Raw genomic sequence first — 453,782 nt, 5'->3', positions numbered from 1 at the left:
GGTTGGTGAACTTGTCCTTCACCGAACGGAACTTCGGCAGGTAGCCCTCCTCGATCGCGACCACGTCGGCGGCTCCGCTGCCGGAGGCGATCTGCGTGGAGAGCTGGTTGTGGTGCTGGTCGAACTGGGAGATGCGCTCCTTGATCTCGATGTCGGGGTGGGTGCGCTCGTACTCCTTGATGAGCGGCTTGTAGCCGAAGTCGCTGAACGTGGCGACGGTCAGGGTGATCTTCCCGTCCGCGGTGTCCGTTCCCGAGCCGCAGGCGGCGAGCGTGACGAGAGCGGTGGCGGCAAGGAGCGCGACGGCGGTTCTGCGGGCACGCGTACGGCCCATGGTGGTCCTCCGGAACAAGGGCTGCGGGTGGGTGGCAACAAGGTCCCCGCCACCGAAAATAATGTCAAGTGTTTCGCGAAAACCACTCCTTCATCTCGCAGGAATGCGGCGAAAGTTCAGCCAGCGCCCAGCAATCAGAGGCCTTGATCCGCACTGACCTGTACTTTCATGCCTTCTCACCTGAGGCAGGGTCAACGTTTCGTTGCAGCAGGCCCGTGAACTGCACGAATCTACGAAAATTTCGCACGCTGTTGACCCGGCGGCACAACACCAGCACCATGCGACCGCCGCCGACGCCCCGTCGGGCCGGCCCGGGCGGTGCACACCGCCACCACCGCACGAATCGGAGACACCGATGAAGTTCCTCAGACATCGCGGCCATGCGAGAAGGGTGGTCGGCGCGGCAGTCGCGGCCGCCGCGCTGCTCGGCCTGACCGGACTGTCCTCGACCGCCGAGGCAGGGACAGCTCCGGTCGCCGGCCGAGGCGTTCCCGCCGACGGGAAGGTCATGCTGGTGATGGGCCAGGACAGCGACACGCTCTCCGACTACCGCACCGACGTGCTCGACAGGACGGCCCTGGGCGCACCCTCACCCGGCGGCGTGACTCTCTACACCAACCTGGTCCTCGGCGGCTCACCCGAACCCCTGGCCGGTATGACGAACCCCGCGAACTGGGGCGCGGGCACCGTGGACTTCGCCCGCACCATGCGGGAGTATCCCGATTCCGCCGTCGCGGTGGGGCTCTACCTCTCGGACGCCACCTCCGGCTGCAACAACCAGCCGCTGCGCGCCGTCATCGGCCGCGACGACGCGGACGTCACCGCCGGCAACCCGAGCCTGATCACCCAGTACCGTGCCAAGGTCGACGAGATGATCAACCGGTTCAAGAGCTACGACCGGGACATCCTGCTGCGCATCGGCTACGAGTTCGACGGCCCCTGGAACTGCTACAACTCCGAGTACTACAAGGACGCCTTCCGCTACATCAAGGGACGCATCGATGCCCTCGGCGCGACCCGGGTCGCCACCGTCTGGCAGAGCGCCGCGTGGCCGGTGAACACCCACCCGGACCATCCCGAGTGGAACTACATCGTGACCGACCCCCGCCACCTGGACGACTGGTATCCCGGTGACCGGTACGTCGACTGGGTCGGACTGTCCTCGTTCTACAACTCCCGGTCGGTGCGGACGCAGTGGGGCTGCGGATCGTACGACACCGATCCGGTCGGCCTGCAGAACCGGCTGCTGGACTTCGCCCGCGCGCACGGCAAGCCCGCCATGGTGTCCGAGGCGGCGCCGCAGGGCGCCCGGACCGGCGCCAAGACGCAGAGCTGCATCTTCCGCAACAGCCCCGTCGCGTCGGGCGGACAGGCGATGTGGGACGGCTGGCACGCCGGCTACTTCGACTGGGTCAACCGCAACAGGGACGTCATCCGCGCCGCCGCCTACATCAACACCAACTGGGACGCCCAGACCCAGTGGCAGTGCGCGGACGGCGCCCAGGCCGGTGGCCCGGGCTGCGCCAACGGCAACTGGGGCGACTCCCGCGTGCAGGCAGACCCCACCGTGCTCGACAACTTCCTGACCGAGATCAAGAAGCCGATCTGGACGAACGGGGCCACCGGCCCCGCCCCCACGCCCACCCCCACACCGACTTCCACGCCCACGCCCACCCCCACGCCGACACCGACACCGACGTCCACGCCCACTGAGCCCGGCGACGGGAGCTACGCCCAGGGAGTGAGCGGCGGCTCCGTCTGGTTCGCCCCGAAGGGCTTCAAGGCGACCTTCGTCACCGTCCAGTACCGCATCGATGGCGGAGCCCCGCAGAACTACTTCCTGTCGTACGACTCCGCCGACAACCGCTGGGAACTGCCGGTCGGGGTTCCCGCCGGTGCGACCCTCTCCTACTCCTTCAACTACCAGCCCACGAACCGGACCAGTCAGCTGACGACACCGACGTACCGCTGGACTGCTTCCTGAGCGACCACCACGTCCGGGGGGTGCCGCACGCCCGCGAGCGAACGCGTGCGGTACCCGCCACCCGCCGTCCGCACCCAAGGAGAGCAGCACTCATCATGCCGATCACACCATCGCTGAAGACCGCCCTGCGGTCCCTCGCCGCAGCCGCCATGGCCAGTCTGCTTGTTCTGCCGGCGGGCCCGGTCGCCCAGGCCGCCGACACCGCTACGACGACGTCCGGACCTCCCGAGCTGCTGCTCGGCCAGTCGACCAGGGGCGCCTGGGACGACTTCGACAGCTTCGGGCAGAACGCCGACGGCGGCTCCGTGTACTACGAGCTCCGCAGCGGCAACTGGGTCAACGACGCTCACCGCGACTACGCGGCACTCCTGGCGGACCAGGGTAGGACCATCCAGGTCGGCATCAGCTGGAAGGACAACCCGCCCGGCTTCGAAGGCGGCGACGAGAACGCCAAGGCAGCCCGGTCCCGCGCCGTCACCGCCGAGATAGCCGCGGGCGGCCACACCGCGGCCCTCGACCGGCTGCTGTCCTTCACCGACGCCCATCCGCAGGCCCGCTTCAAACTGCGCCTCGACTACGAGGTCAGCAGCTTCTACCACTGCACCGACGCGAGCTGCTCCTCGTACAAGAACGCCTTCAACCGCCTGGCGGGCTACCTCGAGAGCCGGTCCACCGCGCACAACCTCGACTTCGTCTTCCACCCTGTCAGGGGTGAGTTCGAAGCCATGTATCCGGGTGACGGCGCCGTCGACTGGATGGGCGTGTCGGTCTTCGCCCACGAGCTCTGCCTGCCGATCCACGACCGCGGCTATCTCTACAACGGCACCCCGCCCCAGAACTACGACGTGAACGCGAAGCAGTGCCGCAACGCCTACATCGGCACGGACCAGCACGGCAACCCGGCAGCCGTGTGGCGGAACTTCGACCACGACGCCAACGTCCTGAAGCTGGTGAAGTTCGCCAAGGACCACGGCAAGCCGGTGGTGCTCTCCGAGGCGGGCATGATGAACTTCACGGCCGACGGCACCTCGACCGACGGCCTCGAACAAGAGCAGGGCGACCTGTGGGTGAAGCGGCTCTTCTCCCTCATGAACTACCAGGGCCCCATCCCCAACCTCCCCGGACAGCACGACCTCAGGGGCGTCGTCCGCTCCGTGGTCTACATCAACCTCGACTTCCGCTACGGCTGGGACGGCATCGACGACGGCAGCTTCGACTTCGCACCGGACACCACCTGGTTCGTCGACGGACGGCTGTCACGCTACGGCGCCGCCAAGGCTTCCTTCTGCCAGGGACTCGCGGCGAACGGCTTCACGGCACGCTGCCGATGACCCGGCGGCTGCAGCGGGCGAGGACCCGGCCCGCGACGGCGGCAGCCTGCGCTTCCGACTGCCCGCGTACGGGACGGCTGCCGTCGCCGCCCCCGGCATCCGTCAGCACCGGATGCACTCAGGGGCCAGACCCTGCGATCTGGCCCCTGAACTGGGTTTCTTGCCTCTGACCTGCGATTCAGCAGGTCGAAGGATCAGGCGTCACACGTTGAAGCGGAATGTCTGCCCACCGGCCCCGACCTGCGGCGGAGCCCCACCCGAGCCCCAGACCAGGCATTTCCCCGTTGACTCGCGTCGGCTCCCGACAGGCGCTCACGGGTGTCCTGCGGACTGCCTGCGGACCGGGCGGACGCCCGGCAAGGAGGAGGTCAGAGAGCGCCGATCTGCACAGTTCGTACAGCCATGACCATGTACACCCGAAGTCTTACGACCGCCGGTAGCATCAGCACCATGAGCAGTAGCAAGAAGTACTCGATCAGCCTGCCCGAGGACCTTGCCGAGGCCGTACGCGCACACGTCGGACCCGGCGGTTTCTCCGCCTACGTTGCCGAAGCCCTCGAACAACGGGTCGCCATGGACAAGCTCCGGGAGATCGTCGCCGACTTCGAGACCGACAATGACGCGCTCACCCGCGAGGAGGTCGAGGCCGCCCGCGCACTGCTGCGCCATGACCACCGGCAGGTCGGCGGGGCCGCTGCCTGATGCCCGGCACCCTGTTGCTCGACAGCGAAGGCCTCTCGAAGCTCTACCACAAGGACCGTGCCGTCGTGGCCCTGGTCCAAGCCGCGTCAGAGGAAGGCGTCCGCGTGGCCACAAGCGCCATGACCACCCTCGAGGCCGACTACGAGCGCATCCATCCCGCCCGCATCAAGTGGGTCCTCTCCCGCGTCGACGTTCACGACGTCACCAAGGAGATCACCGACCAGGCCGCCGTCCTCCTGCGCACCAACCGTCTCCACGGCCACAAGTACGCCATCGACGCCGCCTTCGCTGTCATCGCCCGCACCGCACCCCAGCCGGTCACCGTCCTCACCTCCGGCCCCGAGGACCTGACGCTCCTGTGTGGCCCTGCCGTAGAGGTCGTCAAGGTCTGAAACGCCGACCGGACACCGGGGGCCCGCCCCCTTCGAGTTCCGCGGACTGCTGCGGACAGCCAGCGGGCCTGACCCACGTCTTCGCAGGTCAGGCCCCCTCTGTGGCGGCGATCAGACGTTGAAGCGGAACTCCACCACGTCGCCGTCCTGCATCACGTAGTCCTTGCCCTCCATGCGCGCCTTGCCCTTCGCGCGGGCCTCGGCGACCGAGCCCGTCTCGACGAGGTCCTCGAAGGAGACGATCTCCGCCTTGATGAAGCCCTTCTGGAAGTCGGTGTGGATCACACCGGCCGCCTCCGGGGCCGTGGCGCCCTTCTTGATCGTCCAGGCGCGGGCTTCCTTCGGGCCTGCCGTGAGGTAGGTCTGGAGGCCCAGGGTGTCGAAGCCGACGCGGCCGAGGGTGGCCAGGCCGGGCTCTTCCTGGCCCATGGACTGGAGGAGTTCGAGGGCCTCCTCGTCGTCCAGCTCGATCAGCTCGGACTCGATCTTGGCGTTGAGGAAGATGGCCTCCGCCGGGGCGACCAGGGCGCGCTGCTCGTTCTTGAAGTCCTCGTCGACCAGCTCGTCCTCGTCGACGTTGAAGACGTACAGGAAGGGCTTCGTCGTGAGCAGGTGCAGCTCGTGGAGCAGGCGGCCCTTCTCCGTGCCGGCGGTGATGCCCCGGGAGAAGAGGGTGTCGCCCGCTTCCAGGATCTTCTGGGCCTCCTCGACCGCGGCGAGGACCGCGACCTTGTCCTTCTGGAGGCGGGACTCCTTCGTCAGGCGCGGGACGGCCTTCTCGACGGACTGGAGGTCGGCGAGGATCAGCTCGGTGTTGATCGTCTCGATGTCGTCCTTCGGCGAGACCTTGCCGTCGACGTGGACGACGTTCTCGTCCTTGAAGGCCCGGATGACCTGGCAGATGGCGTCGGACTCGCGGATGTTCGCGAGGAACTTGTTGCCCAGGCCCTCGCCCTCGCTCGCGCCCCGCACGATGCCCGCGATGTCGACGAAGTCGACGGTGGCGGGGAGCAGCTTCTGCGAGTTGAAGATCTCGGCGAGCTTGTCCAGGCGCGGGTCGGGAACGCCCACGACGCCGACGTTCGGCTCGATGGTGGCGAACGGGTAGTTGGCCGCCAGCACGTCGTTCTTGGTCAGGGCGTTGAACAGGGTCGACTTACCGACATTCGGCAGGCCGACGATTCCGATCGTGAGCGACACTTTGGCGACTTCCTGAAGTGAGGAGAGGGGGCTGTGCGGGCGGGCCGCGCGTGGACCCGATTCTCCAGTTTACGGGCGGGGCGGCGCTGCACGTCACGGGTGCGGGGGCGGGACGGTTCCGGGGCCGAACGGTTGTCTTTCGGCCGTGTGGCATCGAACGCAAGGCCAAGGTCATCCAAAGGGCGTGTCCCGCACCCGCGAGGGACCGTCCCGCGACCTAGGTTGTCGGGGTGGAGCAGCACAGGACACGTACCCCGCAGCGCAGGCAGCCCTCGCAGGTCCCGCCCGCCCCGCCCGCCGGCCTCGGCGAGGCCACGGCGGCGGCCGGATACCCGGTGTCGGTGGCGGTCGCCCCCGCGCCGGCGACGGGCCGGGGGGCTTCCGGGCCGCGGGCCGGCGGCGTCGCGCCCGTGGTGCTGGCGCTGCGCCGGTTCCCCAACCCCAGGTTGACCGGCATCGGCGCCGGACTCTTCGCGGCCCTGACGATGTTCCTGCTGGCCTGCCTGGACCGGCTGCTCCTGGGCGCCTCCGAGACGGTGTACGGGGTGCTGTTCCTGCTCGTCAGCGCCCTGACCTCCTACTGGGTGCGGCCCGCCGACCTGGTGACCGCCCCGATCATCGTGCCCATCGCCTTCGCGGTCGGCGTGATCCCCGTCGCCGGGGGCACGGGCGGCTTCGGCGGGCAGACCATGGCGGTCGTGACCGCGCTCGCCGTCCACGCCGGCTGGCTGTACGGGGGCACGCTCATCGCCGGTCTGATCGCCTCCGTGCGGAAGGTCCGGCAGATGCGGGAGCGACAGCGGCACCTGGTCAGGGCCGACCGTGCCGCCGCCGCCCGCCGCCCGCGTCCGTAGAACCACCGGGGTCACCACCCGGCGGCCCGGGTCGCATCCCAGCTCCCCGGGTCACTTCCGGACGCCCCCGGGCCACTTCCCAGCAGCCCGGGGCACCGCCGGGCGCCCAGGGTCACTTCCCGGCAGCCGCCATGGCCGCGCCGACGATGCCCGCGTTGTTCTGCAGCTCCGCGGGGACCATCTCGGCCCGTACGTGTTCGATCAGCGGCAGGAACTTCTCCGCCTTGCGGCTGACGCCGCCGCCGATGATGAAGAGCTCGGGCGAGAACAGCATCTCCACGTGCACCAGGTACTTCTGCACCCGGTGCGCCCAGTGCTGCCAGCTCAGGTCCTCGTCCTCCTTGGCCTTCGTGGAGGCGCGCTTCTCTGCGTCGTGGCCGTGCAGCTCCAGGTGGCCGAGCTCGGTGTTGGGCACGAGGTGCCCGTCCGTGAAGACCGCGCTGCCGATGCCCGTACCGAGGGTCAGCATGATCACCGTGCCCTTGCGGTCGCGGCCCGCGCCGAAGGTCATCTCGGCGATGCCCGCCGCGTCGGCGTCGTTGAGGATCGTGACGCTCTGCCCGATGCGGTCGCTGAGCAGTGCCCGGACGTCCGTGTCGATCCAGCCCTTGTCCACGTTGGCCGCGGTCCTGGTGATGCCGCCGGTGACGACTCCGGGGAACGTGATGCCGACCGGCCCCTGCCAGTCGAAGTGGCCCACGACCTCGGCCACACCGTCGGCCACGCTCTTGGGCGTGGCCGGGTGAGGTGTCAGTACCTTGTGGCGCTCCTGCGCCAGCTCTCCGCGGTCCAGGTCAACGGGCGCACCCTTGATCCCCGAACCGCCGATGTCCACACCGAAGATCTCCATGCGGTCCACGGTACGGGCAGGTGGCGCGCATCACTCCCCGGAGGGGGCGATCCGGCGGACGCGCCCGGGGCGCCCGACCGGCTGCCCGGCCCGGATGCCCCGGGGGCGTACGCCCGTTCGCCGGGCTTCCGCCTATTCGGCGGAGAGCGCGGCGGCCTCGGCGCGCAGGTCGCGCCGGAGCTCCTTGGGCAGCGAGAAGGTGATGGACTCGTCCGCGGTCTTCACCGTCTCCACGTCGGCGTAACCCCGCTCGCCCAGCCACTCCAGCACCCCGTCGACCAGGACGTCGGGGACGGAGGCGCCCGAGGTGAGGCCGACCGTGGTGACGCCTTCCAGCCACGCCTCGTCGATCTCGTCGGCGAAGTCCACCAGGTGGGCGGCGGGCGCGCCCGCGTCCAGGGCGACCTCGACCATGCGGATCGAGTTGGAGGAGTTCTTCGAGCCGACGACGATGACCAGCTCGGCGTCCTCGGCCAGCTTCTTCACCGCGATCTGGCGGTTCTGCGTGGCGTAGCAGATGTCGTCGCTCGGCGGGGAGAGGAGGTTCGGGAACTTGTTCTTCAGCGCGCCGACGGTCTCCATCGTCTCGTCGACGGAGAGCGTGGTCTGGGAGAGCCAGACGACCTTGGACTCGTCGCGGACCTCGACGTTGGCGACGTCGTCGGGGCCGTCGACCAGCGTGATGTGGTCGGGGGCCTCACCGCTCGTGCCGATGACTTCCTCGTGGCCCTCGTGGCCGATCAGGAGGATGTCGTAGTCCTCCTTGGCGTAGCGCACGGCTTCCTTGTGGACCTTGGTGACCAGCGGGCAGGTCGCGTCGATCGTGGCGAGCTTGCGCTCGGCGGCCTCGGCGTGGACGGTCGGGGCGACTCCGTGCGCGGAGAACATCACGATGGAGCCCTCGGGCACCTCCGCGGTCACGTCGACGAAGATCGCACCCTTCTTCTCGAGTGTCTGCACGACGTACTTGTTGTGCACGATCTCGTGGCGGACGTAGATCGGGGCCCCGTACTGCTCCAGGGCCTTCTCGACGGCGATCACGGCGCGGTCCACGCCCGCGCAGTATCCACGGGGCGCGGCGAGCAGGACACGGCGGTTGTCACTGCGGCGCGGAGCGCCTCCGCTAGGGGCGGCGGCGGATGACGGGCTGGGCGTTGCAGTCATGCGTCCCATCGTAAGGCCGTACCGAACAGGCGCCGGATCGACGGGGTCGGGAGACTGAGGCGTACGCAGACAGCGACGGAGGGTACATGGCCGGCAGCAGGACGGACGAGGGCAGGCTGCACCGCACACTCGGCTTCCGGGACCTGGTGGTCTACGGGCTGCTGTTCATCGCCCCCATGGCGCCGGTCGGCGTGTTCGGCACGCTGGACGCGAAGTCCGACGGGGCCGTGGCACTGGTCTATCTCGTGGCGACCGTGGTGATGGCCTTCACCGCCTTCAGTTACGCGCAGATGGTGCACGTCGCGCCGCTGGCCGGGTCGGTCTTCGCGTACGCCCGCAAGGGGCTGGGGGAAGGACCCGGGTTCATCGCCGGGTGGATGGCGATGCTCGACTACCTGCTCATCCCGGCGGTCGCCTACCTCTTCTCCGGGATCGCGATGAACGCGCTCGTCCCCGAGGTGTCGCGGTGGGTGTGGACGGCGATCGCGGTCGTGGTGACGACCTCGCTCAACCTCTGGGGCGTCCGGGCGGCGGCCCGGGTGGGCTTCGCGGTGCTCGCCATGGAGATCGTGGTGCTGCTGGTGTTCGTGGTCTCGGCGGTGGTGGTGCTGGCCAGGGACGGGGCGCAGCGCGGCTGGCTGACGCCGCTGACCGGGGACTCCGGGTTCTCGGTGACGGCGGTGCTGGGAGCGGTGTCCGTCGCGGTGCTGTCGTATCTGGGCTTCGACGCGATCGCCTCCTTCGCCGAGGAGGTGACGGGCGGTTCCGCGAAGGTGGCGCGGGCCGTGCTGTTCTGCCTGGTGCTCGCCGGGGTGCTGTTCGTGGTCCAGTCGTATCTGGCGGCTCTGCTGCAGCCGGTGAGCTCGGCGGAGCTGGCTGCCGATCCGGTGTCGCAGGGCTCCGCCTTCTACGACGCGGTGGACGCCTCGGTCGGGACCTGGCTGCACGACCTGGTGGCCGTGAGCAAGGCGATCGGGGCGGCGTTCGCGGCGCTGGCCGGGCAGGCGGCGGCCGGGCGGCTGGTGTTCGCCATGGCACGGGACGGGCGGCTCCCCTCGTTCCTGTCCCGGGTCGACGGAAGGTCCGGGGTGCCCCGGGTCGCGATCGCGGGTGCCGCGGTGGTGACGCTGGTGGCGGCGGTGTGGGCGGCCCGGCGCGACGACGGGCTGGACCATCTGGTGTCGGTGGTCAACGTCGGCGCGCTCACCGCGTTCGTGCTGCTGCACGCGTCGGTGGTGGGCTGGTTCGCCGTACGCCGCATGGAGGGGCCGCCGAGCTGGTGGCGCCATGTGCTGATGCCCGTGGTGGGGGCGGCCATCCTGGTCGCGGTGATCCTGGAGGCGACGACGAGCGCGCAGCTGGTCGGGGTGTGCTGGCTGGGGATCGGGCTCGTGGTGCTCGCGGTGCAGTGGGGGCGGCGGGCGGCGTGACCTCGTGTCAGGGGCGGCGGGCCGTTCGCCCACCGCCCGGGCGGTGGCCCGGTCGCCGGTCTCCGGCGGCGGGGCGGCGGGCCGCCTGATTGTCGGTCGCGGCCGTTACGCTCGCCCGTATGGCTCTCACTACGTCCCCGGAAGCCCCGCTGCCCGTCGGCGACGTGTCACGCCTGATCGGCGGCTGGATCGACAGGCTCGGCGCGGTCTGGGTCGAGGGTCAGATCACCCAGCTGTCGCGCCGGCCGGGCGCCGGGGTGGTCTTCCTGACTTTGCGCGACCCTTCGCACGACATCTCGGTGAGCGTGACCTGCTTCCGGCAGGTCTTCGACCGGATCGCCGATGTGGTGACGGAGGGCGCGCGGGTCGTCGTCCTCGCCAAGCCCGAGTGGTACGCCCCCCGGGGGCAGCTCTCGCTGCGGGCCACGGAGATACGGCCGGTGGGCATCGGCGAGCTGCTGGTGCGGCTGGAGCAGCTGAAGAAGTCACTGGCGGCCGAGGGGCTCTTCGCCCTGGACCGCAAGAAGCCTCTGCCGTTCCTGCCGCAGCTGATCGGGCTGGTCTCCGGGCGGGCCTCCGCGGCCGAGCGCGATGTGCTGGAGAACGCCCGGCGCCGCTGGCCCGCGGTGCGCTTCGAGGTGCGCAACACCGCGGTGCAGGGCGTGCACGCGGTGAACCAGGTGGTCCAGGCGGTCAAGGAGCTGGACGCGCTGCCCGAGGTGGACGTGATCGTCGTCGCCCGCGGCGGCGGCAGCGTGGAGGACCTGCTGCCGTTCTCGGACGAGGAGCTGATCCGCGCGGTGGCCGCGTGCCGCACGCCGGTGGTCTCCGCCATCGGGCACGAGCCCGACTCGCCCCTGCTCGACCTGGTGGCCGATGTGCGGGCGTCGACGCCCACGGACGCGGCGAAGAAGGTCGTACCGGACGTGGGTGAGGAGCTCGACCGTGTGCAGCAGCTGCGGGACCGGGCGCTGCGGACCGTCCGGGGGCTGATCGACCGTGAGGAGCGGGGGCTGGCGCACGCGCTGGGCCGCTCCTCGATGGAGCGCCCGCAGCGGATGGTGGACGAGCGCGAGGCGGAGGTCGACGCTCTGGTGGGGCGCAGCCGCCGGGTGCTCGGGCATCTGCTGGACCGCGCGGACTCCGAGCTCGCCCACACCCGGGCCAGGGTGGTCGCGCTGTCGCCCGCGGCGACGCTGGAGCGGGGTTACGCGGTGCTCCAGCGGCCGGACGGCCATGTGGTGCGCTCCCCCGCGGATGCCGGGGTGCCGGGCGACGAGCTGCGGGCGCGGGTCTCGGAGGGCGAGTTCACCGTACGGGTCGCGGAGTGAGGAGCCCGCTCTGTCGGAGCCCCCGCATAGGGTGGACGGCATGACGGACGACGGGACGACGACGGCTGCCGCGACGGGCACGCTCGGGTACGAACAGGCGCGGGACGAGCTGATCGAGGTCGTACGCCGCCTGGAGGCGGGCGGCACGACGCTGGAGGAGTCGCTGGCCCTGTGGGAGCGCGGCGAGGAGCTGGCAAAGGTGTGCCGGCACTGGCTGGAGGGCGCGCGCGCCCGGCTGGACGCGGCACTCGCCCGGCCCGAGGAGCCCGCGGCGGACGGCGGCGGCACGGACTGAGCGGTGTGCGGGCCGCCTCTTCGGGCGGCCTTGCACGCGCCCTGCGGCCCGGGGCCGCGCCGCTCAGCGGGCCCGGCACGGGGCGTGCCCGGTGACCTGGCCGCGCAGGCACATCCGGTAGGGCCGGGCCCCGCACGCGTCGGCGCCCGGGTCGGCGGCGGCCCGGTGACCGGGCTCCCTGTGCGCCCCTCTGCCCCGCCTCCACCTGCGCCCCGCGCCCCGGCGCGCTTGTGCCATGGATCACTCCGAGGCCGATTTAGTTGAACCTTAATCTATTTTTCGGTTACGGTGATCACATCGCTTGACCCCGTATCCGTCCGGAAGGTACCCCCCAGATGTCCCTCGTCCTTGACCCCGCCGCCCAGGACCTCCTCTTCCGCGAGGCCCGCACCGCGAACACGTTCACCGACGAGCCGGTGACCGACGAGCAGGTCCAGGCGATCTACGACCTGGTCAAGTACGGCCCCACCGCCTTCAACCAGTCGCCGCTGCGCGTCGTCCTGGTCCGCTCCCCCGAGGCCCGTGAGCGCCTGGTCGCGCACATGGCCGAGGGCAACCGCCCGAAGACCTCGACCGCCCCGCTGGTCGCGCTCCTCGTCGCGGACCACGAGTTCCACGAGGAGCTCCCGGCGCTCATGCCGCACTTCCCGCAGGCCAAGGACGCCTTCTTCTCCGAGCGCCCGGTCCGCGAGCAGTCCGCCGCACTGAACGCCGCGCTCCAGGCCGCCTACTTCATCATCGGCGTCCGCGCCGCCGGCCTGGCCGCGGGCCCGATGACCGGCTACGACGCCGCCGGCATCGAGAAGGAGTTCCTGGACGGCGACCACAAGCTGCTCATGGCCGTCAACATCGGCAAGCCGGGCGAGGACGCCTGGTTCCCGCGCCTGCCGCGCCTCTCCTACGACGAGGTCGTCACCACCGTCTGATCCGCACGCCGAACGACAGGAAGGCCCGCGGCGCCGAGCGCCGCGGGCCTTCCCGCTGTCGTCGTGAGGCCCTCAGGAGGCCGTCTTCAGCGCGGCGGCCATCTCCGCCAGCCGCTCCGTCGGGGCCGAGCCCGTGACCACCGTGGTGACACCCTCGGCGTGCAGCACGAGGGCGTCGTACTTCGGGCCCTCCCAGCGCTCCCACTCCTGGCCCGCCACCTCATGGGTGCGGCCGGTGTTCTTGGCGTTCCGGCTGACCTCAGGGACGTACTTCTTCGCCGGGTTCGTGGACTGTTCCACCGCGACGTACCTGCCGTCGGGGTCGAGGAAGCCCAGGTGCCAGCCGGCGCCCGACTGGCCCTCGTACGACACGGAGGTCGGCTTCCAGTCCTTCGACAGTCCGGCCGGGGCCGCCACCGGATACGGGGCGGCGCGACGGGCCGTCGCGAGCTCGACCCTGTAGTCGACCGCCTTGATGGGGTCGAGCTTGTCGTCGTGCGGAATGAAGAGGTAGACGACGCCCGCCACTGCGGTGATCACGAGCATCGACAGGAACATGTCCCGGACGGTCTGCTTGCCTCGCATGCTTGCCACGGACTCAATGGTGGCATGAGCCTCCGAGCGCCCCGCCAGCGGGCATCCGCTCATTCGTGACCCGGTCTGCTCATTTTATCGACCTACCGATAGAGTCACAGCACCCTCTTTTCCGGTCGTCGTCGTACAGAAAGGTGCGCTCCGATGTCCGAGCATCATCTGCCGTCCCAGCTCGAGGTCTCTCCGGAGGCCCCCGACCGCAACCTGGCCCTGGAGCTGGTCCGGGTGACCGAGGCCGCCGCCATGGCCGCCGGGCGCTGGGTCGGCCGCGGCGACAAGATCGGCGCCGACGGTGCCGCCGTGAAAGCCATGCGCACGCTCGTCTCCACGGTGTCGATGAACGGCGTCGTCGTCATCGGTGAGGGCGAGAAGGACGAAGCCCCCATGCTGTTCAACGGCGAGCGCGTCGGCGACGGGACCGGGGCCGAGGTCGACATCGCCGTCGACCCGATCGACGGCACCACGCTCAACGCCAAGGGCATGCCGAACGCGATCGCCGTGCTGGCCGCCGCCGACCGCGGGGCGATGTTCGACCCGTCCGCGGTCTTCTACATGGACAAGCTGGTGACGGGGCCCGAGGCGGCGGACTTCGTCGACATCAACGCACCCGTGGCGGTGAACATCCGGCGCGTCGCGCGGGCGAAGAACTCCACGCCCGAGGACGTCACCGTCGTCGTGCTGGACCGCCCCCGCCACGACGGCATCGTCAAGGAGATCCGGGAGACGGGCGCCCGGATCAAGTTCATCTCCGACGGCGATGTGGCCGGTTCGATCATGGCGGCCCGTGAGGGCACCGGCGTCGACCTGCTGATGGGCATCGGCGGCACTCCCGAGGGCATCATCTCGGCGTGCGCCATAAAGTGCCTCGGCGGTGTCATCCAGGGCAAGCTCTGGCCCAAGGACGAGGCCGAGCGGCAGAAGGCGCTGGACGCGGGGCACGACCTGGACCGGGTGCTGTCCACCGACGACCTGGTCAGCGGCGACAACGTGTTCTTCGTGGCGACGGGGATCACCGACGGTGAGCTGATGCGCGGTGTGCGGTACCGCGCCGAGACGGCGACCACCGAGTCGATCGTGATGCGCTCCAAGTCCGGCACGATCCGGACGATCTCCTCGACCCACCGGCTGTCGAAGCTGCGCGCCTACAGCGCCATCGACTTCGACCGCGCCAAGTAGTACCGGCCTCATGACCGCGTGACTGTGGGGGCCGCCCGGGCAGGGCGGCCCCCACCGCCATGTCCCCACCAAGCCGCGGCCGTCACCACTCGCGCGCTCAAGCCTCCAGGGCGAGAGCGGAGTCCATGGACGACCAGGACCGGCGCAGAAGCGCCGGCAGTTCGCCCGGTACGCAGTCGGGCAGCCACTCGTCCAGCGTGCAGCGCCAGGCGGCCACGAAGAACTCGATGAGGAGCCGTAGTTCGAGACGGTTCACCGCGCCGAGCCGGTGCGCGATCTCGGCCTGGACCTCGGCACAGTGCCGCAGGGAGTACCCGTCGAGTGCGGGCGAGTCGGCGATCAGCCGGAGGGTGAGCGGGAAGCGCCGGTACCAGTCCTCGTCCATGCGTTCCAGCGTGGTCAGCATCGCGTCGAGAAAGACGTCGGCCAGCCGCCCGGACCTCTCCATGCCGTCCAGCACGTCCAGGTAGACGTCCCAGAGCTGCCTGACCGCGGTGTGCGCCACTTCCTCCTTCGACCGGAAATTGCGGAAGAAGGTCCGCCTGGACACCTCCACCTGCTCCAGCAGCGCGTCCAACGGGGTGCTGTCGAATCCACGTTCACCGAAGAGCGTGACGGCGGTGTCGGCCAACTCGTGGCGCGTGCGCAGCTTCTTGCGTTCGCGCAGCGTGGCGGGCTGTTCAGGGCTGATCACCGGATCCACTCTACCAAGCACGCCGGAAGCGCGCATATGCTCTACTGAGGCAAGTGCCACAGTGTGGCACTTTTACTCCGCCTCGCGAAGGGGACCTCCTGTGCGCGCACTCGTCGTCGACCACACCTCGCCCGGACATCTGTCACTGACGGATGTCCCCGACCCGCGGCCCGCACCCCACGAGGCGCTCGTGCGGGTCGAGGCGGTGTCACTGAACTTCGGCGAGGTCCATACCGCGACCGGCCCGGAGTTGCCGGACGGCACCGTGCCCGGCTGGGACGCGGCCGGCGTGGTCGTACGGGCGGCCGCCGACGGCTCGGGCCCGGCAGAGGGAGAGAGGGTCGTCACCCTCGGCGAGGCCGGCTGGGCCGAACTGCGCGCCACGCCCGCCACCCTGCTCGGCACCGCGCCGAAGGACGCCGACCCCGGAGCCCTGAGCACCGCACCCGTGGCCGGGCTGAGCGCACTGCACGTGCTGCGCCGGATGGGGCCGCTGCTCGGCCGACGCGTGATGATCACCGGCGCTTCCGGCGGCGTGGGCCGTTACGCCGTCCAACTGGCCGCCCGCGCGGGCGCGGACGTCGTCGCCATCAGCCGGAACCCGGCACAGGCGGACGGCCTGCGGGCCCTGGGCGCCCACGAGGTGCACCCCGAACCGGCCGCCGTGCGGCAGCCGGTGTCGGCCGTCCTGGACAACGTCGGCGGACAGCACCTCGTCGACGCCTTCGCCTCCCTGTCGGCAGGCGGCACCCTGTTCAGCGTGGGCCGCTCCGCCGAGAGCGACGTGGTGCTGCCACCGGATGCCCTGCTGGGCAACGAAGGACGTCACGACAGGTCGATCCGGACATTCTTCCTCCTCGGCGACTCCACCACCGTCTTCTCCGCGGACCTGACCTGGCTGGCCGGAGAACTGGCGGCGGGCCGCCTCGATCCGGGCATCAGCTGGCGCGGCCCCTGGACTCGCCACTCCGAGGCCGTACAGCTGCTGCTCGACCGACGACTCCACGGCAAAGCCGTCCTCGAAATCGGGTGACGGACGGCAGGCGAAGAGCGGTGGTCAGCCGGCCGCGGCTATGCGCTCCGCCGGGGCCGCCGCCTTGAGCTCCATGTCGCGCCTGCGGCGCCGGGCGAGCACCACGCGGCGTTCGGCGGCGGTCAGACCGCCCCACACGCCGTAGGGCTCGGGCTGGACGAGCGCGTGCTCCCGGCACTCCACCATCACCGGGCACCTCGCACAGACCTGCTTCGCCGACTCTTCGCGGGACAGCCGGGCAGCAGTCGGCTCCTTCGACGGGGCGAAGAACAGCCCGGCTTCGTCCCGGCGGCACACCGCCTCCGAGTGCCAGGGCCCCGCCTGGTCCTCCCGCACGGGGGTGCGCTGGGACGGAACGGCGGCGACCTGCAGGGGCTGATGCGGCGAATGCAGCACGGTCCACTCCTGACGACGGCTTGGGCTTCGTGAGCGCGAGGCGATGCAGCTCTCCCTACCCGCTGTACGCACGCCTATGCACTGAGTGGCGCCGCTGCGGGGCCACCACAAGGCCGCCGAATCACCATCTGGCCGGAATTCGATGACCGCCGGCCGGCCGCCGTCAGTGGCCGAGATGCTTGCGCAACTGCTTCTGGAGATTGGCAACGAGCCTGCCACGCTTGGGTTTTGCCTCGACGCTGCCGAGGATCGAATAACCGTTCACGAAGACGACGGGTGCTTCCGGGTCTGCGGATTCCAGTGTGTCGACCTCGAAATTGCCGAAAATGCCCGTCCCGCTGCCGCGCAGCGAGATGTTCTCGGGCACCTTGATGTCGACGCTGCCGAAGATGGACGTCGCGTTGATGACCGTCAGCCGCTGACCGAACAGCGCCTCGGTCAGGTCGATCTCGACGCTGCCGAAGAGCGCGAACGCGTTCGTACGGCCGGCGACCCGCCAGCGGCCCTTGCGGGTGGAGCCGCTGAAGACGGCGATCAGGTTCTCGGCCGGACCGGCGGGCACGTCGGCCCCGCTCATCGGGTGCGCGGCGGGCTGCTGGGCGGCACCGCCCTGCACCGGCAGGTCTTGCACCAGGGGCTCCAGCTCGCCGACGGTCTTGGCGCGGTAGACCAGGTCGACCCGCTCGGCATGCTCGTCGGCGGTCAGCCGGCCCTCGGCCACGGCGTCGCGCAGGATGTCCGCGATCCGGTCGCGGTCCGCGTCGGACGCCCGGATTCCGGCCGGCGCGGGTCCGGTGGGAGCGACGGGCTGCTGAGGCTGCTTCTCGAGGTCCACCGGACCAGCGTACCCAAACGCGATAGATCGCGACCAGTACCCGGGCGGGCCCGCCTGGATCCGTGACGGAGGGATCGAGCCATTCCGGGTGAGCCTTACCTCACAGGTTCGGCCCGTCCATCGCGTTCTACCCTGGTTGCTGCGCTGCCCAAGGGTGGACAGCCGCTGTCGCCGAGTGAGGAATGGCCGTAATGCCAGAGTTTGCGTACTCCGATCTGCTCCCCCTGGGAGAGGACACCACGCCGTACCGGCTGGTGACCGCCGAGGGCGTCTCGACCTTCGAGGCCGACGGCCGTACGTTCCTCAAGGTGGCTCCGGAGGCCCTGCGCACCCTCGCGGCCGAGGCCATGCACGACATCTCGCACTATCTGCGGCCCGCCCACCTGGCGCAGCTGCGCCGCATCGTGGACGACCCGGAGGCCTCGTCCAACGACAAGTTCGTCGCGCTGGACCTGCTGAAGAACGCGAACATCGCCGCCGCGGGCGTCCTTCCGATGTGCCAGGACACCGGTACGGCGATCGTCATGGGCAAGCGCGGGCAGAACGTCCTCACCGAGGGCGGTGACGAGGAGGCCCTCTCGCGCGGCATCTTCGACGCGTACACCAAGCTCAATCTGCGCTATTCGCAGATGGCCCCGCTGAATATGTGGGACGAGAAGAACACCGGCTCGAACCTCCCGGCGCAGATCGAGCTCTACGCGACCGACGGCGGCGCGTACAAGTTCCTCTTCATGGCGAAGGGCGGCGGCTCGGCCAACAAGTCGTTCCTCTTCCAGGAGACGAAGGCCGTCCTCAACGAGACCTCCATGATGAAGTTCCTGGAGGAGAAGATCCGTTCGCTGGGTACGGCGGCCTGCCCGCCGTACCACCTGGCGATCGTGGTCGGCGGCACGTCGGCGGAGTTCGCACTGAAGACCGCGAAGTACGCCTCCGCGCACTACCTGGACGAGCTGCCCGCCGAGGGCTCCCCGACCGGCCACGGCTTCCGGGACAAGGAGCTGGAGGAGAAGGTCTTCGAGCTGACGCAGAGGATCGGCATCGGCGCCCAGTTCGGCGGCAAGTACTTCTGCCACGACGTGCGCGTGGTGCGTCTCCCCCGGCACGGTGCCTCGCTACCCGTCGCGATCGCCGTGTCGTGCTCGGCCGACCGCCAGGCCACCGCGAAGATCACCGCCGAGGGCGTCTTCCTGGAGCAGCTGGAGAAGGACCCGGCGCGCTTCCTGCCCGACACCACGGACGAGCACCTCGACGAGGCCGGTGACGTCGTACGCATCGACCTCAACCGCCCGATGGACGACATCCTCGCCGAGCTGACCAAGTACCCGGTCAAGACCCGGCTCTCGCTGACCGGCCCGCTGGTCGTGGCGCGCGACATCGCGCACGCCAAGATCAAGGAGCGGCTCGACGCGGGCGAGGAGATGCCGCAGTACCTCAAGGACCACCCGGTGTACTACGCGGGCCCGGCGAAGACCCCCGAGGGCTACGCCTCCGGCTCCTTCGGCCCGACGACGGCCGGCCGCATGGACAGCTACGTCGCGCAGTTCCAGGCGGCGGGCGGCTCCAAGGTGATGCTCGCCAAGGGCAACCGGTCCAAGCAGGTCACGGACGCGTGCGACGCGCACGGCGGCTTCTACCTCGGCTCGATCGGCGGCCCCGCCGCGCGCCTCGCGCAGGACTGCATCAAGAAGGTCGAGGTCGTCGAGTACGAGGAGCTCGGCATGGAGGCGGTCTGGAGGATCGAGGTCGAGGACTTCCCTGCGTTCGTCGTCGTCGACGACAAGGGCAACGACTTCTTCACCGAGCCCGCCCCGGCGCCTACCTTCACCAGCATCCCGGTGCGCGGTCCCGGCCTCGGCTGACCGTCCCCGGCAGTGATCCCAGGGGTGCCCGGCCGCCGGCCGGGCACCCCTGGGGCGTTTCCGCCGCGTCCGACGGGCCGGGGGCCTCCGCCCGGGTACGTTCCGGTACGGACGGCGCCGGGGGAATACGCGGAACACCCCGCGTGCTCATCTGCATCAGGAGGTTGGAACACATGGACGGATCGGCCGAGGAAGCGACGTATCGCGTCGAGCACGACTCGATGGGCGAGGTGAAGGTCCCCGCGCACGCCAAGTGGCGGGCGCAGACGCAGCGGGCCGTGGAGAACTTCCCCATCTCCGGGCAGCGGCTGGAGCGGGCGCACATCGAGGCCCTGGCCCGGATCAAGGCGGCCGCCGCCAAGGTCAACGCCGAACTGAAGGTGCTGGACCCGGACATCGCGGAGGCCGTCCAGGAGGCGGCGGCCGAGGTGGCCGCGGGGCGCTGGGACGAGCACTTCCCCGTCGACGTGTTCCAGACGGGCTCCGGCACGTCCTCCAACATGAACACCAACGAGGTGCTGGCCACGCTCGCCACCGAGCGGCTGGGGCGCGAGGTCCACCCCAACGACCACGTCAACGCCTCGCAGTCCTCGAACGACGTGTTCCCCTCGTCCATCCACATCGCCGCGACCGCGGCCGTCACCGCGGACCTGATCCCGGCGCTGGACCATCTGGCTGCCGCCCTGGAGCGGAAATCGGCCGAATTCGCGGACGTCGTGAAGTCGGGCCGTACGCATCTGATGGACGCCACGCCCGTCACCCTGGGCCAGGAGTTCGGCGGTTACGCGGCTCAGATCCGGCACGGCGTCGAGCGGCTGCGCTCCTCGCTCCCCCGGCTCGCCGAACTCCCGCTGGGCGGTACGGCGGTGGGCACCGGCATCAACACGCCGCCCGGCTTCTCGGCCGCCGTGATCGCCGAGGTCGCCCGCACCACGGGCCTTCCGCTCACCGAGGCCCGCGACCACTTCGAGGCGCAGGGGGCCAGGGACGGGCTCGTGGAGGCGTCCGGGCAGCTCCGTACCGTCGCCGTCTCCCTCACCAAGATCTCCAACGACCTGCGCTGGATGGCCTCGGGCCCGCGCACCGGGCTCGCCGAGATCGCTCTGCCCGACCTCCAGCCCGGCTCGTCGATCATGCCGGGCAAGGTCAACCCGGTCATCCCCGAGGCCGTGCTGATGGTCGCCGCCCAGGTGACGGGCAACGACGCCACGGTCGCCGCGGCGGGGGCCGCGGGCAACTTCGAGCTCAACGTGATGCTTCCGGTGATCGCGAAGAACCTGCTGGAGTCGGTGCGGCTGCTCGCCAACGCCTCCCGGCTGCTGGCCGACCGCACGGTCGACGGCATCACGGCCGACGTGGAGCGCGCCCGGCGGTACGCGGAGTCCTCGCCCTCGGTCGTGACCCCGCTGAACAAGTACATCGGTTACGAGGAGGCGGCGAAGGTCGCCAAGAAGTCCCTGGCCGACGGCACGACCATCCGGGAGACCGTGCTGGCCGGAGGGTACGTCGAGCGCGGCGACCTGACCCGGGAACAGCTCGACGAGGCCCTGGACGTGTTGCGTATGACCCGGCCCTGACCTTTTACGCCGCGTGACGTCGGGGTCGTCCCTAAGATCTCTTCATGACAGCGACGGAAGCGGGTACGGGAGCAGGCACCGGGGCGGGTGCGGGGGACGGCGGGCGCTGGGCACCGGGAGACCGGATCCTGTGGCGTTACCGGGCCAACGGCGGGCCCGGGGGTGACGGTGGCGGCGGGGTGCACATCTGCCGGCCCGTCACCGTCGTCCAGGACACCGACGAGCTGCTGGCCGTCTGGATGGCGTCCGGCACCGAGTGCGTGAGACCCGTCCTCGCCGACGGCACGCAGGTGCACGCCGAGCCGCTGGCCACCCGCTACACGCGCCCGCGCACGACGGTGCGCTCGCGGTGGTTCGGCTCCGGCGTGCTCAAGCTCGCCCGGCCGGGTGAACCCTGGTCGGTCTGGCTCTTCTGGGACCGCGGCTGGCTCTTCCGCAACTGGTACGTCAACCTCGAGGAGCCCCGCTCACGCTGGTCCGGAGGGGTGGATTCCCAGGACCATTTCCTCGACATCTCCGTGCGCCCCGACCACAGCTGGGAGTGGCTGGACGAGGACGAGTTCGCCCAGGCCCAGCGGGTCGGACTGATGGACGCGGCCACCGCCGCACGGGTGCGCGAGGCCGGTCTGGCGGCCGTCGACGTGATCCAGCGCTGGGGGAAGCCGTTCAGCGACGGCTGGGAGCACTGGCGGCCCGACCCCCGGTGGCAGGTGCCCCCGCTGCCGGATGACTGGGACCGCACCCCCGCCCCCGCGCCGTCGTGAGACCCTTGATGCACCCCAGGGGGGCAAACGTAGGATCGCCCTCCATGAATTGCTGCGCCGGACACTCCACCGGACCGCTTCACCGCAACCGGCGTGATCGGCCAGGGAACTGACCACCAGTCACCACACGTATCGCATGAGTCACACCGGTCACGAAGCCGGGTGGACACGCGGTCGGACGAACCACTACGAGGGGGTGGAGACGTGCTCGCCTTCCGCTGCCCCGTCGCCGGGAGACGCCGCGCCGGACCTCCGGGCGGCCGTTCGGTTTCGGCCCCTTTTCCGAGGGCATCCGGTGACAGCCGTTGTTCTCATCGCTCTTGCCGGGGCACAGTGGCGCCCCACAAGGTGAATGCCTCATACAACCGGCCCGGACGGACGGAACCCCACGCGTGACGGAGCATCCCACCTCCCACGAAGGCCGGCAGCCTCTCGCTGCGCGGCCGCAGGAACGCGCCCGGCCCCGGCAGCAGGAGGCCCCGCCGGGCGCCGCTGCCACCGCCGCGATCCCCGGCCCCTCCCGGGTACCCGGCACGGCCGGCAACGCGGCGAACCCGGTCCCGAACAGCGCGCCCGTGCCCGGCACGGACCCCGCCGCACCCGGAACCGACCCCCAGACGGTCAGCCGCCGCGAGGGGGACCGGCTGCGGTTCGTGGGCGCCGCGACGCGCCGGATCGCCCGGGGCATAGACCTGGACGAGATCGTGCTGGGCCTGTGCAGGGCGAGCGTGCCCACATTCTCCGACGCCATACTCGTCTACCTCCGCGATCCGCTCCCGGTGGGCGACGAGCGGCCCGTCAGCCCCTTCGTGCTGCGGCTGCGGCGTACCGACAGGCTGCGGCTGGCCGACGAGGAGAGCGAGAGCGGGCCGGAGGGCGAGCGGCTGCGGCTGCCCGTCACCGATGCCCAGGCGGGGCTGCTGCCCGCCGCCGACCTCTGCGAGATCCGGGCGGGCGGCGCGCTGGCCGAGGTGCTGCGCGGGGTGCGGCCGGTCTTCGGGGACTCCGCCGCGGCCCGTGTCGCCCTGCCCGAGCTGCTGGGGGCGGGCCATGCCGTGCCCACCGGGCACCGCGCGATCCTGGCCCCGCTGCGCGGCAGGCGCCGGGTGATCGGTGCCGCCGTCTTCCTGCGCGGCACGGAGCGCCCTCCGTTCGAGGCCAACGACCTCCTGGTCGCGGCCCAGCTGGCCACGCACACCGCGCTCGGCATCGACAAGGCCGTGCTGTACGGCCGCGAGGCGTACATCGCCGACGAGCTGCAGCGCACGATGCTGCCGGATTCACTGCCCCAGCCCACCGGCGTGCGCCTGGCTTCGCGCTATCTCCCGGCGGCCGAGACGGCCCGGGTCGGCGGGGACTGGTACGACGCGATCCCGCTGCCCGGCAGCAGGGTCGCCCTGGTCGTCGGTGACGTGATGGGCCACTCCATGACGTCCGCGGCGATCATGGGCCAGCTGCGCACCACCGCCCAGACCCTCGCGGGCCTGGACCTGCCCCCGCAGGAGGTCCTGCACCATCTGGACGAGCAGGCGCAGCGGCTCGGCAGCGACCGCATGGCGACCTGCCTGTACGCGGTGTACGACCCGGTCGCACACCGGATCACCATCGCCAACGCGGGCCATCCGCCGCCCGTGCTGCTGCACCTGGGCGGCCGTGCCGAGGTGCTGCGGGTGCCGCCCGGGGCGCCGATCGGGGTGGGCGGGGTCGACTTCGAGGCCGTCGAGCTGGACGCGCCGGCCGGGGCCACGCTGCTCCTCTACACGGACGGCCTGGTGGAGTCCCGGATGCGCGACGTCTGGACGGGCATCGAGATCCTGCGGGAGCGGCTCGCGGCCACCGCGCAGCTGACCGGGCCCGATCATTCGCCGCCGCTGGAAGCGCTCTGCGACGACGTACTGGACATGCTCGGCCCGGGCGACCGGGACGACGACATCGCGCTGCTGGCCGCCCGCTTCGACGGGATCGCGCCCAGCGATGTCGCGTACTGGTATCTGGAGCCGGAGGACGTGGCGCCGGGCCGGGCCCGCAGGCTGGCTCGCAGGGCGCTCGGCCGGTGGGGTCTGGACGACCTCTCGGACGAGGTGGAACTGCTGGTCAGCGAGGTGGTGACCAACGCCGTGCGGTACGCGGAGCGCCCGGTGACGCTGCGGCTGCTGCGTACGGACATCCTGCGCTGCGAGGTCGGGGACGACTCCCCGCAGCTGCCCAGGCAGCGGCGGGCGCGGGAGACCGACGAGGGCGGGCGTGGGCTGTTCCTGGTGAACCGGCTGGCCAGGCGGTGGGGGGCGACGCGGCTCTCCACGGGCAAGGTGGTCTGGTTCGAGATGGCCACGCCGTAGCGGCGCACGGTTCGGGGGCCCACGTCCGGGGCGCCCCCACCGTGGGCGGCCGCGCCGTGGACGCCCACCCGCCTAGGTACGTCCGCCCGGGGGTGCCCGCACCCCTGGGCGATTCGTCCTGTCCTCGGTGGATTCACGTGTTGCCGACATCCCGTCGGCGGAGTTGACTTCAGTCGTGAACGAAGCGACCTGACCGATACCCCCCACTCCGACGGGAGGACGCTCGTGACCGAGGAAGCCCAGAAGGTTCCGTACACCACGAACAACGCCGGGATCCCGGTGGAGAGCGACGAACACTCGCTCACCGTGGGATCGGACGGCCCGGTACTGCTCCAGGACCACTACCTGATCGAGAAGATGGCCCAGTTCAACCGTGAACGGGTCCCCGAGCGGGTGGTCCACGCCAAGGGCTCCGGCGCCTACGGCACCTTCCACGTGACGAACGATGTCAGCCAGTTCACCAAGGCGGACCTCTTCCAGCCGGGCAAGCGCACCGAGATGCTGGCCCGCTTCTCCACGGTCGCCGGTGAGCAGGGTTCGCCCGACACCTGGCGCGACCCCCGTGGATTCGCACTGAAGTTCTACACCGAGCAGGGCAACTACGACATGGTCGGCAACAACACGCCGGTCTTCTTCGTACGCGACCCGATGAAGTTCCAGGACTTCATCCGCTCCCAGAAGCGCCGCCCCGACAACGGCGTGCGCGACCACAACATGCAGTGGGACTTCTGGACCCTGTCCCCGGAGTCCGCCCACCAGGTCACCTGGCTGATGGGCGACCGGGGCATCCCGAAGACCTACCGCCACATGAACGGCTACAGCTCGCACACCTACATGTGGGTGAACGCGGGCGGTGAGCGGTTCTGGGTGAAGTACCACTTCAAGACCGACCAGGGCATCGACTTCTACACGCAGGACGAGGCCGACGCGATGGCCGGGATCGACGGCGACGTCCACCGCCGCGATCTGTTCGAGTCGATCGAGCGGCGTGAGTTCCCGAGCTGGACCCTGAAGGTCCAGATCATGCCGTTCGATGACGCGCCGGACTACCGGTTCAACCCGTTCGACCTGACCAAGGTGTGGCCGCAGGGCGACTACCCGCTGATCGAGGTCGGCCGGATGACGCTCGACAAGAACCCCGAGGACTTCTTCGTCCACATCGAGCAGGCCTCGTTCGAGCCGTCGAACATGGTGCCCGGCATCGGTCCGTCGCCCGACAAGATGCTGCTCGGCCGGCTCTTCTCGTACCCGGACACCCACCGGTACAGGATCGGGCCGAACTACCAGCAGCTGCCCCCGAACCGGCCGCGCTCGGCCGTGCACTCGTACGCGAAGGACGGACCCATGCGGTACGAGCCGTCGCGCACGGGCGCCGTCTACGCGCCGAACTCGTACGGCGGCCCCGCGGCGGACACCGAGCGCTACGGCGACCCGGCGGGCTGGGCCACGGCGGGCGAGATGGTCCACGAGGCGTACAAGCTGCGCAGCGCGGACGACGATTGGGGCCAGCCCGGCACGCTGGTGCGCGAGGTCATGGACGACGCGGCGCGGGAGCGGCTCGTCGCCAACATCTCCGGCCATCTGCTGGACGGGGTGAGCAAGCCGGTCCTGGAGCGCGCCCTGCAGTACTGGCGCAACGTGGACAAGGGCGTCGGCGACCGTGTCGCGAAGAAGGTCAACGGCGGCTGACGCCGGACGCGCGTGAGGGGCGGGTGCCGGCCGGCACCCGCCCCTCACGTGTCGTGTCGCTACTGCCCGAACAGGCCCTCGGCGCCCGGCCGCTCGCCCGGCGGCTGGTCCCCGTCGTCGGGGTCCTTGGTCGTGCTGGGCACCCCGCTCGGCGTCGTGGAGGGGGTCTCGGTCGGCGTCTCCACCGGCGGCGACTCCTCACCGGGCGTCTCGCTCGGCGTCGCGGAGGGGGACTCCGGCTCCTCGGACGGGGTCTCGGACGGTTCGGCCGTCTCGGTCGGCTCGGCCGAGGGCGTCTCGGTCACGGCCGTCTCACCGCGCTCGACGCCTTCCAGGTCGAAGGTGGCGTCCGAGCCGCCGCCGAGTGCGCCGAGCGTGTAGTCCGCCCAGATCCTCGCGGGGAATCCGCCACCGTTGGCGCGGCCCGAGTTCGCCGTGCCGGTCAGGCTGACCTGGCCGCCGCCCTCCTTGGTGGACTCGCCGAACAGGGCCACCGCCGTGGCCAGCTCCGGGGTGTAGCCGGTGAACCAGGCCGCCTTGTTGTTCTCCGAGGTGCCCGTCTTGCCCGCCGCGTCGTAGGCGGGGGTGTTGGCCTCGCGGCCGGAACCGATGTCGACGACCTCGGTCAGGGCCTTCGTCACGGTGTCGGCGGACGCCCTGCTGATCACCTGACCGCCCACTCCGTCGACCGGCTCCATGGTGCGGTCACGGTTCGAGGCGGACTTCACGATGGTCGGGGTGACCTTCTTGCCGTGGTTGTCGAGGGTGGCGTAGACCCCCGCCATGTCCCAGGTCGACGCGTTCATGGTGCCGAGCGTGATCGCCGGCCGCTCGGGGAAGTTCTTGTCGGGCACACCGAGGGCGAGCGCGGTCTTCTTCACGGCGCTCGGGGTGACGTCGACGACCATCTGCGCGAAGACGGAGTTGATCGACTTGTCCATGGCCCGCTGGACGGTCGGGCTGTCGTAGCTGACGTCGTCCTCGTTCTCCGGGGCGAACGGGGTGTCGCTGCCGACGACCGGGCGCTTGCTCGTGCCGTCGTAGACCGTGTTCAGGCCGATCAGGTCGCCGTTCTGGGTGGTCGAGCCGTTCTCCAGCGCGGAGGCGAGCACCAGCGGCTTGAAGGTGGAGGCCGGCTGGTAGTCCTGGCGGGTGGCGTTGTTGTACCAGTGCTCGGTGGCGCCGACGCCGCCGTACATCGCGACGACCTTGCCGGTCTTCGGGTCCACGGAGGTGGCGCCGGCCTGGACGGTCGCGTCGACCTTGTTCTTCTCGCGGTCGAGCTGGCTCTCCAGCTCCCTGTCGACCGACTTCTCGAGCTGCTTCTGCTTCTTCTTGTCGATGTTGAGGGTGATCGTCCAGCCGCCGGCCTCCCGCATCTCCTCGGTGATGCCCTGCCGCTCCATCTCCTGGTTCGCGGCCTCGACGAGGTAGCCGGTCTGGCCCTCCATGCCGGGGGCGGCCTTGGGGGCGTTCGGGACGGGGAACTCCATCTTGTCCCGCTCCGCCCGGTCGAGCCAGCCCTCGTCGACCATGTTGTTCAGGGTGTAGGCCCAGCGCTCCTTGACCAGCTTCTTGCCGGTCGGGGAGGCGACCGCCCAGTCGTACTGGCTGGGGGCCTGGAGGAGGGCCGCCAGATAGGCGCCCTGGGAGGTGTCGAGATCCTTGGCGTCGACGCCGTAGTACGCCTGGGCCGCCGCCTGGATGCCGCTCGCGCCGCGCCCGTAGTACACCGTGTTGAGGTACCCGGCGAGGATGTCGTCCTTCTCCATGCGCTGGTCGACCTTGAGCGAGATCACCAGCTCCTTGAGCTTGCGGGTGACCGTCTGGTCCTGCGTGAGGTAGTAGTTCTTCACGTACTGCTGGGTGATCGTGGAGCCACCCTGCTTGCCCTTGCCGGACAGCGTGTTGAGCAGGCCGCGGGCGGTGCCCTTGAGATCGACGCCCTGGTCCCGGTAGAAGGACTTGTTCTCGGCGGCGACGAAGGCGTGCTGGACGCTCTTCGGTACGACGCCGAGGTCGACTATCTCCCGGTTGACCTCCGAGTTGCTGCGGGCCAGGAGCGTGCCGTCGCTGTACTTGTAGACGTTGCTCTGCTTCTCGGCCTGGGCGTTGGCCTCGGGCACGTCCACGTACACGTAGAGCGCCGCGAAGGCGCCCATGCCGAGCAGGCAGAGTCCGAAGAAGGTGCCCAGGATCTTCCGCCAGGTGAAGAGCCCGCGTATGCCGCCGCTCCTGGCGGCCCGGCGCGCTCCCCGCCCCTGGGCTCGTCGCGCATCCGCTCGACCCATCGCTGTGGTGCTCCCGTTCTTCCGCTCGTACCGCTCCGGTCAGACCTGCCAGCTAACACTGAAAGCCCGGACAAATGGCAAGCGATCCGGTCTTTTCCGGACGTGAGAATCAGCACCCGGTCCTGAAGGAACCGACTCGCGAAGGATGCGCAAGGTTGCGAGATCCGTTAATGTGAAATCACATTGCTAGCGCGGCGCTATGCCGTACGAAACGGGGGACCCATGTCCGCACCACACGACCTTCCCGGCACCACAGGCCCCGGCGCCGACCTGGCTCCGGACGCACCCGAGATGCCCGAACCGCAGGTCAGGGAGACGACCGCCCACTCCATTCCGGGCGGCCTCGGGCTACTGCTGACCGTTCTCGGAGTGTTCCTCGGCGTGGCCCTGGCCATCGTCGGAGGCGTCCTCGGCTCGAACGGGCACAACGGCGCCGGCATCCCGCTCTTCGTCCTCGGACTGCTCCTGGTGATCGCGTCCTTCTTCTGCATGAGCGGTGTGAAGATGGTCGCTCCGGGCGAGGCACGGGTCATCCAGCTCTTCGGGCGTTACGTCGGCACGATCCGCGCGGACGGCCTGCGGTGGATCAACCCGCTGACGTCCAGCCGCAAGATCTCCACCCGGGTCCGCAACCACGAGACGGCCGTCCTGAAGGTCAACGACGCCTACGGCAACCCGATCGAGCTCGCGGCGATCGTCGTCTGGAAGGTCGAGGACACGGCCCAGGCGCTCTTCGAGGTCGACGACTTCCTGGAGTTCGTCGCCACCCAGACCGAGGCCGCCGTCCGGCACATCGCGATCGAGTACCCGTACGACGCCCACGAGGAGGGCGGCCTCTCCCTGCGGGGCAACGCCGAGGAGATCACCGAGAAGCTCGCGGTGGAGCTGACCGCGCGGGTCCAGGCGGCGGGCGTGCGCATCATCGAGTCCCGTTTCAGCCACCTCGCGTACGCCCCCGAGATCGCGTCCGCGATGCTCCAGCGGCAGCAGGCGGGCGCCGTCGTGGCGGCCAGGCAGCAGATCGTCGAGGGTGCGGTGGGCATGGTCGAGATGGCGCTGACCCGGATCGCCGAGCAGGACATCGTCGAGCTCGACTCCGAGCGGAAGGCGGCGATGGTCAGCAACCTGATGGTGGTGCTGTGCGGTGACCGCGCGGCGCAGCCGGTCCTGAACACGGGCACGCTCTACCAGTGACGGACGAGACGACCCCTCCCCCCGGCGGCGAGCGGCCGGCCCGGCGAGGCCCCGCGCGCAAGCAGATGCTGCTGCGCCTGGATCCGGCGGTGCACGACGCGCTGGCCCGGTGGGCCTCGGACGAGCTGCGCAGCGCGAACGCGCAGATCGAGTTCCTGCTGCGGCGGGCCCTGTCCGAGGCGGGCCGCCTGCCGGGGGGCACGGCCCCGATCCCCCGGCGGGGGCGGCCCCCGAAGACCCCGCCCCCCGAGGCTCCCGAACCCCGGGAGTGACGCGGACCAGGGGTTCCCGAGGGCCCCGGAAGGGACCTCAGGGGCACCGGGAGGCGGACCCCGGGGAGCCCATCGGACCCGTATACATGCCAGGTATACACACCGTGTACAGTGCCTCGCATGTCAATCGGTCACACCCTCCTCGGGCTCCTGGAGTCCGGCCCCCGCCATGGTTACGACCTCAAGCGCGCCTTCGACGAGAAGTTCGGGCACGATCGGCCGCTGCACTACGGCCAGGTCTACGCGACCATGTCCCGCCTGCTCAAGAACGGTCTCGTCGAAGTCGACGGGGTCGAGACCGACGGCGGGCCCGAGCGCAAGCGGTACGCCATCACCGACGCGGGCATCACCGACGTCGCCACCTGGCTCGCGCAGCCCGAGAAGCCGGAGCCGTACCTCCAGTCGACCCTCTACACGAAGGTCGTCCTCGCCCTGCTCACCGGCCGCAGCGCCGCCGACCTGCTGGACGCCCAGCGGTCCGAGCACCTGCGCCTGATGCGCATCCTCACGGACCGCAAGCGCAAGGGCGACCTCGCCGACCAGCTGATCTGCGACCACGCCCTCTTCCACCTCGAAGCCGACCTGCGCTGGCTGGAACTGACCGCCGCACGGCTCGGAAAGCTCGCCGAGGTGGTGGCCCCGTGACTCCCGAGGGTTCCCTCCTGGTCGCCCAGGACCTGCACAAGGCCTACGGCTCGACCCCGGCGCTGGACGGCGCCTCGTTCTCCGTGCACCCGGGCGAGGTCGTCGCCGTCATGGGGCCCTCGGGCTCCGGCAAGTCGACCCTGCTGCACTGCCTCGCCGGGATCGTCACCCCCGACACCGGCACCATCACCTACGCGGGCCGGGAGCTGTCCGCGATGTCCGACGCCGAGCGCAGCGCACTGCGCCGCAGCGATTTCGGCTTCGTCTTCCAGTTCGGCCAGCTCGTCCCCGAGCTGACCTGCCTGGAGAACGTCGCCCTGCCCCTCCGTCTCGAAGGGGTCAGGCGCAAGGAGGCCGAGCGCACCGCCCTGGGCTGGATGGAGCGCCTGGAGGTCGAGGCCCTCGCCGGCCAGCGGCCCGGCGAGGTCTCCGGCGGCCAGGGGCAGCGCGTCGCCGTGGCGCGTGCCCTGGTCGCCTCCCCGCGGGTGGTCTTCGCCGACGAACCGACCGGGGCGCTGGACTCCCTCAACGGCGAGCGGGTCATGGAGCTGCTCACCGAGTCCGCCAGGTCCGCGGGAACGGCCGTCGTGCTGGTCACCCACGAGGCGCGCGTCGCCGCGTACTCGGACCGCGACATCGTCGTACGCGACGGCCGCTGCCGCGGTCTGGAGTACGCCGTATGACCTGGCTGCGCGATCTCGGCCTCGGCATACGCTTCGCGGCGGCGGGCGGCCGCGAGGGCTGGGCACGGACCACACTCACCGCCGTCGGGGTGGGGCTGGGGGTGGCGCTGCTGCTCGTCGCCTCGTCCGTGCCCCATCTGCTGGCTGAACGCTCCCATCGCGACCTCGCGCGCCTGGAGAGCGCGGCTTCCTACGAGGGGAAGGCCGCGAAGTCCGACACCTCCGTGCTGCGTGTCAGCGCGGAGACCGAGTACAGGGGCAAGGTCGTCGGCGGCTTCCTCATGCGCCCGGAGGGTGCGCACCCGGTGACCCCGCCCGGGATCGGGGCACTCCCCGGCCCCGGGGAGATGGCGGCCTCCCCCGCGCTGAAGGAGCTGCTGGCCTCGCCCGAGGGCAGCCTCCTGCGGGAGCGTCTCCCGTACCGGATCACCGCGGCGATCGGCGACGCGGGCCTGCTCTCCCCCGGGGAGCTGTACTTCTACGCCGGCAGCGACACCCTGACCGCCGCCAACGGCGGCCATCGGGTCGACGGTTACGGCGACAGGCTCAAGGACGAGCCGCTCGCGCCCGCCCTCGTGGTCCTGGTCATCATGATCTGTGTGGTCCTGCTGGCGCCCGTCGCCATCTTCATCGCCACGGCCGTGCGCTTCGGCGGCGACCGCCGTGACCGCAGGCTCGCCGCCCTCCGTCTGATCGGTACGGACATCCGGTCGACCCGCAGGATCGCCGCGGGCGAAGCCCTCTTCGGCTCGCTGCTCGGGCTCCTCACGGGAGTGGTCTTCTTCCTCGTGGGCCGCAGGTTCAGCGGCTACGTCGAGGTGTGGAACTACAGCGTCTTCCCGTCCGACCTGACGCCCGCGCCGTGGATGGCGGCACTGGTCGCCGTCGCGGTGCCGCTCTGCGCGGTACTGGTGACGCTGGTCGCCATGCGCGCGGTGATCGTCGAACCGCTGGGCGTCGTGCGGCAGTCGGGCGGCCGGTCGCGCCGCCTCTGGTGGCGTCTGCTGGTCCCGGCCCTGGGGCTGGCCGTCCTGGGAGCGACCGGCAGGGTGGGCGAGGGCGGCTTCGTCGACCCGTACCCCATCGCGGCCGGTGCCGTCCTGGTCCTCTTCGGGCTCGCCCTGCTGTTGCCCTGGCTGGTCGAGGCGTGCGTACGCCCGCTGCGCCGCGGCCCGCTGTCCTGGCAGCTCGCCGTCCGCCGGCTGCAGCTGAACAGTGGCGCGGCCTCCCGCGCGGTCAGCGGGATCGCCGTCGCGGTGGCGGGTGCCGTGGCCCTGCAGATGATGTTCGCGGCGATGGGCGACGAGTTCTCGCACATGACGGGGCAGGACCCGTCACGTGCCCAGTTCCACACGTTCTCGGAGCGGGTCAGTGGGGACGCCGCCGTCCGGACCATCGAGGAGTTCCGCTCCACGAAGGGCGTCGAGGCCGTCATCGGCACGGTCGAGGCGTATGTGACGAAGCCCGGGACGTACAAGGAGGACGAGGTCACCCCGACCACCTCCCTCAGCATCGGTGACTGCGCGACCCTGAAGGAGCTGGCCGAGATCCGCTCCTGCGCGGACGGTGACGTCTTCGTCGTCCACCCGAGGGGCGACAAGGAGATGAGCGACTGGATGGACGAGACGGCACGCAAGGGAAAGGAGATCGAGCTCAACCCGGACATCGGCATGGTGCCGGGAGCGAAGCCGATGCGCTGGACCCTGCCCGCCGACGCCCCGACCGTGACCGCGGCGCCCGACCCGCTCGGCGAGGAGCACTGGGGCATCATGGCGACGGTCGGCGCCATCGACCCGCGCACGCTGCCGAACGCCCAGACCATCGCGCAGATCAAGGTCGACGAGGGGGTGGAGGACGTCGGCGAGTACGTGCGGAACACCGCCGCCAGGATCGACCCGGGCATGCGGGTCGCCGCCCTGACCTCGGTGACACGTGACCGTCAGTACGAAAGTGTGCAGACCGGGCTGCGGTTCGGCGCGCTGGCGACCCTGCTGCTGATCGCCGCCTCGATGCTGGTCTCCCAGCTGGAGCAGCTCAGGGAGCGCAAGCGGCTGCTGTCGGTCCTGGTCGCCTTCGGCACCAGGCGGGTCACGCTCGGCTGGTCGGTGCTCTGGCAGACGGCCGTCCCCGTGGCCATCAGCATCCTGGTCGCCGTCGCGGGAGGTGTCGGGCTCGGCGCCGTCATGACGTGGATGCTGGCCAAGACGGTGACGCGGTGGTGGGTGTTCCTGCCGATGGCGGGCGCGGGCGCGGCCCTCGTCCTGGCGGTGACCCTGCTCTCCCTGCCGCTGCTGTGGCGCATGATGCGCCCGGACGGCCTGCGCACGGAGTGAGCGCACGAGGGGTGGGCGCGCCGGCGCACGCGCTCACCCCTCGGCGTGCACCCGCACCGGCAGCGCCCCCAGGGCCCCGCGCAGCGCGGCCGCGAGCTCCTCGAACTCCTCATGGCGGGCCGAGCCCGTGCGCACCGCGAGGGCGACCCGCCGGGAGGGCGCGGGGTCCATGAAGTACCCCGTGGACAGCGCCTCGTTGCGCCCGGTCTCCACCGTCACCGCCGTACGCGGCAGCAGCGTCACCCCGAGCCCTCCGGCGACCAGCTGCACCAGCGTGGAGAGCCCGGCCGCGGTCGTCGTCACCGGCGCCCCCCGCGTGCGCCCCGCCTCACGGCAGATGTCCAGGGCCTGGTCGCGCAGGCAGTGCCCCTCGTCGAGCAGCAGCAGCGGAAGGTCGCGCAGCGTCTCGCGCGGCAGCCCCGCGCCCCCTGCGAGGTGGTGCCCCTTCTCCATCACGAGGACGAAGTCCTCGTCGAACAGCGGCAGTTCCGTGACCCCGGGCACACCCAGCGGCACCGCGAGCAGCAGCAGGTCCAGCCGCCCGGCGGCCAGCCCGTCCAGCAGCGAGGAGGTCTGCTCCTCGTGGACCTGGAGGTCCAGCTCCGGGTAGCGCTCATGGACCAGCCTGAGCACGGTCGGCAGCAGATACGGCGCCACGGTCGGGATCACGCCCAGGCGGAGTATCCCGGTGAACGGCGCGCGCACCGCCTCGGCCTCCTCCATCAGCTCGCCGAGCGCCTCCAGCACCGCCCGGCTCCGCACCGCGAGCCGCTCCCCGGCCGGCGACAGGAGCACCTTGCGCGTCGTACGCTCGATGAGCTGGACACCGAGTGCCACCTCCAGCGCGGACACCGCCCCGGAGAGCGCCGGCTGACTCATCCCGATTGCTGCCGCCGCGTCCCGGAAGTGCAGATGCTCCGCCACGGCCGAGAAGGCGCGCAGCTGCGAGAGGCTGGGCTGCTTGACCCTATTGGCCTGATTTACATACGCCACTGATAGGCACCTCCGATCATCCGCACCGAGTGTAGCTATTTCCGTGATCAATGCACTGTGTGCCAAGGTGGGGGCAGTCCAACCCCCAGGAAAGCCCCCAAAAGGGGATTTCCTACGCAGCAAGGAGTGCGCGTGCTCACTGTCGGTGACAAGTTCCCCGAGTTCGACCTGACCGCTTGTGTGTCGCTGGAGAGCGGCAAGGAGTTCGAGCAGATCAACCACAAGACCTACGAGGGTCAGTGGAAGATCGTCTTCGCGTGGCCGAAGGACTTCACCTTCGTGTGCCCCACCGAGATCGCCGCCTTCGGCAAGCTGAACGAAGAGTTCGCCGACCGTGACGCGCAGATCCTCGGCTTCTCCGGTGACTCCGAGTTCGTGCACCACGCCTGGCGCAAGGACCACCCGGACCTCACCGACCTGCCCTTCCCGATGCTGGCCGACTCGAAGCACGAGCTCATGCGTGACCTCGGCATCGAGGGCGAGGACGGCTTCGCACAGCGCGCCGTCTTCATCGTCGACCAGAACAACGAGATCCAGTTCACGATGGTGACCGCCGGTTCCGTGGGCCGTAACCCCAAGGAGGTCCTGCGGGTCCTCGACGCCCTGCAGACCGACGAGCTGTGCCCGTGCAACTGGACCAAGGGCGAGAACACCCTCGACCCGGTCGCGCTCCTCTCCGGCGAGTGAGCTGATACGACATGGCACTCGACGAACTGAAGTCCGCCATACCGGACTTCGCCAAGGACCTGAAGCTGAACCTCGGCTCGGTCATCGGCAACAGCGAGCTTCCCCAGCAGCAGCTGTGGGGCACCGTCCTGGCCTGCGCGATCGCCTCGCGCTCGCCGAAGGTGCTGCGCGAGCTGGAGCCCGAGGCCAAGGCCAACCTCTCCGCCGAGGCGTACACCGCGGCGAAGTCGGCCGCGGCGATCATGGCGATGAACAACGTCTTCTACCGCACCCGGCACCTGCTGTCGGACCCCGAGTACGGCAACCTCCGTGCGGGTCTGCGGATGAACGTCATCGGCAAGCCGGGCGTGGAGAAGGTCGACTTCGAGCTGTGGTCGCTCGCCGTCTCCGCCATCAACGGCTGCGGCCAGTGCCTGGACTCCCACGAGCAGGTGCTGCGCAAGGCCGGCGTCGACCGTGAGACCATTCAGGAAGCCGTCAAGATCGCTTCGGTGATCCAGGCGGTCGGCGTGACCCTCGAGGCCGAGGCCGTGCTCGCCGAGTAGTACCCCGCATACGAGAAGGGCCCCGAGGACGACCGACCGTCCTCGGGGCCCTTTTCATGTCCCGTTCCGCACCCGCCGGCTCACTTCTCCGGGCCGGTTCCCGGATCCGGCCGCCCGCCGGTGTCCGCCGGCTCGTCGGCCGGGCGGGCGCCCGGCGGCTCCGTCGGAGCCATGGCGGAGAGCGCGGTGGCACCGTGCGGCCCCGGCCCGTGGAGATCCGCCTGCGCGTGCCCGTAGGAGCGCAGATAGCCGACCACCGTGTTGGTCACCGCGACGAGCGGTACGGCGACGACGGCACCGCCGATGCCCGCGACCATGCCTCCGGCGGCGACGGAGAGCACGACGGCCAGCGGATGGACGCGCACGGCGCGGCCGAGGATGAAGGGCTGGAGGATGTGGCCCTCGATCTGCTGCACGGCGAGCACCACGATCAGCACCATCAGCGCGGTGAACACGCCCTGGGTGACGAGCGCGACGACCACCGCGAGCGCTCCGGAGATGACGGCGCCGACCAGCGGGATGAAGGCGAAGAGGAAGATGAAGACGGCGAGCGGCACCGCCATCGGCACATCGAGGAAGTAGATCCCGAGCCCGATGAAGATCGCGTCGATCAGCGCCACGATGACCGTGCCCCGCACATAGGCGGTCAGCGTCCGCCACGCGCGCGGGCCCGCGCCCGCGACTCCCGGACGGGCCTGGGCGGGCACGAGCTTGAGGACCCACTGCCAGATGCGCTTCCCGTCGTACATCAGGAAGAGCGTCGAGAACATCGCCAGCAGCACCCCGGTGAGCACCTCCACCATCACGGTGACGCCCTGGAGGCCGGCCGAGGTGATCTCCTCCGTGTTGGTGCCGATGGTGTCGCTGAGGTTCTTCGCGATGTCGTTGATCTGCGACTCGGTGACATGGAACGGGCTGTCCAGGAGCCAGCGCTTCAGCTCGTCGATGCCGTCGCGGACCCGGTCGGAGAGCGTGTCCAGGTTGTCCATCACCTGCCATACGACGAACCAGCCGACCAGGCCCATGACGACGAACCCGAGCACGGCGGTGACCGCGGTCGCCAGGCCGCGCGGCAGCCCGAGCCGCTTGAGCCGTACGACGGTCGGCTGCAGCATCGCGGTGACCAGCAGGGCCGCGGCGAAGGCGAAGACGACCAGCTGCACGGCGCTGATGATCCGCATCAGCACCCAGACCGTGCCCGCCAGGACCAGCAGCCGCCAGCCGGCCTCCGCCGCCACCCGCATCCCCCAGGGAATCGCGGCGACCGGTTCGGGCCGGGGGGCGGCGACGGCGGGGGCGTAGGAGGGCGGGCGCGGCACCTGGGCGGCGGCGACCGTGGAGAGTGTCGACGAGGACACGTCCTTGGCCGCGTCGACGTCGGCGCGCCGCTCGTCCTCGGCGCGGCGTTCTTCCAGGCGCGCCCCGATCTCGGTCAGTTCGGCTCCCAGCCGACCGAGCCACCCCGGAAGTCTCGACATGGTTTTTCCCTTCCCCCATCCGCTCCCCGCACGCCCCCCGGGGGCGGTCCGGGTCCGACCGTACACGCGAGAAGCCCCGCACCGTAGGAGACGGTGCGGGGCTTCCCGGAGTTGAGAGCGAACCTCGCGGGGTTCTAGTACCAGTGGTTGGCCTGCCAGAACGACCAGGCGGCGCAGGGGCTGCCGTAGCGGTCGCTGTTCATGTAGCTGAGGCCCCACTTGATCTGGGTGGCCGGGTTGGTCTGCCAGTCCGCGCCCGCCGACGCCATCTTGGAGCCGGGCAGCGCCTGCATGATGCCGTAGGCCCCGGAAGACGGGTTGGTCGCCTTGTAGTTCCAGCCCGACTCGCGCTCCACGATGTTGCTGAAGCACTGGAACTGGTCGGCCGGCATCATGGCGCGGGCCATGGCCTGGACCTCGGCGACGCTGTAGGAGCTCTGCGTCGAGAACGACGAGGCGCTCCGGACGGAGTCCCGGCTCGCGCGCTCGGCCGCTTCCTTGGCCTCGCGCTCCGCCTCCAGCTTGTCCTCGGCCGCCTGCTTCTTCGACTTGGCGTCCTTGGCGGCCTGGATGCGGGCCGTCTCCTCGGCGGACTTCTTGGCCGCCGCGTCGGCCGCTGATGCCTGGGCATCGGCCTGCTGCGTCAGCGAAGCGGTCTGCACCTGGGCCTGCTGGCCCGCGGGGATGTCTGCGAGCAGCGTGGTGTCGGCTGCGGCCGCCTCGAAGTTGTTGTCGTCGACAGCGGGAGTGCTGCCCGACGCAACGCCCACGACGGCGCCTACGGTGGTTACCGCCGTGGCCGATGCCACTGCGAACCCCCGGACCGAGATCCGGCTCACACGGTGTCCTTCCAGCATCGCCCGCTTAGGTGACCTCGCGGGCGCGATCGTGCCCCTGACACTGGCCTCCCTACTGCATGGGTCACGGGAGGCACGGGCCCGGTGGGCGGCTTCCTCTCGGAAGCGCCGCGTGGTGCTCGCGGGCGGCATACGGACGGCGATTGTTGAGTTGTGTGGTGCGGGGCGCCTTCGGAGGTGCCCAAGTGCCGTATGCGGGGCCTGACGGAAGCAAGACTCTGCCGGAAGGACACGGCGCGTTGCAATTCTGTGTTGCGTGTGAAAGCTCACACCTCGTTTGGCGCACAACTTTTTCGGAAATGACGGCGCAACACGATGCCGCCCGGCTAAGCTCCTTGGCTCGCCGGGCGGCATCTATGGTGTGTACCGGGTCAGATGTGACCGTCCTCCAGCATTTCGGTCACGAGCGCGGCGATCTGCGAGCGCTCGGAACGGGTGAGGGTGACGTGCGCGAAGAGCGGATGCCCCTTCAGTTTCTCGACCACGGCGACGACTCCGTCGTACCGGCCGACCCTGAGGTTGTCCCGCTGCGCCACGTCGTGCGTGAGCACCACACGCGAATTCGCCCCGATCCGGGACAACACGGTCAGAAGGACATTCCGCTCCAGCGACTGCGCCTCGTCCACGATCACGAACGCGTCGTGGAGGGAGCGGCCCCGGATGTGGGTGAGCGGCAGGATCTCCAGCATCCCGCGCCCCAGCACCTCTTCGATGACCTCGCGCCCGGCGACCGCCGACAGCGTGTCGAAGACGGCCTGCGCCCAGGGGCTCATCTTCTCGGCCTCGCTGCCGGGGAGATAGCCGAGCTCCTGCCCGCCGACCGCGTACAGCGGCCGGAAGACCATCACCTTCTTGTGCTGCCTGCGCTCCAGCACGGCCTCCAGGCCCGCGCAGAGCGCCAGGGCGGACTTGCCGGTGCCCGCCCGGCCGCCCATGGACACGATCCCGACGTCCGGGTCGAGGAGCAGATCGAGCGCGATGCGCTGCTCGGCGCTGCGGCCGTGGATGCCGAAGGCCTCCCTGTCCCCGCGCACGAGACGGACGTTGCCCTCGGCCGTGACCCTGCCGAGCGCCTTGCCGCGCTCGGACTGGAGGACCAGCCCGGTGTGCACGGGGAACTCGGCGGCCTCTGGGACGTACAGCGTCTCCTCGCTGAAGAGCAGGTCGACCTGTTCGGCCGCGAGGGAGAGCTCCGACATCCCGGTCCAGCCGGAGTCGGTGATGGCGAGTTCGGCGCGGTACTCCTCGGCGAGGAGGCCGACCGAGGACGCCTTGATGCGGAGCGGCAGGTCCTTGGAGACGACCGTGACGTCGTAACCCTCGGCCTGGAGATTGCGCGCGACCGCGAGAATCCGTGAGTCGTTGTCCCCCAACCGGTAGCCGGCGGGCAGTACGCCGGGGTCGGAATGGTTGAGTTCGACACGGAGCGACCCGCCCAGATCCCCGAGCGGGATCGGGGCGTCCAGCCGGCCGTACCGGACCCGGAAGTCGTCCAGCAGGCGCAGGGCCTGCCGGGCGAAGTATCCGAGCTCCGGGTGGTGCCTCTTGGCCTCCAGCTCCGTGACCACCACGATCGGCAGCACGACTTCGTGCTCGTCGAAGCGGGCCATGGCGTTGGGGTCGGCCAGCAGGACGCTGGTGTCGAGAACATAGGTGCGCCGGTCGGGCATGCGGCGCTTAGTGCTGGTCACGGAAGGACGTACCCCCTCGGACGAGGTCGGGGAGTGCGACGAGCGTCGCGGAACCCCCGAAGGGAGAGGACGGACCGGGTTCGGGCCCCGTGCGCGGGCCGAACTCCGGCCCTCCGCGTCGGCCGCATGTCGTGCGGTCCTTCGTGTGCAAAGGGCCTCCCGGGCGAGCGGGCTGGGCGCCGCTCACTTGGTTGCGACGTCCGCCTGGTTGCTGACCGGACATCGACCTGAGAGCTGTATTCCCTCGAACACGCGAAGCCATGCCCCGGCCTGCGAGAAGGTGTGTCCCGCCGGGCGCCCGGCGGGCCCCCTCGTCCTCGTGCCGTCAGGCCCCGTAGCGCCGGTGGCGCGCCGCGTAGTCACGCAGGGCGCGCAGGAAGTCGACCTTGCGGAAGGCCGGCCAGAAGACCTCGCAGAAGTAGTACTCCGAATGGGCGCTCTGCCAGAGCATGAAGCCCGAGAGGCGCTGCTCCCCGCTGGTACGGATCACGAGGTCCGGGTCGGGCTGTCCGCGGGTGTAGAGGTGCTCGGAGATCAGGTCCGTCGAGACGACCTCGGCGAGCTCCTCGAAGGTCGTGCCCTTGGAGGAGTGCTCCAGCAGCAGGGACCGCACGGCGTCGGCGATCTCCTGGCGCCCGCCGTAGCCGACGGCGACGTTGACGATTATCCCCTCGACGCCCGCCGTGGCCTCCTCCGCCTCCTTCAGGACGGTCTGGGTCCGCGCGGGCAGCAGGTCGAGCGTCCCGACGTGGTGGACGCGCCAGCGCCCGTCGGCCGCCAGCTGGCGCACGGTGTTCTCGATGATGCCGAGCAGCGGGATGAGCTCCGCCTCCGGCCGGTCGAAGTTGTCCGTGGACAGCAGCCAGAGGGTGACGACCTCGACCTGCGTCTCGCTGCACCAGCCGAGCAGCTCGGAGATCTTGTCCGCCCCTGCCTGGTGCCCCTCCACGGCGGAGCCGCCGGACGCCTTCGCCCACCGCCGGTTGCCGTCGAGGATGACTCCGATGTGCTTGGGCACCTGTTCGTGATCCAGGCGGCCTTCCACCCGGCGGGCGTAGAGCCCGTACACCAGGTCGCGCAAGTTCACTGAGTTCACCCTCTCGGTTCCGTACGGGCCCGAGGCCCGCCCTCCCCCTCGCCGGGGGTCCGGGGCCGCCCCCCGGGGGATCACCGTGCGGTCCGCGCACCGCGCTGACGCGCTGCGGACCGGCATGTCCCGAAGCGGCCACATTACTGCGGACGGGTCACGGGGGCCCAACCCGGCCTGTCACAAGTCCGTGATAAGGAGTGAAACGTGACTGATTCCCTCTCCTACCTCCCCGACGCGTCGCGCTACGACTCCATGGAGTACCGCCGCACCGGCCGCAGCGGGCTCAGGCTTCCCGCCGTGTCGCTCGGTCTGTGGCACAACTTCGGCGACGACCGCGGCCTGGACTCCCAGCGGGCGATCCTGCGCCGTGCCTTCGATCTGGGTGTGACCCACTTCGACCTGGCCAACAACTACGGCCCGCCGCCCGGCTCCGCCGAGCTGAACTTCGGCAAGCTCCTCCGCCAGGACTTCGCCCCGTACAGGGACGAGCTCGTCGTCTCGACGAAGGCGGGCTACCGGATGCACCCCGGCCCGTACGGCGAGTGGGGCTCCCGCAAGTACCTGCTGAACTCGCTCGACGCCTCGCTGAAGCGGATGGGCCTCGACCACGTCGACATCTTCTACTCCCACCGCTTCGACCCCGCCACTCCGCTCGAGGAGACGATGGGGGCGCTCGCCTCGGCCGTGAGCCAGGGCAAGGCGCTGTACGCGGGCGTGTCCTCCTACAACGCGGTGCAGACCGCCGAGGCGGCCCGCATCCTCGAGGAGATGGGGGTTCCCGCCCTGATCCACCAGCCGTCCTATTCGATGGTCAACCGCTGGATCGAGTCGGACGGGCTGCTCGACACGCTGGAGACGGCCGGCATGGGCTGCATCTCCTTCGCTCCGCTCGCCCAGGGGCTGCTCACGGACAAGTACCTGTCGGGCATCCCCGAGGGTTCGCGGGCCAGCCAGGGCAAGTCGCTGGACCCGGGCCTGCTGTCCGACGAGATGGTGCGCCGGCTGCGCGGGCTGAACGACATCGCGCGGGGCCGCGGCCAGTCCCTCGCCCAGCTGGCGCTGAACTGGGTGCTGCGTGACAGCCGCATGACGTCGGCGCTGATCGGCGCGTCGAGTGTGAAGCAGCTGGAGCAGAACGTGGCGGCGCTCGCCGCACCGGCGCTGACCGCCGAGGAGCTGAAGGAGATCGACACCTTCGCCGTGGACACCGCGAGCACCAACATCTGGGCCAACCGGGGCTGAGAGCGCCCTCGGGAGCCGCCCGTTTCCGTGTGCCGTCCGGTGCGCGGGGGCGGGAACACCGGCCTTCGTCCACAGGGCCCGCACATCCGCTCCACACCCCGGGCACAAAAAACGGGCCGGTCCGTGGGGGGGGTTACGGACCGGCCCGAGGGGGGGTTTCCACCATAACCCTTCGTAAGTGATGCTGCGTGCCACGCCACAAAATAATTACTCTCCGAATTCGCCGGAATGCGCTGCGGAGATGCGCTCCGGCCGTGTCCGGTACGCCGTAGCGGACAGGACCCGTCCTGTTGACGTCCTAGGTTCGGCCCATGACGACACGAGCCCGCACCGCCACCGTGACCTGGTCCCGGGCGAACGCACGCCGGCTGGAACGGCAGTACCTCTCCGACGGCGTTCCGCCCGCCGGTGGCGCCGCCCCGGGTGTCACCCGCGCCGTCTCCGCGATGCTCGGGGCGCACGCGCAGGTGCTGTCCGCCGCCGAGCTCTCCATCGGGCTCCGGGCCCCCGGTGCGACCCGTACGGACGTGCGTACGGCGCTGTGGGACGACCGGAGCCTCGTCAAGACGTTCGGGCCGCGCGGCACCGTGCATCTGCTGCCCGCCGAGGAGCTCCCGATGTGGACCGGCGCCCTGTCGGCGGTGCCGTGGGACGCCGGCCGCCTCTCCAAGGACGCCCGGATGACTGCCGATCAGGTCGAGGCCGTCGTGGCGGCCGTGGCCGACGCGCTGACCGGCGCCGAGCTCACGGTCGACGAGCTCTCCGACGAGGTGATCGCCCGCACCGGCCCCTGGGCGGGCGATCCGGTGATGCCCGCCTTCCAGGGGTGGTGGCCCCGCTGGCGCCAGGTGATGCATCTCGCGGGCCACCGCGGCGCCCTCTGCTACGCGCCGAACCGCGGCCGGAAGGCCACGTACACCAATCCCGGGACCGGCCCGCTGCCCGGCCCCGAGGCCACGGCGGCGCTCGTGCGGCGCTATCTGCACGCCTACGGTCCCGCGACCCCGGGCCACTTCGCCCGGTGGCTCGCGGCGCCGGCCGGCTGGGCCGGGAAGCTCTTCGAGGACCAGGCCTCGGCCGGCGCGATCGAGGAGGTCGCCTTCGAAGGCTCCGGGCCGGCCTGGGTGGTGGCGGGCGACACCCGGTTCCCCTCAAAGGCACCGCGCGGGGTGCGGCTGCTGCCCTACTTCGACGCGTTCGCCATCGCCTCCAGGCCCCGCGAGCTGCTCTTCCCCGGCGCGGCGTACGAACGCGCGCTGGCGGGCGGCCAGGCGGGGAACTTCCCCGTGCTGCTGGTGGACGGTGAGGTCGCGGGGGTGTGGCACCAGCGGCGCTCGGGGAAGCGGATCGCGGTGACGGTGGAGCCGCTGACCGCCCTGGACGGCGCCCGGACCCGGGAGCTGGAGGAGCGGGTGGCCCGGGTCGGCGAAGTGATGGAGGGGACGCCGGAACTGACGGTGGGAAAGGTGACGGTGGGCGGGCACGCGTAGCGGGGGGGGCGGGCCGCCGCCCCTCGCCTCGGAGGCGCAGGCGGCGGGGCCCGCTCCCCCGGCCTCAGCGGCGCACGAAGCGGATGGCCACGGTGTCGCCGCCCTTGACCACGAAGTCGCCGTTCTCGCACCGGAACACCGCTTCGTACACCTCGCCGTGCTCGTCGCGCAGCTCCTGCGTGCCGATGACCGTCCACGCCCCGCCGTACGGGGGCAGCGGCAGACGGCTCAGCTGCTCGAACTGCCACTGACCCGCGGGCACGCACCAGTCGGGGAGGCCGGGCCAGGCGCCGGAGGTGATGTTCAGCGTGTGGTCGGACGCACAGGTCAGCAGGACCGACTGTCCGCCCTCCAGCACGAATTCGACGGCTTCCGGCTCCCCCGCGCGGCCCTCGGGCCGATAGAACAGGCCATGGACGGCGATGATCCGCGCCCCCGTGAGCCAGTCGGCCTTCCCCTGCCTCGTCCGGCCCGCCGGCGGGCTGATCTCGTCGCCCGGCATTTCCCTTCCCACCGACATGACCTGCTCCTTCGTTGTGCGCTCAACCACCAGGGTCGCACTACTCATGGGTAGGACGGAGGGGCAGGGGATGCCGTTGCACCCGGATCCTGTGAATTGACCTTCAGCGTAGGCCTGTTGGCGGATGTTCCGGTTTGCGTGCCTCGACGAGGAACCGGGAGCTGTGGGCGACGAACGGTCCTTCCTCCTCGATGAGCCGGTGCAGGGAGCGGAGTTGGGGCAGGTACTCCGCGACGGTGAATCCCGGCACCATCCAGATGACCTTGCGCAGGAAGTGGACGACGGCGCCGATGTCGTGGAACTCGATGCGCAGCCGCTCGGCCCGCAGGTCCGTCACCTCCAGACCGGCCGCCTCCGCGCCCCTGCGCGCGCGCCCGGGATCCCGCGCGTCGCGCTCCTCGGGGGTGCGGGGGCCGAGGAAGTACTCGATGAGCTCGAAGACGCTGGCGGGGCCGACCTGTTGGGAGAAGTACGTGCCTCCGGGGGCCAGCACCCGGGCGATCTCCTCCCACCAGGTCGTCACCGGGTGCCGGCTGACGACGAGGTCGAAGGCACGGTCTCCGAACGGCAGCGGCGATCCCTCCCCGCACGCGACGACGGCCGCGCCGCGCGGGTGGAGCAGCGCGGTGGCGCGGGCGATGTTCGGCGGCCAGGACTCGGTGGCCACGGTCAGCGGCGGCAGCACGGGCGCGGAGGCGAGGACCTCGCCTCCGCCGGTGTCGATGTCCAGCGCGGCGCGGGCGCGCGCCAGGCGGCCCGCCATGGCCCGTGCGTACCCCCACGAGGGCCGCTCCTCGGTGGCCCGGCCCTCGAACCAGGAGAAGTCCCAGCCCTCGACGGAGACGGAGACGGCCTCCGCGACGAGGGCGTCGAAGCGCTCGTCCGACGTGGAGGCGGCGGAGGAGGACGAGGGGCCGGAGGATGCGGGCGATGGGGTCATCAGGGCAGCGTGGCAGCCTCCCGCCGCCCCGCGCGACCGGATATTCCGTACGTCCGTGCGCATGGTGAGGCTCAAGCGGCGAGGCCCCCGAACAGCAGACCGACGAGCGCTCCGGCGATCATGAAGGGGCCGAACGGGATGCCCGTCCTGCGCCCGGCCCTTCGCAACAGCATCAGTCCGGCCCCGTACAGCGCGCCGAAGAGGAAGCCCGCGAAACCGCCCGCGCACAGCACCGCCCAGCCGTACCAGCCGAGTGCCACCCCCAGCGCGAGGGCGAGCTTCACGTCGCCGAAGCCCATGCCGGTGGGGTTGATCAGGAAGAGCAGGAAGTAGAAGCCGCCGAGCGCCGCTCCTCCGAGGAGGGCCGTGGTCCAGGACCCGCCGTGCTCGGGCAGCAGCGCGGCGCACCCCAGGAGCACGGCTGCCGCTCCGGCGAGGGGCAGGGTCAGCCGGTCGGGCAGCCGGTGGACCCGGCGGTCGATGACGGCGAGGAGTACGGCGACGGGCGCCAGCAGCAGCCAGACGACGGCCTCCGGCCGGAGGCCGGTGGCGGCGGCGAGGGCCGCGCAGGCGAGCACGGTGACCGCCGGGGCGACGGCTCCGGGGGCGTAGCGGCGCGGCCGGGCCGGTGCCGGGCGTGCCCCGGGGTCCTCGGGTGCCGGGGCGCCGGGCAGCGCGGGGACGGTCACGGCGCAGGTCGCGCACCGGGTCGTGCCGAGCCAGCCGCGCGCGGGTCCCGTGAACGCGTGCCCGGCCGGGCAGGCGTCCCGCCAGGGCTCCTCGGGCTCCACGGAGAAGCGGTAGGCGGCGCGCGGGAGCAGCAGTCCGGCGGCGGCGCCCCAGAGCACGGCGACCGCGATGAGGGTGGCGTCCACGGCGCCGACCCTAATCCGCCCCGTGCTGCGGGGTCTTGGGCCCTGGGGCCCACTGCGGGCCGTTCCGGACCCAGAGTGCGCCTCGGGGGTCTACGGTCTGTGCCCATGGGGAAATGGCGCGACGGCAGCGGGACACTGACGGTCGGAACGGACGAGGACGTGCGGGAGGTGCCGCTGCGCATCGCCGCCTCCTACCGGGCGCGGACGCGGGGCCTGCTCGGGGTGGACGGCGTCGACGGGGCGCTGTTGATCACACCGTGCGGGAGTGTGCACACCTTCCGGATGCGGTTCACCATCGATGTGGCCTATCTGGACCGGAAGTTCAACGTCCTGGCGGTCCGCACGATGAAGCCGGGCCGCCTCGGGCTGCCCAGGCTCCGTGCCCGTCATGTGGTGGAGTCGGAGGCCGGGGCGATGGAGCGGTGGGGGCTGCGGCCGGGGACCCGGGTGCGGGTCTCCGTGCCCGTCACGGAAGTTTCGCCGCCTGTGCGGTGACGAGGGAGGCGGGGATCTCAGGGGTCTTCGCCGTGAGGAAGTCCGCCGCGTAGAAGGTGACGACCGTCGACCCGGTCCGTACGAGGTGGAAGACGAGCGGGACCTTGGCCCCGGCCAGGCTGCCCGTCACCTGGTAGGCGAACGAGTCCTGCCCCGCCCGGGGCGCGGACAGCGCCTTGACCGCCGTGTAGGTGGACGGCCCGTCCTGGCTCGTCGCGCGGAACCCGCCGGCGCAGGCCTTCACGGCGGCCCGGACCGAGCTGAGCAGTTCCTCTGCGCCGCCGGCGGGGTGGGAGGTGAGGATCTCGGTGACGACGGTCTGGTCGTCCTTGCCCTCCTCGGTGGTGTCCATCGCCGTACGGAAGACGGTGGCCGTGGGGGCGGGTTCGGGCGAGCCGTTGATGATCGCGGTGATCGGCCGGCAGGCCTCGTCCTCGGACTCCTCGGTGCCTCGTTCGTCGGCGCCCTCCAGCGGGGCGATCGCGTAGTCCGGCAGCTCGCCCGTCTTCAGGGCCACCTCGGCGAGTTCGGCCTCGGTGAGCGTTTTGCCGCTGCTGCTGGGCTTCGGGGCGGCGGAGGAGGCATCGGGCGCGGCGGTTCCGGTGCCGCCGGCGGACTCGGTGCCGGGGTCCGCCTTCTGCGAGGCGGCGGCCTTCTTGTCCGGGCCCTTGTCCTCGCCGCCCTCCGGGCCACAGCCGGTGGCCGCCAGGCAGAGGACGAGCGCGCTCGTCGCCACGACAGTGGTACGTACCTTCATCGCTCACCGCTCCTGACCCGCTGTGCACCGGATGAGCACGCTAACAACCGGGATGCCCCCGGCGCGTGGGTCCGTGGACCCAACTCACGGCGGCCCCGGCCCCAGCAGCGTCCATGCCCCGTAGGCGGCGGAGGCGAGGGCCAGAGCGGCGACGACCGTGGCCGTGCGCGCCGTCGTACGCAGTCGTGCCAGCGCGACGGCCGGCGGCAGGAGCAGCGGGAAGGCGGGCATCATCAGGCGCGGCCGTGAGCCGAAGTAGCCGGAGCCGATGAGCGAGATGACGACGATCCCGATGCCGTAGACGAGCACGGGCAGCGGCTGGCGCTGCCGTACGCACAGGAGGACGAGCCAGCCGAGCAGTCCGAGGGCCGCGCACAGCCCCAGGGCGGCCGGCAGCGGCAGACCGAGGATGAACGCGGCGAGCGCCCGGCCGCCGTCGATGCTGTTGCCCCACTGCGCCTGCACCTCGAAGTACGCGAGGGGGCTGCCCTGCCGTACGCCGACGAACACCACGTACGCCAGCCAGCCCAGCGGCGCCAGGCAGACCCCGAGCAGCATGCGCGCGTTGCGCCGGAGCAGGCCCTGCCGGTCGCCCCGCCCGCTGTCGCGTACGAGGACGGCGGCGGCGGTGAGCGCGAGGGCCGCGATGAGCGCGGCGGCCGACGGCCGGGTCAGCCCGGCGAGCACGCAGAGCGCGCCCGCGGTGATCCAGCGGTCCTTGAGCACGGCGTACAGGGACCATGCGGCGAGCGCGGTGAACAGGGTCTCGGTGTACGCCATCGACTGCACGAACGCGGTCGGGTACGCGCCCCACAGCGCGGCCAGGAGCACCCCGGTGCGCCGCCCGTGCAGCCTGGCCCCGACGGCGAAGATCCCCCAGGCCGCGACGAGCCCGGCGATCCAGGCGATCGTGATTCCGGCGCTCTGCGGGGTGAGCGGGGTGACCGTGGCGAGGCCGCGTTCCAGGGCCGGGAGGAGCGGGAAGAACGCCAGGTCGGGGTGGACGGTGCCGTCGGGGAGGGTGGCGGTCCAGCCGTAGCCGTTCTCGGCGATCCGCTGGTACCAGACGGAGTCCCAGCGCCCGCCCAGCAGGTGCGGCGCGTCCTTCCCCGCGGCCGACGCGGCCACCCAGAAGACGAGGAGCCCGACGGCCCGGACCGCCGCGTAGGCGCCCAGCGCGGGGGCCGCGACGGCGAGCTGTGCCGCGGCGCGGTGCCGGGTGCTGCGTGGTTCGGGCGCCGCCGGGCGGAGGCGCGTCTGCTGATCGGGCATGCGGCCGATTATGGTCCCGCGACCGTACGGACCACCAAGCCGGGCCGGGCGGGGGCACAGCTCAGGTCGTGCAGGTCACCGGGCCGGGCCGGGCGGAGGTGCTCCTCGCGTCGTGCAGGTCACCGGGCCGGGCCGGGCGGAGGTGCTCCTCCGGCTCGCAGTACTTCCGCGTGTGCGTTGCGCCGGGTGCCGAGCTCCCGGCCGACCAGCGGGGCGACCGTGCGGATCAGCTTCAGCTGTGCGGAACGCAGGACCCGTAACGTGCTGTCGTCGGCCCAGCCGGTCGTGGTGGACCACTCGTAGCCGGAACCGACCACCTCGCTGGCGAAGGCGATCTCGGTCGCCAGCAGGGCCCGCGCCCAGTCCATCGGGTCCAGGGACTCCTTCTCGGCGAGGGCGCTGCGGATCGACATGCCACGGCGGCTGAGGTCCTCCGCGCTGTCGAAACCCATGGCCACGGCGAACTCCTCCGTGCACCGGGCGGGTCCGCACCATTCCATCAGCCCGTGCTGGAGCAGCCGGGACTCCTCGTCGGTCATCGTCAGTTGCTCAGCCGTGGGCACGCGCCGTCACCTTCCGGTTGCGGCCCGGCCCGGCGCCGTGGGGGTGCGCCGGGACGGGCGTCGATCACCTGCAGCGCAGACGTTATTGACCCGGCGGTCGCCCGTCTTGGGCCCAGGGGCCCAACCCGGGACCTCAGCGGTCCCGGCCCGCCGGGAGCTCAGCCGCGGACGCTCTCACCGCCCCTCCCGGCGCTCCTCGTACGAGAGCTCGGTGAGCACCTCGACCCGGGCCCTCGGCAGGTGCTCCATCGGGGCCTCGACGGCGTCCACGACGAGCACCGGGGGTTCCTCCTCGCCCTCCAGCAGACGCGCCCTGGTCGCCCGGCCGTCCGGCCCGACAGCCCGGTACACCGACGGCCGCGCTCCGGGCGCGGGATGCAGGACGGTCGTACGGAGCCGGGCCGCGAGGCGCGAAGCCGCATCCGCCTCGGACGGCGGCGAGGTCACCGCGGCCCGGCCCCTCAAGGTCACCCGGAGGGCCGGATCCGCGTGAACTTCGCCGCCATCACCGGACCGAGTTCCTCGACGATCGCGTGTCCGGGCTTGCCCGGGAAGGGCAGGTGCTCCAGGAACGAGGTGTCGATCACCTCGTCGATGCCGGGCACTCCGCGCGCGCTCTGCTCCTCCAGGAACGTGAAGGTCCGGCGCCAGTCGGGCGCGTCGGCATCGGCGCCGAGGTAGGACCGCACGGTCTCCTGGGTGACGTCCCAGAAGAACACGTGGGGCAGCACGGTGCCGTTCTCGTTGAACACGTGCGACTCGTAGAGATCCTCGAACTCGGGGATCCGCGAGACGAGATCCTGCACCAGCTGTACGTCCGCGGTCGTCGGCACCCGTCCGGCCACGGCGTCTCCTCAGTCGTCCCACGGCAGCCGCACCGGGCGCCGGTGCCACCACCAGCCCCGGTCGGCGACGGCGGAACCCGAGCGGGTGAGGCGGCCGAGCAGCGCGCCGTCGTCGCTCTCGGTGCCCTGCCGGAACACCTCGTCGAGCTCCGCGACGGCCCGGCCGACCGGCTCCCGCTCGGGCCCCGCGATACCGGCCAGCTCCTCCAGGCGGTCCCGGGTGCGCAGGTCCTCGACGTACAGCTCGGCGGTGTAGTGCCCGCCCGGCGACCATCCGGCCTCGATCCGGCGCACGAGGCGTTCCCAGAGCAGCAGTGCCTCGCGCGCCCGGTTCACGTTGCCGGTGGCCGGCGCACGGCCGTGCGGGTCACTCGCCGCCGCGTAGGCGTCGGTGACCGGGGTCTCCACGTGCTGCTCACGCAGGATCTCGGCCAGCACCTCGACCCGGGCCCCCGGCAGCTGGTCCATCGGGGCCTCGACCGCGTCGACCACCAGCACCGGAGGATCCTCGTCCCCCTCCAGTAGACGCGCCCGGGTCGGCGTCCCGTCCGGACCCACCGCCCAGTACGCCGAAGGGGCCTTCTCCCGCGCGGGGTACAGGACCGTCGTACCGAGTACACCGGCGAGCCGTTGGGCCGCCTCCTCCTCGCCCGGCGGGGCCGCCACCGCGTCCGAGGCGGACACGTCCCAGGCGAGCGCCACGTCCCCGGCCACGGAGTGGTAGGAGCACAGGACCGGGGCGTCCCAGTTCCTGTCGTCCGCCTGCCCGTCCTCGTCGGCGACATCCACATCGGTGGCCGGTACGCCGAGTGCTCCGGCCAGCGCCGGCGCCATGAGGTGCGGCGCGGGCCGGTGCACGGTCAGGAACGTGTAACTCGCGGTCATGAATAGGTCCCGTCGTAAACCTTCTTGGCCTTCTCCACCACCTCAGGATGGTCAGCAAAGCGCGGGTTCCTTGTCAAAGCGGGCGAATCCGTCTTGCCTCCCGCCTTGGCGATCTCCTTGAGCGCCGCGTACTCGTTCCTGTCGAGTTCCACGAGCCCCTTGCCGGAGATCGGGAAGGTCCGGCCGTTCTCCTCCACGCCGTACTTGCGCCCGTTGATCTCATAGGCGCTGCCGTTGTCGACGAGCTTGCCCTTGCCTTCCGCGATGCCCTTGATGTCGTTGGTGATGTCGGCCTCGTTGCCCTTGAGGATGACGGTGTTCTTCTCCTTCACCATGCCGTTCCTCGCGCCCGCCACGGTGTGCCTCGGATGCGGCGGCTTGAGTTTCTTGCCGGCCGCGGGCCCCTTGACGCTCGGGTCGGTCTCGAACTCGCAGTCGTTGTTGTGCACCAGCGCGCTGGCGGCGCCGATGCCGACGTAGTACGCGTGGATGCCGTCGATCGAGAGGTCGTGCGTGGTCTGCCGCTCCGTGTAGCGGGAGACTCCCGTCACCACGAGCGACCTGCCGTCGGGAAGCCGGAGGCGTTCGCCGGCCACGATCTCGCCGGCGTCCACCCAGTCCTGCCGGCCGTTGAGCCAGAAGGGGTGCGTGTCGGTGGCCGTGATCCGGCCGGCCGAGGTGCTCAGCCGGGTGAAGTGCTTGTCGTCGTGGGTGGTGAAGGTCTCCGACACCTGGCGCACCGCGGAGACACCGCGCACCGGATCGGTGGCGACCACCGTGTCCCCCACACGCAGGGACTCGATGGGAACCCGCCTGCCGTCCGCGACGAGTACCGGGGTGCCTGGCGGGAAGCTGTGACTGACCGGGCACGTCCGCGGCTTGTCGTCCTTCTTGGGCGGGTCCTTCTTCTCCGCGTCGAGCTTCGCCTTCGCGTCGTCGAGCTTCTTCTGAGCGTCCTTGACCTTCTTACGGTTCTTGATCAGATTCTTCAGACCGTCATAAAGATCCCCGCCATGCTTCTTCAGCTTCTTGATCAGATCGACGGCCTTCTTCCACTTCCACGGCGCCCCGTACTTCGCCGCGAGCTTCCCGACCGCACCACCCACCAGACTCAACAGCACATTGATCAACGTCTCCGTGCACGCACCCATGTCCCCCTTGGTGATGCAGTCCAAAGCGTCCGTGATCCCCAGCTCGTCCGCCAGGATCTTCGCCAGCTCCTTCGCCGCCTCGATCGCCTGGTCCGAACTGTCCTTCTCCGCCTTCTGCGCGTCCTGCAGATCCTTCAACGCCGCGTCGTAATCAATCTGCGACTGGGACTTCGGCCCACCACCGTCCGAAACCGGATCACCCTCACCCGCCGGACCATCCGCAGTGACATCCGTGTCCCCACCGCCGTCACCACACCCACCACCGCCACCGATCCGGCAGACCTGCGCACTGATCTTCTCCGTCAGCTCCGCACCGATCCCCGTCGCCACCAGAGCGCCGACGATCGCCACCACCACCAGCACGAGACCCAGATACTCGATCGCACCCTGACCACGCTCACCCCGACGCGACCCGCGCAACCCGAGCAACCGCACCCCCGTCCGGGGCACACACCCCCGCGACCAACGGCGCAACCCACCACGCACATCCCCCGGACCAGTCATACCCCCGACGCTAACCACCCCACAGGGCAACGGTCTTGGGCCCCCGGACCCAAACCGGCGGAAGCCGCGCCCAAAGGTGCCCCGCCCCCGGTCGTCTCGGGTGCCGGACCCGGCGGAGGGGGCTCGGCACGCCGTGCGAGGGTTTCGAGCGTCCGTACGAGGCGTACGGCGGCGTGGACAGCGTGGGAGAAGGGTGACAGCGGATGGCCGGTTCATCGGTACCGACGGCGGAGGAACGCACGGAGCAGCCTCCGTCCGGCGCGCCCGCCCCACGGCCACGGCTGGTCCGCGATCTCTCCCTCTCCGCCGTGCTGGCCGGCGTCGTCGCGGTCGTCGTGTCCTACTCCGGCCCGCTGGTCATCGTGCTGTCCGCCGCCCGTGCCGGGCACCTGGACGCGGGGCAGACCGGTTCCTGGATCTGGGCGATCTCGATCGGCAGCGGGCTGACCTGCATCGCCCTAAGCCTGCGGACCCGTATGCCGGTCATCACCGCCTGGTCGACTCCGGGTGCCGCCCTGCTGGTCACCAGCATCGGTTCGTACGCGTACGGCGAGGTGATCGGCGCCTTCGTGGTGTCCGGGGTCGTGATCGCCCTGATCGGGGTGACCGGGATCTTCGGGCGGCTGATGCGGCTCGTGCCGGGCGCGGTCGTCTCGGCCATGCTCGCGGGCATCCTCTTCTCGTTCGGCGCGGAGGTGTTCACCTCGCTCGAGCACACCCCGGTCATCGCCGGGTCCGTGCTCCTGGCCTATCTTCTGGGGAAGCGGTGGCTCCCCCGGTACGCGGTCCTCCTGGCGCTGGTCGCGGGGGTGGTGTGCAGTGCCGCGAGCGCGAAGCTCCATGTGCGGCTGGACCATGTCGGTCTGGTGCAGCCGGTGTTCACGATGCCCGCCTTCTCGGTGGCCTCGCTGGTCGGGATCGCCGTCCCTCTGACCCTGGCGACGCTGGCCTCCCAGAACGCCCCCGGCGTCGGCGTGCTGTCAGCGTCCGGATACCGCCCCGATGACCGGCTCCTCGTCGGCTCCACCGGCCTCGTCTCGGCGGTGCTCGCCCCCTTCGGCTCGCACGCGGTGAACCTCGCGGCCATCACCGCCGCGATCTGCACGGGCCCCGAGGCGCACCGCGATCCCCGACGCCGCTACGTCGCCGGGGTCGCCTGCGGCGCCGTGTACCTGGTGGTGGGGGCGTTCGGCTCGACCCTGGTGGCGTTCTTCGCGGGCCTGCCGAAGGAGCTGGTCGCCGCCCTCGCCGGGGTCGCGCTCCTCGGCGCGCTGTCCGGTGGCCTGACGGGCGCGGTACGGGAGGAGAAGGACCGGGAGGCCGCCCTGATCACCTTCCTGGCCACGGCGTCGGGCGTCACGCTGTTCGGCATCGGCTCGGCGTTCTGGGGGCTGGTGTTCGGGGTCGCCGCCCACGTCCTGCTCAACGGCCGGCAGCGCCGCGGAGACCGGCCCGCCACCGCCGGTCCTGCGGAGCCCGCGCTTCGGCAGTGATCACGCGGGCGTCCGGAGGGGTGCGGGGCGGCCCGGCACCGCGGGCGGGGCCGGTGGAGCGGCCCGGCGCCGTGGGCGGGGCCGCCGTGGGGCGGGATCAGCCGACTTCCGCGACCTCGACGCCGTACTCCCGACGCAAGTCGTCCACCAGGCGCTTCCTCCCGGCTCGCACCACACCGCGGGCCCACCAGGTCTCCTCCGGAATCCGGGGGAAGACGTCCGGGAGGAGGAGCGCGCGGAACCGCTCGTCCAGTGCTTCCACCTCCGCGCGGAGGCCGGCGAGTTGGGGGAAGCTCTGCAGTTCCTCAGCGGTCAGGGCCCGCTCCAGCGAGTTCCTCGACGTCAGGTCGTTGAAGTAGTCCTCGGCGTCCCCCCGGTACCCCTGCTCGCACTGGTCGACGAACGTCGACCAGCGGCCCAGGAGCGCCTCGGGACCGGTGTCGCGCCACCGTCCCGACGCGGCGACGAAGCGCGAGAACTCGTCACGGAACCGACTGTCACCTTGAGTCATCGAGCTGCCTCGTTCGCGAAGTATGCGGCCGGGTCGTCCGGCCGGAAGTAAGTCGTGATGGTGTTCCCGTTCCTCATCCCGATCCTCCCCTGAGCGTCCAATCGAATCACGACGCCGTCGCTGCGGACGGCCTCGCGTGCACCGGGCGGCAGGCTCGCCGGGTCCATCAGGTTCTCGGCATCCGCCACGTACCTGTCGAACCCGTCGGGCGTGTCGTACTCCGGCATGTCGGCCGTGCGCGTGGGATTGCCCGCGTCGTCGAGCCCCAGCACATGCTTGTCGTACTTCTCGTCGGCGACCCCGGGCCGGAACCCGCAGTTGTTGTTGTGCACCAGGACCGGGGTACCGCCCGCGAACACGTAGTACGTGTGGATGCCGGCGACGGTGAGGTCGTACGTGGTCTGCCGCTGGGTGTAGCGGGAGACGGCAGCGACCGTGAGCGCGGTGCCGGCCGGGGTGCGGAGCTCGGCTCCGGGGCGGATCTCGCCGGCGTCCACCCAGCCGCGCCTGTCGAGGGACCAGAACGGGTGGGTGTCGGTGGCCGTGAGTGCGGAGGGCCCCGTCGGCGTGCGGAACACCAGGCGCGTGAAGTGCTTGTCCTCGTGGGTGGTGATCAGCCGCTCGACAGCCCGTGCCCCTGTCAGGCCCGTGCCCGGGTCCGTCGCGGACACGAGTGAGCCGACTGCGACCTTCTCGATCCCGATACGGCGGCCGTCCGCGAGCAGGACCGGAGTGCCCGGAAGGAAGCTGTGCTTGACCGGACAGGTGACCGGCTTGTCGTCCGGCTTGTCGTCCTTCTTGGGCGGGTCCTTCTTCTCCGCGTCGAGCTTCGCCTTCGCGTCGTCGAGCTTCTTCTGAGCGTCCTTGACCTTCTTACGGTTCTTGATCAGATTCTTCAGACCGTCATAAAGATCCCCACCATGCTTCTTCAGCTTCTTGATCAGATCGACGGCCTTCTTCCACTTCCACGGCGCCCCGTACTTCGCCGCGAGCTTCCCGACCGCACCACCCACCAGACTCAACAGCACATTGATCAACGTCTCCGTGCACGCACCCATGTCCCCCTTGGTGATGCAGTCCAAAGCGTCCGTGATCCCCAGCTCGTCCGCCAGGATCTTCGCCAGCTCCTTCGCCGCCTCGATCGCCTGGTCCGAACTGTCCTTCTCCGCCTTCTGCGCGTCCTGCAGATCCTTCAACGCCGCGTCGTAATCAATCTGCGACTGGGACTTCGGCCCACCACCGTCCGAAACCGGATCACCCTCACCCGCCGGACCATCCGCAGTGACATCCGTGTCCCCACCACCACCGTCACCACACCCACCACCGCCACCGATCCGGCAGACCTGCGCACTGATCTTCTCCGTCAGCTCCGCACCGATCCCCGTCGCCACCAACGCGCCGACGATCGCCACCACCACCAGCACAAGACCCAGATACTCGATCGCACCCTGACCACGCTCACCCCGACGCGACCCGCGCAACCCGAGCAACCGCACCCCCGTCCGGGGCACACACCCCCGCGACCAACGGCGCAACCCACCACGCACATCCCCCGGACCAGTCATACCCCCGACGCTAACCACCCCACAGCCAGGCAGTCTTGGGCCCTCGGACCCCAATGTTCCTTTCGTTCAGGGCCGTTCGGACCTTCCGATCCCTCTCGGGGCCCAGCCCCGGACCGGGCCTGCGGTGAGGCAAGTTGGGCCCGTCTTTGGGGCCGAGGGCCCAGGTCGGGCGCGCCTCCTCTCCGTACATTCACCACCCTGAGGACAACAGGGCAGGCATGGCGAGAGGGTGAACCGTGAGCGGTGGCAGCGACTGGGGACGTGGAATCCCGGGCCATGTGCCGCCCGGTGCGGGCGGCGGCGGGGACGGCTGGTTCTTTCCGCTGAGCCGCAGCTGGGCCGCCGGCGCGCTCGTCTACGTACTCGCCGGGTACCTGATGGCACGGGCCCTCGTCGAGACGCTCGCGACCGACGAACGGCTCGACGTCTTCGGCTGGCGGCTGGCCCTGTTGCATCTGCCCGCCGTCGTCGTCACCGTGCTGACGGTACTCGCGGCGGCCCGGGTGCTTCCGGACCGCCAGCGCGAGTCGCGCGCCCTCTACTTCCTCGGCGCACTCGCCGTCCCCGTCGCCGGACTCGCCTTCGGCTATGTCGTCACCTGGGACGTCGTGGGCACCGAGGGCGTGCTGATGCCGGCGGTCGCGATGGTCACGGGCTCGGCCGTGGGCCTGGCCCTGGACCGGCTGATGGAGGACAGGGGCTCGGACTCCGCGTCCTCCCCCGCGTACACACGCTCGTACAACTGGCGGGACAACGGCGCCACGGCCACCGAGTACCTCGGCGTCGTCGTGCTGGTCGTCGCGCTCGTCGCCGCGCTCGCCATGGCCGGTGTCGGCGGCCGGATCGGCGACCGCATCCGCTGCGCCATCACCTCGCTCACCGGGGGCGGCGGCGGCAGCTGCGCCACGGGCGGGGACGGCACGGCGAAGCCCAAGACGGACGCGGACTACGAGCCCAAGCTGTGCCAGGTCTCCAGCATCTCCGACACGGCGGGCGGCAAGGTCAAGATCGGCTGGTTCGAGTGGGGCGAGGAGTACGGCTTCCAGCAGAAGGTCGCCCAGGCCAACACCGATGTGAACGAGGACGGCAAGGTCGACGAGAACGACAAGCTCGTCTACATGACCTTCACCGACGCCGCGTCGGCGGGCGTCAACGCCAGTACGCCGGGCGTCAAGCTCGGCAGTCTGGGGAAGGCGGACATCGACATCGGCGGCGGCATCAAGATAACCAACGGCGACACCTGGGTGTTCAAGAGCGAGGAGGACGCCCAGAAGATGCGGGACGACATCGAGGAAATGAAGATGTGGGAGACCTCGATGACCCACGGCAGCGCCTACGGCGGCAACTGGTACTCCGGTATGAAGTGGGCGGACAAGAAAGAGGACATCGAGAAGAAGATCGGCGACAAGAAGATCTCCTACTCGACCATCGGCCTGAACGTGTACGCGGACGGCGGCCTCTCCATCAAGGCGGGCGACGAGGACAAGCTCGGCGCCAAGCTGGGCGGCAAGGCGAAGTTCTCGCCGGACGTCACGATCACCAAGGACGACGTCAACGGCAACGAGTCGTACACCTACACCGCCAAGCTGGAGCTGGAGGGCAAGGTGGGTGGCAACGCCGGGCCGCTGGGCGGCACCGCGGGCGCCAAGGACACGAACACCGGGGCCATCACGGTCACCCGTGACCAGAAGACGGGCAAGATCGTCCGGATCGACATGACGAAGACCGTGGAGAAGACCTCGACGTCGGACAAGGGCGAGGTCGCCGGCGACAACGGCAAGAAGGACGACGACAAGCGCGGCGGCAAGGGCAACGTCACCGACTCGTCCGGGGACACGGGCATCGAGGTGCAGACGAACTCGATCGTCTTCGGCAAGGAGACCGACGAGGCCACCGAGGCCAAGCGGGCCATAGCGGAGACCTGGCTCGACGGCTCGGGCAACAACACCGCCCCCTTCGAGTACATGTTCGGCGACAAGTCCCTGGACAAGAAGCCGGAGGGGAACGACCCCTTCGAGCAGATGATGTTCCAGGACGGCCTGTCCAGCACGATGCAGTACCACGGCGAGACCGACGCCCAGGAGTTCGGCTTCGAGGTCTCGCTGGGCATGAGTCTCGGATTCTCGATCTCCGACGAGCACAAGAAGGAGACACTGACGGACGCGCAGTTCCTCGGGGCTCCGCAGGGTGACAAGCGCTCGTACCTGCCCTACAGCTACTGCGCACGGTGAACACGCTCGACGAGAGGCGATGACGTTGACGAACTCCAAGGCGCTCGGTGCGGCGGCAGCCGCCGTCCTCGGCCTGACACTGCTCAGCGGCTGCGGTGGCGCGGACACGGCCACGGTCCCGGACGGCTGGGGCACGCTCGACACGAAGAGCGTGTCCGTCGGCTACCCGAAGGACCAGGGGTACGCCCCGCAGCCGGCCTCCGAGCGCAGCGAGGCCAACGCGGCGGTCGCGCTCAAGGAGGAGAAGGGGCTGCGCACCGGCATGGTCTCGGTCCAGCTGGACTTCGCCACCGGGGTCGGCGACGCCGCCGAGGCCGCGGCGGCGGCGGGCGCCGGGATCGGGCTCGGGGCGACCCGCGGGGAGACCGAGGACGTGCGGCTGGCCGGCGAGGAGAGCGCCCGCGAAGCACGCCGGATCGACTACGAGTTCACCTCGACGGGCGAGGAGTCGACGCCGGTGAAGGGGACGCGGATGACGGGGGTGGTGGTGGCCGGGGTCGACTCGAAGGACGTACCGTTCGCCATCCGGGTCAACGCGGTCAAGGGTGCGCTGAGCCCGGCGGACCTCGACGCGTTCGTCGCTTCCATCACCGTCAAGTAACCCGTTCCGGAGCCGAGTTCATGGACGTACTGCCCGGTGGCACGGCCACCTTCCTGCTGCTGTTCGGCCTGTTCCTCGGCGCGTTCGCGGTCCGCTCCGGCCTCCGGCTGCTGCGTGTGGTGCGGCTCGTCCGGAGCGGCGAGCGCGCCGAGGGCCGGTGCTCGGACCGGCGTGTGATCGACCGGGGCTCCGGTGCGGAGAACCGTTACCGCACGGAGTACGTCTTCGCCTTCCGCACCCCGGACGGCCGCGAGGTGGAGTTCACGGACCACGCTCCGGGGCCTTTCGGCTTCGAGGTCGGAGCGCCGGTGCGGGTGTCGTTCGACCCGGCGGACCCGGAGCGGCGGGCGACGGTGGCGGGGCCGGGGGCGTGGGGGCCGGTGCTGATGCCGACCGTGTTCGCTGGGGTGCTCGGGCTGTTCTCGCTGGGGCTGCTGATCGCGTTCGCGGCGATGGTGGCGGGCTGAGCGGAACCGGAGGCGGGTGACCCCGGAGCGGGCCCGTCAGAGCTTGGCCCGGTCGAAGGGCGTGGCGAGCGGATCCAGCGCGCCCGTCGCCCTGAGCCGCGTGTTGACGTCGATGACGGTCTCGGCCGACGGCGTCCGCGTGCCGCCGTACGTCAGGTCGATGACCAGCCCGCCGTTCGCGGCCGGTGTGCTGGTGCCCGGCAGCCCCTCGGGGGCGAGCGCCGCCCGTCGCTCGGAGAGCCAGACCGCATGGCCGCAGCGCGGGTCGTTGTTCCGCAGGCCGAAGTGCTCGGCGACCGTCCTGTACAGCGGCCTGTCGTACACCTGCCCGGCGTCGATGTCCCACTCCTCGCCGATGACCGCCAGGATCTCCGGGGTGCGCCGGACGACGTCCGCGTCCTCGTCCACCGTGTGCGAGCGGAGGATGACCGAGGCGGAGCGGCTGATGTACGGGGAGAGGCCGCCCGCGCGGACGTTCGAGGTCGCCTTCGCCGCGTCCTGGTTCTGCGCCCACAACGACCCGCCGTAGCCCACCACGCCGAGGTCCGGTCCTGGGTTCTCCCGTACGAGGTAGTCGGCCAGCGCCGGAACGGTGGGGGTCAGCAGGGGATCGGCCGGGACACCGTCCCCCGCCTCGTGCCACCCGTGGAACGTGCCCTTGTCGATGTCCTCCAGCCGCGCCAGCGTGGCGTTCCACCGTGCGGCGATGGCCTGCGGGTCCTCTTCGCGGGCGCCCCAGAAACCGTTCACGACGACGTTCAGCACGACGTCCTCCTCTGCCTTCCCGACAGCGCCGGCGGGCACTTCTCCTGGTCCTTCACTCCGTCACCCCGGCTCGTGGTCATGCGTGTTGTTGCCCGTCCGGACGCTCTGCGTGAGCTTCCCGGTTCCGTACCGGGCCCGCGCCGGTGGTCCGCCGGGGCGTCGCCTCAGTCGGTGGCGTACTCAGGTGCCAGCGCCACGGCGAAGAGCACGACCGGCTCCTCCTGGTCCATCTGCCCGACGCCGACCCCGACCGTGCGCCCGCCCACGTCCCAGGTCTGTACGTCGCCGAAGTAGCCGAGCTCGACGAGTGCCCCGAAGAACGGCGGCACCAAGGCGCCCGCCGCCTCGGACTCCTCGTACGCGTCGGCGGAGAGTTCGCGGTGCGGCCCCCAGCGCTCGTCGAGGGCGAGAACCACGCCCCAGCGCTCGGTCTCGAACGCCTCGTGCGCCGCGTCCATGCGCGCCGTGCGGCCGTCGCCGTCGGCCTCGCCGTCCTCGGCGCCATCGGCTCCGGCTCCGGCTCCGTAGAAGTCCTCGCCGACCCGGAGCGCGACGATCGCGAAGTCCTCGCCGGAGGCCGAGCGTCCGGGGTCGGCGCAGCCGGTCCAGGGTGGCGCGTACGGACCTGTCCGCAGCGCCACGATCGCGGCGATGTCGCCGCGCACCCTGGACCTGAGCTCCAGCGCCTCGCTCACCAGGCCGGCCGGGGCGCCGAGGCGGTCAGGGGCTCCAGAGCGCCCGCGCCCGCCAGCGCCCGCTGGGCGGCCTCCACCGCTTGTGTGGAGCGCCCGGAGTCCAGCACCAGCCCGCCGCCCGTGGTGGTGTGCCGCGCGCCGGGCAGGTCCTCGGGCACGAGGGCGGCGCGGTTGGCGGAGAGATACGTAGCCCAGCCGCAGCGGGGCTGCGAGTTGCGGAGGCCGAAGGCCGACCTGATCGCGTTGAACAGCGGGCGGTCGTAGGCGAGGCCGGTGTCGGCCTCCCAGGACTCGGCCAGGGCCGCGAGGGCGTCGGGCAGCCGGCCGGCCAGCGGATGCGCGCTCCCGGCGGTCGCGCCGGACGCCGGGAAGAGCTGGAGGGTCGCGGTGAACGGTGTGTACGCGTCGCTGCCGCCCCCCTTGGCCCGCAGATAGGCGTAGGAGCCGTCCGGCCACGTCCCGACGACGGCGGCCTGCCTGCCGAGGATGTCGGCGTCCTCCTCCGGGCCTCCGGCCTCCACGACGGCGGCGAACTCCCCCGTGCCGGCCGGGACGGGGGCCCCCTTCCCGTCCTCCGCGTCCCAGCGCCAGCCGACCGGGTCGGGCGCCGACAGCTCCGTCAGCCGGCGGAGCGCCTCCAGCCAGCGCACCGCCAGCTCCCGGGACGATTCGGGCCGGGGGCCCCAGGACACCTTCACTACCACTTCGCCGGACATTCGTGCCTCTCCGCCCTCGTGCGTCCGCTGCCGCTACTTCTCCACAGCAGTGTGCTTCACGATCACATCCACGTCGGCGTCGTCGAACGCCTTCTGCGCCGCCTCGGCGACCTTCGGATTGGAGAAGTTCCACTCGACGGGCTTGCCGCCGGCGGCGCGCACCTGGCGTTGTGCCTGCTCCACGAACTTCGCCGCCTGCGCCGGCTCCAGAGTCCCGTCGGGCCGGACCTTCTTGCCGTACCCGAACTTAGCCTCCTTGTACGTCTGCGAGGCGGAGTCCCAGCCGTCGAAGTCGACGTCACGGCCGGTCTCGGGGTCCTTGACGGCGTACTCCTTGCCCCGCTTCACGCCGGAGACCTGCTCCTGGTAGCGCATCCAGCGCTCCATGCTGGGCCAGTACGCGACGGACTTCTTGGCCTTCCACGTGCCGTCGCCCAGATCCTTCGAACCCTTGCGGGGGTTCTTCAGGTCTCCGTACCAGGACGGCTTGGCCCACTTGGCGACCTTCTTGCGGCTGGCCTCCTTCGCCGCCGCCTTGGCCGCGTCGGCGTCCTTCTGGGCCTGCTCGGCGGCGTCGATCTCCTCCTGGCTGACCCCGTCGCACTCCGTCTCCGCGCCGAAGAGCGCAGGGACGCCGTTGGCGCGGTACACGGCAGGGGTGCCCGCCGCCGCGTTCACGCCTCCGGCGTACGACGGCTGCGGCCGGCCCCCGCCGAGCGGCCCCGAGCTGATCAGGCAGCCCTTCTCCGCCAGCCTGTCGGCCGCGTCGTCGGCGTGCTCCTGGGCCTCGTCCGCGGCCTTCTTCGCGCCGTCGACATCGCCCTTGCCCGCGGCCTTGCGTGCTCGCTCGGCGGCCTTGCCCGCCTTCTGGGCGGCCTCACCGAGCTTGCCCAGCTTGCCGAGTTTCCCGAGCTTGCCCAGCTTCTGGGCGATCTTGGCCTCGCCGTAACCGGGGATGAAGAGCGAGCCGATGTTCCACACGACGGTGGTGCCGGCCCGGGTCTTCTCACCGTTGTTCCACTGGTCCTTGACCTCGTCGCCGATGAACATGTCGTCGAGCACGGTCAGTCCGGTGTCGACCGAGGAGCCGCCCCAGTCGGTCAGGGCATCCCAGTAGTCGCCCTTACGCCACTTGTCACCGGCGTCCTTGGTGCCCTCCGACCACGCGTCGCCGAGCGAGCCGCCGTAGTCCTTCAGCCCTTCCCAGGTGCCGGGAAGGTCCGTGACCGTGTCCCAGATCCCGGTGAGGTCGCCCCAGATCCCGTCGACGAAGAGGCCCTGGCCGACCTGCTTGACCTTGTCCCCCGCGCACGAGAAGAAGGCCCCGAACCCGGAGAAGCAGTCCTCGTCCTCCTTCTCCTCCCCCTCGTCCGACGCCTCTTCGTCGTCCTCCCAGCCGGGCTCGTCCTCGGCGGCCTCGGTCTTGTCGTCCTCGGTCTCGATGGGGCCGGTGCCGATGGGCCGGGTCTCGGTGCCGCCGGTGGTGCCGCCCGTTTCCCCGCCGGTGCCGTTCGTACCGCCTGAGTCCCCGCCGGTCGTGCCGCCGGTGCTGCCGCCCGTTGCGCTGCCCGTGCTGTCGGTGCCGCCCGCGTCCCCGCCGGTGACTCCGCCCGTGGTGCCACCGGTGCCGTCCGTACCGCCTGAGTCCCCGCCGGTGGCGCCGCCCGTGGTGCCGCCGGTGCCGTCCGTACCGCCCGCGTCGGTGCCACCGGCATCCGTACCGCCGGTGTCCGTACCGCCCGCGTCGGTGCCGCCCGTGTCCGTACCGCCGTCGGTCGTGCCGTCGCCGGCCTCCACGGTTTGCGATCCCGCACCCGGCGCGGGGCAGGAGCTGCCTGTCAGCGAGCAGATGGCGGCCTGCAAGCCGTTGGTTATCTGCCCGCCCACACCGCCCAGTGCCAGCGCGAGGATGATCGCCGCCACTACGGTGATCAGCCCGAGGTACTCCATCGCCGACTGGCCCCGGTCCCTGCGCCACGTGATCATCCGCGAGAGCGAGAAGCGGGGTTCCTCGTGGATCTCCCGGTGCGCACCGTCCAGCCGGAACCACTGCCGGCTCTCCGCCCGGCTCAGAAAGACCAGGATCACCAGGGGCAGGAACATCTGGGTCAGCCCGCGCAGGGAACCGTCGCGCAGACTGGACATCCCGCCGAGGAGCATCCATATCTGTACGCCGACGAGCCCGCGCCAGACCCACACCCCGCCGGTCCACGCCCTGCGCGCGAGGACCCACCCGGTGACACCGGGCGCGGCGCCGTACGCCGCGAGCGCCAGCATCGTGCCGTCCAGGACATCGGCGCTCGCCGCCGTGAGCAGCAGCCCCACACCGCCGAACACCGTGATGGCGAACAGGACGTGGACGAGGATCCGGGACACCCTCAGCAGCTGAGGCATGTCCTGGCGCTCGGCAACGGGCGGCTGCCAGGAGCCTCCGAAACCGGGAGTTGACCCCACGGTGGCCATGTTCGACCTCAACTCGTCTCATCGTGACGCTATTTGGCCGATAACCGTACGACGCCGACCCCCTTGAGCGCCTGGGCCCAGGGACCCAATCAGGACCTACCGCCACGGCGAACCAGCCGAAATCGCTACCGGGGCAGCACCACCCACGACTTGGAGCCCAGTTGCGGCCGTTGTGCGCCGCAGACACCCCACGCGCCGCCCCAGTCGTCCACCACGGCGCCGCGCAACCGGAGAGCCTGGCGGCGGCGCCCGTCACACCGGAGAACCCGCCCCCGATCGTTGCGTACCCCCGACGCCATACTCACCGACGTCCGCACGGCCCTCCGGGCCCTGGCTCCCCGGTCACCGTGAACCCCCGGACACCCATACACGGCATACCGGGCGCAAATCCGTCCTCCGCCTCCCACCGACCGGCCTACGCGCCCCTGCGACCGGACACAGCGCCGGGGACCGCGGGCCCGAATGCTCCCTCACTGCCTTTCCACGGAGAACGTGGCGCAGCTGTCGCTCGGCTCTCCGTCCGGGTCGGTCACGGGTCCGACCAGCGCCTTCGGGGAACCGCCCGCGACGTCCGCGGAGAGACCGACCATCAGATAGTCCTCCGGCTGCACGATCCAGTGGTCCCCGTAGAGGTCCATGTGCGTCCCGACACGCGTCCCGCGCATGGCGAACGACCCCTCCGGGACATCAGGGTTGGAGGCGACCGGATAGAAGTCGAAGGTGGCGGTGAGGGCGCCGTCGGCATCGGTGATCGTCAGGGTGAGACCTGTCTCACCCTGGCCGCAGCGGTAGGTGCCACGCCACTCGCCCTCGACGGGCGACACTTCCTTCGTCGGCTGTTCGGTGGCCGGAGCCGTCGGACGCTCCGTCCCGCCCTCTGCCGGGCTCGCCGTCGCCGGAACCGGCTGCTGGGGAGTGGACCTGTCGGAGCCCGAACGAGAAGGCGTGGACGGGTCTGCGGTGTTGAGGGCGATGATCACTCCTGTGGCCACCGCTACGACAGTCAGACCGAGGAAGGCCGCGACCTTGGCCGCGGAACGGCGACTGCTCGCACCGGTTCCGTCCGGCCGGGAAACAGTCGGCACCTGAAACCCGGGCATTCTGTGACCGGCCTGCGGAGTGAAGGGTGGATGCGGCGGCGGTACGGCGCCGTACCGACCGGCTGCCTGGGTCGGCGCGGCATGCTGCCCGGGTGACGGGTCGGGCACCACCTCGGTGACGACGGCGGTGGGGCTGGCCCCGGAGTGCGGCCAGCCGTCCTTCTCGGTTCTCTCGCCCTCCATGTTGAGCAGTTGCTCGGCTCTTCTTGCGATCGCGGAGGCCACCGGGGCGGGCAACCAGTCCGTGCCGACGTCCTGGATCGCGGCGTCCGCGCGTTCCCGCAGTGCCAATGGCGTGGGCCGTTGGCCAGGAGTCTTGGCCAGACACTCCCGTACGACGTCGGCGAGTGCCTCATCGACTCCGCTGAGGTCCGGGGCGTGATGCACGATCCGGTAGAGGAGTTCCGGACCCGATCCGCCACCGAACGGGCTGCGCCCGGTCGCCGCGAACGCCAACACGGCTCCCAGCGAGAAGACGTCGCCGGCCGAGGAGACCTCCCGTCCCTCGGCCTGCTCCGGTGACATGTATCCGGGCGAACCGACAACGAGGCCGGTGCCGGTAAGCCCGGCTTCGTCAGCCGCTCGGGCGATCCCGAAATCGATCAGCAGCGGCCGGTCCAGGGACAGCAGGACATTGGAGGGCTTGAGGTCCCGGTGTACGAGCCCGCTCGTGTGCACCGCCTCCAACGCCTCGCCCAGCCCCGACAACAAGCGCCAGAGGGCGGGCGTACCGAACGGTCCGTACCGGTGCACGGCTTCGGCGAGCGACGGGCCGGCCACATAGGCGGACGCCAGCCAGGGAACCGCCGCCTCGGGATCAGCGGCTACGACCGGCACGGTACCGGCGCCCGTCACCGTCCGGGATATGCGCACCTCCCGGGCGAACCGCTCCCGGAAACCAGGGGTTCCCACCAGCCCCGCGTGCACCAGTTTCACCGCCACCATGCGGCCGGTCGGTGAGCGTCCCAGATACACCCGGCCCATCCCGCCCTCCCCGAGGCGCATGAGCAGCAGAAAGGGACCGACCTGCCGCGGGTCTTCCCGAGTTAACGGCTCCACACCACACCCCACGCCGCGAAGGGCCCGGAGTCTCCAGGCCGGGTCACCATCGTCCGGTGTCCGGCAGCCGGAAGGAAGTCGTCCCCAAACCCGCGAACCGCACGGCGGCATCCACGCCGCCGTGCGGTTCTCACTGGAACTGCGCGGGCCTCTCAGGGACCTGCGCTCCCGCGTGGCCGGTCCGGATCAGGAACCCTCGCCGCGCGGGAAGGAGACCTCCACGCGACGGTTCTTCTTGCGCCCTTCCTCCGTCGTGTTGTCGGCGATGGGGTACTGCTCGCCGTAGCCGCGGATCTCGAAGGTGATCGAGGGGTCCAGCTCCTTGGACAGCACGCTGTTGACCGCTTCGGCACGCTGCTTGGACAGCACGTCGCCGTGCGCCGACGAACCGAGGTTGTCGGTGAAGCCGAAGACGCGGACCTTCGTCGCGTTCTGCTTCTCGATCTCGGCCGCGATGGCGACGATGCGCGAGTTGGCCTCGGAGCTCAGCTTGGCGCTGTCCTTGCCGAAGAGGACTTCGGCCTGGAGCGCGAACTTGATGTCCGCGTTGGTGTCCTCGCGACGCTCCTCGCCGCCCAGGTCCTCGACGACCTGGATGATGTCGAGGACTTTCCCGGGGGCGAGCGTTCCGCCCTCGGGCATCTTCAGGTCCGGATCATTGCCGTCCGTCTTGACCGGGGGTTCGGCCGAAGCCTCGGTGCCCGGGGGAACGCTGGGGCCGTCGTCCGCCTGCGCGGACACGGCACCCACGAGAGTGACGCTGACCGTGAACAGGGTCATGGCCACCGCTGCGCCGGCCGACCTGGTTGGCCCCAAACGCCTGCGAACGTGAGTCATCTCTGTCATCACCCGGAGATCTTCAGCGACGTGGTGGCGAAGCCCGGCAACGTGAAGTCGACTTCGGTCGACGACGCTGGCGTCGCCGGGAACTGCATGAAGATGGGATTGGACTGTCCAGGCGAGATCGAAAGCATGCTTGTTGTGCACAGGCACCGGTTGTCCGTGTCCCGCAGGACGTAGTAACGCTTCTTTCCGACCTTGTCCACCAACGTGGCTCCGGCCACCGAGTTGGGGTTCTTCGCCACCAGTGCAGACTCTGCACCCTCCATGCCGGATGCGTTCAGCGGAGTTTCGCTGGTGTTCTTGATCTCACCGCTGACGGTAATGAATCCGCCCGTATCGCGCTTCACTTCATTTACTACCAGCAAGAACCCGTCCCTGCCCCTGACCTCGGCAAGTTTCACATTCGGGTCGACGTTCTCTCCGGCCGCAGTGTCCGGCTTCGACTTCCCATCACCGCTCGCGGGCTTGGAGGATGTGGATGTGCCAGCGTCCTTCGCCGCACCGTCGTCCCCGCCACAGCCCGAGACAGCGAAAGCCATGGCAGCCGCCAAGGATGCGATTGCCACTGCCCTTCGAGAGCTTGTGGTGTGCCGAATGCTCATGGGTTCTGATTCCTTTACTCGTCGTTCGCTGTCAGTCGTTGATCAGGTGCACGGCGAAGAGTGCCTTGCCCAGCTCGGACCACGGATCCGGCTTGAGAGGATCGATCTCGAATCGATTCCGGCCGTCACAGTCGAAGGTGATCGGTCCCGGAGTCTCTTCCTTGTCGTCCTCGTCCTTGTCCTCGTCCGGCGGCGGATTCGTGCCCTCGTCGGGCTTCTCCGCCGGCTTCCAGCTGCACCGGAACTCGATCACGGCTGTCGCAGTGGCCGTGGCGTGCTTCGTCTCGGTACCGGGAATCACCGTGTCGCCCACCGTGTTGCGGGTCTTGACCCTGACGGTGACCTCGTCACGCTGATAGCCGGAGTTCCACTGACATCCACCCACCACGTCCGCGCGGTTGTCCGCGGCGAAGCGCTGTGCCTGATTGCACGGCCCACCGCTTATGTAGTGACCGCCGAAGAAGTCGTTCAGCCCCCCGGGAAGCAGAAGCGCCCCGAGGAACGCCGGGCCTATCTCGTCGCGGGCTTGCTGCGCCGCGGCGAGGGCCGCTGCGTCCGCAGCACCCTGAGCACCATTACGCGTGGCCGAAGCCTTGCCGACCGCAAAGAATGCGAACGCGAGAAAGAGCAGACCCGCCACCATCACGATGTAGATGGGGAAGGCCTGCCCTCGATCGCTGCGACTGCTCTTGATCACTTGGCCGTGATGGAGCTCACCAGACCCGTGATGCGGGTCGTGATCGCACCACCGATGCCCGAGGCCACCATGCCGCCGATGATCGCCACGACCACCAGGATGATGCCCAGGTACTCGAACGCCGTCTGGCCCCGGTCCTTCGCCTCGTAGCGCTTCTGGATGGCGCTGACCGCGGTGTTCGCCCAGCCGTTGACGCGGACGGCGGTCTTCAGGGTGATGTTCGACATGGTGTTCCCCTCCAGGTCCGGCCGACCGACAGCCGGCCGACTCATACGTTTCTGCGTTGCCGCTCCCGTTACCGGCTTCCTCCTGGCCGGTGCCGTTTGCGACATGAGAAACGTACGGCGGAACACCCCCTCCGAGAGAGGGTCCCAGGGCCCAAAGCCGGGCCCAATGTGTCAGTTGGGCCCGCGGTCCCCGCTGCTGGGCCCCCGGCGCGCAGGCCGTCCCGGGCGCCTGGTGACGCTTCCCCCGTGCCGTCATGGCTACCTGCCCCCCAGGCCGGGCCTGCCGCCCGGTGCCGTGCCCAGCCATCGGGCGATGGCTTCGCTGCGGCTTCCGCTGTGGAGCTTGGTGAAGATGCGGTTGATGTGGTTCTTGACCGTCTTCTCGCTGATGAAGCAGGTGGCGGCGATCTGCTGGTTGCTCATGCCGGACGCGATCAGCTCCATGACCTCCACCTCCCTGGAACTCAGGCCGTGATGCGGCGAGTTGGGCGCTCCCGGCGGGTCATCCGCCTTCGAAGACTGTGCCACAACCGGTTGCAGTTGCGAAAGACCCTGCGCCGGAGGGTTGTGTCGCGTCGCAGGTGGAAGGGACTGCGCCACGGGACCGTGTGCAGGCGCACCGTGCGGGGAACCGGCGGCCAGGGCGGCCCCGAGGCCGTCCGGCAGCGGGCCGCCCTGTGGTGCGGTGCCCTGGCGCATGTGGGCGAGGAGGGCGTTCGCCGCCGTGGCGGTGAAGTGGGCCCGGCCGCTCTTGGTGTCGCGTACCGCCTGCACCAGTTGGTCCGCCGTGAACTCGCCGTGCACCAGGTAGCCTCCGGCCCCCAGACGCAGCGCCTCGTGCACGATCTGGCTCTCGCGGCTGTACGTCAGCATCATCACCGGCGCCACCCGCACGAGGTGCGGCAGCGCGGAGATGCCGTCGACTCCAGGCATCCGGACGTCGAGCAGGACGACGTCCGGGCGGTGCTGCACGGCCATCTCGTACGCCTGGCGGCCGTCGGCCGCCTCGGCGACGACCTCGATGTCCTCGCGGCCGGACAGCAGGACGCCCAGACCGGCGCGGACCACCGGGTTGTCGTCGGCGACGACGACCCGGAGCGGGCCGGGGGCCGGGACGTCGCGGGGTGCGGGGAAGGGGGGCATCAGCTCGGATGCCGCGGGCCTCTGGGGCGCCGGGAATCCGGGGGAGCTGAGCTCGGAGGGAAGCGGGTTCGCGTGTGCGGACGTGTGCTGGGAGGCGTGGTTCTGTGCCGCCCAGTTCTGGCCCGACGTGCGGGAGACGTCGTCCGGCATTCTGCGACCTCCTCTCAGGTCTGGGGACCTGTACCTGTCTTGGTGTACGGGGACGGTGGTACTGCGGGCGGATCTGTGACCGTTCAGTGGGACGCAGCCGTGGGGAGGTCGTAGGAGTCGGGGAGAGCCGGTGTGGCCGCGATGCCGAGGGCCGCCAGCGGAAGTTCCATGCGCACCTCGGTTCCCTTCGCAGCCTTGCCCCTGCCGATGCGGATGCGGGCACCGATCGACGCCGCCCTCTCGACCATTCCGACGAGTCCGAAGTGGCCGGCCCGCTTGAGATCGTCGAGCGTCGTTCCCGCGGGCAGACCCTGCCCGTCGTCGTAGACGGTGACGCGCAGGACGTCGCCCTTCACTCCCGCGAGGACGACGAGATAGCTGGGGCGGGCGTGGCGGTGGGCGTTCTCCATCGCCTCGGAGGCGACGGTGAGGAGCTGGCGGGCGACCGGTGGCGGCACCGGCGGCACCGGGATGTCGTTGAGACGGCGGAAGGCGGCGGTCAGCCCGTGCCGCCGGGTGAAGTCGTCCGCCCGCGCCATGAGTTCGGCGATGACGTCGACGCCCTCGTCGAGCCCGGAGTCCCGGCGCAGGTCCGAGAGCAGTTCGCGGGACTCGGCGGCGGCGCGGCGCGCGGAGCGTGCGACCAGCTCCGCCTGGTGCTTGACGGTGAGCGGGTCCATCCGGTCCGAGGACGCGGCCAGGCCGTCGGCGGCCAGGGCCAGGCCGTGCAGGGTCTTCGCGACCGAGTCGTGCATCTCCCTGGCGAGCCGGGTGCGCTCGCTCTCGACCGCCTCGTTCACCGCGAGCCGCGCCCGGGTCTCGGTGAGCGCCTGGCTGGCGGTCCCGAAGCGGAGGAGCAGATTGCGCAGGGTGACACCCACGGCTCCGGCGATCACACAGAAGCCGGGGAGGAGGAGCTGCGTGCCGTCGCTCGCCTCCAGCTGGACGTTGGTGGCGTACACGCCGGAGACGATCAGGGCCTGGAGTGCGGCGAAGGCCGCCGCTCCGCGCCAGCCGTAGACGAGTCCGGCCAGCAGCGGGGTGCAGACGGTGACGTAGGCGAGGGTGGATTCGGGGGTCGCCGTGACGAGGAGCAGGGCGCCGAAGAGCGCGTCGATGCCGAGGATCCAGGGGTGGCGCAGGAAGAGCGGGCCGAAGCGTTCCCAGTCCCGGAAGAGGACGTAGGAACCCATGAAGGTGACCAGGACGGCCGAGCCGATGAGCCAGGTCGCGAGGCCGGGTGCCGTGCGGTCCACCGCGAACGGGGTGGCGATGGCGATCATGGCGAGGCGGAAGCCGAACACCTGCCGGCACATCGCCTGGAGGGCGTTCACCTGGAGCGCGAGGGCCGGGCGTGCGCCGGGGTCGGCCATGGCCTGGCGCACCTCGCCGGTCAGCCCCTGGTGCCCGCTGCCCAGTGGGTAGGACATCCGCCCCTCACCTCCCCTCGATTGTCATGCCCATACTCCCCAACTCCTGACTCTGCCGCAGGACATCAGCCCGAGATGAAGCTGAAGTCGACGTTCGCCCCGTAGACGAAGCCCACGGTCAGCAGAACGAGCGTGCCGGGCAGCAGGAACGAGGTGACCGCGAAGGTCGCCTTCGGTACTGCCTTGGCCGCCTTGCGCCGGGCGTTCTGGGCGTCGGTGCGCCGCATGTCGTTGGCGATCTGGATCAGGGTGTCGACGATCGGCGCACCCAGCTCCTCGCCCTGCTGAAGGGTCGTCACGAACATCGCGACCTGCTCCGAGTCGTTGCGTTTCCGCAGCTCCTCGAAGGCCTGCCGGCGGCTGACGCCCATGTCCATCTGGCGCAGGGTGATGCGTAGTTCGTCCGCCCAGGGGCCTTCGTACTTCTCCGCGACGCGCTCCAGGGCCTGGCGGAAGCCGAGGCCCGCCGAGACGACGACCGCGAGCACGTCGAGGAAGTCGGGCAGGGTCCGCTCGATGTGGTCCTTGCGCACGCGGATCGCGGACCAGATGCCCACCTCGACCCAGAACAGGCCGAAGGCGATCAGGAGCAGGGAGACGAAGAGCTGCCCCCTGATGATCGTGGTGAAGGCCCCGAAGAACCCGAGGGCGCCGTAGACCGCGCGGCGTGCCGCGTAGCGGTCGATGGTGAGGCCGCCGGGGTTGCCCGCCATGTCGATCTGGCGGCGCTTCTTGTTGACGGCCTTGGGGCCCATGATCCGGAGCACCGTCGGGGCCCAGCGCATGCCCATCCGGTCGATCCCGGAGCCGACGGCGCTGGTGCGGCTGGAGCCGATCTCCAGCGCGATGGCGAGGTCGCCGGGGAGTTTGGCGTCGGCCCGGTACATCCGGATGCCGGCGATGGCTCCGTACACCGCGAGGCCCACGACGAGTGCGAGCAGCAGATCCATGACGGCCCTCCTCTCAGACGTCGATACGGGACAGGCGACGGATCACGATGAACCCGATCGCGTACAGCACGATGGAGACGATCACCGCGGCCTGGCCGATGAGGGCGCCGGTCATGCGGTCGAGTGCGCCCGGCATGACCGCGTTCATCAGCAGCATCGCGCCGATGCCGAAGCCCGGTACGGCGTAGGCGGTGACGGTGACCTGCGACAGCTGGGTCTTGACCTCGCGCCGGGTCTCCTTGCGCTCCTCCAGTGTCTCGGTGAGGTTGCGCAGGGAGCTGACGACCGTACCGCCCGCCCGGTTGGACAGGACGAGGGTCGTCACGAGTACCACGAGCTCGCGCGACGGCAGCCGCTCCGTCAGCTCGCTCAGCGCGTCGTCGAGGGACTCCCCCACGGAGAGCCTGCGGGCGACCCGGGCGAGTTCCTCGCCCGCCGGGTTCTCCAGCTCCTCCGCCGCCATGCCGATCGCGGTGCGCAGGGCGAGGCCCGCCTGGGTGGCGTTGGCGAGGATGCGGGAGAGCTCGGGGAGCTGGTTGATGAAGCGGTCGGTGCGCTTGGTGCGCTGCCACTCCAGGAAGGCGTTCGTGCCCCAGAGGCCGATCAGCGCGGCGACCGGTCCGAAGAAGTTGGCCAGCAGCGACGAGGCGATGATCCACAGCCCGGCCATGGCCACGAGGGCGTAGACGAAGAACTCGCCCGGAGTGATCTCCAGTCCGGTGGCCGCGAGCTTCAGCTCGATCCTCCGGCCGAGGCCCGTGGACCGCAGCCTGCGGTCGACCCCCCGGAACCGGCGCTGCCGGCCCTCCACAGGGATCTGTCCGGTGTGCGAGAGGCGGTCGACGAGGGCCTCGCGGTCGGCCTTCCCGCCGGAGTACGCGTGCAGGCCGACGACGCCCAGCACGCAGCACAGCAGCGTGACGCCGACGGTGAGCAGAGGGAGATTGGTCATGGGGCGGTACCTACTTGGCCTCTCGGGTGGCGAGCTGTTCGTCGGACGCGGCGACCCCGAAGGCCTGCGGGATGGGCTGGCTGGCCATGTAGAGGCGCTCGGCGATCTTTCGCGGGAGCGGGAGATACTGGAACTGCCCGTAGATCCGCCCGTCGGCGGCCATCGGCTGCGCGTTGAAGCGGGCGACCGTGACGATGCGGTAGTTGTCCCGGCCGTGGGAGTCGAGCACGGCGATCTCGGTGATCTTGCGGCCTCCGTCTGCGAAGCGGGTGAGCTGCACGATGACGTCGACCGCGCTGTTGATCTGGTCGTGCAGCGCCTCGAAGGGGATCTTGATCTCGGACATCGAGGCCAGGGTCTGGAGGCGCATGAGGGCGTCCTCGGCGCTGTTGGCGTGGACCGTGGCCAGCGACCCGTCGTGACCGGTGGACATCGCCTGGAGCATGTCGAGGGACTCCCCGCCTCGGACCTCACCGACGACGATCCGGTCGGGGCGCATACGCAGGGAGTTCCGGACCAGGTCGCGGATGGTGATCTGGCCCTTGCCCTCGACGTTCGCGGGGCGCGTCTCCAGCCGGATCACGTGGTTCTGCTGGAGCTGGAGCTCGGCGGAGTCCTCGATGGTGACGATGCGCTCATGGCCGGGGATGAGGCCGGACAGGGCGTTGAGCAGGGTGGTCTTCCCGGTGCCGGTGGCGCCGGAGACGATGACGTTGAGCTTCGCCTGGACGAGTCCCGAGAGCAGGACCAGCATCTGTTCGTCCAGGGAGCCGAAGCCGATCATCTCCTGGAGCGTGAAGGCGCGCGGGAAGCGCCGGATGGTGAGCGTGGCACCGGTCAGCGACAGCGGCGGGATGATCACGTTGACGCGCTCGCCGCTGGGCAGGCGTGCGTCGACCATGGGATTGGCCTCGTCCACACGGCGGTTGACGGTCGAGACGATCCGCTCGATGGTCTGCATGAGCTGCTCGTGCGAGCCGAACCGCATGGGGAGCTGCTCGACCTTGCCGCTGCGCTCGACGAAGATCTGGTCCGGTCCGTTGACCATGATCTCGGTGATGGAGGCGTCCTCCAGGAGCGGTTCCAGGATGCCGAGTCCCAGAGCTTCGTCGACGACCCGGCGGATGAGCTGGGAGCGTTCGACCGTCGAGAGGACGGGTCCTTCGCGGCTGATGATGTGGCCGAGTACGCGCTCCAGCCGGGCGCGCCGGTCCGCCGCCGCGAGTGAGGACATCTCCGCGAGGTCGATCTCCTCGAGCAGCTTGGCCCGGTAGGTGGCGACCAGGTGGCCGTCCTCCCGCCCGCCCGACTGCTCCTCGGGGGCGGTGATGCGTGCCCGCAGGCTCATTTCCGTAACTCCTCGGTCAAGACATGCCGGTGGTGCCGGGGCCGTCGCGTGCGGTCCCGTTCAGTCGCGGGGCATCGTGGAGCTGCGCTCGGCCCAGCCGAAGGCGTCCTCCATCCCGGGGATGACGGAGGGGACCTTGACCTTCGCGGTGTAGGTCACCTCGTCACCACCCCAGCTGGGGGTGAACGTGGACTCGTCGGCGAGCCAGCCGCTGATGGCGCGGCGGCCGGCGTCCTCCGGGGTGCTCTCCGGCCGGTCGTGGCTCGCCGTACGGGCGGCGGCCCTGGCGGCCGTGCCCGCCTGGTTGGCGGCGTACGCCGCCACACCCAGCTGGACGGCGCAGAGGCCGACGATGAGCAGGAGAGGGATGAATCCCATGTACTCGATGGCGACCTGGCCACGTTCGCGGTGCGCCCGGGGGTTCCTCTTCATCTCTCAGCCCTCCTTCACCGAGGCGGCGTCGCCGGTGACCGTCATGGGGAAGTCGAGCACTCCCGGCACGAGGACGGGCACCTTGAGGGCGACCTCCGCCCTGTAGAGCCCGCGGTCGGTCGAGCAGCGCACCGAAGCGGCCGAGGACCACGCGTCGGGCAGGTCCTCCTTCGCCGCGCGGTCGCAGACCTCGGCCTGCTGCCAGCGCGCTCCGGTGCCGGCGCGTGCGCCCACGTCCGCCGCGTTGCCCGCCAGGCTGAACGTGTAACCGATCAGGGCGCACTGCCACAGCGCGACGAGCAGCAGGATGATCAGCGGGGTGACGCCCACGAATTCGACCGCGGTCTGGCCGCGGTCCCGCTCACCGGGGCGGGGGCGTACCCGCCCCGCCCGTATGCCCGGGCGTTCTCTGTCGGTGGTTGTCATCGGTCGGCCTGCCCCCTCGGTCTTCCCGCGGTCCCGGGCTCCGCCTTCGCGCGCCGTAGTGAGCGCCCGACCGAGCCCCGGTCGTTCCGGAACTTGCCACTGCCTTCGGCGCCCGCGGGTACCTTCACCAGCCCCAGCTCTCCGGCCAGCGCCCACAGCGCCTGCTTGACGACGCTCTTCGCGTCGAGTTCGTGCATCCGCCCCGCGTCGACCGCGCCCTGCAGCTCCTTGAAGTTCGCGGGGACGGCCGTGCCCGCCATCCGCGTGCCGGTGATCTTCTGGATGAGGGGCGGCTGGATCTCGGTGCTGCGGTTGAAGCGGTTGACGACCGTGACGGTCTCCTCGGCCTTGCGGATCTGCAGCCGGTCCCACATCCGTACGATGCGCTTGGCGCCGCGCACCGCCACCACGTCCGGCGTCGTGACCAGCAGGGCGATGTCGGCCATCTCGACCGCGGCGGCGTTGGCGCCCTGCATCTGGCTGCCGCAGTCGATCACCACCACCTCGTACCGCGACCGCAGCGCGCTCACGATCTGGCGTGCCGAACGGTCGCTGACCTCCTCGCCGCGCTCGCCCTCACCGGGCGCCAGGAGAAGGGCCATCCCGGTGTCGTGGGTGAACACGGCGTCGGACAGGACGCGGGGCGATATGTCGGAGATCGCGGCGAGGTCCACGATGGAGCGCCGGAACTGGACATCGAGGTACGACGCGATGTCACCGGTCTGGAGGTCGAGGTCGACCAGCGCCACGGTGTTGCCCGAGGTCTGGGCGGCCAGGGCGATCTGCACGGCGGTGACGGTGGCGCCTACGCCGCCCTTGGCTCCGGTGACGGTCACGACGGTGCCGCCGGGGCCGGTAAAGACGTCACCGCCGGCCCCGAGGTGGCGCCTGACCCCGACGGACCACTGGGCCGCGGCCTGGACCCTGTTGGCCAGTTCCTCGTAGCTCAGCGGCAGGGTGACGAGACCCCGCGCCCCGGAGTCCATGGCGGCGGAGAAGAGACCGGGGCTCGCGTCCATGGTGATCAGCACGACGCCCACGGCGGGGAAGCGCAGGGAGACCTCCCGGATCAGCTCCAGGGCCGGAACCGGGCCGATCCGCTCATGGACCAGTACGACCTCGGGCAGCTCGTCGAGGGACTCGCCCGCGAGGCGGGCGAGCGTGTCGATGAGCTGGGTGGAGTCACCGACGGGAGCCGCGGGCTCCGCGTCGGGGAGCTGACTGAGCAGCGTGGTGACGGACCTGGCCGCGTCCGCGTCACCCACTGCCGGGAGGATCCTGGTGGTCATCCCATCCTCACTTGTCCTTGTCGAGCGTGTAGGTCCGGTCGCCCGGACGGATCGTGCCGTCGCTGCCGGACGCGATGAGCGCCAGCCGCACGTGCTCCGCGAACGACTCGGCGTAGGCGATGCGCTGGGTGTCGAGGGTGTTGAGGGCGAACGTGATCGGGACGGCCTCCGTGGCCTGGCTGGACCGGTTGTCGTTGTCCGGCTCCAGCGCCGTCAGCTTGCCGACGTCCAGTACCCGGGCGTTGGAGACGATGACCTTGGACTGGGCGGGCTCCCCGTCGTTCTCGCCGGCGAACGTGGCGTAGACGTTCACCGTCGCTCCGGCGGTGATCTTGCCCGCGACACCCGTGGCGGCGTCGATCATGATGGCGATCTCCTGCTCGCCGGGCCGCAGGGCCGGGCGCTTCTCCATCATGTCGGCCTGGAGCAGGGAGCCCTTGCGCAGTTCGGTGACCGCGATCTTGCCGTCGACCTCGGAGATGTCGGTGACGGCGTTGGCCGACAGCCAGCGCTTCGGCATCGAGACCTTCTCGAACTGCCCGCTGGTCAGGGCGGTGTAGGGCGCCACGTTGCCCTTCACCTGATACGCCGTGACCTCGGGCCCGACCTTCGAATTGACGTCACTGATCACCGAGAGCACCCCGGCGAAGGCGCCGAAGGCGCACAGGACCGACAGGAGCAGGAGTATCACGCCGCGGCGCTGGCGGGAGTTCATGGGCCGGACAACCTCGTTCGAATCGGATGCGTGGGGCAGCGGACAGAGAGAGATGCGCGGTGTCTGGGGAACGGAACGGGGACGGGGACGTCAGGAGCCGGGTGGCCGGGGACGTCGGGAACCGGGTGGAGCGGGGACGTCAGGAGCCGGGTGGTGCGGGCGCTCCATGGTTCAGGACACCGGCGGAGTGCATTCGGTTCTCGGATGTGGCCAGCGGGGACGAACAGAAGCCGCAGCGGTCGCCGATGAGCTCCATTCCGCACCAGTGGCAGTTCTCCCGCCGTACGGAGGAAACGAGCTGGTAGATCACCGAGATGTCCGGGAGGAAGGAGGCGAATTCCACCAGCTTCCCCGTGCCCCACCAGCGTGGTGAAGCGGAAGGCAGCGCGCACTCCGCAATGGCCTGTACCTTCCAGGCGGGCGCAAGGCTCTGCTGTACCCATTCGGAGCTCAACTGCCCCTTTGCGACCAGCAGATGGGTGGGGAACTCCGGTCCGGCGGGCGGCTCGACCCCCTGGCCGATCTTGATGAGCTGGGGGCTGGGGCCGGCGAGTACGGCGAACTGGGAGCCGGGGACCCAGGACTTGGCGTGGGTCTTGAGGCTGACGGGCACCCGGTCGAGCCTGGCCACCGAGTTCAGCAGGGCCCCGGCGTGGATGTAGTGGGCGAGCAGCCTGGCCGCCGACGCCACCACTCCCGGGCTGAAGTCGCAGATGGAGAGCTGGCGCAGCTGGCGCACCAGCACGGCCACCCCGAGCGGGGGCAGGTCCACCTTGAGCAGGGCGATGCGATCGCTCTCCAGGACGGACCGGATGGCGTGCAGCCTGCGCTCATGGGCGGGGCTGATGCCCGCCGGGTACACCGCGATCACATAGCCGTGCTGCTCCAGGAGCAGGTGCATGTCACCGATGGCGAGTTCGAGGGTCTGCTCCTCGGGAGCCTGCAGCAGAGCCGCGGTCGGTGTCTGCTGATCGGTCGGTGGTAGCACCAGGTCAGCGCTGGTCACTGCTATTGCGGTCGGCACGCTCTTCCCCGTTCGGCTCCGGCCGTCGTCCGTGAGGACTCCGGCCGCAATCGCTCCTGCTCCGTGCTTCTTCCCCAGCACTTTAACCACGTCATACCAGGCAGAGAACAGATATCGGAGTCCAGTCCACAGACATCCGGCACAGGCGTTCGCAACGTGCCCGTACGAAATCGGACGAAAAGCAGAGTCGTTAACTCCTGTACCACTGCGGAGGGTTACCCCCACGGCCCGGGTTTGAAATGCATCGGAATTCATCCGCCCACGTCAGAAGGGGCGTTGCCGCTTTCCGTGAGGCCTTCGCGATATCCACTCCGTGACGGTGCGGGACGCCTCCATGGAGTCACCCGTGCGAGTGCCCCGGCGACGAGCGGGGGCTCCCCCGGGGAGTGAACACACCCGCCGCCCCGGGCGTCCGCCTGCCCGCCGCCCCCATCCGGACCGCCAGAGGTCTTGACATCTTGATTGGTCTGGACCAGTTTATCGGCCAACGGTGGCCACCGTTCCCGCCAGCACCCCCAACTCCCCCACCGGAGGCAGCAAGTGGAACGCTCCGCAGGCAGCAGCAGGCACAGAAGGCGCCGGGTCCGGCCTCTCCTCGGCGGGGCCGTCGCCGTCGTCGCGGCCGGGACCCTGGGCGTCACCGGACTCGTCACCACCGCGCAGGCCGCCGACGTCAACGTGGCCAAGAACGCCGGCTTCGAGTCCGGGCTCGCCAACTGGACGTGTTCCGGGGGCAGCGGGGCCACCGTCTCCTCCCCCGTGCACGGCGGGACCTCCGCGCTCAAGGCCACCCCGGCCGGGCAGGACAACGCCAAGTGCACGCAGACCGTGGCCGTGAAGCCCTCCTCCACCTACACGCTGAGCTCCTGGGTGCAGGGTGGTTACGCCTACATCGGGGCGAGCGGGACGGGCACGACGGACGTCTCCACCTGGTCGCCCGGCTCCAGCGCCTGGACCCAGCTGAAGACCACCTTCACCACCGGCCCCTCCACCACCTCAGTGACCGTCTACACCCACGGGTGGTACGGCCAGGCGGCCTACTACGCGGACGACGTCCAGGTGACCGGTCCGGACGGCGGCGGCGGCACGGACCCCGAGCCGGCGATCCCCGGGGCCCCCGCCGGGCTGTCCGTCGGCACGACGACGTCGTCCTCGGTCGCCCTGACCTGGAACGCGGTCTCCGGCGCCACCGGCTACACCGTCTACCGGGACGGCGCGAAGGCGACGACCTCCACGGGCACCTCCGCCACGGTGACCGGGCTGGCCGCCGACACCGCGTACCAGTTCTCCGTGAGCGCGACCAACGCCGCCGGTGAGTCCGTCAAGTCGGCCACCGTCAGCGGCCGTACGGCGAAGGCCACCGACCCGGGCCCCGGCCCGGTGACCTCGGTGCCCAAGCACGCGGTGACGGGCTACTGGCAGAACTTCAACAACGGTGCCACCGTCCAGAAGCTCAGCGACGTCCCCGCGAACTACGACATCATCGCCGTCTCCTTCGCCGACGCCACGGCCACGCCGGGCGCCGTCACCTTCAACCTGGACTCGGCGGGGCTGAACGGCTACACCGTCGCCCAGTTCAAGGCCGACATCAAGGCCAAGCAGGCCGCCGGGAAGAACGTCATCATCTCGGTCGGCGGCGAGAAGGGCTCCGTCGCGGTCAACAGCGACGCCTCCGCCACCGCGTTCGCCGACTCGGTGTACGCGCTCATCCAGGAGTACGGCTTCAACGGCGTCGACATCGACCTGGAGAACGGCCTCAACTCCACCTACATGACGAAGGCGCTGCGCTCGCTGTCGTCGAAGGCGGGCTCCGGCCTCGTCATCACGATGGCCCCGCAGACCATCGACATGCAGTCGACCTCCGGTGAGTACTTCAAGACGGCGCTCAACATCAAGGACATCCTGACCGTCGTCAACATGCAGTACTACAACAGCGGTTCGATGCTCGGCTGCGACGGCAAGGTCTACTCGCAGGGCTCGGTGGACTTCCTCACCGCGCTCGCCTGCATCCAGCTCGAGGGCGGTCTCGCCCCGTCGCAGGTCGGCCTCGGGGTCCCCGCCTCCACCCGTGGCGCGGGCAGCGGCTATGTCGCCCCGTCCATCGTGAACGCGGCCCTGGACTGCCTGGCCAAGGGCACCAGCTGTGGTTCCTTCAAGCCCTCGCGGACCTACCCGGATCTGCGCGGCGCGATGACCTGGTCCACGAACTGGGACGCCACCGCGGGCAACGCCTGGTCGAACGCGGTCGGCCCGCACGTCCACGGGCTGCCGTAACCCCGCCGGACCACCGAAACCGCAGCGCCGCCGCTCCCCCGGCGGCGCTGCCGTTTTCCCGCGCCGGACGATCGTCACCAGGGCAGGTCGCGCACCTGCTGGACGCACAGCACGACGAACAGCAGACCGGCCGCGCCCAGCATCCCGTTGCTGAGCCAGCCGTTGCGCCACTCCCTCGGTGTACGGGAGGAGTTGAGCAGCCAGAGCAGGGTCAGGGCCAGGAACGGCATGAAGAAGGCGCCCAGGACGCCGTAGCCGATGACCAGCCCGAACGGCTCGTCCAGCCACAGCAGCGTCATCGGCGGGAAGGTCAGCCAGAGCAGGTACGCGCGGAACGGCACGGACCGCTCCTGCAGGCCGACGGTCTCGCCGCCCGCCTTCTCCGTGATCTCCTCGGCGCGGCCGGCCCTGATCCGTTCCACGAAGTCCGCGAACATCAGGCTCACGCCGTGCCACACGCCGATGAGCGAGGAGAAAGACGCCGCGAAGAAGCCCACCAGGAACAGCTTCGCGGTGACCGCGCCGAAGCGGTCCTCCAGGACGACGCCGAGGTCGATCAGGCCCTGGTCGCCCTTGGTCAGCGCGATGCTGGAGGAGTGCAGCAGTTCGGCGCCCACGATCAGCATGGCGACGACGAAGATGCCGGTGGTGATGTAGGCGACCCGGTTGTCGATCCGCATCACCTTCATCCAGGAGGGGTTGGACCAGCCCTTGGCGTTCACCCAGTAGCCGTACGCCGCCATGGTGATGGTTCCGCCGACCCCGCCGATCAGGCCCAGGGTGTAGACCAGCGAGCCGTCGGGGAGCACCGGGAGCAGCCCCGCGAAGGACGCGCCGATGTCCGGCACCACCCGGATCGCGACATAGACCACGACGACGAACATCACGCCGATCAGGACCGTCATGGCCTTCTCGAAGACGGCGTACCGGTTGAACCAGACGAAGACCAGGCCGATCAGCCCGGTGATGATCGCCCATGTCTTCAGCCCCGGTCCGTCCGGGAAGAGCGCCACGATGGGCAGGGCGCTGGAGGACATCGCCGTCGCGCCGTACACGAAGCCCCAGACGACGACGTACACGGCGAAGTAGCCCGTGGTCCATCCGCCGAGGGTGCGCCAGCCGTCGAAGAGGGTGCGGCCCGTGGCGAGATGCCAGCGCCCCACCGCCTCGGCGAGCGAGATCTTGACGAGGCAGCCGATCACGGCCGCCCACATGAGGGTGTAGCCGAACTTGCTTCCCGCGATGAGCGTCGCGACGAGGTCGCCCGCTCCGACGCCGGTCGCCGCGACGACGATTCCGGGGCCGATGTATCGCCAGCTCGATCGACGTGGCCGGGAGCCCAGCTCCCCGGTCTCTGTGATTCCGCTTGTCTCCGCCATGTCGATCAACGAAGCGCAAAGCGCGGAATCGCACAAGGGGTCGCGTCGTACCGCACCCGTGGCCGGCAACTCACTTCCCGGACAGCTGTGGACGTTCCGTGACAGGAGAGAGTGGTGCACACGCCCACGCGCCGTGGGACGCTTGGCGCGCTGGACAGTATGGCTGCGGGACGGGGGAAGTGGCATGACGGGCGCGCGAGTTGAGCCGTTGGGCAGTGGGGACCCGGCGACACTCGGTACGTACGAACTGCTCGGGAGGCTGGCCTCCGGAGGCATGGGGCGGATCTATCTCGCGCGGAGTTCCGGCGGGGAGCTGGCCGCCGTCAAGACGCTGCTGGCCGAGGGTGTCGTGAGCGACATCGACCGGCGGCGCTTCACCCGTGAGGTGGAGCTGGCACAGCGCATCGACAGCACGTTCACGGCGCGGGTGAGGGACGCGGATCCCCGGGCGGACCGTCCCTGGATGGCGATCGACTACATCGCGGCCCCTTCCCTGTCGGAGCTGGTCCGCACCGCGGGGGTACTGCCCGGCTCGGCGGTCCGCTGGCTGGCGGCGGGCACGGCCGAGGCGCTCGTGACGCTGCACCGCGAGGGCATCATCCACCGGGACCTCAAGCCGCAGAACATCCTGCTGCCGCTGGCGGGGCCCCGGGTGATCGACTTCGGCATCTCGCACGCGAACGACATCACCCGCACGAGCCTCACCCTGGGCACGATCGCCTTCACCTCGCCCGAGCAGGCGCGGGGCGAGCCGTCGACGGAGGCGTCGGACGTGTACTCGCTCGGGGCGACGCTCTTCCATCTGGCGCTCGGCCGGCCTCCGTACCGCGCGGACAGCGACACCCTGGCGCTGCTGGCGCGGGTGCAGCGCGGCGAGCTGGACCTCGACGGCCTGCCCAAGGAACTCGCGACGCTGATCCGTCCCTGCCTGGCGACCGATCCCCGGCAACGGCCCGTGCCCGCGGAGATGCTGGCACGCTTCCGGCAGTCGCTGGCCGGGCTGCCGGTCTCGCAGGACGGCCGCCGCTGGCTTCCGCAGCGGTGGACGGACCTGATCACCCAGTACGCGAGCCAGGGGCGCGACCTGGCGCGCGGAGCCGGGCGGGGCTCGGGGAGCACGGACTCCGAGGGCCTGACGGTCGACCAGAGGACCGACGTGGTCCCACCGCCCGACCGGACACGGATATACACGCAGGAGAGGGAACGGGCCGAGCGGGAACAGGCGCAGCGGGAGCAGGCCCGGCTCGTCCAGGAACGGCTGCGCGAGCAGGAGTGGCAGCAGGAGCTGGAGCGGAGGAAGGCCGAGGAGGAGCGGCGGAAGAAGGCGGAGAAGAAGGAGCGGGAACGGGCCGAGCGCGAACGGGTCCGGCGGGAGCAGGCCGAGCGGGAGAAGAAGCAGGAGCAGGAGCGCCTGAAGGCGGCGAAGAAGGAGCGGGAGCGGGTGGAGCAGGCCGCCCGGGCACGGGCCGCCCAGCACGCGGCCCGGCAGGCGCGGGCCTCCGCGTCCTCGCCCTCGGCCGGCGTACCGCCCAGGACGCCTCGCCCCGCGCGCACGCCGACGCCTCCCCCGCCGTCCACGTCGAACAAGTCCTCGTCGGTGGTGGGCGTGGTCGTGGTGCTGGCCGTCCTGGCGCTGATCCTCTATCTGGTCAACAGGCCGGACGCCGGATCGGACTCCGGGAACACCGGGTCGGGCGGCAGCACGGCCACGGCCACGGCCACCGGAATCAGCACGGACACGGGTGCCGGTCACGATCCCGGACCGACCCTCGAGCCGACCCCGGACGCCGAGGACGAGGCGTTCGCCGCCGTGTCGTCCGGGGACTGCCTCACCGCGTACGACGACGGGTACGGCGACTGGTCGACCGAGACCCCGGAGGCCGTGGACTGCGACGCCTCCGACGCCTATCTCCGTGTGACGTCGACGGACAGCGGGATCAGCGGTGCCGACTGCCCGGACGGCTCGGGCGAGTCGTACTGGACCCACTCCGGTTCGGAGCCGGAGTTCAGCACGACGCTCTGCGTGGAGCGCCAGTTCCGCGTGGGCGAGTGCTTCGTCGCCAAGCGCGAGGGCGACCGGATGGCGGACGCCCGGCTGATGACGGTGTGGAGCTGCGGGAAGGACACCGTGCCCCAGGGCTACGACGTGATCCTGCAGATCACCGGCCGCTGGCGCGCGGAGTCGACGTATCCGCCGGGTTACTGCTCGGAGGGCGGCGACGACCAGGAGGACTACTGGCGTTTCGAGGTGAACGACGACCGGACGGTGCTCTGCGTGAAGTGGGTCTGAGCCCCGGACACGGCCTGTGGCCTCATCGGCGGCCGGGCCGTGTCCGGACGGGAGAACCCCGTGGTCTCGGGCCGGGGCACCCGTGCCCCGGCCCGAGACGGACGAAGGCCCCTAGATCACCAGGCTGAGCGCCGCGGCGACCACGAAGCCCGCGACCGAGAGGACCGTCTCCAGGACCGTCCAGGTCTTCAGGGTGTCCCGCTCGGAGATGCCGAAGTACTTCGAGACCATCCAGAAGCCGCCGTCGTTGACGTGCGAGGCGAAGATGGAGCCCGCGGAGATCGCCATGATGATCAGGGCGAGGTGCGCCTGCGACATGTCCTGGCCCTCGACGAGCGGGACGACGATGCCGGCGGTGGTGACGATCGCGACCGTCGCCGAGCCCTGGGCGACGCGCAGGACGACGGAGATCAGCCAGGCGAGCAGGATGACCGGCAGGCCGACGTCGTTGAAGGTGTCGGCGAGGGCGTCGGCGATGCCGCTGCCCTTCAGCACGGCACCGAAGATCCCGCCCGCGCCGACGACCAGCAGGATGTTGCCGACCGGCTTGAGCGAGGCCGTGGAGACCGATTCGAGGGACTTGCGGGACCAGCCGCGCCGGATGCCCAGCAGGTAGTAGGCGAGGAAGAGCGCGATCGTCAGCGCGACGAACGGGTTGCCGAAGAACTCGATGACCGAGCGCGGGGTGGAGGGGTCCAGCGCGATGGAGGAGAACGTCGCGGCCAGGATCAGCACCAGCGGGGTGCCGATGATCGCGAGTACGGTGCCGAGCGCGACGGGCTTCTCGTGCGGGGTGACTCCGGCGGCGCGCTGCTCGGCGACGACGGCGGCCTTGGACTCCTCGGCCGCCTCGACCATGTCCTGGGGCACCTCGACGAAGATGCGCTTGCCGATCCAGGCGGCGTACGCCCAGGCGGCGAGCACGGACGGGATGCCGACGACCGCTCCCATCAGGATGACCCAGCCGAGGGAGACGTTGAAGAGGCCCGCGGCGGCGACCGGTCCGGGGTGCGGCGGCAGGAACGCGTGGGTCATCGAGAGGCCGGCCAGCAGCGGCATCGCGTACAGGACGACGGACTTGCCGGAGCGCTTGGCGGCGGCGTAGACGATCGGCGCGAGGACGAAGATGCCGACGTCGAAGAAGACCGGGATGCCGAAGATCAGACCCGTGAGCCCCATGGCGAGCGGGGCGCGCTTCTCTCCGAAGAGGTTGAGCAGACGGGCGCTGAGGACCTCTGCCCCGCCGGAGACCTCCAGGATCGCCCCGAGCATCGTGCCGAGGCCGATGATGATCGCGACGTGTCCGAGGATGCCGCCCATGCCGGACTCGATGACCGAGACGGCGGCGGACTTCTGGACCGTGCCGAAGAGTTCGGTGACGGAGAGACCGGCACCCAGGCCGACGGCTATGGACACGGCGAGCAGCGCGACGAACGGCTGGAGCCGGACCTTGATGATCAGGAACAGCAGCAGCGCGATCCCGAGGGCGGCGACGGTCAGCAGACCGGGCGTTCCGCCGATCAGGAGGAGCAGTCCACCGGTGTGGGGTGGCGCCTCGGGCGTGGGGGCGGCGGCGAGCAGCATGAGCGGTCAACTCCGGTGGTGACAGGGGGTCCTTCGGGGCAGGGGGGAGCGCGGCACGGCGCCCCTGTGCGAAAGCGGGGGACGGGGCACCGTGCCGTGGTGCGTGGTGGTGCGTGGGGGAGGCGGGCGGCGGGGGGTCGTCCTGCGGTGGGAGGAGCCCCCGGGGCCGGGGGCCCGCGGGCCCGCCGGTGAGCGGGCGGCGGACCCGTCGGCCGTCAGCTGTCGGCCGTCAGCCGTCAGCCGAGGACGGCGAGGGCGTCGATCTCGATGAGCAGCCCCTTGGGCAGGCCGACGTAGACCGTCGTACGGGCCGCGGCGGGGGCCTTGAGGTCCTGCTCGCCGAAGTACTCGTTGTAGATCGCGTTCATCTCGGCGAAGTGGTCCACGTCCGTGAGGTAGACGCGCATCATCATCACGTCGTCCCAGCTCGCGCCGCCCTCCTCCAGGATCGCCTTGACGTTGGCGAAGGTCTGGAGGGTCTGCTCGCGCAGGGTCGGGCCGGCCGGGGTGGGGGCCTGGCCCTCGACGGCGGGCAGGAAGCCGACCTGACCTGCGACCTGGAGGATGTTCCCCTTCTTCACGCCGTGCGAGAACTTGGCGGGCGGGGTCGTGTGGGTGCTGGGGGTGAGAGCGGTCTTCTCGGTCATGACGGTTCAGGCTTTCTTGGTGGGGGTGGTGCCGGAGTACTCCCGGCTGATGGTGTCCGCGGTGCGGCGCACCAGCGGGAGCAGGGTGAGGAGTTCCTCGGCCGTGACGACCACGTTCGGCGCGGACACCGACATCGCGGCGACGACTCGCCCGTCCGCGCCCCGGATGGGGGCGCCGACGCAGTTGATGGACTCCTCGTGGCCGCCGAGGTCGGTGGCCCAGCCCTGTTCGCGTACGACGGCGAGTTCCTTGAGGAACGCGCCGGCGTTCGGGACCGAACGGGACGTGTACATGGGGTAGTCGAGCCGTTCGGCGACGGCGCGCCGCTCGGGCTCGGTGAGGTCGGCGAGGAGCAGCTTGGCGACCGCGGCGACGGTGATCGCGACGGGTTTGCCGATCCGTGAGTACATCCGCACGGGGTAGCGGCTCTCGACCTTGTCGATGTAGAGGACCTCGTTCTCCTCGTACACCGCGAGGTGGACGGTGTGCCCGCACTGCTCGTTGAGCGTGACGAGGTGGCTGTGGGCGATCTCGCGCACGTCGAGGTTCTCGACGGCTTCCTGGGCGAGCGCGAAGAGCCGGGCTCCGAGGCGGTAGCGCTGGTCCTCCTGGCGGTAGACGAGTCCGTGCTCGTGGAGCGTGCGGAGCAGGCGCAGCGCCGTGGACTTGTGGACCCCGAGCCGCTCGGCGACCTGGCCGAGGTCGGCGGGGCCCTGGGCGAGCAGCGGCAGGATGCTCAGCGCGCGGTCGACGGTCTGGCTCATGTGACTCGTACCTCCTCGTTCGCCCCTGCGGCGGCTGTCCAGCCGGGGCCGAGACGAAGTGTGCCCCAGGCCTCGTCGTCCAGGGCGGCGAGCCGGTCGGCGTGGGCGCGGGAGGGGGGTCCCGTGAGGTCGCCGGGGACGGTGAGCACGGCGGCGGCCATGAGGTGGCCGTGCCGGGCCCGGTCGCGTACGGGCAGCTCGCGCAGGGTGGCGGAGAGGAATCCGGCGGCGAAGGCGTCGCCCGCGCCGACGGCGGCGACGACGTCGACGCGCAGGGAGGGGACGTCGGTGACGGTGTCCCGGCCCTCCTCACGCGAGAAGACCGTGACACCCTCCGAGCCTCGCTTGACGACCAGGACGTCCGGTTCCGGCAGGGCGGTGCGGATCGCGTGGGCGCCGTGGATGCCCCAGGCATCCTCGGCCTCGTCCTCGCCGACGAAGACGAGGTCGCTCCGGCGGGCGAGGCCGAGCAGCACCTCGGGGCCGGTGCCGCCGTCGCGCCAGAGGCCGGGCCGGTGGTTGACGTCGAAGGAGATCAGCGGGCGGTTCTCGCGGGGGGCGGTGAGGTCGTCCAGGAGCGCCAGGCAGTCGGCGGAGAGCGCGGCCGTGATGCCGGACAGGTGCAGGACGCGGCCGGTGAGGACGTCCTCGTGCGGGACGTTGTGCGGGGACATCGCCGAGGCGGCCGATCCCGCCCGGTAGTACGCGACCTCGTGGGTGTCGGTGGCGCGGTCCGCGGCGGTGCGGAAGTAGATCCCGGTGGGGCGGTCGGGGTCGCGGCGGACCGCGGAGGTGTCGACCCCGTAGCCGGCGATGGCTTCGGTCAGGTGGTCGCCGAATCCGTCGGCGCCGACGCGGCCGACCCAGGCCGTCCGGTGGCCCGCGGCGGCGAGCGCACACGCGACGTTGGACTCGGCGCCGCCGATTCCCCGGCCGAAGGAGGGTACGTCGGCGAGGCGGCCGGGCCGGGAGGGCAGGAACGTCACCATGGACTCGCCGAGGCAGACGACGTCCGCGGTGGCCGTCCTGGCTGCGATTCCGGACACTCTGGGCTCCTCGTGGTCGGCCGTGGGCGCCGGGCACACCATTGACCCGGCATCGGCTCGGATGTTAGACAGCGTCGAGCGATATGCGCAATGGTCGTTGCACATAATGCAATGAACCTTTTCCCGAGGTCCCGAGGAGGATCCCTTGGCCGCCCAGCAGTCCGCCGCGTCCGCCTCGCCCGCCGAGCACTCGGCCGGGCAGTCCGCAGCATCCGCAGCGCGCCCCGTGGCCACGCTCGCCGACGAGGTGGTCGACCACCGCTTCAAGGCCCTGCCGCCCGACGCGGAGGGGCTGACCGTCGGCGCCCTGGCGGCCGAGCGCCGCAACCTCTTCACGGGAGGCTTCACCACGCCCGTCCTGGCGCTGTCCGCCGAGTCGGTCGAGGCCAACCTCGCCCTCCTGGAGACGTACGCCGAGCGGCACGGTCTGGCCTTCGCGCCGCACGGCAAGACGTCGATGTCCCCGCAGCTCTTCGCCCGCCAGCTGGAGTACGGGGCCTGGGGCATCACCGCGGCCGTGCCCCACCAGGCGCGGGTCTACCGGGCGTACGGCATCCGGCGGATCTTCCTGGCCAACGAGCTCGTCGACGCGGTCGCGCTGCGCTGGCTCGCCGCCGAGCTGGACGCCGACCCGGACTTCACCTTCGCCTGTTACGCCGACTCCGTGCGCGGTGTCGAGCTGATGGACGAGGCCCTGCGCGCGGCGGGCGCCGTGCGCCCCGTCGACGTCGTGGTGGAGCTGGGGGCCGGGCAGGGCGCCCGTACCGGCGCCCGCACGGAGGCCGGCTGCGCGGCCGTCGCCGACGCGGTGGCGGCCACGTCGACCCTGCGTCTGGTGGGTGTCGCCGGTTACGAGGGCGAGGTGCCGGACGCCTCTCCCGAGCGGGTCCGGGAGTGGCTGCGCCGGCTCGTCGCCCTGGCGGCGGACTTCGACGCGGCGGGCCGCTTCGACGCGCTCGCGGACGGCGAGGAGATCCTGGTCAGCGCGGGCGGCAGCGCCTGGTTCGACGCCGTCGCCGATGTCTTCGCGGAGATCCCCGGGCTGAGCCGGCCGGTCCTCAAGCTGCTCCGCTCCGGTGCGTACGTCAGCCACGACGACGGGCACTACCGCCACCTCACCCCCTTCAACCGGGTCCCCGAGGAGGGTGCGCTGCGGCCCGCCTTCCGGCTCTGGGCGCAGGTCGTCTCCCGCCCCACCCCGGAGCAGGCCTTCGTCAACGCCGGGAAGCGGGACGCCGCGTACGACCTGGACCTCCCCGAGGCACAGGTCGTCCGCTCGGCACGCGACGGCTCGGTACGCCCGGCCACCGGTGTCACCGTCAGCGGGCTCTCCGACCAGCACGGCTGGGTACGGACGGACGCCGACGCCGAGCTGGAGGTCGGCGACTGGATCGGCATGGGGCTCTCCCACCCCTGCACGTCCTTCGACAAGTGGCAGCTGATCCCGCTGGTGGAGGCGGACGGCACCGTCACCGACTACATCCGCACCTTCTTCTGATCCCGGCGGGCCCCTCCCCCACCCCGAAAGGCGACATCCCATGGACCTGGTCATCCGCGACGCCCGCGTCGTCGACGGCACCGGCGCCCCCTCCTACCGCGCCGACGTAGGCATCACGGACGGCCGGATCACCGAGATCCGCGGGGAGGGCGGGGGCCCCCGCCCCACCGCCGCCCGCACCCTGGACGCCGACGGGCTCGCGCTCTCTCCGGGGTTCATCGACATGCACGCGCACAGCGATCTCGCCCTGCTGCGCGATCCCGACCACAGCGCGAAGGCCGCCCAGGGCGTCACCCTGGAGGTCCTCGGCCAGGACGGCCTGTCGTACGCCCCCGCCGACGACCGCACCCTCGCCGAGGTCCGCCGTTCCATCTCCGGGTGGAACGGCGACGGCGCAGACATCGACTTCGACTGGCGCACCGTCGGCGGCTATCTGGACCGCCTCGACCGCAACTTCGGCGGTCAGGGCATCGCCGTCAACGCCGCCTACCTCATCCCGCAGGGCACGGTCCGGATGCTCGCGGTCGGGTGGGACGACCGCCCCGCCACGGACGCCGAGCTGGAGCGGATGAAGGAGCTCGTCGCGCAGGGGATGGCCGAGGGCGCGGTCGGCATGTCCTCGGGCCTGACGTACACCCCCGGGATGTACGCCAAGGACGCCGAACTCACCGAACTCTGCCGGGTGGTGGCCGACCACGGCGGGTACTACTGCCCGCACCACCGCTCCTACGGGGCGGGAGCGCTCCAGGCGTACGAGGAGATGGTGCGGCTCACCCGCGACGCCGGCTGCGCCCTGCATCTCGCGCACGCCACCATGAACTTCGGGGTGAACAAGGGCAAGGCCCCCGACCTCCTCGCCCTCCTGGACGCGGCCCTCGCGGAGGGCGCCGACATCTCCCTGGACACCTACCCGTACACCCCCGGCTGCACGACCCTCGTCGCGATGCTGCCCAGCTGGGCGAGCGAGGGCGGGCCCGAGTCGGTGCTGACCCGGCTCGCGGACGCGGCCACGGCCGAACGGATCCGCCACCATCTGGAGGTCGTGGGCTCCGACGGCTGCCACGGCGTCCCGATCGAGTGGGACACGATCGAGATCTCCGGCGTCGGCTCGCCCGCCCTGTCCTCGTACGTCGGCCGTACGGTGGCGGAGTCCGCCCGGCTGCGTGACGAGGAGCCCTGGGTGACGGCCCGTCGGCTGCTCGTCGAGGACAGGCTCGGCACGACGATCCTCCAGCACGTCGGCCACGAGGAGAACGTCCGGCAGATCATGCGCCACCGGGTGCACACCGGCGGCAGCGACGGCATCCTCCAGGGCGACAAGCCGCACCCCCGCGCCTACGGGACCTTCCCGCAGTATCTCGGCCGGTACGCCCGCGAGCTGGGCATCCTCACTCTGGAGGAGTGCGTCGCCCACCTCACCTCCCGTCCCGCCGCCCGGCTGCGCCTGCCCGACCGCGGCCTGGTCCGCGAGGGCTACCGGGCGGACCTGGTCCTCTTCGACCCGGACACGGTGGCGGCCGGATCGACCTTCGACGAGCCGCGCACCCTCCCGGTGGGCATCCCGCACGTCCTGATCGACGGCCGCTTCGTCATCGAGGACGGCAGGCGGACCTCCGCCCTCGCGGGCCGCGCGGTGCGGGGCAGCGGACGCCGGGCGGCCTGAGCCGCTCCGCTACGGCTTGGGCAGCGCGCAGCCGGACCGGTTCAGGTCGATCTGGTTACCGGTGCCGATGCACGGAACGATGCCATAGGTCTGCTGGGCGTAGTTGATGCCCTCGCGGACCGTCACGGTGCCGTTCTCGTCGACCTCGCACGGGTTGTTGTCGGTGCACCGCTGCCCGTCCTCGTTCCCGGTGTTGTTGACGGCGACCACCTTGCCGGTCGCGTTGTCGATCACCGGGGATCCGGACGTACCGCCGATGGTCTGGCAGGCGGAGGTGTAGCGAAGCGAGTCCTTCCAGGTCCAGGCCCCCTCCTTCAGGCGGTACGCGAACCCGTCGACGGCGCAGCTGTAGGTGCGCTTCCAGTAGCCGGACGCGACCGTGATCGCGGTGCCCACGACCGGGTGCGCCGCGTCGAGTTCCAGGGCCTTGATGCCGTAGGAGCTCTCGATCTGGGCGTAGGTCCTGGTCAGCTGGTACAGCGAGACGTCGGTGTCGGTCATCGTCCCGTACGCGATCTTGGACGCGCGCAGGGTGCCGACACCGCTGCCCGCCGCGTTCAGCAGCGTGAAGGTGCGGGTCGACGACCGGTTGAGCACGACCTCACCCGGGCCCGGGAAGCCGGTCTCCAGGCAGTGGCCGTTGGACAGGACGAGGGCGGGATCGCCCGGCTGCGACGAGGGCGCTCGGACGACGGAGCCCGAGCAGTTGCTGAGTGCGACCGTGCCGGCGAAGGTCACGGCCTGGGCGCGGGCCTCGGTCGTGTCCGGGCTCGTGGCCGTGGACGCCGCCGCGGGTGCGACGCCCGCCCCGAGGAACAGGACGGAAAGAAGTGCGCCGACGAGAGGCTTGTTCATGTGGGGGTCCCCTCCAGATGCGTCAGTGACCGGAGTTCTTCCGGTTTGACATGCGCATGCTTGCGCATCCGGGGGAGATCCAACAAGGGGCGAAATCAAGCCGCCCAGCGATCAGCGAGCCCCACCGGTCAGCGAGCCGCTCCCCGCATCCGCGAGGACATGCGGGCATCGACAGCCCTGCGGGCCACCGGCCTCCCGAGAAGCACTCCGGCCAGCACCATGGCCAGCCCGCACAACTGCCGCGCCGTGAGCACCTCGCCCGCGACCAGCGTGCCCAGCAGCACACCGGTGACCGGGTTGAGCAGCCCCACCAGGCCGACCGTCGCGGCGGGCAGGTGCCGCAGGCCGGCGAACCAGGCGGCGAAGGCGAGGGCCGTCGCCACCACGGCGACATAGGCGAAGCCCAGCAGCGCCGGGCCGTCCAGGTGCGGCGGCGCACCCTCGGCGAGCACGGCGAACGGCAGCAGCAGCAGCCCGCCCGCGGTCAACTGCCAGGACGTGGAGGCGAGTACGTCGACCTCGCCGCCCCAGCGCTTGGCGAGGACGTACCCCAGGGACGACAGGAGCATGGCCGCGACGGAGGCGAGCACCCCGCCCGGCGAGGCCGACGCCGTGCCGGTGAGCAGCATGAGCGCGACTCCCCCGGCGCCGAGCACCGCCCCGGCCAGGTGGCGCGCGTGGGGGCGCTCCGCGACGAGCCCCCAGGCGACCGCCATCATGACCATCGGCGAGGTCGCCATGACCGTCGACGCCAGGCTGGTCGGGAGCGTCTGGGCGGCGATGTACACCAGGGCGAAGAAGACACCCGTGTTGAGCAGACCGAGGACGGCGCTGCGCCACCACCACGAGCCGCGCGGGAGCTCCCTGCGGACGGCGAGGAGCAGCAGCCCGGCGGGCAGCGCCCTGATCGCGGCGCCGTACAGCGGCTCCCCCGCGGGCAGATAGGCGTGGGTGACGAAGTAGTTCGTGCCCCAGGACACCGGAGCCACGGCCGTGACGAGCGTCCAGCGCAGATTAGCTTCCATGGAAGCCATTATGTCTTCCTGGGAAGCTATAGTGAAGTCATGCAGGAGCACCCCGGAGAACCGCTGGACCATGTGGCCCGGATCCAGGCCGAGTGGACCCGGGAGCGCCCGGACCTCGATGTGCGCCCACAGGCCGTGATCGGGCGGCTGCACCGACTGGGCGCACTGCTCACCGAGCAGCTGTGCGCCGTGTACCGCCGGCACGGCCTGAGCGAGGGCGAGTTCGACGTGCTCGCCGCACTCCGTCGCGCGGGCGAGCCCTACGAGCGCGCCCCAGGCGAGCTCGCCGCGCACACCATGGTCACGACGGGCGCCATGACGAAGCGGATCGACCGGCTCGAACGCGACGGCCTCGTCACCCGCCGCCGCTCGGCGGCCGACGGCCGGGGGCGCGTCGTCGCGCTCACCCCGGCGGGCCGGCAGCTGATCGACCAGGCGTTCACGGCGCACATGCGGAACGAGCGCGCGCTGCTCGACGCCCTGTCCCCCGAGGAGGCCGGGCAGCTGGAGTCGCTGCTGACGGCCTGGCTGGCCCGCGTCGAGCCGCCGCGCTCCGGCGACTGACCCCGAAGAGCCTCAGCGCCCGGCGAGCCGCTCCATCAGGGCGGCGCTGCGCGCCAGCACCTCGCGTTCCTCGCCGGTGAGTTCGAGCTCGATGGCCTGGGCGAGCCAGCCCGCCCTGCGCCCGCGCTCCGCGTCGAGAGCGGCGCGCCCCGCCGGGGAGAGCTCCACCAGGGACTTGCGGCCGTCCGTGGGGTGCGCCCTGCGGACGACGAGGCCCTGCTCCATGAGCAGCCCGACCGCGCGGGCCATGGACTGCGGCCGTACACGCTGGTCCGCCGCCAGGTCGCTGGTGGTCATGGCCCCGTCGCGGTCGAGGGTGCCGAGCACGGAGACCTGGCCGAGCGGAATCCGGTCCTCGTGCTTCACGCGCCGGGTCAGTTTGCCCATCGCGTTGCGCAGTTCGGTGGCGACGGCGGCGGGTTCCGGGGTGGGCATAGGGCACTTTAACCCGGCGGTCACCAGCGAAGCTGTGCAGCTCATCTGCACAGCGTGACTGAACAGCCGAACTGAACAGCACAACTGAACAGCGGAACTGAACAGCATTGCTGTAGAGTCGAGGTCGTCGCGGCACGCGCCAGCGTTGTCGCAGCAGGGCCGCGGCGCGCGTCAACGCGAAGGGCCTCCCATGGCTTCCAGAGCAGTCGAATCCACCGTCATCCGGTCCGTCACCGCCCGCAGGGTCCTCGACAGCCGGGGCAACCCGACCGTCGAGGCCGATGTCCTCCTCGCCGACGGATCTCTCGGCCGCGCCGCCGTCCCCTCCGGCGCCTCCACCGGCGCACGGGAAGCCGTGGAGCTGCGGGACGGAGACTCCGGGCGCTGGCACGGCAAGGGCGTCGACCGCGCGGTCGCCCATGTCAACGGCGACATCGCGTCGGCGGTCACCGGGCTCGACGCGGACGATCAGGCGGGGCTCGACGCGGCGCTCGTCGCGCTCGACGGCACGGCCGACAAGTCCCGGCTCGGCGCCAACGCGCTCCTGGGGGTCTCCCTCGCCACCGCGAAGGCCGCCGCCGCGTCCCACCGCCAGCCGCTCTACCGCTACCTCGGCGGCGCCGACGCCCGCCTCCTCCCCCTGCCGATGATGAACATCGTCAACGGCGGCGCCCACGCCGACAACCCGCTGGACTTCCAGGAGTTCATGATCGCCCCGGTCGGCGCGGAGACCTTCGCGGAGGCCGTCCGCATGGGCTCCGAGATCTTCCACACGCTCCGCCGCGATCTTCTGTCCGCGGGGCACTCCACGGGCGTCGGCGACGAGGGCGGCTTCGCGCCCGCGCTCCGTACCGCCGAGGAGGCGCTCGACTTCGTCATGGCCGCCGTCGAGCGCACGGGGTACCGGCCGGGCACGGACATCGGCCTGATCATGGACCCGGCCTCGTCGGAGTTCTTCCGGGACGGCGCGTACGTGTACGCGGGCGAGGGTGTGAGCCGTACGCCGTCCGAGCACGCCGACTACCTGGCGAAGCTGATCGACTCCTACCCGGTCGTCTCCATCGAGGACCCGATGGCCGAGGATGACTGGGACGGCTGGCGGGAGCTGACCGCCCGCGTGGGCGACCGCTGCCAGCTCACCGGCGACGACGTGTTCTGCACGAACGAGACCCTGCTGCGCGAGGGCATCCGCACCGGCGCCGGCAACTCGGTGCTGGTCAAGGTCAACCAGATCGGCACCCTGACCGAGGCCCTCGCCACGGTCGCCACCGCGCACCGCGCGGGCTGGACCGCCGTCATGTCCCACCGTTCGGGCGAGACGGAGGACACCACCATCGCGGACCTCGCGGTGGCGACGGGCTGCGGCCAGATCAAGACCGGCTCACTGTCCCGGTCCGACCGCACCGCGAAGTACAACCAGCTCATCAGGATCGAGGAGGAGTTGGGCGCGTCCGCGCGGTACGCGGGCGGAGCGGTGCTGAACCGCTCCTGACGGGCGGCGCCGGGACGGCCCTCAGTGGTCGGCGCCCCCGTTGCGCGGACGGGGGCGCCGGTGCAGCAGTCCGAAGCGGTCCCACTGGGCCTCCGCCGCCTCGATGGCCCGGCGGGTCCGCTCGGGGTCGATGGCGGCGAGCTCCGCGACGACGGCCTGCACCACCGCGGTTCCGGCCGTGAGCGAGGGGAAGAACGAGACGCCCTCGGCGGGGACGAGCACGACCTCGTCCGCCGCCTCCGTGAGGGCCGGGCTCGCCGCGTCCGTGAGGGCGAACACCTTGGCGCCGCGCCGGTGCGCCTCTCCGGCGGCGAGGACGGTGCTGGCGTAGAGCCGCCAGAAGCTGATGGCGACGAGCGCGTCCTCGTCCGTCATGTCGGAGATGACATTGGCCAGTTGGGCGTCCCCGCCGGTGATGGCGGTGATGCGGTAGCCGGCCAGCCGCGCGTTGTGCGCGAAGGCGATGCCGGTCGCCGCGTAGCTGCCGTCGGCGACCACGACCGTGTGCCGCGCGCCCGCGACCGCCTCGGCGACCCTCCGGATGGCGCCGCCGTCGAGCCGCCGGGTCAGCAGGGCGAGACTGTCGAGGTCGCGGCGCAGCGACGCGTCCGCCACCCCGTCCGTCGCATGGTGCTCCGCCGCGACGTCGGGGGCGCTGAGCGCGGAGAGGTAACGCGCCCTCAGCTCCTGCTGGAGCGCGGGCCAGCCGGCGAATCCGAGGGCCTGGGCGGTGCGGGTGACGGTGGCGATGTTCACCCCCGCCAGGGACGCCAGATCGGCGGTCGAGGCGAACGAGGCGCGCCGCGGCTGTGTGAGCAGGACGTCCAGGACCGCGGTGCCCTTGCTGCGCAGACCACGCTCGGGGAGGCGGCCGCGCAGCCACTCCTCGAAGCTGTCCCCCGCATCGAAACCGTCGCCCGCGCCGGAGCCGGCACCCGGACCGAGGGCCCCACCCGCGGCGGGAGCGGCACCCGCGCCTCGGGCCTGGCCCGCGCCGGGAGCGGAACCCGCCTCGAAGCCGTCACCCGGATCGTGGGCCGCACCTGAATCGGTGGCGGCACCCGGGCCGAGGGCCGCGCCCGCGTCGGGCGCGTCACCGTCGGCGCCGGATCCTGCTGCCGCCACTGGGCCCTCCCTCTGTTCTCCGCGGCCCCCGTGAGGCGGGTCCGCGGCCGGCTCGCGGGGAGACGTACGCGCGAGTCGCCCGCGCTCGCCGCTCGCCGCCGTGTTTCCGGCCCAGGTTACCGGTGTAACGATCAGAAAAATCTGCAACAACCATTGCAGTTCTTTAATTTTGCATATTACGTTGCCTCCAACTCGAAGACCTGGAGGTGCGGCATGACGCTGTTGGCCCGACTGGACCGGCTGCCGCTGAGCAAGCCCCATTACGCCCTGCTCCTGATCGGCGGCCTCGGCTACACCTTCGACGGGATGGACTCGGCCGTCGTCGCCTTCCTGATGCCCAGCGCGCAGGAGGCCTGGGACCTCAGCAACGGCGCGCTCGGGCTGATCGGCTCCGCGTCGCCCTTCGGCTTCCTCTTCGGGGCAGTGGCCGCCGGACTGCTGGGAGACCGCATCGGCCGCCGCAAGGTGATGATGTGGGCGCTCGCCTTCTACGCCTTCTTCTCCCTGGTGGCGGCCTTCGCGCCCAACTACGAACTCTTCCTGGGGGCCCGTGTGCTGGCCGGGGCGGGAGCGGGCGCGGAGAGCGCCATCATCGCCCCGTTCCTCTCGGAGTTCGTGCCGGCCGCGCGCCGGGGCTGGTTCGTCGGGGCGCTCGCCGGCTTCTTCTCCTTCGGTTTCGTCGCCGCCGCACTCATCGGGCGCTTCGTCGTCCCCACCGTCCCCGAGGGGTGGCGCGTCGCCCAGGTGATCACCGCCCTGCCGGTGGTGATGCTGCTCTGGTGGCGGCGTTCCCTGCCCGAGTCACCGCGCTACCTGCTCGCCAGGGGCGACGTCGCGGCGGCTGAGCAGGTGGTCGCCGACCTCGAACGCAAGGTCGAGAAGGCCATCGGCAAGCCGCTGCCGCCCGTACCGGTGGAGGACACCGCGAAGGCGCGGGCCACGGTCGCTCCCGCCCGGCCCGCCCTGGGCCTGTTCGGTGCGCTGAAGTACCTGTGGAGCGGCAGAATGGCCCGCCGCACGGCGATCACCTGGCTGATCTGGTTCGTGATCACGTTCTCGTACTACGGCTTCTTCTCCTGGATCCCGACCCTGCTGATCCAGCGCGGCATCACCGTCACCAAGAGCTTCGAGTTCTCGATCATCATCTACCTGGCGCAGATACCCGGGTACTTCTCCGCGGCCTGGCTCTCCGAGCGGCTCGACCGCAAGAACGTCATCGCCCTCTATCTCACCGGCTCCGCCCTCAGCGCCTTCTGGCTCAGCCAGACCACCACCCCGGCATCGATCACCCTGGCCGGAGCGGTGCTCTCCTTCTTCCTCAACGGCACCTACGCGGGCGTCTACTCCTACACCCCCGAGGTCTTCCCGACCTGGATCAGGGCCAGCGGAACGGGCCTGTCCAGCGCCTTCGGCCGGGTCGGCTCCATCCTCGCCCCGGTGATCATCGGTGTCTCCTCCGCGAGCTTCGGCTTCGCCGGTGTCTTCGGCCTGACCACCGCCGTCCTCGCGGTCGGCGTCATCTGCACGGTGCTCTTCGGGGTCAGCACGGCGGGACGCTCCCTGGAGGAACTCACCGAACCCGGCCCGGCGCGCTCCGGCTCCGGCACAGCGACCACCCCTTCCCCCTCCACCCCCGAGACGACCGAGGTGACCTCCCGATGAGCGACACGTCCACGACCCCTGGCCTGCTCCCCGCGCTGGAGGAGGAGATCCGCACGACCGTGGGTGTCCGCCTCTTCACCGTCTTCGTCTGGCTCCCCGGGCGGCGCGTCCTGCACCGCGTCCACAGCAGCCACCCGGACGAGTACCCGGTCGGCGGGGAGAAGTCCGTCGAGGTGTCCGGCGGCTGGCTCGAGCAGTGCATCGAACGGCAGCTGCCCTATCTGGGCGCCGACCGGGCCGCCGTGCGCGAGGTCTTCGCCGACCACCGGGTCATCGACGAACTCGGCTGCGGCGCGGTGGTCAACGTCCCCGTGGTCGAGGACGGCCGCACGCTGGGCATGCTCAACGTGCTGGACGCCGAGGGCAGTTACGACGAGGAGTCCGTACGGGTCCTCGGCTCCCTCGCCGCCCGCGCGGTCCCCGACCTGCGCGCCGCCGCCGAGCGGGCGGACGGCACCGCCCGCTGACCCCCGGCACCCGCACCCCGTACGCCAGATTCACCGAGGAGACCCCCTTGTCCCTGCTGCTGCGCAACGCCCGCCTGCTCGATGTGGCCACCGGCGACTACCAGGAGGCCGATCTGCGGTGCGCCGACGGGCGCGTCGTCGAGACCGGCACCGGGCTGCGCGCCCCCGACGGCGTCAGGTCCGTCGACCTGGCCGGCGCACACGTGCTGCCGGGCCTGATCGACGCCCATGTCCATGTGACGGCCTCCACCGCCGACCTCGGCGCGCTGCCGTCCTCGTCCCCCAGTTACGTCGCGGCCCACAGCGCCCGGATCATGAGCGGCATGCTCGACCGGGGCTTCACCACCGTCCGGGACGCGTCGGGCGCCGACTACGGGCTGTGCGACGCCCAGGAGGAGGGGCTGCTGCGCGGCCCCCGGCTGCTGTTCTGCGGCCGTGCGCTCAGCCAGACCGGCGGGCACGGCGACAGCCGGGGCCGTGGCACCCGGGTCAGCGACGACCACCCCTGCTGCGCGGGCCTCGGCCGGGTCGCCGACGGCGTCGACGCCGTGCGGGCCGCGGCGCGCGACGAGCTCCGCAAGGGCGCGCACCACCTCAAGGTGATGGCCTCCGGGGGCGTGGCCTCGCCCACCGACCGCATCGACTCCACCCAGTACTCCATGGACGAGCTGCGCGCCGTGGTCGAGGAGGCGGAGGCGGCGAACCGTTACGTCGCCGCGCACGCCTACACCGCGCGCGCGGTCAACCGGGCGCTGCGGGCCGGTATCCGGTCGATCGAGCACGGGAACCTGCTGGACGACGAGAGCGTACGGCTGTTCGCCGAGCACGACGCGTTCCTCGTGCCGACGCTGGTGACCTACTGGGCGCTCAAGAAGGAGGGCCCCGAGTTCGGCCTGCCCGCCGACAGCCACCGCAAGGTCGACGAGGTGCTGGGGCAGGGGCTCGCGGCCCTGGAACGGGCCGCGCGCGGAGGGGTCAGGACGGTGTACGGGAGCGACCTCCTGGGCGGGATGCACCGCCATCAGAACGAGGAGTTCCGTATACGCGCCGAGGTGCAGGCACCGATCGACGTGATCCGCGCGGCCACTTCCACGGCCGCCGAACTCCTTGGCCTGACGGGCGACATCGGGACCCTGGAGCCGGGCGCGCACGCCGATCTGGTGGTGCTGCGGGGCGACCCGCTGACGGACATCGGCTTCCTGGCGGACCCGGCCAACGTGGCGGGTGTCGTCCAGGGCGGTTCGGTCGTGTCCGCCGCGCGCGGATCGGCGCTCGCCGCCTGACACACGTGGGCCGCGTTCCCCGTATCTCCTGTGCCGCGAAGACACTTGAGAAACCCCCGAGGTGTCTGCGTAGTGTCGGACCATGACACTCGACCTCGACGCCTACTTCGCCCGCATCGGCTGGTCCGGGGAGCGCCGCCCCACCGTGGAGGTGCTGCGGTCCGTGCACCGCGCCCACATGCTGGGCATCCCGTTCGAGAATCTGGAACCCCTCCTCGGCGGCGCGCCCTCCCTCGCGCTCCCCGACCTGGAGAGGAAGCTCGTCCGCGGTGAGCGCGGCGGCTACTGCTACGAGCACAACACCCTCCTCGCGGCCGCCCTGACCCAGCTCGGTTTCCGGGTGACGCTGCTGGCCGCGCGGGTGGTCCTGGGGGCGGCGCCGGGTGACGTCCGGCCCCGTACGCACATGCTGATGCAGGTGGACGTGGAGGGTGAGTCCGCCCCCTGGCTGGCCGACGTCGGCTTCGGTTCGCACGGGGCGCTGCTGGAGCCGATCCCGCTGGTGGTGGACGCGGAGCTGCTCGACACCCCGCGCCGCCACCGGCTGGTGCACGCCCCGCACGACGGGCCGCTCGAGATGTGGGAGCTCCAGGCGGACAAGGGCGGCTACTGGGAGCCGCAGTACGAGTTCACCCTGGAGCCGTTCGAGGCCCCGGACTACGAGGTCATCAACTGGCACATCGCGACGAACCCCCGCTCGCCGTTCCGGCGGACGCTCCACGCCCAGCGCACCCTGCCCGGCCTGCACCGCGCCCTGTCCGGGCGGACGCTGGTGGAGACGGCCGACGACGGCACCGTCACCGAGCGGGAGCTGGGCGGCCCGGCGGAGGTCCTGCGGGTACTGGCGGACGATTTCGGCGTACGGCTGCCCGAGGGGACCGTGCTGCCCGGCTGACCGGCCGCACCCGGGCCGGGGGCGCACGTACGCCCTTCGTGCGCGCCCCCGCGTGGCGCATCTCACCCGGTCCTCCGCCGCACGCCCGCATTCCAAGCCGCGGCCCCGCCCCGACCGGCCGTTCCCACGGTCCGCGGCCGGGGCGGCATGCCGATGGAAGACCCGGCGCCCCGCCGGACGCCCCCGGAGGGAGCAACCGGCAGGCAAACCGGGAGCACCGCGTGAAACACGGTCGTAAGCTCGCAGACATGCAGGTCATCCAGTCCACAAAGCTCTCCGGCGTCTGTTACGAGATCCGCGGCCCCGTGCTCGAAGAAGCCATGCGGCTCGAAGCGGCGGGTCATCGCATCCTCAAGCTCAACACGGGCAACCCCGCCGCGTTCGGTTTCGAGTGCCCGCCGGAGATCCTCGAGGACATCCTGCGCAACCTCTCCGGCGCGCACGGCTACGGCGACGCGAAGGGCCTGCTGTCCGCACGCCGTGCGGTGATGCAGCACTACCAGACCAAGGGCATCGACCTCGGCGTCGAGGACATCTACCTGGGCAACGGCGTCTCCGAGCTGATCCAGATGTCGATGCAGGCCCTGCTCGACGACGGCGACGAGGTGCTGGTCCCCGCCCCGGACTATCCGCTGTGGACCGCCTCGGTCTCGCTGGCCGGCGGCACGGCCGTGCACTACCGCTGCGACGAGCAGTCCGACTGGATGCCGGACCTCGCGGACGTCGAGCGGAAGATCACCGACCGCACCAAGGCCATGGTGATCATCAACCCGAACAACCCGACGGGTGCGGTCTACGACGACGAGATGCTGCGCGGGCTGACGGAGATCGCCCGGCGCCACAACCTGGTCGTCTGCTCCGACGAGATCTACGACCGCATCCTCTACGACGGCGCGACCCACACCCCGACCGCCGCCATCGCCCCCGACCTGATGGTCCTCACCTTCAACGGGCTCTCCAAGAACTACCGGATCGCGGGATACCGCTCCGGCTGGATGGCGGTCTGCGGCCCGAAGGCGCACGCCTCCTCGTACATCGAGGGGCTGACGGTCCTGGCCAACATGCGGCTCTGCGCCAACATGCCCGCGCAGCACGCCGTGGCCACCGCGCTCGGCGGCCGGCAGTCGATCAACGAGCTGGTACTGCCCGGTGGACGGATCCTGGAGCAGCGGGACGTGGCGTACGACCTCCTGACGCAGATCCCCGGCGTGACCTGTGTGAAGCCGAAGGGGGCGCTGTATCTCTTCCCGAGGCTCGACCCGAAGGTCTTCAAGATCAAGGACGACCGGCAGATGGTCCTCGACCTGCTGCGGGCCGAGAAGATCATGGTCGTGCAGGGCACGGGCTTCAACTGGCCGGAACCCGACCACTTCCGGGTGGTCACGCTGCCGCCGGCGAAGGATCTGACCGACGCCGTGACCCGTATCGGGAAGTTCCTGGACGGCTACAGCCAGCCCTGATCCCGACACGACAGGACCCAGCACAACTTTAGACTCAATCTAAGATAGGATGGGCTTACTGCAACGCCAGGAGGCCATCCATGTACGAGCCGATCCGCTCCAAATCGGTCCACACATCGGCCGACAACGCCGATTTCCCGCACCGCAGCCGCGAGGACGAGCTGGACATCCAGCTCGCCGGACACCTCGCCGCCCTGCTCGCCGTCACCGACGAGCTGGGGCTGACCGCGGACGGCGACCGCATCGCCGAACAGATCGCCCGGCTCCGCACGGCACCGCCCGCACGGCACGCCGGACGAAGCGGCGCGTCCCCGGCGGCGCTGCACCGCCGCGCCCACGCCCTCGCGGGCCGGGCACTCTTGGTCGCCGCGTCCCGCGCGGACACGGCCGTCGCGATCCTCGCGGCCGAGTCCATGGACGCCCACACCGCCGCCCTCGCGGGCGCTTCCGCGCGGACCGCTCTGGTCGGCGCCCCCTGACGGCCCCGGTCCACGGGTCGCGAAGACGCGTGGACCGGGTGCCACACACGTGAGGCCCGCGCCGCCCGGAAGGGCCGCGCGGGCCTCATGCCGTCGGGGCGGACCGGCGTGCGAGCGGTCAGACGGCGGCGCGGACCCGCACGGTGGCCGTGGCGCTCGACGCGGTGTGCACGTCGTCCCCGGCGTAGGAGACCGTGTAGACGACCTCGCCCCGGACGGACGCCAGGTCGTTGATCGTGAAGGTGCCGTCGGCCGCGACCGCCGCCGACGTGAGCGGGTTGGTGCCCTTCTTGTCGGCCCGCTGCACGGACAGGGTGATGCCCGGGGGCAGCGCCCGGCCCTGCCCGGTCAGGGTGCCGGTGATCTGCAGGCTCTGGTTCTTCGTCGTCTCGGCCGGAGCGGTGAGCGTGATGGCCGTCGGCGCCTTGGCCACGGTCACCGGAAGGGTGACGTCCTCGGCCGGGCGGTGGGTCACGTCACCCAGGAAGGACAGGGTGTACGTGGCCTCGCCGACCAGCGACGGGACGTCGAGGACGGTGAAGGTACCGTCCTCCGCGACCTCCACGGCCGCCAGCTTGCGGTCGCCGTTGGCGTCGTGGCGCACCGCCGAGACCTTGACCGGCTCCGCGGGCGCGGGACCGTCCAGTTCGAGCCGGCCCCGGATGCCGAGCGGTTCCCCGACGACAGGCGCACCGGGGCTGGTGGACAGCGACCCGGTGAAGCGTGAGTCGTACTGGGCGGCCGGCGGCTGGATCACGTGCAGCCAGAAGGACGTGGCGGACGCGTTCATGGTGAGGGCGAAGAGCCGGGAGCCGTCCTTCGACCAGGCGAGACCGCGCGGTACGACGCGGGCCCCGTCGAGCTCGCCCTCGAAGGCGAACTCGAACGCCGACGTACCCTCCTCCGGGTCCGCCTTCTGGATCAGCAGGTCGGGCGTCGAACCGGTGGCCTCGGCACCCCGCGCGATGTACTCGCCGTCACCGCTGAAGGCGACGGCGGAAGCCTTCGCCCCCTCCGGCAGCGCGCGGTAGGGCGTCGGGGCGTCCGACAGGTCGGCCGCGTCCAGCAGCCGGGTGCCGTGCGCGGCGTCGGCGACCGCGATCCGGTTGCCGTCCGGGGACAGCGCCAGGTCCTTGAGGTCGAGGCCACCCGCCCCCGTGCTGTCCGCGAAGCGGCGCTGCGGCCCCCGGACGAGCGTGTCACCGCTGCTGTCGAAGGTGGTGAGGTAGGGATCGGTCCCCGCCGTGCTCAGCGTCTGGCCCATGACCAGGGTGTCCGGGGCCTCCGGCGCCGTCGCGAAGTAGAGCTTCCCGGTGCCGTCCCATCCCGTCGAGGTGGGCGAGCCGAGGGTGCTGCCGTAGAGGTAGCTCCGGTACTGCTCGCACCCGCTGGCGGTCGGTGTCTCGGTGTGCCACACCTTGCCGCCCGAGTAGGCGACCTGACGCCCGCACTCGCCCCAGTACGTGGTCGACGTGTGCACGGACTTCGTATACGTCCCGGTGTCGTACGCGGCGATCCGGCCCATCTCCGAGACGAAGAGCTTCGTGCTGTCCGTGGAGAGCGCCATGCCGCCCACGGCACCCTGCGAGCTCGTGAGCGTGGCGACCCGCTGGCCCTCGAAGTTGTAGACGAGCACCGACGACTTGGTGTTCAGGCTCCTGGTGTCGTCACTGATGTAGACGCGTTCGTGCTCGGAGTCGACCACCATGCTGGAGAACGACGTGATGGGCAGCTTGGCCACGTCGTCGTCCGCCGCTTGCGCGGCGGGTGCCGCGAGCACGGTGAGTCCCGCTCCGGCGAGCGTGAGCGCGACGACGGTCGCGACACCACGTCCGGCATTCCCTGACCTCTTCAACTGCGTCCCCCCACAGAGTTGTTGACGCCGCGTCACTCCGGCGCCCTGCGAGCATCATGCAACAGATGTGGAGGTTGTGTGTGCAAGTTGTTGGCGATTCGGGGACGTTCTCGACCGAATCGGGACGGAGTTCCGTGGGCGGACGCCTTCGGGAAGAGAGCGGCACCCGGAGCGATGAGGGAGCTCCGGGTGCCGTACCGCGGCGGGCCCATGACCCCACAGGTCAGGGCGGATGTCGACGGGGCCCGTCCGCGGGGAACGAGGGCGGGTCAGCCGAGGCGCCGCACCAGCGCGTGGTACTCGTCCCACAGCTCCTGGGGCGTGTGGTCGCCGAAGGTGTTGAGGTGCTCGGGGATGAGCGCCGCCTCCTCGCGCCAGACCTCCTTGTCGACGTCGAGCAGGAAGTCGAGGTCGGACTCGGAGAGGTCGAGACCCTCGGTGTCCAGGGACCCCTTGGCCGGCAGGATTCCGATGGGCGTCTCGACGCCCTCGGCCGTGCCCTCCAGGCGCTCGACGATCCACTTCAGGACGCGGCTGTTCTCACCGAAGCCGGGCCACACGAACTGGCCCGCGGCGTTCTTGCGGAACCAGTTGACGTAGTAGATCTTCGGGAGCTTCGACTGGTCCGCCTTGTCGGCGCCGACGCTGACCCAGTGCTTCATGTAGTCGCCCATGTTGTAGCCGCAGAACGGCAGCATGGCGAACGGGTCGCGGCGCAGCTCGCCGACCTTGCCCTCGGCGGCGGCGGTCTTCTCGGAGGCGACGTTGGCCCCGAGGAAGACGCCGTGCTGCCAGGTGAAGGACTCGGTGACCAGCGGTACGGCGGAGGCGCGGCGGCCACCGAAGAGGATCGCCGAGATCGGCACGCCCTTCGGGTCCTCCCACTCCGGCGCGATGATCGGGCACTGGCCGGCCGGGACGGTGAAGCGGGCGTTGGGGTGGGCGGCGGGCGTACCGGACTCGGGCGTCCAGTCGTTGCCCTTCCAGTCCGTGAGGTGCGCGGGCGCCTCCTCGGTCATGCCCTCCCACCACACGTCACCGTCGTCGGTGAGCGCGACGTTGGTGAAGACGGAGTTGCCCCACATCGTCTTCATCGCGTTGGCGTTGGTGTGCTCGCCCGTGCCGGGCGCGACGCCGAAGAAGCCGGCCTCGGGGTTGATCGCGTACAGCTGACCGTCCTCGCCGAAGCGCATCCAGGCGATGTCGTCGCCGATGGTCTCGACGGTCCAGCCGGAGATCGTGGGCTCCAGCATGGCGAGGTTGGTCTTGCCGCAGGCGCTCGGGAAGGCGGCGGCGACGTATTTCGACTCACCGCGCGGCGGGGTGAGCTTGAGGATCAGCATGTGCTCGGCGAGCCAGCCCTCGTCGCGGGCCATGACGGAGGCGATGCGCAGGGCGTAGCACTTCTTGCCGAGCAGGGCGTTGCCGCCGTAGCCCGAGCCGTAGGACCAGATCTCGCGGTCCTCGGGGAAGTGGGAGATGTACTTGGTGGAGTTGCAGGGCCACGGGACGTCGGCCTCGCCGTCGGCCAGGGGGGCGCCGAGCGTGTGGACGGCCTTCACGAAGAAGCCGTCGGCGCCGAGCTCGTCCAGGACCTCCTGGCCCATGCGCGTCATGGTGCGCATCGAGACGGCGACGTACGCGGAGTCGGTGATCTCGACGCCGATCGCGGAGAGCGGCGAGCCGACGGGGCCCATGCAGAAGGGGACGACGTACATCGTGCGGCCGCGCATGGAGCCGCGGAAGACACCCTTCTCGCCGGCGAAGATCTCCCGCATCTCGGCGGGGGCCTTCCAGTGGTTCGTCGGGCCCGCGTCCTCCTCCTTCTCGGAGCAGATGTAGGTGCGGTCCTCGACGCGGGCGACATCGCTCGGGTCGGAGGCGGCGTAGTACGAGTTGGGACGCTTGACCGGGTCGAGCCCGGTGAAGGTGCCCTTGGCGACGAGCTCCTCGCACAGGCGCTCGTACTCGGCCTCGGAACCGTCGCACCAGACCACGCGGTCCGGCTGGGTGAGGGCCGCGATCTCGTCCACCCAGGAGACGAGCTCCTGGTGCCGAGTGGGAACAGTGAGGGGAGCCGCGATGTCTCGCGCCACGATCGCTCCTTGTGAAGAGGGTGTGTTGTCAGGCCCCGTGGGGGCTGCGACCCGGATGCTGACCCCTTCGAATTCCCCTGGCGCTCATCCGGTGCCGACCGCACTCATTTGATCATCCGACCAACTCGCCCATATGTCCAGAGGGCCGCCCACGTGAGCATCGCCACTCATGGCGGCGACCTACGGGGGCGTAGGTAGCATGCGGACATGACTTCTGCCGCGGCGTCCGGACCCGTCGAGCTCACCGACCCCGTACCGGTCAAACCACGGATGCGCGGCTGGCTGCACGCGGGCATGTTCCCCGCGGTGGTCATCGCCGGCATCACGCTGATCGCCCTCGCCGACAGCACGCGCGCGCGGGTTGCCTGCGCCGTCTACATACTCACCGCCTGCCTGCTCTTCGGCGTGAGCGCGGTCTACCACCGCGGCACGTGGGGCCCGCGCGGCGAGGCGGTGCTGCGCAGGCTGGACCACGCGAACATCTTCCTGATCATCGCGGGCACCTACACCCCGCTCACGCTCCTGCTGCTGCCCGAGGCCACCGGCCGGCCGCTCATGTGGGCGGTCTGGGGCGCCGCGGCGGCGGGCATCGCCTTCCGCGTCTTCTGGGTCGGCGCCCCGCGCTGGCTCTACACGCCCTGCTACATCGCGATGGGCTGGGCCGCGGTCTTCTTCCTGCCGGACTTCATGCGCGCCGGCGGCATCGCGGTGCTGGTCCTCGTCGTCGTCGGCGGGCTGCTCTACAGCGCGGGCGGCGTCATCTACGGCCTCAAGCGGCCGAACCCGTCACCGCGCTGGTTCGGCTTCCACGAGGTGTTCCACTCGCTGACCCTGGCGGCGTTCATCGTGCACTACGTCGGCATCTCGCTGGTCGCCTACCAGCAGTGATCCGCCCGTACGGCGAAGGGCCCGGCCACCACGGCCGGGCCCTTCGCCGTACCCGGCCTCAGCCGCCCAGCTTCGCGGCCAGCTCCCCCGCGTCCGTCGTGGGCGCGTCGCAGACGAAGTGGCGGCAGACGTACGCCGTCGGCGCGCCGCCCGCCGGCGACCGGTCCACCAGCAGCGGGAACTCGCTCCCCGCGTCCGGCCCCTCGCCCACGGCGACGACCGCCCCGGGCGCCCGTCCCAGCAGCGCCGCGCGGTGCAGCTCCCCGGCGACGGGACCGGCCACCGCGACCTCACGGGGCCCGTCCAGCAGCGCCTCGGCGACCGCGAGGCCCCAGCCGATGAACCGCGGCGCCTTCGGACCCAGCGCCGTGACGATCCCGAGCGCCCCTTCGGCGGCCGTGCGGTGCGCCTCGGAGCCGGTGTGCGCGGCGTACGAGAGCAGGGCGCCCGCGGCGGCGGTCCAGCCCGCGGGGGTGGCGCTGTCGGTGGGGTCCTGGGGGCGCCGGATCAGCCGCTCCGCGTCATCGGCGGTATCGAACAACTGTCCGCCTTCGCCGGTGAAGCGTTCCAGCACGATGTCCAGCAGGAAGCCCGCGAACTCCAGCCAGGCGCCCTCCCCGGTGACGGAGGCGAGCGCGAGGAAGCCCTCCGCGACATCGCCGTAGTCCTCCAGCACCCCGGAGTTGTCCCCGGCACGGCCGTCCTTCGAGGTGCGGCAGAGCCGGGCGACGTCACCCATGTGGACCCGTACGAGCAGATCGGCGGCCTCGGTGGCCCGCTCGACCAGGTCCGGGCGGCCGAAGTACGCCCCGGTCTCGGCGAGCGCGGCGATCGCCAGGCCGTTCCAGGCGGCCACGATCTTGTCGTCCCGCTCGGGGCGGGCCCGCAGCTCGCGCGCCGCCAGCAGCCGGGCCCGCACATCGGCGACCCGCGCCGGGTCCTCGGGCTCCCCGGTCCGCACGAGCCGCAGGACCGACGAACCCTCCTCGAAGGTGCCCTCCTCGGTCACCCCGAAGTGTTCGGCGGCGAAGGCGCCGTCCTCCTCCCCCAGTACCTCGCGCAGCTGCGCGGGTGTCCACACGTAGAACGCGCCCTCGACGTGCCGCCCCCGCGCGTCCTCACTGTCGGCGTCCAGCGCGGACGCGAACCCGCCCTCGGCCGTACGCAGTTCCCGCACCATGAAGTCGGCGGTCTCCAGGGCGACCCGCCGGGCCAGGTCCGAGCCGGTGGCCCGCCACAGATGGGCGTACACACGGCACAGCAGCGCGTTGTCGTAGAGCATCTTCTCGAAGTGCGGCACCACCCACTCCCGGTCCACGGAGTACCGGGCGAACCCTCCGCCGAGCTGGTCGTAGATCCCGCCGCGCGCCATCGCCGCACAGCTGTCGGCGGCCATCTGCAGGGCGCCCTCGGCCCCCGTACGGGCGTGGTGGCGCAGCAGGAACTCGATGACCATGGACGGCGGGAACTTCGGCGCACCGCCGAAGCCGCCGTGCTTCTCGTCGTAGTCCCGGGTCAGCCGCAGCAGCGCCTGCGCGAGCTCGGCCTCGCCGGGCAGTTCGGTGCCCCCGGCGGCGAGGGACCGGCCGGCGAGATCGCGCACGATGCGTCCGGCCACCTCCGCCACCTCGTCGCGGCGGTCGGTCCAGGCGGCCACGACCCCTTCCAGGACCTGCTGGAAGGAGGGCATGCCGTGCCGGGACTCGGGCGGGAAGTAGGTGCCGAAGTAGAAGGGTTCGGCGTCGGCGGTCAGGAACACGGTCATCGGCCAGCCGCCCTGGCCGGTCGCGGCCTGCACGGCCTCCATGTACACGGCGTCGACGTCGGGACGCTCCTCGCGGTCGACCTTCACCGGCACGAAGTGCGCGTTGAGGTAGTCGGCGACGGTCGCGTCCTCGAACGACTCGTGGGCCATCACATGGCACCAGTGGCAGCTGGCGTAGCCGACGCTGAGCAGCACCGGGACACCACGCCGCCGGGCCTCCTCGAACGCCTCGGGCGACCACGGCCACCAGTCGACGGGATTGTCGGCGTGCTGCAGGAGATACGGGGACGTGGTCTGCGCAAGTCGGTTGGCCATGCCCCAATCCTCGCGCACCGGGGTGGAGGCGGGTGGACGGGCTCACCGGGGTAGGGAGGTTCGCCCCCGGAGCGCCCCGGGAAGCCGCTGCGGAGCTCCGCCCCGACGGCACGGGAACAGTAGGCTGAGCCCAGCAGCGCTGAAACCGTGGAAGCTCCTCGAAGGAGGCACACCATGACCGCCGAGATGGTGGCGCCCGCGTGGATGCACACCCAGATCAGCGCGGAGCAGTACGACTCCTGGTCCGAGGAGCAGTGCGCCGGCATCGAGATCGTGGACGGGATGGTCGTCGTGAGCCCGAGCGCCTCCAAGCGGCACAAGCGGCTGGCGCGCGTCCTGGCCAATGCCCTGGACGCCGCCGCGGGCCCGGACTGGAACGCCGACACGGACTTCGACGTCCGCCTGCAGGACGTTCCGCTCACCAACCGCCGCCCTGACGTCGTCGTCTACCGGTCGGAGACCATCGACCTCGCGCCCACCCGTCCTGAACACGTGCTCCTGGTCGCCGAAGTGGTGTCGCCCGGCTCGGAGACCACGGACCGGGTCGTGAAGGTGGACCAGTACGCCAGGGCCGGCATCCCCTTCTACTGGCGGATCGAGCAGGCCGCCACCGGTGTCCCGATCGTCTACACCTACGTCCTCGACCCCGCCACCAGGGCCTACCGGGACGGCGAGATGTTCACCGGCGCGATCGGGACCGCCGTGCCCTTCTCCGTCTCCGTCGACCTGGGTGCCATCTGACCGCTCCTCACGGTGGAGCGCGAAGGTGAGCCGCCCGCCCCGTCGGCGGCCGGCCCGCCCTGCGGCCTCTCCTCGACAGCCGCAGAGGTCCCCTGACGCCGTGTCATCCCGACTCCGAGGAGCACGACGGTCATGCCCAGCACCACCCGTACCCCGATCTCCTCGCCCAGCACGACCGCTCCGAGCAGGACGGAGACGACGGGCAGCAGGTAGCCGACCACGGCGGCGCTGGTGGCGCCCTCGTCGTTGATGATCCGGTAGGTGAGGTGGAAGGTGATCGCGGTGCAGAAGACGCCGAGGACGACGGCCGCGAGGACCACCACCGGGCCAGGGTCGATGGACTCCACGCCTCCGAAGGGCACCGCCGTCGCGGTCAGTCCGCTCGCGGCGACGAGCTGGGCGGCGGAGAGCGAGAGGGTGGGGGTGCCCTTCCGGACCAGGGTGCGGCCCATGTAGGTGAACGCGACGGCGTAGCTGGCGGCAGCGCCGATGATGGCGAGGGCGCCCCAGCCGGCGGCACCGGTCGTCCGCCAGGGCGCGAAGATGAGGACCGTGCCGGCGAAGCCGAGCAGAAGGCCCGTCAGGCGTACGGGACGGAGGCCGCGTTCGGAGCCGAGCGCGAGGCCCAGGGCGAGCGACCAGAGCGGGGTCGTGGCGTTCAGGACGCCCGCGAGACCGGAGCCGACGCTCTGCTGGCCGAGGCTGAACAGCGCGAACGGCAGGGCGTTGCAGAAGAAGGCCGCGACGGTGATGTGCCGCCATACGGCGACGCCCCGGGGCAGCCGGTGCCCCGCCACCCGGCAGCCGACCACGAGGACGAGCGCTCCGAGGGCACAGCGGGCGAAGGTGACCTGGAGCGGGGAGAGGCCGCGCAGGGCCAGCTCGATCCAGAGGAACGTCGAGCCCCACAGCAGGGCGAGCACCGCCACCCGCAGTCCGCCCCGGAGACTCCGTGTACTGCCGTTCATCATGCTTCCTCCACTCGGTTCGGCACTCGGTCCACCACGGCTCCGCTGTGCCGCCGGATTCACGGTCCGTCGCGGCTCTTCGAAGGTGCCGCAGCCGAGACTTAATGACAAGCAAATGGTTCTACCTGATCTGTTAAGCTCTGCTACATGCTTGATGTGAGACGACTGCAGGTCCTGCGCGCGGTGGTCACCAGCGGCACGGTCACCGCCGCCGCGGCACACCTCGGCTACACGCCGTCCGCCGTCAGCCAGCAGATGGCGGCCCTGGAGAAGCAGGCGGGCACGGCACTGCTGGAGCGGGTGGGCCGGGGGGTGCGGCCCACGGCCGCCGGTCTGCTGCTGACCGAGCACGCGGCGCTGATCAGCTCGGCGGTGGCCCAGGCGGAGACCGCTCTCGCCGACCTCCGCGCCGGACGCACCGGGCGCCTGTCGATCCGCTACTTCGCCTCGGCCGGCTCCACCCTGGTGGCGCCCGCACTGGCCGGGCTCCGCACCGCGCATCCCGGCGTCCGCATCGACGCCGAACTCACCGATCCGCAGGACCCGTTCCAGGAACTCGTGCACGGCCGGGCCGACGTCGCCGTGGTCGTGCAGGCGCCGGGCCGCATCGGCACCGGCTTCCGGCTCGTCCACCTTCTCGACGACCCGTACGCCGCCGTGCTCCCGCTCGGCCATCCGCTCGCCGGCCAGGAGGTCGTCGACCTGCATGAGCTCTCCGGCGAGCAGTGGGTCGGCTGCGAGCCGCCCGGGCCCTGTCTGGAAGCGGTGACCGAGTCCTGCGCGGCGGCGGGCTTCAGCCCCGACTTCGCCATCCAGAGCGAGGACTACGCCACCGCGCAGGGCTTCGTCGCCGCCGGTCTCGGCGTGAGCCTGATGCCCCGCCTGGGGCTGCGTGACCAGCACCCCGGCGTCGTCGTGCGCCCGGTCCGCAGCCCCGAACCGGTCCGCGTGATCTCGGCCGCCGCACGGGAGGTGTCGCTCCAGCAGCCCGCCCTGAGCGACCTGATGGAGGCACTGCGGGAGGCGGCCGTCACGGCGGCTCCCTCGCGCTGACGGCCCGTACGCAGGACACTGGGTGGCTACGACAGCTGGTCGGGTCGGACGCACCGGAACCTAGGGGGACGCATGCGGGACAGCCATCGGGCGGAAGCCGAACGGCTGTTGGTACGGGCCGTGGAGGAGGAGGCGCGGCGGACGGGGGGCCGGACGGACTCCGGGGCGCTGCTGGCGCGGGCGCGGGGCGCGCTCGACACGATGGCGGCGGGGGCGGCCGAGGAGTACGCCGCGTACACCCGGGCGCTCGACGCCGCGGGGACGGAACCGCAGCCGCTGTCGGCGCGCTTCAGCAGGGCTTCGCTCGGAACACCCCTGCTGGTGACGGGAGTCGCGGCGGCGGCGGCCTTCGGCGCGGACCTGGCGCTCGGTACCGCCACCGGGCTCGCCCTGGGCGCCGGGGCGGTCGTCGCCGTCGCGGGGACCACGGCGACGGTGGCCCGGGTGACCGCCGCCCACTGGCCGGCGGCCCACCGCAGGGCGGGCGAGCTGAACCAGCCCGGCGGCCCCGAACAGCTGCGGCTCCAGTGGCTGACGGCTCTGGAGGTACGGGGCATCCGCCCGTTCCTCGACCAGCAGCGCATGCTGACCGCCGCGACCCGTCCGCCGAAGAAGGCCGCCGCGTCCGTGGTGGCGCAGCTGCGCGGGAGCGACCGCAGCGCAGCCGCCCGCACGCGCTCACTCCTCGAACAGTCCTTCGGTCATCTTCCCGCCGCGGAGGGCCCGTTCGCCGGGCGCCGGGCCGAACTCGCCCAGATCGCCCAGTGGGTGCACGCCGCCCGTGCCGCGACGGAGACCAGGCCGACGGTCGTCGTCCTGCACGGCACCCCGGGTGCCGGGCGCACCACGCTCGCGGTGCGGGCCGCCCACGCGCTGAAGGACCAGTTCCGCGGGGCGTGCGTGGTCGATCTGCGCGGGGACGTGGCGGGCGAGAGTCCGCTGCCGACCCGGGACGCCCTGCTGCACCTGCTCAACCGGCTGGGCGCGCCCCGTGAACAGCTCCTGTTCCGGGAGAGGTCCTCCGCCGATCAGCAGGTGAGGCGCCTGAGCGAGCTCTACCACCAGCATCTGACGGGGACCCCCGTCACGATCGTCCTGGACGACGCCACCGACGCCGCCCAGGTCCGCACGCTCGTGCCCGAACGCTCCGACAGCCTGGTCCTGGTCACCGCCCGCGAGGCCCTCGAACTGCCCGCCGACTTCCCTGCCAGGGTCCACCATCTGCATGTGGGCGGGCTGGACGCGGCGGGCGCCGAGGAGCTGCTGCGCGAGTCCGCCGAGGTTCCCCAAGCTCTCGACTCCGCTCGAGCAGGGGAGGCCCCGATGGAGGCCGGCCCGTACGACTACCAGTCGACCGACACCGTCGTCGAGCTGTGCGGCGGGCTGCCGCTCGCCCTGCGCGTCGCCGGCTCCGCGCTCGGTGCCCGCAACCGCGCCGAACTCGCCGCCGCCCTCGGCGCGTACGGTCCGGTGGCGCCGGTCGAGCGGGCGCTGTGGCTGCGCTACACCGACCAGCCCGAGCCGGCCAGGCGGCTGCTGCGGCGGCTCGCGCTGGCCGGGCGGGCCAGCCTGGGGGCCGCCGCCGCGGCTTCGCTGCTCTCAGCCGACGAGGAAGAGGCCGGCCGGCTGCTGGAGACGCTGTCCCGGGCCGGGCTCCTGTCCCATGTGCGGGGCGCGCGCTACCGGCTCCACGACCTCGTACGGGACTTCGCCCTGGCCCGGCTGGCCGACGAGGAGCCGGCGGCGGACCGTACCGCCGCGCAGGAACGCCTCATCCAGAACTACGCCGAGCTCGCGGACGCCGTGATCCGCATGGTGGACGGCAAGATGTCCACCCGCGCCGGGCAGTTCGGCTCGCACGGCTTCAGCTCGCTGGACGCCGCCCTGCGCTGGCTGGACGACGAGTCGAGCTTCATCACCTCGGCGCTGCGGCACGCGGAGGGCGTCGACCAGGGGGCGGTGCTCCATCTGCTGGGTGCCCTGTGCGACTACTGCCTGCTGCGCGGCGACCTCTACCGCCTCGGCGAGATCAGTGAGCTGACGCAGGCGGTCGACCAGGGGCTCCTGGAGCGGTCGGTCCAGTGGCGTACGGGCATCGCGGCCCGCCAGCTCGGCGAGCTCGACAAGGCCCGTACGACGCTGTCCTCCGTCGTCGGCCTCTACCGCGAGGCGCACAACGACGCGGGCGCGGCCCTCGCGCTCTGCTCGCTGGGCATCACGCTGCACCACCAGGGCAATCTGACCGAGGCCTCGGCACGGCTGCGGGAGGCGATCGGCCTCCAGGCGTCGCCCGAGCAGGCCGAGGACCGTGCCTGGTCCCTGCACGCCCTGGCCGCGGTCGAGCGCGACCGGGCCAATCCGGCCGAGGCGCTGACCCTCCTGGACACCGCGCTGACCCTGCACCGCGAGGGCGAGTCGCTGCACGGCGAGGCGTGGTCGCACTTCCAGCTCGGCCAGGTCTGTCTGCGGATGGGCGAGGTCACCCGCGCCGAGGAGGAGCTGACCACCGCGCTGGACCTCTACGGCCGGACCCGGGACGAGCGCGGGGAGGCATGGGCGCTGACCCAGCTGGCCCGGGCCCGGCTGATGGACGGGGACGTCAGCAGCGCGGCACCGGCGGTGGAGCAGTTGCGCGGCGCCCTCGCCCGGCACCGGGGCAACGAGGACGCGCGGGGCGAGGCGTGGACGCGCTACTACCTGGGGCAGGCGCTGGAGGAGGACGGCGACACCGACCAGGCGGTGCGGGAGCTGGAGCGGGCCCGCACGATGTTCTCCCGGATGCGGGACGTGTACGGGCTGGCCTGCGCCCGCCACCACTCGGGCCGGGTCACCCGCGACCAGCGCGCCGCGCAGACCGGGAACCTGCGCAACTCCGGCTTCGCCCGGCAGCTCCTGATGGACGCACGGGCCGACTTCCGGCGGATCGGGGTGCCCCACGGGGAGGCCTGGACCTGCCTGGAGCTGGCCCTGATCGACGGCGGCAACAACCGCGCGGCGCAGGCCCTGGAGATGTGCGGCGACGCGATCACCCTGTTCGCGTCGTACGGCGATGCCCGGGGCGGCGACTGGGCGGCGTTCCTGCGCTGCACGCTGCTGCCCTACGCCTCGCCGGGCGGCAGCGAGGTGGGCACGGCGGTGGCCCAGCAGGAGCTGGCGGACCTCCTGGAGGCCTCCCACCCGCTGCGGGACACGAAGCTGGAGGACTGCGCGGAGGCCTTCCGTGTCGTCCTGAACCGCGGGGTGGACCTGGACGACGGCTGGCAGGCCTGGCGCCTCGGCCTGACCCCGTCGCGGCAAGCCCGCGAGGTCATGGGGGTGCCGGTGGGCGTACGCCCCTGAGGCGACGCCGTGGCGATCCGGGGGGACGGGGCAGGGCGCAGGGCGGGCCGGAGCCACTGCCCCGCCCGCCGGCCCGTGCCACGTCAGCCCGTACCCACGCCGTCACCGCGCCTGCATCGGCAACGCGCCCACGGAGGCGCAGCGCCCCGCCGGCCCGTGCCCGCGCAGGCGCCCCGGGTCAGCCCGTGCCGGGTCAGCCCTTGCCGGACGGGCTCGACGCCCCCGCGGCGCTCGGAGTGCCTGCCTGGGCGTCCCCGCCGTCGGCCGCGGGCTCCGCCTGCGCCGCCGGGTCGGGGGCCTCCTCGAAGTTGACCTTGCCCATGTGGCGGTTCATCGACTTCATCAGCAGCCAGACCCCCACGGCGAGCGCCGCGAAGACGAGGAAGCCGAGGACGCCGGGAGTCACCTTGTTCTTGTCGAGCTCATCGGCGGCGAACGGGACGAGCTGCGTCAGTGCCTGGGTCGCGTACATATCAGGCATTGTCGCGGATGCCCGCGAAGAGGTCGCTCTCGGGGAGGGAGGTGGCGACCAGGGACTTGGCCAGCTCGTACTCCTCGGTCGGCCAGACCTCCCGCTGGACGTCCATCGGGACCCGGAACCAGCCGCCGTCCGGATCGATCTGGGTCGCGTGCGCGATCAGCGCCTTGTCCCGGATCTCGAAGAAGTCGTCGCACGGGATGTGCGTGGTCAGCGTGCGCTCCGCGCGCTCGAACTCCTTCCACCGCTCCAGCCACTCGCCGTACGGGGACTCCAGTCCGCGTGCGAGGAGCGCCTCGTGCAGGGCCACGGTGCGCGGCTTGTTGAAGCCCTGGTTGTAGTAGAGCTTCTGCGGCTGCCACGCGGGGCCGAACTCGGCCTCGGGGAACCTTTCGGTGTCCGCCGCCGCCTCGAAGGCGATCATCGAGATGGTGTGGGTCTTGATGTGGTCCGGGTGCGGGTACCCGCCGTTCTCGTCGTAGGTGGTGATCACCTGCGGCCGGAACGCGCGGATCTTCGCGACGAGACGCCCCGCCGCCGTCTCGTCGTCCTCCAGGGCGAAGCAGCCCTCGGGCAGCGGCGGCAGCGGGTCGCCCTCGGGCAGACCCGAGTCGACGAAGCCGAGCCACTCCTGCTCGATGCCCAGGATCTCCCGGGCCTCGTCCATCTCCTTCTTGCGCACCTCGTGGATGTGCTCCTCGATGTACGCGTCCCCCTGAAGCTTCGGGTTGAGGATGGAACCCCGCTCGCCCCCTGTGCAGGTGACGACCAGGACGTCCACCCCCTCGGACACGTACTTGGCCATGGTGGCCGCGCCCTTGCTCGACTCGTCGTCGGGGTGGGCGTGCACGGCCATCAGTCTCAGCTGCTCGGTCAAGACTCGGTCCTCAGTGATTGGTCGCGAAGGTCGGCTTCTATAGTGACTGAACCGGGGGGTGGAAAATTCCACGATCCCCTGTACAGGAGGAACGATCATGGCGGCGGTGCGCGAGGCCTTGCCCGAGGAGCGCTACGGCCGGTCCCGGGACCAGCGCGCGGACCGCAAGCTGAAGATCGTCGGCTCCGTGCTGGGTGTGGCCTTCCTCGGCATGGTCGGCTGGATCGGCTACGACTACGTCACCGGCCAGGACATCAGCGCCGAGATCATCAAGTCCAAGGTCGTCTCGGACACTCGCGCCGAGGCCCATCTGGAGGTCCGCAAGGAGCGGGAGGCCGACGGGCACTGCACCGTCCGCGCGCTGAGCGAGGACGGCGCCGAGGTGGGACGCGCGGACTTCCGCTTCGACCAGCGCTCCGAGCGGATCGACGACGTGGTCTCCCTGCGCACCACGTCCAGGGCGACCGCGGTGGAGCTCGTCGCCTGCTCCGCGGGCTGACCGCACCGGGAGCGCGCCGCCCGTGATGTGCGCGTTTCCGCGCCGACCTGCGGGAACGCGCGTGTGACGGTTTACCTTCTCCCCCTTTTCGCGCGGAATTGTTAGGCTCGTTGTTTCGCCCACCCGTGGCAGCGCATGCTTGGGGTAGGGCGTTGCTTTGTATTCCCAGCACCGACGAGGAGCACCCTGTGACCCAGACCAGCGATAACGTCACCTGGCTCACGCCGGAGGCGTACAACCAGCTGAAGGCAGAGCTGGAGTACCTGTCTGGTCCCGCGCGCACGGAGATCTCCGTCAAGATCGCGGCGGCCCGTGAGGAGGGTGACCTCCGCGAGAACGGCGGTTACCACGCGGCCAAGGAGGAGCAGGGCAAGATGGAGCTCCGGGTCCGTCAGCTGACCCAGCTCCTGGAGCACGCGAAGGTCGGCGAGGCCCCCGCCGACGACGGCGTGGTCGAGCCCGGCATGGTCGTGACGATCGCCTTCGACGGCGACCCGGACGACACGGTCACCTTCCTGCTCGCCTCCCGCGAGTACGCGAGCACCGACATCGAGACGTACTCGCCCCAGTCCCCGCTCGGCACGGGCGTGAACGGCAAGCGGGTGGGTGACGAAGCGGAGTACGAGCTGCCGAACGGCAAGAAGGCCACGGTGAAGATCATCTCCGCGAAGCCGTACCAGGGCTGATCCTCGGACGTACGACGGAGCCCCGGCCTGGTGGCCGGGGCTCCGTCGTGCGCGGGTCCGGGGTCAGGCGGTGGCCGAGCGGTACTTGCGGACCGCCAGCGTGCGGAAGACCACGAGGATGATCACCGACCAGAGCACCGAGGCCGTGATCGGGTGCTGCATGGGCCAGGCGTCCGGTGTCACGAAGCCCGGCGGCAGGTTCCCGAAGAGCACGCGGCAGGCCTGCACGGTGGCGCTGAACGGGTTCCACTCCGCGATGTAGCGGAGGAACGTCGGCATCTGGTTGGCGTCCACGAAGGCGTTCGAGATGAACGTCAGCGGGAACAGCCAGATCAGTCCGCCGGAGGTGGCCGCCTCCGGTGTGCGGACGACGAGGCCGATCAGCGCGCCGATCCAGGAGAAGGCGTAGCCGAGCAGGAGCAGCAGCAGGAAGCCGAGCAGCACCTTGCCGATGTTCTCGTGGGTCCGCCAGCCCACGATGAGCGCGACGCCCGCGAGGACGACGAGCGTGAGGGCGGTCTGTACGAGGTCGGCGATCGTACGACCGGTGAGGACGGCGCCCCTGGCCATGGGCAGCGACCTGAAGCGGTCGATGAGCCCCTTGTGCATGTCGTCCGCGATGCCCGCGCCGGCGCCCGCGGTGGCGAACGTGACGGTCTGCGCGAAGATGCCGGCCATCAGGAACTCACGGTAGGCCTGGGGGGAGATGGAGTCCCCGACCTTGATCGATCCGCCGAACACATAGGTGAACAGCACCACGAACATGATGGGCTGCACCAGGCCGAAGATCACCATCTCCGGAATCCTGGCCATGCGGATCAGATTGCGCTTGGCGACGACGAGCGAGTCCGCCACCGACTGGGCGAGGGCACCGCGTGACTTGCGCGGCGCCAGTGTCTCCGTCACGGCGGTCACTTCGCGTCCTCCTTCTCGCCGGCCCCTGGGGCCCCGGCGGCTTCCTTAGCGCCGTTCCTCTCCAGCTCGGCGGCGTGGCCGGTGAGCGAGATGAAGACGTCGTCGAGGGTGGGGCGGCGCAGACCGATGTCGTCGATCTCCACCCCGCGGGCGTCCAGGTCACGGATGACCTCGGCGAGCAGCTTGGCCCCTCCGGTGACCGGGACCGTCAGCTTGCGCATGTGCTCGGCGACGGAGATCTCGCCCTTGCCGTACGGGGTGAGCACCGCGCGGGCGGGCTCGATCTCGTCCGGCCGGTGCACGACGACCTCGACGCGTTCGCCGCCGGTGCGGGCCTTGAGCTCGTCGGAGGTGCCGCGGGCGATCACCTTGCCGTGGTCGATGACGCAGATGTCGTGGGCGAGGTGGTCCGCCTCCTCCAGATACTGCGTGGTGAGCAGCAGCGTCGTACCGCCGGCGACGAGTTCCTGGATGACCTCCCAGAGCTGCTGCCGGTTGCGGGGATCGAGTCCGGTGGTGGGCTCGTCCATGAACATGACCGGCGGGGAGACGACGAGCGCCGCCGCCAGGTCGAGGCGGCGGCGCATGCCTCCGGAGTAGGTCTTGGCGGTGCGGTCGGCGGCGTCGGCGAGGTTGAACTTCTCCAGCAGCTCCCCCGCCCGCTTCTTCGCGTCGCGTGAGCTCATCTGGTAGAGCTGCCCGACCATCTGGAGGTTCTCGCGGCCGGTGAGGTACTCGTCGACGGCGGCGAACTGGCCGGAGAGGCCGATCGAGCGGCGCACCTCGTTGGGATTCTTCAGTACGTCGATGCCCGCCACCACGGCCCGGCCGCTGTCCGGCTGGAGCAGGGTGGTCAGGACACGTACGGCGGTCGTCTTGCCGGCGCCGTTGGGCCCCAGCAGACCGAGGACGGTACCTTCGGGCACGTCGAGATCGACGCCCCCCAGTGCTTTTACGTCGCCGAAGGTCTTCACCAGGCCTTCGGCGTAGATGGCGCCTGGCATACGGGATTCCCCCAGTTGGTTCTCGGGTGCGTCCTGAGCAGATCCTAGGATTCGCGGTGCCCTCGCGCCCGTCACGAACCGCAGGGCGGCACGGGAGGTCGCGCCCCGCCGCGAACCGCACGGGCGTGCACGCTATGGGGACGAGCGGCGGTCCACAACAGGTTTTGCACCCGTCCCCGCCGCCTCCTGTCTCAGGCCCTCACCGTGTAGCCCGCGTCCCGCAGCGCCGCGGCGACCTCCTCGCAGTGCTCCGGTCCCTTGGTCTCCAGGTGGAGTTCCACCTCCGCCTCGGTGAGCCCGAGCCGCGGATCGGTCCGTACGTGCTGGATGTCGAGCACGTTGGCGTCGGCGACGGACAGGGTGGTGAGCATCGCGGCCAGTGCGCCGGGCCGGTCGGTGAGCCGGAGCCGCAGGCTCAGGTAGCGGCCCGCCGCGACCATGCCGTGCGTCAGGATGCGCTGTATCAGCAGGGGGTCCACATTGCCGCCCGACAGCACGGCGACGACGGGCCCGCGGAACGCCTTCGGATCGCTGAGCAGTGCCGCCACGGGGATCGCCCCGGCCGGCTCCACGACCATCTTGGCCCGTTCCAGGCACAGCAGCAGGGCGCTGGAGAGCTCGTCCTCGGAGACCGTGCGGACCTCGTCCACCAGCTCCTGGACCAGCGGGAACGTGAGATCGCCGGGGCGCCCCACCTTGATCCCGTCGGCCATGGTCTGCACCGAGTCGAGCGCCACCGGATGCCCGGCCGTCAGTGAGGGCGGGAAGGCCGCCGCACCCGCCGCCTGGACGCCGACGATCCTGACGTCGGGGCGCAGCGCCTTCACCGCCACGGCGATGCCGGCCGCGAGCCCGCCCCCGCCGATGCCCACGACGATCGTGCGGACCTCGGGGCACTGCTCCAGGATCTCCAGGCCCACCGTGCCCTGGCCCGCGATGACGTCCGGGTGGTCGAAGGGGTGGATGAAGACGGCCCCCGTCTGCTCCGCGTACTCCTGGGCGGCGGCGAGGGTCTCGTCCACCACATGCCCGTGCAGCCGCACCTCGGCACCGTACTCACGGGTCGCGGCGACCTTGGGGAGGGGGGCGCCGACCGGCATGAAGACCGTAGAACGTACGCCGAGCAGCGAAGAGGCGAGTGCGACACCCTGCGCATGGTTTCCGGCACTCGCGGCCACGACGCCGGCGGCCCGTTCGACGGGGCTGAGGCCCGCGATCCGTACGTACGCGCCGCGCAGTTTGAACGAACCGGTGCGCTGGAGGTTCTCGCACTTGAAGTGGACGGGCGCTCCGACGAGCGCGCTCAGATGACGGCTGCCCTCCATCCCGGTCGTTCTGGCCACCCCGGACAGCATCTTCTGCGCCCCTCGGATGTCGTCGAGGATGAGAGGAGGGAAGGGGGCCGACGTACGGAAGGTCATGACGGCAAGTCTTGCAGCTCGGAGCGCCCGGGGCCGACGCATCTCATGGCGGCCTGCGGTGGTGTCCACAGGTTTGTGCAGCGCTGGTACACGTTGCCCCGTGGCCGCGTACTCTGTCCCCCACCCATCCGACACCGCACGAAGAGAGCCCCCGGCCATGCCCCCTCAGGACATGACGACTGCCGCGTCTCCTTCCGGGGGCGCGACCCCCGGACATCCGGGAACGGACCACCTTCTCGATGTTCTCCAGCATCAGGTGGCCGTCTTCGCCCGCCGTGCCGAGCAGACCCGCCTCGGCGGGGTCGGCCAGGTCCGCAACTCGATGGACCGGGCGGCCTATCTGCTGCTGAACCGGCTCGATGTGGAAGGCCCGATGGGCGTCAAGGCGCTGGCCGCCGGCATGGGGATCGACTCCTCGACGGTGACCCGGCAGGTCGCTCCGCTCGTCGACACGGGGCTGGTCAAGCGCACCTCCCACCCGGAGGACGGGCGCGCCGTCGTGCTGCAGCTGTCGCCGCGCGGCCAGGCCCGCCTGGAGGAGGTCCGCGCCTCCCGGCGTGAGCTGATGTCGCAGGTCACCGACGGCTGGAGCGAGGAGGAGCGGGACACGTTCTGCCTGCTGCTGACCCGGTTCAACTCCTCGCTGGCGGCACGGCAGGCCGCGCACCAGCCGGCGCAGGAGAGCTGACCGGCGCTCCCGGCCTGTCCGTCCGGCCGTTTCGATCTACCCTTGAAGGGCGTGCACTCGCGAGTCGAGGAGGCCGCCATGACACGGAAGATCGCAGACTGCCGCAAGTATCCGAGCGTCTCCAACTGCTCACTCGCCATTTCGGGTGAGGAGGAGGAAGTCGTCCGGGCCGCCGCCGAGCACGCCGTCTCGGTGCATGAACACAAGGACAGCCCGGAGCTGCGCGAGCAGATCAGGGGCACGCTGGAGGACGAGAAGGTCGCGGTCAGTCACTGACGTCCGGGCCCGGTGTCCCCCGCGACCGCGATCCGGAACTGTGAGAGCACCGGTCCGGTTCCGTACGACCGCCCGGCGGCCGGGAGCAGCGCGCTCCCGGCCGCCGGGCGGAGCCGCGTCAGCCGAGCGCCTGCGTCAGGTCGGCCAGCAGGTCGTCGGCGTTCTCGATGCCGACGGACAGCCGGACCAGGTCGGCGGGCACCTCCAGCGGGGAGCCCGCGGCGGAGGCGTGCGTCATGCGGCCGGGGTGCTCCAGGAGCGATTCGACACCGCCGAGCGACTCACCGAGCGTGAAGAGCTTCGCGCGGTTGCAGACCTCGACCGCCGCCTCCTCACCGCCCGCGACCCGGAACGACACCATCCCGCCGAAGGCCTTCATCTGCTTGGCGGCGATCTCGTGTCCGGGGTGCTCCGGCAGTCCCGGGTAGAGGACCTGGGTCACCTTGGGGTGCCGGGTCAGCAGGTCGGCGACCTTGGTGGCGTTCTCGTCGTGGCGGTCCATGCGCACCGCGAGGGTCTTGATGCCGCGCAGCACCAGCCACGCGTCGAAGGGCCCGGCGACGGCGCCCATAGCGTTCTGGTGGTACGCGAGTTCCTCGGCCAGCTCCGGGTCGCTGACGACGAGCGCGCCGCCCACGACGTCCGAGTGGCCGCCCATGTACTTGGTGGTGGAGTGCACCACGACGTCGGCGCCGAGCGAGAGCGGCTGCTGGAGGTAGGGGCTGGCGAAGGTGTTGTCGACGACGAGCCGCGCACCCGCCTGCCGGGCCACTCCGGCGACGGCCGCGATGTCGGTGATCCCGAGCAGCGGGTTGGAGGGCGTCTCCACCCAGATCGCCTTGGTACGGGGGGTGATCGCCGCCCGCACGGCGCCGATGTCCGAGGTGTCGGCGACCGAGAACTCCACGCCCCAGCGCGAGGCGACCTTCGCGAACAGCCGGAACGTGCCGCCGTAGGCGTCGTTCGGGATGACGACGTGGTCGCCGGGGGTCAGCAGCGTACGCAGGAGGCAGTCCTCGGCGGCGAGGCCCGACGCGAAGGCGAGTCCGCGCCGGCCGCCCTCCAGCGCCGCGAGGTTCTCCTCCAGCGCGGTACGGGTCGGGTTGGCGCTGCGGCTGTACTCGTAGCCGCCGCGCAGTCCGCCGACACCGTCCTGCTTGTACGTGGACACCTGGTAGATCGGCGGGACCACTGCGCCGGTGAGGGGATCCGCCGTGTTGCCGGCGTGGATCGCGAGGGTCTCGAAGCTGTGCTGGTCGCTCATGGGGCCCGAGCGTAGTTCGTCGGGAGGGGAGTTGAAGGCCACTCGCCGCCTGCTTCCCCGTACGGGGACAATGGACCGCATGGAGATTCTCTGGTTCCTGCTCGCCGTGTGCATGCTCGTCGCTGTGGTCGGCCCGCTGATGCTGCGCCGTCGTGGCGGTATCCGCCAGGTCGCGCCCGGTTCGCCCGACGCCGCCGACCCGGACACGTACGGCTTCGCGCGCCAGGAGGAGCTGGACGTCCGGATGCCCGGGCCCGACCAGGACCTCCTCGATGTGCTCGACGTCGTGCAGCGCACCCAGGAGTGGCGGGCCGCCTCGCAGCTGCTCGCGGGCACCCCCAAGGAGGGCGAGACCCGCTGGCAGCGGGTGCAGGCGTTCGCCGGCGCGGCGTCGCTGGAGCTGGCCCGGCAGCCCGGCCAGGGCGGCGCCTGGCTGCGGGCGTGGCGGGCCGAGGCCCCGAAGGACGCGGGCGCCGCGGCGGTGCACGCGGAGTTCCTCGTGCAGCAGGCGTGGCGCACGGGCACGGTGGGCACCGACGACTTCCGGATCATCCTGGAGGAGGCACGCACGGTCTGCGGCGAGGCCGCCCTGCTGGCGCCGGGCGACCCCGTGCCGTACATCGTGGAGCTGGCCGCCGCCCGGGGGCTGGGCTACTCCCACGAGCAGTTCGACCAGCTCTGGGCGAAGATCATCGACCGCGCGCCCGCGCACATGGGCGCGCACATCGCGGCGCTGCACTTCTGGTGCGAGAAGTGGCACGGTTCCCGCGAGGAGGCCGACCGCTTCGCGACGACGGCCGCCGCCCGCGCCCCGCAGGGCTCGCTGCTCGCCGCGCTGCCGCTGTTCGCGGTGTACGAGCATCTGCCCGAGGTCAATCTGGTGCAGGGCTTCTACCGGGGCGTCGTCGTGACGAAGGCGGTCGAGGGCGCGATGTTCGCCGTGCACGCGGCCCGCGCCGACGACCCGATGCTCGCGCATGTCCGGCACCTGCTGGTCCTCTTCCTCGTGCGCATGGAGCGCTGGTCGGAGGCGATGCACCAGCTCGTCCACATCGACGGACACGTGGGCGCGCTGCCCTGGACCCAGAACCCGGACCCGGCCGCCGAGTACACGGTGTACCGGGCGCTGGCCGTCGCCGGGTACGAGGCGAACGGCGGCAGCCCCGCGACCCTGCCCCACTGACCGCACGCCCCGCACTCCCCGGATTGGACCGGCACACCCATGGAACGACTGATCCCGCTGATCCTGCTGGGCCTCGCCGTCTTCTTCTGGCTGCGCGCACGCAGGAAGACGGCCGCCTACCTGGCGTCCTACGAGGCGCAGGCGGCCGGCGTCCGCGAGGGTGACGAACGCCGCGATCCCCCGGCCCCCGCCGCCTGAGACCGTGGAATCCACGACGCCCCCGCGGCGTTGTACGGAGCGAACCCCGACCCCCGGAGGAGCCCCCGCATGTTCCTGACCCACCGCACACCGCAGCTCCCCACCCCCGAGGAGGCCCTGCGCGGCCGTCCCACCCCCGAATTCACGGTGCCGTCCCGCCACACGGTCCTCGGCAACCCGCTGACCGGCCCGTACCCGCAGGGCCTGGAGGTCGCCGACTTCGCGCTGGGCTGTTTCTGGGGCGCCGAGCGCAAGTTCTGGCAGACCGAGGGCGTCTGGACGACGCTCGTCGGCTACCAGGGCGGTTACACCGAGAACCCGTCGTACGAGGAGACCTGCTCGGGCCTGACGGGCCACACCGAGGCGGTCCGTGTCGTCTTCGACCCGAAGATCGTGAGCTACGCCGAGCTCCTGAAGCTCTTCTGGGAGTCCCACAACCCGACCCAGGGCTTCCGCCAGGGCAACGACGTCGGCACGCAGTACCGCTCGGCGCTCTACACCCACTCCCCCGAGCAGGCGGAGGCGGCCGAGGCGTCCCGCGAGGCGTACCAGCGGGTGCTGACGGGCGCGGGCTTCAAGGAGATCACCACGGAGATCCTCCCCGCGGAGGGCCGCACCTTCTGGCCCGCCGAGGCGTACCACCAGCAGTACCTCGACAAGAACCCCGACGGCTACTGCGGCATCGGCGGCACGGGAGCCACCCTGGAGTCCCCCTCCGAGACGAACTGGGGCCGCGCCTGCCCGACGGGCATCGCGCCGGCGCCCACCGCCTCGGAGTGACCGGGGCGCCCACTGCCTCGGAGTGAGGACGGTCTCCGCCTCCCGGACCCCGGCCACAGCACGTCCTGGAGTCGATGGTCCGGCCGGTCTGAGACCGCGCGGGGCCGTCGCGCCGCCCGGGAACCACGGGGCCGTCCCGTGCCGGGTAGCACCGCGGGCCCCGCACCGCCCCGCGCGCCGGTGCCGCCCGGCTCGCGGTGATCTCCTGCGGTCGCGCCCCCACGGGCGCGACCGCACACTGAGGGGACGGGCGCGGGACGTCTCCGTGCCCTGTCATCCAACGGGCTTCCTGGAGGCGTGGGCATGCAGGTCATGAAGGGCGGCGGTCGTCAAGGACTTCTCCTCCCCCCTCGTCGTCGAGGACGTGGAACTGCCGGCTCCGGGACCGGGCCAGGCCCTGGTCAAGGTGCTCTACTCCGGCGTCTGCCACACCGATCTGCACGCGGCGCAGGGCGACTGGCCGGTGAAGCCCACGGTCCCCTTCATCCCGGGCCACGAGGGGGTGGGCGAGGTGGTCGCCGTCGGCGACGGGGTCTCGCGCCTCAAGGCCGGCGACACCGTCGGCAACGCGTGGTTCTGGTCGGCCTGCGGGGAGTGCGAGTTCTGCGAGACCGGCCGGGAGACCCTGTGTCCGGACCAGCGCAACGGCGGCTACTCGGTCGACGGTTCCTTCGGCCAGTACATGCTGGTGGACGCCGCCTACGCCCCCGTCATCCCGCCGGGCGTGGACCTCTCGGCCGTCGCGCCGATCCTGTGCGCGGGGGTGACGGTCTACAAGGGCCTCAAGGAGTCCGAGGTGAGGCCGGGCCAGTGGGTGCTCGTCTCGGGCATCGGCGGTCTCGGCCACATCGCGGTGCAGTACGCACGCGCCATGGGGATGCGGGTGGTCGCCGTCGACGTCTCGGACGAGAAGTGCGCGCTGGCCCGCCGCCACGGCGCGGAACTGGCCGTCAACGCGCTCACCGTCCCCGACCCGGCCGCCGCGATCAAGGAGTTCACCGGGGGCGGGGTGCACGGCGGGCTGGTGACCGCCGTCAACGGGGCGGCGTTCTCCCAGGCCGTGGGCGCGCTGCGGCGGGGCGGGACGCTCTCGCTGGTGGGTCTGCCGCCCGAGCAGTTCCCGCTGGACATCTTCTCCACCGTGCTGTTCGGACTGACGGTCCGGGGTTCGATCGTGGGGACCCGGGCCGACCTGTCCGAGGCCATCGACTTCTTCGCACGGGGCCTGATCGAGCCGACGTACACCGTCCGCCCGCTCGCCGACATCAACGAGATCCTGGCCGAGATGACCGCGGGGCGCATCGACGGCCGTGTGGTGATGGACATGAGCCACTGAGCACACCCCTGGTGGGGCCGCCCGCTCACGCGGCCAGACACACCCCGCCCGTGGGGCGCCCGACGGGAGCGGTCCGTTCCGGACGACTGAGCTCCGTCCCGGCCAGGGACAGCACATCGGCCAGCCCGAGCCCGAGCGAACGGGCCGCCGCCGCGAGCACCTCCGACGAGGCCTCCTTCCGGCCCCGCTCCACCTCGGAGAGATACGGCACGGAGATCCGGGCGGCCTCGGCCACGTCCTTGAGCGTCCGCCCCTGGGCGGCTCGCTCCCGGCGCAGGACTTCGCCGACGACGTCCCGCAGGAGGGGCTCCCTGGGGGCGGGAACGGGACGCAGAGGTATGACGCGGGCGCGGTCCGGCTCGTGGCTGCTCATCCTGCGAGCGTAGGTGCGATCCGCCCGGCGCGGGAGGGAGAAACCCTCCGCGCCGGGCGGATCTGCTGTCGGCAGAAGGGGCTTGCCGCGCCAGGCGTCAGCTGCCGATGGTGCTCTGCGGGCCGGCGTACTGCTGGAGCAGCGCGGGGACGTCCGCGGCCGGGTCCAGGGTGTAGCTGTAGTGGTCGCCGGGCTTGAACGTCGTGCCGTTCGTCTGCTGCTTGCCGGTGCAGGAGACGCAGATGCTGCCGGTCTGGGTCAGGGACGCAGCCGAGGTGTCGTTGTAGTAGGGGTTGTTGACCTTGCTGTAGTAGCTGTTCTCGATGACGGTCTTCGAGGCCCCGCGCGAGAGGTTCCCGTACGAGGTCACGTTCTGCATGTAGTTGTTGTAGAGGTGCGCGTAGGCGACGTTGTCGATGCTGGGGTTGCGCTGGTTGGTGTCGTGGATCCAGTTGTGATGGATCGTCATCCGCGCGGTGACGTTCTCCGTCCAGCCGATGCCGAAGGCCTTGTTCTGCTCACCGAGGACGTTCCAGGAGACGGTGAGGTAGCTGGTGTCCTTGCGGCTGTCGATGAGCCCGTCGTTCATCCGCTCGATGCGGTTGTGGTCGATCCAGATGTGGTCGGCGGTGTCCATCTGGATGCCGTCGTAGTCGTAGTCCTTGTCGTCCGGGTCGTCCTCGGTCATCCGGGTGTCGCGGATGGTGAGGTTGCGGATGATGACGTTGTGGATGCCGGTGCCGAGGAAGAAGCCGCCGCCGACGATCTGGCCCGAGGTACCGACGCCGATGATCGTCTTGTCGGACTTGACCGGTATCTCGTGGCCGTACGGGGTGACCGTGACCGCGGCGGCCACCTTGATCACGTAGGGCTCGGCGGCGGTGGCGTACTTCACCAGGTCCGCGTAGTTCGTCACGGTGACGGTCGAGCCCGCCGCCCCGCCCGTGGTGCCGCCCCCGGTGGAGGCGAAGCCGTCGGCCTTGTCCGACCAGGTGCGCCCGCCGGACACGGGTTTGAAGGCCCACTGCTTGTTGCTGTTCGCGGTGCACGTCTCCTGGATGATCGCCGCACCGCTCGCCGTGGAGGCGTCCTTCAGGCTCATGCACAGACCACTGTTCACGTTGACGACCTGGAACGTGTCCGTGCCACTCGCCGCCAGCGTCCACCGCTGGTTCGACTGCGCCGCACACCCCCACTGCTGGAGCTGCACCCCGCTCACCGTCGAACCACCCGGCACATCGACGCACTTACCACTCGACTTGTTCACCAGCCGGTACACACCCGACCCGTCGGCCGTCAGCGTGAACTGCTGCCACGCCGCACCCTCCGTACACCCCCACTGCTGCAACAACGCACCGTTCGCCGCCGAAGCCCCCGGCACATCGACGCACTTGCCGCTCTTCTTCACCGCCAGCTGATACACACCCCCCGAAGCCGGCAGAGCAGCCGCCCCCGCGGGTGCCGCTGTCATGCCGTCGGCGACGATCACCCCCGCCGCCAGTGCCAGGGCCGCCAGCAGGGCCCCGAGGCCCCTCGTCCGCTTCCTGTGTTCACGCATGTCCTGTGTTCCTCTCTCGTCCGTCGGGTGGTGGGAGATCGACGCGCTCATCGCACGGGGTTCCAGCCGTCGGTTCCGGCCAGGTACTTCTGCGGCGTGTAGTTCGCGGCCTGCGCGTCCGTCAGCTGTGGACGGTTGCCGTTGACCGTGGCTCCGGCGCCGGTGTTGCGGTACTCGGAGAACCTGGCGTTCTTCCAGGAGTTGGTGGACATGTCGGTCCACGGCTGGGCGGTGGCCAGGGCCGAGGAGAGCGAGCTCTCCCGGTAGAGCACCTGGGCGTTCGCCCGCCAGGGCCTGCCCAGTTGGGTGGTGTTGTTGACGGCGCCGGTGATGGTGGACCGGTAGAACAGGAAGCCGTACGTCTTGTCGGCCGCGGTGCTCGCGGCGGTGATCGGGCCGCCGGTGGTGCGCCGCTCGTGGATGGTGCAGCCGTGGAAGACGGCGGTGCCGCCGCCGTAGATGAAGTCCACGGTGCCCTCGATGCGGGAGTCCACGACGTAGGCACGGGCCCGGTCGTTCAGCAGGAAGGTGTCCTGGTCGCCGAGCAGCCTGACGTCGTCGAGGACGGCGCGGTCCGCGTCCAGGTACAGGGCGAGGGCCTGGTCACCGGTGTCGGAGCTGTTCTCGTCGAAGTCGTTGGTCATCGTGAGGTTCTCGGCGGCGAAGTCGTGGCCGAGGGCGACGACGGTGGCCGAGCCCGCGGTGCCGTAGTCGCCCGCGTTGCGGTTGCCGATGATCACGACGTCGTCGGAGGAGTCGCCGGTGCCCCTCAGGGTGACGAAGGGCTTGTCGGCGGGGATGTTGACCTGCTCGCGGTAGGTCCCGGGCTTGATGGTGATGGTGACCCGGCTCGCGTTCCCCGTGCCGACGGCGTTCACCGCCGCCTGGACGGTTCTGTAGGTGCCGGTGCCGTCGGACGCCACGGTGGTGGGGGCTGTGGACCCCACGGGTTTGAAGGCCCACTGCTTGTTGCTGTTGGCGGTGCAGGTCTCCTGGATGATCGCCGCACCGCTCGCCGTGGAGGCGTCCTTGAGACTCATGCACAGACCACTGTTCACGTTGACGACCTGGAACGTGTCCGTACCACTCGCCGCCAGCGTCCACTGCTGGTTCGTCTGCCCCGCACACCCCCACTGCTGGAGCTGCACCCCACTCACCTTCGAGTAGTCAGGCACATCCACACACTTGCCACTGCTCTTGTTCACCAGCCGGTACTTGCCCGACCCGTCCGCCGCCAGCGTGAACTGCTGCCACGCCGCCCCCTCCGTACACCCCCACTGCTGCAACAACGCACCGTTCGCCGCCGAAGCCCCCGGCACATCGACGCACTTGCCGCTCTTCTTCACCGCCAGCTGATACACACCCCCCGAAGCCGGCAGAGCAGCCGCCCCCGCGGGAGAGACCATCCCCCCGGCCAGCACGCCTCCCAGTACGGTCGCGACGGCCAGGGCGCGCCGTCTCCTGTTCGGTTTCTCGGTCATCGTTCGCTCCTTCGGATGTGCCGTCAGGTGCGGTGCTGTGAGCCGCAGTGCCCAGGTAGATGCGTGGGGCGGCTGTGGATGACAGAAATCCGGAAGAAACTTTTCCGGGACATCGGACCGGGTCCTGGGAGGCGGGTGCGACACCTGGGGTGTGAGTGACCGCAGCGGTAACTTCTTTACTGGTCACCGCCGTTGTGCCACGATGCCTGCCTCTGGGCCCCGGGCCGGGTACAACCGCTTCCGCGGCGGCGCCGGTGACCGGCCGCGAAGCGAGTGAGGAGCCGTGGCGGGATGACGGACAGCGGGACCGGCCGGGCGGTACGCGACACCTCGGCGCTCGTCGAGGCCGCCAGGGCGGGTGACAGCGGGGCCCTGGAGGAACTGCTCGCCGCGCATCTGCCGTTGGTATACGGAATCGTCGGCCGTGCCCTCAACGGCCACGCGGACGTCGACGACCTCGTGCAGGAGGTGATGCTGCGGATCGTCCGCGCGCTGCCGTCACTGCGCGAGCCGGAGCGGTTCCGCTCCTGGGCGGTGGCCATCGCCTACCGGGAGATACAGCAGCACCAGCGGCGTACGGCCCGCGACCGCTTCCAGGGTCACGACGTGGAGTGCGTCGCCGACCCGCTGACCGACTTCGCCGAGCGGACCGTCGCCGAGCTCGAACTCACCGGCCAGCGCCGCGATCTGGCCCGCGCGGCACGCTGGCTGGACGAGGACGACCGCCGGCTGCTCGCCCTGTGGTGGGAGGAGGAGACGGGCCGTATCGGCCGGGCCGACGTCGCCCGCGCCATCGGTCTGAACGCCCGGCACACCGCGGTCCGGGTCCGCCGCATGAAGGTCCGGCTCGAGGAAGCCCGTACGGTCGTCCGCGCCCTGGCCGTCGCGCCCCGCTGCCCCGGGCTGGCCGATGCCGCGCAGGGCTGGGACGGCGGCACGGGGGCGCTCTGGCGCAAGCGGCTGACCCGGCATGTGCGCGGCTGCGCCCGGTGCGGGGCGCAGGGAACCGGCCTGGTCGCCCCGGAGAAGCTGCTGCCGGGGCTCGGGCTGCTGCCGGTGCCCGGCGGTCTGGCGGAAGGCGTGCGCCAGGCGGCCGAGGCCGCCTCCCTGGTCGGGCAGGCGGCCACCGGCCGGGTCCAGGACCTGTTGCACCACTTCACGGCCAAGACGGTCGTCGCGTCGGCCGCCGCTCTGGCCGTGGCCGTGGGGGCGCTGACCTATCCGGTGTGGCACTCCCCCGCGCCCGGCCCGCGTGCGGCGCCACCCGCCGTGAGCCGTCCCTCGCAGCCGCCGGCGCCGTCCCTCGCCCGGCCGTCCCGGACGGCTGCCGCGCCCGCCTCGGCGTCCGCCTCCCCGACGGCGCGCGCCGAACGCCGGGCGGGCACCGCGATCGGTGTGACCAGCGCCGACATCTATCTCGCGCCCGACGGTTCGGACGACGGGGACGGCAGCCGTGCCCGGCCCTACGCCACGCTCGGCAAGGCGGCGTCCGTCGTCCGCCCTGGCCAGACGATCGCCCTGCGCGGGGGCACCTACCGCCCCACCGAGGAGACGTCCCTGACCACGGACGGCACGGCGGACCGGCGCATCACGCTCAGCAACTACCGGGGCGAGCGGCCCGTCATCGACGCCTCGGGGGTGCCCGCCTCCTCCTGGGCGGTCACCCAGGAGGCGGACCACTGGACGGTGCAGGGCCTGGAGATCCGGGGTTCGGCGAGTCACGCGTACGTCTGCCGGAGCTGCCGGAACACGGTCTTCCGCGGCCTGTCCCTGCACGACAACGCGGAGTCCGGGCTCACCCTGCGCGACGCGGGCACCGAGAACAACACCGTGCTGGACAGCGACTTCTACGCCAACGGGCCCGGCGAGGCGGGCGGTGTCGGCCTGGCGGTCAAGTTCGGTTCGGGCGGCGGGAACACGGTGAGCGGCTGCCGTGCGTACGGCAACGGGGCGGACGGGATCGACCTCGGCGGTTTCACCAGCCCGGTGACGGTGCGCGGCAGCTGGTCCTACCGCAACGGCAACGGCTTCACCCTCGGCGGCGGCCACACCTCGGCCTCCGTCGCCCATGTCCTGACCGACGACGCGGCCTGGGACAACGCCGGGCTCGGCTTCAACGACGAGGGCAACCCCGGTGCGATCCGCCTCACCCGCAACACGGCCTTCCGCAACGGCACGGGCTTCCATCTGGTCACCGCCGCCGCCGTGCTGAACGCCAACGCGGCGGCGGACAGCGGTGAGGGGCGGGACGCGCTGCTCGCGGATTCCGCCAGGTCCGAGGGCAACACCTGGGACGGCGGTGCCGCGCCGGTGTTCACCACCACCGACCCGTCCACCGCCGAGGCCGCCCGCGCGGCCGACGCCACCCTGCCCCGGACCGCCTTCCTGACCTCGTCCGGCACCGCGCCGGGCGCCCGTATGACAACCCGGGGGGACGCACCGTGAGGGACCCCGTACGAGAGGACTCCGTATGACGGCTGACGACGGCCACCGCGCTCTCCCATGGGACCGCCCCTGGTTCGCGGCGAACGAGGTGCTCGCGTTCGTCCTGGAGCTGGTCGCGATCGGCGCCCTGGCCTGGTGGGGCTTCACCGCGCCGGAGGGTGCGGCGGCGTCGGCGGCTCTGGGAATCGGGACACCGGCGGCGGCCGTGGCGCTGTGGGGCCTGTTCGCCGCGCCCCGCGCCCGCTTCTCCCTGCCGCTCCCGGGGGTGCTGGCCGTGAAGGCCCTGGTCCTCGGCGGCGGCGCGGCGGCGGTGTACGGGACGGGGCACCCGGTGGCGGCGTGGGTCCTGGCCGCGGTGACGGTGGCGAACACGGGCTGCGCGGAGTACTGCAGGCGCCGGTAGCGTCCGCCCGAGGCCTCTCGGGCACCGCCCCGGTGCGGCGTCGCGGGGGCAGGTGCCCGCCCCCGCGACGCCGCCGCGTCAGATCAGGCCCTGTGCCAGCATCGCGTCGGCGACGATCTCGAAGCCCGCGATGTTCGCGCCCACCACGTAGTTGCCCGGGCTGCCGTACTTCTCCGCCGTGGTGTGGCAGGAGTCGTGGATGTGCCGCATGATCTGCGCGAGCCGCTCCTCGGTGTGGGCGAAGGTCCAGGAGTCGCGGGAGGCGTTCTGCTGCATCTCCAGGGCGCTGGTGGCCACGCCGCCCGCGTTCGCCGCCTTGCCGGGGGCGAAGGCGACGCCCGCCTCCTGGAGGACGTGGACGGCCTCCGGGGTGGTGGGCATGTTGGCGCCCTCGGCGACCGCCTTGACCCCGTTGCGCACGAGGGCCAGCGCGTCGGCCTCGTGGAGCTCGTTCTGGGTGGCGCAGGGCAGGGCCACGTCCACCGGGACGCTCCAGACGCCCGAGCCGGCGACGTAGCGCACATGGTCGCCGCGCCGCTCGGCGTACTCGGAGATCCGGCCGCGGCCGGTCTCCTTGATCTCCTTGAGCAGGGCGAGGTCGATGCCCTTCTCGTCGACGACGTAACCGCCCGAGTCGGAGCAGGTCACGACGGTCGCGCCGAGCTGCTGGGCCTTCTCGATCGCGTAGATGGCCACGTTGCCGGAGCCGGACACCGCGATGCGCTGGCCGTCGAGGGACTCGCCGCGCACCCGCAGCATCTCGGCGGTGAACAGGACGCAGCCGTAGCCGGTCGCCTCGGTACGGGCCTGGGCGCCGCCCCAGCCGAGGCCCTTCCCGGTGAGCACTCCGGACTCGTAGCGGTTGGTGATCCGCTTGTACTGGCCGAAGAGGTAGCCGATCTCCCGGCCGCCGACGCCGATGTCACCGGCGGGGACGTCGGTGTACTCCCCCAGGTGGCGGTGGAGTTCGGTCATGAAGGACTGGCAGAAGCGCATGACCTCGGCGTCGGAGCGCCCCTTGGGGTCGAAGTCCGCGCCGCCCTTGCCGCCGCCGATGGGCATGCCGGTGAGGGCGTTCTTGAAGATCTGCTCGAAGCCGAGGAACTTCACGATGCCGAGGTTGACCGAGGGGTGGAAGCGCAGCCCGCCCTTGTAGGGGCCGAGGGAGCTGGAGAACTCGACGCGGAAGCCGCGGTTGACGTGGATGTCGCCGGCGTCGTCCGACCACGGCACCCGGAAGATGAGCTGGCGCTCGGGCTCGCAGATCCGCTCGATGATCCGGGCGTCGACGAACTCCGGCCGCTGCGCCAGCACGGGGCCGAGGGTTTCGAGGACCTCGCGAACCGCCTGATGGAACTCCAGCTCGCCCTGGTTGCGCCGCAGGATCTCCGCGTAGAGCGGCTCGATGACACGGTTCGCGGCGGTGTGCGCGGTGAGGGAGAGGGAGTCGGAGCTGGCCGGCATCTGATCAAGACCTTCCGTGGGTGGGCTCGTGCGCGTCGGCGTTCCCTGTCCCCGGAGACGCCTCCGGCCCGTGGGGGCCGGTTGCACCCGCCAAGTCTCGCAGCGCGGCCCGGTCCCGCAGGGGCGACATCCACGGAGTGGGCAGTGTTGTTCGCCCCGATATATGGCGTTGTATACGGCCAAGTCCGCTCCCTCGGGAACGGACGGGCCGTGTGGTACCACCACGTGGGCCCCGTACGGGTGACGGACCTCACAGCCGGAAAGGCGTGGCCGTGAGGTCCGTGCCGCCGTGGTTCAGGCCGCCGCGTTCTCCGTGACGGTGACCTTCCCCTTGCGGATGGTCGCCACCCTCGGGGCCTTGCGGGCGAGGGAGCTGTCGTGGGTGACCATCACGAAGGTGAGGCCGTGCTCCTTCCAGAGCCCGTCGAGCAGCTCCATGATCTCGTCGCGCATGGACTCGTCGAGGTTGCCGGTCGGCTCGTCGGCGAGCAGCACCTTCGGCCGCTTGACCAAGGCCCGGGCGATGGCGACGCGCTGCTGCTGGCCGCCGGACATCTCGCTCGGCAGGTGGGTGGGGCGGTCGCCGAGGCCGACGGACTCCAGGGCCTCGGCGGCGCGTTCACGGCGGGCCTTCGCACCGATCCCGAGGGGGACGAGCGCGGTCTCGACGTTCTCCTGGGCGGTGAGCGTCGGGATCAGGTTGAAGCTCTGGAAGACGAAACCGATGGACTCGGCCCGCACCTTGGTGAGCCGGGACTCGGGGAGCTTCGCCAGGTCGACACCGTCGAGCTCGATGGTGCCGGAGGTGGGCCGGTCCAGTCCGCCGAGCATCTGCAGGAGCGTGGACTTGCCCCCGCCGGTGGGGCCCTGGATGACGAGCCGGCCGCCGTCCTCGATGGTCAGATCGACACCGGCGAGCGCGTCGACGGGGCTCTTGCCGCGCATGTAGCGCTTGGTGACGCCCTTGAGCTGATACACGTGTGGACTCCTGCTGTACGTACGAAAGGGGAGGGGCGGGGCGGGTGTTACGCGACGCGGCGCAGCGCGTCGGCCGGCCGCAGCCTGGATGCCCGCCAGCCACCGAAGGCTCCCGCGATCAGTCCGCCCGCGACCGCCAGGACGACGGCGACGAGGATCGTGCTGAGGGAGACCGGCGCGGTCAGTGCGATGTCGAGGGTCTTGGCCGCGGTCTGGCGACCGGGGCCGCCTCCGCCCATCGGGCCGCCGCCGCCCATGCCGCCGCCACCGCCGCCACCGCCCGAGGAGCCGAGCTGTGCGGTGAGGGTGGGGCTGATGGCGGTCACGATGTACGCGCCCGCGAGGCCGATGGCGATGCCGAGGACGCCGCCCATCAGACCGTTGACGAGGGCCTCGCCGACGACCTGGCGGGTGACACGGCCGCTCTTCCAGCCGAGGGCCTTGAGGGTGCCGAACTCCCGGACGCGGCGGCTGACCGCGGAGGAGGTGAGCAGGCCGGCGACGAGGAACGCGGCGACCAGCACGGCGATGGAGAGCCACTTGCCGACGCTGGAGGCCAGGTCGGAGGCGGTGGAGAGGGAGCCGGAGACCGTGTCGGCCAGGTCGGCGGAGGTGGTGACCGTCGTGCCCGAGATGTTCTTCTGGATGGCGGCCTTGACGGTGTCGATCTGCTGCGAGTCCGCGGCCTGGACGTAGACCGTGGTGACCTTGTCCTTGGAGTCGGCGACGGTCTGCGCCTGCTTCAGCGGGATGTAGACGTTGGCCGCCGCGTCACCGCTGTCCGCGGTGGAGACGCCGACGATCTCGTACTTGGTGCCGGAGATGGTGACGGTCTTGCCGACCGCGAGCTCCTTCTCCTTGGCGTAGGCGGAGTCGACGACCGCGACCTCGGCGTCCGTCTCGGTGGCCTTGAACGTCCGGCCCTTGGTGATCTTCGAGGAGGTCAGCGGGCCGAGGCCCTGCTGGGTGACGTCGGTGCCGTACACGGTGAAGGAGTTGACGTCGAAGGACGCTCCGCCGCCCTGGACCTCACCCTGCGGCTGGCCGCCGCCCTGGCCGCCGCCGGGTCCGCCCTGGCCGGAGCCCGAGCTCCCGTCCTGCTTGAACTGGCCCCGGGTGAACTGGCCGTCCACCTTCATGACCGTCAGGCTGAGCCCGCCGACCGCGTCCGCGACACCGGTCTGCTTGCCGACCTTGTCGACGGTGCTGGAGGCCAGCGTCTGGAAGCCCTGGACCATGACCCGGTCGGTGCTCTGGGTCTCGTCCTCGTCGTCCTGGGCGTCGAACTCGAACCGGGGCCGCTCGTTGCCCCCGGAGCCCGGGGCGGCCGCGGCCTTGGTCACCGTCATGTCCGTGCCGAGCCCGTACAGCGACTGGAGGACCTTGTCCTGGGCTTTGCTCATGCCCGAGGAGACGGAGCTGACGATGATGACCAGCGCAATGCCGAGGGCGAGCCCCGAGGCGACGACGAGCGCCGCCTTTCTGCGACGGCGCAGCTCGCGCCGGAGGTAGGTGAAGAACATGGCGCGAAGATATGGACCGGGTGTGATGAGGAGTTAAGTCTCCGATGAGAGCAGCATGAGAACGCCTACGACGAAGGCGGCGGCGCCCGGATGTCCGGGTGCCGCCGCCTTCGTACGGGGAAAGGGGTGCCTGCTACGGGATCAGGAGCCGGCGGTCCACTCCGACCAGCTCATGTTCCAGCCGTTGAGGCCGTTGTCCGGGGCGATGGTCTTGTCCGGGGAGTTCTTGACGATCACCACGTCGCCGACCATGGAGTTGTCGTAGAGCCAGGCGGCGGGGGTGTTCGGGTCGTCGGCGCCCTGGGTGTCGGAGAGGCCGACACAGCCGTGGCTGGTGTTCGCGCTGCCGAAGATCGACTTGGCGCCCCAGTAGTTGCCGTGGATGAAGGTGCCCGACGTGGACAGCCGCATGGCGTGCGGCACGTCCTTGATGTCGTACTCGCCCTTGCCGTCGTCGTCCGTGAAGCCGACCGTCGCACCGTCCATGCGGGTCTCCTTGAACTTCTCGGAGATCACCATCTGGCCGTTGTACGTCGGGTTGTCGGAGGAACCGGCGGAGATCGGGATGGTCTTCACCGTCTTGCCGTCCCGGGTGACGGTCATGGTGTGCGCCTTGGCGTCCACCGTCGAGACCTGGTTGCGGCCGATCTTGAAGGTGACCGTCTTCTGCTGCACGCCCACGACGCCGTCGGCGCCCTCGACGCCGTCCAGCGCCAGCTTCAGCGTGACGGTGGAGCCGCCCTGCCAGTAGTCCTCGGGGCGCAGGTCGAGGCGCTGGTTGTTGAACCAGTGGCCGACGACCTCCTGGCCGCTGCTCGACGTCACGGTGATGCCGTCCTGGACGGCCTGCTTGTTCGTGATCGCCTTGTTGAAGTTGATCGAGACGGGCATGCCGACGCCGACGGTGGAGCCGTCCTCGGGGGTGAAGTTCCCGATGAAGCTGTTCTCGGGCGAGACCGTGGTGAAGGAGCTGTTGGCGTGGGCCTCACGGCCCTCGGAGTCGGCGGCCGTGGCGCTGATCTTGTACGTCGTCGAGCGCTCCAGCTGACCGCTGGGCTTCCAGCTGGAACCGTCGGCCGCGAGGGTGCCCTCGACGGCGTCGCCCGCGGACGTGGTCATGGTGACCTCGGTCAGCTTGCCCTTGGCGACGGTGACGATGGCGGCGTTGTTGATGCTCGCGTTGGTCGCGCCGTTCTTCGGCGCGATCGTTATCTGCGCCTCGGAGGCGTCCTTGGCCGCGGCCTCGTCCACCTGCGCCTGTGACGTCTTCGAGCTCTCCGCGCTCGCGCCCGTGCTGCCGCCGTCGTCGCTACAGGCCGAAAGCACCAGTACGCCGCCGAGCAGTGCGGACGCGGCCATGAGGCCCCTGCGCCGCTTGCTGTCCGTCATCACACGCTTCTCCATCGTTGCCGATTCCCCAAGATCCCCGGACAGGGTCGCCCGACGGCGGTTCCCCGTCAATGTTCCAAGAACACCCTGACCGGGTGTTCCGTTCCACATCCGGCGTGGATGTGGGGAACACCACTGATCGACGCGCCCGCGGGCGCGCTGGTTCCCGTCACCCGTGAGGAGTGCCCCGCGGGCGTCAGCGTTCCGTTTTCCCGCCGCCTTCTTCGTCGTCCGTGTCATTGTCCTCGATCCCGTAGTACGCCTCGTCCCCGTCCTCTCCGGCGGCCCATTCCTCGGCGTCGGGGTCGTAGTCGATCGTCTCGCTGCTCCAGGAGGCCTGGGCCAGCTCGACGCCGGGCACCTCGCTGATCAGGTCGAAGGGGTCGATCAGCGAGGCGAGGGCTTCCGCTTCGTCTGCCCTGACCGTCTCCTCGGCATGCGTACGTTCCTCGGGCGACTCCTCGGCGGAGGCCCCCTCGGCGGTGAAATCGGCGGCGATGCTCTCCAGCGCCGTTCCGGTCAGGGCGTCCGCGTCGCTGATCTCCAGGACCATCTCCACGCGAAGCCGAACAAATACGGGTGTCTCCGAAGTGCTCATACGCCGGAGCGTAAGGCCCCCGGGACCTGTGGGTTTCCTCCGACCCGCTGCTTTGCTTAGCATCGGCCCGGGGGGCTAACTGATGGCTGTCGCAAGGGGATCGATTCTGTGTCCATCGCTCGTCGCACGCTGCTGACCACCACAGCGGCAGGCACCCTGCTCTGCGCTCTCTGGTTCGTCCCCTCCGCCAACGCGACCGGCGGGGCGGACACGCGGAGCGGTTCCACCGGCTCGACCGCCGGTTCCTCCGGGCAGGCCCGACAGGCCTCCGCCACAGGGGAGTTCGTCTCCGGCGACACGCTCGCCGACACCGGTGCGGGCGTCGACACGACTCCGTACCTCATCGGCGGCACGGCCTCGCTCTGCGTCGGCGCGGGGTTCGTCGCCTACTCGGTCCGCAGGGGCGGCCTGCGGGGCGCCGGTTTCTGACCCACGCGGGGGCCGCCACGTCCTCACCGGACGCGGCGGCCGCCTCCGTGTGCGCGGGGCCGGCGGTGCGACGCGTGTGCGCCGGGATCAGGCCAGCGGCCCGGTCACCGGTTCCACCGCGGCGATGAGCCGGCCCTCCCGTACGAAGACCTCCGCGGCGGCCAGGTCCGGGGAGAGGAAGCGGTCGGGCCCGGGACCCCGCACACCTGCGGCCCGCAGCGCCTCGATGACGGCGAGCGAGGCGGGACCCGGGGTCAGCCCCTCGGCGGCACGCAGCTCCACGCCGCGGGTGGCCGCGTACAGCTCGACGGCCACGATGCGGGCGAGGGCGGCGACGGCGGTACGGAGCTTGCGGGCGGCCGACCAGCCCATCGACACGTGGTCCTCCTGCATCGCGGAGGACGGGATCGAGTCGACGGACGCCGGGACCGCGAGCCGCTTCATCTCGCTGACCAGGGCGGCCTGGGTGTACTGGGCGATCATCAGCCCCGAGTCGACCCCGGCGTCGTCGGCGAGGAACGGCGGCAGCCCGTGCGAGCGGTTCTTGTCCAGCAGCCGGTCCGTGCGGCGCTCGGTGATCGAACCGAGGTCGGCGGCGGCGATCGCCAGGAAGTCGAGGACGTACGCGACGGGCGCGCCGTGGAAGTTGCCGTTGGACTCGACCCGCCCTTCCGGAAGGACGACCGGGTTGTCCACCGCCGAGGCCAGTTCGCGGTCCGCGACGAGCCGCCCGTGCGCGAGGGTGTCGCGGCCGGCGCCGTTGACCTGGGGCGCGCAGCGCACGGAGTAGGCGTCCTGGACCCGCGGGGCGTCGTCCTGATGATGGCCGGTGAGGCCGGACCCGGCGAGGACCCGCAGCATGTTGTCGGCGGAGACGCCCTGACCGGGGTGCGGGCGGATGGCGTGCAGCTCCGGGGCGAGCACCTTGTCCGTGCCGAGCAGCGCCTCCAGGGAGAGCGCGGCGGTGATGTCGGCGCTGGTGTAGAGGCTCTTCAGGTCCGCGAGGGCCATGACGAGCATCCCGAGCATGCCGTCGGTGCCGTTGAGGAGCGCGAGCCCCTCCTTCTCGCGCAGCTCGACGGGGGTGATGCCGTGCGCGGCGAGGAGCTCGGCCGCGGGCCGCACAACGCCGTCGGGGCCCTCGGCGTCACCCTCGCCCATCAGGGTCAGCGCGCAGTGCGAGAGCGGGGCGAGGTCGCCGGAGCAGCCGAGCGAGCCGTACTCGTGGACGACGGGGGTGATGCCCGCGTTGAGCACGTCGGCCATGGTCTGCGCGACCTCGGGGCGTACGCCGGTGCGGCCGGAGGCCAGGGTCTTGAGCCGCAGGAACATCAGCGCGCGGACGACCTCGCGCTCGACGTGGGGGCCCATGCCCGCCGCGTGCGAGCGGACGATGTTGCGCTGGAGCTGCGCGCGCAGACCGGGGCTGATGTGACGGCTGGCGAGGGCGCCGAAGCCGGTGGAGACGCCGTAGACCGGCTCGGGCTTGGCGGCGAGCGCGTCGACGATCTCGCGGGCGGCGGCGAGGGCTTCGACGGCGGCGGCCGAGAGTTCGACCCGGGCACCCTGGCGTGCCACGGCGATGACGTCGTCGGCGGTGGTGCCGGACGTCCCCACCACGACTGTATGCATATCCATATTCAGAAGCCTACGGACTGAAACCCTCCATGTCACCAGTGGTCGTGGGTTTGACCCCTTACACGGGCTTCGCGGCGGTCACCGGTCACCGCCCGGCGGGTTCCCTCGCAGCCGGCGGCGGTCGTGCGGCGAGCGGGGCGGGGAGTCGGCGAGCCGGATCACGTCGCCGTCGCGCCCCGCCACCACCGGTTTCCGGGAGTGCGCCGCCTTCGCCTGGTACTGGGCGGCGTCCGCCAGCCGGAAGAGCCGGCGCGCGGACTGGACCGGGCCGATGTCGTCGCCCGTGGACGCGACCCCACAGGCGACCCCGTTGCCGAGCTCCAGGGCGACGGCCCGTGCGCAGAGCTCCTCGGACACCCGGACGACGTCGTCGGCGGACGGCCCCACGGTCAGCAGACAGAACTCGTCGCCGCCGAGACGCGCGGCCAGCGCGCCGGGGAGCATGGCGCCGCAGAGCGAGAGGACGGAGCCGAAACGTTCCAGCAGGCGGTCGCCGACGGCGTGGCCATGTGTGTCGTTGACCGTCTTGAGGCCGTTCAGATCACAGACGGCCAGGCTGACCACGGCCCCCTCGGTGCGGTGCAGCTCCAGCGCCTCGTCGAGCCGGATGTCCACGGCCCTGCGGTTCGCGAGGCCGGTCAGCGGGTCGGTGAAGGCCAGCTGGCGGACCTCTTCGAGCCGCTCGGTCTGCGCGATTCCCGCCGCGACGACCGCGGCCAGCACGGTCGCGAAGTCCGCGTCGTCCCGGCCGAACACCGGGGCGCCCGCCGGGCGGGCCACGTAGAGCTCGCCCCAGGCCCTCCCGTGCAGCACGACCGGGGCCACCACGCAGCAGCCCCGGCCGCGCCTGCGCAGCGCCGCGACGCGCTGATGGCAGAACGGCCGGGCGCCCCGGGCCGGCGCCCCCGGGGCCTGGCTGCCGTCGGCGGTCTCCACCCAGGCGTCGGGCTCACCGCCGCCCGCCCAGCGCTCGTGCAGGAACTCGGTGATCTCCGGGAACTGGTGCACGGGGTAGGCCTCGGCCTCGGGGAACTGCTCCTCCCCCTCGGCCCGATCCCCCGCGTTCACCAGCACGCGCAGTCTGCCCTGCTCCCGCTCCCACACGGACAGGGCGGCGAAGCTGCCGCCCAGCGCCTCGCACGCCCCTACCGCCGCCGCGTGCCACGAATCGCGCGGGGTGTACGCCGCCGCCATCGCCTGCGCAAGCGCCACCACCGCGCGCAACCGCGCATCATCACCGCCCATTGCCCCAGCTTAGGTAGGTTTGATGCAATTTGATCAGTTGGCGGCGCTGGTGATCTTCAGGGCCTCACTCGCCGGGCCAGCTGGGCTTCCGCTTCTCGTTGAACGCGGCGACGCCCTCGGCCCGGTCCCCGGAGAAGGCCACCGACCGCCAGGCCGCGTCCTCGACCTCCAGCCCCGCCCGCAGATCCAGGCCCTGGCCCAGCCGCAGGGCCCGCTTGGCGGCCCGGAGCCCCACCGGGGAGTTCGCCGCGATCCGGCCGCCCAGGGCGAGCGCGGCCTCCCGGTCCCGGCCGGCCTCGACCAGCTCGTCGACCAGGCCGAGCCCACGCGCCTCGTCCGCCTCCACCCGGCGCGCGCTGAAGACCAGCTCGGCCGCACGGGCCGCGCCGACCCTGCGGGGCAGCAGCTGCGTACCACCGCCGCCGGGGATGACGCCGACGGAGACCTCGGGCAGGCCGACCACGGCCGTGCGGTCGGCCACGATCACGTCGCAGGCCAGCGCGAGCTCGAAGCCGCCGCCGAGGGCGAAGCCGTGCACCGCGGCGACGACGGGCATCGGGAGCTCCAGCACGCCGGTGTAGGCGGCCCGCGCGGTGGGCCGCTGCCGCACGAGCTCGGCGTCGCTGAAGGAGTTCCGTTCCTTGAGGTCGGCGCCCACGCAGAAGGCCCGCTCACTGCTGGACGTGAGCACGGTCGCCCGCACGTCCCGGTCGGCCCCGAGCGCGTCGCACGCCTCGGCGATGGACACCGCCATGGCGGTGCTCACCGCGTTCATCGCCCTGGGCCGGTCGAGCACGAGCTCGGCGACATGGTCCTGGCCCTCGTGGCGCCGTACGACGACGAATTCCCCGAACCTCTGCTCGGACGTGACACCCATGCTGCACCCCTCCGGTTAACGAGCGTTACCGGAATCCTAGGGTCGGCCCTTCCGCCGCGCGGGGCCGAGTCCCGGGCGGCGCCCGGACAGGGGCTCAGCCGGCCGGTTTGCCCCGGCGGGCCAGGAGCCACGGCTCGACCACGCCCAGCCCCCGCACGGGCCGCTGCCACATCGGCTGCAGCCCGAAGCGGTACGTCGGCAGGGGCGGTTCCTCGTCCGGCGCCCGGCCCTCCTTCTCCGCCAGCCGCACCCGCTCCGCCGCCGCCGCGGCCTCCTCGGCCGCCTGCGCCTCGGACGCCGGGGCGTCGCCGTTCCTGATCAGCTCCTCGGCGAAGGCACCGTCGACCAGCACCGCGTCCTTGGGAGCTATCGACGTGAGCCGGCTCGCCAGGTTCACCGTCGTACCGAACACGTCGCCCATGCGCGTCGTGACCGTGCCGAAGGCGATGCCCACCCGCAGCGCGGGCATCGTGGTGTCCTGGGACATCGCCTCGACCAGCCGGAGCGCTATCTCGCCCGCCGTGCCCGCGTCGTCCGCCGCGAAGAGCACCTCGTCGCCCAGGGTCTTGATGAGCCGTCCGCCGTGCGCGGCGACGAGGTCGGCCGAGGTCGTCTCGAAGGACTCGACCAGCTCGCCGAGCTCCTCCTCCTCCAGCCGCCGGGTCAGCCGGGTGAAGCCCACGAGGTCGGCGAAGCCCACCGCGAGGCGCCGGTCGACCATCTCCTCGTCGTCCGCGGCCTGCACGACCCGCCCGGTGGCCGCCGCCAGCTGGCGCCGCCACACGTAGACCAGGAATTCCTGGAGCTCCGGCAGGAGGAGTTCGATCAGCGGATAGGTGACCTCGGTGCGGGTCATCCCGGGCTCGGGGGGCTCGGTCAGCCCCTCCAGGAAGGAGTCGATCTGCCACTCGGCGAGCCGGGCCGTGGTCTGGCCGGTGGACCGGGCCACCTGGATCGCCATCGGCTCGCTGAGCAGTCCGGCCTCGACGAGACCGGCGAGGCGCCGCAGCGCCAGCACGTCGGCCTCGGTGAGCGCCTTGGCCTGCCCGATGTCGGCGAACCCCATGGCCCGCCAGAACCGGGACGCCAGGTCCATGGAGACCCCGGCGGTCCTGGCCGCCTGGAACGGCGTGTAGCGGCGGTCGGCCCCCAGGATCAGGGACTCCAGCCGGATCGCGAGAGGGTCGTCGGTCGGTTCGGCCGTGTGGTCGACCTCGTGATGCGGTGTCGAGTGGACGGACGGTCCCGACGAGGGCTCCGCGCCGTCGTCGGAGTTCGTGTCGTCGACGGTCACCGGCCGCCTCCTGCCCGTTCCCTGCGCACTGCCCTGCCGATCTGTCGCTGGATCGCCTCAACGATACGGCAGGTGTGCCCTGGCTCACGTCCCCGGTGACATGGTTGCGGGTCCGTCATACGTGACATCACCCGTATGTGCGGACGCACAGGCGCGAGCGCCGGATCAGGTGAGGCCGCCCTGCTCCCCGCGCAGGTGGACGATGTCCCCGGCCGACACCGGCTCCTGGAGCCCGTCGCCCGTGGCCAGCACCAGCCGCCCGTCTCCGTCGATCGCGACGGCCTCGCCGACGACGGACCGTTCGCCGGGCAGCTCGGCCCGCACCGTGCGGTCCAGCGTGGCGCAGCCCGCCGCGTAGGCGGCCTGGAGCCCGCTCTCCGCGGCGTCGCCGTTCGCGTCGCGCCACCGCCCGTACCACTGTTCGAGTGAGCGCAGTACGGCCCGCAGCAGGGTCTCGCGGTCGGTGGAGACCGCTCCGGCGAGCGCCAGCGAACCGGCGTGCGGGGCCGGCAGCTCGGCCGCGCGCAGCGAGACGTTGAGGCCGATGCCGATGACGACGCCTTCTCCCGCGCGCTCGGCGAGGATGCCGCCGGTCTTGCGCTCGGTGCCGGCGATGGTCACCAGGAGGTCGTTGGGCCATTTGAGTGCCATGTCGACGCCCGCCGACTGCGCGAGGCCCGTGGCGGCGGCGACACCGGTGAGCAGCGGCAGCCAGCCCCACCGCTCGGCGGGCACGCCGCCGGGGGTCAGGTAGACGGAGAGGAAGATGCCCGAGCGGGGCGGCGCCGTCCAGCTCCGGTCGAGGCGTCCGCGCCCCGCGGTCTGCTCCTCCGCGACCAGCACCGTGCCCTCCGCGAGCCCGCCGCCCGCCGCCCGTGCCGCGAGGTCGGAATTGGTGGAGCCGGTCGCCTCGACGACGTCCAGCGAGGTCCACAGCCCGTCCGGTCTCAGCAGCCCGCGGCGGAGCGCCGCGACGTTCAGGGGCGGCCTGTCGAGGTCCGACCAGCGGTTGTGTGGCGCATCGGGAGGAGTCATGCAACCCACATTAGGTGTGGCCAACGACGCACTGCCGAACCGTATCCGCGCCGATACGCTACGGATCAGTAGCTAACACCAGCCGACGAGCAGGTAGCCGTCGAGCACACATGGGTCCAGCACTTCTACTGGATGTACCAGCCGTCCCCGTGACCAGGCAGGGAGCCGCCACCCGATGTCCGAGCCGCAGAGCGACATCCACACCACCGCGGGCAAGATCGCGGACCTGCAGCGCCGTATCGACGAGGCCACACACGCGGGTTCCGCCCGTGCCGTGGAAAAGCAGCACGCCAAGGGCAAGTTGACCGCCCGGGAACGCGTCGAGCTCCTGCTCGACGAGGGCTCCTTCGTGGAGCTGGACGAGTTCGCGAGGCACCGGTCCACCAATTTCGGCATCGAGAAGAACCGCCCTTACGGGGACGGGGTCGTCACCGGATACGGCACGGTCGACGGCCGCCCCGTCTGCGTCTACTCGCAGGACTTCACGATCTTCGGCGGCTCGCTCGGCGAGGTCTACGGCGAGAAGATCGTCAAGGTCATGGACTTCGCGATGAAGACCGGCTGCCCGGTCATCGGCATCAACGACGGCGGGGGCGCCCGCATCCAGGAGGGCGTGGCCGCGCTCGGCCTGTTCGCCGAGATCTTCCGCCGCAACGTCCACGCGTCGGGGGTCGTCCCGCAGATCTCCCTGATCGTCGGTCCGTGCGCGGGCGGCGCGGTCTACTCGCCCGCGATCACCGACTTCACGGTCATGGTCGACCAGACCTCGCACATGTTCATCACCGGGCCCGACGTCATCAAGACGGTCACCGGTGAGGACGTCGGCTTCGAGGAGCTGGGCGGCGCCCGCACGCACAACACCACGTCCGGCGTGGCGCACCACATGGCGGGCGACGAGAAGGACGCCATCGAGTACGTCAAGTCCCTGCTGTCCTACCTCCCGTCGAACAACCTCTCGGAGGCCCCGGCCTTCCCGGAGGAGGCCGATCTGGAGACCACGGACGAGGACCGCGAGCTCGACACCCTCATCCCGGACTCGGCGAACCAGCCGTACGACATGCACACCGCGATCGAGCACGTACTCGACGACGGTGAGTTCCTGGAGACCCAGGCCCTGTTCGCGCCGAACATCATCACCGGCTTCGGACGCGTCGAGGGCTACCCGGTCGGCATCGTCGCCAACCAGCCGATGCAGTTCGCCGGCTGTCTGGACATCAACGCGAGCGAGAAGGCCGCACGCTTCGTCCGCACGTGCGACGCGTTCAACGTGCCGGTCCTCACCTTCGTCGACGTACCGGGCTTCCTGCCGGGCGTCGACCAGGAGTACGGCGGCATCATCCGCCGCGGCGCCAAGCTCATCTACGCGTACGCCGAGGCGACCGTCCCGCTGATCACCGTGATCACCCGCAAGGCCTTCGGCGGCGCCTACGACGTCATGGGCTCCAAGCACCTGGGCGCGGATCTCAACCTGGCCTGGCCGACCGCTCAGATCGCCGTCATGGGCGCGCAGGGCGCGGTGAACATCCTGCACCGCCGGACCATCGCCGCCGCCGACGACCCGGACGCCACCCGCGCCGAACTGATGGCCGACTACGAGGACGCGCTGCTCAACCCGTACGTCGCGGCCGAGCGCGGTTACGTCGACGCGGTGATCATGCCGTCCGACACCCGCGCCCATCTGGTGAAGGGCCTGCGCCAGCTCCGTACGAAGCGCGAGTCGCTGCCGCCGAAGAAGCACGGCAACATCCCCCTCTAGCCACCGGGAGCCACCATGATCAAGGTCGTACGGGGCAATCCGACCCCGGAGGAGCTCGCCGCCGCGCTCGCCGTGGTCCGGGCACGCGCGGCAGCGCTGACCGAGGTGCCGTCGGGCGCCCCGATGCCGCCCGAGCAGTGGTCCGACCCGGGGCGCATCGCCCGCCGGGGCGCGCTGCGGCCGGGGCCCCGCTCATGGGCGCGGACGTACTGGCCCTCCTGAGACCGGGCAGGTCAGCGGCGCTTGAGTACGCGTACTCAGGCGCCGCAGCCGTGTCCGGAGCACCATCGGAACCATGCTGTGGTCCGACCCCGAGAACAAGCCTCCCAAGGAACTGCGCGACGCCCAGGACATGATGCGGCGGGCGGGGCTGCTGCTGGCGCTGGCCATGGTCGTGGCGATGTTCGTCCTGGGCACCCGATGACGTTCCGGGCGCGCCTACGATGGCCGGTATGACTGATCAGCGCCGCCTCGTGCTCGCCTCCGCCTCCCCCGCCCGTCTCGGTCTCCTGCGCCAGGCGGGCTTCGCCCCCGAGGTGATCGTCAGCGGCGTGGACGAGGACGCGATCGAGGCGCCGACCCCGGGCGAGCTGGCGCTCGTGCTGGCTGAGGCGAAGGCAGCCGCGGTGGCGGCCCGCCCCGAGGCCGCCGGCGCCCTCGTCATCGGCTGCGACTCGGTGCTCGAACTGGACGGCCGGGCGTACGGCAAGCCGGCCGACGCCGAGGAGGCCACCGCCCGCTGGAAGTCGATGCGCGGCCGGTCCGGCGTCCTCCGGACGGGCCACTGCGTCGTCGACACGGCCACCGGCCGCACGGCGTCGGCGACCGCGTCCACCGTCGTCAGGTTCGGCGAGCCCACGGACGCCGAGGTGGCGGCCTACGTCGCCTCGGGCGAGCCGCTCCACGTGGCGGGGGCCTTCACCCTGGACGGCCGCTCGGCGCCGTTCGTCGAGGGGATCGAGGGCAGCCACGGCAACGTCATCGGGCTCTCCCTGCCGCTGCTGCGCGGTCTGCTGGGTGAACTGGGCTTCTCCGTCACCGACTTGTGGGTCTGATCACACCGCTGCCGGGGCCCCCTCGGGCTCGGCCTTCCCGGCCTCCGGTTCCCGGCGCTCGTACACCACCAGGGTGAGCACGATCAGTGCCAGGACGGCCATCAGGAACGCGAACGCCGGCCAGCCGATCAGCCCGACCGCCAGCGCGCCCAGCACGCCGTGCACGACCGCGCAGGCGATGAGGGTGATCCTGGCGAGGCGTCCGGGTGCCCGGTCGCGTATCCCCGCCAGCAGCGGTATCGCCCCGCAGAGCACCAGCAGGGCCCCGGAGACGCCGCCCATCACCCAGGTGCCGGTGACCATGGCGTCCGGGTCGATCCCGGCGAGCGACATGCTCTGGTTGTCGGCCACCGTGGCGAGGACGGCGTTGACGATCACGATGCCCACGGCTTCCGCGAACAGAACGATCGCGGTCACGAAGGCCACTGGTCTGCGCACCACGGCGCCACCCCCTGTTACCTGTAGTACGTGCGGTAGCGCGGACCCTACTAACCGGTAATGCTCCGGACAAGGGACCGCGCACCGTTCACTCCCGCGCCACGCCGCCCCGGTGTGCCGTCATCGGCACCGCGGCAAAGATTCCCTCGGCCGTTCGTAGGGAGTCCACAAAGAAACGCCGCGCGGCGTTGACCGTCCGGACAGAGACTTGGGCCACACTTCGTGGCTACTGTGCGGTTCAGGATCCCGGCGTACCGTGGTGCGACAAGGGATTTCGCGACTCGAGGAAGCCTCGAATCACACTCCGTGTGGGCAAGTTCACTACTGGGGACGGGTCGTAGGGCCGTGTTGGTAGTCCCTAAACTCAGCTTGTTCTCAAGGAGGGAGTCATCGTGCGCAAGGTGCTCATCGCCAACCGTGGCGAAATCGCTGTCCGTGTTGCTCGGGCTTGCCGGGATGCCGGAATCGCGAGCGTAGCCGTCTACGCCGATCCGGACCGGGATGCTCTGCATGTGCGCGCGGCCGACGAGGCGTTCGCTCTGGGCGGTGACACTCCGGCCGCCAGCTATCTGGACATGGCCAAGGTGCTCCAGGCCGCGAAGGATTCGGGGGCGGACGCGATCCACCCCGGTTACGGCTTCCTCTCGGAGAACGCGGAGTTCGCCCAGGCAGTGCTGGACGCCGGTCTGACGTGGATCGGCCCGCCGCCGCACGCCATCCGGGACCTCGGCGACAAGGTCGCGGCCCGTCACATCGCGCAGCGCGCCGGCGCCCCGCTGGTGGCCGGCACGCCGGACCCGGTGAGCGGCTCGGCCGAGGTCGTGGAGTTCGCCGAGAAGAACGGCCTGCCGATCGCCATCAAGGCGGCCTTCGGCGGTGGCGGGCGCGGCCTCAAGGTGGCCCGCACGCTGGAGGAGATCCCCGAGCTGTACGACTCGGCGGTCCGTGAGGCCGTCGCGGCGTTCGGCCGCGGCGAGTGCTTCGTCGAGCGCTACCTCGACAAGCCGCGCCACGTGGAGACCCAGTGCCTGGCCGACTCCCACGGCAACGTGGTGGTCGTGTCGACGCGTGACTGCTCGCTCCAGCGCCGCCACCAGAAGCTGGTCGAGGAGGCCCCCGCGCCGTTCCTGACCGAGGACCAGAACGCGCAGCTGTACGCCGCGTCGAAAGCCATCCTCAAGGAAGCCGGCTACGTCGGCGCCGGCACGGTCGAGTTCCTCGTGGGCCTGGACGGCACGATCTCCTTCCTCGAGGTCAACACCCGCCTCCAGGTCGAGCACCCGGTCACCGAGGAGGTCACCGGCCTCGACCTCGTGCGCGAGATGTTCCGCATCGCCGACGGCGAGGAGCTCGGTTACGGCGACCCGGCCGTGCGCGGTCACTCGTTCGAGTTCCGGATCAACGGCGAGGACCCGGGCCGTGGCTTCCTGCCCGCCCCCGGCACCGTCACCTCCTTCGCCCCGCCGACCGGTCCGGGTGTCCGGCTGGACGCGGGCGTCGAGTCGGGTTCGGTCATCGGTCCGGCGTGGGACTCCCTGCTGGCCAAGCTGATCGTGACCGGCGCGACCCGCGAGCAGGCGCTGCAGCGCGCCGCGCGTGCGCTGGCCGAGTTCCAGGTGGAGGGCATGGCCACGGCCATCCCGTTCCACCGCGCGGTCGTGGTCGACCCGGCGTTCACCGCGGACCCGTTCCGGGTCCACACCCGGTGGATCGAGACGGAGTTCGTCAACGAGATCAAGCCGTTCGCGGTGCCCGCCGAACAGGACGCGGACGAGGAGTCCGGCCGCGAGACCGTGGTCGTCGAGGTCGGCGGCAAGCGCCTGGAGGTCTCGCTGCCCTCCTCGCTCGGCATGAGCCTGGCGCGTACGGGCCTGGCGGCCGGTGCGAAGCCGAAGCGCCGCGCGGCGAAGAAGGCCGGTTCCGCGGCCTCCGGTGACACGCTGGCCTCCCCGATGCAGGGCACGATCGTCAAGATCGCCGTCGAGGAGGGCCAGGAGGTCAAGGAGGGCGACCTCATCGTCGTACTCGAAGCGATGAAGATGGAGCAGCCGCTCAACGCTCACCGCTCCGGCACGGTGAAGGGCCTGTCGGCCGAGGTCGGCACCTCGGTCTCGTCCGGCGCCGCGATCTGCGAGATCAAGGACTGAGCACTCGCTCTTCCGCACTGGGGGCCCGGCATCCGCCGGGCCCCCAGTGGCATCCTGGGAGCGAGGCGGACGGCAAGCGAGGCGGACGGCAGGAGGACAGGGCGATGGCGATGAGCACCGCGGCGACACCGGCCCGGCCCATGCGCGCGGACGCACGCCGCAACTACGACCGGCTGGTGGGCGAGGCCCGCGCGTCCTTCGCGGCGCACGGCACGGACGCCTCGCTGGAGGACATCGCCCGCCGGGCGGGTGTCGGCATCGGCACGCTCTACCGGCACTTCCCCCACCGCGAGGCGCTGATCAACGCGGTGTTCCAGGAGGCCCTGACCGCGCTCATCGCGCGCTCCGGCGAACTGGAGCGGGCCGAGCAGCCGTGCACCGCCCTGGTGGACTGGCTGGGCGCGATCATCACCCATGCGGGCGAGTACCGCGGCCTGGCGCAGGCCCTCATGTCCGCTTCGGGCAACGAGACTTCGGCACTGACGCCTTGCCATGTGCCACTGCGCCAGGCAGGGGCACGGCTGTTGGCGCGCGCGCAGTCGAGCGGCTCGGTGCGGACCGACGTGTCGATCGACGACCTGTTGCAGCTGACGAACGCGATCGCGCTGGCCGCGGAGCAGACGCCGGCCGACCCTGCCCTGGCCGACCGTCTGCTGCGCCTCACGCTGCGCGGCCTGAAGGCCGAACCGGCCGCCGGACCCGCGCCCGCGGCCCCGCCCGGCGACCCTGCCTGACGGACTCCGGGCGGCGCGCCCCTACCTGCGCCGGAGATCCGCGACCCGTCCCACCGGGCCGTCCGCCAGCGCGGCGGCGCTCCGCAACTGCGGTCCGAGTCCCCCACCGGGCGCCCCGTGGCCACCCTGTGTGCGCCGCTGCCCCGGCAGCGGCATCTCCTGCCGGGGCTGGCGTCCGGGCGGCACATGGTCACCTCCGGCGCGGGTCTCCGTGTCGGGTCCCGCCACCGTGATCTCCACCCCCTGGTCGGCGAGCGCCTGGAGCTCCGTGGCCGCACGCTCGTCGTGGACCGGCGGTTCGTCCGTCACCAGACGGGTGATCAGTTCCGTGGGCACCGTCTGGAACATGGTGTCGGAGCCGAGCTTCGTGTGGTCGGCGAGGACCACCACCTCCGCCGCGGCCTGCACCAGCGCCCGGTCCACGCTCGCCGAGAGCATGTTGGACGTGGACAGCCCGCGCTCCGCGGTCAGCCCGCTCCCCGAGAGGAAGGCCCGGGACACCCGCAGCCCTTGGAGGGACTGCTCCGCCCCGCTGCCGACCAGCGCGTAGTTGCTCCCGCGCAGGGTGCCTCCGGTCATCACCACTTCCACCCGGTTGGCATGGGCCAACGCCTGGGCGACCAGCAGCGAGTTGGTGACCACGGTGAGGCCCGGCACACGCGCGAGCCGGCGGGCCAGCTCCTGCGTGGTCGTTCCGGCGCCGACCACGATGGCCTCGCCTTCACCGACCAGACCGGCCGCCAGGTCGGCGATGGCCGTCTTCTCCGCGGTGGAGAGATGGGATTTCTGCGGAAAGCCGGACTCCCGCGTAAAACCGCCCGGCAAGACCGCACCGCCGTGCCGGCGGTCGAGGAGTCCTTCTGCCTCCAGTGCCCGCACGTCCCGCCGTACGGTCACTTCGGAGGTCTGGACGACGCGGGCGAGCTCACGGAGCGATACCGCCCCGTTGGCGCGCACCATTTCGAGGATCAATTGACGACGTTCTGCAGCGAACACGAAACTGACAGTAACCTGGCCGTAGGTTGCTTTTCAGCAGTTTGCGCCGAATAACAGAAGTTGTACATAGGCGGGGCCCCCTGGTGGTATAGGGGCCCCGCCGTCGTCACACCGCGGCCCGTGGCCGCCGGGTACTACGCCTCGCCGGCGCTCTTGCGGGTGTGCAACTGCCGGGCCACTTCGGCGATCGAGCCGGAGAGCGACGGGTACACCGTGAAGGCGTTGGCGATCTGCTCCACCGTCAGGTTGTTGTCCACCGCGAGCGAGATCGGGTGGATCAGCTCGCTGGCGCGCGGGGCGACGACGCAGCCGCCGACGACGATGCCCGTACCGGGCCGGCAGAAGATCTTGACGAAGCCGTCCCGGATGCCCTGCATCTTGGCGCGCGGGTTGCGCAGCAGCGGCAGCTTCACGACACGGGCGTCGATCTTGCCGGAGTCGACGTCGGCCTGGCTGTAACCCACGGTGGCGATCTCGGGGTCGGTGAAGACGTTCGCGGAGACCGTCTTCAGGTTCAGCGGAGCCACCGCGTCGCCGAGGAAGTGGTACATCGCGATCCGGCCCTGCATCGCCGCGACCGAGGCCAGCGCGAAGATCCCGGTGACGTCACCGGCCGCGTACACGCCGGGGGCGCTGGTGCGGGAGACCCGGTCGGTGCGGATGTGGCCGGACTCCTTGAGCAGGACGCCCGCCTCCTCCAGGCCCATGCCCGCGGTATTCGGGATCGCGCCGACGGCCATCAGGCAGTGGGTGCCGGAGATGACACGGCCGTCCGCGAGGGTGACCTCGACGCGGTCGCCGACACGCTTGGCGGACTGGGCGCGGGAGCGGGCCATGACGTTCATGCCGCGGCGCCGGAAGACGTCCTCCAGGACGGCGGCGGCGTCCGGGTCCTCGCCCGGGAGCACCCGGTCGCGGGAGGAGACGAGGGTCACGCGCGAACCGAGCGCCTGGTAGGCGCCCGCGAACTCGGCACCGGTGACACCGGAGCCGACCACGATGAGCTCCTCGGGGAGCTCGTCGAGGTCGTAGACCTGGGTCCAGTTGAGGATGCGCTCGCCGTCGGGCTGGGCGTCCGGGATCTCCCGGGGGTGGCCACCGGTCGCTATCAGCACGGCGTCGGCGGTGAGCCGCTCCTCGGTGCCGTCGGCAGCGGTCACCACGACCTGGCGGGACCCGTCTGCGGCCTGGAGCCCGTCGAGCCGGCCGCGGCCGCGCATGACCCTGGCACCCGCACGGGTGACGGAGGCGGTGATGTCGTGGGACTGGGCGAGCGCGAGGCGCTTGACACGCCGGTTGACCTTGCCCAGGTCGACACCGACGACCCGCGCCGCCTGTTCGATGTGCGGTGTGTCGTCCGCGACGATGATGCCGAGTTCCTCGTACGAGGAGTCGAAGGTGGTCATCACCTCGGCCGTCGCGATCAGGGTCTTGGAGGGCACGCAGTCGGTCAGGACCGACGCGCCGCCGAGGCCGTCGCAGTCGACGACGGTCACCTCCGCGCCGAGCTGGGCGCCGACCAGTGCCGCCTCGTAGCCGCCGGGGCCGCCGCCGATGATCACGATCCGGGTCACGAAAAGTCCGCCTCGCGTGGTGTCATCCCACGGCCGTCTGCCGCCCCGGCCGGGGGTCCGGGGGATCGCCCCGGCGTATGCAGTACGTAGTTCATTGTCCCGCACGCGCCAAGCTGCTTCGCCCCGGGGCCCTCCATACGGGAACCGCCCTGGCCCGGCCACGGCCTCCGCCGCCCCGCCGGCCCGCCACGACCGGGGGTCTTCCTCCCCCGTGACCGGCACACCCCCTGTCGCCTCCCGTACCCTCGACCGCATGTCGCTCTACGCCGCGTACGCCGGCAACCTCGACGCGCGGCTGATGACGCGCCGCGCTCCGCACTCCCCGCTGCGCGGCACGGGCTGGCTCAACGGCTGGCGGCTGACGTTCGGCGGGGAGCAGATGGGGTGGGAGGGCGCGCTGGCCACGGTGGTGGAGGCACCCCGTTCCCAGGTCTTCGTCGCGCTGTACGACCTGGCCCCCATGGACGAGGACTCCATGGACCGCTGGGAGGGCGTCGGCCTCGACATCTACCGCCGGATGCGGGTGCGGGTGCACACGCTGGACGGCGAGGAACCCGCCTGGATGTACGTCCTCAACGGCTACGAGGGCGGGCTGCCCTCCGCGCGTTATCTGGGCGAGGTGGCGGACGCCGCGGAGTCCGCGGGCGCGCCGCACGACTACGTGATGAACCTGCGCAAGCACCCCTGCTGAGCACCGCCCCCCGGCGCCTTCTGTACGAAAGTACGAACACGACCGGCCAGACTCTGCGTGGACGCATCTACGCGCGTAGGGATTCACCGGTTACCCTCATCCGCGTGAACGCATCTGTTATTCCGGACCACGTCCAGGGCGACCCCTACTCCGCCGCCGCCGACGCCGCCGCCCGCCTGCGCGAGCTGACCGGCGCCGAGACCCACGACGTCGCTCTCGTGATGGGCTCCGGGTGGGCCCCCGCCGGCGATGCGCTCGGCACTCCGGAGGCCGAGTTCCCGGTCACCGCGCTGCCCGGATTCCCGGCGCCCGCGGTCGAGGGGCACGGCGGCACGATCCGCTCGTACAAGATCGGCGAGAAGCGGGTGCTGGTCTTCCTCGGCCGCACGCACTTCTACGAGGGCCGGGGCGTCGCCGCCGTCGCCCACGGCGTCCGTACGGCCGCAGCGGCGGGCTGCAGGACCGTCATCCTGACGAACGGCTGCGGAGGGCTGCGCGAGGGCATGCGCCCCGGCCAGCCGGTCCTCATCAGCGACCACATCAACCTCACGGCGGCCTCACCGATCGTCGGCGCGAACTTCATCGACCTGACCGACCTGTACTCGCCGCGGCTGCGCGCGCTGTGCAAGGAGATCGACGAGACGCTCGAAGAGGGCGTGTACGTGCAGTTCCCCGGCCCGCACTACGAGACCCCGGCCGAGATCAACATGGTCCGGGTCATGGGCGGTGACCTGGTCGGCATGTCCACGGTGCTCGAGGCGATCGCGGCGCGTGAGGCGGGCGCGGAGGTGTTGGGCATCTCCCTGGTCACGAACCTCGCGGCGGGCCTGAGCGGCGAACCCCTCAACCACGAGGAGGTCCTCCAGGCCGGCCGCGACTCGGCCACCCGGATGGGCGCGCTGCTGGCACGGGTACTGGAACGGATCTAGCCTCGCCGCTGCACGAGGCCGCATCCAGCCCCGTCGGCGTTTGAGGCCGTATCCAGCCTCGCCGGCGATCGAGGCGCGGGGGCCCGGGGGCAGAGCCCTCGGAAACCCGCGCCGGAGCGCCGCCTCCCAAGACACTGGGCCACCAGATCAAGCCCCGCCGGCGATTGGGGCACGGGGGCCCGGGGCAGAGCCCCGGCCCGCCCCGCACCTCTCATCCCGCACCCCTCATCCCGCATCCCGCATCCCGCATCCCGCAGAAAGGCGGACACCGTGCAGCAGGACCTCATGACGCAGGCCAGGGCCTGGCTCGCCGAGGACCCGGACCCCGACACGCGCGCGGAGCTCGCCGGACTCGTCGACGCCGGGGATCTCGACGCGCTCGCCGACCGCTTCTCGGGCACGCTCCAGTTCGGCACCGCGGGTCTGCGCGGTGAGCTCGGCGCGGGCCCGATGCGAATGAACCGCTCGGTCGTGATCCGCGCGGCCGCCGGCCTCGCCGCGTATCTCAAGGCGAACGGCGACGCGGGCGGCCTCGTCGTCATCGGCTACGACGCCCGCTACAAGTCCGCCGACTTCGCCCGCGACACCGCCGCCGTGATGACCGGCGCGGGCCTGCGCGCCGCCGTGCTGCCCCGCCCGCTGCCGACCCCCGTCCTCGCGTACGCCATACGGCATCTCGGAGCCGTCGCGGGCGTGGAGGTCACCGCCAGCCACAACCCGCCGCGCGACAACGGCTACAAGGTCTATCTCGGCGACGGCTCGCAGATCGTGCCCCCCGCCGACGCGGAGATCGCCGCCGCCATCGCGGCGGTCGGCGCGCTCGACGGCGTGCCCCGCCCGGAGTCGGGCTGGGAGACCCTCGGGGAGGAGGTCCTGGAGGCGTATCTCGCCCGTACGGACGCCGTTCTCAGCCCCGGTTCGCCCCGTACCGCCAGGACCGTCCACACCGCGCTGCACGGCGTCGGCACCGCCGTGCTCACGGCTGCCTTCGCCCGGGCGGGGTTCCCCGAGCCCGTGCTCGTGGCGGAACAGGCCGATCCCGACCCGGCGTTCCCCACCGTCGCCTTCCCCAACCCGGAAGAGCCCGGCGCCATGGATCTCGCCTTCGCGACCGCGCGCCGGGCGCGGCCGGACATCGTCATCGCGAACGACCCGGACGCCGACCGCTGCGCCGTGGCCGTCCCGGACGCCTCCGCCGAGGGCGGCTGGCGGATGCTGCGCGGCGACGAGGTCGGCTCGCTGCTCGCCGCCCATCTGGTGAACCGCGGCGTCTCCGGGGTGTTCGCCGAGTCGATCGTGTCCTCGTCCCTCCTCGGCCGGATCGCCGCGAAGGCCGGTCTCGGCCACGAGGAGACGCTGACGGGCTTCAAGTGGATCGCCCGGGTCGAGGGCCTGCGCTACGGCTACGAGGAGGCGCTCGGCTACTGCGTGGACCCGGAGGGCGTCCGCGACAAGGACGGCATCACGGCGGCCCTGCTGATCACCGAGCTGGCCTCGGCACTGAAGGAGGAGGGCCGCACCCTCCTGGACCTGCTCGACGACCTCGCGCTGGAACACGGTCTGCACGCCACGGACCAGCTGTCGGTGCGGGTGGAGGACCTCACGGTCATCGCGGACGCCATGCGCCGCCTGCGGGAGACACCTCCCACGGCGCTGGCGGGCCTCCCGGTCACCTCGGCCGAGGACCTGTCGCAGGGCTCCGGGCTGCTGCCGCCCACGGACGGTCTGCGCTACCAGCTGGCGGGCGCCCGGGTCGTCGTCCGCCCGAGCGGCACCGAACCCAAGCTCAAGTGCTACCTGGAGGTCGTCGTCCCGGTCGCCGACGCCTCCGCCCTCCCGGCCGCCCGGTCCGAGGCGGCGGAGCTGCTGGCCGGCATCAAGCGGGACCTGTCGGCGGCCGCGGGGATCTGACCGGCCGTGTCCGCGCGGTGGGCCGCTGCGGCGGCCCACCCCGGGGGACGCCGTGGGGTGCCGGCGGCCCGTCAACGGCTGACGCCACCGGCCAGGGCCCGCCGGACGAGGTGGTGGGTGTAGAGCCGTCGCGCCTCGCCCTCGCCGAGCAGATCGACGGCCGCGCGCACGAGCCCGGGATCGGCGGCCCCGGCCGACCGGAGATCGACGACCTCGGCCCGGCTCAGCCCCTCGATCGTCAGCGGCTCGCACGCCCCACCCGGCCCCGGGCCGGGGGCGGGTCCGTCCGCCGCACCCCGCACCCGCGTCACCGCCTCGGCGAACTCCGCGTTCGGCACGTCTCGATGACCGGCTGCGGGGAGGCCGTGAACGGAGCGTCGCCGGAGCTGCGCGGTGATGTACGCGGCCGGGGACCCGGGGCACCAGTCGAGGTACCAGGCGTGCAGTTCGGCCGCGATGTCGTGGCTGTCGAGACCCTGGTCGACGAGCGGACGCAGCGCGTACGCGAGACGTCGCAGCCCCTCCCGTTGCGTCCAGCCGACCAGGGGCCGTACCTGCCGGGCCACCGTCACGTCGCGGGCGACCTGCCACGGGCTGCGGCGCGGCCGTTCCGGTTCACCGGCCGGGGTGGAGGAGCGTGTCCGGCGCCTCGCGCGCGCGTGCGACGTGTTGTTCGACCCCCCATCCATCTCGGCTTTCCGTACGCGGGGGCACAGCCCAGGGGACTGGGGTGCACGAGCCGCCGAACGGCCGCCGCCGGACGGCGGGTTGCCGGTGCGGCGGGCGGCACCCACGGCTTCCCGGCGTCCGGCTTCGGTGACGCCGACGACCCGCGCCCCGTACCCGGACCCGCTCAGCCGGTGCCCCCTCGACGCGTCGAACCACGGGGGGACGGTCGCCGCGTAGATCGTCGCCGTGCCCGCGTAGGAACGGCCGGGGAGCCGCAGGTTGCGCCGCGACCCGTGCCGCACCCAGGCGAGCGCCCCCAACTCCCTCAGCACGCGGACGTGCCGCTTCACCGTGGCGGTCGACACCGCGCACCGGCGGGCCGTCCCGGCCAGGTCGTAGAGCACCGTCCCCTCGGTGTAGTCCATGCGCGCCGCCAGGTCCCGGGCGACGGCGATCGTCGTCGCGCACGCGCGTGGGTGCAGCCGGGCCGTGTCGACCAGCCAGCGGACGGCACGCAGCCACACCCGCGGTTCCGCGCGCCGGGACACGGTGGCGGTGACTTCCTGGAGCGGGAGAGGAACAGCGGTCCACTCGGTTCGGGGGCATGGCTGGGAGGCGCGGCTCTCGGCCGCGCCGGATGAAGGACGCATCACAGTCCGGAGGCAAGGGCGGGCCACGGCACGGCCGTGGCCCGCGTGGAGGGTGGGGCAGGTGCGGTCGAAGGTCCGTCAGGTCACGGGCGCAGATCGCGCGCCGCCCACACACAGGTGCCCTGCGCGTGGGCGAAGTGGCCCCAGCGGTCGCCCAGTTCGGCGACGATGCGCAGCCCGCGCCCGTGGGTGGCCGAATCGTCGGCGGAAAGAGGCCGGAGCCGGCGCGGGTCGTACGCCCCCGAGTCGACCACGGCGGCCAGCACCGCCCCCGGGTGCTGCCCCGCGACCGCCCACACCCGCAACGGGCCGGAACGCGGGCGCGGGACGGAGTGCGTCAGCGCGTTGGCCACCAGTTCGCCGACGATCAGCAGCAGGTCCTCGGCGGGCTCCTCCGGCGTCCGCCACACGGCGAACTGCCGCCGCACCGCCCGGCGGACCACACCCGCCCCCGCCGGGTCGTCCCCCACCAGCGGGACGACCAGACGGCGCCCCGCCACGGCGGTCCCTATGACGAGCCGGGTGTCGAGGCCGTACGGGGAGACGAGCCGAGGGTCTTCGGCGGGCGGGATGTGCATGGGGAACCCTTCCGGCTTGTGCGACCGCCCCGGTGCGTGCCGGGCAAGCGACCGGCCGCTACGCAGCGTTGCCAACGCTCGCAATCAAGTCACCGCGCGAACTTGCCACGCAAGTGCGTGGCAAGTTCGCCACACGAAAGGGTTAACCCCGGCTCCTGGGTGCACTCCGGGCAGGAAAGGTTTGGCATCCTCCGAGTGACCCGGCGCGCAAGTGCACTTGGGATCAGGAGGAGTGGTCGATGGTCCGAGTGAACGGCCCGACGGTGAACCGACGTCAGCTCGGTGCGGAACTGAGGCGCCTGCGAGAGCAGTCAGGACAGCGCAGCGAAGCGGTGGCCAAGGAATTGGGCTGCTCCATGGCGCGGATCTCGCGCATCGAGACCGGCAAGGGTGGCGCTGTGGCGAAACCCGACGATGTGAAACGACTGTGCCGGATGTACGGGGTCACCGACGAGCATCAGATCGGCGCGCTGCTCGACATGCTCGAAGGCTCGCAAGCACCAGGGTGGTGGGAGAACTACGGTGATGTACTCCCGTCCGGGCTGGAGATCTACGTGGGCCTGGAGACCGACGCACGCGTGGAGAGGGCCTGGGAGCCGCTACTGGTTCACGGCTTGCTCCAGACCCCCGACTACGCACGCGCCGTCCTGCACGCATGGAACACCCAACGCCCCGGTGACATCGATGCGTTGGTGGAACTGCGCCTGCGACGCCAGGAGTGCCTCGCCCGACCGCAGGACCCACTGGAACTCTGGGTCGTACTCGACGAGGCTGTCATCCGGCGCCCCATCGGCGGAACCGGCGTCATGCGTGACCAGCTCCGCCATCTGATCAAGGTTTCGGAACTCCCCAACATCACGCTCCAGATCGTGCCGTTCGCCAAGGGCGGCCACCCAGGACTCGGAGGCCCCTTCTCGTTGATGGAGTTCGACGAGGACGATCCGGTTGTTTACGCCGAGGCCCAGGTCGGCAATCTCTACGTGCAGAAGCGGGCGGACGTGCGACGGTTCTCGCGCAGAGTGGACCTTCTGCGGGCCATCGCCCTCGCACCCGACGACACGGCCGGCCTGCTGCACCGAGCGATCAAGGAGATGTGATGACGCCCATGCCCCGCCCGTCCATAGGTGACCTTCAGTCCGCCCACTGGTTCAAGGCGGCCGCGAGCGGGGGCGAGGGCGGCTGCCTGGAAGTGGCGTTCCTGTCCGGCGGACGCGTCGCCATCCGCGACAACGAGGACCTGGACAACCCGCCCTTCGTCGTCACCGCACACGTCTGGCGCTGCTTCATGGACGGCGCGCAGAAGGGCGAGTTCGAGGCACCGGCCGCACCGTGAGGCACCTGTGAGCAACGGGCCGCCCCCGCCCCGGCTCAGACACGCGTGAGGTACGTGAAGCCGGTGTCCGGGCCCACGCAGGACTGGAGGGTCAGGTCTCCCCAGTACAGGCCGTGGGCGGGCGCGCCCCGGCCCGGGGTGAGGTAGCGGGCGTAGACCTTGTACGTCAGGGTCTCGCGCGGGGTGTCGACGGTGACCAGCGTGCCGGTGGGAAGCGTGGCGAACTGCTGGAAGCCGCAGTGGTCGTGGCCGACGACGACGATCGTGCGCATCTTGTAGCCGTTCTCCGCACCGAAGTTCGGCCCGGCCCACTGCACCGCGTCCTGGCAGGCGTCCACCTCCTCCTGGCCGCCCCGGACGACCCGGGCGGACCATGCGCCGATCCGGAGCGTCGTCGCCGTGCCGCGGGTCGCCGCGCTCGGCGGGGCGGACGAGGGTGCGGACGAGGACTTCGGGGTCACGGCTGCCGAGCCCCCGGTGCCGGTGCCGGCCGCCTCCCCCGAGGGCGGCGCGGGCGGGGCCGTCGTACGCGAGAGGTCCGGTCCGGCGACCGCCGAGGGCTCGGCGCCGGCGGACGGGGGTGTCCGTGGGACGGCCGGTGCGGGTGCGGGCGGTGTGGTGACGGGCGGCGGGGGTGGGGGCGTGCCGGTCGCGCCGGCCGGGGCGGAGTACGGGGCTGCCGGCTTCCGGGCCTCCGCTCCCCCGGGCTCCCGCCCCGCACCGCAGGCCGCGAGGAACACGAACAGCGCTGCGGTGGCGAGGAGTGCGGCGGACCGGCCGGGCCTCATCCGAAGCGGCCGTTGACGTAGTCGGAGGTCCGGGAGTCCTGGGGCGACTCGAACATGTCCGTGGTCGGTCCGTGCTCGACGATCACGCCCGGGGTGCCCTGTTCGGCGAGGAAGAAGGCGCAGCCGTCGGAGACGCGGGCGGCCTGCTGCATGTTGTGCGTGACGATGACGATGGTGACCTCCTCCTTCAGGTCGTGGATGGTCTCCTCGATCCGCCGGGTGGAAGTCGGGTCGAGGGCCGAGCAGGGCTCGTCCATCAGGAGGACCCGGGGGCGTACGGCCAACGAGCGTGCGATGCAGAGGCGTTGCTGCTGGCCGCCGGAGAGCGCGCCGCCGGGCTGGCGGAGCCGGTCCCTGACCTCCTTCCAGAGTCCCGCCTTGGTGAGGCACTCCTCGACGAGGTCGTCGCGGCCGTCCTTGGACGCCTTCACCCCGTTGAGCTTCAGGCCGGCCAGGACGTTGTCGTACAGCGACATCGCGGGGAAGGGGTTCGGCTTCTGGAAGACCATGCCGATCTCCCTGCGGGCGTGGGTGAGGCGCCGCCCCCGGTCGTAGATGTCCTGGCCGTCGAGGAGGACCCGGCCCGCGAGGGAGGCGGAGCCGATGAGCTCGTGCATCCGGTTGAGGATGCGCAGGAAGGTGGACTTGCCGCAGCCTGAGGGGCCGATGAGGGCGGTGACCTGGCGGGCGGGCATGGTGAGGGAGACCCGGTCGAGGACCTTGTGGTCGCCGAACCAGGCGGAGATCGCCTCGGCTTCGAGTGACGCGGGGGCGGAGAGGCCCGGCCCCGGGGCGGCTGTCCGGGGCAGCGTCAGGGTGTCTGCGGCGGTGTCGGTCATGGGGCGCGTACTCCTCGTTCGGGTCGTGGAAGCGTCACAGCAGGTTGGGCAGGAGACGGGTGGCGGCACCGGCCAGGGCGACGCCGAGTGCGCCGAGCACGGGGACGGCGGTGATCCAGGTCTGCCACCGGCCCCACACGCGCAGCGCCCAGGTGGCGAGGAGGGCGGCGACGAGGAGTCCCTGCGCCCAGAGGAAGACCTCGAGCCAGGCACCGCTCTCGCCGGCGAGCGGCTCCTCGGCCGGGCTGATCCATCCGGGGCGCATCTCGCGGGGCGGGTTGGACTGCACCGGTGTGGTGAGCTCCGCGTCGACGCGCAGGATGTCGGACGGGGTGTAGGGGCCGCCGGTGGCGGTGATCAGCGTGAGCCGGCCCTGTCCCTGGGCGCGGGGGGCGGGCAGGTCGTCGCCGGGGCGCCGGACCCCGGTGACCTTGTAGACCGCCTTGCCCTGCCCCGTGGTGATCTCGACGGGTGTGCCGACGGGGAGCTTGTGCAGGGCCTGGAAGGGGCTTCCGTAGCCCCACTGGCGGCCCATGATCACCGCGGTTCCGGACTGGCCCGGCAGGGGGGTGTCGCGGCGGTGGCCGGGGCCCGACATCAGCACCTCGGAGGTGGTGCCCTCGCCGACGACCTCGCGCAGCCCGAGTACGGGGATACGGAGGAGGGCGACCGGGGCGCCCATCTCCAGCGGCTTGTTGTCGAAGGTGCGCTGGCCCACCGGGGCGGTGCCCAGGGCGAGTTGCCTGCGCAGCTCGTCGTAGGCGGTCTGCTGGTCGCGGGAATGCTGGAGGTGGCCGAGGAGGGCGAGGTTGGCGGCGAAGCCGAGCAGGACCGCCGCGAGCACGCACAGGGCCCCGCCGGCCAGGGCGAGGCCGGGGCGGCCGGGCGGGCTCGTGGGGGCCGCCGGGGCCCTTGGTGGTTCGGGGGCCTCGACCCGCGCCTCGGGGGCGGGCTGGGGCGGGCTCAGGACGGTCACGGTCGCTGCGCTCCTGTACTGGCGGGTGGGTGGGCGAAGGGCGGCGGGTCCGGGGCGGGCGCGGCACGCCCGCCCCGGACCCGGGCGGTCAGTGGCCCGCGGGGCTGCCGAAGCTCAGCAGGCCCTTGCGGCGTACGTGGATCACGCAGGCGGCGCCCGCGCCGATCAGGGCGAGGGAGCTGAGGCCGATGGCCGCGATCCGGCTGCCCGTGGAGGCGAGGCCACCGGCCGGACCCGAGCCGCCCGATCCGCCGGTGCCGCCGCCGGTCGTGCCGGCGTCGGTGCCGCCCGAGGTGCCGGCGGTGTCCGTGCCGGTGGTGTCGCTCGGGTCGGGGGTGGGGTTCTCCTGCTCCCCGGTGACGAAGGCGAACGCGACGCTGTGGCCGTCGGTGGCCTCCTCGGCCAGGGTGAGGGTGTGGTCGCCGTCCGCGATGTCCTCGGGCACGGTGAACTCGTAGCCCGTGACGGTGCCTTCGGCGTCTGCGGTGGCGTCGGCGAACTCGGCCTCGCTGTCGCTGAGGGTGGCCTTGACCGTGGCGTCCTCGGCATAGCCGCGGGCGGTGATCAGGACCTTCTGACCGGCTTCGAGGACGGGCTCGGCGTCCAGGACGTTGCCCTCCTCGTCGGTGACGTCGAGGTCGGCGGGCTCGGTGGGCTCGTCCGTGGGGTCGTCCGTCGGCTCGCCCGTCGGCGTGCCGGTCGGGGTCACGGTCGAGGAGGGGGTGCCGGTCGGGGTGCCCGTCGGGCTCGGGGCGGGCTTGGCCACGGTGTAGGCCGACCAGGTCGTCGAGGGCTCGTGGGCCACCCGGTCGGCGGGGTTGAAGCGGGCCTGTACGAGGAGTTCGGTGCCCGGCTGGTACGGGGTCTCGGTGACGAACTCCGCCTTGCCCCCGACCACGGCGATCCTGTCCGCCCCGACCCCGCCGGCGGCGGCCACGGGACCGACCTGGAGGGTGACGGTGCCCGCGGCGCCGGCCGGGGAGACGGTGACCGTGGTCCTGACGTTCAGCTGGTCGCTCTCGGCGACGGCGACCCCTTCGGAGACGACCTGCAGGTCCGTCGCGGCGCCGGGTCCGGCGACGCTCCAGCCGTCGGCCGTGACGTCGATCGGCACCCGGTAGCCCTGGCCGAAGAGATCGCCGTTGTTCTTGGTGCAGGAGACGACGATCGCGTACCTGCCCTGGGGCTGCTCGGCGCTGAGCCGGGAGCGGAGCGTGTAGGTCAGTCCGCTCATGGTGAACGCGCTCTTCCCGCCGCTCTCGGTGACACTCGTGAGACCGGTGCGCAGGCTGGTCAGTTTCCCGTCCGGCTGCTCCAGGTTGATCTTCACGGTCGGCGCCTTGCCGTCGTCCGGCCGGTAGGCGTCGGGGCAGGTGCCCGTGAACTCGCCCCCGGTGAAGACGGGCTTCGTGTCGAGGTCGCCGCTGGTGGGCGTGACGGTGAGGGCCCCGCCCTGGACCGCCTGCGCCGAAGGGGCGAGGACGGCGAGTGCGGTGGCCAGCAGGCCGCTGACCAGCGCGAAGGCGCTGAGCAGAGCCACGGGTGAGCGTAGTGGTGCCGGGCCGTTCATGTGCGTGTCCCCCCTGGGGTGGTTGTCGTGTCCGGATACGCCGTGGGGCCGGGCACCCCAAGGGGTGCCCGGCTGTCGTGGGTTACGGGGTGCGAGTGATCAGTTCTCACCCTTGAGCGTGGTCGCTCCGCAGTTGGGGGCGAGGGTGAAGCCGTAGTACTCGATGACGTCGGTCTCGGCGCAGACCTTGGAGCCGGAGCCGACGAACGTCGAGGCGATCACGGAGTCGGTGAGCTTGGAGGTGGGCACGACGTTGTAGACGTCGCGGCTGATCCGGCCCCCGCCGATCTTCCCGAGCACCGTGGCGCCGTGGCGGTCGGTGACGGCACCGTTGACCTGGGCGTTGTACTGGGCGACGGAGTAGGGCGCGATGTCACCGGCGGAGTCCAGCTCGACACCGTTGTGCTCCTGCATGGTGCCGACGCAGGTGCCGAGGGTCGGGTTGCCGATCGAGCTGAGGAAGAAGGAACGCGTGCCGGAGCCGCTCTGGGGCAGCAGCGGGGTCAGCGTGACACCGTTCAGGGTGGTCGTCGTGCACTCGTAGACGGCCTTGAGCTGGGCCGCGGTGAGGTCCAGGTTGTTGTTCAGGGCGCTGTCACCGCGCACGGCGACGGTCACCTGGTCCTGGGCGAACGGGACGAAGGTCAGGTCGGTGCCGGAGGTGGCCGGGCCGCGCGAGGAACGGGCGAAGTCGATACAGCCGGTGGCGTTGTCGACGGCGTTGTTCAGGGCGGTGATACCGGCCGAGGAACCGTTCGGGCGGTTGATGGTGCAGCCGGTGGCGCGGGTCTTGACGGTGCTGCTGCCGGTCGCGTCGTACGAGGCGATCAGCGTGCCGCCGTCGATGGACTCGCCCAGGCCGTTGCCCACGTCCTGAGTGGTGTCCGAGCCGACGCCGGCGAGGACCCGGTAGTCGCCGGGGGCCGGGTCGGCCGAGGCGACGGGGGACATGATTCCGAGGCCCAGGGCGGCGGCACCCGCGACGGCCCCGATACGAACACTGGTCTTGACGTTCATTTCTGTTCTCCTCCATCAAGGACGAAACACAAGCAATGGACGCGCACGAACAATTCGAATTCCCGGCCGTCCGGTATCCGTCCGGCCACCGCAAACCATTCCGTACCCACTCCGCCCCGACCACCAAGTCCAGTTTCTGATCAGGTTACGAACCGATTTCCTAGGCGACACCAAGGAGATTTTCGAAGTGCCATGGAAATCCCCCGGAGTCCCGTTCCGGAATTCCGGGGGATCGGGTGGCGGTGCCGCTCAGTCCGCCGCCGCAGCCGCCTTGCGTGCCGACAGGCGCAGCATCACCGGGCCGGCCAGAGCCGCCGCCGCTCCGGCCACCAGCACGCCGAGCAGCACCCAGCGGACAGCCCCGAGGATGTCGGCCGGGGTCAGGCCGCCGGAGGCGGCGACCGTCTTCTCCTGGCCCGTGCCGGCCGCCGAGGCCCCCGAGGAACTTGCGCCTTCCGGCTCGGCCGACGCCTCGTCGCCCTGTGTTCCCGAGCCGCCCGACAGCCCCGCTCCGGCGGCGCCGGTCTCCGGCAGGGCCCCTGCCGCCCCGGCCCCGTCGCCCCCTCCCGTACCGGCTGCGACGCCCCCGGTCGTCCCCGGACTCCCGGTGGGCTCTGCGACGACACCCTTCTCCAGGGCCGCCGCCGCCCGTACCGCCTGTTCACGCATCTGCGCGGGCAGGGGGGCGTATCCGTGCGGCAGCTGGCCCGGGACCATGCCCTGGGTCTGTCCGGCGCCGGCCGCGTAGCGGATCATCCGGGCGTAGTCCTGGCGTTCCGCCTCCGGCCGGTCCACCGATCCGGCCGCGTAGGCCACGGCGGTGAGGGGGTAGGCGCCGTCGGTGGCCCGCGCGGGGTCCGGGGCCTTCACGCCGGGCACCGCGGAATCCTTCATCGTGGCCACCGCCCTGAGCAGCGAGGCGTTGGTGGGCCTGACGAACTCCCCGTCGGCGTTGGGCAGGGCGACGACGTCCAGCCGGAGGCGGTCGGCGGAGGCGGCGTCCGAGAGGCCCATGACCCGCCTGCTGCCCTGCCCCCGGCGCTCACCGGTCAGCTTGCCGCCGGTGGCGCACTCCTGACAGAGGCTGACATCGGTGGTCTGTCCGCTGTAGCCGCGCCGTACCCGCTGCGCTCCGTCGTGGAGGTTCTCGGCGTAGGGGACGACCTCCGCTCCCGTGTACAGCGCAGATATGCCGTTCGACCCGTCGATGCGTGTCTCGGTGGGGTCGGCCTTGGGAAAGTAGTCGGGGGCTTCGGCACCGAGGGCCAGATCCGTGTAGTACGGGTTGATCTTCATGCCCCACGGATCTTCCTTTCCTTCCAGGAATTCCCGCGCGTCCTTGTCCGACTGGAGGTAGCGCCACAGGATGCGGCTCGTGTCGGAGTTCTCCCCGGGGAGAACGATCCCGTACGGGGCCGACCTCTCCGCACGGCCTTCCATGACCGGATTCAGCGCCAGGAACTCCGGGTCTCTGAGCATCGATTCGGGATTTCCGGCCAGATGGTCGGGCGGTCCCCCCGTGTCCACGCTCCAGAATCTGATTCCGGTGACGTACGACTGGGTGAGAAGTTTGGCGAGCAGGCGCGGGGTCATCCTCAGGTCACGTACCCATTCCACCTCCTTTCCCGAGTCCTCCCAGAGGAATCCGAGGGCGAGCCCGCTCACCGCCAGGGGCGCGTGCACCACGGCCGCCGCTCCGTCGACCGGTTCGACGGGATCGATCGTGACGGCCAGTCCGGGCGAGGAGTCGGAGGGCTGGGTGACGGCCGCGCGGGCGCGGTCCTCGCCCGCCTGGGTGAAGCTGAAGCGGGTGTTCCCGCCGGCGCACAGGACGCTCTGCCAGGAGGACATGGCGTCGGTCAGGAGTTCCGAACCGATGATCCTGCGCTCGGCCTTGTCCGGTTCGCAGGTGTCGCCGACCGCGTCGAAGCCCAGGGGGAACACGAGGCGCCGGTCCCAGTTGCTCCGGCTCAGCGGGGACGTGTTCAGCTTCCCGTTGCGGTCCCCCTCGATCTCGTACTCCCCTCGCGGCACGACGACCAGCCAGCAGGAGCGCGGTGCGCCGTCCCCCGCCGCCGCGTCGACGGCGCCGCATCCCAGGTGGGGGGCCTGGAGTGCCGTGTGCACCTCGAAGATCGCCGAACCGGTGCCGTCCACACCGGTCTTCAGCATCGACTCCGCGTTGGTGTCGTTCGGCCCGAAGTAGGTCGTGTCGCTCTCGGAGTCGGTGGGATCTCCCTCGACCGGACGGAACGGCACGAACGGCGAGAAGTTGCCGCTGTCCTGGGTGTACTCGGTCTCCCCCGGGTCCGAGCCGGCCACGAGCCGTCGGTTCCAGGTGTCGAGGGACTCACCGCCGGGCTGGTTGAACCCGAAGACGCACTGCTCACGCCGCGGGCCCGCGGGGTCGTCGCCCCAGCACTGCATCACCTGGATGAAGTTGGCGAGCGTGGAGTCGTCGGGGGTCGGCTTCCCACCGGTCCAGCTCACCTCCAGCCCCTGGTTCCGCAGGTGCTCCGTCTGATGGACGGTCACCCGGAGCGAGGAGAAGTCGTCGTACGGTCCCTTCGTGCCGGGCAGCGTCATCGCCGAGCTGTCCGTCTCGGCCGCCTCGGCACGGTCCGCCGCCGGCGGCAGCGGCACCAGGGCGACGACGAGGGCGAGCAGGAGTGCCCCGATCCCCGCCGCGGTCCGTCTTCCCGGGTGCGAGCGGACGCCCACGGGGCCGCGTACGCCTCTCATGTCAGGTCTCCTCTGCGGCGGGCGGCCCGTGCGGCGAGGGCGCGGGCGGTGAGCGGGGGGCCGACGACCACGCCGGCCAGGAGCAGGGCGGAGAGGATCATCAGCGCTCCTCTGAGGCCGAGCGCGTCGTCCGCGGCGAGGCTGACGGGGCTCGCGACGACCGAGGAGTCCCCGGCCGATCCGTCGTTGATCACCTCACCGGTGTCCGGGTCGATCGCGCCTGGGCCGGACACGCCGCCCGCGTCGGCGGCGGACTCCTGGGCGTCCGGGGTGCCGTCGCCGTCGGTGTCCGCGCCCCCGCCGGTCGCTCCGGCGCTTCCCTGGCCGCCGGAGCCGCCGGTGGCGGAGCCGCCGCTGCCCGAGGTGCCGGCGGAGCCCCCGGAGCCGCCGCCGGTGGCGTTCTGGCTGACCGGGGTGGTCTGCTTGGCGCCCGCGGTGCCGGTGGCGCACTGCGTCGGGCCCTTCTTGTCGCAGGACTTCGGCTGGGGCGCGTTCCTGGCGAGGGTGTTGCTGCCGTCCGAGGAGAAGGTGGGGTTGCGGCAGTCGTTGATGTTCATCTTCCCGGCGGGCGCGCCGGGGATGCGCCGCACCTGGTCGAAGCCCGCCTGGACGAGGTTCTTGGGCAGCGGCGAGTAGCCGAGCTCCTCGGCCTGCTGCTGGCCGTCGCAGAGGAAGTAGTTGGAGAACGCGGCCAGGGTCGCGCCCTTCGCCTCGGTCAGCGGGTTCTTGGCCCCGTCCAGCGAGGTCGGCACGATCATGTAGCTGTAGCTGGACAGGGGGTAGGTCCGGTCGTCCTGCGACCGGTAGACGCCGTCGAGGATCTGTGTGAGGTAGTTGCTGGAGCCCTTGTCGGAGTTGATCCGCGCCCCCATCAGCCCCACGGCGACACTGGCGGCGGTCGGCTCGACGTAGTAGTTCGAGGCGTTGAGCACCTTCGCGACGGGGAAGCCCGCCTTGAGGGCGTAGGAGTACTCGACGTAGGTGATGGCGCCCTCGGCGTGGTTCTGCCGTACGTAGCCCGAGACGCCCAGGGAGCCCGACTTGGCGATCTGCGAGGTGCCCGAGGCGGTCGGGAAGTAGGACGTCATCCCGCAGGGCGTGGACCGTCCGGCCTTGCGGCAGAAGTCGTTCCAGGTGGAGCCGTGCTCCTTCGCCAGCCAGGTGGTGAACTGCGCCGAGGTGCCCGAACCGTCGGACCGCACCACGGGGACGATCGCCCGGCTGGGAAGGGTGAGTCCGGGGTTGTCGGCCTTGATCTCCGCGGCGTTCCACCGGGTGATCTTCGAGGTGAAGATCTTGGCGAGCACATCGCCGGAGAGGCGCAGGTTGGTGACCCGCTTGCCGCCGATCTTGAGGTTGTACATGAAGGCCGTACCACCGGCCACGATCGGCATGTACGCGTACTCGTGGGTCGGCGGGGCGTCGGTGACGCCGCCTTCCTTGAGCCCGTAGGGGATCTCGGAGACCGCGAAGTCGGCGGTGCCGTTCTTGAACTGCTCACGGCCGTTGGAGGATCCGGTGGCCGCGAAGTTGACGGTCATCCCGAGGTTGGAGGCGACGTTGCGGCGCCACTGGTCGAGGGCGTTGGAGCTCCAGGTCGACCCGGCGCCGGTGATCTTGCTGTACGAGGCCGCCCGGGCGGGCGGCTGGCCGGCGGCGAGCAGCGCGCAGAGCAGCGCGGCCAGCCCCATGGCGAGCCGGGACAGGGTCACGGGTCTCACGGAGTACTCCTGGTGATGGTGTCGGAGTGCGGCTGTGCGGGAGAGGTACGGGCCGCGGCGCGGCGCGCGAAGCGCTCGGCGTCGCGGCGGGAGGCGAGCACCCTGCGGTGGGTCTGCCCCTTGGTGAGCTGTCCAGGGTCGCGGCCGCCGATGATCCGGGCGATCACGAAGAGGAGCAGCACGAGGGCCATCAGGGTGGCGGCCGTGCCGAACCCGCGGGCGATCATGTCGGGTTCGGGCGACTTGACGAACTCGAAGGTGGCCAGCGGCAGCGAGACCTGGGGGCCGGAGAGCGGGTCGGCGTTGAGCTCGGCGGTGAAGCCCGCGGTGAGCAGGACCGGCGAGGTCTCGCCCACCCCGCGGGCGGTGCCGAGGATGACAGAAGTGGTGAGTCCGGAGCGCGCGGTGGGCAGCACCACGTGCCGGACGGTGCGCCAGCGCGAGGTGCCCAGCGCGTACGACGCCTCGCGGAGGTTGCCGGGCACGAGCCGGATCACGACGTCGGCGGCCCGGATGATGATCGGCAGCATCATCACGGCGAGCGCGAGGGACGCCGCGAGGCCGGACTTGTCGAAGCCGATGGCGAGGATGACGGTCGCGTAGACGAACAGGCCGGCCACGATCGAGGGGAGCGCGGTCATCGCCTCGACGATGGTGCGTACGAAGCGGGCGAACCGGCCGGGGACCTCGTTGAGGAAGACCGCGCAGACCAGCCCCGCGGGGACGGTCACCACGAGCGCCAGCGAGATCTGCTGGAGGGTGCCGACGATGGCGTGCAGCACCCCGCCGACGCCGAGCCCGTCGAGCGGGCCCGCCAGCTGCATGTCCTGGGTGAAGAAGTTGGTGTGGGGCAGCGCCTCCCGGCCCCGCCAGAGGGTGAAGGCGATCACGAAGGCCAGGGCGACGAGCAGGATCAGGCCCATGGTGCGGACGAGGACCCCGGCCAGCCGGTCCCGGATCACGGGCCCGTCCTCGTCGAAGGAGACCAGCAGGGCGTAGATCCCGAGGAAGAGCACGTACGCGACGACGGCGAAGCCGACCGCGCCGTCGAAGGGGAGCATCCGCCCGAAGAGCAGCCCGGTCACGCTCAGCGCCGCCGCGGCGGCTCCCAGCAGGGCGAACCGGTCGGAGACCCTGGTCGCCGCCAGGGAGCGCCGCTCCTCCGTCCCCCTGCCCGCGGCGGGTACGGGCAGCACGGTGCGCGGGGCGGGAGGGCCGGCCGGAGCGGATGTGCCGCCCGGCGCGGGCCTGGCGTTCCACTCGGGAACGGGCCGGTCGCCGGCGGTTCTCGGGGGTGGTTCGGGAGCAAGTGTCATGGCAGGCGGTGTCCCTGGGGCGTGGCAGTCGGATCGGGGTGCTGTACGGCCTAGGTGGAGGCGCCGGAGCGGCTGCGGGCGACGATCGACGAGGCGGCGAAGTTGACGACGAGCGTGAGGAGGAACAGCGCGAGCCCCGCGGCCATCAGCGCGGACATCCCGAAGGGACTGGACTCGCCGTAGCGCAGGGCGATCAGCGCGGCCACCGAGCTGGCACCGTTCTGCAGGACGTGCCACTGGATCTCGAAGACGGGCGAGATGATCAGGTAGACGGCGATGGTCTCGCCGAGCGCGCGGCCGAGGCCGAGCATGGTGCCGCCGATCATGCCGCCCTTGCCGAAGGGCAGGACGACGCTGCGGATCATGCCCCAGCGGGTGGCGCCCAGGGCGTAGGCGCCCTCCCGCTCGCCCGCCGGCGCCTGGGAGAAGACCTCCCGCATGACCGAGCAGATGATCGGCGCGACCATCAGGGCGACGACGATGCCCGCCACGAGGGTCGACGAGGTGTAGACGGTCTCCGGGGCGAGCGGGTCGGACGGGTCCGCCCCCTCCACCCGGAAGAGCGGGAACCAGCCCAGGTAGGTGGCGATCCACCGGGCCGTGGGCAGCACCGCCCCCTCGAAGAAGAAGAGCCCCCACAGCCCGTAGACCACGGACGGGACGGCCGCCATCAGGTCCACGACGCTGATCAGGGTGCGGCGCAGCCGGGGCGGCGCGTACTCGGAGATGTAGAGGGCGGCACCCAGGGCCAGCGGTACGGCCACCACGATCGCCGTCAGGGCGATCAGGACCGTGCCGATGAGGACCGCCGCGATGCCGAACCGTCCGGCGTCGGGTTCCCACGTCTCCGTCGTGAGGAAGGACCAGCCGGCGCGTTCCAGCGCCTGCCAGGCCCGGTAGAGGAGGAATCCGCCGACCAGCAGCATGACGGCCAGCACGAGCCCGCCGCCGCCGCGCGCCACCGTACGGAACGCCCGGTCGGGTATTCCGGGGTCCGCGTGCAGCCGCCGGGGCGCGTCGGTCTCGCCTCCGGGCTCCTCTGCGAGCGGTTCCCGCTCCTGCGTTCGCATCATCACCCGGATGACGCTCGGGGGGAGCGATGAACCGGTGAGCCCCCCGATGTGAACGAGGGGCCTCCTACGGACAACTTCCGGTGACATCGCGGGTCCCGCCGAGCAGCGTGAGGAACCGCTCATAGGCCGTCCGGCAGGTCGAGTGACGCTCGTACGCCCGTGCCGAGACCGCCGTGGCCCGGCCGTCCGCCGTCCTCAGCACCCACATCCAGCCGTTACCGGACGGTGTGTGCTGGACCGCGCCCGCCTGCTGCCCGAACCCGGTCCGCAGCTCCTCGAAGGCGTCCCGGCATCCTCCGTAGTCCTGGAACGCGTGGGCCGACACGGCCACCACGCGCCCGTTCTGCGCGATCATCCGCCAGCCGTACCGGCCGTCCCCGTCCAGGTCGATCCGGCAGCGGACTCTGCCCGCTTCCGCTCTGCCGGCACCATCGGCACCCGTCATCTCGCCCCACCCCCGCCGCCCCGTCCGGACGTCGGTGCGGCAAGCGCAATCTATTGAGGCGGCTGTGAATCACGCGTGCGTAAAAAAGCCGTGCGGTCGGTTTTCATCGCGATGTAGCCCCTTGGGCACCCGCCATACATCCGGCCACCGCGTACTCCCCCGGTGGGGCGGAGACCGTCAGCCGATCGCGAGCAGCACCACGAGCAGCACCGCGCCGACCACGGCCGGGGCGATCACCTCGTACGCCCAGCGCACGGACGCGGTGGTGGTGCCCGGCTCCTTGCGGGCGGCGGCCCGCTCGGCCAGCTCCCGCAGGTCGTTCACGGTCCGGTCGGCCGCCGCCGCGCGGGCCTGGGAGTCGCGGACGTCGGCGTGCACGGACGTCCGGCCGTACGGATCGTCGTGGGCCTGCTGGCCGGCCCTCCTGGCCGCCCGCTTGCGCTCGCGCAGCGAGACCGGGACCGCCCACAGCTGATACTTCGCACCGGCGTGGGTGAAGATCTCGCTGGAGTACGCCGCGCGCACGGTGGAGACGTCGCTCCAGGGCAGCACGATCGTGCGGAACGGGTTGCGGATGCGGATGCGCTCCTCGTCGGCGAAGACCGCCGGCCGCAGCGTGAACGCGACGATCAGCGGGACCACCATGAGCAGCGAGGCCAGCGCCAGCCACGGCACCCATCCCCTGCCCTGGAACACCGCGTCGCCACCGATCCAGCCGACCAGCAGGATCAGCAGGATGCCGCTGACCAGGCCGGCACCCGACCGGAACGTCCGGTCGGCGTAGGCGGGCTCGGAGGGGGGTGTGGGGCTCGTCATGGTCCCGATTCTGCCTGAAGCGGGGCGGTGGGCGGGGCGCGGCCTTGCCCGTCCTGTGGAAGGCCCGAAACGGGCAGGGCCCTGTACAGGTCGCTACGCGCGTAGATATGCTCATGTGGTGACCATGCCCACCACTGCTCCCGCATTCGCCGACGCGACCGCGTCCGACAGTGCGCTGCGCCGCTTCCTCTTCGGGTTGCCCGGCGTCGACGCCGTCGGCCTCGAAGCGCGCGCCGCCTCCCTCGGAACCCGTTCGATCAAGACGACGGCCAAGGCGTACGCCATCGATCTCGCCATCTCGATGATCGACCTGACGACGCTGGAAGGCGCGGACACCCCGGGCAAGGTCCGGGCCCTCGCCGCCAAGGCGGTCAACCCCGACCCGACCGACCGCACGACCCCGCGCACCGCCGCGGTCTGCGTCTACCCCGACATGGCGGCGACCGCCGCGGCGGCGCTGGCCGGCTCCGGGGTGAAGGTGGCGTCCGTCGCGACGGCCTTCCCCGCCGGACGTGCCGCGCTGGACGTCAAGCTCGCGGACGTCCGCGACGCCGTGGCGGCCGGGGCCGACGAGATCGACATGGTGATCGACCGCGGGGCCTTCCTCTCCGGCCGCTATCTGAAGGTCTACGAGGAGATCCTCGCCGTGAAGGCCGAGTGCGGCTCCGCGCGGCTCAAGGTGATCTTCGAGACCGGCGAGCTCTCCACGTACGACAACATCCGGCGGGCCTCCTGGCTCGGGATGCTGGCGGGCGCGGACTTCATCAAGACCTCGACCGGCAAGGTCGGGACCAACGCGACCCCGGCGAACACCCTGCTGATGCTGGAGGCCGTGCGCGACTTCCGTGAGCAGACGGGCGTCCAGATCGGTGTGAAGCCCGCCGGCGGCATCCGTACCTCCAAGGACGCGATCAAGTTCCTCGTCCTGGTGAACGAGACGGCGGGCGAGGACTGGCTGGACAACCACTGGTTCCGCTTCGGCGCCTCCAGCCTGCTGAACGACCTGCTGATGCAGCGCCAGAAGCTCAGCACCGGCCGTTACTCCGGCCCCGATTACGTGACGGTGGACTGATCCCCATGGCATCTGCATTCGAGTACGCACCGGCTCCGGAGTCCCGCTCCGTCGTCGACATCGCCCCCTCCTACGGTCTGTTCATCGACGGCGAGTTCACCGAGGCCGCCGACGGACAGGTCTTCAAGACGGTCAGCCCCTCCACCGAGGAGGTGCTCTCCGAGGTTGCGCGGGCTGGCACCGAGGACGTGGACCGGGCCGTGAAGGCGGCCCGCAGGGCGTTCGAGAAGTGGTCGGCGCTGCCCGGCTCCGAGCGCGCCAAGTACCTGTTCCGGATCGCCCGGATCATCCAGGAGCGCAGCCGTGAGCTCGCCGTCCTGGAGACCCTGGACAACGGCAAGCCCATCCGGGAGACGCGTGACGCGGACCTCCCGCTGGTCGCCGCGCACTTCTTCTACTACGCGGGATGGGCCGACAAGCTGGACCACGCAGGCTACGGCGCGAACCCGCGCCCGCTCGGCGTGGCCGGCCAGATCATCCCGTGGAACTTCCCGCTGCTGATGCTGGCCTGGAAGATCGCCCCGGCGCTCGCCACCGGCAACACCGTGGTGCTGAAGCCGGCGGAGACGACTCCGCTCTCCGCGCTGTTCTTCGCCGACATCTGCCGCCAGGCCGGTCTGCCCAAGGGTGTCGTCAACATCCTGACGGGGTACGGCGACGCGGGCTCGGCCCTCGTCGAGCACCCGGACGTGAACAAGGTCGCCTTCACGGGATCGACCGCCGTCGGCAAGGCCATCGCCCGGCAGATCGCGGGCACCGACAAGAAGGCCACGCTCGAACTGGGCGGCAAGGGCGCCAACATCGTCTTCGACGACGCGCCCGTCGACCAGGCCGTCGAGGGCATCGTCACCGGCATCTTCTTCAACCAGGGCCAGGTCTGCTGCGCGGGCTCGCGGCTCCTCGTGCAGGAGTCGGTGCGCGACGAGGTGCTGCACTCCCTCAAGCGCCGGCTGTCCACGCTCCGCCTGGGCGACCCGCTGGACAAGAACACCGACATCGGCGCGATCAACTCCGCGGAGCAGCTCTCCCGGATCACCGCGCTCGTCGAGACCGGCGAGGCGGAGGGCGCGGAGCGCTGGACGGCGCCGTGCGAACTGCCCTCCTCGGGCTACTGGTTCGCCCCGACGCTCTTCACCGACGTCACGCAGGCACACACCGTCGCCCGCGACGAGATCTTCGGCCCGGTGCTTTCGGTGCTGACCTTCCGCACGCCGGACGAGGCCGTCGCCAAGGCCAATAACAGCCAGTACGGCCTGTCGGCGGGCATCTGGACGGAGAAGGGCTCCCGCATCCTCGCGGTGGCGAACAAGCTCCGCGCGGGTGTCGTCTGGGCCAACACGTTCAACAAGTTCGACCCGACCTCGCCGTTCGGCGGATACAAGGAGTCGGGCTTCGGCCGCGAGGGCGGCCGTCACGGTCTGGAGGCCTACCTCGATGTCTGACGGGCGACTGAGCGTCTTCAAGACCTACAAGCTGTACGTCGGGGGCAAGTTCCCCCGCTCCGAGAGCGGCCGGGTGTACGAGGTGACGGACTCGAAGGGCAAGTGGCTGGCGAACGCCCCGCAGTCCTCCCGCAAGGACGCGCGTGACGCGGTCGTGGCCGCGCGCAAGGCGTTCGGCGGCTGGTCGGGCGCGACGGCGTACAACCGCGGCCAGATCCTCTACCGCGTCGCGGAGATGCTGGAGGGCCGCCGCGAGCAGTTCGTGCGCGAGGTCGCCGACGCCGAGGGGCTCTCGAAGTCCAAGGCCGCGGCCGTCGTCGACGCGGCGGTGGACCGCTGGGTCTGGTACGCGGGCTGGACCGACAAGATCGGCCAGATCGTGGGCGGGGCGAACCCCGTCGCGGGTCCGTTCTTCAATCTCTCGACCCCGGAGCCGACGGGTGTGGTGGCCGTCCTGGCGCCGCAGGAGTCCTCGTTCCTCGGCCTGGTCTCGGTGATCGCCCCGGTGATCGCCACGGGCAACACGGCGGTCGTCGTCGCATCGGCCGGTGCGCCGCTGCCCGCGCTCTCGCTGGGCGAGGTCCTGGCGACCTCGGACCTGCCGGGCGGTGTGGTCAACATCCTGTCGGGAAGCACGGCGGAGCTCGCGGCCCCGCTGGCGTCCCACCAGGACGTCAACGCCATCGACCTCACGGGCGCGGACGCCGGTCTCGCGAAGGAGCTGGAGATCGCGGCGGCGGACAATCTGAAGCGCGTCCTGCGTCCACAGGCTGTGGACACGGCCGACTGGTCCGCCGATCCCGGCACCCTGCGCCTGACGGCCTTCCTGGAGACGAAGACGGTCTGGCACCCCACGGGCGCCCTGGGAGCCTCCGGCTCCTCGTACTGACCCGTCGCACGGGTGCGGGGCCGTCCGGAAGGGGCGGCCCCGCACCCGTGCGTACGGCGGGTCAGCCGGTGATCAGACCGGTCACCTCTCCGACCACGGGCAGGTCGCCGAGCGCGGCCCCGCTGGTCAGCGGATCGGTGACCAGCGCCGTGGTCACCGGCTTGAAGTCGGCGATCTGGGCGCCCACCGCGTTGTCCAGCGGGTCCACGCCCGTGCCCGCGAGCGGGTCGATCTGGAGGTCCGTGACGGGCTTGACCGCCCCCGCGAGGCCGTAGCCCAGCGCGCTGGTCAGCGCGGGCGCCGCCGCGTCGGACACCGCCCCCAGCGTGCTGTCCGCGGTGTCCGCGCCGGTGGCGGGCGTCGCGGGCAGCGGTGCCGCCTGGGCGGCGGCACCTCCGGCGCCGAGCGCCGCGCCCAGCGCGGTGAGGGTCAGACCGGCGCGCAGCAGGGCGCGGTGCCGGGGTTTGGACAGTGCGTGACGTGCCATGTTCTCCCACCTGATCGGGACGTGTCGAGTAATCATCCGTGCGCGCAGAGTAGTTGAGGTGTGATGCTCGATACCAACAGGACCTCCCGGGGATCCCCTGCGCGGGTCAATGCCTCACACTTCTGTTCTGTGAGTTCCCAACCGATCCCCACTCGCGTCGTGCTGCTCGCCGGTCCCTCCGGCTCCGGCAAGTCGTCCCTCGCGGCCCGCAGCGGTCTCCCGGTGCTGCGCCTGGACGACTTCTACAAGGAGGAAAACGATCCGACACTGCCCCGGGTCACCGGCAGCACGGACATCGACTGGGACTCCGCGCTGTCCTGGGACGCCGACGCGGCCGTCGCGGCCATAGCCGAGCTGTGCGGCACCGGCCGCACCGACGTACCGCTGTACGACATCTCCACGAGCTCGCGGACCGGCCACGAGACGCTCGACATCGAGCGCACGCCCCTGTTCGTCGCCGAAGGCATCTTCGCGGCGGACATCGTGGAGCGCTGCCAGGAACTGGGCCTGCTCGCGGACGCCCTGTGCCTGCGCGGGCGCCCGTCCACGACGTTCCGGCGGCGGCTGGCGCGGGATCTGCGGGAGGGCCGGAAGTCCGTGCCGTTCCTGCTGCGGCGCGGCTGGCGGCTGATGCGGGCCGAGCGGGGCATCGTGGCCCGCCAGACCGCGCTCGGCGCCCACCCCTGCGGGAGGGACGAGGCCCTCGGCAGGCTCGCCGCAGCGGCCGCCGGCCGCTGCCGGGCCCCGCGGAGCCGGGTGACGAACTGAGCGGCACGGAGCCGGAACCGATCGTTCATCCGGTGCCCGCCGCCGCTTCACGGGAACGCGGCGGGGTGATCCGCGGACGCACCTAGGGTCCGTGACCATGACAAGATCGATCGCACGTCACGCCATCGCCGTGGCCACCGCCCTGGCCCTCACCGTCACCGGCGCCGTCACGGGAGCCGCGCTGGTCGCCGGCCCGTCCGCCGGAGCCGGGCCGGCCGCGAGCGTGAGCAGCTCACCGTACGGTTTCGGTGGCCCCGGCCTGAAGGGGCGCACGGCGGCGGAGCGGGCCTACCGCGACCTGCTCGACCACGGCCCGGACGCCAAGATCCTCACCGCCGCCCACCGCGGCCAGTGGCGGGACGCCCCCGAGAACTCGCTGCCCGCGGTACGGGCCGCCTTCGCCGACGGCGCCGAGATCGCCGAGATCGACGTCCGGCTCACCAAGGACGGCGTCCCCGTCCTCATGCACGACGCCACCGTCGACCGCACGACGAACGGCACCGGTGCCGTCGCCGACCTGACACTCGCCGAGATCGGCCGGCTCCGTCTGAAGGAGGGGCTGGGCGGGGCCCAGGCGGCCGTCACCGACGAGCCGGTCCCGACGCTCCGGGAGACGATGGCCCTGGTGAAGGACCGGGGCCTGGTCAACCTCGACAAGGGCTGGGCGTTCCGCGAGGAGATCTGGGACGTCCTCGTCGCCACCGGCACCGTCCGCAACGGGATCTGGAAGAGCGACGCCCCGGTCGCCGAGGTCCGGGACTTCCTCTCCACCCACCGCGACGCGGTCTACATGCACATGATCACGGACGCCAACCTGGCCCATGTCGCCGCGTTCGGCGACGACCAGCCGGTCGCCTACGAGGTCAACTTCGACAGCTCAGCGGACGCCGTGGCCCGCAGGCCGTTCCTCGACGGCCTGGCCGCCCGGAGCCGGGTGTGGAGCAACACCATGTGGAACGGCCTGTCGGAGCGGATGACCGACGAGGCATCGCTCACCGACCCGCTGCGGGGCTGGGAGGGGCTGGTCCGCGGCTTCCGTACGACGGTCCTCCAGACCGACGACGTGGAGAAGCTGGAGTCCTGGCTGCGCACCGGTGAGGGCGACCCGCTGCCGCGCGGCGCCGTGCGGGTGCAGGCGGAGGACTTCCTGCCCGGGGAGGGCTCCGGCTACCACGACTCGGACGCGGGCAACAAGGGCGGGCTCGCGATGCGCCCCGGCGAGGACGTCGACATCAGCGACGCCGACGGCAACGTCCGGATCTCGTGGATGCGCGGCGGCGAGTGGCTCACGTACGACGTGATCGTCCCCCGCGACGGTTCGTACGCCGTCCAGGCCCGGGTCTCCTCGCCGTACTCGCCGGCGGGCTCCTACACGCTCTCCTTCGACGGCGGACCGGCGAGCGAGCCGGTCGGCGTGCGCAACACCACCAGCCACAACAAGGAGGTGCTCCAGCACAGCGGCGTCACCCGCCGCCTGTCCGCCGGGCGCCACACCCTGCGGCTGGCCCTGCCCGAGGACGCCTACCAGAACTGGAACCTCGACTACCTCCAGCTCACCCCGGTCCGAGGCTGACGCCCCCGTCCGCCGGTGAGCACGACGAGCGGGGACGGACAGGACCCCCCGGCCTGTCCGCCCCCGCTGCGCCTTCCCCCGTACCGCCGCCTCCCCCGAAGCGGCGGCTCTTCCCCCGTTGGTCCCCCGTGGTCCCCCGTACTTCCCCCGTGCCCCCCGCAGACCTCAGGCCACCAGCTCGCCGAAGGACTCCTCCTCGTCACGGCCGAAGCTGAGGACCTCGTCCTCGCGCAGCCGGCGGAGCGACCGCCAGATGCTCGACTTCACCGTGCCGACGCTTATGCCGAGGATGGACGCGATCTCCGGGTCCGTGCGGCCCTCGTAGTAGCGGAGGACCAGCATGGTGCGCTGGAGTTCGGGCAGCCGCGCGAGCGCCTGCCAGAGCACCGCCCGCAGTTCCGTGCCCCGCATCGCGTCCGTGTCGCCCACCGTCTCCGGCAGCTCCTCGGTCGGGTATTCGTTGAGCTTGCGCCTGCGCCACGCGCTGATGTGCAGGTTGGTCATGGTGCGGCGGAGGTAACCCCCGACCGCCGCCTTGTCGCTGATCCTGTCCCACGCCCGGTACGTCGAGAAGAGGGCGCTCTGCAGCAGGTCCTCGGCCTCGAACCGGTCGCCGGTCAGGTGGTAGGCGGTCGCGTACAGGGAGGCGCGGCGCTCCTGGACGTAGGCCGTGAACGCCGCTTCGGCGTCCTCGGTCTTCGCCTCGGGCTTCCGCTCCCCCGGGACCTCCCCGTACGCGCTTCCCCCGTTGTCCCCCGTGGACGCGTCAACCATCGTCAGATACGACGTGTGCTGACGCCCGGCGCCACGGACGCACCCCCGTACTCCGGCGCCGGACTTCTCCGGACCCCGCCCGACGTCGTGAAGGCGCGTGACAACTGCGCTTGAGGTGGTGCTGTGCAGTGCGTTCATGTGGCGCCCCCCATCGGTGGAGTCCGTTCGTTCCGTGTGCCAATGAGCTTGCCGGGGCAGTTTCATGGCGCTGTCCCCCGACTGTCACAGACCTGTCACAGGGCATGTCGGCCGGTCGCGCGTACGGATCGGGTAGGGGGGATTGTCGAAACGTGGCACCACCATGGGCCAGAATGAGCCCCGTGCCTTTCCTGTTGCTGATCGAGGACGATGACGCCATCCGCACGGCCCTCGAACTCTCGCTGTCACGCCAGGGCCACCGTGTGGCCACCGCGGCGACGGGAGAGGACGGCCTGGACCTGCTCAGGGAGCAGCGTCCGGACCTGGTCGTGCTGGATGTGATGCTGCCCGGAATCGACGGTTTCGAGGTGTGCCGGAGGATCCGGCGCACCGACCAGCTGCCGATCATTCTGCTGACCGCGCGCAGCGACGACATCGACGTCGTGGTGGGACTGGAGTCCGGCGCGGACGACTATGTCGTGAAACCCGTGCAGGGCCGCGTACTCGACGCGCGCATCCGTGCCGTACTGCGCCGCGGGGAGCGGGAGTCCACCGATTCCGCGACGTTCGGGAGTGTCGTCATCGACCGTTCGGCGATGACGGTCACCAAGAACGGGGAGGACCTCCAGCTCACACCGACCGAGCTGCGGCTCCTGCTCGAACTGAGCCGCAGGCCCGGACAGGCCCTGTCCCGGCAGCAGTTGCTGCGTCTGGTGTGGGAGCACGACTACCTCGGTGACTCCCGGCTGGTGGACGCCTGTGTGCAGCGGCTGCGGGCGAAGGTGGAGGACGTGCCGTCCTCGCCGACTCTGATCCGTACCGTGCGCGGTGTGGGCTACCGGCTGGACTCGCCTCAGTGAGCGATTCCGCGAAGCGTTCCATACTCGCGGGTCTTCGCTGGACCAGCCTGCGGCTGCGGCTGCTGATCGTGTTCGCGCTGGTGGCCCTGACCGCCGCGGTGTCCGCGTCGGGCATCGCGTACTGGCTCAACCGCGAGGCCGTCCTGACGCGTACGCAGGACGCGGCGCTCGGCGACTTCCGCCGGCAGATGCAGAACCGGGCGGCCTCGCTGCCGCTCCAGCCCACGGCGGCCGAACTGCGGGACACCGCCGAGCAGATGGCGAGCAGCGGTCCCGGCTATCACGTGCTGCTGGTCGGCACGTCCGAGGGAAAGCCGGTCACGGGGTCCTCCGACATCGACTCCTTCACCAAGGTCGACGTGCCCGCCTCGCTGCAGAAGCAGGTGAACAAGAGGCAGCCGCTGACGTCGAGCAACACCCATGAGTACCACCTGTTCTGGCAGCGGACGACGATCGGCGGAACCCCCTATCTGGTGGCCGGCACGAAGATCATCGGCGGCGGCCCCTCCGGCTACATGCTGAAGTCGCTGGACCAGGAGCGCGAGGATCTCAGCTCGCTGGCCTGGTCGTTGGGGATCGCGACCGCGCTGGCCCTCGTCGGCTCGGCGCTGCTCGCCCAGGCGGCGGCGACGACGGTGCTGCGGCCGGTGCAGCGGCTCGGCGACGCGGCCCGCAAGCTCGGCGAGGGCAAGCTGGACACCCGGCTCGTGGTGTCGGGCACGGACGAACTGGCCGAGCTGTCCCATACGTTCAACAAGGCCGCGAGCTCGCTGGAGAAGAAGGTCGCGGACATGAGCGCGCGGGAGGAGTCGAGCCGCAGGTTCGTCGCCGACATGTCGCACGAGCTGCGGACCCCGCTGACGGCGATCACGGCGGTCGCCGAGGTGCTGGAGGACGAGGCGGACAGCCTCGACCCGATGATCGCTCCCGCCGTGCATCTGGTGGTGAGCGAGACCCGCCGGCTGAACGACCTCGTCGAGAACCTCATGGAGGTCACCCGCTTCGACGCGGGTACGGCCCGGCTCGTCCTGGACACGGTCGACGTCGCCGACCAGGTGACCGCCTGTATCGACGCCCGTGCCTGGCTGGACGCGGTCGATCTGGACGCGGAGCGCGGCATCATGGTGCGGCTCGATCCGCGCCGGCTCGACGTGATCCTGGCGAATCTGATCGGCAACGCCCTCAAGCACGGCGGCTCGCCGGTGCGGGTGTCCGTGCGGACCGACGAGGACGAGCTGGTCATCGAGGTCCGCGACCACGGGCCGGGCATCCCCGAGGAGGTCCTGCCGCACGTCTTCGACCGCTTCTACAAGGCGAGCGCGTCCAGGCCCCGTTCCGAGGGCAGTGGTCTCGGCCTGTCGATCGCGGTGGAGAACGCGCACATCCACGGCGGTGACATCACGGCGTCGAACCTGCCGGACGGCGAGGGCGCGGTGTTCGTGCTGCGGCTCCCCCGCGACGCGGAGAGCCTGACCGGCGCTCCCGGCGACGACGACCCCGACCGCAACGAGAAGGGCGACGCGAAGTGATGCGCAGCGAGCGGGCGTACGGCGCCCGGCGCGGGGGTCCGCGCCGGGCCGCCGCCGTGCTGGCCGCGGTCGTGGCGGGTGCGGCGCTGGCGGCCGGGTGCGGGATCAGGAGCACCTCGGTGCCGGTCGACGCGGGGGCGGCGCCGTCCCGGATGCCGTGCAGGACGGCGTCGGCGGAGTCGGCCGCGCCGGCGGAGAGCGTCTCCGTACGCATCTATCTGGTCTGCGCCTCGCAGCTGGTGAGCCTGGACCGCACGGTCGAGGTGGACGAGGCCCGGTCCGACAGGCTGGTGGTCGCGCAGGCGCTGCTGGGCGAGCTCCAGCAGGAGCCGTCCGCCGGGGAGCGGCGCGCGGGCTTCTCCACCGTCGTGCCGGCGGGGCTGCGGGCGTCCGAGGCCCGGAAGGGCGACCCCGCGGGCACGCTCCGCCTCAGCGAGCAGCCGGAGGACCTTCCGGCGGAGGCGCTCGCCCAGGTGGTGTGCACGTACGCCGAGAGCGAGAGCATCGGGGGCGGCGGCTCGGTGCTGCTCGGCGGGCCGGGCGACTACGCCCCGCGGGGCTATCTGTGCACGGCGGAGACCAAGGCCCGGCCCGCGGACGTGCCCACGCTGGGCGCCGAGCTGTCCTGAGGGGCGGTGCGGGCGGCTGTGGGCGGGATCGCGCGGGGCCGTGCCCCTCGTCACAGACCCTTCCCCGGACGGGACGGAACCGATCCCGCCGGTCGTGGCGTCTTGGTGGACGTGCGTCACAGTTCGGACGGCCAGGCCGTCATCCGCTTCCGCGCGGCGGGGGTAGCCCTGCTCCTCGCGCATCTGCTGTTCGTCGGCTGGCTGACGCTGCGCCCGCTGGACGTTCCCTGGATGACGGCGGCGAACTTCCATCCGTTCGCCGGGATCAGGGCGGATCTGGCGCTGGGCCCGGCCGAGGCGGCCCGCCGTATCGGTGAGGGGCTTCTGCTGCTGGCCCCGCTGGGCATACTGCTGCCGATGGCCGGGGGCCGGCTGCTGGTCTCCCCGTGGGCCTCACTGGCCCGCACGGTGGCGGCGGGCTCGCTGATCTCGATGGCCATCGAGCTGGCGCAGACGGGCGTGCCGGGCCAGGTCGTCGACGTCGACTCCCTGCTGCTGAACACCGCCGGCGTGGCGCTGGCCCATCTGCTGGTCGTCCCGCTGTCCAGGGCGCGGCTGCGCCGGGGCAACCGGGCAGGGGCGGGCGACCTGTCCCGGATCGGGAACGGGGCGCGGGCCTACCTGGGCGAGGCCCCTCAGGGGTCGACCCCGACGATGACCAGGGTCGGTATCGCCCCGTAGAGCGATGCTTTGTCCCCCTCGTGGAGCGACCATGGAGTGACCGGGAGCGCGACGGAGCCGCTCCCCGCAACGGTTCACGAAGGAGCCCACCATGGCCGCACTTGTCCGACCCGTCGAGGGACGCATGATCGGTGGGGTGTGCGCGGCGCTGGCACGGCGCTTCGGCACCTCCGCGAGCACGATGCGGATCATCTTCCTGGTGTCGTGTCTGCTCCCCGGCCCCCAGTTCCTGCTCTATCTGGCGCTCTGGCTGCTGCTGCCGTCGGAGAAGTCCCCTGCCGCGACGGCCTGGTGACCGGCACGGCCACGGGGAGAACAGCTGTGGGGCGCGCACCCGGACCGGGTGCGCGCCCCACATGCGCGCGGAGGGACCGCGGGTGGTCAGCGGCCGATCGGCAGGACACCGGTCAGTCCGCCGGCGGGCAGGCCGCCGAGCAGGTTGGTGCCGGGCGCCGAGAGGTCGCTGCTGCCGCGCTGCTGCTGGTCGAGCAGTCCACCGGCGGCCTTCTGCACGGCGGGCACGGCGTCCGTCACGGAGTCGAGCGCGACACCGGCGGGGAGCGCGCCGGCCAGGGCGTCGACGGGCACGGCTACGGCGGAGGCACTGCCCGCGCCGGCGGCGGCGAAAGCGGCACCGACAGCGGCGACACCGAGAATCCTGACAGCAGACTGCTTCATGTGACATTCATCCTTGGGGAAGGGGATGTGAGCGGCTCTGCAACGTAGTCAGCAACGCACCCCCGCCGCAAACATGCCGGGACACGGAAAACGGCCGGGATTCGGCGCTCCCGGCCGTTCCCCGTCCGTCTCACTCAGCCGACGGCGAAGGAAGAACCGCTGGTCGCAGCCGTCTGACGGAAGAGCCACTCGGATTTCAGTTCCGCGTAACCGGGCTTCACGACATCGTTGATCATCGCCAGACGTTCATCGAAAGGAATGAACGCTGATTTCATCGCATTGACTGTGAACCACTGCATGTCGTCGAGCGTGTATCCGAAAGTCTCGGTCAGTCGCTCGAATTCCTGGCTCATGCTCGTCCCGCTCATCAGCCGGTTGTCGGTATTCACGGTGGCGCGGAAATGCAGCTTCCGCAGCAGCCCGATGGGGTGCTCGGCGTACGAGGCAGCGGCGCCGGTCTGGAGGTTGGAGGTCGGGCAGAGCTCCAGCGGGATGCGCTTGTCGCGTACGTAGGAGGCGAGACGGCCCAGCGTCACGCTGCCGTCGTCGGCGACCTCGATGTCGTCGATGATGCGCACGCCGTGGCCGAGGCGGTCCGCGCCGCACCACTGCAGGGCCTGCCAGATCGACGGCAGCCCGAAGGCCTCGCCGGCGTGGATGGTGAAGTGGTTGTTCTCGCGCTTGAGGTACTCGAACGCGTCGAGGTGCCGGGTGGGCGGGAAGCCCGCCTCGGCGCCCGCGATGTCGAAACCGACCACGCCCAGGTCCCGGTAGCGGTTGGCGAGTTCGGCGATCTCCAGGGCGCGGGCGGCGTGCCGCATCGCGGTGAGCAGGGCGCCGACCCGGATGCGGTGGCCGTTGGCGCGCGCCCGGCGCTCACCCTCGCGGAAACCCTCGTTGACCGCCTCGACGACCTCTTCGAGTGACAGTCCCGCGGTGAGGTGCTGCTCCGGCGCGTACCGCACCTCGGCGTAGACGACGCCGTCCTCGGCGAGGTCCTCGGCGCACTCGGCGGCCACCCGGACCAGCGCGTCGCGGGTCTGCATCACGGCGCAGGTGTGCGCGAACGTCTCCAGATAGCGTTCGAGGGAGCCGGAGTCGGCCGCCTCGCGGAACCAGACGCCGAGCTTGTCGGGCTCGGTCTCGGGCAGGGCGTCGTAGCCCTGCGCGAGGGCCAGTTCGACGATGGTGCCGGGGCGCAGGCCGCCGTCGAGATGGTCGTGGAGCAGCACCTTGGGCGCGCGGCGGATCTGGTCGGGACCGGGGACATCCGGGGTCTGGCTCGTCATCCGGGCACTCTAGCGCCTACGCGCGTAGAGCGCTGACCGCCGATGCGTAACAGTGACCGCGAGGCCAGATGGAATACACCTGCCCTTCTGACACTGTTCTGTCATGGCACAGCGCGCACTTCCCCTGCCTGCCGCCAGGCTGGGACGGGCCGTCCTCACGGCCGGAGCAGCACCCGAGGTCAGCGGCGTGGTCCTGCTGCTCCCGGACGGCGAGACCGACTCCCTACGCCGCCCCTCCGCCTTCTCGTACGCGGCGCAGCTGCCGTTCGCCCGGATGCTGGCCCGTGCGGGCCAGGACGACGGGCTCGCGGTGCACGTCGTCCGCTACCGCACCCGCGGCTGGAACGAGGGCGCCGATCCGGCGGCCGACGCCCACTGGGCGGCCGACGAGGTCGTACGCCGCTACGGCGACATCCCGGTGTGTCTCGTCGGGCACGGCATGGGGGGCCGGGCGGCGCTGCGCGGCGCGGGGCACCCCGCCGTCAACTCCGTGCTGTCGATGGCCCCCTGGCTGCCGGAGCACCCGGATCAGGAGCCCGAGCCGGTGAAGCACCTCGCGGGGCGCCGGGTGCTGATCGTGCACGGCACGAACGACGCGAGGACCGATCCGGAGCTCTCCTACCGGCTGGCCGAGCGGGCCAAGAAGGCCAACCGGCACACCTGCCGCTTCGAAGTGCACTCGGACGGGCACGCGTTGCGCCAGCACCGTTCCGAAGTGGTGGCGCTGGCAGCGGACTTCATACGGGGCTCACTGTTCGCCAGGTCGTACGCCCGCCCGGTCGCGGACGCGTTCGCCGCGCCCCCTCCGCTGGGGCTGCGGATGCCGCTGGCAGCGGGGTTCGGGCGCTCGCTGCGGCACTGAGAGCGGCGCGCGCGGGGCGCTGCGGACGGCGTACGGGGGCGCCGCCGCAGACGCCCTCCTGAGGTACCGAGGGCCGCTCGCGGAGGTGCCGAGGGCGGCTTCCGGGAGCTCGGGCCTCAGTCCGGCAGGAGGCTTCCCCTGCGGGAGAGCAGGAAGCGTTTGAAGGCGGCCACCGGCGGCGTGTCGGGATGGCCGTCGAGCCAGGCCACCCCGATCTCGCGCGCCGCGCGCGGCGCCGTCACCGTCAGCTCGACCACACCGGGCCTGGCGACGGCGGGCGGCGGGAGCAGCGCCACCCCGAGCCCGGCCGCGACCAGGCCGCGCAGGGTCTCCGCCTCCTCGCCCTCGAACGCGACGCGTGGGGTGAATCCCGCCTCGGCGCAGAGGTCGTCGGTGATCCGCCGCAGCCCGTATCCGGGTTCGAGGGTGACGAACGTTTCGTCGGCGGCCTCGGCGAGGCGGACGCGCCGGCGCCCCGCCAGCCGGTGGTCGTCGGGGACGACCAGGCGCAGCCGCTGCTCGTCCAGGCGCATCGCGACGAGGTCCGGGGCGTCGGGCACGGGCGAGGTCAGACAGAGGTCCAGGCCGCCCGCCCGCAGCCGTTCGATCATGGCCTCGCCGTAGTTCTGGACGAGCTGGAAGCGGACCCGGGGGTGGTCGGCCCGGAAGGCGCGGATCAGGGCGGGCACGGTCTCGGAGCCCATGGTGTGCAGGAAGCCGAAGGCGACCTTGCCCGCCGTGGGGTCGGCGTCCGCGCGCACGGAGTCGGCCGCCTTCTCCACCTCGGCCAGCGCGCGTTCGGCGGAGCCGAGGAAGGTGCGGCCCGCGGGGGTGAGCGAGACGGTGCGGCCCCGGCGGGCGAACAGGGCGACGCCCAGGTCCTGTTCCAGTCTGACCATGGCGCGCGACAGCGTCGACTGCGGGACGCCGAGCTCGTGCGCGGCGCGGGTGACGTGCTCGTGGCGGGCCACCGCCTCGAAGTACGCGAGGCGGGGAGCGAGTACGGCCCGGATGTCTTCTTCGTAACTGCTCGGTGACAGCCGGGGCTGTGAGCTGTATTGATGCGCCATGGGAACGATTATGGCCGTTTCATGCATTGGACGCATGAAACCGTGAGGTCTACGTTCGCCGTATGCCTCCTGCCAGTACCGGGGCGTCCACCATCCTGCTGGACGCCGCCGCTCCGTCATCCGCCGCCGCCGTCGCCTCACCCGCCGTCCCGGACCGCCTCACCCCTGGTGGTCCCGGTTACCGCCGGATGAGCTTCGCGCTCTTCTCGGCGGGGATCGCGACCTTCGCACTCCTCTACTCCACCCAGGCCCTGCTGCCCGCCGTCTCCGCGTCCTTCGGCGCCACGGCGGGACAGGCGAGCTGGACGGTCTCCGCGGCGACCGGCGCTCTGGCCCTGTGCGTCCTGCCGCTGAGCGCGCTCTCCGAGCGCTTCGGGCGGCGCCAGATGATGACGGCCTCCCTGGCCGTCGCCGTGGTGATCGGTCTGCTCATTCCCTTCGCCCCCTCGCTCGGCTGGCTGATCGCGCTGCGCGCGGTCCAGGGCGCGGCACTGGCCGGGCTCCCCGCCTCCGCGATGGCGTACCTGGCCGAGGAGGTGCGGCCCAAGGCCCTGGTCGCCGCGATCGGGCTGTTCGTGGCGGGCAACAGCATCGGCGGCATGAGCGGGCGCATCCTGGCCGGCTGGGTGGCCCAGCTGTGGGGCTGGCGTGTGGCGCTCGGCGCGATCGGGCTGCTCGCCGTGGCCTGCGCGGTGGTCTTCCACTTCATGATCCCCAGGGCGCGGCACTTCAGCCCCGCCACGCTCAACCCGAAGGCCCTGGCGAAGGCCGTCACCGGTCACCTCTCCAACCCGCTGCTGCGCCGCCTGTACGCGATCGGCGCGCTGTTCATGACGGTGTTCGGCGCGGTGTACACCGTGATCGGCTACCGGCTCGTCGAGGAGCCCTTCGGCCTCCCGCAGGGCATCGTCGGCTCGATCTTCCTGGTCTACCTCGTCGGTACGGTCTCCTCCGCCGCCGCGGGCAGGCTGGTCGCCCGGCTGGGCCGCCGGGGCGCGCTCTACCTCGCCGTCTCCACGACGGCCGCGGGTCTGCTGCTGTCCCTGGCCGACCAGCTGGCGGCCGTCCTGGCGGGCCTGGTCCTGATCACGGCCGGCTTCTTCGCCGGGCACGCGGTCGCCTCGTCCTCGGTGAGCCGCACGGCGACCTCGGGCCGCGCCCAGGCCTCGGCGCTCTACCAGTCCGCGTACTACCTGGGCTCCAGCGCGGGCGGCACGCTCGGCGCGGTCGCCTTCCACGCGGGCGGCTGGGCGGGCACGGTCACGCTGGGTGTCCTGGCGGTCCTCGGTGTCCTGTCGATCACCCTGTACGGGACCCGGGCGGCCCGGACCGAGCGGCTCCGCGCCGGCGTGGTCGCAACGGTGCACAACTGAGACCTGCCCCCGCACAACCGCGGCTCCCCGACGCACGTCCAACAAGCGGAGTCACCACACCGCGGGCGAACGCGAAGGGGAGCAGGCGTACATGAGAAGCATGGGGAAGATACGTGGCGTACGGGCGCGGCGGGCGGCCGTCCTGTCCGTCGCCGGGCTGGTGGCCGCACCCGCCCTGGTCCTGAGCACCGGGACGGCCGCCCAGGCGGCGTCCTGCACGGCGGCGAAGGGCCCGTACCAGAAGCAGGTCGAGAAGTGGCTGGGGCGGACGGCCGACGGGAAGCAGTCGACGGCGGACTGCAACGCGATCCGCTCGTTCCAGGTCTCCAAGGGCATCACCCCGGCCATCGGCTACGCGGGCCCGGTCACCTGGCGCACGATGAAGACGATCACCGTGCAGAAGGCGGCGGGCAAGACCCCGAACAAGGCGAAGAAGTGCCCCACGAACAAGGGCCGCATCGCCTGCGTCGACCTCACCAGGCAGCTCAGCTGGATCCAGGACGGCTCCAAACTGAAGTTCGGCCCGGTCCCGGTGCGCACGGGGCGCAACGGTGCCGAGACCCGCACCGGCGCCAAGAAGATCTACTGGCGCAACATCGACCACTGGTCGACGCTCTACGACGTGGCCATGCCGTACGCGCAGTTCTTCGACGGCGGGCAGGCGTTCCACTCCGTCACCAAGTCCATGTACAACAACCCGGGATCGGCGGGCTGCGTCAACATGCGCCCCTCGGACGCGAAGTCATACTGGAACCTGTTGAAGAACGGCGACGACGTCTTCGTCTACGGACGCAAGCCCGGCACCTGAGCGGCGGCTTCCTCGCTACCCGCCCCCGTTGTCAGTGCCCTGCGATAGCTTCCACAGTGCTGGGAGAGCGGTGTCACAGCGCAACAGGGGTGGAGCGATGAGTGATCTGACGGCGGCGGCGGACATCGACAGCCGTCTGGAGGGACACCGTGTCGAGCTGACCGGTTACTGCTACCGGATGCTCGGCGCGGCCTTCGAGGCGGAGGACGCGGTCCAGGAGACGCTGGTGCGCGCCTGGCGCAACTTCGACAAGTTCGAGGGCCGTTCCTCGCTCCGCTCCTGGCTGTACAGGATCGCGACGAACGTCTGCCTGGACATGCTGAAGGCGGGCAACAAGCGGGCCAGGCCGGTGGATCTGACCGGACCGACCCCGCTCGCCCAGGCCGCTCTCAGCCCTCTTCCCGAGAACACCTGGCTGGAGCCGATGCCCGACGGGCACATCCTGCCGACGGTCGCGGACCCGGCGGAGGCCGCCGTGGCCCGTGAGTCGGTGCGTCTCGCGTTCGTGGCCGCGCTCCAGCATCTGCCGCCCAAGCAGCGCGCGGTGCTGATCCTGCGCGAGGTCCTGGCATGGAAGGCGAGTGAGGTCGCCGAGCTGCTGGACACCTCGGTCGCCTCGGTCAACAGCGCCCTGCAGCGGGCCCGGGCGACACTCGCCGACACGGACAGCACGGCGCCGGACACCGCGAACCCGCTGGACGAGGAGCAGCGCAAGCTGCTGGACCGCTATGTGGCGGCCTTCGAGGGGTACGACATGGCGGCGCTGACGGCGCTCCTCCACGAGGACGCCGTGATGACCATGCCGCCGTTCGACCTCTGGCTCCAGGGGCACGACGACATCGCGGGCTTCATGCTCAGCATCGGCGCGAGCTGCGAGGGTTCCCGGCTGGTGGCGACCGAGGCCAACGGCACCCCGGCCTTCGCGCACTACAAGCCGAATCCGGACGGTCCGGGCTTCGTGCCGTGGGCGGTCCAGGTCATCGACATCGCGGACGGCGCCATCACCGGGATGCACTGCTTCCTGGACACCCCGCGCTGGTTCCCGCTGTTCGGGCTCCCGGACCATCTGGATGCCGACGCGTGAGTGTGCGGCGCCCTGTGGTGATCGGCTGGGCCCTGCTCGTGGCGGGTGGCTGGGCGGCGACGCTGTTGCTGGGCGAGCCGTCCGCCACGGCGGGACCGGGTCCCTCGCCCACGTCCGGCGTGACGAGCGGCAACCCCGAGCCGGGGCCGCAGCCGGAGGGTTCATGCCCGACGCGGAGGCCGGCACCGACGCCCTCGGCGGTCGCGGTGCCGTCGCTGAAGGACGTGCCGGACGAGTACGCGGACGGACATGCGAAGCTGGTCGTCTGCAGCTACAGCGTGGCCCGCGACACCGCCGTGGCCCGCTGAGCGCCGGTCACTCCGTGACCGGCCGGACGTTGCGCACCACATCGGCGAGCCCCACCAGATCGAGCAGCGCCCCGAGCTCGGCCGGGACGTTGCGCAGCCGCAGCTCGACGCCTCCGGCCCGGCGGGCGACGAGTCCCAGCCGCGCCATCGCCTCGACGAGGGCCAGGTCGGGGCGTACGACACCGCCCACGTCGCAGTCCACCACGGCGGCCCCGGGGGCGCCGCTCAGCAGCGCCTCCAGCCGGGCGCAGAGGTCCGGCACGTCGGCGCGGGTGACGCGGCCGGTGAGGACGAGGACGTTCGGTGTCAGGGCATCCACACCAGGGAGACCGGCGGGATGCCCGAAACTCATCGGCTCCCGTGCACGTGTGTCTCAGCTCACCGGGAAGATGCCCGTGTCCAGATCCAGCCCGAACGGCTTCGGCAGTGTCAGTGTCTCGCCGTACTCGACCGCCTCCAGGACCCGGTAGGTGCCGTCGCTCGGCTCCCCGTACAGGGTCGCGGTCGGGCGGCCGGTGTGCCAGGGGTCGAGCAGGAGGAACAGCCCGATGCCTGCCTTCGCGTACCCGTGCGCCTTGCCGATGCGGTCGTGGTTGGCGTTGGCCGGGGAGGTGATCTCCACGACGAGCCGGACGTCTTCCGCCGGTACGCGATTGCCCGGCCCTGACGCGAGCTCGCGGGGCAGGACGACGAGATCGGGGATGTACAGCCCGGCCCGCCCGGGCACGGAGACTCCGAGCGTCTGGTAGATCCCCCAGTCCTCCGGAATGACGGCGTAGAGCCTGCGCTGGAGCAGCTCCGCAGTGGTGTTGTGGTCCTTGGACGGCGGTGGCGACACAGTGACGATCCCCTCGATGATCTCCACCTTGCAGCCCTCGGGTGCGTCCGTCTCCTCCCAGATCCGGACGAGGTCGTCCCACTCCTGGCCGTGGCCCGGCCCGGGATCGACGGTGAGTGCGCCCATCGCGGTCTCCTCTTATCGGTGCGCCACCGATGACAGCATGCCGAACGGGACCGGTGGTGGTCCACCGGTCCCGTTCACCCGAAAGGGAAAGCCGCAGGTCAGGCGATACGTTCCCGCACCACCGGCGTGGCGGTGAAGGGCGTGCCCGACGGCGCGATGTCGTACGAGCCGGGCAGGGCCTTGAGCGCGTACTCGAACTTCTCGGGGGTGTCCGTGTGCAGGGTCAGCAGCGGCTGGCCCTCGGTCACCGTGTCGCCCGGCTTGGCGTGCAGTTCGACGCCGGCGCCCGCCTGCACGGGGTCCTCCTTGCGCGCGCGGCCCGCGCCGAGGCGCCAGGCGGCGACGCCGACGTCGTAGGCGTCGAGGCGGGTCAGCACGCCCGAGGACGGGGCGCTGATCACGTGCTGCTCGCGGGCGACGGGGAGTACGGCGTCCGGGTCGCCGCCCTGGGCGGAGATCATGCGGCGCCAGACGTCCATGGCGGAGCCGTCGGCGAGTGCCTTCTCCGGGTCGGCGTCCTTGAGCCCGGCGGCGTCGAGCATCTCGCGGGCGAGCGCCAGGGTCAGGTCGACGACGTCCTTCGGGCCGCCGCCGGCGAGGACCTCGACGGACTCACGGACCTCCAGGGCGTTGCCGGCCGTCAGGCCGAGCGGGGTCGCCATGTCGGTGAGCAGCGCGACGGTGCGCACGCCGCTGTCGGTGCCGAGCGCGACCATGGTGGAGGCCAGTTCGCGGGCGTCCTCAATGGTCTTCATGAAGGCGCCGGAGCCGACCTTGACGTCCAGGACGAGCGCGCCGGTGCCCTCCGCGATCTTCTTGGACATGATCGAGCTGGCGATGAGCGGGATGGCCTCGACGGTGCCGGTGACATCGCGCAGCGCGTACAGCTTCTTGTCGGCGGGGGCCAGGCCGTCGCCCGCCGCGCAGATCACGGCGCCGGTCGTGTTCAGGACGTCGAGCATCTCGGCGTTCGAGAGCTGGGCTCGCCAGCCGGGGATGGACTCCAGCTTGTCGAGGGTGCCCCCGGTGTGGCCGAGGCCCCGGCCGCTGAGCTGCGGGACGGCCGCTCCGCAGGCGGCGACCAGCGGGGCGAGCGGCAGGGTGATCTTGTCGCCGACGCCGCCGGTGGAGTGCTTGTCGGTGGTGGGGCGGGAGAGCGCGCCGAAGTCCATGCGCTCGCCGGAGGCGATCATCGCGGCGGTCCAGCGGGCGATCTCGGTGCGGTTCATGCCGTTCAGCAGGATGGCCATGGCCAGCGCGGACATCTGCTCGTCGGCGACCTCGCCGCGGGTGTACGCGTCGATGACCCAGTCGATCTGCTCGGGGCTGAGCTCGCCCCGGTCCCGCTTGGTGCGGATGACGGAGATGGCGTCCATGGGAGGGGAGTCCTTCCGGCCGGAGGGGTGGGCGAGAGTCCTGGCTGACTCTACGCGCATAGAGAGTGAACGTTCCGCCGCGCCGTTCCGAACGGGCCGGTCGGGCCCGCCCGGAACGGCGCGGCGGCGGGGTCCTACCCCAGGTGCTGCGGCCCGAAGGCCTGCGGCAGCATCTCGTCGAGCGTACGGAGACCGTCGGGCGTCTCCAGGACGAGGCCGGGCCCGCCGAACTCGTACAGCAGCTGCCTGCACCGCCCGCACGGCACGAGCACCGAGCCCGTGCCGTCCACGCAGGTGAAGTGCGTCAGCCGGCCGCCGCCCGTGACGGCGAGCTGGGAGACCAGCCCGCACTCGGCGCAGAGCCCGATGCCGTACGAGGCGTTCTCGACGTTGCATCCGGTGATCGTGCGGCCGTCGTCGACGAGGGCGGCGACGCCGACCGGGTAGCCCGAGTACGGGGCGTACGCCCGGGACATGGCGTCCCGGGCGGCCTCGCGCAGCGCTTCCCAGTCGACGGGCGCCGGGCCCGTCACTTGCCCTCGCCCTTGCGGTACGGCACGCCGTCCGCCTTCGGCATGCGCAGCCGCTGCGCGGACAGGGCGAGCACCAGCAGCGTCGTGACGTACGGCGCGGCGTCGACGAACTGGCTCGGGACCTGGTCGGTCAGGGCGTACCAGGTGAAGAGCACGCCGGAGATGACCGCCGAGACGGCCGCAGACAGGTACTTCTTCCGGTACAGCTGCCAGAAGACGACGATCACCAGCAGGATCGCCAAGAGCAGCAGCATCGCGTGGACGTTCTCGGCGCCGCCGCGGAGCTTGAGGCTGTCGGTGAAGCCGAAGAGCCCCGCGCCCAGGGCCATGCCGCCGGGCATCCAGTTGCCGAAGATCATCGCGGCGAGACCGATGTAACCGCGGCCGCCGGTCTGGCCCTCCTGGTAGATGCTGGTGGCGACGATGGCCAGGAACGCGCCGCCGAGTCCCGCCAGACCGCCCGAGATCGTCACGGCGATGTACTTGTACTTGTAGACGTTCACACCGAGGGTCTCGGCCGCCACGGGGCTCTCACCGCAGGAGCGGAGCCGCAGGCCGAACGCGGTGCGCCACAGCACCCACCAGGTGGCGGGGATGAGCAGCAGGGCGACGACGGTCAGCAGGGACAGGCCGGTGACCAGGCCGCCGATGATGCCCGCGAGGTCGGAGACGAAGAACCAGTGGTGTTGCTGGAGGTCCTGCATCCAGTCCGAGAGCCCCGGGATGGTGATCTTGTCGATCTCCTCCAGCCGCGGTGACTGCTTGGACGACCCGCCGGGCTCCTCGGCGAAGGTGAAGTTGGAGAGGTAGCGGGTGACGCCGACGGCGAGGATGTTGATGGCCACACCGGAGACGATGTGGTTCACGCCGAAGGTGACGGTGATGACCGCGTGCAGCAGACCGCCGAGCGCGCCGCCGATGATGCCGAACAGGACACCCACCCACGGGCCCCACTGGAAGCCCGCCCAGGCGCCGAACCAGGTGCCGAGGATCATCATGCCCTCGAGGCCGATGTTGACGACACCGGCCCGCTCGGCCCAGAGGCCGCCGAGGCCCGCGAGGCCGATCGGGACCGCGAGTTCGAGGGCGCCGCTGACCTGGCCCACGGAGGTCACGTCGTTCGCGCCGCTGATGAGGCGCACCAGCGAGACGAGGGCGAGCGCACCGGCGATGATCAGGAGGACGACGGGCAGGGACAGCTTGCGCCGTCCGCCGCCCTTCGGGGCGGCGACGCGTGCGGCGGAGACTTTGCTGGTACTCACAGGGCCGCCTCCTTCTCGGTGGTGAGGGCGTGGCCGGCGGCGAGTTCCTCGCCGACCTTCTGCTGCTGACGGCGGGTCCCGTAACGCCGGACGAGTTCGTAGCTGACGACGACCGAGATCACGATCAGGCCCTGCATGATCGTGGCGATCTCCTTCTCGAAGCCGAACTGGTCGAGGGGGGACGACGCCTTGTCCAGGAACGCGATCAGCAGCGCGCTGAGCGCGATGCCCACCGGGTGGTTGCGGCCGAGCAGCGCGATGGTGATGCCGGTGAAGCCGAGGCCGACGGGGAAGTCGAGGCTGTACGTGTGCGTGTCGCCCAGCAGCGTCGGCATGCCGACGAGGCCGGCGATCCCGCCCGAGATCAGCATCGAGGTCAGGATCATCTTCTTGGCGTCGACACCGGAGGCCTGGGCGGCGCTCTCGCTGGCGCCCGTGGCGCGCAGGTCGAAGCCGAACCGGGTGCGGTTCAGGACGAACCAGTAGACGAGGCCGCAGCCGGCGGCGACGAAGGTGAATCCGTAGATCTCACCGGCCTCCGCGCTGAGGGAGAGACCGGGGAACCAGCCGGCCTCCGGGATCTCGCCCGTCGTCAGGTTGTTGGAGCCCGCGGCCTGGTCGCCGAAGTTCTGCGGCAGGATCAGCCAGGCGATCAGCGAGGTCGAGATGGAGTTGAGCATGATCGTGGAGACGACCTCGCTCACTCCGCGGGTGGTCTTCAGGATGCCCGCGATGCCCGACCAGAAGGCTCCGACCAGCATCGCCACGACGACGATCAGGGCGATCTGGAGCGGTCCCGGCAGGCTGACGCTGGCGCCGACGAGGGCGGCCATCATCGCCGCGAGGCGGTACTGCCCGTCGACACCGATGTTGAAGAGGTTCATCCGGAAGCCGACGGCGACCGCGAGAGCGGCGAGGTAGTACGTACCGGCCTGGTTGATGATCAGGACCTGTACGTCGCTGTAGGACACCTGCTCGAAGAGCAGCCGGTACAGCTCGAACGGGTCGCGGTCGGAGATGAGCAGCACCACGGTGCTGAGCGCGAAGGCGACGACCAGGGCGAGTACCGGGCCGGCGAAGCCCAGGATCAGCCGGTCCTTGTCGAATTTCTTCATCGGGCCTCGTCCTCCGGTGCTGCTTCGAGGTGACCGGCGGCGGCGCCGGTCATGGCCGAGCCCAGTTCCTCGGGTGTGATGGTGGCGGGGTCGGCGTCCGCGACCAGCTGTCCTCGGTACATGACGCGCAGGGTGTCGGAGAGCCCGATGAGCTCGTCCAGGTCCGCCGAGATGAGCAGGACGGCGAGGCCCTCGCGGCGGACTTCGCGGATCTGGTCCCAGATCTGCGCCTGCGCGCCGACGTCCACGCCCCGGGTGGGGTGCGCGGCGATCAGCAGCTTCGGGCTGTGGCTCATCTCGCGGCCGACGATCAGCTTCTGCTGGTTGCCGCCGGAGAGGGAGCCGGCGGTGACCTCGATGCCGGGAGTGCGGACGTCGTACTCGCGCACGATCCGCTCGGTGTCGGTGCGTGCGGCCTTCGGGTCCAGGAGCCAGCCCTTGCTGTTGGGCTTCTCCGTGACGTGGCCGAGGATGCGGTTCTCCCAGAGCGGGGCGTCCAGCAGGACCCCGTGGCGGTGGCGGTCCTCGGGGATGTAACCGAGGCCGCCCTCGCGCCGCTTGCGGGTCGGGGTGCGCGAGATGTCGTCGGTGTCCAGCGTGATGACGCCGCCGTCCGGGCTCCGCATGCCGACGAGCGTCTCGATCAGCTCGGTCTGGCCGTTGCCCTCGACGCCCGCGATGCCGAGGACCTCGCCCTTGTGGATCGTGAAGCCGACGTCGGACAGGACGTCGCGGACGACGCCGTCGGGGTCCGTCACGCTGAGGGAGAGCCCCTCGACGCGCAGCATCGGCACGTCCGTCACGGTGGACTCGCGTGTCTCGGGCGAGGGGAGCTCGCTGCCGACCATCAGCTCGGCGAGCTGCTTGGTGGTGGTGTTCGCGGGGTCGGCGGTGCCGACCGTCGTGCCCCGCCGGATCACCGTGATCTCGTCGGCGACGGAGAGCACCTCGCCGAGCTTGTGCGAGATGAAGATGACGGTGAGGCCCTCGGCCTTGAGCTCGCGGAGGTTCGCGAAGAGCGCGTCCACCTCCTGCGGGACGAGCACGGCGGTCGGCTCGTCGAGGATGAGGATGCGGGCGCCCCGGTAGAGCACCTTGAGGATCTCCACGCGCTGCCGGTCGGCGACGCCGAGGTCCTCGACGAGCGCGTCGGGCCGCACCCCCAGGCCGTACGCGTCGGAGATCTCCTTGATCTTCTTGCGCGCGGCGGATCCGATGCCGTGGAGCTTCTCGCCACCGAGGACGACGTTCTCCAGCACGGTGAAGTTGTCCGCGAGCATGAAGTGCTGGTGCACCATGCCGATGCCGCGCGCGATGGCGTCACCGGGGTTGCCGAACGAGACCTGCTCGCCGTCCACCGCGATGGTGCCCTCGTCCGGCTTCTGCATGCCGTAGAGGATCTTCATCAGGGTGGACTTTCCGGCGCCGTTCTCGCCGACGAGGGCGTGGACCGTTCCCTTGCGTACGGTGATGCCGATGTCGTGGTTGGCCACGACTCCGGGGAAGCGCTTGGTGATGCCGTGCAGTTCTACGGCAGGGGGACTGCTGGACGCGTTGATGACGCACTCTCCTTGGCCGGACAGGAGCGGGGGCACAGGGGCAGAGGGGCGGGGTGAAGTTATCGCGCCTGAGGGCGGTCTACACGCGTAGCGCTGCCGAATCGTAAAGCGTAGGGCCACAGCACGGTCCGAACACCTGGTTCGGGGCCGGTACGAGCGGGCACTGCGACGGGCACAACTTCTTCGAATAGCACCCCACAGGCCCGGAGCGGCGACGGTCCGCGCTCCGGGCCCACGGGAAACCAGCCTGACGACCGGAGTCGTTACGGGGTGGTCTTGACGGTGATCTTGCCGTCGATGATGTCCTTCTTCGCCGCGTCCACGGCGGCGATGACCTCGGTCATCTTGGTGAAGGCCGGGTTGGACATCGCCAGGCCGACGCCGTCCTTGTCGAGGCCGTAGCGGACCTCGCCGGACTGCGGCTTGCCGTCCTGGACGGACTTGATCAGGTTGAAGACGGAGTCCTCGACGTCCTTGGTGACGGAGGTGAGGATGGACTCCTTGTAGTCGGCGAGACCCGCCTGGTTGTACTGGTCGGAGTCGACGCCGATGTTCCACTTGCCGGCCTTGGAGACGGCCTCGATGGCACCGGAACCGGCCAGACCGGCGGCCGAGTAGATCACGTCGGCGCCCTTGTCGAGCTGGCCCTGCGCGGCGGCCTTGCCCAGGTCGGGCTTGGAGAAGCCGTCGAAGTTCGGCGGCTGCGTCAGGTACTGCGGGACGACCTTGACCGCGGAGTCGGTGTCCTTGACGCCCTGCTCGAAGCCGGCCTGGAACTTCTTGATCAGCGGGGTCTCGACACCGCCGATGAAGCCGACCGTCTTGGTCTTGGTGACCTTGGCGGCGGCGACACCCGCGAGGTAGGAGCCCTGCTCCTCGTTGAAGACGATGTTGGCGATGTTGTCGCCGGTCACCGAGGCGTCGTCGATGATGCCGAAGGTGATCTTCGGGAACTTCGGCGCGACCTTCTTGATGGCGGGCGCGTAGGCGAAGCCGACACCGATCACCGGGTTGTTGCCGGCGCGGGCCAGCGAGGTGAGGCGCTGGACCTTGTCCGCGTCCGACTCGCCCTCGGAGGGCTCGGCCTCGGTGCCCTTGACGCCGAGGTCCTTCTCGGCCTTGGCCAGGCCCGCGTAGGCGGCGTCGTTGAACGACTGGTCGCCGCGGCCACCGATGTCGTAGGCGATGGCCGTCTTGTCGGCCTTGGAGTCGGACGACGTGCTGCTGTCCGACGACGAGTCGCCACAGGCACTGACGCTCAGAGCGAGTGCCGCGGACATGACGCCCACGGTGGCAATCCTGGTGATCCGGCGCAAGGGAAGGCTCCTTCAAACCTGACCGAAGCGCCTCTTCCGGCGCTGGTTTCGCGGCGATCGTAACGCGCGTAGATGTCAGATAAGGACCTGTACGGAAGCCGTTATCGGATCGTCGCGAACAGAAGGTGTCCTGGTGGCCTACGGGTCGTTGCCGGATCGGGCCGCGTGGCCCTCCACCCGCCGGGCCCGCGGGGGCGGGCCACCGGGCCCCGGGGCCTTGGGCGGCCAGGAATCCGGGGTGCCGCCGGGCCCGGCGGCACCCCGGGCGGCGGCGGGCGGGCGCCCGTTTCGCCACCCGGCTCACCGCCGCGCTCACCGTTGCGGGGAAAGGGCACTGGTCAGCTGTCCAGCAGCGCGGCGGCGGTGAACAGCTCGACCCCGACGGTGATGGCTTCCTCGTCCACGTCGAAGTTCCCCCGGTGCAGGTCCAGGTCGCGGATGTCGCCGAGACCGCGTACGCCGAGCCTGGCCATGGCGCCGGGAATCTTCTCCAGGTACCAGGAGAAGTCCTCTCCGCCGAGACTCTGTTCGGTGTCCTCGATCGCATACGATCCGCGGCGGATCGTCATCGCGGCGTCGAGCAGGCCGATCGTCTCGGCCTCGTTCACCACGGGCGGGACGCCCCGTACGTAGTCGATCACGGTCTTCGCCCGGTACATTCCGGCCACCTCGTCGATCGCCGCGTGCACCAGGTCGGGCGCCTGCCGCCAGCTCTCCAGGTCGAGGCAGCGCACCGTGCCGGACAGCTCGGCGTGCTGTGGGATGACATTGGGCGCGTGGCCCGTCTCGAGCCGCCCCCAGGTCACCGCGAGGCCTGCGCGCGCGTCCACACGCCGGGCGAGCAGGGCGGGCACGTCGGTGGCCACCCGGGCCGCGGCCGTGACCAGGTCGGTGGTGAGGTGGGGGCGGGCGGTGTGACCGCCCGGACCGTCGAGGGACACCTCCAGCCGGTCGCAGGCGGAGGTGATCGGCCCGATCCGGAGCCCGATCTTCCCCACGTCCACCTTGGGGTCGCAGTGCACCCCGATGATCCGCCCGACGCCTTCCAGCACCCCGGCCGCCACCGCGTCGGAAGCGCCGCCGGGCAGCACCTCCTCGGCGGGCTGGAACAGCAGCCGCACGGGGCGGGGCAGCAGGCCCTGCCGGTCGAGCTCGCTGAGCACGAGCCCGGCGCCCAGGACGCACACGGTGTGCACGTCGTGGCCGCAGGCGTGCGCGCGGTCGGGCACCGTGGACCGGTAGGGGACGCCGACCTTGGTGTCCGGGATCGGCAGGGCGTCGATGTCCCCGCGCAGCGCCAGCATGGGCGTCACGCCGTCCCACTCCCCCACGTCACAGACGAGTCCCGTGCCGCCGGGCAGCACCTCGGGCTCCAGCCCCGCCTTCTCCAGCCGGGCCTTGATGGCCGCGGTGGTGCGAAACTCCTGGTTGCCGAGCTCCGGGTGCATGTGCAGATCACGGCGGAAGGCGATGAGCTCGGCACGCAGTCCGTCGGTGAGTGTGCCGGGCAGGACGGCCTCGGCGTGGGGCGCACGGGACTTCAACTGGTTCACCTAGTCAAGGGTAGGCCCCCACCACCCACAACTGGCCACAGATCAACAAAAGTTCAGCCGCACAGACGAACAAAAGATGGCGTTGCGGCGTGTGGCGGGCGTTCTGGGTGGGTAAACTCCCGCGCTTTTCGAGCACTTCCCCGACCGGCCCGCGAGGCCCGGCACCGATCCCCATCCGGCCGAGCCCACCCCCGATCCCCCTCCCCTCCATTACTTGTTCTACTATGATGCGAACAAGGGGGTAAAGATGAAGCAGATGACAGGACGCGGCACCATGGCCGCGCTCACAGCCCTTCCCTTCGCCGTCGCGCTCGTCGTGGAACTGGTGCTCTTCGCCGTTCTGCGTGACCGGCTGCCCGACCCGCTGGCCACACACTTCGCCGGCACCGTCCCGGACGGGTTCACCGGCCGGACCGGATTCGCAGCCCTGTCCGCCGGGCTGACGGTGGGCACGGGCGCGCTCTTCGTCCTCGCCGGCACCCGACGCGGGACGTTCGCCCGCTGGTCGGTCGTCACCGGCTACGGGACCGTCGGACTCGTGGCGTCCGCCCTGGTCTCCGTACTCCTGGTCAACGCCGATGCCACCGACGCGGCGGCAGACGCCCGGATGCCGCTGTGGCACCTGATCGCCGCCCTGCTCGTCGGCGTGGTCCTGGGCCTCGTCGGATGGCTGGCCACCCGGCGCCTGACGCTGCCGGACAGCCTCTCCGGCCAGGACGGCCGGGACGGCGCGGATACCGGCCGGCTCGACCTGGCCGACGGCGAGGTCGCCGGCTGGACCCGCACGGTCTCGTCCGGACCGCTGGCCCTGCTCGGACTCGCCCTCGCCGTCCTCGGCTGCGCGCTGGCCGTGCCGGTGGGCTGGCCGGTGGCCGTACCGCTCGCGCTCCTCGGGCTGCTGGTGCTGAGCTTCTCCCGCGCCACCATCACCGTCGGCCCCGGCGGCCTGGGAGTCTCGTCCGCCGCGCTCCCCCGGCCCCGGATGCGGGTGCCCCTGGCCGACATGTCCGAGGCGTCGAGCCGGCCGGTCAGCCCCCTCGGCGACTTCGGCGGATGGGGCTGGCGGATCCGGCCGGGCGCCACCGGGATCATCCTGCGCTCGGGGGAGGCACTGGTGGTGAAAAGGGCGAACGGCCGCGAGATCGCCGTGACCGTGGACGACTCCGCCACCGCCGCCGCCCTGCTGAATTCGCTCATCCCCCGGACCGCCCCGCCGGCCGGCTCCGCTCCGGCCGATGCGAGTACGAGGCCCTGACATGCTCTTCCGTATCGAACCCGGCTCCGCCGTCCCGCTCGGCGACCAGATCGCCGCCCGGGTGCGGCGGGCCATCGCGGACGGGGAGGTGGCCCCGGGGGACCGTCTCCCGGCGGCCCGCGCCCTGTCCGACTCGCTGGGGATCAACATCCACACGGTCCTGCGCGGCTACCAGCGCCTGCGCGACGAAGGAATGATCGAACTACGGCGCGGCCGCGGCGCGATGGTCCTGGACGCACCCGGCACCCGGGCCCGCGCCCGGCTCCTGGACCGGGTGGACACCCTCGTCGCCGACGCCCGGGGCCTGGGTCTCACGGACGAGGAGGTCCTGGACCTGGTCCGCGCGGGCATGGGCACCCCGGTGACCTGAGGCGCCCCGCTTCCCGGCACCGGACCAGGACAGGGTGCGGTCGTCGTCCCGAATGCTCCGAACCCGCAGACGGCACGCGCCGTCCTCGCTCCGGACGGGTACGCCGACGTCGAGGTGCACCTCTGGGAGTTCGGCGGGCGACGGCAGCGAAGCGGGGAAGCCCCGCACCGTCGAACCGTGCGGCAGCGGGCACGGGCCGCGTGTACGGCAGGGGTGTCCTCCCGGCCTCCCCCGCGGTGGGAGGACACCCCCGGTATTCATGGTGGTCGTACGGCCGGACGGCTGGTTCGCGTCGCGGTCCGCCGGGGCGTCAGTAGAGCTTCTTGACCGCCGTGGTCGTCGTGTTCCTGAAGGCGGGCAACGGCGCGTCGGCGAAGGTGCCCATCTGGCCCCAGCTCACGACGGTCACCGTCCGGCCGTCCCGTCCCACGGACAGCAGGTGGATGTCCGTGGCGCCGTAGGACGTCGTGGTGTGCAGGCCGTGCACCCGCGCGCCCTCCTCGACCGGCAGTGAGCCGTAGTCCCGGCCCTCGGCCTCGGTCTCCGGGTCGCTCTGTTCGATCCGGTCCGCACAGGAGCGGATCTCGTCGTTCAGCAGGGCGGCGAGCGCCTTGCCCTTGGCCTCGGAGCCCGCGACGACGGTGACCTGCGCGGCGCCGGTGTCCAGATCGGTGTGGAAGACCCGGTGCCGGTAGTCGTAGGCCGGTACGCCCTCGCCCAGACAGTAGGCGAGCTCTGCCGGGAAGCCGTCGGTGACCGGCCCCGCGATCCAGTCGGACGAGGGGTGCGGCGGCAGTTCGGACGCCTTGAGGAACGCGGGCGGGGCGGCCTTCGTCTGCGCGGCAGCCGGTCGCGCTACGGCGAACTTCCCCTGTGCCGCGCCCTCCTGGGCCTGGGCCGGTGCTGTGCAGACGGTGAGAGCGACGACGGAGAGCACGGCGGCGAGCACGGCGGTGCGGGTATGCATGGGCATGGGTGTCCCTCGTGTGGAGTGCGTGACGGGATGCGGTGACGACCCCGACGTCATCGCGTCGGCCGTCGTACGACGAAGTCGCCGCGCCGGTCGCCGTGAAGGTGCCGGTGCGTCCGGCGGGACCGGGGCGGCACCACGAGCATCGGCGGTCCCGGCGGACCGGTGCAAGGCCCCCCGCCGGATCGGCCGGGGTGGAACCATCCCAGCCCCCCTGACGTGCAGGTACATGGGTGCCTGGGACGAAGTCCCCACCCCGGGACGCCTGTTCCCAGGACCGGTTCGATCCTGACGAATGCGGAGGTGACGGTGCCGGCACAGGACTCCGTGGCACAGTTCGCGGCGCTGTTGAGGGAGCTGAAGGAGCGTACGGACCGCAGCTACGGTTCGCTCGGCCGCCGTCTCCACATGAACACGTCCACGCTGCACCGCTACTGCACCGGCGAGGCGGTCCCCCTCGATTTCGCGCCCGTGGAGCGTCTCGCGGCCCTGTGCGGGGCATCGGGTGCGGAACGCCTGGAGCTCCACCGCCGCTGGCTCCTGGCCGTGGCCGCCCGGCAGCGCCCCCGTCCGGTCGGGCCCGTCGGGGAGGAGACGGGAAGCTCGGACGACCCGGCGGACTCGCAGCCGGGCACCTGCGACAGCGATGACGCCCCCACGACCGGTGACCCCGGCGAACCGGCGGACCCGGAAGACCTGGCGAGCGGCCCGGCGCCGGCGCCCCGCGCCTCCCGCCGTAGCCCCTGGTACCGCCGCAGGCGCACTGCGGTCCTCGTATGTGCCGTGGCCGCAGCTGTGGGAGGTCTGTCCCTTCCTCTGGAGGACCGGGACACCGGCGACGGCGGTGCACGGCCCTCATCGGCCGCCCCGGCGACCACGTCCGCGTCCGCCGGACCCACGGAATCGGACACTCGCCCCACGTCGCCGTCCGGCGGTTCGAGGCACGGCACCGGGAGCTCCCCGGGACCCCGGCCCGAGCCCTCGGAGCCTGCCGGTGCCACGAGCGCCCCGGCGGGCTCCGCACCTGCGGTGCCTCCCCTCGCCTGGACGGTCGACTCCCATGCCTGGGCGTTCGGCTGCGGACACGACTACGTCGTCGCCCAGCCCCCGGAACGGGTACCGCCGCCCCCGGCCGCGCAGGACGCCGGCACCTGGGCGGCGGCCCAGCAGGCGGTGCACGGCGGTGAGACGATCGTGAAGCTGTCCGTACAGGGGACGTCCGGCACCGCCGTGGTCCTCGAAGCGCTACGGGTACGCGTGACCGGCCGCGCCGATCCGGCTCCGGGCAACGTGTACTCCATGGCGCAGGGCTGCGGCGGCTCCCTCACCCCGCGGACCTTCGCCGTGAACCTGGACAAGGACCGGCCCATCGCCCGCGCGACCGCCGGAAACGACGCCGGCACGCCGATCCCGGCGGTGAGCCTGCCCTACCGGGTGTCCGCCGAGGACCCCGAGGTACTGCTCGTCACCGCCAGGACCGGTTCATGCGACTGCAGTTGGTACCTGGAGCTGGACTGGTCGTCCCAGGGCCGCGCGGACACCGCCCGGATCGACGACCGCGGCCGTCCCTTCCGCACCAGCGCCGTCGAGGACCTGACTCCCTACGCGTACGACACCTCCGCCCGCGCCTGGGCGCCCCGCGTGGACTGAGCTCAGTCCTTCCGCGCGTCCCAGGGGGTGCCGATCCAGCCGTCGAAGGACGGGATCAAGGCCGTGAGGGCGGCTCCGAACCGCCAGTCCAGCTCCGGCGCGTACAGCCGCACCGTGTTCCCGGACGACTTGAACTCCAGCGGGACCTTGCCCCCGGAGCGCCACTTGATGCGGCGGGGGCCGCGCGGGAAGTCGCCTCCGGTCCCGCCTCCGCCGAAGACGAGGGCCACGAGCATGAGCGGCAGGAAGAGCGTGATGGGCCACCACACGCACCACCAGAAGAGCCGGCCCTTGTATCCCACCGCGTCGGTGCCACCGGCGGGGGTCACGGTCCAGCGCGTGCGCAGCCCGCGGCTGAACGCCTTGTCGCGCGTGATCACCCCGAGCTGTTCACCCTGCGCGCCGAGCACCTGGAACTGTGCCCGTCCCCCGCTCGCGGAGAGGGTCACCAGGGTGGCGGCCCGCGCCTGGCGCTGCTCGTCCGCCCAGAGGACGAAGGAGCGGGCGCCGCTCTTGCGGGCCGCGAGGTAGACGGGTATGCCGCCGGGCGGCAGTTCGCGTTCCACATGGGCGACCGGCCGGGACGTCCCCGGTCCGTCGGAGAAGGTGACCTGACAGTCGAGCTGCCCACCAGGAGCGGTCCTCAGTTTCCCCAGGGTTCGCAGGGTCAGAGTGCTGGTCACCCGATGGGCTCCTTCGTACGTCCGCACCGACGGTCAACAACCACTCTAATGCAGCCGGTTGCCGGCCCGTCCGGGGTGCGGCAGCCGCGCCGTGGCCGAGATGCGGGGGCATGGACCGGCCACCTCGGCGGCACGTTCAGGTTCCGTCGGGCTCTGCCGGCCAGGCGCGCATGGCGAGTTCCGCCAGCGCTTCCAGTTCTTCCCGGCTCGCTCCGTCCCGCGATTGCTGGGACATTCCCTGGATGACGGCTCCGGTATAGCGGGCGAGCGCCTCCGCATCGGCGTCGGGAGGCAGAGTGCCCGAGTCGATGTCCGTCTGGATCCGCCGCCGGATGTCCCGCACACTCTCGACCCGACGCTCCCGCAGCGCCGCGACGACCTGGTCCGAGGCGCAGTTCTGTGCGGCGGAGATCACCATGCAGCCGCGCGGGTGGCCAGGGTCGGTGTACTCCCTCGCCGCCTCCCGCAGCAGCCGCGCGACACCGCGACGCGCGGTCGGCTCTTCGTCCATGGCCCGGCCACCGAAGGTTCCGTAGGTGGCCTGGTATGCCTCGACAGCCTCCCCGAAGAGCGTCCGCTTGTCACCGAAAGCGGCGTAGAGGCTCGGCACCCCGATGCCCATCACACGTGACAGGTCCGCGATGGAGGTCGTCTCGTAGCCCTGCGCCCAGAAAGTCAGCGTGGCTTCGCGGAGAGCCGCCTCCCTGTCGAAGGAGCGAGGCCTGCCGCGCTGTTTCGTCGCCATCCGCCAATTCTATAGCGCTCACTAGCGAACGTGTTACGGTTTTTCTGTAGCGATCGATAGAGAAAGAGGGGGCGTAGCCATGGGCTCACTGACGGGAAAGACGGCGCTGGTCACCGGCGGCAGCAGGGGAATCGGACGGGGCATCGCCGAACGACTGGGGCGTGACGGAGCGACCGTCGGCGTGCACTACGGCAGCAACGAGGCGGCGGCCAAGGAGACCGTGGCCACCATCGAGGCGACGGGCGGCACGGCCTTCGCGATCCGTGCGGAACTGGGGACGCCCGGCGACGCGGCGGCCCTCTGGACCGCTTTCGACCAGCACGCGAACGGCCTGGACATCCTCGTCAACAACGCGGGGATCGGCACGTCACGAGCGTTCGCGGAGATCGAGGAGGCGGAGTACGACCGTCTGTTCGCCGTCAACACGAAGGCTCCGTTCTTCCTCACGCGGCTCGGGGCCGACCGGCTACGGGACGGCGGACGCGTCATCAACATCTCGACGGGCCTCACACACACGACGGTGATGCCGGATCTGATCGCCTACCTCATGTCCAAGAGCGCACTGGACGTGTTCACCACGCACCTGTCCAAGGTGCTGGGCGGCAGGGGAATCACCGTCAACGCGGTGGCGCCCGGCATTGTGGACACGGACGTCAACGCGGACTGGCTGCGTGCCGACGCCGAGGCGTGGGCGGGCGCGGCCGCCATGTCGGCCCTGGGGCGGGTCGGCACCCCGGCCGACATCGCCGACGTCGTGGCATTCCTGGCCTCGGACGACGGCCGGTGGGTCACGGGCCATTGGATCGATGTGACCGGCGGCTCGCTTCCTTAGGCCGGCTGCTCCGTCATCCTCGGCCAGGGACGCTCGGGCGTCGTCCGTGACGGTGCGCCGGGACTCGGCCGGTCGTGTGCGGGCGCCCGTCCCCTCAGCCCTCCGTGGCCGGCGTGACCCGCCACGGGCGCAGGCCGCCGCACGTCCCGGGCTGTCGCCGTGGCTCCGCCCGGGGGCCTCCGGGCAAGGCGGCGGATTCCTGGACATGGAGCCTCCCCGGGGCTCCGGCGCGTGGAGTCGGCGCGCGGCGCTCCGCGGCCCCTCAGGACACGAGGGTCTGTTCCTCCAGCTCCTCCAGCTTCACGGTGAACAGTCCTCCCCTGTCCGCCTTGACGTCCGTCACCCTGAGCTGGGTGCCCGGCGAGAGGATGTACTCCTCCTCACCGGTGAAGGCGGAGAAGCTGCGGATGCCCACGGCCCGGACCGGGGTCACCTCGAAGAGCGTCCGCCGTCCACGGCCGCCGAGGAACGCCCGCGCCACACCGCGCTCGGACGTGCACGAGGACACGCCCCACCAGGTCACCGTCCGGCCGAGCGGGTACTGCGCGCGCAGGTCGAGTGCGACACCGCGCCACAACGGCCGTGTCCGGGCCGGGAGTCGTGAGACCGCGGAGAACAGGAGCCGCAGATACGGCAGGTAGGGGACGACCCGGTCCCGGTCCGGGGAGCGCAGGGCGGCGTTGATCTCCCGGTAGAACGCGGACTCGCAGGTGTAGAGGTGGAGGGCGGCGATGGCGTCGGCGGAGAGCTCGCCGGCCGTCTCGTCCGCACGGGTCTTTCCGAACTCGTGCGAGCGCACGACGTGCCGGTCGATGCCGGCCAGGAGGGAGGCCACCGGGCCGACGGCCTCCCTGAAGTCCATCAGCGGGGTGTCGAACACGCCCGTGATCGCGGGCAGGACGAGACCCTCGTCCTTGACGCTCGCGAGCCGGTCCAGATAGAGCTGGTGCAGCTCCATGGTCGACGCGATGAAGGCGCCCATGCGCTCCGCGAGAGCCCCGCTGTCGCCGTCGGCCCCCTCCTCGGCCGTGTTCCACCCCCGGCTCGGCAGCCAGTCGATCTCCTCGGCGCCCATCGAGGCGAGTGCGGCGTTGACCGTCCCGAAGTGGTCGCCCTCGCAGAAGACGTCGCCCTGCGCCGCGGGGTTGGGGTGGTCGATGTGCCGGACCTCGACGTCCGGGTACTTCTTCTGGATGCGCAGGACGACGTTCTTCAGGCTGCGCGCGTGCGCCCCCCACCAGGCGAAGACGACACCGCGGTCCTCGTCGTCGTCGGCGTCCTGCTTGGCCCTGAGGATCTCCTCGACGATCCGCTCGACCGCCGGCCGCCAGAACCGGGTGTGCTGGTCGGTCGCCATCGCGCCGTCCCCGCTGGCGGTGAGCGCCGCGTTCAGCAGCAGCACGCCCTGGGTGAGCATCGCCTGGAACCACTCCGGCGGCTGGACCGTGTCGTGCTCCTTCAGGAGCGCCCGCACCTCGCCGACCGGGGTCTTCCTGGGTATGCCGTACTTCCACATCGCCGCGGCCTTGATGATGCAGCGGATGCTGACCACCCGGCCGAACTGGCTGTCCTTCCAGTCGTGGAAGGTGTTGTCGAACATGGCGATGCCGGTGGCGCTCTCCGGCCGCGGGTAGGGGTTCTGGCCGAAGACGACGACCTTCCACTTGTGCGGCGGATTGGGCTTGAGCGCCTGGAAGGTCAGCTCGCGCACGGGGACGACTCCCGTCCCCCGGCCCGGACCGATGAACTCGCCTGCGTCCACCCGCGATTCGATGACCGGCTTCAGCAGCGGAAGCCACGGCTCGCCGCCGCCCCGGAAGAGTTCGGCCAGGGCCAGGGGGTCGTTCGGGTCGGGCTGAACAGGGGTGGTGGCATCGCTCATGGTGGAGGCGCTCCGCGTTCTCGATCCGTACTGGGGCAGCGTCGTCGGCGGGCCCGGGGGCGTGGGCCCGGTCCGCTTTCCCTCCGTTGTATCCCGGGCCACTGACAGTGGCCGTGAGCCGGCCGCCGCCCTCAAAGGCGTTGTCAGTGGCGCTCGGTAGCGTTCACAGGAGTGGAGCAACCACCTCTCGATCGGAGTGAACGATGACCTCGAACCCTGTGCGGTCGCAGCCTGTCCGGGTGGTCCTGACCGACGTCAGCACCGCCGTCGTGGAGGCCTGGCGCGCCGCGTTCTCGGACACGCCGGAGATCGAGATCCGGAAGGGGTCCCTCCTCGATGTGACGGCGGACGCCTGGGTCAGCCCCACCAACTCCCGCGGTCGCATGGACGGTGGGACGGACGCGGCCGTGAAGCGGCATCTCGGCGCCGGCATCCAGCTCCGGGTGCAGCGGGCGATCCGCGACCGGTTCGGGGGGACCCTTCCGGTGGGGAGCGCCGTCTGTGTGCCCTCCGGAGCGGTCGTTCCGAAGTTCCTCATACCGACGCCGACCATGGAGGCGTCCTCGCAGAACATCAGCGAGACCCTGAATGTGGCCCTGGCCTGCGCCGCCGCGTTCCAGGCGGTCCACCAGCAGAACAGCCGGGCGCCGGGCAGTATCGGGTCGGTCGCGCTCGTCGGCATGGGGGCCCGGACCGGCCGGGTGCCCGCGCGGGTCTGCGCCAACCTGATGTGGACGGGCTACACCCTGTTCAACGAGCACGCCTTCGCGGACTTCGACGACCTGCGGAGCACCGTCCTCGCCCAGCTCGACGACCTCGAGGCCGCTCCCGTCACGGAGCGGGTCCGCATCGACCCCGCCCGGCGGGGCGCGCCCCGTCGCTGACAGGGGCACCGGTGGGGCGGGGATGCCGTAACGAGCCGTTCAGGTCCTCCACTTAGGCTGCTGTCATTGGCCAATGCATCAAGTGGGGGGTACACGGCTGATGAGCCATGCCACAGAGGTCTTCCAGCCACTCCAGTCCGACGATCCGCCCTCGGTGGGGGGCTACCGGTTCGCCGCGCGACTGGGTGCCGGCGGTATGGGCCGGGTGTATCTGTCGCACACCCGGGGCGGCCGGCCCGTGGCGATCAAGGTGGTGCGGCCGGAGCTGGCCGACGATCCGGATTTCCGAAGACGGTTCGCCCGGGAGATCAAGGCGGCGCGGCAGGTCAAGGGGGCGTACACCGCCGAGCTGATCGACGCCGACGCCGACGGCGTGCCTCCGTGGCTGGCCACGCTGTACGTGCCGGGCCCGTCGCTGACGCAGGCGGTGACCCGGCGCGGGCCGCTGCCGGTGCCGGCGTTGCTGTGGCTGATGGCGGGGGTGGCCGAGGCCCTGCAGGTGATCCACGCCGAGGGCATCGTGCACCGGGACCTGAAGCCGTCGAACGTGCTGCTGGCCCCCGACGGCCCACGGGTGATCGACTTCGGTATCGCACTGGCCGCGGGCGGGACGTCGTACACCGCGCCGGGGAGCACGATCGGCACGCCGTCCTTCATGGCTCCGGAGCAGGTGTCCGGGGGTGAGATCACACCGGCCGCAGACGTCTTCGCGCTCGGTCAGACGGCGGCGTTCGCGGCGCTGGGCCGGACGCTCTACGGCGACGGTCCGGCCGTCAACGTCCAGTACCGGATCCTGCACTCCGAACCCGATCTGTCGCTGCTGCCCGATGCGCTGCGACCGCTGTTCGCCCGGTGCCTGGCCGCCGAACCGGCGGAGCGCGCGACGCCCGCGGAGATCGTGGAGTGGTGCCGGAAGCGCCTGGGGGCGGAGGCCGGCACGAGCGGGGGACCCGCCGTGTGGCGGGAGGTCGCCGGACCGGAGACGGTGGCTCCGGCACCGGTGGCGGTGCACGATCCGACCCCCGCCCTCCCGCTACAGCCCACGCTCACGCCCACGGCCGCGACCGCACCGGCGCCCCTGCTCGCCCCTCCTTACCCGCAGCCGCAGTTCGGATGGCCGAAGAAGCAGCTGACGGCGGAGGAGCGCAGGACCCGCAGGCGGCGTACGGCGCTGGTCACCGCCGCCGGGGTGACGGGAGGCATTCTGCTGGTGGTGGCACTGGCGTGGACCCTGACGGATGCGATCGGCCGGTTCGGCGACGACGACACGTCCGGCTCCAGCTCATCCGCGACCGGCCCGGCCGGGCGGTCGACCGCGTCCCCGACGGGATCTTCCCCGGGCCCCTCATCGGACACGTCGGACGCGTCGGAGAAGCCGGACTCCTCCGGTCCTTCGGCGGTCGGGGCCGGTGACGACGCCTCCGGGGGCGACACGTCGGGTGACGACACGTCCGCGACGGACCCGAACGGAAACCCGTGGCCCGAGGTGTTCGCCCCGGTGACGGTGGACGCGAAGAACCGTCTGAGCCTGGAGAACCCGCCGTCGATGAAGGGCAACAAGGGTGACATCCACCTGAGTTGTGAGACGGCCAGCTGTGAACTGAAGGGCGAGCACACCGTCTTCATGCAGATCATGGGCGGCCACGGCACGGGCCTCGACATGTGCCGTCTCATGCTCAACAGCGCCGACAAGCACAGCTGGACGCTGGCGGCGGCCGCGGTCGGCTCCGAGTTCTGCATGAAGGACGACAAGGGCAACATCGGGCTGTTCGTGGTCCAGACGAAGTCGACCTCCCTGCCGGAACAGGCCTTTCTCCAGGGCGACCTGACCGTCTGGCCGAACGCGGACCGGTAGGAGCGGCCCGGCCGCGATGGGCGACCCTCAGCCCTCCGTGGCCGCCGTGACCCGCCACGGTGCCAGCCGCTGCACGTCGCGGGCCGTCTCCGTGACCCCGCTCAGGAAGCCCTGCGCGCGCGGGGACGCCGTGTCGCGCAGCCACTCGGGCGCTATGTCGCACACCGCGACCTTCACTCCCGTGCCCGCCAGGGCCAGGGGAAGGGTGTGGACCACGGTGGACGGGAAGCTCAGGACCGTGTGGCCGATGGGGCCTCTGCGGGCGATGAGTTCCAGGGGGAGGTCCGGGCGGACGATCTCCAGGCCGGTGGCGGACTCCAGGGCGTGGAGCTTCTCCGCCGACTCGCGGCGGTGCGCGAAGTAGCGGGTCGCGCCGTGGGTGCGGGCCAGGGCCGTGACGGCTTCCTCGTACGGGGCCGGGTCGACCACGCCCGTCTCCACCAGGGAGGTGCCGACCAGGTCGGCCCCCTTGGTGATGAGGGGCGGGCCGAAGCGTTCCCGGGTCCAGGCGAAGGTGTTCGCGGTGACGTCGATGCCGGGGGGAGCCTCCACCGGCATGGCGGTGAACACCTCGACCGTGCGGGTCGCCGAGGGGGTGAAGCTGCGGCGGGCCGCGGAGGTGACCGGGGCGAGCAGCAGCTCGCGCGGTCCCCCGCTCCCCCGGCGGTGCCAGCGCACGAGGCGTTCGCCCCGGGCCAGCTGGGCGACGAACTCCATGGTGGCCGTGCCGTCGTCGACCACCGTGATCCGGCGGGTGCGGACCAGGCTGAGGAGCAGTTGCACGTAACGGGAGAAGGGATCCCCGATGACGATGCGGTCGGCCTTGCGGATCAGGCCGGTCAGAGCCCGCAGGGCCTTCAGGGGCGCGCCGGTCTCCCCGCGCGCCTCCTGCCAGCGGACATGTATGCCCTCGTCGCGGGCCAGCTCCGCCATCCTGCGCAGCTGGCCGCGCGACATCGGGTCGACCGGGGGGAGGACGACGACCGTGGTGTCGGGTCCTCCCCGGGTGTGGGTCCACTCCAGGACGTTCAGGAGCTGGACCGGGCTCTCGACGAAGGCGAGGTTCACCGGTCGGCCCGTCAGACCGCGACCGGCTCGGCGGCCGGCGCGTTCTCGCCCTCGGCGGCGACGACGCCCGCGACCCGGCGGAGCTTCTTCATCGGGCCGAGCTCGGACTCGTAGACCTTCTTGACGCCGTCACCGAGGGACGCCTCGATGGTGCGGATGTCGCGGACGAGGCGCGTGAGGCCCTGCGGCTCGACGGAGGCGGCCTGGTCGGAGCCCCACATGGCGCGGTCCAGGGTGATGTGGCGCTCGACGAACGTGGCGCCGAGCGCGACGGCGGCGAGGGTCGTCTGCAGACCGGTCTCGTGGCCGCTGTAGCCGATCGGGACGTTCGGGTACTCCTGCTGGAGGGTGTTGATGACCCGCAGGTTGAGCTCCTCGGCCTTCGCCGGGTACGTCGACGTGGCGTGGCAGAGCAGGATGTTGTCGCTGCCGAGGACCTCGACCGCGTGCCGGATCTGCTTCGGCGTCGACATGCCGGTGGAGAGGATGACGGTGCGGCCGGTGGCGCGGAGCGCGCGCAGGAGCTCGTCGTCGGTGAGGGAGGCGGAGGCGACCTTGTGCGCGGGGACGTCGAACTTCTCCAGGAAGGCGACGGCCTCGGTGTCCCACGGGGAGGCGAACCAGTCGATGCCGCGCTTGGCGCAGTGCTCGGCGATGGCGGTGTACTCCGCCTCGCCGAACTCGACGCGGTGGCGGTAGTCGATGTACGTCATCCGGCCCCAGGGGGTGTCGCGCTCGATGTCCCACTGGTCGCGCGGGGTGCAGATCTCCGGGGTGCGCTTCTGGAACTTGACGGCGTCGCAGCCGGCTTCGGCGGCCACGTCGATCAGCGCGAGGGCGTTCTCGAGGTCACCGTTGTGGTTGATGCCGATCTCGCCGGTGACGTAGACGGGGTGACCGGGTCCGGCGGTGCGGGTGCCGAAGGTGCGCAGGCGGGAGGTGCTGCTCATGGTGGTGCTTCCTTACATGGTGGGGGTGTTGGGGACAGTGGTGAGAGTGGGACCCAGGAGCCAGGCCGCGATCTCGCGGATGGCGCCGGAGCCGCCGGGGTTGGTGGTCACGGCGCGCGCGGCGGCACGCACCGAGTCGTGGGCACTCGCCACGGCGACGGGCCAGCCCGCCAGGCCGAAGCAGGCCAGGTCGTTGACGTCGTTGCCGACGTAGAGCACGCGGTCGGGAGCGATGGACTGCTCCTCGCACCACTGCTTGAGCGCCAGGTCCTTGCGGTCGATGCCGTGGAGGACCGGGACCTGGAGTTTGCGGGCGCGGGCGGCGACGACCGGGTTCTGTTCCGTGGAGAGGATCAGCAGCGGCAGTCCGGCCCGGCGCAGTGCGGCGATGCCGAGCCCGTCGCCCCGGTGCACGGCGACGGTCTCGCGTCCGTCGGAGTCGATGAGGACGCGGTCGTCGGTCTGTGTGCCGTCGAAGTCGAGGACGACGGCGTCGATGTCCGCCCGGGTGGGCAGCGGGGACGGGTCCAGGAGCGGCGCGAGGACGCGGGCGCGGGCCAGGTCGTGCGGGTCGTCGATCTCCAGCACCCGCGCGGGGTCGGTCCGCACCAGCGCGGTGTGGCCGAAGAAGCGGTGGCGGTGGGTGCGGAAACCCTCGACGTCCATGGCGTAGGCGGCGCCCGTCTCCAGGAGGTCCTGGGGCCGGTCCTGGCGGCGGGGGCGTACGGACTTGTCGTGGTTGACGCCGTAGGTGTCGTCCTCGACGGCGCTGCCGTCGCGCCACACGAAGCCGTGGAAGGGGGCCACGGTGACGGCCGTGTCGGCGCCTTCGCGGGCGACCGCGGCGGCGACGCCGTCGATGTCCTCGCGGGTGATGAAGGGGCTCGTGCACTGGACCAGGAGCACCACGTCGGCCGTGCGGCCGTGCCCCATCGCCTCGTACGCGTCCAGGGCGTGCAGGACGGCGTCCTCGCTGGTCGCGGTGTCGCCCGCGATGGCGGCGGGGCGCTGCACGCAGTGCAGCCGGCCGGCCTCGCCCAGCGCCTCGCCGGTCGCGCGGGCGGCGTCGGCGATGGCCGCGTCGTCGGTGGTGACGACGACGTCGGTGACCTCGGGCGAGGCGAGGCAGGCACGGACCGCGCGGGCGACGAGCGGAACTCCGCCGACCTGGGCGAGGTTCTTGGCGGGCACGCCCTTGGATCCGCCGCGGGCGGGGATCACGGCGAGCACGGTGGGGGGCGGGGTCATGGATGCTCCTGAATCGGTGGTCACAGCTCGCCCATCCGCCGGATCACGGGGGCGACCCGCTGCACGCCGTGGCGGTAGGCGCCGCGCGCCGCGTTGCGTACGGTTTCGCGCACCGCGCCCCGGACCCGGCCGGTCTCCTTGGGGGCGACGGCGCCCGGAAGGGGCACGCCGTCGGGGCCCAGGTGGTGGCGGGCGAGGATGCCGGGGAGGTACCCGGGCGCGGTGGCGGGCGTGTAGTAGGGGGCGAGGCGGGGAAGCGGCCCTGCGGCGAGCAGCGCTCCGACCCGGGCGCGGGCGGTGTCGTAGGCCGTCGCGTAGCTGCCGTCGGCGGCGACGCCCTGGCCGGCGAGCCACTCCTCGTCGGGCTCGGGGCGCAGGCCGCCGTCGAGGTGGTCCCAGGAGGTGATCAGCCCGGAGCCGATGAAGTGGTGGTTGCCGAGGGTCTCGCGGACGCCGAGGTCGGAGAGGACCGCTGTCGGGATGCGGCGGTGCAGCGACTCCAGGGCGGCGGTCGAGGACACGGTGACCAGCAGGTCGGTGCGGTCCAGGACCTCGCCCATGTGGCCGTACACCAGGCGGAAGTTGGGCGGCAGTCCGCCGGGGAGCCGCTCGGCGAGACGCTGGTAGGGGAGCTCCTCGATGTGCGTGGTGTGCTCACCCGGCTTGGAGCGCAGCTTCAGCAGCACCTCGCGGCCGGGGTGCAGCCGGGCGTGCTCGACGAGGCGGCGCAGCAGGTACATCCGGTCGGCGCGGGACGCGGGGACCGAGGGCTGGGCGGCGAACACCACGGTGTCGCGGCCCTCCACCGCCCGGTGGGGCTCCCCGCCGAGGAAGGGCAGGGCGGCCTCGGTGACGGACGAGGCGTCGGCGCCGACCCCTTCGTACACCGCGCGGAAACGGGCCGCGTCGTGACGGGAGTTGGCGAGGACGACGTCCGCGCCGTGGCGCAGCAGGAGTCCGTCGGCGAGCTTCTCGTAGACCACCCCGACATAGCCGGTGACGACGACGGGCCTGCGGGGCAGCTCCAGTGCGGCCAGTCCGTGCAGCACGGCCTGGACGGCGCCGCCGACGAGGGCGAGCACCACGACGTCGTACGCCTCGTCCCGCACCGTGTGCAGGAACTCGACGGCCGTCACCTCGCGCACCCGGTCCGTGTCGACCCCGACCTCGCCCACCTCGGCGAGCTGCCTGGGTGTCGGGGTGGCCCGGCCGCGCAGCAGCAGCCCGGTGATCTCCACGGGGCGGTCCACTCCGGTCTCCCGGGCCCCGGCGAGGCGGCGCGCGGTGAGCGCGCCCCATTTCCACCGGGTGTCGGAGTCGGCGAGCACGGCCATACGCAGGGCCGCGCTTCCGGCTGCTGGGGTGACGGCCAAAGCGGCCGCGTCTTCGGTACGAGGGGGCACGTCGTAAAAGCTAGGAAGCCATTCCGATCCGCGGCCCAACGCGGTGGCAACAGATGGTTAACAGCCGGTCGACGCTTGGGGATTTGCTTCCGCAGCCATGTGAATCGACCTCGCATACGGGCCGGTTCACTTTTCCGCCGCGCTTCGTTCACTTTGCGTATGCGCGGGCGACAAAGCAAATGCCGGGGCCGCCCCTAACGTGACGCGGGTGGTCAAGCTCTCCGTCATCGTGCCGTTCTTCAACGTTCAGGCCTACGCGTCCGACACCCTCAGAAGTCTGCGGGCCAATGCCCGCGAGGACTTCGAGTTCATCCTCGTCGACGACTGTTCGACCGACGGCACGGCGGATCTTCTGTGCCGGGCCGCCGAGGACATCGAGGGCGTGGTGGTCCTCTCGCACGAACGCAACGCCGGTCTGGCCACCGCCCGCAACACCGGTCTGGACGCGGCCCGCGGCGAGTTCATCGCCTTCCTGGACGGCGACGACTGGGTCGCCCCCGGCCACTACGCCCGCCTTCTCGCCCGGACCGAGGCCCTGGGCTGCTCGTTCGTGCGCACGGACCATGTCCAGGTCACCGGCACGTCCCGTACGCTGCGCCGCGTCCCGCACGGTCCGCGCGGGGTGGTGGGCGACCCCAGGGACGCGATCCTGCCCGCGGACCGGACCACCTCGGTGGACTACGCGTACGCCTGGGCCGGGCTCTACCACCGTGACCTGCTGGACCAGGGGCTGCTGCGTTTCACGGACGGGCTGCGCACCGCCGAGGACCGGCCGTGGATCTGGCGGCTGCACCGGAAGGCCCCGTCCTTCGCGGTCCTGGGAACTCTGAGCCATTTCTACCGGCGGGGTGTCGCGTCCTCCCTCACCCGGATCGGCGACGAACGCCGACTGGATTTCATTCGTGCTTACGGCCAGGTGCTGTCCGACACCGCTTCGGACCCCGCGGCCGACGAACTCCTGCCGAAAGCGGTGCGCACCTACTGCGCCGTCATCGCCCATCACGTCGGAGCCGTCGGTGAATTCGAACCACCGGTGGCCCGCACCCTGAAATCACTCTGCGCGGCGGCGCTGAAAAACATGCCCCAGCCGATTCTGGACCATGTCCTGGACTCCATGGACACGGAACGGGCGACCGTGCTCCGAAGGCTGCGCCGCCGTCCCGCAGGCATCAAGGAGACGAGCGCCGCGTGACCGTCCAGATCTTCGCCGCCTCGGGGCCGCACGGAACGGCCACGCTTGCCGCGGCCGTCGACTCGGGCTTCTTCGACCCGGACGGCCCCGGCTCCGGCGGCCCCCCGCGCCGCGTCCTGCTGCTCTGCGACACCTCGGCCGTCCCGGAAGCGGCACCACCCGCCGACGCGCTGCCCGGGTACGTCCGGCTGCGTGCCCGGTTCGGCGAGGTGCTCTCGTGGAACGACGCCGTCCGCCCCCTGCACCCCGGCGCGTGGACGCCCCGCCCCGACGACGTACCCCTGTGGGAGCGCCATCTGCGCCGCCTCTGGGACCTCGGGGACGAGCCGGTCGAGCTGGTGCTGGAGTCCCCGCACGCCTCCCCCGCCCTGGCGCTCGCCCAGATCTTCACCGACGGTCCGGTCACCGTGTACGCGGACGGGCCGGCCGGATACGGCCCCACCGGCGGGAAGGTCGGCCCGCCGGTCGGCACCCGCGTCCGGCAGCTGCTCCACCCGGATCTCCTGCCGGGCCTGAAGCCGCTGCTGCTGGCCGAGTTCGGCGTGCCCGTGCGCGCGGTGCCGGCCGGGGCCCTGCGGAAGGTCTACGGCGAGATGGCCGACGCCGCACCGGTGCCGGACGCCCTCCGGGGCGCGGCGGTCCTGCTGCTCCCCGAGCCGGGGGTGCTGTCCGCCGCCGAGGAGTCGGCGATCGGGCCGCGGATGGTCCGGGACACGGTGGCGCTGGGGCACACGCGGCTCGTCGTCCACCCGCACCCCGGCGCGCCCGCACCCGGGCTCGGCGCGCTGCGGGCGGAGGCCTCCCGGCTCGGTGCCGAACTGGCCGTGCCCGCCACGGACCTGCCCGGCGTCCCGCTCCCCGCCGAGGTCCTGTTCGAGCGGCTGCGCCCCGCGCTGGTCGTCGGCTGCTCCTCGTCCGCGCTGCTCACGGCGTCGGTGACGTACGGCCTTCCCGTGGCGGTCACCGGCACCGGCACGCTCCTGGAGCGCCTCGCACCGTACGAGAACCCCGCCAGGATTCCGGCGACGATCACCGACGCGCTGCTGCCCGCTCTGGACGACCCCGAGGCCGTGAAGGGGCAGTCGCCGCCGACGGAGGCCACGGTGGCCGAGGCACTGGGCGGTCTGCTGGACGCCGTCGCCTTCGCCATGCGGCCGCGGGTGCGTCCCGACCTCCGCCCGGCCGCCGAGCTCTATCTCTCCACCCGGCTGAACGCCCGGACCTGGCGCTACTTCAAGCGCCGCCGCCTGGCCTCGCTCGCCCTTCCCGGTGTCGTCCCCAATCGTCTGGCCTCCGTCCGCCGCAACGCGACGCTGCGCCGGATGGCCCGGCGCGCCCGCGCGCTGGCCCGTCGCTGACCGGGTGCCGCCAAGGGCCTCTCGTTTGGATCATGCCGGGCTCGCGTGCCCTGGCACCGCACCTCGCGGCGTTGTCATCGGTCGCCATGGCTCCGCCGCCTTGCGATGCACGGCACCAGACCCCGCTCCCTGACCCAGCCTGATCCAAACGAAAGCCCCTAGCCCAGCAGGCGGGTCAGGCCGAGGCGGGTCCACAGGAGCGCGGCGCCGAAGGAGAGGGCCGTGGTGGCGGCGGTGACGGCGAGAGCCAGCCCCGCCGCCACCGGCAGGGAGAGATCGCTGCCGACGAGCAGGTCGGTGAGGACGCCCAGGACCAGGACGTGGATCATGTACGCGCCGAACGAGGCGCCCGCCAGCCTGGTCAGGGCCGGGCGCAGCCGCTCGGGGACCGGCACGCGGTGCAGGGAGAGCAGCACACCGGCGCTGAACAGGGCGACCAGGACGCTCGCGTACGGGATCGCGTAGTGCACCCCGTGCTGGTACGCGACGATCGCGGCCAGCGCCCCGCCCGCAGGGAGCAGCCACCACAGGCCGCGCCTGCCGAACGTACCGGCGGGCAGTGAGAGGAGCAGGGCGCCCAGCACGGCGTAGATCAGCTGGTACGGGCCGAAGCCCCAGCCGAAGCGCGGCAGTTCCAGGCCCGTGATCCGGGACAGGTCACCGGCCAGCGTCGGGGCGGCGCCCAGCACGAGGAGGCCGGCGCCCAGGCCCCAGGGGCGCTTGCCGGACTTCACCAGGGCGGCGAAGGCCAGGAGCATGATCACGGGGATGTAGGCGTACAGGTACCAGAGGTGGTACGCCGGGCGGACCGAGGCGAAGAGCGAGTCGAGCGCCAGCTCGCCGACCGGGGCGTCGTTGGTGCCGCGCAGCCTGCCCCAGGCCAGGTAGAGCGCGGTCCAGACGCCGAGCGGCACCACGATCCGGACGATGCGCTGCCACAGCTGCCGCCCGTCGCGGACCGGGGCGCCGACCAGGACCACCCATCCGGCGATCGCGAAGAACAGGGGCACGGCGAAACGGCCCGCCGAGTCCGCGGCCAGCCCGGCCCAGTAGGTGCCGGGCCCGTTCGAGGCCTCGCGGCCCGCCGTGTTCACGAACGCCGAGCCGGTGTGGCAGAGGATCACGCCGACGGAGCAGAGCAGCCGCACCAGGTCGATGTCGTACCGGTGTTCACGGCGCGGCCGGGACCCGGCGGCGGGCTGCGGGGACTCGGCGGGCGCGCCGGACGGGGAGGAACCGGCGGGCGAGGAGACGGAGGAAGACATGGTCATCGAAGGCTATGAACGCGCGTGGCCGGGGTGAACTCCGGTCAGGTGAACAGTCACTTCGTCCGGGTGTCGGGCAGGTGAAGGTCCCGTGCGCCCTCGGCGGTGCGGGGCCCGGGGACGTGCGGGACGGGGGCCCCGGAGAAGGGGTCGGGCAGCCCGAACAGCTTCTGGAGTTCGCCGAGGTTGGCGCGGGTGACCGACCAGAGGCGTTCCTGCCGGCCGTGCACGTCGGCCACGGCCGCCGTGTGGTGGTCCAGCACGTCGGCCGCCCGCTCGGCGAGGCGGGCGCCGAGCGCCCTGTCGTGGACGGACACGCCCCACTCGGGACGTTCGATGTCGGAGAGGAAGTAGGCGAGTTTGGGGTGCGAGACCAGGCTGATGATCGGCGTACCGCAGCCGAAGGGGATCATCCCCGCGTGCCCGCGCATGCCGATGACCAGGCGCGTGTGCCGGTAGAGCTCGCGGATCCGGTCGTTGGAGAACAGGTACAGCGGCTCCACCGGCAGAGCGACGCCGTGCTCCCTGCGCAGGTCGTGGACGAACTTCTCGTCGGCCGGCATGTGGGCGGCGTAGCGGACCTCCGCGCGCTTCCCGATGGCGCGGACGGCGGCGGCCGTCTCGGCGAGGAAGTGGCCGTAGTCGTGGCCGAAGCGCAGACCGGCCCGGTCGTAGGCGCAGTTGACCAGCACGGTGTCGTCCCGGTGATCCGCGTCGGCCGTGCCGGGTTCGAGGTGGCGGGCGACGGTGGTGGGGCAGGGCTGGTAGCGCACCCGGTCGCGGAGTTCCTCCGGCAGGAGTTCGCGGACCCGGTCCACGGAGCCCTGGTTGCGCAGCCCGAAGAACGCCGACCGCCCCACGAGGGGGCGCAGGCTCTCCGCGAAGCGCTCGCGGCGGTAGCGCTGGCCGTCGAACACGTTGTAGCCGACCGCGAAGACGGCGAGCGGCGCGGTGATCCGGGCCAGGACCGCGTCGGGGATGTTCCACTGCCAGCCGCTGTTGCCGTTGGGCGCGGTGTCGGGGAGGAAGAGCCCGCCGCCGCCGACGACGATGCCGCGCCTGGCGTTGAGCTCCTCCAGGCCGGGCTCGTCGACCAGGCGGTGCACGGACCGCTCGTGCCAGCGGGCGGGTCCGGTGTCCGGGCCGAAGCACATGCGTACGGCTTCGGGCAGCACCTTGTCGCCCGCGTTCTCCTGGCCGTCGGCGAACAGGGCCACATGCGCGAGCTGGTCACCGGGCGGGGCGGCGTCCGGGCGCGCGGGAGCGGCTCCGGGGTTCGTACGGGCGTACCAGGCATGGCAGTTGGCGTCGGTGGGGTCGGCGTCGATGCCCTCCCTGGCGTAGTCCCGGGCGTCCTCGGTCCGGCCCAGCAGCCAGGCGAGCCGGGCGAGCTGTCCGTACGCGCGCGCGGCGAAGTCCGGTGACACGGTGGCCAGGAGCAGGTGCGCCTCGGCCTCCTCGTAGCGGGACAGGGCCATCAGGCTTATGCCCAGGGTCTCGTGGCAGCGCGGGAGGTCCGGCCGGTCCGCCACGGCGGGGGTGAGCAGGGCGACGGCCTCGTCGTAGCGGCCCTGCTGCCGGTGCACCTCGGCGACCTGTCGCACCAGGTCGACCGGCGCACGCCCCCCTTCGGGGAACGGCAGGGCGCAGTGCAGGAGCAGTTCGGGGTGCTTGGAGCCGGGGAGGGCGCAGTAGGCGGCGCGGAACGCCGCGTCGTCCATCTCGTACCGCTCACGCGCCGCGCGCGCCGGGGCGGAGAAGGCGGACGCACCGTCGTCCTCTCCGGACCGGCCCGTCCCGAACCTCAGGACCACGGTGCTGTCGGGTACGGGGGTGTCGTCGTGCGGCGGCCCCGCCGGGACGTCGTAGCGGGAGGCGAGCGGCACGAGGAGCCCCTCGTCCGCCAGTGCCCGGTCGGCCGCCTCCTCGCCCAGGGCCAGGGCGTCGAGCACGGTGTCGGTGACGTCCTGGAGCTGGATCACCGCCGGCCCGCCGCCGCGCAGGGGCCCTTCGCCGCCGGGCCCGGGGACCGCCGCGACGCCGGTGCGCAGGGCCAGCAGCGGGGCGAGGGAGCCCAGGACGACCGTGTCGGTGCCGAGGGCGACGACGGTGTCGTAGCCGGTCGTCCGGAACACGTCGAGGCGGCTCTCCGCGAGGCGCGGGACGAGCCGGGGGTGCAGCCGGCGTGCCGCGTCGAACGCGGAGTCGGGCAGCCCGGGGTGCAGGACGAGGAAGTCCTCGCAGACGGCCGGACCGGTCAGGGCGAGGCTGCGCAGCAGCACCAGCAGGCCGGGCATCCGGTCCTCGTCGGTGTACGCGGCGAAGGCGATCCTGCGCTTGCCGGTGACGGCGCGCCTGTCGTCGGCCTCGGGTCCGGCGGCCGGTCCGCCGTCGGCGGGGCCGGTGCGTCTGTCCGCGGGAGTGGTGTTCATCGGAGCGCGGTCCTCATCTCGGTCTCGTCCTCGTGTGTCGCATGGGCCGTGACCCACTCGCGCTCGGGCGGCAGCAGCTGCCCCGGCAGCCCGAAGCCGATGAGGTCCAGCCGGCCCGCGTCCAGGAAGTCCAGCAGCCGGAGCACCGTGAAGGCGGTGCTGGTCCGCGTGGACCAGCCGTCCTCGCCGAGCAGCGCCGGGTCGTCCAGGGGGTGCCGCAGCGAGGCGTCCCCGACACGGTCCTGGGCGCCTGCGGCGAGACGGGCGCGCAGGGCCCTGCGCCAGTGCGCGAGGGGGTCGCCGAAGACCAGCCGGGTCCCGGCCCTGCGGTCCCAGGCCGGACCGGTCCACGGGGTGTCGCCGCGCAGCGTGAGCGCGTGCAGGTCGGTGCGCGGGGCGCCCTCGGGGAGGGCGTCGCAGCGCACGACCAGGTCGTATCCCTCGATCAGCCTGCCGAGCGCGCTGCCCGGGACCCGCTCCTCCTCGGCGATCCGGGGCGCCCCCGCGACCAGGCACACCGAGCGTCCCGCGACGAGGCGGCGCAGCGCGGGCACCCCGACGGGCTCGGCTCCGCCGAGCAGGGGGTCGGCCATCCTGTCCCGGTCCAGCAGCCGCCGGTAGGCGGCGTAGAGCGCGGCGAGACGGCGCACGGCCGGGTCCGCCATGCCGCCGCCCTCGGCGGTCCGCCGCCGTACGGCGTCGGCGAAGGCGGTACGCGCCTCACCGGCGGCGCTCTCGCGCAGAAGGCCGCCGCTCTCCCCCGGGAGCAGCAGGGCGGCTTCGTCCAGGCAGGCGCGCAGTTCCTTCAGGGTGGCGATCCGCCGCACGATGTCCTGCGCGGACGAGGGGTTCTGCTGGAGCGTCAGATGGCGCTCGTACGCCACGACGGCCTCGTCGCTCCGGCCGAGCGCGTCCAGGGCGCTCCCCCGCAGCCGCCAGGCACCCTTGGACCTGGGCCGCAGCGCGGTCGCCTCGACGGCGATGCCCAGGGCGAGGCGGGCCTCGGCGTCACCGCCCGCCTCCAGGGCGAGCCGGCCGGTCCGCAGCAGCGCGTCGAACATGCCGTCCGCGTCGCCGCCGCAGGCCGTCGTGAGACCGCCGACGGCGGCGACCAGCCGGGTCTGCCGGGCATCGCTCATGGGGCCGCCCGCGGCGAGGCCCGCAAGGTAGTCGCCGCACAGCCGCAGGGCGGCGGGCGCCGTCGCCGTGGCGTCCTGTCCGGTTCTGGCCCGTACTGCCTTGAGCAGCCCCGTGAAGGTCTGGCCCATGCTCGTTCCGCCGTTCTGTCAGTGGCCGGCCGGGGCACGCTCCCCGGTTCCGGGGTCAGAGGCCCAGGCTGGTGCGGGTGCGGCGTACGGTGCGGCGCAGCCGGATCGCCGCTCCTCGCGGGCCGCCGCCGGGAAGCGTGAGCTTCTGGAGGCGGCGCCGCTTGAAGTAGTGCTGCGTGGTGGCGTCGAGGTGGTCCCGCAGCCAGGACTCGGCCTCGGCGCGCAGCGTGGGGTGGAGGCCGGACTGCATGCAGTAGCCGACGGTCCTGACCAGCGGTGCCAGGGTCTTCGGTGCGGTCGACGGCAGTCCGGGCACGGGCTCACCGCCCTGCGCGTCCAGGTCGGGCACGAGGTGGTCGACGATCGTCAGCGGGACGCGGTTGCTGTTCTCGTACGGGGTGATGCGGTCCAGCACGAGGCGGGTCCCTACGCGGGCGACGGGGATGCCGTAGTAGGCCGCGGCGGTGAACATCGCGGTCGAGAAGCAGCCGACGACGAGGGTGGGCGCGCACCGTTCGTAGAGGGTCTCGGCGAGCAGCGGGCCGTCCAGCGTGGTCAGCCGCACCCCCAGCTCGGCGGCGGTGTCGTCCAGCGCCCGTGAGTAGCGGGCCGGCGCGGTGGGGTGCGGCTTGAACAGGACGGAGGTGTGGCCGGCCCGCGCCGCGCCGCGCAGCATGCGGATGTGCAGGTCCTCCTCCTCCTCGGCGGTGAGGATGTTCAGGGCCGCGAGGTACTGCCCGAGGAGCATGGCCGTGGGCGCCGCCTCCTCGGCCGCCGCGAGCTGCCGGTCGCCGTCCGCCGATCCGGCGATCTCGCCGAGCACCTTGCGGAAGGCGTCGTTCGGGACGAGTTCGGGCTCGACCCCCGACTCGGCCAGCAGGAGGGGCCGCAGTCCCGGTACGAGGTCCAGGTGCAGCACCCGCTGGATGCGGCAGGCGATGGACCTCGGCACCTTGTTGCGCGTCGGGCCGTAGCTCATCAGGCCGTCGGCGTAGACGTGCACGGCGCTCTCGGCGAAGATCGCGGCGAGTGCCCGGGCGGGGTTGACCTGGATGGATTCGACGGCGAGGTCGACGGGCCCGGTGGGGTCGATGCCCCAGGCGAGCCGGAAGGCACGCTGCCAGAGTTCGGTCTCCTCGGGGCGCGGACCCCAGCCGCTGGGATGGTGCGGGCTGATGGCCTCGTTCCAGTCGACGACGGAGTCGAAGCGGGCCGCGATGTCGCCGTACCCCCGCATCTCCTCCAGCCGGAGGGCGGTCTCGGGGATCGCGGCGTTGTTGGAGACGAGCAGGACGCGGTGGCTGTCCTGCCCGGGTCCGAACTGTCCGGCGTCGAGCGCCGCGGCGAGCGTGGCCGCCCCGTAGAGGGTCGAGACCTGGAAGATCTGGGTGCGTCGCGTGGGCATGGGTCAGGCGGCCTTCTGCTTGTCACGCAGGCGGTTGAGCAGGGTGCTGCGCTTGGCGTCCATCATCGTCAGGGTGTGGTCGAGCACCTGCTGCGGCATGCGGTGCAGCGCGGCGGCCGACTCGTGGCGCAGGCGCCGGAAGGTCCCGGGCTCGTACGCGTCCGCCTTCTCGTTGTGGAAGGCGATCATCGCGCAGTAGGTGCGGACCGCCTTCGGGAGGAGGATCTCCGCGTCCCGGTCCTCGCGGATCTCGTCCAGCAGCGTGTCGTAGGCGGGGAAGAAGTCCAGCTGGCGGGAGTCCTTGATCTGGGTCAGGGAGGTGGTGACCCCGCGCCGGTAAAAAATGCCGTACAGGTTCAGCGCCGCGTAACTGCGGGCCCGCAGGTGCAGCTGCCAGATCCACAGCCGGTCCTCCGCGGTGCGCAGCCGGGTGGTGAAGCGGTGGCCGCCGTCGTCGAAGAGCCGCCGGTGGTAGACGCCCGCCCAGACGAAGGGGTAGTCGACCATCGTCTCCCACTCGGGCGAGGCGATGCCCTGCCGCGGGTCCAGCACGGTGTCACGGAGCGGGGCGGGCGCCCGCTTCACGACCCGGGCGGTGCCGGTGGCCTGGACGTGGTCGGTGCGGGCGAAGTCGCAGTCCAGTCCGGCGGCGGCGTGCAGCAGCCGGTCCAGATGGCCGGGGGCGTACCAGTCGTCGCCGTCGAGGAAGGTGACGAAGTCGCCGCGGGCCGCGTCGATGCCGCTGTTGCGGGCCGCCGCGATGCCCTGGTTCTCCTCGTGCCGGATGACCTCGGCGTTCGGGAGTCTGTCGGCCCAGCGGTCGATGACGGCCGGTGTGTCGTCCGTGGAGCAGTCGTCCACCAGCAGGAACTCGATGTCCGGGCCGGTGTTGCGGGCGAGACTGCCCAGCGTCGTGTCGGCGAACGCGCCGACATTGTGGAACGGGACGACAACGGACAGTTTCGGCACGCGGACCCTCGCCTTCGATCTTGGTCCGCACACGCTAGTGACGCGGGTGGAGGGGAGGGTGTCGCCCGGCCCGACGAACGGTGAACTCTGGGCGTCCCCGGGGTGACTCCGGCCGGGCCGCGCGGCGGCGGGCGTCCCCGGCGGGGAAAGGCCTGCCCGCGTGGCACCCGCGGGGGTCTACTTCACCCCGTAACGCGCCTCGATGCCCGCGATGACGATCCACAGGCCGTCCTCGAATCTCTCGTCGTAGTTGCCGAAGATCTCGGCCCCGGCCGCGGCCGCGAGGGGATAGCGCTTCAGACGTTCGGCCCGCTCGTCGACGTCGTACCCGTCCCGCCGCTCGTCCGGCATGGGCTGCACGCCCTGCTCCTCGGTGACGAAGCCCATCGTGTACGCGTTCACGGTCGTGCCCGCGCGCACCGCCTGCCACAGCTCGAACCCCGCGTCGACCATCGTGCGGAGGTGGGCCTCCAGGCCGTCGGCGTGGTCGGTGCCGGTGAACCGGGCACCGCTGTAGACCTTGGCGCCGTCGCGATAGCGCAGCAGCGCCCCACGCAACGCGCCCTGGTAGGCCACCATCTGTTGCTGCCAGGTACGGGGTACGGGGCCGGGCAGATCGCCCTCCAGCATCCGGCGGTACATGACGGTCGCCATCTCGTCGAGCAGCGCCTGCTTGTCCTTGAAGTGCCAGTACAGCGCGGGTGCCTTGACGTCCAGCTCCCGCGCGATGGCGCGCAGGCTCAGCCCGTCGAGGCCCACCTCGTTCAGCAGCCTCAGCGCGGTGTCCGCGACACGTGCCCTGTCGATCTTCGTCGTACCCACCTTGACAATTTAACAGCGTTAAGCCCACACTCGCGACCATGGAACTTAACAGCGTTAAGGAAACTCGGGTCCTGGTGGCCGGCGCGGGTCCCAGCGGCCTCGCCCTGGCCTGCGACCTCACCCGCCGCGGTGTGCGCGCCCTCGTCGTCGAACAGGCCCCGTCGCTCTTCCCGGGCTCACGCGGCAAGGGCATCCAGCCCCGCACCCGGGAGGTGTTCGACGACCTCGGCGTGGGCGACGCCGTACGGGAGCACGGCGGCCCGGCCCCCGTCGGGATGACCTGGGGCGGAGGCGAGCGCCGGGGCGAGTACGACATGTTCCGCCGCGCGGCCCCCACCGAGGCCGAGCCGTACGGGGAGCCCTGGATGATGCCGCAGTGGCGGACCCAGGAGATCCTGCTCGCGCGTCTGCGCGAACTGGGCGGCGACGTCCTCTTCTCCTCGGCCCTCACCGGCCTGTCCCAGGACACCGAGGGGGTGACGGCACGGCTCACCACCGGCGAGGTGCGCGCCTCCTACCTGGTCGCGGCGGACGGCGGGCGCTCCACGGTCCGGCGCGCCCTCGGCATCGCGATGGAGGGCGAAACCGTCGACCCCTCGCCCACCCTGGTGGCCGACGTACGCATCGCGGAGGAGTCCCTCGACCGGCTCAACTGGCACATATTCCTGGACGAGGCGGGCCTGATGACGCTGTGCCCGCTGCCCGGCACGGCGGACTTCCAGCTGATGGCCCAGTTCAAGGAGGGGGCGCCGGACCTCTCGCCCAAGGGCGTGCGGGCCCTCGTCGCCGCACGCACCCACCTGGGCGCGGACGACGTCACCGAGGTGCGCTGGTCGTCGGACTTCCGGCCGCGCGCGGCCCTGGCCGCCCGCTTCCGTTCCGGCCGGGTCCTCCTCGTGGGCGACGCCGCGCACATCCACTCCCCGGCGGGCGGACAGGGGCTGAACACCAGCGTCCAGGACGCCTACAACCTCGGCTGGAAGCTCGGCCAGGTGCTGCTGCACGGCGCACCCGCCACCCTGCTGGAGACCTACGAGCAGGAACGCCGGCCGGTCGCGGCCGGGATGCTGGACCTCTCGACCCGCGTCCACCGCGGCGAGCAGGAGCGCGGCACCGCGGCCCAGCAGCTGGGTCTCGGCTACCGCGAGGGCCCGCTGGCCTCCGGCCGGGCCGGCCTCCTGGAGGCCGGCGACCGGGCGCCGGACGGGTCCGCGGGCGAGCACGGGCGGCTCTTCGACGTCTTCCGGGGACCGCACTTCACCCTGCTCGCGGTCGGCACGGACGCGCCGCTGCCCGCGGACGAGGACGGGGTGCTGCGGGCCTTCCGCACCGAGGAGAGCGCGGCCTACGGCAAGGGGCTGTTCCTGATCAGGCCGGACGGCTACATCGGCTGGGCGGGCGAGGACACCTCCGGGCTCGCCGGGTACGCCGCACCCCTGGGCCTTGACCTCGACTTTGCTTGAGGTCCTACGGTCCGGGACATGGACTACTCACATGACGACGCGGGTCTCGCACGGCAGCCCATCGGTTACTGGAGCTGGGCCGCCCACGAAGCGACCGTGACCCACATCCGGGCCGCACTGGCCGAACACGGTCTGACCCAGCCCCCCTGGTGGGTCCTGAACCAGCTGACCGAAGCGGACGAGCACGGCCGCCCGCGCGCCGAGGTGGTCGCGATGCTCCGCGGCTATCTGAACGCCGGCGACACACTGGAGCCCGACATCGACTCCCTCATCGCCCGGGGCCTGGTCACCGAGGACGCGGCCACCCGGCTGCGGCTCACACCCGAGGGGCACGCGCTGCGCGCCAGGGCCTTCGAGCGCGTCGGCAGGGCGAGCGCCGAGATCCACGCCGGAATCCCGGACGAGGAGTTCGTCGCCGCTCTCAAGGTCCTCCAGCGCATGATCCACAACGTGGGCGGCAAGGCCTGGCACCACTGAGCCCGGCACCCGGCCGGAACGCTCAGACGCTGCTGAAGGACAGCTTCGCCGCGAACCCGAGGAACAGCACGCCCGCCGCCGAAGTGGCCCCCGCCGAGAGCCGCTTGCGGCGGCGGAACGCGGTGGCCAGACGGGTGCCGCCGAAGATGAGCGTCGAGAGGTAGAGGAAGCTGCCGATCTGGAGCAGCGTGCCGAGCACCAGGAAGGAGAGCGCCGGATAGGCGTAACCGGGATCGACGAACTGCACGAAGAAGGAGATCAGGCTCAGGATGGCCTTCGGGTTGAAGAGGCTCACCACGAGCGCCCGCCTGTAGGGGTGTTCCACCCCCTGCGCGGGCTTCTCGCCCTCCTCCACCAGCTCCGCCGCACGCTGGTGCCGCTCGCGCCACATCGACACGGCGGCCCGCAGCATCCCTATCGCCATCCACGTCAGATAGCCCGCGCCGGCGTACTTGACGACGGCGAAGAGCAGCGGCGTCGTCTGGAGCAGCGAAGCGGCTCCCAGCGCGGACAGCGTCATCAGGACCGTGTCACCGGTCCACACCCCGGCGGCGGCCACATAACCGGTGCGCACCCCGCGCCTGGCGGCGACGGAGAGCACGTACAGCGAATTCGGCCCCGGCAGCAGAATGATCAGCACAAGGCCGGCGAGATAGGTCGGAAGATCGGTGACACCCAGCATGAACGGAGTGTCGCACGCGGGTGCGACACTCCGTCCGGCCGGTCCGCATTGCGGCCGGCCTTCCGGGGCCTCCGTCCGGCTGGTCCGGAACGCTCCGGACACGAGCACGCCTGGCCCGGAGCGCTCCGGACACGAGCACGCCCGGTCCGGAACGCGCCCGGTCCGAAGTCCGCCCGGCCGGGAAGACCCCTCGCGACGGCGGCAGCCTCAGAACGCGTCCGTCGGGACGTACGCCCCCCAGACCTCCCGCAGCGCGTCGCAGACCTCGCCCACCGTGGCCCGCGCCCTGAGCGCGTCCTTCATCGGGTACAGCACGTTGTCCGTGCCCTCCGCCGCCTTCTTGAGCTCCGCGAGCGCCGCGTCCACCGCCCCCTGGTCGCGCTCCGCGCGGAGCTTCGCCAACCGGGCCGCCTGCTGGGCCTCGATCGCGGGGTCGACACGGAGCGGCTCGTACGGCTCCTCCTCGTCGAGGCGGAAGCGGTTCACGCCGACGACCACGCGCTCGCCGCTGTCCGTCTCCTGGGCGACCCGGTACGCGCTGCGCTCGATCTCCCCCTTCTGGAAGCCGCGTTCGATGGCCTCGACCGCGCCCCCCATGTCCTCGACCTTCCGCATCAGCTCCAGGGCCGCGGCCTCGACGTCGTCGGTCATGCTCTCGACGACGTAACTGCCCGCGAACGGGTCCACGGTCGCCGTCACGTCCGTCTCGTACGCCAGGACCTGCTGGGTGCGCAGGGCGAGCCGGGCCGACTTGTCCGTCGGCAGGGCGATCGCCTCGTCGAAGGAGTTGGTGTGCAGCGACTGCGTGCCGCCGAGCACCGCGCCCAGGCCCTGCACGGCGACCCGGACGAGGTTGACCTCGGGCTGCTGGGCGGTGAGCTGGACGCCCGCGGTCTGCGTGTGGAAGCGCAGCATCAGCGACTTGGGGTTCTCCGCGCCGAACTCCTCCTTCATCACCCGGGCCCAGATCCGGCGCGCGGCACGGAACTTGGCGACCTCCTCGAGGATCGTCGTACGGGCGACGAAGAAGAAGGAGAGCCGCGGCGCGAAGTCGTCCACGTCCATGCCCGCGGCCACGGCGGTACGGACGTACTCGATGCCGTCCGCGAGGGTGAAGGCGATCTCCTGCGCGGGCGTGGCTCCGGCCTCGGCCATGTGGTAGCCCGAGATCGAGATGGTGTTCCACTTCGGGATCTCGGCCCGGCAGTACTTGAAGATGTCGGCGATCAGCCGCAGCGAGGGCTTCGGCGGGAAGATGTACGTGCCCCGGGCGATGTACTCCTTGAGCACGTCGTTCTGGATCGTGCCCGTCAGCCGGCCGGCCGGCACGCCCTGCTCCTCCGCGACGAGCTGGTAGAGCAGGAGCAGCAGCGAGGCGGGGGCGTTGATGGTCATCGAGGTGGAGACCTCGTCCAGCGGGATCCCGCCGAACAGGACGCGCATGTCGTCGATCGAGTCGATCGCCACGCCGACCTTGCCGACCTCGCCCGAGGCGATCGGCGCGTCCGAGTCGTGGCCCATCTGGGTCGGCAGGTCGAACGCGACGGAGAGGCCCGCCGTGCCGTTGGCGATCAGCTGCTTGTAGCGGGCGTTGGACTCGGTGGCGGTGCCGAATCCGGCGTACTGCCGCATCGTCCAGGGCCTGCCCGTGTACATCGTGGGGTAGACACCACGCGTGAAGGGAAAGGCGCCCGGGGCGCCGAGCTTCTCCTCGGCCCGCCAGCCGTCGAGCGCCTCCGGCCCGTACACCGGCTCGATGGGCAGTCCTGACTCGGACTCACGCGTCATGTGCTGTGCCTCCCGCTCAAGCTACTTATCGGTAACAAATCTCGCGACGGACTCTAGCGGCGACGCCCCGGCCTGCGGGCGCCCTCCGCTGGGAGCTTGCTCACAGCCTGCGCGCCGGGGTCTGTGCGCACGCATCCCCATCATGCTCAGGAATCCGCAACCGGGCAGGCCGGGAATCCGTCCCATGAGATATCCGTGCCACACGACGGTCCGCGTGACCGGGGCCGCGACGGGCGAGCCAGGGGGCAGAGGATGAGACTCGTACGGGAGAACAGCCACGCGCGAAGAGTGCGTACGGCGGCCGTGGCGGCTGTCGGCGTGCTCGCACTGACCGTGCTGACGGCGGGCTGCAAGGTGGAGACGGTGGGCGCGGCGGAGCCCACGACCACCGCGACGAAGCCGGGAGCGAGCCCCACGGACGACGCCAAGCCGGGCGGCGGACAGGCGAGCCCCTCGGCGACGCCCTCCAGGACACCGAGCGCGCGCCCCTCCCCGGAACCCAGGACCCTGATGTCCACGGGTGACCGGAGCAAGCGTGTGAAGGAACTCCAGGCCCGGCTGCGCCAGATCGGCCACTTCGACCGCAGCCCCACGGGGTACTACGGCACCACCACCGCCGCCTCCGTGCGGTCCTTCCAGGGCAAGCGCGGCCTGGCCCGCACCGGCAGGACGGACACGGTGACGTGGGAGCGGCTGCTCGCGATGACACGGAAGCCGACGGCGAAGGAGCTCGACCCTCCGACGTCACGGCCCGCCGCGAAGCCCGACGCCCGCTGCATGACCGGCCGGGTTCTGTGCATCAGCAAGAACAGCCGCACGCTGTCCTGGATGATCGACGGCCGGGTCGTCTCGTCCATGGACGTGCGGTTCGGCTCGCAGTACACACCCACCCGCGAGGGCACCTTCTCGGTGTACTGGAAGTCCCGCCACCACGTCTCCACGCTCTACGACTCCCCCATGCCGTACGCCATGTTCTTCAGCGGCGGCCAGGCGGTGCACTACTCGTCGGACTTCGCGGCCCGGGGCTACAGCGGCGCCTCGCACGGCTGCGTGAACGTGAGGGACGAGGCGAAGATCGCCGCTCTCTACGCCCAGGTGAGGAAGGGCGACAAGGTCGTCGTCTACTCGTAGTGAGGGGCGCGGACGGGACCGGGGGAACGTGTCCCGCCCGCGCCTGGTGCGCTGAGCCGAAGGTACGGGGGGAACCCCGGCTCATATGCGCGGCCGATGACCAGTCGGCACTCAGTACTGCGCCGGACCGCCGAAGAACGTTACAGCTGCCGCATTCGTGCAGGTCAGCGCGTTACAGAAGACAACGGGTCAGCGCGTCGTGGAGGACAGCTGCGCCGAGGGGCTCACGGAGGAACCCGTCGTCGGCGGCGCGCCGGTGCCGGACTCCTGCGAGCCGTCGGGGGACTCCGTGCGGAAGGTGATCGAGGGGAGCGAGCCGTTCCCGTCGGAGTCCTTGTCCCCGCCCTTGCCGTCGCCGTCGCCGGAGCCGCCGTTCTCCTCGCCCCGGTCGTCCTCGGCGGCGAGGACGCGGTCGCAGAAGCGGTCCAGGTTGCGCTCGCCGCCGGCCAGTTCGAGCAGGCGGCGCTTCTCGCTCCTGCTCAGGGTGCCGTCGCGATGGGCGCGGCAGGCCTGGACGGACTTCTTGTACACATCGGCCGCGGATTCCCCGGGCAGTTGCCCGTCCGCGCCGTCCTTCGTGCCGCCACCGGCGGTGCCGCTGTCCCGGCCGCCGTCCTCCTGGCCCTGGGCGCCGCCGCCGTCCCGCTCGCCCCGCACGTCACCGTCCGGCTCGGCGGCCGGATCGCCGGACGGGTCCGGGGTGGCGGGAGGGCTGGAAGCCGGGGGCGTCGGGGCGGGCGGCGCCGAGGGCGGGCCGGCGTCGGGCACCTCGGCCCCCAGCTCCTCGGGAGATGCCGCGGCCGAGACGGAGGAGGCCGGAACCGGAGTGCCGTGGCCCCCGAACGGAACGGGGAGCATGCCCGTGCCCCCGGCGACCGCCACCCCGCCGAGCGCGCATCCGGCGAGCGAGACCGCGAGGCCGTAACGCATGGGCCGGGTCCAGCGGGAGCGCCTCCGCGGCACCCGGGGCGCTTCACCGATCCGTACGGTGTGCAGGGCGTCCTGATGGTCGGCGGGCCGGGCGGCACCGGCCGCAGCGGCACGTCCGCCGCCGGGGCGCGCCTCACGGAAGGCGGCCAGCGCGAGGTCCTCGCCGCTCGGTCCGGTACCCGGAGGGACGGGGGTCCGGAGCGCTCTCAGCGCCGACTCCAGCAGCCTGGCCTCGGCTCTCGCATGATCACCGACGGGTTCGACGGCATCGCCGCGGAGCAACTTCTCCGCGGCGTCCGCGTCAAGCCACTCGTGCTGCTCGTCGGCCATCACATGTCCTTCTGCGTCCACGGACGCGAATGCGTCACACCGGCGGGCGCCGTGGAGCCCTGGCGTCCGGGGCGCTGCGCGGGTACGGCACCGAGTTCCTTGGCCACCGCCGGAATCTCGTCGTCCGGGCCGGGGTCCGCGCCGACCAGCTCCGCGAGCCGCTTCAGACCCCGATGGGCGGCGGTGCGCACGGCGCCGGGGCGCTTGCCCAGCGTACGGGCAGCGCTCTTGGCGTCCAGCCCGATGACGACGCGGAGCACGACCGCCTCCGCCTGGTCCTGCGGCAGCTGCGCGATCAGCGACAGGGCGCGTCCCGTCGCCAGCGACTCCAGCGCCTCGCCCGCCGTGTCGGACTCGGCGGCCTCGCCCGCCAGTTCGCTCTCGTCACCGCCGATCGCGGGGCGCCTGCCCCGCATCCGTATGTGATCCAGCGAGCGGTTGCGCGCTATCCGGGCCGCCCAGCCCCGGAAGCGGTCCGCGTCCCCGCTGAACCGGTCGAGGTCACGCGCTATCTGGAGCCAGGACTCGGACGCCACGTCCTCGGCGTCCGCCTCACCGACCAGCGTCCGTATGTAGCCCAGCAGCCGCGGGTGCACGGCGCGGTACACAGTCCGGAAGGCGTCCTCGTCCCCGTCCTGTGCCGCGAGCACCGCGGCGGTCAGCTCCGCGTCGTCCCCCAGCACTCCCTCAACCCGCCCTGCTGATCCGAATCGCAGCTGGTCACCGCTGCTGCGCCACCCTGCGCGACTCAGCACGCTACGTGGTCGGACGGTTCCCCGTCCATGACTTGTACAACCCGCAACTGTCTCCTGACGCAGTGCGGTGTGACAGAAAACGCACCCGTGGCGCTGAGATGAGTACGGGGTCGCTACGCGGCCCCGTGGAAGACGGCCGGGGCCTCTCCTGTGGGGGGTGGCGGCCCCGGTCGTCGTCCCCCACCCCCATGACGCCGTGTCAGGACGCGCCGCCCGGACGGGCCCGGCCGCGAGCATGGCGGGACATCACCGCGCGCAGCACCCGCCGCCCCTCGACCGAGAGGTCCAGGACCCGGCGCAGGCCGGACGCGCCGCCGCCGGCCGTCTCCGCCGTCCCGGCGAGGATCTCCAGGATCTCGGCCTGGCGGCGGAGTTCGCCCATGACGAGCGGGCCGCCGTCGGCCGCCCCGCCCTCCCGGCAGCGGTTCAGCGCCTCCGCGTCCGTCGCCGACGGGAAGTCGAACCGTCCGTGGATGTCCAGCGCGAGGAGCGAACAGGCGTCGGCCCAGGCGCGCAGCGGCCCGGCCTCGAAGCCCCGGGGCGCCGCGCCGAGCAGGGCGACGACGCGGACCGTCGTCCCACCGGTCACCGCCCCGCCGGCCCCGGCCCGCTCCAGCTCCGCGTGCACGGCGTCGAGCCGGCCGGCCCACTCCGCCCCGGTCTCGCAGCTCGCCCAGAGCGGGCGCAGCGGCTCCGGATCGCTCCCGTCCTCCGTCGGCGGAAGACAGCGGTCCAGGCAGGCGAGTCCACTCGCCGCCAGCCCTCGCTCGTCGGCATCCGCGATCAGCTCCAGCAGACTCACCGGCACCTCCCCCATCCGTCCATCGGCCCACGGGAGCGCAGCGCTGCCCGCTACCGCATACAGCGCCGGATGGCTGAAAAGCGTCACTCTTACGACACGGAGGATCACTACGGGACTCAGCCGGACAACCTGTCGATGCCCAGACGGTCCAGAAATGCGAAGAAAAGTTCCTCACCGGAGCACTCGGGATGCTCGATGCGCAGGAGTTCGAGCAAGGGCCCTTCGAGGACACCGCGGCCGGATTCCGCCGCCCACCGGACGGCTCGCGCGGCGGCGTCCTCGGGCTGCAGGAAGTAGTCCTCGATCGTCGTGCCGTCCCGGTCGAGACGCGCGGCCATCGGTGCCCGGCCCAGACAGGCGTACCAGGCTCCGCTGTACGGCGCCGCCGCCTCCACCGCCACGCAGACGCCGTCCATGACGAACCCGAAGAGGACCGGCGCCCCCGCGGCGTCGGCGAGCGCGGCCATGCTGCCCGGCGAGGGATCGGTGGGGTGGGACCAGACCTGCCAGCCGTCCGCGCGGTACTCCCGCAGCGTCAGCCGCTCGCGCGCGTCCCGCAGGGCGGGGTGGCCGATGAGCGGCTCACCGCTGCGGCCCACCAGATAGCAGCCCCAGAAACCCACGTCTCGCTCCCCCCGTGGTGCCGGGCTGCCATTCTTCCCGCCCGGCACCACGGGGAAGCGCGAAAACGGGTCAACTCAGACGGGGGCCTGGCCGGTGGGCGACGGCACGGAGAGCGGGGTCACGCCGAGGGCGGCGCGCTCGCGAGCAGCGCGACCGTCGCCCTGCCGAGCAGCCCCCCCCCAGGGTCCAGCTCTTCGCGAACGTGTGAGCCGCGCGCCCCTCCCCAGGGCGCGCGGCTCGCGGAACGTACTCTTCCCCGCGGGCGGTGTCCACGGGGTTGTGACTCAGTCCGACGAGTCGACCTCGTCGGCCAGCGTCTTGAATTCGGCCCAGCTCAGCTCGGGCTCACCTGGGTCCCACAGCTTCTGGGAGACCGCGTTGAGCGGCATCCGGATGCCGGCGGCCACCTGCGCCTGGGTCTGCGCGTTGGGGAAGTCGCCCCAGACCGCGAACCGGCCGCCCAGGATCTGCTTCGACCAGCGCGCGGCCACGGGCTCGGTGCCGCGCAGGACGAACGGCGTCCACTGCTCGTAGATCCGCTTGCCCGTCGGGTACGTGAAGTCGTTGGGCTCGCCCAGCACGTAGTAGAGGAACTCGTCGTTGAGGTTGACCACGTCGCGGCCCTCGGCGAGGTACTCCTGGGGCGGCCGGGCGCCGATCTCCTTGCCCGTCCAGTACTCGACCTCGATGCCCTTGTGCGCGGTGACCGTGCCGCCGCTGAAGAAGCCGTCGTTCCACGCCTTGGGGATCTTCTCCGCGTCACGGATGACCGCGGCGCGGTCGTTCAGCCAGCCCTCCGCCAGGTCCTGGACGGTGGCGTCGGCGCCGTACTCCTTCCGCGCGGCGGCGGCGAGCTGCGGGTAGGAGGCGGCCGGATCGCTCACCGTGAGGGCCTGGTACTCGTCCGCGCCGACGTGGAACCAGTCGCCGGGGAAGAGCTCGGCGTACTCCTTCAGCAGGTCGTCGACGATCTTCGCCGCCCCCGGCTCGGAGATGTCGATGGCGCCCTGCCGGGCGACGCCCTGGGTGTTGCGCAGCTGGAGGTCGGGGTGGGCGCGCAGAACGGCACCGAGGTGTCCGGGTGAGTCGATCTCGCCGACGATCGTGATGTGCAGGCTCTGGGCGAGCTTCACGATCCGGCGGACCTCGGCCTTGGTGAGGTGCTCCTCGGAGACGACCTCGGGGTGCGAGTCGGACTCGATCCGGAAGGCCTGGTCGTCGGAGAAGTGCAGGCCGAGCTGGTTGAGCTTGAGGTCGGCCATCTCGCGCAGCCGTGCCTCGATCCACTCCGCGCTGTAGTGCTTGCGCGCGATGTCGAGGTTGAGCCCTCGCTGCGGCCGGTCGGGGGTGTCGCGCACGGTGCCCTCGGGCATGGTGCCGTCGGCGTTCAGGGACTGCTTGAGGGTGCGGGTCCCGTAGAAGACGCCGGCCTGGGCGGGACCGCTGATCGTGACCGTGTTGTCCGCGGTCTCCAGCGTGTACGACTCCGGGTCGCCCTTCGCCGAGGTGGCGAGCGCCAGCTCGACGTCGCCGGAGCGCGGGGACTTCTCGCCCCGGTAGTCGATCTTCAGCTCCTTGGCGAGCAGCTTCGCCTCGTCGGCGAGCCCGGCGTCGGCCGCGACGACCGTGCTGTCCTTGGCCGGTTTCCAGCCCGGACCGCGGGCGGCGGTGTGCGCGCGCACCGCGGGTATCGTCCGCGGCGTCGTGGAGAGCGGGTAGCTCCGGGTGGGCGAGGGCTCGGCGGTGGTGGCGGAGGAGGCCGGCCCGTTCTGTGTCCCGGAGCCGGAACCGTCGGGCCAGACCACGACGGTGAGGGTGACGGCGGCGGCCGCCGCGACGGCCGCGCCGGCGACCAGGGATCCACGTGAGGGCGACATCGGTCAGAAACCTCCGGATCGGGGGAAGAACAGGTCAAAGAAGACGAGAAAGCCGGGCATTTCCCCCACCGGTACGTCCATCAAGCGTTCCGAAACTCTCCCGTCCGGGTGAATTTCTCGCATCATTCGGTTAGGCGCCACGCGGTCTCGCTAGCGTGGCCGCGTACACGAGGCACACACGAACCAACCCTCACTTCTCTCCCCCACGCAACCTCGTCGCTCTCCGGCCCCTCTCCAGGGTCACAGATGTCATTCATCCGAGGAGTCCCGCTGTCCAGGTCCAGCGAGTCCCACGCAGGCCTGCCGGAACCACCGCAGCAGGCCGGGCGGACGGCCGTACCCGTGCAGAGCCGGGGCCCCGCCCCGGACCCGGTGGAAGCCCCGGTGGAGGCCCCCGTTCCGGAACCAGTGTCGGTGAGTACGCGCGGGAGTGCCCACTCGAGCGGGCTGGCCCGCTTCAACGCCTGGCCGCGGGAGCTCGCCGAGGCCGCCCTGCTGGAGTGCTGCGGCAGCCGCCGCTGGGCGCTGCGGCTGGCGGCCCACCGCCCCTACCCGGACCTGGACACCCTGCTCGCGGCCTCCGACGAGGCGGGTTACGACATGGCGCCCCCGGACATCTCCGAGGCGCTCGCCTCGGAGAGCGCGCCCTGCCTGCACCACGACGCGCCGCGCGCGGCCCATCTGGCGCTGCGCGCCGCCCACGCCGCGTACGAGAGCCGCTTCGGCCATGTCTTCGTGATCTGCCTCGACGGGATGCGGCCCTCGCTCCACGTCGACCAGGTGCTGGCCGCCATCCGCACCCGGCTCACGCACGAGCCGGACGAGGAGCGTTCCCTGACCGCGGAGGAGATGCGACGACTCGCCCGGGGCCGCATCATCGAGCTGGTGACGGAGGCGGGCCGGACGCCCGACCCGTTCCGCCCGGTGGCATATGACCCTCAGTAGCCCGTCCGTGCCTGTTTGATTGCCACTTTGATCACACCGCCAGGCCCCGCCGCCATGGAACCGACAAAGCGTCGCTACGATGGCCGGGGCCGGTGGACCGTACCCGGCCGGGTCAGACCGACAGTCAAGCCGGCCGACCCCAATCCCCGCTCCCGGAGGGTTCTTCCGTGCCGGCTGGAACGCTGTACCGCGGCCGGGAAGGCATGTGGTCCTGGGTGGCTCATCGAGTCACCGGTGTCCTCATTTTCTTCTTCCTGTTCGTACACGTCCTGGACACCGCTCTCGTGCGTGTCTCCCCCGAGGCGTACGACGAGGTCGTGGCCACCTACAAGACCCCGCTCGTAGCGCTGCTCGAGTACGGCCTGGTGGCCGCGATCCTCTTCCACGCGCTGAACGGTCTCCGCATCGTCGCCGTGGACTTCTGGGCCAAGGGCCCGCGCTACCAGAAGCAGATGCTCTGGACCGTCCTCGGTATCTGGATCGTGCTGATGGTCGGGGCCCTGTACCCCGTGCTCGGTCACGCCGTACGCGAAGTCTTCGGGAGCTGAAGCCAATGTCCACCGAGACTTCTTCCTCGTCGGCGATCGGTGACGTCGAGGGCGTGAGCCTGTACGACGTCGACAATCCGGCCCCCGTGATCGAGCCCCCGCGCAAGCGCACGGGCAAGACCCCCAAGGCGTCGCGCGGCAACTTCGAGATGTACGCCTGGCTCTTCATGCGCCTGTCGGGCATCGTCCTGGTCGTCCTCGTCATCGGCCACCTGCTGATCCAGCTGGTGCTCGACGGCGGCGTGTCCAAGATCGGCTTCGCGTTCGTCGCGGGCCGCTGGGCCTCGCCGTTCTGGCAGGTCTGGGACCTGGCGATGCTGTGGCTCGCCATGCTGCACGGCGCCAACGGCCTCCGTACGGTCATCAACGACTACGCCGAACGGGACAACACCCGCTTCTGGCTGAAGATGCTCCTGTACACCGCCACGGTGTTCACCGTCCTGCTGGGCACGCTGGTGATCTTCACCTTCGACCCGAACATCCGCTAGGCGCCGGGACAGAGGGACCAGAGGAAAACCATGCAGATCCACAAGTACGACACCGTCATCGTCGGCGCCGGCGGCGCCGGCATGCGCGCGGCCATCGAGTCGACCAAGCGCAGCCGCACCGCCGTCCTGACGAAGCTCTACCCCACCCGCTCCCACACGGGCGCGGCGCAGGGCGGCATGGCCGCCGCGCTCGCCAACGTGGAGGAGGACAACTGGGAGTGGCACACCTTCGACACGATCAAGGGCGGCGACTACCTGGTCGACCAGGACGCCGCCGAGATCCTCGCGAAGGAGGCCATCGACGCCGTCCTCGACCTCGAGAAGATGGGCCTGCCGTTCGGCCGTACGCCCGAGGGCAAGATCGACCAGCGCCGCTTCGGCGGCCACTCCCGCAACCACGGTGAGGCCCCGGTCCGCCGCGCCTGCTACTCGGGCGACCGCACCGGCCACATGATCCTCCAGACGCTGTACCAGAACTGCGTCAAGGAGGGCGTGGAGTTCTTCAACGAGTTCTACGTCCTGGACCAGCTGGTCGTCGAGGTGGACGGCGTCAAGAAGTCCGCCGGCGTCGTCGCCTACGAGCTGGCCACCGGCGAGATCCACGTCTTCCAGGCGAAGTCGGTCATCTACGCCTCGGGCGGCACCGGCAAGTTCTTCAAGGTGACGTCGAACGCGCACACCCTGACCGGTGACGGCCAGGCCGCCTGCTACCGCCGGGGTCTGCCGCTGGAGGACATGGAGTTCTTCCAGTTCCACCCGACGGGCATCTGGCGCATGGGCATCCTGCTGACGGAGGGCGCCCGTGGTGAGGGCGGCATCCTCCGCAACAAGGACGGCGAGCGCTTCATGGAGAAGTACGCGCCGGTCATGAAGGACCTCGCGTCCCGTGACGTCGTGTCCCGCTCCATCTACACGGAGATCCGTGAGGGCCGCGGCTGCGGTCCCGAGGGCGACCACGTCTACCTCGACCTCACGCACCTCCCGCCGGAGCAGCTGGACGCGAAGCTCCCGGACATCACCGAGTTCGCGCGCACGTACCTCGGCATCGAGCCCTACACGGACCCGATCCCGATCCAGCCGACCGCGCACTACGCCATGGGCGGCATCCCGACCAACGTCGAGGGCGAGGTGCTGGCCGACAACACCACCGTCGTCCCGGGCCTCTACGCCGCCGGCGAGGTCGCCTGTGTCTCCGTGCACGGCGCCAACCGCCTGGGCACCAACTCGCTGCTCGACATCAACGTCTTCGGACGCCGTTCGGGCATCGCCGCCGCCGAGTACTCCGCGAAGAACGACTTCGTCGAGCTTCCCGAGAACCCGGCGCAGCTGGTCCAGGAGCAGGTCGAGCGGCTCCGCAACTCGACCGGCACCGAGCGGGTCGCCGCGCTCCGCACGGAGCTGCAGGAGTGCATGGACGCCAATGTGATGGTGTTCCGCACCGAGCAGACCATCAAGACCGCGGTCGACAAGATCGCCGAGCTGCGCAAGCGCTACCTCGACGTGTCGATCCAGGACAAGGGCAAGCGGTTCAACACCGACCTGCTGGAGGCCATCGAGCTGGGCAACCTGCTCGACCTGGCCGAGGTCATGGCGACCTCCGCGCTGGCCCGCAAGGAGTCCCGCGGCGGTCACTACCGCGAGGACTACCCGAACCGCGACGACGTCAACTTCATGCGCCACACCATGGCGTACCGCGAGGTCGCGGACGACGGCACCGAGTCGATCCGGCTCGACTACAAGCCGGTCGTCACGACCCGCTACCAGCCGATGGAGCGTAAGTACTGATGGCAACCCCCACCCTGGAGAAGTCGGACAAGGCCCCCGAGCCGGAGGCCGGCTTCGCCGACACCCCGTACATCACGGCCACGTTCAGGATCCGCCGCTTCAACCCCGAGGTCTCCGACCAGGTCGAGTGGCAGGACTTCCAGATCTCGATCGACCCGAAGGAGCGTGTGCTCGACGCCCTTCACAAGATCAAGTGGGAGCAGGACGGCAGCCTGACCTTCCGTCGCTCCTGCGCGCACGGCATCTGCGGCTCCGACGCGATGCGGATCAACGGCAAGAACAGGCTCGCCTGCAAGACGCTGATCAAGGACATCAACCCGGAGAAGCCGATCACGGTCGAGGCCATCAAGGGCCTCACAGTCCTCAAGGACCTCGTGGTCGACATGGACCCGTTCTTCCAGGCCTACCGCGATGTCATGCCGTTCCTCGTCACCAAGGGCAACGAGCCGACGCGTGAGCGCCTGCAGTCCCCCGAGGACCGCGAGCGCTTCGACGACACCACCAAGTGCATCCTGTGCGCCGCGTGCACGTCCTCGTGCCCGGTGTTCTGGAACGACGGCCAGTACTTCGGCCCGGCGGCGATCGTCAACGCGCACCGCTTCATCTTCGACTCGCGCGACGAGGCCGGAGAGCAGCGGCTGGAGATCCTCAACGACCGTGACGGTGTGTGGCGTTGCCGCACCACCTTCAACTGCACGGACGCCTGCCCGCGTGGCATCGAGGTCACCAAGGCGATCCAGGAAGTGAAGCGCGCGCTGATCACGCGTCGCTTCTGACCCACCCGCGGTACCTCAGGAGGCCCCGTCCCGCGCACGCACCGTGCGGGGGACGGGGCCTCCTGGTGTGCGGGGCCGGGTCCGGCGGGATGATCCCCCCGATAGCCTTGGGACCGTGGTGAAGCAACAGAAGAACGTGGCCGAAGGTCCCGGGACCGTCGCCGAGCGGCCGGCCGGCAAGTCCAAGGCGCCGAAGAGCGAGCAGACCCGCACGCTGATCCTGGAGACCGCCCTCCGGCTCTTCGAGGAGCGCGGCTACGACCGGACCACGATGCGGGCCATCGCCCAGGAGGCGGGGGTCTCCGTCGGGAACGCGTACTACTACTTCTCCTCGAAGGAACACCTGGTCCAGGGCTTCTACGACCGCATCGCAGCCGAGCACACGGCCGCCGTCGGTCCGGTGCTGGCGGGGGACCCGGATCTCGCCGTACGCATCCGGGGTGTGCTGCACTGCTGGCTGGACGTGGCGGAGCCGTACCACCGCTTCGCCGCCCAGTTCTTCAAGAACGCCGCCGATCCGGACAGCCCGCTCTCCCCGTTCTCCCGGGAGTCGGCCGATGCCCGCGACGCGGTCATCGCCCTGCACGAGCGCTGTCTGGCGGGCTCCTCGGCCAAGGCCGACCCGGAACTGGCCGGGCTGCTGCCGGAGCTGATGTGGCTGATGCAGATGGGCCTGGTGCTGTTCTGGGTCTACGACCGCTCCGAGAACACCGAGCGCAGCCGCAGGCTGGTCGAGCGCACGGCGCCGCTGGCCGCACGGGCTATCGCGCTGTCCCGCTTCCGGGTGCTGCGACCGCTCGTGCGGCAGATCCACGACGTACTGGTGGAGTTCCTGCCCGGCGCAGGCCCGGGCGGCGCTCAGGACGTCAGATCCAGCTGAGTTCCCAGAGCCGCCAGATCCCGGTGCCGTCGGAGAGGTACTGGGATCCGGACACGCTCTGCTTGCTGACGACGTAGTCCTTCTTCTGCCAGAGCGGGACCAGCGGCACGTCCTCGCCGACCAGCTCCTGGAGCTCCTTGAAGTCGGCCGAGGTCCGGCTGCGGTCGCTGTACTGCTGGGTGGCCGCGATCAGCGCGTCCATCTTCGAGCTGACGTAGCCGTTGTGGAGGGAGCTCTCGCGGCCGACCAGCGGCTGGCTGAAGGTGTCGGGGTCCGGGAAGTCGGGGAGCCAGCCGACGGTGTACGCGTCGTACTCGCCGGCCGCGTAGCCCTTCTGGAAGGCCTGCCACTCGACGGCCTTCTCCGTGACCTCGAACAGCCCGTCCTTCTCCAGCTGGCGGACCAGCTCGGCGGACTCCTCCTTGTTGGCGTCGTCGTCGCGGTGGGCGAAGGTGATGTGCAGCGGCAGCTCCACACCCGCCTCCTGCATCAGCGCCCTGGCGCGCTTGGGGTCCGTCTGCGGATAGGCGTCGAAGAAGGGCGTGCTGTGCCCGATGTAGCCCTGCGGGATCAGCGAGTAGAGCGGGTCGACGGTGCTCTTGTACACGTCCGAGACCAGGGGGCCGCGGTCGATGATCCAGGCGATGGCCTGGCGGACCCGCTTGTCCGAGAGCGGCGAGTCGTCCCTGACGTTGAAGACGAGGTTGCGGATCTCGGCGCTGTCCATCTCGGTGACCCGCATGTCGGTGGCGCCCGGGTCGAGCTCGGCGAGGTTCTCGGACGGCAGCTGACGGTGGGTGACGTCCACGTCGCCGGCCGCCCAGGCCGCCTGGAGCGCCTCGGAGCCCTCGAAGTAGCGGATGTTCACCGGGCCACCGGTGTTCTTCAGGGCGCCCTTGTAGGCCGGGTTGGGCACCAGTTCGGCGGAGGCGCCGGGCACGTACGACTTCAGGGTGTACGGGCCGGAGCCGTCGACCTGGTTCCCCGTGCGGAGCTTGTCCTTGGGGTAGGTCGCCGGGTCGACGATGGACCCGGCGCCCGTGGCGAGCTTCTGCGGGAACGTCGCGTCCCGCGCCGAGAGGTTGAAGGTGACCGTGCGGCCCTCGGCCACGACGTTGGTGAGGCTGGGGAACAGCACCGAGGGGCCGACGTCCGCCTTGATCTTCAGCATCCGGTCGAAGGAGTACTTGACGTCCTTCGCCGTGATCTTGCGGCCGTTGGAGAAGGTCAGGTCGTCCCGCAGGGTGCAGCGGTAGGTCTGGAGCTTCTGGCCGATGAAGGCGCAGCTCTCGGCCGCGTCGGGCTCCGGCACGACGGCCCCGGACCTGAAGGTCATGAGGGACTGGTAGAGATTGCTGTAGATCGCCCAGGAACCCGCGTCGTACGCACCCGCCGGGTCCAGCGAGGTGACCTCGTCGGATGTGCCGACCGTGATCGGTGACTCGTTCTCCTCATCCGATGGGAGAAGTTGCCAGGCTCCTACGCCTGCGATGACCAGTACCGCCAGAATCGCGAGAATCCGAATACGGATCGACCGCATGTGCCGTGCTCCCTTGCAACCCACCCCGGCTCATGTGCACAGAAAGGCACATCGCCGCATGTTCCTCCTCACCCAATCACACGATATTCACATCTGGAAGTTCGGGTGGGTTCCTCACAGGTTCGGCCCGGCCCGGTTCTTTGACCAGGTCATGCCTGGTGGGAGGCGAGTTGCACCACGGTGATGTCGGACGGAGCGCCCACGCGCACGGGCGGGCCCCAGGCTCCGGCACCCCGCGAGACGTACAACTGGGTATCTCCGTAACGCTCGTAGCCGGCGACGGTCGGATTCGCGAGCTCGGCGAGCAGATTGCCGGGCCAGAGCTGGCCGCCGTGGGTGTGGCCGGAGAGCTGGAGCCCGACCCCGTATGCGACGGCCTCGTCGATGACGACCGGCTGGTGGGCGAGGAGGACCGAGGCGCGGCTGCGGTCGCGGTCGCCGAGCGCGCGGGCGAAGTCGGGGCCCTGGCCCTCGCTCTCGCCCGCCACGTCGTTCACGCCCGCGAGATCGAAGCCGCTGATCTCGACGCGGGCGTTCTCCAGGGGGTGCAGACCCAGCTCTCGGACGTGGTCGACCCACTGCGCCGCACCCGAGAAGTACTCGTGGTTGCCGGTGACGAAGTAGCTGCCGTGGCGTGATTCCAGACGGGCCAGCGGTTCGGCGGCGGGGCCGAGGTCGGCCACGGAGCCGTCGACGAGGTCGCCGACGACGGCGACGAGATCCGGGCTCGTGGCGTTGATCGCGTCGACGATGCGCTGGGTGTGCGCGCGCCCCAGGATCGGGCCGAGGTGGATGTCGCTGACCACGGCGATACGGAAGCCGTGGGCTGATCGCGGCAGCCCGGCGAGCGGGACGGTGATCCGCTTGGTGCGGGGACCGCGCAGCACGCCGTACGTGCCGTTGGCGACGGTGCCGAGCCCGGCCAGGGCGGCGGCTCCGCCGACGGCGCGGGCCACGAACAGCCGGCGCGAGGGGTCGGCGACGGCCGGGGCGGCGGGGGCCTCGGCGCGGGGAGCGGTGTCGGTGCGGGTGCTGCCGGAGCCGGTGTCGGAGGCCGCGACGGCGGCCACGGTCCGCTCCTCGCTCACCGCGCCGTCGGCCCCGTCCTTGCGGGCCAGGAAGCGGCGCAGCAGGGGGCGCACGGCCTCCCCGACCAGCAGGGCGAGCGTCAGGTAGAGCAGGGCGGCCAGCCACAGATAGCCGGGCCAGGCCAGCACCTGCTGGAGCACGAAAGGGAAGCCGGAGCGGCTGGAGACGAGGGCTCCGACGGAGAGCAGGGGCAGCACGAAGGCCGCCACGGTGCCCACGCGACGCGCGAGGCTTCCGGGGAGCGTGGTGTCACCGACCAGCCGGCGCCACACATATCTGTGCACCCCGGCGAGCAGCGCGAGCACCGCCACCGCCACGAGCACGAAGACCACTACCACGTACGCTCCCCCGCTGAACCGATCCTGTCCGGACGTCCATCCGCGTCCGGCACGCCATCTGCCTTAGCGAACGCCTTCGCGAGCGGCTTCGTGCCCGGATCCGGGACCGGATTCGTGCCCGGCCTCCCGGCCGGCTCCCGAAGCGGCTTCACGGCGCAGGGCCCTGACACCGCGGAACCCGATGACGCCCACGGCCGTCCCCAGAAGAAACGACGTGACCGCGAGCAGCAGATGGACCCAGAAGTAGGCGGTCGGGTCGCCCGCGTCGTCGAACGCGAGCCCGCTGCCGTCCTTCCAGAGGTTCTTCACAAAGGTGACCCAGATGACCCAGCTCCATGCTCCGAAGACGAGCAGGAACCAGGAAACGGGGCGGCTGAGCTTCATGCCCCCAGTATCGCCGTCACCCCTGCGTAAGCTCGCACGGGGTGGGCTGTCCCGGCGGTGTGCACGGCGGGTCAGGCCATCCGGGTCCCGATACCCGTCAACGCCCTGTACGTTTCCGACCGTGCCTGCTCTGAAAAAGACCGTATTGACGGTCATCTCTGCTGCGTTGCTGTCCGTATCTGTCGTCAGTCCCGCAGGGGCGGCCGACAAGGACAAGACCGACGACAAACAGCCGAAGCCGACCGTTCCGATGTCGACCCTGGGCGGCGAGCGGCTGGGCAAGGTGGGTACCCAGGTCCAGCTGGGCCCCGGCGCCCCGGTGCTGCCCAAGAAACTCAGCGCGCGGTCGTGGATCGTCGCCGACGCGGAGAACGGCCAGGTGCTCGCGGCGCACAACGCGCACTGGCGGCTGCCGCCCGCCTCCACCCTGAAGATGCTCTTCGCCGACACGGTGCTGCCCGCCCTGCAGCCCAAGACCCTCACCCACATGGTGACCGAGGACGAGCTCGCCGGAGTGGGCGAGGGCAGCAGCCTGGTGGGCGTCAAGGAGGACCACACCTACACGGTCCACGACCTGTGGCTCGGTGTGTTCCTGCGCTCCGGCAACGACGCCGTGCACGTGCTGTCCGAGATGTACGGCGGCGTGCCCGCGACGGTCGCCGCGATGCAGCGGCACGCCGAGGAGCTTCAGGCCCTCGACACGAGGGTCGTCTCGCCCGACGGTTACGACGCCCCGAACCAGGTCTCCAGCGCGTACGACCTGACGCTGTTCGCCCGGAGCGGGATGCAGAAGGCCGACTTCCGCGAGTACGCGGCGACGGCGACCGCCGAGTTCCCCGGCGAGAAGAAGAAGGGCAAGAAGCGCGAGACCTTCGAGATCCAGAACACCAACCGACTGATCACCGGTGACATCGGAGTGGACCCGTACAAGGGCATCGCGGGGGTCAAGAACGGCTACACGACCCACGCGGGCAACACCTTCACGGGGATCGCCGAACGCGACGGGAAGGTCCTTCTGGTGACCGTCATGAACCCGTCGTCGGAGGAGAGCCACGCCGTCTACAAGGAGGCCGCGAGCCTGCTCGACTGGGGCTTCTCGGCCGGCGGCAAGGTGACCCCGGTCGGCGAGCTGGTGCCGCCGAAGTCCGCCGTGACCGACAGCGCGAAGGGCTCGGAGCCCGCGGCGGGCGCGGACAAGGCCGAGGGCAAGGGCAAGGAGGTACCGGCCACGACGGCGCACGCGGCAGCGGCCGGTACCAACGGGGTCTGGACCGCGCTGTCGGTCGCGGGCGGGGTGCTGGTGCTCCTGGCGGCCGGGGTGTTCCTGGTCAACCGGCGCTGGCCGCTGCCGGACCTGGTGCGCCGCCTTCCGCGTCGCTGACGCCCTTCCCACCGCCGTCGTTCGCGCTCCTCCCGTCCCCTCCGGGCCGCCCGTCCTCCTCGGGCTCCGCCTTCTCCGCGGGCTCCTCCTTGCTGGGCGTCGCCGTCCATGCGGCGCAGACCAGCAGCAGCTTGGCGCTGAAGTTGATCCACAGGAGGAGCGCGACCGGCACGCCGAAGGCGCCGTACATGCTCTTCGACGCGACGTCCCTCATATAGCTGCCGAGCAGCAGCTTGAGCAGTTCGAACCCGACCGCGCCGACCAGCCCGGCCACGATCAGACGGCGGCGCGGCGGCTCCACGCCCGGGAGCAGCGTCAGCAGGTAGAGCAGGATCAGGAAGTCCGCGAGGACCGCCACCACCACGGCGGCGGCCTGGAGCAGCATCCCGCCGGCGCCGTCCTCGGGGATGCCCAGCCGGTCGGCCGTCCAGCCGATGGCGGTCGAGGCGACGGTGGAGACGGCGAGCGTCGCGAGGACGGCGCCGCCGAGGCCGAACAGCAGACCGGCGTCCTTGAGCTTGCGGACGACCGGATTGCCCTCGTCCACGTCGTCCTTCTCCCACACGGCACGCAGGCAGTCCCTCATGGAGCCGACCCAGCCGATGCCGGTGAAGAGCAGCAGCGCACCGGCGACCACACCCACCGTGCCCGCGTGGGCCACGAGGTTGTCGATGCCGAGCTGGTCCGAGATGCCGGGCACCTGCTCGGCGAGCTTGTCCTCGATCGTGTCGAGCTGCGCCTGGGAGAGCAGCGCGGCGCCGATCGCGGCGCCCACCGCGATCAGCGGGAAGAGCGCGAGGAAGCTGAGAAAGGTGATCGCAGCGGCGAGCCTGCTCCAGTGGACCCGTTCCAGGGTCTCGTAGGAGCGCCAGGCGTGCGTCTCCATCAGCCGAGCGACGAGCGGCCCGATGACGGGAAGATTCTTCAGCCAGTCCATGACGTACGCGTACCCTTCCGGACGCGGAAAACCGGCGTCGGGGGCCTCCTGGATCAGCAATCACCCATTTCGGTGAGTGCTGTAACAAATCCCTCAAAAGGGTTTTCTCTGGCGATACGGTCACGACCATGTCTGTCGACACGGTGTCCTTGACCGGCTGGGGCCGCACCTCCCCGACGACCGCCGTGCGGTTCCGCCCCCGTACGTACGAGGACGCCGCCGTCGCGGTGCGGGGCCGCGGGCCCCGTGGTGTCGTCGCCCGGGGGCTGGGCCGCGCCCACGGTGACGCGGCACAGAACGCGGGCGGCTCCGTGGTCGACATGACGGCGCTGGACCGCATCCACACGGTCGACACCGTCGCGGGGACGGTGGTCTGCGACGCCGGGGTCAGCCTCCACCGGCTGATGGAGGCGCTGCTCCCGCTCGGCTGGTTCGTCCCGGTCACCCCGGCGACCCGCCATGTGACCGTCGGCGGGGCGATCGGCTCGGACGTCCACGGCAGGAACCACCCGTACTCCGGCTCCTTCACACGGCATGTGCGCTCCCTGGAGCTGCTGACCGCCGACGGCGGGGTCCGCACGGTCCTGCCGGGCACCGACCTGTTCGACGCGACGGCGGGTGGTCTGGGGCTGACCGGGGTGATCCTCTCCGCCACCCTCGCCCTGCGTCCCGTCACCACCTCGCTGATGTCGGTCGACACCGCGCGGGCGGCCGACCTGGACGAGGCGCTGGCGCGGCTCGCCGCGTGCGGGGCGAACACGCCGTACGCGGCGGCCCGGGTCGATCTGCTGGCACGCGGCAGGGCCACCGGACGCGCCGTCGTGACGAGGGGGGCGCATGTTCCTCTGGACGCGCTCCCGGCGCACGCCCGGCGCACAGCGCTCGCGTTCCGTCCCGGAGGCCTGCCGAAGGCCTCCGCGCTCCTGCCCGGGGGCCTGGCGGGACGGGTGGCCGAGGCGTTCCTGCACGAGCTCCGCCACCGGGGCACGCCCGCCGTACGGACCGGGGAGCTCCAGCGGATCTCCGCCTTCCTGCACCCGCTGGACGCCGCTCCCCGGTGGAGCCGCGCCCCGGGCCGTGGCGGCGTCCTCCAGTACCAGTTCACCCTCGGGCACGGCCACGAGGAGACCCTGCACCGCATCGTCCGGCAGATCGCCGCGCGCCGCTGTCCCGCCTTCCACGCCGTGCTCAAGAGGTTCGGCGAGGCGGGGCCCGGCTGGCTCTCGTTCCCCACGCCCGGCTGGACGCTCTCCTTCGGGCTGCCCGCCGGCCTGCCGGGCCTCGCGCGCCTGCTGGACGGGTTCGACGAGGAGGTGGCGGCAGCGGGCGGGCGGGTCTGCCTGGCGAAGGACGCGCGGCTGCGGCCCAGCCTGCTCGAAGTGATGTACCCCCGGCTGGCCTCCTTCCGGGCCCTGCGCCAGGAGCTGGACCCGACGGGGGCCTTCCGGTCCGACCTGTCCCGCCGTCTCGCGCTCTGATCCGCCGGGCGGCCCCGCCCGTCCGCTCCACCCCTCCCCACCGCTCTGCCAGCTAGGAGTCACCCCGTGAAGGACGCCTTCGGTGCCCCGCAGTCCCTGCTCATCCTCGGCGGCGCCTCGGAGATCGGGCTGGCCACCGCGCGACGGCTGATCGCCCGCCGCACCAGGACCGTGCGGCTGGCCGGGCGGCCGTCCCCCGGGCTGGAGCGGGCCGCCGCCGAGCTGCGCGAACTGGGCGCGGACGTCCGTACGGTCGCCTTCGACGCGCTGGACTCCGGTTCGCACGAGGAGGTGCTCGGGAAGCTCTTCACCGACGGCGACATCGACATGGTCCTGCTGGCCTTCGGTGTCCTGGGCGACCAGGCGCGCGACGAGGAGGAGCCGCTCTCCGCGGTCCGGGTGGCGCAGACCAACTACACGGGGGCGGTCTCGGCGGGCCTGGTGTGCGCCGGCGCACTCCAGGCGCAGGGGCACGGCTCACTGGTGGTGCTCTCGTCGGTGGCGGGCGAGCGGGCCCGGCGCGCCGACTTCATCTACGGCTCCAGCAAGGCGGGCCTGGACGTCTTCGCGCAGGGGCTGGGCGACGCGCTGCACGGGACCGGGGTGCACGTGATGGTCGTACGCCCCGGATTCGTGCGCTCACGCATGACGGCGGGGCGGGAGGAGGCACCGCTCGCGACCACCCCGGGCGCGGTCGCGGACGCGATCGTCACGGGGCTGCGGCGGCGCTCCGAGACGGTCTGGGTGCCCGGAGCGCTGCGTGTGGTGATGTCGGCCCTGCGGCATGTGCCGCGCCCGCTGTTCCGGCGGCTCCCGGTGCGCTAGGGAGCTCCCGAGGCGGGCAGGACCGGGCCGGTGCCGGGGCTCAGGGGTGCAGGGACGGCTGGTCCACGGAGCTGCCGCCCTGGGCCGGTACGGCGGGCGCGCCGCCGCCGGCCCCGAACGGGAACTCGTGGATCTTGCGCCAGACGCTGTCCGCGCCCTGTTCGTACAGCGCGAAGGAGGTGCAGGTCCAGGCCGCCTCGTACGAGGAGAGCTCCTCGTACGCGCGGTCCATCGCCTCCTCCGCGATGCCGTGCGCCACGGTCACATGCGGGTGGTACGGGAACTGGAGCTCGCGCACCAGGGGCCCCGAGGCGTCCCTGACCCGCTTCTGGAGCCAGGAGCAGGCCGAGGCGCCCTCGACGACCTGGACGTAGACGACCGGCGAGAGCGGGCGGAAGGTGCCCGTGCCGGAGAGCCGCATCGGGAAGGGGCGGCCGGCCGTGGCGATCTGGGCAAGATGCGCCTCGATCGCCGGCAGGTCGGCCGCCTCGGCCTCGGTGGGCGGGAGGAGGGTGACGTGGGTGGGGATGCCGTTCGCGGCAGGGTCCCCGAAGCTCGCGCGCCGCTCCTGGAGCAGGCTGCCGTAAGGCTCCGGGACCGCGATCGAAACGCCAAGCGTTACGGTCCCCACATCGTTCTCCTCAATCGTCGATGGTCGGTTTTCGGTCGTCCCGACGCCAGTGTGACCCCTGCGGCCGTGATCTCGCCAGGGTCCTTGGACTCAGTGCTTCGCGGGCAGAAGGCCCATCCGGTCGTAGGTCCGGGCGAGGGTCTCGGCGGCCACGGTCCTGGCCTTCTCGGCTCCCTTGGCGAGCAGGGCGTCCAGGGTCTCCGGGTCGTCCAGATATTCCTGGGTCCGCGTCCGGAACGGGGTGACGAACTCCACCATGACCTCGGCGAGGTCGGTCTTGAGCGCGCCGTAGCCCTTGCCCTCGTACTTCTGTTCAAGGTCGGCGACGGTGGTGCCGGTGAGGGTGGAGTAGATGCCCAGCAGGTTGCTGATCCCGGGCTTCTTCTCCGCGTCGAAGCGGATCACGGTGTCCGTGTCCGTCACGGCGCTCCTGACCTTCTTCGCGGTGGCCTTCGGGTCGTCCAGGAGGTTGATCAGGCCCTTCGGCGTGGACGCCGACTTGCTCATCTTGACGGCCGGGTCCTGGAGGTCGAAGATCTTCGCGGTCTCCTTGAGGATGTACGCGGCCGGGACGGTGAACGTCTCCCCGAAGCGGCCGTTGAACCGCTCGGCGAGGTCACGGGTGAGCTCGATGTGCTGGCGCTGGTCCTCACCGACCGGGACCTGGTTGGCCTGGTACAGCAGGATGTCGGCCACCTGGAGGACCGGGTAGGTGAAGAGGCCGACGGTCGCCCGGTCGGCTCCCTGCTTGGCGGACTTGTCCTTGAACTGCGTCATGCGGGACGCCTCGCCGAAGCCGGTGAGGCAGTTCATGATCCAGCCGAGCTGGGCGTGTTCGGGCACATGGCTCTGGACGAAGAGCGTGCAGCGCTCCGGGTCGAGACCTGCCGCCAGCAACTGGGCGGCGGCGAGCCGGGTGTTGGCGCGGAGTTCCTTCGGGTCCTGCGGAACGGTGATCGCGTGCAGGTCCACCACCATGTAGAACGCGTCGTGGGACTCCTGCAGCGCCACCCACTGGCGGACCGCACCGAGGTAGTTGCCGAGGTGGAACGAGCCTGCGGTGGGCTGGATTCCGGAGAGCACGCGGGGACGATCAGAGGCCATGCACTCATTGTCTCAGGTGTCGAACCGATCTCCGGCAGCCGGTGCGGGAAAGATGTGAGGACGGCGAGCGCCCCCGGCCCGGGCCCCCGCCACCGGCCGTGTGCGCCGGACGGTGTGACGAAGGAGACGGGAGAGACGCCCCCGTGGACGCGCCGTGCGGGGGCGCGCCGCGCGGCGCGAGGTTTCCCCGTCCCGGATCCGACCGACGATACAAAGTGGGCACCACCCCCCGCCCACGCCGCACGACGAACGGAGATCCCGTGTCGACCACGGAGAACGCCATCGCCTCCGCCGAGGCGCACAGCGCGCACAACTACCACCCGTTGCCGCTCGTCGTCGCCTCGGCGGACGGCGCCTGGATGACCGATGTCGAGGGCCGCAGATACCTCGACATGCTCGCCGGCTACTCGGCGCTGAACTTCGGGCACCGCAACCGGCGTCTGATCGACGCGGCCAAGGCCCAGCTGGAACGCGTGACGCTGACCTCACGGGCCTTCCACCACGACCGGTTCGCCGAGTTCTGTACGGAGCTGGCCGAGCTCTGCGGCATGGAGATGGTCCTGCCCATGAACACCGGGGCGGAGGCCGTGGAGACGGCGGTGAAGACGGCCCGGAAGTGGGGCTACCGCGTCAAGGGCGTGCCGGACGGCATGGCGAAGATCATCGTCGCCGCCGACAACTTCCACGGCAGGACGACCACGGTCATCAGCTTCTCCACGGACCACGAGGCACGGGCGGACTTCGGCCCGTACACCCCTGGTTTCGAGATCGTGCCGTACGGGGACCTCACCGCGCTCGCCGCCGCGATGACCGAGAACACCGTGGCCGTGCTGATGGAGCCGATCCAGGGCGAGGCCGGGGTGCTGGTCCCGCCGCCGGGCTATCTCGCCGGGGTGCGGGAGCTGACCCGCGAGCGGAACGTGCTGTTCCTCGCGGACGAGATCCAGTCGGGGCTGGGCCGCACGGGCCGGACCTTCGCGTGCGAGCACGAGGGCGTGGTGCCCGACATGTATGTGCTGGGCAAGGCGCTGGGCGGCGGCGTGGTGCCCGTGTCGGCCGTGGTGTCCTCCGCCGCGGTCCTGGGCGTCTACCGGCCGGGCGAGCACGGTTCCACGTTCGGCGGGAACCCGCTGGCCTGCGCAGTCGCCCTGGAGGTGATCGCGATGCTGCGCACCGGCGAGTTCCAGCAGCGCGCGACCGAGCTGGGTGATCTTCTCCACCGTGAGCTGGGACTGCTCGTCGGGGGCGGCGCCGTGGAGGCCGTGCGGGGCCGGGGGTTGTGGGCCGGGGTCGACATCGCCCCCGCGCTGGGGACGGGCCGGGAGATCTCGGAGAAGCTGATGGACCGCGGGGTGCTGGTCAAGGACACCCATGGCTCCACGATCCGGATCGCCCCGCCGCTGGTGATCAGCAAGGAGGACCTGGAATGGGGCCTGGACCAGCTGCGGGACGTGCTGGCCGGCTGAGCGGGCCCGGGCGCCCGGGCCGGTGGACGTGACCGGTGGGCCCGCCCGGGCCGGTGGACGTGACCGGTGGGCCCGCGGGGGCCCGTGGGCCCACCCGACGCCGCCCCGGAGCGGCGGGCCCACCGGAGCTGCGTCGGGTCTCCGCCGCCGGGCTCAGAGGATGACGTGGGGCAGGAAGCGGGCGTACTCGTCCGTGACCAGGCCCGACGACTCCCGGATGCCGAGCCCGGCGGCCTCGTCCCCGACCACCCAGGCGCCGAGCACCACACGGTTGCCCGAGAAGTCGGGCAGCGGTGCCAGTTCCTGGTAGCAGCAGGGTTCGTCGCGCGTCACCGGGGCGGCGCCCGGTTCGTGGACGGTGACGCCCGCGCCCTCCCGGCCGAGCAGGGGCTTGGAGACGTAACCCGCTCCGTCCGCGGCGGCCAGTTCGCGGGGGCCGTCGAGATAGGAGGGCAGCAGGTTGGGGTGGCCGGGGTAGAGCTCCCAGAGGATGGCCAGCAACGCCTTGTTGGAGAGCAGCATCTTCCAGGCGGGCTCGATCCAGCAGGTGCTGCCGGTGCCGCCGCCGTTGTCGAGGGTGTCCAGCACATGCGGTCCGAAGCGGTCCGTCGTCAGCCACTCCCACGGGTACAGCTTGAAGCAGCCGCGGATGAAGCGGAGCCGCTCGTCGACGAAGCGGCGGGACAGCCTGTCCCAGCCGATCCGTTCCACGGAGAGCGCCTCGGTCTCGATCCCGGCCTGCGCGGCGGTCTCCCGCAGATACGCGACCGTCATGAGGTCCTCGCCCAGCTCGTCGCCGTCCGAGTGCGCGAAGTACAGGGGTCCCGGCGGCAGCAGGGGCGCCTGCCGCTTCCAGGCGTCGACGAGACGCTCGTGCAGGGAGTTCCACTGGTCGGCGCCGGGGAAGCGCTCCTCCATCCAGAACCACTGGGGGCTGGCCGCCTCCACCAGTGAGGTGGGGGTGTCCGCGTTGTACTCCAGCATCTTGGCCGGGCCGGTCCCGTCGTACCGCAGGTCGAACCGCCCGTACAGGGACGGCAGTTCGGCACGGCGACGCCAGGACTGGCCGACCAGGTGCGCCAGCCTGGGGTCGGTGATGCCGAGCTCGGCGAAGCGGTCGTGCTCGACGATGTGCGCGGCGGCTGCCAGGCACATCGCGTGGAGCTCCTCCACGACCTCTTCGAGCGCCTCCACCTCGGGCAGCGAGAAGACGTAGTAGGCGCTCTCGTCCCAGTAGGGGCGGAGAGTTCCGTCCGGGTAGCGGGTCAGGGGGTAGATCAGCCCCTGCTCCTCGACGGTCTCCTGCCAGCCGGCCCGCGGCTCGGTGGTGCGGCGTTCCATGGGGTCTCAGCCGCCGCTGGAGCCGGAGGAGCCGAATCCGCCCCGGTCGACGGCCGACTTGTCGAAGCTGCCGCCGGAGACACGGTTCTTGCTGCTGCTGCCGCCGTAGTAGTACTTGCCGCTGCCGCTGCTGTCCTCGCACTCGTACGTCGGCAGGATCTCCCGGGTCACCGGGTCGACGCACCGCTCGTCCGGTTCCGATCCGCACGCGGTGAGCGTCGCGGCGAGTACGCCCATGCCGCCGAGCACCACGGTGCCCGACCTCAGCTTGCGCCTGTCCATGTTCTGTTCTCCCCCGTCGTATCCACGAGCCGGTGCCCGTCCGTCTGCGAACCGTCAGTCAGATTAGATGCCTCACTCACTCGGCTGAAACCGGGTGCCCCGAACGCCTCCCGCATATCCGGACATCGCCTCCCACGGGGAGTGGCCCTAGGGGAGCACCCGGCAGAGCGCGTCCAGCGCCCCCGCCCAGCCGCTGTCGGACGGTGTGCCGTAGCCGATGACCAGTCCGTCGCGGCCCGGCTCCGCGTCCCGGTGCCTGAAGCGGGCGAGCCGCTCCAGCGCGAGCCCCTGCCAGGTGGCCGCCTGGACCACCGACTGCTCGGTGCCCTCGGGGAGTTCGAGCACGGCGTGCAGCCCCGCCGCGATGCCGCTCACCCGGAAGTCCGGCGCCCGCTCGGCGAGCGCGTCCACGAGCTGGTCACGGCGGCGGCGGTAGCGCAGCCGCATGGCCCGCACATGCCGGTCGTACGCCCCCGACCTGATGAACTCGGCGAGGGTGAGCTGGTCCGGCGTGGCGGACATCCACTCCCGGCCGCCCTTCGCGTCGCACACCTCGTCCACCAGGGCTTCCGGCAGGACCATCCATGCCAGCCGGAGCCCCGGCGCCAGCGACTTGCTGGCGGTGCCCAGGTAGACGACCCGTTCGGGATCGAGCCCCTGGAGCGCGCCCACCGGCTGGCGGTCGTAGCGGAACTCGCCGTCGTAGTCGTCCTCCAGGATCAGTCCGCCGGAGGAGCGCGCCCAGTCGACCGCCGCGGCCCGCCGGCCGGGGTGGAGCGGGACCCCCGTGGGGAACTGGTGGGCAGGGGTCAGCAGCACCGCGCCCACCCCGGCCGCCCCTCCCAGCTCGCCGGTCCTGGCCCCGTGCGCGTCCACCGGGAGGCACGGGGTGCTCAGCCCGGCCTCCACCAGGAGGTTCCAGTGGATGTCGAGCCCGTACGACTCGACGGCCGCGGCCCGCACCCCGTGGCGCCGCAGCACCTTCCCCATCAGCGCGAGCCCGTCGACGAAGCCGGAGCAGACCACGATGCGCTCCGGGTCCGCGTACACCCCGCGCGCCCGCGCCAGATAGTCCGCCAGCGCGGTACGGAGCTCGACGCGGCCCCGCGGATCGTCGTAGCCGAAGGCCGCGTCGGGTGCGGCGGTCAGCGCGCGCCTGGCCGCCTTCAGCCACTCGGCGCGCGGGAAGGAGGAGACGTCGGGGGAGCCCGGCATCAGATTGTGGGCGGGCCGCCGCCGCACCGGCCTGGACCGGGCCCCCGCCGCCGGTGCGGCGGCGGCCCGCCGGGCGACCCTGGTCCCCGAGCCCTGCCGCGCGGTGAGCCAGCCCTCCGCCACCAGCTCGGCGTAGGCGTCGGCCACGGTGTTGCGCGCGACGCCCAGATCGGCGGCGAGCGTGCGGGACGAGGGCAGCCTGGTGCCGGGCGCCAGCCGGCCGGTGCGCACGGCCTCCCGCAGCGCGTTCATCAGTCCACTGCGCAGGCCGGCGCCGACCGGTTCGATGTGCAGGTCCGCGCCGAAAGCGGCCCAGGAATCTGTCATGGAAATGGACCATACCGGTGTGCCACCCGGCGGTTAGCTTCGTAGGCATGACGACGCAGACACACTCCACCGCCCCCACCGACCGCGCCCCCGAGCACCCCGCCCGCCTCGAGTGGGCGAAGCTCGCTCCCGAGGTCTACAAGGCCATGGTCCGGCTGGACGCCGCGGCCCGTAAGGGAATCGACCCGACGCTGCTGGAGCTCGTGAAGATCCGCGCCTCGCAGCTCAACCACTGCGCGCTCTGCCTGGACATGCACACGAAGGACGCCCTCGCCGCGGGCGAGTCCGTCGAGCGGATCATCCAGCTCAGCGCCTGGCAGGAGTCGCACCACTTCTACACGGAGAAGGAGCTCGCGGCGATCGAGCTGACGGAGGCCGTGACGGTCCTGACCGACGGTTTCGTCCCCGACGAGGTGTACGCCGCTGCCGCCGCCCACTTCGAGGAGGCCGAGCTCGCCCAGCTGATCGCCACGATCACGGTGATCAACGCCTGGAACCGCTTCGGCGTGACCTGCCGGCTGGCCCCCGGGCACTACACGCCCGGCTCCCTCGGCCACTGAGCCGTCCCGCCCCTGCCCCTCCAGCCCCGGAGCCCCGATGAACGAGCCCGTGTCCGTCTTCCGCGCGCTGCACCACGGCCGTCCCACGGGCGACCCGCTGGTCCTGCCGGGCCCGTGGGACGTCCCGAGCGCCCTGGCGTTCGAGGACGCCGGTTTCCCCGCCCTCGCGACACCGAGCGCGGGCATCGCGGCCTCCCTCGGACACACCGACGGGCGGACCCCGGCCGCGGAGATGTTCGCGGCGGTGGCCCGGATCGCCCGGGCCGTGTCCGTGCCGGTGTCGGCCGACATCGAGGCCGGCTACGGCCTCGCCCCACAGGAGCTCGTCGAACGCCTCCTGGAGGCGGGGGCGGTCGGCTGCAATCTGGAGGACTCCGTCGACGGGGTGCTCGTCGCCCCCCGGCGGCAGGCCGACCGGCTCGCGGAGGTCCGCGCCGCGGCGGGCGGACGGCTCTTCGTCAACGCCCGCGTCGACACGTACATCCACGGTGATCCGGCCGCCACGGACGTGGCCGGCGACACGGTCGCCCGCGCCCTGCTCTACGCGGAGGCCGGCGCGGACTGCGTCTACCCGATCATGGCCCCGGGCGAGGTGCTCGCCCGGGTGGCCGCAGCGGTGCCGGTCCCGCTCAACGCCCTCGGCTCGCCCGAGGGTCCCGACACGGCCCGGCGGCTCGGGGAGCTGGGCGCGGCGCGGATCACCTTCGGTCCCCAGTTGCAGCGCGCGGCGGCGCAGGCCGTGCGTGGGCTCGCCGACCGGCTGCTGGGGCTCTGACCCGGCGTACGGAATGCGCCGGCAGCGCACATGAGGGCGCCCCCCGCGGCAGATGCCGTCGGGGGGCGCCCTCATGACGTCCGGGTCCGGCCGGTGGCCGGGAGCCGGTCAGATCAGGCCGAGCTCGCGGACCGCGTCGCGCTCCTCGGTGAGCTCCTTCACCGACGCGTCGATGCGCGCACGGGAGAACTCGTTGATGTCCAGGCCCTGGACGATCTCGTACTTGCCGTCCTTCGTGGTGACCGGGAAGGAGGAGATGATGCCCTCGGGCACGCCGTAGGAGCCGTCCGACGGGATACCCATCGAGGTCCAGTCGCCGGCGGCGGTGCCGTTGACCCAGGTGTGCACGTGGTCGATGGCGGCGTTGGCGGCGGAGGCGGCCGAGGACGCGCCACGGGCCTCGATGATCGCGGCGCCGCGCTTGGCGACGGTCGGGATGAAGGTGTCGGCCAGCCATGCCTCGTCGTTGACGACCTCGGCGGCGTTCTTGCCGGCGATCTCCGCGTGGAAGATGTCCGGGTACTGGGTCGCCGAGTGGTTGCCCCAGATCGTCAGGCGCTTGATGTCGGAGACGGCGGCACCGGTCTTGGCGGCCAGCTGCGAGATCGCGCGGTTGTGGTCGAGGCGGGTCATCGCGGTGAAGCGCTCGGCCGGTACGTCCGGGGCCGCGGCCTGCGCGATGAGGGCGTTGGTGTTGGCCGGGTTGCCGACGACGAGGACCTTGATGTCGTCCGCGGCGTTGTCGTTGATGGCCTTGCCCTGGGGCTTGAAGATGCCGCCGTTGGCCGAGAGCAGGTCGCCGCGCTCCATGCCCTTCGTGCGCGGGCGTGCGCCGACCAGGAGGGCGACGTTGGCACCGGCGAAGCCGACGTTGGGGTCGTCGGTGATCTCGATGTTGCGCAGCAGCGGGAAGGCGCAGTCGTCGAGCTCCATCGCGGTGCCCTCTGCGGCCTTCAGGCCCTGCGGGATCTCGAGGAGTCGGAGGTTGACCGGCACATCCGGGCCGAGCAGGTGGCCGGAGGCGATGCGGAAGAGCAGCGCGTAGCCGATCTGGCCGGCTGCGCCGGTCACGGTGACATTCACGGGAGTGCGGGTCATGGCGATCTCCGTTAGACAGCTGGCGGTGGGGGTCCCTGCCCCTGGTGCTGGATACCCCTGAATCTTGACGTGAAGAGATATCCAGCGGTCAGGCTATCCGACCCGCGCCGTCCCGGCTGCCCGCCCCCCTGTGGCACCGCACACAGCCGGTTACGTACCGCAATCCTCCGCGGGCCCTCCTACTCCGGAACGGTGCAGCCGGTCGCCCCCGAGGCGAGCGTCGCGCAGGCCTCGGCGTCGGAGGCCCGCTCCACGGCGACCATCGGGGTGTACGCGTCGGCGTCGGCGTCGACCGTGCCCTCCTGCTCCGCCCGGCCCGCGGTGATCCGGACGGTGTCGCCCGGCGAAGCCCGGGTGATGCGGGCCCATGCCGCCCCGCAGGTCTCGCTGTAGCGGACCTCGACGAGCCCGCCACCGACCGTGACCCTGGCGACCGTACCGGCGAACTGGCCGCCGCAGCCCATGGCTTCCGGGTCCTGCCCGGTGCAGTCGGCGCCCTCGCACCCGATTCCGGCGGGCAGTTCCGGCTCGCTGCCGGCGGGCCGCGCGGACGGCGTGGCCGCCGCCGCGCCGGTGCCGTCCTCACCGCCGCCCAGATCGGTGAGGAGGACGGCACCGGCTATCAGCATGAGGGCGCCCACGGTCCCCGTGAGGAACAGCGTCACCTTGCGCCGCCCGCCGCCCGGACGGCCCCCGTTGTCCGGTGCGGCCCCGGGCAGGGGCTGCTGCGGATTCCGCGGAGCGGCGCCGCGCTGCACGGGGACGGACGGCGGACGGCCCGCGTCGCGCCCCTCTCCCCCGGGCGCCTCGGCGGTGGAGACGCCCGTGCCGGCTGCGGCCCGCCCGGCCGCCAGGGGGGCGGCGGCGACCCCGGCCTCGCCGAGCGCCGCACGCGCCTGGGAGATCCTGATGGCCTCCATCGTCATGTCGTGGCGCATCTCCGAGCGGCTCCAGGCGCGTTCGGCCAGCTCCCACATGGTCGTCAGATGGTGCTGCGGGGTGCCCGTCGCCTCGGCGAGCGCGACGATCGCCCCCTTGGGCGCGAGCAGCCTGCCGTTCAAGTACCGCTCCCACGACGTCTTGCTGTAACCCGTGCGGTCGGCGACCGCGGCCAGGCTGAGTCCGCTGCGGTCCACCAGTGCGCGCAGCCGGCCGGCGAACTCCCGCACCTGCGGATCGAGTTCTTCCGGTAGCGCCTTCCAACGAGGCATTGCCTTCCCCCCAGTCGATTCCCCTGGGGCGTTCCCCGGCGCACCCCCGTTCCCCGGCGCCGGACCCTCCCCCTGGCGTCCGGAACGACGGTCGCTCGCTCCGGGCTACCCAGAAGGATGCATGGACCCAGGCTGCCAGTTCCGGACAAAGGGGCGCACGGGTGCATTCCGTATGAGCGCGTTCTCCGTAGTGCGCCGTAGAACGTACCGAGCGGATGCCCGTCGTTGCGTGACGATCACACGATGGCGGAATGGTCACTTCCGTGCCACAGCCGCCAGGCGGCTCTTGAACCGGAACCTCATGTCCATGACGCTTGTTCCAGGACAGGGCAAGGCCGCTCAACCCACCCCATTCCGGTGCTTCTTGCGCCGGTGTGCCCGGTCCGGTGTCCGTCCCTTCTCGGGGGAGGGGACGGACACCTCCTTCTTCTCTCCGGACGGGCCCGAGCCGCCGGGAGCTAGCGGATCGTGAAGTGGACCGCGTCCTGGAGGAACGGGACGTCCAGCCAGGGCTTGGGCTGCGCCATCAGCGCGAGCAGCACGATCAGCGTTCCCATCAGGCCGTACGTGACGAGGTCCGTGAACCGGGACCGCACGGCGAGCATCCCGACGGAGGGGACCACCCAGCGCAGCACCGCGCCCACGAGCAGGGCGGCACCCATCAGCATCGCGCCGATCCTGAACGCCTCGGCGAACGGGTCGGTCCCCACGATCAGCAGCCCGGCGCCCGCGGTGCAGAGCACGGTGAGCAGCGGCCACTGCCGCGCGGGCGCGGGGGCGTCCCCCGGTGCCGCACGGCCGCCGCCCTCGGGGCGCGCGGTGTCGTGGGTCAGCGAGAAGCGGCGCGAGGGCGCCCAGGTCGAACCGCTGCCCCCGCCCTCCGCATCGGCCCCGCCGGCTTCGGCGGTCCCTTCCGCTTCGGTGGTCCCGTCCGCTCCGCCGGCGTCCGCGGCCTCTGCCGGCGCCACGCCGTCCACCGCGGTCACGGTCTCCTCCGCCATCCCGGCCTCCCCGGACGTTCCGGTCTCCTCGCGCGCCTCGGCGGCCTTCCCGGACACGGGCGTTCCCGCCTCGTCGGCGGGCCCGTCCGTGTGCGTGGCGTCCGCCGGATTCGCACCAGCACCCATGCCGTCTCCCCGGTCCGGGTCAGCCGGCGGACGCGGCGGAGGCCTCGGCGGCGGCGCGCTCGGCCGCCTCGACCACGTTGACGAGCAGCTGGGCGCGGGTCATGGGGCCGACGCCGCCCGGGTTCGGGGCGACCCAGGCCGCGACCTCGGCGACACCCGGGTGGACATCGCCGACGATCTTGCCGTTCTCGTCGCGGCTGACGCCGACGTCGAGCACGGCGGCGCCCGGCTTCACGTCCTCGGGCTTGATCAGGTGCGGCACTCCGGCGGCCGCGACGATGATGTCGGCCTGGCGCAGGTGCGCCGAGAGGTCACGGGTGCCGGTGTGGCACTGGGTGACGGTCGCGTTCTCCGACTTGCGCGTCAGCAGCAGCGGGAGCGGCCGGCCGATGGTGACGCCGCGGCCGACGACGACCACATGGGCGCCGTTGATCTCGACGCCGTGGCGGCGGAGCAGGGTCACGACACCCTGCGGGGTGCAGGGCAGCGGGCCGGTCTCGTTGAGCACGAGCTTGCCCAGGCTCATCGGGTGCAGCCCGTCCGCGTCCTTCGCCGGGTCCATCAGCTCCAGGATGCGGTTGGTGTCGATCCCCTTGGGGAGCGGGAGTTGCACGATGTAGCCCGTGCAGTCCGGGTTGGCGTTGAGCTCCCGTACGACCTCCTCGATCTCCTCCTGGGTGGCGGTGTCGGGGAGTTCGCGCTGGATCGAGCCCATGCCGACCTGGGCGCAGTCACGGTGCTTGCCGTTCACGTACCAGCGGCTGCCCGGGTCGTCCCCGACGAGCAGGGTTCCCAGGCCGGGGGTGATGCCCTGTGCCTTGAGGGCCGCCACGCGGACGGTCAGATCGGACTTGATCGCAGCTGCGGTGGCCTTGCCATCGAGAATCTGGGCAGTCATGACCCCATCTTCGCGGATGACCTGCCCCGCATACCAATTGCGGGTGCCTCGGCGCACGCGATGTTGCACTTGGGCAACAGCCAGTCATATCGACTGGACAAACTTACGTGCCGCTTATAACGATGATGGCCGCAGTGCCGCAGAAGTACCGGGGGGCGGACCACTGACCTTTCTTTCCTCCGTGCGGCCGCGTCGTCCCCGCTTGCACGTTGGAGGAACCGCCCAGATGAGTTTCGGCGACCCGAACCAGAATCCGAACAACCCGTACGGCCAGCAGCCGCCGCAGGGCCAGCCCGGTTACGGCTACCCGCAGCAGGCCCCCCAGGGCGTTCCGCCGCAGCAGGGGCAGCCGGGCTACGGCTACCCGCAGCAGCCGGGTGTGCCGCCGCAGGGCCAGCCCGGCTACGGCTACCCGCAGCAGGCCCCGGGGACGATCCAGGCCAACAGCGGTTACATCAACGTGCCGGCCCTCGGCACGGTCCAGGTCGCCTCGATGGGCCGCCGCCTCGGCGCCCGCGCCATCGACGGTGTCGTCATCGGTGTGCTGTACGGCATCCTCAGCGCGATCGGTCTCGCCGGCGCCCTGGGCATCGCCGAGAGCGCGGACGACTGCGGCTCGTACATGGACCCCGGTTACCAGGACTGTGTCAACGAGGCCAGCGCCGGCATCATCGCCACGATGCTCGGCATGGTGCTGATCTTCGCCCTGATCACGCTGCTCTACGAGTGGCTGATGATCTCCTTCCTCGGCGCCACCGTCGGCAAGATGGCCGTTGGCCTGCGTGTGGTCAAGGAGAACACCGGTCAGAACCCGGGCATCGGCGCGGGCTTCATCCGCTACATCATCCCGATCGTCGGCGTGTTCCTCTGCTACATCGGCGCGCTGCTCGTCTACCTGTCGCCGTTCTTCGACAACTCCGGCAAGCTGCAGGGCTGGCACGACCGTGCCGCGGGCACCCTGGTGATCAAGAAGTAGTACGCAACGCGGTTCAGCCGTCACGAAGGGCCGGAGAGATCCGGCCCTTCGTGCTGTCCGGGGTCCCGGCACGCCGCACCGCTCTACCGGTAGGCGTCGGGCTCCGGGCTGGTCCGCTCCATGACGACGAAGGTGCCCGCCTCGTGCGTGATCCTGTAGCTCGCCTCGGGGTGGAGCTGCTGGGCGTACTTCACCGGGTCGTCGATCGGCCGCGACCAGCCGAAGTCCAGGTTGATCGCGACGACGTCGGGGGCGGTGCCGGGCGCCCCTCCGACCCAGTAGACCGTGCGGTCCCCGGTCAGGTGTGCCATCAGCGTGATGTCGGTCTCCACCCGGGCGCCCTCCGGGATGGCGTCGAGCGCCTCCTCGGCGGCCTGCACGCGGGCGTCGGCGCGGTACGTCTCGGGGCGCAGCAGTTCGCGGAACGGAAGGTGCTGGGAGAGGGCGAGGGAGATGCCCAGGGCGACGGGCACGGCCGCGTTGGCGTACGAGACCAGCCAGGGCCGTTTCGATTCCCGGCTGCGGCGGATGCCGTCGGCCATGGCCAGGAAGACCACGGGCATCAGGATCGCGCTGTAGTGCCAGACCATCCCCCAGTGGTTGGAGTCCTGGGAGAGCAGGCGCCAGCCGATCGTGGGCAGGACGAGCAGGACCAGCGGGGAGCGCAGCGCCATGAAGGCGGTGATGCCGACGAGGAAGACCAGCATCTCGATCTTGACGGACGAGTCGAGGACCCCGAGCACGGAGTCGAGCGGGGAGACCTCCTGGCCGCCGTTCTCCTCGATCTTCTTCCAGTAGTCGTACGTTCCCGCGCTGCTGGCCGCCGGTATGAGCACCAGCACGGTCATGACGAACGCGACCACGCCGAAGGACGCCAGCAGGAAGCCCTGGAACCGCCGCCCGTAGATGGCCAGGAGCACGCCCACGACGGCCACGGTGACCCCGAGGTCCTCCTTGACCAGGACCAGCGGCAGCGACCACAGGACGGCGGCGCGCCAGCGCTCCATGAGCAGGGCGCGGCAGACCAGGGCCAGCAGCGGGACGGCGAGGGCTATCTCGTGGAAGTCCGCCTTGACGGCCTCCTGGAGCCCCCAGGACAGCCCGTACGCGACGGTGACGCAGAGACCGGAACGGCCGCCCAGGAGCTGCTGGACGGTGCGGCCCACGATCACGGCGGAGGCGGCGAACAGGGCGGCCTGGGCGAACAGCAGGGCGACGGCCGACGGCCAGATCCAGTAGAGCGGGACCAGGAGCGCGACCAGGGGGCTGAAGTGGTCGCCGAGTATCAGATAGCCGGGGCCCTTGATGTCGACGACCGGGGCGTCGAACCCGGCGTACGCGCGCACCTCCTGCTCGAAGATGCCCAGGTCCCAGGAGGGCGACTGGAAGTGGCTGTACCTGAGGTAGGCGTACAGGAAGTAGACCGCGCACAGGACGACGGCCGCGATCAGATACGGGCGCAGTGGTGCCGGGTGCGGTGCACGCGCGGCCGGCTCCTCGGACACGCCGGTTCCGCCCTGGTTCAGATCAAGCACGATGCCCCCGCAACGGAATCCCTCACCTGTCACTGCCGGTCGCACCGGTCCCGCCCGCTACGGTCCGGCAAGGCCATTCATTAGAACAGAGTGACGACCGGATTCCGTACGCCGGGACGCACCGCAGGCCGTACCCGGGCGGGTACGGCCTGCGGTGGTGCCACGACCTGTGTGTCAGTGGAAGAAGTGACGCGTGCCCGTGAAGTACATGGTCACGCCCGCCTTCTTCGCGGCCTCGACGACCAGCTCGTCGCGGACCGAGCCGCCCGGCTGGGCGACGGCCTTGATACCGGCGGCGGTCAGGATCTCCAGGCCGTCGGGGAAGGGGAAGAAGGCGTCGGACGCGGCGTACGAGCCACGCGCCCGCTCCTCGCCCGCCCGCTCGACGGCGAGCTTCGCGGAGTCGACACGGTTGACCTGGCCCATGCCGACGCCGACCGAGGCGCCGTCCTTGGCGAGCAGGATCGCGTTGGACTTCACCGCGCGGCTCGCCTTCCACGCGAAGGCGAGCTCCCTGAGCTCCTCGGCGGAGAGCGCCTCGCCGGTGGCGAGGGTCCAGTTGGCCGGGTCGTCGCCGTCGGCCTGGAGCCGGTCGGTGACCTGCAGCAGCGCGCCGCCGTCGATCGGCTTGACCTCGACCTCGGCGGACGGGGCCTCGGGGGCGCGCAGCACGCGGATGTTCTTCTTGCGGGCGAGGACCTCGACCGCGCCGTCCTCGTACGCCGGGGCGACGATGACCTCGGTGAAGATCTCCGCGACCTGCTCGGCCATCTCGACGGTCACCGGGCGGTTGACGGCGATGACGCCGCCGAACGCGGACAGCGGGTCGCAGGCGTGCGCGTTGCGGTGCGCCGTCGCCACGTCGTCCGCGATGGCGATGCCGCACGGGTTGGCGTGCTTGATGATCGCGACGCACGGCTCGGCGTGGTCGTAGGCGGCGCGGCGGGCGGCGTCGGTGTCCGTGTAGTTGTTGTAGGACATCTCCTTGCCGTGCAGCTGCTCGGCCTCGGCGAGGCCGCCCTCGCCGGAGGTGTAGAGCGCGGCGGGCTGGTGCGGGTTCTCGCCGTAGCGCAGGACGTTCTTGCGCGTGAAGGTGTCACCGAGGAACCCGGGCAGACCGGAGTCGCCGTCGGCCGCGTAGTCCGCCGCGAACCAGGAGGCGACGGCCACGTCGTACGCGGCGGTGTGCTGGAAGGCCTCGCCGGCGAGGCGCTTGCGGGCGGCCAGGTCGAAGCCGCCGGCCTCGACCGCGGCCAGGACGTCGGCGTACCGCTCGGGGCTGGTCACGACCGCCACGGACGGGTGGTTCTTGGCGGCGGCGCGGACCATCGAGGGGCCGCCGATGTCGATCTGCTCCACGCACTCGTCGTCGGAGGCGCCGGACGCGACGGTCGCCTTGAACGGGTACAGGTTGACGACCACCAGGTCGAACGGCTCCACGCCGAGCTCGGCGAGCTGCTCGCGGTGGGAGTCGAGGCGCAGGTCGGCGAGGATGCCGGCGTGCACGCGGGGGTGCAGCGTCTTGACGCGGCCGTCGAGGCACTCGGGGAAGCCGGTGAGCTCCTCGACCTTGGTGACCGGAACCCCTGCGGCTGCGATCCTCCCGGCGGTGGAGCCGGTGGAGACCAGCTCGACACCCGCCTCGTGCAGACCGCGGGCGAGGTCTTCGAGCCCCGTCTTGTCGTAGACGCTGACCAGGGCGCGACGGATGGGCTTATTCACCGACATGACCGAGATGAACCTTTCGTCCCTCAATGCGATAGCCGTCACGGGCGAGCCGCCCCACGGCCTCGACGAGCAGCTTGCGCTCGACTTCCTTGATGCGTTCGTGGAGGGCGGCTTCGCCCTCCGCCGTTTCCTCTTCGGTCACCTCGACCACGCCCTGCGCGATGATCGGACCGGTGTCGACGCCGTCGTCGACGAAGTGGACGGTGCACCCGGTGACCTTCACGCCGTACGCGAGCGCGTCGCGGACGCCGTGAGCACCGGGAAAGCTGGGGAGCAGGGCGGGGTGGGTGTTGACGACACGGCCGCCGAACTCGGCGAGGAAGCCCTTGCCGACGATCTTCATGAACCCGGCGGACACGACGAGGTCCGGGCGGTGCCCGGCCACGGCCGCGGTCAGGGCCGCGTCCCACGCGTCGCGGCTCTCGTACTCGCCGAGCTTGCACACGAAGGTGGGGAGCCCGGCGCGCTCGGCGCGCTCGATGCCGACGGTGCCGTAGCGGTCCGCGCCGACGGCGACGATCCGGGCGCCGTAGCCCTCGGGGTCGTCACCGATCGCGTCGAGCAGTGCTTGGAGGTTCGTGCCTGAGCCGGAGACGAGCACGACCACACGGGCCGGAGCGGCGGAAGGGGGCGGGGAGGCCACGGCAGGGCCCTTTCTCGCGTGGTGGAGCGGATACGCGATGTACAGGAGGTGCGTTTGTATGGTCGTACGAAAGAGGCTCGTCCCCCGATACGGGGAACTCTACGAACGTTCCGACCGTCAGCAACGATACCGGCACTCCCAGCGGCCCCCACGGGACGGGGGCGTGACCGAGAGGTAGCGTCAGGGGACAGGGAACCGCCCCCGGGCGGAAATGACGAGATGGGGAAGACGTTCACCACATGCCGGACCGCCTCCGCACCGCCCTTGGCCACCCGCTGCCCGAGCGGGCATCCACGCTGATGCGGGAACGCCAGTCCTCTTCGCCGGACTCCTCGTCGGGCTCGGGTTCCTCGACGGGGTCTTCTTCGGGGGTCTCCGGGTCCTCCTCAGGGTCCTCCGACGACAATCCGTTCGCCGCGCCTCCCGAGGACCGGCCCGACCAGCCCTGGCAGCCCCGCCACCCGTCCCACACGCCGGGGAACCACAGCAACGGCGGGAACGGCGACAGTGGCGAGGGCCGCCCCGACGACCGGCCGGTCTGGGGCAGCCAGTGGAGCGACCGGCAGCCGGGCCGGCAGAGCGGCGGCTTCGGCGGGCGCCCCGGCGGGACCGGTGGGCCCGGCGGCCAGGGCGGCGGACCCGAGGGCAGCCCCGGCGGGCTCCGCTGGGACCCGACGGACCCCGCCCAGCGGCGCGCGCGCTACGCGGTGCTGGGCGGCATGTGGGCGTTCTTCTTCGCCCTGTTCGACTTCCCCGAGATCGCACTGCTCCTCGGCGCGCTCTCCGTGTACTGGTCGATCAGCGCGCTGCGCGGCGGCCCGCGCAAGACCCCGGCGGCAGGCGCCGCGGGCACGGGCGCGGCGGCGGACGCGAGCGGTCCCGACCGGACGCCCGCCCCCGCGCAGCCCGGCACCCCGCCCGGCGCCCCGGGCGCCGCGCAGTACGCCGGGCGCCAGCAGACGACGGCGGCCGTCAGCGGCCTCGTGACGGCGCTGCTGGCCCTGGCGATCGTCGCCACGGGCTACACGGTCCAGCTGGTCTACCGCGACTACTACACCTGCGTGAACGACGCGCTGACCAAGTCCGCCGCCGTCTCCTGCAACGACAAGCTGCCCGACCCGCTGGAGCCCTTCTTCGGCGTACGGGAGTAGCTCCGCCCGTCCCCCGCAGCCCGCCGACTCCGCGTGATCACCGCGGAGCGGAATCCCGGCCGGAATCCGAGTGCCCCTGGGCACCCGGGTCCCGGCCGGTCGGCTCTTCGGGACCGGACGGGGACGGGGCCGCGGTGCCGGACGCGGTGTCGGGTGCGGACGCTTTGCCGGACGCCGACGGGGTGCCGGGGACGGGCGCGGCAGCGGGTGCCGTGCCGGAGCTCCGCGCCGTGACGGGGCCGGGTGCCGTTCCGGGTCCGGACGCGGTTCCGGGTGCCGAGGCGGCCGGTCCGGAGGCCGGTGCGGGCGTCGACGCCGGTTTCGCCCCGGAGGCCGGTGCGGGCCTCGATGATGGTTCCGCCCCGGGCAGCGGCGCCGCGGCCGGCAGCGGGTCCGGCCCCGGGAGGCCGGCCATCAGGCCCCCCGAGTTCTTCTTCAGCGCGGCCCAGCGCGCCTGCCGCGCACCGTCCTCGTGCCACGGGTCGGCCGACAGGAACTCGTACGGATCGGAGTCCTCGTCCGCTCCCCCGAGCCCGGGCCTGTCCGCCGCGCCCCGCTCCGCCTTCCTCCGGTCCGCCTTGCGCTCCGGCTTTCCTTCCGCGGGTTCGGCCCCGGTCTCCGCGGGTTCCGCCTTCGCCGCGTCCCACCGCCATCCCCACCGCTGCTCCCGCAGCCGCCAGGCCCTGATCAGCAGCGCCGCCGGTACGCCGACCACGGCCGTCCACACGAGGGCCGCAGGACCGACCAGCCACCAGACGGGGCCGAACTCCGCCAGCGCCCCGGTGCCCAGGGGGCCGCCCGCTGCCGCCGCGAGCGCCGCGGCCCCGGCCCCGCAGCCGACGGCCGCCAGCCCTGCCACCAGGGCCGTGTGCCCCTGGCTCCACGCCTCCTCGCGCGCCCCGCGCACCGGCGCCGCCCCCCGCGCGGTGAACCGGGCGACGGCCAGGGCGGCGAGGACCGGCACCGCGACCGCCGACCAGTTCACCGGCGTACCCGGGCCGTGGGAGGGCACCGCGGCGAGCAGCGGGAACTCCGGCAGCGCGGGAGGCCCGGTGAAGGCGAGGGGGGTGGCCGTGGACGCCGTACCGAGGGCGAATCCCGGCCCGAGCCCGTAGGCGGCACCCCACATCGCGGCGTTCGGCACGAGGGCCGCCGCGAGCAGCAGTACGGAGACCCGGCCCGCCCAGTCGTCCGACAGCCCGACGAACGACTCCCGCGCCGCCCCCGCGTGCCACATCAGCGCCCCCGCGACCAGCACCGCCCCGCCGCCGAGCAGCACCAGTACTCCGGCGGCGGCGGACCGCAGGGCCGTACCGGCCTTGGCCCGGAAGCGGGTACGGGCGGCGGCCTCCTGCACGCTCAGCGGTGCCCAGACCAGCAGCGGGGTCAGCGGGCGTCCCCGCGCGGCCCAGACCCCGGCGGCTGCCGCACCGGCCACCACGCAGGCGACGGGGAAGCCGAGCGAGGCCCGCTCGGGGGAGAGCCCGCCGCCCCGCGCGTACTCCGCCGCCGCCAGCACCACCAGGAGGTATCCGGCGCTCACCGCACAGAAGACACCGACCGCCGAATGCCTGCCCGGCGTCTCCTCCCCCGTCTCCGCGGTGTCCTCGCCCACGCCCTCCGGGTCGGGGTCCGCCGAGTCCCTGGCCGCCCGGTGGATGAGCCACACGGGCAGCGCGACGAGCAGCAGCGGCACGGTCGCCACGGGCGACGGGTGTCCGCCGACGGTGTCGGCCCTGACCAGTTCGGCGCCGTGGGCGAGCAGCCAGAGCGAGGTCGCCACATGGAAGGCGCCGTCCGGCCCGCTGTCGGGGTACGGGGAGCTGATCCACAGCATCATGACCAGGACGGCCAGCGAGCCGAGCCCGAGTCCCGCGGCGATCATCCCGCGCGCGAACGCGGAGACGAGTGCGACGGACCTGCTTCGCTCGGCGGGCAACATCGTGCTGCGCTCGGTCACTTGGGTCACACGGCCATGCTGCCAACGACACGCCCTTATTCCGTGTAACGGGCGAATGGCCGCTGTGTCGCTCAATATACGTTTATGTGCTTTTTCACCCAGTGCAGTGCCCTCGGGGACGGAGGCCGGGCATGACACGGAGCCCCGCCGGCCCGGCCGCCGCCGCCCCGCTGCCCTCCCCCGTGGAGCGCCGCAGACTGCGCGAGGCAAGGGCACTGAGTGAGGAACAGGTGGCGGCCGCCGTGGGCGTCACGCCCGCCACGGTCCGCGCCTGGGAAACAGGGCGCGCGAGCCCACGGGGCCGCCGGCGCAAGGTCTACGCCAGGCTGATCGGCTGCGCCGAGGAGCGTCCCGCGCCGCCCCCCTCCGTCGAAGCCAACGGGAGCAGCACGATGTCCCCGACCGAGCCCGGCACCGGCGCCGCCGAGGGCGCCCCGACCGCATCCGTGACCCCTGAAGCGGACGGACCGTCACCGGACAGCCCGTCAGCCGCCCTACCCACCAAGCCCGCCGTACCCGCCAAGTCCGCCGTGCCTGCCAAGTCCGCCGTACCCGCCAAGTCCGCCGTGCCTGCCAAGTCCGCCGCATCCGCCGGTGAAGGCCCACGCCCCGAGGTGCCCGCGCCGGACGGTCCGTCACCGGACGCCCCGAAGGCATCCGCGCCGGACACCCCGGACACCCCGGACCCGCAGGTGCCGGGAAGCGCGGAGAGCCCGCAGAGGCCCGGGGGCCTCACCGCGGAGGAGGCGTTCGACGCGCTGTACGCCTGGGCCGCGCCCGGCCTCACCCGTCAGGCCTATCTGCTGACGGGCCGTCGGAGGCTTGCCCGGGAGGCGGTCGAGCACGCGTTCAGGATCGCCTGGCAGCGCTGGCCCGAGGTGGCCAGGGACCGGGACCCGGCGGGCTGGGTGCGGGCGGCGGCGTACGAGTACGCGATGTCGCCCTGGCACCGGCTGCGCCGCACCCACCGCCACCCGGACGCACTGCCCGAGGACCCGGCACGGCGCGCACTGCTGGACACGCTGCTCACTCTGCCGCCTTCGTCCCGCCGTACCCTGCTGCTCCACGACGGCGTGGGCCTGGGGCTGCCCGAGACCGCCGCGGAGACGGAGGCCAGCACCCCCGCCGCGGCGAACCGGCTGATCAACGCGCGGGCCGCCGTCGCCGAGCGGCTGCCGGAGCTGGCGGAGCCCGGGGAAACCGGCGGCCGGTCCGAGGTGCTGCACCAGCGGCTCGGCTCGCTCGCCCTCGGCGAGGACGTGCCCGAACCGCCGTCGGCCCCGGCCGTGCGCGCGGGCGGCGAGCGCGTCGCGCGGCTCTGGACCCGGGCGGCGATCGGTTTCGCGGTGCTGCTCGTCGGGACGACGGCGTTCACGCTGCAGACGGCCCCCACCCAGTACGAACAGCCGCTGTATCCGGCCGAACGGGTCGGCGGCGTACCTCCACGGGGCGGCCCCGAGAAGCTGACGCCCCAGGACCTGAAGCTGCAGAAGGCTCTGCGGGGCGAGCTCGCACACGGACCGGAGCGCCTTGTTCCGGAGATTCCCTGACCTGCGGCTCCGGAGTCGACGCAAACGGCGCGGGCCCGCACCCCCTGCGAGGAGGGTGCGGGCCCGCGCCGTGCCGCTGAGCGGCGGCCGAGCGCTGAGCGGTCAGCCGCCCAGGATCTCGCGCGCCAGCTTGGCGGTCTCGGTCGGCGTCTTGCCGACCTTGACGCCGGCGGCCTCGAGGGCCTCCTTCTTCGCGGCGGCGGTACCGGACGAGCCGGAGACGATGGCGCCGGCGTGGCCCATGGTCTTGCCCTCGGGGGCGGTGAAGCCCGCGACGTAACCGACGACCGGCTTGGTGACGTTCTTCGCGATGAAGTCGGCGGCACGCTCCTCGGCGTCGCCGCCGATCTCGCCGATCATCACGATGAGGTCGGTCTCGGGGTCCGCCTCGAACGCCGCGAGGGCGTCGATGTGCGTCGTGCCGATGACCGGGTCGCCACCGATGCCGACGGCGGACGAGAAGCCGATGTCACGGAGCTCGTACATCATCTGGTAGGTCAGCGTGCCGGACTTGGACACGAGACCGATGCGGCCGGGCTTGGTGATGTCGCCCGGGATGATGCCGGCGTTGGACTGGCCGGGGGTGATCAGGCCGGGGCAGTTCGGGCCGATGATCCGGGTCTTGTTGCCCTTCGAGCCGGCGTACGCCCAGAAGGCGGCCGAGTCGTGGACGGCGATGCCCTCGGTGATCACGACGGCCAGCGGGATCTCGGCGTCGATCGCCTCGACGACGGCGGCCTTCGCGAAGGCCGGCGGCACGAAGAGGACCGACACGTCGGCGCCGGTCTTCTCCATCGCCTCGGCGACGGACCCGAATACGGGTACCTCGGTGCCGTCGAAGTCGACGGAGGTGCCCGCCTTGCGGGGGTTCACGCCACCGACGATGTTGGTGCCGTCGGCCAGCATGAGCTTGGTGTGCTTCATGCCCGTGGCGCCGGTCATCCCCTGGACGATGACCTTGCTGTCCTTGGTGAGGAAGATAGCCATGGTGTTGGAGTCCCTCGTCCCTTACTTCGCAGCCGCGGCGAGCTCGGCGGCCTTGTCGGCCGCGCCGTCCATGGTGTCCACACGCTGAACGAGCGGGTGGTTGGCGTCGGAGAGGATCTTGCGACCCAGCTCCGCGTTGTTGCCGTCGAGGCGCACGACCAGCGGCTTGGTGACTGCTTCGCCCTTGGACTTGAGCAGCTCCAGGGCCTGGACGATGCCGTTGGCGACCTCGTCGCAGGCGGTGATGCCACCGAAGACGTTGACGAAGACGGACTTGACGTCCGGGTCGCCGAGGATGATCTCCAGGCCGTTCGCCATGACCTCGGCGGAGGCGCCGCCACCGATGTCGAGGAAGTTGGCGGGCTTCACGTTGCCGTGGTTCTCACCGGCGTACGCGACGACGTCCAGGGTCGACATGACCAGACCGGCACCGTTACCGATGATGCCGACCTCGCCGTCGAGCTTGACGTAGTTGAGGTTCTTGGCCTTGGCCGCGGCCTCGAGGGGGTTGGCCGCGGCCTTGTCCTCGAGCTCCTCGTGGCCGGGCTGGCGGAAGTCGGCGTTCTCGTCGAGAGACACCTTTCCGTCCAGGGCCAGGATGCGGCCGTCCTTGGTCTTCACCAGCGGGTTGACCTCGACGAGGAGCGCGTCCTCGGCGACGAAGGTGTCCCACAGGGTCACCAGGGCCTCGGCGACACCCTCGGCCACCTCGGCCGGGAACTTCGCCTGGGCCACGATCTCGCGGGCCTTCTCGATGTCGACGCCGTCGACGGCGTTGACCGGGACCTTCGCGAGGGCCTCGGGGGTCTTCTCCGCGACCTCCTCGATGTCCATGCCGCCCTGCACCGACGCCATGGCGAGGAAGGTGCGGTTGGTGCGGTCGAGGAGGTACGAGACGTAGTACTCCGCCTCGATCTCCGGGGACAGCTCGGCGATCATCACCTTGTGGACCGTGTGGCCCTTGATGTCCATGCCGAGGATGTCGGTCGCACGTGCGACCGCCTCGTCCGGGTCTGCCGCCAGCTTCACGCCGCCGGCCTTGCCGCGGCCACCGACCTTCACCTGCGCCTTGACGACGGACTTGCCGCCCAGCCGTTCGGTCGCCTCGCGGGCTGCCTCAGGCGTGTCAATGACTTCACCGGCCAGCACCGGTACACCGTGCTTGGCGAAGAGGTCCCTCGCCTGGTACTCGAACAGGTCCACGCGCGTCCGTCCCTTTTAGTGGTCTCGCGGTTCGTTTTCTGCGTGGGCGTGCCGCGAGGGCAACGTGACTGCGCAGTCACTAGGGAGGCGCACACGGTGACCGGGTACGCGGCATGTCCATCCGGCAGGTTATCCCCCGCGCTCGTCCGGACCCTAAATTGCAGATCACACCTGAGCGGTGATACCGGTCACAGATCACGCTGGTGACCGGGGTGTCGTGGACAAAACGGCGTGTCGTACGAGTAGGGCCCGGACCGTCCGCGACGCAGTGCGGACCGCCTGGTTCCGCTTATCTTCCGGTATCGGGCACTGGCAGGGGACGCTTCTCGATCGCCGCCGCCATCACCTCCGGGAACAGGTCGGGAGTACAGGCGAAGGCCGGTACGCCGAGCGCCGCCAGCGCGGCGGCGTGCTCCCGGTCCCAGGAGGGCGCGCCCTCGTCGGAGAGCGCGAGCAGGGCGACGAACTGCACACCGGACGCCTTCATCTCGGCGACCCGGCCGATCATGCCGTCGCGGATTCCTCCCTCGTGAAGGTCACTGATGAGCACGACGACGGTGTCCGCCGGACGGGTGATCCTCGACCGGCAGTAGGCGAGCGCGCGGTTGATGTCCGTCCCGCCGCCGAGCCGGGTGCCGAACAGGACGTCCACCGGGTCGTCGAGCTGCTCGGTGAGGTCGACGACGGCCGTGTCGAAGACGACGAGCCGGGTCGACAGGGTGCGCATGGAGGCGAGGACCGCACCGAAGACCGAGGCGTGGACGACGGAGGCCGCCATGGAGCCCGACTGGTCGACGCAGAGGATGACGTCCTTCTTCACCGAGCGGTCGGTGCGTCCGTAACCGACGAGGCGCTCGGGGACGACCGTGCCCGCGCCTGCCGCTCCTCCCGCCTTCTCCTCCCCTCCGGTCCCACCGGCACCCGTGGCTCCGTCGGCCCCGGGGAGCGGCACGTAGTTCCTGAGGTTGGCGCGGATCGTGCGGTCCCAGTCGATGTCCCGCCCACGCGGCCGTCCGGTTCTGGCCGTGCGGTCCAGGGCGCCGGTGAGCGTCGCCCTCGTGCGGGTGGCCAGCCGGTGCTCCAGGTCGTCGACGACCTTGCGCACGACCGCCCGGGCCGTCTCCCTCGTGGTCTCCGGCATGGCCCTGCCGAGCGAGAGCAGGGTTCCGACCAGATGTACGTCCGGCTCGACGGCCTCCAGCATCTCGGGCTCCAGCAGCAGCGCGGACAGTCCCAGGCGGTCGATCGCGTCGCGCTGCATGACCTGGACGACGGAGCTCGGGAAGTACCGGCGGATGTCGCCGAGCCAGCGGGCGACGGACGGGGCGGAGGCCCCGAGCCCTCCGGAACGCTCGGCCGGCCCCCGGCCGCCCGGCTTCCTCGCGCCGCCCGGTCCGCTCCCGTCGCCGTAGAGCGAGGCCAGCGCCCCGTCCATCGCCGCATCACGGCCGGTGAGCTCCTGGCCCGTGGTCCCGGCGCTCTCCGCGCCGAGCACCAGCCGCCAGCGCCGCAGCCGCTCCTCGTCGGCGGGTGTCATGGTCATCGCCCCCTCCCCGTCCTCTCTCGTGTCCGCCGTCCTCGTGGGGGCCGTGCGTCCGTCCGCTCCCCGCTCATCCGGTCGCCGTCCGTCCCGTGGGGGTGTCGAGGCCGAGCAGCAGCCGGAGCACCGGGACCACCGCGTCGGCCCGCTCCTCGTCGTGTCCCTCGCCGAAGCCCGGGGCCGCCGCCCCGTCCGTGTCACGGATGCGCCCGGGATCCGGCCCTCGGCGGACGAGGTCGCCCAAGGTCCGGCGCACTCCCGGCTCGTAGGCCGAGAACGTACGGCGCAGCAGGGGCAGTACGCCGGTGAACTCCTCGGCCGGTATGCCCGTCAGCCAGGTGTCGACGAGCCCGAGGAGCCGCTCGTCGTGGACGAGCAGCATCCCGCCGCCGGTGGCCGCGCCGACGAATCCCTCGATCCATGCCGCCGCTTCGGCCGGCGGGGTGCCGGGCGAGAGGGTCAGGCCCATCAGCAGGGCCGCCTCGCTCTCGGCGAGCAGTCCGTCGTCCAGCAGGAGTCGTGTGGCGCGGCCCCGGATCACCCCGGCGACCGTGTCCCTGGCGGAGAGCCTGCGCAGGGCGCCGGCCCAGCGCTCGGACAGGCCCTCGGCACCCGCGACATCCGCGAGCAGCCCCACGGCGGTGTGCACGCCTTCCACCCGGCCGCGCATCTCCGCCGCGCCGTCCGCGTCGAGGCCGGTGCAGGCGGGAGGCAGTCCGACGCGGACCCGCTCGGCGAGGCCGACGGCGACCTCTCCCAGGGCCGCGGTGTCCGTGGACCGCACATCCCCGTATCTGAGGGAGCGGGCCAGGGCGGGCAGTGCGTCGGCGAGGTGGCCGACGTCCGTGTCGAGGGCGGCCCGGTCGGCGAGGGCCCGCATCACGACGGGCAGCGCCTCGGTGAGCCCGGCCAGGAGACACCGCTCGGCGAGCGCGGTGACGGAGGCGAGCGACGCTGCCGATACGGCGTCCGCCTCGGCCCGCGCGGTCGCGGCGGCGAGCACGGTGGTGCCCCAGACCCCGGCTTCCGCGATCCGCACGAAGAGCTCGGGCTCCCAGCGCAGCCGCCAGCTCTCGCGGAAGGTGCCCGTGCTGCCGCGGCCCGCCGCGGGTGTGCCCCAGTCCACCCCGAGGAGCCTCAGCCGGTGCAGCAGTCTGCTGCGGGCGGCGTCGGTGTCCTTGCGGAGGTCGAGGTCCAGCTCGCGTCCCTCCGCCTCGGGCCGGAGCCGCAGGGTGCGCTGCTGTCTGTCCAGATCGCGCTGGAGGGGGACGGCCGGGGCGCCGTCCGGGACCTCGCCGAGGGTCTCGCCGACGACGAGCCGGTCCCGCACGAGGGCGAGCGGCACGTCGGACCCCTCGCACATGACGGCCCGGACCGCGTCGGTGGCCTCGGTCAGACCGACGGCCGGGCGGTCGCGCAGGGCGGCCAGCGTCCCGGCGAGCCGGACGGCCTCGATGACATGCGCGGAGGAGACGGGCATGTCCTCCTCGCGCAGCAGTCCCGCGACCTTCGTCATCCAGCGCTCCACGGGCCGGTCGGGCGAGCCGAACAGATGGCCGTACCACCCGGGGGACTCGATCCCCGCGCCGTATCCGCTGTGCCGGGCGAGCCGGCGATGGGTCCAGGGCACCCAGGTCAGTTCCGTCCGCACCTTGGGGATTCCCTTGAGGAGGGACCTGTCGGCGGCGACGGTGGTGCGTGCGGCGAGCGCGGGAACGTGCCACGCGCCGCACACGACGGCGATGCCGTCGCCGAACTCCTTGCGGGCGGCCCGGAGCTGGAGGCGCATGCTCGCCTCCCGGACGGCGTCCTGGGGGTGCCCCCCGTCGCCGTACGCCTCGCGCAGCGCCGTCATCGCTTCGGCGAGCGCGGCGAAGGGCGCGAGCGGGTCGGCGGGCCGTCCGTCAGCCGCGCGGTGCTCGACGACGTCCTCCCACCAGCGCTCGGGGTCGTCGTGACCCGCGGTCCCGGCGAGTGTCCCGATGGGATCGACGATCCGTCCGTCCTGCCCCGGCTGCCTCTGCGCGCACTCCGTCATCGCCAGGGAGTTGGCGGCGGGGAGGTCCGCGAAGCGCACGGGAACGCCCTGCGCCAGAGCCCAGCGGATCGCCACCCACTCGGGAGAGAAGTCGGCCATCGGCCAGAACGAGGCGCGCCCCGGGTCGTCCACGGCATGGGCGAGCAGCGCGACCGGCGGCCGCATCCGGGGGTCGGCGGCGAGCGGCAGCAGCGCGTCGGCTTCGGGCGGCCCCTCGATGAGCACCGCGCGGGGCCGTGCGGCCTCCAGGGCCGCGTGGACCGCGCGCGCGGAGCCCGGGCCGTGATGGCGCACCCCGAGCAGCAGCGGTCCCCCGGACGCGGTGGATGCCGGGGCGCGGGGCGTCATGCGGCCGCCTCACGGCAGGCGCGGTAGAAGTCCTTCCAGCCCTCGCGCTCCCGGACCACGGTCTCCACGTACTCCTGCCAGATCACACGGTCCGAGGCGGGATCGCGGACGACGGCGCCGAGGATGCCGTCCACCACGTCGCCGGGGCGCAGGACGCCGTCGCCGAAGTGGGCGGCGAGCGCGAGGCCGCCGGTGACGACGGAGATGGCCTCGGCCGTGGACAGCGTCCCCGACGGGGACTTGAGCTTGGTACGGCCGTCCGTCGTCACTCCGTCGCGCAGTTCGCGGAAGATCGTGACGACGCGCCGGATCTCCGCCAGGCCCTCGGGCGCCGCGGGCAGGTCGAGCGCGCGTCCCGTCTGGGCGACGCGCCGGGACACGATGTCCACCTCGTCCTCGGGTGTCGCGGGCAGCGGGAGCACGACGGTGTTGAAGCGGCGGCGCAGGGCGCTGGAGAGCTCGTTGACCCCGCGGTCGCGGTCGTTCGCCGTGGCGACGAGGTTGAACCCCCGGACGGCCTGGACCTCTTGGCCGAGCTCGGGGACCGGGAGCGTCTTCTCCGACAGGATCGTGATGAGCGCGTCCTGCACATCGGCGGGGATACGGGTGAGCTCCTCGACACGGACGGTCATGCCTTCGGCCATGGCCCGCATGACGGGGCTGGGCACCAGGGCCTCGCGGCTGGGGCCGTCGGCCAGCAGTCGTGCGTAGTTCCACCCGTAGCGGACGGCTTCCTCGGGGGTGCCCGCGGTGCCCTGGACGAGCAGGGTGGAGTCCCCGCTGACGGCCGCCGCGAGATGCTCGGACACCCAGGTCTTGGCGGTGCCCGGCACACCGAGCAGGAGCAGGGCACGGTCGGTGGCGAGCGTGGTCACGGCGACCTCGACGAGGCGGCGCGGTCCTACGTACTTCGGTGTGATCAGGGTGCCGTCGGGGAGTGTCCCGCCGAGCAGATAGGTGGAGACGGCCCAGGGCGAGAGCTTCCAACGGGCGGGCCTGGGGCGGTCGTCGGCGGCGGCGAGCGCCTTGAGCTCACCGGCGAAGGCGTGCTCGGCGTGCGGCCTCAGGGCTTCGCCGGCTGCGTCGGTCTGTTCGGACACGGTCATGGATCCCCCTCCGGATCGGTCGATCCGATGCGGTTTCCACGGTGCACCATGCCACTGACAATCGGTCCCGGCCGTGCGGCCGGGACCGATGCGGAGCGGACGGAGCGTCAGCCGGTGACGGGCGAGACCGCGACGCAGCCGCCGCTCGTGAGGATCTCCTCGCCCTTCGCCTCCTCGATCACCTTGCCCTTGTACGTGATCGTGCAGGCGATGCCGGCCGCACCCTCGGCGGTCCCCACGGGCATGACCGCGGGCGGCATGATCCCGCGCAGGGTGACGGTCTTCCTCCACGGCAGTGCGGGCGAGTCGACCGTCTCGATCTCCGGCTCCATGGCGCTCCCGCCGCCGCCGTGGAACTGGATCTGCTCGGCGCCCGTGCCGGTGGCCTCGTACGTCACCTCGTACGTCTCGTCCACGATGTCGTCGACCGCCTTGTCGACGGATCCGGAACAGGCACCGGCGGTGAGTGCGAGGCCGCACACGACCAGCGTCGCGGCTCCGACACGCATGGTGCGTCTGAGATGGGTGGTGCAAGTGATGTGATCCATCGGATTTCCCCCGTTTTTTCTCGAAACACTCTCTCCTTCGCAGGGAAGCGCACGGAGGCGAAACGGTCAAGTCACCCCGGAACGGGCGGAGTCGCAGGTCACGGCCCATTGTCAGTGGGGCGTTCTAACGTCGTTCCCATGATGTTGTCCAACGGGGGAGAACCTGTGCGGTCCGCCGGCCCCGGCGAGGTCCGGGCCGAGGACGCGGCTGCCGCCGCGCGCTCGGCGGCGGCCGTCCGGCGCGCCGGCCGCAGGGCCGAGCGCGTCACCGGCGGCGCGCAGGAGCTGGAGCAGCGTCTCACCGACCTGCTGCGCGGCGGCCTCGCGGCGACGGACCGGACCGGCCATGGCCTGTGGGAGGAGACCGCCGCCCGCATGGTCGACGCACAGGCTCCCGGACTCGCGCGCCTGGTACGGGAGTTGGGCGCCGTCCCGGCGTCGGGCTCCGGCTGGCCCGTGCGGCTGCTGGAGGAGTGCGCCCTCCTGCATCTGCTGGATACGGCCTGGCTCGGCCTCGACCGGCTGCCCGGCCCGCTGGCCTCGACGGTGCGTACGAGAGTGGGGCTGACCGGCTCCGCCGACGGCCCTGCCGTCCGGGATCACTGGCTGGTCCTCGCGCAGTACGACACACCGGACGGCAGGATCGTCACCCGCCGCATCTGGCTGTACGGCAGGGAGTCGACGCGCACGGCCCTGCTCCTCTTCCACGGGGCGCCGGGGCGGGCACCGGCGCCGTCGCTGCCGGTCGGCGCGGTGATCGACGCCGAACTGACGCCGTATCCGGGTGGTGGAGGCCTGCGGGCCGAGCTGGGCGAGCGGTTCGGCGACCCCGTCACCTCGGCGGCGCCGCCGCCGGGCGGGACGACGGCCGACGCCGTCGCGGCGTACGGGCGCGCCCTGCGGGACGATCCCTGGCTGGAGGCCTGGCCGTTCACGCTGGAGGACGTCATACCCGCGCCGTCCGGGGACGGTTGGCAGCTGGTCGGCGCGGCGGACCGTTCCGCGCTGCCGATCGCCCCCCGGGCGCTGTCCCGGCCGGGCCTGTGGAAGCTCGTGGCGCTCTCAGGCGGCGGCCCGCTGACCGTGTTCGGGGAGTGCGGGCACCGGGGTTTCGACCCGATAGCCGCATGGTGCCCAGGACCCTCGGGAGGAGCCGCCGAGGGCACGGCCGTGGCCCTCGTCTGAGGCGTTCGCCAGAGGTCGCCCGAGGCGCTCCTCCGAGGCGTTCGCCAGAGGTCGCCCGAGGCGCAGCGCGTCCTCCTCGGCCATCCCGCTCGCCTCGCCCACCCCGTTCTCCCGAAACACGCGTACGACGCGCACACGCTCCGAACCGCGCACGGCCGACCGACGGAGGGACCGATGCCCACCACTCGCACGACGACCGGCGCGCTCATGGGCGCCCGCTGGGAAGACCTCGTCACCTCGGCGCTGCTCGGCACCGACCGGCGCCCCCTGCGGGCGGACGGCGGCATCCCGGCAGGGCCGTCGGAGCTGCTCGACGCGGCGGCGGTGCACACCGTGCGGCGCAGGGCCTCGCTGCGGCCGGCCGCCGGGGTGGCCGTGCCATCGCCCGCACCCGACGATCCGCGGCCCCCGCTGCCCACGGCCGCCCGGCACCGGCTCGCCCAGCTGCTCGCCGACCGTTCGGCGCCGCCCGGCGGCGGGCGGCGCGGAGCGGCTCCCGACCTCACCGAGCTCATTCCCCAGTGGCTGATCACCGCGGGGGCGCGCGGCTTCCGCGCACCGGCCGAGCTGCTGCCCGCGCTGCTGGACGCGGCCCGGGCGCGTACGGACCTGCGCCCGCTCGCCCTGGCGTTCGCCGGGCCGCGCGGGCTCTGGCTGGCCGGGCTGAACCCGGAGTGGAGGTTCGCGCTGCGGGCCTCGTCCCAGGGGGCTCACCGGCCGGACCCGAAGGACCCGGAGGCGGTGCGCGAGCTCTGGGACGAAGGGCTGTTCGCGGAGCGGGTCGCGCTGCTCGGCGCCGTACGGGAGCGGGATCCCGGCGCGGCCAGGTCCCTGCTCGCCGCCACCTGGTCCACGGAGCGGGCCGAGGACCGGCTGATGTTCCTGGACTCCTTGCGGGCCGGGCTCTCGGGGGCGGACGAGGCCTTCCTCGAAGAGGCCCTGGCGGACCGCAGCCGCAACGTCCGCTCCACAGCGGCCGAACTGCTGTCCGCGCTGCCGGAATCGGCGCTCGCCCGCCGGATGGCGGCCCGGGCCACGTCCTGTGTGAACCCGGACCGCACGGGGGGCTCGGTGTCGATAGCCGTGGAGGCGCCGCACGAGTGCGATGCCGCGATGCAGCGGGACGGTGTCGTGCCCGTGCCGCCGTCGGGTCGGGGCGAACGCTCCTGGTGGCTGGGCCAGTTGGTGGAGGCGGCCCCGCTCGGCGTCTGGGTGGAGAGGTTCGACGGCCGCACGGCCCGGGAGCTCGTGGCACTGCCCGTCGCCGACGGCTGGGCCGGGGAGCTGCACGCCGCCTGGTGCCGGGCGGCGGTGCGGCAACGGGACCCCGACTGGGCGAGAGCTCTACTCGGCGCCCCCTCCACTCCCCCGGCCAACGGCCCGGGCACCGCGTCCCTGGCGGAGCGGTCGAAGCTCCTCGCCACCCTGCCGTCCGCCGAGCGGGCGCTCTGGGTCGCAGGATTCGTGGCCGCGCACGGTCTGTCGGAGGCCTTCCAGCTGCTCGGCGTGTGCGCGGTGCCCTGGGACGCGCCGCTCGGCCGGTCGGTGGTCGACGCACTGGACATCGCCAGGGACGCGGGCAGCTACCCCTGGAGCTTCAGCGGAGTGATGGGGCTGGCCGAGCGCTGTCTGAACCCCGCCGAGGCGGACCGTCTCGCCGTGCTCACGACCACCCCGGACGAGCCGGAGGACGCCTCACCCGGTGCGGGGGGTTACTGGTCGGAGGCCTTCCAGCGCCTGGTCTCCACCCTGCGCCTGCGCGCCGCGATGGACGCCGAACTGGCGGAGGACGCCCCGGAAGGGACGGGCACCCGGAACTGACGGGCCCACCTCGCCGGACACGCCCGGCCGGGCCGTCCGCCGAACACGGCTGCCCGGAGCCACCGCCCAAGCCTTCCGCACAGGAACGCGGGCAGGCCACCGCCCCGAGCTCCCCGCCCCAGGAACACGGGCGCGGGCCGGACGGCTTCCCCGAGCCCGCTCGCCCACGAACGGAGGCGCAAGCCGGCCGGACCAGCAACGCCGACGCGAGCCGGGCGGCCGGACACCACGGACGGCAGGCTCGCCGGCTCAGGCCTCCGCGGGCTGGCGGACGTTCGCGTTGACCCAGTCGACGATCGAGGCGGTCGTCGCACCCGGGGTGAAGATCTCCGCGACGCCCTGCTCCTTCAGCGGCGCGATGTCCGCCTCGGGGATGATGCCGCCACCGAAGACCTTGATGTCCTCCGCGTCGCGCTCCTTGAGCAGCTCGATGACCTTGGCGAACAGCGTGTTGTGCGCACCGGAGAGGATCGAGAGACCGACGGCGTCGGCGTCCTCCTGGATCGCCGTGTCCACGATCTGCTCGGGGGTCTGGTGGAGCCCCGTGTAGATGACCTCCATGCCCGCGTCCCGCAGCGCCCGTGCGATCACCTTGGCCCCTCGGTCATGGCCGTCGAGGCCCGGCTTCGCCACCACCACACGGATCGGACCGGTCACACCCATCAATGCCTCCACATGCGTCTCCCGCGCCTGGCGGCCCGGGGATGTGAACGAACGTTATCCACAGCATCCCGCACGGCGTCGTTTCGCGGTGGACCGGGAGGGGGAAATCACACATGGGACATGTTCGCCAAGCGTCGTTCCCCGCATCGAGCGACCCACGGGCCGCGCGGGTACCGCCGCCAGGGGAGCCGCAACGAGGTCGCCGTACCACCGCGCCGTCAGCAGCACGGCACGGTGGTACGGCCCCCGGCCGCCACCAGAGCCGCCGACCCGCCTCCGCAGCGACCCGATGAGGGCGTACGGGGCAGGGAGCCGCCTCCCCCGCATGCCAGTGCAGGAGGTCGGCCATGAAGGTCCTGTCCTTCCTACCCCTACTGCTGCGCAGCACCTGCCTGCGCCCTGCCTGGCTGTCATCGGCGCTGGTCAGAGCCACCGCGCTGGAGCTGGTGATCCTGGCCGGGCATGTGCTCATCTACCCCGCGGGCCTCACCCCCGAGCGCCGGAGCCCCGCACCCGGGCCCGGCGACGGGGACGGGGCCCAGGACGGCACGGGGGACGGCTCCGACGACGGCGCCGGGACAGGCGCGGCCACGGGACCGGACGCCGCTCCCGGCGGAATCACCCGTTCGGCCGACACGGCCGCGCTGCCCACCAGCATCGGCGAGCATCCACCCGTCGTCCTCCTGCACGGTTTCATCGACAACCGCTCCGTCTTCGTGCTGCTGCGCCGCTCCCTGGCCCGGCACGGCTGGCGCCATCTGGAGTCGCTCAACTACTCGCCGTTGACCTGCGACATCCGCACGGCGGCCGAGCTGCTCGAACGCCACGTCGAGGAGATCTGCGCCCGCACGGGGCATCGCCGGATCGACATCGTCGGCCACAGCCTCGGCGGCCTGATCGCGCGGTACTACGTGCAGCGGCTCGGCGGTGACCGGCGGGTGCGCACCCTCGTCACACTCGGCACCCCGCACAGCGGCACGGCGGTCGCCCCGCTGGCCGGCGCACACCCCATCGTCCGCCAGATGCGCGGCGACTCCGATCTGATCGCGGAGCTGCGCCGCCCCGCGCCGGGCTGCCGGACACGGTTCGTCAGCTTCTGGAGCGAGCTGGACCGGGTGATGCTCCCGGTCGAGACGGCCTGCGTCGACCACCCCGACCTCGACGCCGTCAACGTACGCGTCACCGGTATCGGCCACCTCGCGCTTCCGGTCCATCCGGCCGTCGCGTCCGCGATCCGTCAGGCACTCGAGTCCGACGGTGCGGCCATCGACGTTCCGGGAGCCGCTTCCGTCGCCTGAGCGGAACCGCCCCCTCCGCCCGAGCGGAGCCACCTCCGCCACCCGCGCGCGACCGCTTCCGTCGCCCGAAGCCGTCCCGCGGGACGCCCAAACCCCCGAAAAAATAGAACTAGTTTCGAACATAGGGCCAAGCCTGGCTCCGTCGTCCACCGAAAGGCGTCCGATTGCCCGTTTCCTGAGGGACCAGAAGCCGCCGAAGATTGTCGTCCCCTCGTACTGCCGGGTACAGTCGCGGCCACTGCTCACCCTGGGATCCCCCCACCGGACCCCGGAACAGGTCCTGCTGCCGAGGCGAGAGAGAAGTTGGTGAACGACCAGCACCCCCACGCCGGGTATGCCGGATACGACAGCCAGTCCACCGGCTTCGACACCGACCCGCTCTTCGGAACACTGCCGGGTCAGCACGACACCAGCCATGAGCCGACGTACGGCGGCGGTTACGCCACCGCGTACGACGACGGCGGCGGCTACGGCGCTTACGACGCCTCCCAGTGGGAGACCGGAGCGCATCAGCAGGCCTCGTACGACGCCTACGGCGCGCAGGCCCATCCGCAGGCGCCGCAGGGGTACGACACCACCGCGACCTGGATGCCCGAGCACGGGATCCCCGCGCAGGCCCCCGCCCCGGACGCCACGGGCCAGTGGGACACCAGCGGCTGGGACCACACCGGCCAGGCCGACCAGTGGGCGACGGGCGACACGGGCGCCTTCCCCACCACGACCTTCGACACCACGGCCTACGCGACCGGCACGTTCGCCGTCCCCGCCTTCGAGGGCACGGGATACGAGGGCTTCGAAACCGCCGACACCGGCGCCTACGACGCGACCGCCTGGAACACCGGCGCCACGCCCGAGAACGCTGCGTACGCGTCCGAACAGACTTCGCATCACGCGTACGAACACCGGTCGGCCGCCTACGAGCCGTACGAAACAGCCGAGTTCGGCGCGCACGACGCCCTCGGCCACGACGACGCACTCGGCATGCACGACACGACGGGCGTCCACGACACGCTCGGCGCGCACGACGCGACCGGCGTCCACGACACGCTCGGCGTCCACGACACGACGGTGGATGCCTACGACGAGGTCCCGGTGTCCGGCGAGGCGGAACCGCTGCCGGACGTCATCGATCTCACCGCGGACCACGCCTCCGGGTCCGCCTCCACCGCCGCCCGCCCGGTCGGCCGGTCGGCCGCCCAGCGTGGCGGAGGCCGAGGACGGCGCCGCACCCCGGCGAAGCGTTCCGCGCTCCTCACCGTGGCCGTGCCTTCCGCCTGCGTCATGAGCGTCGCGGGTATCGCCGCGGCCTCCGTGAGCGGCATCAGCGGCGAGGAGACGAAGGACGACACCGCCTCCATGGCGGCTGCCGACATCGTCAAGCCGGCCGTGGCCAACAACAAGCTGGACACCCAGCTCGCCAACCTCAGCGCCGACGCCGAGAACTTCGCGGACCGCGCCAGCCGCACCCAGGAGCGCATCGACCTCAAGGAGCGTCAGGCCGCCGAGAAGAAGAAGCGCGAGGAGGAGGCCGCACGCCGCGAGGCACTGCGTCCGAAGTTCGTCCTGCCCGTGAAGCAGCACGGCCTCAGCGCCACCTACGGCCAGGCCGGGGTGAACTGGATGTCCGTGCACACGGGCATCGACTTCCCCGTCTCCTACGGCACCCCCGTGATGGCGGCGACCGACGGCACCGTGCGCACCCAGTGGAACAGCGCCTACGGGAACATGGCCATCGTGACCGCGGCCGACGGCACCGAGACGTGGTACTGCCACCTCAGCACCACCCGGATCCGCTCCGGCTCGGTCAAGGCGGGCGACGTCATCGCCTACTCCGGCAACTCCGGCAACTCCACGGGCCCGCACCTGCACTTCGAGGTACGGCCCGGCGGCGGCTCGGCGATCGACCCGATGCCATGGCTCCGCAGCCACGGCATCAACCCGTACTGAGCCCTGCGCGGAAACCCGCACTGAAGCCCGGGCCACGGCCTGTACCGAGACCCGGGCCCCGGCTCGTACCGCGTCGCGGACCGAAGCCGCCCCCGGACCGGACCACCCGCACCCGGACCACCCGGGTCAGGACCGCCGAGCCGTGGGCACGTACCCGTGCCGGGGCCACCAGGCCATGGGCCCGCATCCGAACCCGTGCCGCGTCAGGGGCACGGGCCGTTGCTTGCCCCCGCCCCTGACGCGCCGGCGGGTCAGAGCTTCTCGACCGGGGCGTAACGCAGCAGGAGCTTCTTGGGCCGCTCGTCGCCGAAGTCGACCGTCGCCTTCGCCTGGTCGCCGAACCCCTCGACCGCGGTCACCGTGCCCAGTCCGAACTGATCGTGCGTGACCCGGTCCCCGGCCACCAGGGTGACCACCGGCTTCTCGGAGGTGCGCCGGGTCGCGAACCCCGAGGGCCCGGACTTCGAGCGCGACGAGGACAGTGACGACGTGATCCCCGACGTGGGTCCCGCCGGAGCGGCCATCGGTCCCTTGCGCTTCCACTCCAGGTGCTGGTCCGGGATCTCCTCCAGGAACCGCGAGGGCGGGTTGTACGAGGGCTGGCCCCAGGCGCTCCGCATCGCCGCCCGGGTCAGATACAGCCGCTCGCGGGCGCGCGTGATGCCCACGTAGGCGAGCCTGCGCTCCTCCTCCAGCTCCTTCACCTGGCCCAGCGCGCGCATGTGCGGGAAGACGCCGTCCTCCATGCCGGTCAGGAACACCACGGGGAATTCGAGGCCCTTGGCGGTGTGCAGCGTCATCAGCGTGACGACACCGGAGCCGTCCTCGTCCTCGTCGGGGATCTGGTCGGCGTCGGCGACGAGCGCGACCTTCTCCAGGAACTCGGCGAGTGTGCCCGCGCCCTCCTCCTCCGCCCGCTCCTGCTCGAATTCGAGAGCGACGGAGGCGAGCTCCTGGAGGTTCTCGATACGGGTCTCGTCCTGCGGGTCGGTGGACGCCTGGAGTTCGGCGAGATAGCCGGTCCGCTCCATGACGGCCTCCACGACGACCGCCGGGCCCGCGCCGGACTCCACGATCGTGCGGAGCTCCTCCATCAGCGTGTTGAAGCGCTTCACGGCGTTCGCCGAGCGGGCCGCCATGCCGTACGCCTCGTCGACGCGGCGCAGCGCCTGCGGGAAGGAGATCTTCTCGCGCATCGAGAGGGCGTCGATCATCGCCTCGGCCCGGTCCCCGATGCCGCGCTTGGGCACGTTGAGGATGCGGCGCAGCGGGACGGTGTCCTCGGGGTTGGACAGCACCCGGAGATAGGCCAGGACGTCCCTGACCTCCTTGCGCTCGTAGAAGCGCACTCCGCCGACGACCTTGTAGGGCAGTCCGACGCGGATGAAGATCTCTTCGAAGACACGGGACTGGGCGTTCGTACGGTAGAAGACGGCGACGTCACCCGCCTTCGCGTCCCCCGCGTCCGTCAGCCGGTCGATCTCGTCCGCGACGAACTGCGCCTCGTCGTGCTCGGTGTCGGCGACGTAGCCCGCGATCCGGGTGCCCTCGCCGGCGTTCGTCCAGAGGTTCTTGGGGCGGCGGCTCTCGTTGCGCTCGATGACGGCGTTGGCTGCGGAGAGGATCGTCTGCGTGGAGCGGTAGTTCTGCTCCAGCATGATCGTGGTCGCGTCGGGATAGTCCTCCTCGAACTGGAGGATGTTGCGGATGGTCGCGCCGCGGAAGGCGTAGATCGACTGGTCCGCGTCACCGACGACGCAGAGCTCGCCGGGGGCCTCGACCTCTCCGGACGGGCCCACCAGCTCACGCACCAGGGTGTACTGCGCGTGGTTGGTGTCCTGGTACTCGTCGACCAGGACGTGGCGGAAGCGGCGGCGGTAGTGCTCGGCGACGTCCGGGAACGCCTGGAGCAGGTGGACCGCGGTCATGATGATGTCGTCGAAGTCGAGGGCGTTGGCCTCACGCAGCCGCGCCTGGTAGAGCGCGTACGCCTGGGCCAGCGTCTTCTCGAAGCCGTCGGCGGCCTGGCCGGCGAAGGTCTCCTCGTCGATGAGCTCGTTCTTCAGGTTCGAGACCTTCGCCGTGAACGACTTCGGCGGGTAACGCTTGGGGTCGAGGTCCAGATCGCGGCAGACCAGCGCCATCAGCCGCTTGGAGTCGGCGGCGTCGTAGATCGAGAACGACGAGGTGAAGCCGAGGCGCTTGGACTCGCGGCGCAGGATGCGCACGCACGCGCTGTGGAACGTCATGACCCACATGGCGTTGGCCCGCGGTCCGACGAGCTGCTCGACGCGCTCCTTCATCTCGCCCGCGGCCTTGTTGGTGAAGGTGATCGCCAGGATCTGCCCCGGGTGCACCCCCCGCTCGGCCAGCAGATGGGCGATGCGGTGGGTCAGCACCCTGGTCTTGCCCGAGCCCGCCCCGGCGACGATGAGCAGCGGGGACCCGGCGTGCACGACGGCGGCGCGCTGCTCGGTGTTCAGCCCGTCGAGCAGTGCGGCCGAGTCGATGACGGGGCGCGGGGCGCCGTCGCGGTAGTACGCGTCACGCGGCGGCGGAGGCGCGTCGAAGACGTCCTCGAAGAGGCCCTCGGGCACGGCTTCGGGGGCGTGCTCCTCCGGGGGCGGCGGGGGTCCGTCGTCCGACTGCTGGAGGCCGGTCAGGAAACTGTCGTCAAAGAGGCTGCTCATCGCCTCACGAGTCTAGGCGGCCGCACCGACAGCCCGTGGCCTCATCGGCGACAAGGGCCAAGGCCGTGCGCGCAACGAGACGGAACACCCACGGTGGGTGAGATTCCGGGGGCGGTCCCGGGCGTGCGGACCGCCTTCCGGAAAAGGTCACGAAAATGTATCGGGCATATCGAACATCAACCTTCACAGGGACACCACGGGTTGGCTAGCGTGCTCCGACGGGTGCTCCGTATCCCCTTGAGGCGAACCGCGCCGCACGGGCACCCCCGCCGAATCCGCACTCCCCCGGGAGCCGGAACCGGGGACCCACACGCAGCACCGGGGTGAATCGGTCCGTCTCCACCGGACCGTAGGGCAGCCTTCCGTTCCGCCCGAACCCGACAGCTAACCCGGTAGGCGGTCCACGGAAGGAGATGCCGGCCTTGGCGTCGCATCGCAAGCCGCGCACCCGGGTGCGCACCACCACCCCTGCCGTCGGTCTCACCACCGCGGCGCTCGCCTCCGTCACCCTGCTGTCCACGCAGAGCGCCACGGCGGCCCCCGCCGAGCCGAAGCCCAGCATCGAGGAAGTCCAGAAGAAGGTCGACGCCCTCTACCGGCAGGCCGGCACCGCGACGCAGAAGTACAACGAGGCGAAGGCCGCGCAGACCGAGCAGCGCTCCAAGGTCGACGACCTGCTGGAGGCCGCCGCCAAGCGCGCCGACAAGCTCAACGAGACGCGCCGGGAGCTGGGCAACTACGCGGCGGCGCAGTACCGCAGCGGCTCGATCGCCCCGACGGCGACGTTCTTCCTCGCGGACGACCCGCAGTCGTACTTCGACCAGGACCAGCTGATGGCCCGGATGACCAGCCAGCAGCAGAAGGCGGTCGCCGACTTCCGTACGCAGCAGAAGGAAGCCGCGGCGAAGCGGGCCGAGGCGACGAAGAGCCTGGAGACGCTCACCGAGTCGCAGGCCACGCTGCGCACCAGCAAGCAGGACGTGCAGGCGAAGCTCGCCGAGGCCCGCACGCTGCTGTCGGAGCTGACCGCCGAGGAGAAGGCGCGGCTCGCGGAGCTGGAGCGCAAGAAGGAGGCGGAGGCCGAGCGCAAGGCCGAGGAACTGGCCAGGCAGCAGGCCGCCGCCGCGAAGGAGAAGGCCGACCGGGCGGCCAAGGAGGAGGCCGCGAAGGAGGAGGCGGGCACGGGGGCCGGCGACACGGGCTCCGACAGCGGCTACGCCTCGAAGGCCGACAAGGTCCTCGCCTTCGCCGCGGCGCAGATCGGCAAGCCGTACGTCTGGGGGGCGACGGGCCCGTCCTCGTACGACTGCTCCGGGCTCACCCAGGCCGCCTGGAAGGCGGCCGGTGTCGATCTGCCGCGCACCACCTGGGACCAGGTCGAGGTGGGCACCCGGGTGGCCACGGCGGATCTCCAGCCGGGGGACCTGGTCTTCTTCTACGACGACATCAGCCACGTCGGCATCTACAAGGGCGACGGCATGATGATCCACGCGCCGAAGCCGGGTGCGAACGTCCGCGAGGAGTCGATCTACTACATGCCGATCTACGGCAGCGTGCGCCCGGCGTAGCCACGCCGCCCGCACACGGCAGAGGGCCCGGGGTGATTCCCGGGCCCTCTGCCGTACGGCCTCCGGCCGCTCAGGTCCAGAGCGTGGCGATGAAGATGTTGGCGACCGTCAGCCCGCCGACCGCGGCGAACGCGCCCTTCTCCACCTTCTCCTCGTCCCGCTTCACGTAGACGAGCGCCAGGATCACGATCAGGACCAGCAGCTTCACGCCGATCTTGATGTTGTTCACGGTCTGGTCGTCGGCCTGGTTGAGGCCGACGAGGGCGACGCCCGTCACGAGCATGGTGAGCGCACCGTGCAGCATGGCCGGCACGAAGCGTGCCGTGCCCGCCCCCATGGCCTTCATCTGGGTCAGGAAGCCGCCCAGAAGGGAGGCGATGCCGATGATGTGCAGGGCCACGAAGACATTGATGAGTACGTCCATGGCCGCAGCCTAACCACGCCCATACCAGCACTCTTCGGCCAGGTACGACTTCCCGATGAATTGCCCCCGAGCCTGCGCGGATTGTCGGACTCCGGTTGATTTTTGAGATCACTCGGCGGAAATGAAACAGCACATGCGGGCAATAGCTGTCATTACGCCTCTTCCCGGTGCCCCGGGTTTAGCGTCCCTCCCAGGTGACCGACTCTGCACCGCCGCCCCGTACCGGGTGGCACCCCGGTCACCCCGCCGGAGATCCGGTGGCGGGCCACTCCCCCCTGTGGTGGCCCGCCGCCGGTCCCCGGCGGGCCCGCCGGCACCCCCCGACGGGCAGTCGAACGGAAGGACGCACCACCCTCGTGGCCGCGCATCGAAAACCCGCTCACCGCAAGCCCAAGCAGAGTCTGTTCACCGGCCCTGCTGCCCGCACCGCCGCGACGCTCGCCCTGGCCGGGGCCGCCACCGCGACCTGTCTGGACGGCGCCGCCCAGGCCGAGCCCCAGCTCACCCCGGCCCAGGTCAAGGCCAAGGTCGACCGGCTGTACCACGAGGCCGAGGTGGCCACCGAGAAGTACAACGGCGCCAAGGAGACGGCGGCCCGCTCGGAGAAGTCCGTCGACGCGCTGCGCGACGAGGCCGCCCGCAGGACCGAGCGCCTCAACACCGCTCGCGACGCCCTCGGCGCGTACGCCACCGCCCAGTACCGCAGCGCAGGCGTCGACCCCGCCGTGCGGCTGGCCCTCTCCTCCGACCCGGACGAGTATCTGGAGCGCGCCTCCTTCGAGGACCGGGCGGGCGACCGTCAGGCGGGCGCGATCAACGGCGTACGCCGGCAGATCAGCGACCTCGCACAGGTGCGTGCCAGGGCCGAGGACGAGCTGGAGGTCCTCGCCGCCCGGCGGGCCGACCTGAAGAAGCACAAGGACGAGGTCCGCGGCAAGCTGTCCGGCGCCCGGAAGCTGCTGGCCACCCTCACCGCCGCCCAGCGCGCCGCCTACGAGCGTTCCGCCGACGCCGCGCACGGCGGCGGCGCGGTCCGCGCCGACCGGAGCGCCCCGCGCGGTTCCGTGGCCGCGCCCAACGCCCGCGCGGCACAGGCCGTGGACTTCGCCTACGGGGCGCTCGGCAAGCCGTACGTCTGGGGCGCCACCGGGCCCTCGTCCTTCGACTGCTCGGGGCTCACCCAGGCCGCGTGGCGCGCCGCGGGGGTGTCCCTGCCGCGCACGACGTACACCCAGATCAACGCGGGCCAACGCCTGTCCCGCTCGGAACTGGCGCCGGGCGACCTGGTGTTCTTCTACCCCGGAGTCACCCATGTCGGGCTCTACATCGGCGGCGGACAGATGATCCACGCCCCGCGGCCGGGAGCACCCGTACGTATCGCGCCGATCTCCGAAATGCCTTTCGCCGGTGCGACCCGGGTCGCCTAGGCTCCGGGACCCATGGACACCGCCATTCAGAACTACGCGCGCACCCTGGCTCTCCGGTCGCCGGACCACTACCGGGTGGGCCCGTTCACCGTGCGCCACAACCCGGGCTGGGAGCTGAAGTTCGCCAACTACGCCATCCCGGACCAGGGCGCCGAACCGACCGCCGAGGACATCGCCGACCTGGTCACGGCGTTCCGTGAGCACGAACGGCTGCCCCGGCTGGAGTTCCTGCCCAGCTGGGCGCCCGCCGTCGAACCGGCCCTGCTGGCGGCCGGTTTCACGGTGGAGAGCCGCGCCCCGGTCATGTCCTGCGCCCCCGACGGGCTCCTCCCGCCGAAGCCGGTGGACGGCCTGCGCGTCTCCGAGCCGGTCACCGCCGACGAGTTCACCTCTGCGGCTGCCGTCCAGCACACCGGATTCGGCGGTGAGGGCGGGCCGGACGACGGCGAGATCGCCTGGCTGCGCGGGGCGAGCGCGGGCGGCGGGGTCTCGGCCCTGGCCACCCTGGACGGCCTGCCCGCCGGCGCGGGCGGCTGCTCGGTACCGGCCGACGGAATCGGCGAACTGGCCGGGCTGGCCGTCGCCGCGGCCTTCCGCCGCCGGGGCGTCGGCGCGGCGCTCTCCGCCTGGCTGACCCGCACCGCCTTCGAGCGCGGCTTCCACACCGTCTGGCTGGAGCCCGGCGGACCCGACGTCGAGCGGGTCTACGCGGGCATCGGCTACCGCAGGACCGGCGAGAAGCTCAACATCTCGCTCGATCCCGGGTGAGCGCGGGGCTCAGACCAGCCGTCGCGCCGTCGCCCACCGGGTCAGCTCGTGCCGGTTGGACAGCTGGAGCTTGCGCAGCACGGCCGAGACATGTGATTCGACCGTCTTCACCGAGATGAACAGCTGCTTGGCGATCTCCTTGTACGCGTATCCCCGGGCGATCAGCCGCAGCACCTCGCGCTCCCGCTGGGTCAGCCGGTCCAGGTCCTCGTCGACCGGCGGGGCGTCCGTCGAGGCGAAGGCGTCGAGGACGAACCCGGCCAGCCGGGGCGAGAACACCGCGTCGCCGTCCTGGACCCGGAAGACGGAGTCGACGAGGTCGGCGCCGGTGATGGTCTTGGTGACATAGCCGCGCGCACCGCCCCGGATGACGCCGATGACGTCCTCCGCCGCGTCCGAGACGGACAGCGCCAGGAAGCGCACGGGGTTCTCCACCGCCCCCATCATCGGGGCGCAGCGCCGCAGCACCTCGACGCCGCCGCCGCCCGGCAGGTGCACGTCGAGAAGGACGACCTCCGGGCGGGTCGCGGTGATCACGGTGACCGCCTGGTCGACGTCGGCGGCCTCGCCGACGACCTCGACCCCGGTCTCCTCGGTGCGGCCGATCTCGGCCTGGACGCCGGTGCGGAACATCCGGTGGTCGTCGACCAGCACCACCCGTACCCGGCGCTCCGGACCCCCGGCCGCTTCGGTGTTCTCGGTCATTGACTCGCCCTCTCCATCTCCAGCTCGACTTCCGTGCCCCCGCCGGGCACCGAACGCAGCCGCGCGGTACCGCCGTTGCGCTGCATCCGGCCGATGATCGATTCCCGTACGCCCATCCTGTCGTCCGGGACGGCGTCCAGGTCGAATCCCGGCCCCCGGTCCCGTACGGAGACGAAGACCGTGCGGCCCTCGACCTCCGCGTACACCTGGACGGCGCCGCCCTCGCCACCGTACTTGGCGGCGTTGACCATCGCCTCGCGTGCGGCCTGCATCTGTGCCACCAGCTTCTCGTCGAGCGGGCAGTCGCCGACGACGACCACCTCCAGCGGGACGCCGTGCTTGTCCTCGACCTCGGCGGCGGCGCGCTTCACGGCCTCCGCGAGGCTCGACGGCTCGTCGTCCTCCTCCTTGCCCGTGCCCGCAGGGTTGTAGAGCCAGTTGCGCAGTTCGCGTTCCTGGGCGCGGGCGAGCCTGCGGACCTCGCCGCCGTCGTCCGCGCTGCGCTGGATCAGGGTGAGCGTGTGCAGGACGGAGTCGTGGACGTGGGCGGCGACCTCGGCGCGCTCCTGGGCCCTGATGCGCATCAGGCGCTCCTCGGAGAGGTCCTGCGTCATCCGTACGAGATAGGGGCCCGCGAGCAGCGCGATGCCGGTGAGCACGGCGATGGCGGCGGTCAGCGCGGTGCCGAGCTGGGCGGCCGAGCCCCGCACGACCATGAAGGCGGCGAGGCCGAGACCGACGAGCGCGACACCGGCCAGTCCACGGGCCAGATGCAGGACCTTGCGGCGGCGGCCGACCTCTATCCAGCGGGCACGGCGCGCGTTGTCCGCCTGGCGCCACACCAGGACGGAGCCCGCGCCTATCAGCAGCGCCGGCCAGACGTAGCGGTCCGCCTCGCTGCCCATGTCGACGTTGCCGACGAAGACGGCGGCGCCGATGAGGAGCGCGATCAGCGCGAAGACCTGGCCCTTGTCGGGCTTGCGGAGTCTGCGCCGCCCGTCGGGGGCGGTCTCGAAGAGGGACTTCGGGGTCTCCACCCCGCCGACGCCGAGCGGGACGACGATCCAGAACACGGCGTAGAGGAGCGCGCCGAGCCCGTCCGCGAGGAACAGCCCGAGGAACACGAACCGGACCCAGACGACGGGCAGGCCCAGGTGTCCGGCGAGCCCGCGCGCGACGCCGCCCAGCATCCGCCCGTCGGCGCTGCGGTACAGCTTGCGCGGCGCCGGTTCCTCCGGTTCCGGGGCGTGGGAGCTCGGCGCTCGGGTCGTGGCTGCTGGCATGGTCCGATCGTCACATGTCCGGGCCCGCGCCGGCATCAGGGTCGGCCCCCACTCGACCCTGATGCTCCGGGCGGCGGGTTCCGTGGCCCGGGGGCACTCCCCAGGGGACCGCGGGGCGCAATATCAGGGACCGGCCAGGGTCGTCGCGGGTCCCACACGGGCGTACGGACCGTCACCATGGACCCATGACCGTTCCCCAGGACACCTCGCCGGGTGTCACTCCGCAGCCCGAACCGGCCCCGCGGCTGCGACGCAGCCCGCGGCAGAAGGTGGTGGCCGGGGTCTGCGGCGGGCTCGGCCGGTACTGCGACGTGGACCCGGTGATCTTCCGGATCGTGCTCGGCGTCCTCGCGGTGACGGGCGGCATCGGACTGATCTTCTACGGCTTCGCCTGGCTGCTACTCCCCCTGGAGGGCGAGGAGGAGAACGAGGCGCGACGGCTCCTGTCGGGGCGGGTCGAGGGTGCGTCGCTGATCGCCCTGCTCCTGGCGCTGGTCGGCTGCGGGCTGCTGCTGTCGATGCTGCACAACGGGGGGATGCTGGCTTTCGCCGCGATGCTCTCGCTGAGCGTCGTCGGCTTCTCGGTCTGGACGCAGCACCGCAGGACGGCGGTGCCCGAGGACGCTCCGGGCGCCTCGCCGAACGTCCCGAAGGGACCGCCGCACGCGCCGGGACACGGCGCCCCTCCGGAGGTGAAGGCACCGCCCACCTTGGGCGGCCCGTCCTGGTGGCGGGACCCGATCGTCAAGGACGGCACGACGGGCCCGGCGGGCACCGCCTATCTGTGGGGCCCCGCGAGCGCGGCGACCGAGGCGTCGCGGTTCGGCAGGACCGGGGCGACGCCGCAGGCCCCGTACCGCCCGCCCTACCGCGCCCCGGGCACCCGGGGGCCGCGGTCGATCGGGGGTCCCGTCTTCCTGGCCGCCCTGGTGGCGGCCGGTCTGGGCACGGGTCTGAGCTGGGGCACCCACCCCCTGGGGACGAGCCTGCAGTTCGGCCTCGCCGCCGCGCTCGCGGTGTTCGGCCTCGGCCTGCTGATCGCCTCCGTGATCGGCAGGACCGGGTTCGGCACGATCCTGCTGGCCATGATCACGGCGGGCCTGATGGCGGGCGCGTCCGCCGTCCCGGAGGACATCGGCACCGACTGGGTCCGCGAGGAGTGGCGCCCGGCCTCGGTCGCCACGGTCGAGGCACGCTACGAGCTGGGCACGGGGGACGCGAGGCTCGACCTCTCCCGGGTGGCCGTCCCGAAGGGCGACACCCTGCGTACGCACGTCGAGATCGGCGCGGGCCGTGCCCGGGTCGTCGTGCCCGAGGGGGTGACGGTGGAGGTGGACGCCCAGGTGGGCCTCGGCGACATCCGGCTCCCCTCGGACCCGCGCCAGGACGTGGACGTCGCCCCCGACCGCCACCGCCGGCAGACCCTGGAGCCCTCCGGGGGCGGCGAGGCCGCGGGCACCCTCGAACTGCGTCTGGAAGCCGCGATCGGACAACTGGAGGTCATCCGTGCCACGTCATGAGTTCCGTCCCGGCCGTGCGGTGGCGGGCCTCGTCATGCTGGCCCTCGCCGGCGGTTACGCGGCGGACGCCGCGGGTGCGTGGAACGCCCCCTGGACGTTCTTCGCACCCCTGGTCCTCGGCGGGCTGGGGCTCGCGGCCACGGTGACGTGGGCGAGCTACAGGCTGCGCCGGCGCCGCGCCGCGAGCAAGGCGTCGGCGGAGGGCCCGACGGACCCCGCGAGCACGAGCGGCAGCCAGGCCATGAGGTAGACGAGGTCGTTGCCGTAGTAGTACGGCTCGGTCTGCCAGCTCACGGCCAGCCACAGGCTCAGCGAGATCAGGGCGCCGCCGAGGGCCGCGATCCGTGACCACAGGCCCACCAGCGTGCCGAGACCGACGAGGAGTTCGCCGATCGCGATGGCGTAGCCGAAGCCTTCGGGGTTCTTCAGGGCGAGGTCGACGAGGCCGGGGATCGCCGAGCTGTCGCGCACGGCACGCATCATCTCGCCGACGGAGCCGGTCCCGCTCGCCGAGAAGAACGCGCTGTCGGTCAGCTTGTCGATGCCCGCGTACACGAAGGTGACACCGAGGAAGATCCGCAGGGGCAGGAGCGCGTACCGCCCGGCCTGGTCCCTGAGACCTCGCGGCTCGTCCACGCCGTAGGAACCGCTTCCGTACCCATGCATCACTGCCCCGCCTTCCGTTGGCCCTTCGTCAGACCATACGTACGTCAGTGCGGCGCCGCTCACCAGGTGTGCGGGTCAGTCCGTGACGTCGATGAGGCACGAATTCGTCTCCACGCCCGCGGCGGTGACCACCTGGACCTCGACGGTGCCGGGTTCGACCTCGACGGGCACCGGCACAGTGAGCACGGTGTCCGAGGGATTGGCGAAGCCCCCGTTGACCGGGATCAGGGGGACGTGGACGTGCACCCGGCCGATCCTGACGACGACCCGCGCCAGGCGGTCGGGGCTGCCCGCGCCCGGCGGCACGAACCCGGCGCCACGGATCTCGATGTCGTCGCCGGTACGGATCGGGGCGTCCAGGTCCCCGGCCTCCCTGGCCCGTACGACCGACAGGACGACCGGACGGCCGCCCTCCGCGTACTTGCCGGCGAAGTACGTCGCCGCCGAGACGGCGACCAGCACCGCCAGGCCCCACGGAAGATCGGGCAGCTGTTCGGGACGACGGGCCAGCCGGACCGCCGAGAACAGCACGGCGACGGCGTTGATCAGGACGTACTGCACATCGGTGAAGCTGCCGCGCCCGGAGTCGTCGGTCAGCAGATCGGCGGCCCGGGGCCGGTCGGCGCGCAGCTTCTGCAGCCGCTGGGCAAGCACGCGCACGGTCACCACCCGGCGCACGAGGACGGCGACGGCGCACACCAGCGCGAGCACGGTCAGCACTCCGGCGGAGCGGACCAGGTCCAGCCCCTCGATCAGTTCGTCCCGGTCGGCGTGGTCGGAGGCGCCTGCCAGTTGCAGCGCGAGGACGAGCACCGCGAAGACGGCGAGCAGCACCCAGGAGGCGGCGACGGTGCGCGAGGTGGAGAGCCGGTTGTCCTCCCCGATCAGCGGGGCGAGGAGGCCGCCGCGGGCCCGGTGGAAGCGGGCGGCGCCGGTCAGCAGGCCCGCGGTGACGAGGCCGGCCACCAGGCCGGCGGTGCGGGCGGTGGACCAGCCGGCGCCGATGGCGGTGACGGCCTCGCCGATGACCAGCAGGGCGACGCCGCCCCAGACGACCACGAGGGTGCGCACCCAGAGCGTGTGGAGCCAGGCGTCACCGGCCTCACGGCTGTGCTCGGCGACCGCGCGGGCGGACTCGGTCAGCTCGTCCGACACCCACTGCCGGGACGCCGAGGCGGACTGTGCGACGCCTGCGGGAAGTCCCTGGCCCGCGGCGAGTTCGTCCCGCTTGGCGAGGAAGGCCGCCACCGCGCGCCGGTGCCCTTCGCGTGCTCCGTGCGGGCAGTCACCGCACGTACAGCTGCCGCCGTGCGCACTCTTCGCCCTCGCCTCGTCCAACGCCACGGAGAACGCCGCCCTTTCCCGCCCCGGTACAACCAACTCGCCTCTGATTCCTGCGAATTGTGCCGTACGGGGTGGCTCCGCCCCGCATCGGGGCGGCTCGGGGCCGCCAGGTGTACGGATGTGCGATTGTCAGCCGGCGAGTACGAGGTAGGCGAGGCCCAGCGTCCCCCGGTATCCGCCGTAGTAGCCGGTGCGGCGTTGGTCGACGGCCTCGGTCACCGCGGGGTGCAGCGGATGCTCCGGGTGGGCCAGGGCCCAGCGCTCGCCCCGGCCGATGTTGGCGGCCGACTCGAAGAGGTCCCACTCGCGCTGGTCGGCCACGGTGACCTGGAGCGGCCTGAAGCCGGCCGCCTCCGACCGCCGGATCAGCTCCAGCAGCGAGCCGAAGTCCTCGGGCACGGCGCCCAGCCCCTCCAGAGCGGCGGACGAGGGTTCGCGCTCCCAGAAGCCGTCGCCGAACAGCACCCGCCCACCGGGCCGCACCGCTGCCCGCAGGGCCTTCAGCGCGTCAGGGGTCCCGCCGGGCCAGGCGTGCGAGGAACCGATGCAGACGGCGAGGTCGTAGCCGTCCTCCGTGTGTCCGGCGGCCGGGGTCCCGTGGAAGCGGACCCGGCCGGTGAGCCCCCGCTCCTCCGCCAGCCGCAGGCCGCGCGCGACGGCTTCCGGGTCGGTCTCGATGCCGTCCCCGGTGGATCCGGGGGCCGCTTCGACGAGCCGCATGAGCAGTTCGCCCCAGCCGCTCCCGAAGTCGGCGATCCGGGCGCCGGGTTCGGGCGCGCAGGCCGTGATCAGCTGGGCGGCGTGCTCCTCGGACAGCGGGGTGTTCCAGGTGAGGCGGTCGTTGCCCGGGGCGGACATGAGGGCGCGTACTTCTTCGGCGGACATGCGCCGCAGCTTGGCACGGCGGCTCCGCGGCGGGCCATGCCTTTATCGCCGTCGGTTGATCGCCGTCAGGTCGACGTCCAGCGGGAACGGGACAGTCAGCGTGAGCTTGTCGCGGTGGATGCCGGTGGGTACGTAGACCTCCAGCGCGGGGTCGAGTTCGTACACGTACACGATCGGCAGCCCTTCGTCGTCCGCCTCCACCCGCCAGAAGTGCCGTACGCCGGCGGCGGCGTACTTCCGGGGCTTGACGTCGCGATCGCGTTCCACCGAGTCGTCCGAGACCACCTCGACGGCCAGCACGATGTCCTCGGGCCGGAACCAGGTCTGGCGGTGGCCCGTGTTCGCCTCGACGGGGAACACGAGCACGTCCGGCTCGGGCCTGTTCTTCTCGTCCAGCTTGATCGTCATCTCGCGCAACACGTCCAGGTGAGCCGGCGCCTGGTCCAGAAGCGCGTTCTCGAACAGACGCATGGCCCGCCCGTGAAAGGCGGTCTGCGGACTCATGAAGACGAGACTCCCGTCGATCAGCTCGGTGTGGGGCGGGAGGCCCGGAATTCGGTCGAGGTCGTCCGCGGTCCAGCCACCTTCCGGCGGGACGGGCCACCGGTACGGCTGCTGCTGCTCGAGCCTGGGCTCGGGTGCGGCGCTCATGATTACTCCCATACGCCGAAGTCTCGTCTCTTCACTCAGCGTACCCAGCGGATACGACGATGCCGCCGCCCAAACGAATGAGCGACGGCATCGGCATTGACCTCAGGGAGCTGGGGTCACTCCCACTCGATCGTCCCCGGCGGCTTGCTCGTCACGTCGAGCACCACGCGGTTGACGTCGGCGACCTCGTTGGTGATGCGGGTCGAGATCTTGGCCAGCGTCTCGTACGGCAGGCGCGACCAGTCGGCCGTCATGGCGTCCTCGGAGGAGACCGGGCGCAGCACGATCGGGTGGCCGTAGGTGCGGCCGTCGCCCTGGACACCGACGCTGCGGACGTCCGCGAGGAGGACCACGGGGCACTGCCAGATGTCGCGGTCCAGGCCGGCGGCGGTCAGCTCCTCGCGGGCGATGGCGTCGGCCTCGCGGAGCAGGTCGAGCCGCTCCTTGGTGACGTCGCCAACGATGCGGATACCGAGGCCGGGGCCGGGGAACGGCTGGCGCTGGACGATCTCCTCCGGCAGGCCGAGCTCCTGGCCGACCATCCGGACCTCGTCCTTGAACAGCTGGCGCAGCGGCTCGACGAGCTGGAACTCGATGTCGTCGGGGAGGCCGCCCACGTTGTGGTGGGACTTGATGTTGGCGGTGCCGGTGCCGCCACCGGACTCGACGACGTCCGGGTAGAGGGTGCCCTGCACGAGGAAGGCGACCTCGGGGCCGTCCTCCTGGAGGATCTCCAGCTGCGCCTGCTCGAAGACGCGGATGAACTCGCGTCCGATGATCTTCCGCTTCTGCTCCGGGTCGGACACACCCGCCAGGGCGTCGAGGAAGCGCTTCTCGGCGTCGACGACCACCAGCTTCGCGCCGGTCGCGGCGACGAAGTCCTTCTCGACCTGCTCGGTCTCGCCCTTGCGCATCAGACCGTGGTCGACGTACACGCAGGTGAGCTGGGAACCGATGGCCTTCTGCACGAGGGCCGCGGCGACCGCGGAGTCCACGCCGCCGGAGAGACCGCAGATGGCGCGCTTGTCGCCGACCTGCTCGCGGATGAGGGCGACCTGCTCCTCGACGACGTTGGTGGTCGTCCAGGTCGGCTCGATGCCCGCGCCCCGGTAGAGGAAGTGCTCCAGGACCTGCTGGCCGTAGGTCGAGTGCATGACCTCCGGGTGGTACTGGACGCCGTAGAGCTTCTTCTCGTCGTTCTCGAAGGCGGCGACCGGCACGACGTCCGTGGACGCGGTGACGGTGAAGCCCTCGGGGGCGGCGGAGCAGGCGTCGCCGTGCGACATCCAGACCGACTGCTCGGTGGGCGTGCCCTCGAAGAGGGTGGAGCCTGCCTTGGAGACGGCGAGCGGGGTGCGGCCGTACTCGCGTGCGCCGTTGTCGTCGACCGTGCCGCCGAGGGTGGTCGCCATCAGCTGGAAGCCGTAGCACATGCCGAAGACCGGGACGCCGGCCTCGAACAGCGAACGGTCGAGGCTGGGCGCGCCCTCCGCGTACACCGAGGACGGGCCGCCGGAGAGGATGATCGCCCGGGGGTTCTTGGCCAGCATCTCGGCCACCGGCATCGTGGACGGGACGATCTCGCTGTAGACCCGGGCCTCACGGACGCGGCGGGCGATGAGCTGGGCGTACTGGGCGCCGAAGTCGACGACGAGGACCACGTCGGTGGTGATGTCGGCGGCGGCGGGGGGTGCTGCTGGCACGGGGCGGCCTTCCGGCGGTGAAGAGGGGTCGGTCCTCCCAATTCTACCGGCCGTGGAGCGGCGCCCCGCCGGGCTCCCGTCTCACCATCCGGGCCCGGCGTGGACCGGGCGTGGGGCGGGGTCCATACTTGCCCCATGCGTCAGCACACGACCTTCGTCTTTACCTATGGCACCCGGCCCGCCGGCTGCCATGGTCGTGCTGCTTGAGCAACTGACAAGCAACTTCTCCAAGGCGCCCCGGGCCGACAGGCCCGGGGCGTTCTGGCGTTCCGGGCCTGTCGCTCCGGGGCCCGCAGCCCCCAGGAGTCACGGATGACCAGCACCGCACCCACGAAGACCGCCGCCGAGCGGACCGGCGCGCACACCGACGAGGCCGCCTCCCTGATCGGTGACGCCCGGACCCGGATCGACGCCCTGGACGACCGGATCATCGGCCTCGTCCAGGAACGGATGGCCGTGTCGGCGGTCATCCAGGAGGCGAGGATCACGTCCGGCGGCCGCCGGGTGAACCTCTCCCGGGAGATGGACGTACTCGCCCACTACAGCGACGCCCTGGGCAGGCCGGGCACGGCACTCGCCATGACACTGCTGGAGCTGTCGCGCGGCCGGGTGTGACGTACGGGCGAGGAGCACGGGCAGGCGTGACGTACGGGAACGCCGCCCGGCCGGGTGCCGCGTGCGGGAAGGGTGCACGGGCGCACCCGCGTTCGGGCCAGGTCTCACCCGTACGGCGCGTGACCGGGCGTCCGAGGGCTTCGTTGGTCCAGGTGTCCGTGCCAGCCAGGGGCGGCAGCATCGGTAGGAATCCACGCGTGGCTCCGCCGGAACGTGTGACGTATCGCTGGTACGTCGTGGGACCGCGTTCCGGCGCGTGTGACCGGTCGGCAGGGGACAGCAGCCCGGTCACCCATGTGCGGCCGGCCCCGGGGACGCCCGGGACCGGCCGCCCTCGGACTTTCGTACGGCGGGCGTCAGACCCGCTCGGCGCGGCGCCTGGCCGTCGCGTACAGCACGCCTCCGGCGGCCAGGGCGATCACCGCGGCCCCCGCGGCCGTCAGCGCGACCGACCCCGTGGAGGCGAGGCCCCCGGTGTCCGTCGACGCGGAGCCGGACGTGCCCGTCGTACCCGTGGCGTCCGCGCCCGACGCGGACGCGGCACCCGGGGTGCCCGAGGACGCGGAGCCCGGACCGCCCGCCACGCCCTGCGTGCCGCCGGTGGCGCCGTCCGAGGTACCGCCGTCGTCCTCGGAGCCGGGGTCCGCCGCGTTGAGCACGAGCCGGGCGGTGTTGTCGGAGCTGTCCGGGTCGAAGGGCAGGGCCAGGTCGCCCGGCCGGGTGTTCCGGACGGTGACGGCGCCCGAGGCGTCCGGGACGAACTCCTCGATCCTCAGCTCGAAGGGCAGCGCGATGTCCGCGCCGTCCCGCACGGTCGTCGAGGAGTCGCAGACGTAGCGCGGCGCGCCGAGCTGTTCCTCGCGGTGGCCGCCGGCCGCCGTCACGCCCCGGCAGGAGTCCGGCTTCCCGGTGACCACCGCGCCCTCGGGCACGGTGACGTCGAGTGCGGCCACGGGATCGCCGGAGCGGAGGTTGCCGATCCAGGCGGGGCCCTCGTTGCGGAAGCCGACCTCGGCCGTCACGGTCTCACCCTCGGCGCCCTCGGCCTCGGCACCGTACGCCCTGAAGCCGGCCGTGTTCTCCGTGCGGAAGTCGGCCTCCTGCTGGTTGTCCCCCGGCTCCAGGTCCAGGCCCCGGGCGGCGGAGGTGACCTTCTTCAGGGTGAGCTCCGGGCCCGTGCCCCGGGTGAAGGGCGCCCCTGCCCGCTGCGCCGGGCGCTGCGCGGCGCCGTCCTCGTGGATGCGGTAGACGAACGTGTCGTGGTACGCGCGCTCGGTGGCCTCGACCGAGAGCGGCACCGCGAGCGTGTAGGTGGCGCCCGGCTCGAAGGAGCCCTCGACGGAGCAGAGGGCGGTGGACCAGGCGAAGCCGTCCTGGGGCTCCTCCCCCGCCTTGCCGTCGTACGCGCAGTTGGCGTACCGCTCGGGTATCTCCAGGCCGCGGGTGTACATCAGGGTCAGCAGCACGCCGTCGGCGGCCGTCGTCCCCTTGTTGCCGAAGGTGACCGGGGCCGGCTGTACGTCGCCGGGCCTCATCTGCTCCTCGAAGGCGATCCGCTTCATGACCAGGTCGGGTCCGCCGACGGTGACCTTCGTGGTGAAGGGGGCGAAGGTGGCCCCCTCCGACGCGCCGGTCACCCGGATCGTGCCCGACGCGCCGTCCGCGCTGCCCTCGGCGGCGCTGAGGCCGAGGTCCGCGATGCCGCTGAGCCCGGGGCGGACACCGTCGTCGTGGCAGACGGCGGTGGCACCCGTGACCTCGCAGTCCGCGCCGGTGTCCTCGGCGACGGTGACGTCGGCGATGCCCGCGACGCCGCTGAGGTCGACGGTGTACGTCACCTCGCCCTCGTGGCCGGCACCCTCCTCGTCGCCGTCCGGGTTGCTGACGGTCAGGCCCAGCGAGGTCTTCCGCGGGGAGCCGCTCTCCGGATACGGGTGCAGGGCCGTGTCCGCGGGGCCGCCGATCGTGAGGACGGGACCGTCCGCCCGCGCCGGGGCGCCGAGGGCGAGCGAGCCGGCGGCCAGCAGCCCCGCGACGGCGAGTCCGCCTGCCGTACGGCGCGGCGCGGTTCTCGGGGAAAGGCGTGTCATCGCGAACCTCTGGGGATCGACGGAGCTGTGTGACTGCTGTGACTCGGTACGGGTTCGACCGCAGAGCGGCGCGAAGAGTTGCGCGAGTCAAGATCACGGATTGGGTACGGCGGCCGGATGTGGCGAGCGCCACATAAAGATTCTGTGAAACGCGGGACAACCGTTGCCCCGGTTCACAGGTCATGCATGGCGAACACCACCGGCTCGTCCGTACCCCACGACGGAGATCCGCTCATCTTTCGGCCGTACCGCAGCCAGCGCGGTACCCACGGACCTGCTGAGGCCCCATATGAAGCTCCGCCGCACCCTGGCACTCGCTGCCGCCACCGCCGTCATAGGTCCCGTCGTGCTGCTCTCGGCGCCGGCCGCGTTCGCCGACACCGAGACCACGACGACCGAGACCGTCTCGCCCACTCCGACCGAGACCGAGTCGGAGACGGCGTCCCCGACGGTGACGCCGGAGCCCACGGAGACGGCCGAGGAGACGGAGACCGCGTCCCCGACCCCGACCGAGACGGAGACGGAGACCGCGTCCCCGACCCCGACCGAGACCGAGACGGAGACCGCGTCCCCGACCCCGACGCCCACCCCGTCCGAGACCGACGACGAGGGCGAGGACGGCGAGGACCTCGGCGAGTGCGAGCCCCAGCCCCTGGAGCTCTCCATCAACGGCCTCTCCGGCAAGATCGCCCGGGGCAGCGGCTGGGACCGCTTCACCTTCAACGTCTACAACGACTCCGAGAAGACCGTGAAGAACGTGGCGTTCTTCGCGGGCGCCGCCGCCGACAAGGCCGGCGAGCAGCTCTTCACCTCCAAGCAGGTCCGCCTCCAGGCACTCAACGACGGCACCTGGGAGGACCTGGACGAGCTGGGCACCTCGTCCGGTTATGTCGGCGAGACGGACGAGATCAAGCCGGGCTACGAGGTCGACATCGACCTGCGCCTCAAGGTCGAGGCGAGCGCCCCGATCGGCGCCGGCTTCAGCCTCGGCGGCGGGCTCGTCTTCGGTGAGGAGCTCGAGGCCGTTCCGTGCTTCACGGACGTCGCCTACAAGTTCCAGATCGTGAAGGCCGGCGCCGAGGACGGCACGAAGCCCCAGGAGGGCGGCAAGGTCCCCGTCCCCACCACCCCGCCGACCGGCGACACCGCCAAGGTGACCGGCAGCCTGGCCGAGACCGGTTCGTCCTCCAGCACCCCGGTGTTCGCCCTCGCGGGCGGCGCGGCCGTGGTTCTGGGTGCCGGCGCGATGTTCATCGTGCGGCGCCGCAAGAACGGTGACGCCGCCGCGTAAGGCGCGTCACCGGTAGGTACGTGAAGGGGCTGCACTCGGAGGGGGGTGCAGCCCCTTGGCGTTCGTACGGGCGCCCCGGTCACGGCTTCGTTCCTACGGGCGCCCCGGTCACGGCTTCGTTCCCACGGACGCCCCGGTCCGGCTCAGGCCTCGGACGCGGCCTTCCTCGGCGGGACCACCGGCATCCCCAGGAACGGCAGCTTCAGCGCGCCGAACGCCTCCTCCGGCACCGCGGGTGCCTTGGGCGCCACGGCCGCGAGCCATTCGTAGGCCGCGTCCTGGGCCGGGCGCGGGTCCTCCTCGCCCTTGTTGGGCCAGAAGGACATCGCCCGCTCCGCCTGCGCCGTGATGGTCAGCGACGGGTTGACGCCGAGGTTGGCGGAGACCGCGGCGCCGTCGACCACGGAGATGCCGGGGTGTCCGTACAGCCGGTGGTACGGGTCGATGACCCCCTTGTCCGGGCCCGCCCCGATCGGGCAGCCGCCCAGGAAGTGCGCGGTGAGCGGGGTGCCCATCAGCTCCCCGATGTTGGAGCCCGCGAAGCCGTTGATCTCCTGGGCGAGCAGGGTGGCGCCCTGGGTGGCCTCGGCTATCTGGGTCGGGTTGGGCGAGCCGTGGCCCTGCCGGGCGGTGAGCAGTCCCTTGCCGACGCCGCCGGGCTTGCGGTACGCGGTCAGCGAGTTGTCCAGCGACTGCATGACGAGGCCGATGATGGTCCGCTCCGACCAGCGCCTGTTCGACAGGGACCGCAGGGTCAGCAGCGGGTGCCTGGCCACGTTGCCGAACCAGCTCAGCACCCGGTGCGTGCTGTAGGGCACCTGGAGGATGGTCAGCGCGCCCATCGCGTTGGAGCCCTTGCCGTAGCGCACCGGCTCGATGTGGGTGTTCTCGTCGGGGTGGATCGACGAGGTGATGGCGACGCCCCGGGTGAAGTCGGCCCTGGCGGTGCCGTGCTTCCTGCGGTAGCGGCGGTCGCTGGTCTGCGCGCCCACCAGGCCCTCGGAGTTGGTGCGGGTCAGCTCACCGAGCCGGGGCGAGAGGCCGGGCAGCAGCCCTTCGTCCTTCATCGTGTGCAGCAGGGTCTGCGTGCCGTACGTCCCCGCCGCGATGACGACCTTCCGGGCCCGCAGCACGGACGGCGCCGCCTTGCGCCGCCGGTTCGTCGGCACGGTCGACACGCGGTGGCCGCCGTCCCCGTCCTCGGCGACCGCGACGACGGAGGTCATCGGGTGGATGACGGCGCCGGCCTTCTCGGCGAGGTAGAGGTAGTTCTCGTTGAGCGTGTTCTTCGCGCCGTGGCGGCAGCCCGTCATGCATTCGCCGCACTCGGAACAGGCCTTGCGGGCGGGGCCCGCACCGCCGAAGTAGGGGTCGGCGACCTCTCCCCCGGGCTTCGTCCGGGCCACGCCGTCGGCGTCCTGGCCGTCGCCGAAGAACACGCCGACCGGTGCGAGGTGGAAGCTGTCGCCGACACCCATGGACTCGGCGACGGCCTTGAGGTGGACGTCCGCCGGGGTCACGGTCGGGTTGAGCCGCACCCCGAGCATCCGCTTCGCCTGGTCGTAGTACGGCGCGAGCTCGGCCTTCCAGTCGGTGATCCCGGCCCACTGGGCGTCCTCGAAGAACGGCGCGGGCGGCACGTACAGCGTGTTGGCGTAGTTGAGGGAGCCCCCGCCGACCCCGGCTCCCGCCAGCACCATCACCTTGCCCAGCAGATGCACGCGCTGGATGCCGAACAGACCGAGGGCGGGCGCCCACAGGTAGTTCTTGATGTCCCAGGAGTTCCTGGGGAGCGTCTCCCGTGTGAACCGCCGCCCCGCCTCCAGGACGCCGACCCGGTATCCCTTCTCGCTCAGCCGCAGGGCCGTGACCGCGCCGCCGAAGCCCGATCCGACGACGAGGACGTCGTAGTCGTACGCGTCGTCGTCCGTCGCCGGAGCGGCAGGTACGGCCTGATTCTGGGCAGGGCTGTCCTGGGACATGGCTCTCCTCGGTACGAAAAGGACAGATGGGGGGCGCTGAGGTGGTGCTCAGCGCAGCCGGAAGGCCTTCATCGCCTTGAGGCTGCGGCTCATGAAGGCCGCGTACTTCTCGTCGTCCATCCCGAAGGCCGGGGCGAGGGGGATCAGCCGCTGCTGGGCGACCGTCTGCGCCTCGGTGTACTTGAGGATGCCCTCGGAGCCGTGCCTCCGGCCGAGACCGGAGTCCTTCATGCCGCCCATGGGCGACTGGACGCTCCCGTACGCGGGTGCGTAGCCCTCGTTGATGTTGACGGTGCCGGTCCGCAGCCGCGCGGCGACGCGGTGGCCGCGTCCGGAGTTCTTCGTCCAGACACTGGAGTTGAGGCCGTACGGGGTGGCGTTGGCGAGGGAGACCGCCTCGTCGTCGTCGCTGAAGCGGTAGATCGAGACGACGGGGCCGAAGGTCTCCTCGCCGCACACCGCCATGGGTGCCTCGACGCCGTCCAGGATGGTCGGCTCGTAGAAGAGCGGGCCGATGTCGGGGCGGGCGACGCCGCCCGCGACGAGCGTGGCGCCCTTCTCGACGGCCTCGGCCACGTGCCGGCTGACGGTCTCCAGCTGCCGCTCGCCGACGAGGGAGCCCATGTCGGCCCCGTAGGCGAGGGAGTTGCCGAGCCGCATCGCCTTCGTGCGGGCGGCGAAGCGCTCCACGAAGGCGTCGGCGACGGACTCGTGGACGTACAGCCGCTCGATGGAGATGCAGAGCTGTCCGGCGGAGGAGAAGCAGGCGCGGACGGCACCAGCGGCGGCCTTCTCCACGTCGGCGTCCTCCAGGACGAGCATGGCGTTCTTCCCGCCGAGTTCGAGGGACACGCCGACGAGCCGGGCGGCGGCTCCCTGGGCGACCTCGCGGCCGGTGCGGGTGGAGCCGGTGAAGGAGACGTAGTCGGCGCGGCTGACGACCGCGGGACCGACGACGGGGCCCTCGCCCAGGACGATCTGGAAGACCTCGGCGGGCAGCCCTGCCTCGATCAGCAGGTCACGGGCCCACAGCGCGGTGAGCGCGGTCTCCGTGTCCGGCTTCATCACGACGGCGTTGCCGGAGACGAAGGCGGGCAGCGCGTCGCCGACGGAGAGTTCGAGCGGGTAGTTCCAGGGGGCGATCTGGCCGATGACCCCGCGCGGCTGGCGCAGTTCGGTGACCTTGGTGAGGGTCGGGACGACCCCGGTGTGCCGCTTCGGCTTCAGATACGAGGCGGCCTTGCGCCCGTAGTGGCGGGCCGCGACGGCGACGGCCTGCACCTCCTCGTGGGCGTGCAGCCTGGCCTTGCCGGTCTCCAGCTGGATGAGGTCGAGGACCTCGGACTGGCGCTGGAGCACCAGGTCGTGGAAGCGGAGCAGCACGGCGGCCCTGGCCCGGACGGGTATCGCGGCCCAGACGGGCTGGGCGGCACGGGCCCGGTCGAAGGCGGTCTCGACGTCCTCGGGGGTGGACTCCGGCAGGTCGGCCAGCTTCTCCCCGGTGAAGGGGCTGTGGTTGGCCGTGCGGCCGGAGCCGACGACATCACGGGTCAGCTGGGCGACCACCTCGGGCGTCACCACGTCGGCTGCGGTGCGCGCGCCCGCGGGGGCCGCGGCCACCGGGTTGGTGCCGACGCGGGCGCCGGGGGCGGCGGAGGTGTTCGTGGAGGCCTGCGAGTCCGTCATGAGGGCGAGAGTATGTCCAGCCGCTCACTTTGGGTACCCGTGGGTAACAGGTTTTCACAGACCCCGCCAGAGACACGTACCCCGTCCGGCCATACAGCCAGTGATCACTGGCGGCATATCCGCTGATCAGGAGCGATGCGCCGCGCATCCGGGCCTCGGACGTCAGGAATCGTGAATCTTCGGCCACGCGCGCGCCCCGTGCGGGCGGAGCCGCGCCGCGAGGGCGCTCAGCCCTCGTTCCGGGGCGGCTGCCAGCTCCGCAGCATCGTCTCGAAGCGCTCCAGGCTCTCGTCCCAGTCCTCCTCGGGGCCCGTCATGTAGAGCGCGTACTCGGGGCCGCCCTCCTCGGCGAAATACATCTGGTCGATGCCGTAGCGCTGGCCCGGATGGTCCTTGGACTCCACCCAGGTGAACTCCCAGAGGGAGCCGGGGCGGTCGCGGTAGACGTTCGGTTCCATGGAGAGGCGCTCGTAGCCCGGCAGGCGTACGGCCAGGTCCTTCTCGATGCTCTGGGTGTGCGCGTAGGCGCTGTCGAAGTCGGGCTCCGGGTCGAGGCTGATCCGGATGCGGTGCGCTCCGCCGTCCGGGGTGTAGTCGATCTGGCCGTTCTCCGTCTGCCGCACCCAGCCGTCGGGGACGAGGAGGCTGAAGCCCTCGGGGTCCTGGACCCGGTTCCAGCCGTCGGGTATCTCCGTGGAGGCCACCGATCCGCCGGATTCCGAGGGCTCCGGGCTCTTCGACGAGTCCGCGGACGAGGAGGGGGAGGGCGCCGGGCCGTCGGTGGCCTGGTCCTCCGCGCCGCCGGCCGTGCTCACGCTGCTGTCCCCGTACTTCATCGCGACGAGCCCGGCCCCCGCGCCGATCAGCGCGGCCACGACGACCACCAGCAGGACGGTTCGCCATCGGTTCCCGCCGCGCCGGGCCGTGGACCCGGAGGTGTACGGGGGCGCGGGCGGCCGCTCGGGCGCCGGCTGGGCGAGCCTGGCCGTCGAACCCTCCGGAGTGGAGAAGGCGCGCAGGTCCTCGTCGGAGATCCGCTGCGTCGGTACGTGCGCCTGCGCGGCCCGGGGTCTGCGCCCCTCCATCGCGTCCAGCAGCATGCGCTCGGCCTCTTCGGCCGTCGGGCGGTCCTCGGGGTCCTTGCGCAGCAGCGCGGTGATCACGGGCGCCAGCGCGCCGCCGCGCTGCGGCGGGGGCGGCTCCTCGGTGACGACGGCCTGCATGGTCGAGATGGGTGACGTCCGGCGGAAGGGCGAGCTGCCCTCGACCGCCGTGTAGAGCGTGGCGCCCAGCGACCAGAGGTCGGAAGCGGGGCCGGGGTCGCCGCCGCGTACCCGCTCGGGCGCCAGATAGTCGATGGAGCCGACCAGTTCGCCCGTCCTGGTGATGGTGGAGTCGCCCTCGATGGCGGCGATCCCGAAGTCGGTCAGCAGCACCTGCCCGTCACGGGCGAGCAGCACGTTGGCCGGCTTCACATCGCGGTGCAGCACCCCGGCTCCGTGGGCGGCGCGCAGGGCACCCAGCACATGGAGCCCGATCCTGGCGGCCTCACGGGGCTCGATCTCGCCGGACTCCTTCGTCGCGTCGGCGAGCGAGGGCCCGTCGACGTACTGCATGACGATCCAGGGCCGGTTGTCGTACTCGATGACGTCATGGACGGTGACGACACCGGGGTGGGTGATCCGCGCCGCCGCCCGTGCCTCCTTCTTCGTACGGGCGTGGAGCACGGCCCGGTCCGCCTCGGCGGCGTACAGTCCCGCGGTCAACTCCTTGACGGCGACGGTCCGGTGCAGCACTTCGTCATGGGCGCGCCACACCTTGCCCATGCCGCCCCGGCCCAGGACGTCACCCAGCCGGTACCGCCCGGCCAGCACGATCCCCGCGTCCGTACCCTGCCCGTTGTCCACGTGTGTCCTCGCCCCGTTCCTTGGGACGACAGGTTACGGACGGGAGGCGGCGCGACGTAACCTCGCACCGCTCACGAGACCGCACTGTGATGCTTGTCGCGTACCGCCGCCGACCCGTCAGGAGCCCGGTCTGTACGAGGAGATGGCCTGTTCGTAGATGTCGGAGACCTTGTCCCGATCGTTCTCCGGACCGATGACCTGCACGATGTGGTACCTGCCGTCCACGATCATCACCAGGTTGCGGACGTACACCTGACGGCCGCCGCTCTCCTGCCAGGTGAACTGCCCCTCGGCCATGGCCTGTTTGCCGACGTCGACGCGACGGACGCCCGTGGAGGTGGCCCAGCTGGACTCCCGGAAGGCCTTCAGCTCGGGCTCACCGGTCCGCTGGTAGTCCAGCGGGTCGTTGCCATGGGCCTTGACGGTGTCGCGTCCGGGCACGATGAGCACACTGAACCCGTCGCTGCCGTAGCGGATCTGACGGTCCGCGTTGGCCGGGCTGCGCTGCCAGTCCTCGGGCACACCGATCTCGAAGCCCTCCGCGTCCTTGCGGAGCTTGTAGCCGGCCGGAAGAGCGACCGCGGACCGGCTGGTCTGCGGCTTCTGGGTCGACCCCGAGGACTCCGGCTCCTTCGAGGACGGCGACGCCCCGGTGGACGCGCCGTCGCCGGGCTTCGGGTCCGTGGGCGCCGCGGAGTCCGCGGGCGCCGCTCCGGAGCCCGTCTCCGAACCCGCCTTGGGCATGAACATCACGGCGTAGGTGATCGCCGCGGCCATCGCCAGCAGGATCAGTACCAGCAGCAGCCTGCCGAGCCGCCGCGGCGCCCTGCGGCCGGGTGCCGGCTCGCGCAGGACCTTGGGGCCCTTGGGTTCGCGGGGTGCGCGCGGCGGCTTCTCGTACGCCTGCCGCTTCTCCTGGCGCGTCTCCTGGCGCCTCTCCTGCCGCTGAGGCTTCCCCTGGCGGTGCCGGCCGTGCGCGGCGCCGCGGCCCCGGCGGCGGCGCACGAGCTCGCCCCGGCGGCGCACGATCGGCAGGCGGGTGGCGTCGGCGGGCGGCATCTCGACGATGTCGGTGCCCGCCTCGGGCTCGGGGGCCGAGCGCACGAGGGAGCGCAGCCAGCCGCGCAGCTCCTCGAAGTCGGGTCGTTCGGTGGGGTCCTGGCGCAGCAGCGACTCGACGACCGGGCGCAGCGGGCCGCACTCCTCCGCGAAGGCGGGCGGCTCGCCGCAGACCATCTGGACGAGCTCCGCGGCGCTCTCCTCGGGATACGGGGCATGGCCCTGCACCGCGCGGTAGAGCAGGGCGCCGAGCGCCCACAGGTCGGTGGAGGGGCCTATGGGCGGGGCCAGCTGCCAGTTGTCGTGGACCGGGCCCGCCTGCTCCGGCGCCCACCGCTCGGTGACGGCGCCGACGACGGCGATACGTGCCTGCCGCGCGCGTTCGGCGGCGAGGGGGGTGGCGGGGCCGCGGTAGGCGGGCGTGGTGCCCCTGCCCGCGACGACCTCGTCCCATCCGCCCGCGGGCCGGCCGGCCGGAACGGGCTGCGGCAGCCGGTCCCCGCGCTCCACGGACCCGCTGCCGAGACGCCGGGCGTCGGCGCGCAGCGCGTCCTCACCGGAGCGGCCGGGGCCGGAGCCGCCGGCGGGCACAGGACGGCCGGAGCCTGGGCCGTCGCCCCAGGTGCCCGCGAGATGGACACGGCGGCCGGGAGGCGGCGGGCCGCCCGGGTCCTCGTCGTCGTCCTCGTCGTCCTCGTCGTCGTAGCCGTACGGCCTGGGGCCCTCGGCGGCGCGGCCCCAGGCGCCGGTCAGCTGAGGGGGACCGGGGACGGGCGGAGCGGCGGGCTCCTCCTGCTCGTCCGCGCCCGCTTCGTGCTCCTGCTCCGCGGCGGACGTGCCCGCCTCGCGCTCGTCCGCTTCCGCGCGCCTGCGGTCCTCACCCGCGCGAGCGGCCGCGCGGGCTCCCGCGCGGTAGGCGGCGATGGCCCCGGCCCTGGCGGCGCGCAGCTGAGCGGCGCTGCTCGCTCCGGGCTGCGCCACGGGCAGCGCCGCCGGGGGCGACAGCTCGACCTCGGCGCGGGTGCCGGGGGCCGGCACGCCGTCGGTGGACGCCCTGGGCGCGGGCAGGGCGTCGGGCGCGCCGGGGCCGTCCTGGGCGGGCGGGGCGCCGGGGGCCCGGAACGATTCGTGCCCGGACGACGGCACACGGAAGGCGTCCTGGCCTGACGGCGGGACCCGGAAGGCGTCCTGACCGGCGGGCGGCACACGGAACGCGTCCTGACCGGACGGCGGCACACTGAACGCGTCCTGACCGGACGGCGGTTCCGGCGCGGACCCCGGCTCGGCGGCGGGCAGCTCGAACGGCTCGGCCGGGCCGGACTCCACGGCATACGGAGCGGGCCCCGGCTCCACCGCCGGCGGCTCGTACGGACCGGTGGGGCCCGACTCCACAGCCGGCGGCTCGTACGGGCCGGTGGGGCCCGACTCCACCGCGGGCGGTCCGTAGGCCTCCTCCTCCGGCTGCGGTACGGGGACATAGCCGCACAGCGCTTCCTCGGCCGCCCCCGCCGCGAGCCCGGTCAGCACGACCCGGCCGTCGTCGCAGACCAGCACCGTGCGGACCGTGATGTTGCGGTGCGTCCAGCCGTGCGCGTGCAGGACCCGCAGCGCCGTGAGGACGTCGGAGCCGATCTCGGCGGCGCGGTAGGGGTTGAGCGGGCGCTCGGCGAGGAGCGCGGCGAGCGGCCGGGCGGCGACCAGCTCGCTCACTATCCAGAGCGATCCCGCCTCCGCGAACACGTCGAAGACCTGGTCCAGGCGCGGATGGTCGGGCACCTGAGCCGCCGCCTGCGCCGCCTCGATCGCCCGGCGGACGGCGGGGTCCGTGGACCTGCGCACCGTACGCCCGGAAGCACGCCTGGACGCCGAGGGCAGACCGTCGGCGTCCAGCACCTCCGCGTCCACGACCTCCGGCAACGGCACCTGCCGGACGAGGACTTCCTGCCCGCTGTACGTGTCGAACGCCCGGGTCTCGACCAGTTCGTACGCATCGGACGGGGGCAGCGGAAGGCGGTAGCGGTCGGCAAGCACCCGACCCGCGTAGTCGTCCACGACGCCTCCCCAGAGCGCGCTGTTCCCCCGGTCATGAAGACCGCATGAATCCATCAATTGCGGTCACTTACTGTGCAATTGACCCATCATTGCGGCTGCGTACGGTCCTCGGCCTCTCACAATACGTGGCAAGTCCCGGCCGCGCGGCCGGGTCACGACAACCGGCCACAACCCGTCCACGGCCCGGCCGCCCGCACGGGCCCCGTGCAGGTCAGTCGGTGGGCTCGAAGGTGGCGAACGCCGTCTCCCGCAGCGTCCGGCACGCGTCGCCGTCCCATTCGTCGGCCTTGCAGCTGATCATGATCGAGTAGCCGTGGGTGGCGTCGGCCTTGAAGCCCCGGTTGAGCACCCTGACCCTCGTACCCTGCTGGACGCGTGTGAACTCCCAGTCGGCGACGGTCGGGTAGCCGTTGTACTCGACCTTCCGTATCCCGATGTGCTTGTAGCCGTTGCTGAGGCTCCTGGTGGCCGCGACGGCACCCGCCCAGGCGGCTGCCGCGTCGTCCTTCGGGGAGGCGTTGTAGTCGATCTGGATGCGGGGGAAGCCGCCGTCGGCGTTGTAGATCGCGCCCGAGTTCCGGCCCGCTATGGCGTCGAACGTGAACTTCTCGGGCATCGCGACGGAGAAGTGGAACTGCTTGTTCGTGACGGTCCTGTACCCCGCGGGAAGCGCGTCGGGGTCCGGTTCGCCGGTCTCGGCCGCCGAAGCCGAGGGCTCGGTGCTCGCCTCGCCCTTGTCCTCGCCCTGGCCGGTCTCGCCGCCCTTCTCCGTCCCGCTTTCCTTGTCCTTGCCCGAGCCGCCGCCGGTGTCCGCCGCGGCGTCTCCCCCGGCGGTCGTGCCGGCCGATGCCGTGGTGCCGCCCTTGGCCCCGCCGCTCTCGTCGCCCGCGCTGTCGTCGCCGAGGGTGAGCGCCAGCACCGTGCCGAGCACGGCGAGCACGACCACGGCCGCGATGACGGCCAGCGTGCGGCGCGGCACGACATCGGTGATCGACGCGGTGGTCCTGGCGGGCTCACCCGCGGGGCGTGACGGTGCGGCAGGACCGGAGACCGAGGTGGTGGCCGTCCCGGCGGCCTGCACCTGCGTACCGGCCGCCGGGGTCTTCGCGTTGCGCACGGACCGCAGCGCGCCGCGCAGCCGCTCCCGGGTGCTGTCCACGGCACCGGAGACGGCGCCGGAGACCGCACCGGCGGCGCCGGCCGCGGCGCCCTGCCCCGCGGACGCGGCGGGGGAACCGGAGGCCGGGGTCCCCGATGCGGAGCCGCCGGCGGCCGGGTTGCCCGAACCGTGTGCCGTACCGCCCGCGGAGGCGGCGAGCCCGGCCGCCGCAGCGGCGCCGGCCTTCTTCTTGCCGTTCCTCGCGTCGCTCCGGCCGGACGTGCCGCTCCTGCCGCCCGGTGAGTCGTCGACCGTGGGCAGCGCCATGACCTGGGTGGCGTCGGCGGGGGGCGGGACGGGCTTCTCCGGAGCGTTGATCACCGCGTTGAGCAGGACCCGCGCACCGGCGTCGTCGAGGCGCTGGTCGGGATCCCTGGCGAGCAGGCCGTAGATGACCTCCTCCAGCGGGCCCGCGTGGACCGGCGGTTCGACCGGCTCCGTCATCACGGCGGTCAGCGTGGCGATGGCCGAGCCCTTGTCGTACGGCGGGCGGCCCTCGACGCTCGCGTACAGCAGCCCGCCGAGCGACCACAGGTCGGCGGGCGGGCCCGGCTTGTGCCCGCGTGCGCGCTCGGGCGAGATGTAGGAGGGGGCACCGACCAGCATGCCGGTCGAGGTGACGGAGGGGTCGCCCTCGACCTGGGCGATCCCGAAGTCGGTCAGGACGACACGGCCGTCCTCGGAGATGAGCACGTTGGACGGCTTCACGTCACGGTGGAGGATGCCCTCGCGGTGCGCCGAGCGCAGCACGTCGAGGATGGCGAGTCCGACCTCCGCCGCGCGCCTCGGTGTCAGCGTTCCGTCCTCGCGGATCACCTCGGCGAGCGACTTGCCCTCGATGAGTTCCATGACGATCCACGGCCGGTCGTCCTCGTCGACCACGTCGTAGACCGTCACCGCGCTGGTGTTGCGGATCCTCGCGATGGCCTTCGCCTCGCGCAGAGTCCGCGTGATCAGACGCCGCTTCTCGTCCTCGTCGATGGAGGACGGGAACCGGAGTTCCTTCACCGCGACTGTACGCCCCAGCGTCTCGTCGGCGGCACGCCAGACCGTGCCCATGCCGCCCCGGCCGAGCACCTCCCCAAGGCGGTACCGCCCCGCGAGGAGACGTCCGTCCTTGTCCCGTTGGGGCTCCTGCGCCTGCTCCGCCTCCGACATGCGTCCCCTCTGCGATCAACCCGCCCTGGCAGAGCGTCCATTGTCCCTCACCCCGGGACCGGTCATGGTGCCGGGTCCAGGGACGGCCATGACACGGCCCGGGGGAACGGCCCCCCGCCGCGCCGATGTCCAGGGCGCCTTCCGCCATCCGTACGCTCCGGCTCCGCCCGCGCGGCGAAGCGCGGGCCCGCCCCAGCGAACCACATCCCGCTCCCCGCATCGTCCTGCGTCCCCCGCCCGCCGTCGAGAGCCGCGCGCCGGCAGCCGCCTCGCGGACACGCCGGAGGGCCTGCGCGCCGTGCGGCCCGACGGGCTCCGCCCTTCCAACATCCCTTCCGGGGCGGGCCCGTACGGGGCGGGCGCCCGTCCGGGCCCGCCCCGCGCGACCGTCGCCCGGCGGGTGCTCAGATCGGCACGATGTCCGGCGCCCCCAGCCGTGCCGCGTCCGCCGTGAGGTCGTCCGGCTGCCGCTGCGACTCCCGCTCCGCCTCCACGCGCTTGCGGTAGTGCTCCACCTCCCGCTCGACCTGGTCCGTGTCCCAGCCGAGCACCGGCGCCATCAGATCCGCGCACTCGCGGGCGCAGCGGGTGCCGCGGTCGAAGGTCTCGATGGAGATGCGGGTGCGCCGCGTCAGGACGTCGTCGAGGTGACGGGCGCCCTCGTGCGAGGCCGCGTAGACGACCTCGGCACGGAGATAGTCCTCGGCCCCGGCCAGCGGCTCGCCCAGCGAGGCGTCGCCCTGGACGAGATCGAGGAGTTCCTCCGTCATCGAGCCGTAGCGGTTGAGCAGATGCTCCACCCGGGCCACGTGCAGCCCTGTCCTGGCCGCGATCCTGGCGCGTGCGTTCCACAGGGCGCGGTAGCCCTCGGCGCCCAGCAGCGGGATGTCCTCCGTGACGCAGGCCGCCACCCGCTGGTCCAGCGCGTGCACCGCCTCGTCCACCGCGTCCTTCGCCATCACCCGGTACGTCGTGTACTTCCCTCCCGCGACGACGACGAGCCCCGGTGCCGGATGGGCCACCGTGTGCTCGCGCGAGAGCTTGCTGGTGGCGTCCGACTCCCCGGCCAGCAGGGGCCGCAGGCCGGCGTAGACGCCCTCGACGTCATCCCTGCCCAGCGGGGTGTTCAGCACCGAGTTGACGTGTTCGAGCAGATAGTCGATGTCCGCGCTGGAGGCCGCCGGGTGGGCCTTGTCGAGATCCCAGTCGGTGTCCGTCGTGCCGATGATCCAGTGCCGCCCCCACGGGATCACGAAGAGCACGGACTTCTCGGTCCGCAGGATGAGCCCGGTCGAGGAGTGGATGCGGTCCTTGGGCACGACGAGGTGGATGCCCTTCGACGCCCGGACATGGAACTGCCCGCGCTCACCGATCAGCGCCTGGGTGTCGTCCGTCCACACCCCGGTCGCGTTCACCACCTGCTTGGCCCTGATCTCGTACTCCCCGCCGCCCTCGACGTCCCGCACCCGCGCCCCGACGACCCTCTCGCCCTCCCGCAGGAAGCCGGTGACCCGCGCGCGGTTCGCCACCTGGGCGCCGTACCCCGCGGCCGTGCGCACCAGGGTCGCCACGTAGCGCGCGTCGTCCATCTGGGCGTCGTAGTACTGGAGAGCGCCCACCAGGGCGTCCTTCTTCAGGGCGGGGGCGACCCGCAGGGCGTGGCGGCGGGAGAGGTGCCGGTGCACGGGCAGGCCCCGGCCGTGGCCCGAGGACACCGACATCGCGTCGTACAGCGCGACGCCCGAGCCGGCGTACAGCCGCTCCCAGCCCTTGTGCTGCAGCGGATAGAGGAAGGGGACGGGCTTGACGAGGTGCGGAGCCAGCCGCTCCAGCAGCAGCCCGCGCTCCTTCAGCGCCTCCCGGACGAGCGCGAAGTCCAGCATCTCCAGATAGCGCAGCCCGCCGTGGATCAGCTTGCTGGACCTGCTGGACGTCCCCGAGGCCCAGTCGCGCGCCTCGACGAGCCCGGTGGAGAGTCCTCTGGTGGCCGCGTCCAGCGCGGTCCCGGCGCCGACCACGCCCGCTCCCACGACCAGCACGTCCAGTTCGCGCTCGGCCATCGCGGCCAGCGCCTCGGTGCGCTCCGCGGGTCCCAGTGTCGCTGTCCTCACTGCTGCCTCCCGGTAATCCCGGTGCATCGGGGTGGGTGGTACGGCACGGGAGCGGGGACCGGCCGAGCGGCCGGGCGCCCGTGCCCACCCCTCGATTCTGTCCGCGGTGCACGACTTCAGCCACTGCCTGTGGACAACACCCGCCCCACAAGAGTCACAGAATGCGACATATAGGTCATATTTAAGCCTAGTCTGACATTGCGCTGTCCCCAGCGGTTGCGCTTTCTGCCTTCTTGGTCTTTGGGAAAGGACGGCCCACATGCCGGCAGACCTTGCTGTCATCGGACTCGGTCACCTCGGCCTGCCCCTCGCCCAAGCAGCCGTCGGCGCGGGAATCCAGACCGTCGGCTACGACACCGATCCACGCCCCTTCGCCGAGCTCTCCGCGGGCCGTACGCCGGTCGAGGGATCTCTCAGCGCCTCCGACATCCGCAGGATGGTCGCGGGAGGCTTCCGGCCCACCGCCGATCCCGCCGAGCTGGGCCGGGTCCGCACCGCCGCGATCTGCGCCCCCACCCCGCTGGGGCCTGACCGCACCCTCGACCTCGGCGCCGTCACCGAAGCCGCCCGGGCCCTCGCCGCCAGGCTGCGGCCGCACACCACCGTCCTGGTCGAATCGGCCGTGCCGCCCGGCACCACCGAGAACGTCGTACGCCCCCTGCTGGAGGAGGGATCCGGACTCCGCGCCGGACGCGACTTCCACCTCGCCCACTCCCCCGGCCGCCTCGACCCCGGCAACCGCACCCACGTCTACGGCAACACCCCCAAGGTCATCGGCGGCCTCACCCCCGCGTGCACCGAGTCGGCCGCGGCCTTCTACGGACGGCTCACGGACAAGGTCGTACGGGCCCGGGGACCGCGCGAGGCGGAGATGACGAAGGTCCTCGAAACCAACTTCCGGCACGTCAACATCGCACTGGTCAACGAGATGGCGGTGCTCTGCCACGACCTCGGGGTGGACCTCTGGGACGTCATCAGGTGCGCCGAGACCAAGCCCTTCGGCTTCGAGCCCTTCCGTCCCGGGCCCGGTGTCGGCGGCCACGGAGCCCCGGTGGACCCCGGCTACTTTCCGTACAACAGCCGTACGCCCGGCCACCCGTTGCGCATGGTCTCGCTCGCCAAGGAGATCAATGACCGGATGCCCAGCTATGTCATCCAGCGCTGCGCGACCCTGCTCAACGAGCACGGCAAGTCCGTGCGCGGGGCCCGGGTCCTGCTGCTCGGCGTCACCTACAAGCCGGACCTCGCCGACCAGGAGGCTTCCCCCGCCCGTGAGATCGCCACCCGGCTGATGGACATGGGCGCCCAGATCGGCTACCACGACCCGCTCGTCCTGGACTGGCGCGTGCGCGACGTACCGGTGCCGCGCGCCGACTCGCTGTACGAGGCCGCCGCCGGGGCCGACCTGACAGTGCTTCTGCAGCACCACCGGACGTACGACCTCCAGGGCCTCGCGGTGAAGGCCCAGCTCCTCCTGGACACCCGGGGCGCCACCCCTGCGGGCGCCGCCCACCGGCTGTAGCGCGGCCCCGGGCGGTGCCCGCCGGATTCCGGTGGGCTGTGTCGGCGCGGGCTGCTAGCCTGCGGCGTCACTTCTCGCACAGCCGTGCGCACCGTCCCAGGGGGAACACCACCATGAGCCAGCCCGTGCAGCCGCCGAACCCGCATCAGCCCGTCGGCGACGGCAACCCGTACGCCGCCCAGCAGCCCAACCCGTACTCCGGCCAGCAGCCTCCGGCCCCCACGGGCAACCCGTTCGCGGGCCAGCAGGGCCAGCAGCCCGGCCAGTTCGGCGGCGGCCCGTTCCCGCCCGCCCCGCGCCCGGCCGGCGGCAACGTGGGCCTCGGCGTGCTGGTCGCCCTGGGCGCCGCGGTCGTCGCCGCGATCCTCTACGGCGTGCTCGCGGGCTCCATCGAGCGCGAGGTCGGTTACGCGGCCGTCGGTGTGGGCTTCCTGGTCGGCTTCGTGGCGAGCAAGGTCTCCGGCCCCAGCCCGGCCGTGCTCGGCGCCAGCGCCGTCCTCTCCCTGGTCGCCGTGTTCTTCGGCCAGCTCATAGGCATGTCGATGATCCTCGCCGACGGTCTGGGCGTCGGCTTCTCCGAGGTCTTCTTCGACCACTTCGGCGACCTGGTGGACGTCTGGAAGGAGGAGGCCGACTTCATGACGTACCTCTTCCTGCTCCTCGGCCCCGTCGCCGCCTTCGGTGGAGCCCGCAAGGCCGGCTGACACCTCGCACACGCACCGCGGCCCGGACCATCGGATGGTCCGGGCCGCGGTGCGTGGTGCGTGCGGTGTCAGCGGCGGTGCTGCGAGTCCGCCACCGTCACCTCGACGCGCTGGAACTCCTTGAGGTCGCTGTAGCCCGTGGTGGCCATCGCCCGGCGCAGCGCGCCGAAGATGTTCATCGAGCCGTCGGGGGTGTGCGAGGGGCCGGTGAGGACCTCCTCCGTCGTCCCGACGGAGCCGAGGTCGACCAGCTTGCCGCGCGGCACGTCCTCGTGGACGGCCTCCATGCCCCAGTGGCGGCCACGGCCGGGAGCGTCCGTGGCGCGGGCCAGCGGGGAGCCCATCATCACGGCGTCCGCGCCGCAGGCGATGGCCTTGGGCAGGTCGCCGGACCAGCCGACGCCACCGTCCGCGATGACGTGGACGTAACGGCCGCCGGACTCGTCCATGTAGTCGCGGCGCGCGCCGGCCACGTCGGCGACCGCGGTCGCCATCGGGACCTGGATGCCGAAGACGTTGCGCGTGGTGTGCGCGGCACCGCCGCCGAAGCCGACGAGGACACCGGCCGCGCCGGTGCGCATCAGGTGCAGGGCGGCGGTGTACGTGGCGCAGCCGCCGACGATGACCGGGACGTCCAGCTCGTAGATGAACTGCTTCAGGTTGAGCGGCTCGGCCGCGCCGGAGACGTGCTCGGCGGAGACCGTCGTACCGCGGATGACGAAGATGTCCACGCCGGCGTCGACGACGGCCTTGGAGAACTGGGCGGTGCGCTGCGGCGAGAGCGCGGCGGCGGTGACGACACCGGAGTCGCGCACCTCCTTGATGCGCCGGCCGATCAGCTCCTCCTGGATGGGGGCGGAGTAGATCTCCTGGAGCCGCGGGGTGGCGGTCTCCACGGGCATCTCGGCGATCTCGTCGAGGAGCGCCTGCGGGTCCTCGTGCCGGGTCCACAGCCCCTCGAGGTTGAGGACGCCGAGGCCGCCGAGCTCACCGATGCGGATGGCGGTCTGCGGGGAGACCACCGAGTCCATGGGCGCGGCCAGGAAGGGAAGCTCGAAGCGGTAGGCGTCGATCTGCCAGGCGATCGAGACCTCCTTCGGATCACGGGTGCGCCGGCTCGGTACGACAGCGATGTCGTCGAACGCGTATGCCCGCCGGCCGCGCTTTCCGCGCCCGATCTCGATCTCAGTCACGATGGTGTGGCCTTTCCCTCTACGTCTGCGCTGTCCAGTATCCCCGACGCACACCTGAGGGGCGGTCCCGGGAACCCGGGTCCGCCCCTCAGTCGCTCCGATGCGTGTGCAGGCCGGGCTTACTTCCTGCTGTAGTTCGGTGCTTCGACCGTCATCTGGATGTCGTGCGGGTGGCTCTCCTTGAGACCCGCCGACGTGATCCGCACGAAGCGGCCCTTGCTCTCCATCTGGTCGACGGAGGCGGCGCCGACGTAACCCATGGTCTGGCGGAGGCCGCCGACCAGCTGGTGGAGGACGTTGGCCAGCGGGCCGCGGTAGGGCACCTGGCCCTCGATGCCCTCGGGGACGAGCTTGTCGTCCGAGGACACCTCGGCCTGGAAGTAGCGGTCCTTGGAGTACGAGCGGCCCTGCCCACGGGACTGCATCGCGCCGAGCGAGCCCATGCCGCGGTACGACTTGAACTGCTTGCCGTTGATGAACATCAGCTCGCCCGGGGACTCCTCGCAGCCCGCGAGGAGGCTGCCCAGCATCACGCTGTCGGCGCCGGCGGCCAGCGCCTTGCCGATGTCGCCGGAGTACTGGAGGCCGCCGTCACCGATGACCGGGACGCCCGCGGCACGCGCGGCGAGCGCGGCCTCGTAGATCGCGGTGACCTGGGGGACGCCGATGCCGGCGACCACGCGGGTGGTGCAGATCGAGCCGGGTCCGACGCCGACCTTCACGCCGTCGACACCGGCGTCGATGAGGGCCTGGGCGCCGTCACGCGTGGCGACGTTGCCGCCGATGACGTCGACGCCGACGCTCGACTTGATCTTCGCCATCCAGTCGAGGGCGTTGCTGTTGTGCCCGTGCGAGGTGTCGACGATCAGGAAGTCGACCCCCGCGGAGGCGAGCGCCTGCGCGCGGTCCAGCGCCTCGGGGCTGGCACCGACGGCCGCGCCGACCAGCAGACGGCCTTCGGCGTCCTTGGCGGCGTTCGGGTACTGCTCGGCCTTCTTGAAGTCCTTGACCGTGATGAGGCCCTTGAGGACCCCGGCCTCGTCGACCAGCGGGAGCTTCTCGATCTTGTGGCGGCGCAGCAGCTCCATGGCCTCCACGCCGGAGATCCCGACCTTGCCGGTGACGAGCGGCATCGGCGTCATGACCTCGCGCACCTGGCGCGACCGGTCCGACTCGAAGGCCATGTCACGGTTGGTCACGATGCCGAGGAGCTTCCCCGCCGGGTCGGTGACCGGGACGCCGCTGATGCGGAACTTCGCGCAGAGCGCGTCCGCCTCGCCGAGCGTCGCGTCGGGGTGCACGGTGATGGGGTCGGTGACCATCCCGGACTCGGACCGCTTGACCAGGTCGACCTGGTTGACCTGGTCCTCGATCGAGAGGTTGCGGTGCAGCACGCCTACGCCGCCCTGACGGGCCATGGCGATGGCCATCCGGGCCTCGGTCACCTTGTCCATGGCGGCCGACAGCAGGGGGATGTTCACCCGTACGTTGCGCGAGATGAGAGTCGAGGTGTCGACCGCGTTCGGCAGAACCTCGGACGCGCCGGGCAGCAGCAGCACGTCGTCGTATGTCAGCCCGAGCGTCGCGAATTTCTCGGGCACTCCGTCGACGTTTGCAGTCATGACACCTTCCCCAAATGGCCTTGATCGGTGCGGATGTCCATGCTAACGGCCTCGCGGGGCGTCTCATTCCACGAGCAAGATCACCTAGCGGTTCTGTGCCTTCCTACAGAACCGCGGGGCCGCGACGCCGGCCCCCGTCACTGGCCCGCGAGGGCCCTCAGCCGGCTCAGCGCACGGTGCTGGGCGACCCGGACCGCGCCCGGGGACATTCCGAGCATCTGCCCGGTCTCCTCCGCGGTCAGACCGACCGCGACCCGGAGCACCAGCAGTTCGCGCTGGTTCTCCGGAAGATTGGCGAGAAGCTTCTTGGCCCAGGCCGCGTCGCTGCTGAGGAGCGCTCGCTCCTCGGGGCCGAGCGAGTCGTCGGGCCGCTCCGGCATCTCGTCGGAGGGCACGGCCGTCGACCCGGGGTGCCGCATCGCGGCCCGCTGGAGGTCGGCGACCTTGTGGCCGGCGATGGCGAAGACGAAGGCCTCGAAGGGTCTGCCGGTGTCCTTGTAGCGCGGCAGCGCCATCAGGACCGCGACGCAGACCTCCTGTGCGAGGTCCTCCACGAAGTGACGGGCATCACCGGGCAGCCGGTTCAGCCGGGACCTGCAGTAGCGCAGGGCGAGGGGGTGCACGTGGGCCAGCAGGTCGTGGGTGGCCTGCGCGTCACCGTCGACCGCACGGTGCACCAGAGCACCGATCACAGTCGTTCCGTCCTCACGCATCGGACCATGGTGCCCTGATGCCGTGCGGTCCGAGGCACCGCGTCCCGAGTTGTGCACCGAAGCGTTATCAGCGGCCGCGCCGGAGCCTCCGGCGCGCGCCTCACCGGCAGGCGCGCCGGCGGGCGCCCCGGCGGGTACGTCGCCGAGGCGATCGGCACTGGTCGCGTCGCCGGGACGATCAGCGGCGGTCGCGTCGCCGGCACGATCAGCGGCGGTCGCGTCGCCGCGGCTGTCGGCGGGTGCTTCGCCGGCACGGCCGGCAGGTGCGCCGCCGGTGTCGTGAGCGAGTGCTCCAGCGTCTTGAGCGGGTGCGCCGGATGTCATGTCCTGCGCCCTCCCCTTCCGCTCGACCCAATGTTCCCCGAGGAACTCCACACCTCAAGGATGCGGCATCGGCCGGGAAGCGTCACATACCGCTGATGGGGAGGGCCCGGCCGCAGGTCCGCCGCCATCGTCGCCCCGTCCGCCGCCGTGCGGACGGGATCGTACGACTACCGGCCGCGCCGCGGCGTCAGCGGACCAGGCCCCAGCGGAAACCGAGCGCGACGGCGTGCGCACGGTCCGAGGCCCCGAGCTTCTTGAACAGACGCCTGGCGTGCGTCTTCACCGTGTCCTCGGAGAGGAACAGCTCACGTCCGATCTCCGCGTTGGAGCGGCCGTGGCTCATGCCTTCGAGCACCTGGATCTCGCGCGCCGTGAGCGTCGGCGCCGCGCCCATCTCGGCGGACCTCAGCCGGCGCGGGGCCAGCCGCCACGTCGGATCGGCCAGCGCCTGGGTCACGGTCGCGCGCAGCTCGGCGCGCGACGCGTCCTTGTGCAGATAACCGCGGGCCCCGGCGGCGACCGCGAGCGCGACCCCGTCCAGGTCCTCGGCGACGGTCAGCATGATGATCCTGGCCCCGGGGTCTGCCGAGAGCAGCCGCCTGACCGTCTCCACACCCCCCAGACCGGGCATGCGTACGTCCATCAGAATCAAATCCGAACGGTCGGCCCCCCAGCGGCGGAGGACTTCCTCGCCGTTGGCCGCCGTCGTCACCCGCTCGACGCCGGGCACGGTCGCAACCGCGCGGCGGAGCGCTTCTCGGGCAAGCGGGGAGTCGTCGCAGACGAGGACGGATGTCATGACCGTCCTCCGCAGCTGATGCGCGTCACCTTGAGCCTCCAGGCTGATTCAAGTCGTCACCTGTGCGGTTGACCCCCTCGGACATCTGCCCGAGCTCGATCTCCGTCAACCGCCTCGCTCTCATCAACGACGGTCACTCGAAAGAGTTACGGGCCAAAGCATCCGGTTCGGCACTCTAAGTGAGGGGTCGCACACGGAGGAGAACGACACGGGATCATTCACCCGTCAACCGATCACCCATGGAGCGACCTGCCCCATTTAGCGGGTTTTCTTCCCTTTTGCTGGCGTCTGAGGCTAGATTCGCAATCAGTCATATTTACATCTACTAACACCGTAGATGTACCGTCGGGACTCCGGTCACCGATGAACGACGACGGTCGACGCCGTTTCCGACTCAGCAAGGTTTCGAGGGGACACGCAATGGCAGATTTCTCCCGCCTTCCCGGACCCAACGCGGATCTGTGGGACTGGCAGCTGCTGGCCGCCTGCCGCGGGGTCGACAGTTCGCTGTTCTTCCACCCCGAAGGAGAACGCGGAGCGGCCCGGAGCGCCCGTGAGACCTCGGCGAAAGAGGTATGCATGCGGTGCCCCGTACGCGCCGAGTGCGCGGCGCACGCACTCGCGGTGCGGGAACCCTACGGCGTGTGGGGCGGCCTCACCGAGGACGAGCGCGAGGAGCTCATGGGCCGGGCCCGCAACCGCCTGATCTCCGCCCACTCGGGGCCGGCCCCCGATGCGGGCAGCGCCTGACACCCAGCAGGAACCGCCGACCGAAGAAACGTTTCTTTGTACCCGGTGCCCACCTCGTCGGGCACGTGGCACCGGGCACGGCGGAGCACGTCCGTCAGCGCGTGGCCGCCAGGGACAGCTGGTCCAGGGTCGCCGCCACCGCGGGCACCCGTGCGAGGTCGGGCAGGGCGAGGGCGACGATCTCGCGCTCCACGGCCGGCTCCACCGTCACGGTGCGCGCCCCCTTGGGCCGTACCGACTCGATGGCCAGCTCCGGCAGCACGGCCACACCCAGACCCGCACCGACGAGCCCGATCACCGCCGGGTAGTCGTCGGTGGCGAAGTCGATCCTGGGCGTGAATCCGGACGCCTCGCAGACCTCGACCAGCTGACGCCTGCACCGGGGGCAGCCCGCGATCCACGACTCGTCGGCCAGCTCCCCGATGCCCACCGCTTCCGCCCCGGCCAGCCGGTGCCCGTCGGGAACCAGGCCGATCAGCCGGTCCCTGAGCAGCGGGCGCACGACCAGGTCGTCCCACTCGCCGCCGGTCGTCCCGTAGCGGAACGCCAGCGCGATGTCGCAGTCGCCGTCGCGCAGCATCTCCACCGAGCGCGGCGGTTCCGCCTCGACCAGCGAGACCTGGGTGCCGGGGTGCGCGGCGCGCAGTGCCGCGAGTGCGCCCGGGACCAGGGTGGAGCTCCCGCTCGGGAACGACACGAGCCGGACCCGGCCGGCCCGCAGACCCGCGATCGCGGCGACCTCCTCCTCGGCCGCGGTCAGCCCCGCGAGGATGCCGGACGCGTGCCGCACCAGCGCCTCGCCCGCCTGGGTGAGCCGCATCTCGCGGCCCGTACGGACGAGCAGCGGGGTGCCCGCCGAGCCCTCCAGCGCCTTCATCTGCTGGCTGACGGCGGGCTGGGTGCAGCCCAGCTCGCGCGCGGCGGCGGAGAAGGAACCGGTGGTGGCCACGGCGCGCAGGACTCGGAGATGACGGGCTTCGATCACCCCTCAACCATAAGCGCTTCTTGCAGCATCGGCCGATTAACCCTGAGCGGCTTTGAGGTCCGCCCGGCTAGCCTGTCTGTCCATGAAGGTCCTCACCGTGAACACAGGCCGTCCCGCCCTCTCGTCCCACTCGGACGGGCCCGGCGGCCTCACCGGAATCGGCAAGCAGCCGACCGACGGCCCCGTCCTGGTCACCGACCCGGGCCCCAAGGGCGTCGGCGGCAGCGGTCTGGCCGGGGACGCGGTGTGCGACCTGCGGCACCACGGCGGCACGGACCAGGCGGTGTACGCCTACGCCCGCGAGGAGCTCGACGCCTGGGAGGAGCGGCTCGGCCGCCCCCTGCCGGGCGGCGCCTTCGGCGAGAACCTGACGACCCTCGGTGTCACGGTGAGCGAGGCGCGCATCGGGGAGCGCTGGCGGATCGGCGACGAGCTGGTCCTGGAGGTGACCGGGGGCCGCATCCCGTGCCGTACGTTCGCGGGCCACGTGGGCGAGCGGGGCTGGGTGAAGCGGTTCACGCGCGAGGGGGCGACGGGCGCGTACCTGCGGGTGATCGAACCGGGCACGATCCGTTCCGGCGATCCGGTCGAGCTGGTGCACCTGCCCGACCACGACATCACCGCCGCCATGGAGTTCCGGGCGACGACCACGGAGCGGGAGCTGCTTCCGCGCCTGCTGGCGGCGGGGGACGCACTGCACACCGAGACCTTGCGCGCGGCACAGGAGTACGTGGCGAAGTACGGTGCGGGCACAGCTTCCTGACGGGACATCGGACGAGGGGCGGCACCGTCTCCTGACGGGGCGTGGGACGCGGGCGGCCGGAGGGTGCGGGAGCCGGACCGGCCCCGGCGCGAAGGCGGGTCGGTGGCCCTCCCCGCGGGGCACTAACGTGCCGCGTATGACGACTGCACTGATTACGGGCGCGACGGCGGGCATCGGGGCCGCCTTCGCACGGCGGCTCGCGGGTGACGGGCACAATCTGGTGCTGGTGGCCCGCGACACGGAGCGCCTGCGGGCCCAGGCCACGGAGCTGCACGACGGACACGGCATCGAGGCCGAGGTGCTGACGGCCGACCTGTCCACGGACGCCGGGATCGAGGCGGTCGCAGCGCGGTTGACGGACCGTGTGAGCCCGGTCGACCTGCTGGTCAACAACGCCGGGTTCGGCAACAAGGGCCGCTATCTGGACGTGTCGACGGCCGACGAGCTGACGATGCTGAAGGTCCACTGCGAGGCGGTGCTCCGGTTGACCTCGGCCGCGGCGGGCTCGATGCGGGAGCGCGGCCGTGGCGGGGTGGTCAACGTCGCCTCGGTCGCGGCCTTCCTGCCCCGGGGCACCTACGGGGCGTCGAAGGCGTGGGTCGTGCAGTTCACCCAGGGCGCGGCGAAGGATCTGGCGGGTTCGGGGGTGCGGCTCATGGCGCTGTGCCCCGGATTCGTGCGGACCGAGTTCCACGAGCGGGCCGGGATGGGGACGGGCAACATCCCGGACTGGATGTGGCTCGACGCGGACAAGCTGGTGACCGCGGCTCTGGCGGACCTGGCCAGGGGCCGGACGGTGTCGGTCCCGGACCCGCGCTACAAGGCCCTGATGGGCCTGGTGAAGCTGACGCCCCGCAACGTCCTCGGCGGAGTGACCTCACGCGCGGGCCGGACGTACGGCCCGAAGTAGATCCGGCCCGCACGAACACCGAGGCCCGGTGCCCCCGCGACGGGGGTACCGGGCCTCGGTGGCGTACGGAGCCGTACTAGTGGGAGTGGCCGTGGCCGCCGTGGCCGGCCTCTGCCTCTTCCTCGGCAGGCTTCTCGACGACCAGGGTCTCGGTGGTGAGCAGCAGCGACGCGATGGACGCGGCGTTCTCCAGGGCGGAGCGGGTGACCTTGACCGGGTCGATGACGCCGGCCTTCACCAGGTCGCCGTACTCGCCGGTCGCGGCGTTGAAGCCCTGGCCCTTGTCGAGCTCGGAGACCTTCGAGGTGATGACGTAGCCCTCGAGGCCCGCGTTCTCGGCGATCCAGCGGAGCGGCTCGACGGCGGCACGGTGCACGACCGCGACACCGGTGGCCTCGTCGCCGGTCTTGCCGAGGTTGCCCTCGAGGACCTTGACGGCGTGGACCAGAGCGGAGCCACCACCGGAGACGATGCCCTCCTCGACCGCGGCGCGGGTCGCGGAGATGGCGTCCTCCAGACGGTGCTTCTTCTCCTTGAGCTCGACCTCGGTGGCGGCACCGACACGGATCACGCACACGCCGCCGGCCAGCTTCGCGAGGCGCTCCTGGAGCTTCTCGCGGTCCCAGTCGGAGTCCGTGGACTCGATCTCGGCCTTGATCTGGTTGACCCGGCCCTTGACGTCGGCGGAGTCGCCGCCGCCGTCGACGATGGTCGTGTCGTCCTTGGAGACGGTGACGCGGCGGGCGGTGCCCAGCACGTCCAGACCGGCCTGGTCGAGCTTGAGGCCGACCTCCTCGGCGATGACGGTCGCACCGGTGAGGGTGGCGATGTCGCCGAGCATGGCCTTGCGGCGGTCACCGAAGCCCGGGGCCTTCACCGCGACGGCGTTGAAGGTGCCGCGGATCTTGTTGACGACGAGGGTGGAGAGCGCCTCGCCCTCGACGTCCTCGGCGATGATGAGCAGCGGCTTGGAGCCACCCGCCTGGATGACCTTCTCCAGCAGCGGGAGCAGCTCCTGGATCGAGCCGATCTTGCCCTGGTGGATCAGGATGTACGGGTCGTCGAGGACGGCCTCCATACGCTCCTGGTCGGTCACCATGTACGGGGACAGGTAGCCCTTGTCGAAGGCCATGCCCTCGGTGAACTCGAGGTCCAGACCGAAGGTGTTGGACTCCTCGACGGTGATGACACCGTCCTTGCCGACCTTGTCCATCGCGTCCGCGATGAGCTCGCCGACCTGCGGGTCCTGCGCGGAGAGCGCGGCCACGGCGGCGATGTCGGCCTTGTCGTCGATCGGGCGGGCGGTCGCGAGGAGGTCCTCGGACACGGCCTTGACCGCGGCGTCGATGCCCTTCTTCAGGGCGGCCGGGGAGGCACCCGCGGCGACGTTGCGCAGGCCTTCGCGGACGAGGGCCTGGGCGAGCACGGTGGCGGTGGTGGTGCCGTCACCCGCTACGTCGTTGGTCTTGGTCGCCACCTCCTTCACCAGCTGGGCACCGAGGTTCTCGTACGGGTCGTCGAGCTCGACCTCGCGCGCGATGGTGACACCGTCGTTGGTGATGGTGGGGGCGCCGAACTTCTTGTCGATGACGACGTTGCGGCCCTTCGGGCCGATCGTCACCTTCACCGTGTCGGCAAGCTTGTTGACGCCGCGCTCAAGGGCGCGACGGGCGTCCTCGTCGAACTTCAGGATCTTCGCCATGGGCTGAGCTGTCCTCTCAAACGAACTGCGCCCCTCGCCGCCCGGCTAGTCATCTCGCAGGGGGCCAGGGGCGCAGAACGGAAGCAAACGTTAAGTGAATTACTTCTCGACGATCGCGAGAACGTCGCGCGCCGAGAGGACGAGGTACTCCTCGCCGTTGTACTTCACCTCGGTGCCGCCGTACTTGCTGTACAGAACGACATCGCCGGTCTTGACGTCGAGCGGAAGGCGCTCGCCGTTCTCGAAGCGGCCCGGGCCCACGGCCAGGACGACGCCCTCCTGGGGCTTCTCCTTGGCGGTGTCCGGAATGACCAGGCCGGAAGCCGTGGTCTGCTCGGCGTCGAGCGGCTGGACCACAATGCGGTCCTCGAGCGGCTTGATCGCAACCTTGGAGCTGGTGGTCGACACGATCCGGTCTCCCCCTTCGGAGATCTCACGGGGTTTAACAGTCTGTGGGTGGCGACCAGGTCGATCCGTCGTCGCGGGTGCCGGACCTGCCATGTCGCACGGTGGTGCTGGCACTCTCCCTCGGGGAGTGCCAGCACTGACACTATGGCGGCGATTAGCACTCGGTCAAGCGGAGTGCCAATTCACCACCCGCGCGTGGCGTCGTGCGACCGGCGCACGCCCGGGACAACGCGGGAGAGGGCCGCGGTGTTCCGGCGGCGGGCGGCCTCGTGCGCCGGCCTCACCCCGCTCAGACGTAGTCCTCCAGCCTGGCCACGGCGTAACCCTTGTCCGTGATCGTCTTCATGACGTTGCGGATCATGTCGGCCATCGACCCGTCCCAGTCCTCACGGCCCCGGAAGTGGGTGAGGACGATGTCGCCGGGATGCAGGTCGCGGTCCCACTCGCGCCACTCCATGCGGTCGGGGAACGCCTCGGCGGCCCACAGCGGCACGGCCTTGATCCCGCAGGACGCGGCCACGCGCAGGGTGTCGCCGTTGTAGTTCCCGTACGGCGGCCGGAAGAGGGTGGGCCGCTTACCGAAGTGCTTCTCGATCCTGTCCTGCTCGCCGCAGATCTCGCGCCGTTGCTCGGACTCGGAAAGCCCCGGAAGATACCGGTGGTTGAGCGTGTGATTGCTGAGGGTGACCCCCCTGGCCTGCATGTCCTTGAAGTAGCCGTAGTCGTCGCTCACCACGTAGTCGCTGAGGAACGCGCTGTACGGGATCTTCAGCTCGGTCATCATCCGCAGCAGTTCGGGGTCCTTCTCCGCCCCGTCGTCCATCGTCAGGAAGACGATCCGCTCCTTGGTGGGCACGGTGGTGAAGACCGGGGGCAACGACTCCCCGCCCTCCACCTCGAACCCCTCACGGGTGGTGATGCGCGGCTTCACGGCGGGCGGCGCGGGCGCGGTGAGCGGGACCTTCGCCAGCCCCCACTTCTTCGCGGCGGCGACCCGGGCCGCCTGCTGCCGCTTCAGCTTCGCGGCCCGGGCCTCGGCCGCCGCGGCGCCCGCCTTCCCGGCGGCCCCGGGCTGCCCGGCGGCCGGCGAGGCCGCGTGCCCCCGGCCCGCCGCACCCTCGTCCGTACCGTCGGCGCACCCCGAGGCGGCCGCTGCGATCAGCAGGGCGGCCAGCACGGCACAGGCCGTTCTGTACCGCTTCGTGACGGACTTTTCGTTTTGTCGTACTAGTTGCATGGCGCCGCATCCTGCCACCGGGGCCCCGTCGCCCCCGGGCGACACCTCCGCCGGACCCGCCGCGTCCCCCGGCTGGCTCACAATGGAGGCGTGAACGCCCATCCCCCCGCCGATCAGCCCGACCCGCTCGCCGCCTTCGCCGCGCTGCGCACCCCCGAGGGCGCGGCGCTCCTGGAAGAGCTGCGCGACCACGACCCCTCCCAGGAGCTGGCCACCGCGACGCGGCTGCGCCGCACCCACCCCGCCGCCCTCGTGTCGGCGGCGCTCGGCCAGGCGCGGCTGCGGCAGCGCGCGGTCGCGAAGTTCGGGGCGGCGGACGCGTACCGCATGTTCTTCACCCCGAACGGCGTGGAGCAGGCGACCCGCACCTCGGTGGCAGCCCACCGTGCCGGGCGGTTCGCCGCGCTCGGTGTGCGCGGCGTGGCCGATCTGTGCTGCGGCATCGGCGGCGACGCCATCGCGCTGGCCCGGGCCGGCATCCCGGTGCTGGCCGTGGACCGCGACCCGCTGACGGCGGAGGTCGCCCGCGCCAACGCCGAGGCGCTCGGCCTCCAGGGACTCGTCGAGGTGCGGTGCGCCGACGTCACGGAGATCGACACCTCTCCGTACGACGCGGTCTTCGTCGACCCGGCGCGGCGCGGCGGACGCGGCAGGATCTTCGACCCCGAGGCCTATTCGCCGCCGCTCTCCTGGGCGACCGGGGCCGCGCTGAAGGCGCCCCGCGCCGCACTGAAGATCGCCCCCGGCGTCCCCCACGAGGCGATCGACCCGCGCGCCGAGGCCGAGTGGATCTCGGACGGCGGCGATGTGAAGGAGGCGGTGCTCTGGTTCGGTGAGGGCTTCGCCCCCGGCGCCTTCCGCGCCACGGTGCTTCCGTCCGGCGCGACCGTCTCCAGCGACGGCCCGCTCCCCGCCCCGCCGGTCGGCCCCGTCGGCCGGTATCTGCACGAGCCCGACGGCGCCGTCATCCGCGCCCATCTGGTGGCCGACGTCGTGGAGCGGTGCGGGGGCAGGCTGATCGACGAGACGATCGCGTACGTCACCAGCGACGCGCCGTACGCCTCGGAGGTCACGACCGCGTACGAGATCACCGACCAGCTTCCCTTCAACATGAAGAAGCTGAAGGCCCTGCTGAGGGAGCGTCAGGTCGGTGTCCTGACCGTCAAGAAGCGCGGCTCCGCGGTCGAACCCGAGGAACTGCGCCGGAAGATGAAGCTCCAGGGGCCGCACGCGGCCACGGTCTTCCTGACCCGGGTGGCCGGGGCCCCGACGATGCTGGTCGGGCAGCCGGTGGAGCGCCCCTGATCAGCCGCCCGCCCCGGCCGGCGGCGCCTGATCGCCGACGAGCACCCGCAGCACCCAGCGGCGGTGGGCGAACGCCTTGACCAGCCCGGTCAGTCCGGTCAGCCAGCCGAGGAAGCCGAGCCCCACCAGCCAGGCCACCAGCCCGTACGTCTCCTGGCCGGCCCTCGCGGTCGCGGGCACGACGACACAGCCGAACAGGCCCGCCGCGCAGAGCGTGAACGACAGCAGCAGCCAGGCGAGACTGGTCTGCGGCCTGCGCAGGGGCAGGTCACCGGCCGGGTCGCGGTCGAGCCCGCCCCACTGCACGAGAAGGCGGTGGACCCGCAGGTCCCTCGCCACACCCATGGACAGCAGGATGGCGGCGGGGACCAGCACGGCGGCGCCGATGGCGACGCAGATGACGCCCGGGATCATGCCGAGGGGGTCAAAGGCGTCCTCGAACATCAGGAACGCCGATCCCACGAGGGACCAGCCGAGCGCGGCGACGCCCGCCCACATCCACAGGATTCCGAGCCGTCCGGGGCCGATGAACATCTTCACCAGCTCGCCGAGTATCAGCGCGCGGTCCCTCAACAGGGCTTCCCTGTCCGGCCATGAACGGATCCCGGCAGGCGGGGGCGGCGGCGGAAGCGGTGAACGGCTGGGCATGGCCCAGAGATTACCGATCGCGCGCGCCGCCCTCCGGCGGCGGAGCGGGGCCCCGCGGCGACGAGGGCGTCAGGTCAGCGGGTACGACGTCCTGCCGGAGGCCTCGTCGATCTCGTCGTGCGCCTTGGTGAGCAGCTTCATCGCCAGTTCGTTCAGCGCACGGGCCCCGGCGATCTCCTCACCCACCCGTGGCTGTTCCTTGTCGGAGGGGTGACGGCTGGCGTAGCCGTGCGCCCGCACCTCCGACCCGTCGCTGAGCCGTACGAGAGCCGCCGCGCGGGTGCGGTGGGTGTCCTCCTCGAATTCCAGCTCGACGTGCCATCCGACGACTGTCTCCATCATGACGGTCACCTCCCGGAGATCCTGCTTCCAGGGTGCGCCCGTTCACCCGCCCGCGCACGGCGTGGAACCGGGGGCTCAGGCGTTCTCGATGGCCCGCACGTCCAGCTTGACCATGCCCATCATCGCCTTCATCACGCGGTCCGCCCGCTCCCGGTCGGGACCGGCGATCAGCTCGGGCAGCACCCTCGGCACGATCTGCCAGGAGAAGCCGAACTTGTCCTTCAGCCAGCCGCACTGGCTCTCCTCGCCGCCCTCGGTGAGCTTCGCCCAGAACCGGTCGACCTCTTCCTGGTCCGCGCAGTCCACGCTCAGCGAGACGGCCTCGCTGAAGGTGAAGGCGGGACCGCCGTTGAGGCCGATGTACTCCTGGCCCGCGAGCACGAAGTCCACCGTCAGGACCGAGCCGGCCTCACCGGGCGCCGAGCCGGTGTTGCGGGTGACGCCGAGGACGCGGGAGTCACCGCCGAAGACGGACACGTAGAACTCGGCCGCCTCCTCCGCACGGTCGTCGAACCAGAGACAGGGCTTGATCTTCTGCATGGCCTTCTCCTTGCGTGAGGAACGTCGTCGTCCGCTGTGCAAGGTAGACCGGCCCCGGACCGGAAACTCATCGGCACGGACCGGGACACACCGGGCCGCGCCGGGCCGCGCCGGGCCGCGCCGGGCCGTCAGCCGGACGCCGGACCGAGGGACTCGAAGCGCCAGCGGTGCACGGCGCGCGTGATGAGCGCGGCGTCGGGCTCCGGGAGCTCCGGCAGCTCCGCGTCGTACGCCGCCTCCCACCAGGTCAGGACGAGCACCCTGTCCTGCGGGGCGCGCAGCAGCTCGCTGCGCAGCGGCTCCCGGGCCAGCTCGGCCGTACGGGCCCTGGCCCACTCCAGCAGTTCCGCGCCGCGGCCGTCGGCGGCGCGGGCCTCCCACATCAGGGCGACGGTCATGAGTACAGGTTGTCCTTGCTGACCTCGTGCACGTGGTCGTGGCCGTGGCTGTGGCCGTGGCCGTTCGTACCCGGCACATGGGTCTCGGTGACCGGGAGCGAGGAGTCCGCGGACAGGTCCAGGTCGGAGACCGGGCGGTTGCGCGCCACCATCTCCGCACCGAGCGCCGCGACCATCGCGCCGTTGTCCGTGCAGAGCCCCGGCCGGGGGACCCGCAGCCTGATCCCGGCCCTCTCGCAGCGCTCCTCGGCCAGCGCCCGGAGCCGCGAGTTGGCGGCGACGCCGCCGCCGATCATCAGGTGGTCGACACCCTCGTCCTTGCACGCCCGCACGGCCTTGCGGGTGAGGACGTCCACCACGGCCTCCTGGAAGGACGCCGCCACGTCGCGTACGGGTACGTCCTCGCCGGCCGCGCGCTTCGCCTCGATCCAGCGGGCCACGGAGGTCTTGAGGCCGGAGAACGAGAAGTCGTACGCGGGATCGCGCGAGCCGCTCAGGCCGCGCGGGAACGCGATCGCCTTCGGGTCGCCCTCCCTGGCCAGCCGGTCGATGACCGGCCCGCCGGGGAAGCCGAGGTCCAGGACCCGGGCGATCTTGTCGAAGGCCTCGCCCGCCGCGTCGTCGATGGTCGCGCCGAGCGGCCGGACGTCGTTGGTGATGTCCGGGGCCAGCAGCAGCGAGGAGTGCCCGCCGCTGACCAGCAGCGCCATCGTCGGCTCGGGCAGCGGGCCGTGCTCCAGCTGGTCGACGCAGATGTGCGAGGCCAGGTGGTTCACCCCGTAGAGCGGCTTGTTCAGGGCGTACGCGTACGCCTTGGCGGCCGACACACCGACGAGCAGTGCCCCGGCGAGCCCGGGGCCGGCCGTGACGGCGATGCCGTCGAGGTCGCGGGCGCTGATCCCGGCGTCCTTCAGGGCGCGCTCGATGGTGGGGACCATCGACTCCAGGTGGGCGCGGGACGCGATCTCCGGGACGACGCCGCCGAAGCGCGCGTGGGTGTCGACGCTGGACGCCACGGCGTCGGCGAGGAGCGTCGTCCCGCGCACGATGCCGACGCCCGTCTCGTCGCAGGAGGTCTCGATACCGAGTACGAGAGGTTCGTCAGCCATCAGTCTGTCTCTGTTCCTTGTACGGTCAGGCGCATGACGAGTGCGTCGATGTTCCCCGGCTGGTAGTAGCCCCGGCGGAAGCCGATGGGTTCGAAGCCGAAGCGTTCGTAGAGCTTCTGCGCGCGGGTGTTGTCGACCCGGACCTCCAGGAGCACCGCGGTGCACTCGAAGGCGGTGGCGTGCCGGAGCAGGTCGCCGAGAAGTTCGGAGCCGAGGCCGCCGCCCCACTGGCTCCGGCTCACGGCGATCGTCTGGACGTCGGCGAGGTCGCCGGCCGAGGCCAGGCCCGCGTAGCCGACGATCCGGCCGTCGGCGGGGTCCTCGGCGACGACGTAACGGTGGGTGGCGCGTGGTCCGCGGGCGTGGGCGAGCTCGGACCAGAACATCCCCGCCGACCAGGCGTCGTCGGGGAACAGCTCGTGCTCCAGCTCCAGCACCGGGTCGATGTCCCACCAGCGCATCTCGCGGAGCACAGCGGTCGCGGTGGTCACTTCGGGGTGACCACCTTGTAGTTCTTCGGGACCTGGGCGTCGGGCCTGCGCAGGTAGAGCGGCTGCGGGGGCAGCAGCGCGGCACCGGCGGCCAGCCGTTCGGCGGCCAGGGCGGCGAGCGCCCCGGCTGATACGTGCTCCGGGCCGCGGGCGTCGGGGAACGCCTCGGGGTAGAGCAGGGCGCCCGCGCCGACGACGGGCAGTCCGGCGAGCCGGCCGGCGATGTCGGCGGGCCGGTCGACACCGGGCTCGCCCTCCCGGGTGCGGTGGTCCTCGTAGCGCGCCCAGTAGACCTCCTTGCGGCGCGCGTCGGTGGCGACGGCGAAGGGGCCTTCGAGGCCGTCCCGCCCGGCCGCGTACGCGAGGGCGTCGAGCGTGCACAGGCCGTGCACCGGCACGGAGAGGGCGGATCCGAACGTCGCCGCGGTGACGAGGCCGACGCGCAGCCCCGTGTACGGGCCGGGGCCGACCCCGACGACCAGGCCGGTGACGGAGTCGAGCTTCACTCCCGCCTCGGCGAGGACCCGGTCGACGGCGGGCAGCAGCAGCTCCCCGTGCCTGCGGGCGTCGACCTGGCCGGTCTCGGCGACGACGGAGTCCCCGTCGTGGAGGGCGACGGTGACGGCGGGGGTTGCGGTATCCATGGCGAGCAGCAGCACACAAACAGCCTACGGCTCCGCCGACTCGGCCATGACTGCCCGTGGAGCGTCCCGGCCTGCCCTTCCGCTGCTGGTACCGTCGCCCGGGTACACGCGTGTACGACGTAAATGCTTGTACGACATGCGACGGACGGCATTCGAAAGGGGAGCTCACGGTGGCAAGGGGAAGCTCGGGAATCGTGGCCGGGCTCACTGCCGCGGCGGTGGCCGTGGTCTGTTTCCTCGCCTACCAGGCATCGGCGAACGCGCCCGACTCGCTCGCCGCCCCCTCCCCCACGGCGTCCGGCTCGGCCGCCCTGCCCTCCGAGAAGCCGAAGGCCACGAAGGATCCGCTCGCGGTCCCCGCGGACTCCGACACGGGCACCCGTGTCGTGTACTCGCTGAAGGACCGCCGGGTGTGGCTCGTGGACGGCGGGGAGAAGTCGCTCCGGACCTTCGCGGTCATGCCGAGCTCCGTGAACCCGCTGCCCGGTGCGTACCAGGTGACCTCGCGCTCCGGCAGCATCAAGGGCTCGGACGGCGTCCTGATCGAGCACGTCGTGCGCTTCGCGAACGTCGACGACATCTCGGTGGGCTTCAGCGCGGCGCAGGACGGCTCGATGCGGAGCCCGGACCCCACGATGAAGACCGGCGGGGTGCGCATGAAGCGGGCCGACGGCAACGCGCTGTGGACCTTCGCGACGGTCGGCGTGAAGGTCGTCGTCGTCCCGTAGCCGGAACCGGACCGGTCCGGACGGGGTTGCTAGGCGGCGTCGCGGCCGGCCACCGGCCTGATCGCGTCCTCGTCGTCCTCGCCCGCCTGCTCGTCACGCGGCGGCGTCGAGACCGCCGTCGCGGCCGCGCACGAGGCCAGCAGGTCCTTCATCGACACGGCGGACACCGGTGGCGGCTCCGCCCGCGACGACTGCGGCTGCACTTCACGCTCGGGTGCCGGCATGCTGCCTCCTCGGGCTTCGTCGAGGAACATGGTTAGGTAGACCTAACCCATCCCTGTAGCCATGGGACCACGACGGACGTCTCCCGCGCAACATTTTACCGACGACCTGTCGGAAAGCGTCGGAATGTACGGGCCCCGGGCACCCTCAGCGTGCCGCCAGCTCCTCGCGCAGTCCCGCCCAGCGGGCCCCGATGCCCACCAGCGTCACCGTGCGCCGCTCGTCGTCGGTGTCCCCGACCGCGCGGTCGATCACCACCTGGAGCCGGTCGTCGGACAGCTCCTCGACCTTGCCGTCGCCCCACTCCACGACGATCACGGACTCCGGCAGCGAGACGTCGAGGTCCAGGTCCTCCATCTCGTCGAGGCCGCCGCCCAGGCGGTACGCGTCGACGTGGACCAGGGCGGGCCCCTCGCCCAGCGGCGGGTGGACCCGGGCGATCACGAAGGTGGGCGAGGTGACGGCGCCGCGTACGCCGAGGCCCTCACCGAGGCCGCGGGTCAGGGTGGTCTTGCCCGCGCCCAGCTCGCCGGTGAGCATCACCAGGTCGCCGGGGGCGAGCACACCGGAGATCCGGCGCCCGAGTTCCTTCATCTCTTCGGGGGACTCGACGGCGACGTCCACGGTGACGGTGCCCGGTGCGGCGGTGCCGGTCACCGGGCCGTTGTGCGCTGCTTCCATGCCGACCAACGTTAGAGGATCAGCGCGCCTCGGCCGGAACCGCTCCGATCCGCACCAGCAGGTCCGCGAGCCGGTCCGTGACCGTCTCCGGGTGCTCCAGCATCACCAGGTGCCCGGCGTCCGGCACGATGACCAGCTCGGCGTCCGGGAGCTCGTCCGCGATGGCCTCGCTGTGCGAGCTGGGCGTCACGAGGTCCTTGTCGCCGGCCAGGATCAGCACCGGGATGTCACGGAAGGCGGGCAGCGCCCCGCTCTTGTCGTGCTCGGTGAACGCCGGGTAGAACTCGGCGACCACATCGATCGGGGTCGACTCGATGAGCCGCTCGGCGAACCGCGCGACCGCCGGGTCCACATCGCGCGAGCCGAACGAGTACCGCTTGATCAGCCCCGCGAAGAGGTCGGCCGTCGCCCGCCTGCCGCGCTCCACCAGCTCCGCCTGCGAGCCGAGCGCCTTGAGCACGCCGGGCAGCACCCGGCGCACCGCGTTCACCCCGGCCACGGGCAGCCCGAAGTTCACCTCGCCGAGCTTGCCGCTCGACGTCCCGACGAACGCCACCGCGGCCACCCGGTCACGGACCAGCTCCGGGTGCTGGTCGGCGAGCGCCATCATCGTCATGCCGCCCATCGAGTGCCCGACGAGCACGAGCGGCCCCTTGGGCGCCGCCGCGTCGATGACCGCCTTCAGATCCCGGCCGAGCTGGTCGATGCCGACCGGCACGCCCTGGGCCTGCGCCCGCCCGCGCTCCGAGCGGCCGTGGCTGCGCTGGTCCCAGTGGACCGTGCGCACCAGGCCGCGCAGCGCGGCCCGCTGGAAGTGCCAGGAGTCCTGGCCCAGGCAGTAGCCGTGGCTGAAGACGACGGTGAGGGGCGCGGGGTCCTTGCGGCCGAAGAGCCTGCGCCGTCGCGAGCCGGGGCCCGCCGCGGCACCCGCCCCCGGACCCTGGCCCGCGGGGCTCGTCCCGCCGTCCGGCTCGATCTCGTCGATCTCGTAGTACAGCTCGGTGCCGTCGTCCGCGACCGCCCGGCCCGGCTGCCCGCGCAGGGAGCCGTACGGTCCGGAGGCGTCCAGGGCGAGGCGGGCCTTCTTCCGCATGCCCCGGCCGACCGTGAGCCGCTCCACGGCGACACCGGCGGCGGCGCCCGCGGCGATGACGCCTATCGCCGCCCCGGCCACGCCCGCCCGGCGCCAGCCGGCCGCCGCGACGGCCGCCGTCGCCACCACGTCCTCCGCGCTGGTCTCGCTCACCGTGCCGTGCTCCTTCGTCGTGGTTGTCGTCGGACCATGATCCCGGCCGGACGGGCTCAGTCCCGGCCGGAGTCCTCGTGGACATGGACGCGGGGGACGCGGGTGCCGATGCGCGTGACGATCTCGTACGCGATCGTGTCCGCCGCCACCGCCCAGTCCTCCGCGCTCGGCTCGCCCCGGTCGCCCGGCCCGAACAGCACCGCCTCCGCGCCCGCCGCGAGGGGGGCTCCCCCGAGGTCGACCACGAACTGGTCCATCGCGACGCGCCCCGCGATCCTGCGGACGGCGCCCCCGACGAGCACCGGGCCCCGGCCCGAGGCATGGCGCGGGATGCCGTCGGCGTAGCCGAGCGGGATCAGGGCGAGCGTGGTCTCGGCGGTCGTCGTGTAGTGGTGCCCGTAGCTGATGCCGTGCCCCGGGGGCACCCGCTTGACCAGCGCGACGGAGGCCGCGAGCGTCATGACGGGGCGCAGCCCGAAGTCGGCGGGGGTGCCCAGCTCGGGGCTGGGCGAGATGCCGTACATCGCGATCCCGGTGCGCACGAGGTCGAAGTGGGACTCTGGCAGCGTGAGCGTCGCCGGGGAGTTGGCGATGTGCCGCACCTCGGGCGTGACGCCCTCCTTCTCGGCGTACGCCACCATGTCGCGGAACACGTGGAGCTGGGCCGCGATCGACGGGTGGCCCGGCTCGTCGGCGCAGGCGAAGTGCGACCAGAGGCCGGTGATCCGCAGGGTGCCCGCGTCCTCGGCGGCGCGGGCCGCGGAGACGAGTTCCGGCCAGTCGGCGGGCTGGCAGCCGCTACGGCCGAGGCCCGTGTCGGCCTTGAGCTGGATCCTGGCGGGGACGCCGGCGGCCGTGGCGGCGGCGACGACCTCGTCCAGCGCCCACATCCCGCTCACCGAGACATCGATGTCGGCCTCGACGGCCTCGCGCCAGGGGCCGCCCGGCGTCCACAGCCAGCACATCACCCGGCCGCCGATCCCGGCCGCGCGCAGCGCGAGCGCCTCCTGCGGGGTGGCGGTTCCCAGCCAGGTCGCCCCGGCCTCCAGTGCGGCCCTGGCGCAGGGCACCGCCCCGTGTCCGTACGCGTCGGACTTCACCACGGCCATGAGCTGTGCCCCGGACGCCCGCGCGCGCAGCGTGCGCACGTTCGCGCGCAGTGCGGCCAGGTCGATCTCGGCACGGGCTCTCAGGGTCGCTGTCTCGTTCATCGCGCCCAGTCTCTCAGAGGCGTACGCCTGTGCCCTCGACCTCCTGTGCCCGGTGAGGCGGTCACCGGTGGTCGAGGGCGTGCTCCAGGTGTTCGACGAGGACCGGGACATGGCTGGCCGGGACGTCCTTCACGGCGGTGAGGAGCGTGACGGGGCCGCCCCCTCGGACCAGGGCGAGCAGCGTCTCGACGGCCTCGGTGTGGACGGGGTCGGCGAGCTCGGTGCGGTAGCGGTCCACGAAGTCGTCGTACCGCTCGGCGGTCCGGTTCTCGTGGTACCAGGTGCGGAGCTCCTTCGAGGGCGTCACGTCCTTGGCCCACACGTCGACCGCCGCGTGCTCCTTGGAGAGCCCGCGCGGCCAGAGCCGGTCGACGAGCACGCGGGTGCCGTCGTCGTCCTCCGGCGGGTCGTACACCCTGCGTACGCGAATGCCGCTGCCACTGGCCACGAGCGATCACCTTCCGTTCCCGTGCCTCCAGCCTGGATCAGGCCCGCACGTCCCGCCAGGCCGCCGGGATGGCGTCGGCGACGTCCTGCGCGGCGACCGGCGCCCCGTCCGAGGCCCGGCGCGCCGCGAGCCCGTGCAGATGGGCGCCGACCGACGCGGCGTCGCGCGGCGCGAGGCCCGCCGCCAGCAGCGATCCGGTCAGCCCGGACAGCACGTCGCCGCTGCCCGCCGTGGCCAGCCAGGACGTGCCGGTCGGGTTGACCCGTACGGGCGTGTCCCCGGGCTCCGCGACCAGCGTCGTCGAGCCCTTGAGCAGCACCGTCGCGCGGTAGCGCGCGGCCAGTTCCCTCACGGCGGCGAGCCGCCCCGCCTCGACCTCCTCGCGCGCCACTCCCAGCAGCGCCGCGGCCTCGCCGGCGTGCGGGGTCAGGACGGTGGCGGCGGTCCTGGCGCGCACGGCCCCGGCGTCCATCAGCCGCAGCCCGTCCGCGTCGACCAGCACCGGCACGTCGGCGGCCAGCACATCGGCCACCGCCGACGCCGACGCCGGGGAGTCGCCGAGCCCGGGGCCGACCACCCAGGCCTGCACCCGCCCGGCCCCGGACGGCGGGCCGGGGTGCACCAGGGTCTCCGGGAAGCGGGCGATCACCGCCCGTGCGCCCGGTCCCGCGTACCGCACGGCTCCCGCGCCGCCCCGCAGCGCCCCCGCGACGGCCAGTACGGCCGCGCCCGGGTAGCGCTCCGAGCCGGCCGCCACCCCGACGACCCCGCGCCGGTACTTGTCGCTCCCGGCGCCGGGCACGGGCAGGAGGGCGGCGACGTCGGCGTACTGGAGCGCCTCCAGGTCGGGCCGGGCGGGGAGTTCCTCCGCCAGGCCGATGTCGATGAGCCGCAGGGCGCCCGCGTGTCCGGCGGCCGGGTCGACGAGCAGCCCCGGTTTGTACGCCCCGAAGGTGACCGTCGCGTCCGCCCGCACGGCCTCGCCGAGCACCTGCCCGGTGTCCGCCTCGACCCCGCTGGGCAGGTCCACGGCGAGCACGGGCGCGCGGCCCGCGGTGACGGCGCGCACCAGCTCCGCCGCCTCCGGGCGCAGCCCGCCCCTGCCCCCGATGCCGGTGATGCCGTCCACGACGAGGTCGACGGGGCCGAACGCCCCGAGGTCGGGGCCGTCCAGGACCTGCCCGCCCGCCGCCAGCAGGGCGGCCAGTCCCGCCCGGTGCACCTTGTCCGGCGAGGTCAGCAGGGCTCGCACCCCGGCACCGCGCCGGGCGAGTCTGGCGCCCGCGTACAGCGTGTCGCCGCCGTTGTCCCCGCTGCCGGCCAGGAGGAGCACCCGGGCCCCGTACACCCGCCCGTCGCGCCGGAGCAGATCTCCGCAGGCCACGGCGAGTCCGGCGGCGGCCCGGCGCATCAGCTCGCCCTCCGGCAGCCGTGCCATCAGCGCCTGTTCGGCGGCCCGTACGGTCTGGACGCTGTACGCATGTCGCATGGGCTCAACCCTCCGCGATCACCACGGCCGACGCCACCCCCGCGTCGTGGCTCAGCGAGACGTGCCAGCTGCGTACGCCGAGCTCGGCCGCCCGTGCCGCGACGGTGCCGCGGACCTCCAGACGGGGCTGCCCGCTGTCCTCGACGCACACCTCGGCGTCCGTCCAGAGCAGCCCGCCCGGCGCCCCGAGCGCCTTGGCCAGGGCCTCCTTCGCGGCGAACCGGGCCGCCAGTGAGGCGATCCCCCGCCGTTCCCCGCCGGGGAGCAGCAACTCCCGCTCCAGGAAGAGCCGCTCGGCGAGCTGGGGTGTCCGCCCCAGCGCGGCGCCGAAGCGTTCGATCTCGGCCACATCGATCCCGACCCCAATGATCACGCGTTCCACTCACTCATTCGACTGTCACGGACTTCGCCAGATTGCGCGGCTGGTCCACCTCGTTGCCCCGGGCGGTCGCCAGCTCGCAGGCGAAGACCTGCAACGGCACCGTGGCGACCAGTGGCTGAAGCAGCGTAGGCGTGGCCGGGATCCGGATGAGGTGGTCGGCGTACGGGACGACCTCCTCGTCGCCCTCCTCCGCGATGACGACGGTACGGGCTCCGCGGGCCCTGATCTCCTGGATGTTGGACACGATCTTGTCGTGCAGCACCGAACGGCCGCGCGGGGACGGCACGATGACGACGACCGGCAGCCCTTCCTCGATGAGCGCGATCGGCCCGTGCTTGAGCTCCCCGGCGGCGAAGCCCTCGGCGTGCATGTAGGCGAGCTCCTTGAGCTTCAACGCGCCTTCCAGGGCCACCGGGTAGCCCACGTGCCGGCCGACGAAGAGCACGGTGTCGTGGGAGGCCAGCGAGCGGGCCAGTGCGCGTACGGGCTCCATCGTCCCCAGGACCCGGTCGACGGCACCGGACATCTCGGAGAGCTGGCGCACCACAGTGCGGATCTCGTCGCCCCACTTGGTGCCGCGCACCTGGCCGAGATAGAGCGCCACGAGGTAGCAGGCGACCAGTTGTGTCAGGAACGCCTTGGTGGAGGCGACGGCGACCTCGGGTCCGGCGTGCGTGTAGAGCACGGCGTCCGACTCCCTGGGGATGGTCGAGCCGTTCGTGTTGCAGATGGCGAGGACCTTGGCGCCCTGCTCGCGGGCGTGCCGGACCGCCATGAGGGTGTCCATGGTCTCGCCCGACTGCGAGATGGCGACGACGAGGGTGCGCTGGTCCAGGATCGGGTCGCGGTAGCGGAACTCGCTGGCCAGCTCCGTCTCGCAGGGGAGCCTGGTCCAGTGCTCGATGGCGTACTTGGCGATCATCCCGGCGTGGAAGGCGGTCCCGCAGGCGATGACGACGACCTTGTCGATCTCCCGCAGCACGCTCGGCGCGATGCGCACCTCGTCGAGGTGGAGTTCGCCCGAGACGTCGACACGGCCGAGCAGCGTGTCGGCGACGGCCTTGGGCTGGTCGGCGATCTCCTTGAGCATGAAGGAGGCGTAACCGCCCTTCTCGGCGGCCGACGCGTCCCAGTCCACGTGGTACTCGCGCACGTCGGCGGGGAAGCCGTCGAAGCCGGTGACCGTGACGCCGTCCCTGCGCAGCTCGACCACCTGGTCCTGGCCCAGCTCGATCGCGGACCGGGTGTGCGCGATGAAGGCGGCGACGTCGGAGGCGAGGAACACCTCGCCCTCGCCGACGCCCACCACGAGCGGTGAGTTGCGCCGGGCGCCGACCACCGCGTCGGGCTCGTCGGCGTGGACGGCGACCAGGGTGAACGCGCCCTCCAGCCGCCGGCAGACCTGGCGCATGGCCTCGGCCAGGTCGCCGCCCGACGAGTAGGCCTCGGCCAGCAGATGGGCGACCACCTCGGTGTCGGTCTCGGACGCCAGGTCGTGGCCCCTCCCGGCCAGTTCCTCGCGCAGGGCGGCGAAGTTCTCGATGATCCCGTTGTGCACGACGGCGACCCGGCCCGCGTTGTCGAGGTGCGGGTGGGCGTTGGCGTCGGTGGGCCCGCCGTGCGTGGCCCAACGGGTGTGCCCGATCCCGGTGTTCCCGGCTGGCAGCGGCCGGTCCTTGAGCTCCTTCTCCAGGTTGAGGAGCTTCCCGGCCTTCTTCGCCGCGGCCATGCCTCCGTCCGCGAGGATGGCGACCCCCGCGGAGTCGTACCCCCGGTACTCCAGCCGCTTCAGCCCCGCGACAACGACATCCTGCGCCGACTGCGTCCCGACGTAACCCACGATTCCGCACATAACGCCACCATAAGGCTGGTCTCCCCGGCGGGGGCCGAGCACAAGTGCCTGCCGCTGCGCCAAACGTGTCTGTCACCCTGTCGGTCGGGGCCGCCGGTGCGCCCCGTGAACCTTTCCGGCCGCTGCGGGCAACAACGGGTACCAACTCACCGACCGGACCGCTGGAGGCGCTGTGCCCGGACTGAGACCACCACCGGCCGGGCCGGACGACTGCGAGGTGATCGCCGGGTCGCTCCAGGATCCGGAGCTCTTCGCCCGGCTGTACGACCGGCACGCGGCGGACATACACCGGTACACCGCCCGCCGCCTCGGGGAGGGCGCGGCGGACGACATCACCGCCGAGACGTTCCTCGTGGCGTTCCGCACACGGGGCCGCTACGACGCCTCCCAACGGCTCGCCCGGCCCTGGCTGTACGGCATCGCCGCCAACCTCATCGGCAGGCACCGGCGTTCCGAGGTGCGCGCCCTCAAGGTCCTGGCGCGTACCGGTGAGGACCCCGTCGCCGCGTCCTGGAGCGAGCGCTCGGACGACCGGATCGCCGTACAGGCGCCACTGGCCGGGGCGCTCGCCACGCTCTCCCCCGGGGACCGGCACGTGCTGCTGCTGGTCGCCTGGGCCGACCTGGGCTACCAGGAGGTGGCCGACGCGCTCGGCATACCGCTCGGCACCGTCCGCTCCCGGCTCAACCGCGCCCGCCGCAAGGTCCGCGAGGCGCTGCGCATCGACCCCACGTTCACCCCGGAACGACAGGAGCTGAACCCGTCATGGACGAAATGACCCGGCTGCGCGAGTTTCGCGCGGACGCCCCCGCACCGGACCGTGGAACGCTCGCCCCCGGCAGGCAGCGCCTGACCGACGCCGTCGCCGGCGGGCGGCGCGGGTTCCGGGGCCGCCCCGACTGGCGGCTCGCCTCGCTCGGCGCGGCCGTGGCGGTCACCGTGGCGGCGCTGCTCGGCACCCAGCTGCTCGGCGCCTCGGGCCCGCGCCCCGCCGAGCCCGCCGCGGCGGCGGGCGCCCTCGACCTGTCGGGCCCGGCCGCGACCCTGGGCCGGGCCGCCGGCTTCCTGGAGGGCCTGACGCCTCCGCCGGAACCCCGCGACGACCAGTGGATCTACACCCGAACCGTCATGGCACCCCCGGAGCTGAAGGCCGGGGCCGGCGACCCGGCTCTGTTCCGGTACGACCCCGACTCCTGGGTCCGATACGGGGACCTCACCGTGGAGAAGGACCAGTCGGACGACGACCGCTCGGCCCGCGAGATCTACCGGGCCGCCGCCGCCCTGCCCGAGGACCCCGAGGCCCTGCTGGCCCAGGTCCGCGAGCTCTACCCGGCCGCCGACGGCGAGGACGAGGAGCAGCAGGAGTTCCGCGGACTGGGCGTGCTGGTCGAGTCCTACCCGGTTCCGCCGGCCGCGCTCGCCCGCATCTACCGGGCGATGGCCACGATCCCGGGCGTCGAGATCACGAACCACCTCGTCGAGGACGCGGCGGGACGCGAGGCCATCGCGGTCACCCGGGACGAGGAGGGCACCCACCAGCGCCGGGAGATCCTGCTCTCCCCGTCCGACTACGGCTTCGCGGGCCTGCGCTTCCGGGTCACGGAGGACTACGAGATGGAGATGCCCAAGGGCATGCGGGGCCCCGGCCAGAAGTACACCGCCGGTGACATCCCCCTCGACCAGGCCCGCACCGAGGCGGCCGTTGTCGACGCCCAGGGCGCCAAGCCCTGAGCCACGCCTCCCCCATGACTCCCGGCCGGGGCCCGGTGTCCGCCGCAGGGGGGCGGACACCGGGCCCCGGCCGGGTGCGGTGCACGGCTGGCGAAGGGGCGGACACGGGGCCGCCCAGCCGGGTGCGTGCACGGCGCGCGAGGAGGCGGGCAGGGCCGCCCGGGGGCGGGTGCGGTGCACGGCACAAGGCCGTACGAGGCGCGTCGGTGCCCCGGGTTGATCAAACCCGTGCCGCTGCCGGGCGGGGGCTGCTAACCTGCGGCTTCCCCCCTCGCCAGCTGCCCGTCACCCGCCTGTGTGCCCGCCTTCCTCGGCTCCCTCCGAGTCCGTGCGGCACCGGCGCGCCCGCTCCGAGGATGGCCATGTCCCCCAGCGCTCCCCCGATACGCGCGGAGTTCGACCCGTGCGTCGCCCTCCCCTCCCTGGCCGCCCTGCGGGCAGCCGTGCGCGAAGACGACTGGGACACCGTGGAGGCGTACTTCGACTTCCTCGACCACGAGGACGACCGTGCGGTCGCCGCCGGGGTCGTCGACCGGATGAGCGTCTCCCAGCGGTTCCTGGAGAGGGCGGTGGCCACGCGGCCGCACTCGGCACTCGCCCGTACCCTGCTCGCCCGGCGCTACATCGTCGTCGGCTGGGACGTCCGCAGCGCGTACACCGCCGAACACGTCTCGCGTGAGCAGTTCCAGGAGTTCCACGCCTGGCTGCGGCGCGCGGAGCAGCTGCTCATCGAGGTATGCGCCGAGCACCCCGGGTACGCGATGGCCTGGGCGGCCCGGCTGACCACCGCGCGGGGTCTCCAGCTCGGGCCGAGCGAGGTGCGGCGGCGGTACGAGCGGCTGGCCGAGAACCATCCGCACCACATCGCCGCGCAGTCCTCGCTGCTCCAGCGGCTGTGCCCCAAGTGGGGCGGGAGCTGGGAGGAGGCCCACGCGTTCGTCGGGGCCTGCGTGGAGTCGGCTCCTCCCGGCAGCCATGCGGGCCGGCTCGTCGCCGAGGTGCACCTGGAGCGCTGGCTGGACGACTCAGGCGAGGGCCACAGCCGCCATCTGCGCTCGGCGCAGGTCCGGGACGAGATCCTGGCCGCCGCCGCCCGGTCCGTACAGCATCCGGACTACCGGCCCGGCTTCGACTGGGTCGCCGACCACAACACCTTCGCGGGGGCGCTCTGCCTGGGCGGGCACCACCGCGAGGCCGCGCCGTTCTTCCGCACCCTCGGCGACAAGGCCACCGCGTCGCCGTGGGAGCACGTCGGCGACAAAGAGGTCCAATTCCTCAAGCACCGCAGAACCGCGCTGGCGAAGGGCTGAACCGATGTCCCAGGAAACGCGGGGGCCCGGCCCCCTCACGGCGCCCGTCCTCCGGACGGAGGTCGACGGCATCCGCACCGTGCTCGCCGCCGGCTCGGGCCAGGTGACGGGTGGCCTCTTCTTCCGGGTCGGTGTCGCCGACGAGACGCTCGCCACGACCGGCATCACGCACCTCGTCGAACACCTCGCCCTGCACCGTCACGGCCTGTCCGACCTGCACTTCAACGGCGCCACCACGGCCACGTACACCCTCTTCCACGCCACGGGCACCGCCGAGGAGGTCGTCACCTACCTCAACGGTGTCTGCGCGGCCCTGCGCGACCTGCCGCTCGAACGGCTGGAGACCGAGCGCGAGATCCTGCGCACCGAGGCGGCGAGCCGCGGCCGCGGCCCCGGCCACCAGCTGCCCCTGTGGCGTTACGGCGCCCAGGGCTACGGCCTCAGCAGCTACGGCGAGCACGGCACCTGGCATCTGACGGCCGACGACGTACGCGACTGGGCGCGCACCCGGTTCACCCGCGACAACGCGGTCCTGTGGATCACCTCCGCCACCGTGCCCGAGGGCCTGGACCTCACCCTCCCGGCGGGCACGCCGCACCCGCTGCCCACCCCGTCCTCGGCGCTTCCCGTCACTCCCGCGTACATCGCGGGCGGCAGCGGCGGTGTGGTCATGGACGGCATCGTCCGGCGCTCGACGGCCGCCTCCGTCCTCACGGAGGTGCTCGGCCGCGCGCTCTACACCGACCTGCGGCAGAAGGGCGGCTACTCCTACGCCACCGACGCCCACTACAGCCCCCGCGACAACGACTTCGCGACGGTCACCGCGTTCGCCGACGCCCTCCCGCAGAAGCAGGACGCCGTGGCCGGGGGTTTCGTCGACGTACTGGCCCGGCTGCGAGCCGGTTCCATCGAGCAGGCGGAACTCGACTCGGCGCGGGCCAAGATCCTCAAGCAGTACGACATCCCGGACGTCGCCGCCGCCCAGCTGCCGTCGTACGCCCTGAACCTGCTGACCGGGCACCGCCACATCACCTACGACGAGCACCGGGCCGAACTCGCCGCCGTCACCGTCGACGACCTGCGCGAGGCCGCCCGCGAGCTGCACTCCACGGCCCTGCTCCAGGTCCCCGGCGGGGGCGCGGAGTGGGCGGGTTTCACGGCCGCGCCGCAGTGGTCGTCCGGCACCTCGCCGGTCTCGGGCAGCCGGCACCGTTCCCTGGAGGACGACTCCGTCCTGCTGACCGTGGCCCCCGACGCGGTGTCCCTGACCACCCCCGCCGGCCGCGTCGTCATCCGCTACGCCGACTGCGCCGCCCTCCTCGTCCACCCCGACGGCGGCCGGCACCTCACGGGCCTGGACGGCTTCCAGATCCGGGTGGAGCCGACGCTCCACGCGGGTCTCACACCGGACCGCACGGCCGTCATCGACGCCGCGGTACCGCCGTCCGCGGTGGTCCGCATGCCGCCCCGCGCCCCGGAGGACGTCCCCCGCCCGGAAGGCCGCGGCAGAGCGCGCCGCGCGGCCTCCTCCCGGCTGGGCGCACTCCTCGGACGGCTCAGGCGCTGACCGGGCCGGGCCGGTGCGGGCCGCCGGATCGCTCCCCCACGTGACCGACCCCACCCCCCACTCCGTTAAAACTCCCGCAACAATGAGTACGTGATCACTTCGCCCGCACGGAGCTCCCGCCGCACCGAGCACGCGCCGACGCCCTACGTCGACCTGACCCGGGCGGAGTGGAGCGCACTGCGTGACAAGACCCCGCTGCCGCTGAGCGCCGAGGAGGTCGAGCGGCTCAGAGGGCTCGGTGACGTCATCGACCTCGACGAGGTGCGGGACGTCTATCTCCCGCTCTCCCGGCTGCTCAACCTCTACGTCCAGTCCACCTCGGTCCTGCGCGGTTCCCTGAACACCTTCCTGGGGGACGCGGGCAACGGGCACGGGGAGCAGCGCGGCACCCCGTTCGTCATAGGGGTCGCCGGAAGTGTGGCCGTCGGCAAGTCCACCACCGCCCGCATCCTCCAGGCGCTGCTGGCGCGCTGGCCGGAGCACCCCCGGGTGGAGCTGGTGACGACCGACGGCTTCCTGCTGCCGATGAAGGAGCTCGAAGCGCGCGGGCTGATGTCGCGCAAGGGCTTCCCGGAGTCGTACGACCGGAGGGCGCTGACCCGGTTCGTCGCCGACATCAAGGCCGGCAAGGACGAGGTGACGGCCCCCGTCTACTCGCACCTGATCTACGACATCGTGCCGGGCGAGCGGCTCACCGTACGCCGCCCGGACATCCTGATCGTCGAGGGGCTGAACGTGCTCCAGCCCGCGCTGCCCGGCAAGGACGGCCGGACCAGGGTGGGGCTGGCGGACTACTTCGACTTCAGCGTGTACGTCGACGCGCGCGCCGAGGACATCGAGACCTGGTACCTCAACCGCTTCCGCAGGCTGCGCGAGACGGCGTTCCAGAACCCGTTCTCGTACTTCCGCAAGTACACCCAGGTCTCCGAGGAGGAAGCGCTGAACTACGCGCGCACGATGTGGCGGACCATCAACAAGCCCAATCTCCTGGAGAACGTGGCACCGACGCGCGGCCGTGCCACCCTGGTGCTGCGCAAGGGGCCGGACCACAAGGTGCAGCGCCTTTCACTGCGCAAGCTCTGATCCCGGAAAGGGTGCACCGTGCTGCATCTGCGCCTCATCGTGCCGTCCGACCGCACCGATGAGGTGGTCGGACTGATCGAGCGGACCGTGGGGACCGCCCATCTCGCGGTGCTCGACGGTGCCGCCCGGAGCCCTGCGGGCGACGTCGTCCTGTGCGACGTGGCCCGGGAGGCGGGCGACGAACTCATCGGCGGCCTGCGGAAGCTGGGGATCGACGACTGCGGCTCGATCACCGTCGAGAACATGGATCTCACCCTGTCCCGGCACGCCGACGACGCCGAGCGTGCGGCGCCGGGCGAGGGGGCGGACGCGGTGCTCTGGGAGGAGCTGACCGAGGTCACCCACGAGGAGTCGACCTTCAGCATCACCTATGTGTCCTTCCTCGCCATCGCGACGATGCTCGCCGCGTGCGGCGTGATGCTGGACAACGCGGTGCTGATCGTGGGCGCGATGGCGGTGGGCCCGGAGTTCGGCCCGCTGGCCGGGATCTCGACGGCGCTGGTGCAGCGGGCGCCGAGGCTGGTGGCGCGGTCGCTGTGGGCGCTGATCGGCGGCTTCGTCGTGGCGATGGCCCTCACGGCGGGCTTCGCCTGGCTGATGGACGTGCTCGGGCTGTTCACCGAGGACATGGTCGAGGCCGACCGGCCCAACACCGGCTTCATCTGGCACCCGGACTGGATGTCCTTCGTCGTGGCGGTCCTGGCGGGCATCGCCGGGACGCTCTCGCTGACGTCGGCGAAGTCCGGGGCGCTGATCGGTGTCGCCATCTCGGTGACCACGGTTCCGGCAGCGGCCAACGCCGCGGTCGCGTTCAGCTATCAGGACCTCCCGCAGACCTGGGGATCCACGGGCCAGCTGCTGGCCAACCTGGGCGGCATCGTCCTCGCCGGGACGGTGACGCTGCTGGTGCAGAGGGCGCTGTGGGCCTGGCAGCGCCGGAGGGGCCCGGCGCCCCGACGGGTGTCCGTCGACTCCAACTGACGCCGCGCAACGGCCGGATGGCGGGCGGACGAGGTGAAGACCCGGCAGCCGGACGGGGCCTGACGCTGCCGCACCCCTGACAAGCGGGCGCGGACCCGCTGGTGGCACCATCCCGGGTATGACCGATGCCCGGGACGTGAGCTTCCATCCGCACCGGCGGCGTGCCCTGGGGTGGTCCGCCGCCCTGGGAGCGGCCGGGGCGGCGCTGGCCGCGGTGCGCGCGGTGCACGTGAACGGGCTCCTGGACGTGTGGCTGGCCGTGGGCCTGCTGGCCGCGCTGCTGGGCCTCGTCTGCGTGTACGCGGCCACCACCAGGGTGAGCGCGGACGCCCACGGCCTGCGCACCCGCACCCTGCTGCGCCGCAGGGACATGCCGTGGTCCGGCATCGCGGACCTCCGGACGTACATCCAGTACGGGCGGAACCAGGAGATCCACCGCGTCAGCGTGCTGCTGGTCGACGGGCGTACGCGACGGCTGCCGCTCCCGCTGAGCGCGTCCGCGGCCGACCGTCCGGAGTTCGAGGCGCGGCTGGCCGAGCTCCGCGCCCTGCACCGCCGTCACGGCGATCCGCAGTCCCGCCACGTCCCCGTCATCTCGTACCGGGCCGCCGGGCGCGGCACGGCCGTGCAGGCCGTCCTGTGCCTGCTGCTGCTCGCGGGCGCGGGCCTGGCCGTGTGGTTCGTGCCGGTGGCCGGGGAGGAGAAGGAGGCGTGGGCGTCGGCCGTCCCGTGCGCCTCAGGGACGGCCGACGCGGAACGCGCGGAGTGCCTGAGCACCCTGCACGCGGTCGTCGAACGGGTGGAGATCACCAAGGGGAACGCGAGCGACTGGCTGTACTTCGCGGACGGCCGGCCGCTGGAACGGCTGGGGGTCTCGCGGGAGGGGGCCCGTGGGTTCCACCCCGGTGACGAGGTCGAACTGACCGTCTGGCGGCACCAGGTGAGGGAGGTGACCGGGGAACACCACGTGTGGCGCGAGCACTTCACCGGCGCCGGGGAGGTGGCCGTGATCGCCGCCGTCTGCGCGCTCGGCGCGGGCTACCCGGGCGCCCGGGTGCTGCTGCACCGGCGCGGGCGCCGGCTGCCGGACGACGAGGTCCTGCCCTCCGCCCTGCCGTTCGCCGCCGCGCTCGCCGGTACGGCGGTGTGGCTGCTGCCGCTCTGCTACCTCCACCCCATGGGCCCGGCGGGCTCTCCGGTGGCCCTGGTGTGGGCGGGGTCGGGCGCCGTGGCCACCCTCGCGATGTCCGTCTGGGCCTGGCGCGCCACCCGCATCCGTACGCCCGGCGACGGCGCGGGCGTTCCCGCCCAGGAGCGGTGGGAGAAGGGCGACCGGTTCCTCGCCGCCCGGTTCCTGGAGGACACCGACTACAACCCGAACCGCTTCGGCACCCACATCGTCCTGGGGGACGGTCCGCTCGCGGTGACGCCGCACCCGGGCCCGGGCAGGTTCGCGGCGAGGCCGATCCCGGTGGAGCGCCTCACCGTGACGGGTGTGCGGCGCGTCCGGGGCAGCGACGGCGACACCGTCGGCAGGGGCTGGCACATCGCCGAGCTCGACGACGCGGGCGAGCCCGTCCGGCTCGCTGCGGCACCCGCCGACCTGACCCGCATCCTCCAGGAGCTGGAGGCGGGACGCAGGACGGCCCCGGCCGTGGGGCCGGGGCCGTCCGTCTGACCGCATCACGTGCCGGTCCGGCGGAGGTGCGTGTCCGTCCGGCCGGCGGTGCGTCAGCCGAGCGCGGACTTCACCACGTCGGCCAGCTGTCCGGCCACCGTGCGCGCCTGCTCGATGTCGGCGGCCTCGACCATGACCCGTACGAGCGGCTCGGTGCCCGACTTGCGCAGGAGCACCCGCCCGGTGTCGCCCAGCTCGCGCTCCGCCCGGGCCACCGCGGCGGCCAGCTCGGGCGAGGTGTCCACGCGGGACTTGTCGACGTCGGGGACGTTGACCAGGACCTGCGGGAGGCGCTGCATCACGCCCGCCAGGTCGGCGAGCGTCCGGCCGGTCGCCGCGACCCTGGCCGCGAGCATCAGCCCGGTCAGCGTGCCGTCACCGGTGGTGGCGTGGTCCAGGACGATGACGTGGCCGGACTGCTCCCCGCCCAGCGCGAAGCCCTCGGCCTTCATCGACTCCAGGACGTAGCGGTCGCCGACGGCGGTCTGGACGAGCTGGATGCCCTCCCGCTCCATCGCCGTCTTGAAGCCGAGGTTGGACATGACGGTGCCGACGACGGTGTCCTTGCGCAGCTGGCCCGCCTCGCGCATGGCGAGGGCGAGCACGGCCAGGATCTGGTCGCCGTCGACCTCGGCGCCGGTGGCGTCCACGGCCAGGCAGCGGTCCGCGTCACCGTCGTGCGCGACGCCGAGGTCCGCGCCGTGCTCGACGACCGCGGCCCGCAGCAGCTCCAGGTGGGTGGAGCCGCAGCCGTCGTTGATGTTCAGGCCGTCCGGCTCGGCGCCGATGGTGATCACCTCGGCGCCGGCGCGGGCGAACGCCTCGGGCGAGACGCGGGCGGCGGCGCCGTGCGCCTCGTCGAGGACGACCTTCAGCCCGTCGAGCCGGTTCGGCAGGACGCCGATGAGGTGGGCGACGTAGCGGTCGAAGCCCTCGGCGTAGTCGGTGACCCGGCCCACGCCCGCGCCGGTCGGGCGGGCCCAGGGCTCGCCCGTGCGGTGCTGCTCGTAGACCGTCTCGATGCGGTCCTCCAGCTCGTCGGCCAGCTTGTGGCCGCCGCGGGCGAAGAACTTGATGCCGTTGTCCGGCATGGCGTTGTGACTGGCCGAGAGCATGACACCGATGTCCGCGCCGAGCGCGCCGGTGAGATACGCCACGGCGGGGGTCGGCAGCACGCCGACCCGCAGGACGTCCACCCCGGCACTGGCCAGGCCGGCCACGACGGCGGCCTCCAGGAACTCTCCGGACGCGCGGGGGTCGCGGCCCACCAGGGCGGTCGGCCGGTGCCCCTCGAAGGTGCCCGCCTCGGCCAGTACGTGCGCCGCCGCGACCGAGAGGCCGAGCGCGAGCTCGGCTGTCAGGTCCGCGTTGGCGACACCGCGCACGCCGTCCGTGCCGAAGAGTCGTCCCACTGGTGTCCTCCGAAGGTGCTCCGAAACCGCAAAACCAAAGTACTCAAAAAAGGGCAAAGCAAGGCAAGGCGCAGCAAAGAGGGTACGGCAATGCCCCAGGCCCTATAAACATGCAAACGTCTTAAGCCGTTATACGCCCGCGAGGGCTGATAAACGAACGCCCCAGCAGCACGAGGTGTGCCGCCGGGGCGAACGTGTAATGCAGACGAGCAGGCGATTTAGCGCTTGCTGTACTGCGGAGCCTTACGGGCCTTCTTGAGACCGGCCTTCTTGCGCTCGACCGCACGGTCGTCGCGGGAGAGGAAGCCGGCCTTCTTCAGCGTGGCGCGGTTGTTGTCCACGTCGGCCTCGTTCAGCGCGCGGGCCACGCCGAGGCGCAGGGCACCGGCCTGACCGGAGACGCCGCCACCCGAGATGCGGGCGATGACGTCGTAGCGGCCGTCGAGCTCGAGCACCTTGAAGGGCTCGTTGACTTCCTGCTGGTGCACCTTGTTGGGGAAGTAGTCCTCAAGGGTGCGACCGTTGATCTTCCACTTGCCGGTGCCCGGGATGATCCGGACGCGGGCGATGGCGTTCTTGCGACGGCCAAGGCCGGCCGCGGGCTGCGGGTCGCCGAAGCGGCCGGCGAGCGACTCGGAGGTGTACTCACCCTCGACGGGGACCTCCGACTCGAAGGTGGTCACCTCGGCGAAGGTCTCTTCGCCCTCGGTGCCCTCGACGGGCGTCTCTGCAGTGGTCTCGGCCACGATTCTCCTCAGATCTTTCTTTAACGTCTTAGGGGGGAGGCCGGAACTACTGCGCGACCTGGGTGATCTCGAACGGGACCGGCTGCTGCGCAGCGTGCGGGTGCTGGTCGCCCGCGTAGACCTTGAGCTTCGAGATCATCTGACGACCCAGGGTGTTCTTGGGGATCATGCCCTTGATGGCCTTCTCGATGGCCTTCTCGGGGTTCTTCGCGAGGAGCTCGTCGTAACGCACCGAACGGAGACCGCCCGGGAAGCCCGAGTGGCGGTACGCCATCTTCTGGGTCTTCTTGTTGCCGGAGAGGTGGACCTTCTCGGCGTTGATGATGATGACGAAGTCGCCCATGTCCATGTGGGGGGCGTAGATCGCCTTGTGCTTGCCTCGGAGGAGGTTCGCGGCCGTGGTGGCCAGACGGCCGAGGACGATGTCCTCAGCGTCGATGATGTGCCACTGGCGAGTGACATCGCCGGGCTTGGGGCTGTACGTACGCACTTCGTAGCCTTCGCTTCTTCAGTGGATGAGGTCCAGACACATGGCACCCCTGAAGCGATCATGCAGCTGGGGCTCACAATGCCGGGGACACTGCCCGTATGCGAGCCACTGGTAACTGCTCCAGAGAACCTACGCAACGGCTCTTCGTCCGAGAAGGACGAGGCCAGTACGTATAACAACCCCCGACAGTACCCGCCCCGGCCGGGACGGGTCAAAACGCGCCGGCCCTACCGCTCCCGCTGGACCCTGCGCTCGTCCCAGACCGGTTCCGCGGACTCCCGGACCACTCCGTCCGAGCCGAAGACCAGGTACCGGTCGAAGGACTTCGCGAACCAGCGGTCGTGCGTGACGGCCATCACCGTGCCGTCGTACACCTCCAGCCCGTCCTGGAGCGCCTCGGCCGACTCCAGGTCCAGGTTGTCCGTGGGCTCGTCCAGCAGCAGCGCGGTCGTGCCGGCCAGCTCCAGGAGCAGGATCTGGAACCGTGCCTGCTGCCCGCCGGACAGCCTCTCGAAGGCCTGGTCGCCCTGGCGCTCCAGCTCGTAGCGCCGCAGCACCCCCATCGCACCCCCGCGGTCCTTGGCGTGCTCCGACCAGAGGATCTCCACCAGCGTCTTGCCGAGCAGCTCCGGGTGGGCGTGGGTCTGGGCGAAGTGGCCGGGCACGACCCGCGCCCCGAGCTTCCACTCCCCGGTGTGCGCCACCGGCTCCCCCGCCAGCAGCCGCAGGAAGTGCGACTTCCCCGACCCGTTGGAGCCGAGGACGGCGACCCGCTCCCCGTAGTAGATCTCCAGGTCGAACGGCTTCATCAGACCGGTGAGCTCCAGGCCCGTGCACGTCACCGCGCGCACCCCGGTCCGCCCGCCGCGCAGCCGCATCCTGATGTCCTGCTCGCGGGGCGGCTCCGGCGGCGGTCCCGCCTCCTCGAACTTCTTGAAGCGGGTCTGCATCGCGTGGTAGCGGTTCGCCATGTCGGGGCTGTTCGCCGCCTGCTGCCGCATCCGCAGGACCAGCGCCTTCAGCCGGGCGTGCTCCTCCTCCCAGCGCCGCAGCAGTTCCTCGAAGCGCGCGAAGCGCTCCTTGCGCGCCTCGTGGTACGTCCCGAAGCCGCCGCCGTGCACCCAGACGTCCGAGCCGGCCGGGCTGGGCTCCACGCTCACGATCTTCTCGGCGGCCCGCGAGAGCAGCTCCCGGTCGTGGGAGACGAAGAGCACGGTCTTGCGGGTCTCCCTGAGCTTCTCCTCCAGCCACCGCTTGCCGGGGACGTCCAGATAGTTGTCCGGCTCGTCCAGGAGCAGCACCTCGTCCGGGCCCCTCAGCAGGGCCTCCAGGACGAGCCGCTTCTGCTCGCCGCCGCTGAGCGTGCGCACCTCGCGCCACTGCGCCTTCTCGTACGGGACACCGAGCGCGGCCATGGTGCAGATGTCCCAGAGCGTCTCGGCCTCGTATCCGCGCGCCTCCGCCCAGTCGCTCAGCGCCTGCGCGTACGCCATCTGCGCGGCCTCGTCGTCCACGGCGAGGATGCGCTCCTCGGCCGCGTCGACGGCCTCCGCCGCCTCCCTGATGCGAGGCTGCGCCACGGAGACCAGCAGGTCACGCACGGTGCGCTCGTCCCGTACGGAGCCGACGAACTGGGCCATCACACCGAGTCCGCCGCTCACCGAGACCGAGCCGCCGTGCGGCTGGAGCTCCCCGGCGAGCAGCTTCAGCAGCGTGGACTTGCCCGCGCCGTTCGCCCCGACGAGGGCGACGACGGCACCGTCCGCCACCCGGAACGAGGCATCGCCGAGCAGCACCCGCCCGTCCGGTAGGTAGTACTCCAGGTGGCCTGCTTCAAGATGTCCCATGACAGCATTGTCACGGCCCGAGAACCCCTGGCCCAACCGGTTTCCCGAGGCTCTAGGATTCGCCGCATGAGCTTTGGGCAAGGGGGGCCCTCCTGGGGGCCGGGAGAGAGCCGGACTCCGGACTGGGCGGCACTGGCCGAGGCGTCCGCGGCACGGGGCAGGCGCAAGAAGTGGCTGATGATCGGCGGGGGCGTGCTGGCCACCGCCGCCGTCGCCGCGATCGTCGCCACGGCCGTCATCACGACCGACGGCGGCACCTCGCCGAGGACGAACGCGAGCGAGCTGCCCGCCCCCGCGGACCTGCCCTCCGAGAGCGCGGCGCCCGCGCCCTCGTTCTCCTCGGTCGCCCCTCCGCCCCCGCCGGACCCGAAGGACTACATAGCCGACGAGAAGAAGGACAGGACCCCGGTCACGGTCGACGCCTTCTTCCCCGGCAAGAAGCTGACCATGGGCGACCGGGTCTACGCCAAGGGCGCCACCGCCCGGACGACGGGCTGCGCGACGACGACGCAGGGCGCCCTCGGCTCGATCCTCACGAACAACGGCTGCGACCAGGTCATCCGCGCCACGTACAGCAAGGACGGCGTCGCGGTCACCGTCGGTCTCGCCGTCTTCGGCACCGAGGCGGAGGCCCGCAAGGCCGCGCAGCAGGCGTCCGGCGGCATCGCCTCCCTCAGCGGCTCGGGCGTCCCCACCTACTGCCGCGGCGGAGCGGTCTGCCGGCGCACCGCCAACTCCTACGGCCGCTACGCCTACTTCACGGTCGGCGGCTACACCAGCGGGAAGAACGTCACCACGGCCTCCAAGGACGTGTACGCGGTCGGCGACGACCTGACCGACTTCACGTTCCGCCAGATCCGCCACCGCGGCGAGGTCCAGGCCTCGGCCGCCGCGGGCGCCCCCGCCACCTGAGCCGCGGCCTCTCCGCTCTCCCACGCACCAGCCCTTCCCCTCCCCTCGACCGAGGACCCGCCGCCGTGCGTCTGACCGCTCTCTTCACCATCCCGCGCGTCCTGCGGCACAGCGACGCGATAGGCGCCGACCTGCCTCCGGACGACGCCGTGGTCCTCGACGCCCCGGACTCCTCGCTGCGGGCGGCGCTCGCCGCCGCCGCGGCCGGTGACCACGCCCCGGCCGCCGAACTGCTCGCAGGCACCCGCAGGCACGCCCAGTGGGAGCGCAGGGACACCGTCGTCTCCCGGCTGGCGCGCGCCTCGCTGCACCACCCGGGCTGGCTGGACAGCTGGCTGGAGGCGTCCCCGGAGGACCCCGACGCCGTACTGGTCAAGGCGGACCAGTACGTCTACCAGGCCTGGCAGATACGGACGGGCGCCCGGGCCAGGCACGTCGAGGCCGACCAGTTCAAGGCGTTCCACGCGGTGCTGCGCGACGCGGTGCCGGTGATATCGGCCGCCGCCGAGCTCAACCCCGACGACCCGGTCCCCTGGCGCATCGCGCTGACGCAGGCCCGCGGCATCCAGGCGCCCCGCGAGGTCTTCGACACGTATCTCGCCGAGGCGAACGAGCGCGACCCGCACCACGAGGGCTGCCACGTCCAGGCGCTCCAGTACCTCTGCGCCAAGTGGTTCGGCTCGCACGAGGAGATGTTCGCCTTCGCCGAGCGGGCCGCCGAGCAGGCGCCGCCCGGGTCACGGCTCCACGCCCTGCCGCTCCAGGCCGTCGTGGAGTACCTGATCGCCGACGAGGAGACGCCCGGCCCCGACCCGTACACCCCGCGAGCCGAGGCGGCCGTGGCCCGCGCCCAGGCCCTGTCGGAGAGCTACGCACCCGGGGACCGCGAGGCCGCCGGCTTCCGCAACCACCTGGCGATGGTCCTGTGGTCGATGAACCGCTACGAGGAGGCCCTCACCGCCTTCCGCAGCATCGGGGTGCACGCCACCACCTTCCCCTGGACCTATTTCGGCGAGGCACGCGCGGAGTTCCTGGAGGCCCGCTCGGACACCCGGGTCGAGCTGGCGATGAAGGTGCCCTTCTTCAGCCCCTCCCCCAAGCCCCCGGCCACCGGTGCGCCGGACTGGGAGCGCGAGCTGGCGCCCCGGTCGCTCGCCATCGCCTCCACCGGCCCCACCGAGGTGGCCCAGGCGGCGCTGATCTGCGGCCACAGCCTGCGGACGGCCCCGGCCGGCAGCAGTCACACGTACGTCGAGATCGTCCCCGACCCGGTGCGCGGCAAGCGGGCCGCCCTGCTCCCCGAGGACCCGCTCACCTCGGCGGCCGACAACTTCACCACGGCCGAGGACTGGCCGGCCCTGATCCTGCACCGCACCCCTGAACGCGGCAGCTTCACGCTCCTGCACCGGGGCAAGAAGGTGGCGGAACACTCCTGGGAGACCGCCGCCCCGGCCGCGGACCACACCGAGGCGACCGCGAACGCCGCCGCCCTGGCACGGGTGTACGAGATCGCCGACCCTCGCCCCCTGGCCCACATCCTGCGGGCCACCGGCGACCCCGCCCGGCACCAGAGCGAGCTGGTCGCCGCCCTCGGCCTCCCACCGCTGCCCGAGGGGTACGGCGGCGAGCAGGAGATCCTCGCCGGGCTGCCGGGCGCCCGGGTGCTGGTCCGGCGGGGCTTCCTCGCCGGCATGCGGGACACCCTGACCACCAGGGACGGCGTCCACCCCGGGACCCCGCCCCCGGCCGAGCCCCACCCGGCCCGCTGGTGGGTGCTGCGCGGTCTGGCCCTGCCGGTCTTCACCGCGGCGGCGGTCTACGCCTGGTGGACCCCCGACATCGGCTGGTTCCGCTCCACGGTGTCCAGCGCCGTCGCCCTGTACGTCGCCGCCCAGCTGCTCCGCGCCGTGCGCCGCAGGCCGGTCAGCAGCAGCCGGCCCCCGGCAGCGTCCTGACGTTCCTGGCCTCCACGGCCCGGGCGGCCAGCAGCTCGTCCGCCGGATAGGCCACTTCCTCCAGGGTCAGCCCGTGCGGCCGGACCACGTGCACCCCCGGGTCCCGCACCTTCGCGGCCAGCACCTCGGCGGGCCATCCTGACGGCCGCCGGCCGTCACCCACGAACAGGGCCGCACCGATCAGGGCCCGCACCATGTTGTGGCAGAAGGCGTCCGCCTGCACGGTCGCCGTCAGCACCCCGGACTCCGCGTCCCGCACCCAGTGCAGCTTCTGCAGCGTCCGGATGGTCGTGGCGCCCTCGCGCTTCTTGCAGTACGCCGCGAAGTCGTGCTCCCCCGTCATCAGCGCTGCGGCCTCGTTCATCGCGTCCAGGTCCAGCGGCCGGTCGTGCCAGAGCACATGGCCGCGCAGCAGCGGGTCCACACCGCCGGACCTGTCCCCGACCCGGTAGGCGTAACGCCGCCACAGCGCGGAGAAGCGCGCGTTGAACCCGGCGGGGGCCTCGGCCGCCCTCCAGATCCGCACATCCAGCGGCAGCCGCCCGGCCATCCGCCGCAGCAGCTTCTCCTCGTGCTCGGCCCACACCTCGGCCGGCAGGTCCACGTGCGCCACCTGGCCGCGCGCGTGCACCCCGGCGTCCGTGCGCCCGGCGACCGTCAGGTCGTAGGTCACCGCCGACCGCGTGACCGTACGCAGCGCGTCCTCGATCTCGCCCTGCACGGTGCGCCTGCTGGTCTGCTTCGCCCAGCCGGAGAAGTCCTTGCCGTCATAGGAAAGGTCCAGTCGTACCCGTACGAATCCGGGCTCTGCCTCGTCACTCACCCGAAGATCCTCTCAAAACCGAACGGGCCCGCATCACCCCGAAGGGGATGCGGGCCCGTACCTGGGTCTCAGGACGCTCAGGCGTCCTTGGACTCCTCGGCGGCGGCGTCGGCCGGCTTGGCGTCCTCGACGGTCTCGGCCGGAGCCTCGTCCTTCTTGAGGGCGTCTTCCTTGACGGCGCGCTTCGTCGCGGCCTCGGCCTCACCGGTGGCCTGCTGGGCCACGGTCAGCGCCTCGACCAGCTCGATGACGGCCATCGGGGCGTTGTCGCCACGACGGTTGCCGATCTTGGTGATGCGGGTGTAACCACCGGGGCGGTTCTCGTACCGCGGGGCGATCTCGGTGAAGAGCGTGTGCACGATGCTCTTGTCCGTGATCGACTGCAGCACCAGGCGACGGTTGTGGATGTCGCCCTTCTTCGCCTTGGTGATGAAACGCTCGGCGACCGGACGAAGGCGACGGGCCTTGGCCTCGGTGGTGGTGATGCGGCCGTGCTCGAACAGCGACTTCGCGAGGTTGATGAGAAGAAGCTTCTCGTGCGCAGCGCTGCCGCCCAGACGGGCACCCTTGGCGGGCTGAGGCATGGTGTTTCTCCTTGTGTGCTGCACCGGCCGTATCAGGTACCGGTGTCAGTTCCCGCGAGGCGGCCGCCCCGCGGAAGTCTTCGTACGTCAGCCGGACATCGCCCGGAATCCAAGACGGTCCGGCTCACCGGACAGCCGAATTCAAGCCCGTCCGACTTGCCGGACATCAGCCAAATTCAAGCCCGTCCGGCGCTTGAGGACAAAGCCTCAGCCCGGCACGGGGCGCCCAGAAGTCCGGGCACCCCCGCCGGAGGCGATCAGTACTGCTCGGTCTCCACGAAACCGGCGTCCGCGTCGTCGTCGGCGCCGAAGGCGTCGGCGGCGGCGGTCGGGTCGAAGCCGGGAGGCGAGTCCTTGAGCGCCAGGCCCATACCGGCCAGCTTCGCCTTGACCTCGTCGATCGACTTCGCACCGAAGTTGCGGATGTCGAGCAGGTCCGCCTCGGAGCGGGCCACGAGCTCGCCCACCGAGTGGATGCCCTCGCGCTTGAGGCAGTTGTACGAACGGACCGTGAGCTCGAGCTCCTCGATCGGCAGAGCCAGATCGGCGGCCAGCGCGGCGTCCGTCGGGGACGGACCCATGTCGATGCCCTCGGCGTCGATGTTGAGCTCGCGCGCCAGACCGAACAGCTCGACCAGGGTCTTACCGGCCGACGCCATGGCGTCACGGGGACGCATGGCCTGCTTGGTCTCGACGTCGACGATCAGCTTGTCGAAGTCGGTGCGCTGCTCGACACGGGTCGCCTCGACCTTGTACGTGACCTTGAGCACCGGCGAGTAGATGGAGTCGACCGGGATACGGCCGATCTCCTGGCCCACCTGCTTGTTCTGGACGGCGGAGACGTAGCCGCGACCGCGCTCGACGGTCAGCTCCATCTCCAGCTTGCCCTTGCCGTTCAGCGTGGCCAGGACCAGGTCCGGGTTGTGGACCTCGACACCGGCCGGCGGGGCGATGTCAGCAGCGGTGACCAGGCCGGGACCCTGCTTGCGCAGGTACATCACGACCGGCTCGTCGTGCTCCGAGGAGACGACCAGCTGCTTGATGTTGAGGATGAGGTCGGTCACGTCCTCCTTGACGCCCGGCACGGTGGTGAACTCGTGCAGGACACCGTCGATCCGGATGCTGGTGACAGCGGCACCGGGGATCGAGGAGAGGAGGGTGCGACGCAGGGAGTTGCCGAGGGTGTAGCCGAAGCCCGGCTCCAGCGGCTCGATCACGAACCGGGAGCGGAATTCGTCGACGACCTCTTCGGTCAGCGACGGACGCTGAGCGATAAGCATGCTGAGATCCTTCAGTCGTGGGCACCCGCTATTTGATGCCCGACAGATGAGACAAGGATACGGGCGGCACGCCCCCGAAGGGACATACCGCCCGCATCCGACGCTACTGACGCACGGCCGTCACCGACCGCAGCGGATCAGACGCGGCGACGCTTCGGCGGACGGCAGCCGTTGTGCGGCGTCGGGGTGACGTCCTGGATCGAACCGACCTCGAGGCCCGTGGCCTGGAGGGAGCGGATCGCGGTCTCACGGCCGGAGCCGGGACCCTTGACGAAGACGTCGACCTTGCGCATGCCGTGCTCCTGCGCGCGGCGGGCGGCCGACTCGGCGGCCATCTGCGCGGCGAAGGGGGTGGACTTGCGCGAGCCCTTGAAGCCGACGTGGCCGGCGGAGGCCCAGGAGATCACGTTGCCCGAGGGGTCCGTGATCGAGACGATCGTGTTGTTGAACGTGCTCTTGATGTGGGCGTGCCCGTGAGCGACGTTCTTCTTTTCCTTGCGACGCACCTTCTTGGCTGCGCCCTGACGACCCTTGGGGGGCATGTCTTGACTCCAGATGGAGAGGGGAGGTGATCGGTCCTACAGCGAAGACCGCTGGTTGCTGCGAACCCCCGGACCGGCCGGAGACGCGCAGTGCGTCCGCTGAGGACTACTTCTTGCCCGGCTTCTTCTTACCGGCGATGGCGCGACGCGGGCCCTTGCGGGTACGCGCGTTCGTGCTGGTGCGCTGACCGTGGACCGGCAGACCGCGACGGTGCCGGATGCCCTGGTAGCAGCCGATCTCGATCTTGCGGCGGATGTCGCCCTGGATCTCGCGGCGAAGGTCACCCTCGGTGCGGAGGTTGGCGTCCACGTACTCGCGGATCTTGACCAGGTCCTCTTCGGCCAGGTCACGAACGCGGGTGTTGGGGTTCACGCCGGTGGTGGCGAGGATCTCCTTGGACCGGGTACGCCCGATGCCGAAGACGTAGGTGAGGGCAACCTCCACGCGCTTTTCGCGCGGGATGTCAACACCTGAAACGCGTGCCATTCAATGGCTCCAGTTGTTATGTCGGGGGTCTTCCGCAGTGCCACTCCCGAACGCCGACCTCGTCCGCGTGGGAAGAGGTGGTACGCCCGGGTCCCCGGCCCCCGCCGGAGGTGTCGTCAGCCGAAGCGTGGACGGGCTCTGCGTATGTACGTTTACGTGCGTCGCGCGAAGAACTGCGAGATGCAGGGGGTCGTGCGTCAGCCCTGGCGCTGCTTGTGGCGCAGGTTGTCGCAGATGACCATGACCCGGCCGTGACGGCGGATCACCTTGCACTTGTCGCAGATCTTCTTGACGCTCGGCTTGACCTTCATGGGATGTCAGGTTCTCCGGGTCAGTGCCCTCACCACGCCGAAGCGGGATGGCGGCAAGATCTACTTGTACCGGTAGACGATCCGGCCACGCGTCAGGTCGTACGGAGAGAGCTCCACGACGACCCGGTCATCCGGGAGGATACGGATGTAGTGCATCCGCATCTTGCCGCTGATGTGCGCGAGGACTTTGTGACCGTTCTGGAGTTCCACCTTGAACATGGCGTTCGGGAGGGACTCGATCACGGTGCCCTCAATTTCGATGGCACCTTGCTTCTTGGCCACGCTTCGCCTTTCGAATCGGCTACCTTGATCGACTCACATCACCGCATGCAGACACACGGATGCACGAGAGCCGACGAGTCAGTCTACGTCAGCGGACTCCAAAAGACGAATCCGTCAAGTTTGCCCACTTCTCCTGATCCTTAGACACGGATCAGCCGGACAGTCCTGCCGCGCGCCCGGGTGGTCCTCAGCCCAGCGGGTCCGGCGCCGCCTCGACGCCGTACTGCGCGAGCCTCTCCCGGCCGCAGTCGGGAGCGGTCAGGACCAGCGGGCCCTGCTCGGTCAGGGCGATGGAGTGCTCCCAGTGCGAGGACCAGGTGCCGTCGGTCGTGAGGACCGTCCACTCGTCGGCGAGGACCTTCGTCTGCGGCGTCCCCAGCGAGACCATCGGCTCGATGGCCAGGCAGACACCCGGAACCAGCTTGATGCCCTTGCCCCGCTTGCGGGAGACGTAGTTCAGCAGGTGCGGGTCCATGTGCATCTCGGTGCCGATGCCGTGGCCGCCGTAGTCCTCGATGATCCCGTACTTGCCGGTCGCCGGGCGGGGCTGGCGGCGGATGTAGGACTCGATCGCCTTGGAGATGTCGACGAGCCGGTTGTTCACCTTCATCGCGGCGATACCGGCCCACATGGACTCCTCGGTCACCCGGGAGAGCTCGATCACCTCCGGAGCGTGACCGGTGCCCACGAAGGCGGTGTACGCCGCGTCGCCGTGCCAGCCGTCCACGATCGCGCCGGCGTCGATCGAGATGATGTCGCCGTCCTTGAGGACGGTCTTGTCGTCCGGGATGCCGTGCACGACGACGTCGTTGACCGAGGTGCAGATCGTCGCGGGGAAACCGCCGTAACCCAGGAAGTTCGACTTCGCGCCGTGGTCGGCGATCACCTTGCGCGCGACCTCGTCCAGGTCCTTCGTGGTCGCCCCGGGGACGGCCGCCTCGCGCGTGGCGGCGTGAATGGCAGCGACCACGAGGCCCGCCTCGCGCATCTTCGCGATCTGCTCGGGGGTCTTGATCTGCACCATCGCTCGGCGCCTTTCTGGGTACGGAGGGGAAGGTCGAGGCCGTACTCCACGATACGGCCGCAAGCAGTCGGCCGCGGCGCCCGAGGGCGCCGCGGCCGGCAGCTGTGGTGGTGCGGGGTGGGACTCAGCCCTCGTCGGACTTCTTGAGGGCCTCCATGGCCCGCTCGGTCACGTCGGTGACCTTGCCGAGCGCGGAGATCGTCACGACCAGGCCCTGGGACCGGTAGTAGTCGATGATCGGCTCGGTCTGCGTGTGGTAGACCTCCAGCCGCGTACGCACCGTCTCCTCGGTGTCGTCGTCGCGCTGGTACAGCTCGCCACCGCAGGCGTCGCAGACGCCGTCGGCCTTCGGCGGGTTGTACGTCACGTGGAAGACGTGAGCGCTGTTGTTGCGGCAGATGCGGCGGCCGGCGATGCGCTTGACCACCTCGTCCTCGGGGACCTCCAGGTCGAGGACCGCGTCCAGCTTCACGCTCTCGGTGTGAAGCATCTCGTCCAGAGCGACGGCCTGACCCACGTTGCGCGGGAAGCCGTCCAGCAGGAAGCCGTTCTCGGCGTCGGGCTGGGACATGCGGTCCTTGGCCATGGCGATGGTGACTTCGTCCGGCACCAGCTGTCCCGCGTCCATGAAGGCGCGGGCCTGCTTGCCAAGGTCGGTGCCCTGGCTGATGTTGGCGCGGAAGAGGTCGCCCGTGGAGATGTGCGGAATCGAAAGATTCTTGGCAAGGAACGCGGCCTGCGTTCCCTTGCCGGCACCGGGCGGCCCGACGAGGACGATTCGCATCAGCGGAGGAACCCTTCGTAATTGCGCTGCTGGAGCTGACTCTCGATCTGCTTCACGGTCTCCAGACCCACACCCACGATGATCAGGATGCTCGTCCCGCCGAACGGGAAGTTCTGGTTAGCACCGCCGAAGCCTGCCAACGCCATCGTCGGCACCAGAGCGATCAGACCCAGGTACAGCGAGCCCGGCCAAGTGATCCTGTTGAGCACGTAGCTCAGATACTCGGCAGTAGGTCGACCTGCCCGGATACCCGGGATGAAGCCACCATACTTCTTCATGTTGTCGGCGACTTCCTCGGGGTTGAACGAGATCGCCACATAGAAGAATGCGAAGAACACGATCAACAGGAAGTACGTCGCGATGTAGTACGGGTGGTCGCCCTTGACGAAGTGGTCCTGAATCCAGGTCGCCCAGCCCGCTGTGGAGTTGGAGAACTGAACGATTAGAGCAGGAATGTAGAGCAGCGAAGAAGCGAAGATGACGGGAATCACACCCGCCTGGTTCACCTTCAACGGGATGTAAGTGGACGTACCGCCGTAGGACCGGCGGCCGATCATGCGCTTCGCGTACTGCACCGGAACACGGCGCTGGGCCTGCTCCACGAAGACGACGAGGCCCACCATCACGAAGCCGATGAGGATGACGGTGATGAACTCGATCCAGCCGTCGGCCAGCTTGCCGCTCTGCTTGATGGCCCACAGGGCGCCGGGGAAGCTGGCGGCGATCGAGATGAACATCAGGATCGACATGCCGTTGCCGATGCCGCGGTCGGTGATGAGCTCACCGAGCCACATGACGGCCGCGGTGCCCGCGGTCATGGTGATGACCATGACGATGGTCGTGAAGATCGACTGGTTCGGGACGATCTGGTCGGCGACCGGGCAGCCGCTGAACAGCGCACCGCTGCGGGCGGTCGCCACGAGTCCGGTGCCCTGGAGGATGGCCAGCGCCACGGTCAGATAACGCGTGTACTGCGTGATCTTCGCCGTGCCCGACTGCCCTTCCTTCTTGAGGGCTTCGAGCCGGGGAATGACGACGGTCAGCAGCTGGAGAATGATGCTGGCCGTGATGTACGGCATGATGCCGAGCGCGAAGATCGTGATCTGCAGCAGTGCACCACCGCTGAACATGTTGACCAGACCGAAGAGGCTGTTGTTGCCCTTGCTGGCCTGATCAACACAGGTCTGGACGTTCTCGTAGCTCACCCCCGGTACGGGAATGTGCGCCCCGAGACGGTAGAGCACGATGATGCCGAGCGTGAAGAGCAGCTTCTTGCGCAGGTCGGGCGTCTTGAACGCCCGGGCGAACGCGGTGAGCACGGTGCCTCCTGCGACCCCCGCGCAAAAGCGAGAGGTGACGGTCTTGAGGATCGACGGTTACGTAACAGCCAAAGGGCCCCGGGCGTTTGCCCAGGACTTACCACAGCAACGCACGCCACCTTACCGGCGGACATGCCCCCCTAGGAACGACCAACCGGGGATGCCCCAAATGAGAGGCATCCCCGGTCGGATGTTCAGGCCACAGCCCTGTCCGAGTTGTCTCAGACGAGTTCGGTGACGGTGCCGCCCGCGGCGGCAATCTTCTCCTTGGCGGAGCCGGAGACGGCGTCAACCGAAACCTGCAGCGCCACGGAGATCTCGCCCTGTCCGAGGACCTTGACGAGGTGGTTGTTGCGCACAGCGCCCTTGGCGACCAGGTCGGCCACCGTGACCTCTCCACCCTCGGGGTAGAGCGTCGCGAGCTTGTCCAGGTTCACGACCTGGTACTCCGTGCGGAACGGGTTCTTGAAGCCCTTGAGCTTCGGGAGACGCATGTGGAGGGGCATCTGCCCACCCTCGAAGCGCTCCGGAACCTGGTAACGAGCCTTCGTACCCTTGGTACCACGGCCTGCGGTCTTACCCTTGGACGCCTCACCACGACCCACACGGGTCTTGGCGGTCTTGGCGCCCGGGGCAGGCCGGAGGTTGTGGGCCTTCAGCGGGCTGTTCTCCGCCATGTCAGTCAACCTCCTCAACCGTCACGAGGTGGCGGACGGTGTGCACCATTCCGCGGAACTCGGGGCGGTCCTCCTTGACAACCACGTCGTTCAGGCGCTTGAGCCCGAGCGAACGCAGGGTGTCGCGGTGGTTCTGCTTGCTGCCGATGTACGACTTCGTCTGCGTGATCTTGAGGCGAGCCATTACGCACCCGCTCCCGCACGCGCACGAAGCAGAGCCGCGGGGGCGACGTCCTCGAGGGGCAGACCACGGCGAGCCGCGATCTCCTCGGGACGCTGCAGGCCCTGGAGGGCCGCCACGGTCGCGTGCACGATGTTGATCGGGTTCGAAGAACCGAGCGACTTCGACAGGATGTCGTGAACGCCGGCGCACTCCAGAACGGCGCGCACCGGGCCACCCGCGATCACACCGGTACCGGGGGAAGCAGGCTTCAGCAGGACGACGCCCGCAGCCTTCTCGCCCTGGATCGGGTGAGGGATGGTGCCCTGGATACGCGGAACCTTGAAGAAGCTCTTCTTGGCCTCTTCAACGCCCTTGGCGATGGCCGCGGGAACTTCCTTGGCCTTGCCGTATCCGACACCGACGGTGCCGTCACCATCGCCCACCACAACCAGCGCGGTGAAGCTGAAGCGACGACCACCCTTCACTACCTTGGCGACGCGGTTGATCGCGACGACGCGCTCGACGTACGCGGTCTTCTCGGCGGCTGCGCCACCGTCACGGCCCTTCCGGTCCCGCCGCTCGCCGCCACCGGCACCGCTTCCGCGGCGCTGGGGTCCAGCCATTGGAATTACCTCTCTCTGTTACGTCCGCTGTGCGTAGGAACCGGGGCTTAGAACTTCAGCCCGGCTTCACGGGCGGCGTCAGCCAGAGCGGCAATCCGCCCGGCGTACTGGTTACCACCGCGGTCAAACACGACGGCCTCGACGCCTGCGGCCTTGGCGCGCTCGGCGACCAGGGCGCCGACCTGCTTGGCCTGGGCGCTCTTGTCACCCTCGCCACCACGGATCGACGTGTCCAGGGTCGACGCCGACGCGAGCGTGTGGCCCGCGATGTCGTCGATGACCTGGGCGACGATGTGGCGGTTGGAACGCGTCACGACCAAGCGGGGACGCTCCGGCGAACCGGAGATGTGCTTGCGGACGCGGATGTGGCGCCGCTTGAGAGCGGCACGCTTGTACGCGTCGCCCTTGGCGATCTTCACACCGTATGCCATGGCTACTTACCAGCCTTTCCGACCTTGCGGCGGATGACCTCGCCCGCGTACTTGACGCCCTTGGCCTTGTACGGGTCGGGCTTCCGCAGCTTGCGGATGTTGGCGGCTACCTCGCCGACCTTCTGCTTGTCGATGCCCTCGACGCTGAGCTTCGTGGGCGACTCGACCTTGAAGGTGATGCCTTCCGGAGCCTCGATGAGGATCGGGTGGCTGTAGCCCAGGGCGAACTCCAGGTTGGAGCCCTTCGCCTGGACGCGGTAACCGACACCGCTGATCTCGAGCGCCTTGCTGTATCCCTGGGTCACGCCGGTGATCATGTTCGCCACCAGCGTGCGGGACAGGCCGTGAAGGGCCTTGTTCTGACGCTCGTCGTTCGGGCGGACGACGTTGAGCACGCCGTCCTCACCCTTGGTGACCTCGATCGGCGCTGCGACGGTGTGCGAGAGGGACCCCTTGGGGCCCTTCACCGCGACCGTGCGGCCATCGATGGTGACGTCCACACCGGCGGGAACCTGGATGGGGAGCTTGCCGATTCGCGACATGAGCTATTCCTCCGTTCCCGACTACCAGACGTAGGCGAGGACTTCCCCACCTACGCCCTTCTTGCTGGCCTGCTGGCCGGTCAGGAGACCGTGGGACGTGGAGATGATCGCCACGCCCAGGCCGCCGAGAACCTTCGGCAGATTGGTGGACTTTGCGTAGACACGCAGACCCGGCTTCGAAATGCGCTTGATGCCGGCGATCGAACGCTCGCGGTTCGGCCCGAACTTCAGCTCGAGAACGAGGCTCTTGCCGACCTCGGCGTCCTCGACCTTCCAGCCGGTGATGAAGCCCTCCTGCTGGAGGATCTCCGCGATGTGCGACTTGATCTTGCTGTGCGGCATTGCGACATCGTCGTGATACGCCGAGTTCGCGTTACGCAGACGCGTGAGCATGTCTGCGATGGGATCAGTCATGGTCATGAGTTGGCCTTCGGCCTCTCTCGCCGGGGTTTCCTGTATGCGCCATCCCTCTCCCCACTCAGTGGCGGGACGGGTGCGGTGCGGGGACCTACGGCGTAGTAAGTCGGTCAGGGCGGCAGGCGCCCAACCCTTCAAGCCTACGGCATGAAGAGCGGGGCTCCTGCCGACCGGATACTTACCGAGAGCTTTCTGGTCCTCCCAACGCCCAAAGGGCGAAGGAGAATTACCAGGAGCTCTTGGTCACGCCCGGCAGCTCGCCACGGTGAGCCATCTCACGAAGGCACACGCGGCACAGGCCGAACTTGCGGTAGACGGAGTGGGGCCGGCCGCAGCGCTGGCACCGGGTGTAACCCCGGACGCCGAACTTCGGCTTGCGGGCGGCCTTAGCGATCAGAGCCTTCTTCGCCACGGTCAGTTCTCCTTGAACGGGAAGCCGAGGTGACGAAGCAGGGCACGACCCTCGTCGTCGTTGGTCGCCGTGGTGACCACGGTGATGTCCATGCCCCGGACCCGGTCGATCTTGTCCTGGTCGATCTCGTGGAACATGACCTGCTCCGTGAGACCGAAGGTGTAGTTGCCACGGCCGTCGAACTGCTTCGGCGACAGGCCGCGGAAGTCACGGATACGCGGAAGCGCGAGCGACAGCGTACGGTCCAGGAACTCCCACATGCGGTCACCGCGGAGGGTGACGTGGCAGCCGATCGGCTGCCCCTCGCGCAGCTTGAACTGCGCGATCGACTTGCGGGCCTTCGTGACGGCGGGCTTCTGGCCGGTGATCGTGGTGAGGTCCTTGACGGCACCGTCGATCAGCTTGGAGTCGCGGGCGGCGTCGCCCACACCCATGTTGACCACGATCTTGACCAGGCCGGGGACCTGCATGACGTTCTCGTACGAGAACTCCTCACGCAGCTTGCCGGCGATTTCCTCGCGGTAGCGCGTCTTGAGACGCGGCGCAGTGGTGGTCGTCATCAGATGTCCTCACCGGTCCGCTTGGCAACGCGGATCTTCTTGCCCTCGTCGTCAAAGCGGTAGCCGACGCGGGTGACGACCTTGTTGCCGTCCTTCTCCACGACCAGCTGAACGTTGCTGACGTGGATCGGGGCCTCGGTGGTGACAATGCCACCCGTCTGCGAACCGCGAGCCGTCTGACCGGCCTTGGTGTGCTTCTTGACCCGGTTGACACCCTCGACGAGGACGCGGTCCTGAGCGGGGAAGGCAACGATGACCTTGCCCTGCTTGCCCTTGTCCTTACCGGTGATGACCTGAACCAGGTCGCCCTTCTTGATCTTCATGCTTACAGCACCTCCGGCGCGAGCGAGATGATCTTCATGAACTTCTTCTCGCGCAGCTCTCGGCCCACGGGGCCGAAGATACGGGTGCCGCGGGGGTCGCCGTCGTTCTTGAGAATGACAGCGGCGTTCTCGTCGAAGCGGATGTACGAGCCATCCTGACGACGACGCTCCTTGACGGTGCGAACGATGACGGCCTTGACGACGTCACCCTTCTTCACGTTGCCACCGGGGATTGCGTCCTTGACGGTGGCGACGATGACGTCACCGATGCCCGCGTAGCGGCGACCCGAGCCACCGAGAACACGGATGGTGAGAATTTCCTTCGCACCCGTGTTGTCGGCGACGCGCAGTCGCGACTCCTGCTGGATCACGTCTATCTCCTGATCGTCTGCCGGTTCCCGGCAGGGGCTCCGTTGCCGGTGCCCCTGCCGAGCCTGGCGGAACTGTCCTGAGGGGAGACCCCCTCAGGGATTACTTGGCCTTCTCGAGGATCTCGACGATGCGCCAGCGCTTGGTGGCGGACAGCGGACGCGTCTCCATGATGATGACGCGGTCGCCGACGCCGGCAGCGTTCTGCTCGTCGTGGGCCTTGAGCTTGTTCGTACGGCGGATGACCTTGCCGTACAGCGCGTGCTTGACGCGGTCCTCGACAGCGACGACGACGGTCTTGTCCATCTTGTCGCTGACGACCAGACCCTCACGGGTCTTGCGGAAACCGCGGTCGGTGTTCGTCTCAGTCACAGTCTTCTCGCTCATCAGACGCTCTCCACCGTCTCGATGCCCAGCTCGCGCTCGCGCATCAGGGTGTAGATCCGGGCGATGTCCTTACGGACGGACTTGAGCCGACCGTGGTTCTCGAGCTGGCCCGTCGCCGCCTGGAAGCGGAGGTTGAACAGCTCTTCCTTGGCCTCGCGGAGCTTGTTGAGGAGCTCCTCGTTGCCCAGCTCGCGCAGCTCGGACGCCTTGGTACCGGCCGACATCACGACTCACCTGCCTCGCGCCGAACGATCCGGCACTTCATCGGAAGCTTGTGAGCAGCGCGGGTGAGCGCCTCACGAGCAATCTTCTCGTTCGGGTAGGACAGCTCGAACATCACCCGACCGGGCTTGACGTTCGCGATCCACCACTCGGGAGAACCCTTACCGGAACCCATGCGGGTCTCGGCAGGCTTCTTCGTCAGGGGGCGGTCCGGGTAGATGTTGATCCAGACCTTGCCGCCACGCTTGATGTGGCGGGTCATCGCGATACGAGCTGCCTCGATCTGGCGGTTCGTCACGTACGCCGGGGACAGCGCCTGGATGCCGTACTCGCCGAACGCAACCTGCGTGCCACCCTTGGACATACCGCTGCGCTTCGGGTGGTGCTGCTTGCGGTGCTTGACCCTACGGGGGATCAGCATTTCGGTCAGGCCTCCGTTCCGGTGCTCTCAGCCGGAGCAGCGGCGGCGGGAGCGTCGGCCTTGGGGGCCTCCGCTGCCGGCGCGGACTGCTGCGGCTTGCGGCCGCGACCGCCACGCTCGCCACCACGGCCACCACGGCCGGCCGGGCGGTCAGCGCCGCCACGAGCCGGACGGTTGCCGGCGCGAGCCGCTGCGTTCTCGGCGCGGACCTCGGCGATGTTCTTGACGTCGCCCTTGTAGATCCAGACCTTCACGCCGATGCGGCCGAAGGTCGTCTTGGCCTCGAAGAAGCCGTAGTCGACGTTCGCACGGAGCGTGTGCAGGGGCACACGGCCCTCGCGGTAGAACTCCGAGCGGGACATCTCGGCGCCGCCGAGGCGGCCACCGCACTGGATCTTGATGCCCTTGGCGCCGGCCTTCATCGTGCTCTGCATGCTCTTGCGCATGGCACGACGGAAGGAGACGCGGGAGGAGAGCTGCTCGGCGACGGCCTGGGCCACCAGCTGAGCGTCCACCTCGGGGTTCTTGACCTCGAGGATGTTCAGCTGGACCTGCTTGCCGGTCAGCTTCTCCAGCTCGCCACGGATGCGGTCGGCCTCGGCGCCGCGGCGGCCGATGACGATGCCCGGGCGGGCGGTGTGGATGTCAACGCGGACGCGGTCGCGGGTGCGCTCGATCTCCACCTTGGAGATGCCGGCCCGCTCCATGCCCTTCGTCATCATGCGACGAATGGCGACGTCTTCCTTGACGTAGTCCTTGTACAGCTTGTCGGCGTACCAACGGGACTTGAAGTCCGTGGTAATGCCGAGCCGGAACCCGTGCGGGTTTACCTTCTGGCCCATTACCGGGTTCCTTCCTTGCTGCTGACGACCACGGTGATGTGGCTGGTCCGCTTACGGATCCGGTAGGCACGGCCCTGAGCACGCGGACGGAACCGCTTCAGGGTCGGGCCCTCGTCCACGTACGCCTCGCTGATGACCAGCGAAGAGGCGTCGGTGTGGTCGTAGTTGTGTGCGGCGTTGGCGATGGCGCTGTCCAGCACCTTGCCAACCGGCACGCTCGCGGCCTGCGGGGCGAAACGCAGGACCGCCTGAGCCTCCGTGGCATCCATGCCACGGATGAGGTCCACCACGCGGCGGGCCTTCATGGGCGTGACGCGGATGTACCGCGCCTGGGCCCTGGCTTCCATGGTTGTCCCTTCGGTGTAAGTCATAGTCGTTTCCACCCCGCGGTTAGCGGCGCTTCGACTTCCGGTCGTCCTTGACGTGGCCGCGGAAGGTGCGAGTCGGCGAGAACTCGCCGAGCTTGTGGCCGACCATCGACTCGGTGACGAACACCGGGACGTGGATCTTGCCGTTGTGCACCGCGATGGTGTGACCCAGCATGGCCGGGACGATCATCGAGCGACGGGACCAGGTCTTGATGACGTTCTTGGTGCCTGCCTCGTTCTGTACGTCCACCTTCTTGATGAGGTGGCCGTCGACGAAGGGCCCCTTCTTGAGACTGCGCGGCATCTAAACCCGCTCCTAGCGCTTCTTGTTCGTCTTGCGGCGGCGGACGATGTACTTGTTCGAAGCCTTCTTCGGCGAACGAGTACGACCCTCCTTCTGACCCCACGGCGAGACCGGGTGACGTCCACCGGAGGTCTTGCCTTCACCACCACCGTGCGGGTGGTCAACCGGGTTCATCGCGACACCGCGGACGGTCGGGCGAACGCCCTTCCAGCGCATGCGGCCGGCCTTGCCCCAGTTGATGTTCGACTGCTCGGCGTTGCCGACCTCGCCGATCGTGGCGCGGCAGCGGGCGTCGACCAGCCGGATCTCACCGGACGGCATACGAAGGTGGGCCATCGTGCCCTCCTTCGCCAGCAGCTGCACGGAGGCACCCGCGGAACGGGCGAACTTCGCGCCGCCGCCGGGCCGCAGCTCGATGGCGTGGATGGTCGTACCGACCGGGATGTTGCGCAGCGCCAGGTTGTTGCCCGGCTTGATGTCGGCGCCCGGACCGTTCTCGACGCGGTCACCCTGCGACAGACCACGGGGGGCGACGATGTAACGCTTCTCGCCGTCCGCGTAGTGCAGCAGCGCGATGCGCGCGGTGCGGTTGGGGTCGTACTCGATGTGCGCGACCTTGGCCGGCACGCCGTCCTTGTCGTGACGACGGAAGTCGATCACTCGGTAGGCGCGCTTGTGGCCACCGCCCTGGTGGCGAACGGTCACACGACCGGCGTTGTTACGGCCGCCCTTGCTGTGCAGGGGGCGGACCAGCGACTTCTCCGGCGTGGACCGCGTGATCTCGACAAAGTCGGCGACGCTGGAGCCACGACGGCCCGGGGTCGTCGGCTTGTACTTGCGGATACCCATTTCTCAGTCCTCGTCCGATTCCGGACGACTCGACCTCCGTCAGGAGGTCGGGCCGCCGAAGATGTCGATACGGTCGCCCTCGGCGAGGGTCACGATGGCGCGCTTCGTGTCGGCGCGCTTGCCGAAACCGGTCTTGGTGCGCTTGCGCTTACCCTGCCGGTTGATCGTGTTGACCCCGGTGACCTTGACCGAGAAGACCGCTTCCACGGCCTGCTTGATCTGGGTCTTGTTGGAGCCGGGCGCGACGATGAACGTGTACTTGTTCTCGTCGAGCAGCGCGTAGCTCTTCTCGGAAACAACCGGCTTGACGAGAACGTCACGCGGGTCCGAGTAGGTCTTGCTGGTAACGGTCGCCTCACTCATCAGGCGGCGCTCCCTTCGGTCTCAGCGGTCTGGGGGCCAGACACGAAGGACTCGAAAGCGGCCTGGGTGAAGACCACGTCGTCAGAGACGATCACGTCGTACGTGTTCAGCTGGCCCGGCTCCAGGATGTGCACCTGGGGCAGGTTGCGCGCGGACAGCCACGCGGCCTCGTCGGCACGCTCGACGACCAGGAGCAGGTTGCTGCGCTCCGAGATCTTGCCGAACAGCGTCTTGGCGGCCTTGGTGGAGATCCCACCCTCGACCACGCCGGTGACGACGTGGATGCGGGAGTGACGCGCCCGGTCCGAGAGGGCACCGCGCAGGGCGGCGGCCTTCATCTTCTTCGGGGTGCGCTGCGAGTAGTCACGCGGCTGCGGGCCGTGGACGACGCCACCGCCGGCGAACTGCGGCGCGCGGGTCGAACCCTGGCGCGCGCGGCCGGTGCCCTTCTGGCGGTACGGCTTGCGCCCACCACCACGGACCTCGCCGCGGGTCTTGGTCTTGTGCGTGCCCTGACGGGCAGCTGCCAGCTGTGCGACGACGACCTGGTGGATCAGCGGAACGCTGGTCTTCGCGTCGAAGATCTCCGCGGGGAGCTCGACGGTACCGGCCTTGTCGCCTGCCGGCGAAAGGATGTCAATGGTGCTCATTACCTCAAGCCCCCTTGGCCGCGGTACGGACCAGGACGAGGCCGCCGTTCGGACCGGGGACCGCGCCCTTGATGAGCAGCAGACCCTTCTCCGCGTCAACCGCGTGGATGGTCAGGTTCTGGGTGGTGACGCGCTCGTTACCCATCCGACCGGCCATGCGCATGCCCTTGAAGACACGCCCAGGGGTGGCGCAGCCACCGATCGAACCGGGGGAACGGTGCTTGCGCTGGACGCCGTGGCCGGCGCCGAGGCCCTTGAAGTTGTGACGCTTCATGACACCGGCGAAGCCCTTGCCCTTGCTCTTGCCCGTGACGTCAACCTTGACGCCGGACTCGAACACCTCGGCAGTGACCTCCTGGCCCAGCGTGTACTCGCTGGCGTCAGGGGTGCGGAGCTCCACCAGGTGGCGGCGCGGGGTGACGTCGGCCTTGGCGAAGTGGCCCTTGAGGGGCTTGTTCACCTTGCGCGGGTCGATCTCGCCGAAGGCGATCTGGACCGACTCGTAGCCGTCGCTGTCGTTCGTACGCACCTGCGTGACGACGCACGGACCGGCCTTGACGACGGTCACCGGGACAACCCGGTTGTTCTCGTCCCAGACCTGGGTCATGCCGAGCTTCTCGCCCAGGACGCCCTTGATGTTCTTGCTCATCTCGGCCCGTCCCCTCAGAGCTTGATCTCGATGTCGACGCCCGCCGGAAGGTCGAGGCGCATCAGCGAGTCAACCGTCTTCGGCGTGGGGTCGAGGATGTCGATGAGGCGCTTGTGCGTGCGCATCTCGAAGTGCTCGCGAGAGTCCTTGTACTTGTGCGGCGACTTGATGACGCAGTACACGTTCTTCTCAGTGGGCAGCGGCACCGGGCCCGCGACCGACGCACCAGTGCGGGTCACCGTCTCGACGATCTTCTTCGCCGAGGAGTCGATGACCTCGTGGTCGTAGGCCTTGAGCCGGATGCGGATCTTCTGTCCCGCCATGGCTACTAGTAGTCCTGTCTCTCATAACGCTCTGGAACCCGGGAGTTCTCGTAACTCCGCCTCCGACCCACGCGGTCGGGCGTGTCGCGCCCCCTCTACGAAGATCTCCCGAAGGATTTCCCAACCAAGGGGGTGCGGGCCGAGACCGCGCTGCCGGGGGCGAAACCCCACCGGGTGCCTGGTCAGTGCCCCACTGACACTTCCCGGAAGATTCCCGTACGTCCGACCCTGGGGGTCGACGAGTACTGTGGGACTCGCTTCCGGTCCTCCCGGCGGGAGGCGCGCAGCATTGACACTCAACCGAGCAACCTGGCTAGTGTGCCATACGGGCTGCGGGCCTGGCCAATCGGGTCGGGGATCTTACCCCCTGCGAGGGAGCATTCAAACGCGGACGCCCACCAGGGCCCGCATGTCGCCCCTGCTCGGCAATCGCACGACCGTTCCCCACGTCACGCGATGAGGCGATTCGCCCCGTTCGGCGCGGGACTGTGCGACCCCGGGAACCCGCCTTCCTGGCGTCGAGGAGCCGCCTGGTTGAATCCGGCCATGCCGACACGCACCGTCCGGGCCTGGAGCCTGCGCCCCGCCACGCCCGAGGACCTCGACGCCATGACCGAGCTGCGGGCCGAGGTGATGCGCCCCGACCTGGAGCGTCTGGGCCGCTACGACGCTCACCGCGTCCGGCAGCGGCTGCGTGACGCGTACGAGCCGGGGCACACCTCGATCGTGGAGTACGACGGTGACTTCGCGGGCTGTGTCGCCCTGCGCCCCGCCGAGGACGGCTGGTGGCTGGAGCACTTCTACCTCTCCCCCGCACTGCACGGCCGCGGCATAGGCACGGCCGTGCTCGCCGGCCTCCTGGCCCGTACGGACGCCATGGGAGCGCCCGTGCGCCTGGACGTCCTCCAGGGCAGCGCGGCCCGCCGGCTGTACGAGCGCCACGGCTTCACCCTGGAGCGCGAGGACCCGGTGGACGTCTACATGGTGCGGGCGCCTCGGGGCTGAGCTCCGCGGGGCGGGACCTTCGCGCTCACGAAACGCTTGTCCGCGGCAGGCGGCAGGGAACGAGCCACGGGGAGCGCGCGGCAGGCGGCAGGCGGCAGGCGGCAGGCGGCAGGCGGCAGGCGGCAGGCGGCAGGCCATAACGCGCCGGCATGGGCGGCCGTGATGTACCCGGCACCGCGGTTCTCCGGGACTCTGGGGCGCGTCGATCCCCCACCGGCACGCCCCCGTGCGTGCCCCCTGAAACGAGGAAGCATGCGCATATCCAGGCTCGTCCCCGCCGCAGCTGCCGCGGCGGCCTGCGCCCTCGCCCTGTTCTCGCCCACCGCGTCGGCCGCGTCGTCGTCGGCGGCCCCCACCGCTCAGGCCGTACAGCCGATCATCGGCGGTGGCTACGCGCAGTCCTCGCCCGGGGCGGCCCGCCTCTTCTCCAACGGCCGGGAGACCTGTTCCGCGACGATCATCGCGCCGACGTGGATCCTCACCGCGAAGCACTGCGTCTCCGGAGGCGGGCTGTCGTTCCGTATCGGCAGCCTCGACCAGCACAGCGGCGGCACCCTGGCCAACGGCGTCCAGACCTACACCCACGGCTCCGACCTGGCGCTCGTCCGCCTGGACCGCTCCGTGCAGGGCACCTACGCCACGCTCGGCCAGCCCGGCACCGTGCGTGTGGGCCAGACCGTGCAGGTGTGGGGGTGGGGCGCCACCTCGCAGTGCGGCTCCGAGGCGAACTGCCAGTCCCCCTATCTGAAGGTCGCGAACGTCACCGTGACCAGCGGCTGCACCGACGCCTACGGCGGCTCGGCGATCTGCGCCCGGCGCGGGAACGGCATCACCGCCGGCGGCGACTCGGGTGGCCCGATGACCCTGAACGGCGTCCAGGTCGGCGTCGCGTCCACCAGCGACCGGCAGACCACGACGGCGTACACGAACGTCACGGCCTACCGCTCCTGGATCCAGTCGGTCGCCGGCGTCTGACGCCGCCCGTACGCATGGCGAAGGGCCCCGTACCTCTCTCGCGAGAGGTACGGGGCCCTTCTGGTGCTCAGTGAGGAGCAACCAGGTCAGACGATCAAGTAATTACTTGATGATCTTGGTGACCTGGCCGGCGCCCACGGTCCGGCCACCCTCACGGATGGCGAACTTCAGGCCCTCTTCCATGGCGACCGGCTGGATCAGCGCGACGTCCATGAGGGTGTTGTCACCCGGCATGACCATCTCGGTGCCCTCGGGAAGGGTCACAACGCCCGTCACGTCCGTGGTACGGAAGTAGAACTGCGGGCGGTAGTTGTTGAAGAAGGGGGTGTGACGGCCACCCTCGTCCTTCGACAGGATGTAGGACTGGGCCTGGAAGTCGGTGTGCGGCGTGACCGAACCCGGCTTGATGATGACCTGGCCGCGCTCGACGTCCTCGCGCTTGATGCCACGAAGCAGCAGACCGACGTTCTCACCGGCCTGGCCCTCGTCGAGCAGCTTGCGGAACATCTCGATGCCGGTGACCGTGGTGGTGGTCTTCTCGGTCTTGATACCGACGATGTCGACGGTCTCGTTGACCTTCAGGACACCACGCTCGATACGGCCGGTGACGACCGTACCGCGACCGGTGATCGTGAAGACGTCCTCGATGGGCATGAGGAACGGCTTCTCGACGTCACGCTCGGGCTGCGGGATGGCCTCGTCGACGGCGGCCATGAGGTTGAGGACCGACTGGCCCCACTCCTTGTCGCCCTCGAGCGCCTTGAGCGCCGAGACCTTGACGACGGGAACGTCGTCGCCCGGGAACTCGTACTCGGAGAGGAGCTCACGGACCTCGAGCTCGACGAGCTCCAGGATCTCCTCGTCGTCCACCATGTCGGCCTTGTTCAGGGCGACGACGATGTACGGCACGCCTACCTGGCGGGCCAGGAGCACGTGCTCCTTGGTCTGCGGCATCGGGCCGTCGGTGGCCGCGACCACGAGGATGGCGCCGTCCATCTGCGCCGCACCCGTGATCATGTTCTTGATGTAGTCGGCGTGACCCGGGCAGTCGACGTGCGCGTAGTGACGCGACTCCGTCTGGTACTCGACGTGCGCGATCGAGATCGTGATACCGCGCTGGCGCTCCTCAGGAGCCTTGTCGATCTGGTCGAAGGCCGAGGCCTCGTTCAGGTCCGGGTACGCGTCGTGCAGCACCTTGGTAATGGCGGCCGTGAGGGTCGTCTTACCGTGGTCGATGTGACCGATGGTGCCGATGTTGACGTGCGGCTTAGTCCGCTCGAACTTTGCCTTCGCCACTGGGGTCCTCCTGAGTGGTTCTGTACGCCTTGCTTCATCGGCGCCAGGTGATCTTTGCTGGAATGCCGGTGCCGGGGGCATCCGCCGCGCTGCTTGCGCACTGCGACGAATGCCCGACCGGGCTCCGGTGACAAGCCTAAAGCGTGAGCTCCGAAGAGTTACTCGCCCTTGGCCTTCGCGATGATCTCCTCGGCGACGTTCCGCGGAACCTCGGCGTAGGAGTCGAACTGCATCGAGTAGCTTGCGCGACCCGAGGTCTTGCTGCGGAGGTCTCCGACGTAGCCGAACATCTCCGAGAGGGGCACGAGGCCCTTCACGACGCGAGCGCCGCTGCGCTCCTCCATGGCCTGGATCTGGCCACGGCGGGAGTTGAGGTCGCCGATGACATCGCCCATGTAGTCCTCGGGCGTGGTGACCTCGACGGCCATCATCGGCTCGAGGAGCACGGGGGACGCCTTGCGGGCACCCTCCTTGAACGCCTGCGAACCGGCGATCTTGAAGGCGAGCTCCGAGGAGTCGACCTCGTGGTAACCACCGTCGAGAAGGGTGACGCGGACGCCGACCATCTCGTAACCGGCCAGGATGCCGAACTGCATGGCTTCCTGAGCACCCGCGTCCACCGAGGGAATGTACTCACGGGGGATGCGGCCACCGGTGACCTTGTTGACGAACTCGTAGGAGGCGTCGCCACCCTCGATGGGCTCGAGGGCGATCTGCACCTTCGCGAACTGGCCGGTACCACCAGTCTGCTTCTTGTGCGTGTAGTCGATGCGCTCGACGGTCTTGCGGATCGTCTCGCGGTAAGCGACCTGGGGCTTGCCGACGTTCGCCTCGACGCGGAACTCGCGCTTCATGCGGTCGACGAGCACCTCGAGGTGAAGCTCGCCCATACCACCGATGATGGTCTGGCCGGTCTCCTCGTCGGAGTGCACCTGGAAGGAGGGGTCCTCCTCCGAGAGGCGCTGGATGGCGACACCCAGCTTCTCCTGGTCACCCTTGGACTTGGGCTCGATGGCGACCTGGATGACCGGCGCCGGGAAGTCCATGGACTCCAGGATCACCGGGTTCTTGTCGTCACACAGCGTCTCACCGGTGGTGGTCTGCTTGAGGCCCATGACGGCGATGATGTCACCGGCGCCCACCGACGCGATCTCCTCACGCTTGTTCGCGTGCATGCGGTAGATCTTGCCGATGCGCTCCTTCTTGCCCTTGACCGAGTTCAGCACCGCGGTGCCGGCCTCGAGGCGACCGGAGTAGATCCGGACGAAGGTGAGCTTGCCGAGGTGCGGGTCGCTGGCAATCTTGAACGCGAGACCGGAGAACGGCTCGTCGTCCGAAGGCTTGCGCTTGATGACGACCTCGGGGTCCTTGACGTCGTGGCCCTCGATGGCCTCGACGTCCAGGGGGGAAGGCAGGTAGCGGACGACCGCGTCGAGCAGGGGCTGAACGCCCTTGTTCTTGAACGCGGTGCCACAGAACACCGGGGTGACGGTGACGGAGTCAGCACTGCCCTTGGACGCGAGGGTGATCCGACGGATCGCCTCGTGCAGCTGCTCCTGGGTGGGCTCCTCGCCCTCCAGGTACAGCTCCATCATGGCGTCGTCGTTCTCCGAGACGGCCTCAAGGAGCTTGCCGCGCCATTCCTCGGCGGCCTCCTTCAGGTTGTCCGGGATGTCGACCACGTTGTACATCTCGCCCTTGGCGGCTTCCTCCGGGTACACGAAGGCCTTCATCGACACCAGGTCGACGACGCCCGTGAAGTCGGCCTCCGCGCCGATGGGGAGCTGCATGACGATCGGGACGGCGCCGAGGCGCTCGACGATCATGTCGACACAGCGGAAGAAGTCGGCACCCGTGCGGTCGAGCTTGTTGACGAAGCAGATACGCGGCACGCCGTAGCGGTCCGCCTGACGCCAGACAGTCTCGGACTGGGGCTCGACGCCCGCGACACCGTCGAACACGGTGACGGCACCGTCGAGGACGCGGAGCGAACGCTCCACCTCGACGGTGAAGTCGACGTGACCCGGGGTGTCGATGATGTTGATGGTGTGGTCAACATCGTTGAGCGGCCAGTGACAGGTCGTCGCGGCGGACGTGATCGTGATGCCGCGCTCCTGCTCCTGCTCCATCCAGTCCATCGTGGCTGCGCCGTCGTGGACTTCACCGATCTTGTACGAGACGCCGGTGTAGAAGAGGATCCGCTCAGTGGTGGTCGTCTTGCCCGCGTCGATGTGGGCCATGATCCCGATGTTGCGGACCTTGGCCAGGTCAAGCGAAGTGGTGGCCATAAGGCTCAATCTTCTCTCGGTCTCGATGGGGTAAGCGACTACCAGCGGTAGTGCGCGAAGGCCTTGTTCGACTCGGCCATCTTGTGGGTGTCCTCGCGCTTCTTGACAGCTGCGCCAAGACCGTTGGAGGCGTCGAGCAGCTCGTTCATGAGGCGCTCGGTCATGGTCTTCTCGCGACGGGCGCGGGAGTAACCGACGATCCAGCGCAGCGAGAGGGTGGCGGCGCGACCGGGCTTGACCTCGATCGGCACCTGGTAGGTGGCGCCACCGACACGGCGGGACTTGACCTCGAGCGAGGGCTTGACGTTCTCAAGCGCGCGCTTCAGCGTGATGACCGGGTCAGCGCCGGTCTTCTCGCGGAGGCCTTCCATGGCGCCGTACACGATCCGCTCGGCGGTGGAACGCTTGCCGTCGAGGAGGATCTTGTTGATCAGCGAGGTGACAAGAGGAGAGCTGTAGACCGGGTCGATGATGACCGGGCGCTTCGGGGCGGGGCCCTTACGAGGCATTCTTACTTCTCCTTCTTGGCGCCGTAGCGGCTGCGGGCCTGCTTGCGGTTCTTGACACCCTGGGTGTCAAGGGAGCCGCGGATGATCTTGTAACGAACACCCGGCAGGTCCTTCACACGGCCACCACGCACGAGCACGATGGAGTGCTCCTGCAGGTTGTGTCCCTCACCCGGGATGTAGGCCGTGACCTCGATACCGGAGGTCAGGCGCACACGCGCGACCTTACGGAGCGCCGAGTTCGGCTTCTTCGGGGTGGTCGTGAACACACGCGTGCAGACACCACGACGCTGGGGCGAACCCTCGAGCGCGGGCGTCTTGTTCTTCTCGACCTTGTCCTGCCGGCCCTTCCGGACCAGCTGCTGGATCGTAGGCACTACTTCTCCGGTTTCTGTGTGCCGTTCGTGAAACTAACCTGGAACACTCGCCGACCCACGCGGTCGGGTGTGTCGAATACTGCACGCCCCTGCGATCAGGCAGGAGAGACGCAGATTGCGGTGGCCACTTACGGAGTCGCCGTGCGGCAGAGGACACGCACGCGAACCCAGGCACACCCCAGGCACAAGGCTTGAGCGTACCTACCTCACGGAGCTGGGTCAAAACAAATGCCCCGGGGACGGCCGCCCCCTCGCGCCCACGGAACCCTCACACGGGCGCGCGGTGACCGCCGGCGCCGTACCGGGGACCGGGGGCCCGCGGCAGGAAGGCCCGCCGGGGCCGCCCCAGGCGCCTCCCACCTGGGCGGACGCACCGTCGGGGGGTCACCCGCCGCCCGGCCGCGCGAGACGTGCGTGCGCCCGGCCCGCTCACGCGGCGTGAGCGAACTCACGGCTCCCCCACGCACGCCGAAGGGCGGCCACCCCGTACGAAACGGGGTGACCGCCCTTCGGTCGTGTCAAGCGACTCGCTTACTGGTTGTACGGACCGTAGTCGTAGTCCTCCAGCGGAACGGCCTGGCCGGAGCCCGTGCCGAACGGCGAGTAGTCGATGTCGTCGTAGCCGACGGCCGAGTACATCGCGGCCTTGGCCTCCTCGGTCGGCTCGACCCGGATGTTGCGGTAGCGGGACAGGCCCGTACCGGCCGGGATGAGCTTACCGATGATGACGTTCTCCTTGAGGCCGATCAGGGAGTCCGACTTGGCGTTGATCGCCGCGTCGGTCAGGACCCTGGTCGTCTCCTGGAAGGACGCCGCCGACAGCCACGACTCGGTGGCGAGCGAGGCCTTGGTGATACCCATCAGCTGCGGACGGCCGGAGGCGGGGTGACCGCCCTCGGTGACCACACGACGGTTCTCGGTCTCGAACTTCGAGCGCTCGACGAGCTCGCCCGGCAGCAGCTCCGCGTCGCCGGACTCGATGATCGTCACACGGCGCAGCATCTGCCGGATGATGATCTCGATGTGCTTGTCGTGGATCGACACACCCTGCGAGTTGTAGACCTTCTGGACCTCGCCGACCAGGTGGACCTGGACCGCGCGCTGACCGAGGATCCGCAGCACGTCGTGCGGGTTGGTGGCACCGACGGTGAGCTTCTGGCCCACCTCGACCGCGTCGCCCTCGCCGACCAGGAGACGGGCACGCTTGGAGATCGGGAACGCCGTCTCCTCGCTGCCGTCGTCCGGGGTGACGACGAGCTTCTTGGTCTTCTCGGTCTCCTCGATGCGGACCCGGCCCTTGGCCTCCGAGATCGGGGCGACACCCTTGGGGGTACGCGCCTCGAAGAGCTCGACGACACGGGGCAGACCCTGCGTGATGTCGTCACCGGCCACACCACCGGTGTGGAAGGTACGCATCGTCAGCTGGGTACCGGGCTCACCGATGGACTGGGCGGCGATGATGCCGACCGCCTCACCGATGTCGACCAGCTTGCCGGTGGCGAGCGAGCGTCCGTAGCAGAAGGCACAGGTGCCGACCGCGGACTCACAGGTCAGGACCGAGCGGGTCTTGACCTCCTCGACGCCGGCGCCCACGAGGGCGTCGATCAGGACGTCACCGAGGTCGACGTTGGCAGGCGCGATGACCTTGCCGTCGACGACGACGTCCTCGGCGAGCATGCGGGCGTAGACCGAGGTCTCGACGTCGTCCGTCTTGCGCAGGACACCGTCGGCGCCCTTGACGGCGATCTTCAGCTTGAGGCCGCGGTCGGTGCCGCAGTCCTCCTCGCGGATGATGACGTCCTGCGAGACGTCCACCAGACGACGGGTCAGGTAACCCGAGTCGGCGGTACGCAGGGCGGTGTCCGCCAGACCCTTACGGGCACCGTGCGTGGAGATGAAGTACTCCAGAACGGTGAGGCCCTCACGGAAGGACGCCTTGATGGGACGGGGAATCGTCTCGTTCTTGGCGTTCGACACCAGACCACGCATACCCGCGATCTGACGCATCTGCATCATGTTTCCTCGGGCACCCGAGTCGACCATCATGAAGATGGGGTTCGTCTTCGGGAAGTTCGCGTTCATCGCCTCGGCAACCTCGTTGGTCGCCTTGGTCCAGATCGCGATGAGCTCCTGCGTGCGCTCGTCCTTGGTGATGAGACCGCGCTCGTACTGCTTCTGGACCTTCTCGTCCTGCTCCTCGTAGCCCTTGACGATGGCCTTCTTGGCCTCGGGCACGACGACGTCGGAGATGGCCACGGTCACACCGGAGCGGGTCGCCCAGTGGAAACCGGCCGCCTTCAGGTTGTCGAGCGTCGCCGCCACGATGACCTTGGGGTAGCGCTCGGCCAGGTCGTTGACGATCTCGGAGAGCTGCTTCTTGCCCACCGAGTAGTCGACGAACGGGTAGTCCTCGGGCAGCAGCTCGTTGAAGAGCGCGCGGCCCAGGCTCGTACGCAGGCGGAAGGTGTCACCCGGCTGGTACTCGGGCTCGCCCTCCTCGGCGACCGGAGGCACCCAGCCACGCGGCGGCATGGTGCCCACCGGGAAGCGGATGTCGACCTTCGCCTGGAGCGACAGCTCGCGGGCGTCGAAGGCCATGGTGGCCTCGGCCGTGGAGCCGAACGCGCGGTCCGTGCCCTTGACGTTGCGGCCCTCTTCGTCCGTGGTGAGGAAGAAGAGACCCAGCACCATGTCCTGGGTCGGCATGGTGACGGGGCGACCGTCGGCCGGCTTCAGGATGTTGTTCGAGGACAGCATCAGGATGCGGGCCTCGGCCTGCGCCTCCGCGGAGAGCGGCAGGTGCACGGCCATCTGGTCACCGTCGAAGTCCGCGTTGAACGCGGTGCAGACGAGCGGGTGGATCTGGATGGCCTTGCCCTCGACCAGCTGCGGCTCGAAGGCCTGGATGCCGAGGCGGTGCAGCGTGGGCGCACGGTTCAGCAGCACCGGGTGCTCGGCGATGACCTCTTCGAGGACGTCGTACACCACGGTGCGGCCACGCTCGACCATGCGCTTGGCCGACTTGATGTTCTGCGCGTGGTTGAGGTCCACCAGGCGCTTCATCACGAACGGCTTGAAGAGCTCCAGTGCCATCGCCTTCGGCAGACCGCACTGGTGCAGCTTGAGCTGCGGACCGACGACGATCACGGAACGCGCGGAGTAGTCCACGCGCTTGCCGAGGAGGTTCTGACGGAAACGACCCTGCTTGCCCTTGAGCATGTCGCTCAGGGACTTCAGCGGGCGGTTGCCGGGACCGGTGACCGGGCGACCACGACGACCGTTGTCGAAGAGGGCGTCCACGGCCTCCTGGAGCATGCGCTTCTCGTTGTTCACGATGATCTCGGGCGCGCCGAGGTCGAGAAGCCGCTTCAGGCGGTTGTTGCGGTTGATCACGCGGCGGTACAGGTCGTTCAGGTCGGAGGTCGCGAAGCGGCCACCGTCCAGCTGCACCATCGGACGCAGGTCCGGCGGGATGACCGGCACGCAGTCGAGCACCATGCCCTTGGGCTTGTTGCTGGTCTGCAGGAACGCGGAGACGACCTTGAGGCGCTTGAGCGCACGGGTCTTCTTCTGGCCCTTGCCGGTACGGATGATCTCGCGGAGGCGCTCGGCCTCCTCGTCGAGGTCGAAGGACTCCAGGCGCTTCTGCAGCGCGGCGGCGCCCATGCAGCCGTCGAAGTACGTGCCGAAGCGGTCACGCAGCTCGCGGTAGAGCAGCTCGTCGCCCTCGAGGTCCTGGACCTTGAGGTTCTTGAAGCGGCTCCACACCTCGTCGAGACGGTCGATCTCGCGCTGCGCACGGTCACGCAGCTGCTTCATCTCACGCTCGGCACCTTCGCGCACCTTGCGGCGTACGTCGGCCTTGGCGCCCTCGGCCTCGAGCTCGGCCAGGTCGGTCTCGAGCTTCTTGGCACGGTTCTCGAGGTCCGAGTCGCGACGGTTCTCGACCTGCTGACGCTCGACGGAGACGTGCGCCTCCAGCGACGGGAGGTCGCGCGTGCGGCGCTCCTCGTCGACGAACGTGATCATGTACGCGGCGAAGTAGATGACCTTCTCGAGGTCCTTCGGCGCGAGGTCCAGCAGGTAGCCCAGGCGCGACGGGACGCCCTTGAAGTACCAGATGTGGGTGACGGGAGCGGCAAGCTCGATGTGGCCCATGCGCTCACGGCGCACCTTGGCGCGCGTGACCTCGACGCCACAGCGCTCACAGATGATGCCCTTGAAGCGGACACGCTTGTACTTGCCGCAGTAGCACTCCCAGTCCCGGGTCGGACCGAAGATCTTCTCGCAGAAGAGTCCGTCCTTTTCGGGCTTGAGCGTGCGGTAGTTGATGGTCTCCGGCTTCTTCACTTCGCCGTGGGACCAGGTCCGGATGTCGTCCGCGGTGGCAAGGCCGATCCGCAGCTCGTCGAAGAAGTTGACGTCGAGCACTTGTCGTCAATCCCTCTTTCGGGGGTTCGAGCCCCCTCGCTTCACGCGAGAAAACCGGGGCACTTCAGCAATGGTCTGAACGGGTCCGGGGAGAGCCGGCCGGATCACGGAGATCCGGCCGACCAACCCGTCAGACCTCTTCGACGCTGCTCGGCTCGCGCCGGGACAGGTCGATACCGAGCTCCTCCGCCGCGCGGAAGACGTCCTCGTCCGTGTCGCGCATCTCGATGGACATGCCGTCCGAGGACAGCACCTCCACGTTGAGGCAGAGCGACTGCATTTCCTTGATGAGCACCTTGAAGGACTCGGGAATGCCCGGCTCGGGGATGTTCTCGCCCTTGACGATCGCCTCGTAGACCTTCACGCGGCCGGTGACGTCGTCGGACTTGATCGTCAGCAGTTCCTGGAGGGCGTATGCGGCGCCGTAAGCCTCAAGGGCCCACACCTCCATCTCACCGAATCGCTGCCCACCGAACTGCGCCTTACCACCCAGCGGCTGCTGCGTGATCATGGAGTACGGGCCGGTCGAGCGCGCGTGGAGCTTGTCGTCGACCAGGTGGTGCAGCTTGAGGATGTACATGAACCCGACCGAGACCGGGTCCGGGAACGGCTCGCCGGAGCGGCCGTCGAACAGCTGGGCCTTGCCGGAGGGCTGGACCAGCCGGTCGCCGTCGCGGTTCGGGATCGTGGCTCCGAAGAGACCGGAGATCTCGTCCTCGCGCGCACCGTCGAAGACGGGCGTGGCGACGTTGGTGCCGGGGGCGACCTGGTCGGCGCCGATGGCCTGCAGGCGCTTGGCCCACTCGTCACCGAGGCCGGAGACGTCCCAGCCGCGGCTGGCGAGCCAGCCGAGGTGGATCTCCAGGACCTGTCCCGGGTTCATTCGGGACGGGACACCCAGCGGGTTGAGGATGATGTCGACCGGGGTGCCGTCCTCGAGGAACGGCATGTCCTCGATCGGAAGGATCTTGGAGATGACACCCTTGTTGCCGTGACGGCCGGCGAGCTTGTCACCGTCGGTGATCTTGCGCTTCTGCGCGACGTAGACGCGGACCAGCTGGTTCACGCCCGGCGGCAGCTCGTCGCCCTCTTCGCGGTCGAAGACGCGGACGCCGATGACCTTGCCGATCTCACCGTGGGGCACCTTCAGCGAGGTGTCGCGCACCTCGCGCGCCTTCTCACCGAAGATCGCGCGGAGCAGGCGCTCCTCCGGGGTCAGCTCGGTCTCACCCTTGGGCGTGACCTTGCCGACGAGGATGTCGCCGGCGACGACCTCGGCACCGATACGGATGATGCCGCGCTCGTCGAGGTCGGCGAGGACCTCTTCGGAGACGTTCGGGATGTCCCGCGTGATCTCCTCCGGGCCGAGCTTGGTGTCACGGGCGTCGACCTCGTGCTCCTCGATGTGGATCGAGGAGAGGACGTCGTCCTGCACGAGGCGCTGCGACAGGATGATCGCGTCCTCGTAGTTGTGACCCTCCCACGGCATGAACGCCACGAGCAGGTTCTTGCCGAGCGCCATCTCACCGTTCTCGGTGGCCGGCCCGTCGGCGAGGACCTGGCCCTCGATGACCCGGTCGCCCTCGGAGACGACGACCTTCTGGTTGACCGAGGTGCCCTGGTTGGAGCGCGAGAACTTGGCGATGCGGTACGTGGTGTACGTGCCGTCGTCGTTCGTGACGGTGATGTAGTCCGCGGAGACCTCCTGGACCACACCGTCCTTCTCGGCCTTCAGGACGTCACCGGCGTCGGTGGCGCAGCGGTACTCCATGCCGGTGCCGACGAGCGGCGCCTCGCTCTTGATGAGCGGGACGGCCTGGCGCATCATGTTCGCGCCCATGAGGGCACGGTTGGCGTCGTCGTGCTCCAGGAACGGGATCATCGCGGTGGCGACGGACACCATCTGGCGCGGCGAGACGTCCATGTAGTCGACGTCGTCACCGGGGATGTAGTCGACCTCTCCGCCACGACGGCGGACCAGGACGCGCGGCTCCGTGAAGCGCATGTCCTCGGAGAGCGTCGCGTTCGCCTGGGCGATCACGAAGCGGTCTTCCTCGTCGGCGGTGATGTAGTCGACCTCGTCGGTGACCTGGCCGTCGACGACCTTGCGGTACGGCGTCTCGATGAAGCCGAACGCGTTGACGCGGCCGTACGAGGCGAGCGAACCGATCAGACCGATGTTCGGGCCTTCAGGGGTCTCGATCGGGCACATGCGTCCGTAGTGGGACGGGTGCACGTCACGGACCTCGAAGCCGGCCCGCTCACGGGAGAGACCACCCGGGCCGAGAGCCGACAGGCGGCGCTTGTGGGTGAGACCCGACAGCGGGTTGTTCTGGTCCATGAACTGCGACAGCTGGCTGGTGCCGAAGAACTCCTTGATGGAGGCGACGACCGGCCGGATGTTGATCAGGGTCTGCGGCGTGATCGCCTCGACGTCCTGGGTCGTCATGCGCTCGCGCACGACGCGCTCCATACGGGCGAGACCCGTGCGGACCTGGTTCTGGATCAGCTCGCCGACGTTGCGCAGACGACGGTTGCCGAAGTGGTCGATGTCGTCGGTCTCGACGACGATCGTCCGGCCGGACTCGCCGACGGTCTCGAGCTCACCGGCGTGGAGCTTCACCAGGTACTTGATGGTGGCGATGATGTCGTCGCTGGTGAGGACACCGGCGTCGAGCGGCTCGTCGGCGCCGAGCTTCTTGTTCACCTTGTAGCGGCCGACCTTCGCGAGGTCGTAGCGCTTCGGGTTGAAGTAGAGGTTCTCGAGCAGCGTCTGAGCGGCCTCGCGCGTGGGCGGCTCGCCCGGGCGCAGCTTGCGGTAGATGTCGAGCAGCGCGTCGTCCTGGCCCTGGGTGTGGTCCTTCTCCAGGGTGGCGCGCATGGACTCGTACTCGCCGAACTCCTCGAGGATCTGCTCGGTGGTCCAGCCGAGAGCCTTCAGGAGGACGGTGACGGACTGCTTGCGCTTGCGGTCGATGCGGACACCGACCATGTCGCGCTTGTCGATCTCCATCTCCAGCCAGGCACCCCGGGACGGGATGATCTTGGCGGAGAAGATGTCCTTGTCGGACGTCTTGTCGATGGAGGAGTCGAAGTAGACACCCGGCGAGCGCACGAGCTGCGACACGACGACACGCTCGGTGCCGTTGATGACGAAGGTGCCCTTGTTGGTCATGAGCGGGAAGTCGCCCATGAAGACCGTCTGGGACTTGATCTCGCCGGTCTCGTTGTTGGTGAACTCGGCCGTGACGAAGAGCGGCGCGGCGAACGTGAAGTCGCGCTCCTTGCACTCGTCGATCGAGTTCTTGGGGGGCTCGAAGCGGTGGTCGCGGAACGTGAGCGACATCGACCCGGAGAAGTCCTCGATCGGAGAGATCTCCTCGAAGATCTCCTCCAGGCCGGACTTGGTGGGGACGTCTTGTCCGCTGTCCAGAGCAGCCTCGACGCGAGCCTTCCAGGCGGCATTGCCGAGGAGCCAGTCAAAGCTCTCGGTCTGCAGCGCGAGGAGGTTCGGAACCTCGAGGGGCTCCTTGATCTTTGCAAAAGAGATGCGCAGCGGGGCGGTGCTGGCACCGTTGTTCGTATTCGAGGTCGAGGCGTTGCGCGAGGCGGCCAAGAGGGGGTCCTTCCGAGGGCTCGGACTCACTACGCGCGTACCGGCCCCAAGCCGCACACGGAGACAGAAAACCCAAGGTCAGGGAATATCCGGCCATCGGTGCTAAGCGTGGGCATGCCCCTGGTGACGGGCAGGAGGCAGCTAACAGGCAGCGCAAAGGGTCAGTGTAGCCAAGTGGCACACTGATGTCCAGTCGGGGTTCTCAGAGACCCACGTTGCTCTCAACAGCTGTTCTCAACACCTATGAATAGCCCTCGCGCGGTGTGCGCTCTTCTTTACTGCCCTCTTCGCTCTCGATCCATGCCTCGGATGCGGATCGAGATGACGACGCGTCCTGAGAATTGCGCGCCTCGTGCGGTTCGTCAAGGCCCTGAGGCCCCGGCGGACGCCCGGCGATCTTCACCTGCGCCCGGAGGACGCCTGTTGACTGCCCCTGCGCGGCCCGGAGAAACACACGGCGAAGATCACCCTACTCGTCGAGGGCGGAAGATCAAGGCAGCCGCCGGGGGCACGCCAAAGGGCGACCACCCGGATGGGTGATCGCCCTTTGCGATGTGACATCTCAGCCTTGCGGCAGAGAGCGCCGTGCGGAGTCAGATGACTCGCAGGGTCACTTGACCTCGACGGAGGCGCCGGCGGCCTTGAGGGACTCGGCAGCCTTGTCAGCGGCCTCCTTGGCGACCTTCTCGAGGACCGGCTTCGGGGTGCCGTCGACGAGGTCCTTGGCCTCCTTCAGACCCAGGGAGGTCAGCTCACGCACGACCTTGATGACCTGGATCTTCTTCTCGCCGGCGCCGGTGAGGATGACGTCGAACTCGTCCTGCTCGGCCTCGGCCTCGGCCGGGGCACCCGGGGCGCCGGGGGCGGCAACGGCGACGGCCGCGGCGGCGGTGACGTCGAACTTCTCCTCGAAGGCCTTCACGAACTCGGAGAGCTCGATGAGGGTGAGCTCCTCGAACTGGGCGAGCAGGTCTTCCTGGCTGAGCTTCGCCATGATGGCGTCCTTCCACTAATTCGGCAGGTGGTGCCGGATGTATATGTAGGCGGGCGTACGGGCCCGCTGCGAGCCGTGGGGCGGAGTGTTACTCCGCCACCTCGGCCTCGGCGGGAGCCGACGTGTCGGCACCGCCCTGCTCGGCCCTCTTGGCGCGAAGCGCTTCCGCGGTGCGGACGAACTTCGACGGCAGAGCCTGGAAGAGCTGCGCAGCCTGAGTCTGCTTGCCCTTCATGGCGCCGGCCAGCTTGGCGAGCAGAACCTCGCGGGACTCGAGGTCCGCGAGCTTCTTGATCTCATCGGCGGACAGCGCCTTACCGTCAAGGACACCGCCCTTGATGATGAGGTTGGGGTTGTCCTTGGCGAAGTCACGAAGACCCTTCGCCGACTCCACCGGGTCACCGGTGATGAAGGCAACCGCCGTCGGGCCTGCGAACAGGTCGTCCAGCGTGTCGATCCCGGCCTCGTTGGCCGCAATCTTGGTCAGCGTGTTCTTCACCACGGCGTACTGGGCGTTCTCACCGAGCGAACGGCGCAGCTCCTTGAGCTGTGCCACGGTGAGACCCCGGTACTCGGTCAGCACGGCGGCGTTCGAGCCGCGGAACTGGTCCGTCAGCTCGGCTACCGCGGCAGCCTTGTCGGGCCTTGCCATGAGCGTCGGCCTCCTTCCGGGTGATGAGGACCGCTCAGAAGGGGCCGGTAAAGACGAAACGCCCCGGCGCAGGCGCCAGGGCGTAGCTCGACCGAAATGAATTCGGGAGCTTTCCACAGTCACCTGCGCAGGTCGCCCGTTCTCGACGGATCCTTCGGTCACCGATTCCTCTTACGAGTGCACGGCAACGACCAGCGGTCTTTGGCTTCCTGAGGAGCGTACGCGACCGGGGCCGTTCGGAGCAAATCCGTCCCGGTTCGACCGGTCGGAGAGGTTTGAACGCCTCTCGTACGGGTCCGGGGACGAGGACGGGCCCCGCAAAGCCTCTGGGAGGCTGCGGGGCCCGTACCGTGCCGTGACGGCGGCTACCGGGTGAGCGCGGGGGCTCAGACGGCGGCCGGGTCCTCCTCGACGAGGAGGTTGCGCACGCGGTTGGAGTCCAGCGGGATGCCGGGGCCCATCGTCGTGCTCATGGTCGCCTTCTTGATGAAGCGACCCTTCGCGGCGGACGGCTTCAGACGGAGGATCTCCTCCAGGGCGGCGCCGTAGTTCTCGACCAGCTTCGTGTCATCGAAAGAGGTCTTTCCGATGATGAAGTGCAGGTTCGAGTGCTTGTCGACGCGGAACTCGATCTTTCCGCCCTTGATGTCGTTGACAGCCTTGACGACATCGGGGGTGACGGTGCCGGTCTTCGGGTTCGGCATCAGACCACGCGGACCGAGCACGCGGCCGAGGCGGCCGACCTTGCCCATGAGGTCCGGCGTGGCGACGACGGCGTCGAAGTCCAGACGGCCCTTCGCCACCTCGTCGATGAGCTCGTCGGCGCCGACGATGTCGGCGCCCGCGGCTTCCGCGGCCGCAGCACGGTCACCGGTCGCGAAGACCAGGACCCGGGCGGTCTTGCCGGTGCCGTGCGGGAGGTTCACGGTGCCACGGACCATCTGGTCGGCCTTGCGAGGGTCAACACCCAGGCAGAACGCGACCTCGACGGTGCCGTCGAACTTGGTGGCGGCGGTTTCCTTGGCGAGACGGACGGCCTCGAGCGGGGCGTAGGTACGCTCCCGGTCGATCTTCGCGTCCGCAGCGCGGAGGTTCTTGCTGCGCTTCACATCTACTCCTGTGGTTGTTCAGAGTGTGGAGTCGTGGTGCGGACCAGCGCTTGGTCCTACCACTGAGGGGTGACGGGGCTGGATCAGCCTTCGACCGTGATGCCCATGGAACGGGCGGTGCCAGCGATGATCTTCGACGCGGCGTCGAGGTCGTTGGCGTTCAGGTCGGGAAGCTTGGTCGTGGCGATCTCGCGGACCTGGGCAGCCGTCAGCTTGGCGACCTTGGTCTTGTGCGGCTCGCCGGAGCCCTTGTCCACACCCGCGGCCTTGAGGATCAGCTTGGCGGCCGGCGGAGTCTTCGTGACGAAGGTGAAGGAGCGGTCCTCGTAGACCGTGATCTCCACCGGCACGACCATGCCACGCTGCGACTCGGTCGCGGCGTTGTAGGCCTTGCAGAACTCCATGATGTTGACGCCGTGCTGGCCCAGTGCGGGGCCGACCGGCGGCGCCGGGTTGGCCGCACCGGCGTTGATCTGGAGCTTGATAAGCCCCGTGACCTTCTTCTTCTTGGGAGGCATTGCTCTCTCCGGGTCCTAGTGAGAGTGTTTCGCCGCCGATTCCGGTCATCCGGATGGAGGCATACCGCACAACGATAACGGGTATAGCTGCGCGACCAAAAACCGAGCAGGTCAGATCAGCTGCGAAGCCGGTCTGACCTGCTCGGTAGGCATGTGTCCAGAAGCTGGCGGTGAAGCCGTCAGTTCTTCTGGATCTGGTCGAAGCTGAGCTCGACCGGGGTCTCGCGACCGAAGATCTCGACGAGGCCCTTGACCTTCTTCGAGTCGGCGTTGATCTCGTTGATCGTCGCCTGCAGCGTCGCGAAGGGACCGTCGGTGACGGTGACCGAGTCGCCGACCTCGAAGTCCAGCACCTGGACCTCGACCTTGCGGGCGGGAGCCGGCTTGCCCTCGGCCTCGGCCGCCTCGCGGGCCGCCTTCTCCTCGGCCTCGGGGGCGAGCATCTTGACGATCTCGTCCAGGGTCAGCGGGTACGGGTCGTAGGCGTTGCCCACGAAGCCGGTGACACCGGGCGTGTTGCGGACAACACCCCAGGACTCGTTCGTCAGGTCCATGCGCACCAGGACGTAGCCCGGGAGCTTGTTCTGACGGACGTTCTTCCGCTCGCCGTTCTTGATCTGGACGATCTCTTCCTCGGGCACCTCGGCCTGGTAGATGAAGTCCTCGACGTTGAGCGAGACGGCGCGCTGCTCCAGGTTGGCCTTCACGCGCTTCTCGTAACCGGCGTACGTGTGGATGACGTACCACTCGCCGGGCAGACCGCGGAGTTCCTCGCGCAGGGCGGCGACGGCGTCGACGGGGGCGGCCGGCTCGGCCTCCTCCGCGTCCTCGTCGGTCTCGGCCTCGTCGTCCTCGGACTCGCCGCTCTCGGCGTCCTCGTCGGACTCGACGCTCACGGCGTCCTGCTCGGCGGGCTCGCCCGCGGCGGCGTCAGCAGCTTCGACCTGGTCCGGGTCCACGGCATCCGCCGCCTCGACGATGTCGAGCTCGTCCTCGGCGGACTCGACGGCGCTCGCCGTGGGCTCGGCGTCGTCGTTCAGGTTCGGGTCAGACACGATGGCTGCTTCTTCCTGGATACAAATGGGTGGAACATGCGAAAGAGGCGCCGGTGAGGCGCCCTCCGCGGGGATCAGCCGAAGACGTACTTGATGACCCGCGCAAATCCGAAGTCAATCACGGTGACGAGACCGATCATGACGACCACGAACACGATCACCACGGCCGTGTACGTCGAAAGCTGGCTGCGCGTGGGCCAGACGACCTTGCGGAGCTCGGCGACGATCTGGCGGTAGAACAGCGCGAGACGGCCCAGAGGGCCCTTCTTTCCGCGCTTGCCGCCCTTCCGGGTCTTCTTCTTCGACTCGGGGGCTTCGTCCTCGGCATCAGGCATGTCGATGGAGCCCACGGCGTCCGTCACGCTACTCACCTGATTCCGGGTCGTGGCCGTGCCGCGCCCGGTGGAGCCGCACGGCGGTGCATTGAAGTACGTACATGCGCACACATCCTGGCGAAGGAGTGTGTAGCAGGGCCGGAGGGACTTGAACCCCCAACCGCTGGTTTTGGAGACCAGTGCTCTACCAATTGAGCTACGACCCTTTGTGGTTTCCACCAACCTACCGCATGTTCTCCGGTGACCCGGATGGAAAACGGTGCGGCTGATGAAGGCCAACGACAGGTGAGTGTACGTGCTCAGGGGCGCCGCGTCGAACAGACAACAACCGACCGGTCCTGTCCGGATGCTGTCCGAGTGCTGTCCGGTCCCTGAAACCCCTGTGCCGACGGGTTTTCCGGTCTGCGAGCATGGGGGCATGAGCGCTGCAACTTCTCCGTCCGAGCGCCGGGTCTCGGCCCGCATCGGTGCGATCTCCGAGTCCGCCACCCTCGCCGTCGACGCCAAGGCCAAGGCCCTCAAGGCCGCCGGGCGTCCGGTGATCGGCTTCGGCGCCGGCGAGCCCGACTTCCCGACCCCCGGTTACATCGTGGAGGCCGCCGTCGAGGCGTGCCGCAACCCGAAGTACCACCGCTACACCCCGGCGGGCGGGCTCCCCGAGCTCAAGGCCGCCATCGTGGCGAAGACGCTGCGCGACTCCGGCTACGAGATCGACCCCTCCCAGGTCCTGGTGACCAACGGCGGCAAGCAGGCCATCTACGAGGCCTTCGCCGCGGTCCTCGACCCGGGCGACGAGGTCATCGTCCCCGCCCCGTACTGGACGACCTACCCCGAGTCGATCCGTCTGGCCGGCGGTGTCCCGGTCGAGGTCGTGGCCGACGAGACCACCAACTACCGGGTCTCGGTCGAGCAGCTGGAGGCGGCGCGCACCGAGCGCACGAAGGTCGTCCTGTTCGTGTCGCCGTCCAACCCGACGGGCGCCGTCTACAGCGAGGCCGAGACCGAGGCGATCGGCCGCTGGGCCGTCGAGCACGGCCTCTGGGTCATGACCGACGAGATCTACGAGCACCTGGTCTACGGCGGCGCGGCCGCGGCCTCGCTCCCGGCCGTCGTGCCCGAGCTGCGCGACAAGTGCATCGTGGTCAACGGTGTCGCGAAGACGTACGCCATGACCGGCTGGCGGGTGGGCTGGATCATCGGCCCGAAGGACATCGTGAAGGCCGCGACGAACCTCCAGTCGCACGCCACCTCCAACGTCAGCAACGTCGCGCAGGCCGCAGCGCTGGCCGCGGTCTCCGGTTCGCTGGACGCGGTCGCCGAGATGAGGACGGCCTTCGACCGCCGCCGCAAGACGATCGTGCACATGCTGAACGAGATCAACGGCGTGTTCTGCCCCGAGCCGGAGGGCGCGTTCTACGCGTACCCGTCGGTCAAGGGCCTGCTCGGCAAGGAGATCCGCGGCAAGCGCCCGGCGGACTCCGTCGAGCTCGCGGCCCTCATCCTGGACGAGGCCGAGGTCGCGGTCGTGCCCGGCGAGGCCTTCGGTACGCCCGGCTACCTGCGTCTGTCGTACGCCCTGGGCGACGACGACCTCGTCGAGGGCGTCTCGCGGATCCAGAAGCTGCTGGGCGAGGCCCGCGACTGACCAGCTGATCCGCGTACGCGGGTGAGGTGGCTCCCGGCTCCGGCCGGGGGCCACTTTTTTGTTCGAGGGGCAACTCGGATGGGGAACCCGCTACCGCGGCACCCCTCGCGTGCGGCAAGATCCTTCAATGGAGCGTGACGTACGGCTGTTGCCCAAGGCCCATCTGCATCTGCACTTCACCGGGTCGATGCGGCCAACGACGCTGCTCGAACTCGCGGACAAGTACGGGGTGCATCTACCGGACGCGCTGACCGGCGGTGAACCGCCCAAGCTGCGGGCCACCGACGAGCGCGGCTGGTTCCGCTTCCAGCGTCTCTACGACATCGCCAGATCCTGCCTCCGCGCCCCGGAGGACATCCAGCGGCTGGTGCGCGAGACGGCCATGGAGGACGTCGCGGACGGCTCCGGGTGGCTGGAGATCCAGGTCGACCCGACCTCGTACGCCCCGCTGCTCGGCGGGCTCATCCCGGCGATCGAGATCATCCTGGACGCCGTGGACAGCGCGTCCCGCGAGACCGGGCTCGGGATGCGCGTGGTGATCGCGGCGAACCGGATGAAGCACCCGCTGGACGCCCGGACCCTGGCCAGGCTCGCCGTGCGGTACGCCGACCGGGGCGTCATCGGCTTCGGGCTCTCCAACGACGAGCGGCGCGGGATGGCGCGCGACTTCGACCGTGCCTTCGCCATCGCCCGCGAGGGCGGTCTGCTGGCGGCCCCGCACGGGGGCGAGCTATCGGGGCCCTCCAGCATCCGGGACTGCCTGGACGACCTCGACGCGTCCCGTATCGGGCACGGCGTACGGGCGGCGGAGGATCCACGGCTGATGCGCAGGCTCGCGGAGCGGGGCGTGACGTGCGAGGTCTGCCCGGCGTCCAATGTGGCGCTCGGCGTCTACGAGAAGCCCGCCGACGTACCCCTGCGCACTCTGTTCGACGCCGGCGTCCCGATGGCGCTGGGCGCGGACGACCCGCTGCTCTTCGGCTCCCGGCTGGCCGCGCAGTACGACCTCGTACGCCGCCATCACGGCTTCACCGACGAGGAACTGGCCGAGCTGGCCCGGCAGTCCGTGCGGGGGTCGGTGGCCCCCGCCGAGGTGCGGGAGAAGCTGCTCGGCGGGATCGACGCCTGGATCGCTAGCTGATCCCGCCCAGCAGGGTGCGCGCGAGGGAGGCCGCGAAGTCGTCCAGCGACCGCGGTGAGCCGCCCATCTCGTAGGCGAACGCACGCTGCGAGCAGGCCCCCAGGAGCAGCGAGGCGGCCGCGTAGGTGTCGGCCCCGGCTCCGACCCTGCCCGCCTGCTGTTCGGCGCGCAGATAGGCGTCGAGGCCCTCGATCGGCTTGTGCGGTCCGGTGCCCATCTCGCGCATCGCCTCGTCGTGGCGGCGCTTCAGCCGGGGCTCGGCGTAGAGCGAGGCGAGCACGGGGAAGGTCTGCTCGTAGAAGAGCGCGGCCTGGCGGGCGATCTCGCGGAGGTTCTCCTCCAGGTCGCCCTCCCCCGCCTTCAGATCGCCCAGGAGCGGCCCCAGCCGGGGCATCCGTTCGCCGAGGACGGTCACGAAGAGCTCTTCCTTGCTCCGGAAGTACTTGTAGAGCGCCGCCTCCGAGCAGCCGGCGGCCTTGGCGATCTCCTTGGTCGTCACCCGCGCGAGACCGATGCCGAGCATGAGTTCGTGGGCGGCGTCGACGATGCGGACGCGGGCCGGCTTATTTTCCATGCGTGCTCCAACAAGCCTTGACGAGGAGGTGAGTGCCCGCTCACCCTATAGGTGAGTGAATACTCACCCACTGGGGAAGGGGAGTGCGCCATGAGGCTCACCGCGTTCGGAGCGACCGGGGCCATCGGCCAGGAGATCGTGCGCCAGGCGCGCGCGGCGGGGCACGAGGTGACGGCGGTGGTCCGCGATCCCGGCAGGCTGCCGGAGGGCCTGCGGGAGGCGGAGCCGGACGGGATCGTGCGGCTGGACGATCCCGCGGCGGTGCGCGCGGCGGTGGCCGGGCGGGACGCCGTGCTCTCGGGTCTGGGGGCCCGGGGCCGGAAGGCGGGCGACGTCGCCGAGCGGCTCACCGGCCTGGTGCTGGCGGCCATGGAGGCGGAGGGCACCCGGCGGCTGCTGGTCGTGAGCGCGGCGCCCGTCGGTCCCGAGCCGGCGGACGAACCGCTGCTGGACCGGACGGTCCGCAAGGTGATCGGCGCGGTCCTCAAGGAGGTGTACGCCGATCTGACACGCATGGAGGCCGCGTTGGCCGCGAGTGCGACGGACTGGACGTCGGTGCGCCCGCCGAAGCTGACGAACGGCCCGCTGACGGGGACGTACCGGACGGTCGTGGGTGGCACTCCGCGCAGTGGCAGGTCCATCGCGCGGGCCGATGTGGCCCACGCGATGCTGGCGCTGGTCGACGAGCCGGCCTCGGTGAAGCAGGGCGTGGGCGTCGCCTACTGAGGTCCGCTCTGGGCGGCCCGCAGGCCGCCCAGCGGGCCGCCGGGAGCGGCGTACCGCCCTACAGGCTGACGCCGACCGTCACCGGCTCGTTGACGAGGGTGACCCCGAATGCCTCGTGGACCCCGGCGACGACCTCGCGCGCCAGGGCGAGCAGGTCCTCGGTGGTCGCGGCGCCCCTGTTGGTGAGGGCGAGCGTGTGCTTGGTGGAGATCCGGGCGGGGCCGGTCCCGTACCCCTTGGTGAAGCCCGCCTTGTCGATGAGCCAGGCGGCCGAGGTCTTGACCATGCCCTCACCCGCGGGGAACGCGGGGGGCGTGACCTCGGCGCCCAGGCGCTCCCTGGCGCGGGCGAGGAAGGCCGCGTGCCCGGCCTCGTCCAGGATCGGGTTGGTGAAGAAGGACCCGGCCGACCATGTGTCGTGGTCCTCGGGGTCGAGCACCATGCCCTTGCCGGCCCGCAGGCGCAGCACCGTCTCGCGGGCCGCCGCGGCCGGCACCCGGTCGCCCTGTTCGACACCCATGGCGCGGGCGGTCTCCGGATACCGCAGGGGCGCGGACTGCCCGCCCGCGTCCTCCAGTGCGAACCGGACACGGAGCACCACGAAGCGGTCGGGTTCGGCCTTGAAGCGACTGTGGCGGTACGAGAACGCGCACGCCTCGTTGGAGAGCGTGACCGTCTCCTGGGCGAGCCGGTCGTAGGCGACGACCTCCGTGATGACCGAGGACACCTCCTGGCCGTACGCGCCGACGTTCTGGATCGGTGTGGCCCCGGCGGACCCGGGGATTCCGGCCAGGCACTCGATCCCGGCGAGACCCGCCTCGACCGTACGGGCCACGGCGTCGGTCCAGACCTCGCCCGCGGCCAGTTCGAGCGTCGTGCCGGAGAGCTCGAAGCCCTCGGTGGCGATGCGCAGGGCCGTTCCGACGAAGCCCTTGTCGCCGATGACCAGGTTGGAGCCGCCGCCGATGACCAGGAGCGGAGTGCCGCTGTCGTCGGCCTCTCGTACGGCGGCGATCACCTCGGCGTCGGTGGTGGCCGTCAGGAGGCGGTCGGCCGGGCCGCCGAGCCTGAAGGTGGTCAGGGGGGCGAGGGGGGCGTCGTGGAGTTCCTGCACGGGGACAAGAGTACGGTCCCGTGCCCGGTCGCCCGGGCGGGGCGGTGCAGCGCGAAGGGCACTCGGCGGGCCCGCGCGGCGTGGCGGTCGCCGGGCGTGGCCGGGAGCGCGGAGGGCGCTGGGGACGGGCGGGGCAGCGCGAAGGGCACTCGGATATGGAGCCGGGCAGCGCCAAAAGCGCTCGGTCGGAGGCGGGCAGCGCGAAGGGCGCTCCCCCGGGGGGAGCGCCCTTCGGCCTGCGTCGCGTTCAGGCCAGGCGGACGACGGCGCGGGACATGCCCAGCACCTTCTTGCCGTCGCTCATCGCCGTCAGGTCGACCCGCACGAGGTTGTCGTCCAGCTTCGCGGCGACCTTGCCGCTCACCTCGATCAGCGCCCCGGTCTCGTCGTTCGGCACGACGACCGGCTTGGTGAACCGCACCCCGTACTCGACGACGGCGCCCGGGTCGCCCGCCCAGTCCGTGACCACGCGGATCGCCTCGGCCATGGTGAACATGCCGTGCGCGATGACGTCCGGCAGACCGACCTCGCGTGCGAACTTCTCGTTCCAGTGGATCGGGTTGAAGTCGCCGGAAGCGCCCGCGTACTGCACCAGCGTGGCCCGCGTCACCGGAAACGACTGCGCCGGCAGCTCCGTGCCGACCTCGACCGCTCCGTAAGCGATGTTCGCCGTCATCACGCCTCCTCGGCGGCCCGGGCCACCAGCTTCGTCCACGCGGTCACCACGTGTTCACCGGACTCGTCGTGGACCTCGCCGCGGATGTCCAGGATGTCGTTGCCCGCCATCGACTTGACGGCCTCGATGGTCGAGGTGACCGTCAGCCGGTCCCCCGCCCGCACGGGACGCACGTAGGAGAACTTCTGGTCGCCGTGCACCACGCGGCTGTAGTCCAGGCCCAGCTGCGGGTCCTCGATCACCTGTCCAGCGGCCCTGAAGGTGATCGAGAAGACGAATGTGGGCGGGGCGATCACATCCGGGTGCCCCAGAGCCTTGGCGGCTTCCTGATCGACGTACGCGGGATTGGTGTCACCCACCGCCACCGCGAACTCCCGGATCTTCTCCCGGCCGACCTCGTATGCCGGGGTGGGCGGATAGGTCCGCCCCACGAAGGACTGGTCGAGCGCCATGAGCCCGGTACCTCCTGGTGAAAGTCGAATAGGGCTGGGAACCCAATACAACGACACGAGGCCGCCCCCAGTGGGGACGGCCTCGTGCACGAGCCTGTTTTTCAGCGCGTTTCGCGGTGCGCGGTGTGCGAGTTGCAGCGCGGGCAGTGCTTCTTCATCTCAAGACGGTCCGGGTTGTTACGCCGGTTCTTCTTGGTGATGTAGTTCCGCTCCTTGCACTCCACGCAGGCCAGCGTGATCTTCGGGCGGACGTCGGTGGCAGCCACGTGAGTGCTCCTTGGACGGACGATGGACGGATGAACGCATAAAAGAGTAGCCGATCGAAGGACCGACCCCACAATCGGCTACCGTTAGTAGCGGTGACCGGACTTGAACCGGTGACACAGCGATTATGAGCCGCTTGCTCTACCGACTGAGCTACACCGCTTTGATGCCGAGTTTCCCCGCCGAAGCGGGGTCACCCGATCACCAGAGCCCCAATGCGGAATCGAACCGCAGACCTTCTCCTTACCATGGAGACGCTCTACCGACTGAGCTATTGGGGCGAGCGAGGAAGACATTACACGGTCTCTCGCCGATCGCCCAAATCCGTTTCCGCGGCTCCCTCCCGGCCCCCGGCCGCCGCTGCGGACGCCCCCCTGATCAGGCCCTTGATCAGCCCGTACGCCGCCTGTACGGACCACCGCCCCGCGCTCTGCGGACCCCCGCTCCCCGGCCCTCCCGGAGGGCCGCATTCGTACGACTAATGCAGCCCTCCCAGGGGCGTGCCGGACACCCGCCTAGGCTCGGCGCTCCTTGCGCGATCTTGAACCCCTTCCAGGAGCGGCACGATGCCCGACAGTCCCGGCGACGAGGCCACGCTCCTGCTCCACGGAGCCAGGCTCGCGGACGGGCGCACCGTCGACGTACGGATCGGCGGCCCACGGATCGAGGCGGTCGGTACGGCGGGCAGCCTCACCACCCGGGGGAACCGCCTGGACCTGCGCGGCTGGCTGCTGCTGCCCGCCCCCGCCGAGGCCCACGCCCATGCCGACACGGCGCTCACCGCGGCCGCCGGGGGCCCGGAGTCCCACCACCCCGACGACGTCAGGCGCCGCGCCACCGAGGCCGCACTGCTCCAGCTCAGCCACGGCGCCACGGCGCTGCGGGCCCATGTGCGCGTCGGCGGCGTACACGGCCTCGGCTCCCTCGAAGCGGTGCTGGACGCGCGTGGGGCCCTGCGGGGTCTCGCCGATCTGAGGGTCGTCGCCGTGCCCCGGCTGCTGACCGGCGCCGCGGGCGCCGACGGTCTCGCCGCGCTCCGGGACGCGGTGGAGATGGGCGCGGACGTCGTCGGGGGCTGCCCCGACCTCGATCCCGACCCTGCCGGGCACACCGAAGCCGTGCTGGACGTCGCCGCCGCCCACGGCCGGTCCGTCGATCTGCACACGGACGGTGGCGACCCCGCGCGGCTGGCCCGGCTCGCCGCCATGGCCGGCGGTCTCCGGCCCGGCGTCTGCCTCGGCCCCTGTGCGGGCCTCTCACGGCTTCCGGAGGCCGAGGCGGCCCGAACGGCCGACCGGCTCGCCGCCGCGGCCGTCACGGTGGTCTGCCTGCCCCAGGGCGGCTGCTCGGGGGCGCGCCTGCGGGGGACCCCGCCGGTACGGCTGCTGCGGGCCGCCGGGGTGCGGGTGGCGGCGGGCAGCGGCGCGCTGCGCGACGCCTCCAGCCCGGCCGGCCGGGGCGACCCGCTGGAGGCCGCCTTCCTGCTGGCCGCGCAGCAGGGCCTCGCCCCGCACGACGCCTACGAGGCCGTCTCCGGGGCCGCCAGGGCGGCTCTGGGCCTGCCGGAGGTGCGGATCGAGGCCGGCTTCCCCGCCGAGCTGCTCGCGGTGCGTGGGGACCAGCTGGCCGGGGCGCTCTCACTGGCGTACAGCAGGATCGTGGTGCACCGGGGCCGGGTCGTCGCGCGGACCAGCGCCGTACGCGAGTACTGCGACTCCGGGGCCTCCGAAGCCCTGGACCTCCCCCGCCAGGGGCGCACCGATTCCGGCCCCGGCGGCGGGCCTTGAGCACGAGGGCCGCGTCCGGCGTACGGTCGGAAGCATGCGCATTGTCATTGCAGGTGGACATGGTCAGATCGCGCTGCGGCTGGAGCGGCTGCTCGCCGCGCGCGGTGACGAAGCGGTGGGCGTCATCCGCAATCCGCAGCAGAGTGAGGACCTCCGGGCCGCAGGGGCCGAACCCGCCGTCCTGGACCTCGAATCGGCGTCCGTGGAGGACGTGGCGGAGCTGCTGCGCGGAGCGGACGCGGCGGTCTTCGCAGCCGGTGCCGGCCCGAACAGCGGCTCGGCACGCAAGGACACGGTGGACCGGGGAGCGGCGGTGCTCTTCGCGGACGCGGCGGAGCGGGCCGGGGTGCGGCGCTATGTCGTGGTGTCCTCCATGGGGGCCGACCCCGAGCACCCCGGCGACGAGGTCTTCGACGTCTACCAGCGCGCCAAGGGCGAGGCGGACGCGAACGTACGCGCCCGGAGCGGCCTGGACTGGACGGTCCTGCGCCCCGGAATGCTCACGAACGACGCGGGCACGGGCCAGGTCCTGCTGGCGGCGTCGACGGGCCGTGGCCCGATCCCCCGCGACGACGTGGCGGCGGTGCTGCTGGAACTGCTGGACACCCCGGCGACGGCGGGTCTCACGCTCGAACTGATCAGCGGGAGCAAGCCGGTGGCGGTCGCGGTGAAGGACATCGCGGGGAACTGAGAGCGGGGCTGCCGGGCCGTGTCCCCACGGGTGCGGTTTTCCGCAGGCGGGGTCTGCGGAAAACCGCAGCGGACCGGACGGCCATCCGCATACCGGCCGTCGAGCTGCGGTTTCTAACGTGGAAGGGTGATCGGGGTGCACGCCCCGGGCGTAACGACCCACCGCCTTGGAGACTCACATGCATCTCACGTACTCGGCTTCGCCGCAGGAAGCCTCGGGCATCGCGGGCTGGGCGACGGAGCTCGTCGAGACCATGGGCGGTCCCGGAGCGGGTCTGGCCATCGCGCTGGAGAACCTGTTCCCGCCGCTGCCGAGCGAAGTGATCCTGCCCCTGACCGGCTTCGCCGCCGGGCAGGGGGTCCTCAGCCTGGCTTCCGCGCTGTTCTGGACCACACTCGGCTCGGTCGTGGGGGCGGTGGCCCTCTACTGGATCGGCGCGGCGTTCGGCCGTGAACGCATGCACACCGTCTGGGGGAAGTTGCCGCTGGTGAAGGCCTCCGATCTGGTGCGGACGGAGGAGTGGTTCGCGAAGCACGGCACCAAGGCGGTCTTCTTCGGCCGCATGGTGCCGATCTTCCGCAGCCTCATCTCCGTCCCCGCCGGAGTGGAGCGCATGCCCCTGCACGTCTTCGTCGCGCTGACTACGCTCGGCAGCCTGATCTGGAACTCGGTCCTGGTGATGGCGGGTTACTGGCTCGGCGACCGGTGGGAGACGGTGGGGACCTACGTCGGGTTCGCGTCCAAGGCCGTGCTGGCCCTGGCGGTCCTGGCCGTCGTCGCATACGTCGCGTCGAGGCTGCGCTCCAGCAGCCGGGCCCGGCACCGCCGCGATTCATGACCCGCTCCGGGGACCTCCGGACGGCGGCCCCGCGCCCGCCCGATCGATCTTGCCGGGACCCCGCCTCCGCACTAGGCTCCGCCGTCGTGGGGGGTCGGACATTCACCTGGTTACGCCGGGGCCTGGGCACGATCCTCGGGTGCGCGACCGCCCTGGCCGGACTCCTCTACTTCCTCGTGGCCGGCACCGCTCTCCTCCCCTTCCTGCTGTGGCCTCCCGGCCGGGCCCGCGCCCTCGGCGTCATCGTGGCGGGAGCCCTGCGGCTTACGGGCGTGGAACGGGCCCGGAGGTCCTTCTTCTTCGACGACCGCTTCCCCGAGCACTACGAGGCGTCCGGCCGGAAGGTCCTCCGCCACCTCGCGATCCGCAGCTGCGCCGGCCTGTTGTGCGCCCTCGTGATCGGGCTGCTGGGTTTTGGTGCCGTCCTTGCGGCGCTGCTGTCCAGGGGGGCGGTCCAGGGCTCGCTCGGGTGGGACGAACTGCTGGTGCAGGCAGTCCTCGGCGGGGTGCTGCTCTTTCTCGACCTGCAAGGGCTCCGTTCGCTCGTCGCCCTGGACTCCCGGCTCGCCCGCGAGTACTTCGGCCCCTCCGAGCAGGAGCTGCTGCGCCGGCGCATCGACGAACTGTCCAGCAGCCGGGCGGCGGTCCTGCGGGCGGTGGACGCCGAACGCCGGCGCATCGAGCGGGACATCCATGACGGGATCCAGCAGCGGCTGGTGGCGCTGGCCATGCTGCTCGGCCGGGCACGCAGGGGGCGCGAGCCCGAGCAGACGGAGGCTCTGCTGCTCCAGGCACACCAGGAGTCCAGGGACGTACTCGCGGAACTGCGCGAAGTGGCCTGGCGGGTCTATCCGTCGGCGCTCGACAGCCTGGGTCTCGAAGAGGCCCTGAGAGGGGTGTCCGAGCGGTGTTCCATACCCGTCCGTACTGTGTTCGACGTCAGCCGGCCCCTGCCACGGCCGGTGGAGACCGCCGCGTACTTCGTGGTGTCGGAGTGCGTGACCAACGCGGCCAAACACTCCGGAGCCACGGCGGTGTCCGTACACGTGGTGCTGGACGGCGGGGTGCTCACGGTGCGCACCCAGGACAACGGCAGGGGCGGCGCGGATCCCGCGGGCATCGGGCTCAGCGGCCTGCGCAGCAGGGTGGACGCGCTGGACGGCACCCTGCACATCGACAGCCCCGAGGGGGGACCCACCATGGTGACCGCGGAGCTTCCATGCGCCTGATGCTCGCCGAGGACTCGACGCTGCTGCGGGAGGGCCTGGTACGGCTCCTCGTCGAGGAGGGGCACGAGGTCCTGGCATCGTTCGGGGAAGCGGCCCCGCTGCTGAAGGAGATGGAGACGCGGCGGCCGGACATCGTCGTCCTCGACATCAGGATGCCTCCCACGCACACCACCGAGGGGCTGCTCGCGGCGCTGGAGATCCGCGAGCGCTGGCCGGAAACCGGCGTACTGGTCCTCTCCCAGCACATAGAACGCCACTACGCGGCCCGGTTGCTGGCCTTCAGCGCGGAACGCGTGGGGTATCTCCTCAAGGACCGGGTCGCGCAGGTCGACGAGTTCCTGGACGCGTTGGAGCGTATCCAGGCGGGTGGCGCCGCCATCGATCCCGAGGTGGTCCGGCAACTGGTCATCCGCTCCACACACGGGGATCCCCTGGCGCGCCTCACGCCCCGCGAACGCAGTGTGCTCGAGCACCTGGCCCAAGGGCTCACCAACACGGCGATCGCGAAGCAACTGCACATCTCCGTCAGTGCGGTGGAGAAGAACCTCAACGCCATCTTCGACAAGCTGGAGCTGTCGCACACCACCGGTCACAGCCGGCGGATCCTCGCGGTCCTGAGGTACCTGGAGTCCTAGGCCCGCGAGGCGTTACGGCTCGCCGGAACGCTCGCGGGATAGCGTCGGCCGCATGGACGGTGGCCTTGCACGCCGAGGGTGGCTCCCCTGTTACGCGGGCGGGGCGGTCTTCGCCGTGTGCATGGCCGGGACCACCCTGCCGACGCCTCTCTACAGCCTCTACCAGGACAAGCTCGGCTTTTCCGAGCTGACGGTGACCGTCGTGTACGCCGTGTACGCCTTCGGCGTCATCGGGGTGCTCCTGCTGGCGGGCAACGCCTCCGACGCGGTGGGCCGACGCCCGGTGCTGCTCTGGGGCCTGGTGTGCGCGGCGGCGAGCGCCGTCTGCTTCCTGTGCGCCACGGCCCTGGGCTGGCTCTACGCGGGACGGCTGCTGTCGGGACTGTCGGCCGGGCTGTTCACCGGGGCGGCCACGGCGTACGTGATGGAGCTGGCGCCCGGCAAGGGCTCGCCCAGGGCCTCGTTCGTCGCGACGGCCGCCAACATGGGCGGCCTGGGCTGCGGCCCGCTGCTCGCCGGGCTCCTCGCGCAGTACGCCCCCTGGCCGCTGTACCTGCCGTTCCTCGTGCACCTGGCGCTGCTGGCGGCCTCGGCTGCCGTCCTGCTGGCGCTGAGGGAGACCGTGCGCGAGCGACGGCCCCTCGCCACCGTCCGCCCGCAGCGTCCCGGACTGCCGCCGGAGGTGCGCGCGGTGTTCCGACCGGCGGCGCTCGCCTCGTTCGTGGGGTTCGCGCTGTTCGGCGTGTTCACCTCGGTCAGCCCGGCGTTCCTCGCCCAGTTCCTGGACGTGGACAACCACGCCGTGGGCGGGCTGATCGTCGCACTGGCTTTCTTCGCCTCGATCGCCGGACAGTCGGCGGTCGGCAGGATCGGCGAGAGCCGGTCCCTCCCCCTGGGCTGCGCGGGCCTTCTCGCCGGACTCGCCCTGCTGGCCGCCGCGCTGTGGTGGCAGCTGCTGCCCCTGGTCGTACTGAGCGCGCTCCTGGGCGGCGCAGGCCAGGGCCTGGCCTTCCGGGCGGCCCTGGCCCAGGTGGCCGCGGCCTCACCCGGTGACCGGCGGGCGGCGGTGATCTCGACGCTGTTCGTGGTGGCGTACGCGGGCATCTCGCTGCCCGTGATCGGTGTCGGCATCCTCTCGGTCCACATCGGTCTCCAGGACGCGGGGCTGGTGTTCATCGCCTGCATGGCGGTCCTGGTCACCTGCGCCGGTGCGTACCTGCTGAGGCGCCCGGCCGGGGTTCGGGCGTAGGCGGCCCGGTCCGGCTAGACCTCACGCTCCGTGGGAATGCCGTCGATCTCTTCCTCGTCACGGCCGTCACCGGTGTCGAGCACGAGTCCTGTGGTCCGGACGGTGAGCCCCGAAGGCTGCTTCGCCGGCTTCGGCTTCTCACCCTCGTGCCCGCTGCGACGCTCCTTCTCGTCCCGGCCCTGATCCGCGTCCCGGCGGCTTCGCCCCGGCTCGTCCGGCGACGGGTTGTCCCTGTTCATGGCGCTCCTCGACCTGCCTGATGGGAACCAGCGTTACGACCAGGCTGGCACGAGGCCGAGCAGCCCGCACGCACAGCGCGGTCGTACTTCGCCACACCTGCGCCCAGCCCTACGAAGCCCTACGAACCGGCCTGGTAGGTCTCGGAGCGCTCGGACGGTACCGGCACCCCCGAACCAACCCCCAGGTCCTTCCGCATGGCTGCCTGCATCTCGGTGATCTCACCCCAGACGCCCAGAACGAAGTCATACAGGTCCTGCCACGCGGCCTCACTCGCTCCATCACCCTCGGTATGGCGGTCGAGGCGCTTGCGCGCGTCCGCCAGCGCGATGCGTACCCGGTTCGCCGCATCCAGGACGTGGTCAGGAATCAGCATCTGCGCCTGGGCGAAGTCCGCCTGGAACGCCTGGCGGGCTTGCTCCGTCTGTTCTCCGGTGCTGCCGCCCGCCCGCAGGGCGTGCACATCCTCCATGAGCAGGAGGCGCCACAGCCTGGCGCTGCTGTTCAGAGCGATATAGGCCGCCCGGCGGCGCTCCAGGTCGGCCGTTGCCGCCTCTTCTTCCCGTGTGAGGGCGCTCGCTCGCTGCTGCAGGTCGAACTCCTGCAGACGGACGCGTGCGCTCACCCAGTTCGTGGTGAGCGGGGCGAGCAGGGTGCCCACCACGCCGACCAGGGCGACCAGCACTGTTGCCACACCTGTGTTCACGGCTCCCCCAAGTCGTCAGGCTGATCCGGCGCGTACTCCCGGAGCGTCGCGACGGGACGGCCTGTAGCCGTCCCCCGCTCGACGTGGCCCCTGGCCGAATCATCGTCAGCAGTCCGGCCGACGACAAGAGTGGAGCAACGTCACGGACCGCCGGCACCCAGCCAACGCGGGTGCCGGCTGAACGATCCCTGCGACGGGGTACACCTGGGGGAAGGCGTGTTGCCCGAGAGGCTGTCTTCAGCCGGCGCGAAGCCAGAAGAATTCCTTCGCCCGCCTCACGCCCGCGGAGAACAATGCCGGGATGGGGACAGACATACACGGCTTCATCGAGTGCCGCTGGGATCGCTGGCTGGACGAGGACGATCGCGAGTGGTTCGCGGCCATCGACCTCTCGCACCTCTACAACGGACGCGACTACGTCGCCTTCGGCTCCCTGTTCGGGGTACGCGACACCAGCTCGTTCCGCGCGCTCGCCGATCACCGAGGCCTCCCCCACGACGTGTCGAAAGAGGTCCTCGCCGACTTCGCACCATGGAGCAGCGACCTGCACGGCGAGTCCTGGATCACCTGGGCGGAGCTGGGAGCGGCCGACTGGGACGAAGTGGCGAACGAGGTCGACGGCTGTGTTCACGAGTACCGCCGGAACCCTGACGGCGGCTGGACGATGCACGGACGGAACTCCGGCCTCGCCCGCTTCGCCGAACTGTCCGGCCTCACGGACACTCTGCAGCTCCACCGCGCGGGCAGCCACTTTCCCGAGAACACCGAGTGGCCCGACGGCGACCGGCTCTTCCGCGTCGGCCGCCTGCGGCGAAAGGACGCCGTGCCCGACAGCGAGTGGGGTGCCGTCTGGTCGGTCATGCACACGTTGGCGAAGCTGCACGGCGACGAGGGGGTCCGCCTGGTCGTCTACTTCGACGGCTGACCCGGCCAGAACCGTTCCCGACGGCGGTACGCCGTCGGGACGTACGCGCCGGGGTGGAGTGGAACGAGCCGAAATGAGCCCGTCTCCGGGGGACAGATGGGGACGGGCTCACGTCAGGGTCGGATTCGGGGGCCGATCGGCGCCTTCTGTGGTCACACTTACACACACGCAGAAACCCCGCCCGACCTGCGGTTAAGCAGATCGGACGGGGTTTCCCGTCCTGTGGCGGCGCCAGGGTTCGAACCTGGGTAGGCTGAGCCGGCAGATTTACAGTCTGCTCCCTTTGGCCACTCGGGCACACCGCCTGGAACGACGCGTCGGATCCCTGTTCGGGGCTCCTTGGCGACGACGTAAACGATACCTGATGCCCAGGGGTGCTCCGCCACCTGGTTGATCAGCGCCGGGGGCGGGCGGGGGTGGCTAGGCTTTGTGCCGTACCCAACGCATACGACGCAAGGAGCCACACGTCATGGCCGACTCCAGTTTCGACATCGTCTCGAAGGTCGAGCGGCAGGAGGTCGACAACGCCCTCAACCAGGCCGCCAAGGAGATCTCCCAGCGCTACGACTTCAAGGGCACGGGCGCGTCGATCTCCTGGTCCGGCGAGAAGATCCTGATGGAGGCGAACGGCGAGGAGCGGGTCAAGGCGATCCTCGACATCTTCCAGTCCAAGCTGATCAAGCGCGGGATCTCCCTGAAGTCGCTGGACGCGGGTGAGCCGCAGCTCTCCGGCAAGGAGTACAAGATCTTCGCCACGATCGAGGAGGGCATCTCCCAGGAGAACGCCAAGAAGGTGGCGAAGATCATCCGCGATGAGGGCCCGAAGGGCGTCAAGGCGCAGGTCCAGGGCGACGAGCTGCGTGTCAGCTCCAAGAGCCGGGACGACCTTCAGGCGGTGCAGGCGCTGATCAAGGGCAAGGACCTCGACTTCGCGGTGCAGTTCGCCAACTACCGGTAGGCGGTTCGCTGCTGTGTGCAGCGGGTCGCGGCGGGGCGGGGTGTGCCGGTCGGCATGGCCCGCCCCGTAGCCGTTTCCGCGGGCGTGTCCGGAAGGGCTGTGCCGTGCTCAGCGGCGTTCGCGGGAGTTGCCGAAGAGCAGCCGGTAGGCGATCAGCAGGACGAGGGATCCCGCGATGGCGGCCACCCAGGTCGCCGCGTCGAAGAAGTCCGTGCTGATGGGGCGGTCCAGGAAGCGCGACGACAGCCAGCCGCCGAGGAAGGCACCCACGATGCCTATCAGGGTGGTGCCGATGATGCCTCCGGGATCGCGGCCCGGTAGGAGGATTTTGGCGATGGCGCCGGCCAGCAGCCCAAGGACGATCCAGCTGATGATGCTCATGTTCGCGTTCCTACCCGTCACTCGTTCCTGCAAGCCATGACGCTTTCAGGAAGGGTGCGGTTGCCGGCCGGCTGTCGTGTCAGTGGCCCACGAGCGGCTGGTCGCTCGGGACGATCTCCTTGCCGAAGGGCATCAGCGAGACCGGGATGAGCTTGAAGTTCGCGATGCCCAGCGGGATGCCGATGATCGTGATGCACAGGGCGATACCGGTGCAGATGTGCCCGAGCGCGAGCCACCAGCCCGCCAGGATGACCCAGAGGACGTTGCCGATGAGGGAGCCGCCTCCGGCGCCGGGACGGTCCACGACGGTGCGGCCGAAGGGCCAGAGGGCGTAGACGCCGATACGGAACGCGGCCACGCCGAAGGGGATGCCGATGATCGTGATGCAGAGCAGGAGCCCCGCGGCGATGTAGCCCAGGAACATCCAGAGTCCGCACAGGACCAGCCATATGACGTTCAGGATTGCGTTCATGGTCGATACCCTGCCATCTGCTCGAGTCGGGCGATGCGTTCAGCCATGGGCGGGTGAGTGGAGAACATCTTGGACATGCCCTGACCGGGCCGGAAAGGGTTCGCGATCATCATGTGACTCGCGGTCTCCAGCCGGGGTTCGGGCGGCAGCGGAAGCTGTTTGGTGCCGGCGTCGAGCTTGCGCAGGGCGTCGGCCAGGGCGAGCGGGTCGCCGGTGAGCTGGGCTCCGGAGGCGTCGGCCTCGTACTCCCGGGAGCGGCTGACGGCCAGCTGGATCACCGAGGCGGCGAGCGGGCCGAGGATCATGACCAGGAGCATCCCGAGGAGTCCTGGGCCGTCGTCGTCGTCCGACCGGCCCACGGGGATGAGCCAGGCGAAGTTGACCAGGAACATGACGACGGAGGCCAGGGCGCCCGCGACGGACGAGATGAGGATGTCGCGGTTGTAGACGTGGCTCAGCTCATGGCCGAGGACACCGCGCAGTTCTCGCTCGTCCAGGATCTGGAGGATGCCTTCGGTGCAGCACACCGCGGCGTTGCGCGGGTTGCGGCCGGTGGCGAAGGCGTTGGGCGCCTGCGTCGGGGAGATGTAGAGCCGGGGCATGGGCTGGCGGGCCGCGGTCGAGAGCTCGCGCACGATGCGGTAGAGCTGCGGTGCCTCGAATTCACTGACCGGGCGGGCCCTCATGGCACGCAGGGCGAGCTTGTCGCTGTTCCAGTACGCGTAGGCGTTGGTGGCGAGCGCGACGAAGAGGGCCACGATCAGGCCGGTGCGTCCGAAGAAGCTGCCGATGACGATGATGAGGGCCGAGAGGCCCCCGAGGAGTACAGCGGTTTTCAGCCCGTTGTGCCGGCGGTGCACGGTACGCCCTCCAAGTGGTGCAGCAGGGGAACCCTTGCTCTGTGGTGCTCCACTCCCCAGTGGAGCCTCCTGTTCTGGTCAACGCGAGGCGAGGGGAGCTAGTTCCCTTGTGCGAGGAGGCCGGGGACACAGACGGCAGGGGCGGATCCTGGTGGATCCGCCCTGGGCCGTACGGGTGGTTCGTCCGCGCCGGGCCGTACCGGGCCGCGCGGCGGCGGGTCAGCGCTGGGCGGGGAGCCCGGCGAGCGCGCGGGCCTCCGCGTCGGGCTCGACGTCGCTGGTGCAGTGGGCGCAGCGGGTCGCGATGGCGGGAATCTCGGTGAAGCAGCGCGGGCAGTCGCGGAGGGCGGCCTTGATGTCGGCCTTCTCCTCCTCCTCCTTGGCCGTGAAGCGGTTCTGGACCTTGGCCATGGGGACGACGACGAGGAAGTAGAGGACCGCGGCGGTGATGAGGAAGGCGATGGTGGCGCTGATGAAGAGGCCGTAGGGGAACTTCACGCCGTCGACGGTGAAGGTGGCCTTGCTGAAGTCACCGGTGCCCCGGGTGAAGAGGCCGATCAGCGGCACGATGAACGCGTTGCTGAAGCCGGTGACGACGGCGGTGAAGGCAGCTCCCACCGCGAGGCCGATGGCCATGGAGATGACGTTCCCGCGAAGGATGAAGTCCTTGAACCCGTTCAGCACCGCTCTGGCTCCTCTGTGCTCTTCTTGTGTGCTCGTCCTGCGGCGCGTCGGGCGGGCCCGTCCTGGCGGGGCCGCCCCGTTGTGTGCTCTGTTCATGTGACGCGTGCACGCAAGACCATGCCCTGTGGACAGCTCCACGGGCAAGCCGGACGGAGTGGGTCAGAAGAGACTCACGGCCGCGAAGCGGAGGATGAGCTGGGGCGCCCCGGAGAGTGTGATTCCGGCTACGGCGGTGAGGACGATCGCCAAGGTGAGCGGGGTGGGGACCCGGTGTCCGTGCGCGGTGGGCACCGCCTCGGACGCGGGGGCCGTCCCAGGGGCCCTGAAGAGCGCGGCGGTCCACTGAAGGTAGTAGTACAACGCGATCACGACGTTGACGGCCATGACGACGGCGAGCCAGCCGAGCCCGGCGTCGACGGCCGACGAGAAGACCGTGACCTTGGCGAAGAGCCCGATGATGCCGGGCGGCAGACCGGCCAGGCAGAGCAGGAAGAAGCCCATGGCGAGCGCGGCCAGGGGCCGGGTGGCGTAGAGGCCCCGGTAGTCGCCGAGCCGGTTGCCGGGGTGGCTGCGGGCGACGAGGGCGGCCACCGCGAAGGCCCCGAGGTTCACCACGGCGTACATCAGGGCGTAGGCGACGGTGGAGCCGATCTGTGCGTCGTCGGTGTACGCGGCGGCGGCGATCGGCACGAGGAGGTAGCCGGCCTGGCCGACGGACGACCAGGCGAGGAGGCGTACGGCGCTTCGGGCGCGGGTGGCGGTCTGCCGGAGCGCCGCGACGTTGCCCGTGGTCATGGTGAGCGCGGCGAGGACGGCCAGGGCGGGGCCCCAGAGGTCACCGTAGGACGGGAAGCCGACCACCGTGACGAGGACGAGGCCGGAGAAGCCGACCGCCTTGCCGACGACCGAGAGGTAGGCGGCGATGGGCAGCGGGGCTCCGACGTAGGTGTCGGGGACCCAGAAGTGGAAGGGTGCGGCGGCCGTCTTGAAGGCGAAGCCGACGAGGGTGAGGACGACGCCCGCCTCGGCGAGGGTGGTGAACCGGCCGGGTACGTCGTCGAGGCGTGCGGCGACCTCCGTGAGGTGCATGGTGCCGGTGGCCGCGTAGACGAAGCTGACGCCCATGAGCATGACGGCGGTGGCGACGACGGAGGAGAGGAAGAACTTCAGGGCCGCTTCGGAGGAGCGCCGGTCGCCGCGCTTGATGCCCACGAGGGCGAACGCGGGGAGCGAGGCGACCTCCAGGGCGACGACGAGGGTCGCGAGGTCCCTGGAGGCGGGCAGGAGCGCCGCGCCCGCGGCTGAGGACAGCAGCAGGAACCAGAACTCGCCCGCGGGGAGCTTGCGGGTGTCGCCGATCGAGAGCAGCGCGGTCAGCAGGGCTCCGCCGAGCACGAGGGCCTGGATGACGAGGGCGAAGTGGTCGGCGGTGTAGCTGCAGGCCTGGGTGCCGCCGGTGAGGCAGAAGGTGGAGCGGTCACCGTCACGGAGCGGGATGAGCAGGGCGAGTGCGACGACGAGCCCGGCGACCGCTCCGTAGCCGAGGAGGGGCTTGCGCCTCTCGCTGGTGAAGAGGTCGGCGACGAGGACGAGGAGCGCCGTGGACGCGGCGACGACGGGGGGTGCGATCGCGAGCCAGTCGACGGACTGGACGAGGCTTGCCGCCCCGGTTGCGCTGTCGGCTGCCACGGTCACGACTTGCCTCCTGCGAGGAGCTTCTGCACGGCCGGGTCGGTGAGGCCGAGGAGGACGGCGGGCCAGAGTCCGGCAAGGACGGTCAGTGCGGCGAGCGGGGTCCAGGCGGCGAATTCGTAGCGCTGGACGTCGGCGACCTGGTGCGGCTGTTCATGGGGCTCGCCCATGCAGACGCGGCGTACGACGATCAGCATGTACGCGGCCGTCAGCAGGGTGCCGAGGGCGCCGATGGACATGAAGGTGAGGAAGGCGGGGCGGCTGAGCCCCTCGGCGGGGTCGAAGGCGCCGAACAGGGTGAGCATCTCGCCCCAGAACCCGGCGAGGCCCGGCAGCCCGAGCGAGGCGACGGCGGCGAAGGCGAGGAGTCCGCCGAGCCGGGGCGCGCGGCCGTAGAGGGCGGCTCCCGTGGCGCCGGACAGGGTGTCGAGGTCGGCGGTGCCGTAGCGGTCCTTGACGGCGCCGACGAGGAAGAAGAGCAGGCCGGTGATGAGGCCGTGGGCGATGTTGGCGAAGAGCGCGCCGTTCACTCCGGTGGGGGTCATGGTGGCGATGCCGAGGAGGACGAAGCCCATGTGGCCCACGGAGGAGTAGGCGATCAGGCGCTTGAGGTCGCCCTTGGCGCCGGGCCGGGCGAGGGCGAGGCAGGCGAGGGACCCGTAGATGATCCCGACGACGGCGAACGCGGCGAGGTACGGCGCGAAGGTCCGCATCCCGTCCGGGGTGACGGGGAGCAGGATGCGGACGAATCCGTACGTACCCATCTTCAGCAGTACGCCGGCGAGGAGGACGGAGCCTACGGTCGGGGCCGCGGTGTGGGCGTCGGGCAGCCAGCTGTGCAGCGGCCACATCGGGGTCTTCACCGCGAGGCCGATCCCGACCGCGAGTACGGCGATGACCTGCACGGACGCGGTGAGGCCCCGGCCGTTGTCAGTGGCGAGTGCCACCATGTCGAATGTGCCGCTCTCCAGCCCGATGAGGAGCAGGCCGAGCAGCATGACCACTGAACCGAGCAGCGTGTAGAGGATGAACTTCCAGGCCGCGGGCTGCTTCCTGTCGCCGCCCCAGCGGGCGATGAGGAAGTACATCGGGATGAGGACCATCTCGAAGGCCAGGAAGAACAGCAGCAGGTCGAGGACGGCGAAGGTCGCGAGGGTGCCGGACTCCAGGACGAGGACGAGAGCGACGAAGGCCTTCGGGGAGGGGCCCGCGGGGAGCTTGAAGTAGCTGTGGAGCGCGCAGAGGAAGGTCAGCAGCGCGGTCAGCACGAGGAGGGGGAGCGAGATGCCGTCGGTGCCGAGGTGGATCCGGACGTCCAGCGCCGGGATCCAGCTGATGTCCGTGGTGGCCTGCATCTTCGACGGGTGGTCGTGGTCGAAGCCGGCGGCCAGGACCAGCGCGGCGAGGAGCACGGCGCCGGTGACGGTCACGCCGTGGCGGAGCACGGCCTGGTCCGGGTTCCTGCCCTTGAGTCCGGGCGGGGCGGGCAGGAGCGCGGCGACCGCGCCGAGGAGCGGGGCGACGACGATGAACGCCAGAAGGAACTGCATCACGGATGCGCTGATATCGAACACGGCTCACGCCCCGGCGTAGACGTTGGCAAAGACGACGGCGGCGATCGCCAGGACAAGGGTTCCGGCCAGCAGCGCGCCGAGGTAGGTCTGCACGTTGCCGGTCTGGGCGCGGCGGACCGCGGCGCCGAGTCCGCGGGCGATGCTGCCCGAGCCGCGTACGTAGGTGTCGACGACCTCACGGTCCAGGAAGCGGACGAGCCGGGCGGCGGCCCCGAAGGGGCGGACGAACAGCGCCGTGTACAGGGCGTCGAGGTGGAAGCCGGTGACGGCGTGGCGGTGGAGCGGGCCGAGCAGCAGCCGACCGGGGTCCGAGGGGTCCGGAGCGTCCGCGATGGTGCCGTAGGCCGCCGTGTGCGAGGCCATCGCCTCGACCTCCACGAGGGCGGGTTCGGCGTCGGGGTGGGCGGCGACCGCGCCGACCGGGGGGCGGTCGGCGAGCGCGGTGGTGTGGCGCCAGGCCCCGTAGGTGACGAGTCCGCCGGCGAGTCCCACGCCGGTGGAGAGGACGGCGGTCGTGAGGGAGGGGGTCAGGCTGTGTCCGTCGAACCAGTCGGTGAGGACGCCGGCGGTGAGACCGAAGGCGATGGTGGGGACGGCGAGGACCCACAGGACCGAGGTCATCGCGACGGGCTGCCTGCCGTGGTCGGGGGCCTCGGGGCCGCGTCCCCGGAAGGCGAGGAGCCAGAGCCGGGTGGCGTAGGCGGCGGTGAGGACGGCGGCGAGGAGCCCTCCGACCAGGACCGTCCAGCCCGCGGCGGCGGGGGCGATGTCGCGGTCCCCGAAGGCGGTGTGCTCGGCGGCCACGAGGACGGCTTCCTTGGAGAAGAAGCCGGCGAACGGGGGGATGGCGGCGAGCGCGAGGAGGGCGACGGTCATCGTCCAGTAGGCGTCGGGGATGCGCTTGGTCAGGCCGCGCATGCGGGACATGGCGGCCAGTGAGTTGGTTCCCGCCGCGTGGATGACGACGCCCGCCGCCAGGAAGAGGACGGCTTTGAACGCACCGTGCGACAGGAGGTGGAAGACGGCGGCCCCGCGGTCGCCGACGGCCAGGGCGCCGGACATGTAGCCGAGCTGGCCGATCGTCGAGTAGGCGAGGACGCGCTTGATGTCGTCCTGGGCGAGTGCGGCGAGACCGGAGCCGATCATCGTGACGGCCGCCATGACGGCGAGCACGACGAGGGCCGCGCCGGAGGCGGCGAAGACGGGGAGGAGCCGGGCCACGAAGTAGATGCCGGCGGCGACCATCGTCGCGGCGTGGATGAGCGCCGAGACGGGGGTGGGGCCTGCCATCGCGTCGGGCAGCCAGGTGTGCAGGGGGAACTGCGCGGACTTGCCCGCGACACCGGCGAGAAGCAGCAGGGCGATCAGGGTGGGGTGGTCGAGTCCGCCGTTGTTGACGGCGGCCAGGATGCCGGTGATGCGGAAGGTGCCGGTGTCCGCGGCGAGGGCGAACAGGCCGATGAGGAACGGCACGTCGCCGAGCTTGGTGACGAGGAAGGCCTTGAGCGAGGCGGCGCGGGCCTCGGGGGTCTCCCAGTAGTGCCCGACGAGGAAGTACGAGCAGATGCCCATGATCTCCCAGCCGACCAGGAGCACCATCAGGTCGCCGGAGTAGACGACGAGCAGCATCGCGGAGGTGAAGAGGGAGACGAGGGCGGCGTACGACGGGTAGCGGGCGTCGTTCTTGAGGTACGCCGTCGAGTAGATCTGCACACAGGTGGCGACGAGCCCGACGAGGACGGCGACGAGGACGGCGAAGCCGTCCAGGTGCAGGGCCAGATCGATCGGGACCGAGCCGGTGGGGGTGAGCTGGGTCGCGGCGTCGATGGCCCGGCCGCCGCCCTGACGTGCGGCGACGAGGACGGCGATCACGGCGGCGACGAGGGTCGGGAGCACCGCGAGGGGGCGGACGAAGCCGGGTGCGGTGCGGCCGAGGAGAAGTCCGGCGACCGCGCCCAGGAAAGGAAGGAGGGGGACGAGGACGGCGAGGGTCGTGGTGGTCACGCGGTGGCCTCTGCCTTCTTTGCCTTCCCTGCCGGAGCAGTGGCCTGGTCTGCGGTGGTGTCCCGGCCGGCGTCGGCCTCGGCGTCGTCGGGGAGCGTCTCGGCGTCGTCGGTCTCCGCGGTGTCGCGGAGGCGGTCGATGTCCGAGCTGCCCCGGTTGCGGTAGACGGCCAGGACGATCGCGAGGCCGATGCCGATCTCCGCGGCGGCGATGGCGATCGTGAAGAGGGTGAGGGCCTGGCCGGAGTGGACGGCGTCGCGGAGCCAGACGTCGAAGGCGACCAGGTTGAGGTTGACGGCGTTGAGCATGAGCTCGACGGACATCAGGACGAGGATCGTGTTGCGGCGGGCGAGTACGCCGTACAGCCCGGTGCAGAAGAGGAGGACGGCCAGGACGGCGGGATAGGCGAGGTGCATCAGCTCTTGTCCTCCCGGTTCGCGGCGGGTCGTTCCGTGCTGCCCTGGCTGTCCAAGGGGGCCCTGCCGCCCTGTTGGTCCTTGCCGCCCTGCAGGGTCCTGCTGCCGGGCGGGCCCTTGCGGTCCTGCCGGCTCTTGCCGTCCTTGCCGTCCTTGCGGGAGAGGACGATCGCACCGACGAGGGCGGCCAGCAGCAGGACGGAGAGTGCCTCGAAGGGCAGGACCCAGTGCCGGAAGAGGAACTCCCCGGAGACCTTGGTGGAGCCCTGGGCCGGGCCGTCCAGATTGATCCAGGTCGTGCGGAAGGCGTCCACGACGACCCAGACGAGGGCCCCGGCGGCGGCGACGGCGACACCGAGCGCGACCCACCGGTTGCCGGAGTCTGCGTCCGGGGAGCGGCCGATGGGGGCTCGGGTGAGCATCAGCCCGAAGAGAAGGAGGACGACGACGGAACCGACGTAGATCAGGACCTGCACCCACGCGATGAACTCGGCCGTGAGCAGGAGGTACTCCACCGCGATGCCGCCGAGCGCGACGACGAGCCAGAGGGCGGCGTGCACGAGCTGCTTCGTGGTGACGGTGATCACGGCCGCGCCGAGGGTGGCGAGGCCGACGAGGACGAAGGCGATCTCGACGCCGGTCGGGGAGAGGAAGCCGGGGTGGCCGGCGATGGCCGCGAGGCTCACTCCTGCCCCTCCTGTTCTTCCGGCCTGCCAGGCCGGGCGTTCTGCTCCGCCTGGGCCTGCTGTGACTGCTGTGACTCCTGGGTCTGCTGGGCCTCCAGCGCCTGCTGGGCTTCCTGGGCCTGTTGGGCTTCCTGGGCCTGGAGCTTGTCGGCCGTCTTGCGCGCGGCGGCGATCTCCTTGGGCTCCTCGGCCCCCGGGTCCAGCGCGGGCGGTTCGGGGACGGTCCACATCCACTCGCGGAGCTTGTCGCGCTCGTGGGTGAGCTCGTGGATGTCCGTCTCCGCGTACTCGAACTCGGGCGACCAGAACAGAGCGTCGAAAGGACAGACCTCGATGCAGATACCGCAGTACATGCAGAGGGCGAAGTCGATCGCGAAGCGGTCGAGGACGTTGCGGCTGCGCTCGCGGCCGCCCGGTGCGGCGGCGGGCACCGTCTCCTTGTGGGAGTCGATGTAGATGCACCAGTCGGGGCACTCACGGGCGCAGAGCATGCAGACCGTGCAGTTCTCCTCGAACAGCCCGATGACCCCCCGGGTGCGGGGCGGAAGTTCGGGCTGCACGTCCGGGTACTGCGCGGTGACCGTGCGCTTCGTCATGGTCCGCAGGGTCACGGCGAGGCCCTTGGCCAGGCCTGAGCCGGGGATCGGAGGCACTAGTTGATCGCCACCTTCACGATGCCGGTGAGCGCGATCTGCGCGAGAGCGAGGGGGATGAGCGTGGTCCAGGCGAGCTTCTGCAACTGGTCCTCACGCAGGCGGGGGTAGGTGACCCGCAGCCAGATGACGACGAACGCGAGGACCGCGGTCTTGAGCAGGGTCCAGACCCAGCCGAGCCCGTCGGCACCGAGCGGCCCGTGCCATCCGCCGAGGAAGAGGACGGTCGTCAGACCGCACAGCACGACGATTCCGGCGTACTCGGCGAGCAGGAACAGGGCGAAGCGGAGACCGGTGTACTCGGTGTACGCGCCGAAGATGATCTCCGAGTCCGCGACCGGCATGTCGAAGGGCGGGCGCTGGAGTTCGGCGAGTCCGGCCACGAAGAAGACCAGGGCGCCAACGATCTGCCAGGGCAGCCACCACCACTCGAAGGCGTTGAGGATGCCGGGAAGCGAGACGGTTCCCGCCGCCATGGCCACGGAGGCGGCGGCGAGCAGCATCGGCAGTTCGTACGCGAGCAGCTGTGCGGCGGTACGGAGGCCACCGAGGAGGGAGAACTTGTTGGCCGACGCCCAGCCCGCCATGAGCGAGCCGAGTACGCCGACGCCCATGATCGCGAGGACGAAGAAGATGCCCGCGTCGACGACCTGGCCGACCGCTCCCTCGCTGGGGCCGATCGGGATGGCGACGATCACGAGGAGGTACGGGAGCAGGGCGACCGCGGGGGCCAGTTGGAAGATACGGCGGTCCGCGTCGGCCGGTACGACGTCTTCCTTCTGCGCGAACTTCACCCCGTCCGCGACGAGCTGGGCCCAGCCGTGGAACCCGCCCGCGTACATCGGGCCGAGCCGGCCCTGCATGTGGGCCATCACCTTGTGCTCGGCCTGCCCCACGACGAGCGGGACGACCATGAACACGGCAAAGACGATGACGAGGCGGAGGGCGACGTCGAGTACGTCGTTCACGCGGTATCGCCTCCGGCGGGGCGGTCGGGATGGTCGGGGCGGCGGTCAGGATCGTCCGCGCGGTCAGTGCGGTCAGTGCGGTCCGTGTCGTTCGCGTCGTCCGTACGGTCCGAACTGTCGGAGCCGCCGGAGCTGTCGGAGCTGTCGGAGCTGTCCGAGCTGTCCGAGCCGTTGGAGCTGCCGGAGTCGTCCGTGCTGTCCGTCCGGGGGGCGGGCGGTGCAGGCTCCGGCTCGGTCCGCTCGGGCTCAGGCGCGGCCGACTCCGGCGCGGTCGGCTCCGGCTCAGGTGCGGCCGACTCCGGCTCGGCCGGCTCAGGTGCGGCCGGCTCCGGCTCGGCCTGCTCCGGCTCGGTCCGCTCGGGCTCAGGCGCGGCCGACTCCGGCGCGGCCGGCTCCGGCTTCGTGTCGAAAGCCGGGCGGGCGTCGTGCCAGGGAGCGTCCGCGCTGCCCGCCGCGCCCTTCGCGCGGGGCGCCTCCGTGCTCGCGTCGCTCGCCGCTCCGGCCGCAGGCGTCGTCGTCGGGCCCGGGGTCTGGCTCGCCGAGCCCTGGGAGGCGCTGCGGGTACGGCGCGGTCGCGCCGCGCGAGGAGTCTCCGCCCCGCCCGCGGAAGCTTCCGGAACCGTGCCCGGAGCCGTGTCCGGAGCACCCGGAGCCACGCCGGATGTGTCCGATGCGGCGTCCGGAGCCGTCGCGGACCGCTGTGCGGCCGAGCCCTCGCTCACACTGCGAGCCCGCCGCGCCGGACGGTCGCCCGCCGCGCCCGCCGCACGCGCGCCCCGGGCCGGGCGGGCAGGAGCGGGCGGGAGCTGGCCCTTGAGCGGGCCCCACTCGTTGGGGTCGGGGACACCCGGCGGCAGCATCGTGCGCCGCTTGGGCCCGCCGTGTTCGGACTCGCCCGGCTCCTTGGCGCCCGGCCACGCCTTGGCGACCCGTGCCGCCAGGACGAAGTCCTTGCGCAGCGGATGCCCTTCGAATGCCTCGGGCAGCAGCAGCGGGACCAGATGGGGGTGGCCGTCGAAGCCGACACCGAACATCTCGTGCGTCTCGCGCTCGTGCCACGCCGCGCCCGCGTAGACGCCGATGGCGCTGGGCAGGACGGGGGCCTCGTGCGGAACGGTCGTACGGACCAGCAGCCGCCGGACCCTGCCCTCGCCGAGTGCCGCGACATGGGCGCAGACCCGGAAGCCGGTGCCGGGCTCGTCGACGGCGCTCAGCCAGTCGAAGTAGGTGCAGCCCAGTGCGTCGCGCGCCGTTTCGAGAGCGGTGATCCAGGAGGCGGCGGGGACGTCCACGGTCAGCAGGTCGTAGGCGTGCGTGGCGGTGGCGTCCGCGCCGAAGACGTCGGTGACGGCGTCGGGCAGCCGGTCGTAGGCGTCGGCGGCGGTGTCGGGGGCGCTCACTCCCGCTCCTCCCCCGGTGCCTTCGGGGCGGCGACGAGACCGCTGCGCAGCGCGGCGGTCGAGGGGCGTGCGGTGTCCTGCGTGCTGTACCGCTCGGCGAGCGATTCGCGGGCGATCTTCTCCTGGAGCTTGAGGATGCCCTGGAGGAGCGCCTCGGGCCGGGGCGGGCAGCCGGGCACGTAGACGTCGACGGGGATGATCTGGTCGACACCCTTGGTCACGGAGTACGAATCCCAGTACGGTCCGCCGCAGTTGGAGCAGGCTCCGAAGGAGATGACGTACTTCGGCTCGGGCATCTGCTCGTACAGCCGCTTGACCGCCGGGGCCATCTTGTCCGTCACCGTGCCGGAGACGACCATCAGGTCGGCCTGCCGGGGGCCCGGGGCGAAGGGGATGACGCCGAGCCGGATGAAGTCGTGGCGGGCCATGGACGCGGCGATGAATTCGATGGCGCAGCAGGCGAGTCCGAAGTTGAAGACCCACAGGCTGTAGCGGCGGCCCCAGTTGAGGACCACCTTCATCGGTTCGGGCGCGAGCCGGGACAGCACCCCGAGCTTCTTCGGCTCGGGCAGCAGCGTCGGATCGGGCAGCGACACGGGGGGTTCGGGGTTCGGCCGGCTGGTCACGCCCATTCGAGGACGCCCTTCTTCCATGCGTAGAGCAGTCCCACGGCCAGGAAACCGAGGAAGATGAACATCTCCACCAGCGTCGTCGCACCGTATCCGGGGGCCGCGAAGACCGTCGCCCACGGGAACAGGAAGATCGAGTCGACGGCGAAGATCACGTACAGGAACGCGTACACGTAATAGCGAACCTGGGTGTGGGCCCAGCCCTCCCCCACGGGGTCCACTCCGCATTCGTACGTGAGGAGTTTCTCCGGCGTCGGGACCACGGGCCTCAGCAGCCGTCCGGCCCCGAAGGCGACGGCGACGAACAGCACGCCGACCAGGGCGAGCAGTCCGACCACTGAATAGCTCTGGAAGTAGTCCGACGCGAGAACGGTCGGTCCCGGCACGTCCGCCACGTCCGCCCCTCGCTCCCTAACCTGTTCGACGGTCTGTACGCACGGGAGTCTAGGCCCTGTTAAAGGGACGGTAAGCAGCCCGTGGCACAACAGGTGATGCGAGTGTGACGCGAGCGGTGGCGCGCGAGGTGGGGTTATCCCTACTCCGCCTCACCCACGGACCCCATGGCGTGGGGGCGCCCCGCCCGGCACGCTGGTCGTATGACCATGAGCCCCTCCCTGCCGGACAACGACCGGCCGCCTCCCGCGCGCTTCGCCTTCGACCGGTACACGTGGAAGGAGATCGCCTATCTCCTGGCCAATCTGCCGATGGCGGTCGCGGGCTTCGTCTATGCCGTCTTCCTGGTCGGTGTGGGTGCCGGGCTCTCGGTCACCGTGATCGGTCTGCCGCTGCTCGCGCTCGGGCTGACGGGCGCGCGGTTGCTCGGCCGGGCCGAGCGCGGCAGGGCGCGCGGCATGCTGGGGCTACGCGTCGAGGAGCCGAGTCCGATGCCTCGCGGCCTGCACGGCGGGGGCTTCTTCACCTGGCTCTGGTCCGGGCTGAAGGACCCGGTGGGCTGGCGGGCGTTGCTGTTCTCGTTCATGCGGCTGCCGTGGGGGATCGCGACGTTCGTCGTGACGCTGGTGGGCCTGTTCGTGCTCTGGCCCGTGCTTCCGTTCATCGTGCGCGGTCTGGCGAACGCGGACCGGGCGATGGTGCGGGGGCTGCTCTCGCCCTCCGACGAGCTGGAGCGCAGGATCGCCGAGCTGGAGTCGGACCGGGGTGTGGTCGTCGACACCGCCGCCGCCGACCTGCGTCGCATCGAGCGTGACCTCCACGACGGCGCACAGGCCCGTCTCGTCGCCCTCGCCATGGGCCTCGGTCTGGCGAAGGAGAAGCTCTCCGACGACCCGGAGGCCGCGGCCCGGATGGTCGACGAGGCCCACGGCGAGGTCAAGGTCGCCCTCCAGGAACTCCGCGACCTCGCCCGGGGCATCCACCCCGCCGTCCTCACCGACCGGGGCCTCGACGCCGCGCTCTCCGCCATCGCCTCACGCTGCACCGTCCCCGTGACCGTGTCGGTGCAGTTGACCGGCCGGCCGGCCGAGGCCATCGAGGGCATCGCCTACTTCACGGTCTCCGAGCTGCTCCAGAACGTCAGCAAGCACGCCCGGGCCACCCGTGCGTCGGTCGACGTGTGGCGGTCCGGCGACCGGCTGATGCTCCAGGTCCGGGACGACGGCGTCGGCGGTGCCAGGCTCGACGGGGGTACGGGCATGTCGGGGCTCGCGGAGCGGCTCGGGGCGGTCGACGGGCTGTTCGTACTGGACTCCCCGGAGGGCGGCCCCACCACGGTCACCGCGGAACTGCCGTGGCGCGACCGCGTCGGCGTACCGGCGAAGCGGGCCGAACGCGCGTGATTCGACCGGGCCCCGGCGGCGCGCCCCGGCGCACCGCCGGAACGGACCGGCCGCGCGTGCCCCACGCGCACCGGTGAAGCGGACCGGACGCATGTGACCCGGTGACGCCCCACGGCCCCGGGCTCCCAGGCCCCCGGGCTCCCAGCCCCACGCCCTCACGCCCCCAGCCCCGGCCCCCAGCCCCGGCCCCCGGCCCCCACAACCGTCATGGTGGGGAAAACCCCCTGCCGGATACGGAGACCCTCCTCATGGTGCGGGGGCCCCCGGCACAGCAGTCTTGAGATATCAGCCGTTGTATCGGCCCGCGGGGGCACCCCCGCCCAGAAGAAACGGACGGACGCCACTCATGGCCACGGCATACGGACCGGACACCCGGGACCACCACAGGCGGCCCGGCACCGGGTCGGGGAGCCGTCCCCCGGCGAAGCACTTCTTCCCCGCGGCTCTGCGCGCGCCCTTCGAGGCACGTATCTGGCGCGAGCTGGGCTATGTGGTCCTGAGCCTGCCGATCAGCGTGGTGCTGTTCAGCTTCGCGGTCACCATGGTGTCGCTGGGCCTGGGCATGCTGATCACCTTCCTCGGCATTCCGATCCTCGCCGCCGGCCTGGCCATGTGCCGCGGGTTCGGCGCGATGGAGCGGGGCCGGGCGCGCGCACTGCTGAAGCTGGACGTCGCCGAGCCCGCACCGGTGCGCGGCAAGGGCGGCATGATGTCGTGGGTCGGCGCGGTGCTGAAGAGCGGGGTGTCCTGGCGGCATCTGCTGTACGCGGTGCTGCACATGCCGTGGGCGGTGTTCGCGTTCAACGTCGCGGTGATCCTCTGGGTGTACGGCTGGGCGGCGTTCACGTATCCGCTGTGGCGCTGGGTCTTCCCGGTGTTCGTGGGTGTCGACGGCATCCAGCTGTACGGCGACCGGACGCGCGAGATCTACGTGGACACGCCCTTCGAGATCGCGGTCACCAGCCTGCTCGGCCTGGCGCTCGTGCTGGTCACCCCGTGGGTCGTCCGCGGCCTGGTGTCCGTGGACCGGGTGATGGTGCGGGGGCTGCTCGGCCCCTCCAGGCTGGCCAGCCGGGTCTCGGAGCTGGAGTCGGACCGGGGTGTGGTCGTCGACACCGCCGCCGCCGACCTGCGCCGTATCGAGCGTGACCTCCACGACGGCGCGCAGGCCCGTCTCGTCGCCCTCGCCATGGACCTGGGTCTGGCGAAGGAGAAGATGAACGAGGACCCGGAGGCCGCGGCCCGGATGGTCGACGAGGCCCACGGCGAGGTCAAGGTCGCCCTCCAGGAACTCCGCGACCTCGCCCGGGGCATCCACCCCGCCGTCCTCACCGACCGGGGCCTCGACGCCGCGCTCTCCGCCATCGCCTCACGCTGCACCGTCCCCGTGAAGGTCGTGGTGGAGCTGGACGCACGGCCCGCACAGGCGATCGAGGGCATCGCGTACTTCACGGTCTCCGAGCTGCTCCAGAACATCAGCAAGCACGCCCGGGCCACCCGCGCGTCGGTCGACGTGTGGCGGGCGGGCGACCGGCTGATGCTCCAGATCACCGACAACGGGCGCGGAGGGGCCGATGTGTCCGCGGGCAGCGGGCTGGCCGGTCTGACGGAGCGGCTGGACGCGGTCGACGGTGTCCTCGTCGTCGACTCCCCCGCCGGCGGCCCGACGACGGTCACCGCCGAGCTCCCCTGGCGGGGCTGATCGCGGGTCCCGTACGGGCCGACCGCAGTGGTGCCCCGGCCGCCTTCATGGCGGCCGGGGCACCACTGCGCGCCCGGTCGGGGGCGCGACCAACCGGTGTACGGCCCGTCCGGGCGCCGATGCTGGAATGCTGGACCGACAGTGCGGCGCGGAGAGCGGCGTACACGGGGAACAACCGACAGTGGGGGACACAACGTCGTGGAGGAAAGAGTGCGGGTCGTCATCGCCGAGGATTCGGTGCTGCTCCGGGAGGGGCTCACCCGGCTGCTGACCGATCTCGGGCACGACGTCGTCGCGGGGGTGGGGGACGCCGAGGCGCTGATCAAGACGGTGAACGACCTCGCCGCGCAGGACGCGCTGCCGGACGTGGTCGTCGCCGATGTGCGGATGCCGCCGACCCACACCGATGAGGGCGTGCGGGCCGCGGTGCGGCTGCGGAAGGACTATCCGCGCATCGGGGTGCTGGTGCTCTCCCAGTACGTCGAGGAGGAGTACGCCACCGAGCTGCTGGCCGGGAGCAGCCGCGGGGTGGGCTATCTGCTCAAGGACCGGGTCGCCGAGGTCAGGGAGTTCGTGGACGCCGTGGTGCGGGTGGCGCAGGGCGGGACGGCGCTGGACCCGGAGGTCGTGGCCCAGCTGCTGGGCCGGAGCCGCAAGCAGGACGTGCTGGCGGGGCTCACACCGCGCGAGCGCGAGGTCCTCGGTCTGATGGCGGAAGGGCGTACGAATTCAGCCGTCGCCCGGCAGCTGGTGGTGAGCGACGGGGCCGTGGAGAAGCACGTGAGCAACATCTTCCTGAAACTGGGCCTGTCGCCCAGCGACGGAGATCATCGGCGCGTTCTCGCTGTTCTGACCTACCTGAAGTCCTAGCAACCCGATGATCTATCGGCGATGATCTGAACGATCAACCCCCTGGTCAGGCGGAACACCGGATCTACGACGAAAGGATTATCGGCGCACTCGTCGGGGTGTTTCCTCTCCGGTGGCGTTCACTTCCGGTGACCGGGGTCCCGGGAACATGGCTGAACGTGAGGGATCGATGTCTCAAAAGAGCATGGATGCCTCGGAAACGCGTCCACCATATGACCGGTCCAAGGAAGGCGACCCTTACAGAAGTAGGGTGGGGCCTGGACCGCCGGCGGGCCGGCCGGTCCCGAGCCGCCGCCCCTAGGGAGGTCCAGTTCAGTGACCAGCCAGGTCAGTAGCCCAGCCGGTAAGTCCGATGAGGCCAGCGAGGCTGTCGTCGGGGAGCAGCGTGTCCCGCACATTGAGCGTTCGGGTGCCACCGAGAAGGAAATCCGCCGTCTGGACCGGGTGATCATTCGTTTCGCGGGTGACTCGGGTGACGGCATGCAGCTGACGGGTGACCGGTTCACGTCGGAGACGGCGTCGTTCGGGAACGACCTGTCGACGCTGCCGAACTTCCCGGCCGAGATCCGGGCACCCGCAGGCACACTGCCGGGTGTGTCGTCGTTCCAGCTGCATTTCGCGGACCACGACATCCTGACGCCCGGCGACGCGCCGAACGTGCTGGTCGCGATGAATCCCGCCGCCCTGAAGGCGAATATCGCCGATGTGCCGCGCGGGGCGGACATCATTGTGAACACGGACGAGTTCACGAAGCGCCCGATGGCGAAGGTCGGATATACGCAGTCACCTCTCGAGGACGATTCGCTCGGGGCGTACAACGTGCATCCCGTGCCTTTGACGACGTTGACGATCGAGGCGCTGAAGGAGTTCGGTCTTTCCCGTAAGGAGGCCGAGCGGTCGAAGAACATGTTCGCGCTCGGGCTGTTGTCCTGGATGTACAACCGTCCGACCGAGGGTACGGAGGCGTTCCTCCGGTCGAAGTTCGCGAAGAAGCCGACCATCGCCGAGGCGAACGTGGCGGCGTTCAGGGCGGGCTGGAATTTCGGTGAGACCACGGAGGATTTCGCGGTCTCGTACGAGGTCGCACCGGCGTCGCAGGCTTTCCCCACGGGTACCTACCGGAACATCTCGGGGAATTTGGCACTGTCGTACGGCCTGATCGCGGCGGGCCGGCAGGCCGAACTCCCGGTGTATCTGGGTTCGTATCCGATCACTCCGGCGTCCGACATCCTGCATGAACTCAGCAAGCACAAGAATTTCGGTGTGCGGACCTTCCAGGCGGAGGACGAGATCGCCGGGATCGGGGCGGCGCTGGGTGCCGCCTTCGGGGGAGCCCTGGGTGTGACGACGACGTCGGGGCCGGGTGTGGCGCTGAAGTCGGAGACGATCGGTCTGGCGGTGTCGCTGGAGCTCCCGCTGCTGATCATCGACATCCAGCGCGGCGGCCCCTCCACCGGTCTGCCGACCAAGACGGAGCAGGCGGACCTGCTCCAGGCCATGTACGGGCGCAACGGTGAGGCGCCGGTCCCGATCGTGGCGCCGAGGACCCCGGCGGACTGCTTCGACGCGGCCCTGGACGCCGCGCGGATCGCGCTGACGTACCGGACCCCGGTCTTCCTGCTGTCCGACGGCTATCTGGCGAACGGCTCCGAGCCGTGGCGGATCCCCGAGACGGACAGCCTCCCCGACCTGCGGACCCAATTCGCCAGCGGGCCGAACCACGAACTCGCGGACGGCACGGAGGTGTTCTGGCCCTACAAGCGGGACCCCCAGACCCTGGCGCGCCCCTGGGCCGTGCCCGGCACCCCCGGTCTCGAACACCGGATCGGCGGGATCGAGAAGCAGGACGGCACCGGCAACATCTCCTACGACCCGGCCAACCACGACTTCATGGTCCGCACCCGCCAGGCGAAGATCGACGGCATCGTGGTGCCCGATCTGGAGGTCGACGACCCGGCCGGCGCGAGGACCCTGGTCCTGGGCTGGGGCTCGACGTACGGGCCGATCACCGCGGCGGTGCGCAGGCTCCGCGCGGCGGGCGAGACGATCGCGCAGGCCCATCTGCGCCATCTCAACCCGTTCCCGAGGAATCTGGGCGAGGTGCTGAGGCGTTACGACAAGGTCGTCGTCCCCGAGATGAACCTCGGTCAGCTCGCCCTGCTGCTGAGGGCCAAGTACCTCGTGGACGCGCAGAGTTACAACCAGGTCAACGGAATGCCCTTCAAGGCCGAGCAGCTCGCCACCGCCCTCAAGGAGGCCATCGATGCCTGACGCCAACGAACTCCTCCAGCTGGTCCCCAAGGCCGAGGGCGCGCAGTCCATGAAGGACTTCAAGTCCGACCAGGAGGTGCGCTGGTGCCCGGGCTGCGGTGACTACGCGGTCCTCGCGGCCGTGCAGGGCTTCATGCCCGAACTGGGGCTGGCCAAGGAGAACATCACGTTCGTCTCCGGCATCGGCTGCTCGTCCCGCTTCCCGTACTACATGAACACCTACGGGATGCACTCCATCCACGGCCGCGCCCCGTCCATCGCGACCGGCCTGGCCACCTCCCGCCGCGACCTGTCCGTCTGGGTCGTCACCGGCGACGGCGACGCCCTCTCCATCGGCGGCAACCACCTCATCCACGCCCTGCGCCGCAACGTCAACCTGAAGATCCTGCTCTTCAACAACCGGATCTACGGGCTCACCAAGGGCCAGTACAGCCCGACCTCCGAGGTCGGCAAGATCACCAAGTCGACGCCGATGGGCTCCCTGGACGCGCCCTTCAACCCGGTCTCGCTCGCCCTGGGAGCCGAGGCCACCTTCGTCGCCCGCACCGTCGACTCCGACCGCAAGCACCTCACGAGCGTGCTGCGCGCGGCGGCCGACCACCCCGGCACGGCGCTCGTGGAGATCTACCAGAACTGCAACATCTTCAACGACGGCGCGTTCGAGGTCCTCAAGGACAAGGAGCGGGCCGAGGAGGCGGTCATCCGGCTCGAACACGGCAGGCCGATCCTCTTCGGCGCCGACAACTCCAAGGGCGTCGTCCGCGACCCCCTGACGGGCGACCTGAGCGTGGTGGCGGTCACCGAGGAGAACCAGTCGCGCATCCTCGTCCACGACGCGCACAACCCCAGCCCCACGACCGCCTTCGCGCTGTCCCGGCTGGCCGACGCCGACACCCTGCACCACACGCCCATCGGCGTCATGCGCAGTGTGGAGCGCCCGGTCTACGACGTGCTGATGTCCGACCAGCTCGACACCGCGATCGAACAGCACGGCAAGGGAGACCTGGGCGCGCTGCTGGCCGGGAACGACACCTGGACCGTGGTCGGCTGACCCGCCGTCACCCCTGGTCGCCGGGGCCCGGAGCCGGTCGGCTCCGGGCCCCGTCGTATGCCTGGCGGGACGTCTCGACGTCGTCGAGGCGGCGCTCCGCCCACCTGGCGAGACCCCAGACCTGGTCGGCGGCCTCCTTGCCCAGCGGGGTGAGCGAGTAGTCCACCCGCGGCGGGATGACGGGCTTGGCGTCCCGGTGCACGAAGCCGTCGCGCTCCAGTGTCTGCAAGGTCTGGGCCAGCATCTTCTCGCTGACGCCGCCCACGGTGCGGCGCAGCTCGCTGAAGCGGTACGAGCGCTCCAGCAGCGCCGCGAGCACGAGGACTCCCCAGCGGCTGGTGACGTGCTCCAGCACCAGCCGGGAGGGGCACATCGGCTGGTTGACGCTGGCGGTCCTGCTGGTGCTTACGCTCATACCAGTACCTTACTTCAAAGTGGGTACTTTCTTCTGGAAAGTGCACGTCCTACAGTGAGTACAAAGAGCCCCAAGGATCAGCGCAGCAGGAGGAACCCCATGAGCATCGTTGTCACCGGAGCCACCGGCGAGCTCGGCCGTCTCGTCGTCGAGCGGCTGCTCGCCACCGTCCCGGCCGAGTCGGTCGCCGCGGTCGTGCGGGACAAGGAGAAGGCCGCCCCGCTCGCCGCCCGGGGCGTCGAGATCCGGGTCGCCGACTACGACAGCCCCGAGTCCCTCGCCGCCGCCTTCCGGGCCGGCGACCGCGTGCTGCTGATCTCGGCCAACGAGGTCGGCAGGCGGATTCCGCAGCACACCGCCGTGATCGACGCCGCCAGGGCGGCGGGGGTCGCGCAGCTCGCGTACACGGGCGTGCTGGGCGGGCCGGACGCGGACTTCCAGCTGGCCGCCGAGCACAAGGTGACCGAGCAGCTGATCCTGGACTCCGGACTCCCGTACACCTTCCTGCGCAACGGCTGGTACACCGAGAACTACACCGCGAACCTGGCTCCGGTCCTGGAGCACGGCGCCGTCGTCGCCAACGCGGGCGAGGGCCGGATCGCCGTCGCCACCCGCGCCGACTACGCGGACGCCGCAGCCGCCGTACTGACCGGCGAGGGACACCTCGGCGTCGCGTACGAGCTGAGCGGGGACACCGCCTGGTCGCTGGCCGAGTACGCCGCGGTGGTGTCGGAGGCGACCGGCCGGGAGATCGCGTACAAGAACGTCCCGGCCGCCGTGCACCAGGAGATCCTCGTCGGGGCCGGGCTGCCCGAGCCCTTCGCCGCGATCCTGGTCGACGTCGACGAGGCGATCGCGCGCGGCCTGCTCGCCGGTACGAGCGGAGACCTGGCCCGCCTGATCGGCCGCCCGGCGACGCCCCTGGCCGAGACGGTCGCCGCGGCGGTGGCCGCCGCCTGAGCGGACGTCCCCACCACATGTCACGACCGTTCCCATGAGACGGCAATGACAGAGGGCTCCCCCGGGCGCTACCGTCGTGCAGTCGGCCGACCGCCGGCTCCAGGAGTGCCGGGGAGGGCCCGTGAAGGGGAAGAACGAGCAGCGTGCTGGCCTGCTGTACGGAATCGGCGCGTACGGGATGTGGGGCCTCGTGCCCCTGTTCTGGCCGCTGCTGGAGCCGTCGGGCGCGGTGGAGATCCTCGCCCACCGCATGGTCTGGTCGCTGGGGGTCGTCGGCATCGCCCTGCTGTTCCTGCGCCGCTGGGCCTGGGTCGGCGAGCTGCTGCACCAGCCCCGGCGGCTGGGACTGATCGCGGTCGCCGCGACCGTGATCTCGGTCAACTGGGGGCTGTACATCTGGGCCGTCAACAACGGCCATGTCGTCGAGGCCTCGCTCGGCTACTTCATCAACCCGCTGGTCACCATCGCCATGGGCGTGCTGCTGCTCGGCGAGCGCCTGAGGCCCGTGCAGTGGGCGGCGGTGGCGACGGGTTTCGCGGCGGTGCTCGTGCTGGCCATCGGCTACGGACAGCCCCCGTGGATCTCGCTGGTGCTGGCCTTCTCCTTCGCGACGTACGGCCTGGCGAAGAAGAAGGTCGACATGGGCGGCCTGGAGTCCCTGGCCGCCGAGACCGCCGTGCTCTTCCTGCCCGCGCTCGGCTTCCTGCTGTGGCTCGGGGCGAGCGGCGACGCGACCTTCCTCTCCGGGGGCGCGGGCCACGGAGCGCTGCTCGCCGCCACCGGACTCGTCACCGCGATCCCGCTCGTCTGCTTCGGCGCCGCGGCGATCCGGGTGCCGCTGTCCGTGCTGGGGCTGCTCCAGTATCTGGCGCCCGTCTTCCAGTTCGGCCTCGGCATCCTGTACTTCCACGAGGAGATGCCGCCCGAGCGCTGGGCGGGCTTCGGGCTGGTCTGGGTGGCGCTGGTGATGCTGACCTGGGACGCGCTGCGGACCGCGCGGCGCACCCGGGCGGAGGCGCTGCGTCTGGCCGTGCGGGCCGCGGAGGCGGCCTCGCCCACAGGAGCGTCCGCCGCGTCTCCGGCCGGGTCGGACACCTCGGTCATAAAATAATTACCCAGTTGCCTTTTTAACTCGGTTGCGTTTTCCTGGCTTGTGCAGGACGACGCGAACCGAGGAGCAGGCATGACCGACGTACTGATCGTGGGCGCGGGCCCGACCGGACTGACGCTCGCGTGCGATCTCGCCCGGCGCGGGATCGCCGTGCGGATCGTGGACAGGTCGCCGGAGTATCCGCGCAGCTCCCGGTCCAAGGGGCCCAACCCCCGCTCGCTGGAGGTCCTGGAGGACCTCGGCGTCATCGGCGCGGTGCTGGAGTCGAGCGCGGAGCCGCCGGTCATGCGCAAGTACCGCGACGGCGAGCCCGTCGCCGACACCGACCCGTACGCCGGCTCCTCGCCCGCCCCGGACGCGCCCTACGACCGGGGCCGGCTGATCGCCCAGTGGCGGCTGGAGGAGATCCTGCGCGACCGCCTCGCCGAGCACGGCGCCGCTGTCGAGACGGGCACCGAGGTCGTGGGGCTCACCGACGACGGGACCTCGGTGACCGTGGCCTTCGCCGACGGCTCCCGCACGGAGGCGCGCTACGTGGTGGGCTGCGACGGCGCCCACAGCCGCGTACGCAAACTGCTGGGCGTCCCGTTCGACGGCGAGACGGACGAGGAGCAGGTGATGGTCTGCGGCGACGTCGAGATCACCCCGGGCGTGCTGGACCGGGGCGTCTGGCACCAGTGGTTCGACCCGGACGGCGCCGTCATGCTCTGCCCCATCCCCGGCACCCGGTCCGGCTGGTGGTTCCAGTCCGGCCCGGAGAGGGACTCCGGCGGTCGGCCGCTCGCTCCCACCGAGGAAGGCTTCCGGCGGCTCTTCGCCCGGCACACCCGGCTCCCCGCCGCCCATCTCACCGGGGCCACCCTGCTCTCGACGTACCGGGTCAACGTGCGGATGGCCGACCGCTACCGGGTGGGCAGGGTGCTGCTCGCGGGGGACGCCGCCCATGTGCACGCCATCGCGGGCGGCCTCGGCATGAACACCGGCATCCAGGACTCCTTCAACCTCGGCTGGAAGCTCGCCCAGGTGGTGCGGCGCCGGGCGGGCGCGGAGCTGCTGGACACCTACGAGGAGGAGCGGCTGCCGGTCGCAGCCTGGACGCTGGACATCACGTCGGAGCGGCTGCGGGCCACCCTGGAGGCGATCACGAAGCCGGGCGGCGGGCTCGACAGCGCCGTCACTCCGTCCATGTCGGGCCTCGACCGGGGCTACCGGTGGAGCTCACTCGCCCGGCCGGGGGGCGGGGACGGGCTGCGGTCCGGCGACCGCGCGCCGGACGCCCCCTGCCACGACGCGGTGACCGGCGAGCCCACCCGGCTCTTCCGGATCTTCGCCGGACCGCACATCACCGTGCTGGGCTTCGGTGCGGGCACCGGACCGGCCCTGCGCGCGGCGGCCTCGGCCCACGGTGACGCGGTGCGCACCTGCCTGGTGCACGGCCCCGGGACCCCGGCCGCCGGGACGGCCGAGGCCGGTCCGCCCGCCCTGCACGACCGGCAGGGGCTGGCCCGCACTGCGTACGGGGTCCGAGGGGACGGCATCGTCGTGGTCCGGCCCGACAACCACGTGGGACTGATCGCGGAGGCGGGCGACGAGCGCGCGGTACGGGAGTATCTGGCCGCCCTCGACGGGGCCCGGGAGCCGGGCCGCGTGGAGTGGGCAGGCATGGTGGACGGCACACGCAAAGGCTGATTGAGTGCCCGGATGGGGACCATCCTGAAGGACATGAGGCACGTTCAGTGGCATGAGCTGCGCCATGCCCAGGGCTCCGCGTCCCAGGTCCCCGGGCTCCTCTCACGGATCGCCTGGGGCGACAGCGAGTCGGCCGAGGACGCGCTCAGCGATCTCGGCCGGTGGATAGCCGCGATGTCCGTGTTCGACGCGACGGTCGCCACCGTGCCGTTCCTCTGGGAGCTCGCCGCCATGGAGACGGTGAAGGACCGGGCCGGGGTGCTCGCCCTGCTGGGGACGATCCTCGCGCACGGTCACGCCCACCACCCGGAGTGGGCCAGGGACGCGCATCTGGCGGTCCTGGCGGGCCGGGCGACCGCCGAGCGGCTGGCCGGGGACGAGGACCCGGCGGTGCGCGCGGCGGCCGGCGAACTGCTCGGGGCCCTCGGCGGTCACGTCTGCGAGACCTGCCCGCCGCGGTGAGGCGCCGCGCCTCTCCCCCGCCTTCCGGCCGTCCGCGCCGGACCCGGCCGTCCGCCGGAGCGTGCCGCGCGGTTCACGGGCGCGGTCCGGCCGTATAAACAGGTCCCATGACCCTGCACTGGAAACTCGTCGTCGACGCCGGCGACCCGCACGCCCAGGCCGACTTCTGGGCCGAGACGCTCGGCTATCTCGTCGAGGACAACAGCGCCCTGATCGCCGGACTGCTCGCCGCCGGGGCGGCGCCCGAGGCCGCCACGGTCGAGTCGCACGGACGCCGGGCCTGGCGCGATCTCGTCGCGGTACGGCATCCGGACGATCCGTACGACGCGAAGAGCGGGACCGGGCTCGGACGGCGGCTGCTCTTCCAGCGCGTACCGGAGCCGAAGACGGTGAAGAACCGCCTCCATGTGGACGTCCACTCGGCCGCCGGGGAGCGCGAGGCGGAGGTGGAGCGGATCGTGGGGCTGGGCGCGAGCGTGCTGCGGGCCGTCGAGCACCCCGGGGGCTCGTGGACGGTGCTCCAGGACCCGGAGGGCAACGAATTCTGCGTCCACTGAGAGGCGCCCGCCGTCCTCGCAGGTCAGCGGCGTACGACCGGAAGGCGATCTCTCTAGGCTGACCTCATGTTCACGCCACCCGCCGCATACACCCTCGTCGCCACGGATCTGGACGGCACCCTGCTGCGTTCCGACGACTCCGTGAGCCCCCGTTCCCGCGCCGCGCTGGCCCGCGCCGCGTCGGCCGGCGCGCGGCATCTGATCGTCACGGGCCGCCCCGTGCCCGGCATACGCGCCCTGCTCACGGACCTCGGCTACGACGGCCTCGCGGTCTGCGGGCAGGGCGCGCAGGTGTACGACGCCGGGTCGGCCCGCATGCTGAGCTCGGTGACGCTGGACCGGGACCTGGCCGACACCGCGCTCGGCAAGATCGAGGCCGAGGTGGGGCAGGTCTTCGCCGCGGTCGACCAGGACGGCCCCGACGGCAGGACACTGATCGAGCCGGGCTACCGCATGCCGCACCCCGGCCTCCCCGCGCAGCGGGCCGGGCGGCGCCAGGAGCTCTGGGCGGCGCCGGTCATCAAGGTGCTCATACGCCACCCCGAGCTGACGGACGACGAACTGGCCGCCGCCGCGCGGGGCGCCGTGGGCGATCTGGCGTCCGTGACGATGGCGGGCCCCGGCACGGTGGAGCTGGCTCCGTACGGCGTGGACAAGGGCACCGGCATCGCCCTGGCCGCCGGGCTGCTGGACCTCGACCTCGCCGGGGCGGTGGCGTTCGGAGACATGCCCAACGACCTGCCGATGTTCCGCCGCTCGGGCCACCGGGTGGCGATGGGGAACGCCCACGCGGAGCTGAAGGCCGAGGCCGACGAGATCACGCTGTCGAACGGGGCCGACGGGGTCGCGGTGGTCCTGGAGCGGCTGTTCGACTGAGGGCGCGCTCATGCCGGCTCACGCGGAGCCTCACGACCGGGGCATCACACCAAGGGCCTTGCACGCGGAGCCTCACGACCGGGGCATCACACCAAGGGCCTTGCACGCGGAGCCTCACGACCGGGGCTTCACGCCAGGGGCCTTGCACGCGGGGCCTCACGACCGGGGCCCCACGACCGGACTTCACCCCTGGGCCCGGCGGCCGAAAAACACCTCCCGGAAACTTCATGCACATGCATATGATGCGTACGCCGGTAAAAACCGCACGCGCCATATTGGGGGCACCTCATGAGCACACGCAGTTTCCTCTTCCTGCTGGGCAGCAGCCGCTCCGACGGCAACACACTGAGGCTCGCCCGGCTCGCGGCCGAGCAGCTCCCGCCCGGCACGGAGCAGCGGTGGCTGGACCTGCGGGACTTCCCGCTGCCGGATTTCGAGGACCGCCGACACTCGGACGGCCACGACGCCCCCACCGGGCACGCCGCGACCCTGCTGGAGGCGACCCTCGCCGCGACCGACGTGGTCGTCGCCTCCCCGCTGTACTGGTACGCCGTCTCCACCTCGACCAAGCGCTACCTGGACCACTGGTCGGGCTGGCTGGAGGTCCCCGGGGCCGACTTCCAGCGGCGGATGGCCGGGAAGACCCTGTGGGGTGTCACGGCGCTCGCGGACGACGACCCGGAGGTCGCCGAGCCGCTCGTGGGAACGCTGCGGAACTCGGCGCACTACCTCGGGATGCGCTGGGGCGGGGTGCTGCTGGGCAACGGCAGCAAGCCCGGCGACGTCCTGTCCGACACCGGCGCCACGGCGCGGGCGAAGGACTTCTTCAGCTGACGAGGGCCCCTCCGGTCGAGGACCCCTTCGGCCGGCGAGGGCTTCTTCAGCCGACGGTGCCGTCCGGGGCCGGGGCCGGGGCGGGAACGGCCCCGCAGGCCCCGCCCGGGGCGGCGCGCAGGGACCCCAGGACGTGGGCGACCAGGGCGGCGACCGTCGCCTCGTCCTGCGCCGGCTTCCGCAGGACATGGCGGTAGTAGACGGGCCCGTAGAGCAGCTCCACCGCGAGCGGCAGATCGGCACCGTCCGGTATCTGCCCCTGCTCCTGGGCGCGCCGCAGGCGCCCCACGGCGGCCTCGACGCGCGGGCCGACCAGGTCCTCGCGTACGGCCAGCGCGAGGGCGTCGTCGTGATGCATCTCCGACAGGACACCGCCGTAGACCGGGCCGTAGGGCGGTGTGGAGATCAGCCTCACCAGACCGTTGACGTGTGTCCGCAGGTCGGCCTCGATGTCGCCGGTGTCGACGAACGGTGTGGCACCGGCGAGCAGCTCGGCGAACGCCTCCAGCATCACCGCGCCCTTGGACGGCCACCAGCGGTAGATCGTCTTCTTGCTCACGCCGGCGCGCGCCGCGATGGCCTCGACGGTGGTCCTGCCGTATCCCCTCTCCGTACACAGCTCCAGGGCGGCGTCCAGCGTCGCCCTTCGTGACCTCTCGCTGCGGCGCAGGGAACTCGGCGATGTGATCATTCGGTGAGCATAGGGGGATTCCGTACACCGCTTATTGACAGGTCGTCGCCAGAAGTCGAACAATGACGAGGCTGGAAACGGAACGTACCGTGTCGTGACGTTCCGTGCCGCACACCGTTCGTGCCGTTCGTGCCGCGACGAGCCGATCGGGGGACGGCTCGACCGGCCGACGGTGCGGACGGCCCTCGGTGGGCCACCTCAGACGGTGATGTCCTTCGCCGTGAAGCGCGCCCACGCCGCCGAGCCGAACACCGCAGCGTAGAGCGCCTGCAGACCCAGGTTCCGCACCATCTCGTCCCAGTAGACGGGGTCGCGCAGCAGGTCCGTGAAGGACAGCCAGTAGTGCGGGAAGAGATACGGATGGATCGCGTGCAGCTGCGGCATCGTGTCCAGGATCTGCGCGGTGATCAGTACCCCGACAGTGGCGGCCATCGCCGCGATCCCGCTGTTGGTGAGGGTCGACACGAAGACCCCGAGCGCCGCGAACCCCACGAGTGAGGCGGCCACCACGAGGGCGATCAGCCCGGCCCTCAGCAGCCCTTCGCCGAATCCGATCCGGGTTCCCGAGATCGTCGTGACCTCCCCGACGGGAAAGAGCAGCGCCCCCGTCACGAGGGCGGACACCGCGACGACCAGGGTGGCGGCCAGGCAGAAGACCAGCACCGACGCGTACTTCGCGAGCAGCAGCCGGGTGCGGCCCGCCGGGGCGACCAGCAGATAGCGCAGGGTGCCGCCGCTCGCCTCCCCCGCGACGGAGTCCCCCGCGATGACGCCCACGGCCATCGGGAGGAAGACGGGCAGCGTGGCGGAGAGCGCCGCGAAGACCAGGAACAGGCCGTTGTTGGTGACCTGGGAGAGGAACGCGGGGCCTCCCCCGCCGCCGCCCGGCCCGCCCCGGGAGCCGTCGCCGGTCTCGATGCGTACGGCGATCCCGATGAGCACGGGCACCGCGGCCAGCACTCCGAGCAGGGCCACCGTGCGCCATCTGCGCAGGGTGGTGACCAGCTCGGAGCGGAGGATGCCGAGCGTCCACAGCGCGCGGCGCGGCGGGACGGCCGCTGGGGCGGCGGTGGTGAGTTCAGCCTGCGACATCGAATCCCTCTCCGGTGAGTGCGACGAAGGCGTCCTCCAGGGAGGCCCGTTCGACGCCGAAGGCGCGTACGCGGACGCCCCCGCGCACCAGGGCGGCGCTGAGGTCGGCGAGCTCCACCTCGCCCGGCGGCGCGTCGGCGCTCACCCGGTCCCCGTCGGTGACGAGGCCGGTCACGCCGTGCCCCGCGAGGATGCGGGCGGCCTCGCCGGGGTCGGGGGTGGTGACGGCGATCCGGCCCCGGGCGCCCGCGGCGAGCGCGGCGACGGGGCCCTGGACGAGGAGCCGGCCCCGGGCCATCACCGCCGCGTGGGTGCAGACCTGTTCGATCTCGTCGAGCAGATGGGAGGAGAGGAAGACGGTGGTGCCCTCGGCCGCCAGCTCCCGGACCAGGGAGCGGATCTCGCGCATGCCCTGCGGGTCGAGCCCGTTGGTCGGTTCGTCCAGCACGAGCAGTCTGCGCGGCTGGAGCAGGGCGGCGGCGAGCCCGAGGCGCTGCTTCATCCCGAGCGAGTAGGCCTTGGCCTTCTTCCCCGCCGCCGCGCCGAGCCCGACCCGCTCCAGGGCGTTCTCCACCCGGGCGCGCCGGGTGCGGGGGTCCGCCGTCGGGTCGGCGGAGTCGAACCGCCCGAGATTGGCCCGGCCCGTCAGGAAGCCGTACAGCGCGGGTCCTTCGATCAGGGCGCCGACCTGCGGCAGCACGGTGCGGGCCGCGCCGGGCATCGGCAGGCCCAGGACATGGGCGGTGCCGGCCGTCGGGTCGATGAGGCCCATGAGCATCCGGATCGTGGTGGTCTTCCCCGAGCCGTTGGGCCCCAGGAAGCCGAAGACGCTCCCGGCGGGCACGGAGAGGTCGAGCCCGTCGACGGCCGGCCGCCCGCCCCGGAAGCGCTTGGTGAGCCCGTGCGTCTCGATCACGGTGCCGGGCCCGTCCTCCGTGTCCGGCACCGCCGCCGCGGCCTCCGCTGTGTCGGTCATGCGCACTCCCGGTCCTCGGTCCCACCGTGTACGGGCCGTCCGTGCTGCCGTGCACGGGCCCGTCCGTCCCCGCCGTGTACGAGCCGCCGGCCGTCCTCGCCGCGCTCGGGCCGTGCGGCAGCCGTCCCGCGGTGCACGGCCGCCGGTCCGCCGCACGAACCCCGTCCGCGTACGGCCCCGCCCCGCCGTACGGAGCGTACGACGGGGCGGGGCGTGCGGTGCGTCCTACTCGGCGGTGTCGGCCGCCTTCACCAGGGTGTCCTGGGTGACCGCGCCGACGTAGACCTTGCCGTCGTCCGTCAGCAGGGCGTTGACCAGGCGCGTCTTGAAGACCGTGCCCGAGCCGAAGTCGCCGGTGACCTTGTCGCCGAGGGCGTCCAGGAACTGCTGCGCCTGGGCCGGCACGTCGCCGGAGCCCTGGGCGGGGAGCCCGGCGCCGCCCGGGATCTCGATCTCGGCGACGGCGTTCCAGCCCTCACCGATGACGTTGAGGCCCTTGAAGTCCTCCAGCGCGCCGAGCTCCTTGTGCGCCTTGTCCGCGGCGTCCTTCCCGGCCCCGTCCTTCAGCTCGTCGGCCTCGGTCACCTTCGCGCCGTTGGGCGGGGTGAAGGAGAACGAGGACGCGGCGGGCTTCGCGAAGTCGACCTTGGTGAAGCCGGCGTCGACCGCGGCCTTGCCGCCGCTGCTCGGTGCCAGCGTGAACTTCAGGGGTACGCCGGTCGAGGCGTCGACCGCGACGGTGACGGACCCGATCGTCGAACCGGACTGCTTCGGCTTGATCAGCAGCTTGTACGCGTCGCGTCCCGCCACCTGCGCGGTGCCGTCGACCGTGACGGACGTGGTGTCGCCCGCCGCGGCGAGCGCCTCCTCGGCGAGCTCCTTCGGAGTGGCCGGCACCTCCTTCGGCGCCTTGCGCTCCCCGGTCTTCCCCGGCTGCGCGTCGGACCGCGCGTGGTAGACCTCGTTGCTCTCGCTGTCGTAGCCCCAGACGTCGTCCCCGTTGTGGACGACGCTGTATTCGGAGCCCTCGCCGAGGATGGACAGGCGCTGCTTGTCGGGGCCGTCGACCGCCACCCGCAGCGTGTGCGTCCCGGAGGCGAGCTCCATCAGCTTGGCGTCCGGTGCGGCGCTCGACTCCGAGCCGCCCGTCTCCGGGGCGAAGGAGCCGGCGAGCCCGCCGAACGCGGGGATACCGAGGTCGGTGCTGACCTTCAGCGTGCCCGAGAGCTGTTCCTCGTCCGACGCGGCGATCTTCTCGATGAGTTCCTGCGCGGTGATGTCCGGCAGCTCCGGGTCGCCGGAGTCCGCGAGCGCCGGGACGAGTCCGATCGTCGCCGCCGCCACTCCCGCCACCGCGAAGGGGACGATGTAGCGTGCCGCCTTCCGACGGCCCACGACAGTGCCCGTGGCCTCGCCGTTGGTCTCCGCGCTGTCGTTCGGTGCCATGTGTGCTCTACCTCCGTGGTCGGCGGCTGCCATCCCGTTGCACGTGTCCACTCCTCGCCGCCATTCTCACCCGATGTGGTCAGGAGTGGTTGTCTTCCATCTGACCAAATCGGGCGGGAACAAGCGTCAGCCCTCGGGAGCAACTGCGCGTACCTCTACGGGATGACCCCGGCGGAAGGCCCCTAGGGGTCAGCCCGCGCGGTGCACCACAGCGTCGCACAGCTCTTCCAGCGCGGCCTTCGCATAGCACTCGGGCAGCGGAGCCAGGGTCGCCCTGGCCTCCTGGGCGTAGCGGACGGTGTCCCGCCGCGCCTGCTCCAGCGCCGGGTGGGCGCGCAGCGCGCTCAGCGCCTCCGCGAGCCGGGCGTCGTCGCCGAGGTCGCCGTCGAGCAGGGCGACGAGCTCCTTGTCCTCCGGACGGCCCTCGGCCGCGGCCCGCGCGCGCAGATGGAGTACGGGGAGGGTGGGAATGCCCTCGCGCAGGTCGGTGCCCGGGGTCTTGCCCGACTCGTGGGAGTCGGAGGCGATGTCCAGGACGTCGTCGGCGAGCTGGAAGGCGATGCCGAGGCGCTCGCCGTACTGGGTGAGGATGTCGACGACCGATTCGTCGGCGCCCGCCATCAGGGCACCGAACCGCCCGGACACGGCGACCAGCGATCCGGTCTTGCCGCCCAGGACGTCCATGTAGTGGTCCACCGGGTCGCGGCCGTCGCGCGGGCCCGCGGTCTCCAGGATCTGGCCGGTCACCAGACGTTCGAACGCCTCGGCCTGGATGCGTACGGCCTGCGGGCCGAGGTCGGCCAGGATGTGCGAGGCACGGGCGAAGAGGAAGTCGCCTGTCAGCACGGCGACGGAGTTCCCCCAGCGGGTGTTGGCGCTGTCCACCCCTCGGCGTACGTCCGCCTCGTCCATCACGTCGTCGTGGTACAGCGTCGCCAGGTGCGTCAGCTCGACGACCACGGCCGAGGGGACCACGCCCGGGGCGTCGGGGTCGCCGAACTGGGCGGCGAGCATCACCAGCAGCGGCCTGAAGCGCTTGCCGCCCGCGCTGACGAGGTGCTGTGCGGCCTCCGTGATGAACGGGACCTCACTTTTGGTGGCATCCAGCAGCCCCGCCTCGACAGCGGCCAAACCGGCCTGGACATCGGCCTCAAGCGCCTGGTCCCGCACGCGCAGTCCGAACGGCCCGACGACGGTCACGAGGGGATCTCCTGTCTGCTGACGATCACACTGAATGTCGATGTGTCGCTGTCATCACTCAACTCAGCGTATCCGGTCCCGTTTGGATCACCGTGGGCGCCTTCCCGCCACCGCCGGTATGTTCGGGATCAGCTCATACGATCAGGAGTTTTCGCTTTGTCGCACACCACGACCGGTACGGAACCGACCCAGCCGCCGCCCGGCGACGACACCGCCTTCTTCGGCCAGCCGCGGGGTCTGATGACCCTGTCCGGGCTGGAGGTATGGGAGAGATTCTCGTTCCTCGGGATGCAGGCGATCCTGGTCCTCTTCTTCGCCGACAAGGTGTCCGACGGCGGCATGGGCATGGAGCCGGGCACGGCGGCCTCGGTCTCCGCGGCCTACGGCACGCTCGTCTATCTGGTCTCGGTCGCCGGCGGCTGGCTGGCCGACCGGATCCTCGGCTCGTACCGCGCCGTGCTGTACGGCGGCATCCTCATCGCCTGCGGGCACTACGCCATGGCCGTGCCGACCGCGACGATGACCTGGGTGGGCCTCGGCCTGATCAGCGCGGGCACCGGGCTGCTCAAGCCCAATGTGGCCTCGATGGTCGGCAAGCTCTACAGCACCGAGGACAGCCGTCGCGACGCCGGCTTCGCGCTCTACTACATGGGCATCAACATCGGCGCGTTCGCCGGGCCGCTCGTCACCGGATGGCTGGGGGACCACGCCAGCTGGCACTGGGGATTCTCGGCCGCCGCGTTCGGCATGACGCTCGGCCTGATCCAGTACGTCGTGGGCCGGCGTCACCTGGCCGGGCGTAGGCACGGCGCCGAATACTCCCTGGCGCCGGACGCCATGCGCCGGGCCGTGCTGCTCATCGTGGCCGGCGTCGTCGTGGCCGCCCTGGTGGCGACCGCGCTGGTGCTGGCCGGCTGGCTGACGATCGACCGTTTCGTCGATGTGCTCACCCTCATCTCGGTGATCGCGCCCGTCGTGTACTTCGTCGTAATGTTCCGCAGCCCCCGGGTGACCCCGGAGGAGCGCGGCAGGCTCCGGCCGTACGTCGTGCTGTTCCTGGCCTCCGTCGTCTTCAACTTCATCCTCTTCCAGGCGTACTCGACGATGATGCTGCTGGCCTCGACGAACGCCCGTACGGAGATCTTCGGCTTCCACTTCCCGGCCAGCTGGTACGCCTCCGCGCTGGGCGCCTTCGAGGTGGCGCTCGCACCCGTCGTCGCGGCCGTCTGGGCCCGCATGGGACCGCGCCAGCCGCACGCGTCCAACAAGATCGCGATCGGGGTGATCCTCGGCGGGCTGTCCTTCCTGCTGATGGTCCTGCCCACCTCCGGGCACGCCGACGACACCTACCGGATGGCCGCCTGGTGGATCGTCGGCTCCTACCTGCTGCTCGGACTCGGCGACATCCTGCTGGAGACCTCCGGCATGTCCGCGACCACGAAGCTCGCCCCCAAGGCGTTCGCCAGCCAGACGATGGCGCTGTGGTTCCTGTCCCTGGCCCTCGCCAACGGCATCCAGGCACAGATCGTGAAGCTGTACGGCGAGGTCTCCAACCCCGCCTACTTCGGTGTTAATGGCGCTATCGCGGTGGCGGCCGGTGTGGCCGTCATCGCCGCCGCTCCCTGGCTCAAGCGCACCATGCACCCCGTCCACTGAGGTTCCGCCATGCACATCCGCACCGAATTCCCGTACGAGACCATCCACGAGGACCTGTACATCCCGCTCGCGGATGGCACGCAGCTGTACGCACGGATCTGGCGGCCGGTCACCGACGAGCCGGTGCCCGCCCTGCTGGAGTACCTGCCCTACCGGCTGAGCGACTGGACGGCGCCGCGCGACTGGCAGCGCCATCCCTGGTACGCGGGCCACGGCTACGCGTCCGTCCGTGTCGATGTGCGCGGGCACGGCAACAGCGAGGGGATGCCCGGCGACGAGTACGACGCGACGGAGCTCGCCGACGGTGTGGCCGTGGTGCACTGGCTGGCCCAGCAGGAGTGGTGCTCGGGCCGGGTCGGCATGTTCGGCATCTCCTGGGGCGGCTTCAACTCGCTGCAGATCGCCGCGCTCGCCCCCGAGCCGCTGAAGGCGATCGTCACGGTGTGCTCGGCGGACGACCGCTACGACAACGACGTCCACTACATGGGCGGCTCCGTCCTCGGCGTGGACATGCACGCCTGGGCCTCCACCATGCTGGCCTTCGTCTCCCGGCCCCCGGACCCCGCGGACGTCGGCGACGACTGGCGGGACATGTGGCTGCGGCGGCTCGAGAAGGTGGAGCCCTTCATCCACACATGGCTGGCCCACCAGACCCGCGACGACTACTGGAAGCACGGCAGTGTCTGCGAGGACTACGGGGCGATCAAGGCGAAGGTCCTGGCGGTGGGCGGCTGGCACGACCCGTACCGCGACACCGTCCTGCGGCTCGTCGAGCACCTGGACCCCGGGCAGGTGCGCGGGCTGATCGGCCCCTGGTCGCACCAGTACCCGGACCGCGGGCTTCCGCCCGGGCCCTCGATCGGCTTCCTCCAGGAGACGCTGCGCTGGTGGGACGAGCACCTCAAGGACAAGGAGACCGGGGTGATGAACGAGCCCCTGCTGCGGTCCTGGATCAGCGGCTCGCACCGCCCCGCGACGGTCTACGAGACGCTGCCCGGCCGCTGGGTCGGCGACGCGGCCTGGCCGTCGGAGAACGTCGCCCCGGTCACGTACGCCCTGGGGGGCGGGGCGCAGACCGTCGACTCCCCGCAGCAGACGGGGCTGGACGCCGGACGCTTCTTCCCCTTCGGCAACGAGGCCGACCTGCCGCCCGACCAGCGCGACGAGGACGCCAAGTCCGTCTGCTTCGAGTTCCCCGTCGAGGACGCCCCGATCGAGATCCTCGGCCGCCCCCGGGTGACGCTCCTGCTCCGGATGGACGTACCGCGCGGCCAGGTGATCGCGCGGCTCTGCGACGTGGCCCCGGACGGGGCCTCCACCCTGGTGACCCGCGGCGCCCTCAATCTGGCCGCCCGTCACGGGCGCGACCGCGCCGAGGACTGGCCCGTCGGGGAGGCCGAGTACGTGAACTTCGAGCTGAACGGCATCGGGCACACGTTCCCGCCCGGTCACCGGATCCGGGTCGCCATCTCCTCCTCGTACTGGCCGTGGATCTGGCCCCAGGCCGGTTCGGCGGGCTTCACGCTGGAGGCGGAGGGCAGCCTCGTCGAGCTCCCGGTGCGCCGGCACACCGAGGACCCGGCGATCA

Annotated in this window: 427 protein-coding genes, 4 tRNA genes, 1 pseudogene and 1 riboswitch (2 of these 433 running past the window's edge); of the genes and pseudogenes, 163 read left to right on the top strand and 269 right to left on the bottom strand. The window is 71.2% G+C overall.

Going from position 1 to position 453,782, the window contains the following annotated elements:
* Positions 1-334 carry the beginning of an ABC transporter substrate-binding protein gene (locus AMK10_RS04055; protein ID WP_073744790.1) on the bottom strand. 947 nt of this gene lie to the left of the window's left edge, so only the first 334 of its 1,281 coding nucleotides appear in the window; its start codon is at positions 332-334; its stop codon lies off the left edge, out of view.
* A gap of 355 nt (positions 335-689) precedes the next feature.
* On the opposite strand from AMK10_RS04055, the gene AMK10_RS04050 reads away from it, so the two are divergent.
* The 4 genes from AMK10_RS04050 (at position 690) to AMK10_RS04035 (ending at position 4,743) form a co-directional block, all read left to right on the top strand.
* On the top strand, positions 690-2,318 hold the full coding sequence (locus tag AMK10_RS04050) for an endo-1,3-beta-xylanase (protein WP_073744788.1): 1,629 nt from the start codon (positions 690-692) through the stop codon (positions 2,316-2,318).
* A gap of 95 nt (positions 2,319-2,413) precedes the next feature.
* Complete coding sequence (locus AMK10_RS04045) at positions 2,414-3,649, top strand: hypothetical protein (protein WP_073744786.1); 1,236 nt, start codon at positions 2,414-2,416, stop codon at positions 3,647-3,649.
* Between the two features lie 450 nt (positions 3,650-4,099).
* A complete protein-coding gene (locus tag AMK10_RS04040) occupies positions 4,100-4,351 on the top strand; it encodes a hypothetical protein (RefSeq protein ID WP_073744784.1) in 252 nt (83 codons plus the stop codon).
* Complete coding sequence (locus tag AMK10_RS04035) at positions 4,351-4,743, top strand: DNA-binding protein (protein WP_073744782.1); 393 nt, start codon at positions 4,351-4,353, stop codon at positions 4,741-4,743. The genes AMK10_RS04040 and AMK10_RS04035 overlap by 1 nt, the downstream gene beginning before the upstream one ends.
* 111 nt (positions 4,744-4,854) lie before the next feature.
* On the opposite strand, the gene ychF is transcribed toward AMK10_RS04035, so the two are convergent.
* Positions 4,855-5,943: a redox-regulated ATPase YchF gene (gene ychF, locus AMK10_RS04030; RefSeq protein WP_073744780.1), complete on the bottom strand. Its 1,089-nt coding sequence runs from the start codon at positions 5,941-5,943 to the stop codon at positions 4,855-4,857.
* Positions 5,944-6,173: 230 nt separating this feature from the next.
* On the opposite strand from ychF, the gene AMK10_RS04025 reads away from it, so the two are divergent.
* Entirely contained in the window at positions 6,174-6,797 is a 624-nt protein-coding gene (locus AMK10_RS04025) for a DUF6542 domain-containing protein (RefSeq protein WP_073744777.1), read from the top strand.
* A 112-nt stretch (positions 6,798-6,909) separates the two neighbouring features.
* On the opposite strand, the gene ppgK is transcribed toward AMK10_RS04025, so the two are convergent.
* Positions 6,910-7,647: a polyphosphate--glucose phosphotransferase gene (gene ppgK, locus AMK10_RS04020; RefSeq protein WP_073744775.1), complete on the bottom strand. Its 738-nt coding sequence runs from the start codon at positions 7,645-7,647 to the stop codon at positions 6,910-6,912.
* A 132-nt stretch (positions 7,648-7,779) separates the two neighbouring features.
* On the bottom strand, positions 7,780-8,820 hold the full coding sequence (locus AMK10_RS04015; RefSeq protein WP_382566803.1) for a 4-hydroxy-3-methylbut-2-enyl diphosphate reductase: 1,041 nt from the start codon (positions 8,818-8,820) through the stop codon (positions 7,780-7,782).
* A gap of 77 nt (positions 8,821-8,897) precedes the next feature.
* Here AMK10_RS04015 and AMK10_RS04010 point away from each other — a divergent pair, with 77 nt between their 5' ends.
* The 4 genes from AMK10_RS04010 (at position 8,898) to AMK10_RS03995 (ending at position 12,793) form a co-directional block, all read left to right on the top strand.
* Positions 8,898-10,241 carry an APC family permease gene (locus tag AMK10_RS04010; RefSeq protein WP_073744771.1) on the top strand — a complete coding sequence of 448 codons (1,344 nt, stop codon included), beginning with the start codon at positions 8,898-8,900 and terminating at the stop codon, positions 10,239-10,241.
* Positions 10,242-10,360: 119 nt separating this feature from the next.
* Positions 10,361-11,572 (top strand): exodeoxyribonuclease VII large subunit, encoded by a 1,212-nt coding sequence (gene xseA / locus AMK10_RS04005; RefSeq protein ID WP_073744769.1) that lies wholly within the window; start codon positions 10,361-10,363, stop codon positions 11,570-11,572.
* Positions 11,573-11,612: 40 nt separating this feature from the next.
* Positions 11,613-11,867, top strand: coding sequence for an exodeoxyribonuclease VII small subunit (locus tag AMK10_RS04000; RefSeq protein ID WP_073746040.1), 255 nt, complete (start codon positions 11,613-11,615; stop codon positions 11,865-11,867).
* 335 nt (positions 11,868-12,202) lie between these two features.
* Positions 12,203-12,793 carry a malonic semialdehyde reductase gene (locus tag AMK10_RS03995; protein WP_073744767.1) on the top strand — a complete coding sequence of 197 codons (591 nt, stop codon included), beginning with the start codon at positions 12,203-12,205 and terminating at the stop codon, positions 12,791-12,793.
* A 72-nt stretch (positions 12,794-12,865) separates the two neighbouring features.
* Here AMK10_RS03995 and AMK10_RS03990 read toward each other — a convergent pair whose 3' ends face one another.
* Positions 12,866-13,387 (bottom strand): DUF4245 domain-containing protein, encoded by a 522-nt coding sequence (locus tag AMK10_RS03990; protein WP_073746038.1) that lies wholly within the window; start codon positions 13,385-13,387, stop codon positions 12,866-12,868.
* 144 nt (positions 13,388-13,531) lie between these two features.
* On the opposite strand from AMK10_RS03990, the gene glpX reads away from it, so the two are divergent.
* On the top strand, positions 13,532-14,563 hold the full coding sequence (glpX, locus tag AMK10_RS03985; protein ID WP_073744765.1) for a class II fructose-bisphosphatase: 1,032 nt from the start codon (positions 13,532-13,534) through the stop codon (positions 14,561-14,563).
* Between the two features lie 97 nt (positions 14,564-14,660).
* Here the strand turns inward: glpX and AMK10_RS03980 are convergent, their stop codons facing one another.
* Positions 14,661-15,257, bottom strand: a complete 597-nt coding sequence (locus tag AMK10_RS03980) for a TetR/AcrR family transcriptional regulator (protein ID WP_073744763.1) — start codon at positions 15,255-15,257, stop codon at positions 14,661-14,663.
* A 100-nt stretch (positions 15,258-15,357) separates the two neighbouring features.
* Between AMK10_RS03980 and AMK10_RS03975 the strand changes: the two genes are divergently transcribed.
* On the top strand, positions 15,358-16,290 hold the full coding sequence (locus AMK10_RS03975; protein ID WP_073744761.1) for a zinc-binding dehydrogenase: 933 nt from the start codon (positions 15,358-15,360) through the stop codon (positions 16,288-16,290).
* Between the two features lie 24 nt (positions 16,291-16,314).
* On the opposite strand, the gene AMK10_RS03970 is transcribed toward AMK10_RS03975, so the two are convergent.
* On the bottom strand, positions 16,315-16,686 hold the full coding sequence (locus AMK10_RS03970; protein ID WP_073744759.1) for a WhiB family transcriptional regulator: 372 nt from the start codon (positions 16,684-16,686) through the stop codon (positions 16,315-16,317).
* A gap of 163 nt (positions 16,687-16,849) precedes the next feature.
* A complete protein-coding gene (locus tag AMK10_RS03965; RefSeq protein WP_073744757.1) occupies positions 16,850-17,521 on the bottom strand; it encodes a DUF1707 SHOCT-like domain-containing protein in 672 nt (223 codons plus the stop codon).
* A gap of 191 nt (positions 17,522-17,712) precedes the next feature.
* Between AMK10_RS03965 and AMK10_RS03960 the strand changes: the two genes are divergently transcribed.
* The 5 genes from AMK10_RS03960 (at position 17,713) to AMK10_RS03940 (ending at position 25,749) form a co-directional block, all read left to right on the top strand.
* Entirely contained in the window at positions 17,713-19,380 is a 1,668-nt protein-coding gene (locus AMK10_RS03960; protein WP_073744755.1) for a fumarate hydratase, read from the top strand.
* Positions 19,381-19,553: 173 nt separating this feature from the next.
* Complete coding sequence (locus tag AMK10_RS03955) at positions 19,554-20,957, top strand: class II fumarate hydratase (RefSeq protein ID WP_073744753.1); 1,404 nt, start codon at positions 19,554-19,556, stop codon at positions 20,955-20,957.
* Between the two features lie 44 nt (positions 20,958-21,001).
* Entirely contained in the window at positions 21,002-21,721 is a 720-nt protein-coding gene (fomD, locus tag AMK10_RS03950) for a cytidylyl-2-hydroxypropylphosphonate hydrolase (RefSeq protein WP_073744751.1), read from the top strand.
* A gap of 392 nt (positions 21,722-22,113) precedes the next feature.
* Positions 22,114-24,060, top strand: a complete 1,947-nt coding sequence (locus tag AMK10_RS03945; protein WP_073744749.1) for an ATP-binding SpoIIE family protein phosphatase — start codon at positions 22,114-22,116, stop codon at positions 24,058-24,060.
* Between the two features lie 225 nt (positions 24,061-24,285).
* Positions 24,286-25,749, top strand: a complete 1,464-nt coding sequence (locus AMK10_RS03940; protein ID WP_073744747.1) for a catalase — start codon at positions 24,286-24,288, stop codon at positions 25,747-25,749.
* A 59-nt stretch (positions 25,750-25,808) separates the two neighbouring features.
* On the opposite strand, the gene AMK10_RS03935 is transcribed toward AMK10_RS03940, so the two are convergent.
* The gene (locus AMK10_RS03935) at positions 25,809-28,040 is read right to left on the bottom strand and encodes a transglycosylase domain-containing protein (RefSeq protein WP_073744745.1); all 2,232 of its coding nucleotides are present in this window, start codon (positions 28,038-28,040) and stop codon (positions 25,809-25,811) included.
* A gap of 222 nt (positions 28,041-28,262) precedes the next feature.
* Here AMK10_RS03935 and AMK10_RS03930 point away from each other — a divergent pair, with 222 nt between their 5' ends.
* The 5 genes from AMK10_RS03930 to AMK10_RS03910 all read left to right on the top strand — a co-directional run bounded on the left by AMK10_RS03930 (position 28,263) and on the right by AMK10_RS03910 (position 33,167).
* Positions 28,263-29,234, top strand: coding sequence for an SPFH domain-containing protein (locus AMK10_RS03930; RefSeq protein WP_073744743.1), 972 nt, complete (start codon positions 28,263-28,265; stop codon positions 29,232-29,234).
* On the top strand, positions 29,231-29,506 hold the full coding sequence (locus AMK10_RS03925; protein WP_073744741.1) for a hypothetical protein: 276 nt from the start codon (positions 29,231-29,233) through the stop codon (positions 29,504-29,506). Before AMK10_RS03930 ends, AMK10_RS03925 begins: the two co-directional genes overlap by 4 nt.
* A gap of 120 nt (positions 29,507-29,626) precedes the next feature.
* Positions 29,627-30,151, top strand: a complete 525-nt coding sequence (locus AMK10_RS03920; protein ID WP_073744739.1) for a PadR family transcriptional regulator — start codon at positions 29,627-29,629, stop codon at positions 30,149-30,151.
* A complete protein-coding gene (locus AMK10_RS03915) occupies positions 30,148-30,834 on the top strand; it encodes an ABC transporter ATP-binding protein (RefSeq protein WP_073744736.1) in 687 nt (228 codons plus the stop codon). Before AMK10_RS03920 ends, AMK10_RS03915 begins: the two co-directional genes overlap by 4 nt.
* A complete protein-coding gene (locus AMK10_RS03910; protein ID WP_073744734.1) occupies positions 30,831-33,167 on the top strand; it encodes an FtsX-like permease family protein in 2,337 nt (778 codons plus the stop codon). The genes AMK10_RS03915 and AMK10_RS03910 overlap by 4 nt, the downstream gene beginning before the upstream one ends.
* A gap of 33 nt (positions 33,168-33,200) precedes the next feature.
* On the opposite strand, the gene AMK10_RS03905 is transcribed toward AMK10_RS03910, so the two are convergent.
* On the bottom strand, positions 33,201-34,160 hold the full coding sequence (locus AMK10_RS03905; RefSeq protein WP_073744732.1) for a hydrogen peroxide-inducible genes activator: 960 nt from the start codon (positions 34,158-34,160) through the stop codon (positions 33,201-33,203).
* Between the two features lie 132 nt (positions 34,161-34,292).
* On the opposite strand from AMK10_RS03905, the gene AMK10_RS03900 reads away from it, so the two are divergent.
* A complete protein-coding gene (locus AMK10_RS03900) occupies positions 34,293-34,847 on the top strand; it encodes a peroxiredoxin (RefSeq protein WP_073744729.1) in 555 nt (184 codons plus the stop codon).
* 11 nt (positions 34,848-34,858) lie between these two features.
* A complete protein-coding gene (locus AMK10_RS03895; RefSeq protein ID WP_073744727.1) occupies positions 34,859-35,392 on the top strand; it encodes an alkyl hydroperoxide reductase in 534 nt (177 codons plus the stop codon).
* An 80-nt stretch (positions 35,393-35,472) separates the two neighbouring features.
* Here AMK10_RS03895 and AMK10_RS03890 read toward each other — a convergent pair whose 3' ends face one another.
* The 4 genes from AMK10_RS03890 to AMK10_RS03875 form a co-directional block, all read right to left on the bottom strand.
* Positions 35,473-36,870 (bottom strand): AI-2E family transporter, encoded by a 1,398-nt coding sequence (locus AMK10_RS03890; protein WP_073744725.1) that lies wholly within the window; start codon positions 36,868-36,870, stop codon positions 35,473-35,475.
* Positions 36,871-37,004: 134 nt separating this feature from the next.
* Entirely contained in the window at positions 37,005-37,709 is a 705-nt protein-coding gene (locus tag AMK10_RS03885; protein ID WP_073744723.1) for a transglycosylase SLT domain-containing protein, read from the bottom strand.
* Between the two features lie 389 nt (positions 37,710-38,098).
* Positions 38,099-39,397, bottom strand: a complete 1,299-nt coding sequence (locus tag AMK10_RS03880; RefSeq protein WP_073744721.1) for a PhoH family protein — start codon at positions 39,395-39,397, stop codon at positions 38,099-38,101.
* A gap of 346 nt (positions 39,398-39,743) precedes the next feature.
* Positions 39,744-40,505: an isoprenyl transferase gene (locus AMK10_RS03875; protein WP_073744719.1), complete on the bottom strand. Its 762-nt coding sequence runs from the start codon at positions 40,503-40,505 to the stop codon at positions 39,744-39,746.
* A 207-nt stretch (positions 40,506-40,712) separates the two neighbouring features.
* On the opposite strand from AMK10_RS03875, the gene mgrA reads away from it, so the two are divergent.
* Positions 40,713-41,750: an L-glyceraldehyde 3-phosphate reductase gene (gene mgrA, locus AMK10_RS03870; protein WP_073744717.1), complete on the top strand. Its 1,038-nt coding sequence runs from the start codon at positions 40,713-40,715 to the stop codon at positions 41,748-41,750.
* Positions 41,751-42,061: 311 nt separating this feature from the next.
* The gene (locus AMK10_RS03865; protein ID WP_073744715.1) at positions 42,062-43,240 is read left to right on the top strand and encodes a winged helix DNA-binding domain-containing protein; all 1,179 of its coding nucleotides are present in this window, start codon (positions 42,062-42,064) and stop codon (positions 43,238-43,240) included.
* A gap of 64 nt (positions 43,241-43,304) precedes the next feature.
* Here the strand turns inward: AMK10_RS03865 and AMK10_RS03860 are convergent, their stop codons facing one another.
* From AMK10_RS03860 to AMK10_RS03850, 3 genes are all read right to left on the bottom strand, one after another.
* Positions 43,305-43,760: a hypothetical protein gene (locus AMK10_RS03860; protein ID WP_073744713.1), complete on the bottom strand. Its 456-nt coding sequence runs from the start codon at positions 43,758-43,760 to the stop codon at positions 43,305-43,307.
* 103 nt (positions 43,761-43,863) lie between these two features.
* A complete protein-coding gene (locus tag AMK10_RS03855; RefSeq protein ID WP_073744711.1) occupies positions 43,864-44,700 on the bottom strand; it encodes a class I SAM-dependent methyltransferase in 837 nt (278 codons plus the stop codon).
* A 71-nt stretch (positions 44,701-44,771) separates the two neighbouring features.
* Positions 44,772-45,575: a prepilin peptidase gene (locus tag AMK10_RS03850; RefSeq protein ID WP_073744709.1), complete on the bottom strand. Its 804-nt coding sequence runs from the start codon at positions 45,573-45,575 to the stop codon at positions 44,772-44,774.
* Between the two features lie 105 nt (positions 45,576-45,680).
* Between AMK10_RS03850 and AMK10_RS03845 the strand changes: the two genes are divergently transcribed.
* Positions 45,681-46,070, top strand: coding sequence for a DUF192 domain-containing protein (locus tag AMK10_RS03845; RefSeq protein WP_073744707.1), 390 nt, complete (start codon positions 45,681-45,683; stop codon positions 46,068-46,070).
* Here the strand turns inward: AMK10_RS03845 and AMK10_RS03840 are convergent.
* The 7 genes from AMK10_RS03840 to AMK10_RS03810 all read right to left on the bottom strand — a co-directional run bounded on the left by AMK10_RS03840 (position 46,042) and on the right by AMK10_RS03810 (position 51,963).
* A complete protein-coding gene (locus tag AMK10_RS03840) occupies positions 46,042-46,827 on the bottom strand; it encodes a hypothetical protein (RefSeq protein WP_073744705.1) in 786 nt (261 codons plus the stop codon). The two genes, AMK10_RS03845 and AMK10_RS03840, sit on opposite strands and share 29 nt — an antisense overlap.
* 84 nt (positions 46,828-46,911) lie before the next feature.
* Complete coding sequence (locus AMK10_RS03835; RefSeq protein ID WP_073744703.1) at positions 46,912-48,099, bottom strand: hypothetical protein; 1,188 nt, start codon at positions 48,097-48,099, stop codon at positions 46,912-46,914.
* Positions 48,100-48,218: 119 nt separating this feature from the next.
* Positions 48,219-48,662 carry a hypothetical protein gene (locus AMK10_RS03830; protein WP_241839469.1) on the bottom strand — a complete coding sequence of 148 codons (444 nt, stop codon included), beginning with the start codon at positions 48,660-48,662 and terminating at the stop codon, positions 48,219-48,221.
* A gap of 174 nt (positions 48,663-48,836) precedes the next feature.
* Entirely contained in the window at positions 48,837-49,109 is a 273-nt protein-coding gene (locus AMK10_RS03825; protein ID WP_073744701.1) for a hypothetical protein, read from the bottom strand.
* A 20-nt stretch (positions 49,110-49,129) separates the two neighbouring features.
* Complete coding sequence (locus AMK10_RS03820) at positions 49,130-49,507, bottom strand: DUF7674 family protein (RefSeq protein ID WP_079180606.1); 378 nt, start codon at positions 49,505-49,507, stop codon at positions 49,130-49,132.
* 9 nt (positions 49,508-49,516) lie between these two features.
* Positions 49,517-50,392 carry a hypothetical protein gene (locus tag AMK10_RS03815; protein ID WP_073744699.1) on the bottom strand — a complete coding sequence of 292 codons (876 nt, stop codon included), beginning with the start codon at positions 50,390-50,392 and terminating at the stop codon, positions 49,517-49,519.
* A complete protein-coding gene (locus AMK10_RS03810) occupies positions 50,389-51,963 on the bottom strand; it encodes a Flp family type IVb pilin (protein WP_158070862.1) in 1,575 nt (524 codons plus the stop codon). The genes AMK10_RS03815 and AMK10_RS03810 overlap by 4 nt, the downstream gene beginning before the upstream one ends.
* 287 nt (positions 51,964-52,250) lie before the next feature.
* Here AMK10_RS03810 and AMK10_RS03805 point away from each other — a divergent pair, with 287 nt between their 5' ends.
* Positions 52,251-53,540, top strand: a complete 1,290-nt coding sequence (locus AMK10_RS03805) for a benzoate/H(+) symporter BenE family transporter (protein ID WP_073744695.1) — start codon at positions 52,251-52,253, stop codon at positions 53,538-53,540.
* Positions 53,541-53,637: 97 nt separating this feature from the next.
* Here AMK10_RS03805 and AMK10_RS03800 read toward each other — a convergent pair whose 3' ends face one another.
* The gene (locus tag AMK10_RS03800) at positions 53,638-54,051 is read right to left on the bottom strand and encodes a hypothetical protein (protein ID WP_198959615.1); all 414 of its coding nucleotides are present in this window, start codon (positions 54,049-54,051) and stop codon (positions 53,638-53,640) included.
* Positions 54,048-55,247 (bottom strand): Hint domain-containing protein, encoded by a 1,200-nt coding sequence (locus tag AMK10_RS03795; protein ID WP_073744693.1) that lies wholly within the window; start codon positions 55,245-55,247, stop codon positions 54,048-54,050. Before AMK10_RS03795 ends, AMK10_RS03800 begins: the two co-directional genes overlap by 4 nt.
* A gap of 605 nt (positions 55,248-55,852) precedes the next feature.
* Between AMK10_RS03795 and AMK10_RS03790 the strand changes: the two genes are divergently transcribed.
* From AMK10_RS03790 to AMK10_RS03780, 3 genes are read left to right on the top strand one after another with little or no spacing between them, the layout of a single operon-like run.
* Entirely contained in the window at positions 55,853-57,847 is a 1,995-nt protein-coding gene (locus AMK10_RS03790; RefSeq protein ID WP_073744690.1) for a hypothetical protein, read from the top strand.
* A 19-nt stretch (positions 57,848-57,866) separates the two neighbouring features.
* Entirely contained in the window at positions 57,867-58,448 is a 582-nt protein-coding gene (locus tag AMK10_RS03785) for a hypothetical protein (protein ID WP_073744688.1), read from the top strand.
* 20 nt (positions 58,449-58,468) lie between these two features.
* The gene (locus AMK10_RS03780; protein ID WP_073744686.1) at positions 58,469-58,915 is read left to right on the top strand and encodes a DUF3592 domain-containing protein; all 447 of its coding nucleotides are present in this window, start codon (positions 58,469-58,471) and stop codon (positions 58,913-58,915) included.
* A 36-nt stretch (positions 58,916-58,951) separates the two neighbouring features.
* On the opposite strand, the gene AMK10_RS03775 is transcribed toward AMK10_RS03780, so the two are convergent.
* The 19 genes from AMK10_RS03775 to AMK10_RS03685 all read right to left on the bottom strand — a co-directional run bounded on the left by AMK10_RS03775 (position 58,952) and on the right by AMK10_RS03685 (position 77,923).
* Entirely contained in the window at positions 58,952-59,680 is a 729-nt protein-coding gene (locus tag AMK10_RS03775) for a hypothetical protein (protein WP_073746032.1), read from the bottom strand.
* Positions 59,681-59,844: 164 nt separating this feature from the next.
* Entirely contained in the window at positions 59,845-60,375 is a 531-nt protein-coding gene (locus AMK10_RS03770; RefSeq protein ID WP_241839468.1) for a hypothetical protein, read from the bottom strand.
* Positions 60,372-61,091 carry a hypothetical protein gene (locus AMK10_RS03765; protein ID WP_073744684.1) on the bottom strand — a complete coding sequence of 240 codons (720 nt, stop codon included), beginning with the start codon at positions 61,089-61,091 and terminating at the stop codon, positions 60,372-60,374. Before AMK10_RS03765 ends, AMK10_RS03770 begins: the two co-directional genes overlap by 4 nt.
* Before the next feature lie 33 nt (positions 61,092-61,124).
* Positions 61,125-63,554, bottom strand: coding sequence for a restriction endonuclease fold toxin 5 domain-containing protein (locus tag AMK10_RS03760; protein ID WP_073744682.1), 2,430 nt, complete (start codon positions 63,552-63,554; stop codon positions 61,125-61,127).
* 470 nt (positions 63,555-64,024) lie between these two features.
* Positions 64,025-65,659: a serine/threonine-protein kinase gene (locus tag AMK10_RS03755; protein ID WP_073744680.1), complete on the bottom strand. Its 1,635-nt coding sequence runs from the start codon at positions 65,657-65,659 to the stop codon at positions 64,025-64,027.
* Positions 65,660-65,899: 240 nt separating this feature from the next.
* The gene (locus AMK10_RS03750; protein ID WP_241839467.1) at positions 65,900-66,493 is read right to left on the bottom strand and encodes an OmpA family protein; all 594 of its coding nucleotides are present in this window, start codon (positions 66,491-66,493) and stop codon (positions 65,900-65,902) included.
* A 65-nt stretch (positions 66,494-66,558) separates the two neighbouring features.
* On the bottom strand, positions 66,559-67,158 hold the full coding sequence (locus AMK10_RS03745; protein WP_073744676.1) for a hypothetical protein: 600 nt from the start codon (positions 67,156-67,158) through the stop codon (positions 66,559-66,561).
* A 31-nt stretch (positions 67,159-67,189) separates the two neighbouring features.
* Positions 67,190-67,855 (bottom strand): pilus assembly protein TadG-related protein, encoded by a 666-nt coding sequence (locus AMK10_RS03740; protein WP_073744674.1) that lies wholly within the window; start codon positions 67,853-67,855, stop codon positions 67,190-67,192.
* Positions 67,852-68,082 (bottom strand): hypothetical protein, encoded by a 231-nt coding sequence (locus tag AMK10_RS03735; RefSeq protein WP_073744672.1) that lies wholly within the window; start codon positions 68,080-68,082, stop codon positions 67,852-67,854. Before AMK10_RS03735 ends, AMK10_RS03740 begins: the two co-directional genes overlap by 4 nt.
* Before the next feature lie 258 nt (positions 68,083-68,340).
* The gene (locus tag AMK10_RS03730) at positions 68,341-69,375 is read right to left on the bottom strand and encodes a response regulator transcription factor (protein WP_073744669.1); all 1,035 of its coding nucleotides are present in this window, start codon (positions 69,373-69,375) and stop codon (positions 68,341-68,343) included.
* Between the two features lie 83 nt (positions 69,376-69,458).
* Entirely contained in the window at positions 69,459-70,805 is a 1,347-nt protein-coding gene (locus tag AMK10_RS03725) for a sensor histidine kinase (protein WP_073744667.1), read from the bottom strand.
* Between the two features lie 65 nt (positions 70,806-70,870).
* Entirely contained in the window at positions 70,871-71,755 is an 885-nt protein-coding gene (locus AMK10_RS03720; RefSeq protein ID WP_073744665.1) for a DUF5936 domain-containing protein, read from the bottom strand.
* Between the two features lie 13 nt (positions 71,756-71,768).
* The gene (locus AMK10_RS03715; RefSeq protein ID WP_073744663.1) at positions 71,769-72,707 is read right to left on the bottom strand and encodes a type II secretion system F family protein; all 939 of its coding nucleotides are present in this window, start codon (positions 72,705-72,707) and stop codon (positions 71,769-71,771) included.
* Between the two features lie 10 nt (positions 72,708-72,717).
* On the bottom strand, positions 72,718-74,055 hold the full coding sequence (locus AMK10_RS03710) for a CpaF family protein (RefSeq protein ID WP_073744661.1): 1,338 nt from the start codon (positions 74,053-74,055) through the stop codon (positions 72,718-72,720).
* 60 nt (positions 74,056-74,115) lie between these two features.
* Complete coding sequence (locus AMK10_RS03705) at positions 74,116-74,487, bottom strand: TadE/TadG family type IV pilus assembly protein (RefSeq protein WP_073744659.1); 372 nt, start codon at positions 74,485-74,487, stop codon at positions 74,116-74,118.
* A 3-nt stretch (positions 74,488-74,490) separates the two neighbouring features.
* Positions 74,491-74,913, bottom strand: a complete 423-nt coding sequence (locus tag AMK10_RS03700; protein WP_073744657.1) for a TadE/TadG family type IV pilus assembly protein — start codon at positions 74,911-74,913, stop codon at positions 74,491-74,493.
* The gene (locus AMK10_RS03695; protein ID WP_073744655.1) at positions 74,910-76,202 is read right to left on the bottom strand and encodes an AAA family ATPase; all 1,293 of its coding nucleotides are present in this window, start codon (positions 76,200-76,202) and stop codon (positions 74,910-74,912) included. The genes AMK10_RS03700 and AMK10_RS03695 overlap by 4 nt, the downstream gene beginning before the upstream one ends.
* Positions 76,203-76,209: 7 nt before the next feature.
* Positions 76,210-76,917: a Flp pilus assembly protein CpaB gene (cpaB, locus tag AMK10_RS03690; RefSeq protein WP_073744653.1), complete on the bottom strand. Its 708-nt coding sequence runs from the start codon at positions 76,915-76,917 to the stop codon at positions 76,210-76,212.
* A gap of 139 nt (positions 76,918-77,056) precedes the next feature.
* Complete coding sequence (locus tag AMK10_RS03685; RefSeq protein WP_198959614.1) at positions 77,057-77,923, bottom strand: hypothetical protein; 867 nt, start codon at positions 77,921-77,923, stop codon at positions 77,057-77,059.
* Positions 77,924-78,481: 558 nt separating this feature from the next.
* Between AMK10_RS03685 and AMK10_RS03680 the strand changes: the two genes are divergently transcribed.
* A complete protein-coding gene (locus tag AMK10_RS03680; protein WP_073744651.1) occupies positions 78,482-80,215 on the top strand; it encodes a chitinase in 1,734 nt (577 codons plus the stop codon).
* Between the two features lie 74 nt (positions 80,216-80,289).
* On the opposite strand, the gene AMK10_RS03675 is transcribed toward AMK10_RS03680, so the two are convergent.
* Complete coding sequence (locus AMK10_RS03675) at positions 80,290-81,594, bottom strand: Nramp family divalent metal transporter (protein ID WP_073744649.1); 1,305 nt, start codon at positions 81,592-81,594, stop codon at positions 80,290-80,292.
* 184 nt (positions 81,595-81,778) lie between these two features.
* On the opposite strand from AMK10_RS03675, the gene AMK10_RS03670 reads away from it, so the two are divergent.
* On the top strand, positions 81,779-83,884 hold the full coding sequence (locus AMK10_RS03670) for a serine/threonine-protein kinase (protein ID WP_079180602.1): 2,106 nt from the start codon (positions 81,779-81,781) through the stop codon (positions 83,882-83,884).
* A 111-nt stretch (positions 83,885-83,995) separates the two neighbouring features.
* On the opposite strand, the gene AMK10_RS03665 is transcribed toward AMK10_RS03670, so the two are convergent.
* From AMK10_RS03665 to AMK10_RS03650, 4 genes are all read right to left on the bottom strand, one after another.
* Positions 83,996-85,468 carry a GntP family permease gene (locus AMK10_RS03665; protein ID WP_073744647.1) on the bottom strand — a complete coding sequence of 491 codons (1,473 nt, stop codon included), beginning with the start codon at positions 85,466-85,468 and terminating at the stop codon, positions 83,996-83,998.
* 236 nt (positions 85,469-85,704) lie between these two features.
* A complete protein-coding gene (locus tag AMK10_RS03660; RefSeq protein ID WP_073744645.1) occupies positions 85,705-86,115 on the bottom strand; it encodes a RidA family protein in 411 nt (136 codons plus the stop codon).
* Positions 86,116-86,121: 6 nt separating this feature from the next.
* Positions 86,122-86,880, bottom strand: coding sequence for an IclR family transcriptional regulator (locus tag AMK10_RS03655; RefSeq protein WP_073744643.1), 759 nt, complete (start codon positions 86,878-86,880; stop codon positions 86,122-86,124).
* Entirely contained in the window at positions 86,877-87,926 is a 1,050-nt protein-coding gene (locus AMK10_RS03650) for a sugar kinase (protein ID WP_073744641.1), read from the bottom strand. The genes AMK10_RS03655 and AMK10_RS03650 overlap by 4 nt, the downstream gene beginning before the upstream one ends.
* 226 nt (positions 87,927-88,152) lie before the next feature.
* On the opposite strand from AMK10_RS03650, the gene AMK10_RS03645 reads away from it, so the two are divergent.
* Together AMK10_RS03645 and AMK10_RS03640 are read left to right on the top strand one after the other, a co-directional pair.
* On the top strand, positions 88,153-89,424 hold the full coding sequence (locus AMK10_RS03645) for an amino acid deaminase (RefSeq protein ID WP_073746026.1): 1,272 nt from the start codon (positions 88,153-88,155) through the stop codon (positions 89,422-89,424).
* A 40-nt stretch (positions 89,425-89,464) separates the two neighbouring features.
* The gene (locus AMK10_RS03640; RefSeq protein ID WP_073744639.1) at positions 89,465-91,087 is read left to right on the top strand and encodes an N-acyl-D-amino-acid deacylase family protein; all 1,623 of its coding nucleotides are present in this window, start codon (positions 89,465-89,467) and stop codon (positions 91,085-91,087) included.
* Between the two features lie 9 nt (positions 91,088-91,096).
* Here the strand turns inward: AMK10_RS03640 and AMK10_RS03635 are convergent, their stop codons facing one another.
* Both AMK10_RS03635 and AMK10_RS03630 read right to left on the bottom strand, forming a co-directional pair.
* On the bottom strand, positions 91,097-91,942 hold the full coding sequence (locus AMK10_RS03635) for a S1 family peptidase (protein ID WP_073744637.1): 846 nt from the start codon (positions 91,940-91,942) through the stop codon (positions 91,097-91,099).
* Between the two features lie 128 nt (positions 91,943-92,070).
* Positions 92,071-92,967, bottom strand: coding sequence for a DMT family transporter (locus AMK10_RS03630; RefSeq protein WP_198959612.1), 897 nt, complete (start codon positions 92,965-92,967; stop codon positions 92,071-92,073).
* 39 nt (positions 92,968-93,006) lie between these two features.
* On the opposite strand from AMK10_RS03630, the gene AMK10_RS03625 reads away from it, so the two are divergent.
* Positions 93,007-93,531 (top strand): MarR family winged helix-turn-helix transcriptional regulator, encoded by a 525-nt coding sequence (locus AMK10_RS03625; protein WP_073744635.1) that lies wholly within the window; start codon positions 93,007-93,009, stop codon positions 93,529-93,531.
* Between the two features lie 12 nt (positions 93,532-93,543).
* Here AMK10_RS03625 and AMK10_RS03620 read toward each other — a convergent pair whose 3' ends face one another.
* Positions 93,544-93,966: a MarR family winged helix-turn-helix transcriptional regulator gene (locus AMK10_RS03620; RefSeq protein WP_073744633.1), complete on the bottom strand. Its 423-nt coding sequence runs from the start codon at positions 93,964-93,966 to the stop codon at positions 93,544-93,546.
* A 190-nt stretch (positions 93,967-94,156) separates the two neighbouring features.
* Here AMK10_RS03620 and eno point away from each other — a divergent pair, with 190 nt between their 5' ends.
* Positions 94,157-95,458: a phosphopyruvate hydratase gene (gene eno, locus AMK10_RS03615; RefSeq protein WP_073744631.1), complete on the top strand. Its 1,302-nt coding sequence runs from the start codon at positions 94,157-94,159 to the stop codon at positions 95,456-95,458.
* A 21-nt stretch (positions 95,459-95,479) separates the two neighbouring features.
* On the opposite strand, the gene AMK10_RS36875 is transcribed toward eno, so the two are convergent.
* A complete protein-coding gene (locus AMK10_RS36875) occupies positions 95,480-96,583 on the bottom strand; it encodes a MurR/RpiR family transcriptional regulator (protein WP_198959611.1) in 1,104 nt (367 codons plus the stop codon).
* Between the two features lie 213 nt (positions 96,584-96,796).
* Here AMK10_RS36875 and AMK10_RS03605 point away from each other — a divergent pair, with 213 nt between their 5' ends.
* The 6 genes from AMK10_RS03605 to AMK10_RS03580 all read left to right on the top strand — a co-directional run bounded on the left by AMK10_RS03605 (position 96,797) and on the right by AMK10_RS03580 (position 102,829).
* Positions 96,797-98,245, top strand: a complete 1,449-nt coding sequence (locus tag AMK10_RS03605) for an MFS transporter (protein WP_073744629.1) — start codon at positions 96,797-96,799, stop codon at positions 98,243-98,245.
* A complete protein-coding gene (locus AMK10_RS03600) occupies positions 98,242-98,712 on the top strand; it encodes a GAF domain-containing protein (RefSeq protein ID WP_073744627.1) in 471 nt (156 codons plus the stop codon). Before AMK10_RS03605 ends, AMK10_RS03600 begins: the two co-directional genes overlap by 4 nt.
* A 47-nt stretch (positions 98,713-98,759) precedes the next feature.
* Positions 98,760-99,995 (top strand): metal-dependent hydrolase family protein, encoded by a 1,236-nt coding sequence (locus AMK10_RS03595; protein ID WP_073744625.1) that lies wholly within the window; start codon positions 98,760-98,762, stop codon positions 99,993-99,995.
* An 82-nt stretch (positions 99,996-100,077) separates the two neighbouring features.
* The gene (locus tag AMK10_RS03590; protein ID WP_073744623.1) at positions 100,078-100,890 is read left to right on the top strand and encodes an arylamine N-acetyltransferase family protein; all 813 of its coding nucleotides are present in this window, start codon (positions 100,078-100,080) and stop codon (positions 100,888-100,890) included.
* Between the two features lie 248 nt (positions 100,891-101,138).
* Positions 101,139-102,350, top strand: coding sequence for a pyridoxal phosphate-dependent aminotransferase (locus tag AMK10_RS03585; RefSeq protein WP_073744621.1), 1,212 nt, complete (start codon positions 101,139-101,141; stop codon positions 102,348-102,350).
* Between the two features lie 80 nt (positions 102,351-102,430).
* Positions 102,431-102,829 carry an SCO4983 family protein gene (locus AMK10_RS03580; protein ID WP_073744619.1) on the top strand — a complete coding sequence of 133 codons (399 nt, stop codon included), beginning with the start codon at positions 102,431-102,433 and terminating at the stop codon, positions 102,827-102,829.
* Between the two features lie 118 nt (positions 102,830-102,947).
* Here AMK10_RS03580 and AMK10_RS03575 read toward each other — a convergent pair whose 3' ends face one another.
* Both AMK10_RS03575 and AMK10_RS03570 read right to left on the bottom strand, forming a co-directional pair.
* Positions 102,948-104,684 carry a hypothetical protein gene (locus AMK10_RS03575; protein ID WP_073744617.1) on the bottom strand — a complete coding sequence of 579 codons (1,737 nt, stop codon included), beginning with the start codon at positions 104,682-104,684 and terminating at the stop codon, positions 102,948-102,950.
* A 269-nt stretch (positions 104,685-104,953) separates the two neighbouring features.
* Positions 104,954-106,780: a phosphoenolpyruvate carboxykinase (GTP) gene (locus tag AMK10_RS03570; protein ID WP_073744615.1), complete on the bottom strand. Its 1,827-nt coding sequence runs from the start codon at positions 106,778-106,780 to the stop codon at positions 104,954-104,956.
* Between the two features lie 207 nt (positions 106,781-106,987).
* Here AMK10_RS03570 and trhA point away from each other — a divergent pair, with 207 nt between their 5' ends.
* Positions 106,988-107,668 carry a PAQR family membrane homeostasis protein TrhA gene (gene trhA, locus AMK10_RS03565; protein ID WP_073744612.1) on the top strand — a complete coding sequence of 227 codons (681 nt, stop codon included), beginning with the start codon at positions 106,988-106,990 and terminating at the stop codon, positions 107,666-107,668.
* A gap of 58 nt (positions 107,669-107,726) precedes the next feature.
* On the opposite strand, the gene AMK10_RS03560 is transcribed toward trhA, so the two are convergent.
* Positions 107,727-109,748 carry a thioredoxin domain-containing protein gene (locus tag AMK10_RS03560; RefSeq protein WP_073744610.1) on the bottom strand — a complete coding sequence of 674 codons (2,022 nt, stop codon included), beginning with the start codon at positions 109,746-109,748 and terminating at the stop codon, positions 107,727-107,729.
* A 174-nt stretch (positions 109,749-109,922) separates the two neighbouring features.
* On the opposite strand from AMK10_RS03560, the gene AMK10_RS03555 reads away from it, so the two are divergent.
* Complete coding sequence (locus AMK10_RS03555; protein WP_073744608.1) at positions 109,923-110,489, top strand: Uma2 family endonuclease; 567 nt, start codon at positions 109,923-109,925, stop codon at positions 110,487-110,489.
* On the opposite strand, the gene AMK10_RS03550 is transcribed toward AMK10_RS03555, so the two are convergent.
* Positions 110,408-111,460, bottom strand: coding sequence for a DMT family transporter (locus AMK10_RS03550; RefSeq protein WP_079180601.1), 1,053 nt, complete (start codon positions 111,458-111,460; stop codon positions 110,408-110,410). The two genes, AMK10_RS03555 and AMK10_RS03550, sit on opposite strands and share 82 nt — an antisense overlap.
* 144 nt (positions 111,461-111,604) lie before the next feature.
* Here AMK10_RS03550 and AMK10_RS03545 point away from each other — a divergent pair, with 144 nt between their 5' ends.
* Together AMK10_RS03545 and AMK10_RS03540 are read left to right on the top strand one after the other, a co-directional pair.
* Positions 111,605-112,510, top strand: coding sequence for a LysR family transcriptional regulator (locus tag AMK10_RS03545; RefSeq protein ID WP_073744606.1), 906 nt, complete (start codon positions 111,605-111,607; stop codon positions 112,508-112,510).
* Between the two features lie 72 nt (positions 112,511-112,582).
* Positions 112,583-115,849 (top strand): tetratricopeptide repeat protein, encoded by a 3,267-nt coding sequence (locus AMK10_RS03540; protein WP_073744604.1) that lies wholly within the window; start codon positions 112,583-112,585, stop codon positions 115,847-115,849.
* A gap of 193 nt (positions 115,850-116,042) precedes the next feature.
* Here the strand turns inward: AMK10_RS03540 and AMK10_RS03535 are convergent, their stop codons facing one another.
* Both AMK10_RS03535 and mca read right to left on the bottom strand, forming a co-directional pair.
* The gene (locus tag AMK10_RS03535) at positions 116,043-116,321 is read right to left on the bottom strand and encodes a hypothetical protein (protein WP_073744601.1); all 279 of its coding nucleotides are present in this window, start codon (positions 116,319-116,321) and stop codon (positions 116,043-116,045) included.
* Between the two features lies 1 nt (position 116,322).
* Positions 116,323-117,204 carry a mycothiol conjugate amidase Mca gene (mca, locus tag AMK10_RS03530; protein ID WP_073744599.1) on the bottom strand — a complete coding sequence of 294 codons (882 nt, stop codon included), beginning with the start codon at positions 117,202-117,204 and terminating at the stop codon, positions 116,323-116,325.
* Positions 117,205-117,301: 97 nt separating this feature from the next.
* Between mca and AMK10_RS03525 the strand changes: the two genes are divergently transcribed.
* The gene (locus AMK10_RS03525) at positions 117,302-117,703 is read left to right on the top strand and encodes a DUF4307 domain-containing protein (protein ID WP_073744597.1); all 402 of its coding nucleotides are present in this window, start codon (positions 117,302-117,304) and stop codon (positions 117,701-117,703) included.
* Positions 117,704-117,891: 188 nt separating this feature from the next.
* Entirely contained in the window at positions 117,892-118,389 is a 498-nt protein-coding gene (greA, locus tag AMK10_RS03520; protein WP_073744595.1) for a transcription elongation factor GreA, read from the top strand.
* 63 nt (positions 118,390-118,452) lie between these two features.
* Here greA and AMK10_RS03515 read toward each other — a convergent pair whose 3' ends face one another.
* The 3 genes from AMK10_RS03515 to ilvA all read right to left on the bottom strand — a co-directional run bounded on the left by AMK10_RS03515 (position 118,453) and on the right by ilvA (position 121,729).
* Complete coding sequence (locus tag AMK10_RS03515; RefSeq protein WP_073744593.1) at positions 118,453-119,304, bottom strand: ABC transporter permease; 852 nt, start codon at positions 119,302-119,304, stop codon at positions 118,453-118,455.
* Entirely contained in the window at positions 119,301-120,308 is a 1,008-nt protein-coding gene (locus tag AMK10_RS03510; protein ID WP_073744591.1) for an ATP-binding cassette domain-containing protein, read from the bottom strand. The genes AMK10_RS03515 and AMK10_RS03510 overlap by 4 nt, the downstream gene beginning before the upstream one ends.
* A 191-nt stretch (positions 120,309-120,499) precedes the next feature.
* On the bottom strand, positions 120,500-121,729 hold the full coding sequence (gene ilvA / locus AMK10_RS03505) for a threonine ammonia-lyase (protein ID WP_073744589.1): 1,230 nt from the start codon (positions 121,727-121,729) through the stop codon (positions 120,500-120,502).
* 157 nt (positions 121,730-121,886) lie between these two features.
* Between ilvA and AMK10_RS03500 the strand changes: the two genes are divergently transcribed.
* Both AMK10_RS03500 and AMK10_RS03495 read left to right on the top strand, forming a co-directional pair.
* On the top strand, positions 121,887-122,417 hold the full coding sequence (locus AMK10_RS03500; RefSeq protein WP_073744587.1) for a MarR family winged helix-turn-helix transcriptional regulator: 531 nt from the start codon (positions 121,887-121,889) through the stop codon (positions 122,415-122,417).
* Positions 122,418-122,495: 78 nt separating this feature from the next.
* Positions 122,496-122,693, top strand: coding sequence for a DUF1059 domain-containing protein (locus AMK10_RS03495; protein ID WP_073744585.1), 198 nt, complete (start codon positions 122,496-122,498; stop codon positions 122,691-122,693).
* A 118-nt stretch (positions 122,694-122,811) separates the two neighbouring features.
* On the opposite strand, the gene AMK10_RS03490 is transcribed toward AMK10_RS03495, so the two are convergent.
* Complete coding sequence (locus AMK10_RS03490; RefSeq protein WP_073744583.1) at positions 122,812-123,957, bottom strand: cystathionine gamma-synthase; 1,146 nt, start codon at positions 123,955-123,957, stop codon at positions 122,812-122,814.
* A gap of 79 nt (positions 123,958-124,036) precedes the next feature.
* On the opposite strand from AMK10_RS03490, the gene AMK10_RS03485 reads away from it, so the two are divergent.
* From AMK10_RS03485 to adhP, 4 genes are all read left to right on the top strand, one after another.
* Positions 124,037-125,140: a hypothetical protein gene (locus AMK10_RS03485; protein WP_073746018.1), complete on the top strand. Its 1,104-nt coding sequence runs from the start codon at positions 124,037-124,039 to the stop codon at positions 125,138-125,140.
* Positions 125,141-125,179: 39 nt separating this feature from the next.
* Positions 125,180-125,338 (top strand): hypothetical protein, encoded by a 159-nt coding sequence (locus AMK10_RS37600; RefSeq protein ID WP_198959610.1) that lies wholly within the window; start codon positions 125,180-125,182, stop codon positions 125,336-125,338.
* A gap of 69 nt (positions 125,339-125,407) precedes the next feature.
* Positions 125,408-126,118, top strand: a complete 711-nt coding sequence (gene msrA / locus AMK10_RS03480; protein WP_073744581.1) for a peptide-methionine (S)-S-oxide reductase MsrA — start codon at positions 125,408-125,410, stop codon at positions 126,116-126,118.
* Between the two features lie 364 nt (positions 126,119-126,482).
* A complete protein-coding gene (adhP, locus tag AMK10_RS03475; RefSeq protein WP_073744579.1) occupies positions 126,483-127,454 on the top strand; it encodes an alcohol dehydrogenase AdhP in 972 nt (323 codons plus the stop codon).
* 25 nt (positions 127,455-127,479) lie between these two features.
* Here adhP and AMK10_RS03470 read toward each other — a convergent pair whose 3' ends face one another.
* The 3 genes from AMK10_RS03470 to AMK10_RS03460 form a co-directional block, all read right to left on the bottom strand.
* Positions 127,480-127,827 carry a helix-turn-helix domain-containing protein gene (locus tag AMK10_RS03470; protein ID WP_073744577.1) on the bottom strand — a complete coding sequence of 116 codons (348 nt, stop codon included), beginning with the start codon at positions 127,825-127,827 and terminating at the stop codon, positions 127,480-127,482.
* Between the two features lie 97 nt (positions 127,828-127,924).
* Positions 127,925-129,385 (bottom strand): RICIN domain-containing protein, encoded by a 1,461-nt coding sequence (locus AMK10_RS03465; RefSeq protein WP_073744575.1) that lies wholly within the window; start codon positions 129,383-129,385, stop codon positions 127,925-127,927.
* 47 nt (positions 129,386-129,432) lie between these two features.
* Positions 129,433-130,866, bottom strand: coding sequence for a pectinesterase family protein (locus AMK10_RS03460; RefSeq protein WP_073744573.1), 1,434 nt, complete (start codon positions 130,864-130,866; stop codon positions 129,433-129,435).
* A gap of 291 nt (positions 130,867-131,157) precedes the next feature.
* On the opposite strand from AMK10_RS03460, the gene AMK10_RS03455 reads away from it, so the two are divergent.
* Together AMK10_RS03455 and AMK10_RS03450 are read left to right on the top strand one after the other, a co-directional pair.
* Positions 131,158-133,311, top strand: a complete 2,154-nt coding sequence (locus tag AMK10_RS03455) for a sigma-70 family RNA polymerase sigma factor (protein WP_073744571.1) — start codon at positions 131,158-131,160, stop codon at positions 133,309-133,311.
* A gap of 25 nt (positions 133,312-133,336) precedes the next feature.
* On the top strand, positions 133,337-133,714 hold the full coding sequence (locus tag AMK10_RS03450) for a YrdB family protein (protein WP_073744569.1): 378 nt from the start codon (positions 133,337-133,339) through the stop codon (positions 133,712-133,714).
* A 78-nt stretch (positions 133,715-133,792) separates the two neighbouring features.
* Here the strand turns inward: AMK10_RS03450 and gdhA are convergent, their stop codons facing one another.
* The 5 genes from gdhA to AMK10_RS03425 form a co-directional block, all read right to left on the bottom strand.
* Positions 133,793-135,178 (bottom strand): NADP-specific glutamate dehydrogenase, encoded by a 1,386-nt coding sequence (gdhA, locus tag AMK10_RS03445; RefSeq protein WP_073744567.1) that lies wholly within the window; start codon positions 135,176-135,178, stop codon positions 133,793-133,795.
* A 294-nt stretch (positions 135,179-135,472) separates the two neighbouring features.
* Complete coding sequence (locus tag AMK10_RS03440; RefSeq protein WP_073744565.1) at positions 135,473-136,156, bottom strand: ABC transporter ATP-binding protein; 684 nt, start codon at positions 136,154-136,156, stop codon at positions 135,473-135,475.
* Positions 136,157-136,203: 47 nt separating this feature from the next.
* Positions 136,204-137,679: an ABC transporter permease gene (locus AMK10_RS03435; RefSeq protein WP_073744563.1), complete on the bottom strand. Its 1,476-nt coding sequence runs from the start codon at positions 137,677-137,679 to the stop codon at positions 136,204-136,206.
* A 141-nt stretch (positions 137,680-137,820) separates the two neighbouring features.
* Positions 137,821-139,083, bottom strand: coding sequence for a L,D-transpeptidase (locus AMK10_RS03430; RefSeq protein WP_073744561.1), 1,263 nt, complete (start codon positions 139,081-139,083; stop codon positions 137,821-137,823).
* A 181-nt stretch (positions 139,084-139,264) separates the two neighbouring features.
* Entirely contained in the window at positions 139,265-139,666 is a 402-nt protein-coding gene (locus AMK10_RS03425) for a hypothetical protein (RefSeq protein WP_073744559.1), read from the bottom strand.
* Between the two features lie 108 nt (positions 139,667-139,774).
* Between AMK10_RS03425 and AMK10_RS03420 the strand changes: the two genes are divergently transcribed.
* Positions 139,775-140,095 (top strand): hypothetical protein, encoded by a 321-nt coding sequence (locus AMK10_RS03420; protein ID WP_073744557.1) that lies wholly within the window; start codon positions 139,775-139,777, stop codon positions 140,093-140,095.
* An 87-nt stretch (positions 140,096-140,182) separates the two neighbouring features.
* Here AMK10_RS03420 and hutH read toward each other — a convergent pair whose 3' ends face one another.
* From hutH to AMK10_RS03395, 5 genes are all read right to left on the bottom strand, one after another.
* Entirely contained in the window at positions 140,183-141,733 is a 1,551-nt protein-coding gene (gene hutH, locus AMK10_RS03415) for a histidine ammonia-lyase (RefSeq protein WP_073744555.1), read from the bottom strand.
* Between the two features lie 78 nt (positions 141,734-141,811).
* The gene (locus AMK10_RS03410; protein WP_073744553.1) at positions 141,812-142,978 is read right to left on the bottom strand and encodes a GGDEF domain-containing protein; all 1,167 of its coding nucleotides are present in this window, start codon (positions 142,976-142,978) and stop codon (positions 141,812-141,814) included.
* 64 nt (positions 142,979-143,042) lie between these two features.
* On the bottom strand, positions 143,043-143,855 hold the full coding sequence (locus tag AMK10_RS03405) for an enoyl-CoA hydratase/isomerase family protein (RefSeq protein ID WP_073744551.1): 813 nt from the start codon (positions 143,853-143,855) through the stop codon (positions 143,043-143,045).
* Between the two features lie 94 nt (positions 143,856-143,949).
* On the bottom strand, positions 143,950-145,149 hold the full coding sequence (locus AMK10_RS03400) for an adenylate/guanylate cyclase domain-containing protein (protein ID WP_073744549.1): 1,200 nt from the start codon (positions 145,147-145,149) through the stop codon (positions 143,950-143,952).
* 165 nt (positions 145,150-145,314) lie between these two features.
* Positions 145,315-146,184: a biotin--[acetyl-CoA-carboxylase] ligase gene (locus AMK10_RS03395; RefSeq protein ID WP_073744547.1), complete on the bottom strand. Its 870-nt coding sequence runs from the start codon at positions 146,182-146,184 to the stop codon at positions 145,315-145,317.
* A gap of 175 nt (positions 146,185-146,359) precedes the next feature.
* Here AMK10_RS03395 and AMK10_RS03390 point away from each other — a divergent pair, with 175 nt between their 5' ends.
* From AMK10_RS03390 to AMK10_RS03380, 4 genes are all read left to right on the top strand, one after another.
* Positions 146,360-147,940 (top strand): acyl-CoA carboxylase subunit beta, encoded by a 1,581-nt coding sequence (locus AMK10_RS03390; protein WP_073744545.1) that lies wholly within the window; start codon positions 146,360-146,362, stop codon positions 147,938-147,940.
* Between the two features lie 15 nt (positions 147,941-147,955).
* Positions 147,956-148,162: an acyl-CoA carboxylase epsilon subunit gene (locus AMK10_RS03385; protein WP_073744543.1), complete on the top strand. Its 207-nt coding sequence runs from the start codon at positions 147,956-147,958 to the stop codon at positions 148,160-148,162.
* Between the two features lie 73 nt (positions 148,163-148,235).
* Positions 148,236-148,364: a morphogenic membrane protein MmpB gene (gene mmpB, locus AMK10_RS38460; protein ID WP_099174806.1), complete on the top strand. Its 129-nt coding sequence runs from the start codon at positions 148,236-148,238 to the stop codon at positions 148,362-148,364.
* Positions 148,365-148,383: 19 nt separating this feature from the next.
* On the top strand, positions 148,384-148,995 hold the full coding sequence (locus tag AMK10_RS03380) for a nucleoside triphosphate pyrophosphatase (protein ID WP_073744541.1): 612 nt from the start codon (positions 148,384-148,386) through the stop codon (positions 148,993-148,995).
* Here AMK10_RS03380 and AMK10_RS03375 read toward each other — a convergent pair whose 3' ends face one another.
* Positions 148,996-149,433 carry a hypothetical protein gene (locus AMK10_RS03375; protein ID WP_073746016.1) on the bottom strand — a complete coding sequence of 146 codons (438 nt, stop codon included), beginning with the start codon at positions 149,431-149,433 and terminating at the stop codon, positions 148,996-148,998.
* 392 nt (positions 149,434-149,825) lie between these two features.
* On the opposite strand from AMK10_RS03375, the gene AMK10_RS03370 reads away from it, so the two are divergent.
* Positions 149,826-151,580, top strand: coding sequence for an acetyl/propionyl/methylcrotonyl-CoA carboxylase subunit alpha (locus tag AMK10_RS03370; protein WP_073744539.1), 1,755 nt, complete (start codon positions 149,826-149,828; stop codon positions 151,578-151,580).
* A gap of 104 nt (positions 151,581-151,684) precedes the next feature.
* Entirely contained in the window at positions 151,685-152,314 is a 630-nt protein-coding gene (locus AMK10_RS03365; protein ID WP_073744537.1) for a TetR/AcrR family transcriptional regulator, read from the top strand.
* A gap of 21 nt (positions 152,315-152,335) precedes the next feature.
* Here AMK10_RS03365 and AMK10_RS03360 read toward each other — a convergent pair whose 3' ends face one another.
* Entirely contained in the window at positions 152,336-153,310 is a 975-nt protein-coding gene (locus tag AMK10_RS03360; protein WP_073744535.1) for a DeoR/GlpR family DNA-binding transcription regulator, read from the bottom strand.
* A gap of 134 nt (positions 153,311-153,444) precedes the next feature.
* Positions 153,445-154,884 (bottom strand): NAD(P)H-quinone dehydrogenase, encoded by a 1,440-nt coding sequence (locus AMK10_RS03355; RefSeq protein ID WP_073744533.1) that lies wholly within the window; start codon positions 154,882-154,884, stop codon positions 153,445-153,447.
* Between the two features lie 253 nt (positions 154,885-155,137).
* Here AMK10_RS03355 and AMK10_RS03350 point away from each other — a divergent pair, with 253 nt between their 5' ends.
* The 3 genes from AMK10_RS03350 to AMK10_RS03340 all read left to right on the top strand — a co-directional run bounded on the left by AMK10_RS03350 (position 155,138) and on the right by AMK10_RS03340 (position 158,415).
* Positions 155,138-155,575 carry a gamma-glutamylcyclotransferase gene (locus tag AMK10_RS03350; protein WP_073746014.1) on the top strand — a complete coding sequence of 146 codons (438 nt, stop codon included), beginning with the start codon at positions 155,138-155,140 and terminating at the stop codon, positions 155,573-155,575.
* A 104-nt stretch (positions 155,576-155,679) separates the two neighbouring features.
* Complete coding sequence (locus tag AMK10_RS03345) at positions 155,680-156,504, top strand: purine-nucleoside phosphorylase (RefSeq protein WP_073744531.1); 825 nt, start codon at positions 155,680-155,682, stop codon at positions 156,502-156,504.
* Positions 156,505-156,774: 270 nt separating this feature from the next.
* Entirely contained in the window at positions 156,775-158,415 is a 1,641-nt protein-coding gene (locus AMK10_RS03340; protein WP_107428365.1) for a phospho-sugar mutase, read from the top strand.
* A 71-nt stretch (positions 158,416-158,486) separates the two neighbouring features.
* On the opposite strand, the gene AMK10_RS03335 is transcribed toward AMK10_RS03340, so the two are convergent.
* Both AMK10_RS03335 and AMK10_RS03330 read right to left on the bottom strand, forming a co-directional pair.
* The gene (locus AMK10_RS03335; protein WP_073744529.1) at positions 158,487-159,632 is read right to left on the bottom strand and encodes a hypothetical protein; all 1,146 of its coding nucleotides are present in this window, start codon (positions 159,630-159,632) and stop codon (positions 158,487-158,489) included.
* 185 nt (positions 159,633-159,817) lie between these two features.
* Positions 159,818-160,312 carry an ATP-binding protein gene (locus AMK10_RS03330; RefSeq protein ID WP_073744527.1) on the bottom strand — a complete coding sequence of 165 codons (495 nt, stop codon included), beginning with the start codon at positions 160,310-160,312 and terminating at the stop codon, positions 159,818-159,820.
* A 239-nt stretch (positions 160,313-160,551) separates the two neighbouring features.
* Here AMK10_RS03330 and AMK10_RS03325 point away from each other — a divergent pair, with 239 nt between their 5' ends.
* Both AMK10_RS03325 and AMK10_RS03320 read left to right on the top strand, forming a co-directional pair.
* On the top strand, positions 160,552-161,409 hold the full coding sequence (locus AMK10_RS03325; RefSeq protein WP_073744525.1) for a helix-turn-helix domain-containing protein: 858 nt from the start codon (positions 160,552-160,554) through the stop codon (positions 161,407-161,409).
* The gene (locus tag AMK10_RS03320; RefSeq protein ID WP_241839466.1) at positions 161,409-161,645 is read left to right on the top strand and encodes a DUF397 domain-containing protein; all 237 of its coding nucleotides are present in this window, start codon (positions 161,409-161,411) and stop codon (positions 161,643-161,645) included. Before AMK10_RS03325 ends, AMK10_RS03320 begins: the two co-directional genes overlap by 1 nt.
* Positions 161,646-161,680: 35 nt before the next feature.
* On the opposite strand, the gene AMK10_RS36870 is transcribed toward AMK10_RS03320, so the two are convergent.
* From AMK10_RS36870 to AMK10_RS03265, 11 genes are all read right to left on the bottom strand, one after another.
* Positions 161,681-162,433: a hypothetical protein gene (locus AMK10_RS36870; RefSeq protein ID WP_073744523.1), complete on the bottom strand. Its 753-nt coding sequence runs from the start codon at positions 162,431-162,433 to the stop codon at positions 161,681-161,683.
* Positions 162,430-163,272, bottom strand: coding sequence for a phosphate ABC transporter ATP-binding protein PstB (gene pstB / locus AMK10_RS03310; protein ID WP_073744522.1), 843 nt, complete (start codon positions 163,270-163,272; stop codon positions 162,430-162,432). Before pstB ends, AMK10_RS36870 begins: the two co-directional genes overlap by 4 nt.
* A gap of 34 nt (positions 163,273-163,306) precedes the next feature.
* Positions 163,307-164,248 carry a sortase gene (locus tag AMK10_RS03305; protein WP_107428364.1) on the bottom strand — a complete coding sequence of 314 codons (942 nt, stop codon included), beginning with the start codon at positions 164,246-164,248 and terminating at the stop codon, positions 163,307-163,309.
* Between the two features lie 88 nt (positions 164,249-164,336).
* Positions 164,337-165,788, bottom strand: a complete 1,452-nt coding sequence (locus AMK10_RS03300) for a hypothetical protein (RefSeq protein WP_073744521.1) — start codon at positions 165,786-165,788, stop codon at positions 164,337-164,339.
* A gap of 129 nt (positions 165,789-165,917) precedes the next feature.
* Positions 165,918-166,835, bottom strand: a complete 918-nt coding sequence (locus AMK10_RS03295; RefSeq protein ID WP_073744520.1) for a hypothetical protein — start codon at positions 166,833-166,835, stop codon at positions 165,918-165,920.
* A 249-nt stretch (positions 166,836-167,084) separates the two neighbouring features.
* Positions 167,085-169,577, bottom strand: coding sequence for a hypothetical protein (locus AMK10_RS03290; protein ID WP_143194938.1), 2,493 nt, complete (start codon positions 169,575-169,577; stop codon positions 167,085-167,087).
* A complete protein-coding gene (gene pstS / locus AMK10_RS38455) occupies positions 169,574-171,298 on the bottom strand; it encodes a phosphate ABC transporter substrate-binding protein PstS (RefSeq protein WP_274535324.1) in 1,725 nt (574 codons plus the stop codon). The genes AMK10_RS03290 and pstS overlap by 4 nt, the downstream gene beginning before the upstream one ends.
* Positions 171,295-172,614 carry a phosphate ABC transporter permease PstA gene (gene pstA, locus AMK10_RS03280; protein WP_079180598.1) on the bottom strand — a complete coding sequence of 440 codons (1,320 nt, stop codon included), beginning with the start codon at positions 172,612-172,614 and terminating at the stop codon, positions 171,295-171,297. The genes pstS and pstA overlap by 4 nt, the downstream gene beginning before the upstream one ends.
* A gap of 50 nt (positions 172,615-172,664) precedes the next feature.
* Entirely contained in the window at positions 172,665-173,687 is a 1,023-nt protein-coding gene (pstC, locus tag AMK10_RS03275; RefSeq protein ID WP_073746003.1) for a phosphate ABC transporter permease subunit PstC, read from the bottom strand.
* Between the two features lie 64 nt (positions 173,688-173,751).
* A complete protein-coding gene (locus AMK10_RS03270) occupies positions 173,752-174,132 on the bottom strand; it encodes a hypothetical protein (RefSeq protein ID WP_073744518.1) in 381 nt (126 codons plus the stop codon).
* A gap of 177 nt (positions 174,133-174,309) precedes the next feature.
* Positions 174,310-174,948 carry a PH domain-containing protein gene (locus AMK10_RS03265; protein ID WP_073744517.1) on the bottom strand — a complete coding sequence of 213 codons (639 nt, stop codon included), beginning with the start codon at positions 174,946-174,948 and terminating at the stop codon, positions 174,310-174,312.
* Positions 174,949-175,072: 124 nt separating this feature from the next.
* Between AMK10_RS03265 and deoC the strand changes: the two genes are divergently transcribed.
* From deoC to AMK10_RS03250, 3 genes are read left to right on the top strand one after another with little or no spacing between them, the layout of a single operon-like run.
* Complete coding sequence (deoC, locus tag AMK10_RS03260; RefSeq protein WP_073744516.1) at positions 175,073-176,020, top strand: deoxyribose-phosphate aldolase; 948 nt, start codon at positions 175,073-175,075, stop codon at positions 176,018-176,020.
* Between the two features lie 5 nt (positions 176,021-176,025).
* On the top strand, positions 176,026-177,462 hold the full coding sequence (locus tag AMK10_RS03255; protein ID WP_073744515.1) for an aldehyde dehydrogenase family protein: 1,437 nt from the start codon (positions 176,026-176,028) through the stop codon (positions 177,460-177,462).
* Positions 177,455-178,351, top strand: coding sequence for an aldehyde dehydrogenase family protein (locus AMK10_RS03250; protein WP_073744514.1), 897 nt, complete (start codon positions 177,455-177,457; stop codon positions 178,349-178,351). The genes AMK10_RS03255 and AMK10_RS03250 overlap by 8 nt, the downstream gene beginning before the upstream one ends.
* Before the next feature lie 61 nt (positions 178,352-178,412).
* On the opposite strand, the gene AMK10_RS03245 is transcribed toward AMK10_RS03250, so the two are convergent.
* Positions 178,413-178,838 carry a hypothetical protein gene (locus AMK10_RS03245; RefSeq protein WP_073744513.1) on the bottom strand — a complete coding sequence of 142 codons (426 nt, stop codon included), beginning with the start codon at positions 178,836-178,838 and terminating at the stop codon, positions 178,413-178,415.
* A gap of 63 nt (positions 178,839-178,901) precedes the next feature.
* Here AMK10_RS03245 and AMK10_RS03240 point away from each other — a divergent pair, with 63 nt between their 5' ends.
* Both AMK10_RS03240 and AMK10_RS03235 read left to right on the top strand, forming a co-directional pair.
* Positions 178,902-179,606 (top strand): uridine kinase family protein, encoded by a 705-nt coding sequence (locus AMK10_RS03240; RefSeq protein WP_073744512.1) that lies wholly within the window; start codon positions 178,902-178,904, stop codon positions 179,604-179,606.
* A 97-nt stretch (positions 179,607-179,703) separates the two neighbouring features.
* The gene (locus tag AMK10_RS03235; protein ID WP_079180597.1) at positions 179,704-181,179 is read left to right on the top strand and encodes a glycerophosphodiester phosphodiesterase family protein; all 1,476 of its coding nucleotides are present in this window, start codon (positions 179,704-179,706) and stop codon (positions 181,177-181,179) included.
* Between the two features lie 165 nt (positions 181,180-181,344).
* Here AMK10_RS03235 and AMK10_RS03230 read toward each other — a convergent pair whose 3' ends face one another.
* Entirely contained in the window at positions 181,345-182,091 is a 747-nt protein-coding gene (locus AMK10_RS03230; RefSeq protein WP_073744511.1) for a SigE family RNA polymerase sigma factor, read from the bottom strand.
* Between the two features lie 182 nt (positions 182,092-182,273).
* Between AMK10_RS03230 and afsQ1 the strand changes: the two genes are divergently transcribed.
* The 5 genes from afsQ1 (at position 182,274) to AMK10_RS03205 (ending at position 186,085) form a co-directional block, all read left to right on the top strand.
* Complete coding sequence (afsQ1, locus tag AMK10_RS03225) at positions 182,274-182,951, top strand: two-component system response regulator AfsQ1 (protein ID WP_198959609.1); 678 nt, start codon at positions 182,274-182,276, stop codon at positions 182,949-182,951.
* Positions 182,948-184,480, top strand: coding sequence for a sensor histidine kinase (locus AMK10_RS03220; RefSeq protein WP_073744509.1), 1,533 nt, complete (start codon positions 182,948-182,950; stop codon positions 184,478-184,480). The genes afsQ1 and AMK10_RS03220 overlap by 4 nt, the downstream gene beginning before the upstream one ends.
* Entirely contained in the window at positions 184,480-185,109 is a 630-nt protein-coding gene (locus tag AMK10_RS03215; protein WP_073744508.1) for a hypothetical protein, read from the top strand. Before AMK10_RS03220 ends, AMK10_RS03215 begins: the two co-directional genes overlap by 1 nt.
* Positions 185,110-185,214: 105 nt before the next feature.
* Positions 185,215-185,790, top strand: a complete 576-nt coding sequence (locus AMK10_RS03210; protein ID WP_073744507.1) for a VanZ family protein — start codon at positions 185,215-185,217, stop codon at positions 185,788-185,790.
* A 91-nt stretch (positions 185,791-185,881) separates the two neighbouring features.
* On the top strand, positions 185,882-186,085 hold the full coding sequence (locus AMK10_RS03205; protein WP_073744506.1) for a PspC domain-containing protein: 204 nt from the start codon (positions 185,882-185,884) through the stop codon (positions 186,083-186,085).
* 86 nt (positions 186,086-186,171) lie between these two features.
* Here AMK10_RS03205 and AMK10_RS03200 read toward each other — a convergent pair whose 3' ends face one another.
* Positions 186,172-186,468, bottom strand: coding sequence for a hypothetical protein (locus tag AMK10_RS03200; RefSeq protein WP_073744505.1), 297 nt, complete (start codon positions 186,466-186,468; stop codon positions 186,172-186,174).
* Between the two features lie 134 nt (positions 186,469-186,602).
* Positions 186,603-187,757: an adenosine deaminase gene (locus AMK10_RS03195; protein ID WP_073744504.1), complete on the bottom strand. Its 1,155-nt coding sequence runs from the start codon at positions 187,755-187,757 to the stop codon at positions 186,603-186,605.
* 103 nt (positions 187,758-187,860) lie between these two features.
* Here AMK10_RS03195 and AMK10_RS03190 point away from each other — a divergent pair, with 103 nt between their 5' ends.
* The gene (locus AMK10_RS03190) at positions 187,861-188,619 is read left to right on the top strand and encodes an alpha/beta hydrolase (protein ID WP_073744503.1); all 759 of its coding nucleotides are present in this window, start codon (positions 187,861-187,863) and stop codon (positions 188,617-188,619) included.
* A 116-nt stretch (positions 188,620-188,735) separates the two neighbouring features.
* On the opposite strand, the gene AMK10_RS03185 is transcribed toward AMK10_RS03190, so the two are convergent.
* Entirely contained in the window at positions 188,736-189,689 is a 954-nt protein-coding gene (locus AMK10_RS03185; protein ID WP_073744502.1) for a LysR family transcriptional regulator, read from the bottom strand.
* A 62-nt stretch (positions 189,690-189,751) separates the two neighbouring features.
* On the opposite strand from AMK10_RS03185, the gene AMK10_RS03180 reads away from it, so the two are divergent.
* The 4 genes from AMK10_RS03180 (at position 189,752) to AMK10_RS03165 (ending at position 193,262) form a co-directional block, all read left to right on the top strand.
* Positions 189,752-191,062, top strand: coding sequence for an MFS transporter (locus AMK10_RS03180; protein WP_073744501.1), 1,311 nt, complete (start codon positions 189,752-189,754; stop codon positions 191,060-191,062).
* 91 nt (positions 191,063-191,153) lie between these two features.
* Positions 191,154-191,870, top strand: a complete 717-nt coding sequence (locus AMK10_RS03175) for a L,D-transpeptidase (protein ID WP_073744500.1) — start codon at positions 191,154-191,156, stop codon at positions 191,868-191,870.
* 70 nt (positions 191,871-191,940) lie between these two features.
* Positions 191,941-192,954, top strand: coding sequence for an RNA polymerase subunit sigma-70 (locus AMK10_RS03170; protein WP_073744499.1), 1,014 nt, complete (start codon positions 191,941-191,943; stop codon positions 192,952-192,954).
* Complete coding sequence (locus AMK10_RS03165) at positions 192,951-193,262, top strand: hypothetical protein (RefSeq protein WP_073744498.1); 312 nt, start codon at positions 192,951-192,953, stop codon at positions 193,260-193,262. Before AMK10_RS03170 ends, AMK10_RS03165 begins: the two co-directional genes overlap by 4 nt.
* Before the next feature lie 7 nt (positions 193,263-193,269).
* Here the strand turns inward: AMK10_RS03165 and AMK10_RS03160 are convergent, their stop codons facing one another.
* The 9 genes from AMK10_RS03160 to AMK10_RS03120 form a co-directional block, all read right to left on the bottom strand.
* Positions 193,270-193,614 carry an STAS domain-containing protein gene (locus AMK10_RS03160; protein ID WP_073744497.1) on the bottom strand — a complete coding sequence of 115 codons (345 nt, stop codon included), beginning with the start codon at positions 193,612-193,614 and terminating at the stop codon, positions 193,270-193,272.
* A 21-nt stretch (positions 193,615-193,635) separates the two neighbouring features.
* The gene (locus tag AMK10_RS03155) at positions 193,636-194,226 is read right to left on the bottom strand and encodes a Uma2 family endonuclease (RefSeq protein ID WP_073744496.1); all 591 of its coding nucleotides are present in this window, start codon (positions 194,224-194,226) and stop codon (positions 193,636-193,638) included.
* Between the two features lie 98 nt (positions 194,227-194,324).
* Positions 194,325-195,602 (bottom strand): thymidine phosphorylase, encoded by a 1,278-nt coding sequence (locus tag AMK10_RS03150; RefSeq protein WP_073744495.1) that lies wholly within the window; start codon positions 195,600-195,602, stop codon positions 194,325-194,327.
* 134 nt (positions 195,603-195,736) lie between these two features.
* The gene (locus AMK10_RS03145; protein ID WP_073744494.1) at positions 195,737-196,135 is read right to left on the bottom strand and encodes a cytidine deaminase; all 399 of its coding nucleotides are present in this window, start codon (positions 196,133-196,135) and stop codon (positions 195,737-195,739) included.
* A complete protein-coding gene (locus AMK10_RS03140) occupies positions 196,132-197,397 on the bottom strand; it encodes an ABC transporter permease (protein WP_073744493.1) in 1,266 nt (421 codons plus the stop codon). Before AMK10_RS03140 ends, AMK10_RS03145 begins: the two co-directional genes overlap by 4 nt.
* Positions 197,394-198,512, bottom strand: a complete 1,119-nt coding sequence (locus tag AMK10_RS03135; RefSeq protein WP_073744492.1) for an ABC transporter permease — start codon at positions 198,510-198,512, stop codon at positions 197,394-197,396. Before AMK10_RS03135 ends, AMK10_RS03140 begins: the two co-directional genes overlap by 4 nt.
* Entirely contained in the window at positions 198,509-200,095 is a 1,587-nt protein-coding gene (locus tag AMK10_RS03130; RefSeq protein WP_073745999.1) for an ABC transporter ATP-binding protein, read from the bottom strand. Before AMK10_RS03130 ends, AMK10_RS03135 begins: the two co-directional genes overlap by 4 nt.
* Positions 200,096-200,334: 239 nt before the next feature.
* Entirely contained in the window at positions 200,335-201,387 is a 1,053-nt protein-coding gene (locus AMK10_RS03125; RefSeq protein ID WP_073744491.1) for a BMP family lipoprotein, read from the bottom strand.
* 338 nt (positions 201,388-201,725) lie between these two features.
* The gene (locus tag AMK10_RS03120) at positions 201,726-202,940 is read right to left on the bottom strand and encodes an amidohydrolase (RefSeq protein ID WP_107428362.1); all 1,215 of its coding nucleotides are present in this window, start codon (positions 202,938-202,940) and stop codon (positions 201,726-201,728) included.
* A gap of 247 nt (positions 202,941-203,187) precedes the next feature.
* Between AMK10_RS03120 and AMK10_RS03115 the strand changes: the two genes are divergently transcribed.
* From AMK10_RS03115 to AMK10_RS38665, 3 genes and pseudogenes are all read left to right on the top strand, one after another.
* The gene (locus AMK10_RS03115; protein WP_143194937.1) at positions 203,188-204,195 is read left to right on the top strand and encodes a DUF1648 domain-containing protein; all 1,008 of its coding nucleotides are present in this window, start codon (positions 203,188-203,190) and stop codon (positions 204,193-204,195) included.
* A 1-nt stretch (position 204,196) separates the two neighbouring features.
* A complete protein-coding gene (locus AMK10_RS03110) occupies positions 204,197-204,565 on the top strand; it encodes a GntR family transcriptional regulator (protein ID WP_073744489.1) in 369 nt (122 codons plus the stop codon).
* 54 nt (positions 204,566-204,619) lie between these two features.
* Positions 204,620-204,709: pseudogene (locus tag AMK10_RS38665) on the top strand (YciI family protein); the annotation flags it as partial.
* 166 nt (positions 204,710-204,875) lie between these two features.
* Here AMK10_RS38665 and AMK10_RS03100 read toward each other — a convergent pair.
* Entirely contained in the window at positions 204,876-205,538 is a 663-nt protein-coding gene (locus AMK10_RS03100) for a hypothetical protein (RefSeq protein WP_073744487.1), read from the bottom strand.
* A gap of 306 nt (positions 205,539-205,844) precedes the next feature.
* On the opposite strand from AMK10_RS03100, the gene AMK10_RS03095 reads away from it, so the two are divergent.
* The gene (locus AMK10_RS03095) at positions 205,845-207,185 is read left to right on the top strand and encodes a transcriptional regulator (RefSeq protein ID WP_107428384.1); all 1,341 of its coding nucleotides are present in this window, start codon (positions 205,845-205,847) and stop codon (positions 207,183-207,185) included.
* Positions 207,186-207,187: 2 nt separating this feature from the next.
* On the opposite strand, the gene AMK10_RS03090 is transcribed toward AMK10_RS03095, so the two are convergent.
* The gene (locus AMK10_RS03090; protein ID WP_241839464.1) at positions 207,188-207,868 is read right to left on the bottom strand and encodes a hypothetical protein; all 681 of its coding nucleotides are present in this window, start codon (positions 207,866-207,868) and stop codon (positions 207,188-207,190) included.
* A gap of 136 nt (positions 207,869-208,004) precedes the next feature.
* Positions 208,005-208,613 carry a TetR/AcrR family transcriptional regulator gene (locus tag AMK10_RS03085; RefSeq protein WP_073744485.1) on the bottom strand — a complete coding sequence of 203 codons (609 nt, stop codon included), beginning with the start codon at positions 208,611-208,613 and terminating at the stop codon, positions 208,005-208,007.
* 79 nt (positions 208,614-208,692) lie between these two features.
* On the opposite strand from AMK10_RS03085, the gene AMK10_RS03080 reads away from it, so the two are divergent.
* Positions 208,693-209,445: an SDR family oxidoreductase gene (locus AMK10_RS03080; protein WP_073744484.1), complete on the top strand. Its 753-nt coding sequence runs from the start codon at positions 208,693-208,695 to the stop codon at positions 209,443-209,445.
* Between the two features lie 262 nt (positions 209,446-209,707).
* On the opposite strand, the gene AMK10_RS03075 is transcribed toward AMK10_RS03080, so the two are convergent.
* On the bottom strand, positions 209,708-211,327 hold the full coding sequence (locus tag AMK10_RS03075) for an ADP-ribosyltransferase domain-containing protein (protein WP_073744483.1): 1,620 nt from the start codon (positions 211,325-211,327) through the stop codon (positions 209,708-209,710).
* Positions 211,328-211,530: 203 nt separating this feature from the next.
* Here AMK10_RS03075 and AMK10_RS03070 point away from each other — a divergent pair, with 203 nt between their 5' ends.
* Positions 211,531-212,211, top strand: coding sequence for a macro domain-containing protein (locus AMK10_RS03070; RefSeq protein ID WP_073744482.1), 681 nt, complete (start codon positions 211,531-211,533; stop codon positions 212,209-212,211).
* 100 nt (positions 212,212-212,311) lie between these two features.
* Positions 212,312-214,066, top strand: a complete 1,755-nt coding sequence (locus AMK10_RS03065) for a serine/threonine protein kinase (RefSeq protein ID WP_073744481.1) — start codon at positions 212,312-212,314, stop codon at positions 214,064-214,066.
* 27 nt (positions 214,067-214,093) lie between these two features.
* Here AMK10_RS03065 and AMK10_RS03060 read toward each other — a convergent pair whose 3' ends face one another.
* The 4 genes from AMK10_RS03060 to AMK10_RS03045 are packed head-to-tail and all read right to left on the bottom strand — an operon-like array spanning position 214,094 to position 218,735.
* Entirely contained in the window at positions 214,094-215,134 is a 1,041-nt protein-coding gene (locus tag AMK10_RS03060) for a hypothetical protein (protein WP_073744480.1), read from the bottom strand.
* Positions 215,135-215,145: 11 nt separating this feature from the next.
* A complete protein-coding gene (locus AMK10_RS03055; RefSeq protein WP_073744479.1) occupies positions 215,146-216,084 on the bottom strand; it encodes an N-acetylneuraminate synthase family protein in 939 nt (312 codons plus the stop codon).
* A 12-nt stretch (positions 216,085-216,096) separates the two neighbouring features.
* Positions 216,097-217,332 (bottom strand): acylneuraminate cytidylyltransferase, encoded by a 1,236-nt coding sequence (locus tag AMK10_RS03050; RefSeq protein ID WP_073744478.1) that lies wholly within the window; start codon positions 217,330-217,332, stop codon positions 216,097-216,099.
* A gap of 20 nt (positions 217,333-217,352) precedes the next feature.
* A complete protein-coding gene (locus tag AMK10_RS03045; protein ID WP_073744477.1) occupies positions 217,353-218,735 on the bottom strand; it encodes a DUF6716 putative glycosyltransferase in 1,383 nt (460 codons plus the stop codon).
* Between the two features lie 208 nt (positions 218,736-218,943).
* On the opposite strand from AMK10_RS03045, the gene AMK10_RS03040 reads away from it, so the two are divergent.
* A complete protein-coding gene (locus AMK10_RS03040; RefSeq protein WP_073744476.1) occupies positions 218,944-219,927 on the top strand; it encodes a glycosyltransferase family 2 protein in 984 nt (327 codons plus the stop codon).
* The gene (locus AMK10_RS03035; protein WP_073744475.1) at positions 219,924-221,285 is read left to right on the top strand and encodes a hypothetical protein; all 1,362 of its coding nucleotides are present in this window, start codon (positions 219,924-219,926) and stop codon (positions 221,283-221,285) included. The genes AMK10_RS03040 and AMK10_RS03035 overlap by 4 nt, the downstream gene beginning before the upstream one ends.
* 158 nt (positions 221,286-221,443) lie before the next feature.
* Here the strand turns inward: AMK10_RS03035 and AMK10_RS03030 are convergent, their stop codons facing one another.
* The 6 genes from AMK10_RS03030 to AMK10_RS03005 form a co-directional block, all read right to left on the bottom strand.
* A complete protein-coding gene (locus tag AMK10_RS03030; RefSeq protein ID WP_073745991.1) occupies positions 221,444-222,550 on the bottom strand; it encodes an acyltransferase in 1,107 nt (368 codons plus the stop codon).
* A gap of 56 nt (positions 222,551-222,606) precedes the next feature.
* Positions 222,607-224,982, bottom strand: coding sequence for a polysaccharide pyruvyl transferase family protein (locus AMK10_RS03025; RefSeq protein WP_198959608.1), 2,376 nt, complete (start codon positions 224,980-224,982; stop codon positions 222,607-222,609).
* Positions 224,979-226,250, bottom strand: coding sequence for a tetratricopeptide repeat protein (locus AMK10_RS03020; protein ID WP_073744474.1), 1,272 nt, complete (start codon positions 226,248-226,250; stop codon positions 224,979-224,981). Before AMK10_RS03020 ends, AMK10_RS03025 begins: the two co-directional genes overlap by 4 nt.
* A gap of 55 nt (positions 226,251-226,305) precedes the next feature.
* Complete coding sequence (locus AMK10_RS03015) at positions 226,306-227,655, bottom strand: polysialyltransferase family glycosyltransferase (protein WP_073744473.1); 1,350 nt, start codon at positions 227,653-227,655, stop codon at positions 226,306-226,308.
* A 3-nt stretch (positions 227,656-227,658) separates the two neighbouring features.
* On the bottom strand, positions 227,659-228,624 hold the full coding sequence (locus AMK10_RS03010) for a glycosyltransferase family 2 protein (RefSeq protein WP_073744472.1): 966 nt from the start codon (positions 228,622-228,624) through the stop codon (positions 227,659-227,661).
* 177 nt (positions 228,625-228,801) lie between these two features.
* A complete protein-coding gene (locus tag AMK10_RS03005) occupies positions 228,802-229,446 on the bottom strand; it encodes a TetR/AcrR family transcriptional regulator C-terminal domain-containing protein (protein WP_073744471.1) in 645 nt (214 codons plus the stop codon).
* Between the two features lie 38 nt (positions 229,447-229,484).
* Here AMK10_RS03005 and AMK10_RS03000 point away from each other — a divergent pair, with 38 nt between their 5' ends.
* Together AMK10_RS03000 and AMK10_RS02995 are read left to right on the top strand one after the other, a co-directional pair.
* Entirely contained in the window at positions 229,485-230,909 is a 1,425-nt protein-coding gene (locus AMK10_RS03000) for an FAD-dependent monooxygenase (protein WP_073744470.1), read from the top strand.
* 18 nt (positions 230,910-230,927) lie between these two features.
* Positions 230,928-231,386 (top strand): MarR family winged helix-turn-helix transcriptional regulator, encoded by a 459-nt coding sequence (locus AMK10_RS02995; RefSeq protein ID WP_073744469.1) that lies wholly within the window; start codon positions 230,928-230,930, stop codon positions 231,384-231,386.
* Between the two features lie 22 nt (positions 231,387-231,408).
* Here the strand turns inward: AMK10_RS02995 and leuE are convergent, their stop codons facing one another.
* Together leuE and AMK10_RS02985 are read right to left on the bottom strand one after the other, a co-directional pair.
* The gene (gene leuE, locus AMK10_RS02990; RefSeq protein WP_073744468.1) at positions 231,409-232,068 is read right to left on the bottom strand and encodes a leucine efflux protein LeuE; all 660 of its coding nucleotides are present in this window, start codon (positions 232,066-232,068) and stop codon (positions 231,409-231,411) included.
* Positions 232,069-232,275: 207 nt separating this feature from the next.
* Positions 232,276-233,856: an acyl-CoA mutase large subunit family protein gene (locus AMK10_RS02985; RefSeq protein ID WP_073744467.1), complete on the bottom strand. Its 1,581-nt coding sequence runs from the start codon at positions 233,854-233,856 to the stop codon at positions 232,276-232,278.
* 252 nt (positions 233,857-234,108) lie between these two features.
* Between AMK10_RS02985 and AMK10_RS02980 the strand changes: the two genes are divergently transcribed.
* On the top strand, positions 234,109-234,987 hold the full coding sequence (locus AMK10_RS02980) for a L,D-transpeptidase family protein (protein WP_073744466.1): 879 nt from the start codon (positions 234,109-234,111) through the stop codon (positions 234,985-234,987).
* 189 nt (positions 234,988-235,176) lie between these two features.
* Here the strand turns inward: AMK10_RS02980 and AMK10_RS02975 are convergent, their stop codons facing one another.
* The 5 genes from AMK10_RS02975 to AMK10_RS02955 all read right to left on the bottom strand — a co-directional run bounded on the left by AMK10_RS02975 (position 235,177) and on the right by AMK10_RS02955 (position 240,305).
* Positions 235,177-236,247 (bottom strand): hypothetical protein, encoded by a 1,071-nt coding sequence (locus AMK10_RS02975; protein ID WP_073744465.1) that lies wholly within the window; start codon positions 236,245-236,247, stop codon positions 235,177-235,179.
* Complete coding sequence (locus tag AMK10_RS02970) at positions 236,247-236,930, bottom strand: RNA polymerase sigma factor (protein ID WP_073744463.1); 684 nt, start codon at positions 236,928-236,930, stop codon at positions 236,247-236,249. The genes AMK10_RS02975 and AMK10_RS02970 overlap by 1 nt, the downstream gene beginning before the upstream one ends.
* Before the next feature lie 271 nt (positions 236,931-237,201).
* A complete protein-coding gene (locus AMK10_RS02965; RefSeq protein WP_073745989.1) occupies positions 237,202-237,804 on the bottom strand; it encodes a hypothetical protein in 603 nt (200 codons plus the stop codon).
* Positions 237,805-237,920: 116 nt separating this feature from the next.
* A complete protein-coding gene (locus tag AMK10_RS02960) occupies positions 237,921-238,427 on the bottom strand; it encodes a hypothetical protein (protein ID WP_073744461.1) in 507 nt (168 codons plus the stop codon).
* A gap of 285 nt (positions 238,428-238,712) precedes the next feature.
* Positions 238,713-240,305 carry a family 20 glycosylhydrolase gene (locus AMK10_RS02955; RefSeq protein WP_073744459.1) on the bottom strand — a complete coding sequence of 531 codons (1,593 nt, stop codon included), beginning with the start codon at positions 240,303-240,305 and terminating at the stop codon, positions 238,713-238,715.
* 384 nt (positions 240,306-240,689) lie between these two features.
* Here AMK10_RS02955 and AMK10_RS02950 point away from each other — a divergent pair, with 384 nt between their 5' ends.
* The 6 genes from AMK10_RS02950 to AMK10_RS02925 all read left to right on the top strand — a co-directional run bounded on the left by AMK10_RS02950 (position 240,690) and on the right by AMK10_RS02925 (position 245,727).
* Positions 240,690-241,250: a 2-oxo-4-hydroxy-4-carboxy-5-ureidoimidazoline decarboxylase gene (locus AMK10_RS02950; protein WP_073744457.1), complete on the top strand. Its 561-nt coding sequence runs from the start codon at positions 240,690-240,692 to the stop codon at positions 241,248-241,250.
* 167 nt (positions 241,251-241,417) lie between these two features.
* On the top strand, positions 241,418-241,798 hold the full coding sequence (sdhC, locus tag AMK10_RS02945; protein WP_073744455.1) for a succinate dehydrogenase, cytochrome b556 subunit: 381 nt from the start codon (positions 241,418-241,420) through the stop codon (positions 241,796-241,798).
* A gap of 5 nt (positions 241,799-241,803) precedes the next feature.
* The gene (locus tag AMK10_RS02940; protein ID WP_073744453.1) at positions 241,804-242,286 is read left to right on the top strand and encodes a succinate dehydrogenase hydrophobic membrane anchor subunit; all 483 of its coding nucleotides are present in this window, start codon (positions 241,804-241,806) and stop codon (positions 242,284-242,286) included.
* A gap of 30 nt (positions 242,287-242,316) precedes the next feature.
* A complete protein-coding gene (gene sdhA, locus AMK10_RS02935) occupies positions 242,317-244,071 on the top strand; it encodes a succinate dehydrogenase flavoprotein subunit (RefSeq protein WP_073744451.1) in 1,755 nt (584 codons plus the stop codon).
* Positions 244,071-244,847 (top strand): succinate dehydrogenase iron-sulfur subunit, encoded by a 777-nt coding sequence (locus AMK10_RS02930; protein WP_073744449.1) that lies wholly within the window; start codon positions 244,071-244,073, stop codon positions 244,845-244,847. Before sdhA ends, AMK10_RS02930 begins: the two co-directional genes overlap by 1 nt.
* 115 nt (positions 244,848-244,962) lie before the next feature.
* Complete coding sequence (locus AMK10_RS02925; RefSeq protein ID WP_073744447.1) at positions 244,963-245,727, top strand: TetR/AcrR family transcriptional regulator; 765 nt, start codon at positions 244,963-244,965, stop codon at positions 245,725-245,727.
* Here the strand turns inward: AMK10_RS02925 and AMK10_RS02920 are convergent.
* The 3 genes from AMK10_RS02920 to AMK10_RS36490 all read right to left on the bottom strand — a co-directional run bounded on the left by AMK10_RS02920 (position 245,714) and on the right by AMK10_RS36490 (position 249,078).
* Positions 245,714-247,267 carry an ABC transporter substrate-binding protein gene (locus AMK10_RS02920; protein ID WP_073744445.1) on the bottom strand — a complete coding sequence of 518 codons (1,554 nt, stop codon included), beginning with the start codon at positions 247,265-247,267 and terminating at the stop codon, positions 245,714-245,716. The two genes, AMK10_RS02925 and AMK10_RS02920, sit on opposite strands and share 14 nt — an antisense overlap.
* 149 nt (positions 247,268-247,416) lie before the next feature.
* Positions 247,417-248,688: a metallophosphoesterase gene (locus tag AMK10_RS02915; protein ID WP_198959607.1), complete on the bottom strand. Its 1,272-nt coding sequence runs from the start codon at positions 248,686-248,688 to the stop codon at positions 247,417-247,419.
* A 69-nt stretch (positions 248,689-248,757) separates the two neighbouring features.
* A complete protein-coding gene (locus AMK10_RS36490) occupies positions 248,758-249,078 on the bottom strand; it encodes an SCO4848 family membrane protein (RefSeq protein WP_107428361.1) in 321 nt (106 codons plus the stop codon).
* A gap of 121 nt (positions 249,079-249,199) precedes the next feature.
* On the opposite strand from AMK10_RS36490, the gene AMK10_RS02905 reads away from it, so the two are divergent.
* Positions 249,200-250,459: a D-alanyl-D-alanine carboxypeptidase family protein gene (locus AMK10_RS02905; protein WP_073744442.1), complete on the top strand. Its 1,260-nt coding sequence runs from the start codon at positions 249,200-249,202 to the stop codon at positions 250,457-250,459.
* Here the strand turns inward: AMK10_RS02905 and AMK10_RS02900 are convergent.
* Positions 250,407-251,396: a YihY/virulence factor BrkB family protein gene (locus AMK10_RS02900; protein WP_073745987.1), complete on the bottom strand. Its 990-nt coding sequence runs from the start codon at positions 251,394-251,396 to the stop codon at positions 250,407-250,409. The genes AMK10_RS02905 and AMK10_RS02900 overlap by 53 nt on opposite strands.
* Before the next feature lie 128 nt (positions 251,397-251,524).
* Between AMK10_RS02900 and AMK10_RS02895 the strand changes: the two genes are divergently transcribed.
* Together AMK10_RS02895 and AMK10_RS02890 are read left to right on the top strand one after the other, a co-directional pair.
* Positions 251,525-252,874, top strand: a complete 1,350-nt coding sequence (locus AMK10_RS02895; protein ID WP_073744440.1) for an FAD-binding oxidoreductase — start codon at positions 251,525-251,527, stop codon at positions 252,872-252,874.
* 66 nt (positions 252,875-252,940) lie between these two features.
* Complete coding sequence (locus AMK10_RS02890; protein ID WP_073744438.1) at positions 252,941-253,699, top strand: decaprenylphospho-beta-D-erythro-pentofuranosid-2-ulose 2-reductase; 759 nt, start codon at positions 252,941-252,943, stop codon at positions 253,697-253,699.
* 40 nt (positions 253,700-253,739) lie between these two features.
* Here AMK10_RS02890 and AMK10_RS02885 read toward each other — a convergent pair whose 3' ends face one another.
* Positions 253,740-254,330 (bottom strand): 2'-5' RNA ligase family protein, encoded by a 591-nt coding sequence (locus tag AMK10_RS02885; protein ID WP_073744436.1) that lies wholly within the window; start codon positions 254,328-254,330, stop codon positions 253,740-253,742.
* A gap of 90 nt (positions 254,331-254,420) precedes the next feature.
* Positions 254,421-255,434, bottom strand: coding sequence for a tryptophan--tRNA ligase (gene trpS / locus AMK10_RS02880; RefSeq protein ID WP_073744434.1), 1,014 nt, complete (start codon positions 255,432-255,434; stop codon positions 254,421-254,423).
* Positions 255,435-255,694: 260 nt separating this feature from the next.
* Here trpS and rocD point away from each other — a divergent pair, with 260 nt between their 5' ends.
* Entirely contained in the window at positions 255,695-256,900 is a 1,206-nt protein-coding gene (gene rocD, locus AMK10_RS02875) for an ornithine--oxo-acid transaminase (RefSeq protein ID WP_073744432.1), read from the top strand.
* 153 nt (positions 256,901-257,053) lie between these two features.
* On the opposite strand, the gene AMK10_RS02870 is transcribed toward rocD, so the two are convergent.
* The 3 genes from AMK10_RS02870 to pdxR form a co-directional block, all read right to left on the bottom strand.
* Positions 257,054-258,241, bottom strand: coding sequence for a glutathionylspermidine synthase family protein (locus AMK10_RS02870; RefSeq protein WP_073744430.1), 1,188 nt, complete (start codon positions 258,239-258,241; stop codon positions 257,054-257,056).
* Between the two features lie 6 nt (positions 258,242-258,247).
* Positions 258,248-258,523, bottom strand: coding sequence for a hypothetical protein (locus AMK10_RS02865; protein WP_073744428.1), 276 nt, complete (start codon positions 258,521-258,523; stop codon positions 258,248-258,250).
* A gap of 147 nt (positions 258,524-258,670) precedes the next feature.
* On the bottom strand, positions 258,671-260,065 hold the full coding sequence (gene pdxR, locus AMK10_RS02860) for a MocR-like pyridoxine biosynthesis transcription factor PdxR (protein WP_073744426.1): 1,395 nt from the start codon (positions 260,063-260,065) through the stop codon (positions 258,671-258,673).
* A gap of 47 nt (positions 260,066-260,112) precedes the next feature.
* Here pdxR and AMK10_RS02855 point away from each other — a divergent pair, with 47 nt between their 5' ends.
* Both AMK10_RS02855 and AMK10_RS02850 read left to right on the top strand, forming a co-directional pair.
* On the top strand, positions 260,113-260,625 hold the full coding sequence (locus AMK10_RS02855; RefSeq protein ID WP_073744424.1) for a carboxymuconolactone decarboxylase family protein: 513 nt from the start codon (positions 260,113-260,115) through the stop codon (positions 260,623-260,625).
* Positions 260,626-260,662: 37 nt separating this feature from the next.
* A complete protein-coding gene (locus AMK10_RS02850; RefSeq protein ID WP_073744422.1) occupies positions 260,663-261,400 on the top strand; it encodes an isocitrate lyase/PEP mutase family protein in 738 nt (245 codons plus the stop codon).
* 108 nt (positions 261,401-261,508) lie between these two features.
* Here AMK10_RS02850 and AMK10_RS02845 read toward each other — a convergent pair whose 3' ends face one another.
* From AMK10_RS02845 to AMK10_RS02830, 4 genes are all read right to left on the bottom strand, one after another.
* On the bottom strand, positions 261,509-262,498 hold the full coding sequence (locus tag AMK10_RS02845; RefSeq protein WP_073744420.1) for a malate dehydrogenase: 990 nt from the start codon (positions 262,496-262,498) through the stop codon (positions 261,509-261,511).
* Between the two features lie 179 nt (positions 262,499-262,677).
* On the bottom strand, positions 262,678-263,709 hold the full coding sequence (locus AMK10_RS02840; protein WP_073744418.1) for an XRE family transcriptional regulator: 1,032 nt from the start codon (positions 263,707-263,709) through the stop codon (positions 262,678-262,680).
* Positions 263,710-264,167: 458 nt separating this feature from the next.
* Positions 264,168-264,836, bottom strand: coding sequence for a DUF3017 domain-containing protein (locus AMK10_RS02835; RefSeq protein WP_073744416.1), 669 nt, complete (start codon positions 264,834-264,836; stop codon positions 264,168-264,170).
* Positions 264,837-264,855: 19 nt separating this feature from the next.
* Positions 264,856-265,734, bottom strand: coding sequence for a bifunctional methylenetetrahydrofolate dehydrogenase/methenyltetrahydrofolate cyclohydrolase (locus AMK10_RS02830; protein ID WP_073744414.1), 879 nt, complete (start codon positions 265,732-265,734; stop codon positions 264,856-264,858).
* A gap of 226 nt (positions 265,735-265,960) precedes the next feature.
* Between AMK10_RS02830 and AMK10_RS02825 the strand changes: the two genes are divergently transcribed.
* Positions 265,961-266,710, top strand: coding sequence for an RDD family protein (locus AMK10_RS02825; RefSeq protein WP_073744412.1), 750 nt, complete (start codon positions 265,961-265,963; stop codon positions 266,708-266,710).
* A gap of 83 nt (positions 266,711-266,793) precedes the next feature.
* Here the strand turns inward: AMK10_RS02825 and AMK10_RS02820 are convergent, their stop codons facing one another.
* From AMK10_RS02820 to purN, 3 genes are all read right to left on the bottom strand, one after another.
* A complete protein-coding gene (locus tag AMK10_RS02820) occupies positions 266,794-268,236 on the bottom strand; it encodes a DUF2079 domain-containing protein (RefSeq protein ID WP_241839489.1) in 1,443 nt (480 codons plus the stop codon).
* A 183-nt stretch (positions 268,237-268,419) separates the two neighbouring features.
* Positions 268,420-269,973 carry a bifunctional phosphoribosylaminoimidazolecarboxamide formyltransferase/IMP cyclohydrolase gene (purH, locus tag AMK10_RS02815; protein WP_073744408.1) on the bottom strand — a complete coding sequence of 518 codons (1,554 nt, stop codon included), beginning with the start codon at positions 269,971-269,973 and terminating at the stop codon, positions 268,420-268,422.
* A complete protein-coding gene (gene purN / locus AMK10_RS02810; RefSeq protein ID WP_073744406.1) occupies positions 269,960-270,616 on the bottom strand; it encodes a phosphoribosylglycinamide formyltransferase in 657 nt (218 codons plus the stop codon). The genes purH and purN overlap by 14 nt, the downstream gene beginning before the upstream one ends.
* A 239-nt stretch (positions 270,617-270,855) precedes the next feature.
* Between purN and AMK10_RS02805 the strand changes: the two genes are divergently transcribed.
* The gene (locus AMK10_RS02805; RefSeq protein ID WP_073744404.1) at positions 270,856-271,767 is read left to right on the top strand and encodes a hypothetical protein; all 912 of its coding nucleotides are present in this window, start codon (positions 270,856-270,858) and stop codon (positions 271,765-271,767) included.
* A 37-nt stretch (positions 271,768-271,804) separates the two neighbouring features.
* Here AMK10_RS02805 and AMK10_RS02800 read toward each other — a convergent pair whose 3' ends face one another.
* Entirely contained in the window at positions 271,805-273,727 is a 1,923-nt protein-coding gene (locus AMK10_RS02800) for a cell division protein PerM (RefSeq protein ID WP_241839488.1), read from the bottom strand.
* Between the two features lie 131 nt (positions 273,728-273,858).
* Here AMK10_RS02800 and AMK10_RS02795 point away from each other — a divergent pair, with 131 nt between their 5' ends.
* Positions 273,859-275,277, top strand: coding sequence for a helix-turn-helix domain-containing protein (locus AMK10_RS02795; RefSeq protein WP_073744402.1), 1,419 nt, complete (start codon positions 273,859-273,861; stop codon positions 275,275-275,277).
* Between the two features lie 102 nt (positions 275,278-275,379).
* On the opposite strand, the gene sucD is transcribed toward AMK10_RS02795, so the two are convergent.
* The 6 genes from sucD to AMK10_RS02765 form a co-directional block, all read right to left on the bottom strand.
* Positions 275,380-276,264 carry a succinate--CoA ligase subunit alpha gene (gene sucD, locus AMK10_RS02790; protein WP_073744400.1) on the bottom strand — a complete coding sequence of 295 codons (885 nt, stop codon included), beginning with the start codon at positions 276,262-276,264 and terminating at the stop codon, positions 275,380-275,382.
* Between the two features lie 21 nt (positions 276,265-276,285).
* Positions 276,286-277,467: an ADP-forming succinate--CoA ligase subunit beta gene (gene sucC, locus AMK10_RS02785; RefSeq protein WP_073744398.1), complete on the bottom strand. Its 1,182-nt coding sequence runs from the start codon at positions 277,465-277,467 to the stop codon at positions 276,286-276,288.
* Positions 277,468-277,756: 289 nt separating this feature from the next.
* Positions 277,757-279,010 (bottom strand): VWA domain-containing protein, encoded by a 1,254-nt coding sequence (locus AMK10_RS02780; protein ID WP_073744396.1) that lies wholly within the window; start codon positions 279,008-279,010, stop codon positions 277,757-277,759.
* A 67-nt stretch (positions 279,011-279,077) separates the two neighbouring features.
* Complete coding sequence (locus tag AMK10_RS02775; protein WP_073744394.1) at positions 279,078-281,393, bottom strand: DUF5682 family protein; 2,316 nt, start codon at positions 281,391-281,393, stop codon at positions 279,078-279,080.
* Positions 281,390-282,499 (bottom strand): ATP-binding protein, encoded by a 1,110-nt coding sequence (locus tag AMK10_RS02770; RefSeq protein ID WP_073744392.1) that lies wholly within the window; start codon positions 282,497-282,499, stop codon positions 281,390-281,392. The genes AMK10_RS02775 and AMK10_RS02770 overlap by 4 nt, the downstream gene beginning before the upstream one ends.
* A 107-nt stretch (positions 282,500-282,606) precedes the next feature.
* Positions 282,607-283,047 (bottom strand): hypothetical protein, encoded by a 441-nt coding sequence (locus AMK10_RS02765; protein ID WP_073744390.1) that lies wholly within the window; start codon positions 283,045-283,047, stop codon positions 282,607-282,609.
* A gap of 108 nt (positions 283,048-283,155) precedes the next feature.
* Here AMK10_RS02765 and AMK10_RS02760 point away from each other — a divergent pair, with 108 nt between their 5' ends.
* Both AMK10_RS02760 and AMK10_RS02755 read left to right on the top strand, forming a co-directional pair.
* Positions 283,156-284,232: a hypothetical protein gene (locus AMK10_RS02760; protein ID WP_382565179.1), complete on the top strand. Its 1,077-nt coding sequence runs from the start codon at positions 283,156-283,158 to the stop codon at positions 284,230-284,232.
* Positions 284,233-284,406: 174 nt separating this feature from the next.
* Positions 284,407-286,053: a DUF5691 domain-containing protein gene (locus AMK10_RS02755; protein ID WP_073744386.1), complete on the top strand. Its 1,647-nt coding sequence runs from the start codon at positions 284,407-284,409 to the stop codon at positions 286,051-286,053.
* Between the two features lie 249 nt (positions 286,054-286,302).
* Here AMK10_RS02755 and AMK10_RS02750 read toward each other — a convergent pair whose 3' ends face one another.
* Entirely contained in the window at positions 286,303-286,716 is a 414-nt protein-coding gene (locus tag AMK10_RS02750) for a cobalamin B12-binding domain-containing protein (protein WP_073744384.1), read from the bottom strand.
* A 347-nt stretch (positions 286,717-287,063) separates the two neighbouring features.
* Here AMK10_RS02750 and AMK10_RS02745 point away from each other — a divergent pair, with 347 nt between their 5' ends.
* Both AMK10_RS02745 and AMK10_RS02740 read left to right on the top strand, forming a co-directional pair.
* On the top strand, positions 287,064-288,014 hold the full coding sequence (locus AMK10_RS02745) for an esterase/lipase family protein (protein WP_079180595.1): 951 nt from the start codon (positions 287,064-287,066) through the stop codon (positions 288,012-288,014).
* Positions 288,015-288,320: 306 nt separating this feature from the next.
* Positions 288,321-289,961, top strand: coding sequence for a M23 family metallopeptidase (locus AMK10_RS02740; protein WP_073744382.1), 1,641 nt, complete (start codon positions 288,321-288,323; stop codon positions 289,959-289,961).
* Positions 289,962-290,212: 251 nt separating this feature from the next.
* Here the strand turns inward: AMK10_RS02740 and pcrA are convergent, their stop codons facing one another.
* Positions 290,213-292,651 carry a DNA helicase PcrA gene (pcrA, locus tag AMK10_RS02735; protein WP_073744380.1) on the bottom strand — a complete coding sequence of 813 codons (2,439 nt, stop codon included), beginning with the start codon at positions 292,649-292,651 and terminating at the stop codon, positions 290,213-290,215.
* A gap of 257 nt (positions 292,652-292,908) precedes the next feature.
* Positions 292,909-293,066: riboswitch (cyclic di-AMP (ydaO/yuaA leader) on the top strand.
* On the opposite strand from pcrA, the gene AMK10_RS02730 reads away from it, so the two are divergent.
* Positions 293,065-294,219: a C40 family peptidase gene (locus tag AMK10_RS02730; protein WP_073744378.1), complete on the top strand. Its 1,155-nt coding sequence runs from the start codon at positions 293,065-293,067 to the stop codon at positions 294,217-294,219. (Overlaps the previous riboswitch by 2 nt.)
* A 70-nt stretch (positions 294,220-294,289) precedes the next feature.
* Here AMK10_RS02730 and AMK10_RS02725 read toward each other — a convergent pair whose 3' ends face one another.
* Complete coding sequence (locus tag AMK10_RS02725) at positions 294,290-294,643, bottom strand: hypothetical protein (protein WP_073744376.1); 354 nt, start codon at positions 294,641-294,643, stop codon at positions 294,290-294,292.
* Positions 294,644-294,999: 356 nt separating this feature from the next.
* Here AMK10_RS02725 and AMK10_RS02720 point away from each other — a divergent pair, with 356 nt between their 5' ends.
* Both AMK10_RS02720 and AMK10_RS02715 read left to right on the top strand, forming a co-directional pair.
* Positions 295,000-296,070 (top strand): C40 family peptidase, encoded by a 1,071-nt coding sequence (locus AMK10_RS02720; protein ID WP_073744374.1) that lies wholly within the window; start codon positions 295,000-295,002, stop codon positions 296,068-296,070.
* Between the two features lie 12 nt (positions 296,071-296,082).
* The gene (locus tag AMK10_RS02715; RefSeq protein WP_073744372.1) at positions 296,083-296,838 is read left to right on the top strand and encodes a GNAT family N-acetyltransferase; all 756 of its coding nucleotides are present in this window, start codon (positions 296,083-296,085) and stop codon (positions 296,836-296,838) included.
* A 9-nt stretch (positions 296,839-296,847) separates the two neighbouring features.
* On the opposite strand, the gene AMK10_RS02710 is transcribed toward AMK10_RS02715, so the two are convergent.
* Positions 296,848-297,543, bottom strand: coding sequence for a LuxR C-terminal-related transcriptional regulator (locus AMK10_RS02710; protein WP_073744370.1), 696 nt, complete (start codon positions 297,541-297,543; stop codon positions 296,848-296,850).
* Positions 297,540-298,826 (bottom strand): ATP-binding protein, encoded by a 1,287-nt coding sequence (locus AMK10_RS02705; RefSeq protein ID WP_073744368.1) that lies wholly within the window; start codon positions 298,824-298,826, stop codon positions 297,540-297,542. The genes AMK10_RS02710 and AMK10_RS02705 overlap by 4 nt, the downstream gene beginning before the upstream one ends.
* A 185-nt stretch (positions 298,827-299,011) precedes the next feature.
* Between AMK10_RS02705 and AMK10_RS02700 the strand changes: the two genes are divergently transcribed.
* A complete protein-coding gene (locus AMK10_RS02700; RefSeq protein WP_073744366.1) occupies positions 299,012-300,346 on the top strand; it encodes a PspC domain-containing protein in 1,335 nt (444 codons plus the stop codon).
* A gap of 156 nt (positions 300,347-300,502) precedes the next feature.
* On the opposite strand, the gene AMK10_RS02690 is transcribed toward AMK10_RS02700, so the two are convergent.
* The 5 genes from AMK10_RS02690 to guaA form a co-directional block, all read right to left on the bottom strand.
* The gene (locus AMK10_RS02690) at positions 300,503-301,012 is read right to left on the bottom strand and encodes a DoxX family protein (protein ID WP_073744362.1); all 510 of its coding nucleotides are present in this window, start codon (positions 301,010-301,012) and stop codon (positions 300,503-300,505) included.
* A gap of 75 nt (positions 301,013-301,087) precedes the next feature.
* The gene (locus tag AMK10_RS02685) at positions 301,088-302,356 is read right to left on the bottom strand and encodes a hypothetical protein (protein WP_073744360.1); all 1,269 of its coding nucleotides are present in this window, start codon (positions 302,354-302,356) and stop codon (positions 301,088-301,090) included.
* A 129-nt stretch (positions 302,357-302,485) separates the two neighbouring features.
* Entirely contained in the window at positions 302,486-303,241 is a 756-nt protein-coding gene (locus AMK10_RS02680; RefSeq protein WP_073744358.1) for an SAM-dependent methyltransferase, read from the bottom strand.
* Positions 303,242-303,283: 42 nt separating this feature from the next.
* The gene (locus AMK10_RS02675) at positions 303,284-303,892 is read right to left on the bottom strand and encodes a Uma2 family endonuclease (protein ID WP_073744356.1); all 609 of its coding nucleotides are present in this window, start codon (positions 303,890-303,892) and stop codon (positions 303,284-303,286) included.
* 116 nt (positions 303,893-304,008) lie between these two features.
* A complete protein-coding gene (gene guaA, locus AMK10_RS02670) occupies positions 304,009-305,595 on the bottom strand; it encodes a glutamine-hydrolyzing GMP synthase (RefSeq protein ID WP_073744354.1) in 1,587 nt (528 codons plus the stop codon).
* Between the two features lie 312 nt (positions 305,596-305,907).
* Here guaA and AMK10_RS02665 point away from each other — a divergent pair, with 312 nt between their 5' ends.
* Positions 305,908-306,210 carry a chorismate mutase gene (locus tag AMK10_RS02665; protein ID WP_073744351.1) on the top strand — a complete coding sequence of 101 codons (303 nt, stop codon included), beginning with the start codon at positions 305,908-305,910 and terminating at the stop codon, positions 306,208-306,210.
* Positions 306,211-306,566: 356 nt separating this feature from the next.
* Here AMK10_RS02665 and AMK10_RS02660 read toward each other — a convergent pair whose 3' ends face one another.
* Positions 306,567-308,300: a peptidase gene (locus tag AMK10_RS02660; protein WP_073744349.1), complete on the bottom strand. Its 1,734-nt coding sequence runs from the start codon at positions 308,298-308,300 to the stop codon at positions 306,567-306,569.
* Positions 308,301-308,589: 289 nt separating this feature from the next.
* Between AMK10_RS02660 and AMK10_RS02655 the strand changes: the two genes are divergently transcribed.
* On the top strand, positions 308,590-309,591 hold the full coding sequence (locus tag AMK10_RS02655) for an LAETG motif-containing sortase-dependent surface protein (RefSeq protein ID WP_073744347.1): 1,002 nt from the start codon (positions 308,590-308,592) through the stop codon (positions 309,589-309,591).
* 143 nt (positions 309,592-309,734) lie between these two features.
* Here the strand turns inward: AMK10_RS02655 and AMK10_RS02650 are convergent, their stop codons facing one another.
* From AMK10_RS02650 to AMK10_RS02625, 6 genes are all read right to left on the bottom strand, one after another.
* Positions 309,735-311,573, bottom strand: a complete 1,839-nt coding sequence (locus tag AMK10_RS02650; protein WP_073744345.1) for a GMC family oxidoreductase — start codon at positions 311,571-311,573, stop codon at positions 309,735-309,737.
* 48 nt (positions 311,574-311,621) lie between these two features.
* Complete coding sequence (locus AMK10_RS02645) at positions 311,622-313,259, bottom strand: succinic semialdehyde dehydrogenase (RefSeq protein WP_073744343.1); 1,638 nt, start codon at positions 313,257-313,259, stop codon at positions 311,622-311,624.
* 227 nt (positions 313,260-313,486) lie between these two features.
* Entirely contained in the window at positions 313,487-315,166 is a 1,680-nt protein-coding gene (locus tag AMK10_RS02640; protein WP_073744341.1) for a serine/threonine-protein kinase, read from the bottom strand.
* A 117-nt stretch (positions 315,167-315,283) separates the two neighbouring features.
* A complete protein-coding gene (locus AMK10_RS02635; RefSeq protein WP_073744339.1) occupies positions 315,284-318,277 on the bottom strand; it encodes a protein kinase in 2,994 nt (997 codons plus the stop codon).
* A gap of 211 nt (positions 318,278-318,488) precedes the next feature.
* Positions 318,489-320,594: a serine/threonine-protein kinase gene (locus tag AMK10_RS02630; RefSeq protein ID WP_073744337.1), complete on the bottom strand. Its 2,106-nt coding sequence runs from the start codon at positions 320,592-320,594 to the stop codon at positions 318,489-318,491.
* Positions 320,595-320,998: 404 nt separating this feature from the next.
* Positions 320,999-322,705, bottom strand: coding sequence for a glycerol-3-phosphate dehydrogenase/oxidase (locus AMK10_RS02625; protein ID WP_073744335.1), 1,707 nt, complete (start codon positions 322,703-322,705; stop codon positions 320,999-321,001).
* A gap of 259 nt (positions 322,706-322,964) precedes the next feature.
* Here AMK10_RS02625 and AMK10_RS02620 point away from each other — a divergent pair, with 259 nt between their 5' ends.
* Positions 322,965-324,227 (top strand): nucleotide sugar dehydrogenase, encoded by a 1,263-nt coding sequence (locus AMK10_RS02620; protein ID WP_073744333.1) that lies wholly within the window; start codon positions 322,965-322,967, stop codon positions 324,225-324,227.
* 113 nt (positions 324,228-324,340) lie between these two features.
* Positions 324,341-324,931 carry a hypothetical protein gene (locus tag AMK10_RS02615; protein WP_073744331.1) on the top strand — a complete coding sequence of 197 codons (591 nt, stop codon included), beginning with the start codon at positions 324,341-324,343 and terminating at the stop codon, positions 324,929-324,931.
* 68 nt (positions 324,932-324,999) lie between these two features.
* Here the strand turns inward: AMK10_RS02615 and AMK10_RS02610 are convergent, their stop codons facing one another.
* The 4 genes from AMK10_RS02610 to AMK10_RS02595 form a co-directional block, all read right to left on the bottom strand.
* Positions 325,000-326,124, bottom strand: coding sequence for a GuaB3 family IMP dehydrogenase-related protein (locus tag AMK10_RS02610; RefSeq protein ID WP_069171118.1), 1,125 nt, complete (start codon positions 326,122-326,124; stop codon positions 325,000-325,002).
* A gap of 119 nt (positions 326,125-326,243) precedes the next feature.
* Positions 326,244-327,746, bottom strand: coding sequence for an IMP dehydrogenase (gene guaB / locus AMK10_RS02605; RefSeq protein WP_073744329.1), 1,503 nt, complete (start codon positions 327,744-327,746; stop codon positions 326,244-326,246).
* A gap of 137 nt (positions 327,747-327,883) precedes the next feature.
* Positions 327,884-328,459: a sigma-70 family RNA polymerase sigma factor gene (locus AMK10_RS02600; protein ID WP_030123887.1), complete on the bottom strand. Its 576-nt coding sequence runs from the start codon at positions 328,457-328,459 to the stop codon at positions 327,884-327,886.
* A gap of 511 nt (positions 328,460-328,970) precedes the next feature.
* Positions 328,971-329,582 (bottom strand): response regulator transcription factor, encoded by a 612-nt coding sequence (locus tag AMK10_RS02595; RefSeq protein WP_003948568.1) that lies wholly within the window; start codon positions 329,580-329,582, stop codon positions 328,971-328,973.
* Positions 329,583-330,002: 420 nt separating this feature from the next.
* Between AMK10_RS02595 and AMK10_RS02590 the strand changes: the two genes are divergently transcribed.
* A complete protein-coding gene (locus AMK10_RS02590) occupies positions 330,003-330,332 on the top strand; it encodes a WhiB family transcriptional regulator (RefSeq protein ID WP_073744328.1) in 330 nt (109 codons plus the stop codon).
* Between the two features lie 94 nt (positions 330,333-330,426).
* Here the strand turns inward: AMK10_RS02590 and AMK10_RS02585 are convergent, their stop codons facing one another.
* Positions 330,427-331,317: a LysR family transcriptional regulator gene (locus tag AMK10_RS02585; protein WP_073744326.1), complete on the bottom strand. Its 891-nt coding sequence runs from the start codon at positions 331,315-331,317 to the stop codon at positions 330,427-330,429.
* A gap of 82 nt (positions 331,318-331,399) precedes the next feature.
* Here AMK10_RS02585 and AMK10_RS02580 point away from each other — a divergent pair, with 82 nt between their 5' ends.
* Entirely contained in the window at positions 331,400-332,080 is a 681-nt protein-coding gene (locus AMK10_RS02580) for an MOSC domain-containing protein (protein ID WP_073744324.1), read from the top strand.
* 136 nt (positions 332,081-332,216) lie between these two features.
* Positions 332,217-332,990 (top strand): SDR family NAD(P)-dependent oxidoreductase, encoded by a 774-nt coding sequence (locus AMK10_RS02575; RefSeq protein WP_073744322.1) that lies wholly within the window; start codon positions 332,217-332,219, stop codon positions 332,988-332,990.
* A 76-nt stretch (positions 332,991-333,066) separates the two neighbouring features.
* On the opposite strand, the gene groL is transcribed toward AMK10_RS02575, so the two are convergent.
* The 3 genes from groL to AMK10_RS02560 all read right to left on the bottom strand — a co-directional run bounded on the left by groL (position 333,067) and on the right by AMK10_RS02560 (position 336,337).
* A complete protein-coding gene (groL, locus tag AMK10_RS02570; RefSeq protein ID WP_073744320.1) occupies positions 333,067-334,692 on the bottom strand; it encodes a chaperonin GroEL in 1,626 nt (541 codons plus the stop codon).
* A 99-nt stretch (positions 334,693-334,791) separates the two neighbouring features.
* Positions 334,792-335,100 carry a co-chaperone GroES gene (gene groES / locus AMK10_RS02565; RefSeq protein ID WP_003966899.1) on the bottom strand — a complete coding sequence of 103 codons (309 nt, stop codon included), beginning with the start codon at positions 335,098-335,100 and terminating at the stop codon, positions 334,792-334,794.
* Positions 335,101-335,389: 289 nt separating this feature from the next.
* Complete coding sequence (locus tag AMK10_RS02560; protein WP_073744318.1) at positions 335,390-336,337, bottom strand: polysaccharide deacetylase family protein; 948 nt, start codon at positions 336,335-336,337, stop codon at positions 335,390-335,392.
* A 90-nt stretch (positions 336,338-336,427) separates the two neighbouring features.
* Here AMK10_RS02560 and AMK10_RS02555 point away from each other — a divergent pair, with 90 nt between their 5' ends.
* Positions 336,428-337,642: a THUMP-like domain-containing protein gene (locus tag AMK10_RS02555; protein WP_073744316.1), complete on the top strand. Its 1,215-nt coding sequence runs from the start codon at positions 336,428-336,430 to the stop codon at positions 337,640-337,642.
* Here the strand turns inward: AMK10_RS02555 and AMK10_RS02550 are convergent, their stop codons facing one another.
* The 7 genes from AMK10_RS02550 to tsaB all read right to left on the bottom strand — a co-directional run bounded on the left by AMK10_RS02550 (position 337,643) and on the right by tsaB (position 341,814).
* Positions 337,643-338,290 (bottom strand): hypothetical protein, encoded by a 648-nt coding sequence (locus AMK10_RS02550; protein WP_073744314.1) that lies wholly within the window; start codon positions 338,288-338,290, stop codon positions 337,643-337,645.
* 69 nt (positions 338,291-338,359) lie between these two features.
* Complete coding sequence (locus AMK10_RS02545) at positions 338,360-338,632, bottom strand: DUF1876 domain-containing protein (RefSeq protein WP_073745981.1); 273 nt, start codon at positions 338,630-338,632, stop codon at positions 338,360-338,362.
* 75 nt (positions 338,633-338,707) lie between these two features.
* Entirely contained in the window at positions 338,708-339,172 is a 465-nt protein-coding gene (locus AMK10_RS02540) for a VOC family protein (RefSeq protein ID WP_073744312.1), read from the bottom strand.
* 128 nt (positions 339,173-339,300) lie between these two features.
* The gene (locus tag AMK10_RS02535) at positions 339,301-339,570 is read right to left on the bottom strand and encodes a hypothetical protein (protein WP_073744310.1); all 270 of its coding nucleotides are present in this window, start codon (positions 339,568-339,570) and stop codon (positions 339,301-339,303) included.
* The gene (tsaD, locus tag AMK10_RS02530; RefSeq protein ID WP_073744308.1) at positions 339,567-340,679 is read right to left on the bottom strand and encodes a tRNA (adenosine(37)-N6)-threonylcarbamoyltransferase complex transferase subunit TsaD; all 1,113 of its coding nucleotides are present in this window, start codon (positions 340,677-340,679) and stop codon (positions 339,567-339,569) included. Before tsaD ends, AMK10_RS02535 begins: the two co-directional genes overlap by 4 nt.
* Positions 340,679-341,170 (bottom strand): ribosomal protein S18-alanine N-acetyltransferase, encoded by a 492-nt coding sequence (gene rimI / locus AMK10_RS02525; RefSeq protein WP_073744306.1) that lies wholly within the window; start codon positions 341,168-341,170, stop codon positions 340,679-340,681. The genes tsaD and rimI overlap by 1 nt, the downstream gene beginning before the upstream one ends.
* Positions 341,167-341,814, bottom strand: a complete 648-nt coding sequence (gene tsaB / locus AMK10_RS02520; RefSeq protein WP_073745979.1) for a tRNA (adenosine(37)-N6)-threonylcarbamoyltransferase complex dimerization subunit type 1 TsaB — start codon at positions 341,812-341,814, stop codon at positions 341,167-341,169. Before tsaB ends, rimI begins: the two co-directional genes overlap by 4 nt.
* 194 nt (positions 341,815-342,008) lie before the next feature.
* On the opposite strand from tsaB, the gene AMK10_RS02515 reads away from it, so the two are divergent.
* Entirely contained in the window at positions 342,009-342,542 is a 534-nt protein-coding gene (locus AMK10_RS02515; RefSeq protein WP_382565148.1) for a hypothetical protein, read from the top strand.
* A 29-nt stretch (positions 342,543-342,571) separates the two neighbouring features.
* On the opposite strand, the gene AMK10_RS02510 is transcribed toward AMK10_RS02515, so the two are convergent.
* From AMK10_RS02510 to glmS, 8 genes are all read right to left on the bottom strand, one after another.
* Positions 342,572-342,766 carry a hypothetical protein gene (locus AMK10_RS02510; RefSeq protein ID WP_073744301.1) on the bottom strand — a complete coding sequence of 65 codons (195 nt, stop codon included), beginning with the start codon at positions 342,764-342,766 and terminating at the stop codon, positions 342,572-342,574.
* A gap of 145 nt (positions 342,767-342,911) precedes the next feature.
* Positions 342,912-343,445, bottom strand: a complete 534-nt coding sequence (gene tsaE, locus AMK10_RS02505; RefSeq protein WP_073744299.1) for a tRNA (adenosine(37)-N6)-threonylcarbamoyltransferase complex ATPase subunit type 1 TsaE — start codon at positions 343,443-343,445, stop codon at positions 342,912-342,914.
* Between the two features lie 19 nt (positions 343,446-343,464).
* The gene (locus AMK10_RS02500) at positions 343,465-344,691 is read right to left on the bottom strand and encodes an alpha/beta fold hydrolase (RefSeq protein WP_073744297.1); all 1,227 of its coding nucleotides are present in this window, start codon (positions 344,689-344,691) and stop codon (positions 343,465-343,467) included.
* 56 nt (positions 344,692-344,747) lie between these two features.
* Positions 344,748-345,902, bottom strand: a complete 1,155-nt coding sequence (alr, locus tag AMK10_RS02495) for an alanine racemase (protein WP_073744295.1) — start codon at positions 345,900-345,902, stop codon at positions 344,748-344,750.
* Positions 345,903-345,963: 61 nt separating this feature from the next.
* On the bottom strand, positions 345,964-346,350 hold the full coding sequence (locus AMK10_RS02490) for a DUF488 domain-containing protein (RefSeq protein ID WP_073744294.1): 387 nt from the start codon (positions 346,348-346,350) through the stop codon (positions 345,964-345,966).
* Positions 346,351-346,387: 37 nt separating this feature from the next.
* Positions 346,388-347,839 carry a bifunctional ADP-dependent NAD(P)H-hydrate dehydratase/NAD(P)H-hydrate epimerase gene (locus tag AMK10_RS02485; RefSeq protein WP_073744293.1) on the bottom strand — a complete coding sequence of 484 codons (1,452 nt, stop codon included), beginning with the start codon at positions 347,837-347,839 and terminating at the stop codon, positions 346,388-346,390.
* A gap of 4 nt (positions 347,840-347,843) precedes the next feature.
* The gene (locus tag AMK10_RS02480) at positions 347,844-348,212 is read right to left on the bottom strand and encodes a holo-ACP synthase (protein ID WP_073745977.1); all 369 of its coding nucleotides are present in this window, start codon (positions 348,210-348,212) and stop codon (positions 347,844-347,846) included.
* Between the two features lie 13 nt (positions 348,213-348,225).
* Positions 348,226-350,073, bottom strand: a complete 1,848-nt coding sequence (gene glmS / locus AMK10_RS02475) for a glutamine--fructose-6-phosphate transaminase (isomerizing) (protein WP_073744291.1) — start codon at positions 350,071-350,073, stop codon at positions 348,226-348,228.
* A 172-nt stretch (positions 350,074-350,245) separates the two neighbouring features.
* On the opposite strand from glmS, the gene AMK10_RS02470 reads away from it, so the two are divergent.
* The 7 genes from AMK10_RS02470 to AMK10_RS02440 all read left to right on the top strand — a co-directional run bounded on the left by AMK10_RS02470 (position 350,246) and on the right by AMK10_RS02440 (position 358,423).
* Positions 350,246-350,851: an RNA polymerase sigma factor gene (locus AMK10_RS02470; RefSeq protein WP_073744289.1), complete on the top strand. Its 606-nt coding sequence runs from the start codon at positions 350,246-350,248 to the stop codon at positions 350,849-350,851.
* On the top strand, positions 350,839-351,804 hold the full coding sequence (locus AMK10_RS02465) for a CU044_5270 family protein (RefSeq protein WP_073744287.1): 966 nt from the start codon (positions 350,839-350,841) through the stop codon (positions 351,802-351,804). The genes AMK10_RS02470 and AMK10_RS02465 overlap by 13 nt, the downstream gene beginning before the upstream one ends.
* Before the next feature lie 362 nt (positions 351,805-352,166).
* A complete protein-coding gene (locus AMK10_RS02460; protein WP_241839462.1) occupies positions 352,167-353,114 on the top strand; it encodes a hypothetical protein in 948 nt (315 codons plus the stop codon).
* A gap of 4 nt (positions 353,115-353,118) precedes the next feature.
* On the top strand, positions 353,119-354,681 hold the full coding sequence (locus AMK10_RS02455) for a M16 family metallopeptidase (protein ID WP_073744283.1): 1,563 nt from the start codon (positions 353,119-353,121) through the stop codon (positions 354,679-354,681).
* Positions 354,682-354,771: 90 nt separating this feature from the next.
* Positions 354,772-355,764, top strand: coding sequence for a type I pantothenate kinase (coaA, locus tag AMK10_RS02450; RefSeq protein WP_073744281.1), 993 nt, complete (start codon positions 354,772-354,774; stop codon positions 355,762-355,764).
* A gap of 18 nt (positions 355,765-355,782) precedes the next feature.
* Entirely contained in the window at positions 355,783-356,745 is a 963-nt protein-coding gene (locus AMK10_RS02445) for a DUF389 domain-containing protein (RefSeq protein WP_073744279.1), read from the top strand.
* A gap of 118 nt (positions 356,746-356,863) precedes the next feature.
* Positions 356,864-358,423 carry a PH domain-containing protein gene (locus AMK10_RS02440; RefSeq protein ID WP_073744277.1) on the top strand — a complete coding sequence of 520 codons (1,560 nt, stop codon included), beginning with the start codon at positions 356,864-356,866 and terminating at the stop codon, positions 358,421-358,423.
* Positions 358,424-358,476: 53 nt separating this feature from the next.
* Here AMK10_RS02440 and glmM read toward each other — a convergent pair whose 3' ends face one another.
* The 4 genes from glmM to AMK10_RS02420 form a co-directional block, all read right to left on the bottom strand.
* On the bottom strand, positions 358,477-359,835 hold the full coding sequence (gene glmM / locus AMK10_RS02435; protein ID WP_073744275.1) for a phosphoglucosamine mutase: 1,359 nt from the start codon (positions 359,833-359,835) through the stop codon (positions 358,477-358,479).
* Between the two features lie 218 nt (positions 359,836-360,053).
* A complete protein-coding gene (gene rpsI / locus AMK10_RS02430; RefSeq protein ID WP_073744273.1) occupies positions 360,054-360,581 on the bottom strand; it encodes a 30S ribosomal protein S9 in 528 nt (175 codons plus the stop codon).
* Positions 360,582-360,627: 46 nt separating this feature from the next.
* Positions 360,628-361,071, bottom strand: coding sequence for a 50S ribosomal protein L13 (rplM, locus tag AMK10_RS02425; RefSeq protein WP_073744271.1), 444 nt, complete (start codon positions 361,069-361,071; stop codon positions 360,628-360,630).
* Between the two features lie 227 nt (positions 361,072-361,298).
* A complete protein-coding gene (locus AMK10_RS02420; RefSeq protein WP_073744269.1) occupies positions 361,299-362,918 on the bottom strand; it encodes an ATP-binding cassette domain-containing protein in 1,620 nt (539 codons plus the stop codon).
* Between the two features lie 66 nt (positions 362,919-362,984).
* Between AMK10_RS02420 and AMK10_RS02415 the strand changes: the two genes are divergently transcribed.
* The gene (locus AMK10_RS02415) at positions 362,985-363,830 is read left to right on the top strand and encodes a hypothetical protein (RefSeq protein WP_073744267.1); all 846 of its coding nucleotides are present in this window, start codon (positions 362,985-362,987) and stop codon (positions 363,828-363,830) included.
* Between the two features lie 65 nt (positions 363,831-363,895).
* Positions 363,896-365,785 (top strand): DUF4034 domain-containing protein, encoded by a 1,890-nt coding sequence (locus AMK10_RS02410; RefSeq protein ID WP_073744265.1) that lies wholly within the window; start codon positions 363,896-363,898, stop codon positions 365,783-365,785.
* Here the strand turns inward: AMK10_RS02410 and truA are convergent.
* The 31 genes from truA to rpsJ all read right to left on the bottom strand — a co-directional run bounded on the left by truA (position 365,754) and on the right by rpsJ (position 383,116).
* The gene (gene truA / locus AMK10_RS02405; RefSeq protein ID WP_073744263.1) at positions 365,754-366,608 is read right to left on the bottom strand and encodes a tRNA pseudouridine(38-40) synthase TruA; all 855 of its coding nucleotides are present in this window, start codon (positions 366,606-366,608) and stop codon (positions 365,754-365,756) included. The two genes, AMK10_RS02410 and truA, sit on opposite strands and share 32 nt — an antisense overlap.
* A gap of 77 nt (positions 366,609-366,685) precedes the next feature.
* Positions 366,686-367,192, bottom strand: a complete 507-nt coding sequence (gene rplQ, locus AMK10_RS02400; protein ID WP_014154578.1) for a 50S ribosomal protein L17 — start codon at positions 367,190-367,192, stop codon at positions 366,686-366,688.
* A 257-nt stretch (positions 367,193-367,449) separates the two neighbouring features.
* Positions 367,450-368,472, bottom strand: a complete 1,023-nt coding sequence (locus tag AMK10_RS02395; RefSeq protein WP_003966937.1) for a DNA-directed RNA polymerase subunit alpha — start codon at positions 368,470-368,472, stop codon at positions 367,450-367,452.
* 137 nt (positions 368,473-368,609) lie between these two features.
* Positions 368,610-369,014 carry a 30S ribosomal protein S11 gene (gene rpsK / locus AMK10_RS02390; protein ID WP_003956432.1) on the bottom strand — a complete coding sequence of 135 codons (405 nt, stop codon included), beginning with the start codon at positions 369,012-369,014 and terminating at the stop codon, positions 368,610-368,612.
* A 106-nt stretch (positions 369,015-369,120) separates the two neighbouring features.
* Entirely contained in the window at positions 369,121-369,501 is a 381-nt protein-coding gene (gene rpsM, locus AMK10_RS02385; protein ID WP_014047799.1) for a 30S ribosomal protein S13, read from the bottom strand.
* A gap of 197 nt (positions 369,502-369,698) precedes the next feature.
* Positions 369,699-369,812 (bottom strand): 50S ribosomal protein L36, encoded by a 114-nt coding sequence (gene rpmJ, locus AMK10_RS02380; RefSeq protein ID WP_003956441.1) that lies wholly within the window; start codon positions 369,810-369,812, stop codon positions 369,699-369,701.
* Between the two features lie 60 nt (positions 369,813-369,872).
* Entirely contained in the window at positions 369,873-370,094 is a 222-nt protein-coding gene (gene infA / locus AMK10_RS02375; RefSeq protein ID WP_003956442.1) for a translation initiation factor IF-1, read from the bottom strand.
* A 187-nt stretch (positions 370,095-370,281) separates the two neighbouring features.
* On the bottom strand, positions 370,282-371,118 hold the full coding sequence (map, locus tag AMK10_RS02370; protein ID WP_073744261.1) for a type I methionyl aminopeptidase: 837 nt from the start codon (positions 371,116-371,118) through the stop codon (positions 370,282-370,284).
* 124 nt (positions 371,119-371,242) lie between these two features.
* Entirely contained in the window at positions 371,243-371,902 is a 660-nt protein-coding gene (locus AMK10_RS02365; RefSeq protein ID WP_073744259.1) for an adenylate kinase, read from the bottom strand.
* Positions 371,902-373,221, bottom strand: coding sequence for a preprotein translocase subunit SecY (gene secY / locus AMK10_RS02360; RefSeq protein ID WP_073744257.1), 1,320 nt, complete (start codon positions 373,219-373,221; stop codon positions 371,902-371,904). Before secY ends, AMK10_RS02365 begins: the two co-directional genes overlap by 1 nt.
* A 221-nt stretch (positions 373,222-373,442) precedes the next feature.
* A complete protein-coding gene (rplO, locus tag AMK10_RS02355; RefSeq protein WP_014047794.1) occupies positions 373,443-373,898 on the bottom strand; it encodes a 50S ribosomal protein L15 in 456 nt (151 codons plus the stop codon).
* 1 nt (position 373,899) lies between these two features.
* Entirely contained in the window at positions 373,900-374,082 is a 183-nt protein-coding gene (gene rpmD, locus AMK10_RS02350) for a 50S ribosomal protein L30 (RefSeq protein ID WP_005313525.1), read from the bottom strand.
* Complete coding sequence (rpsE, locus tag AMK10_RS02345; RefSeq protein WP_014047793.1) at positions 374,082-374,684, bottom strand: 30S ribosomal protein S5; 603 nt, start codon at positions 374,682-374,684, stop codon at positions 374,082-374,084. Before rpsE ends, rpmD begins: the two co-directional genes overlap by 1 nt.
* Positions 374,685-374,731: 47 nt before the next feature.
* Complete coding sequence (gene rplR, locus AMK10_RS02340; protein WP_014047792.1) at positions 374,732-375,115, bottom strand: 50S ribosomal protein L18; 384 nt, start codon at positions 375,113-375,115, stop codon at positions 374,732-374,734.
* A 2-nt stretch (positions 375,116-375,117) separates the two neighbouring features.
* The gene (gene rplF, locus AMK10_RS02335; protein ID WP_014154583.1) at positions 375,118-375,657 is read right to left on the bottom strand and encodes a 50S ribosomal protein L6; all 540 of its coding nucleotides are present in this window, start codon (positions 375,655-375,657) and stop codon (positions 375,118-375,120) included.
* A 21-nt stretch (positions 375,658-375,678) separates the two neighbouring features.
* Positions 375,679-376,077, bottom strand: a complete 399-nt coding sequence (gene rpsH, locus AMK10_RS02330; protein ID WP_014154584.1) for a 30S ribosomal protein S8 — start codon at positions 376,075-376,077, stop codon at positions 375,679-375,681.
* A gap of 223 nt (positions 376,078-376,300) precedes the next feature.
* On the bottom strand, positions 376,301-376,486 hold the full coding sequence (locus AMK10_RS02320) for a type Z 30S ribosomal protein S14 (protein WP_003948630.1): 186 nt from the start codon (positions 376,484-376,486) through the stop codon (positions 376,301-376,303).
* 2 nt (positions 376,487-376,488) lie between these two features.
* Positions 376,489-377,046 carry a 50S ribosomal protein L5 gene (gene rplE / locus AMK10_RS02315; protein WP_073718383.1) on the bottom strand — a complete coding sequence of 186 codons (558 nt, stop codon included), beginning with the start codon at positions 377,044-377,046 and terminating at the stop codon, positions 376,489-376,491.
* Positions 377,046-377,369 carry a 50S ribosomal protein L24 gene (gene rplX / locus AMK10_RS02310; protein ID WP_014047788.1) on the bottom strand — a complete coding sequence of 108 codons (324 nt, stop codon included), beginning with the start codon at positions 377,367-377,369 and terminating at the stop codon, positions 377,046-377,048. Before rplX ends, rplE begins: the two co-directional genes overlap by 1 nt.
* A 2-nt stretch (positions 377,370-377,371) precedes the next feature.
* Positions 377,372-377,740, bottom strand: a complete 369-nt coding sequence (rplN, locus tag AMK10_RS02305) for a 50S ribosomal protein L14 (protein WP_003966950.1) — start codon at positions 377,738-377,740, stop codon at positions 377,372-377,374.
* Between the two features lie 100 nt (positions 377,741-377,840).
* Entirely contained in the window at positions 377,841-378,125 is a 285-nt protein-coding gene (gene rpsQ / locus AMK10_RS02300; protein ID WP_031096375.1) for a 30S ribosomal protein S17, read from the bottom strand.
* Complete coding sequence (gene rpmC, locus AMK10_RS02295; protein WP_014047786.1) at positions 378,125-378,349, bottom strand: 50S ribosomal protein L29; 225 nt, start codon at positions 378,347-378,349, stop codon at positions 378,125-378,127. The genes rpsQ and rpmC overlap by 1 nt, the downstream gene beginning before the upstream one ends.
* Positions 378,349-378,768: a 50S ribosomal protein L16 gene (rplP, locus tag AMK10_RS02290; protein ID WP_014154587.1), complete on the bottom strand. Its 420-nt coding sequence runs from the start codon at positions 378,766-378,768 to the stop codon at positions 378,349-378,351. Before rplP ends, rpmC begins: the two co-directional genes overlap by 1 nt.
* 5 nt (positions 378,769-378,773) lie before the next feature.
* A complete protein-coding gene (rpsC, locus tag AMK10_RS02285) occupies positions 378,774-379,610 on the bottom strand; it encodes a 30S ribosomal protein S3 (RefSeq protein WP_014047784.1) in 837 nt (278 codons plus the stop codon).
* Positions 379,610-379,957, bottom strand: coding sequence for a 50S ribosomal protein L22 (rplV, locus tag AMK10_RS02280; RefSeq protein WP_004571827.1), 348 nt, complete (start codon positions 379,955-379,957; stop codon positions 379,610-379,612). The genes rpsC and rplV overlap by 1 nt, the downstream gene beginning before the upstream one ends.
* Positions 379,958-380,000: 43 nt before the next feature.
* Positions 380,001-380,282: a 30S ribosomal protein S19 gene (rpsS, locus tag AMK10_RS02275; protein ID WP_003966956.1), complete on the bottom strand. Its 282-nt coding sequence runs from the start codon at positions 380,280-380,282 to the stop codon at positions 380,001-380,003.
* A 12-nt stretch (positions 380,283-380,294) separates the two neighbouring features.
* Positions 380,295-381,131, bottom strand: a complete 837-nt coding sequence (rplB, locus tag AMK10_RS02270) for a 50S ribosomal protein L2 (RefSeq protein WP_018510594.1) — start codon at positions 381,129-381,131, stop codon at positions 380,295-380,297.
* A 39-nt stretch (positions 381,132-381,170) separates the two neighbouring features.
* Positions 381,171-381,494 carry a 50S ribosomal protein L23 gene (gene rplW / locus AMK10_RS02265; protein ID WP_014154589.1) on the bottom strand — a complete coding sequence of 108 codons (324 nt, stop codon included), beginning with the start codon at positions 381,492-381,494 and terminating at the stop codon, positions 381,171-381,173.
* Positions 381,494-382,144 (bottom strand): 50S ribosomal protein L4, encoded by a 651-nt coding sequence (rplD, locus tag AMK10_RS02260; RefSeq protein ID WP_014154590.1) that lies wholly within the window; start codon positions 382,142-382,144, stop codon positions 381,494-381,496. The genes rplW and rplD overlap by 1 nt, the downstream gene beginning before the upstream one ends.
* A 4-nt stretch (positions 382,145-382,148) precedes the next feature.
* Positions 382,149-382,793 (bottom strand): 50S ribosomal protein L3, encoded by a 645-nt coding sequence (gene rplC / locus AMK10_RS02255; protein WP_014154591.1) that lies wholly within the window; start codon positions 382,791-382,793, stop codon positions 382,149-382,151.
* 14 nt (positions 382,794-382,807) lie between these two features.
* Positions 382,808-383,116: a 30S ribosomal protein S10 gene (rpsJ, locus tag AMK10_RS02250; protein WP_003948644.1), complete on the bottom strand. Its 309-nt coding sequence runs from the start codon at positions 383,114-383,116 to the stop codon at positions 382,808-382,810.
* A gap of 546 nt (positions 383,117-383,662) precedes the next feature.
* Between rpsJ and AMK10_RS02245 the strand changes: the two genes are divergently transcribed.
* Both AMK10_RS02245 and AMK10_RS02240 read left to right on the top strand, forming a co-directional pair.
* A complete protein-coding gene (locus tag AMK10_RS02245; protein WP_073744255.1) occupies positions 383,663-384,121 on the top strand; it encodes a GNAT family N-acetyltransferase in 459 nt (152 codons plus the stop codon).
* A 252-nt stretch (positions 384,122-384,373) separates the two neighbouring features.
* Complete coding sequence (locus AMK10_RS02240; protein ID WP_073744253.1) at positions 384,374-385,096, top strand: S1 family peptidase; 723 nt, start codon at positions 384,374-384,376, stop codon at positions 385,094-385,096.
* Positions 385,097-385,198: 102 nt separating this feature from the next.
* On the opposite strand, the gene tuf is transcribed toward AMK10_RS02240, so the two are convergent.
* The 13 genes from tuf to AMK10_RS02170 form a co-directional block, all read right to left on the bottom strand.
* Positions 385,199-386,392 carry an elongation factor Tu gene (gene tuf / locus AMK10_RS02235; protein WP_073744251.1) on the bottom strand — a complete coding sequence of 398 codons (1,194 nt, stop codon included), beginning with the start codon at positions 386,390-386,392 and terminating at the stop codon, positions 385,199-385,201.
* Between the two features lie 158 nt (positions 386,393-386,550).
* Entirely contained in the window at positions 386,551-388,680 is a 2,130-nt protein-coding gene (fusA, locus tag AMK10_RS02230; RefSeq protein WP_073744249.1) for an elongation factor G, read from the bottom strand.
* Between the two features lie 38 nt (positions 388,681-388,718).
* Entirely contained in the window at positions 388,719-389,189 is a 471-nt protein-coding gene (rpsG, locus tag AMK10_RS02225; RefSeq protein ID WP_014154599.1) for a 30S ribosomal protein S7, read from the bottom strand.
* Positions 389,190-389,191: 2 nt separating this feature from the next.
* The gene (rpsL, locus tag AMK10_RS02220) at positions 389,192-389,563 is read right to left on the bottom strand and encodes a 30S ribosomal protein S12 (RefSeq protein WP_003948652.1); all 372 of its coding nucleotides are present in this window, start codon (positions 389,561-389,563) and stop codon (positions 389,192-389,194) included.
* A 531-nt stretch (positions 389,564-390,094) separates the two neighbouring features.
* Positions 390,095-393,994, bottom strand: a complete 3,900-nt coding sequence (locus tag AMK10_RS02215) for a DNA-directed RNA polymerase subunit beta' (RefSeq protein ID WP_073744247.1) — start codon at positions 393,992-393,994, stop codon at positions 390,095-390,097.
* Between the two features lie 130 nt (positions 393,995-394,124).
* Complete coding sequence (gene rpoB, locus AMK10_RS02210) at positions 394,125-397,610, bottom strand: DNA-directed RNA polymerase subunit beta (protein ID WP_073744245.1); 3,486 nt, start codon at positions 397,608-397,610, stop codon at positions 394,125-394,127.
* 610 nt (positions 397,611-398,220) lie between these two features.
* Positions 398,221-398,604, bottom strand: a complete 384-nt coding sequence (gene rplL, locus AMK10_RS02200) for a 50S ribosomal protein L7/L12 (protein WP_073744243.1) — start codon at positions 398,602-398,604, stop codon at positions 398,221-398,223.
* An 88-nt stretch (positions 398,605-398,692) separates the two neighbouring features.
* Positions 398,693-399,256, bottom strand: a complete 564-nt coding sequence (gene rplJ, locus AMK10_RS02195; RefSeq protein WP_073744241.1) for a 50S ribosomal protein L10 — start codon at positions 399,254-399,256, stop codon at positions 398,693-398,695.
* A 386-nt stretch (positions 399,257-399,642) separates the two neighbouring features.
* A complete protein-coding gene (gene rplA, locus AMK10_RS02190) occupies positions 399,643-400,365 on the bottom strand; it encodes a 50S ribosomal protein L1 (RefSeq protein WP_073744239.1) in 723 nt (240 codons plus the stop codon).
* Positions 400,366-400,448: 83 nt separating this feature from the next.
* Complete coding sequence (gene rplK / locus AMK10_RS02185; protein ID WP_003967000.1) at positions 400,449-400,883, bottom strand: 50S ribosomal protein L11; 435 nt, start codon at positions 400,881-400,883, stop codon at positions 400,449-400,451.
* 179 nt (positions 400,884-401,062) lie between these two features.
* Positions 401,063-401,938 (bottom strand): transcription termination/antitermination protein NusG, encoded by an 876-nt coding sequence (gene nusG, locus AMK10_RS02180; RefSeq protein ID WP_073744237.1) that lies wholly within the window; start codon positions 401,936-401,938, stop codon positions 401,063-401,065.
* Positions 401,939-402,012: 74 nt separating this feature from the next.
* Positions 402,013-402,300 (bottom strand): preprotein translocase subunit SecE, encoded by a 288-nt coding sequence (gene secE / locus AMK10_RS02175; RefSeq protein WP_031096325.1) that lies wholly within the window; start codon positions 402,298-402,300, stop codon positions 402,013-402,015.
* A 106-nt stretch (positions 402,301-402,406) separates the two neighbouring features.
* Positions 402,407-402,479 (bottom strand) — tRNA-Trp (locus tag AMK10_RS02170).
* A 212-nt stretch (positions 402,480-402,691) separates the two neighbouring features.
* On the opposite strand from AMK10_RS02170, the gene AMK10_RS02165 reads away from it, so the two are divergent.
* Both AMK10_RS02165 and AMK10_RS02160 read left to right on the top strand, forming a co-directional pair.
* Positions 402,692-403,918 (top strand): pyridoxal phosphate-dependent aminotransferase, encoded by a 1,227-nt coding sequence (locus tag AMK10_RS02165; RefSeq protein WP_073744235.1) that lies wholly within the window; start codon positions 402,692-402,694, stop codon positions 403,916-403,918.
* Between the two features lie 127 nt (positions 403,919-404,045).
* Positions 404,046-405,059, top strand: a complete 1,014-nt coding sequence (locus AMK10_RS02160; protein ID WP_073744233.1) for an adenosine deaminase — start codon at positions 404,046-404,048, stop codon at positions 405,057-405,059.
* Here the strand turns inward: AMK10_RS02160 and AMK10_RS02155 are convergent.
* On the bottom strand, positions 405,052-405,633 hold the full coding sequence (locus AMK10_RS02155) for a TetR/AcrR family transcriptional regulator (protein ID WP_073744231.1): 582 nt from the start codon (positions 405,631-405,633) through the stop codon (positions 405,052-405,054). The genes AMK10_RS02160 and AMK10_RS02155 overlap by 8 nt on opposite strands.
* Positions 405,634-405,723: 90 nt before the next feature.
* On the opposite strand from AMK10_RS02155, the gene AMK10_RS02150 reads away from it, so the two are divergent.
* Complete coding sequence (locus AMK10_RS02150; RefSeq protein ID WP_073744229.1) at positions 405,724-406,359, top strand: NAD(P)-dependent oxidoreductase; 636 nt, start codon at positions 405,724-405,726, stop codon at positions 406,357-406,359.
* Positions 406,360-406,417: 58 nt separating this feature from the next.
* On the opposite strand, the gene AMK10_RS02145 is transcribed toward AMK10_RS02150, so the two are convergent.
* The 6 genes from AMK10_RS02145 to AMK10_RS02120 all read right to left on the bottom strand — a co-directional run bounded on the left by AMK10_RS02145 (position 406,418) and on the right by AMK10_RS02120 (position 409,146).
* Positions 406,418-407,473, bottom strand: a complete 1,056-nt coding sequence (locus AMK10_RS02145) for a UDP-N-acetylmuramate dehydrogenase (RefSeq protein WP_073744227.1) — start codon at positions 407,471-407,473, stop codon at positions 406,418-406,420.
* Positions 407,474-407,720: 247 nt separating this feature from the next.
* Positions 407,721-408,149 carry a MaoC family dehydratase gene (locus AMK10_RS02140; RefSeq protein ID WP_073744225.1) on the bottom strand — a complete coding sequence of 143 codons (429 nt, stop codon included), beginning with the start codon at positions 408,147-408,149 and terminating at the stop codon, positions 407,721-407,723.
* Positions 408,149-408,601: a MaoC family dehydratase N-terminal domain-containing protein gene (locus AMK10_RS02135; RefSeq protein ID WP_073744223.1), complete on the bottom strand. Its 453-nt coding sequence runs from the start codon at positions 408,599-408,601 to the stop codon at positions 408,149-408,151. Before AMK10_RS02135 ends, AMK10_RS02140 begins: the two co-directional genes overlap by 1 nt.
* Before the next feature lie 101 nt (positions 408,602-408,702).
* Entirely contained in the window at positions 408,703-408,867 is a 165-nt protein-coding gene (rpmG, locus tag AMK10_RS02130; RefSeq protein WP_003956487.1) for a 50S ribosomal protein L33, read from the bottom strand.
* 88 nt (positions 408,868-408,955) lie between these two features.
* Positions 408,956-409,028: transfer RNA gene (locus AMK10_RS02125), tRNA-Met, on the bottom strand.
* A gap of 45 nt (positions 409,029-409,073) precedes the next feature.
* A tRNA-Thr gene (locus AMK10_RS02120) sits at positions 409,074-409,146 on the bottom strand.
* Positions 409,147-409,431: 285 nt separating this feature from the next.
* Between AMK10_RS02120 and AMK10_RS02115 the strand changes: the two genes are divergently transcribed.
* From AMK10_RS02115 to AMK10_RS02090, 6 genes are all read left to right on the top strand, one after another.
* Complete coding sequence (locus AMK10_RS02115; RefSeq protein ID WP_073744221.1) at positions 409,432-410,652, top strand: hydrolase; 1,221 nt, start codon at positions 409,432-409,434, stop codon at positions 410,650-410,652.
* 34 nt (positions 410,653-410,686) lie between these two features.
* Positions 410,687-411,343, top strand: a complete 657-nt coding sequence (locus AMK10_RS02110) for an SDR family oxidoreductase (RefSeq protein WP_073744219.1) — start codon at positions 410,687-410,689, stop codon at positions 411,341-411,343.
* A 178-nt stretch (positions 411,344-411,521) separates the two neighbouring features.
* A complete protein-coding gene (locus AMK10_RS02105; protein WP_073744217.1) occupies positions 411,522-412,181 on the top strand; it encodes a DedA family protein in 660 nt (219 codons plus the stop codon).
* An 86-nt stretch (positions 412,182-412,267) separates the two neighbouring features.
* Positions 412,268-413,410, top strand: a complete 1,143-nt coding sequence (locus tag AMK10_RS02100; protein ID WP_073744215.1) for a sensor histidine kinase — start codon at positions 412,268-412,270, stop codon at positions 413,408-413,410.
* Positions 413,401-414,045, top strand: coding sequence for a response regulator transcription factor (locus tag AMK10_RS02095; protein ID WP_073744213.1), 645 nt, complete (start codon positions 413,401-413,403; stop codon positions 414,043-414,045). Before AMK10_RS02100 ends, AMK10_RS02095 begins: the two co-directional genes overlap by 10 nt.
* A 52-nt stretch (positions 414,046-414,097) precedes the next feature.
* Positions 414,098-415,294 (top strand): MFS transporter, encoded by a 1,197-nt coding sequence (locus AMK10_RS02090; RefSeq protein WP_073744211.1) that lies wholly within the window; start codon positions 414,098-414,100, stop codon positions 415,292-415,294.
* A 14-nt stretch (positions 415,295-415,308) separates the two neighbouring features.
* Here AMK10_RS02090 and AMK10_RS02085 read toward each other — a convergent pair whose 3' ends face one another.
* Positions 415,309-415,533 (bottom strand): hypothetical protein, encoded by a 225-nt coding sequence (locus AMK10_RS02085; protein ID WP_073744209.1) that lies wholly within the window; start codon positions 415,531-415,533, stop codon positions 415,309-415,311.
* Between the two features lie 119 nt (positions 415,534-415,652).
* On the bottom strand, positions 415,653-416,216 hold the full coding sequence (locus tag AMK10_RS02080) for a hypothetical protein (protein ID WP_241839461.1): 564 nt from the start codon (positions 416,214-416,216) through the stop codon (positions 415,653-415,655).
* Between the two features lie 322 nt (positions 416,217-416,538).
* On the opposite strand from AMK10_RS02080, the gene AMK10_RS02075 reads away from it, so the two are divergent.
* Positions 416,539-417,162, top strand: a complete 624-nt coding sequence (locus AMK10_RS02075; RefSeq protein WP_073744207.1) for a hypothetical protein — start codon at positions 416,539-416,541, stop codon at positions 417,160-417,162.
* A 223-nt stretch (positions 417,163-417,385) separates the two neighbouring features.
* Here AMK10_RS02075 and AMK10_RS02070 read toward each other — a convergent pair.
* Positions 417,386-417,467: transfer RNA gene (locus AMK10_RS02070), tRNA-Tyr, on the bottom strand.
* A 164-nt stretch (positions 417,468-417,631) separates the two neighbouring features.
* Between AMK10_RS02070 and AMK10_RS02065 the strand changes: the two genes are divergently transcribed.
* The gene (locus AMK10_RS02065) at positions 417,632-418,120 is read left to right on the top strand and encodes a YajQ family cyclic di-GMP-binding protein (RefSeq protein ID WP_073744205.1); all 489 of its coding nucleotides are present in this window, start codon (positions 417,632-417,634) and stop codon (positions 418,118-418,120) included.
* A 108-nt stretch (positions 418,121-418,228) separates the two neighbouring features.
* Here AMK10_RS02065 and AMK10_RS02060 read toward each other — a convergent pair whose 3' ends face one another.
* From AMK10_RS02060 to AMK10_RS01995, 14 genes are all read right to left on the bottom strand, one after another.
* Entirely contained in the window at positions 418,229-418,501 is a 273-nt protein-coding gene (locus AMK10_RS02060) for a GlsB/YeaQ/YmgE family stress response membrane protein (protein WP_073744203.1), read from the bottom strand.
* 79 nt (positions 418,502-418,580) lie between these two features.
* A complete protein-coding gene (locus AMK10_RS02055) occupies positions 418,581-418,973 on the bottom strand; it encodes a YccF domain-containing protein (protein ID WP_073744201.1) in 393 nt (130 codons plus the stop codon).
* Complete coding sequence (htpX, locus tag AMK10_RS02050; protein WP_073744199.1) at positions 418,970-419,833, bottom strand: zinc metalloprotease HtpX; 864 nt, start codon at positions 419,831-419,833, stop codon at positions 418,970-418,972. The genes AMK10_RS02055 and htpX overlap by 4 nt, the downstream gene beginning before the upstream one ends.
* A gap of 219 nt (positions 419,834-420,052) precedes the next feature.
* Complete coding sequence (mscL, locus tag AMK10_RS02045; protein WP_073744197.1) at positions 420,053-420,517, bottom strand: large conductance mechanosensitive channel protein MscL; 465 nt, start codon at positions 420,515-420,517, stop codon at positions 420,053-420,055.
* Positions 420,518-420,676: 159 nt separating this feature from the next.
* Positions 420,677-422,212, bottom strand: coding sequence for an NADH-quinone oxidoreductase subunit N (locus AMK10_RS02040; RefSeq protein WP_073744195.1), 1,536 nt, complete (start codon positions 422,210-422,212; stop codon positions 420,677-420,679).
* Positions 422,209-423,759, bottom strand: a complete 1,551-nt coding sequence (locus AMK10_RS02035; protein WP_073744193.1) for a complex I subunit 4 family protein — start codon at positions 423,757-423,759, stop codon at positions 422,209-422,211. The genes AMK10_RS02040 and AMK10_RS02035 overlap by 4 nt, the downstream gene beginning before the upstream one ends.
* A 27-nt stretch (positions 423,760-423,786) precedes the next feature.
* On the bottom strand, positions 423,787-425,787 hold the full coding sequence (locus AMK10_RS02030; RefSeq protein WP_073744191.1) for an NADH-quinone oxidoreductase subunit 5 family protein: 2,001 nt from the start codon (positions 425,785-425,787) through the stop codon (positions 423,787-423,789).
* Entirely contained in the window at positions 425,784-426,203 is a 420-nt protein-coding gene (gene nuoK, locus AMK10_RS02025; protein WP_073744189.1) for an NADH-quinone oxidoreductase subunit NuoK, read from the bottom strand. Before nuoK ends, AMK10_RS02030 begins: the two co-directional genes overlap by 4 nt.
* The gene (locus AMK10_RS02020; RefSeq protein WP_073744187.1) at positions 426,203-426,889 is read right to left on the bottom strand and encodes an NADH-quinone oxidoreductase subunit J family protein; all 687 of its coding nucleotides are present in this window, start codon (positions 426,887-426,889) and stop codon (positions 426,203-426,205) included. Before AMK10_RS02020 ends, nuoK begins: the two co-directional genes overlap by 1 nt.
* A complete protein-coding gene (locus AMK10_RS02015; RefSeq protein ID WP_073744185.1) occupies positions 426,886-427,542 on the bottom strand; it encodes a NuoI/complex I 23 kDa subunit family protein in 657 nt (218 codons plus the stop codon). Before AMK10_RS02015 ends, AMK10_RS02020 begins: the two co-directional genes overlap by 4 nt.
* Positions 427,542-428,510 (bottom strand): complex I subunit 1/NuoH family protein, encoded by a 969-nt coding sequence (locus AMK10_RS02010; protein ID WP_073744183.1) that lies wholly within the window; start codon positions 428,508-428,510, stop codon positions 427,542-427,544. Before AMK10_RS02010 ends, AMK10_RS02015 begins: the two co-directional genes overlap by 1 nt.
* Entirely contained in the window at positions 428,507-429,910 is a 1,404-nt protein-coding gene (locus AMK10_RS02005; RefSeq protein ID WP_073744181.1) for an NADH-quinone oxidoreductase subunit C, read from the bottom strand. The genes AMK10_RS02010 and AMK10_RS02005 overlap by 4 nt, the downstream gene beginning before the upstream one ends.
* A complete protein-coding gene (locus AMK10_RS02000; protein WP_073744179.1) occupies positions 429,907-430,542 on the bottom strand; it encodes an NADH-quinone oxidoreductase subunit B in 636 nt (211 codons plus the stop codon). The genes AMK10_RS02005 and AMK10_RS02000 overlap by 4 nt, the downstream gene beginning before the upstream one ends.
* The gene (locus AMK10_RS01995; RefSeq protein WP_053930253.1) at positions 430,533-430,934 is read right to left on the bottom strand and encodes an NADH-quinone oxidoreductase subunit A; all 402 of its coding nucleotides are present in this window, start codon (positions 430,932-430,934) and stop codon (positions 430,533-430,535) included. The genes AMK10_RS02000 and AMK10_RS01995 overlap by 10 nt, the downstream gene beginning before the upstream one ends.
* Positions 430,935-431,135: 201 nt before the next feature.
* Between AMK10_RS01995 and AMK10_RS01990 the strand changes: the two genes are divergently transcribed.
* The 5 genes from AMK10_RS01990 (at position 431,136) to AMK10_RS01970 (ending at position 438,229) form a co-directional block, all read left to right on the top strand.
* A complete protein-coding gene (locus AMK10_RS01990; RefSeq protein WP_073744177.1) occupies positions 431,136-432,335 on the top strand; it encodes a sensor histidine kinase in 1,200 nt (399 codons plus the stop codon).
* A gap of 346 nt (positions 432,336-432,681) precedes the next feature.
* Positions 432,682-434,037, top strand: a complete 1,356-nt coding sequence (locus tag AMK10_RS01985; RefSeq protein ID WP_073744175.1) for a sensor histidine kinase — start codon at positions 432,682-432,684, stop codon at positions 434,035-434,037.
* 210 nt (positions 434,038-434,247) lie between these two features.
* Positions 434,248-434,907, top strand: a complete 660-nt coding sequence (locus tag AMK10_RS01980) for a response regulator transcription factor (RefSeq protein WP_073744173.1) — start codon at positions 434,248-434,250, stop codon at positions 434,905-434,907.
* 315 nt (positions 434,908-435,222) lie between these two features.
* The gene (locus AMK10_RS01975) at positions 435,223-437,178 is read left to right on the top strand and encodes a 2-oxoacid:acceptor oxidoreductase subunit alpha (protein ID WP_073744171.1); all 1,956 of its coding nucleotides are present in this window, start codon (positions 435,223-435,225) and stop codon (positions 437,176-437,178) included.
* Positions 437,171-438,229, top strand: coding sequence for a 2-oxoacid:ferredoxin oxidoreductase subunit beta (locus tag AMK10_RS01970; RefSeq protein WP_073744169.1), 1,059 nt, complete (start codon positions 437,171-437,173; stop codon positions 438,227-438,229). The genes AMK10_RS01975 and AMK10_RS01970 overlap by 8 nt, the downstream gene beginning before the upstream one ends.
* A 7-nt stretch (positions 438,230-438,236) precedes the next feature.
* On the opposite strand, the gene AMK10_RS01965 is transcribed toward AMK10_RS01970, so the two are convergent.
* Positions 438,237-438,644, bottom strand: coding sequence for a winged helix-turn-helix transcriptional regulator (locus AMK10_RS01965; protein WP_073744167.1), 408 nt, complete (start codon positions 438,642-438,644; stop codon positions 438,237-438,239).
* Positions 438,645-438,743: 99 nt separating this feature from the next.
* On the opposite strand from AMK10_RS01965, the gene AMK10_RS01960 reads away from it, so the two are divergent.
* The 7 genes from AMK10_RS01960 to AMK10_RS01930 all read left to right on the top strand — a co-directional run bounded on the left by AMK10_RS01960 (position 438,744) and on the right by AMK10_RS01930 (position 445,133).
* Positions 438,744-439,604, top strand: a complete 861-nt coding sequence (locus tag AMK10_RS01960) for an SDR family oxidoreductase (protein ID WP_073744165.1) — start codon at positions 438,744-438,746, stop codon at positions 439,602-439,604.
* Between the two features lie 121 nt (positions 439,605-439,725).
* Positions 439,726-440,715, top strand: a complete 990-nt coding sequence (rarD, locus tag AMK10_RS01955; protein ID WP_073744163.1) for an EamA family transporter RarD — start codon at positions 439,726-439,728, stop codon at positions 440,713-440,715.
* 72 nt (positions 440,716-440,787) lie between these two features.
* The gene (locus tag AMK10_RS01950; protein ID WP_073744161.1) at positions 440,788-442,404 is read left to right on the top strand and encodes an FAD-dependent monooxygenase; all 1,617 of its coding nucleotides are present in this window, start codon (positions 440,788-440,790) and stop codon (positions 442,402-442,404) included.
* A 12-nt stretch (positions 442,405-442,416) separates the two neighbouring features.
* A complete protein-coding gene (locus AMK10_RS01945) occupies positions 442,417-442,866 on the top strand; it encodes a hypothetical protein (protein ID WP_073744159.1) in 450 nt (149 codons plus the stop codon).
* 107 nt (positions 442,867-442,973) lie between these two features.
* Positions 442,974-443,423, top strand: coding sequence for a VOC family protein (locus AMK10_RS01940; RefSeq protein WP_073744157.1), 450 nt, complete (start codon positions 442,974-442,976; stop codon positions 443,421-443,423).
* Positions 443,424-443,489: 66 nt separating this feature from the next.
* Positions 443,490-444,299, top strand: a complete 810-nt coding sequence (locus AMK10_RS01935; RefSeq protein WP_073744155.1) for an HAD-IIB family hydrolase — start codon at positions 443,490-443,492, stop codon at positions 444,297-444,299.
* A gap of 288 nt (positions 444,300-444,587) precedes the next feature.
* Positions 444,588-445,133 (top strand): flavodoxin family protein, encoded by a 546-nt coding sequence (locus tag AMK10_RS01930; RefSeq protein ID WP_073744153.1) that lies wholly within the window; start codon positions 444,588-444,590, stop codon positions 445,131-445,133.
* A gap of 46 nt (positions 445,134-445,179) precedes the next feature.
* On the opposite strand, the gene AMK10_RS01925 is transcribed toward AMK10_RS01930, so the two are convergent.
* From AMK10_RS01925 to AMK10_RS01905, 5 genes are all read right to left on the bottom strand, one after another.
* Positions 445,180-445,824 (bottom strand): TetR/AcrR family transcriptional regulator, encoded by a 645-nt coding sequence (locus tag AMK10_RS01925; protein ID WP_073744151.1) that lies wholly within the window; start codon positions 445,822-445,824, stop codon positions 445,180-445,182.
* Positions 445,825-446,022: 198 nt separating this feature from the next.
* A complete protein-coding gene (locus tag AMK10_RS01920) occupies positions 446,023-446,916 on the bottom strand; it encodes an ABC transporter permease (RefSeq protein ID WP_073744149.1) in 894 nt (297 codons plus the stop codon).
* On the bottom strand, positions 446,903-447,892 hold the full coding sequence (locus tag AMK10_RS01915; protein ID WP_073744147.1) for an ABC transporter ATP-binding protein: 990 nt from the start codon (positions 447,890-447,892) through the stop codon (positions 446,903-446,905). The genes AMK10_RS01920 and AMK10_RS01915 overlap by 14 nt, the downstream gene beginning before the upstream one ends.
* Positions 447,893-448,117: 225 nt before the next feature.
* The gene (locus AMK10_RS01910; RefSeq protein ID WP_073744145.1) at positions 448,118-449,338 is read right to left on the bottom strand and encodes a LolA family protein; all 1,221 of its coding nucleotides are present in this window, start codon (positions 449,336-449,338) and stop codon (positions 448,118-448,120) included.
* A gap of 189 nt (positions 449,339-449,527) precedes the next feature.
* Positions 449,528-450,538: a polyprenyl synthetase family protein gene (locus AMK10_RS01905; RefSeq protein WP_073744143.1), complete on the bottom strand. Its 1,011-nt coding sequence runs from the start codon at positions 450,536-450,538 to the stop codon at positions 449,528-449,530.
* Positions 450,539-450,694: 156 nt separating this feature from the next.
* Here AMK10_RS01905 and AMK10_RS01900 point away from each other — a divergent pair, with 156 nt between their 5' ends.
* The gene (locus AMK10_RS01900) at positions 450,695-452,194 is read left to right on the top strand and encodes a peptide MFS transporter (RefSeq protein WP_073744141.1); all 1,500 of its coding nucleotides are present in this window, start codon (positions 450,695-450,697) and stop codon (positions 452,192-452,194) included.
* 9 nt (positions 452,195-452,203) lie between these two features.
* Positions 452,204-453,782 carry the 5' portion of a CocE/NonD family hydrolase gene (locus AMK10_RS01895; RefSeq protein ID WP_073744139.1) on the top strand. 416 nt of this gene lie beyond the right edge of the window, so only the first 1,579 of its 1,995 coding nucleotides appear in the window; it begins with the start codon at positions 452,204-452,206; the stop codon falls past the right edge of the window.

The organism is Streptomyces sp. CB02058, assembly GCF_001905505.1.
In the GTDB taxonomy this organism is placed as follows: domain Bacteria; phylum Actinomycetota; class Actinomycetes; order Streptomycetales; family Streptomycetaceae; genus Streptomyces.
Note: the sequence above shows the minus strand (reverse complement) of the source record. Positions and strands in the feature narration are given on the sequence as shown.

Coding starts and splice junctions, on each gene's coding strand:
- AMK10_RS04050 (WP_073744788.1), top strand. CDS start 690: ATGAAGTTCCTCAGACATCGCGGCCATGCGAGAAGGGTGGTCGGCGCG.
- AMK10_RS04045 (WP_073744786.1), top strand. CDS start 2,414: ATGCCGATCACACCATCGCTGAAGACCGCCCTGCGGTCCCTCGCCGCA.
- AMK10_RS04040 (WP_073744784.1), top strand. CDS start 4,100: ATGAGCAGTAGCAAGAAGTACTCGATCAGCCTGCCCGAGGACCTTGCC.
- AMK10_RS04035 (WP_073744782.1), top strand. CDS start 4,351: ATGCCCGGCACCCTGTTGCTCGACAGCGAAGGCCTCTCGAAGCTCTAC.
- ppgK (WP_073744775.1), bottom strand. CDS start 7,647: ATGGAGATCTTCGGTGTGGACATCGGCGGTTCGGGGATCAAGGGTGCG.
- AMK10_RS04015 (WP_382566803.1), bottom strand. CDS start 8,820: ATGGGACGCATGACTGCAACGCCCAGCCCGTCATCCGCCGCCGCCCCT.
- AMK10_RS04010 (WP_073744771.1), top strand. CDS start 8,898: ATGGCCGGCAGCAGGACGGACGAGGGCAGGCTGCACCGCACACTCGGC.
- xseA (WP_073744769.1), top strand. CDS start 10,361: ATGGCTCTCACTACGTCCCCGGAAGCCCCGCTGCCCGTCGGCGACGTG.
- AMK10_RS04000 (WP_073746040.1), top strand. CDS start 11,613: ATGACGGACGACGGGACGACGACGGCTGCCGCGACGGGCACGCTCGGG.
- AMK10_RS03995 (WP_073744767.1), top strand. CDS start 12,203: ATGTCCCTCGTCCTTGACCCCGCCGCCCAGGACCTCCTCTTCCGCGAG.
- glpX (WP_073744765.1), top strand. CDS start 13,532: ATGTCCGAGCATCATCTGCCGTCCCAGCTCGAGGTCTCTCCGGAGGCC.
- AMK10_RS03960 (WP_073744755.1), top strand. CDS start 17,713: ATGCCAGAGTTTGCGTACTCCGATCTGCTCCCCCTGGGAGAGGACACC.
- AMK10_RS03955 (WP_073744753.1), top strand. CDS start 19,554: ATGGACGGATCGGCCGAGGAAGCGACGTATCGCGTCGAGCACGACTCG.
- fomD (WP_073744751.1), top strand. CDS start 21,002: ATGACAGCGACGGAAGCGGGTACGGGAGCAGGCACCGGGGCGGGTGCG.
- AMK10_RS03935 (WP_073744745.1), bottom strand. CDS start 28,040: ATGGGTCGAGCGGATGCGCGACGAGCCCAGGGGCGGGGAGCGCGCCGG.
- AMK10_RS03930 (WP_073744743.1), top strand. CDS start 28,263: ATGTCCGCACCACACGACCTTCCCGGCACCACAGGCCCCGGCGCCGAC.
- AMK10_RS03920 (WP_073744739.1), top strand. CDS start 29,627: ATGTCAATCGGTCACACCCTCCTCGGGCTCCTGGAGTCCGGCCCCCGC.
- AMK10_RS03910 (WP_073744734.1), top strand. CDS start 30,831: ATGACCTGGCTGCGCGATCTCGGCCTCGGCATACGCTTCGCGGCGGCG.
- AMK10_RS03895 (WP_073744727.1), top strand. CDS start 34,859: ATGGCACTCGACGAACTGAAGTCCGCCATACCGGACTTCGCCAAGGAC.
- AMK10_RS03890 (WP_073744725.1), bottom strand. CDS start 36,870: ATGTCGAGACTTCCGGGGTGGCTCGGTCGGCTGGGAGCCGAACTGACC.
- AMK10_RS03880 (WP_073744721.1), bottom strand. CDS start 39,397: ATGCCCGACCGGCGCACCTATGTTCTCGACACCAGCGTCCTGCTGGCC.
- AMK10_RS03865 (WP_073744715.1), top strand. CDS start 42,062: ATGACGACACGAGCCCGCACCGCCACCGTGACCTGGTCCCGGGCGAAC.
- AMK10_RS03860 (WP_073744713.1), bottom strand. CDS start 43,760: ATGTCGGTGGGAAGGGAAATGCCGGGCGACGAGATCAGCCCGCCGGCG.
- AMK10_RS03855 (WP_073744711.1), bottom strand. CDS start 44,700: ATGACCCCATCGCCCGCATCCTCCGGCCCCTCGTCCTCCTCCGCCGCC.
- AMK10_RS03845 (WP_073744707.1), top strand. CDS start 45,681: ATGGGGAAATGGCGCGACGGCAGCGGGACACTGACGGTCGGAACGGAC.
- AMK10_RS03840 (WP_073744705.1), bottom strand. CDS start 46,827: ATGAAGGTACGTACCACTGTCGTGGCGACGAGCGCGCTCGTCCTCTGC.
- AMK10_RS03835 (WP_073744703.1), bottom strand. CDS start 48,099: ATGCCCGATCAGCAGACGCGCCTCCGCCCGGCGGCGCCCGAACCACGC.
- AMK10_RS03815 (WP_073744699.1), bottom strand. CDS start 50,392: ATGACCGCGAGTTACACGTTCCTGACCGTGCACCGGCCCGCGCCGCAC.
- AMK10_RS03805 (WP_073744695.1), top strand. CDS start 52,251: ATGGCCGGTTCATCGGTACCGACGGCGGAGGAACGCACGGAGCAGCCT.
- AMK10_RS03800 (WP_198959615.1), bottom strand. CDS start 54,051: ATGACTCAAGGTGACAGTCGGTTCCGTGACGAGTTCTCGCGCTTCGTC.
- AMK10_RS03785 (WP_073744688.1), top strand. CDS start 57,867: ATGACGTTGACGAACTCCAAGGCGCTCGGTGCGGCGGCAGCCGCCGTC.
- AMK10_RS03780 (WP_073744686.1), top strand. CDS start 58,469: ATGGACGTACTGCCCGGTGGCACGGCCACCTTCCTGCTGCTGTTCGGC.
- AMK10_RS03765 (WP_073744684.1), bottom strand. CDS start 61,091: ATGTCCGGCGAAGTGGTAGTGAAGGTGTCCTGGGGCCCCCGGCCCGAA.
- AMK10_RS03760 (WP_073744682.1), bottom strand. CDS start 63,554: ATGGCCACCGTGGGGTCAACTCCCGGTTTCGGAGGCTCCTGGCAGCCG.
- AMK10_RS03755 (WP_073744680.1), bottom strand. CDS start 65,659: ATGCGCCTCGGGGAGGGCGGGATGGGCCGGGTGTATCTGGGACGCTCA.
- AMK10_RS03750 (WP_241839467.1), bottom strand. CDS start 66,493: ATGACCCTGTTCACGGTCAGCGTCACTCTCGTGGGTGCCGTGTCCGCG.
- AMK10_RS03745 (WP_073744676.1), bottom strand. CDS start 67,158: ATGAGCATTCGGCACACCACAAGCTCTCGAAGGGCAGTGGCAATCGCA.
- AMK10_RS03735 (WP_073744672.1), bottom strand. CDS start 68,082: ATGTCGAACATCACCCTGAAGACCGCCGTCCGCGTCAACGGCTGGGCG.
- AMK10_RS03730 (WP_073744669.1), bottom strand. CDS start 69,375: ATGCCGGACGACGTCTCCCGCACGTCGGGCCAGAACTGGGCGGCACAG.
- AMK10_RS03725 (WP_073744667.1), bottom strand. CDS start 70,805: ATGTCCTACCCACTGGGCAGCGGGCACCAGGGGCTGACCGGCGAGGTG.
- AMK10_RS03720 (WP_073744665.1), bottom strand. CDS start 71,755: ATGGATCTGCTGCTCGCACTCGTCGTGGGCCTCGCGGTGTACGGAGCC.
- AMK10_RS03715 (WP_073744663.1), bottom strand. CDS start 72,707: ATGACCAATCTCCCTCTGCTCACCGTCGGCGTCACGCTGCTGTGCTGC.
- AMK10_RS03710 (WP_073744661.1), bottom strand. CDS start 74,055: ATGAGCCTGCGGGCACGCATCACCGCCCCCGAGGAGCAGTCGGGCGGG.
- AMK10_RS03705 (WP_073744659.1), bottom strand. CDS start 74,487: ATGAAGAGGAACCCCCGGGCGCACCGCGAACGTGGCCAGGTCGCCATC.
- AMK10_RS03700 (WP_073744657.1), bottom strand. CDS start 74,913: ATGACAACCACCGACAGAGAACGCCCGGGCATACGGGCGGGGCGGGTA.
- AMK10_RS03695 (WP_073744655.1), bottom strand. CDS start 76,202: ATGACCACCAGGATCCTCCCGGCAGTGGGTGACGCGGACGCGGCCAGG.
- cpaB (WP_073744653.1), bottom strand. CDS start 76,917: ATGAACTCCCGCCAGCGCCGCGGCGTGATACTCCTGCTCCTGTCGGTC.
- AMK10_RS03675 (WP_073744649.1), bottom strand. CDS start 81,594: ATGGCGGAGACAAGCGGAATCACAGAGACCGGGGAGCTGGGCTCCCGG.
- AMK10_RS03670 (WP_079180602.1), top strand. CDS start 81,779: ATGACGGGCGCGCGAGTTGAGCCGTTGGGCAGTGGGGACCCGGCGACA.
- AMK10_RS03665 (WP_073744647.1), bottom strand. CDS start 85,468: ATGCTGCTCGCCGCCGCCCCCACGCCCGAGGCGCCACCCCACACCGGT.
- AMK10_RS03660 (WP_073744645.1), bottom strand. CDS start 86,115: ATGACCGAGAAGACCGCTCTCACCCCCAGCACCCACACGACCCCGCCC.
- AMK10_RS03655 (WP_073744643.1), bottom strand. CDS start 86,880: ATGAGCCAGACCGTCGACCGCGCGCTGAGCATCCTGCCGCTGCTCGCC.
- AMK10_RS03640 (WP_073744639.1), top strand. CDS start 89,465: ATGGACCTGGTCATCCGCGACGCCCGCGTCGTCGACGGCACCGGCGCC.
- AMK10_RS03635 (WP_073744637.1), bottom strand. CDS start 91,942: ATGAACAAGCCTCTCGTCGGCGCACTTCTTTCCGTCCTGTTCCTCGGG.
- AMK10_RS03630 (WP_198959612.1), bottom strand. CDS start 92,967: ATGGAAGCTAATCTGCGCTGGACGCTCGTCACGGCCGTGGCTCCGGTG.
- AMK10_RS03625 (WP_073744635.1), top strand. CDS start 93,007: ATGCAGGAGCACCCCGGAGAACCGCTGGACCATGTGGCCCGGATCCAG.
- AMK10_RS03620 (WP_073744633.1), bottom strand. CDS start 93,966: ATGCCCACCCCGGAACCCGCCGCCGTCGCCACCGAACTGCGCAACGCG.
- eno (WP_073744631.1), top strand. CDS start 94,157: ATGGCTTCCAGAGCAGTCGAATCCACCGTCATCCGGTCCGTCACCGCC.
- AMK10_RS03605 (WP_073744629.1), top strand. CDS start 96,797: ATGACGCTGTTGGCCCGACTGGACCGGCTGCCGCTGAGCAAGCCCCAT.
- AMK10_RS03600 (WP_073744627.1), top strand. CDS start 98,242: ATGAGCGACACGTCCACGACCCCTGGCCTGCTCCCCGCGCTGGAGGAG.
- AMK10_RS03590 (WP_073744623.1), top strand. CDS start 100,078: ATGACACTCGACCTCGACGCCTACTTCGCCCGCATCGGCTGGTCCGGG.
- AMK10_RS03585 (WP_073744621.1), top strand. CDS start 101,139: ATGCAGGTCATCCAGTCCACAAAGCTCTCCGGCGTCTGTTACGAGATC.
- AMK10_RS03580 (WP_073744619.1), top strand. CDS start 102,431: ATGTACGAGCCGATCCGCTCCAAATCGGTCCACACATCGGCCGACAAC.
- trhA (WP_073744612.1), top strand. CDS start 106,988: ATGACTTCTGCCGCGGCGTCCGGACCCGTCGAGCTCACCGACCCCGTA.
- AMK10_RS03560 (WP_073744610.1), bottom strand. CDS start 109,748: ATGGCCAACCGACTTGCGCAGACCACGTCCCCGTATCTCCTGCAGCAC.
- AMK10_RS03555 (WP_073744608.1), top strand. CDS start 109,923: ATGACCGCCGAGATGGTGGCGCCCGCGTGGATGCACACCCAGATCAGC.
- AMK10_RS03550 (WP_079180601.1), bottom strand. CDS start 111,460: ATGATGAACGGCAGTACACGGAGTCTCCGGGGCGGACTGCGGGTGGCG.
- AMK10_RS03545 (WP_073744606.1), top strand. CDS start 111,605: ATGCTTGATGTGAGACGACTGCAGGTCCTGCGCGCGGTGGTCACCAGC.
- AMK10_RS03540 (WP_073744604.1), top strand. CDS start 112,583: ATGCGGGACAGCCATCGGGCGGAAGCCGAACGGCTGTTGGTACGGGCC.
- AMK10_RS03535 (WP_073744601.1), bottom strand. CDS start 116,321: ATGTACGCGACCCAGGCACTGACGCAGCTCGTCCCGTTCGCCGCCGAT.
- AMK10_RS03525 (WP_073744597.1), top strand. CDS start 117,302: ATGGCGGCGGTGCGCGAGGCCTTGCCCGAGGAGCGCTACGGCCGGTCC.
- AMK10_RS03510 (WP_073744591.1), bottom strand. CDS start 120,308: ATGCCAGGCGCCATCTACGCCGAAGGCCTGGTGAAGACCTTCGGCGAC.
- ilvA (WP_073744589.1), bottom strand. CDS start 121,729: ATGACCTTCCGTACGTCGGCCCCCTTCCCTCCTCTCATCCTCGACGAC.
- AMK10_RS03500 (WP_073744587.1), top strand. CDS start 121,887: ATGCCCCCTCAGGACATGACGACTGCCGCGTCTCCTTCCGGGGGCGCG.
- AMK10_RS03495 (WP_073744585.1), top strand. CDS start 122,496: ATGACACGGAAGATCGCAGACTGCCGCAAGTATCCGAGCGTCTCCAAC.
- AMK10_RS03490 (WP_073744583.1), bottom strand. CDS start 123,957: ATGAGCGACCAGCACAGCTTCGAGACCCTCGCGATCCACGCCGGCAAC.
- AMK10_RS03485 (WP_073746018.1), top strand. CDS start 124,037: ATGGAGATTCTCTGGTTCCTGCTCGCCGTGTGCATGCTCGTCGCTGTG.
- AMK10_RS37600 (WP_198959610.1), top strand. CDS start 125,180: ATGGAACGACTGATCCCGCTGATCCTGCTGGGCCTCGCCGTCTTCTTC.
- msrA (WP_073744581.1), top strand. CDS start 125,408: ATGTTCCTGACCCACCGCACACCGCAGCTCCCCACCCCCGAGGAGGCC.
- AMK10_RS03470 (WP_073744577.1), bottom strand. CDS start 127,827: ATGAGCAGCCACGAGCCGGACCGCGCCCGCGTCATACCTCTGCGTCCC.
- AMK10_RS03465 (WP_073744575.1), bottom strand. CDS start 129,385: ATGCGTGAACACAGGAAGCGGACGAGGGGCCTCGGGGCCCTGCTGGCG.
- AMK10_RS03460 (WP_073744573.1), bottom strand. CDS start 130,866: ATGACCGAGAAACCGAACAGGAGACGGCGCGCCCTGGCCGTCGCGACC.
- AMK10_RS03455 (WP_073744571.1), top strand. CDS start 131,158: ATGACGGACAGCGGGACCGGCCGGGCGGTACGCGACACCTCGGCGCTC.
- AMK10_RS03450 (WP_073744569.1), top strand. CDS start 133,337: ATGACGGCTGACGACGGCCACCGCGCTCTCCCATGGGACCGCCCCTGG.
- gdhA (WP_073744567.1), bottom strand. CDS start 135,178: ATGCCGGCCAGCTCCGACTCCCTCTCCCTCACCGCGCACACCGCCGCG.
- AMK10_RS03435 (WP_073744563.1), bottom strand. CDS start 137,679: ATGTTCTTCACCTACCTCCGGCGCGAGCTGCGCCGTCGCAGAAAGGCG.
- AMK10_RS03430 (WP_073744561.1), bottom strand. CDS start 139,083: ATGGAGAAGCGTGTGATGACGGACAGCAAGCGGCGCAGGGGCCTCATG.
- AMK10_RS03425 (WP_073744559.1), bottom strand. CDS start 139,666: ATGAGCACTTCGGAGACACCCGTATTTGTTCGGCTTCGCGTGGAGATG.
- hutH (WP_073744555.1), bottom strand. CDS start 141,733: ATGGATATGCATACAGTCGTGGTGGGGACGTCCGGCACCACCGCCGAC.
- AMK10_RS03410 (WP_073744553.1), bottom strand. CDS start 142,978: ATGGGCGGTGATGATGCGCGGTTGCGCGCGGTGGTGGCGCTTGCGCAG.
- AMK10_RS03405 (WP_073744551.1), bottom strand. CDS start 143,855: ATGGGTGTCACGTCCGAGCAGAGGTTCGGGGAATTCGTCGTCGTACGG.
- AMK10_RS03395 (WP_073744547.1), bottom strand. CDS start 146,184: ATGACTCCTCCCGATGCGCCACACAACCGCTGGTCGGACCTCGACAGG.
- AMK10_RS03390 (WP_073744545.1), top strand. CDS start 146,360: ATGTCCGAGCCGCAGAGCGACATCCACACCACCGCGGGCAAGATCGCG.
- AMK10_RS03385 (WP_073744543.1), top strand. CDS start 147,956: ATGATCAAGGTCGTACGGGGCAATCCGACCCCGGAGGAGCTCGCCGCC.
- mmpB (WP_099174806.1), top strand. CDS start 148,236: ATGCTGTGGTCCGACCCCGAGAACAAGCCTCCCAAGGAACTGCGCGAC.
- AMK10_RS03380 (WP_073744541.1), top strand. CDS start 148,384: ATGGCCGGTATGACTGATCAGCGCCGCCTCGTGCTCGCCTCCGCCTCC.
- AMK10_RS03365 (WP_073744537.1), top strand. CDS start 151,685: ATGGCGATGAGCACCGCGGCGACACCGGCCCGGCCCATGCGCGCGGAC.
- AMK10_RS03350 (WP_073746014.1), top strand. CDS start 155,138: ATGTCGCTCTACGCCGCGTACGCCGGCAACCTCGACGCGCGGCTGATG.
- AMK10_RS03330 (WP_073744527.1), bottom strand. CDS start 160,312: ATGCACATCCCGCCCGCCGAAGACCCTCGGCTCGTCTCCCCGTACGGC.
- AMK10_RS03325 (WP_073744525.1), top strand. CDS start 160,552: ATGGTCCGAGTGAACGGCCCGACGGTGAACCGACGTCAGCTCGGTGCG.
- AMK10_RS03320 (WP_241839466.1), top strand. CDS start 161,409: ATGACGCCCATGCCCCGCCCGTCCATAGGTGACCTTCAGTCCGCCCAC.
- AMK10_RS36870 (WP_073744523.1), bottom strand. CDS start 162,433: ATGAGGCCCGGCCGGTCCGCCGCACTCCTCGCCACCGCAGCGCTGTTC.
- pstB (WP_073744522.1), bottom strand. CDS start 163,272: ATGACCGACACCGCCGCAGACACCCTGACGCTGCCCCGGACAGCCGCC.
- AMK10_RS03295 (WP_073744520.1), bottom strand. CDS start 166,835: ATGAACGTCAAGACCAGTGTTCGTATCGGGGCCGTCGCGGGTGCCGCC.
- AMK10_RS03290 (WP_143194938.1), bottom strand. CDS start 169,577: ATGAGAGGCGTACGCGGCCCCGTGGGCGTCCGCTCGCACCCGGGAAGA.
- pstA (WP_079180598.1), bottom strand. CDS start 172,614: ATGACACTTGCTCCCGAACCACCCCCGAGAACCGCCGGCGACCGGCCC.
- pstC (WP_073746003.1), bottom strand. CDS start 173,687: ATGATGCGAACGCAGGAGCGGGAACCGCTCGCAGAGGAGCCCGGAGGC.
- AMK10_RS03270 (WP_073744518.1), bottom strand. CDS start 174,132: ATGACGGGTGCCGATGGTGCCGGCAGAGCGGAAGCGGGCAGAGTCCGC.
- AMK10_RS03265 (WP_073744517.1), bottom strand. CDS start 174,948: ATGACGAGCCCCACACCCCCCTCCGAGCCCGCCTACGCCGACCGGACG.
- deoC (WP_073744516.1), top strand. CDS start 175,073: ATGCCCACCACTGCTCCCGCATTCGCCGACGCGACCGCGTCCGACAGT.
- AMK10_RS03255 (WP_073744515.1), top strand. CDS start 176,026: ATGGCATCTGCATTCGAGTACGCACCGGCTCCGGAGTCCCGCTCCGTC.
- AMK10_RS03250 (WP_073744514.1), top strand. CDS start 177,455: ATGTCTGACGGGCGACTGAGCGTCTTCAAGACCTACAAGCTGTACGTC.
- AMK10_RS03245 (WP_073744513.1), bottom strand. CDS start 178,838: ATGGCACGTCACGCACTGTCCAAACCCCGGCACCGCGCCCTGCTGCGC.
- AMK10_RS03240 (WP_073744512.1), top strand. CDS start 178,902: ATGCTCGATACCAACAGGACCTCCCGGGGATCCCCTGCGCGGGTCAAT.
- AMK10_RS03235 (WP_079180597.1), top strand. CDS start 179,704: ATGACAAGATCGATCGCACGTCACGCCATCGCCGTGGCCACCGCCCTG.
- AMK10_RS03230 (WP_073744511.1), bottom strand. CDS start 182,091: ATGAACGCACTGCACAGCACCACCTCAAGCGCAGTTGTCACGCGCCTT.
- AMK10_RS03215 (WP_073744508.1), top strand. CDS start 184,480: ATGCGCAGCGAGCGGGCGTACGGCGCCCGGCGCGGGGGTCCGCGCCGG.
- AMK10_RS03205 (WP_073744506.1), top strand. CDS start 185,882: ATGGCCGCACTTGTCCGACCCGTCGAGGGACGCATGATCGGTGGGGTG.
- AMK10_RS03200 (WP_073744505.1), bottom strand. CDS start 186,468: ATGAAGCAGTCTGCTGTCAGGATTCTCGGTGTCGCCGCTGTCGGTGCC.
- AMK10_RS03195 (WP_073744504.1), bottom strand. CDS start 187,757: ATGACGAGCCAGACCCCGGATGTCCCCGGTCCCGACCAGATCCGCCGC.
- AMK10_RS03190 (WP_073744503.1), top strand. CDS start 187,861: ATGGCACAGCGCGCACTTCCCCTGCCTGCCGCCAGGCTGGGACGGGCC.
- AMK10_RS03185 (WP_073744502.1), bottom strand. CDS start 189,689: ATGGCGCATCAATACAGCTCACAGCCCCGGCTGTCACCGAGCAGTTAC.
- AMK10_RS03180 (WP_073744501.1), top strand. CDS start 189,752: ATGCCTCCTGCCAGTACCGGGGCGTCCACCATCCTGCTGGACGCCGCC.
- AMK10_RS03175 (WP_073744500.1), top strand. CDS start 191,154: ATGAGAAGCATGGGGAAGATACGTGGCGTACGGGCGCGGCGGGCGGCC.
- AMK10_RS03160 (WP_073744497.1), bottom strand. CDS start 193,614: ATGAGTTTCGGGCATCCCGCCGGTCTCCCTGGTGTGGATGCCCTGACA.
- AMK10_RS03155 (WP_073744496.1), bottom strand. CDS start 194,226: ATGGGCGCACTCACCGTCGATCCCGGGCCGGGCCACGGCCAGGAGTGG.
- AMK10_RS03150 (WP_073744495.1), bottom strand. CDS start 195,602: ATGGACGCCATCTCCGTCATCCGCACCAAGCGGGACCGGGGCGAGCTC.
- AMK10_RS03135 (WP_073744492.1), bottom strand. CDS start 198,512: ATGAAGAAATTCGACAAGGACCGGCTGATCCTGGGCTTCGCCGGCCCG.
- AMK10_RS03115 (WP_143194937.1), top strand. CDS start 203,188: ATGAAGCAGATGACAGGACGCGGCACCATGGCCGCGCTCACAGCCCTT.
- AMK10_RS03110 (WP_073744489.1), top strand. CDS start 204,197: ATGCTCTTCCGTATCGAACCCGGCTCCGCCGTCCCGCTCGGCGACCAG.
- AMK10_RS03100 (WP_073744487.1), bottom strand. CDS start 205,538: ATGCCCATGCATACCCGCACCGCCGTGCTCGCCGCCGTGCTCTCCGTC.
- AMK10_RS03085 (WP_073744485.1), bottom strand. CDS start 208,613: ATGGCGACGAAACAGCGCGGCAGGCCTCGCTCCTTCGACAGGGAGGCG.
- AMK10_RS03080 (WP_073744484.1), top strand. CDS start 208,693: ATGGGCTCACTGACGGGAAAGACGGCGCTGGTCACCGGCGGCAGCAGG.
- AMK10_RS03075 (WP_073744483.1), bottom strand. CDS start 211,327: ATGAGCGATGCCACCACCCCTGTTCAGCCCGACCCGAACGACCCCCTG.
- AMK10_RS03070 (WP_073744482.1), top strand. CDS start 211,531: ATGACCTCGAACCCTGTGCGGTCGCAGCCTGTCCGGGTGGTCCTGACC.
- AMK10_RS03065 (WP_073744481.1), top strand. CDS start 212,312: ATGAGCCATGCCACAGAGGTCTTCCAGCCACTCCAGTCCGACGATCCG.
- AMK10_RS03055 (WP_073744479.1), bottom strand. CDS start 216,084: ATGAGCAGCACCTCCCGCCTGCGCACCTTCGGCACCCGCACCGCCGGA.
- AMK10_RS03050 (WP_073744478.1), bottom strand. CDS start 217,332: ATGACCCCGCCCCCCACCGTGCTCGCCGTGATCCCCGCCCGCGGCGGA.
- AMK10_RS03030 (WP_073745991.1), bottom strand. CDS start 222,550: ATGTCTTCCTCCGTCTCCTCGCCCGCCGGTTCCTCCCCGTCCGGCGCG.
- AMK10_RS03025 (WP_198959608.1), bottom strand. CDS start 224,982: ATGAACACCACTCCCGCGGACAGACGCACCGGCCCCGCCGACGGCGGA.
- AMK10_RS03020 (WP_073744474.1), bottom strand. CDS start 226,250: ATGGGCCAGACCTTCACGGGGCTGCTCAAGGCAGTACGGGCCAGAACC.
- AMK10_RS03015 (WP_073744473.1), bottom strand. CDS start 227,655: ATGCCCACGCGACGCACCCAGATCTTCCAGGTCTCGACCCTCTACGGG.
- AMK10_RS03000 (WP_073744470.1), top strand. CDS start 229,485: ATGGAACTTAACAGCGTTAAGGAAACTCGGGTCCTGGTGGCCGGCGCG.
- AMK10_RS02995 (WP_073744469.1), top strand. CDS start 230,928: ATGGACTACTCACATGACGACGCGGGTCTCGCACGGCAGCCCATCGGT.
- leuE (WP_073744468.1), bottom strand. CDS start 232,068: ATGCTGGGTGTCACCGATCTTCCGACCTATCTCGCCGGCCTTGTGCTG.
- AMK10_RS02985 (WP_073744467.1), bottom strand. CDS start 233,856: ATGACGCGTGAGTCCGAGTCAGGACTGCCCATCGAGCCGGTGTACGGG.
- AMK10_RS02980 (WP_073744466.1), top strand. CDS start 234,109: ATGAGACTCGTACGGGAGAACAGCCACGCGCGAAGAGTGCGTACGGCG.
- AMK10_RS02975 (WP_073744465.1), bottom strand. CDS start 236,247: ATGGCCGACGAGCAGCACGAGTGGCTTGACGCGGACGCCGCGGAGAAG.
- AMK10_RS02955 (WP_073744459.1), bottom strand. CDS start 240,305: ATGTCGCCCTCACGTGGATCCCTGGTCGCCGGCGCGGCCGTCGCGGCG.
- AMK10_RS02940 (WP_073744453.1), top strand. CDS start 241,804: ATGTCCACCGAGACTTCTTCCTCGTCGGCGATCGGTGACGTCGAGGGC.
- sdhA (WP_073744451.1), top strand. CDS start 242,317: ATGCAGATCCACAAGTACGACACCGTCATCGTCGGCGCCGGCGGCGCC.
- AMK10_RS02930 (WP_073744449.1), top strand. CDS start 244,071: ATGGCAACCCCCACCCTGGAGAAGTCGGACAAGGCCCCCGAGCCGGAG.
- AMK10_RS02920 (WP_073744445.1), bottom strand. CDS start 247,267: ATGCGGTCGATCCGTATTCGGATTCTCGCGATTCTGGCGGTACTGGTC.
- AMK10_RS36490 (WP_107428361.1), bottom strand. CDS start 249,078: ATGAAGCTCAGCCGCCCCGTTTCCTGGTTCCTGCTCGTCTTCGGAGCA.
- AMK10_RS02900 (WP_073745987.1), bottom strand. CDS start 251,396: ATGGACTGGCTGAAGAATCTTCCCGTCATCGGGCCGCTCGTCGCTCGG.
- AMK10_RS02895 (WP_073744440.1), top strand. CDS start 251,525: ATGTCTGTCGACACGGTGTCCTTGACCGGCTGGGGCCGCACCTCCCCG.
- trpS (WP_073744434.1), bottom strand. CDS start 255,434: ATGGCCTCTGATCGTCCCCGCGTGCTCTCCGGAATCCAGCCCACCGCA.
- AMK10_RS02870 (WP_073744430.1), bottom strand. CDS start 258,241: ATGGAACGCCGCACCACCGAGCCGCGGGCCGGCTGGCAGGAGACCGTC.
- AMK10_RS02865 (WP_073744428.1), bottom strand. CDS start 258,523: ATGGACAGGCGCAAGCTGAGGTCGGGCACCGTGGTGCTCGGCGGCATG.
- pdxR (WP_073744426.1), bottom strand. CDS start 260,065: ATGACAGATTCCTGGGCCGCTTTCGGCGCGGACCTGCACATCGAACCG.
- AMK10_RS02855 (WP_073744424.1), top strand. CDS start 260,113: ATGACGACGCAGACACACTCCACCGCCCCCACCGACCGCGCCCCCGAG.
- AMK10_RS02850 (WP_073744422.1), top strand. CDS start 260,663: ATGAACGAGCCCGTGTCCGTCTTCCGCGCGCTGCACCACGGCCGTCCC.
- AMK10_RS02845 (WP_073744420.1), bottom strand. CDS start 262,498: ATGACCCGCACTCCCGTGAATGTCACCGTGACCGGCGCAGCCGGCCAG.
- AMK10_RS02840 (WP_073744418.1), bottom strand. CDS start 263,709: ATGCCTCGTTGGAAGGCGCTACCGGAAGAACTCGATCCGCAGGTGCGG.
- AMK10_RS02835 (WP_073744416.1), bottom strand. CDS start 264,836: ATGGGTGCTGGTGCGAATCCGGCGGACGCCACGCACACGGACGGGCCC.
- AMK10_RS02830 (WP_073744414.1), bottom strand. CDS start 265,734: ATGACTGCCCAGATTCTCGATGGCAAGGCCACCGCAGCTGCGATCAAG.
- AMK10_RS02825 (WP_073744412.1), top strand. CDS start 265,961: ATGAGTTTCGGCGACCCGAACCAGAATCCGAACAACCCGTACGGCCAG.
- purH (WP_073744408.1), bottom strand. CDS start 269,973: ATGTCGGTGAATAAGCCCATCCGTCGCGCCCTGGTCAGCGTCTACGAC.
- AMK10_RS02805 (WP_073744404.1), top strand. CDS start 270,856: ATGCCGGACCGCCTCCGCACCGCCCTTGGCCACCCGCTGCCCGAGCGG.
- AMK10_RS02795 (WP_073744402.1), top strand. CDS start 273,859: ATGACACGGAGCCCCGCCGGCCCGGCCGCCGCCGCCCCGCTGCCCTCC.
- sucD (WP_073744400.1), bottom strand. CDS start 276,264: ATGGCTATCTTCCTCACCAAGGACAGCAAGGTCATCGTCCAGGGGATG.
- AMK10_RS02780 (WP_073744396.1), bottom strand. CDS start 279,010: ATGACCATGACACCCGCCGACGAGGAGCGGCTGCGGCGCTGGCGGCTG.
- AMK10_RS02775 (WP_073744394.1), bottom strand. CDS start 281,393: ATGACGCCCCGCGCCCCGGCATCCACCGCGTCCGGGGGACCGCTGCTG.
- AMK10_RS02770 (WP_073744392.1), bottom strand. CDS start 282,499: ATGACCGTGTCCGAACAGACCGACGCAGCCGGCGAAGCCCTGAGGCCG.
- AMK10_RS02765 (WP_073744390.1), bottom strand. CDS start 283,047: ATGGATCACATCACTTGCACCACCCATCTCAGACGCACCATGCGTGTC.
- AMK10_RS02755 (WP_073744386.1), top strand. CDS start 284,407: ATGCCCACCACTCGCACGACGACCGGCGCGCTCATGGGCGCCCGCTGG.
- AMK10_RS02750 (WP_073744384.1), bottom strand. CDS start 286,716: ATGGGTGTGACCGGTCCGATCCGTGTGGTGGTGGCGAAGCCGGGCCTC.
- AMK10_RS02745 (WP_079180595.1), top strand. CDS start 287,064: ATGAAGGTCCTGTCCTTCCTACCCCTACTGCTGCGCAGCACCTGCCTG.
- pcrA (WP_073744380.1), bottom strand. CDS start 292,651: ATGAGCAGCCTCTTTGACGACAGTTTCCTGACCGGCCTCCAGCAGTCG.
- AMK10_RS02730 (WP_073744378.1), top strand. CDS start 293,065: ATGCCGGCCTTGGCGTCGCATCGCAAGCCGCGCACCCGGGTGCGCACC.
- AMK10_RS02725 (WP_073744376.1), bottom strand. CDS start 294,643: ATGGACGTACTCATCAATGTCTTCGTGGCCCTGCACATCATCGGCATC.
- AMK10_RS02715 (WP_073744372.1), top strand. CDS start 296,083: ATGGACACCGCCATTCAGAACTACGCGCGCACCCTGGCTCTCCGGTCG.
- AMK10_RS02710 (WP_073744370.1), bottom strand. CDS start 297,543: ATGACCGAGAACACCGAAGCGGCCGGGGGTCCGGAGCGCCGGGTACGG.
- AMK10_RS02705 (WP_073744368.1), bottom strand. CDS start 298,826: ATGCCAGCAGCCACGACCCGAGCGCCGAGCTCCCACGCCCCGGAACCG.
- AMK10_RS02700 (WP_073744366.1), top strand. CDS start 299,012: ATGACCGTTCCCCAGGACACCTCGCCGGGTGTCACTCCGCAGCCCGAA.
- AMK10_RS02690 (WP_073744362.1), bottom strand. CDS start 301,012: ATGCATGGGTACGGAAGCGGTTCCTACGGCGTGGACGAGCCGCGAGGT.
- AMK10_RS02680 (WP_073744358.1), bottom strand. CDS start 303,241: ATGTCCGCCGAAGAAGTACGCGCCCTCATGTCCGCCCCGGGCAACGAC.
- AMK10_RS02675 (WP_073744356.1), bottom strand. CDS start 303,892: ATGAGCGCCGCACCCGAGCCCAGGCTCGAGCAGCAGCAGCCGTACCGG.
- AMK10_RS02665 (WP_073744351.1), top strand. CDS start 305,908: ATGACCAGCACCGCACCCACGAAGACCGCCGCCGAGCGGACCGGCGCG.
- AMK10_RS02660 (WP_073744349.1), bottom strand. CDS start 308,300: ATGACACGCCTTTCCCCGAGAACCGCGCCGCGCCGTACGGCAGGCGGA.
- AMK10_RS02655 (WP_073744347.1), top strand. CDS start 308,590: ATGAAGCTCCGCCGCACCCTGGCACTCGCTGCCGCCACCGCCGTCATA.
- AMK10_RS02650 (WP_073744345.1), bottom strand. CDS start 311,573: ATGTCCCAGGACAGCCCTGCCCAGAATCAGGCCGTACCTGCCGCTCCG.
- AMK10_RS02645 (WP_073744343.1), bottom strand. CDS start 313,259: ATGACGGACTCGCAGGCCTCCACGAACACCTCCGCCGCCCCCGGCGCC.
- AMK10_RS02630 (WP_073744337.1), bottom strand. CDS start 320,594: ATGTCGGAGGCGGAGCAGGCGCAGGAGCCCCAACGGGACAAGGACGGA.
- AMK10_RS02620 (WP_073744333.1), top strand. CDS start 322,965: ATGCCGGCAGACCTTGCTGTCATCGGACTCGGTCACCTCGGCCTGCCC.
- AMK10_RS02615 (WP_073744331.1), top strand. CDS start 324,341: ATGAGCCAGCCCGTGCAGCCGCCGAACCCGCATCAGCCCGTCGGCGAC.
- guaB (WP_073744329.1), bottom strand. CDS start 327,746: ATGACTGCAAACGTCGACGGAGTGCCCGAGAAATTCGCGACGCTCGGG.
- AMK10_RS02600 (WP_030123887.1), bottom strand. CDS start 328,459: ATGCGTGAGGACGGAACGACTGTGATCGGTGCTCTGGTGCACCGTGCG.
- AMK10_RS02595 (WP_003948568.1), bottom strand. CDS start 329,582: ATGACATCCGTCCTCGTCTGCGACGACTCCCCGCTTGCCCGAGAAGCG.
- AMK10_RS02590 (WP_073744328.1), top strand. CDS start 330,003: ATGGCAGATTTCTCCCGCCTTCCCGGACCCAACGCGGATCTGTGGGAC.
- AMK10_RS02580 (WP_073744324.1), top strand. CDS start 331,400: ATGAAGGTCCTCACCGTGAACACAGGCCGTCCCGCCCTCTCGTCCCAC.
- AMK10_RS02575 (WP_073744322.1), top strand. CDS start 332,217: ATGACGACTGCACTGATTACGGGCGCGACGGCGGGCATCGGGGCCGCC.
- groL (WP_073744320.1), bottom strand. CDS start 334,692: ATGGCGAAGATCCTGAAGTTCGACGAGGACGCCCGTCGCGCCCTTGAG.
- AMK10_RS02560 (WP_073744318.1), bottom strand. CDS start 336,337: ATGCAACTAGTACGACAAAACGAAAAGTCCGTCACGAAGCGGTACAGA.
- AMK10_RS02550 (WP_073744314.1), bottom strand. CDS start 338,290: ATGCCCAGCCGTTCACCGCTTCCGCCGCCGCCCCCGCCTGCCGGGATC.
- AMK10_RS02545 (WP_073745981.1), bottom strand. CDS start 338,632: ATGATGGAGACAGTCGTCGGATGGCACGTCGAGCTGGAATTCGAGGAG.
- AMK10_RS02540 (WP_073744312.1), bottom strand. CDS start 339,172: ATGCAGAAGATCAAGCCCTGTCTCTGGTTCGACGACCGTGCGGAGGAG.
- AMK10_RS02535 (WP_073744310.1), bottom strand. CDS start 339,570: ATGACCGTCGCCCTGATGTGGGAGGCCCGCGCCGCCGACGGCCGCGGC.
- tsaD (WP_073744308.1), bottom strand. CDS start 340,679: ATGGCTGACGAACCTCTCGTACTCGGTATCGAGACCTCCTGCGACGAG.
- tsaB (WP_073745979.1), bottom strand. CDS start 341,814: ATGGATACCGCAACCCCCGCCGTCACCGTCGCCCTCCACGACGGGGAC.
- AMK10_RS02510 (WP_073744301.1), bottom strand. CDS start 342,766: ATGCCGGCACCCGAGCGTGAAGTGCAGCCGCAGTCGTCGCGGGCGGAG.
- tsaE (WP_073744299.1), bottom strand. CDS start 343,445: ATGGAAGCAGCGCACAACGGCCCGGTGACCGGCACCGCCGCACCGGGC.
- alr (WP_073744295.1), bottom strand. CDS start 345,902: ATGAACGAGACAGCGACCCTGAGAGCCCGTGCCGAGATCGACCTGGCC.
- AMK10_RS02485 (WP_073744293.1), bottom strand. CDS start 347,839: ATGCGACATGCGTACAGCGTCCAGACCGTACGGGCCGCCGAACAGGCG.
- glmS (WP_073744291.1), bottom strand. CDS start 350,073: ATGTGCGGAATCGTGGGTTACGTCGGGACGCAGTCGGCGCAGGATGTC.
- AMK10_RS02465 (WP_073744287.1), top strand. CDS start 350,839: ATGGACGAAATGACCCGGCTGCGCGAGTTTCGCGCGGACGCCCCCGCA.
- AMK10_RS02460 (WP_241839462.1), top strand. CDS start 352,167: ATGTCCCCCAGCGCTCCCCCGATACGCGCGGAGTTCGACCCGTGCGTC.
- AMK10_RS02455 (WP_073744283.1), top strand. CDS start 353,119: ATGTCCCAGGAAACGCGGGGGCCCGGCCCCCTCACGGCGCCCGTCCTC.
- AMK10_RS02440 (WP_073744277.1), top strand. CDS start 356,864: ATGACCGATGCCCGGGACGTGAGCTTCCATCCGCACCGGCGGCGTGCC.
- AMK10_RS02420 (WP_073744269.1), bottom strand. CDS start 362,918: ATGGGACATCTTGAAGCAGGCCACCTGGAGTACTACCTACCGGACGGG.
- AMK10_RS02415 (WP_073744267.1), top strand. CDS start 362,985: ATGAGCTTTGGGCAAGGGGGGCCCTCCTGGGGGCCGGGAGAGAGCCGG.
- rplQ (WP_014154578.1), bottom strand. CDS start 367,192: ATGCCTCAGCCCGCCAAGGGTGCCCGTCTGGGCGGCAGCGCTGCGCAC.
- AMK10_RS02395 (WP_003966937.1), bottom strand. CDS start 368,472: ATGCTTATCGCTCAGCGTCCGTCGCTGACCGAAGAGGTCGTCGACGAA.
- rpsK (WP_003956432.1), bottom strand. CDS start 369,014: ATGCCCCCCAAGGGTCGTCAGGGCGCAGCCAAGAAGGTGCGTCGCAAG.
- rpsM (WP_014047799.1), bottom strand. CDS start 369,501: ATGGCACGCGTTTCAGGTGTTGACATCCCGCGCGAAAAGCGCGTGGAG.
- rpmJ (WP_003956441.1), bottom strand. CDS start 369,812: ATGAAGGTCAAGCCGAGCGTCAAGAAGATCTGCGACAAGTGCAAGGTG.
- map (WP_073744261.1), bottom strand. CDS start 371,118: ATGGTGCAGATCAAGACCCCCGAGCAGATCGCGAAGATGCGCGAGGCG.
- AMK10_RS02365 (WP_073744259.1), bottom strand. CDS start 371,902: ATGCGAATCGTCCTCGTCGGGCCGCCCGGTGCCGGCAAGGGAACGCAG.
- rplO (WP_014047794.1), bottom strand. CDS start 373,898: ATGGCGGAGAACAGCCCGCTGAAGGCCCACAACCTCCGGCCTGCCCCG.
- rpmD (WP_005313525.1), bottom strand. CDS start 374,082: ATGGCTCGCCTCAAGATCACGCAGACGAAGTCGTACATCGGCAGCAAG.
- rpsE (WP_014047793.1), bottom strand. CDS start 374,684: ATGGCTGGACCCCAGCGCCGCGGAAGCGGTGCCGGTGGCGGCGAGCGG.
- rplR (WP_014047792.1), bottom strand. CDS start 375,115: ATGGCATACGGTGTGAAGATCGCCAAGGGCGACGCGTACAAGCGTGCC.
- rplF (WP_014154583.1), bottom strand. CDS start 375,657: ATGTCGCGAATCGGCAAGCTCCCCATCCAGGTTCCCGCCGGTGTGGAC.
- rpsH (WP_014154584.1), bottom strand. CDS start 376,077: ATGACCATGACTGATCCCATCGCAGACATGCTCACGCGTCTGCGTAAC.
- rplE (WP_073718383.1), bottom strand. CDS start 377,046: ATGACGACCACCACTGCGCCGCGTCTCAAGACGCGCTACCGCGAGGAA.
- rplX (WP_014047788.1), bottom strand. CDS start 377,369: ATGAAGATCAAGAAGGGCGACCTGGTTCAGGTCATCACCGGTAAGGAC.
- rpsQ (WP_031096375.1), bottom strand. CDS start 378,125: ATGAGCGAGAAGACTGTGACTGAGACGAACACCGACCGCGGTTTCCGC.
- rpmC (WP_014047786.1), bottom strand. CDS start 378,349: ATGTCGGCCGGTACCAAGGCGTCCGAGCTGCGCGAGCTGGGCAACGAG.
- rplP (WP_014154587.1), bottom strand. CDS start 378,768: ATGCTGATCCCCCGTAGGGTCAAGCACCGCAAGCAGCACCACCCGAAG.
- rpsC (WP_014047784.1), bottom strand. CDS start 379,610: ATGGGCCAGAAGGTAAACCCGCACGGGTTCCGGCTCGGCATTACCACG.
- rplV (WP_004571827.1), bottom strand. CDS start 379,957: ATGGAAGCCAGGGCCCAGGCGCGGTACATCCGCGTCACGCCCATGAAG.
- rpsS (WP_003966956.1), bottom strand. CDS start 380,282: ATGCCGCGCAGTCTCAAGAAGGGGCCCTTCGTCGACGGCCACCTCATC.
- rplB (WP_018510594.1), bottom strand. CDS start 381,131: ATGGGTATCCGCAAGTACAAGCCGACGACCCCGGGCCGTCGTGGCTCC.
- rplW (WP_014154589.1), bottom strand. CDS start 381,494: ATGAGTGAGGCGACCGTTACCAGCAAGACCTACTCGGACCCGCGTGAC.
- rplD (WP_014154590.1), bottom strand. CDS start 382,144: ATGAGCACCATTGACATCCTTTCGCCGGCAGGCGACAAGGCCGGTACC.
- rplC (WP_014154591.1), bottom strand. CDS start 382,793: ATGAGCAAGAACATCAAGGGCGTCCTGGGCGAGAAGCTCGGCATGACC.
- rpsJ (WP_003948644.1), bottom strand. CDS start 383,116: ATGGCGGGACAGAAGATCCGCATCCGGCTCAAGGCCTACGACCACGAG.
- AMK10_RS02245 (WP_073744255.1), top strand. CDS start 383,663: ATGCCGACACGCACCGTCCGGGCCTGGAGCCTGCGCCCCGCCACGCCC.
- AMK10_RS02240 (WP_073744253.1), top strand. CDS start 384,374: ATGCGCATATCCAGGCTCGTCCCCGCCGCAGCTGCCGCGGCGGCCTGC.
- fusA (WP_073744249.1), bottom strand. CDS start 388,680: ATGGCCACCACTTCGCTTGACCTGGCCAAGGTCCGCAACATCGGGATC.
- rpsG (WP_014154599.1), bottom strand. CDS start 389,189: ATGCCTCGTAAGGGCCCCGCCCCGAAGCGCCCGGTCATCATCGACCCG.
- rplL (WP_073744243.1), bottom strand. CDS start 398,604: ATGGCGAAGCTCAGCCAGGAAGACCTGCTCGCCCAGTTCGAGGAGCTC.
- rplJ (WP_073744241.1), bottom strand. CDS start 399,256: ATGGCAAGGCCCGACAAGGCTGCCGCGGTAGCCGAGCTGACGGACCAG.
- rplK (WP_003967000.1), bottom strand. CDS start 400,883: ATGCCTCCCAAGAAGAAGAAGGTCACGGGGCTTATCAAGCTCCAGATC.
- AMK10_RS02165 (WP_073744235.1), top strand. CDS start 402,692: ATGAGCGCTGCAACTTCTCCGTCCGAGCGCCGGGTCTCGGCCCGCATC.
- AMK10_RS02160 (WP_073744233.1), top strand. CDS start 404,046: ATGGAGCGTGACGTACGGCTGTTGCCCAAGGCCCATCTGCATCTGCAC.
- AMK10_RS02155 (WP_073744231.1), bottom strand. CDS start 405,633: ATGGAAAATAAGCCGGCCCGCGTCCGCATCGTCGACGCCGCCCACGAA.
- AMK10_RS02150 (WP_073744229.1), top strand. CDS start 405,724: ATGAGGCTCACCGCGTTCGGAGCGACCGGGGCCATCGGCCAGGAGATC.
- AMK10_RS02140 (WP_073744225.1), bottom strand. CDS start 408,149: ATGACGGCGAACATCGCTTACGGAGCGGTCGAGGTCGGCACGGAGCTG.
- AMK10_RS02135 (WP_073744223.1), bottom strand. CDS start 408,601: ATGGCGCTCGACCAGTCCTTCGTGGGGCGGACCTATCCGCCCACCCCG.
- AMK10_RS02115 (WP_073744221.1), top strand. CDS start 409,432: ATGCCCGACAGTCCCGGCGACGAGGCCACGCTCCTGCTCCACGGAGCC.
- AMK10_RS02110 (WP_073744219.1), top strand. CDS start 410,687: ATGCGCATTGTCATTGCAGGTGGACATGGTCAGATCGCGCTGCGGCTG.
- AMK10_RS02105 (WP_073744217.1), top strand. CDS start 411,522: ATGCATCTCACGTACTCGGCTTCGCCGCAGGAAGCCTCGGGCATCGCG.
- AMK10_RS02095 (WP_073744213.1), top strand. CDS start 413,401: ATGCGCCTGATGCTCGCCGAGGACTCGACGCTGCTGCGGGAGGGCCTG.
- AMK10_RS02090 (WP_073744211.1), top strand. CDS start 414,098: ATGGACGGTGGCCTTGCACGCCGAGGGTGGCTCCCCTGTTACGCGGGC.
- AMK10_RS02085 (WP_073744209.1), bottom strand. CDS start 415,533: ATGAACAGGGACAACCCGTCGCCGGACGAGCCGGGGCGAAGCCGCCGG.
- AMK10_RS02075 (WP_073744207.1), top strand. CDS start 416,539: ATGGGGACAGACATACACGGCTTCATCGAGTGCCGCTGGGATCGCTGG.
- AMK10_RS02065 (WP_073744205.1), top strand. CDS start 417,632: ATGGCCGACTCCAGTTTCGACATCGTCTCGAAGGTCGAGCGGCAGGAG.
- AMK10_RS02060 (WP_073744203.1), bottom strand. CDS start 418,501: ATGAGCATCATCAGCTGGATCGTCCTTGGGCTGCTGGCCGGCGCCATC.
- AMK10_RS02055 (WP_073744201.1), bottom strand. CDS start 418,973: ATGAACGCAATCCTGAACGTCATATGGCTGGTCCTGTGCGGACTCTGG.
- AMK10_RS02035 (WP_073744193.1), bottom strand. CDS start 423,759: ATGCAGTTCCTTCTGGCGTTCATCGTCGTCGCCCCGCTCCTCGGCGCG.
- nuoK (WP_073744189.1), bottom strand. CDS start 426,203: ATGCACCTCGCCTATCCCGCCGTCCTGGCCGTCCTCCTCTTCTGCACC.
- AMK10_RS02000 (WP_073744179.1), bottom strand. CDS start 430,542: ATGGGCGTGACCAGCCGGCCGAACCCCGAACCCCCCGTGTCGCTGCCC.
- AMK10_RS01990 (WP_073744177.1), top strand. CDS start 431,136: ATGACCATGAGCCCCTCCCTGCCGGACAACGACCGGCCGCCTCCCGCG.
- AMK10_RS01985 (WP_073744175.1), top strand. CDS start 432,682: ATGGCCACGGCATACGGACCGGACACCCGGGACCACCACAGGCGGCCC.
- AMK10_RS01970 (WP_073744169.1), top strand. CDS start 437,171: ATGCCTGACGCCAACGAACTCCTCCAGCTGGTCCCCAAGGCCGAGGGC.
- AMK10_RS01965 (WP_073744167.1), bottom strand. CDS start 438,644: ATGAGCGTAAGCACCAGCAGGACCGCCAGCGTCAACCAGCCGATGTGC.
- AMK10_RS01960 (WP_073744165.1), top strand. CDS start 438,744: ATGAGCATCGTTGTCACCGGAGCCACCGGCGAGCTCGGCCGTCTCGTC.
- AMK10_RS01950 (WP_073744161.1), top strand. CDS start 440,788: ATGACCGACGTACTGATCGTGGGCGCGGGCCCGACCGGACTGACGCTC.
- AMK10_RS01945 (WP_073744159.1), top strand. CDS start 442,417: ATGGGGACCATCCTGAAGGACATGAGGCACGTTCAGTGGCATGAGCTG.
- AMK10_RS01940 (WP_073744157.1), top strand. CDS start 442,974: ATGACCCTGCACTGGAAACTCGTCGTCGACGCCGGCGACCCGCACGCC.
- AMK10_RS01935 (WP_073744155.1), top strand. CDS start 443,490: ATGTTCACGCCACCCGCCGCATACACCCTCGTCGCCACGGATCTGGAC.
- AMK10_RS01930 (WP_073744153.1), top strand. CDS start 444,588: ATGAGCACACGCAGTTTCCTCTTCCTGCTGGGCAGCAGCCGCTCCGAC.
- AMK10_RS01925 (WP_073744151.1), bottom strand. CDS start 445,824: ATGATCACATCGCCGAGTTCCCTGCGCCGCAGCGAGAGGTCACGAAGG.
- AMK10_RS01920 (WP_073744149.1), bottom strand. CDS start 446,916: ATGTCGCAGGCTGAACTCACCACCGCCGCCCCAGCGGCCGTCCCGCCG.
- AMK10_RS01915 (WP_073744147.1), bottom strand. CDS start 447,892: ATGACCGACACAGCGGAGGCCGCGGCGGCGGTGCCGGACACGGAGGAC.
- AMK10_RS01910 (WP_073744145.1), bottom strand. CDS start 449,338: ATGGCACCGAACGACAGCGCGGAGACCAACGGCGAGGCCACGGGCACT.